Genomic DNA, 461,373 nt, shown 5'->3' with positions numbered 1-461,373 from the left:
GGGCAAGAGAGGAATATTCGCTCAGGTACAGAAAATGTGCTGGCAATTGCCTCGTTCGGGCTTGCATCATCAATAGTTACTAATGAGCTAGCAGATAGATATAATAAAATGAAGAAATTACAAACATATTTGGAGCAGAATTTACTTAACTATAAAAATGTTAAAATAGTGTCAAATAATGTTGAAAGACTACCTAATACTACCTTGATGATTGTGCCAGAAACTGATGCACAAACTAAGTTGATAGCTTTTGATTTAAGGGGTATAGCGGTGAGTTCCGGCTCTGCCTGTTCATCAGGAAAAGTTGGCAAGTCACATGTGTTATCTTCTATGGGGGTTAGTGAGGAAGATGCTAGGTCTTCGATTAGAATCAGTTTCGATTATCAACAAACTATTGAAGATGTTGTGACATTTATTAAAGCGTTTGAAGAAGTATACTCAAATGGATAAATTAGAAAAATTAAGACAACAAGTAAAATTAACTGGTAAATCGCTACCAATTTATATGGATTATCAATCAACAACCCCTATGGATCCAAGGGTTCTAGAATGTATGTTGCCGTATTTTACTACTAAATTTGGTAATCCGCACTCTAGGAGTCATTCCTTTGGTTGGGAAGCTGAAGAAGCTGTAGAAATGTCAAGAGAGAAAGTGGCAAGGCTTATTGGTGCTGATTCTAAAGAAATTGTTTTTACTTCTGGTGCTACTGAATCTAACAATTTAGCGATAAAAGGTATTGCTAAATTCTATGGTAGTAAGAAAAATCACATAATAACAGTGATAAGTGAACATAAATGCGTTTTAGATGCTTGTCGGCATTTAGAAAATGAAGGATTTAAGGTAACATATTTGCCAATTCAGGCAAATGGCTTGATTGATTTACAGCAATTAAGAAATGCCATAACCGACCAAACTATGCTGGTATCGGTGATGGCGGTAAATAATGAAATCGGTGTTATTCAGCCAATTAAAGAAATTGGCAAAATTTGTCGGGAATTAGGCGTATTCTTTCACTCAGATATTGCCCAAGGATATGGTAAAATCCCCATAGATGTTAATGATTGTAACATTGATTTGGCAAGTATTTCTGGGCATAAAATTTATGGTCCCAAAGGTATTGGAGCTTTATATGTAAGAAAAAAACCTAGGGTACGATTAGTGCCAATTTTAAATGGTGGTGGACAGGAAAGAGGTATGCGTTCTGGAACTCTCCCAACTCCTTTAATTGTTGGACTCGGGGCAGCAGCTGAATTAGCTCTATCGGAAATGTCGCAAGATGCTAAACTAGTAGAAGAGCTTTTTGATAGATTTTATAATAATATTACTAAACAAATTGCTGATGTCTATTTAAACGGTGATATGCATAAGAGATATAAGGGAAATTTAAATTTAAGTTTTGCTTATGTCGAAGGGGAGTCAATGATATTGGCTATTAAGGATTTAGCCGTTTCATCTGGTTCAGCTTGTACCTCATCTTCACTGGAGCCATCATATGTGTTAAGAGCTATGGGGGTTGACGAAGAAATGGCACATACATCGATTAGGTTTGGTATTGGTAGATTTACCACTAAAGAAGAAATAGATTATGCTGTAGAGTTAATAAAGTCAAAAATTAACAAGTTAAGAGAACTGAGTCCTCTTTGGGAGATGGTTCAAGAAGGTGTTAATTTAAAGCAAATTAAGTGGGCAATACACTAGACTCCCTACATAAGGCGATCTAGGAGGCTGTTTGCAATAGACCTCTTTCAAAACTCTACTTCTGCTGGTAATTTGTACGTCGATGCGGTACTCGAATCCTCACGTACGCTAGAGTACGCTGCGGTTCTGCGTTCCGCGTCTCCTTCAAATTCCTCAGCATAAGCGAGTTTTGAAAGAGGTTTAATAACTAAAGTAATGATTTTTTTGGATTGCCACGACCACTACGTGGTTTTGCTAATAGATGTGGATAAGGTGAATATATAAGCAAATTTTATTATGACTCTAGAAAAGCCAAAACATGACGAAATCTTTCGCAAATCTATGGAGAATCCCATAGTTGCTAAAGAATTTTTGGCAACTCATTTGCCGAAGGATGTGTTGGCTTTAATCGATAGTACATCTTTAAAATTAGAAAAAGATAGTTTTATTGAGCCAGACCTTTCTGAAACTATTTCAGATGTATTATTTTCTGTTAAGTTTAATGATCAGGATGGCTATATTTTTTTGCTATTGGAACATCAAAGTACTGTTGATAAAATGATGGCATTTAGGTTATTTAAATATATGATTAATATTTGTGATCGATATTTAACTACTAATCCTAAAGCTAAACGCCTTCCAGTAATTTATCCCCTAATAATTTATAATGGCAAGAAGAAATATAACGCATCGCTCAATATATGGAATTTATTTAGCCATCCAGATTTAGCCAGAGGCTTTTGGACAAATGATTGTCAGCTTATTAACGTACATGACATCCCCGATGAAGAACTCAAGAAAAAAATATGGTCTGGGATTTTGTTATTTTTCCTTAAGCACATCCACGAACGTCAATTACTGAAAAGATGGCAAGAAATCTCTTATCTCTTGCCTAAATTGAGTAAAATAACAATAGGCTATGACCATATAAGAAATCTATTGAGCTATACTTTGACCTTTATTGAGCAAAGTGATAAAATAGAGTTAGAAAAAATATTAAAAAATAGTTTAACTAAAGAAAAAGGAGAAGAACTTATGCCTAGTATAGCTCAAGTATGGAAAGAAGAAGGGATTCAAATCGGACTACAAGATGGTATCAAAATCGGAGAGGCCAGAGGTAAAGCTAGAGGAGAAGCCATAGGAGAAGCTAGAGGAGAAGCTAGAGGAGAAGCTAGAGGTAGAGCCGAGGGTGAAGCTAAATTAATAAAAATGATGATAAACAATGGTAGCTCTATTGAAGAAGTAGCAAGAATTACTGGACTATCTATTACTAAAATCAATGAATTACTGAAAGTACAGTAAATAACGAATTATTAAATTAGCTATAGTCAATTCAGGAGGATTTGGTGCTAGGAGCGATGGAGCGACGCCTATAAGTAATAGGCGAGCGACGAGTGACGACGTCACCAACTTCTCCTCAATTGACTATATATAAGTAAGTTTTATTATGACTTCAGACAAGCCAAAACATGATGAAATCTTTCGCAAATCTATGGAGAATCCCATAGTTGCTAAAGAATTTTTGGCAACTCATTTGCCGAAGGATGTGTTGGCTTTAATCGATAGTACATCTTTAAAATTAGAAAAAGATAGTTTTATTGAGCCAGACCTTTCTGAAACTATTTCAGATGTATTATTTTCTGTTAAGTTTAATGATCAGGATGGCTATATTTTTTTGCTATTGGAACATCAAAGTACTGTTGATAAAATGATGGCATTTAGGTTATTTAAATATATGATTAATATTTGTGATCGATATTTAACTACTAATCCTAAAGCTAAACGCCTTCCAGTAATTTATCCCCTAATAATTTATAATGGCAAGAAGAAATATAACGCATCGCTCAATATATGGAATTTATTTAGCCATCCAGATTTAGCCAGAGGCTTTTGGATAAATGATTGTCAGCTTATTAACGTACATGACATTCCCGATGAAGAACTTAAGGAAAAAGTATGGTCTGGGATTTTGTTATTTTTCCTCAAGCACATCCACGAACGTCAATTACTGAAAAGATGGCAAGAAATCTCTTATCTCTTGCCTAAATTGAATAAAATAACAATAGGCTATGACCATATAAGAAATCTATTACAGTATACTTTGATCTTTATTGAGCAAAATGATAAAATAGAGTTAGAAAAAATATTAAAAAATAGTTTAACTAAAGAAAAAGGAGAAGAACTTATGCCTAGTATAGCTCAAGTATGGAAAGAAGAAGGGATTCAAATCGGACTACAAGATGGTATCAAAATCGGAGAGGCTAAAGGTAAAGCTAGAGGAGAAGCCATAGGAGAAGCTAGGGGAGAAGCTAAATTAATAAAAATGATGATAAACAATGGTAACTCTATTGAGGAAGTAGCAAGAATGACTAGATTATCTATTACAAGAATCAATGAACTATTGAAAGTACAGTAAACTGGTGCTTATTAGCAAGGCGTTACTTTAGTAATAACGCCTATGTATAGCATAATACCTTAAATTTTTTGTTATTTTCATAATAATAAAAAAAATTGTAGGGTATGAAAAAATAAGCAATATTGCAAAAATAATGCAAATAACTATTAGTGGGTCAAAAAAATCTGTTATATTTATAGATATATACTCAAATGATTTGGAGAATTGAATTTGAAAATAATGGGCTAGGAGGCAGGCTCCTAGACTATGGCAGCGTATGTTAGTATGCGAGTCCCTGATATTTTCAAAAAAACAATCTTTCAAAGCAGGAGAGTATAGACGTATTAAGGTAGAATAATTATTAATATAGGAATAACATGGGTTATAGTTTAAAAGTACTGGATCATTACGAAAATCCACGTAACGTTGGATCATTGGACAAAAATGATGCATATGTTGGGACAGGTCTTGTGGGAACCCCCGCCTGTGGTGATGTAATGAAGCTACAAATTAAAGTTAGTGCAGAGGGAATTATTACAGATGCAAAATTTAAAACATTTGGTTGTGGTTCTGCTATTGCTTCAAGTTCTTTAGTAACGGAATGGGTTAAGGGTAAATCTCTTGACGAGGCTGGTAGTATAAAAAATACAGAGATAGCCAAGGAATTATCTTTGCCACCAGTAAAACTCCATTGTTCTTTATTGGCAGAAGATGCCATAAAAGCAGCAATACTTGATTATAAAACTAAAAACTCATAGTAATTATTATGAAAAATGTTATGTCATTGACTGAGGCAGCAGCTCAACAAATAAAGAGATTGATAGACAGGCGTGATAAACCATCTTTTGGTATTAGGATTGGTGTGAAATCTGGTGGTTGTTCCGGTCTATCTTATTATGTAGAATATGCTGATATCAAAAATAAGTTTGATGAGGTGGTAGAAGATAAAGGTGTACGAATATTAATTGACCCAAAAGCTCTAATGTATCTTTTAGCAAGTGAAATGGATTATGTAGAAGGTAAGTTTAAATCTGGCTTTACTTTTAACAATCCGAATGAAAAAGGTAGTTGTGGATGTGGGAAGTCGTTTAATGTTTAATATGCAATTACTAGATTTTGTTAATAAAAAAAACTATATAGATGGAAATTGGCTAGATTGCCAAGAACAGTTATCAGTTTATAATCCTGCCAATGATAAAGTGGTTGGGTCGATACCAAATTTGCCTAATGATTTAATTATTAGTGCTATTGACAGTTCTGTTAGAGCTTTTAAAATTTGGTCACAAACTTCTTTTGAACAAAGAATAACTATATTAAGAAAATGGCATTCTTTAATATTAGAGAATATTGATCAACTAGCCTATATAATTACCTTAGAACAGGGGAAAATATTAGAAGGTGCAAAGCTTGAGGTATTATATGGTGCGTCTTTTATTGATTGGTTTGCTAGTAACATTCATAACATTCAAGGTAAAATAAAGCCTGGAAAATCAATAACTCACAAGATTATCACCGAATTTGAGCCAATTGGTACGGTTTGTTCAATTACTCCATGGAATTTTCCAAATGCCATGGTAACAAGAAAGGTTGTTCCAGCATTAGCTGCTGGTTGTAGCGTTATACTTAAACCATCGGAATTCACGCCTTTTTCTGCATTGGTTTTGGCTAAATTGGCAAATGATGCTGGGATACCAGCTGGAGTACTAAATATTATCACCGGTGATGCCAATAATATTGGACAAATATTTTGTAATGATTTTAGAATTCGTAAATTATCATTTACTGGTTCTACGAGGGTAGGAAAGATGTTATATCAGAATTCTAGTGCTACTATTAAGCGTTTATCTCTAGAACTTGGCGGTAATGCTCCATTTATTATATTAAGTGGTGTTGATTTAGATAAGACTGCCAGTGAGCTTATATTAGGAAAGATAAGGAATAGTGGACAATCTTGCACTTCGCCCAACAGAATATTAATTGAAGAAGCAATTTATGATGAATTTTTACAAATTCTTACTACAAAATTTGCTAATCTGAAAATAGGGGATGGTTTTGATTCTGAATCAGTTATAGGACCGTTGATTAATAAAGCAGCTATAGATAAGATTTTAAAATTGATTGAAGATGCTAAAAATAAAGGTGGAGAAATCTTATGCGGAGGTAAAGCTCATGGTAATTTTTTTGAGCCAACAATTATTAGTAATTGTCAGGATAATATGGAGATTTTTAGCACAGAAATATTTGGTCCCGTTCTTGCATGTTATAAATTTGGCAGTATACAAGAAGTTATAAATAGAGCTAATAATACGGAATATGGTTTGCAAGCTTATATATATTGCAATAATATAGCTATAGCTCAAATAATGGCAACAAAACTTGATTTTGGTATGGTATCAATTAATGATTCGCTGCCTACTAATGCCAAGGCAGCATTTGCTGGGCGAAAAAATTCAGGGTTTGGAGTGGAAGGTTCAGATGAGGGAATATTTGAGTATTTAAATAGTAAATTTGTAAACTTGCATAATTATGCAGATTCAAGTCAATTAACTTTATTATGAGAAAAATTACCCTTGGTTTAATAGCTGAGTATATAGCTATTATTATTTACAAAATTAAATTTTATCAAATTCTATATCATCGTAAAAGATATTATGTTGGCGAAATTGATATTATTGCTCTGCGTGGTAAACAACTTGTTTTTATAGAAGTAAAAGCAAGATGTTCTGACGTTGATGATAGAATATTATCAACTCATCAACAGATGAGAATAAAAAGAGCTACCAGTATGTTTTTAAGCTCTAACCCTAAATACCAAAATTATCAGGTTAGATTTGATCTAATAATTATTAAACCTTACAGTATACCCATTATTATTGAGAATGCTTGGTAATTGAGATAAATATATAGCTAACCCGGTTAGTATGATGCCTAATTCACAGACGTCATTGCGAGAAAGTATAAGCCAACGAGGCAATCAAGTTTTTTGTCATTCCCGCGTAGGCGGGAATCTAAACCCCGCACCGAAGCAGGGGTGACACTGAGTTGTAAATTGTCATCTCTGCGAAAGTAGGCATCTAGGATGCAGCCTCCTAGCTATACTTAAATTGTAGAAATTATGCAAAAACTATTTGATAATAAAATTATCTCTCAGATGAATTCTTGCAGTTTGTGCTGTGACTCTAGACTAGCTAAAGCTGGCGATATATTCTTTGCGATTAAAGGAGCAAGCTCTGATGGTAATAAATTTATCGATGATGTAATAAATAAAGGGGTGAAATTCATTGTTACAGATGATGCTGAGAGCTTAAACAACCCCAATATTACCGCCAATGATGTACATATAAATCTTGTGAGTGATGCACGGTTGGCACTGAGTCAAGCTGCTAATATTCTCTACCCATTATTACCATCATATATGATAGCTGCTACTGGTACTAACGGTAAAACCTCGGTAGTATCATATTGTAGGCAACTATATACATTATTAGGAGTACCAAGTTGTTCTATTGGGACTATTGGCGTAGAATGTGCCAGTGGTTTGGATTTAAGTGTTCAAGACATTTTAGACAAATCCCCGGCTCTCACTACTCTTGACCCTATAACTTTTAGACATATTTTACATAAGCTAGCTGAGAATAACACAAAATATGTAGCTTTTGAGGCTTCTAGCCATGGTTTAGATCAACAAAGATTATGTGGTGTAAAAGTAAATGCTGCTTGCTTTACTAGTTTTAGTCAAGATCACCTTGATTATCACCAAAATATGGCTAATTATCTTTTAGCCAAACTAAAATTATTTACAGATAATTTATTGCCAACAGGAACGGCTGTGTTAAACTCAGAAATAGCACAATTAGATTATATTAAACATTATTTACAACAACGTAATATAAAGTTTTTAACAGTGGGTATGAATGGCGATCTGAAAATTATCGACAGTACAATTCCTGGACATAAGGTTCCTGGACATAAGGTTTGTGACTATAAAGGGCAAAAATATAATTTTACTACTGATATAGTTGGTAGTTTTCAAGCTAGTAACTTACTGATTGCCGTTATGATGGTGCATTTGACTGGCTTTCCTTTGGAACAAGTTATATCGAAGTTATCGCAAGTTAAAGCAGTTAAAGGGCGTTTAGAGAGAGTAGGTAATAGTAATGTGTTTATCGACTATGCTCATACCCCAGATGCTTTGGAAAAAAGTTTACTGGAGTTAAGAAAAATAAAATCAGATAAGGGGTTATTAAAAGTAATTTTTGGTTGTGGTGGTGATAGAGATAGCAGTAAAAGACCATTAATGGGGCAAGTTGCGGCGAAAATTGCTGATGAGATTATTATTACTGATGACAATCCAAGAAATGAAGATCCAAAATTAATACGGCAGCAAATTATACCAGCTATTATAGCGATCACTAATAGTTTTATAGAAATAAAAAATAGAAAAATAGCAATTACTGAGACGATACATAATTTACAAAAAGATGATATTTTGCTAATTGCCGGCAAAGGTCACGAAAATTATCAGATAATCGGTAATAAAAAACTACCCTTTAACGACTTCGATATAGCCAATAAAGCTCTAGGAGGCTGCCTACAATAACGAAAGTAATTCTATATTTGGCTCTTTTTGACTGCGAATAAACATGATTTTTTTGAAATAGGTACACTATTCCTACAAAAATCATATATATTCTCGCCGAAAAATAGCTCAAAATATAATTAATTAGTTATTGTAGGCAGCCTCCTAGAAAATAAACTTATTGACAATTAAAGCAAAATTGGGGTAAGAATTGTCTTGAATGTGAGCGTTCATGGAAAAAGTTAAAGTATAAGCGTCATTGCGAGGAGTGGCTAGCGACGAAGCAATCCATAAAAGTAACAAAAAATGGATTGCTTCGACCATTACATGGTCTCGCAATGACATGACGTCTTGTACTTTAACTTTTTTCTGTAAACTCTCATTTTTGAACTTTACGTAAGATATAATATAATGATTTGGTCAGCAAGAGACTTGAGTAATGCATTGAATATAGAGGTACATCCTGATATTCATGGTGGACAGGTTCAATTCAATTCTAATTTCGTTACAGATGGTGATTTGTTCATTGCTCTTAAAGGAGCTAATGATGGACATAATTATGCGTTACATGCTCTAGAACGTGGGGCAAATGCGGTAATTATTAGTCAGGAAATAACAGGGTTGCCTAATGAAAAAGTAATTATGGTTCCTGATACCTTAACTGCCTTGCATCAGATGGCAGAGTATAAAAGGCAAAAATCCCAGGCGAAGTTTATTGGGGTTACTGGCAGTAGTGGTAAAACTGGAACTAAGGAAGCAATCAAAACTGTACTAAGTCACTTTGGCTCTACTTTTGCTAGTCGAGGAAATTTCAATAACCATCTTGGTGTGCCTATAAATCTTGCTTCTCTGCCGGATGATATAGAATATGCTGTTTTTGAAATGGGTATGAATCATCCAGGAGAAATAAGAACTCTAACAAAAATGGTTAAACCTGATATATCAGTCATTACTACAATATCAGAAGCTCATCTTGAATTTTTTCAGTCTCAACTGCATTTGGTTGATGCTAAATGTGAAATTTTTGAAGGAATGTCAAAAGATAGTATAGCTGTTATAGATTTAGATAGCCCATATTATAACCGAGTTTTACAAAATCTTAAGCAATTATCGATTAATAATATATATAGTTTTGGCACATCACCATATGCAGATTGTAGCTTAATATCATATGAATATCAACAAATTACCCAACAAGTTCGTTTACGTTATTCGATTCATAATACTAAAATAGATATCGAGATTCCCCTTGTACCAGAACATTATGCTAGAAATTATACTATAGCTCTTCAGATGTCAGCCATATTGAACTTAGATATTAATGTAGCAGCAAGACAATTAAGCAAAATATTATTAATGGATGGTAGGGGTAAGCTAATCAATGCCAAATATCATGGTCAGGACTACCAAATTATATGTGATTATTATAATGCTAATCCAGAATCAGTAAAAGCTGCTTTATTATATCTAAAACAGCTTAGTGGTAAGAAAAAAATTGCTATAATAGGTGATATGTTAGAATTGGGAGATAATTCGATAAAATTCCATAAAGATTTAATACCAGCAATTCTCGATTCTGGTGCCAACAGAGTTTTTTTAGTAGGCAATAATACCCAATATATCTATCAATCTTTGCCAGATGAAATAGAAAAAATACATTTTGATAATGTTGATCTGTTAATAGAAAACTTAAGTAAATTACTTAAGGGTAATGAATTAATCTTAATAAAAGGGTCAAATAGTACCCAACTTAGTAAAATCATCCAATCTTTTGAGTTACACTAGTGATATACAACCTTCTTGCCCCCTATATACATAAGTTGCATATCGCAAATTTATTCCACTATATTACTTTTCGTATCGGACTTGCCATATTATTTAGTTTGACTATTTCTTTTTTGATAGGACCTAGGATAATTAGAGTTTTACGAGATTTACAAAAATATGGTCAACCAATTCGTAATGACGGGCCAGAAACCCACAAAGCAAAAGTAGGGACACCAACTATGGGTGGGATAATGATTATCCTCACCGTTTGTCTTTCTACTCTCTTATTTTCTGACCTTACTAATAAATATATATGGATAGTGTTATTTGTCTTTATTAGCTTTGGTATACTTGGTTTTATGGATGATTACGCTAAAGTAACAAAAAACCACCATAAAGGAGTTAGTGGTAAGAAGAAATTATTATTTCAGTTTACTATTTGTCTAATTGCTTGTTTATTGTTAAGGGATGCCAATAATCAAGGAAATAACCTGCTGACTATTCCATTTTTTAAGAATTTATTGATTGATTTGGGATTATTTTACATTCCTTTTAGTATTTTTGTTATAGTTGGGGCATCAAATGCGGTGAATCTAACTGATGGTCTTGATGGTCTTGCCATCGTGCCGATTGCTATTACTGCAGGTTCTTTTACCTTAATTATTTACTTGGTGGGTAATAGTTTCTATGCAAATTATCTGCAAATTATTTATGTAGCAAATATTTCTGAATTAACTATCTTCTGTGCTTCAATTGTTGGTGCTAGCCTAGGATTTTTATGGTTTAATGCTCAGCCAGCAGAAATCTTTATGGGAGATACTGGTAGCCTAAGCCTCGGTGGTGCTCTTGGTGTTGTTAGCGTTATTGCCAAACACGAATTTGTTCTAGCAATTATTGGTGGGTTATTTGTTATTGAAACTTTATCAGTAATTATTCAAGTATATTATTTTAAAGCTACCCGTGGTAAAAGACTTTTCAAAATGGCTCCGTTGCATCACCATTTTGAGAAACATGGCTGGTCAGAGTCAAAAGTTGTGATACGTTTCTGGATTATAGCTATAATATTTGCTCTAATTGGTTTGTCTTCGCTAAAACTAAGATGAAAAACTGCTACGTATAGCTCTAGGCATAGATAAGTATTAAGCAGCATAAAAACGTCATTGCGAGAAGGCGTAAGCCTACGAAGCAATCCATATAGTCTTGATGTATCTATACTAATTCTCATGGATTGCTTCGTCGCTACTAAAGTAGCTCCTCGCAATGACGTTTTTACCCTGTCATTCCCGCTTCGGTGCGGAATCTAAACCCCTGCTTACGCAGGGGTTACACAACAATAGATTGCTGCGTCACCGCTTTTAGCGGCTCCTCGCAATGACTCTTAGCAGTCAGCTTTTTTACTCATCATAAAAAAATAAAAAAGATAATTGCTATGAAGCAGGGGTCTCAGATTCCCGCCTACGCGGGAATGACAATAGTTCGCAGAAATTACAAGAATGGGCAGATTTTTCAAACACTAATCAGGTTATTTTAACCCATCCCAACGTTTTATTAAACCAGCATCAATGTCAAAAATATCAAGCACTCGAGTAATTGAGTGATTTATTATATCATCCAAGGTTTCTGGTAAGTTATAAAAAGCCGGCACTGGAGGAGCAATTATCCCGCCATAACTCGTTACTTTCAACATATTCTCTAAATGCCCCCTATGTAAAGGAGTTTCTCTAATCATTAAGACTAATTTTCTTTGTTCTTTCAGTATAACACCTGCTGCTCTACTAATTAAATTATCCTCAATGCTGCAAGCAACTGAGGCGAGAGTTTTCATGCTACATGGAGCTATGATCATACCAAATGTCCTAAAAGAACCACAAGCAATCCTACAACCAATATCAGAAAGATTATAATAATAATCTGCTAGCTCTTGTACTTGTTGTATAGAGTAATCTGTTTCATGTAGTATAGTCAAATGGGCAGATTTTGAGATAATTAAATGACTTTCAATATTTAACTGCCGTAAAATCTCAAGTAACCTTATACCATATATGGCTCCAGAAGCTCCAGAGATTGCCACAAGCAATTTTTTTTTATTATTAGCAGTCATAGTTATATTTTTTCCTTTTAAAGTATATTATATTGTATTAAAATAGTATTTGGTTTTATAAAGTTGACCTTATAGAAATCCTAGTTTTTAACTGATTATGGAGTTTAAAAATGAATATCAATAATCATATACAAAGCTTACAAAAAAAACATGACGATTTACAAAGACTAATAAACGCTGCATTTTTACATTTGCAGGATGATACTAAAATCAAACAGTTGAAGAAACAAAAATTAATGCTAAAAGATAAAATTTTGTTGTTATATAAGAACATCACCAGCAATTAAATTTATTGATTCTTTATAAAGCAGAAGGCTGTAATTAAAAAGATTTGTGTACAAACAATTTTTTAGTAAGGGTAATCTGTTTACTTTTTCGTTTCAATCAAAAGATTATTCGAGTATATTCAGAGTCACTGTTATAAAAGAATAATAAATATGGTACTATCTCTGAAAAGTAAAGGATTAACTGTTATTTTATCTTCCCCCTCGGCTGCTGGTAAATCCAGCTTAGCCAGAGCAGCTTTAAAAATAGACAGTAATCTTAGATTATCCATCTCTGCAACCACCAGAACACCTAGGACAGGTGAGATTGATGGAGTAAGTTACTATTTCAAGACCAAAGAGGAATTTAATAAATTAATTGAACAAGATGAATTCCTTGAATATGCAAATATTTATAATAATTATTATGGAACGCCTAAAAAAGTTGTAGAAGAGCTACTAAGTCAAGGGCTAGATGTTTTATTTGATATAGATTGGCAAGGTACAAAATCCATAAAAAAAATCTTATCAAATGTGATTACAATTTTTGTTCTGCCACCAACTCCTAGTGTTTTGCAGCAACGAATTCAAAATAGAGGGCAAGATAGTAAAGAAGCGATAGAGTTGCGTATGAAATTAGCAACCAAGGAAGTACAATATGCTAAATATTATGATTACGTGGTTATTAATGATGATTTTGAGATCACTCTTAAAACAATATATTCGATAATCATCGCTGAACGCGTAAAAAGAATAAGGCTTAATTTAGATAAGTTTTATAGTAATTGGCAACATGCGTTATTATAGAATATATGAATATACGTAATAAGAATCAATAAACTTTCTGCATAAGTTAATCTATAGCTAACCCAAAGCAAATTTATAGTCAATTCAGGAGGATTTGGGACTAGGAGCGACGAGTGACGACGTCACCAACTTCTCATCAATTGACTATACTATGGCTAAATATTAATGTGGTTAGCTATAGGTTATGTTAATAAAATTTAAATATAACTTGTTATATCAAATTCAGCTATGTAAAATGTAAAATTTACAGGAGTTATCGATTATAGTCAATTCAGGAGAATTTGGGCTTAGGACGCCTATAAGTAACAGATGAGCATTGAGTGGCAACGTTACCAACTTCTCATCAATTGACTATATCAGGGCTTCGGTATAATAAATAGACTGTTGCTGATTAAAGGACAAAAATTACTTATTTAAAGAATAATGTTCACAACAGCTTAATATATTTGTAATTTATTTTAATAAAATTACTTGCTCTTATGGAGATAAAATGAGAACATAGCGTGTAACAAAAAGAATAAATTACTAAAGAAAAATTTGTTAAGGAGAAAGACGTAATGAGGGTATTGTTAGTAGAAGATAATAGTGACATAGCTAGTTCTATTGAATTAACGTTAGCTTCAGAGGAAATTATTTGCGAAGTGGTCGAGTTTGGTACAGAAGGAATAGAGATAGCTAGAGTTTATAATTATGATTTGATTATCTTAGATCTTATGCTACCAGACATTAGTGGATTCGAAGTATTGCTAAGATTACGTTCTGCTAAAGTAAAAACGCCCATATTGATTTTATCAGGTATCACTACAGTTGATCAGAAAATCAAAGGGCTTACATGCGGGGCAGATGATTATATCACAAAACCATTTAACCGCGAAGAGTTAATTGCTCGTATTTATGCAATTGTTCGTCGTTCTAAAAGACATTCTGAGTCAGTGGTTAGGTTTGACAAGGTAAGTATTCATCTTGATACCAGAATTGTAGAAGTGGATGGAAAAAAGGTTCATTTAACAAATAAGGAATATGCCATTTTAGAATTATTAGTTTTACGTAGAGGAACAGTATTGAATAAGGAGATGTTCTTAGATCATCTGTATAGTAGTGTTGATGAACCAGAGATTAAGATTATAGATGTATTTGTTTGCAAATTACGTAAGAAATTAGCTGATGCTGCTGGTGGTACAAACTACATTGATACGGTATGGGGGCGTGGTTATATGTTAAAAGAATATGATGAACAAGATCCAATATTACATCATTTTTAAGGAGAAGTTATTAGACCTCTTACCTAATCTAATTGGTAATTTTGTTGTCAAAACTCGTCTCCGTTCCTCACGTACATCTTAGTACGCTGCGGTACTAGACTTCGTTTTTTCTAAAAATTCCTCAATTATCTTTAGGTTTATGCAAGAGGTCTATTGAACCATCTAGAAACCAAGATAGAAGTATGATACCTAGCACGATAGAACTAACCGGTAAGGTCTATATTAAATATGTTGATCATATAGTAAATTCATATGTTGGGGATGTTAAGCTTTTGTTAAATGACGATGCATTAAGCCTTAATAAAGGGGATTATGAGAATTTAAAGTCAAGCGGTTATATTAAAGCAAAAATTTTTGATGGACTTGTTTGGCAGAATATTAGTATAAGTGAGTTATGTTCAGAAAAAGAATACAAATTTACTAAAAGACAAAAAGCTATTGACTCAGCCTTATTATGCAAAACTATAATTGAAGAGCGTCGAGGAATTATGTTATATAGAACTTATAGAGGGCACTTTACTACTCAAGAATGATTAGCTAATCCTTTCCCTGGATTTGCTTAGTTTGAGTAATTGGTAAATAGGAGGCTAACAAATGGAAACAGATAACAAAAAACCACAAGATTCTAGAAAATTAGCAGACCAAATTAAGGATGCATTGGCAGGTATCACTAATGATGATGAACTTGGATCCGATGAGGCAATGGAAATTTTCAATGAGTTAAGTGCAAACGACGCTTTTGAGCAAGAGATAGAACAAATATTAGCTTGTCTTAACGAACAAACAATGGATCTAACCAAATTACAGACACAGATTATCATATTAATACAAAAATATTTAGGTAAACTCAATAACAAGAAATTAAATCTTAAAGTTGATGAACAACTTATCAGTAAGAATGTTACGGAAGTAAGTAGTTACTTGATGCAACAACATTCACAATTGGTAAAAGAAGCTAACCGAGGCTTGATAAAATCAAAAGACAATCTACATGGTATAAGTCGTCAATCTAGATTGGAAGCAAGGCGTTTAGTTAAAAATTTTGCTTTATACCAAGTTTATAAATTCATGAATCCTAAAAGAATAGCTGGAGAAACAAAAAAAGAAAATTTTGCTTATAATATGATTAAAGGCGGGATGGATTTAGCTACAAAATATGAAGGTGGAGCAAAAAGTGATATTAAATCATATTCTCCAGAATTTCTTAAAAAATTAAACAAGGCTCATCAAAATTTTAAAAGTGGTGGGAAGACAATTTATTGATTAATAATATTTACTTACAAAAATTAAAACTACTAAATTATCGTAATTTTCAGGATTTAGAGATTAATACTGGTAATAACCCTATTATATTAATAGGAGCAAATGGTAGTGGTAAAACTAACATCCTAGAATCAATATCACTATTTTCTCCTGGTAAAGGTTTGAGATCAGCAAAATTAGATGATGTTTGTCAAAGAGGGGCAGAGCATTGTTCGGCTTATGGGCTACTACACAGTAAACTTGGACTAGTTGAAATTTCAACAAATTTAAAACGTCAATCTAATAGGCGACTTACAGAATTTAACGGTGTTAAAATACAAAATAATGAATTGAGCAAGTTCTCTGCTATGATTTGGCTTACTCCCCAAATGGATGGTATTTTCTCTTCTGGTGTTAGTGATAGACGTAAATTCTTTGACAGGATTGTCTATAATTTTAATCCATCGCATGCAGGGATAGTGACTAAATATGAATATTATATGCATGAACGCAGTAAAATCCTATTACAAGATCAAGTTGATACAAATTGGCTTGGAGTAATTGAAGAGAAAATGGCAGAATTATCAATTCAAATTGCTATTAATAGGTTAAAAATTTTAGAACATATTCAAAAAACCATTGATGATTTGGATAATGACTTCCCTAAAGCTGTTTTATCAATTAATGGGGTTATAGAAGAAAAAATATCAAAAAATTATGATATAGATGTAGATTTTATAAAAAATGAATTAGTGGGCTGTCGTATTCGTGATAGAATGTCTAATCGTACTAATTTTGGAGTTCATAAAAGTGATTTTATAGTTATTCATAAAGAAAAAAATGCCCCAGCTAAACACTGCTCTACCGGTGAACAGAAGGCTATGCTCATTGCAATAATACTTGCCCAAGTTAATTATTCTATTAAAGAAAATATCGCTATGCCTATTTTACTGTTAGATGAGGTTTTTGTCCATCTTGACAAGAAAAGGCGAGAATATTTAATTGATCTTTTCCTAGAATTAGGATTACAACTATGGGTAACTGCTACTGACTTAAATGGCATAGAATCCTTAACCAAAAAAGCAGAGCTAATAAAACTATAGAACAAAAATAAACAACACGATAGGTGCTTATTCAGCACTAATTAAGGTTAATTGACTATATCATATTCTTGGCAGCTTTTATGCCAGAATTTTTAGCATCTTTTGAATCGGAAGTTTCGCTATGAAAAACTATTTTACTGCCATCAAAATTGGCAAGCATAAACTCCGTATGAATAACCTTATCACGTATACTTAAATCATTTGAGTATACGTATGTTGAATAAGCAGCTATAGGGGTTTTACAATCTGCATCTAGATATTCTAAAAATGCTCTTCCCGCCTTCATTAGTTCCCATGTTTCAAGATGGTTAATTTTATTACATATCTCCTGCATTTTGTTATCATTTTTTCTTATCTCTACCGCTATAACTCCCTGCCCTACAGATGGCAACATCTCTTTTATATCTATTAAGTGGCAATATTTTTCATCAAATAGCCCCAATCTTTTCAAACCACTATAAGCGAGAATGGTCGCATCAACATCACCTTGCATTAATTTTTTTATTCTTGAATCAACATTTCCTCTAAAAGTAACAATTTGTAAATCAGGTCTTTTTCTTTGTATTAGGATTTTTCTACGTACTGAGGATGTACCAACTATACTGGCAAAAGGCAATTCTTCTATTGATTTATAGTTCAAGCAGACAAATACGTCTCGTGCATCTTCTCTCTCAAGTACAGCACATATCATCAATTCTGACGGTAATTTACAAGGTACATCTTTAAAGGAATGTACAGCTAAATCAATTTCTTCATTTATAAGAGCAGCTTCTATTTCTTTTAAAAACAAAGCCTTCCCACCTATATCATACAGATTTTTATCCTTAATCAAATCGCCAGAGGTAACTATTGGGACTATTTCATAATTTATCTGTGGATAATGAATTTTAATTTGGTCAATTACTAAACCTGTCTGAATCAAAGCCAGAGTACTTCTTCTTGTACCTATTTTTATTACCTTCTTCATCGATGATTTATTGTCAGTATATTATATTAACTACAACTTCATCATTCTTTAAAACTTGATTTGTTGATGAAAATTCCTCAACAAATTCTATTTTATGAGAAGATGTAACATTTTTAAGGTCTATCGTTAAGTCATTAGGAAGTTTTTCTCCTATAATTTCTAGTACCTTAATATTAGCTTTAACTGACAAATTCTTTTCTGCTTTAGCTTTTCTAACCAAATCTAGTATTTTAATAAGCCTATCAGGCTGAATTTGATCTACCGGGAAAGAAAAATTTTTGATTTGAGACCAATTACCTCGACTATGGATAGATTTTGTACTATATAATATTTGCCAAATTTCTTCTGTTATATGCGGTAAGAAAGGAGCTAATAATTTGAGTAAAATTTTTATCGAATAATATAAAGTGATTATAGCACTATACTGCCCTCTATTGTCTGAGCCATCCATGTTATAAGCTCGGGTCTTAGTGATTTCAAGATAATTATCACAAAATACTGACCAAAAAAACTTTTCTATTGACTCCATAGCATCGGTATATTCATAATTATGCATATCTGATTCAACTTTATCTACTAACTCAACTAGTTTTACTATTAACCATTGGTCAAACTTGTGACAAATTTTGCTTTCTATATCAGGAATCTGGACATTTTTATCTAATGGATCTAATTTGTCAAAATGAATAGCCGCAAATTTGCAAGCATTCCATAATTTATTAACAAGTCTCTTCCCATTTTTCATTACCTCTTCAGAGTAAACAGTATCAGCTCCAAGCCTAGATTTAGAAGTCCAATAACGCATTACATCAGCCCCATATTGCTCAAGTAATTTTTGTGGTACAATAATATTCCCTTTAGATTTTGACATTTTGCTACGATCGAATGCCAGGCACCACCCACTAATCATAATGTTTTTCCAAGGTAGGGTATTTTCATGCAATTGGGCTTTAAGTACTGTGTAAAAAGCCCAGGTTCTAATAATTTCATGAGCTTGCGGACGCAAATCAGCTGGAAATAATTTGTGGTGACGCTCAGCATCTACGTTAAACTTTTCAGATATACCGTGACTACTTAATTGCGGTGAGATTGCACTAGTAGCCCAAGTATCCATAACATCATAATCTGGCTCTACCTCTTCTCGCGAATAGCCAATTGGCAAATCTTTGGTTGGGTCTACTGGCAGTTGTGTTATATCTGGAAATATAGCTTTGCCTACTTCTCCAACTCGTTTAGAATACCAAACAGGGAATGGCACGCCAAAATAGCGTTGACGACTTATACACCAATCCCATGATAAACCATTTATCCAGTTCTCAAGCCTAATTTTCATATTTTTGGGGTGCCAATTAATTTCATTCGCTCGTTGCATTAAAACATCTTTATGTTTTATCGTGTGAACAAACCATTGCGGTATGGTAAGTATCTCTAGTGGAGCCCCTGAACGTTCAGCACATTTTACTGTTTGAGTGATTTCTACTTGTTTAACTAATAAATTTTTCTCTTTTAAGATTTCTATAATTTTACTTCTAGCATCTTTTATTTTTAAGCCATTTATCTGATTATAAGAAGATGAATTTGATAATTCGTCTGATAAATCTATGATACCTTTTTTATCTATAATAATTTTTATAGGTAAATTATGAACTCTCCACCAAGTTATGTCGGTTACGTCACCAAAAGTACAACACATAACAAGCCCGGTTCCTTTATCTATTTGAACTAAATCATCTGCTAAAATAGGTACTTTAACATCAAATAGCGGTGTTATGGCAAATTGACCTTGCAAATGTTTGTATCTATCATCATTTGGGTTATAAAATACCGCAACGCAAGCTGGTAACAATTCTGGTCTAGTAGTAGCAATAATAATCCTCTCGCCCTTACTGGTCTGAAAAATTACATCATTCATCATTGAAGTTTTTTCTTGGTCTTCGATATCAGCTTGTGCTAAAGCCGTTTGATCAACTGGATCCCACAATATTGGTTGATTATTGCGGTAAACTTCTCCTTTATTTACTAAGTCTAAAAATGACATTTGTGACATTTTTCGTGATAATGGATTAATTGTCTGATATTCCAAAGTCCAATCAACCGATAAAGCCATTTGATTAAATAATGAACGAAATTTTTCTTCTTCAGAAATAACAACTTCTTTACATATTTCAACAAATTGCTCTCTTGCCATATTTGTTGCTTTTATCTGCTTTTGCTTTTCAACTAAACGTTCGGTAGGTAAACCATTATCATCAAAACCGATTGGATAAAAAATATTTTTACCTAGCATCTGTTTGAAACGAACCATGAAATCAGCCTGGGTATAACTATAAACATGTCCTATATGCAGTTGCCCTGAGACTGTTGGTGGTGGAGTATCTACTACAAAACTATTTTCCCTTGTTTCATTTTTATCCCAAAGATAAATTTTTTGTTCTTGCCAAAATTTTTGCCATTTTCTTTCGCTTTCACTAAAGCTATAATCTTTTGGAAATTCCGTCATAATAAGACTATTATAATTAAATTAAACCAAGATATATCATAATTAATAGTAATGCCAAATAAATTTTTCCTAAGTCTCAGTTTAATGAGGCTGCAAAATCCTACTGGATATCTGTTAGTATTCTTCTCAGCATGCTTTGGGGTACTTCTTACCAATATTACAATATATAATTTAGTAAAATTATTACTATTATTCTTTATCGGAAGTGTCGTTACCAGAGGAGCTGGTAGCGTTCTTAACGATATTTTTGACAAAGATTTTGATAAATATGTGTTACGAACAAAAAATAGACCTTTGGCTAATGGCTCATTGAAAGTAAGTGACGCGATGATTTTGTTAATTATATTATCAATTATTTCCTTAGCCATTTTATTATCATTAAATAAAACAGCCATTTACTTAGGGTTTTTCTCCTGCATCATGATCATTTTATATCCACTAATGAAGAGAATTACTTTTTTTCCACAAATATTTCTGGGGCTAACATTTAACGGAGTCTTGATTGGTAATAGTGCAGTAATCGATAAAATATCACTAGAAGCTGTTATTATGTATATTGCCTGCTGTTTTTGGACTATCGGTTATGACATTATTTATGGCTTTATGGACATAGAGTACGATAAAAAGATTAATCTCAAATCAATGCCATTATTTTTAGAAAAGAAAAACTATAAACTGCATCTATATGTTTATTATACCATTTTCATAATATTATTCATAATTGCTAAAATTATAGCAGCTCATCACCTTAACTATATAGCTATCCTTTGTGCTTATATGATGCTGATTTGGCAGGTAATAACATTAGAAATTTCAGACCCACAAAACTGTCTTACTAGATTTAAAAATAACAATTATGTCGGTTTGATTTTGCTCTTAGGTTCGTTAGACTTAGCTATGTGAGTGTTTACGGTTTTTTTTCTTATGATGAATAAAAAATCTGATCGCCAAGCGTCATTGTGCATAAGCATCAGTTTAAGAAAACAATAATTGAGAAACCGTCATTGCTTCGTCGACCTTACGGTCTCCTCGCAATGACGGTTGTGAGGTTAAATTGCTTCTAGGAGGTTGCCTGCGATAACTAATAGGAATCTTGTACTTTAACTTTTTTCTCTGAACGCTCACAATTAATCTTGCTGTCAAAATTACCGATGCTTATTTACCCAAAGATTTCTGGGACTGAGAATGGGCTTGTTGTTCAATATTTGCAGCTCTTGATGTAACTTGTTGCTTAATACCAAGGTCTACTACATGCTCATACTTCATACCGTTATTTAACAATGTGTGACCAAGATGATTTACTAATTCTACATCCTCTTTAGAAAATTTATTAACAATTGATTCTGTAATTTCATATAAGAACTTCCACGATAGCTCAACCTTTTCTTTTAGAGTTAGCTTCTTGGTATTATCTGCTTTATTAAATGGTGCATTAAGCTCTTGTGCATTATTAGTATCCTTGATAAGCATACTAACAGACGCATTTTTGCTCTTCTTATAAACAAAGAATATAATAAATACTACAAGTAGACCTACTGCAACGATTATCAAATTAGTATTTTGCATAAGATCCTCCATCTAAAATTAAATCTTAGAAATTTAATCAACAACGTATGAAATTTCTAAATTATCTAACCTTGCTTAGCTTTAAACCTTTTAATTTTCTTGTTTATTACAAGAATTTTACCTTTTCTTTTTACAACCTGGCAATCTTTATCTCTTTTCTTTAGAGATTTTAACGAACTTACAACTTTCATATAAAATTTATCCTTTGATATTATTTAACAAAAACTTTAAAAGTGATAAATCAATTTTTAAAATTTTGCTAGCTTAAATTAGAACTCTTGCATAACCTAAAAATAATTGAGGAATTTTTAGGAAAAACGAAGTCGAGTACCGCAGCGTACTAAGATGTACGTGAGGAACGGAGACGAGTTTTGACAACAAAATTACCAATTAGATTAGGTTATGCAAGAACTCTATTAAAAACAGCAATAGTACTACCTTCCTCAATTTTGTCAACAAAATTTTTCATAGAAGCTGTTTATGTTTATGGTAAGAATCTTGACAAGTAATGATATTCTTTTGATAATGGCTCCTTTTCTAATTATAAAAGGTAGATTGTGATAAAAAGAATAATTTTTGCTATTATAATAAATTATATTATTTGTTTATCTTCCTATGCTGAACAGGTTCTTCATACAGTATGGGGTGATTCTATAGTTAATGATCCGATAATAGAGGAATTAATACAAAGTAAAGCTATGCAAAGAATAAAAGAAATTGATCAATCTGGCCCACCCCCTTATTTGGAATTAATGCCATTTTTTAGTCGCTATGATCATAGTATAGGAGTATTTGTTTTATTACAAAAAGCAGGAGTGTCAAAAATTGAACAAATAGCCGGCTTGTTACATGATGTTTCTCATACTGTTTTTTCTCATTTAGGAGATAATTTATTTTATCAACCAAATAGCAGACATTCTTATCAAGATACTATCCATTTATGGTTTCTAAAGAAAATGGATATTGAAAAAATTATCAGTAAATATAACATTTCTATTAGTGAACTAGACCCTGATAATCCCAAATACATAGCATTAGAATCCCCCTTGCCTTCACTTTGTGCAGATCGAATACAATATAATATTCACACAGGCGTTATTCTTAACAAAATTTCAGAAATTGAAGCAAAGGAAATGGTCGAAAATTTACAATTTAAACATAATATATGGTTCTTTACAGATCCTGTGCTTGCTAAACAATTTGCTATGCTTTCTTTAGATTTTACTTGGGAATTTTGGGGTAGCGAATGGAATGCTGTAGTATATGACTGCTTCGTTAAGATATTAAAACGTGCTGTAGATATAAATCTTATTACTAAAGATGAATTACATTTTGGTATAGATAAGCAAGTTTTAACAAAGCTTCAAATGAGTAAAGATGTTAAGTTACGAAAATTATTTAAGGAATATTCTCATAAAGTTAAAACATTTTCAATAGTGGAATTTGGCAAAGGGCAAATAAACATTAAACCAAAATTTAGAGGTATAGACCCTACAGTATATTATGATGGAAAATATCAACTATTATCAAAGATAGATAAAATTTTTAATCATAAGTTTAATCTGGTTAAAGAGTGGTGCCAAAAAGGTTATGGAATTAGTTATAGTAATAAGGCTCCTAATAAGATAGTCCTACCTTATAAACGGGTAGGATAGGTTTATCAGCTAAATCCTATTCCGGTTAGTTATAGAATCTAACTTAACTTGTATAGGAAAATTATTATTGTATTATAGTTTTTTCTTATTAGATATTTATATGTTAACTCCTTCAAAATTGTTCATTATTTGGTTGTTTGGTTTAACTAGCGGATTTACCTTAATGATTACAGGCAATACCTTAAACTATTGGCTTGCTAAAGAAAATATTGATTTACAATCTATTGGAATGTTTGCTGTTATCGTAATACCTTATTCTATCAATTTTTTATGGGCTCCTATTTTTGATACTGTAAAGTTAGGTTGGTTAAGTAAGCTACTTGGTCATAGATTATCTTGGATTTGTCTGATTCAAATTTTGTTGGCATTGGCTATTTTTCTTTTAAGCACCATGGATCCTAATCATAGTCTAATATTGTTTGCACTGGTAGGATTGATAATATCATTTTTAAGTTCAGCTAAAGATACTGTCTTAGGAGCATTTAGAACTGAAATTATTGCCAAAGAATCTCAAGGGGCAGCTTCTGGAATTTATATTTTTGGCTATCGTATCGGTATGCTAATATCAGGTTCCGGTGCTATTTATCTATCAAGCTACTTGGGATGGAATAATGTATATAAAATCTTTGCCATTTCTGTACTTGTTTGCTCTGCTATTTTAGTTGTGAGTATCTTACGATTAAAGCATGACTTAATTTCCCAAACTTATCAGGATTATAAGGTAAATAGTTCAAACTTTATACAAAATATCTTGAGACCTGTAGTATCTTTTTATTTAATCTTTTTAATAATAATCTTCCTTATTTTATATAGATTACCAGATAATTTTATTGGTATGATGATTAATCCTTTTCTGATACATATTGGTTATAACGAATTTGAAATAGCTAGTGCAGGGAAATTTTTCGGCATAATATCTGCAATAATTGGTGGGCTAATAGCTAGCTCAGTGATGAGAAAAAAGAATATCTTGGATAGCTTGCTGATATTTGGAGTAATTCATGCCATAGCACATACCTTATTTATTCTGCAAGAGATTTATGGTAAAAATCTACCCTTATTCTTTATTACGACAGGTTTTGAGAGTATAACTGGTGGAATGACTATGACAGCCTACATTGCTTTTATTGCTTCAATTTGTCAAGGTAAATTTCGTGCTACACAATATTCGTTTTTCACTTCTATGATGGGATTTTCACGATCGATTTTTCCAGCTCTTTCAGGATATATTGTTGTACAATTCGGATGGCAAAACTTTTTTACATTTATTATTATCACAACAATCCCCTCCCTCCTTCTGCTACTAAAAATCAGCTCATTACTAAAAGTAAAAATGAAGTGAATGATCTATAGTCAATTGATGAGAAGTTAGTGACGTTGTCCATAGCAATTACCTTTTTTATAAAAACGTCATTGCGAGGGGGCATAAGCCTACGAAGCAATTCAGTGACCCAAAATGGATTGCCACGACCACTATGTGGTCTCGCAATGACAGATAACGTCATTGCGAGGGGCGTAAGCCACAACTGTTGAAAGTTAGAAGAGGAAGCGGTTTTAGACCGAATAGTTTAAAAGTCGTATGTGGTCAACGTCATTGCGAGAAAGACCGCAGGTCGACGAAGCAATCCATAAAAGTAACCAAAGATGGATTGCCACGACCACTACGTGGTCTCGCAATGACAGAAAAGCTATCTAAAACCCGCTTTACCTTCTAACTTTCAACAGTTGTGGGGCGTAAGCCTACGAAGCAATCTATTTTTATCGCTTTTTGGATTGCTTCAATGCCACTAAAGTGGCTCTGAGCCATAACGCTTAGGCTAAATACTAATTGGATTTATAACGTTACCAATTCAAGTTAATTCACTATATTCAATAATTAGTAACAAAATTATTGTTAATAAAAAATAATAATTTATTATGCGTTTTTCTACAAACAATGCAATATCTTATTATTGAATTGTTGTGCGATAATATCGTATGTTATTTTAAAATTTTATAAAGAAAATTAGTAACTAATTATGAATGAAATCCTATCAGTACCAAATGGTGAAAATAAAGTTCTATTACATTCCTGTTGTGCTCCATGTTCAGGAGAACTTATGGAGAAAATGTTGATGTCTGGTATTGACTTAACTATTTTTTTCTACAATCCCAATATTCATCCTAAAAAAGAGTATGAAATCCGTAAAAATGAGAATATTCGTTTTGCTGAAAAAATGGGTATCAATTTTATTGATGCAGATTACGACGTACAAAATTGGTTTGCGAGAAGCAAAGGTATGGAATGGGAACCAGAAAGAGGCAAACGTTGTTCTATGTGTTTTGATATGCGTTTTGAACGCACAGCCCTTTATGCCTATGAGAATGATTTTAAAGTTATTACCAGCTCTCTTGGCATTTCCCGCTGGAAAGACATGAATCAAATTAATGAATCAGGCATTAAAGCTGCCTCTCATTACGATGGAATAACTTACTGGACTTATAATTGGCGAAAATCAGGCGGGAGTAGTAGAATGTACGAAATAGCTAAACGTGAGAATTTTTATAAGCAAGAATATTGTGGCTGTATCTACTCACTAAGGGACAGCAATAATTGGCGTAAGTCAAATAACCGGGCTGAAATTGAAATTGGAGAAGAATATTATAAGGAATAGGAGTTTTTTATATATGCACTGTAACAATTATCTTGATTATCGATAGTAGTAGGGGTAGTTTATAGCTAAGTCTATCTATTAGCGAGAAGTAGTTTTGCTGCGACGAAGCAAAGCCCCTCAGACGTCATTGCGAGGAAGACCGTAGGTCAACGAAGCAATCCATAAAAGCAATAAAAAATGGATTGCTGCGACCTACTTGCGTGGTCTCGCAATGACGTTGAGACATTGCTTCGTTGCTGATAGGGTAAAGAATATTATTTTTTTAATTATTTATCTTAAAAAGTATTAGTGGTCAATTAGTTATAGTGTATATTATATTTATGAACAATTTTAGAGTTTTATTGGTAGTTTTTTGTCTGTTTTGTACTAATAATTGTGTCTTAGCTTCGCAAAAAACAATAAGAATTGGTTCTGGTTCGATTTTGAAAGGTTATTACTCTATCGGATTGGATTTGTGTAGAACCATGACTTTAGCTGATAAAACTGTAAATTGTGAAGTAGTACCTACCAATGGAGGTGTTGAAAATTTAAATTTGCTAAGAGAAGGTAAGATAGATTTAGCTTTGGTGCAATCCAATATAGCATTGGAAGCGTTTGAAGCTGTTGGGCATTATGCCAATACAGAGAAAATGCAAGAAATGCGTCAGGTGCTTAATTTATATGACGAGCTTTTTACTGTTTTAGTAAAAAGTCAGGATAAGGATAAGATAAAAGGCTTTTCAGATATTGAAGGGAAGAGAATATCAAATGGTTTGTCATTGTCTAGTAATACCATTACTTACGATGCTATCAGGAAGTTATATAATTTTACCAAAGAGCCAATAGATTGCGATGAAATGAGTTACGAAGAGTCAATAAAACAATTTTGTAATGGTAAAATTGATGTGATGATTATGACGGTAGGTCATCCTAATGCTTTAGTAGGATTTACGGCTAATAGTTGTGGGATTGATTTTATACCTATGGAAAATGATAAAATTGAACAATTACTAGCCACTAATAAAGCTTTTCATAAGGGATTGCTGGATAAAAGATTATATCCTGGAATCACTGCAGATTTGAATACAGTGGCAGTAACGGCAATTTTAGTTACTAACAGTAGTATGGATGCTAAATTATTGGATAAATTTATTGGTATGTTTCATAAAAATGTAAAACATTTTAAACATTCTAATTATATGTTATATAATATCGATATTAATCATTTTGCTGATACTAATAACTTTATTTTGCCAAAACATTCAGCAGTCAGAAATAGATAAATCTAAAACACGTCATTGCGAGCGAACGTATGTGAGCGAAGTAATCCATTTTTAGTCACTTTCTGGATTGCTTCGTCGACCTTACGGTTTCCTCGCAATAACGTCGTAGGTAATCTAAAAGCGTAAAATAAATAAATAGATAAATATCGGAGTAGTTGTTAATTGTGTTTAAAAATATAATAATACCATTAGATTTGTCGGATAAACAATCGGTTAAGGCAATATTACCAAAGGCTTTAAGTTTTGCTACTATCTTTAATGCCAAATTACATTTTCTTTATATCATTTCGGATTTTGGTATGAAAATGGTCGAGGATTATTTGCCTAAAAACTGGGCAAAAGACCAAAAAGAAAAATATCGGGTACAGGTAACAGAGCTAATTAGGCAATATGTGCCTGAGGAGATCGAAGTTGAATTACATATTGGTCGAGGGGCGGTCTATGATGAAATAATACAATATGCTAATGAAGTGAAAGCTGATTTAATTATTATTTCAGCAGTACGACCACAGCTTAGAGATTATATGCTAGGTCCTAATGCGTCGAAAATTGTGCGGCATTCTGGGGTGTCTGTTTTGGTTGTCCGAGAATAGTTGGAATATGTATATACAACTTCTTGAAAAATTGATTAGTTTTCAATCAGTAACGCCTAATAGTAGCGGTTGTATTGAATATATTAGTAATTTATTAGAAAAAAATGGTTTTAAGACTGAAACCAAAATATTTGGTGAAGATAATTATAAAGTAACCAACCTTTATGCTGTTTATGGTACTGCCCGTCCTAATATTTGTTTTGCTGGACATGTTGATGTTGTGCCAGCAGGTGATAGAGCATTATGGCTTAATGATCCTTTTATAGCAAGTAAAGTGGGTGAGAAGATTTATGGTAGGGGAACTGTCGATATGAAGGGAGCGATAGCATGTTTTTTGGCTGCTAGCTTGCAGTTCATTGAATGTGTTAAAGTTCCTAATGGTTCAATTAGTTTTCTAATTACTAGTGATGAGGAAGGAAGTGGCAAATATGGCACTGTAGAAATGCTAAAATATTTGCATCGAGATCTAGTCAATTCAGGAGAATTTGGGGCTAAGAGCGATGGAGCGACGCCTATAAGTAATAGGCGAGCGACAAGTGATAACGTCCCCAACTTCTCATCAATTGACTATGATAATAATTTGATCGATCTTGCTATTGTAGGCGAACCAACAAATGAACAGCAAGTAGGGGATACCGTAAAAATTGGTCGACGTGGAAGTATTAACTTTAACTTAGCTCTATATGGTACAGCTGGGCATGTAGCATATCCATTACAAGCCAATAATCCGATTCATCCTTTAGTTCAAATACTTAATGAATTGATTAATTATCGATTAGATGAAGGGAGTAAATTTTTTCAACAGTCAAATTTAGAAATTACTTCTATTGATGTAGGCAATGATATAACTAATGTAATAGCAGGGAAAGTTACAGCAAAGTTTAATATTCGTTTTAATGACGCTCATTCGTCATCTAGCATAACAGATTTGATAGAGCAGATAGTTACCAAATATTGTGCTAAATACCAATTTAAATATGAATTAAGTAGTGTATCTTCAGCTAATTGTTTTATTCAAGAACCAACAGGGTTAATTGCTGATTTTGTTCAAGTAGTATCTGATACAACTCAAATATCTACAAAATTATCTACTAGTGGTGGTACTTCTGATGCGAGGTTTATCAAAAATTATTGTCCTGTTGTAGAATTTGGTTTATTATCTGATACAGCACATAAAATTAATGAATATACAAAAGTTAGAGATTTACAAAGCTTATATCATGTGTATTATAATGCTCTGACAAAATTTCTAGCTAAGACTAGTTGATAAATAGTCAAGATACACTATGCGGGTGTGACGGAATTGGCAGACGTACTAGATTTAGGTTCTAGCGCCGCAAGGCGTGGGGGTTCAAGTCCCTCCATCCGCACCACAAATAAATAAGCAAAAATTGCAGTGATTGGTTTAGCAATTCTTCAAGTTTTTGCATGATATTTTAATATTGCTAATGAGTTTTTAGTATGCAAGTCACAGAACTTAAAAATGAAGGTCTAGATTTTGAAGTGAAAGTTGTCCTTCCTTCTTCTAAAATTGCCAATAAAGTGCAAAAAGAATTAGATAGTTTATCAAAAAAAGTTAAACTTAATGGATTCCGTGCTGGAAAAGTGCCGATCAACATTGTTAATCAAAAATATAGGCAGTCTGTTAGGTCTGATGTGGTAAGCCATGAAATTAATCACGCAGTACAGCATATTATAAAAGATCATAAACTAAAAACAGTAGGTAATCCTCAATTAGAAGATTTATGTGATAAAGATAATGAGGATCTAGAATTTACTCTAAAATTTGAGCTACTACCTGATGTTGAATTACCAGATTTTAAAAAAATTAAAGTTATTTATCCAAAATTAGTAGTTGAGGAAGAGGATATTAATAAGCAAATAGATAAACTTGCATCTATGTCAAAAAATTATACTAAAGAAAATAAAGGGAAAGTAGAAAAATGGCAGGAAGTTACTATTGATGCGATTGGTTATGTCAATAATGAGCCTTTTGAAGGTGGTAAAGTTACAGATTACAAATTAGTAATTGGTAGTGGAACTTTTATTGATGGGTTTGAAGATCAGCTTATTGGTAGTAAAGCTGGAGATGAGGTAGAGGTTAATGTTACATTCCCAAAAGAATATCATATGGAACAAATTGCAGGTCAGCCTGCTAAATTTATTGTTCAGGTAAAGGCGGTACATTCTGCTGATGAAATATTCGTTGATGATGAGTTTGCTAAGAAATTTAATTGTAAGACAGTTGAAGAATTGCGTACTAATATTTCTAAAAGTATAGCAGATGAATATAGGGAGAATATACATACTTTAATGAAGATGAGATTATTTGATCAATTAGAAGAGATATTAACGTTTAATGTTCCCAAATCTTTAATAGCCCAGGAAGTAAATACTTTAAAATCTCAAATGGAGAAAAGTAACGACTCAGATTCAATATTTAAAGATAAATCAGAAGCAGAAATTAATGAGTACTATAATAAGCTAGCCTTACGTCGTGTTAGAGTAGGTTTGATGTTATCCGAATATATGCAAGTTAAGAATTTACGTATTGAACAGGATGATATTAAAAATGCTATTATAGCTCAAGCAAGGAGATTTCCAGGTCAAGAAAAAGCAATATTAAAGTTCTATCAAGAAAACCCTCGATCTATTGAACACTTAAAAGGTCCATTATTAGAAGAAAAAACAGTACAACATATTTTTGACAATGAAGTAATCTTAGAAGAAAAAGATTACACAAGAGAAAAGCTGGAGGAATTTTTAACACAAGAAGAAGATCGGGTGGTATAGCTAATCAAAGCTTGTATAGTCAATTGATGAGAGATTGCTGACATTGACGTCGTCACTTTGTTTCGTCTATTACAGGCTTCGCTCCTATGCTCTCTTATCATTACCGCCTACTATTGTCATTCCCGCGTAGGCGGGAATCTAGACCCCTGCTTACGCAGGGGTGACACTGAGTCGAGCAGAGATGACTAAGTTAAGTAGGGATGGTCTCTAAAACCCTCTCCCTCTTCTAACTTCCGACAGTCTCCTAATCCCAACTTCTAATCAATTGGCTATAGTATTTTTATTTTACTTTCCTTGTTTCTCGTAATTATTAATTTTATTAGTCGTATTTCTATTTAAAGGTACGTTTAATCTATAGTTATAACTTTTTACAACATATAACAACTTAATTTCCTAAGAATAAAACTATAATTGCACTTTTTACTTTGTATTGCTGTGACAACTACGTTAATATTAATTAATTTTTAACAAATAAATTAATTGATAGGTAATGGAATGGTTATATTTAGCATGTTACAAAATTATTTTGTTAATAAATATTTAGTAAAAAAGTATCTAGTTTTTATTTTTTTATTTTTCTTATTGCAAAAATTTGACGTATCTGATGTCTTGGCGGTAGGATTTAATGAAGAAATAGGACAATTCTCTCACCCACGTCCATTTACTCATAGACATCACCTTGAAAATGAAATAGAGGCAACATGGAATGCTATTGATAAAGTCAGTGATGAATTAACAAAATTAGAACAAGAACATTCCCAAAAAATAAAATTATTGAATGATCGCAAAAATTTGGAAGAAGAAATTAATTCGCTAGAAATAGAGTATTCATCATTACTTGATCGGCAATACAAATATAATTTAGAAAAACAAAAGAGTGAAGAAATGCTCTCAATTTTACAGCAACAAGAGATCAAAAATTTGCCATTATATAGTAAAGAAACAGAACAAATTTCTTTTGCTGAATTTAAAGAGAACATGGAACAAATATGGTTTATTGTTAATGACACTCATGAGAAATTGAAAAAAGTAGACCCAGAAAACATAATAATAAAACCATCTGAAGATGGAAATAAATTAACGGAAATGCTTGATTTACTAGAAAAAGATTACCTAGCATTACTTAATCCTAAAGAAGACTATAATAGTCAAAAAACAGAACAAAAATTTTCTGTTAAACTTCAAGCAATACAAGGGAAGTTTTTTGATAGAGTTGCAGAAGCAGAAGAAACTTTTTCTGTTAAACTTAAAGTAGCAAACGAACAGTTGAAAAATTTACAGGGAAATATAAGTGACATAGAAGAGCAAATGCCATTGCTCGAACAAAAACTCGACGAACACAACCAACTATTAATTTCTATTGATAAAAAAGCAAATAAAATTACTGAATTAAAAGAAACAAGAGATGACCTTGAATCTAAGTTACATGCTCTAGATGATAATATTAGGTCACTACTCTTAGCTCAGTCAGAAAGGAGAAATATACCTAATGAATTTGAAGAGTTTGTACCGGTAGAGAATGATACACAGGTGAAACCTAATAAACCTGTGCAACAGTTGAAAGATGAAGGATATGCTTCTTTGGATAATTTAGCAATAAGAGATACTCCATCACCTACAATCACAGAATCTAATCAAACTGCTCCACAACAAATATCTAGAAAAAGAAAAAGGGTAGATTCTGAAGATGAGTCATTAGATGATATACCTCCTACAACAAGAAATTCGTTATCATTGAGAGATGAGTTAGAAGCAGCTAAAAAGGGTATTGTTGGGCATGCAGCTATTGTTCTAATAACAGAACCATCTCCAGTAATGGAGAGAGCTACAGATATGCCCCCAGCAACAAAGACAGCTACGGCTACAGTAACAGTAACCTCTCCAATAACACAAAAGGCTACAATAATGCCAACTCCAGTAATATATATGGCTCCAATAATCGAGGAAATTCCAGTAATGGAAATTGCTACAACAACAGATATGCCTCCAGCAACAAAGACGGCTACAGCTACAGTAACAGTAACCTCTCCTGTAACAGAAAAGGCTACAGTAATGGCAGATCCAGTAATATATATGGCTCCAATAATCGAGGAAGTTTCAGTAATGGAAATTGCTACAACAACAGATATGCCTCCAGCAACAAAGACGGCTACAGCTACAGTAACAGTAACCTCTCCTGTAACAGAAAAGGCTACAGTAATGGCAGATCCAGTAATATATATGGCTCCAATAACTGAGGAAGTTTCAGTAATGGAAATTGCTACAACAACAGATATGCCTCCAGCAACAAAGACGGCTACAGCTACAGTAACAGTAACCTCTCCTGTAACAGAAAAGGCTACAGTAATGGCAGATCCAGTAATATATATGGCTCCAATAATCGAGGAAGTTTCAGTAATGGAAATTGCTACAACAACAGATATGCCTCCAGCAACAAAGACGGCTACAGCTACAGTAACAGTAACCTCTCCTGTAACAGAAAAGGCTACAGTAATGGCAGATCCAGTAATATATATGGCTCCAATAACTGAGGAAGTTTCAGTAATGGAAATTGCTACAACAACAGATATGCCTCCAGCAACAAAGACGGCTACAGCTACAGTAACAGTAACCTCTCCTGTAACAGAAAAGGCTACAGTAATGGCAGATCCAGTAATATATATGGCTCCAATAATCGAGGAAGTTTCAGTAATGGAAATTGCTACAACAACAGATATGCCTCCAGCAACAAAGACGGTTACAGTAGATGCCCATCCTACCCTAGTATCTGAACACACAAATACTGCAGATACAAAAACAGTAGCTACACAAACAGATATAGTAGATGAACAACAAACCTCAGTAGCTATACAAACAGATGTAGCAGCTGAGAAACCTGTGCATGAAGTAATTCAACAAGCTGCAGTATCTGTAGACGATAATGCAGATGTTGATCCATATGAAATATTTGGAGACAACCTAGGGTTAGAAACATTGTTTGCAGAAGAGGAGCCAATAGCAGCTGAACCTACGACTCCAGTAGATGACCCTCCGTCTTCAGTAGTTAAACAACCAGACCAAGCAGACGAACAACCAACTTTAGTAGCTAAACAAGCCAATTCAGAAACCGAGCAAATCAATTTAGAATCCGAACAACCAGATTCAAGCACTGAGCAAACCAATTTAGAATCTGAACAACCAGATTCAAGCACTGAGCAAACCAATTTAGAATCCGAACAACCAGATTCAAGCACTGAGCAAACCAATTTAGAATCCGAACAACCAGATTCAAGCACTGAGCAAACCAATTTAGAATCCGAACAACCAAATTCAGTAGCAATTCCATCTTCTCAAACATTAGCTGAAGAAAATAGTTATATTTCACCTATTAACCCTGATGTTGAGCAAGATATATCGAAATATACTACATATATAGAATTTGACTATTTGGATACGATTTCTAATGCTTTAACTAACCATACATTAACAGATAATTCTACGGTAAATGTGGTAGCGTCAGGAGATAATGATTATATTAAAAAAGGTGGATGGATTCAATTTATCAGCTCTATTACCAAACAACAGCAACAAGGAAATATTTTAGCCTTTAAAAATAATCAGCAAGGTTTTATTTTAGGTTTTGATACACGACCCCTGGATAGTTTTATTATAGGAATCGCATATGCTCTTGCAAATTCGTATACTAAATTGCAAACCATCTTTAATGATAAGCAAAATACTATTTTACATGTAGCGGCAATTTATACCCAACATACATTATCACCAAATATATATCTGAATTCTTATCTCAAATATGGTAAAGCCTTTATTAAAAACAAAGGAGGACGGAATAATATTGCAATTAATAGCAAGACTAACGGTTATGTAACACGTGCAAAACTTGAAACTTACTATAAAATGGATTTAGATAAATTTCTGTTCAAACCAATAGTAGGAATAACATTTGATCATTTTTTAATAAACAATTTTACAGAATATAGGAAAGAGTTTAACATTAATGTACCAACTAAGAAAGGCAAAAGAATATTACTTGAAACTGGAATAAGTTTAAGTAAAAATATTTTGGTAGAAAATATTTCAATTATTCCGGAAATTCACGTCAAATTAGACAATACTCTTTTACTGAATAATCCAACAGGCGTAATTACTTTTACTAACACATCACATCAAGCCCCAATAGTAGTTCCCATCATAAAACCTGTAGGATCATCTGCAAAGAATGTGAAATATACTTTAGGAGGTTATGTAAACGTACAATCTGTCTTACCATTTAAACTAGGGGCTGGTTATGATTATAGTTTTAAAAAAGACCTTATTACCCACTCTTTCTATTTTAATGGACTAATTAAATTTTAATTCAGGAGAATTTGGGGCTAGGAGAGACGAGTGACGACGTCACCAACTTCTCCTCAATTGACTATAACTAGATACTTCTTTGATGTTTCTTTACTGTTTGATATTATTTCTCTATCTAATAATTTTACAATTACCCCAAATGTGCTATGTTTGTATATGGCATAAATCCTTTAAATTTAGCTATAGATCAAACTAATAAGAAAATAAATTGTAAAACATACTTAGTGCTACAAATTTTTGGTGTATAATGAAATGAAAATAATTAATTACCTGAAGTCTTTTTTGTTATTTGAAATAGTATCAGGACTTAGTCTAACTTTGAGGTATTTCTTTAAACCTAAAGTAACGATAAATTATCCCTATGAGAAGGGGCGGATAAGCCCAAGATTTAAGGGTGAACATGCATTAAGGCGTTACGCTAATGGTGAAGAGCGTTGTATTGCCTGTAAGCTTTGCGAAGCAATTTGTCCAGCTCAGGCTATTATTATTGAGGCAAAAGAAAGAGCAGATGGTAGTAGGCGTACTACTAGATATGATATTGATATGACTAAGTGCATTTATTGTGGTCTATGCCAAGAAGCATGCCCAGTTGATGCGATAGTGGAAGGTTCTAATTTTGAATTTGCTACTATTAGTCATCAAGAATTGCTTTATGATAAAGAAAAATTATTGAAGAATGGTGATATGTGGGAGCAAGAATTAGCAATTAAGCTACATAATGATTATAAATATAAATAGTTACGGGTAGATAATTATGGAAATGTTTTTTTATTTATTTGCCGGGCTAATGGTTATAAGTAGTGTTTTGGTTGTCATGAGTAAAAATCCTGTTTATTCTGTGTTATGGCTGATCTTTACTTTCTGTAACAGTTCAGGGCTAATGATTCTATTAGGAGCAGAATTTTTAGCAATGATGTTGGTTGTAATATATGTTGGAGCGGTAGCAGTATTGTTTTTGTTTGTTATAATGATGTTGAATATTCGTTTTGTGGATATTATTGTACAATTCAAAAAAAACTTATTGATCAGTATGACTGTAGCACTCATTATGTTTGCTGATCTTGTTTTGATAATTTGCTTAGGTGTACAAGGTATAGTGTTAGATAATATGGACTCTTCAGAGATAGCTAACCATACTATAGTCAATTCAGGAGAATTTGGGGCTAAGAGCGATGGAGCGACGCCTATAAGTAATAGGCGAGTGACGAGCGACAACGTTCCCAACTTCTCATCAATTGACTCTAATACTCATGCTATTGGGCAGGTACTATATACTGAATATATGTTACCTTTCCAAATTTCAGGTATTATTCTATTTATGGCAATGATATCTTGTATTACTCTAACTATTAGGCATCGTAGTGGAGTTAGGAGGCAGGATATTGCCAAGCAACATGCTAAAAACAAGGATAATTGTATATTAATGGTTAAACCGCGTTTAAGTGAAGGAGTGGAAGAAATTCAATATGATTAGTACTATTACTTTGGAACATTATTTAATTTTGTCGGCACTGATTTTTAGTATAGGAATGGTCGGTTTGTTTATGCATCGTAAGAATGTCATAACAATTCTGATGTCGATTGAATTGATGCTGCTAGCTGTCAACATCAATTTTGTCGCATTCTCTGCTTATGCCCATGAGATATCGGGTCAAATTTTTAGTATAATAATCTTAACAATAGCAGCTGCCGAGACTTCTATAGGTCTTGCAATATTATTAGTTTATTTTAGAAATAAAGGTTCGATAGAGCTGAGTGATATGAATCAGATGAAAGGGTAATTTTAGGAATTGGTATGGTAAATGCATTAGCAATATTCACGGTAATGTTACCATTAATATCTGGTATGATTAATGGTTTGTTTTGTCAGTGTTTTAGCAAGAAGCAAGCAGCTTGCATTGCCACTATTGCAATAAGTTTAGCGGCAATATTCGCTAGCTTTATATTTTATAATGTGGCAATAAACAAAGCCATTATTCATCTAATTTTAGCAAAATGGCTAGTAATTGGTGAGATGAAGATAGATTGGGCAATTTATGTCGATCAGCTGACCGCTATTATGTTTATAGTGGTTACTTGGATTTCAGCGGTGGTACATATTTATTCTCTTGGCTATATGGCAGATGATGAAGGGTTACCTAAATTTCTATCATTTTTATCATTATTTACCTTCTTTATGCTAGCTTTGGTATCAGCCGATAATTTTGTCCAATTATTTTTTGGTTGGGAAGGTGTTGGTTTATGTTCGTACTTATTAATTGGTTTTTGGTATCAAAAAGAAGCGGCAAATAAAGCAGCAATTAAAGCCTTTATCGTCAATAGGATAGGGGATTTTGCCTTTATAGTGGGGATTATTACCATTATTGTTTATTTTGGGGTAGTTGATTTTGCTAGTGTATTTGATAAAGCCCAATTATTGTCTAATATACAATTGAGTATATGGGGTTTTACAGTATCGATAATTGACATAGTCTGCCTGCTATTATTCCTTGGCTGTATGGGCAAATCGGCTCAAATTGGCTTGCATATATGGCTACCAGATGCTATGGAAGGTCCAACGCCAGTCTCAGCACTTATTCATGCTGCAACTATGGTAACAGCTGGAGTATTTTTAGTAGCTAGGTGTTCTTATTTATTTGAATATAGTGTAGGGGTATTGAGCTTTATTGCTATTATTGGCGGTATTACCTGTATATTTGCGGCAACTATTGCCATAGTGCAGAATGATATAAAAAAAATTATTGCCTATTCCACTTGTAGCCAGCTTGGCTATATGTTTCTTGCTTGCGGTGTATCAGCTTATAATGCTGGTATTTTTCATTTAGTGACTCATGCATTTTTTAAAGCTTTATTATTTTTATCAGCTGGTAGTGTTATTCACGCTTGTCATCAGCAAGATATTTTTAAGATGGGTGGTTTGAAAGATAAAATGCCAGTTACTTACTGTAATTTCTTAATCGGCTCACTGGCACTGATCGGTATTTATCCTTTAGCTGGATTTTATTCAAAAGATGCTATTTTAGAGCTAGCATATAGTAGCGGTGGGGTCATAGGTACTACAGTGTTTATTCTTGGAATTGTGGCGGCAATTTTGACTGCTATTTATTCTATGAAAATTATCTTATTAGTATTTCATGGCAAAACTAGATTAACTATAGAGCAATTTAATCACGCTCATGAATCACCCAATATTATGAATCTGCCACTTAATCTTTTAGTGGTAGGTAGTTTTGTTGCGGGGATGATAGGTCATTATATTCTTGCTCTTGACAAACCAAATGGTTATTTCCTTGATAGTATATTCAATATTCATATTTATCAAAGATTAGCAAATCACCCACCTATTTATATAAAATTATTGCCAATGGTTGTGGGATTAATGGGTATTGTTTTGGGTATTTATTTGTATAAGAATATTATTGATAAAGTGAAAATAACATTTATGAGGAAATTGTTGGTACATAAATATTATTTTGATGAAGTGTATGACTTGCTGATAGTAAGATTAGTTGCCAACTTAAGTAAGCTATTGAATTTGATCGACCAAAGAGTCATTGATAGATTTGGTCCAAGTAATTTTGCCAAAACAGTAAATTACTTTGGGATTTTGGTAAGTAGATCGCAGACAGGTTATATATTTAATTACACTATGTGTATAGTTTTATTTGTAGTTGCCTATATTACTTTTTTTATAGTTTTTAGGGTGGTTTGAAAGTAAATTGTCTTCCCGCTTCCCCTTGTCATTCCCGCGTAGGCGGGAATCTAATACTACAGTTGTAGATTTAATGTGGAGTGTTCACGGAAAAAAGGTTAAAGTATAAGATGTCATTGCGAGGAGGTTGCCAGACCGACGAAGCAATCCAGGAAAGTGATTAGAAATGGATTGCTTCGTTGACCTTACGGTCTCCTCGCAATGACGCTTGGTGATCAGGTTTTTTTATTCATCACAAAAAAATAGCAAAAAAATCGTGAATGCTCACATCTAAACTACAACTGTAGTACTAAGACCCCTGCTTACGCAGGGGTGACACAAAACAGGATTACCACGACCAGTATGTAGCCTCGCAATGACGTTTTAGCAAATCATTTAAGTATATTTTTAAGTTATCTCTAACTCATTAATAGAACAATGTAGTATCTGACAAGCATCTACCCATGTTTTTATTACCTGCTCATGAGTTACTACTATTACATACTTATAGTTTAGATATTTTGTTAAAACACCTTCTGTTCTATCTTTTATAGAACTTTTTGATTCCCACGTTTTAAGAATACCTTCTGGGTATATACCATCATTTCTTTTATAATCATCTATTGCACTTTTTAGCTGTAGTTGATTGCTAATTTCTAACCTTAAGTCTGGTTGCCATTCTCTTAAGTCAAATTCTACAGTGATGTTTAAATTAATGTTTTTTGAAAGAATTGCTGCGGTTTGCAACGCCCTAGTATATGGAGAAGATAGAATTAGTTCTGCATTTTCTAATCTCAGATTTTTAGATAGCTCATTGGCTTGTCTAATCCCATTTGGCGTTAAACATGGCAAGTCCCTATATTCACCTTTTAATTGATGTTTTTCATTTAAAGACCAATCTGTTTCACCATGTCGTATTAAAAAGAATATTGTCACAAAAATAACTAAGGATATATTTAATTTAAGTTAGTTCTTCTATTAATGCTATGGTACTAGCTCTTAAATCTAGGTCATAATCTATAGTATTATTTATTATTCGCTTAACATTAGCAAATTTTGTTACCAACCAATCAGGTGAATTGGAAGGTAATTGATTAAATATTTTATTCTCTAATTCATTAAATTCAATATTGATATTGAGCGATTTCTTAGTAATCCTATTAACTAGATATAGCATGCTATAAGCAAAATCCCCCCATAATTCTTTGTTTTTACTGGTAAATTCTTCGATAATATTTAACCTCACTTCAGGGTTTGAACAATTAGCAATATATGTAATGAATTTAACATATATTTCACTCCCCACTAAGCGATTTTGTGATTTTATATTAATTTTAGCACATCTAGATCTTATAGTGCTTATTATGCCAGCAGCTCTTGAGGTAATTAAGAAAATAAAACTATCCTTTGGGGTATCTTCTAAAAGTTTAAGGCAGGAATTTGCCGCATTAAGATTCATTAGATCGGCTTGATAGATAACAGCTACTCTATATTTAGATATTGACGATGTTTTATAAAAAAATTGCTGTAAATCCCTAATTTGGTCAACAGATATGTCTTTGACATTAGCGGAACCAGAATTATCCCTTGCTACTAACCGATAATCTGGATGATTTTTTAATTGAATTTTATCTGCAAACAAACTGCTTTCTATAAATATTAGTAAATTTTCTAAAGCTTTTGCCGTATCATCAACGTCAATCAACCAACTATTATAAAGCCGACCTTGTTTAAATCTATCCTCAAGATATTCTTTGATCATTCTATTTATTCCACTTGTCAATTGCTTATCTTTTAGTTACCCAAAGTAGGGATTATAGTTAGTTCAGGAAAATTTGGGGCTAGGAGCGATGCCTATAAGTAATAGGCGAGCGACGACGTCCCCAACTTCTCATCAATTGACTATATCAGCGATTAACCCTGTTATGTTATTATACATGTTAGGTCTTTCATCTTCAGAATCTAACAAATCGCATAAATTTACTAAATCAACTAATTTTGCTTTTTTTTCCCAATCTGAATCTAGTGACTTTGATACTTTTGAGTATCCAGAAGCAAAACTCTCTTTTAGCTGTTTATCGAATAAATGTTTAAACCTAAATAAAGTTGCAATATCACCATATACTGAACCAGAATAAGCAAATTCCCAATCTAATATTCCTGATAAAATTAATGTTCCATCGACATTCTTAACTAAAATATTAGAAGGTTTAAAATCACCATGCACCAATTGATTATTACCTTCCTTTGGAAAAAATTTCTCATATAAAATAATTTTATTTTTTAAACTATCAGAAAGTTGCTTACCTAACTTATCTTTCACTCTGGGCTTAGTTATTTTATCTAAAATATAATTTATAAATACATTATATTCATTATGTTTGGTAGTAATTTTGTTGATTGATAAATTTGCAGTGAGTAAACCACTTTCTTGAAACTTATAGGAGTTCAAATTCCCTAAAAATTCACCAAGTTTACTATATATTACTAGTATTGAGTCTAAAAACGAAGGATCAGTTAAAAAATCTGATAATAAATTACCTTCACGATATTCTATAAAACTGCAAAAATAGTTTGTTGTTTCATTTATAGGATTAAAACTAAGAAATTTTGGAACTAAAGGTTCATTATGGAGTAAATGTGAAAGTTTAAATTCTTTTTTACCTAACTCTATATCTCGAACATTAATGCGTAATATAAATTTATCTCCATTCTCGAATTCAATAATATAATTTGTATTCGCAAGCCCATGTTTTGCTTTAGTAACAATAAACTTATCTTCCCTAATTAAAAACTTTTTACATAAATTTTTAATTTCTTCGAATTCAAGATCGAAAAACTTACTTCGGCGTTCCCATTCTAACAATTTTTCCATATATTCTTCTTTAATATATAAGAACCTAGAGGATACTGCTGACAATAGTAATTCTATATTTGGTTCTTTTGGGCTGCGAATAAACTTAAGGGTAAATCAAACTCAATGGCAAAAGCAGATTTTTCATCAGTAGTGAAACAGCCTTCTGAGACTAATGAACGCTTCCAAATTTCAAGAAACAGTTCAGGTGAACAAGCTTCTTTAATATCTTGTAAATAAGTGCGTTTTTCAAAAAAATTTAAAACCGGGAAGAAGCTCGAGCTATCTAATAAAACCTCTTCAGGCAGACCTTTATAACTATCTATGGTAACCTGCTGCAGCTCTTTATCCGAATAAAGCTTCCATAATTCAGGCATTAATATGTTTTCTTCTTGATAAAAATGCAGAAGATTGTCAGACAGAAACTCATCATATGAGGAGCAGATATGGCGACCCTGCACAACTCGCTCTTCATCATCCACGGTTTTTATCGCAGTTTCAAAAAGCCCCTGAAAGACCACCAACTCATTTTGTTGGCTGAAATGTGCTTGCTCAACTTGCTTATGCACGATTGATTGTTTTTTTTCAAATAGTGGGGTAAAATATTTTTCTTCTTTTTGTGCATGCATTTTTAGATCAAATACAATGTTATCAAAAGAATCTTTAATACTAGTTATAGCTAATATTTTTCGAAAATCTGTTGTGCCTAGCTTCCCTCCAAACTGGTATAGCTCCTTACGAATGAATTTATGTACACTTCTATACAAATCATATCTTACTATCATTTTATTATACTCATCATTTTTTTGCAATAAGATATACTATTTCCTGCAAAAATCATAATTATTGCAAGCAACCCCTATCGTTTAACCACAGTAAATTAACGTCTATTAGCAAGGAATTGCTTTAATGGCAATTGTAAGTTGTCATCCATAAATTGTCATTCCCACGTAAGTGCATAGGCGTCAGTTTAAGAAAATAAAGTAGAAAAGCTGTCTATTACTCGATAATCAAAATTTGTCATTTCCGCGTAGGCGGGAATCTAAACCCCTGCTTACGCAGGGGTGACATAAAAAGTAAATTGTCATTCCCGCGTAAGCGGGAATCTATATCCCTGCTTTCGCAGGGATGACAACCTTGCAGAGAGACAACCCTTAAAGGGATGGCACAAAACAGGATTGTTTCGTTAGCTTACGTACTCCTCGCTAATAGACAGAACTATATAATCGAACTAGCTCTAAGAAAAACAACTTAAGAATTATTACAAGCTTCTTTCATTTTCTTACCAGCTCTAAATACTGGTTGCTTATAAGCAGCAATATGCATTTTTTCGCCAGTTTTTGGATTACGACCTTCACGTGCGGCTCTACTTTGTATGTGAAAAGAACCAAATCCCACTAGATTAACGTCCTCACCACGACTAAGTGCTTTAAGTACACTATCTACAACCCAAGTAAGGGCTTTTTCTGCATCAGTTTTTGAATGACCCGCTTCAGCCATTAATGCTACTAATTCTCCTTTATTCATATGATCAGCTCTCCAAATAGATTGTTAACATTATCAGACATTAATGTATTTATTATACCAGATGCCAGCAAGATTTATTAATCTCGTTGCATAGATTATATCAAACACTAAATTGACTGCAACTGAGACTTATTCAGAATTTTTTAATATAATTATTTTTATAGTCTAATTACAAAAAATTGTATCTATTTTACATCAAATTAGCTTCTTATCCCGTAATTAGCAAGTAGTTTAATAAGTCTCTATTGGCAATTAAATTCCAAAATTTGGTAAAAAACAACTTTTAAAGTTAGTTTTTAGCATATTTTATGCTGATTAAATGAAATAATTAGTTGAAAATCTAATTGGTTTGTATTATCATGGTTATAAATTAATAGACACTAAGGTAACTTTTATGATCACTAGGATATTATACATATTATTTATTTTAATTTTCAACTTAAATGTTAATGCTAATCCGTCTCCTTTAGGTCTTGAATTAAATAAAGCAACTATCTCAGACGTAGAAAAATTATATCATATCACCAAAAAAGAAAATAACCATTGGGAGGGATATAATTATTATCTCAATGTTGGAGATGTTAAATTAGAGGGACTTACTAAGCTACTAATAATATGTAATGACGATAATATTATTCAAGCAGTAATCTTAACAATAGATAAAAGTAAATTCACAGAGTTTTACCAGTTGCTTTCAGAAAAATACAAACTTACCTATAACCAAAACCCTAGGTTAGGCGATAAAGAAATTAGATTTGCAGATAGTGATTGTACTATAATATTAGAGGCTCCTCATCTTAGCTTTAGTATGGTTCTTATATACATAACAGATGAATTCTTAACAAAATTTAAAGGTAAGCAAAAAGAAGAAGAAAATTTGAAAAAGACAAAAGACAAAGAATTGCTGTAGTTCAATTGGTGAGAAGTTGGTGACATCGTTACTCGCCTATTACTTATAGGCGTCGCTCCATCGCTCCTGCTACCCAATTCTCACAACTGTTGAAAGTTAGAAGAGGAAGCGGTTTTAGACCGGATAGTTTAAAAATCGTATGTGGTCAACGTCATTGCGAGAAAGACCTTAGGTCGACGAAGCAATCCATAAAAGTAACCAAAGATGGATTGCCACGACCACTACGTGGTCTCGCAATGACAGAAAACCTATCTAAAACCCGCTTTACCTTCTAACTTTCAACAGTTGTACCCAATTCCCCTGAATTGACTATAAAATAAAAAATTTTTAATTGCTAATTTTTATCACAGAGTTGTATAAATAGCACATAAATTGATAAATCGAAGAAAAAAGGGGAATGTAATTAAATATAATTACTATTCCCGATTTTAAATATAATTTAATTATTTTCTTTCTTTGTATCTTGACTACTATCGATGGTAGTTGATTGTTGTTGTTTCGCCAACTTGCTCTTTTCTTCTATGGAATTAAGGAAAAAATAAGTAAATGTTAGGAATCCAATTAACATCGGAATAAAAACAAATATAATAGCATTGCGTTTTCTAATAGATTCTTCACGATCTAAACGAGCCTCTTGCTCCTCATATGTTTCCCCTAATTCATTACGCCATATATCTTCTTGATCTGAATTATCTTGTTCTGAACTGTTTTCTAGCATTTTATACCTTTTATTAAATATTATTTATATAACTTAGAGATTAAACTATAAAAAAATTATATACAAGCTTCAATTAAATTAACGTTAAATCCTTGATTATATTAATTTAAATTAAATCTGTTGTAAAGATTATTGAATTTCCAATTAGTTGTAAAATTTTGATAAATCGATAATTTTGTTGATTTATCATATCACAATGGTAGAAAAAGTATATTACTAAAATGCTATAAAATTAATTTTTCTTAGATATATACTTAATTAGTTAAAAATCTACTAATATATCTGTTTATTAACTTAAATTTAATTTTACTAAATTTATAATAAGTTGTATTTTAGTAATTTAAACTATTAGTTGCTGTTTAAGTGAAAATAACAATCATTTTTATATTATTATTTATAATTTCTATAGCAAATAAGGTTTATGGATCAGCTTGGTTAATCGACTCAGGTAGGTATAGATATATGGCTACTACTGCTACTATCGATAAAAATTCTGAAAATATTAAGCAAATAAGAGCCGATCTCTTTTTACAAATTCAGCGTAAACTAGCCCATTTAAGAGAACGTATCAAGTTGGTTAACAATTCATCAGCTCTGTATAATAAGTTATTTTGCCAAATTCAATCTTTAGAACGTAGCTCAAGAGAAATATCTTCATACCAAGATCAATTAATGAGAATTTTTACTATCGAATATGGCATTAATAATAACCAAAATTTAGCTATTCAATTGCTTTATAAAGAAAATAAATTTCAGGGAAGTAATGATATGAACTACCTATCTAAAAATAAAGAAATTGGTATATTTTATAAAATTAAGCTTTTTCAAAATATTCATCGGGTAGTCTCAGTTCAGCCAAGAATATACATAACTCAAGATGGTGTGAGCAGCAATTTTCTTATGAATTATTATTGTTATCAGCAATATCCAAAAAAATGCGGACAATTTTAGGTGAAACTTCAGTATTTGCTCAAGGTATTTTGAGTTTTGGGCAGAACCTAAATAATCCATATGGCAAAAGAAGCCATTATAGTTTTTCCATGTCTAAGGGAGTTGAATTTCAAAATGGCATTATGTTAGTGAGCTTTACCAAATATTATAATAGAAGAAATTATGGTAATATTTATAATAAAACTTTATATAAGCAATTTTCAATTGCAAAAAAGATTAAGTTTGGTAATCTAAAGAAAAATAGTATAACAACACAAATAGGGTATTTTTCGGATAAAAGCCTGATTAAACAGCGTTATAAAATATCGGGAGTAATATTTTCAATATGGATGGATATATAAGGAGCCTGAATATAGAATTTTTAGATATTCTAGCAAAAGAACAGCTAGTTACTGATTTACAAATATCTCATATTAAGCTCAAATTAGCTGAGAATGATTTTTTTAACACGATAATCGAAGAAGGGATTATTAATAATGAGATGATTATAGAAATTTTATATAAGTATAAACTATTACCACTATTAAGTGTCCAGGAATCTCAGGTTAAGATTTATGATTACTCAAAAATTGATCAATATGTCAGAAATGGTTATTTCATTTATGAAAATGATGAAAGTAATGAGGTGCTTGCTATAAATGACCTAGCCTATTTAGGAAAGTTATCAGCCATACATTATAACGTGCAAATTAAGTTGGTTAGAAAGAATGATTTTTATCAATTACTTGAACGAAATTTCAGTCATTTAAATATCATAAAATCCAAATATTTTCTTGAATTTCTCTCATTATACATGATAGCAAAAAACATCAATTACACTAAGTCAATTATCATATTTTTTTTGATATATTTTGCCATATTACTTAATTTTAAACATCTTTTTCATATAATTAATATTATCTGCTATTTTTCACAAAATATTTTAAAAATTATACTATTTAACCAAGCAGCAATTACGCCAGATACCATATTTAAAATTAGTGATCTATATTCCAATGATTCCCTACCTATTTATACTATCTTACTCCCATTATATCAAGAATCAGGCAAACTAAAGTCAATAATTAGTTGTATCACTAATATTAATTATCCTAAACATAAATTAGATGTCAAAATCATTGTTGAAGCAGATGATTATTTGATGATCAAGGAAAGCATTATATATGAATTACCCTCTTATATACATTTGATTAAAGTGCCATTTACTCTACCTAGAACTAAACCGAAAGCTCTTAACTATGCCATGCAATATTGTAAAGGAAAATATGTAGTAATATATGATGCGGAAGATAGACCTGATACTGATCAACTCCTTAAAGCAGTAATAGCCTTTGATAGTTTACCAAAAGAATATGTCTGTTTGCAAGCTAAACTTAATTTTTATAATGAGAATGAAAATTTACTCACTAAGCTTTTTAGTATAGAATATTGCTTATGGTTTAAATACCTTCTGAAAGGTTTAAGTATAATGAACTTACCGGTGACTCTTGGGGGAACCAGCAATCATTTTAAGGTTGATGCTTTACAAAAAATAGGTTTCTGGGATGCTTATAATGTTACTGAGGATGCTGATTTAGGGATTAGGCTATATTCATTTTGCTATAAAGTTCATATGATCGATTCTTATACTTTAGAGGAATCGCCTATAGATATTATCAATTGGATAAATCAAAGGTCTCGTTGGATAAAAGGATTTATCCAAACATTTTTGGTATTCCTTGCCCAAAAAGACAAATATAAAAGGTTTAAATTCTATCAAATAATTACTATTTTCATTTTTATTGGTTTTTCTTCTTATGGTTTTTGTTGTGTACCATTTCTAATAATAACTATTAAAATTAATAAATTGGCTGTAGTTAATTATTTATGGATAGTTAATAGTTTTTTTGCTTTTTCATACCTTTATGGCAGTGCTTTTTTTATTTTACTAAGCAAAAAAGGCAAAATAACTAATTTTCGAGTATTAGATGTTGCTGCCTTGTTAGTATGGCCTTTGTATTTTTTGCTACACACGATAGCAAGTTACAAGGCTATTTGGCAGATTGTTTTTATGCCCTTCAAATGGGATAAAACTCAGCATGGGATTAGCACCATAGACCTTGAATAGACTCAGATTAAATTAATTTACAACTGTAGCACTAAAATACACAGCAAAATAGTCATCAAATTTCTATATTTATTCAATAAGCACAATAGTTTTAATTTAACTTGACAATGAATTTTAAATGTATATATTGCATCATGTAAACCGGACAAAACGGAGGACGGTCTAAATTAAGTGAAGAATGGTCGATATTCTGTTTTCTAGTAACAATATTTTAAATTGATATGGAGTAAATTTATGGCGGGAATGAAAATAACTGAATCTAAATACGATGATGGAAAAAAAGACTTAATATTAGAAGCTTTAAAAGACGCATCTACTACAGAGAAAGGGTTATACCAATTGAAATAATTAACGCGGTATATTAATCCACTCTCTATACATAATTGATTTTACTAAAGTTGCATTTTTACTAAGTTGATTCCAGGCATAGCAAGCATTAGCAACGATATCTTCGTATACACCGTAACATTGATTAGATAGGAAGTGATTTTTGTTCCACTGCCAAATTTGTTCCATCGCATTTAATTCCGGTGCGTATGGCGGAAGCGGTACCAAGGTAATGTTACTTGGAATAATTAATTTTTTCGCTGCATGCCACCCGGCATTATCTGTTAATAATGCAACATGCCTACCAGAATCAATAGTCAAAGAAAATTCATCTAAGAACTTATTCATTGAATCAGTATTGGTATATGGTAAAATTAACGCAAAAGATTCGCCCGTATCATGGCAAGCAGCTCCATAGATGTATGTTGAGATAAATTGTTGTTGCCTTACTTTCCTAGGTCTGCTCCCACGTTTAGCCCATATGCGACTTAAACTACCTTGCTGCCCAATTCGAGTTTCATCCTGTGACCAAATGTCAACCTTACTCCAATCAATATCTTTTGGTAATAATACTTTTAGCATATTGGCGAAGTTTTTTTATATGTATTTTGAGTTGCTTGATTAGATTTTGGGTGTACTGAACGAGAAGTAATCCAGCTAAAACCAAGTCGATGTATAGTGTTATAAACTGTTTTTAAACTACATTTAATACCATATGTTTCAAATAACATATTATGTAATTCCTTTCCTGTTATATAACCACCTGTCTTACTTTCACTCAACATATTTATTTTATCAGACAGAAAAGATTCTTGTAAGCTATTGAATTTTCTAAACGCACCACTCCTATGTGATTCAAATAATCCATCAAAGCTAGAGTTTCTAAACCTTCTAAGCCAAGATTGTACTGTTTTCCAGTGCGATCCAACTATTATCGATACAGTTTTCAATGACTTGCCTGATTGCAGGTGATGCATTGCTAATAAGCGTATGCGATTTCTTCCGTGCGACTCGTTTTTCATTAGGCATATGAAATCATGCTCGTGAAAACCTTTTGGTAATATTAATGTTCTTGCCATTTTACTACCTGCTCAAGTTTATATTCCCATATTATAATATACCTCCTTAACTATTTCAATTGGTATTATAGATATATATAGATGTATTTTTTTTTGATTTTTTTACAGTTGAGTGGTAATTTTTTTCCGGTTGAAGTGAAATATTTTTATGGCTAGATTGAATATTTATACAATCAGAGTGATAAGAATTATCATTAGCTTTACGAAAACTTATAAATTTTTTAAGAATTCTAATACATAGAATATTGCGGCATTTTAGGTTATGTTTGATCGTAGTAATTAAAGAGTGATCAATGAACCCACTTGTTTGTAATTCTGTTAGACATTGTTTAACCCGTTTTTGACAAACTCCTAGCTCTTTTTCGAAAAAGTGATAACCTTCTTGTAATTCTTCTGATAGTTTATCTTTTTGATAAATTTGTAGGCGAGAAACTATCAAAGACAGAAGTTGACGAGAAGTTTTACTTAATTGCTTACCACAATTATTAGTAAGGTTTCGCCATTCAGGCGGAACGAAATTACCGACTATATTATAAAAGATAGTATCGGAATTTTCAGCTAAACCGTCGGAAAAAATTAACGATTCTGTCATACTTCCTCCCCGTGAAAAACGGTTAAAAATAGACCTTTTTGTAGGTCAATTTTGAGGAATTTTGGCAAAAAAACGCTATAAAAACAATATAGAAGCTTTTTAAGGAATTTATGAAGTAGTTGAAACGATAATATATATAAGGGTTGGGAAGAATTTTTTAAACCCCTCTCTTCACTATTGCGAGGAGCTATTTTAGTAGCGACGAAGCAATCCATGAGAATTAATAGATACATCAAGACTATATGGATTGCTTCGTAGGCTTACGCCTACTCGCAATGACGTTTTTATGCTGTTTAATACTTATAGAATAAAAATTGTAGGGTGCTATGGTCATCCCTACCCGACTTACTGTCATCTCTGCTTCGGTGCGGGATCTATAATAGATTCCCGCCTACGCGGGAATGACAAATTTTGCGTTTAAAGATAGCTCTGCAAAAAACTTGATTATCGAGTAAAAGTAACCAAAAATGGATTGCCACGACCTACTTGCGTGGTCTCACAATGACGTTGAAAGATATTGCAAGCCTCAAAGCCTAATAAAACTAGTTTTGATGGTATAATCTTTATTCGGTCCTAAAATCTTATAACTCAAGTCAAAAGAATCTTTATTTAAGAATATGTAACTAGCTTGATAAATATCCAAGTTACACTGATGTATAGCTTCAGCCTGGCAAGGACTACCCGAGATAAAACGCATTTGGTAAAATAAAGTATTGTTATTCTCATTAACAAAGTACTTTACAATTTTGTCTTGTTCTAGAGAGTATATATATTCCTTAAAGGCTTTTACCTTAGTGCTACTACCGTGATAGTTGACATCAAGTTCTTCTCTATATAATATAGATGGATATTTTGAATATATAGGCTTTTTATCCTCTATAAAATAAGCAATTCCTTTAGCTGTGCCATAATTACCTAAAATTCTCGTAATAGTATAGGTTCCAACTAGGTTGTAGAATATATAGTCAATTGATGGGAAGTTGGTGACGTCGTTGCTCAATGCTCGCCTATTACTTATAGGCGTCGCTCCATCGTTCCTAGCCCCAAATTCCCCTGCATTGACTATATGTATCATTTCCCTAATTCCTTAGCGTCCTTATACAATAACCTATCAATAGCATTTTCTTTACCAATTATAGCGATAATTTCAAAAACACTTGGGGAAGTAGTCATACCTGTCATTAAAGCTCTAATATATTGCATGATATCTGCAAGTTTAATATTATTATCCTTGGCAATTTCTTTAAATTTTATTTGAATTGAGTCTTTATCAAAATTTGCTAAATTCTCCAATTCCTTTATAACTTGTCCCACCAAATTTTTATCACAATTATTGATCAGTTCTTTAGCTTCTTCAGAATAGATAATAGGAACATTAACTAAATAAATCCTAGCTAGTTTTGCTAATTCGACTAAATTGGTACTTCTTATTTTCAAACTTGGCATTGCTTGTCTAATATATTCCTTTTCTTTCTCAGTAACTTGATAATTTTCTTGTAAACTCTGACAAGTCATTTCTGTTAATGTTTGGTCATCAAGCTGACGTAAATAATGAGAATTTAAACTATCCATTTTGGCAAAATCAAGACGAGCTGGCGATTTACCTAGCCCATCAAGGTTAAACCATTCTATAGCTTGGGATCTTGAAATAATCTCATCATCTTTGTGACTCCAGCCTAATCTTAGTAAATAATTGCACAAACTCTCAGGTAAATACCCCATATCTTGGTAAGCCTTTACTCCAAGAGCTCCATGTCTTTTAGATAATTTTGCTCCGTCAGTTCCGTGTATTAACGGTATATGTACCATATGTGGTACAGACCAGCCAAAAGCTTGATAAAGTATTTTTTGACGAGCCGCATTAGTTAAATGGTCATCCCCCCTGATAATATGGCTAATCTGCATATCGTGATCATCCACCACTACCGCTAACATATAGGTAGCAGTACCGTCACTACGTAACAATACCATATCATCAAGGTGTGAATTTTCAATAGTAACATCTCCTTGTAAAGCGTCATGAATAATTGTTTGCCCAGTTTTTGGGGCTTTCAAGCGGATAACGGGGATACTTTTCTGCTCCTGCGAATTAGAAGGTGGTACATCCCGCCAAGGGCTTTCGAACAAAAAATGTTGTTTATTAGCTATGGCACTATCTCGCTGTCTATCTATTTCTTGTTGAGAAGTAAAGCAATAATAAGCTTTCCCCTCATCTACTAACTTCAGAGCAGCTTTTTTGTATAAATCATTTCTTTTAGACTGAAAAATTACTTCTCCATCCCAGTTTAAACCAAGCCATTTCAAGCCGGAAAATATAGCATCTACTGCATCTTTGGTTGATCTTGCTTGATCAGTATCCTCAATTCGCAGCAAAAATTTACCGTTATGGTGCTTAGCAAATAAATAATTAAACAACGCCGTCCTTGCCCCACCAATATGCAGGAAGCCAGTAGGAGATGGAGCAAATCTAGTAATTACAGTCATATTTTCCTTTATTTAGTTAAGTAAGCAAAATAATTTACATCTATATCATCACTCAACTGCCAACGTCCATTAACGATATTATAGGTTAAGCCTTTGAGTTCTTTAAGCCCAATATTATTATCATTGAACATCGAGTAAATTTCCGATGGTTTAAGAAATTTGCTATGATCGTGAGTATTTTTGGGTACCCAATTAAGTAGGTATTCTGCCATCAAAATAGCTAGCATATATGATTTCACTGTACGATTAATCGTTGAAATTATAATCATACCATTTGGTTTTACTAAGCTAGCCAGGTTTTTTATAAAATCACCAGGATTATCTATATGCTCTATTACTTCTAAACACAGCACCACATCATACTTATACTGTAAATCATCTGAGTATACTAATTCCTCAACAGTTGATTTAAGATATTGTATATTCAAACTTTGTTCCGAAGCATACTGTACTGCAATATCTATATTACTTTGTAAAGCATCTATGCCGGTAACTATGCCATTTAATTTACAGAGAGGAGAGGTAATTAATCCTCCTCCACACCCTACATCTAAAATTTCTAAATTTGAACAAGGTAATATGTCATCCTGCACGTTAAAATGCTCTTTTATCTTGTCTATTATGTAACCAACACGAATTGGATTTATTTTATGAAGAATTTTAAATTTTCCATCTTCCTGCCACCATTGGTTAGAAATCTTGCTAAATTTTTCTAGCTCTGTTTGATTAATAGAAGATTGTGTAGACATAGTTCCCTACTGGTTATAATATTGACTATACAGCTAAACCGATTAGCATTTATCCATAGCAAACTGACGTCATTGCAAGAAAGACCGTAGGTCGACGAAGCAATCCATAAAAGTAACCAAAGATGGATTGCCACGACCTACTTGCGTGGTCTCGCAATGACAGAAAACCTATCTAAAACCCGCTTTACCTTCTAACTTTCAACAGTTGTGGGGTCATCCCTACTTCGGTGCGAGATCCAGATTCCCAACCATTGCTAAGAATGACAATAGTGGGCGGGAATGATGGATTGCTTCGCTCTAGAAGGCTGCCTACGATAACTAATTCAAATCGCTTTCTCCACATTAACTATAATAAGAGGCGATTTATTCATTTCATGTTTTAATATTTTGCGAATAGCTGACCTTACAGCATTTTCGACCTGATCATCGAGGAGATTACCTTTTGATTTTCTCTGAATTTCTACTGTTTCAGCAATATTATCTTTGATTAGATTAATTAGCTGTGCATCATCATTAGAGTCAAGAAGTCCTGGCATAGATAAAATAGGTCTACAAGTAAGTTCGCCCTTCTTATTTATTATCAGAGAAGCAACTACTATACCATCATCACGCATACGTCTGCGGGTTCTGAAAATTGATGATTCAGCTGGTAAAAGATAATTGCCATCAACAGCCAAATAACCCGTTGTTACTTTAGTTAAAATACGTGGATTATGAGGATCAAGTAATACTAGGCTACCATTTTCTACTTCAATAGCATGCTTTATACCATTTTTACGAGCTAATTTTGCTTGCTCATGTATGTGTACCGGTTCACCATGTACTGGCACGCAAATCTGAGGTCTAATTAAGGCGTACATTTGCTTGAGTTCGTCAATTGATGGATGTCCAGAAACATGAACGAAATGATCTCGTTCAGTTATCACTTCAATTCCTGCTTTTACGAAAATATTAAACATACGGAAAATTTTCTTTTCATTGCCAGGAATAATTTTTGAAGAGAATATAACTGTATCTTTAGGAGCTAACTTGATACTAGGATGACTATTATTTGCCATTTTGGCAGTAGCTGCTAGAGGTTCCCCTTGACAGCCAGTAGCAATAATTAAAAGTTCTTGCCTTTTAAATCTTGCAACATCCCGCTCATCAATTAAAGGGGCAATATCTTTCATATAACCACTTTCCTGAGCTGCGAGCAAAATTCTATGCAAACTTCTTCCTGATAGCACTACTTTTCTTCCTGCCATCTGACCTGCATGAATTATAGTTTCAAGTCGTGCCAAATTTGAAGCAAAGGTTGTTACCACAATCATTTGGGGGCAACCTGCTATAATATCTATTAAACTTTTACGCACTTCTCCTTCCGAGCCAGAAGTCCCTGCATTAAATACATTAGTTGAATCACAAACTAAAGCTAAAACCCCTTCATCACCATAGGATTTTAGTAAATCCTTGTTAGCTTTTTCACCGAGTAAAGGATCATGATCAAATTTCCAATCTCCAGTATGAAAAACATTGCCAGCTTCTGTGCGTATCATAATTGCTTGCATTTCTGGAGCTGAATGGGTAAGCGGTACCATTTCTAATTGGAATGGATCAAGATTTATTTTTGCCGAAGGTTTTACTTCATGAATTTTTATAGTTTTAGCAAAATCATATTCAGCTAATCTAAGTTTCAGAAAATTTGCAGTGAAGGTAGTTGCATATATTGGGCATTTTAGACTGCTCCACAAATATTGGATTGCTCCCAAATGATCTTCATGTGCGTGAGTTAGGACTAAAGCTAACAAATCTTTTTTATATTGTTCGATAAAGCTAATATCAGCAATTATCATATCAACACCTGGTAAATAGTTATCAGCAAAGCCGCTACCACAATCAACCATCAACCACTTTCCCTTATAATGATATAGATTGACGTTTATGCCGATTTCATTTGACCCGCCAAGTGGTAAGAATAGTAAAGCATTTTTATGGTTTTTAATGTTGAATGGCATGTTAACTTCTATATTATGTATGGTTTAAGTATATTTTTATACCTTATTTTCGGCTTTTAGTCTATGATTAATACTAATTTAGTTTATGCGAACATATTTGCTTTTGGTATAGTCTTATTATTGATCGTACTATTTCCTAATTTTGATATAGATTTCTCAAATTTATTCTACGACAGTAACGATGGATTTATCTACCGTAACAATAGCATTGTCCAATTATTGTTTGAAATTATTCCAATATTAACTAAACTACTACTTACAGTAACATTATTATACTTAATTTACTTAATTGTTAAGTATAAAACTTTTAATAGACTTATTATTTCTGGGAGCTTTTATATAATTTTGTCTACAGCAATAGGTCCTGGATTATTGGTGAATCATCTATTTAAAGAACATTTTGGCAGGGCTCGTCCTGTGCAAATTAAAAATTTTAATGGTTCCAAAAATTTTACTCGAGCTTTTTCAATTTCTAATGAATGTGTACATAACTGCTCATTTTCATCAGGACATGCAGCTATGGGATATAGTTTAACTAGCCTTGCGTATATTGCTCCTGTTATATATTTCTCAAGAATCTACAGTATCACCTTAATTTTCGGCTCATTAATTGGGTTAAGTCGCATATTAATGGGGGGGCATTTTTTAAGTGATGTACTAGCCTCATGTTTTTTTGTATTAATAATTAACCATATATTGTATTTATGTTGGCAAAAACTAAAATTAATATAAATAAAATTGCAATTATTTTTAACAATTCCACGAAATCGTTAGAACTAGTTAAACAGCTCGAACTATTCTATAAATTCTGCAAAGTGGAAGAAGCAGAAGTAATTATTGTAGTTGGCGGAGATGGCGAATTATTACATGCGATACATCGTTATATGCACCTAAACGTTCCTTTTTATGGAATTAACTCTGGCAATATTGGGTTTTTAATGAATTCAATTATTATAGAAAAATTAATAGATAATTTACAAGAATCAATAGTTTCTCATTTATACCCTTTAGAGACGCAAGTAGAAACTGTAGATAGTAAAACCTATACCGCCCTAGCTATTAATGAAGTCTCGATATTTCGTAAAACCAACCAAGCAGCTAAATTTAAGATTGAAATTGATCAAGTTGAACGTATGAGTGAATTAGTAGCTGATGGGGCAATGGTTGCGACTCCAGCTGGTAGCAGTGCTTACAACTTATCTGCCGGGGGACCTATTTTACCACTTGAGTCAAATGTATTATGTCTAACGCCAATTTGTCCTTTTCGTCCAAGACGTTGGCACGGTGCGTTATTACCATTTTCCACTACTATAAGATTTGAAATTTTAGAAAGTAATAAAAGACCAGTAAATGCAGCTGCCGATTTTCAGGAATTTGACGATATTAAGTCAGTATTAATTAAATCAGCAAAAAACAAGATGATCAAATTACTATTTGATAAAAAAAATAGCCTTGAAAATCGAATTATCAAAGAGCAATTTAATGAGTAACTTATCTTACGCATAAAACCCCCATGGCAATTTAAAAATTGCGGAACGTCATTGTAATCTGATGTATCCCCACGAAACTGTTGCAAAATAGCAAAAATTGATAGAATATCATCATTATTTAATGATGATGGAGATATAGTCAATTGATGGGAAGTTGGTGACGTCGTCACTCGTCGCTCGCCTATTACTTATAGGCGTCGCTCCATCGTTCCTGCTACCCAATTCCCCTGAATTGACTTATAATAGGTTATGGATGTAAAAACAGTATTAAATGACGGTAGAATTTCTAAATAAATTAAAGAGTATAATACCCGATGGTAAAAGGGTTATTGTTATTATAACATATTGGGTTATAGGTGTGGTAGGCTATAGCCAAGGTATGCAAAGAATTTTCCAACCTAATACAGTAAAAGATAAAAAGATTTATTCGTATTTTACCCTTGGGAAATTTATTATTGAATTTAATTATTTGCATACCATAAAACCATTGCTAGAACCCCTGGCATCTATTATAAAGACTGAGCTTTGTCATGCTTAATTTCGTGGGGACATATCAGCTCGCAATGACGTCAGTTCTAGCTTCTTCTATTACCAAAGAATCTTAAAAGATATAAGAACAAGTTGATAAAGTCTAAATATAAGCTAAAAGCAGCCATTATAGACATTTTTTGTCCTAATTCTCCACCACCAGACATAAAATACATCGACTTAATTTTTTGAGTATCCCATGCAATAAGCCCCATAAATACAGCAACCCCAATTAGAGACGTTGCAAAATATATAGCGGAACTTTGTAAGAATATGTTAACCAACGATACAATGATAATACCAAACAATCCCATAACAAGAAATGAGCCAATTGAAGTCAAATCTCTATTGGTACTGTAGCCATAAAGACTCATTGCTCCAAATACAGATGAGCAAATGAAGAAAGTCCGAGCAATTGACTCTCCAGTATAGATAAGCCCAAGAGATGCTAAGGACATACCAGTTAATGCAGCATAAACCCAAAACAATACTTTAGTAGTTTCTAAACTCATCTTGCCAAAGCCCATAAAGAAGTACAAAGCAATCCCCAAAGGAGAAATCATTACCAACGTTCCCAAACCAGTATTGCCTATAAATTGTCCATTTGGTGCAGTCTGAAATAAAAGCCTGGTCAATGGATCGAATGATATAGTAGCAATAGCTGTTACTCCAGTTAGCACAAGAGCTAAAGCCATATAATTATAGACTTTTAGCATGTATTCTCTCAGTCCTGCATCATATGTTTTCTGAGTGGCGGTAAAAGTTTTTGTATAATCAACCATAAGAAACCCCATGAATATGTTATTATCTCTATATAATATAGTATAGGATGCAAACCTTTTCTTTTCAAGAAGAAAATTCTAAAATAAAAATTTAGTTTTAATCAAGTAATTTATTTACATAGTACAAATATCTAGCTATTTTACTGATTAGACATATTTAGCCTCTGTGGTGGAATGGTAGACACAGTAGACTCAAAATCTACAGCCCCAAAGGCGTGCTGGTTCAAGTCCGGCCAGAGGTACCAATATAGTTCTAAAAATCTATGCTATAGTCAGTTCAGGAGAATTTGGGGCTAGGAGCGATGCCTATAAGTAATAGGCAAGCATTGAGTGCATAGGCGTCAGTTTAAGAAAATAAAGTAGAAAATCGTCATTGCGAGCCACCGTAGGTGGCGTGGCAATCCATTTTTAATCACTTTTCTAGATTGCTTCATCGACCTTACGGTCTCCTCGCAATGACGATTTCTCAATTATTGTTTTCTTAAATTGACGCTTATGAGCTTTGAACGATGCCGTCACCAACTGCTCATCAATTGACTATAAATAATAATTTTTAAAATAATCTTGTATACTCATTGATGTTTCGTGTATAAATTAAGTTTAAAAAACTTATCAAGTTCTATGATGAAATTAGCAAAATTATTATTTTATACAATCACTACCTGCTTAATCCTATCTGGTTGTAAAACTAAGAAGACGGACGAAGACTTAATAGTTCCAGCTCCAGAATTATACAATGATGGTCTTATTTTACTGGAAAAGCAACAATATTTGAAAGCTGCCGAAGAATTTTCGAGGATTTTTTATCAAGATCCTGGTAATAAAATGACTCCTCAAGCTGAGTTGATGCAGTCATATTCTTTATTCCTCGGAGGTCAGTATGAAGAAGCAGTAGATGTACTGGATAGCTTTATTAAGCTTCATCCAATGCATGAAGATATTGCATATGCCTATTACCTAAAGGCATTATCCTATTATATGCAAATCTCGAATGTACAACTTGATCAATCAAGAACCTTTTTAGCTAAAAAGAGTTTTGAAGATGTGATAAGACTTTTCCCAAAAACAAAATATTCAATTGATGCAGCTTTAAAAATCGATTTAGTAAATGATCATTTAGCAGGTAAAGAAATGGACGTAGGTCGTTATTATCTCATGCAGAATAACCCCATAGCTGCTATCAATAGATTCCAGATTATTGTAGATGATTATCAAACTACATCACATATACCAGAAGCACTTTATCGCTTAGTGGAAAGTTATTTAATGCTAGGTCTTAGCAATGAAGCAAAGAAATATGCCGCGGTACTCGGTCATAACTATCCGGACAGTACTTGGTATAAATATTGCTACTCACTAATTAATAACTCTTTAAAAGAATGAAATATAATGTTACAAAGTCTTTCGGTTAAGAACTTTATTCTGATAGACGAATTGGAGATAGAGTTTGAAAAGGGGCTATGTGTAATTACCGGAGAAACCGGAGCTGGTAAGTCTATTTTGCTAGATGCAATTTTGTTCTCTTTAGGTAACAAATTCTCTGATAATGTAATAAAACATGGGAGTGATTACTGTTCGGTTGCTACGACCTTCACTCTCAATGATGATTTAAAAAAGCTTTTGGAGCAATTTAATATTGAGTATGACCAGGAATTATTAATAAAACGTATTCAAAAACCTAACAACCGTAAGAAATTTCTTATTAATGATCAAGTAGTAACGATAAGTACCTTGCAACAAGTAGCAGATTATTTATTTGAACTTCATGGGCAAAATAGTCATACTTCTCTTCTTAGCCCTTCCTTCCACATTAACATTTTGGACGATTATGGAGGGCTTGTAAATTTAAGATATGAATTATCAAAACATTTTGATATTTTACAGACAACTACCAAAGAAATCAATAAAGTTACCAGAGATAAAGATGCTATAGAACAAGAAATAGATTATTTAACCTTTGTTACCAAAGAATTAGAAGCTCTTGATTATCAAATAGGAGAAGAAGAAAAGCTTGTTACTATAAGGCGTAGTGTACAAAATCGTGATAAAGAAATACAAGTGATCCAAGATATATTATCATATCTTGAAGTCCCTGAAATTAATAAGTCAATTAATAATGCTCAACGTTTGATAAACCGTAATTTACAGCAAAACGAAGAATTTGCCTCTATTTCATTAAATTTAGATGATTGCTATAATAGCTTAGAAGAAGCACGTATAAAATTACAGAATATTATTAATAACATTGATAGAAATGAATTTAACTTAGACGAAGTGGAAGAAAGGCTATTTAAAATTCGTGATATAGCACGAAAATATAATATTTCTTGCGATAAAATACCTGAATTTTTTGATAATTCTAATCAACAATTAAATACCCTTAAAAATAAAATCAATAATGTTAAAATCCTAGATATTAATAAGCTAGCAGAACATAAAAAATATTTTGAACTAGCTGAAGCTTTATCATACAAGCGTTCTATTAGTGCAAAAAATCTAGAATTAGCTGTACAAAAAGAGCTTGAACAACTTAAAATGGAAAAGGCGATTTTTAAAGTAGAAATAGCACCTAAAAATAATCCTTCTAACCAAACCAATAATAAAAATTTTGCAGAATTAAACATAAGCGAGGAGTTTTTAGAAGAAACTAAGCAAAATACGGAAGGTAGAACTAGTCAGATGCTATTATGCAAGATGTCTGATGGTATTGATAATATATGTTTCGTTGCCTCAACAAATCCAGGTATGCAACTTGCACCTATTGATAAAATTGCTTCTGGTGGCGAATTATCAAGGTTTATGTTAGCACTAAAAACTTGTCTCTTTGATAAATCACTGAAAGACATTATTATTTTTGATGAGATAGATACCGGAATTGGTGGTATTGTGGCTGATAAAGTTGGAGAAAAACTTAAAAAGCTTAGCTCTATTGCCCAAGTAATTGTTATTACTCACCAACCTCAAGTAGCAGGTAAAGCAGATCAGCATATTATTGTCAACAAACTACAATTGGATGAAACTACTAAAATTACGGTAAAAAGCCTGAATCTTCAGGAAAGACAAGCTGAGCTTGCTCGCATGATTTCAGGAAAATCCATTACGGATGCGAGCCTAAAAGCAGCTAAAGAGTTGCTTAAGCCTTAGGAGGTTGCCTCCTAAGTGATGCACACAAAATTAATGAGATGTATTATATCTTAAAAGTCATTGCGAGAAGGCGTAGCCGACGAAGCAATCCAGGAAAGTAATTAGAAATGGATTGCCACAACCACTACATGGTCTTGCTAAAGACGTATATGCACCTTGCGAGATAGTTGTATCCTTCTTAAGCAACAACTTTTTTCTTATTTATTTTTTTAGTGTTTACTTGAAGTTTTTCTTTAATTCTAGCTGCTTTACCACTTAGGTTTCTTAGGTAATAGAGTTTAGCACGACGTACTACACCATATTTTACAACTTCAATTGCATGTACCATCGGTGAGAAAATCATAAATCGTCTCTCTACGCCTTCACCATGACTGACCTTACGAACTACGCAAGAAGAGGCAACTCCACTATTTCTTCTAGCAATTACCACACCTTCATATGCTTGCAGTCTCTCTAACAATTTTTCCTTGCCATCTTTTTCGACTGTCCGGTCAATTATCTTTACAGTGACCTTTACAGTATCTCCCGCCTTAAAATCAGGGATTTCTTTATTTTCGGTTAGTTTTGCAATTTGCTGTTGTTCAAATTGCTCAATAATATTCATCGCTTTAAACTCCTATAAAATTTAATAAATCTGGTCTACGTTTTTTAGTAATCTCCATAGACTGATTACTTTTCCAATCTCTAATTAACTGATGATTACCAGACAACAAAACACTTGGAACTTCTCTGTTTTTCCATTTTACTGGTCTCGTATATAAAGGGCATTCAAGCAATCCAGCAAATTCACCATTTTTCTCAAAAGACTCTGATTGCAATGTATCTTGGTTTGCTAATACATTCGGAAGTAGTCTAATCAAACAGTCGAGAATAGTAAGGGCTGCTACCTCGCCACCAGATAAAATATAATCCCCTATACTAATTTCTCTAACATTATACTCTTCAATTATACGTTCGTCAATCCCTTCAAATCGTCCACATAAAATTATTATTTGTTTTTCTTGTATAATTTGATGAGCAATATTTTGGTTAAATAATTTTCCTCTTGGTGATGGGTAATATATTGGGGTATTAGGACTTGAAGACAAAACATTATCTAAACAACTACCAAGTACATCCGGACGCATTATCAGTCCGCTACCACCGCCATAAGCTTCATCGTCAACATTTTTATGTCTAGTTAACCCAAAATCTTTTATATTAACCACATTATAAGACCAAATACCTTTTTTTAAGGCTTGCCCTGCAAGGGAATATTGTAAAGATCCAGGAAACATTTCTGGAAATATGGTTAATATTGAGGTATGTAATGAAGACATTTTATAAATATGCTGAATTTTTAAAACAAAAAAATTGATTTGGCTTGTATTATAGTCTATATAATTAAACAATACCAATCTAACTTATAGTCAATTGATAAGAAATTGGGGGTGTTGTCACTCGTCGCTTGCCTATTACTTATTGGCATCATTCCTAGCCCCAAATTCTCCTGAATTGACTATAACACTTAAGTACTAGGAGATTTTCGTTATCTTCGCCTCCTAGTACTTATTTTGATTTTTATCATTTATTCGGGGCATAGCGCAGTCTGGTAGCGCATCTGGTTTGGGACCAGAGGGTCGGGAGTTCAAATCTCTCTGCCCCGACCATCACTTATCACCTTTCCAGAGTTTTTTTGCTCTTACTAAAAATCTTAAATAATTAGAGAGAAGTTTGGGAAGTTGTTATTAGTCGCTCCTGCTACCCAATTCCCCTAAATTGACTATATATATAAATGGAACTATAGTTCATTTTTGCAATGAGGCTTTAATAGCTATTTCTTTATTGCTAATATTATTTAGTTCATTCTTAAGATGCAATTTTTTTGCTTGATGTTTAGCTTTACTACAATAATCCAGAGCTTTGTTGAAGTCTCCCTTGCTAAAATAAGCATCTGAATAAGTTAAATAAAAACCCATTTTTATTATATCATCAGCTATTTGTTCAATTAAGTTATTATATTTACTAAACTCTACTATTACTTTATCAATTTGGTTGGTCAAAATAAGTAGTTTTCCATATAATTCTATTGATTGTAAAAAGTCTCTAGTGTTATGAACTTCCTTAAATAGAGCTATTGCTTCTTGAATTGATTTAATAGACGTTTCTATTTCTAGTTTATTTCTATCAATTTTATTTGCTTTTTTATTTTTGGCTAAGACAAGATTAGCTTTATGGTAAAATAATTTCGCCTTTAAACCTCTCACATCATTATTCTTTATTGATTTACCTACTTTTATATTATTATACCTTTTAATTGCTGTATTTATTTTTTGTTCTGCCTTTTGATAATTACCAATTTTACAAAAATATGCCGAATATACATATAGAATTTTACATTTTAATATTTCTAAGCCTTCAGTTTTCTGCAAATATTTATTAACCTTATCAACTATCTTTAGAAAATTTTCATATTTTTCTTGGTGAAAATAGACCGAAGAAATCATCAAGTCCATTGCCGCAAGATCTTCATTATATTTATTCTTAAATTTAGTTTTAAATTGCCGACTAGTTTCAAGAAGTTGTTGAAAAGAATTAGTTAGCTTAAACTCATGCTCATTATCTATAAAAAACCGCAATAATGACTCAAACCATCTTAAATTTAAGGTAGAACAAATATTATCCTTACTGTCTAACGATTGACTAAGTTGATGACGTAATACTGCCTGTACTAGGCGATGAATAGCGATATTATCATTGTCATCATAATTGATCATTGAATATTGCCACAATAGAGCAATATGTTTGTTTAACGTTAATTGTGGAGATGGTAAATGAGGATAAGCTGTTTGTAACCATTTGAGTAATAGTTTACGAGAGATTTTATTTGGTGCTAGGTAAGCACATACTGTTAAAAGCTCAATAGCTATAGGTGGTCTATTATTAATTTTAGTATCTCTAACAATTGCCTCTAAACTAATATTCCAGGTTATTGCTACTGGGTAATTATAGGTATTTGTTTCATCTAAAAAAGTGTTGTCCGATAGTAATTCTGTTTCATACTTTTTATAAAGATCCAAATATTCTGGAATAGTGATATGTTTTTGTTTAATGTAAGCACCAGCTTGCACCAGTGCTAAGGGTAAATATCCTAAAACTCCAACTAATTCTTTTATAGTATTTTGTTCTTCTGCTATATTTCGCTGTATTAAGGTCTTTATTGTTTTGATAGCCTCCTCTTCTGTCATGATATCAATAGGCAATACTGAGAACTTTGTTGGCCAATAACGCTGACGGGTTGTTAAAATCACATATCCGCCAGATTCTGGTAAAAATGGTTCGATTTCACGATAATTGTTTACTTTGTCATAAACTAAAAGCCACCCTGGATTTTTAGCTAGCCATTGTTTAACATAAGCGATAATGCTTTCTCTTGTATAGATGACTTCTGCATGTCCTAATAACTTAGCAAATTCAACATATTTGTTATATAAATGATCAATATTTTCTGCAAGAAACCAAACTTTAAGTGTATAAGGATGCTCTGTATAATTTATATATTGCAAGGCTAATTGTGTTTTGCCTATTCCGCCAAGTCCAGCACATGCAGTAATTGCTAAATTACTTGTTACATCAGATGTATGATTGTAATGTAATTTATTATACAAATCCCTCAATAGTTTTTCTCTACCAATAAAAACATGATCTTGTCTAGGTATATTCCAGCTAGTTAGATTTTTAGGAAATATTATTGGATATTGTAGTTTAGACCATTGCACTTCTATTTCTTTACTCTTGACTGTTTTTTTAATAGTTAAATCAAACATTAAAAGATAAGTACTACAAATAATCAGAACCAATACACCAAATATTTGTAAGTAAATATTCTTGGCTTTACTTTTAATATTCTTATCTGTCAAATGAGGTTTAGGAAAAACTGAACAGGTATTATTCGATATAATATTATTATATCTTTCACTAAACTTAATGATCATGTTGTCTATATTCTCATTAGAAAAAACTTTTGTGATAATTTCTAAAAAAATAAAATGATATTGTTTAGATGGTAAGAGATTAATATATTCAAAATTACTTTGTTTAGGTAAAAATTTTATACATTGCTCTTCCTGCGGTATAAGAAAAAATACCTTGGATATATTCTGATCATTAGAAATAATAACATAATTATTACCTTGCTGTTGTTTAGCTATATTAGCTTCATTTACAGATAGAACATAGATTATACATTGTCTTGACTGTTTTTTGCCTTTGTTCTTGTGCTTTCCTAAAACTATATGAGCATCAAGATTTTCTCGCAGCTCTACAAAAACTGTTATACCTATAAGTTGTAAATCACTACGTATCTTATTGATCATCAAGTTTAAATCATTGTTTTCTGATCCATTATTTCTCAGGCTTTGTAAAACAATAAAAAATGATATAGCATCAGACTTTGTTAATATAAAAATTTCCTTCAAGATTTTTCTAAATTCTTGTTGGATTAATAAACTTAAATAATAACTTTGTACTAATTTGTATTTATCAGATTCTTCTATAAAATTTATAATACCCTCTCGAGAATTTGTGGCTACTTTCCGTTTGATATTAGAAATATGACTTTCAATAGTTCTCGTCTCGATCTGTTTATCCTCATTTGATAAAAAACTAGCTATTCCTTTTGCATTTTTCCCATGTACAATGCATGCTATTACATCTATTTCTCTTGATGTAAATCTGATATTGTTAATTATTAACAAATGTTTCTCATAAATCTCTTGTGGGTACAAGATATTCTTATTTTCCATAATATATATAATTTATTTAAACTACTATCATCCTATAAATCTTAAAAGATCATTTACTAAAGATTAGAGAATTGTATTTTAAATACAAAACATAATCGCTAATTTTCTGAATTATATCCATGTATTTTTTACTTACGTATAATACTTAATACTTTTTAACAATTGAAATATTTTACAACACTTAATATATTAAAATAATTTTAATATAGGTTTTAATATATTCTTTCAGGTTAAATATTAGCTAAGCTACAACTTAAATTATTAGACTTCCCGCATAAGTCAAAGAAGTCATAAGTATTTTAAACAAGTTCACTGCATTATAGTAGAGTATAATTATGCAAGATACAAATACTAACAACTTACGTAATATCATAGGTGATATTAGTACTAAACTATATAAAAATGATATAGTAGCTGAAATACATTACAGATTAAAAGATCCTTGTTCTGTTTTAAAGAAGATATTAAGAAAAACTATTACTTTGAAAGAATTAACTGATATAATTGCTTTTAGAATTATAGTTGATAAAAAAGAAGATTGTTACAAAGTATTGGCTATTATTTACAATCTCTATTCTGTTAATATCAAGAAGTCTAAAAACTATATTGATAATCCTAAGAATAATGGCTATCGTTCTTTGCATGTTATAGCTGTAGTTGATATTTATGAACGTAACATAGAAATACAAATACGAACCAGAGAGATGCATAATATTGCAGAATTTGGTACAGCAAACCATGATGAATATAAAAAAACACAGGAAACAGAATTAATAAAAAAGTTATTATCTAATGTAAGACTTAATACAGCTGGTATTAATAGTCAGATCAATAATGCATATAATATTTTCGACCAGTTTAATTGGACTATAGCGGAACTTATTGATTACGAGCAGGCAATTGAAAATGTTTGTCGTAATTTGCATGATGTACAATTGAATAAAGTTATTGAGTAACTTTTGGGCTTTGGACAAAAGCTAAAAAATTAAAAATATATAATTACTTTAGTTATTTTTGACATGTTCATAATATGTCTACGCAAGAATGAATGCCTCCTTTGTAGCTTTATTTTCTTTGTTAACAAACCAACTCGTCCATACATGACATTTTTTTATTTAAGCAAATGGACAAATACTAATCGGATTAGCTATATTAAACTATGAAAGATATTAAGAGGCATTTTTATTTTCCAATAATTCATTAATTCTGGTAATAGCTAGACCCGTCATTTTCGCTATTTCCTCAATAGAACTGCCATTTTCTATCATCATTTTTATTAATTTAGCTTCTCCCTTAGCTTCACCAATTTGGATACCTTCTACTCTACCTTCTACTCTACCTTCTTCTTTGCCTTCCCTCCGTGCTTTCTTGAGAGTGTTAGCTTCAATACGTAGCCATTTCAGGTGTTCTTCATATGAATCACGTTCTTCTTTAGTGAAATTCATCACATCCAGAACTGTCAGGGCTTTTTTTAGGCTAGCATCATTTAACTCTTTAGGTAAATTATCTTTGTTCAGCAAATCATGTCTAGTTAAAAAAGTACTCCATCTATCAAGAGAGGTTTTTACCTTCTTTACTATGTCCGTCAGCTGCTCCTTCGGATTATTAGTAAACTTATTTAGCTCAATAGTATGCAATTCTAAATCTTTAAAATATAACAAACCACTATCTTTTTCTACTATATGAAACACATTATGATATTTATTTTCATGTAAAATAGAGGTAAAATTTAATATATGAATACCAATGGCTTTCGATAAAGTAGCATAATCTTCTGCATTCTTTAATTGCTCAGTATATAACTTTGCCCAATAATATAGAGCTCTTTTGTCATAATCATCCGCATCAGTAATTTGCATTTCGATATTAAATCTTTTGCCATCTTTTCCTTGAGCTTTAATATCTAAAATTGACAGTTTATTGCTCTTGAAATTTTTTGGATTATATGGATTGAGAAGTTGTACTTCTGTTACTTGGTCTTCTCTAGATACAATCGAATTGATCAGCGAAATAAGCAAATCCTTATTCTCTTCAACTCCGAAGATTTTTTTAAAGGCAATATCAACCCTAGGACTAATATTTGACATAAATCTAACTCTATATTTATTTTAACTAGTAATCATGACTTTTATACAATCTGCTAAAGGGTATTTTTCTCTTTGCAAACGTATATTATGTTCAAAATATCTGAACATCCCACCGTAACCTTCCATGATGATTTTTCCATCCATAAAATACGAGATTAAACTGTAACATAGGCAGATATGCTCGCTAAAGCCGTTGTCACGGATTACCTCTACATATTCAATTATTTGCTCAACTAACTGAAAATTAACAAAATGTTCATCTGCGGCTAATTTTATTATTTCTTCGCCGTTCTTAGTTTTTGTTAATTTTTCAATAACCTCTTGCATATTGCTATGTTTTTTACTTGTGTACATTTGGAATTGAGCATCTAGAAAATCCACTAGGTTTCCTTCAAGAGTTTGTGGTTTAATTTCCCAGTAATATCCGTCATTATCTTCACTATAATTATAATAATCAAGATTTAGTTCATCGTTTAATCGCCTGGTAATATGCTCAACTGTTATATCTGGATACTTTATGCGTCTCTTATCGACTGCAATATTTTGCACTATGCCAACGGTTAAATATGTTCCCATAAAATTCTCCTATAAAATTCATTTATAAATTAACTAATAAAGGTATTCATTACTTACTCGCCTTACGCATAAACCCCGTGGCAATTAAAAAATTGCAGAATTAAGTACAAGACGCCATTACGAGACCACGCAAGTAGGTCGTGGCAATCCACATTCATTGCTTTGACCCACCAGTGGCACCTCGCTAATAGTGTCAGGTTGTTTTCCCTATGACTTTTAAATGCCATGCGTAAGGTGAATTATTTTAGCTAGTTTGGTAAATTACCAGTAAACATTAAAACACTTGATACTAACACCACCCAAAATAAAGTAAAAGGTAAAAATACTTTCCAACCTAAACGCATTAACTTGTCGTAACGATATCTAGGTAATGTCGCTCTTATCCATAAGAAACAAAATAATAACAACCCAACTTTTACTATAAACCAAATAAAGCCTGGTATAAAATTCAAGAATTTAATGCCAAAAGGCGGGAAATAACCACCTAAGAAGAATGTTGTGGTCATACCGCTAGCTAAAATCATATTAGCATATTCACCAAGAAAAAATAAGGCAAAACCCATCGAAGAATATTCAACATTATAACCAGCAACCAGCTCAGATTCAGCCTCTGATAAATCAAAAGGCAATCTATTAGTTTCTACAAGTACTGATATGAAGAATATTACTGCCATAGGTAACAACATCAAATCAACCCACCAAGGCAATAATTGTTGCCTTTCTATGATTTCTGAAAGATTAAGAGTTCCCGTCGTTAAAAGTACAGTAACAATCACCAACCCTATAGATACTTCGTATGAAATCATCTGAGCCGACGAACGAATAGCCCCAAGGAAAGCATATTTCGAATTACTTGCCCAACCAGCTATGATTATACCATAAACCCCCAATGATGAGATTGCCATAATATATAAAACACCAACATTGATGTCAGCTAATACCAGTTTTGTATCAAAAGGTATCACTGCCCAACCAATTAAACTAAGCACAAAGGTAACCATAGGAGCCAAGGTGAATAATATTTTATCAGCTTGCTTTGGTATAATTGTTTCTTTAAATAATAGTTTTACTGCATCAGCAATTGGTTGCAACAACCCAAAATATCCAACGACATTTGGACCTTTTCTTAACTGCATTAAACCTATTACTCTTCGCTCAGCATAGGTAAGATATGCTACACACAGCAAAAGAGGAATAGTGATAGATAGGACTTTCAATGCCACAATAATTAACGGCAATAGATATTGTTGAAATAACGATATCATGCAACTTTTTCCCTTTCTTGTTTTGATTCCAAACACTTTGCCATAGTAATAGATGCCCTACTAATTGAATCTGTCATGTAATAATTTATCGGTTTAGTAACTATATCATAGTTAAGTAATTTATCTGTAGAGGTAAATTTTATAAAGTCACCACTCATTATTTCAGAAATATTGTCAAATACTGGAAACTCTGCTGCCAACTTATTTCTTATTTCAACTAAATTATTCATACCAAGATTTAGCCCTAAACCACTGGCTAGGTTATTTATAATAAGCCAATCTTCTTTTGCTTGTCCTACTGGATTAGTTGCCGCCCTAGCATATTGTGGTCTTCCTTCAAAATTTAGGTAAATAGCATCTTTCTCTGTATAGCTACTAGCAGGAAAAATAACATTTGCTGCATTTGCTCCATTATCACCGTGATGCCCTTGATATACAACAAAAGATGATTTTATTTTACTCATATCAATCTCATCACTACCTAGTAAATAGACAAATTTGATATCACCTATTTCTGCCTTTTGTAAGATTTCATAAACCCCATTACCACCACCCTTAGCACTAGAATTTTTAGGGCTAAAACCTATATCTAAACTACCGACCATTGACGCATGGTTATGCAATATATTAAAACCATTCCAATCCTCTCTAACTATCTTATATTTATCCACCATCTGATGAATGAGCGCCAAAATAGCATAACCATCCTCCCGAGAATATACTCCATCACCAATGATTATTATTGGATTTTTTGCGGCTGCCAACTCCTTAGAAAATTGATGGTCTCCTGATATTATTGCTTTAATTATTTCAGGGCTAGCCCCTAATTCATTGATAGAATAAGTTTGATCGCTAATATTACCAATTCGAGCTATTTTTAACTTCCCCTCTCTTTGTAATATACCAATACTAGCATTAAGGACTGGAGCTATTTGCCTAATATTTGCCCCAATTAACAAAGCAAGATCAGCTTTTTTAAGTCCAGAAATCGTTGTGTTAAATAGATAGTTTCCTCTACTAGATCGGTCTATTTTATAATTAAATTGATTACTATCAAAATTATTACATCCTAGCTTCTGTAACAATGTTTTTAATAAAAACATTGATTCAGTACAGGCGAGTGTTCCAGCGATTGCCGCCATTTGATCACCGGCAAGCGATTGTAACTTTTGTGCTACTAGGGCAATAGCATCATTCCAAGAGGCTTCAACTAATTTACCATTTTGTCTGATATATGGAGAATCTAACCTTTGATATTTCAAACCATCATAAGCAAATCGTGCTTTATCGGATATCCACTCATCATTAATGTCATCATTAACCCTAGGTAATATCCTCATTACTTCCTCCCCCCTACTATCGATCCTGATATTACAACCTTGGGCATCAAATACATCTATTGATTCAGTTTTCTTTAATTCCCAACTACGAGCTTTAAAAGAATAAGGCTTTGAATTTAATGCTCCAACTGGACAAACATCGATAATATTGCCTGACAACTCTGAAGCAAGACTACGCTCAAGGTAAGAGGTAACTTCCATATGCTCTCCTCTATAAAGAGCTCCTATTTCCTCAATTCCAGCAATATCAGTGGCAAACCTTATACATCTTGTACATTGTATGCATCTAGTCATTTGGGTTTTAATCAAAGGTCCCATATATTTGTCTTTGACTGTCCTTTTATTTTCCAAAAATCTAGAACGTACTCCACCATATTTAAATGCTTGATCCTGTAGATCACACTCACCTCCTTGGTCACAAATAGGACAATCTAGAGGATGATTGATCAATAGAAACTCCATTACCCCTTCACGAGCCTTTTTAACGCCGATAGTATTAGTATGGATCACCATACCTGGGGCAACAGGCGTAGCACAAGAGGCGATAGGTTTGGGAGATTTTTCCATCTCTACCAGGCACATACGACAATTACCAGCAATTTTCAAACGTTCATGAAAGCAGAAATGGGGGATTTCTATACCAAGCTTGCTGCAGGCACGAAATACGGTTGTACCCTCTTCTACTTCAATTTCAATATCATCTATAGTAAGTTTTATCATTGATGTTCATATTATAGTTTTACATTATGTCAAAATTATATATTCTTCTATAGTCAATTGATAAGAAGTTGGTGACGTCGTCGATCCTAGCCCCAAATTTTCCTGAATTGACTATATAATTCAAATTATTTGAAGTATACCATATTATATACTACTCACTAATCTAAATTTTTCAATTTTGCAAAAATAACTTCTATAGCTAAATAATTTCCTGGTTACGCCTAAACTCGAAGGTGATATAATCCCTCCTATGATATTCCTATAGTCAATTGATGAGAAGTTGGTGACGGCGTTAATCATCACTCCTGCTACCTAATTTCCCTGAATTGACTATAACTCTATGGAGCTTTATAGAACTGCCTTATAGTTTTAAGCAATTCTTGATTTTTATATGGTTTGCGGATTATGTATGTTGCTTGCTCTTGTAAAAATTCTTGTATTTCCTGATGATTGCTAGACAAACCACTTTGGAAAATTATAGGAATATGAGCAAGATTTTTATCACTTCTTATCTGTTTATGCACTTCACAACCTGTCATATCAGGAAGAGAAATATCAAGAAATATTAGGTCTATTTTGTTAGTATGTATTTTAAATAAATCAATGCCTTCTTGCCCGGTATAAGCATTGATAATTCTATATTTCTGTTCATGACGTAGCACTAAATTTATCGCGTCATGGCAGATTGGTTCATCATCAACAAAAAGTATAGTAAATACTTTTATAATATTACACTTTGCCAACATTTTATGTCTCTTTTTCATCATATACAGGAATCATGAATTCTACCCTTGTTCCTTTTCTACGGTTATTTTCGGCATAAATATAGCCATTATGAGCTAATATAATTTCCCGGCAAATAGATAAACCAATGCCAGTACCAATAATAGAATTATCATTAGTTCGTGAGCTACGAGTAAATACTTCAAAAACATTTTCAAGCTCTGAGTCTGGGATTCCTATGCCTGTATCGATTAAGCTAAAGGACCAATAAGGCTTATCATCATAATTTTTTAAATTAATTATTGCCACAATTAACCCTTCTTTAGTATATTTGAGTGCATTATTAAATAAATTATTTAATAATTGACTGATCCTAATTTCATCCCCACTAATCATTGCTTTCGTAATCTTATTATTAATAAGAATAATATTGACTTTATCGTTAAATATATTTAATTCTGTAAATTGTTGCACAATATTTTTTATAGAAGATAATAAATCCATAGCAACAAAATTAAAATTCATCCTCCCAGTACTAAACTTAGATAGGTCTAGTAGATCATTAATTAATTTTATAATATGCTGATTATTCTTAGCTATTATACCAACATATTTTATATGCTCTTGCTCATCCATTTTATCCCAATTTTCATATAAAAATTGAGATATACTACTTCCGCCATGTATTGAACTCCTTATTTCATGAGTAACATGATTTAAAATATTATCTTGTTCTGATAATTTCTGTTCTAATGCTAATATTTTAGTCTTTGAATTACTTCTTAAATTGAACCATGAAAACATCGCATACCTGCAAATATAAAAAAATACAGGAATCAAAAATATAACTAAAATAGCCCAAAGAAGTTGGAGCATATGATTATTTTACCTAAAAAAATGATATATTGCTTTGTTTTTAAGAATCACTTTCTCATTTTATCATGAATTTACATGCTCACTAATCTTATTAGTGTTTAATATGTAATCACCATTCAAAATGGAATTCAATTCTTAAGATCAAAGTAGTATAGTGAGGGAAATATAAAATAACTAAGAAAAGGTTAAACTATTTAAATAATCATTTAACAATATATGTAAACAATTTATTATAGTAACCTTGAATAATTCATTAATAGAAGTTATCAAATTATATAACCAACACTTTATGTATAATACCTAATATTTTGATAAAATAAATAACTTTTAATAAATTATTCAAAAGGCTGTCTTAATGTTATTGCAGCAGATAGAGTTCCTTCATCCAAATAGTCCAGTTCTCCGCCTATTGGAATGCCACTAGCTAGTCTTGATATTTTGATGGTGGAATTTTTGAAATATTCAGTAATGAAATAAGCGGTAGTTTGACCTTCTAAAGTAGAATTAGTTGCAATAATTATTTCATTAATGTTCTTATCCTGGCATCTAGCTAATAATTCCGGTAGTCTTAGTGCTTTGGGGTTGTGACCATTAGAAGTTGATAAATTATGCCCTAGTACATGATAATGCCCTTTAAAAATACCACTACGCTCTATTGCCCATAATTCTGTCACTGTCTCAACAATTGCTATGATAGATTCGTTGCGATCATCAGATGAACATACTCTGCAAATATGATGAGAATCTATGTTACCACAAATATTACATTTGACAACATTACTATCTACACAACAAAGAACTGAAATTAGACTTTTTAGCCTAACATCTTTTTCTTGTAAAAGATGTAAGACTATACGCCTTGCTGATCTTTGACCAAGACCAGGTAGTTTAGAGAGAAGATAAACCAACTGATCTATTTCATTTAATTTATTCATAAACATACCTTCACTACTTTAAAAGTTGTTAAAACAACTTATTAACTTACCTTACACATAAACCCCATGACAATTTAAAAATTCCGGAAAAGTACAAAACGTCATTGCCAGACCATGTAATGGGCGAAGCAATCCATTTTTGCTCACTTTCTGGATTGCTTAAACCATTGCATGGTCTTGCAATGACATTTATGCATTTCAAGCGTCATTGCGAGCCACCGTAGGTGGCGTGGCAATCCATTTCTAATCACTTTTGTGGATTGCTTCGTCGGCTACGCCTTCTCGCAATGACGGTTTCTCAATTATTGTTTTCTTAAACTTCTCATCAATTGACTATATTAGCAAGGAGCTATAAGTGATGTTCTTGTGGTGATCAAACTTTAACTGGCATAATCACGAAAACGTCTTTAGGATTCTGAAGCGTTTTTAATAACATTGGCGATGATGCATCCAAAAAATATAGGTCAACTTGGTTTGCTTTAGTAGCATTTAATATAGAATTGAGGGCTTCAGTAAGATATTTAGGATTAAAACCTATAGACAAAGATTCTTCATGATCAAAAACACATAAATTATTTTCATCTAGTGAATGTGGTATAGTCTCTTTGGCTGCTCCCCTTGCTTCCCCAGAAGCCGTAATTTCAAGTAAATCTTTTGATAAAGTTAATTTTATTGCTTGAAATTTATCTATAGTTATTGTTGCTACTCTATCTATAACATCAGCTAGCAATTTGGTATTAATAGTAAGCTTATAGTTGTTTTCTACTGGAATAAAACCTTGGTAATCTGGAAAGGTTCCATCAATTAGTTTTGATACCATCATAATATCATTGCAAACAAATTTAACCCTATTCACACTTAGAAAAATTTCTACCTCTAACTGAATATTTTTAGGATCTTTTAATATTTTGACAATTTCTTCGAGAGTTTTTTTAGATAAAATAACGCCAAATTCGCTAACCTCATAGGTCATTTCCACTACTGACACTGATAATCTATGACCATCAGTGCTAGCCATATAACATTCTTCATCTTTTACGTAAAAATAAACACCATTAAGATTATAGCGAGTTTCATCAAGAGATACTGAAAACAAAGTACCCTCAATCATCTTAACAAAGTCACGACAAGGTATTTTAAAAGTAGCTTCAACATTAATATCATCTAATGTGGGGAATTGGTCAGCAGGTAAAGTTAGAAGATTAAAAGCACAATTCTTTCCTACAATTTCAAGCTGCTCTGTTTCATTTGACACATTGAGTACTATATCTTTATCAGGTATCTTTTTTACTATATCATTTAATGTTTTAGTAGATACTGTTATTGCCCCCTCACTTATTACTTGAGCAGCTATTTTCTGGCTTAAATATATTTCCATATTAGTAGCCATTAACTCTAGTTTACCATCCTTCGATGATAATTTAATATGACTAAGTTCGGTAACTACATTACGTTTCTCTACTACAGAATTAGCAAAAGTCAGAGCATGAGTTAGGGTTTTGGTCTCAACTATAATCTTTAATTCGTTGTTTCCCATATCTTTAATTGCCTCTTAACAAATCATTTATAGATACTTTACTCCTAGTTCCGGCATCTACCTGCTTAACGATTACGGCACAATATAAACTTGGTTTCCCTGAATCAGCAGGCAAGCTACCAGGTACTACAACTGAATAGGCTGGAACTTTACCATAAATTATTTTGCCACTTTCTCTATCTACTATCTTCGTAGAAGCACCAATAAATACTCCCATACTAATTACGCTTCCCTCTTCTACTAAAACTCCTTCTGCTATTTCTGATCTTGCACCTATAAAACAATTATCTTCGATTATTACCGGATTATTTTGGATTGGTTCTAACACACCACCAATACCTGTTCCACCGGAAATATGACAATTCTTACCTATTTGGGCACATGAGCCTATAGTAGCCCAGGTATCAACCATTGTTCCCTCTCCTATATATGCCCCTATATTAATAAAAGAAGGCATAACAACAACGTTTTTTGCTAAATAGACCCCTGTTCTAATAATTGCTCCGGGAACAATACGACAGCCATCTGTTTGAAATAATTCTGTACTATAATCTGTAGAAAATTTGGGGGCAATTTTATCATACCACCTCATGCAATCTCCAGAGTAAATTTGTGGATCAGTTACCATCATATGTAATAAAATAGCTTTTTTTACCCAATGATTAACTTGCCAATCAGCCCCTTCTTTCTTACAAACCCTGATTACCCCTTGATTCAAACCATTAATAATATCCTGCAATATTTGTTTGGCATAATTAGTTTTTTCTGAATTTTGGGTTAATTTGTCGCGTATTTGCCAAAATTCTTCTATAGTATTAATATGTTTTTGCATAACATCCTTGCTAAATTATAAAAAAAATCATAATTTACTTTATCTTTAAGTCAACCTAATATACTAAAATAATTTGAGTATCTAAATTAGAGTACGTAAATGAGTATTTCTTGCCCAAGTTGTAACACTAACTTTATAGTTTCGAAAGAACAAATAGGTATGACCGGTAGGAAGGTCAAATGTTCACAATGTAACCATATCTGGTATCAGCAAGCAGAGCTTGATGAACAACAACCACCAATTATATCAAATCATCATACAGCAAAAAATGCTAGCACTAATGAAAATAATAAAATATTTTTGACCAAAGGTGCCAATTTACCAGTTTTATTACCACCCAAAACTCCCCAACATTCAAATATTTTACCTATATTATTGTTTAGCGTAATTATTCTTTTATTATTATTGTTATTTCAAGAAAAACTTAACATACCAGCTTTGTATAAAGAAAATGATAATATCCTAACTATAGGAAACATCCATGTTGAACAAAATAAAGAAATAGGACAAATTAAAGTTTCCTACCAGATAACCAATAACTCCGACCGTGATGTGACCATACCATTAATTAGAGTTAGACTGTTAGATAAAAAATATGTAACGGTAAAATCTTATATAATGCATCACAAAAATATCAAACTCCTACCTAAACAACATATTGATATCGCTACGAATCTTGATGTAGTGCCTCGTTCCAGTGAGTTATTAAATATTATGCTTGGTAATGGTTTGGATCTTATATTACATTAGACTTCTTTCGAAAGAGAATTTATAATATAGTCAATTCAGGAGAATTTGGGGCTAGGAGTCTATCGGAAATAATTATACAATATAAGCTAGAAAAAAAAATGAATAAACAAATTATATACTCCAAGCTAGTTCCCAGGCTTTTTGCTTCTTGTCTAGATTCATTTTTGTTGTCAATTTTTACAACGCCAATCACTGCCTTTATTTTATCTAGACTATCTTTATTATTTTTTAAAGCTAATATGGCTGATATACTAATAATGGGTAGCAGAAAACCGGAATTACTCCAAAACATAACTGCTAGTGGTATTTTTACATTATTTATTTTAATGCTTATCATTAACTTTGCTCTAGTATCAACATATTTTATTGGTTTTTGGATTTATTGCGGAGCCACACCTGGAAAACTTATTATGCATATGAAAATAGTAGATGCAATAACTCTTGAAAAACCTAGTAAATGCCAATTAATTAAAAGATTTTGTGGATATGTATTAGTGCTAGTTGGTATTTGGTTTATACTATTTTCTAAACAACGCCAAGCTTTACATGATAAAATCGCTGGAACTGTGGTTATTAAGAGTTAAAAAACACTATAACTAATTACTCACCTTACGCATGGAATTTAAAAGCCATATGGAAAATAGTCTGGCGTCATTGCGAGCTGATCTATCCCCACGAAATTCTTGCTATTTTACGCGAGTTGCCAATTAAGTTAGCTCATAAAACCTAGATGTCAAGCAGTTTACGAACTATTTGACACGTGAAAAGTATAATCAAAACGCTATGTATTTTAAAAAATTTCTAATTTTGAGAATTTATTGCATTTTTTGACCTGATTAAATGTTCTTCAAACCTTGTGAAGTCTAGGGTTTACTAAAATCAATTAATTGGCAACTCGTGTTATTTTGCAACAATTTCGTGGGGATACATCAGCTCGCAATGACGCCAAGCTATTTTCTATATGACTTTTAAATACCATACGTAAGGTGACTATGTTAAAAAAATACAAAATATTACAAAAATAATGAAAACAGCTATTAGTGGATCAAAAAAATCTGTTATATTATAGATATCAAAGATATTGGGTTTAATGTCACAACTATTAATAAAGCCTTGGTTGGCTGCATGCTGCTGTATGGTGGTTTTTATGATTTTTTGGGGTGGTTTTACTAGGCTTACTGATGCTGGTTTATCAATTGTTGAATGGAAGCCAGTATCAGGTATTGTCCCGCCACTCAATAATGCTGAGTGGCAGGGTGAGTTTAGTAAATATCAGCAATCAGTCGAATATAAGCAAAAAAATATTAATATGACTCTCTCAGAGTTTAAATTTATTTTTTGGATTGAATTTATTCATCGTTTTGCTGGGAGAGTTGTTGGTTTATTATACCTGATACCGTTGGTATATTTTTTGGTGACGAGGCAAATTGCTAGCAGATCACTACCAGTATATTTGGGGATATTGTTATTATTTGCGGTTCAAGGGTTTATGGGTTGGTATATGGTAAAAAGTGGGCTAATTTTGCAGCCATATGTTAGTCATTTCCGCTTAGCTGGGCATTTGATTATAGCGATTATCATCTATAATTTATTGTTCTATCAGCTGATGAATAATAGTTTTGATATTTTACTAAATGAACAAACGATAAGTTTGAATTCAGCAAAATTATGTTGTTTAGTAACTATTAGTATAGTTTATATACAGATTTTTTTAGGGGGGTTGGTTGCAGGTCTTGATGCTGGGCAGGTATATAATAGCTTTCCATTAATGGGTAATAATTTTATACCTGAAGAACTAACGTTTAAACTACTTACTATAGATAGTTTAAGCGACCCTGTGGTTATTCAGTTTTTTCATAGAATGGGAGCATATATAGTTTGTATTAGTGCTGGATTTTTAGTAGTGAGCTTAATAAAAACTAAGCATCCTAAATTAAATAAAGCAGCTTATTACATTGTTGGTATATTGCTATTACAAATGTTAGCTGGCATAACTACTATTTTATATTCAGTACCTGTATTAATAGCTTTATTCCATCAGATTTGTGCAATTATACTGTTATCTTGTATATTGTGGAGTTATTTTTTATTAAAGAGTGCATAAGTGGCAATATTAAATGTTGATCTAGAACTGCCTTGTAGGTTGGATCGTTACTTAAAAAAATTATATCCTAGTCTTACTCAAGGAGTGATTGAGCGTGCCTTAAGGTTTAAGCAGATAATGGTTAATTCTTGTCAGGTAGCAGCCAATCTGCGAATAAATGTTGGTGATCAAATTTTTATAGAGGATAGTTTAAATTTACAACCTCTGAAAACTTCTGATAGGATTTTTACCAGTTCAGCGATTAAACTAGCTGGTAAATTGTTGAAGGATTATCTAATTTACCAAGATGAGTGGCTTATAGCAATCAATAAGCCGTCAGGTCTTGCCACCCAAGGTGGTAGCAAGATAACTCTATCTATAGATGATGCATTGCAATATTTAAATGGTCGGGGGGCAGATTTTAAGTTAGTTCATAGGTTAGACAAAGATACTTCAGGAATATTGCTAATTGCTAAAAATTATGCGAGTAGTATAAAATTAGTTAAATCCTTTCAGGAGAAGGATATTCAAAAGACCTATATAGCAGTAGTTTTAGGTAAGCTTCCACAATCCGAGGGAGAAATTAGTGGTATGATAGGTAAGAATAGGGGGGGGGGCGTATGAAACTGTGCAAAATGATGAGGAAAATGGTAAATTATCGATAACCCGCTATAAATTCCTTAAGAAGTTAAATAATGATTTGACACTGGTTGAGTTTACTCCTCTTACTGGCAGGATGCATCAACTTCGATTTCATGCGAAAATGCTAGCTTGTCCTATAATAGGGGACAGAAAATACGGCACCTTAGAAGCAATAGCTTTATCCAGGGAAATGTTATTACATGCCAAAAAAGTAATCTTACCTGAGAAAGTACTTGGTAAAGAAATAATAATTGATACGTCTTTACCAAGTTACTTTAGTATTGGTTGTACTATAGTCAATTGATGAGAAGTTGGGGACGTCGTCACTCGTCTCTCGCCTATTACTTATAGGCGTCGCTCCATCGCTCCTAGCCCCAAATTCTCCTGAATTGACTATAATATCCCGCACCGAAGCAGAGATTCTCCTTGATTGACTATATCTGAAATCTTGGAAATATAGCTTCTGGCTGACTGATGCTGCTGCCTGGAGTTAAACTAAACTCCTTGGTTAAATGTTTAAACATTCTCTGGCTCTCTGGCACAGCAAGTTGATCAAGCATTTTACTAGCTGAATCAGGGATAAATGGTTGTAACATTACAGCAATATATCTTAGTGTTTCAAGTAGCGTATATAGCACTTCCGCCATCTTTATAGGATCAGTTTTTTTTAACTGCCAAGGGGCTTCTCGATCTATGTAAATATTTGCTTCTTCAGTTAAAGTAATGATATTTTCTAACACCGAGTTCATATCAAATCTATCCATAAATATTAAATTTTCTGATATAATTTGTTGTGACGTTTTAATTAAAAATGATTCATAAATGCTATTGATAGATTCTTGGCTAATTAACGGAATTTTTGCATCATTATTCTTATAAACAAAGGCTAGAGTTCTTTGCAACAAATTACCAATTTTATTAGATAACTCACTATTGGTTCTATTAACAAAACCACTTCGAGAATAACTTCCATCTGAGCCAAATATTATCTCTCTCATCAAATAATATCTAACTGGATCTAAACCAAATTCTTTTATTAACTGCAGTGGGTCAATTACATTTCCTATAGATTTCGATATTTTTTGCCCCTCATTAAGCCACCATCCATGTGCCATAATACATTTTGGCAGCGGCAACCCTGCTGCCATCAAAAATGCTGGCCAGTATACTGCATGAAAGCGTAATATATCTTTACCAACCACATGCACATCAGCTGGCCAAAATTTATTATATTGGCTTGTATCATTTGGGTATCCTAAAGCTGAAATATAGTTTGTTAACGCATCAAGCCATACATATATTATATGCTGTTTATCATTTGGCACTTTAATCCCCCAGTTAAAGCTAGAACGCGATATAGAAAAATCATGCAGCCCTGATTTCACAAAGCTAATAACCTCGTTACGCCTGGTATTTGGTCTGATGAAATCAGGATTGGCATCGTAAAAATCCAATAATTTATCTTGCCATTTTGATAAAGAAAAAAAGTAACTTGGTTCTTCAAGCCATTCAACAGGAGCTTGAGTTGGAGCTAATCCGTCGGCTGTTAATTCTGATTCATTATAAAATGTTTCGTCACGTACAGAATACCAACCTTTATAGCTACCTAGGTAAATATCACCATTATCAAGTAATGTCTGCCACAAACTACTTACCGCTTGCTTATGCCTAGCTTCTGTGGTTCTAATAAAATCATTATTAGAAATGTTCATTGAATGCATTAATGTCCGAAAAGTTTCAGACAACGTATCAGTAAATATTTGCGGTTCAACATTTTTGGCAATAGCCGATTTTTCTACCTTCTGACCATGTTCATCAGTACCTGTTAAAAACATTACATCTTTACCTGATAAACGCATAAATCTTGCTATTACATCAGATGCAACACTTGTATAAGCATGCCCTATGTGAGGTATATCATTGACATAATAAATCGGTGTAGTAATGTAATATGTATTTTTCATAATGGTCAATTTATAATAACATAAATTTGTTATAATTAATTATCCAAAAATTGGATAATTGCAATTAACCCGATTAACATTACTTTCAATTCACAACGTCATTGCGAGGAGCTACTTTAGTAGCGACGAAGCAATCCATTTTGGTTACTTTTGTGGATTGCTTCGTCTATCTAAGGTCTTTCTCGCAATGATGTTGTGAATTGAAAGTAATGTTAGTCGAGTTAGTTATATATATAAAAAAATCAAGTTTTTGTATTTATTATAGTGATTTTTGCTAAACTAGTATACTATAAAAATAGTTACAATTAGGGAATAATTATATGAAACATTATACATTGTTAGAACAAGAATTAGAGCAAATCTTTCAAATTAATAACGTGATTAGTATACTCTATTGGGATATCGCAGTAAACATTTCGCAAGGATCGATTGATAGTAGAACAAACGAAATATCACTATTATCTTCCATAGCACATTCTAGATTAAAATCACCAAAACTCGGTGAATTAATACAGGCTGTTTCTGAAAACCAAGATATGCTAGATATTTGGCAATTAGCAAATTTACGAGAAACAAAAAGACGGATCGTAGAATCTAACTGTATAGATGATGATTTAAGAAAAAAATATGTTACTGCTAGTGCAAAATGTGAGTTAATCTGGCGAAATGCTAAAAAGAATAATGACTATCTATCACTTAAACCTTATCTACAAACAGTATTAGATTGTATACGGGAAATGGCTAAATCTAAAGCCAAAACCCTAAATTGTACTGAATATGATGCTTTACTTGACACATATGACCCTGAGCGTAAACTAGATGAAATTAAAGTAGTTTTTAATAATATTAAAAAAACCATACCGCAATTAATTAGTCAGGTAGTAGAAAAACAAAGCAAAGAACATGTCCTACCTATAGTTGACACTATTAATAAAGAACAACAAAAACTAATTGCCAAAAGGCTTATGGCAATAATGGGGTTTGATTGCACTAAAGGTAGATTAGATGAATCGGCTCATCCATTTTGTCAAGGCACTCCTGATGATATTAGATTAACTAATAGGTATGATGAACGTAATTTTATTTCAGGGATCATGGGAATTATACATGAAACAGGTCATGCTTTATATGAACAAAATCTGCCTAGCAAATATAAGAACCAACCTGTAGGCAAGGCTAAGGGTATGGCTGTCCATGAAAGTCAGTCTCTATTTATGGAAATGCAAGTAGGTAGATCACGAGAATTCTGTGAATTTTTATCAATGCTACTTAAGGACGAATTCGGATTTAAAGGACAAGAATATTCTGGGGAAAATCTTTACAAATTAATGACTAGAGTCTCCCCTAGTTTTATTAGAGTAGAAGCAGATGAAGTTACTTACCCAATACATGTAATAGTTAGGCTTGAATTAGAAGAATTATTAATTAGCGGAGATCTAACTTTGGATGATTTGCCGCATTATTGGAATAATAAGATGCAAGAATATTTAGGAATTACTCCACAAACAGATACAGATGGATGCTTACAAGATATACATTGGCCAATGGGCAGCTTTGGTTATTTCCCATCTTATACTAACGGAGCAATTATTGCTTCAATGCTGATGAAAAAAGCACAAGAAGTGAATCATAACATAAAAAAAGAAATCACCAGAGGAGAATTCAAAGGTATAAACCAATTCTTGAATAATAATCTTAGAAACTATGGCTCATTAAAAAGTACTAGTGAATTAATTAAAGACGCTACGGGTGAAGATCGAATTCAATCGGAAATATTTTTAAACTATCTCAAACAAAAATATTTATATTAGTGTCATCCCTGTTCGACTTAGTGTCACCCCCACAACTGTTGAAAGTTAAAAGAGGAAGCAGTTTTAGACCAGGTAGTTTAAAGTCATATGTGGTCAACGTCTATTAGCGAGGAAGACCGTAGGTCGACGAAGCAATCCACAAAATTAACCAAAAATGGATTGCCACGACCTACTTGCGTGGTCTCGCAATGACGAAAAAGCTATCTAAAATCCGCTCCACCTTCTAACTTTCAACAGTTGTGGTGTCACCCCTGCGTAAGCAGGGGTTTAGATTCTCGCTTACGCGGGAATGACAAATTTTGCGTTTAAAGATAGATGTTGTGACTTGGATATATTCCGAACAACCTACTATTTATAATCCCTACAAAAAACTTGATTATCGAGTAATAAACGCACATTTACTATGGCTCAAATATTAATCAAGTTAGGTTAAAAAGAAAATTTGTGCTTTGCCCCTAAATAATTAAGCTGTTTGGTTGAAGAAGTTCTAACACAAACATTATCCGGTATTTCCCTAAGAAATCTAGAAGGAGAAGACCTTATTACTTCATGAAACATAAAACGACTTTCGGCATAAGTAATATACAGCTCTTTCTTTGCTCTAGTAATACCAACATAAGCAATTCTCCGCTCTTCTTCTAAACCTTTCTCTCCATCTTCATTTAGTGATCTTTGATGTGGAAAAACCCCCTCTTCCCAACCGGGCAAAAAAACTAAATCAAATTCAAGACCTTTGGCAGCATGTAGAGTCATAATACTAATAGACCCACCAAAATTTGATTCTAACGTTTCATTTTCCATTACCAAACTCGAATGTTCGATAAATTCTTGAATATTACCAAATTCTGCAATTGCTCTCAGCATTTCATTAATATTCTCAATCCTGCCAATTGCCTCGTCAGTCTTTTCTTCTTGTAACATTGGTAGATAACCTGATTCTTTTAATAAATCTTTTGTCACATTAAGTGCTGGCTCGTTTTGATATCGCAAATTCCAATTATCTATGTTAGTAATTAACTGATTTAAACTATCTTTGACCTTATTTTTAACAACTCCTTCTTGTAACATTTGACGAATAGCAATAAGAATAGGTATGTTATGTTCAGCTGCATAATCTTTTATTTGTTTTAATGTAGTATTGCCAATGGCTCTTCTTGGAACATTTATTATACGCTCAAGAGCAAGACTATCACTATGATTTAAAGTGATACGTATGTAGGAGAGTAGGTCGCGTATTTCCATTCGTTCATAAAACTTAAGACCACCGATTATTTTATACGGTAATGCATTACTAATCAGAACTTCTTCAAATGCTCTAGTTTGAAAACCAGCTCTAACTAATATCGCAACTAAACTGGCATTATACTTACCTTCTGTAACTAATTTGTCAATTTCAGATACAACAAATCTTGCTTCTTCTTTATCGTTCCAACAAGATATAATTTTGACTTTTTGTCCATCATTTTTATCAGTCCACAAGGTTTTACCATGACGATTCTTGTTATTGTCAATTACACTGGATGCCGCTGATAAAATTTCTGAACTAGACCTATAATTTTGTTCTAATTTTATTACTGTAGCATCTGGAAAATCCTTTTCAAAACGTAATATATTACCAATTTCCGCACCACGCCAACCATATATAGATTGATCATCATCGCCAACGCAACAAATATTCTTTGTGCTACTCGCAAGCATCCTAGCCCAAAGATATTGGACAGCGTTGGTATCTTGATATTCATCAATTAAAATATATTGATATCGTTCCTGATAATGCTTTAATATTGCAGGATTTTTTATAAATAACTCATTATTGTATAGTAGCAAATCTCCAAAATCCACTACGTTAGATGCTAATAAATTTTGCTGATACTCGTCATAGATAGATTTAGCCACTTTATGAATCGGTAACTTAATGTCAGATTCCGAAAGTTTACACGGCAATAATCCTTGATCCTTCCAACGTGAGATAATAATATGCAATACTTTAGGAACATATTTTTTGGGGTCTATATTTTCTTGCTTAACTATGTCTTTAACCAATTTAAGCTGATCATCATGACTAATAATAGTAAATCTACTGTTTAAGTTAAGATTCAAATGCTCTGCTTGCTGGCGTAAAATCTTGGCTGCTATAGAATGAAAAGTGCCTATGTTTAGCCCATAACAATCAATCATTTTACTGATTCGCTCTTGCATTTCTCTAGCCGCTTTATTGGTAAAAGTAACTGCTAAAATATTGCTAGGTGACGCTAAACCCTGATTAATTATGTTGGCTATTCTTGTTGTTAATACTTTAGTTTTACCAGTCCCTGCTCCAGCAAGCACAAGCAGAGAACCACGCACGTGTAGAACCGCTGCTAATTGCTGATGATTTAATGAATCTAGAAAGCTTTGTTGGGTCATTATCTAATGCCAATACCAATGGAAATGTTAATATCAGTGGGTAATGGACAGGTTTAATCCACAGAAAATATTCTAACACATCAATCGCATAACATCAAATATTAATCCTTTATAGCTAAGCCGAATAGGTTATTTTGATATTAGACCTCTTGCCTAACCTAAAGATAATTGAGGAATTTTTAGGAAAAACGAAGTCGAGTACCGCAGCGTACTAAGATGTACGTGAGGAACGGAGACGAGTTTTGACAACAAAATTACCAATTAGATTAGGTTATGCAAGAGGTCTATTGTTATTGTACGTTCAAATTAAGAATAGCATGTTCTTTAGTAATTACTGGAAAAAATTGTTTGTTAAAAGGAAATAACTCTACTGTTTTATTGCTGGCAAACTCAATTTCAATAATATCACCGGCATTAAAATTAAAAATATTTATAATTTTTCCTATAACGACTAAATTGGCATCTAGTACTAATAAACCTTTTAAGTCTTCAATGTAAAATTCCTCTTCACCTAAGGAAGGAAAATCTGACCTATGACAAAAAATCTTACATCCCTTTAATTGTTCAGCAGAGGTTCTATTATTCACTTGGTTAAATCTACATATTATATCACCTTTAGAATTTTGACTAAGTAGTTTTAGAATAATTTTTTCTCCTAATTCATCAACTAAATTCATTTTAATGATATTAGTATTTGGCATAGTAAAAGATTTTACTATAACATTGCCCTTTATTCCTTGTGCTGATAGTACTACACCAACAAAAATTAAACCTTCTTTAGACATCATTTAACCATATAATACTACCTAATTCATTAAGAGAAACCATTTTTTCTTTAAAACATACCGACCAAGCACAATTCATTAAAAACAAAGATAAGGCTGTGATTTTACAAAACACGAAACTTTTGTCACTTTAATGATGTTTTATCAAGCTTAGACAGATCACGTACTAGTTCTACAGTACACAAGATGATAACTCCTATGAAGATAGGTATCAGCTTCAAGCTAGTTTTTGAATATTGATACCAATTTAAAGGTTTTTGCTCATAAATATCTACAATAATAAATATTATAATAACGCCCAACCAAATACAAATGAATGTCACAATTTTTACAAAAAAACTTAAAATATGTTGAACTCTTTTCTTCTTGTCCTTAATATAATAAAAATGTATCCTAGATATTATGAATATACAGATTGTTAACAAGATATATAGAAACTGAAAAAGAGTAGGGAGTTCATAACATTGGAGAAAAACAACCTCAAATATACAAACTCCCAATAATAAAAATAGATATTTTTTTATCATTTTAGTGATGATTCCAATAACCAAACATCTCCATAGTGTGGTGATCACCTATCAAATTTGTACTACATCCAGAGTGTTATAATTATCTACAGCTGCATTAATTGCTCCTGCACCACAAGCTGCTGCAGTTTCACCCCCTAAAGCCTTTATAAACCTACCAACTGGAGTTGATGACACCAAAGCATGTGCTGCTGCATAGCCAACTGCAGCTGTAGCACCCCCCGGATCAGTAGCCGAATCCTTGATAGCACCAAGACAACCTTGAGTTATACTATTTGGTTTAAAATACTACATTGTTGATTATTTTTAGACATAAAAACCTCTTATAAAATAATAATTATTAATATATATTCTAATTTAATAAAATATATCCTGTAGATCAAGTTAATTATTTGATAACTTGTAATACAACATTATAATAATTAAAAAATAATAACAAGTATAATTTTGTTTTTATCAATTTTATTGATATACACTATAAATAATGTGTTAAACACAAAAAATTTTATTTCTTCAAACCTAATAACACAATTTTTTATTCATACTTCTTCTTTAGACATCATTTAACCATATAATACTACCTAATTCATTAAGAGAAACCATTTTTTCTTTTTAGGATAATTTCCAGTTGTTTTCTCTAATTTTTCAAAATGCAATATGCCAAAACTATATCCAATCATGATTGGAATTGTAATAATCAGCAATCCATAATTACCTAAATATTCTGTTAAATAAATAAGCCCAAAAGATGTGATAACATACATTACCGTACGTGACATAGCATGTATAAAAGCACAATAAGTAAAACGTTTAAAGATAGGGAAATATTTGTAAAAAATTGGTGTGGCTGGAACAACATGAATTGCAAAAAATATCATAAATGACTGAAGTAAAAGAATATCAAATGGCGTTCTAACATTATTTAATAAGTATGGATAAATCAAAATAAAACCCCAGAAAATTACTAATCTGATTTTTAAAATCACTATAGGATATATATAATAACTTAAGTATACCGATACCAGACCTCCTAACATTTCTACCACTGAAACGCAAAAATTGTGGTACATGACTTGTTCAACCTTATAGCCAAAATTATTTCTAAGAATTTCTCCACAATGAATAAATGTTAAATAAAAACATACCGGCCACATACAACTCATTAAAAACAAAGATAAGGCTGTGATTTTATCAACTTTCTTTGTCCAAATAGGGTCATTTTTTAGTATATCTTGTTCTTCATTAATATCTGCAAAAATTCTTTTCATTCGACGTTTTGCATCAATAAACTCTGGTGTTTCTCTTAAAGTCGTCCTAGCTACTGAACCAATTAACGCAACTGATGCACCAAACCAAAAAGCATAACGCCAATTGAAATTGTAAGAGATGGCCATAGATGCAATGCCTAAAGCAAATGTTCCCCCTAATGCAGATAAAAAAGCCAATAGTGATACAGCTGGATATTGTTGTGGTGGTTTTATAGTTTCGCTCAAATATAGTATTGCCCCTATTATTTCTCCCATGGAACTCATACCTTGCACAATACGACATATTGATACAATCACAGTAGCAGTGATACCTATCTCAGCATAAGTTGGTAAATTAGCAATGATAAGACAAGAAATTGCCATCATGAAAGTGGTGATAATAACGGTTGATTTACGACCTACATTATCACCAATCCATCCAAAAATTAATGCCCCTATAGGTCTCAATAAATATGTAGCACAAAAAGTAAAGGATAAAAGTAATTGTGCTGCATGCGGATCATATTTTGGGAAAAAAAGTTCATTAAGAACTACCATCATATGTATATAGAGCATCAGATCAAAATATTCTAAGAATGTACCGATTGAGAGTAACAAAACGGCCTTTTTTTGTTTGTTAGTTAGATTGCTTTGAATATGTCCCCCTATTGCTATGTTCTTCCTATTCATCAACGTTAAGTAATTAGTTAAGTGCTTTTAAATTACCTTAATCCTAAACTTTAGGTTGTAAGAGTTATTTACTTAACATAAATTCAATATAACAAGTTATTGCAAATTCGGTTATATCTATAAATATAGCAGATTTTTATGCTCCACTAATAGCTGTTTTCATTATTTTTTGGTATTGCTTATTTTTTTCATTCCATAACTCAGTATTACTATCTCACCTTACACATAAACCCCACATAAACGTTAGTTTAAGAAAATAATAATTTAGAAACCGTCATTGCGAGGAACCCGTAAGGTCGACGAAGCAATCCAGAAAAATGATTAGAAATGGATTAGCACGCCGCCTACGGTGGCTCGCTACAACTGTTGAAAGTTAGAAGGTAAAGCAGGTTTTAGATAGGTTTTCTGTCATTGCGAGACCACGCAAGTAGGTCGTGGCAATCCACTTTTGATTACTTTTGTGGATTGCTTCGTTGACCTACGGTCTTTCTCGCTAATAGACGTTGACCACATACGACTTTTAAACTATCCGGTCTAAAACCGCTTCCTCTTCTAACTTTCAACAGTTATGGGTGGCTCGCAATGACGCTAAGCTATTTTCTATATGACTTTTTTAAATGCCATGCGTAAACTATTAACCATATCTTTAAAAGGCTTATTCTTATACCAAATTGAGGTTACTTACCTCTCCCTAACTTCGAGTCAACTTTTTTTTGTTTTTTGCTTTAATATTTGTCACAATTTTAGTTGATTTTGTTCTTTTAATATATTTTTTTGATGGAACTTTTATCAATTTATTAGCCATTGTCTTATTATTGCTCGATTTATCAAAATGCGTATCTAATAGTTTTACCATTTGCAAATTTCTGGACTCAGCAGATCTGCCGCCAGTGACAATAGCAACCAATGATTTGTTTTTTCTAGTTGCAGCAGTAATCAAGTTATAACCAGCTGGAGTGGTATAGCCGGTTTTTAACCCTTCAACTCCTTCATAAGTTTCATTCACTTTATTATGCCCTCGTATAGTTTTACCTCTAAAAACAAAGTTATTTTTAGAAAAATAACTATAATATTTGGGAAAATCTCGCTTAATAGCTATAGATAGTTTAGCAAGATCCCGAGCAGTAGTTTTTTGACAAGGATGATGCCATCCAGAAGCATTTTTAAAATAAGTATCTCTCATACCAAGCTGATGGGCACGAACAGTCATCAACCGAGCAAATTTTTCCTCACTACCTTTAATATTTTCAGCCACAACCATAGCCGCGTCATTTGCCGATTTAACAATTAGACCTAAAATAGCCTCTTTTACAGTAATAGAGTCTTTCTCTTTAAGTCCTAGTTTACTTGGTAACGTTTTTTCTGCATTTTTTGAAACATATAATTTTTGATTTATTGATAACCTACCAGATTCTACTGCTTCAAACAATAAATACAAGGTCATTAGTTTTGTTAATGAAGCCGGATATATTTTAGTAGTAGAATTTTTATCATGCAAGATTCTACCACTATTGTAATCTACGACAAGACTTGTTGGAGTTGGTGCAGATACAGGTTTTTTTGCAGCATAAGCAGAATATGAGCTTATATTGAATGTTATTATACAGGAAAAAAATAGCAATAGTTGTAATCGCATTAGCATAATTATATGGTTTAAAAATCTTCTTGTTAAGATATAGTCAATTGATGAGAAGTTGGTGACGTCGTCACTCGTCGCTCGCCTATTACTTATAGGCGTCGCTCCATCGCTCCTAGCATCAACTTATCCTGAATTGACTATAGAATAATATTACTAGTCGGCAAGGTTAAAATTATTGTTTTATAACTGTGGATTTTTTTTTGTTCTCTAAAGCCTTTGTTAATTCAGTTTCATCTAACGTTTTTATAGGTTCTAATATAGTACCCGATGTTTTTATTTTAAGATTTATAGGAGTATTTTGATTACTAGAGTCATTTAAATTAAGTTTTGAGTCTGCTATATAGAAAGATAATATTGAAGATAATGTCATGTCCCAATTATATACATTTACAGCTAATGATGCAGACCCACTAGTATATTTCGTATTAAATACTACATCTTTTATTGTAGCTATGCCATTTTTTAACTGAATGTTGCCACGCAAACTATCTAATTCAGTTTGCCCTTGATACATAGCATAGGCTAAATCTTCTTTTAAATATTTAAGATTATAATCTTTATTATTAACTTTTTCTATAAATGAATCAATGGAAAAGTTACTGATTTTAGCATTTTTTACGACAAACTCTGATTGAGTGCTAAGCTCATATAACAATTTTTTTAAACTATCACCATTAGTGACGAGTGTTCCATTGATACTCATCCCCCCATAATTGTTTAGTAACCCTTTCGGAAAAATATTAGATAATTGAGCTAAATCAATAGAATTTAGGGCATAAACAAAGCTAAGAGTATATGGATCTAATAAAATATTACCTTCTGCTGCTAATTTACCAGAAAGTAAATTTGCTTCAAGGTTACTGATCTTAAATAGGGCATTGTTATTTGCTAAAGCAAATTTAATATTTTGTAATACTAGATCATTCTGCGTTATTTTTGATAACATGCCATCTAATTTTAACTCTATTTTTTCTAAATCAAATTCATTTAGTAATTTATTTCGTAGATTAAGTAAAGATTCAGCAGTTAAATAGTTAACATTAAGAGAACCATCATTTATTGTAACTTCTAATTGTGGTTTAATATTATTTGCTAACAAATTGGCACTAAGATTGATGTAATCACTATTGGTTCTTATATCAAGATTACTAATTTCAATATTACCTGGCGAAATATTTGCTAATATATATGCTTTCCCAAATGAATTATCTCCCATAATTATATCATTGATCGTGATATCAAAATTACCTAAATAATTAACTGTTCTAATGGGAATATATTTAGCTAAGTATGATTCATCTTTCATATTTTCTGACAAACTTTTGACAAATTTTACCAATGGTGAAATTATTGGATAATCCTCTCTATTTAAATCTATCGAGGAGAAGTCAAGAATAGCTATAAAATGTGGCATAGAACCAATAAATCTAGCCGTAATATTACCGGTAACTTTAGTATTCTCAGTTTTTAGCATAAGATTTTGTAAATATACATCTATTAAAGTTAGTTTTAAATCTGAGGATAAAATAAAAGCTGTAGGATTTTTACTAACTGCCTGTTGATAACCTAAAGTATTCAATACAGAATTAAGGTCATTATGTTGCAAGTAAATTGTGCCGTCAAATATACTTCTTACTGAGTTTTGAGTTACATTACCTACAAATTGAAAATTTCCTCCGGATTTTATTGTACCAGAAAAATCATTAACCACTAATACCCCTTTGTCTAAATTAAGCAAAATTTTAGTATTATTTAATACCTCATCGTTATTTAATATTATTTGATCAACTAAAATATTGGTGATAATTGATTTATTCTCAAAGAGAAACCTTAACCCAAAAATTGAATTGCTAAATTGTTTAATATTATTTGATGAGGTAATCAGTGATTTTGTATCTATCTTAGGAAAATGTAATTTTATTATACTAGTAATATCATCACTTTTATTCAAATATATTGAACCATTACCTGCTAGTGAATTAGAATCTATAATTATATTTTCTAGCTTAAGTAATTGGGGAGTAGGTAAAATATCAAATTTTATATTTATCTTTTCATTCGGATTAAATCTTCTAAACAAAGAATCTAAATCTGGTATAAGAATATGTAATATATCAGCTAAATGTTGTATTAGATATTCTGCTTTGCCATTTATCAGTTTAGAGTCTATATAGGTTTCTAACAGGTGAAAATTATAATCACTATTAGCAATAGTAAGGTCAAGATTTATTTGATTAGCATTTCTTTCAAAGAATCCGGATAATTTTCCTACATACCCCCCATTTCCCTTGAATGAAATTTTACTAGAAACAGGGTTGTTTTTAAATAGAGAGCAGTTATTTAAAGTAAGAATAGGTTGGTTATCTTTATTTAAAATAGTCAGATTTTTAACATCAAAATTTATATCTATTATACCATTTATTATCAATGAACTAACTATCCTATCATGGTTTATAATGTCAAAATCCTGCTCATCTGAATATATTGTGGCATTATTTATGGTTACAGCACTAATTTTTGGTCTAAGAATTAATAATGACCATGGAGCAAAGTAAATTTTTATATTTTCTAATTCTAGCCTTCCATCTTCTTTTATACGATCAATAGTCAAATAAGGTATAGGAAATTTAGTTATTTTTATGTTTTTTAGATTTTGAGGAGAAATTTTTAATTCATTGACAAAACTGTTACTGACAGAATTATAGTCAACAAAGTTTACAGCAACTAATATAGAGCATATTAACAATGAAATAGCAATGATAGTAGATATAATTATTTTTCTTATCATAAAAGATTATCCAAGATCCAATATTACTAGGAGATTGTTAGAAATAACTAAAGTAATTATCCCTGATGGTCTCTTAGGTATATATCAAAAACGTTAAAAATAGAAACTATAGTCAATTGATAGGAAGTTGGTGACGTCGTCGCTCAATGCTCGCCTATTACTTATAGGCATCGCTCCATCGTTCCTAGCCCCAAATTCCCCTGAATTGACTATATATCACTGAATTTGGGATATAGCTAATCCGATTAAGAATTTAGCCATTGCGATCTGACGAAGAAGTTATCACCAATTTGCATACGTCCTCTCAAATTGCTGTATAAGCTTTTCCATATAACCGGCAGTTTATGCTTGTTCCTAATCCATTATCTGTACCAGTCTTCAAAGCTTATTAACAGCTGGATAAGTAAAAAGTAAAATATGAGTTAAATTAAGCATAAAATGAACAAGTATACTTGCTTCAATTCTTTTCGTTACTTTATATATCCATCCATATAAAGCTCCAGCTACTGTAGCTAAAATTACGTATTTTAGCCCTCCTGGATAGTGCATCACTCCAAAGAAAAGTGCAGGTATTAGTATGGCTATATCCTTAGAATATTTATATTTTAACTGATTTAATGATTCTTGGAAAAATCCTCTAAATAATCCTTCCTCAGCAACGCATGTAAAAAATAAATTATTGATTACCCATATCCATAAATTTTGTGGTATCTTTGGTGCAAATTTGATGTACTCAAATGCAATAGATAACACTATTATTACTAATAGAATAATTGGTAATCTATAAAAAACTTGCAAGAGTAATATTTTCAGTTCGCTACAAGTAGATGCTAAATCTAAAGTTAAACCTATAATAATTAAACCGACAATTGTCTTATCTAAGTTTAAATATAGTGTAAACGGTAAAGCATCTGGAGTGAATTGTATTTTATCTAAAACTAATAAATTATCAAATCCTGGAATTAAATGCAGTTCTAACATTAATCCAAGTACGAACACTAAACTCCATAAGACATATTTCAATTTAGTAGAAGATTTATGATACGAAAATACTAAATAAAAAAACAACAAAATTGCTAAAATAGCAAACAGACTCGCTATATTACTAACAAAAGATAAGACTAGAGAAATAGATAGAAATAATTGCCATGGTTTAAATTTTCCTTTTACAGGAAGCCATAATGATATAACACTAATTAGTAATGTTATATATGTAAGATATTTTAGCCACATATTTCATCTATAATTGATTTGGGGTAATGTTGCACAGCCTATAGCTAACCAGTTTACTGCATTTTCAATAGTTCATTGATTTTAGTAATAGATAGTCCAGTAATTTTCGCTACTTCTTCAATTGAGCTACCATTGTTTATCATCATTTTTATTATTTAGCTTCGCCTCTAGCTTCTCCGATTCTAATACCATCCTGTACTCCGATTTTAATACCATCTTGCACTCCGATTTGAATCCCTTCTTCTTTCCATACTTGAGCTATACTAGGCATAAGTTCTTCTCCTTTTTCTTTAGTTAAACTATTTTTTAATATTTTTTCTAACTCTATTTTATCATTTTGCTCAATAAAGGTCAAAGTATAGCTCAATAGATTTCTTATATGGTCATGGCCTATTGTTATTTTACTCAATTTAGGCAAGAGATGAGAAATTTCCTGCCATCTTTTCAGTAATTGACGTTCGTGGATGTGTTTGAAGAAAAATAACAAAATCCCAGACCATACTTTTTTCTTTAGCTCCTCATCGGGGATATCATGTACGTTAATAAGCTGACAATCATTTGTCCAAAAGCCTCTGGCTAAATCTGGATGGCTAAATAAATTCCATATATTGAGCGATGCGTTATATTTCTTCTTGCCATTATAAATTATTAGGGGATAAATTACTGGAAGGCTTTTAGCTTTAGGATTAGTAGTTAAATATCGATCACAAATATTAATCATATATTTAAATAACCTAAATGCCATCATTTTATCAACAGTACTTTGATGTTCCAATAGCAAAAAAATATAGCCATCCTGATCATTAAACTTAACAGAAAATAATACATCAGAAATAGTTTCAGAAAGGTCTGGCTCAATAAAACTATCTTTTTCTAATTTTAAAGATGTACTATCGATTAAAGCCAACACATCTTTAGGCAAATGAGTTGCCAAAAACTCTTTAGCAACTATGGGATTCTCCATAGATTTGCGAAAGATTTCGTCATGTTTTGGCTTGTCTAGAGTCATAATAAAATTTGCTTATATAGCTAATCTAATAATTCATTACTTACTGTACTTTCAGTAATTCATTGATTTTAGTAATAGATAGTCCAGTAATTCTCGCTACTTCTTCAATAGAGCTACCATTATTTATCATCATTTTTATTAATTTAGCTTCTCCTCTAGCTTCTCCCCTAGCTTCTCCCCTAGCTTCTCCGATTCTAATACCATCCTGTACTCCGATTTGAATCCCTTCTTCTTTCCATACTTGAGCTATACTAGGCATAAGTTCTTCTCCTTTTTCTTTAGTTAAATTATTTTTTAGTATTTTTTCTAACTCTATTTTATCATTTTGCTCAATAAAGGTCAAAGTATAGCTCAATAGATTTCTTATGTGGTCATGGCCTATTGTTATTTTACTCAATTTAGGCAAGAGATAAGAGATTTCTTGCCATCTTTTCAGTAATTGACGTTCGTGGATGTGTTTGAGGAAAAATAACAAAATCCCAGACCATACTTTTTTCTTTAGCTCCTCATCGGGGATATCATGTACGTTAATAAGCTGACAATCATTTGTCCAAAAGCCTCTGGCTAAATCTGGATGGCTAAATAAATTCCATATATTGAGCGATGCGTTATATTTCTTCTTGCCATTATAAATTATTAGGGGATAAATTACTGGAAGGCATTTAGCTTTATGATTAGTAGTTAAATATCGATCACAAATGTTAATCATATATTTAAATAACCTAAATGCCATCATTTTATCAACAGTACTTTGATGTTCCAATAGCAAAAAAATATAGCCATCCTGATCATTAAACTTAACAGAAAATAATACATCAGAAATAGTTTCAGAAAGGTCTGGCTCAATAAAACTATCTTTTTCTAATTTTAAAGATGTACTATCGATTAAAGCCAGCACATCTTTAGGCAAATGAGTTGCCAAAAACTCTTTAGCAACTATTGGATTCTCCATAGATTTGCGAAAGATTTCGTCATGTTTTGGCTTGTCTGAAGTCATAATAAAATTTGCTTATATAGCTAATCTAATAATTCATTACTTACTGTACTTTCAGTAATTCATTGATTTTAGTAATAGATAGTCCAGTAATTCTCGCTACTTCTTCAATAGAGCTACCATTATTTATCATCATTTTTATTAATTTAGCTTCTCCTTTAGCTTCTCCCCTAGCTTCTCCGATTTGAATCCCTTCTTCTTTCCATACTTGAGCTATACTAGGCATAAGTTCTTCTCCTTTTTCTTTAGTTAAACTATTTTTTAATATTTTTTCTAACTCTATTTTATCATTTTGCTCAATAAAGATCAAAGTATACTGTAATAGATTTCTTATATGGTCATAGCCTATTGTTATTTTACTCAATTTAGGCAAGAGATGAGAGATTTCTTGCCATCTTTTCAGTAATTGACGTTCGTGGATGTGTTTGAGGAAAAATAACAAAATCCCAGACCATACTTTTTCCTTGAGTTTTTCATCAGGAATATCATGTACGTTAATAAGCTGACAATCATTTGTCCAAAAGCCTCTGGCTAAATCTGGATGGCTAAATAAATTCCATATATTGAGCGATGCGTTATATTTCTTCTTGCCATTATAAATTATTAGGGGATAAATTAATGGGAGGCTTTTAGCTTTATGATTAGTAGTTAAATATCGATCACAAATATTAATCATATATTTAAATAACCTAAATGCCATCATTTTATCAACAGTACTTTGATGTTCCAATAGCAAAAAAATATAGCCATCCTGATCATTAAACTTAACAGAAAATAATACATCAGAAATAGTTTCAGAAAGGTCTGGCTCAATAAAACTATCTTTTTCTAATTTTAAAGATGTACTATCGATTAAAGCCAGCACATCTTTAGGCAAATGAGTTGCCAAAAACTCTTTAGCAACTATGGGATTCTCCATAGATTTGCGAAAGATTTCGTCATGTTTTGGCTTGTCTGAAGTCATAATAAAATTTGCTTATATAGCTAATCTAATAATTCATTACTTATTGTACTTTCAGTAATTCATTGATTTTAGTAATAGATAGTCCAGTAATTCTCGCTACTTCTTCAATAGAGCTGCCATTGTTTATCATCATTTTTATTAATTTAGCTTCACCTTTAGCTTCGCCTCTAGCTTCTCCCCTAGCTTCTCCGATTCTAATACCATCCTGTACTCCGATTTTAATACCATCTTGCACTCCGATTTTAATACCATCTTGCACTCCGATTTTGATACCATCCTGTAGTCCGATTTGAATCCCTTCTTCTTTCCATACTTGAGCTATACTAGGCATAAGTTCTTCTCCTTTTTCTTTAGTTAAACTATTTTTTAATATTTTTTCTAACTCTATTTTATCATTTTGCTCAATAAAGATCAAAGTATACTGTAATAGATTTCTTATATGGTCATAGCCTATTGTTATTTTACTCAATTTAGGCAAGAGATGAGAGATTTCTTGCCATCTTTTCAGTAATTGACGTTCGTGGATGTGTTTGAGGAAAAATAACAAAATCCCAGACCATACTTTTTCCTTGAGTTTTTCATCAGGAATATCATGTACGTTAATAAGCTGACAATCATTTGTCCAAAAGCCTCTGGCTAAATCTGGATGGCTAAATAAATTCCATATATTGAGCGATGCGTTATATTTCTTCTTGCCATTATAAATTATTAGGGGATAAATTACTGGAAGGCATTTAGCTTTATGATTAGTAGTTAAATATCGATCACAAATATTAATCATATATTTAAATAACCTAAACGCCATCATTTTATCAACAGTACTTTGATGTTCCAATAGCAAAAAAATATAGCCATCTTGATCATTAAACTTAACAGAAAATAATACATCAGAAATAGTTTCAGAAAGGTCTGGCTCAATAAAACTATCTTTTTCTAATTTTAAAGATGTACTATCGATTAAAGCCAGCACATCTTTAGGCAAATGAGTTGCCAAAAACTCTTTAGCAACTATGGGATTCTCCATAGATTTGCGAAAGATTTCGTCATGTTTTGGCTTGTCTAGAGTCATAACTTACATATAAGAAAGAATTTTAGAGAGGTAGGTAACAACATTTTCTACTGTTAACTCTTCTGTTATTCCTGTTTTACGATCTTTTAATTCGACCACATCTTTCTCAGAGTTTTTGGAACCAATAATTATTTGGTACGGTGAACCTATAAGATCATGAGTGGCAAATTTTTTACCAGCTCTCTCATTTGTATCATCGTATAATACCTCTATTTTATTCGCTACAAACTGATCATATAGATTTTGTGATAGTTCATTGCATTTACTATCAAGTATATTCAAATTTAATATTGATACCATAAAAGGAGCAATATTTGGAGGCCATATAATCCCTTTATCATCATGACTTGATTCAATTATGGCGGCTAAAAGTCTTGAAATACCTATACCATAGGAACTCATTTCCACTGGCACAAGACTCCCATCACTAGCATTTACTAGAGCCTTCATTGCTTTAGAATATTTTGTACCAAGATAAAAAATATGCCCAACCTCTATAGCCTTACTACTAGCAAGATTCTCTTCTGTTAACAAACATTTATCATGAACATGTTTTTCTTCTGCTACCGCATATAAGGATTGTAATTTTTCAATATCTAAATTTTCCTGATCTATTAAAGATAGAAATTTTTTGTCATAAAAAATAGTACTCTCACCATTAGTGGCAAGAATATGGAACTCATGGCTTAAATCCCCACCAATCTGACCATTATCAGCAAGTACTGGGATTACACGGAGTCCTATATCACGAAAAGTTTGCATATATGCTAGATACATCTGATTATAAGTTTTTATCGCACTTATTTGGTCTATATCAAAAGAATACGCATCTTTCATTAAGAACTCTCTACCACGCATCACCCCAAAGCGAGGTCTAATTTCATCCCTAAATTTCCACTGAATATGATATAAGTTTTTTGGCAAATCTTTATAGGACTTAATATTATTTCTAAAAATATCGGTAACCATATCTTCATTAGTAGGTCCAAATAATAACGTATTATCATGGCGATCCTGGAATTTTAACATTTCCTTACCGTAATTCTCAAATCTTCCAGATTCCATCCATAAAGATGCTGGTTGAATACAAGGCATTAATATTTCAATGGCACCTACTTTATTCATATTAAGTCGGACAATATTTTCAACATTTTTTAGGGCTTTTAATCCCATAGGCAACCAGCTATAAATTCCAGCAGATTGTTGTCTTATCATACCACTTCTAAGCATCAATCTGTGAGAAACTACTTGAGCCTCTACTGGCTCTTCCTTTAGCACGGGTAAAAAATATTTTGATAGTAACATAGCTCTTTCTTTGATTATTTTTTGGCAATAATATTTAGAAATTCATGACGATATTTCTGCTGCTCTAAATATATACCAGTATAATGCATAGTATTCATAATACTATCATTTTGCATAACACCTCTAAGAGTCATGCAACTATGTAATGCAGAAATCCTGACCGCAACACCCATAGGCTTAATATATTTCTGTAATGTTTCAGCAATTTGTACTGTCATTTTTTCTTGAATCTGTAGTCTTTTTGCAAAAACATCAACTATTCTGGCAAATTTACTGATACCTATTATACAATTATCTGGTATATAAGCTATATCAACCGTACCATTTATTGGTAACAAATGGTGTTCGCAAAAAGAATTAAACTTTATGTCTTTTAATAGAATGAAGTCCTGAAAGTTACCAGTTTCATAAAATTTAGTAGATAATATTTCTTCTACATTTTTATTGTACCCACAAAACATCTCTTGGTAAGTTTTTATTACTCTATCAGGAGTTTTCGCTAACCCCTCTCTATTTGGATCCTCACCAATAAATCGCAATAAAGTTCTAACTGCCTCTTGGGCTTCTTCTATAGTAGGTTTTTTCAAGGTCATTATTTTTATTATACTAATTATTTCAATACCATCTTTTTACCACAAATAACAACAAACATCAAGCCACCAACAATAGCAATTAGTCCTCCAGCACCCATTGCCCCCATCAGTAACTTACTGCTAATCGTCATTTCTACTCCTGGTGTTTTTCGCATCACCCCATAACCACCAGCAAAAAGAAGAGCTATAATATGTAACATTTGCCCGATAGTTAAAGTAATAATTGCTGCAGAGGAATATGAGTTTTTCTTTTGTTCATTATTACATGCATTGTCACATAAAAGAAAGCTAAATCCCATAAATGCCACACTTATTCCAACAATCGAACCATGATAGTGGGCAGGAACAGTAACGTTCATACTGGTAATTAACACGCCAATAAACCCTCCAGACAAAAATAATATGCTAGAATAAATGATGCTTGCTTTTATAGGAGAATTTCTTACAAGAGAATTTACCACTAGTTTATGATTATGGCTAACTAGCTCATAAAATATTAGTATCAAAGACAGAGCTGGGGCTATTCCGCCACCATATTTCATTTGTTTAGTATAATATTCTTTGAATTCAGCATCTATAATATCATATGATAAGTGTCCCCAAATAGCTGCAATACTTATCAAAAAATTTAAATATAATAAAATCAGATATAATTTGTTAAATCTTAATTCTTTATTTACCCAAGTATTGGATAATACTATTATTACTAATATCATAATTTGTGTGTAAATAAATTGCAATAAATGCCCCCCACTCCAGAAAAGCAATTCATAGTAAAATTCTATATCGACTGGCACAAGCTTAATAACTTGTTGTAGTTGATAATAAGAACAAATAAAACATACCCATACTAATATCCACATTATTGCAGTAGAAAGGATAGTAAAATTGATCAATTTTTGACTTTTTAGGTTCTTAATCGTTGCTAGGATGACGTTTGATGAAAATAACAATACCGATACGCCAAATAAACTAATTCCAAGAATAAACATTATATTCTCCAGCATTGGTATGTAATTATTCATTACAGGAAGATTTTGTCCACAAAGTGGTGATAAAGCTATTAGTGCAGTGCCAAAAAATGCTATTATTACATATGTTATACTGGAAGTCGTTGGCTGTAAATTATAGCTCCAAATACATGCTGTAACGGATATCAACCAAACTAGGATTGATAAATTAACATGAATAACCAAAGCTGATTTAAAGATTTCTGTATTGGGAAATAGGGTAACTAATATAGGAGTGCGGAGCATTACCAATATTATTGAATACACCCCAGCAAGGGCAAGCGAGATTACCCCATTTCTAAGCCAGCAAATAGCTAATTTATTACGACTTAATTGATCAATTATATTATTCTCAAGATTCATAAAGAATACTTATGATGGTGGGTTTGAGAAGACTTGAACTTCCGACCTCACGCTTATCAGGCGTGTGCTCTAACCAGCTGAGCTACAAACCCATTAGACCTCTTGCAAAACTCTACTTCTGCTGGTAATTTGTACGTCGATGCGGTACTCGAATCCTCACGTACATTAGAGTACGCTGCGGTTCTGCGTTCCGCGTCTCCTTCAAATTCCTCAACATAAGCGAGTTTTGCAAGAGGTCTATTACTAGGAGGCGGTCTCCTAGTCTCCGCCTTTAAATATTGGCGGCGGTATTCATATACAACTAAGGGGGTTAACTACCCTGAAGTGGTGGGCTCGCCGGGATTCGAACCCGGGACAACCTGATTAAAAGTCAAGTGCTCTACCAGCTGAGCTACGAGCCCCAAACATAATGCTTAAAGACAAATTGTGTCCCAAAACAATATTCCAACACGCTTTACTTTATCGTTTAAAAAGGCTATCATGTCAACAATTATTTTGGTAAATATCTTTAAATGGTAACTTATGCATTCTGATGTTGCAATTATTATCCCTTCAAGACTTGATTCTGTTAGGCTTCCTAAGAAACCTTTACAATTGATAGGGGAACTGTCAATAATTGAACGCGTTCTAAGACAAGTACACTTAACCAAACTAAAAAATATTTATGTAGCAACTGACTCAGAAATTATAGCTAAAAAAGTTACTGATTGTGGTGGGCAATTGATTATGACAAACCCAGACTGCCAGACTGGTACTGACCGTGTCTATGAGGCATTTCAGGCAATACCTAACAATCATAATATTAATTATATCCTAAATGTCCAAGGTGACATGCCTTTTATAGAACCGGAATCAATTATTAAAGTTATTGAAAGCCTAAAGTCTAGTGACCATGATATTATGACCCCAGTAGTAAAAGTTGGTATAAACGCCGTAAATGGCAATAGTAATGTCAAAGTTATTACTGACCATAATGATAAGGCTCTGTATTTTTCTCGCAGTCTTATTCCTTATGGCTCTGAAGAATTTCTATATCACGTAGGAATGTATGGGTTCCGCAAAGAAGCATTAATTAAATTCATAAACTTACCTGTCTCAACTTTAGAATTAAGCGAAAAATTAGAACAACTAAGAGCCTTACAAAATAATATGTCCATAGGGGTATGTTATGTTAATAATATCCCCATTTCTGTTGATACCCCAGAAGATTTAAACAAAGCTATCAAATTTTATCAACAATTTAATATATAGTCATATAATTAACTATAGCAATAGACCTCTTGCATAACCTAATCTAATTGGTAATTTTGTTGTAAAAACTCATCTCCGTTCCTCACATACATCTTAGTCATATCTTTACCCATAAGTTTTTAATGAGTTAAAAGTTTCTAATGCCAAAGTAAAGTCCTTTAGCCTTTGGAGTCATATCCACATGGATTTAATGCTCGGAGCTTTATCACTTTTTCTATTTAAAAACCCACCGAATCGGGAAATTATCTTATTTATTTTACCAATCGAAGAGACAGTATTAGGTGGCAGCTTTTTGTAAGCAATAATATAGATCGCTTTCCACTCAACTTCTTCATAAAATAATTCACAACTAAGTGACGTATGGGATCTGCCTAAATACTTTGCATTTTTTAACTTTCAACAGTTGTGGGAGCTATGCCTCAGTACCCTACAATTTTTATTCTATAAGTATTAAGCAGCATAAAAACGTCATTGCGAGCTGATGTATCCCCACGAAATTAAGCACGACAAAGCTCCGTCTTTATAATAGATGCCAGGGGTTCTACCAATGGTTTTATGGCATGCAAATAATTAAATTCAATAATAAATTTCTCAAGGGTAAAATACGAATAAATCTTTTTATCTTTTACTGTGTTAGGTTGGAAAATTCTTTGCATACCTTGGCTATAGCATACCACACCTATAACCCAATATGTTATAATAACAATGGCAGATAGTAACATTAAAACTCCCCATCTATTCACATCTAAAGTTCGAATATATCTTCCAGCAAGACCAAATTGATGACTTTTTATTGCTCGAAACGTCTCCTCTATTTGCATACGTTTGCTATATAGCCTCACTATTTCTGCTCCCTTATATTCATCAGAACTTAAGTTAGTTACCAATATCCAAGGTTCTTTTGCAGCTTTGTTATATGAACCATTTGCTGTTTTGCTGCTAGTACGATTCCTGCTAACCTTCTGCACTCGCCCCTTAGGGACTTTGCAAGTTGTAACCATTCTGCAGGAATATTTATGAGCTTTGGTTAGCAGAATCGTACCACATTCCATCGTTTTTGAACCAATTGATGGCATGAAATTTTCAACTGATATCCAATCCTCATTCTTAGCTAATTTTAAATCTTTTCCTTGTCGTACCCGACACACCCAACTCCACCCTTGTTTTTCTATTTCCTTAAACCATTCAATATGAAAGCCAACGTCCATAATCACAATAACCCTTTTTCCATCAGGTATTATACTCTTTAATTTATTTAGAAATTCTACCGTTCTGCCCTTTAATTCACCTTCTTCAAACACATCTTGATATAAAGGTAAACTCATCCCTCTTGTACAAAATTGAGTACTTAGCATTTGTACCATGCGATCATCTTTAAGATAACATAAATCAATCACAACACTGTCATCATTAGAATGCTTAATAAACTCAAATATGAAATATGATAAAGCACTATAGAGACTATCAACCTCGTTATATAAATGTTTGTTACCTATACATCTATCAACTTTTTTTATTTTATGTTTCACTTTACTATCACCACTCAAGTTCCTGCCAATTGCACTCAAAGACAAATTCTGACTATATCGCAAGCCTTCTGCAACATCAAGTAACGCATTTAAACGATTATTATGTATAAAAGGACAATGTTCTTTTATTACTTCATTTAATACTGTTTTTACATCCATAACCTACTATCTCCATCATCATTAAATAATGATGATATTCTATCAATTCTTGCTATTTTGCAACAATTTCGTGGGGATACATCAGCTCGCAATGACGCTTGGTGATCAGGTTTTTTTATTCATTACAAAAAATAGCAAAAAAAAACGTGAATGCTCACATCTAAACTACAACTGTAGTACTAGTAAGAAACATTTCTAGAACAATATTTTCAGCATAACCTAAGTTCGCGGCCGCGAACTTTTTATATTTTTTCTATAATTTTAATCAAATATTTTTTTTAGCTCTTGCCTATCAATATTTGATAGCTTTTGAATCCCCTTTTCTTGAATTTTCATTTTTCCTTGAGAATTTATTATCATTAAGACCGTATTCAAAGTATATAGTTTATCGGTCGCGATCGCGACCGATAAACTAGGAAATTATAAACAATATGTAGCCACTTTGTACCTAATTCAAGTTAATTCACTGTATTCTCAGACTTAAGATAAAATTTTTCAATGCTATCACGATTATTAAGAAGCTATTTTTTTTTGAGTGTTTTGTAAGAATAAAACTAATCATAATCTGGTTAGTTATATACTAAGTTTATTAAATAATCCGATTAACAATCCTCCGGCTATAAGTATAATAGATAGCCAGATAAGACTCATCATCGGTTTGTAATATATTTTTGCATGAATTACATCATCATCAATTTTACTTAACACCGCGTAAAGATCATAAGTTAAATAAGAATATATATTACTTTCTTGGGATAGTTGTTTTTCTATTATATAAAATCTATTTTCAGGTTTTAATATAGTGATATTATTTTGTTGATCCTGAATCCAAAATTCAGCAATTTGCCGATAATAGTTTTGGGCTGATGATACTCTAATATCTTTTAAAGTAACTTCAAATCCCTTTGCTGTCACCTTGTCTCCAACTTTGCCTATAAAATCTACTTCACTTTGTAATAATGAATTAACAGTAATAGTTAAAACAAGTAAGCCAAAGCCTAAATGTCCTAAGATCATGGCAATATTGGCTTTTAGTTTGGTTCTAAAAAAATGGCTCTTTGTTAATACATAATAACAATTTTGTATTATTAGAAAAAGAGAAAATGTTACAGCCCATGCTGAAATGAAGCCATACTGAATTTGGTATGAGCTGATAAACGTTATTGCAAAAGAACAAACTAAAATGAGTAGGTTTTTTTTTCTTATATGATTTCTTTGAGCGATACCAGCTAGTAGAACCGTTGGGATGATAAAAATTATAAAATTATTGATAAAAAATCTTTCACTAATGGTAACAGATTCTTGGTATAATAAAGAATAAACTATGGGGTAAATGGTGGAACATAGTAATACTACTAGAGCCGTTAAGAAAAATATACTGCCCCAAACAATAAGCTTGTGCTTGAATTGGTGTTTGTCTAATCCTATCGAATTAGGTTGAGTGATATTTTGCCCTTTTACTAGTAGTAGAACTAAGCTTGATATGGCAATAATAGCAAATATTGCCAGCATATAGATTGCCCGCTCAGCTGATGAGGCAAAAGAGTGAATTGAGGTGATTAGCCCTGAGCGTACCAAGAACGTACTCAAAACTACCAGTAAGAAAGTGATGATGGATAAGGTTATCGTCCAATTTTTCATTCGTCCAGATTTGATTGTTACCAAGATTGAGTGATGTAGAGAGATAGCCGACAACCATGGTAGTAGGGAAATATTTTCTACTGGATCAAAAAACCAAAAGCCACCCCAGCCGAGTTCTCTATAAGCCCACCATGATCCTAGGGCTATTCCTAAGGTTAAAAAAATTATTCCTAAATTGCTAAATATTTTAATAGTTCTAAGATTAGCCGAGTCTAAGTTAGAGGTAAGCAACATAACGCAAGCCGATGTAAAAGGGGCGACATAACAGACCGAACCTAGATATAATATAGGTGGATGTATTATTAGGGCAATATCTTGAAGCATAGGGTTTAAGCCGAGACCCTGAGTGGGACGGAATGATAGGCTGTCAAATGGGTTGGAGGTAAAATAAATGAAGCTACTGAACAGTATTTGTATTAGTGCTAGTACAATTATGTGGTAGACTCGAGTTGGACGGCTATTAAATAGTGCAATATAAATAACGCCTATAGTTTGCAATAAACACAGCCACAACAGAATAGACCCCTCATGACTTGCCCAGCTGGCAGCAATTTTAAATCCTAAAGGCTTTAATGTACTCGAATTAAAAAAAACATTCTGTATAGAAAAATCCGATATAATAAATCCACACACTAATAACAAAAAAGATAATAATGTGGACAGCCAGCTACAGTAAAAAAATAAAGTACCTGTACGATATGAAGCGGTAATAACTGCTAGTATACTGAACAGCATTGCCAATATTTGTAAATAATTACCAAAATTACTAATCACTTTCAGATTCTTTATTTGGTAAAACAATAACTTTTATGCTATCAAGCCTATTGCCTACTTTTTTGCTAATAGTAATACTTAAATTAAATATTTTTATAGATTCCCCTTGATTAGGAATACGCTCAAGTTCATGGATAATTAAGCCGGCTATGGTATTTGCATTATAATCAGGTAAATTCCAATTTAGTTCTCTATTTACATCTCTTATAGTTACAGAGCCGTCAATAATAAACTCCACTTCAGATTTCTTTACAATTGTGTCAATAGGATAATCATGTTCATCAATAATAGGACCAACAATCTCTTCTAAAATGTCTTCTAAAGTAATAATACCTTGTAAATCGCCATATTCGTCAACAACACAAGCAAAATGGTTTTTTCTTTCTCTAAAAGCATGAAGTTGATGAGTGACCAAAGCGTTATCAGGTATAAACCAAGGCTGACTTATCAATTCCTCGATATTAATTTTTTTTACATCATTATTTTTTTCATAAAGAGCTCGGAGCATATCTCGTATGTGAAGTACACCAATTATGTTGTCCTGAGTATCTTTCCATAATGGTATTCTGGTGTGAGGGCTGGATAATAATGCTTTCCTTACTATCTCCTCTTTAGGCAAATCTATATTGATGGCTATGACATTACTTCGGTGTATCATAATTTCAGATACTGTCATTTTCCTAATATCTAATATACCGCCTAACATATCACGGTCAGATTTATAAACATTACCTTCTTGATGATAATGCTCAATAACTCCCCTAACTTCTTCTGTTCCTGAGATATTTTGTTGCAGATTAATACGAAAAATAAAACAAAACCCTTTAACTATCAATTCAAAGATATAGTTAATTGGTCTCAAAATGTTTAAAAGATATATAATGGCTGGAGAAGTGAATAACGCTAACTGTTCTGCTTTTGCTACAGCAATAGCTTTTGGTATGATTTCACCAAAAACAATTATCAAGAAAGCCATAACTGCTGAAGCTGCAACAGTACCATTATCACCTAGCCAATCGATAAATATACTGGTAGCAATCGTAGTACAGACAGTATTAAATAAGGTATTGCCAATTAGTAATGTGCCAATTACTTTTTCTTTTTTCTTTAGAACTTGTAATACAATCGTGGCACGTTTAATACCTTCTGCCTTAAATTTTTGTATTTTCCCAGGAGACGAGGCGGTTATAGCCGTTTCAGTGGCTGAGAGTAGTGCGGAACATCCTATCATTAGAACAATAATGATTATCAAAAAAATAGTCATTGATCTTTGTATAAATTTATTTAGTATAAAGATGATTATATTACTAACTGTAAAATTTCCCTAATACTTTTTTATTTGAAATACTGCAGAAGCTATATACTCCTGAACTCACCTTACGCAGGATCTTTTTTACTATAGTCAATTGATGAGAAGTTGGTGACGTTGTTGCTCAATGCTCGCCTATTACTTATATGCGTCGCTCCTAGCACCAAATTCCCCTGAATTGACTATATTATAAATAATTTTATTTGTTATATAGAGTTTTTTATATGCAACAATTTCATGATTTTATATTTAACTCTCCTAAATTAGGCATTTTTTATCTTGGTGGTAAGATTGAAGGATGTAACATAGAAATACATGATGTGGTTTTTGTAATTGGAAAGTCAAACATAGATATGTCTAAACAGATTAAAAGCAAATGGATTGGTACAGCTGGATCATTACATATTGATTCTTGGTTTATAGCAGATACTATTGATGGTTTTAATATTCATATTGATGAAATAAAACCTACGGTCAGTGAGAATCATCAGCAAATCTTATGAAAGAAAAGCTTTCTAACCAAATTAGTGCATTTGAAGCAAAAACACATTTTTCTAATCTTATTAAAAGAGTAAAAGATGGGGAAAAATTCACTATTTTAAAACATAATACACCAATTGCAATTCTTATGCCCATTCCTTCCCAACAAAGGTTCAATATTGAAGAAATAATAAAAAATCTTGGTGAATTCCGTCAAGGAAAAAAACTCGCTGGTTTATCTCTCAAAGAGCTAATAACAGTAGGAAGAAAATAATGACTAAATCTTTTATATTGGATTGCTCCGTTACTATGTCATGGTGCTTTGAAGATGAATTTGATAGTTATTCCGAAATAGTTCTTAACTCTCTTACTCAATCCAAAGCTTTGGTACCACCGCTTTGGAGCCTTGAAGTAATCAACGTTTTGCTTATGGCTGAAAAATGCGGTAGACTAAAAAATGCTGACTCAACTAGGTTTATAGATATGTTAGGTTCTTTAGCAATATACATTTCTGATTTATCATTTTCTATGTCTGAGATTATAAATACCGCTCGTAGTAATAAACTGACCTCATATGACGCAAATTACTTATTATTGGCTATGCACGAAGGATTAGGTATTGCTACTAAAGACAATGATTTAATAAATGCTTGTCAGATAAATGGAGTAGAGATTTTTTTGGATAGCAGGTAAAAAGATAAAAGTAGGGTGGATTTTGATTAATTCATCAATTGACTATATACCTAGGCTCTGTGAACAAAATTTAAATTACTAGATTTCGACTCTTTTTAGCTGCAAATTATAAGATTTTTTTGAAATAGAACTAACTATTCCGGCAAAAATCTTATTAATTTTCGCTTAAAAATACTCAAAATCTAAACAATTAAAATTTTGTTCACAGAGCCTAGCAATGACGGTTAGTATATTCATTTAGAGATTTCTTGATGTTATTAAGTATGATAAGTTCATTTTTCCTCCTAGTAAATATATAATATATTATTTTGCCTATAGTGGTGCGTTTTTTAACTTGCATAACCAACTCCTGCTGAACAATTTCTTGAATTGTCGTTAAATTACCATTCTTTAGAAATTGCGATAAGAGCTGAAGCTGTTCAACACTAAAAGTTGTTAGCAATATTCTAATGATTACTGTAACATAACCTGAAGGAGTTGTTATATTAGTCCTCCTGACATATTTCTTAAAATTTAAACTAAATGTTTTATTTAAATATTTATCACTAAAAATTTCTACAAAATTTATTTCGCGTAATTGGTTTATTACTATTACCCTTTCTTGTTCAATTATCCTCAACATTTTGACTGAAGTAACATAGCTATTTATCTTATAGTCAGCTACGATTTTACAGGTTATTATTTGTTGTATAAACTCTACATAATTTAGATCTTTTTTTAACAATGAACTAATATTGCTAAATAGTAGCTGATACCTAGTTTTTAAGGCATTTTTAGTAAAACTATCTAAAGAAATATATCGTTTAATAATTTTAGCTTCAAGTTTTGAAGAAAATTTAGATTCAATAGAAGAAATCATTAAAGAAATAGTATGACCACTTTGAATGTTTTGAGTTAACCCTTTTCTAATATAAGATAGTATATAATTAAGATCAGGGTCTACGGTTATATTAAGTATCCTGATAGCATTTATATGCTTTGTAATATTAATTAAAACTTCATGCATAAAGGTATTTCGCTGGAGTAAAAATCTTTCTACTATAGTAAATTCCGAATTTTCTATCTGATGTATCATAGTATTATAATTTTCAAATAATTCTAAAAGCTCATATCCTGAATTATTCAATTTATTGGAATTTTTTCTAAATTTCGATTCCTCATGTATTTTTATCAAAATATGGTTTATAATATTAGATTTAACACATAAATCTTTTAGCCTATTATATAAGCAAATTAACTTAGCATTAGTTAATTCTATTAATACGTTGTGATCATTTATCAGGAAATTAACAATTCTTTCAAAAGTATATTTATAATCTACGGAGTTCTCTGCTTGCAGTATTAATAATATATTGGCATGGAATAGCAATGGGACAGAGTCTTTCTTTAGATCAATAGTAGAATCAATCTGCCATAATTCTTTAATAAGCAATAATTGATCTAAAAGTAGATTTTGTTGTTCTGTTAATAAATTATAGTTAATTGATGAGAAATTGGTGACGTTGTCACTAGTTACTCGCCTATTACATATAGGCATCGCTTCATCGTTCCTAGCACCTATATCTAAATTTACAATAATTGCAGTCGCCTGTAGATTATTTATAACATCTTGATTCTTAATATCTTCAGTTATCAGTAGGCAACAATGTTGTACAAAATTTTCCGCTAAATCCATTACTGTTTTTAGTGCTTGATTATCTTTTGCCCGATGTGAATTAGAAGAGTTTTCTAAATAATCCAATAATTGCTTAAGAGAAGTAGAAAAATTTGTTATCTCTTCTGTTTGATATTTTTGTTGCTTTAACAGCTCAATAGAAAGTGTTCCGTATTGTTCCAAAATGGAATGCAAATTCTTTTGGCTATTCGAACTAAGATAATCAAGCAAATCACTATTTTGTTGCAGGATTTTTATAATACTAAAAGTATACAAAGACCTTTTTAAAGTATTAGGATACTTACAAGACACGATATACTCAGAGCTTAAAGAGACGAAGCAGTTTTTTAATCTTTTTTCATACATAACTAATAACCTATTGTATCACTCACCTTACGCATAACCCCTAGCAATTTGAAAATTGCAAAATATCTATTAGCGAGACCACGTAGTATCCGTATTAAGTCGGGGCATCAAATAGACCTCTTTCAAAACTCTACTTCTACTGGTAATTTGTACGTCGATGCGGTACTCGAATCCTCACGTACGCTAGAGTACGCTGCGGTTCTGCGTTCCGCGTCTCCTTCAAATTCCTCAGCATAAGCGAGTTTTGAAAGAGGTCTAATGCAGGGATAACACAAAACATGGTTGCTTCGTCGACCTATAATCAATTGATGGGAAGTTGGTGACGTCGTCACTCGTCGCTCGCCTATTACTTATAGGCGTTGCTCCATCGTTCCTAGTACCAAATTCTCCTGAATTGATTATACCAGCAATTATAAATTCAAAAATATTAGTTTTAAAACAAAATAACATTACAACTTTAGAGCTAACTATAATGTTAATTACTAATTGTTTAGAGACTTAATTACTCTAAATTTACACCTAGCAATTATAGCTATATTATAGCAATTTATATTTTGAATTTATAATTGCTATCGACCTACGGTCTTTTTTGCAATTTTTAATTACCCTGGGTTATGCGTAAGGTGAGTATATAATCTAATATCGCGATCCTAAAATATGTTTGAGAAACACTGAATTATCAATACCCGCCATTAAACTTTTAATAAATTCAACGTTAATGGTTTTATTCTTATTTAAAGGTAGTAAGAATGAAATATTTTGTAATCTACCTTTGGTTAATCCTAGATTATAACTATACTCTTGCACTGCTAATCTTATAGAGGTAGTCAGAAATAATGCCACATCAGGATCAAGTATTTTATTTGGTAATTTCTCTTCTTTTATTTTTAAAATCCAGATATTTTGACCGGAGCAAAAATCATGATGTTGGTAGAAGGTTGAACCAGTACTACCATCTAAGGCTATTGTTATAGTATTTCCATTATTTATCAAACCATTCGCAGGAATAACATAGTCAGAAACTCCGTTATTTACACCTTTTCTACCGATAAAAGGAATCGCTTTTGGATTAAAAAGGTTAGATAATTCAATGTTTATTTTATCAATTTGTTTTGTTGGCAAAATATCAAAATATGTTATCAGTAATTCTTTAGATAAGTAATTGATAATATCTATAGAATCACCATATTTGTGCTGCGTATTATAATAATCTCTTGGCAAGAATTTAAAATACCTATTTTGCACTAAATATGCAAAATAATTATTTACTGTATTTTGTATATCGTTGATTTTCATTAAATAGTTGAATTCTTTATGTAACGTATAAACCCACTGATCTTTTGCTGTAATAATTTTTTTAAATGAAAATTTTGTTTCAGATTTTTGCTTGTATGCATCTAAGAAATTCTGGTAATTTTGTTCTGCTATGTATTTAGGAGTTCTCATTTTTTGATTTTTAATTAGTTCATAACCATCATTAAATTCAGCAAACCATGTTTCACCAATGTGTTGTGAGTGTGTTTCAAAAACCAAAATAATAGTTTCCGTACCTTTAGGATAAAACAATTGACAGGGCATTTTTATAGAGGCTAAAAGCTTATGCTTGGTAAGAATTCTTTCTTTAATTGATATTAATCCAGAGTGTTTTTTGGTTCTGCTTGATACAGCATTAACAGGGATAATTGCCACTCCGATAGAGTTAGGTAGTAAAACATCTAACATTAATTCTACAAATGAGATTTCAGAATATATCTCGTCCGAATAAGGCGGATTAATAAAGCCAACATTACATTCTTTCTCTAATAATGTATCCTTGATAGCAAAACAATCATCACAATATAGATTAGATCTCCCATCTTTATTAATAAACATATTTAATGCAACTATAGTGTAGATGCTAGTTTCTTTCTCTACTCCGATAATATTTTCTTTCCTGAACTTTTCTTTTTCTGAAAATGAATATTTATCATTTAACGATATTTTTTTCCAAGCAGCAGTCAGAAATCCACCAGTTCCAACACATGGATCTAAAATTTTTGAATTAATATTAATATCTGCTAGCTCACAAAATAATTTGGTTATATGGGATGGAGTTAGAACTATCCCTAGGTCAGAACCGCCAGAAGTTGAATAAGACAAGAACACATTAAAAAACAATGCTATTAAATCTAGCTCACTTTTCTTATAATACTCAAATAAAATATTATCGACATTTCTCACTAACTCTAATAAAGTGCCATTTGGGAATTTTTGCCTTGCAGCTTCCTTATCGTTAATCCCTAAATTTTCCAATACTGGTTGTAATTCACTTTTAATGATTTCTTTTTTTCTAAGTCCAGCGTTTTTTATCTTTCTATCTAAAGTTTGATACAAAAATTGTGCAAGTTCTTTATTATTATTAAAAGAAGAATAACACATTTTAAAGGCAGGATCTTCCAAAGCAAAAAGTATTGAGCCAAGTGCGTATAACCTTTTATGTTCCAATACTCCTAAATAACTACGAAGAAATTCATTGATTAATTTAGATTTTTCACTAAGCAGCTTTAATTGCTCAGAATTATTGATAATTCGTTGTTGTTGATGGATCAGATTGCGATAATCTTCAATTTTTTTGATTTGCTTGATGTTAAAATTTGTAAATGTTTCAGCAGATTTTTTCCAACCATATGTATCAATCTTTAATGTTTCAATTGTACTACCAGAAACCCCAATGGCAATAGTATCAAATTGATTCTTTAAAAATGATGCGTACCATAACGCACCATTTACTGCATAATCTGCAACACATTGCACAATATCTTTTTCATATATATGATATTTGATATCACTTTTATTCTCTATAACAATAACTAGATTACTTTCTTGGTCATAAATAATAAACTCTGGATATCCTTGATTACCAGTTTGTTTCTTTGAAGCATTTGATAAGATGTCATTGATTATTGAATTTTCTGCTTTTCTTGCCCAAACTAATACATTTTTATTAATGTTATTAAAATTCCCATCAATATAATTTTGAGAACGTAACATGTTAATAATAATTATATCAGTAACTGCTTCAAGTTTGGACATAGTCATTAGCCTTAAAAAAATAAATCAACCAAGTTACCAATATTATACACTCAATTAGTAAATCAACCAATAACTCATTGACATAACTCATTGAAATTTAATGTAATTCTTACAGATATGGGGGTAAGATAAAATATATTGCCTTAAAAATACAAGTTTTTATTGCTTAAAGGTAAGTAAAACTTTATATTTATATAACATTTGTGTTTTAATTTAATTTCAAAGAATATATCCAGACTATGCATACTATCATTATCATTCTAGTCTCATTATTGTTGATATCATGCTCAGAAGAAAGTGATACATCTAATAATAAAAACAAGTTAGCTGATAATAAGGCAGAGGTAAGTCAGGAGAAAGCACCATCGGAAGAAAATAATGATATAGTCAATTCAGGGAAATTGGGTAGCAGGAGCGATGGAGCGACGCCTATAAGTAATAGGCGAGCGACGAGTGACGACGTCACCAACTTCTCATCAATTGACTATAACCCTGCTAATGATAAATTAGACATAATAGTAGATGATCAGGAAGTAGAACAACAAGATTCTACGATTTCAACTGATACTGAGAAGCCTCTAGAAACAACAAAGAATTCTACAGTTGAATCTGTTGATGGGAAGACTGACGTGCAGGTTGTTAGCCCGAAACAGATATCTTATAAACCAACTTTCAATGTTAGTCAAAATGATATAATACTTGGTAATATTGAGGCAAATGTGGTGGTAGTTGAGTATTTTTCCCCAACTTGCCCGCATTGTGCCTATTATCATGACACGATTCTACCGAAGCTTAAAAAGAAATATATTGACACTAATAAAATTACTTACATAATTCGTGAGTTTATTGGTAATAAACAGGATTTAGATGCAGCAATTTTGCAGCGTTGTCAAAATAATAAAGATAGTTTTCTTAAATTCCAAAGTGTGATATTGTCGCAACAAGATAAATGGGGAGTCAGTAATAGATATCGTGAATTGCTAACAAATATAGCTCAAATTGGTGGAGTGTCAGCAGAAACTTATGCTAAATGTCTTAATGATAACCAAATTGTTGAAACATTACTAGCCAATACTAACCTTGCTGCTAGTGCTCCAAATTTTGTTGGTACACCTGCATTCTTTGTTAATAGTATACAAACCAACGGCTATGATTTACAAACTCTTTCTAAGGAAATTGATAAAGCATTAAGCAGCTCTACTACTCACCCTATTAAATGATAAAAAAGTATATGCTCCTATCATTTGAAGACTGGTAGACGAAGATCAAAATTAGTATATGACTACTGCGATCTTGAATAACGACAACGCAATTATTGATTTTCTATCTGAGTATACATGGCACAAAAGAAATTAAAAGATATCCAAGAAAGGATTAATAAATTTAAAACAAATAGTCATCAGAGGCGTCCTAAGCCTAATCCAGAAAAGCAAATTGATGCGTTTGTTATTGCACTAGATTTGGTTTCTAGCGTGATGCTGGGGTTGATTGCTGGTTTTGCATTAGATAAGTTGTTTAATTCTAAACCATTTTGTGTTATAATATTCTTATTGATAGGTACGTTTGTTGGGTTTAGAATAATTTGGCAAAAATTAAATAATAAAAAATAATGTCACATAGTCCTTTAGATCAATTTGCAATAAAGAAAATAGTAGAAATTAATTTATTTGGTTTTGATATTAGTTTTACCAACTCCAGTTTGTATATGGTGCTTGCTGGGGTTATAGTTCTGTCGTATTTTTATTTAGCTTTAAAAGCAGAAAAAATTATTCCGTCTAGATTACAGCTTAGTGCTGAAATAATTTATGATATAATTACAGTGACGTTAAGTCAAAATGTTGGAGAGAAGGGGCGTAAATTTATACCATTAATTTTTACTTTTTTTATGTTTATTTTATTATGTAACTTGCTCGGAATACTTCCTTACGGATTCACTGTTACTAGCCATATAGCGGTAACCTTCGCCTTAGCAATTATGATATTTTTTATGGTGACAATTATTGGTTTTATTAATCATGGTCTGCATTTTTTATCAATATTTTTACCTAAAGGTACGCCTATTTGGTTAGCTCCGCTTATGATCGTAATAGAATTATTTGCATATTTAGCAAGACCCATAAGTTTATCTTTAAGATTAGCGGCTAACATGATGGCAGGACATGTATTATTAAAGGTAATGGCAGGATTTATAGTATCATTGATGATTTTCCTTAAATTTTTGCCAATTCCATTAATTATTATCCTTATTGGATTTGAAATTTTTGTAGCAATACTTCAAGCTTATATCTTTACAATTCTTGCTTGTGTATATTTGAATGATGCTGTAAATTCACATTAGAAATTTTTATATTTAGGAGTTTATATAATATGGACATGACGTCTCTAAAATTTATTGGTGTAGGACTTATGGCTATTGGTATGCTAGGTGCTGCCATTGGTGTAGGTAATATATTCAGTGCATTGCTAAATTCAATTGCTCGTAACCCTTCAGCTAGTGATCAATTACAAAGAGTAGCGTTAATTGGAGCTGGGCTTACTGAAGCTATGGGCTTATTCTCGTTTGTAATTGCAATTTTGTTGATATTTACTTAATATAACTATGCCTCAGTTTGACGTTGCTTTTTATTGTTCACAAATCTTTTGGTTGGTATTTGCTTTCAGCTTCTTATACCTTCTCGTTGATAAATTCATCGTACCGTTAACTGAAAAGATTCTTAAGAATAGGAAATCCTATATAGATACTAATATTGCTAATGCAGAAAGTCTAGCAGCAAAAGCTGATAGTCTGCACAAGCAATATGCTAGTAAGATGGAAGAAATATCAAATATCGTAGAAAATCTTAAGAAAGAAGCTACAGATGTAATGGAAGCATCTTTTATATCAAAGAAAAAGCAGCTCGATGATCAATTGAAAGTACAAATTGAAAATAATCGTCATGATATAGAGACAATTAACAAATCGTTTTGGCTTGATGAAAATGATTCATGTATCAATTTAGCAAAATTATTAATTCAAAAAATTACCAATCAACAAGTTGATTTAGAATTACTAAGAGAATCTTACAAAAAGATAAAGTAATGGGATGAAATAATGGAATTATTTGATGAAAAATTTTGGTTAGCCATTTGTTTCCTAATTTTTTTGTATTTAGTCTATAGACCGATAAAAAATATAATTTTAAAATCGTTAGATGACAAAATTATTGCTATTAAAAACCAAGTTGCAGAAGCCCAAAAGCTTAACGAAGATATGGTTTTACTATTTGAAGATGCTGTAAAGCAAATACAACAGCTTGATGGTCTAAGAGAAGAGATGCTCAAAAATGGCAAAGAAGCTGCCAATAATCTAATTGAACAACAAAACGCGGAAATTGATAAATTCTTAGAAAGCAAAAAACTTGAGACTATAGATTTAATGAATAGGCAAAAACTAGAAGCTTCTCAAATGCTGCAGTCTGAGTTTTGTGATAAAATGGTAAAATTAGTAGCTATATATATGCAGTCTACAAAAAATAATGGCATGTCAGATAGTGAAATAGCCAAAAATCTCATGGAAAATCTACCATCAAAGTCACAATAGTGCCTATAAAAAAGTCGGTTTCAAAATAGTAGATAGCTTTACTCCATCTACAGGCTACTTTAAGGATGTGCTACATTATATTTAATGATTCTGAAGTTATAGCGATCCGATTAACATTACTTCGTCTACTGTTAGGAGTGTATAAGTTCCAGACGTCATTGCGAGACCACATAGTGGTCGTGGCAATCCATTTTTGGTTGCTTTTATGGGTTGCTTCGTCGACCTAAGGTCTTTCTCGCAATGACGTTAGTCTATATGCGTGGCTAACCTTCTCGGGTTAGCTATATAGTCAATTCAGGAGGATTTGGTGCTAGGAGCGATGGAGCGATGCCTATAAGTAATAGGCGAGCATTGAGCGACGACATCACCAACTTCTCATCAATTGACATATCCTCACTGTCCGGCAAAAATCCTCTATATTGTGCATCCCAGAGAGTTTTATATAACTCTCCTCTAGCGATTAACATAGCATGAGTACCGTCTTCCACAATTTTACCACGCTTGAATACTAAAATACGATCCATGTGTAAAAGTGTTGATAAACGGTGGGCAACGACTATAGTTGTAGCATTAGTGGTTTCCAAAACTTCATCTATAGATTTTTGAATTAAAGCCTCGGTTGGCGAGTCAAGTGCCGATGTTGCTTCATCTAAAATAAGGATGGGGGCATTTTTTAAAATAGCTCTAGCGATTGCAATTCGTTGCCGTTGCCCGCCGCTTACTTTTACCCCTCGTTCACCAACTATTGAATGATAACCATTGGGCATCTGCAGAATATCATCATGTATTCTAGCTTTTTTACAGGCTTCCTGAATCTCTTGTAAAGTAGCATCATATTTAGCCAGCTGCAAATTTTCTAGGATAGAACGATGAAACATCGTAATATCCTGTGGGATTACTGAAATATTGCTTCTTAGTGACTCTTCCGTTACCTGCGAAATATCATATCCATCAACTAAAATAGTTCCGCTTTGCAAATTGAAATATCTTAGCAAACATTTGATTAAGGTAGTTTTGCCAGCCCCTGATGTCCCAACTATACCAATCCTTTCTCCAGCTTTGATATGTAATGTAAGATTGTCAAATATATTATCTCCACCACTACCATAGTTGAAGGTTACATCTTGATATTTAATATCACCTTTGACAGAAGGAAGCAACTTAGCATTTTCTGTATCGGTGACATTTGAGATAGTATTAATAAAGTTGTATGAAGATTTGATAGCAGCGATTTTAGGATTAATGGAAAATATTATATTATCTAATAATTGATCAATCGCCCATTCAATTCTAAAAGTAATCACCATACTAATTGCAAAATCACCAGCAGTGATTTGTCCAGTTTTATATAAATATGCTACCACAAATATTTGAGCCGCTGCCATTAGAGTAATTAATATGCTATCAGTCAAGTCTACATAATAAGCATCATATACCCGAGTTTTTCGATCCCAACTTTTCCATTGATCAATGGCAGGCAGGAGCTTTAGTTTCAGTTCTGTCCAAACATTGCCAATAATTTTAATACCAAAAATATTAGCAACAGAGTCATTGATAATACCTACCGCTTCTTGTCGTGCCTTAACATATTCTTCTTGTAACTGTACTTGTTTCTGGAGTAAAACTGATAATATTGGTACATACACCACAATAAAAACAATTAACACTCCGGCTATCTTGTAATTCATTGTACACAAAAATATTATGCCACCTACAACAACTACAATATCTCTCAAAGCACGACAAAGAATAGTGATAACAGTTATAATGCCATCTTGAAAATCAGTGATTTTACTGGCAATTTCTCCCGATAAATGTGAATCAAACCAATGCAAAGAATGTTTCATAGTCTTGTTGTAGGCATATTCAACGATTTCTGCCAGCATCACTGGTTTGTATTTAATGTCAAAAAGCCTAAAGGTAAAATATACCCCGTGGTGCATCATTTTATATAATACAAATATTAAGAGAAGTAGGGTAACATTGTCATGTGGATTCTTGGCAATAGTATTAATAATTTCTCTAATTTGATAATTAACAAAAATATCAAGTAGTGCACCACAGATATATATAAGGACAATGCTAGATAGGTATACTCGATATTTGTAAGCCAAGGAGTATAAATATGATTTTAATGGATAATTTTGCTGTTTGGTAGAGACCATAAAATATTTCTTTCTAATGATGCAAAAATGCACTTCATTATAACAGGTTATAGCTTCCCCACTAAGCACTTTTTTAGGATTTTTTAATTATTCTATATCATTGACAGAAACCAGACATCACAATATATTTAATAAAATAATTATAATGAGCAGCATAGTGCAAAAATTCCTAAAATATTCGGTGGCGTTATTTATTTTAATAATTGTTATATTGCTGATAACCCCTTTATTTATTTCTTTGGAATCATATAAAAAACTAGCCTCTGATAAGGTCAAAGAAATAACTGGTCGAGAACTACAAATCAATGGAGATATAAGCATTTCTTTGCTGCCCATTCCAACTATTATCGTTAAAGACCTAACACTTGCCTCTCTAGATGGTGCTAACTACCCTTCTTTATTGGATGTTAAGGAAGTAAGTGCTTCTATTTCTATATTATCTCTAATTAAAGGAAAGATCGACATTTCAACGATTGAAATCAACCAACCAGTAATTAATTTAGAACGGATGAGTAATGGTTTAGCCTCTTGGGAATTTGCCAAAATACCAACCAATGTTAGTACAACCCCAACTGATAAAATGAACGATAGCAAAGCTCCATTTTCTTTATATATCAACTTAATTAAAATTGTTAATGCTAAGTTAAATTATGTTGATTTTACTGATAAGACTAAAGGTAATAACGCTTCTCCAACAACCATAGATATTGACAGATTAAAAATCAAAGATCTTCATGGACCATCTGATTTATCCTGTAAGTTTTCTTCTTCTGGCAAGAATTATAATATCAAAGGTAATATACAAGACAAGCAGGGTATCATATCTTTAACAGCAGATTTAAATGCTCTGCAAGAAAAGGTTAATTTTTCAGGTAACTTTGCTTACGATAATATGACTTTTGCTGGACAACTTAAACTGGAAGGAACTGCTAAAAACCTACAAAGTATTTTTCCTGATATGTCTATCCCTAACGATTTAGATCATAAACTAACTTTTAACGTTAATAGTGATAAGAAATTATTAAAAATTAGTGATATTGATTTTACCGTAGGTAAGTTATTAGCTAAAGGTAATGCTAACTTCCACTTTCAAGATAATAAGGTAGATTTAAAAATTAAATTGTTAGATAAGGCAGTTTCTCTGGCAACAAGCTTTGCTTATTTAGATCAAAATTTATCTCTAAATAACCTTAATCTTACTGTAAATAAAGCTAATTTAACAGGTAATGTAGGGGTTAAGGATTGGGATAAAGAGCTAGTTGTTTCTTATAATGTAAAAATTAGTGAGATAGCAGCCATTGCCAGTTTATTTGGCATGACTCTACCGATTAATCTTGGAGATATTTGGCTAAAGGGAGAGACTGTTAAACAACAAAATAAACAACAGAATTCTCTTAAAACTAATATAAATAAATTTACCGTTCAGTTAAAAAAGAATCCTATAAATCTTAGTGGAGCAGTAACTATCAATTTAGCTTCTGCTAAACCAAATATTTTATCAGATATAACAATAGCTTCCTTAAATTTAGATGACTTAAGTGATACACCATCTCCTAATATGGCTGCTAATTCTGTGCAAAATGTAAATCATTCTGTTGTAGATAATTCTGTACCCTGGTCTAAAGATGTTATAGATTTATCATTTTTAAACAAGTTTGATGGAAATTTAACGTTAACTATACAGAAAATTATTAAAGGGAATCTGAACTTTGATAACGTCAAAACTAATATGTTGCTTGCCGGTGGTGTGCTAGATATTAAATCTATAAATGGTAATTTATATGGGGGAACTTTATTTGCTACTGGACAAATTTCTTCGCAAGTTAACCAACCTGTTAGCTTTAAAGCTACTCTTAAAGAGGCTAAGTTAAAAAATATAGTTTCGCAAAATATAGCTTCACAGGGAAGTAAAATTAAAGTTACACAAGGGACTGTTAATTTTGTAACAGATATCAAAACAAAAGGTCAAAGCCAATCTCAATATGTAGGTAACCTATTTGGTACAGCAACATTAACAGCATCTGACGGTATAATTAGTGGATTTGATTTACAAAAACTATTAGATAACCTTAGAAATATTAAAAACCTGGCAACTATTTTAAAAATGCTCGATGTTTTCTTGGCAAGTGGTGAAACAAATTTTCAAAAGCTTGCGGTGGATAGTGAAATAAAAGAAGGGGTAGTTAATATAATAAACGGTAAATTAGATGTTGCTTCGTCAGAAGTCACAATTACTGGAAATGTTAACCTACCTAAATATACCCTTGATATGGATAGTACTATTAATGTAAATATAAATTCAATACCACCATTGAAAGTTCACCTGTACGGCAATCTGAATAATCCACAGCATAAACTTGATGCTAAAGCATTAAAGGAATATCTTACGAAGAATTTAGTAAATAGCGTGGTTGATGGCGTTAAGAAAGGCACAAAGCCTGAAGATCTATTAAAAAATATTATTGGGGGAAGAAAAAATAAACAAGCTACAGGAGAAGAAACACAAAATAATCAACAAAGAGAGCCTTCTAATAATAAGGATCCCATCAATAAAGTAAAATCTACCATTGAAAAAGGGTTAAAAGGATTATTTAAATAATAGTCATCCTAGTACTACAGTTGTAGATTGAATGTGAGTGTTCACGGAAAAAAGGTTAAAGATGTCATTGCGAGCTGATGTATCCCCACGAAATTGTTGCAAAATAACACGAGTTGCCAATTAATTGATTTTAGTAAACCCTAGACTTCACAAGGTTTGAAGAACATTTAATCAGGTCAAAAAATGCAATAAATTCTCAAAATTAGAAATTTTTTAAAATACATAGCGTTTTGATTATACTTTTCACGTGTCAAATAGTTCGTAAACTGCTTGACATCTAGGTTTCATGTAGCAAGAATTTCGTGGGGATACATCAGCTCGCAATGACGGTGTGTTGCACAAAGTGCCTCCTCGCTAATAGCACCAGTTACTATGGATAACATACTAATCGGGTTAGCTATAGATAATTTTTGACAAAAATTTTACGGTCTCTCATGAAAAAGAAAGATTTATCAATTTTAATAGGTAATAGTCTGGATCATTTTGATACGGCTATTTATAGTTTTCTTGCTCCAATTTTATCAATAGTCTTTTTTCCTAAAGATGACCCTATAGTTGCTTTGATCTTAACCTATGGCATGTTAGCAACTTCAATAATTACCAGGCCAATTGGTTCAATAATTTTTAGTATAATTGCAAAAAAACGAGGGGCAACTTTGGCTTTATCCTATTCATTAATAGGTGTGGCTATTACCACTATGTTAATAGGAGTTATACCAACTTATCAAATGATTGGCTGGTTTTCACCATTGATGCTGCTTATTATTCGAATGATGTTAGGAATTTTTGGTGAAGGAGAACATTGTATTGCCAAATTATATATTGTAGAAAATAAGACGCAGAGTCGAGGAGTGAAAGCATCTTACCTATACGAACTATCAACAATGTTTGGGATTATTATTGCCTCTTCTGTCAGTGCAATTCTAATTAGTTCTAGTCACCATGAATATTGGCGTTTATGTTTTATATTAGGAGGTAGTACAGGGATTGTAGGGGTTTATCTTAGACGTTATTCCAATATGTCTCAAAGAGCAATAGAACAAAAATCTTACCCATCAAATGTGATATTGAATAATAAGTACAATATTCTGCGTATATCTATAATTAGTGGCTTTTCCTATATGACATATGTCATACCTTTTGTAGTGATGAATAGTTTTGTCCCTCTTATTACCTCTATATCTTTGGAAGCGATGATGAGTGTTAATACTCTTTTATTAATCGTAGATGCAGCAATGATTCCATTAATAGGGTATTTTGTTAAAAAATATCGTCCTGTGGATGTAATGATCGTAAGTACTAGCATTCTATTTATTAGCATAGTACCATTATGGTTATATATGACTGATGCTTCTATATGGTATGTTAATTTTGTCCGTTTATGGATTATTGCCTTAGGGGTAACTTTCTTATGCCCACTAAATTATTGGCTTAATAGCTTATTTCATGGTTCAGATAAATATATGCTGGTTAGTATTGGTGATGCTTTAGGTACTTCAATATTTGGACGCTCTGCTCCTGCAGTGTGCATAGCTCTTTGGCACTTTACTGACTCTTCTATATCTATAGGAATTTATATTGCAATGATTACTTTAGCTACTATATGGGCGGTGAAGAGTCGGTAGCATTACTTGCTTAATATAGCTAATCCAGAAAGTGATCAAAAATGGATCGCTTCGACCATTACATGGTTTCGCAATGACGATTGGGGTGCATATATGTCATTACAAAAAGGCATGAGCCGACGAAGCAATCCATTTTTGGTTACTTTTGTGGATTGCTTTGTCGACCTAAGGTCTTATTCGCAATGACGGATCGACTTACGACTCCTCAAACGCATACGTCATTGCGAGCGAACGTATGTGAGCGTGGCAATCCATCAGACTTGTATATTGCTTCGTCGACCTACGGTCTTCCTTACAATGACTTTGACCATATACTACTTTTAATGACTATTTATTCAATTTGTGTTTATATTTTTTGTAAGAATTTCTGTATTATCCGAACGAAAAGTTAAGTTTGGGATATTATAGTAGTAAACTAAAAGCCTACTAACAAAAGCTCCTACAAATACTGTAATAATAGAGTATTTTATTGTACTATAATCAGGCTTATAAGCATAAGAATCTAATAATATACTAAAGATCGCACCCCACAATATTAATATTTCAAAATTAATTTCTCTAGGTATAGACTCGATATTTTTATCATGTTGACAAATTAAATTTCGGAATATTATACCAACACTAGAAGTCAAACAGGCAAAACATGGTCCCCAGAACTCTAATGGTTCAATTTTTTGTACAATTACAGTTATAACACCAATTATCATAAAAGATGCTTGCCCTAAGGAATCACAAACAATAAGAGTATTATTGCGTATTTTTTGGATAAAATCATCCTCATATAATTGCTTGTTATAATAAGCTAGTAATTTAATAGCAAAGAAACCAATAAGCACCGTTATAAAAATACGGCAAGTATAATATGGAGTTAAAATAAGACTGGCATTAACACTATGTACTACAATATCAAGTAAAATACATCCTAGTAAGGATGGTAACATTGCTAATACAAAAGTAACAAACAACGTAGCATTGGTTTTAGCTGATATAATGATACCAGAAATTGCGAATGCTATACTCCCTATAACTCCAATAATATAACACCATGATGAATCGATAGATTTTAGCAGTAGGATATTATATTTATACCTTTCTACAATTTTTTTATATTCGTCGCTATTGATAAATTCATTAATTGAATTGTTAAACCTGGCGACTAAATTAGGAGATACGGTTTTCTTACTAAACATTAAATGTACAGGGGTTTTAATACCAGTAGGGATCTCTTCTATTTGATCTTTTTCTATATAGTTTAAAGTAAGAGCTACCCCTGCAATCCTGTCAGCAAGAACCCCATCAATTTCATTACGTAGCAACCCCTTAAATAGCTCTGCATTACTGCCATATTTAATGATGATGTCATTATTACTAGCCTGATTTAGGTACTCAGTAGTTCTGGTATTGCCATAAACAGCTTTTCTAGTTATGCCAAGACGAAAATTTAGTAAACGTATCTGAGCTAAGAATTCATTCGTATTATTAAAATGTAGATGTTTTCTTGCTGAACGTAAAGTAAATAAGGAAATTTCTGCAAGTCGATACGGGATAGAAAAATTGGCAAAGGCTGCTCTTTCCTCGGTATAAGTAAGTCCTGGCACCATATCACTTTTACCTTGTTGGATATTGGATATTACTTGTTCCCAGGCAGAATCAGTATATTGTATGCCAATGTTAATTTTACTACTAATAGCATTGATTAATTCAATATCTAAACCGGTAATATTATGGTGTCCACTTTTAGTTACATGGCTAAATTGGTAGGGTTCCAATGAATAGCAATCAACAAGCAAATGATCTTTATCATTTACCCCTTCAGTACATTGAGTAAAATATGTGTCAAGGGGATTAGATAGTTGATTATTATTCTCCTTATGATTTGCATAGGCAAAAAAGTTTTGTAAGATAATAATAATCGGGATGATACTCTTAAGTATTTGCATGGTGTACAGATCTCCTCATTAAATTCTACTTCAAGCTAATTAGAGTATATAGTCAATTGATGAGAATTTGGGGCTAGGAGCGAAAGTAATAGGCGAGCGACGAGTGACAACGTCCCCAACTTCTCATCAATTGACTATACACTATTTTATAGTGTGGACTAATATATCACCATCAAAAAATTTAATATTAAATTCTTGTTTTTTGCTTGCCATAACTTTTGATGTTATAAATTCTCCATCGGCGGATTTGATTACCGTAAAGCCACGTTTTAGTACGGTTTTGTAGTCTAAACTGGTAAGTAGTAGATTATTTAAATTTAATTGATGATCATAATTTTTTAACTTAGTGCTAATAGATTTTAGTGTATAATTAAATTGATGGTCTAATTCTAAAGACTTATAATCAACTATTTTCATAGGATTTAATATTTCTACATTCAGTGAATCAAGTTTTGCCTCTTTGAATTTAAGTAAATTGGGCAAAGACTCTGTTAATCTAAAACTTAGTTCATCAAGAAGCTGTTGATTATAGTCTATATAAGTAGTTAGACTTTTGGAAATATTAGTATTGGAGTTAACGGCTTGCTGTTGATATTTAACTAGCTGAATAATACGGTTAAGTAATGTCTCATAATACGAACTTATTGTGTAATTAAGGCTAGAAAGTACAGGTACGGCAAATTCAGCTGCCGCAGTGGGAGTAGGAGCTCTCTTGTCAGCTACTAAATCGATTAAAGTATTATCTACTTCATGCCCAACTGCTGAAATAATAGGAATATCTGAACTAAATACGCTACGTACTACTACTTCTTCATTGAATGCCCATAAATCTTCTATAGAACCCCCACCTCTTGCAACAATTATAACATCAGGTTTTATATTTTGTTCTAATTTATTAAACCCTTCAATTGCCCCAGCAATTTCACTTGCAGCATTGCCACCTTGAACAGTGACTGGCCATATTAGTATATGAGACGGACAGCGATCATTAATACGGTGTATAATGTCCCTAATTACCGCCCCAGTCATTGAGGTAACTACCCCAATCTTATTAGGCAAGAAAGGTAATGGTTTTTTTGGTTTATCAAAGATACCTTCTTTTTCTAATTTAGCTTGCAGCTCCTTGAGAATTTGCATAATAGCCCCAAGACCTGCAGGCTCAAGAGCCTCTACCGATAGCTGATATCGTGAATTCCCTGCATATCCAGAGAGTTTACCAATAGCTACCACTTCCATACCATCAACTGGGGTAAATTGAATTTTGGCAAGTACCGGACGCCAGCAAGTGCAAGCTAGAATCGCTGTATTTTCCTTAAGATTAAAATAACCATGACCAGAAGTTGCTATCTTAAGACCAGAAATTTCTCCCTTTACTCTAATATAACCAAAGTTATTTTCAAGCAATTCCTTAATCTTGCTAGAAATTTCAGTGACTGAGAATTCCTGATTTACTAAATTAGTAATAAAATTATTTTCTATCATACACCTTCTAATATAGTTTTCTAACGTAAATGGTCAACACAATAATAGTATAGTCAATTGATGAGAAGTTGACTATACTGTAAGATTTTCTTTGCAGCCTCACTAGCAGAAAGGTTTGTAACATCAAACTCAAATAAATTAGGATGAGAAATTTGAATTAATGGATATTCTGGATAAACATCTTGTACGTCGATTGATTTATAACGAACTAGCCTATCTAAATGTTGAATTCGCTTAATATTTTCTTCCTGTGAAATTAGTAATTTTACAGGAAGAAACACTGATTTACGATTTATTGCTAGCTGTTGTACTTGGTTAAAAAGCTTACGATCACCATCAACTTCATAGAGACAGTTGGTAAGAACATAATTATTACTAATTTCTTGGCTTAGAAAATTAAAAATACCATCTCGTATAAGCCCAATTGCATCCCAAGCAAATTCTGGAATAGGAGTCAATCCATCATAATTTAGCAGTGAAAAAATAGGATTATTGATATGTTGGTTATCACATATTCTATAACCAGCCCTTGCTATTTCTTTTGCTATAGTATATTTTCCGGTTCCTGGGGTTCCTATTAGGTAAATAATAATAGTCATTTTATGATCTCACTTCTTCAAATTTTCTGCAGTGCATATAAGAACATTACCATCAATTTGTACTATGCGAAGTGTGTCTCCTTTATATGCTGATTTTACAGAATCTTTGCTGAGTTTGGCATTCATAATAGTTCCTGACCACAATACCTGTCCCTTTTCTCCTATTAGCAGTTCATTACTATATAGCTGCACTTCCTGACCTAACATATCAGAATATTCGTACTTATCATGTTTTTTGCCAACATAGAATTTTAGTGGGTACCATAAAATAACCAGCCATAAAAAAGAAATAAACCCAAAAATTATATATTGGTATTTTAAAAGGTCTGAATAATTATTTAATATTATTGCATTAGATATTCCACCTAAACCCAAAAATAAAAAACCAACATTTGGAATGTTAGAAAATTCTATAATTATACAAATAATGCCAGCGATCAGCCACCATTCTACTATTGAAATATTAAATATGGTCATATGATGTCTTCAATTAATCTACAAACTGTAGTATTAAGATTACTTTGTATAGTCAATTAACCTGAATTAGTGCCGAATAAGCACCTATCGTGCTGTCTATTAGCGAGGAGGCGTAAGTCTCCGAAGCAATCCATTTTAATCGTTTTTTGGATTGCTTTGTCGCCACTAAAGTGGCTCATCGCAATGACGGTTTTTCAATTATTGTTTTCTTAAACTGACACTTATCAAGTTAATTCACTATATAATTTCTACTATAATATTAGATCAAACAATTGTAAACAACCATATAGTCAATTGATGGGAAGTTGGTGACGTCGGCACTCGTCGCTCGCCTATTACTTATAGGCGTCGCTCCATCGTTCATGCTACCCAATTCCCCTGAATTGACTATATCTTAAACTCCTAGACTTATCGTTTCTATATTTCTATTGTGACAAAGCTTGTTACAAAGAAAAAGATTGTCCTAAATATACCTCCTTTACTTGGCAACTTGTAGCTATTTCTTGTGGTGTTCCTTCTAATAGGACTTTTCCGTTGTAAATAACGTATGCTCTGTCAACTATATTGAGTGTATCTCTCACATTATGATCAGTGATTAAGATGCCAATATTACGGTTACGTAAGTGGACAATTAAATTTTTAATATCCTCGATCGCTAGTGGATCAATACCTGCAAGTGGTTCGTCAAGCATAATAAATTTAGGGTCTAATGCTATTGCTCTTGCAATTTCTAGCCTACGTCTTTCTCCACCGGATAATCCCATTGCCGGCATATCTTTTAGATGGAGAATAGAAAATTCTTTAAGCAAATCTAATATTTTTTGTTCAATAATTTCTTGATCATTTTCTAAAACCTCTAACATTAATCTAATATTATCTCCGACAGATAATCCACGAAAAATTGATGGTTCTTGAGGAAGATAGCTAAAGCCAAACCTAGCTCTTAAATAAATTGGCAAATTGGTAATATCATGATCATTAAAAAATAATGCTCCACTATCTGGCTTGGTAAGCCCTATAATAATACTAAAACAGGTAGTTTTGCCGGCACCGTTTGGACCAAAAAGACCAACTATTTCTCCTGTTTTTAATTGAAGAGATACGTCGTTCAATATCACTCTCTTATTATAAGATTTTGAAATACTATTTACTTGTAATCTATCTATTATTAAATGCGACATACTTCTTTGTTCCAATTAATTCTTGGATTTACTATAATTTACATTATTGAGTTCTGTATAATATACTAACTTGTCGGTTCTTATAATACCGTCCTTATTTTGTACTATTACGTCACCAAGTAGGATTAACTCCTTTCTTTCCACAAAATATTTTGCAGAAGTAGCAATTAATACTTCCTGACCATCATTCCTTTTAGCAGTCAATTTTGACGGTATGGATATGTAATTAATAGTTTTTTTATTATCAACTATTTTATAAAAAATTTCTAAATTAGTCGTTTTTACCATTATATCATCAAACCATAAAGTCACCTCCTCGCCTGTAAAACAAGCTTGCTGTTTTATCTGATCAATTACTAAATTATCAGAATTAATATATAATTTATCCATACTAGAATGTTTTGAGTATGGATGTTCTCCATAAGCTATTGCTGAATTCACTATTAAAAAAAACAGCATATAGCAAATTGTGCTAAAAATCTGATACATCAATAATCGTTGATACGCTACCTTTGAAATTTATAATATTATTATCATTTGTAGAACTAAATTTATTAGAAGTAATTTCACAATTTTTATAGAACAATATCACGCCCATTTTACCAAATGCTTCTCTATTTAGTAGATTTAGTTGGGCTTTTTGTGCTTTTAATATGCCTTCCCCTAAAAAAAATTGGACATCCTCTGTTAATTCTAACATATGACTATTCTCATTCAATATACCATTTTTTGCATTGATCACTAATAGGTTATTACCATTTATTTTATATTTAGCGTTAATTTCTTCTAATGCATATTTATTATCTAAAGTCCTAAATGCTTGCACAGCATTAACTTGGTAAGGATTTAAGTCTTTATTTAAACCCTTGAAAGTTGAATTTAAAATTTTTATTTCATAATTTGTTTTATCATTTGGAGCAAAAGCACTATTTTCGGTATTATTTTCAATTGATTCTAAATTATTATTAATGGGATTAAAATTGATATAAATTAAGTATAAGGTTAGTGCTAGACCTAAAAAAGATAAGATTTTTGATAGATTAATTAAACGTCTATAAGATAAAATGATAGCACTACTATTTTTATCTATGAAGGGAATTTTAACCATAATACTACCAACATTATCATGGACATTCATCAACTAATTCCTGCCCGAAGTAAGTCATGGATATGAACAATACCAATAACTATATTATTTTCAGTTACCGGTATACTAGTAATTGATTTACTATTCATCATTCCTAAAGCCTCTCCCGCTAATTTCGAGGAAGAAATTTGTTGTGGGTTAGCAGTCATTACATCACGTGCATATTTCATATTTATTTGATCATTAATATGTCTACGCAAATCTCCATCTGTTATAATACCAACCAAACTCAAATCTTTATTTACTACTATCGCACATCCAAGGCTTTTTTGGTTCATAACTAATATAGTATCCGTAAATGAAGTATCGACATATACTAATGGCAACTGATCTTTTACCCTCATTAAACTTTCCACCTTGATAAGATTAGCTCCAATCTTTCCTCCAGGATGATATAGTCGAAAATCATCTTCAGAAAAACCTCGAGCTTCATGTACAGAAGTGGTGAGTGCATCTCCAAGGGATAACATCATTATTGCAGAGGTTGTCGGAGCGGCTATATAAGAGGCTTCATTAATTCGTGGTATTAATAATAAAAAATCGCTATTGGTTGCTATAGTAGAGTTGACGTTCATAGTCATGGCAACTATCTTTATAGAAAATCGCTTACAATATTTCATTATATCAAATAATTCTTTGGTCTCTCCTGAATTAGATAACATGAAAACTAAGTCACTTTCAGTTACCATTCCAAGATCGCCATGGCTAGCCTCAGCTGGGTGCAAATAAAAAGCAGCCGTACCAGTAGAAGCAAAACTTGCTGCTATCTTATGGGCTATATAACCACTTTTTCCTATACCAGTTAAAATAATTCTACCTTTACAATTAATTATATGATCTACTACATTATCAAAGCTACTTGGAATGTTATTAGATAATTCAATTAGTGCGGCAGATTCTTTTAATATAACTCTTTTAGCAACGTCACGATGATAGTGCATTTTCAATTTAACTCCAACAAATTATATAACTAACCCGATTGTATTTATTCACAGCAAACTGGTGTCTATTAGCGAAGATGTTATAAGACCACAATTGTTGAAAATTAGAATATAGTTAATTGATGAGAAGTTGGTGACGTCGTTGCTCAATCCTTGCCTATTACTTACCTTACGCATAACTCCGTGGCAATTTAAAAATTACAGAAAAGTACAAGAGGTCATTGCGAGATCACGTAGTGGTCGTGGCAATCCACATTTTTGGATTGCTTCGTCGCCACTAAAGTGGCTCCTCGCAATCTGATGTATCCCCACGAAATTAAGCACGACAAAGCTCCGTCTTTATAATAGATGCCAGGGGTTCTAGCAATGGTTTTATGGTATGCAAATAATTAAATTCAATAATAAATTTCCCAAGGATAAAATACGAATAAATCTTTTTATCTTTTACTGTCAAGCCTCTTGCAACATCAAGTAACGCATTTAAACGATTATTATGTATAAAAGGACAATGTTCTTTTATTACTTCGATTTAATATTGTTTTTACATCCATAACCTACTATCTCTATCATCATTAAATAATGATGATATTCTATCAATTCTTGCTATTTTGCAACAATTTCGTGGGGATACATCAGCTCGCAATGACGTTTTTATGCTGTTTATAATACTTAGGTACTATAAACTATAGCTCTATCTTTTCTATAATAATAGCCGAATCTGCTTGCTTAGTGATTTTTTCAATCTTCAATCTAGCCGCCTGTAGCTTTTTTTCACAGTGTTCTTTTAGTAACACCCCTCTTTCAAAGCTACTAATCGATGAATCTAAGCTTTCCTCACCAGTATCAATTTTTTTTACAATTTCTTTTAATTCTGCTAAGGCAGATTCAAAGCTCATATTTTCAATAGATGTCAAGTCTGGCATCGCCCCTCTATTATTATTTGTTGTTTCAATTTTATCTAGTTCCTAACATATTTCCTATCTAGTTCATTATATAACCTATAAATTGCCATCTCACGATCTTTAATTTTTTTACTAGCAATTTTTAGTAATCGCTCTGACGACTCTTCTGTTAACTGAATTGATGAATGTAGTTGTTCAGCAAGCTTTTTCAGTGATTCCTGAATTTCTATAAATGATTTTTGTAATTGCACTTTAATCGATATAGAAGAATTTTCAAGCTCGTTAAGTTTTACATATATTCTTTCTCCCAACTGATTAATTTTATCTTGCAGTAAACTTAATTGTTGCTTTCTTCCCTCTATTAGGTACTTACTAGTCTCATTCACCTTCGCTTGTATCCTAACTTCAGGAGTAACTTCTAAATTCCAAGCCAGCCCTAATTTACTCATCACATATATTATCCATTTATGGACATCAAAATGATACCATTTAGCACCATTACGGTAATCTGATGGGAATGCATGATGGAAATTATGCCAATTTTCACCTAATAAGAATAATGCCATCCACCAAATATCCCCGGCAGTACCTTTGTAATATTTCTTGCTACCAACAAAATGACATAGAGAATTAACGCAAAAAGTCGCATGTTGTTGTAATGCTCTACCCATACCAATAAACAAGAACCCAGCATAGGCAGAGATGATAGTACCACCAATCAAATAACCTATTAATGCGGGTACTATAGTGTTCATAAATAGAGAAATTTGCCAATAACGCTTTAATTGCCATCTCAGCAATTTATTTTTACCAAGTTTAACCATAGTAACTCGGTCAATGGACTTATAGCTTCCATCAATTATCATCCATCCAATATGTGACCATAAAAACCCTAAAATTCTATTCTCAAACTTTAATGGGCTATGCGGATCTTGATCTTTATCAGTATAAGTATGATGCTTATAATGATTTGATGCCCAAGATAAAACTGGTCCTTGGAAAGTAGCGGCTGACATCATAACAAGAATAAACTCCACCACCTTATTTGTTTTAAAGGCATGATGCGACCATAGACGATGCAATCCAACACCAACAGCAATATTAGAGCCGTAATAGCCAGCTATGAACAAACTTATCTCAAATAGACCTATCTTATAGCTAGCATAGTATTTTACAACCAAGCATGAAAGTATAATTGGGTATATAATTAGAACAAAGAAAATACTCCAAACGATTCTTTTTAGCATATATCTAATCTTTTAATTAAATAAAATTCTTAGGCAGTATTGTAGCATATTATGTCACAATATACAAATAATATGTTGCATTACATTTTACGTTTCCATAATTTATTAAACATACGCTGTCCGAAATAGAAGCTAATAATGCCAGCAAAAATAGCCTGATCGTCTATATTCCATAAAACATCAAGATATTCCACAAGGATTGCCGTACTTTGTATAGTTTTATATTGCACATATTTGACATAGGCATACATAATAAAAAAACTATATGCCAAAACAGGGCGAACTGAACCATTTAAGGCATCAACCCAATTAATGCCTGATTTATATGTTGAATATAAAGTATTATTCTCCGCAATGTCTTTGGAAGTGTTAAGCTCTGAGAGCAGTTTGGTATTCCCTAATTTATGGCTTTCAATTTGCCGATCTAAAAGATTAAGCTCATGTTTTTTATCATTTTGATCCTTTAGAATTTTTAAAATTTCTGGAATAATTGAGCTAATAAAGCCCGTTATTGAAGCAAGTAGTGTAATCATAAAAATCTCATTAATTCTTGTATGATTATTATACTAAAAATTTTCTTTGCACTAATAGCTGTTAGTCATTTTTTTTAATTTTTATTGCGAATATTAGTTGATCCTGTTTTATGTCATACCTGCTTGACTTAATGTCACCCCTGCGAAAGCAGGGGTCTAGATTCCCGCCTACGCGAGAATAACAATAGTGGGCGAGAATGACAATTTACCTTCTAACTAAGTAATAGAAAATACCTGAATAAAAATAATAAAAATATTTTTCATAAAATACTTAGTGCATATCATAATTAGTATATACTAATTATCTAAGGATAAGAGTATAGTTAATTCATAGCACCAATGTTTAGGCTTTCTTTAGAATAGCATATTTTATCATTTTTTGCATCTCTGCAAAGCTTGATAATTATAAAAAATATTCTTTGCTAAATCTATTCCAATTGTGTTACATTTCAGCTATAGCTTTTCAGAATTTAGGAAAACCATTGATGGGATTATAGTCAATTCATGAGAATTTGGGGCTAGAAGCGATGAGGGACGACGTCCCCAATTTCTCATCAATTGACTATATTTCTTAATAATCTAAAATTATAGTATAACTTACAAAAAATTTAAGTGAATATGTTTAATATTACTGCAAAAAATAAACAACTAGATAGAGCCAAGGTATCTAGTATTTTTTGCAAACTAGGACAAAAAGAAAAGAAAAAAAAGACAAAAATCAGTGAATTGTTAATTGACTTTCATGAAAATGGTCTTCTATTAATGATGCTTTTCTTTGCCATACCAATTGCCATTCCTCTACCGTATCCTCCGGGTTTTACTACTATAGTAGGGATACCATTAATCATTTTATCTATGCAGATGTTGCTTGGTTTTAGACAGGTTTTTTTACCATCTAAAATTAACAATTATCAAATTAGCAATGATATACTTATCAATATAAGTAACAAGATTGTGCCAAAAATTAAATTGGTAGAAAAATATATACGACCAAGATATAGTTTTGCATCTTCTATATATTGCGAACAATTTATTGGTTTAATATCGTTGATTTGTGCTATTACCATATCAATACCTTTACCTTTAACCAATGCTGTGCCTGCACTTGGTATTACTATAATGACATTAGGTCTTTTAAATCGAGATGGATTAACTATATTTTTGGGGTTTATAGTCTCTATAGTTGGTCTTATTATAGCTGTTATAGCAATTGCTGCTAGCTGGATTAGCATAAAATATTTATTTAATCTCTTTTTTTGACATTATTTTTCCAATGAAACAAAAATTATATCAAGGTTCAAGTAAAGCGCTTTATCAGTCACAAGAAGATTTTGCTTTTATTATGTCCTTTACTGACAAAATTACCTTAGAAAATGGTGAGATTTTTGATATTTCAGGTAAAGGAGTACTGAATAATAATATTTCATCCTTTATAATGAGTAAGCTTGATATGGTGGGGATAGAGAATCACCTAATTGAAAAAATGAATATGCGTGAACAATTAATACAATCTGTGGATATTTTCCCCATTCAAATATCGATTTCTACAGTAGCATGTGGCAGGTTTGTAAAAGATTTCTCTATGGAAGAAGGATATGTATTCGATCACCCAATTATCGATTTTAGAGTTAGAAGCAGAGAATTAAAGCATCCTATAATTAATGAGCATCAAATACTGAATTTTGGTTGGTTAAATAAGCAAGAAATTGATGAAGTGAAGCATCAAGCCATCAGAACCCATGATTTTTTAAGTGGACTATTTGCAGGTATTGGTATAAGACTTGTTGAATGCAGGCTCGAATTTGGTAGAGTGTTTAATGGTGAAGACTTTATGGTAATGTTGGCAGATGAAATCAGCCCTGATAATTGTCGTTTATGGAATATGAATAATAATGAGAAACTTGGGGCAGAAATGATTGCCAGCGATCCAGAAAAAGCTATTAAATCTTATCAGGTAATAGCTGATTTATTAAAAGATAGAGCTTATAGCTCGCAATAACGCATAGGCATCAGTTTAACTCACTTTACGCATGGCATTTAAAAGTCATATAGAAAATAGCTTGGCGTCATTGCGAGAAGCTACTTTAGTAGCGACGAAGCAATCTAATGAATGTGAATTGCTTCGTCGACCTTACGGTCTCCTCGCAATGACGATTTCTCAATTATTGTTTTCTTAAACTAACGCTTATGTGCAATAATATCAGTTTGCTATGGGTTAAATCCGGTTAGCTATAACATACTTTGCTAGGTAAATATGCTCAAAATAAAACGTCGCTTTAATTTATTACTTATATTTATTTGGTTTTATCAATTTTTTATATCTCCCCTAGTTGGGGTCAATTGTCGTTTTTATCCGTCATGTTCAGAATATGCTAAGTCAGCAATAATGATACATGGTAATATTAAAGGATTATGGTTATTTATTAAGAGAATAGTCAGATGCAATCCTTTTTGTCATGGCGGATGTGATCCTGTGCCTATAGATATTTTATCTCCAGACAAAGGTAAAAATCTATAGCTAATCCGAATAGCGTCTATCCATTTGTCTCGCGAACAGGATGGCGTTCTTGCTTGACTTGTTTCACCCCTGCTTCAGTGCGGGGTCTAAAGCACAACTGTTGAAAGTTAGAAGGTAAAGCGGGTTTTAGATAGGTTTTCTGTCATTGCGAGACCACGTAGTGGTCGTGGCAATCCATCTTTGGTTACTTTTGTGGATTGCTTCGTCGACCTACGGTCTTTCTCGCAATGACGTTGACCACATACGACTTCTAAACTATCCGGTCTAAAACCGCTTCCTCTTCTAACTTTCAACAGTTGTGGGGTCTAAAGATTCCCGCCTATGCGGGAATGATAAACTTTACGTTTAAAGATAGATGTTGTGACTCGGATATATTCAAATTTCCTTCGAGCAATCTCCTAGATTTTCAGGCAATTTTTAATTTATGTACTGAGATAGTTGAAATCCTAAAAAAAATTGATATATTAACTATTCAACATATACTTTATTTAGTAAAGTATGGGGCTGTTTTAATTGTCAAGATAAAGATTTGTTAGATAGAAATAGTCATCTAAATTTTTTTGACAGAGCCTAAGTTTAATAAAGAAGTTGTATATATTATTTATTGTATATATAATTTGAGTTTAGTAAATATTGCAAAAAATATAATTTTTACTAACTATATAGTAAAATAATATGATATAATAATGGTAATATGAAAAATAATAGTGCATTAGCAACTCAAGTAGCAAACCCTCTAAATAGTGCTCTTGAAAAGTGCAAGATTGCTTTTTGGATAGTTTTTGGTTTCGCGTTTGTTATTAACTTATTAATGTTGATAACCCCTCTTTATTCATTACAAGTTCTTGATCGAGTTATAGGAAGTGGTAACATATGGACATTAATGTGGTTGTCCATTATTATTGGTACAATCTATTTTATTTATGGGTTATTACAAATTGCTAGATCATTCACTTTAATTAAAGTTGGGGAATGGCTGGACAAAACAGTTGCTCCTGTAATTTTTGGTCACTCTATTTCAGCTGCTGCAACTCGTACTAATACTGGTGCTAGCCAATTACTTCGTGATTTTCAAACAATAAAAACTTTTGTAACTAGTACTGGTATTAATACTTTATTTGATGCCCCTTGGAGTGTTGTCTATATAGTAGTAATTTTCTTAATTCACCCATATATTGGGATTTTAACATTAGTTGGTGCTATTATTATCGTATCTACAGCTTTCTTTAATGCTGCCGCAACTAATAGAACTCTTGGTGAGGCTACTGAATTCTCGATAAAGGGTATGACCCAAGCTGATATTGCTAATAGGAATTCAGAAGTTGTAGAAGCTATGGGGATGATGAAAAATGTCACGGCAAATTGGCATCAATTTAATATTGCTGCTTTGGAGAAACAATCCGTTGCTAGTTATCGTAATGGTGCTATCTCTAACTTTTCCAGATTTATTCGTAATATTATGCAAATGCTTGTAACTGGTATTGGTGCTTATGTGGTTGTTAGTACTTCAGGAAGAGATATGACTACTGGTGGTATGATTATGAGTTCTATTATAGTTGGGAGGGCTCTAGCTCCTTTCGATAATGCTATTGAGTTATGGAAAAGTATGAGTAGTGCCATAAAATCTTATAAAAATATCAATCAGTTATTTGCTTCTTATAAATCAAGAGAAGAAGCAATGCCAATTCCAAATGTTGAAGGACATTTAACTGTAGAAAATATTTATTATTCATTTCCAGTCCCTCCATATATGCCACAACCTCCAGTACCAAGATATATTTTAAAGGGTGTATCTTTTGCTGTTCAGCCTGGAGAAGTATTAGCAGTTATCGGACCTTCTGCTGCAGGTAAGTCAACTTTAGCTAAAGTTCTAGTTGGGGTATGGAAAGCCGCATCAGGAACTGTTAGACTTGATAGCGGGGAAATTTATCGCTGGAATAGAGAAGATTTTGGTAAGCATGTAGGATATTTGCCACAAGGGATAGAATTATTTAGTGGTAGCATAAAACAGAATATAGCTAGGATGGCTGAAAATGCTGATCCAGAAAAAGTAATTGAGGCAGCTAAAATTGCTGGAGCTCATGAAATGGTCTTAAGATTACCAGATGGTTATGATTCGGATATTGGAACAGCTGGCTCTAATCTCTCTGGTGGACAAAAACAACGTGTTGGTCTTGCTAGAGCATTTTATGGTAATCCTAAATTAATTATTTTAGACGAGCCCAATGCTAATCTTGATGAGGCGGGTGAAATAGCCTTATCAAATTCTTTAAAGCAAGCAAAAGCTAGGGGTATTGCTGTAGTTGTTATCTCTCATAGACCTTCTGTATTATCAGTGGTAGATAAGATATTGGTATTACAAGATGGAGCCGTAGCTCTTTATGGTACTCAAGAAGAGCTGCAAAATCGAGTTAAACTGTTACAAAACGGTGCAATTCACATTAACGAATAAAGTTTTAAGTATTATGGAAGAAAAGCCAACTAATAAGCCGACATTTACAGCAGAGCAACTTAAACAGCTCTTATCGCTACAAAATGATTTGATACACTCGAAAAAAACAAAGGGGGGTGTTCTATCACAAAAGATAGTAGTAGGTATTTCTAAGACAATTCAGAATACATTATATTATCTTGATCGTTTTGTTAATTTTGTTACCAAAAATAATGATGTTGATCGCAATGATGTAGTACAAACTGCTAGAGCTCCAATTCTCTTTGGAGTAGCTATAATAATCTGCTTTGTGTTAGTTGGAGGAATATGGGGAAGTTTTGCTCCTCTTGATAGTGCGGCTGGGGCATCGGGCGTTCTGGTAACATATAGTAATAAGCAAATAATTAATCACCAGGAGGGTGGAATTATAGCTAATATTTTTGTTAAACAAGGCGATAAAGTCAAGGCGGGTGATAAATTAATAAAGTTGGAAGATACAAAAATTAAATCGCAGTACGAAATTACTTTAAGCCAATATAGGCACGCTTTAGCAGCAGAAAGTCGCTTGATGGCTGAGAGAGATAATCAAGACAAAATTGAGTTTCCCAAATTATTAACAGATGCCATGGATCTACCTGAAGTAGCAAGGGTTATACATACTCAAGAAAGCTTATTTTATTCCAAAAAGGAAATGTATAAAAGTGAGAAAAATGCTTTGCATCAAAAGATCGAGCAATTAAATAAAAAAATTGAAGGTATGCAAGCTAGAAAGATTGCCAATGTCAAAAGTCTAGAAGTTATTAGGGATCGTTTAAAAGCAATAAATACATTACATGATAAAGGTTTTTCTAATAAAGCTGCTTTATTGGAAATTGAAGCTAAGGAAGCTAACTTTAAAAGTGAAATAGCTATGACAGAAAGTGACATTGCGGCTACTAAACATACTATTATAGAGTGTGAGATTAGTATTATTAACCTACAGAATAAATATACAAAGGATACTCTGACTGAATTAAAAGATGCTCAAGGACAAGTATCTCATCTAAAAGAGCAGTTTACTGCTTATAAGGACTCATTAAGTCGTACAGTTATTACGTCTCCTGTTGATGGTATTATCAATGTATTGCACTTTCATACAATAGGCGGAGTAATTCCTAACAACACTACTCCGATTGTAGAAATTTCTCCAACTAATGATACTTTGATAATAGAGGCAAAAGTTCCACAAAAAAACATAGATTCAGTACATGAAGGTTTGTTAGCAAAGATTCGCTTTAGTGCTTTTAAATCTAGAACAACACCATTATTTACTGGTAAAGTCGTTAGAATATCTCCTGACACTGTCCAAGACAGAACTCAAGCACAACAAACTCCAGAGACTTTTTACGTTGCTATAATTGAGATTGATATGGAGGAATTTAATAAGATTGCAAAAGCTAGAAAGTTAGAACTCCATCCTGGCATGCAGGTGGAAGTTCAAATTGTCACTGGCACAAGAACTCTTCTAAGATATCTACTTGATCCTATTACTGACACTATGTTCAGAGCATTTAAAGAAAAATGATAACCTTATATTACAGCCATTGTAAATAATCTTGAGTCCGAGTACTGGTCTTGCTAATTTACTATGGCTGAAATTTTTAAAAAAAAATATTCTAAAAACACTTAGTGCTTCTAACTTTTTACTATATTATTTAGATTTATAGTCAATTGATGAGAAGTTGGGGACGTCGTCACTCGTCGCTCGCCTATTACTTATAGGCGTCGCTCCATCGTTCCTAGCCCCAAATTCTCCTGAATTGACTATATTCGGAAACTTAACCATAATTATGTGTAATTATATATGACCATTATGTCTGATAATTGGATAAGAAAAATGTGTGTAAACCATGATATGATTACACCTTTTACTGATACACAAGTTAAATTAAATAACTCAGAGAGGATTATTTCTTATGGTTTATCGTCGTATGGTTATGATGCAAGAGTCTCAAAAGAATTCAAAATATTTACTAATATCAATTCGGCAATAGTTGATCCCAAGAATTTCACTGAATGCAGCTTGGTAGATAGAGAGGTTGATGTTTGTATTATTCCACCAAACAGTTTTGCTTTAGCAAGAACAATTGAATATTTTAAGATTCCAAGAGATGTATTAGTTATTTGTGTTGGTAAATCAACCTATGCAAGATGCGGTATAATTGTTAACGTAACACCATTAGAACCTGAATGGGAAGGACATGTAACATTAGAATTTTCTAATACTACTCCATTACCGGCAAAAATTTATGCTAATGAAGGAGCGTGTCAATTTTTATTTTTAAAAGGCGATCAAATTTGTAATACATCTTATGCTGATCGTCATGGGAAATATATGAAACAGCAAGGTGTTACCTTGCCAATAACTTAAAAATTTTAATATAAAAGGACTATTTGTTATGAACTCTAATCAACAAGAGATGCCACATATCGCTATTAACGCCCAATACATAAAGGATTTATCTTTTGAAAATCCAGATGCTCCAAAATCTTTAGTATCTTTGGAACGTAATCCACAAATTGATTTGTTCCTAGACCTTAATATTTCTAATTTACCTGAAGAAAACTTTTATGAGGTAGAATTAAGTATAGAAGCTAAAGCAATGAGTGAAAAACATAAGCTATTTATAGTAGACCTAAAATATGCAGGGGTTTTTAACCTGATTAATATAGCGAAAGATCAACACCAGATGATATTAGCAATTCACTGTCCAGCAATGATTTTCCCATTTGCCAGAAAAATTATTTCGGATGTAACGCAGGATGGAGGGTTCCAGCCATTGATGATTGATCCAATTGATTTTGGTGCTTTATATCACAAGAAAATGCGAGAAAGTGAAAATTAACTATAGCTATGTCAATACTATAAGTTTCCCTATATTGCTTTAGGTTAGCAAAAGCGGCTCCCCGCTAATAAGATTTTGTTGGAGAGCCGCTAGAGCTAAAACGATACTGTGGATAACGCTTTTTTATCTATTTAGCAATCTCTGTGATACCACATGTTGCATCAGTTGACCCAGCTACCATATTTATAATGTCAGGAGCTTTAAACAATATTATAACCCCAGTCACAATAACCAGTGCAACTTCCCATTTTAATTGTCCTCTGAGAGTTTGAATTCCTAGTACAACTATACCAATAACTGCTATACCACGAGCCGTATTTCCACGAAATATTTTAATCATATTACACAACACTGCACCTACTGGATCGGCACTAGAAGCCGCAAAAGCATCTGATGCCGCAATAATTACAGCAACGCTGCAAAGAACAAGCAGTAACCGCCAGGCAAAGTTACTATCAGATTGTTCCAAATATGGTCTATAAATATTCATATTTTACCTCGTTAAATGAATTATTTAAACATGCAGCTGATTCTATACTGTAGCCTTTTAAAATTCAAGGATTTAATATAAAGCGGAATATCTAATTAAAGAATTACTGAGGAATAAAGGTTTATGTGCTGTTTTAGCCATATATGGAGAGTAGTTTGTATAATTCTAAACGAGACTTATAGCCCATACCCTACAATTTTTATTCTATAAGTATTAAGCAGCATAAAAACGTCATTGCGAGGAGGCGTGAGCCTACGAAGCAATCCATATAGTCTTGATGTATCTATACTAATTCTCATGGATTGCTTCGTCGTGCTTTAGCACTCCTCGCAATGACGTTTGGGGTGCATATACGTCATTGCAAGACCATGTAATGGTCGAAGCAATCCATTTTAATCTTTTTTTTGATTGCTTCGTCGTTCTTCACTATTGCTCGCAATGACGTTTTTATGCTGTACCACTTGCTACCATTATACACATTTTTCTGCATCAGTGGCTGTACCAGCTACCATATTTATAATTTCAGGAGCTTTAAACAATATTATAACCCCAGTCACAATAACTAGTGCAACTTCCCATTTTAATTGTCCTCTGAGAGTTTGAATTCCTAGTACAACTATACCAATAACTGCTATACCACGAGCCGTATTTCCACGAAATATTTTAATCATATTACACAACACTGTACCTACTGGATCAGAAGTAGTATTACCACCACCAGCAGGAGGATCAGCAGCAAAAGCATCTGATACTGCAATAATTAGAGCAACGCTGCAAAGAACAAACAGCAAACGCCAGACAAAGTTACTATCAAATTGTTCCAAATATGGTTTATAAACATTCATATTTTACCTCATTAACGAATTATTAGACATGTCGTTGATTCTATATGCTAGCTTTTTACAATTCAAGGATTAATCTACGGATGGGGCTAATCTAGTTAAAGAATGGCTGAGAAATTAAGTCTTACGTGTTGTTTTAGTCGCAATTTCTACAAATTAGTTAATTTAAAAATTTATTTCCCAAGAACATATATAAAAGTGAATAAAAATAACCATACTACATCGACAAAATGCCAGTACCAAGCGGCAAATTCAAAACCTAAATGACCATTGCCTTTAACAAAATCACCTCTTCGTGCTCTATAATAACAAACAGTTAAGAATATAGTGCCAATTATTACATGAACACCATGAAAACCGGTTGCTAAATAAAAATTAGAAGAATAGATACCGTCTTTAAATTTAAAAGTTGCATGATGATATTCGTAAGCTTGCATTAAACTAAAAAATATCCCCAATATTATGGTCAAACCAAGAGCTGTTACACAATCTTTCTGATTATTTTCCTCAACAGCATAATGTGCCCATGTTACTGTTGTACCAGATAATAAAAGAATCAATGTATTAATAAAAGGGATGTCAAAAGGATCAAATGTTTGAATAGATGCAGGAGGCCATATACCAGGCTTTACTACCCATACACCATCTAGCAATCCTACAGGAAAAAGACTTGCGTTAAAAAAGGATCCAAAAAATGCTGCAAAAAACATTATCTCTGACAAGATAAATAATGCCATACCTATCCTTAAGCCAATTCTTACTGGCTCAGTATGATGTTTTCCAATTAATCCCTCTTTAATTACATCTCTCCACCAGGAAGATAAACAAAAAATCACCGAAAGAATACCGACTCCAAAAACATATGTTCCAAATCGATATTGATGCATAAACATTATGCTACCAATAGCTAAAAGCAATAAGGCAAATGCAGTCAGAATGGGCCAAGGGCTGGGATCGACAAGATGGAATGGATGCTGTTTTCCTGGTACAGAAACAAAACTATTATTTTTAATAGACCCATGTAACATAAATTAAAGACTCATAAACAATTTATTGCTTGGTATATTCTATGCTATCTTCTATAAATATCAACAATAGTCTTTTGGTACTTAGCGATTCTATAGTGAATTAACTTGAATTAGCAACGTTATAAATCCGATTATAGTCAATTCAGGGGAATTTGGGGCTAGGAGCGATACCTATAAGTAATAGGCGAGCATTGAGCGACAACGTCCCCAACTTCTCATCAATTGACTATATCGTTATGCAGCGAGTTTATCCTTCAATACTTCAATTAATTTATTAATTGCCTCATCAGGATTTATGTTTTCAAGAATAGCAAGTTCCCCAGCGAGTCTATTTAATGCTGATTCATAAATTGTTCTTTCACTATAAGACCTATCACTATCAACGTTTTTGTAGAGATCTCGCACCACTTCTGCCACAGCTACTATATTGCCAGAATTTATTTTACTTTCATATTCTTGTGCTCTTCTACTCCACATCCTATTACCTTGCTTAGCTTTACCTTGAAGTGTTGAGTATATTATAGTCAGGTCAGTTTTGCTAACAAGTTTTCTAAGACCCGAAATAGTTGCTCTATTTACAGGTACTTTTAGAATCATTTTGTCTTGGGGAAACGATATTACATAAACTCTAATATCAGTACCAGCTATCACTTGCTGTTCTACATTTATTATCTCTCCAACTCCATGAGATGGATATACAATTCTTTCTCCTACTTTAAATTCAGATGATGTTGACATGCTTACTCCTTATCCATTATAAAAACTTAGATTATAGTCAACTGAATTAACTATTAGTTCTTTTGCAAACTCACTATACTAAAGATGATAACACAACATTGATTATAACATATTTTGGAAAAATAATAAAGTAGAAGTTATAAAATTTAAAGATGCCGCCATTGAATATAGTTTATTATATTTTCTTAACTATTAAACTTGCATTAGTTCCACCAAAGCCAAATGAGTTAGAAAGTACGTAATTAATTTTTGCCTTTCTAGCTTCTAAAGGAACTAAGTCTATTTTTACTTCTGGTATCGGTTTATGTAAATTTAGAGTTGGTGGAGCAATTTGATCCTGTATGGCAAGAATTGAGTATATTAACTCTACGCTACCAGTTGCTCCGAGCAAATGACCGATAGATGATTTCGTTGACGACATAAGAACTTTCGGGTTGGCATCCAAAAATAATCTTTGGACAGCTAGCAACTCAATAGTATCACCAACCTGGGTAGAAGTCCCGTGGGCATTGATATAATCAATAATACTTGCATCAATTTTTGCATCTTTAAGAGCATTAAACATAGCTTTATAAGCACCTCTTCCATCAGGGTGAGGGGAAGTCATATGATAAGCATCTCCAGTAGAACCATATCCAACAATTTCAGCATAAATCTTAGCATTTCTACTAATAGCATGCTCATATTCTTCCAGTACTACAACTCCAGCTCCTTCCCCCATTATAAATCCATCACGTTCTTGATCCCAGGGTCTTGATGCAGTTTCAGGGGTAGAATTATATTTAGTAGATAACGCCCTTGCAGCAACGAATCCCGCCACTCCAACCGGAGTAACCGGTGCTTCAGCTCCGCCAGCAATCATAACATCCACATTACCATATTGAATCATCCGCGTAGCATCTCCTATGGCATGAGTCCCAGTGGAGCAGGCTGTTGCTACTGCTTGATTTGGCCCAGTAAATCCGTATTTAGTGGAAACATGACCTGAAAGGAGATTGATTAAGGAGGCTGGAATAAAAAATGGACTAACTTTGCCATTATTTTCTTTATGAAACTTTACTGACGTCTCTTCGATCATCTTAAGTCCACCGATTCCTGAACCGAGTATTAAACCTGTTCTATCTCCTGATAATTCATCTTGTACTTGCCATCCACTATCCTCGATTGCTTCAGTAGCTGCTGCGATACCATACTGGATGAATAAATCCATCTTATGTACATTACGAGGGTCAATAGATTTTTCCGGATTAAAGCCGCTATCAGTTGAATGATCCACAATACCAGCTATTTTACAAGCAAGGTTAGAAGTATCAAATCCGGTAATTGCCTTAATACCGCTACGCCCCTCTATGATACCATTCCAAGAGGGTTTCACCCCAACTCCCAGTGGGGTGACTAATCCAATACCAGTTATAACGACTCTTCTAGTTGACATAATTATAGCTTATGATTAATTTTTTTTATGATGTATTACGTATTGTATAAGGTCAGCAACGGTTAGAATTTTACTAGCATCATCATCTGGTATATCGCATTTATACTTTGCTTCTATTGCCATCATTAATTCAACTATATCTAAACTATCTGCTTTGAGATCCTCAACAAATCTAGATTCAGGGGTGATTAAATCTTTTTTTACTTTTAATGTATTAGCAACGATTTCAATAATATCTTGTTCGATAGTATCTTGATCGACAGTATTTTGTGCAATATTTTCATCCATAGTTAGAACCTCATAACATAAATTAAATTTCGAATAAATCGATACAACAATTTCAAACTTCTAGCATAAAAATATATTTTATGCCAGTGGAAAATAAACAAGATTTTAGCATTGCCTATAAATCTCAGCATTTAAAGGGATATAATATTATTAATTTTATTCTTTACAATATTAATAAACCAAATTACATACGCCTTTTCTTAATAATAGAGATAATAATGCCAAGAGACAAAAGAATAATTGTCATAGCCAGTGTAGTATAAGATGGAATATCAATAACATGTTCAGCGAATATTTTTATACCAATAAATATTAATATTAATGCTAGCGAATATTTTATATAACTAAATTGCTTAACAACATTAGCTAAGCATAAGAATAAGGCACGCAGACCTAATATGGCAAAAATATTAGAAGTATAAATTATATAAGGATCCTTAGTGATAGCAAATATTGCTGGTATACTATCAATGGCAAACACAATATCCATAACTTCTATCATTATTAATGATGCAAAAAGAGGAGTAATGCTGATACCTTTGCTAGTTTTAACAAAAAATTTGTAACCCGAGATTTTGGGGGTAATGCTAAAGTATTTTTGTAGAATTCTATAAATAGACGATTCTTGCACTTTTAAATTTTTATTTGATAGATAAAAAGTTTTTATACCTGTAGTTATAAGAATAATTGCAAAAACATATAATAACCAAGAAAATTTTGAGATAACAATGACCCCTAAATATATAATTATAGCTCTAGACACTATGACACCTAGAATTCCCAAAAATAATATTCGATGTTGATAGATCAAGGGAATAGAAAAAAACTGGAAAATCATTAAAATAATAAAAATATTATCCAATGACATGGCTTTTTCTATAAAAAAACAAGTGTAATATTCTTGGGCTTTTTCTCTTCCCATATCAAAGAAAATAAAAACACCAAAAAGGCATGCTATAATTAAGTAAAAAAGGCTAAAATAAATGGTTTGGCGAAAGGTTAATACCTTATTTTCTTTGTTAGCAAAACCAAGATCATAGATTAATAAACCTACAATCACTATACAAAAAACAATCCACGTCAAAGTCTCCTCCTATAAGCTATTATAGTTATTCCAAATTTGGTTATATCTATAATATAACAGATTTTTTTGCTCCACTAATAGCTGTTTTCATTATTTTTACGGTATTGCTTATTTTTTCATTTCCTAACTTAGTAACTCACCTTACGCATAAACCCCATGACAATTTAAAAATTTCGGAAAAGTACAAAGCGTCATTGCGAGCGAACGTACGTGAGCGTGGCAATCCACATATATATTGCTTCGTCGCCACTAAAGTGGCTTCTCGCAATGACGCTGATGCAATGACGCCAAGCTATTTTCTATATGACTTTTAAATGCCATGCGTAAGGTGAGTATAATATTAAGCATTACCCATTCGTGAAGTAAAGTGCGATTCTTTGATACCAAGATTTTGCAAGGCATTATGCCACTTATGCTCTGGACGACCAGAAAAAATAAAATCTTTATCACAATCTGTTATTATCCACAAATTATCCTTAATCTCTGCTTCAAGCTGCCCTGCTTTCCAAGAAGTATAGCCAATAATAAATAAACTATTTTTAGGACCATTACCAGAAGCAATATCATGAGGGATTTGAGGATTAGAACTAACTGCTAAATGATTTTGAAACTTCAATAATAAATTCTCATTATAGTCATCAGAATGTAAGAAAAAACCACGATCATGCTCAACTGGTCCTCCCAAATAGATAGGCATCATAATATTACCTACCTGATCATCAGATATTTTAAAGAACGATTTTATTTCTATATGATTCACTAAATTATTGAAAATTAAGCCCATCGCTCCCTCTGCTGTATGAGATAGCATATAAACAAGTGATTTATTAAATATACCATCAAGCATATAAGGAGTAGCTATCAAAACCTTACCAGACAAATTATCAAAAATTTTATTGTTTTCATTCATAATATTTATTGTATTGTTAAATTTATTTAGTCTATATATTATATTAATATACTAGCTTTTAGATACATATAGTGTTAAATTATACCTATTCAATAAAAATTTTAAAAGACTTTCGATTGACTTATCTAGGAAGTCTAATTAAATATACTCTATACCTGTGCTAAACCTAAAGTAATTTTTTAAAAAGTCTAATGTTTACTTGGTTTGATATAACAATACTGGCAATTATTACTGCTTCCTCAATGCTCGGAGCTTATAGGGGATTAGCAAAAGTTACTATTAGCTTACTTGGCTTTATATTTTCAATTATTCTTGCCTATTACTTATCTTCATATATTAATGAGGTCATTAGTCGATATTTTATTAACCATATTGCGTTAGCAATTAGCTCTGGGAGTATCTCCTATATTATATCTTGGAGTGTATGCTCTTTCTTAACCCATAAATTTCTTTTGATGATTGCCTTTATAAGTGGCGGAGTCGTTGATAGAACTCTGGGTCTAGGCGTTGGCGTATTTAGAGGTATGATTATTTGTTTATTCCTATTTCTAGTCCTAACAATTTTCTTTTCTGGCAGTTATCTACAAGCAAAAACGCTAAAAGATGTTATGCAAAATACTACTATTGATAAATATCCAGAATGGCTTAAAGAATCCACGACTACTCCCTATCTAGATCAGTTAAGTAAGAATTTTATAAAAACTCTACCACAAAATAGTTTAGAATCCATTAAATTACCCATAAAATCAGAGATTATTGATACTACAAATGTCTTAAAAAAGTCACAACCTAATGAATATCCTGATAAAGTAGAAAAACTTCCTGAAGAACTCAGGCAAGAACTTGATGAAGTATTGTCGCAAGAATTAGAAAAAGATGACTAATTAATTATATTTTGCAACCAAAAAGAGCCGAATATAGAGTTACTTTAGTTATTGCAGGTGGTCTCCCAGGAGGCTATAGTCAATACAGGAGGATTGGATAGTAGGAGCGATGGAGCGACGCATAAGCGTTAGTTTAAGAAAATAATAATTGAAAAACCGTCATTGCGAGGAGACCGTAAGGTCGACGAAGCAATCCAGAAAAGTGATTAAAAATGGATTGCCACGCCACCTACGGTGGCTCGCAATTACGACTTTTCTACTTTATTTTCTTAAACTGACGCCTATAAGTAATAGGTGAGCATTGAGCGATGACGTCACCAATTTCTCCTCAATTGACTATACCTACGATAGCGAAATTTTTACAGCAATATATTAATTTATGAAATCATATACCTTTAAAGAACATTTTTTAGAGCTAAAAGCTAGATTTTTACGAGTGTTTGCTGCATTCATTATTGGTTTTATTATTTGTTATTATTTTAGCAGTGAGATATATAATATTTTATTAGAACCCCTTGCAGAATTAAGTCATGCTAATATAAGAAGAGTGATCTATACTGGTCTTACTGAGGCATTCTTTACTTACATAAAACTTGCGGCTTTTGTTTCTTTTATCATGATTATACCAATTATTAGCATAGAATGTTTTTTGTTTATAAAACCTGGACTATATTCACATGAGAAAAAATATGCGGCTTTTATCCTCTTTATGGCACCTATTTTGTTTTGGTGTGGGGGTGTCTTTGTTTTTTACTTTGTTATGCCGCGTGCATGGCAATTTTTTTTGAGCTTTGAAGATCATAATGTCGTTATTCCACTAATTCTAGAAGCTAGAGTTAGCGAATATTTAAATTTAGTAATTCAGCTAATTATTGCTTTTGGTATAGCCTTTCAATTGCCTATTATTATGCTAATATTAAATTTATTAAAAATATTAACAGCAAAAGACTTAGTGAACAAGAGAAGATGGTCTATAATAATTATTTTTGTTATTGCTGGTATTTTGACTCCACCAGATGTACTTAGCCAATTTGCCCTTGCAATACCAATGCTTTTATTATATGAAACTTCAGTTATTATGTGTAAATTTGTAGAAAACCGAGGAAATTAGATGTTAGATATAAAATGGATTAGGGAAAATAAACAGGAATTTGATGATTTACTTATCAAAAGAGGGATTGCCCCAATGTCCGATAAAATTACTAAACTAGATGAAAACAAGCGTCAGTTAACTAATCTCATTCAACAATTCCAGCATGCAAGAAAGAAAAAATCTAAATCTTTAGGTAATATGCCTAACAAGACTAGTAAGGAATTTGAAGAACTAAAGCGTGATGTGGATCATATAAATGAAAAATTAGAAGAACTGACTCTAAAATTAAATAGTAATCATCAGCTCAACGATATGCTGGAAGTACTGCCAAATCTTCCTGAGGATGACGTACCATACGGTACTGATGGAAGTATGAATAAACTGATTAGAACAGTTGGAGATATTACCACCAAAGCATCCCCAGTAATAGCTAAGCAGCATTTTGAGCTTGGTGAGAGTTTAGGGATGATGGATTTTGTACGTACTGCGAAAATGTCTGGTAGTAGATTTGTCACTCTCAAAGGAGATTTAGCAAAGCTAGAGCGAGCATTGATTAATTTTATGATTGATACTCATACTGAGGAATTTGGTTTTATTGAATTATCTCCTCCATCTTTAGTACGACCAATTGCTATGTATAATAGTGGTCAATTGCCAAAATTTGCAGAAGATTCGTTTGAAACGGTGAATAATTACAGGCTAATTCCAACAGGCGAAGTACCTCTTGTTAATATGGTATCTGATACTATAATAGCTAGAGAAGAATTACCTATACGTTATGTTGCTTATACCCCCTGTTACAGATCAGAATCTGGGAGTAGTGGTAAGGATACTAGAGGTATGATACGTATGCATCAATTTGGTAAAGTTGAATTGGTCACAATAACTACTGTAGAAGAGTCTAAATGTGAACATGAGTATATCACTAATGCTGCTGAGACTATTCTAAAAAAACTTGATTTACCATATAGAGTTATGTTGCTTTGTACTGGGGATATGGGGTTTACTGCTCAGAAAACCTATGATTTGGAAGTATGGTTGCCAGGTCAGAATTTATATCGTGAAATTTCAAGCTGTTCTAATTGTGGAGATTTCCAAGCTAGAAGGATGAAAGCTAGATATAAAGAATTTGGTAGCAACGACACTACTTTTGCTCATACGTTAAATGGTTCTGGTTTACCAATTGGTAGAACAATAATTGCAATTCTAGAAAATTACCAGAATGCAGATGGCTCAATAACGGTTCCAGATGTTTTAGTGAGTTATATGGGTGGGTTAGAGCGAATTCATGCTACTAAATGTTAAGTATGAGAGATTAAGATAGTTATGTTACTCACCTTACGCATGACATTTGAAAGTCATATAGAAAATAGCTTGGCGTCATTACGGGAAGCTACTTTAGTAGCGACGAAGCAATCTAATGAATGTGGATTGCTTCGTCCACTACGTGGTCTCGCAATGACGTTCCGAAACTTTTAAATTGTCATAGGGTTTATGCGTAAGGTAAGTTATGTTAAAAACAAAAGAATATAAGTAATATATGTTTATTTAATAGGTATCATTGGTGTTCAAAATAACTAGCAATTCGAGGAAAATTGATAAGGATTTGTATAATAATTCTGCAGAGAATTTCATTCCAATTGCTTGTCATTATAATGAAAATACTTTGTTAACTAAGAATGGGGAATTGCTTCAAACTATCCAAATAAATGGTATTAATGCAGAAAATATTAGTGATAAGTTATTCAATTTACGGGAGGTAGTGCGTAATGCTATCAAGAAAAATGTTCATAATAAAAGTTTTGCATTCTGGATACATACGGTACGGCGTAAGACAAATTTAGATGACACAACTCCGTACAATAAATTGTTACCAGCTAATATTCACAATCTATGGCAACAAAAGAATTATTGGGATGATAAATTTGTTAATACTTTATATATTTCAATAATTTATGATTCTGATAACATTAAAGTTAAAGACTTAAACTCTTTAATAACTTCTTTGTCTTTCGATAAACTTATCAATTACCAAAATAACTACTTAGATAGTGTTTTTAAAATACTAAATAGTACTGTTGATACAATACTTTTGGATTTGCAAGGTTTTGGTGCAGTAAAGTTAGGAATAAGATTTGAAAGAGAGGAATCTTACTCTGATCTGATGTTTTTATATCGCAGAATAGTCCATCTTAACGAGGAATATTGTTTAGTGCCGATTGCCAATTTATCTAATGCTTTAGCCTCTAATCAATATGCAGTTGGTAATGATAAGATTGAAGTAATAAGTCAACATGGTAAAAAATTTGCATCCATTATTTCAATAAAGGAATATCAAGAAGTATCATCGGATGCCCTTGATGGATTCCTACAATTACCTGTAGAATTAATAGCAACAGAAATATTTTATTTCGTTGATAAAAAAGAAGTATCTAAAGCATTTGAAGAACAGGCCTATATTTTACAAGTTAGTAAGGATGCTAAGCTTGCTGAGATTACAGGAATAGATAAGATAATGAATCTTGATGCTTCAATTCCAAACCAATTTTGTAAACAACAAATTTCCATTGCTATTATAGGATCGGACTTGAACAAATTGGATCAATCAATTGCCCAGGCATCTAGGGAACTTGCTAAAATTGGAATTGTTCATGTACGAGAAGATATAAACTTAGAATCGACATTTTGGGCACAACTTCCAGGCAACTTTTCCTATATTAGAAGGTTAGCCCCAACAATTATTGAAAATACAGCTGCCTTAGCTTCATTACATAATTTTCCAACTGGAAGCCAAAATAACATATGGGGTAAAGCGGTAACTTTGCTTAGAACGGAAAAAGGAACGCCTTACTTTATGAATTTTCATGCTAAAAGTAATAATAGAGGAAATGTTTGTATTTTTGGTACAGCTAACACTGGCAAGACCGTATTAACAAATTTTTTGATTTCTGAAGCTACTAAGTATAAGCCAACAATATTGTATCTTTCCAACAATAATGATTCAAAGATTTTTGTTGAATCAATTGAAGGGCAGTGGATTGAAAAGGAAAAAAATCTAATAAATCCATTTATACTAGATGATACTCTAGAATCAAGAAATTTTATTGTTGAATTTCTTAAAATAATTTGTAATCATTCTTTTTATCCTCTAACCGAAATTGAATTAGCTTTTCTAGAAATCTTTGCCGATAAAATTCATAGTTTAGATAATAAGGATCGTAATTTTTCATCCATTTTAAAAATAATCGATTTTTCAATAGAAGGTGGAGAGTTAATTAAACTAAAATTAACAGATTATGCAGAAGGCGGATTATATGATAGTATATTTGATAGTGATAAATTTCCTTTATCCGAAGGTAATATAATAGGATTTAATTTATATTCTTTTTCTGAAAAATCCTTTATTAAACGTTTTTATCCAACAGATAGAAAACTTTTAGAAGCATTCTCAATGAATTTAACTAAGCATAATAGTTTATGTGTAGGGTTAATATATGCTTTTAATTATCATTTAACTATTACAGGGAAGAGTCCAAAAATATTAGTAATAGATAGTCTTGATTCCTTGTATAGACCAGAAAATTTTGATAACATATCAGAAATGATTTCTGATAGATTAATGAAAAATAATGGGATCATGGTTAGTAATTTTAATTTTAGTTATTTGCAATCGATAAAAACTAGGGTGTTACAGAATTGGCTAGACTTGACAGACACTAAAATTATTTTACCATCAGAAATAAAATTGCAATATTTAGAGCAAATTTTAGGGTTAAATGAATCAGAAATAAAGAAATTATCGAAATTTACAATTACTTCTAGAATGTTCTTAATAAACCAAGACGATCAATCTATTGCTGTGGAATTAAGTATAGGAAGCTTAATTGGTATTATCAAGATTTTATCCTGTAGAGCTGAGGAATTAAAAATATATCAAAAAATATTACAACAATATCCAGGACATCCTGATAATTGGATTAATCCTTTGTATATGGCATTAAATCGTATTTAGTTGAAAGAGGAATTTGGTGCTAAAAAAATATTATCTAGTATTTTTCTTGTTGATTTACTCAAGCAATAGTTGTGCATCTTGGGAAGCAGTTGGGGAATGTCTAAAGAATCCTTGCAATTGTGGCTACACTACGATAGATGAAATATGGAATAAAACAATCAAAAGAACAATAAAGCCAAACCCTCTATGTCCACCATGGAATAGACGGGATGGACGTGATGTAGATAATTGCTTGGTTCAATTTGATCCTCCTGAGAATTGGATTGGATTTTATCTACAGCATTGTGCAGAACGTACAAAAGAAAGCTCTTATTTTGCCCCAAAGATTCGTATAAGAACTCAAAGTTGTAATGCATTTGCCTGCTGGAATCAATCCACTACTTTAAATTGGGATGGTGAATGTGTAGTATGGCCTGGGGCTTATGCCTTACCTTTACTCAGAATTTGTGCTAGAATTGCCGTTCCGGAAGTAGCACCAACTCATCTTAACAAAAAAGGAACGCCAGCAGATCCTGGTTATACTCGTGGAAAACACTTGAATGATGTTGGTTTTACAGAAGATGACGAATTATTTATGGGAGATGATGGAAAACCACTTAAATTTGATAGACCAAAGTTATGTGCATATAGTGATCCTGGTTTAGTAAATCTGGTTTCAGCTACCGGAGTTCACTTAGATCCGCTGGACTGGAACCCAGTAAGACAACCTCTTCATAAAACAGATGAGTTACACCCTCTGGCAAAAGTTCTAAAATTTTTAATAGACATTAAGTCTAATCTAACTATGTCAGCACTATTAGGTAAGTTATTAGATATAATGGGTGCTGAAAATACCCCTGGTCTTGATGTTATAAAAGAAATGGTTAAATGGATAGGATATATTCTTGAGCAAGGATGGATATATACAGCGGCAGGAACTATAGTAGAAGCATTGGGCAAACTAAATAACACTGTTGATAACTACCAATTTGGTTGTGTTGAATTACCATTTGGTCCTTTCCCGCCACCATATTGCCCTAAATTAGCCCCATTAGTTATTACCCCCACTACCCAATCTGTATGCAGTAAGAAGAATGAAAACGGTTTATTTGTTCAATCTTCAGATGCCCCATGTGTAGTATCTAAATTAAGGAATAATCTTATTCATAATGTCGTGCGTATTAGTTTAGACAATATGGTACCTCTTTGTAAAAAGGAAGGAAATCTTACAAAAACCGATAAATGTGTAGTAATAAACAATCTTGGTGAATTTTCTTCAGCCAAAAGGATGCATATTGCTACCGCTCAACGTGATGCAATAAAAAAATGTTCAGTTGGTGATACAACACCTTGCGTTAACACAAAAATTGACTTTAAATGTAGCATTACTGAAAATGGTTGTGAAGATGGCTTTAGAATAGTTTACGCACAAAAAATAGGCAATCACTCTACACCAAGTAGTTACTATGTTGATGATTTACCTGATTGTAACAGCACGAAGGCAGAGGATAAAGATAAAACTACTTGTCAAGAAATATGGGGGATCAATATTGGTGAGTTTATCGATGCTAATATTGAATTTCCTAAGCTACAAAATCAGGATGATAACAATTTATTAAAACTACAAAAACTCTTTGATCTCAACGATAATAATGACAAGAAGCGGTCTTTTGCTGTGTCAATTGTTAGAAATACTTTTTTAGATACTGATTTAGAACCTAGTTTTCGTCGTGACCCAAAATCTATTTGTGTAATAGAAGGAGATCAGCTAATTGGCTGTGAAAAAAGAGTAACAGATGGCTACCAAATCTTAACCCAAAAATGTGGGGTAATTCCTGAGGTGATTTGCCCTAATAATAGCTATTATACCCCTCAATTTGTTGCGTCAATCCAAGTGTTAGACAAAGAAGGGAAAGTGGTTGATTTAACTAGCACTGTTGTTACTCCATTGTCGATATATTCAACTGAGAAACAAAAGACAGAAGAAATAATAAATTTAGCAGGATATAATTTTACTTCCTTCATGGCATATATTTCTAATACCCCACCAGTTACATATACTGCTATGCCGTTTTCTGGAAAAAAATCTATGAATCCTTTAACAATATATGGTGAATACAAAAACGACAAGGCTCCTTACGATACTGAAGGAAAACTTATTACAGATGCGGTATATTTGAAAGGTCTTGAATATATAAATGGTAAATATCTGCAAGGAGCAACGCATGGTTGTTTACAATTAAAAGATATAGAAAAATGTATTCCTGGAGTAAATAATACTAATTGCGTGCTAGCAAAACTACTTGAATCAGATACCATTGATTGCTTAAAATTCAAGGAAAAAAGCACCCAATATCAAAACTTTCTTCCTCTATGTAAAAATATTACTAATTGTAACTCTAAAGAGACTGTGGAGGGTATTACAATTTATCAATGTGATAGAGTGCATTGTTATGTAAATAATCGTAAACAAGGTGTCGAAGTATGTAAAGTCTCTGTAGATACTGATAATAGAGTTTATCCACCCTCATCACAAGGATATCCGATAAATACCGGACAACATTACAATTTTGCCTCTAAGGAAAAGGACTATCCTATATACGATCAGAAGACTACTGCAATCCGAGATAAAACATCCCAGGAATTGGGTCTTTGCATCGCAATTGATGCCCCTAAATGCAAAGCAATTTCTACCCCGACTGATATTAGTGGTAATGCAACATGGAGGTCTAATAACATAAGTGATCCAGATACAGAAATAGGTCACTTGGCACAAGGTACTTGCAAGGATGGTTGGGTATTAATTGATCCGAATAAACCACTGCAGCGTTATTGCCTATTAAATATAGCTACTAAAAGCGTTGGTTTTGAAGCCTTATCGGAGGGAGTTGGTTGTAAAGAGAATAATGGTCTTAGTTTCAAATATACAAATGACTTTAAAAGTAATTTTCCTGTAAAAAATAGCTATGATACTTCAACTAAAATTGGCACTTTGGTACTTGGTGGTTCATACAATTCTACAGCCTATCTAATAAATACATTAAATTGGGCAAATTATGAGATTGATGTTCCCAATACTAATATGCTAACCTCTTTCACAATAGGTGGGGCTGATTCGTATTATGATGATTACTTAATGATTAAAGTCAATGATAAAATTATTTATACTGGTCCCCCTAATCATGAGTTTAAGGATATAGAATGTAGAGATTATCAAGCTGACAAATGTGTTGTTTACATTTCTAAAACTGGTAAAAAAGAAGATTTTGCGGAAGCTCCTGATATATATAAATCTACTAAGTTGCCGCAACTTGATCTGATGCCACATTTACGGAATGGTAAGAATAATATTAAGATTTATGTTGGAGTTGTTGGTGGAGGGGTTTTGAATCTTACTATTAAATACCAATTAAAAAAATTACAATAGCAAATTTTGAGAGTATATAGCCAATTCAGGAGGACTGGGTAGTATAGTCAATTGATGAGAAGTTGGGGACGTCGTCGCTCAATGCTTGCCTATTATTTATAGGCGTCGCTCCATCGCTCCTAGCCCCCAAATTCTCCTGAATTGACTATATTTAAAGCTCTGCAAGAACCTTGATTATCTAGTACTACAGTTGTAGATTGAATGTGAGTGTTCACGATTTTTTTGCTATTTTTTTGTGATGAATAAAAAAACCTGATCACCAAGCGTCATTGCGAGGAGACCGTAAGGTCAACGAAGCAATCCATTTCTAATCACTTTTCTGGATTGCTTCGTCGGTCTGGCAACCTCCTCGCAATGACATCTTATACTTTAACCTTTTTTCCGTGAACACTCACATTCAATCTACAACTGTAGTACTAGTATAAGTGTAATATTTTGTAACATAATGTAACTTGCATATAATCTGTTAAGGTATTAAAATAGCTTGAATTTCTAAAATAGAAGTAGAACTTATCAATGCAAGTATCAATACTAAACCCTGCAAGTTGTTATGGGGTAGGCGTTCATTCAGGTAACATTACTCAGTTGACTTTAAGACCAGCTGCAGAAAATACTGGCATTGTTTTTGTCAGGACTGATGTGCGGCAAGAAATAAATTTTATTCAAGCTAGTTGTTTGAATGTCTCAGAGACTTCTTTCTCTACTACCATAAAAAATGAACATAATATTTCCGTTTCAACTATAGAGCATTTAATGGCAGCTCTTTGGGGATGTGGAATTGATAATTTAATAATTGAAATCGATGGTTCTGAAGTACCAATAATGGATGGTAGCAGTAAAGCTTTTGTTTTTATGATAGAATGTGCTGGGCGACAATTACAAAATGCTCCAAAAAAATACCTAAAAATCTTAAAAGAAATTAGGGCAATTCACAAAGATTGCGAGTTAGTGTGTAGCCCTGCTCATAGCATGACAGTTGATATGACAATAGATTTTGCTAGTAAAGCTATTGGCAAGCAAAATTTACTCTTCTCAGAAAATGAATCTTTTAAAAATAATATTGCTGATGCTAGAACTTTTGGATTTATCCATGAACTTGAATATTTAAAAAGTAAAGGGCTGGCACGTGGGGCATCTCTCGATAACGCTATAGGTATAGATCAAGATATTATAATAAATCATGATGGACTTAGATATACTGATGAATTCGTGCGGCATAAACTTCTTGATCTATTCGGAGATTTATATACTACAGGAGGGCATCTAATAGCTAACATCACTGGTTATAAAACCAGCCATGCTCTGAACAATCAATTTTTACGACAAGTATTTAGTGATCCTACTGCCTATCAATGGGTTAGTAATAGAGAAATTTAGGCTTGCAGCAGTTCAGGTTTAATATATGGCTAGTAAAGAAAATATAAAGCTCAAGGGATTAGAGAAACAAATTCGACAATTAAAGAAGCAAGTTCAACCGGTAATAGATGCGCATAGTGCAACATCTTTTAAAACTGGCTTGGTATCTAATACTACAGTTGTAGTTTAGATGTGAGCATTCACGATTTTTTTGCTATTTTTTTTGTGATGAATAAAAAAACCTGATCACCAAGCGTCATTGCGAGGAGACCGTAAGGTCAACGAAGCAATCCATTTCTAATCACTTTCCTGGATTGCTTCGTCGGTCTGGCAACCTCCTCGCAATGACATCTTATACTTTAACCTTTTTTCCGTGAACACTCACATTCAATCTACAACTGTAGTACTAGAATAACTACTGGTAAGTATTCTTGATATCACGATAAGAACTAATAATACGCAAAATTTGTAGCGGTTTGGTTCGTAAGAAGATGAGTTAAATATTAACTTGGGTTAGCTATAAAAAAATAATTATTTTTCTAAAAACTATTAGTGTTGGTATGTTTATGGTTTATAATGCTATTATTATGGAGGAAAATATATGAAAGAATTTGATTTAATAGTGATTGGTGGTGGTCCGGCTGGTTATACAGGAGCAATAAGAGCAGCCCAGTTGGGTATGAAGGTTGCCTGTATAGAGAAAAGGGTGACGCTTGGTGGTACTTGCCTAAATGTTGGCTGTATTCCTTCCAAAGTATTACTAAATTTTTCGGAGAAATATCATGAAGTATTGAACCATTGTGCCGATATTGGCATTATGACCTCAGCCAAACTTGATTTACAGAAAATGATGACTAAAAAAAGTCAGGTAGTATCAGACTTATGCAAAGGCATAGAAGGTTTGTTTGTAAAAAATAAAATCACTAAATTTACTGGAAGTGCCAAGTTTATTTCAGCCAATCTTGTAGAAATTACTAACGATGCATCAGTTGAACAAATATCGGCTAAGAATATTTTAATTGCTACTGGCTCTGATATTATTGAAATGCCCAATATTACTGTTGATGAGGAATATATAGTGTCATCAACAGGAGCCTTGAGTCTTGCTAAAGTTCTGGAAACTATGGTAGTAATTGGTGGGGGTTATATCGGTTTAGAGCTTGGTTCGGTATGGAACAGGCTTGGCTCCAAAGTAACGGTTATTGAATATGCTGAAAGTATTGTGCCAGCTTTAGATAAAGAAATTATCAGTCAATTTACCAAAATCCTACAAAAACAATCTATTGAATTGCGATTAAACACTAAGGTGATATCTGCTGAGAAAAAAGCAGGAAAAGTTATTTTAAATATACAACAAACAACTGACTCCTCAGTGCAGCAAATTAGTGCTGATATAGTGCTAGTAGCCGTTGGTAGAAAAGCCCATACAACAAATTTAGGTCTAGATAAATTAGCAATTCAAACGGACAAACAAAATAGAATTACGGTTAATGATCAGTTCCAAACAATAATTCCTAATATTTATGCTGTCGGTGATGTAATTGCTGGACCTATGCTCGCTCATAAAGCAGAAGAGGAAGCTGTTGCTGCCGTTGAAATTATGGCAGGTTTAGCAGGTCATGTTAATTACAACCTTATTCCAAGTGTCATCTACACTTATCCAGAAGTGGCAAGTGTTGGCTTAACAGAGGAGCAATTAAAAGAAGCTAAGATTGAGTACAAGGTCGGCAAATTTCCATTTTTGGCAAATAGTCGAGCGAGAAGCACAGGTTGTACTGATGGGATGGTAAAAATATTGGCTGATAGCGTAACGGATAAAGTACTTGGAGCGCATATTATAGGCCCTTCAGCTGGTACTATGATTGCAGAGCTTGTAGCATTTATGGAATTTGGTGCTTCTTCAGAAGATATAGCAAGAACTTGTCATGCCCATCCTACCTTAAGTGAAGCCATAAAGGAAGCAGCTTTGGCTGTAGATAGGAGGGCTATTAATTTTTAGGAAGTTTTATATATATAATTATATTTTGAGCTATTTTCGACGAGAATAAATATGATTCTTGCAGGAATAGTATAGCTATTTCAAAAGAATCATGTTTATTCGCAACCAAAAAGAGCCAAATATAGAATTACTTTAGTTATTGCAGGTAGCCTCCTAAACTTACCTGCTTGTTGAGGATTAGAGCCAAGGTATTTTTAAAGCATAATTCTTTAATTTTAGGTATCCGCTCCTGCAACTTATTCATCATCCGATATATGGTGTCTAAATCATGGTTTTTGTCAAATTGTTCGCTTAAATATTGTGCTAGACCACGCTTGCTATCGGGCTTTACCGTAAGGGCTAATACCAAATCGCGAAGCATCTCAGAATCACGTTTACGTTGCATTATAGTCAATTCAGGGGAATTTAGGGCTAGGAGCGACGACGTCACCAACTTCTAATCAATTGACTATGATCAATAAAAGATATGCTTGCCAAACGTCATTGCGAGACCACATAATGGTTGAAGCAATCCATTATTTTGAGTTGCTTCAATGCTACTAAAATAGCTCTTTGCAATGATGTTTTGTATTTTAACTTTTTTTCGTGAACGCTCACGAGTCTATTATGCCTTTGAAAATATCCTGTATAATTCGCTTAGTAAAGTTGCAAAATCAATTTGATCAAAACCTTTCTTAGGAATAATTATTATTGCCCAGCTATTGGGTTTAATTTGTGTTTCTTTACTTAGAAGCCTAATTAAATGTCTGATACGTCTCTTGATTTTATTGCGAATAACAGCATTTCCTAATTTTCTTCCGGCTTTTATGCCAAAAAGCAATAAAACTTCACCAGATTTTTTACATAGCCGTGTTTGATTGGTAGTCTTGCCAGCAGCGTTATTCCCTGCATTTAATTTTGCAAGAAGCTTAGTAAAATCTTTTGCTATTACTGTGATAAAATAAGGGCTATGGAACTTTTTGCCTAACTTATTAACTAGGTCAAATTCTTTTTGATTTTTTAGAGATAAAATAAGCACTGCCTATGCTGATAACTTCTTTCTGCCTTTTGCCCGACGCTTCCTTAAAATCTCTCTACCACCAACAGTTGCCATTCTTGCCTTAAACCCATGTCTTCTTTTTCTTACTAAATTGCTAGGTTGAAATGTGCGTTTCATAAATTCATATCCAATACAAAGGAACAGGTTTACTTATACAATAATGACACTAAACTGTCAATAAAATATAAATTTATCTTTTAAGGAACTGATAGATTGCTGTATTATATTTCTTGATAGAATAAATTTTAATAACATTATTTAAATGAACTAGGGCGTATGGCAAGACCAGACTTTACCAATTCAAGAAATATCATCAAAGAAATTATTAGAGTGAATCATGCCGGAGAATACGGTGCAAAACGAATTTATGAGGGGCAATTAAATTATTGCAGAAACCATCAAACCTATCCTACAATAAAACATATGATGCAGCAAGAAGAAGTGCATTTAAGCTACTTTACTAACTTGTTATTACAAGGTAATGTTAGACCAACTATCTTAATGCCATTTTGGCATATTATTGGTTATGTACTTGGTAGTGGATCGATATTAATAGGAACAAAAACTGCCATGCTACTAACCCAAAGTGTAGAAGAAGTGATTGAACAACATTATCAGAAGCAAATAGACTATCTCGAAGAATATAATTTAGAAAAAGAATTGTTAGATAGTATAAAGCAATTTCAGTCTGATGAAACGGAGCATAAAGATATAGCTCTAGTGCAAGGTAGTAATGAAGTAGTATTTGCCCCCCTAATTAATAAAATTATCAAGTTAATGTGTAATATAGCTATTAGTTTGAGTAAAAAAATTTAATGATATCATCAAAAGTAATAGGCGAGCATTAAACGACGATGTTACCAACTGCTCATCAATTGACTATAGTTCTTAAATATAATTTAGCCGCTTGATTTTATATTATTCTTACATTACTATATTTTTTAGTAAATATTTATAATATAGAGTCTTATGAAAATATTAAACTCAGTAATTAGTAAAAAGGGACAAATTACTATTCCATCCTACATTAGGGATAAATTACACTTATCTTCTGGTAGTAAGCTAGAATTTGTTATGCAAGATAATTCATTTATTGTCATACCAATCAATAAATCTATCAATAATTTACAAGGGATACTGCCAAGAACTAAAATGTCATTAAGTATCGAAGATATCAACGAAGTAATTAAAGGTAAGCATGATAGGAATTGATACTAATGTTTTAGTTCGTTATTTAACTATTGATGACGAAATGCAAAGTAGCAAAGCTGCTAAATTAATTAATCAGTATGTTGGACAAGCTGGCTCTATATTTATTAACAATATAGTTGCTTGTGAATTGATTTGGGTGTTAGAGCGTGGTTATAAATACTCTAAAAGTCAAATGATAGCAGTATTAAAAGAGATAGTTGCTACTTCAGAATTTCAGTTTGAAGATCACAAAACTCTATGGCTGGCTATCGTTGAATATGAAAGATCTAATGCTGATTTTGCTGATATTTTAATAGGCAACATTAACAACTTAAAAGGTTGTAGCAAAAGCTTCACTTTTGATGGTAAAGCATCAACTTTATCGGCATTTGATCTACTCAAATGACTATAGTCAATTCAAGAGAATTTGGTAGCAGGAGCGATAAGTGACGATACTACCAATTTTTCATCAATTGACTATAATTTAGAAAAAGAATTGTTAGATAGTATAAAGCAATTTCAGTCTGATGAAACGGAGCATAAAGATATAGCTCTAGTGCAAGGTAGTAATGAAGTAGTATTTGCCCCCCTAATTAATAAAATTATCAAGTTAATGTGTAATATAGCTATTAGTTTGAGTAAAAAAATTTAATGATATCATCAATCAGAATCTATAATGGGCTAGGTACATCGAAGGAAAGCTTGTATCATACCTTTAATAGTTTTGTTCATTATGCTTCAACAAAATATCATATAAGTTATATTTCTGCAGAAGAAATTATAAGAGGCGATTGGATTGATAATACTAGTTTACTTATTATTCCAGGAGGAAAAGATAGATGCTATGCGGAACATCTTAACGGCAAAGGCAATAAGCATATACAAAACTATTTAATGCAAGGTGGTAGTTTTCTCGGAATATGTGCAGGAGCATATTATAGTGGTACTTACCTAGAATTTGCTAAATCTTCACCAATAGAAGTAATAGGAACTCGAGAACTTGCCATATACCAGGGGGGTGTTATAGGTCCAGCCTTATGTAAGTATTACTATAATTCAAATAAAGGAGCAAGAGCCGCTAGGATAATCTTAAATACTCCTAATCTTCCTGAAGATTCTATGGTTTTTTATAATGGAGGAGGCTATTTTTTAGATGCCCAAAATGTAGCTAATACAAAAATTATTGCTAATTATGAAGATTGTAAGGCAGCTATTATAATTTGTAAATTCGGTAGTGGTAGGGCTATTTTAAGTGGGGTGCATTTTGAGTACGATCCTTATCTAATGCGACATTCTAAATTACTCAATCCTATTATAGAGCCATTAATTAAACATAATAAGTCAAGAATTATGTTAGTTAAACATATTTTAAATATGTTGAGTATTGAAGCAAATGAAAAAAATAAGCAATCTTGCAAAAATAATGTAAATAGCTATTAGTGTAACATAAAAATCTGCTATATTTTATGGATATAACCTAACTTACTAATAAAATGTCAGGTTAATATAGGAGTAATTTTTGATATTAAAAATAATGGATGATTAAAAATCGGGATAAATTACAAATCCTATTGTAATTTATCTATAAAGTTATTATAATGTGTTGCTTCGTTTATCGAGTTGGCAAGATGTATTTACTATAACATAAATTTACTATAAATGCAATGAATAATAGAATAAGTAATCCATCTACAATAGTAGTTGCAATGTCTGGTGGGGTTGATAGCTCAGTAGTGGCTGCTATGCTTTGTGAACAAGGACATAAAGTCATTGGTATAACACTACAATTATACGATCACGGCATAGCCACCAAGAAAAAGAATGCTTGTTGTGCTGGGCAAGACATTTATGACGCAAAAATGGTGGCGGATATGCTAAATATTCCGCATTATGTATTGGATTACGAGTCTAAATTTAAAGAATCAGTAATTTATAACTTTGCCGATAGTTATATTAGAGGCGAAACACCTTCGCCATGTGTACAATGTAACCAGTCAGTTAAATTTAAGGACTTACTAAAAGTAGCAAAAGATTTAGGAGCTGACTGTCTTGCTACTGGTCATTATGTTCGGAAAGTCGAAGGTATAGATGGAGCAGAATTACATACTGGTATTGATATTGCCAAAGACCAAAGTTATTTTTTGTTTGCAACTACTTTAGAACAACTAAATTATCTATCTTTTCCTTTGGGAGAATTAAGCAAAGAGCAAACAAGAAATATTGCTACTAGATTTAACTTAGGCGTTGCAGATAAGCCTGATAGCCAAGATATTTGTTTTGTACCAGATGGTGATTATAGGAAGGTAATTAGTAATATCCGAACCGATGTTAATGAAAAAGGTAAAATAATCCATGTAGACGGCTTTGAACTCGGGACACATAATGGTATTATCAACTATACTATAGGTCAACGTCGTGGACTTGGCATAGCTTTTCATGAGCCACTTTATGTAGTAAGAATTGACCCTAATACAAAAATTGTCTATGTTGGTTCAGATTCGGCATTAGATTCTACCGAATTTACTATTAAGAATGTTAACTGGCTTGGTAAAGAAATGGTTGTACAAGAGGAAGTTGAGGTGCAAGTTAAGATTCGTTCGACTCGTCCTGCTACCTTTGCCAAGATTAGTAGGATAAGTAATACAGAAATTAGGGTAAAGTTAATGTCTGCAGAGAAAGCTGTAACTCCTGGTCAGGCTTGTGTCATATATGATAATGCTCGAGTTCTTGGTGGAGGATGGATTACTAGAGAAATTGCATAAATACTTTTATAGTATCCCGATTAGTATTTATCGTCAACGTCATTGCGAGGAGCCACTTTAGTGGGCGAAGCAATCCAAATTTTATGTCACCCCTGCGTAGGTAGTGGGTTAGATTCCAGCCTACGCGGGAATGACAAGAGTATTTTCTATTATTAAAATTGGAGAGATTAATGAGTTTTTTAACAAGAAAAAGTTTTGAATCAATAAAAGAGCTAGGGAAGACTAGTGGTCTTAGCAAAACTCTAGGGGCATTTGATCTGATATTATTGGGTCTTGGGGCTATAATAGGTACGGGTGTATTTGTGTTAACAGGTATGGTAGCGGCTAAATATTCTGGTCCTGCAGTTATGCTATCCTACGCTGTTGCTGGTGGAACATGTATTTTTGTTGCCTTTGCTTATACAGAGCTTGCTACCATGTTACCGACTTCTGGTAGTATTTATACTTATTCTTATGTAGCTTTTGGTGAGGTATTTGCTTGGTTAATTGGTAGCGTTATTATATTAGAACTCGGTTTTGCTGCTGGTGCGGTTGCAGCTGGCTGGTCAGGATATGCTCAGGGTATATTGTCAGCAGGTGGGATAGATTTACCTAAAGCTTTAACGACCGTGCCTAGTAATGGTGGAATAATAAATTTACCAGCTTTTCTTATTGTAGTGTTTGTCTCTTTTATTTTGTACTTAGGAACGAAAGATAGTAAAAAACTAAATGCTATTTTAGTATTTGTAAAAATGGCAGCTATATTTGCGTTTATTGTGTTTGCCACACCGTATTTTGATGCGACAAATTTGCAAAACTTTTTACCTTTTGGCTTCAATAATATGCTAGTTGGGGCATCTATCCTATTTTTGGCTATGACAGGTTTTGGGACAATAGCTGCTACAGCTGAAGAATGCAAAAACCCTAACCGAGATTTAATGATCGGTATTATTGGATCATTAGTAATTGCAACGATAGTATACGTTATAATAGCTGGGCTAGTCACTGGTATAGCCCCTTTTGATCAACTTAATAATGACCAGCCACTTGCCTATGCTCTTAGCTTGAATAATAGTAATATTGGTTCTGCCATCGTTGCTACTGGAGCAGTATGTGGTATGACTACAGTACTGATGATGAATATTTATGGTACATCTCGTATCTTTTATGTAATTGCCCGAGATGGGTTATTGCCAAAGAGTTTTGCAAAACTGCATGCAAAATACGATAGTCCTTATATTACTATCTTAATATTTTCTGCTCTTGCTGCATTATTAGGAGGATTTTGTCCATCTGAAATTCTTTTTCAGTTATCATCTATGGGGGCTCTAATTGATTACTCAGTAGTTGCCGTAATAGTCATGTTGTTTAGAATAAAAATGCCAAATGTTCCAAGAGCATTTAAATGTCCTGCTGCATGTATCATTATACCATTTGTTTTAATAGCTTGCCTATATTTACTATCTATACAAATGTTTGATAGTAACTTTAATTTGATGATTGCAGGGCAATTATTAATATATTGGTTTGCACTAATGTTTGTTCTGTATATTCTTAGATTGTTCTTTATGAAACGACAAGTTTAATTTGTATGAGTAATGCACTACAACCATTACGTGGTACTAAAGATCTACTGCCTGCGGATTATATAATTCACGATTATATAATTAACACAGCAAAACATATTGGTGAACTTTATGGTTATCAAGCCATGAGTACGCCGATAATTGAATATACTAAAGTTTTTGACCGTACACTTGGAGAGACTTCTGATGTAATAAGCAAGGAAATGTACAATTTCCTTGATAAGAGTGATAATAATATTTCTCTTAGACCTGAGTTTACAGCCGGTATTATTAGGGCTTTTATCTCTAATAACCTGCAACAAACATTACCTATTAAGTTCTTTTCAAGCGGTCCAGTATTTCGTTATGACCGACCACAGGCTGGTAGACAAAGGCAATTTCATCAAATAAATTTTGAGTATATTGGTGGAGAAGAAGGATCGAGTAACGATGCTGAAACAATTAGGCTTGCCTTAGATATTCTTCAGGCTTTAGAAATAGATAAAGATACAACTTTAGAAATAAACTCAATTGGTTGTGCTGCAACTCGTACCATCTACCAACAAAAGCTGGTAGAGTATTTCAATGATTATAAGTCAGAATTATCAGAAGATAGCCAAAAGCGACTCGTCAAAAATCCGATGCGGATCTTAGATTCAAAAGATGAAAATGATAGAAAAATAGTTGCGAATAGCCCTTTAATGTCTCAATACTATAATAGTGATACTGCAAGATATTTTGACGATGTGTTAAGATACTTAGATTTACTGAATGTAAAATATATCATTAACCCAAGGCTAGTAAGGGGGCTTGATTATTATTGCCATACAACTTTTGAGTTTACTACTAGCAAACTTGGCAGTCAGTCGACAATTCTTGCTGGTGGAAGATATGATGGGTTGAGCAAAATTATGGGCGGGTCAGAGACAAAAGCCATTGGCTTTGCTGCTGGAATCGAAAGGCTTGCTTTAATGAGAGAATACAACATACCTAAAGCCAGACCAATATTTATCTTTCCTATTAGTGACAATAATTTAGAATATTGTTTAATCTTAGCCAATCAATTACGCCAAAAAAATATTTCTGTTACCTTAGACGCCAAAGGCAAAATAGCCAAGAGAATGATTCGGGCTAATCTACAGAAAGCTAAATATGTTATTTTTGTTGGTGATGATGAACAAATGAGTAATAGCCTTAAATTAAAAGATCTTGATAAAGAACAAGAATATTTATTACAATTTGAGCAAATTGTAGAATTACTTTAGTTATTAGACCTCTTGCATAACCTAAAGATAATTGAGGAATTTTTAAAAAATATAACAAAATTATTGGCAATATTAATTTAATGTACAATTAAATTAATTAGAGAGGTACTTTTATGGAAGATATTGACAATTGGCGGGTAAAGTTCGAATCTTGTAAATATTCTACTAAGCTACTTAATAAATTGATTTTACTAAATGAAAAAGTAAATGATCCAGTAGATATCGACGAAATTACTAAAGCTATCTATTACGCTAAGAAATATCATGGTAGTCAAATGCGACAATCTGGCGACCCCTATTATTCTCATCCAATAGAAGTATCATACATGGTTGCCCAGTACACAGCCCAAGAAATTCCCACATTATTTAAAACTGAAATGATAGTTACCAGCTTACTGCATGATACGATCGAAGATACAATACTTACTGAAAAGATGATAGCTCGAATTTTTGGTAGTCAAGTTGCTAGCCAAGTGGAAGCTCTAACAAGGAACAAGTCTTACGGCAAGATTAGCTCCAAAGATACTTTGGATTTATTATCTCAACAAAAGAGATTTGACGTGGCATTGATTAAATTATTTGACCGCATTCACAACCTACAAACAATAAGGGCTAAATCCCCAGAAAAGACACTGAAAATAGTTAAGGAAACTATAAGATATTTTGTAACTATTTGTGCATACTTGGAACTACCAATAGCCGAGCAGCAGTTAATAAATCTATGTTACCAAAACTTATCTATTGACCCTAAGCCTCCTAAACTATAAATTTATTTGATTAAGTGATTTTAGTTAGTTTTTCCAGCTTTTTAAAATTATAGTGAATTAACTTGAATTGGCAACGTTATAAATCCGATTAGTATTTAGCCTTAGCGTTATTGAGATGAATGTGTAAGCTTTAGTCGTCATTGCGAGCTAATATATCCCCACGAAATTAAGCATGACAAAGCTCCGTCTTTATAATAGATGCAAGGGGTTCTACCAATGGTTTTATGGCATGCAAATAATTAAATTCAATAATAAATTTCCCAAGAGTACAATACGAATAAATTTTTTTATCTTTTACTGTGTTAGGTTGGAAAATTCTTTGCATACCTTGGCTATAGCCTACCACACCTATAACCCAATCATTTAATACTGTTTTTACATCCATAACCTACTATCTCCATCATCATTAAATAATGATGATATTCTATCAATTCTTGCTATTTTGCAACAATTTCGTGGGGATATATCAGATTGCGAGGAGACCGTAAGGTCGACAAAGCAATCCATTTCTAATCACTTTCCTGGATTGCTTCGTCAACCTTACGGTCTCCTTGCAATGACATCTTGTACTTTGTAAAATATAGATTTACAAGACGGGCAAGTATCTATAATATCATTATAATTATATAAAAGTTAAAAAATATTAAGTATTACTTGTGCGTAAACAAACGACATATCCAATATTTACTGATAGTAGATTAGTTTACATAGAAATAAACCTATTTTAATTTAATTGTTGCCTTTCTAGGTTATATAATATATGACAGTAATCTTTGCATTTATTAATAAGTATATTTGCAAAAATTTAATAATTCATTCATAAAGGAGTTAACTATGGCACGAAAGAATGACTTTATAGAAAAAGCTGACAAATTTATAGGTGAAAAGATCTATTCTTTAAGGCTTGCTAAGGGGTTGTCACGTCAACAACTTGCAAAGGTAATAGTAGTAACACATCAACAGTTACAAAAATATGAAAAGGGCATTAATAGAATACCAATGGGTAGGCTGATTCTTATTGCTAAAGCACTAGAAAAAAATATCGATTATTTTTATGATGGTTTAGAAGGAGCGGATAATGTCGAGCCTGTACATACTCAACATCAGCGTATGTGCATAGAAGTATCAAGAAACTTTATGAAGATTCGTAACCCTGCACATCAACAAGCTGTTAATGCATTGATACGTTCTTTGATTAAAGAAGATTAGGTGAGATAAAACATATATAAAATTTTATTTATGTTACGCAATTTGTGAGTTATGGTAGATTTGTTGAGTTGAGCAACCAATCTGCTAATAACTCACAATCCGATTGTTTATTTCGTAGTGAATAAATATATACATTTTATCACAAAAATTCATTACGCTAATAGATATATGCAAATTATTTAAAAAATTTGACTATATTTAGTTTGTCTCATTAATTTGTGATTTAGATTTCTCTAAGTATTTTAATATTTCCTCATGTAAGGCAGTCCATTTAACTTGTTTTTTCATAAGAGGTAGGAATTCTTTTTTCCATACTTTTATATATTGTTGAGAATACTCTCTTTCAAGATTTTGAAATTCAGAAGAAATATTTGTTTTGAACATAGCTATTAAATTTGAAACCTCAGTAATTTTATGACTATCTAAAGATTTCAAAGATAAAATATCTTGTTGTAAAACATCTATTTTATTTAATAAATTGTTTTTAAAGGTCTTATATGGCAAGATTATATCATACCTTAACTCAGAATTATAATATATTTCCATTTTATATATTAAGCTATTGAACGTATTACGTGATACTTCTTGTTCATAATTTGTAAGGGAAGTTAATAAATATTTATAGTCTTTTTCATTTAAATCACGTGGTTTAACAAGCATATGAATTTTGGAGTGTAAATTATTGAATTCACTATAAATACTATCTCGATACTTATCTAAAAACTTAGGAAATACATCTTGTTGCTCAAGTTTTAAGGGTAAATCCTTCCTAATTTCTATTGGTAGATTATGTATCGAAAACTGATATACTACCCACATAAAACTCTCATCAAATTCATTTGAATAATTGATACGATCATCAGGCAAAACTACCTTACCTTCTTTATCATTCCAAGGTCGTATCTTATAAAAAAATCTATTCAGTCTTTCTTTTAATTTTAGAATATCTGTGTTTTTATCTCCCATTTTATATAATACTTTATTCATTAAACGTTTAGCCTCGTTGGATTCTATTCTATTATTTATATGAAGACCTATATTATTTCTTTCCAATAACTCCCAATCAAATAATCTATGCGGATCAACTTTACGTAGCACATAACTATCAAATGCTTTACTGTACAATATTGTTCCTATTTCAGAATGACTAAATATCATATCTTTTCTTATTTTAAAACGTTTCATAAGATATAGGAGTAATTCTTTTACAGATTCCATTTGCTGTTGTGAAAACAATTCACGCCCAGTATTCACTATTTCTATGCCGATAGAATAATTATTTAAAGCAGTTAATTCTTCAAATTGCTCACCCATTTTAATTTTAGCATAACTAATACCAGCATGGTATGCTCGCTTTTCTAAAGGAACCGTTAACGTAATACTGCCATCCTTATCTACAATAAAATGAGCAGACAGACCTATTTTGTTTAGCAATTCTTTTGTATCTTTTAATGTTGATATACCAGTATGGTGAACTATAACCATTGATACTTTTTTACCTTCTCTGTCACCATAATTTGCAACTGGCACAGGGGCTAGGAAAAGTAAGTTTTTCTTTTGCAATACAGGAAGTTCTCTTTGTAAATGAGCAAAATCATTTTGAAAGCTTACAATATCAGGATGCGGCTTAGATAAAGCCTCCACTCTTTTATGAGAACAGCCAGCATTTAATAATGCAACTATTATAAAAAGATAGTATCTTAAAAAGAGATCAAGAGCTTTATTTGTCATACAAATATCCAATCACTATAAATTATGTTAAAAAATTAAGTGTAGCTAACCAGTTCTATAGTCAGTTAACCTGAATTGGTGCCGAATAAGCACCCATCGTGCTGTCTATTAGCGAGGAGGCGTACGCCTCCGAAGCAATCCATAAAAGTAACCAAAGATGGATTGCCACGACCTACTTGCGTGGTCTCGCAATGACAAAAAACCTATCTAAAACCCGCTTTACCTTCTAACTTTCAACAGTTGTGACTAAAGTGGCTTTGAGCTATGACGTTAAGGCTAAATACTAATCGATTTATAACGTTGCCAATTCAAGTTAATTGACTATATATCTTTTATACTAGATTATTCAATGGTAAATTCAAGAAATTAATCAGGCTCAACTCATTCCTTCTTCATTATCTTTTTAATATTATACTGGCTATTTTTTTTGGTAGCATAAGTATATTCGCTAATATTTTTGCATACTTATTAAAATAATAGATATCATAAGTGTTTAGTATTTTATAAGTAAAAAACCCTAGAGTATAAGGTGTTATTAATAAGTTTTTTATAAATAATTTGATATAACTAAAACATTTATCAAATTTAATATCTATTATTGTAACGAGTCTCATTTTTGATAAGTAATTATCTAATTCCCTACTGATATCATGAGAATTAATATCCCAATTAATTATATTATTAATATCTTTAACTTTTTTAAAAAATTCTAAATTAGCCTTGCTAAGAGGACTGACTTGCAAAATACGATCTCTATGACCTTTTAGCATATGAAATAACATTTTATTCATTATTAATCGCTTATTGTATAAGGTGGTATCATTAGTTTGCAAATAATTTAGAATATTGAGAATTATCTTTTCATGATCATGGATTTTAAATCCTGTTGCCGCAATGGATTGGGTAGGTCTGCCTATATAATATTTATAAAGTGGTATATCTAAATACAGAACCTGTTTAACATATTGTATAGCTTTCGCATTATATTCCATATCTACATAAAAACATTTTTCAGTTAGTATAATATTAGATTTCTTAAGAATATCAGTTTTATAAGTTGAAGTTGATAAAATTGGTCCCCAATAATCAAATTTTATTTGGTCAAGAATTAAGATTTGTTTAGACGGAAGATGGGTATAACAATCCTCACTTCTTATAGTACTATTAGCTAACATGTCATACGATAATTCATGTAAGATTAAATCAACATCGAACATATTTAAATATTTTAGGAAATTATCTAGCCCTTGAGTATCTACCCAATCATCTCCATCCACTATTTTAAAATATTTTGACTTAGTATGTTTAATACCAGTATTTACTGCTCCACCATGCCCCTTATTGCTTTGATTTATAAGTGTTACAATAGTTGGGAATTTATTTTGGTACTCTTCAGCAATTGATTGAGTGTTATCAGTTGAGCCATCATTTATAACTAATATTTCTAGTAAATGCTTATTCTCACAAGATAAAATAGAATTTAAGCATCTTGGTAAATAACGCTCAATATTGTAAACAGGAACACATATACATAATAATTTTATTTGCTCATGTTCTATAGGTTTAATATAAAATTCTTGTTCATTTTGAAATAATTGCAATTCTTTTTCCAAAATCATTTTACGTGAAAATTTAGAAGCAACATCATAAGACATTTTCTCGCTTAACTCTAAAAATCTATCTGGATTGTAAAATAAATCCTCAATAATATTGGCATAAGACTGCGGATTTTCTATATCATTACTTAAAGTACCATAAGAAGGATTGATAAATTCTGGAACGCCACAAACATTAGAACTAACTAACGCTAAACCAGAACTTACTCCTTCTAAAGAACTAACCCCCATACTATCAAGTCTTGTTGGATGGAATATTATACCACAATTTTTATGAAGCTCGCTAATTTGAGCATGAGTATGAAATCCTTGAATAAAATGCACATTAGACCATCGTATTTTTTCTGAGAAATCTTTAAATAATAAACCATCTCCATAAATAAAAAAGTTTAGTTGATTAAAAAATTCTTTATTCTGAAGAATATTGATGGTCTCTATTACTAGATCTAAAGCATAGTTATTGTAATTATCGAATTTTCTTAAAGTAAATATGTTTAACCTATCATCTGAAGATTTTTTAACATATTTAAATATATCAGTATCTATACCATTTGGAATTATGGCAAAATTATTGAAATTGGTATTTATATATTTCTCAGATTCTGCCTTTAACCAATTGCTTGCAAATATCCATTTTATATTTTTATTATTTGCATATTTTTTATACATTAAATCTTTTATTCTCATTTGCCAAGTCGTAATATAGGGATTATATGTCCCATCATACGCCACACAAAATGATTCTTGATATCTGTAAAGTGCTTCCGCACCATGAATGTAACAATAAATTTTTATACCATGATAAAAAATTACACTATCAATAATATCTTGTAATTTCTCATTAATAAAATGAATTATAACTCTCTTAAAATTAGAATTAGTTATTATATTTTTTAAAAAACTTAAACTATTATAATAAACTTTTACACCATCAAATTCATTTACAAAACTATTATTATCATCATGACAAAAAACCTCTGGCTTAATATTATGATTGGTAAAAGCTTTAATAGAAGTATGAACAAAACCAAAATTATACAGGTTTGCAGAACTAGGATATCCAGGAGAAATTATCAATGTATCAGCTGTAGAAACAGGATTGTCAAATTTACTTTTTTTAGTTATGTAATAAGTAAATTGTTTTATTTTAACTTCTGTGTTAGCTTTTAAGGTAAGCACAATTTTAAAACATTCTAGATTAGATAAAGGGACTTCTAATTCTGAATTTAAAAACGTCAATTTTCTAGCAACTGTAAAGGATATTTCACCCTTAACCAAAGTTCCTTTATTAAGCAAACTAATAAATTGTTTCCCCTTAAATAGGACAAACTGCCTATCTATAGTTATATATCTTAGTTCATTTGATGAGTTAATGATTGTGATATTATCATCTTCTTTATTATGTTTTACATATAAACCATTAAGTTTATTAGTTGGTAACGTAATAATTTTTTGTTTTAGGTCTATGGGGAGGGTCATTCTCAAATAATTATAAAGCTGTTATTTTAGTTAATGATTCTATATCTTCAAACTCCTTTAAAGCCCTTAATATTATATCATCCATATCATAATATCGATACTCAGCTAGTCTTCCGATCAGCCTTAGATTAGAAAAATTTTTAGCTATTTCTTTGTATTTATTAAACAATTCACTATTACAATCTTTGGGTATTGGATAATAAGGTATATCCTTCTCAGGGTTAGTTCTATCATATTCTTGTGGGTATTCATACATCAGTACTGTCTTCTTGTTATTAGGTACCCTCATAGTATGATTATACTCAGTAATCCTAGTATATAATTCGGTATTGGGGTAATTTACAGTAGTTACCCGTTGTAATAAAGCTTCATCATGTGTTTCAGTTGTGAATTTTAATGATCTGTACGGCAACTCCCCTAAATGATAATTAAACAATTCATCTATAGGACCAGTATATATTATATTACCTTCATATTTTTGCCCTTTAAAAAGGATGGCTTTATTATTAAGGTCTATTTTCAATAAATCTTTAGAATCGGTATTTAGTAGAATATCAATATTATCATGAATTAACATTTTCTCAAACATTGCCGTATAACCTTCGACTGGTAAAGCTTGAAATTTTTGTTGAAAATACCTATCATCATAGGAAATATGTACAGGAACTCTAGCCGTTATGGTCTCAAAATCCAAGTTTTCCGGTTTATCGCCCCATTGTTTTACTGTATAGTTCAAATATAATGTTTCAAATATAAAGTCCCCTAACGCTCTTATATCACCATCATCAAAATTTCTTAGCTTAGAAACGGATACTTTAGTCTCCATACCAAAGTTTACAATTAACTTATCTTTATATAATAGGGCTTTTTCAACTGGTAATAGAAGTTCTAAAGAGGTTAGATTAAATGGTACTGGCACTAATTGATCGTTTATTTTAGCTAAAACTTTATGTTGGTATGGATACCAATGAGTAAAATTACTTAAATAATTTTTTACTTTATCTTCATTGGTGCGAAATAGATGGGGACCATATTTATGAACCAATATATTATTAACATCTTTATAATCATACATATTACCAGCGATATGGGGTCTTTTCTCTATGACCAACACCCTTTGGTTAAGTTGCGAGGCTATTCTTTCTGCAAGAATAGAGCCAGCAAAACCACTACCAACTATTATATAATCGTATATAATCATAAATTCGGGTTAAATAAATTTTAAAAATTACAACATAATGATTTATTTTGATAATATGTCAAGTGCGAATTGGATACATCTCACAATATTAAAGTATATTATATTTTGTACTGGCAGGTGTGTCAATATTATTGACTGACTATGATAAATACCATAAGGTGCAACTAAGAAATAGAAGAAGTAGAATTATTAATAATCAATTGACTGTAGTCTCCTAGATTAGCGGATGTGGGATAATGACAAAACTAAATGATGCTTTACAGATGGGTAACATTTATTGTATAAGAATATAGGATTAAATTATTTAAAAAATTATCAAAATGAATATTCATGAATACCAAGCAAAGATGATTTTGAGACAATATGGTATACCTACTTCTAAGGGAGTTGTGATATCGCAAAAAGAAGATATCGATAGACTAATTGATGATTTAGAAGCAGAAATATATGTGGTTAAAGCCCAAATTCACGCAGGCGGTAGGGGAAAAGCTGGGGGTGTAAAAGTTGTAAAAAGCAAAGAAGAGGCAAAGAAGGCAGCTCACGCGATGTTTGGAATTGACCTAGTAACTCATCAAACATCATCTGCTGGGCAAAAGGTTCGTCGTTTATATATTGAATCTGGCTGTGATATTCTAAAAGAATATTATTTTAGTGCTGTTTTTGATCGTAGTAATAGTAAAGTAACTTTTATAGCTTCTACTGAAGGTGGTGTAGATATTGAAGAGGTTGCTCATAATACCCCACAGAAAATTATCAAAATATCAGTTGATCCGGCAACGGGTATACAACCATTTCATTGTCGTCAAATAGCATACAAGCTTGGCTTTAAAAATGAACAAGCTAAACAAATGATGAAAATTGTTGAATCAACCTATCAGGCTTTTATAGCAACTGATGCTAACCAAATTGAAATTAATCCATTAATAACCAAACCTGATGGTAGTTTATTGGCACTTGATGCTAAAATTAACTTTGATGATAATGCATTATTTAAACATCCTGATATTTTAAATATGCGAGATAATGATGAAGAAAATGCTCTTGAAATGCAAGCAAATAGCCTTGGTCTTAGTTATGTCAAGATGGATGGTACTATTGGTTGTATGGTAAATGGTGCTGGGTTAGCTATGGCAACAATGGATATTATTAAGCTTTATGGGGCTGAACCAGCAAATTTTTTAGACGTTGGTGGTGGAGCTGATCGTGAAAAAGTAACGGAGGCTCTGAAAATAATTTTATCAGACCTGCATGTACAGGGAGTTTTAGTTAATATTTTTGGTGGTATAATGCGTTGCGATATAATTGCTGAAGGGATTATTGCTGCAGTAAAAGAGATTGGTATTAAAGTTCCACTAGTTGTACGTTTAGCCGGCACCAATTTTGAATTAGGTAAAAATATTTTAGCAAATTCTGGTTTAAAAATAATCGCTGCAAATGATTTAGGTGATGCTGCTGTTAAAATTGTCGCTGCGGTAAAGTAATTGTATGAACTTAGGCATTATTACGAAATAATTTTTTAACTTTAGTGCCAAAACATCCTGGGAAATTATGACCTCAGACAAGCCAAAACATGACGAAATCTTTCGCAAATCTATGGAGAATCCCATAGTTGCTAAAGAGTTTTGGCAACTCATTTGCCTAAAGATGTGTTGGCTTTAATCGATAGCACATCTTTAAAATTAGAAAAAGATAGTTTTATTGAGCCAGACCTTTCTGAAACTATTTCTGATGTATTATTTTCTGTTAAGTTTAATGATCAGGATGGCTATATTTTTTTGCTATTGGAGCATCAAAGTACTGTTGATAAAATGATGGCGTTTAGGTTATTTAAATATATGATTAATATTTGTGATCGATATTTAACTACTAATCCTAAAGCTAAACGCCTTCCAGTAATTTATCCCCTAATAATTTATAATGGCAAGAAGAAATATAATGCACCTCTTAATATATGGAATTTATTTAGCCATCCAGATTTAGCCAGAGGCTTTTGGACAAATGATTGTCAGCTTATTAACGTACATGATATCCCCGATGAGGAGCTAAAGAAAAAAGTATGGTCTGGGATTTTGTTATTTTTCCTCAAACACATCCACGAACGTCAATTACTGAAAAGATGGCAGGAAATTTCTCATCTCTTGCCTAAATTGAGTAAAATAACAATAGGCTATGACCATATAAGAAATCTATTACAGTATACTTTGATCTTTATTGAGCAAAATGATAAAATAGAGTTAGAAAAAATATTAAAAAATAGTTTAACTAAAGAAAAAGGAGAAGAACTTATGCCTAGTATAGCTCAAGTATGGAAAGAAGAAGGGATAGAGATAGGGCTACAGGATGGTATTAGAATCGGAATACAGGATGGTATTAAAATCGGAGAAGCTAGGGGAGAAGCTAGAGGTAAAGCTAAAGGTGAAGCTAAATTAATAAAAATGATGATAAACAATGGTAACTCTATTGAAGAAGTAGCGAGAATTACTGGACTATCTATTACTAAAATCAATGAATTACTGAAACTACAGTAAATTATTAAATTAATCATTGTAACAAAATAATTTTTTAATTTCTAGGAACTAATTAAGATTGGGTTCTGTTATAACCCAAGATGTTTTATAAAATTAAAAGGGTACTTTATTACAGCTTTTTAGTCTCAAAAGAGGTCTATTTTAATCATTATCTTAAAAAATACGGAAAAGGTATATATGTCAATATTAGTTGATAAAAACACAAAAGTAATTTGCCAGGGTTTTACTGGTTCCCAAGGGACTTTTCATTCTGAACAAGCCATCAATTATGGCACTAAGATGGTAGGAGGAGTGACACCTGGAAAAGGTGGTAATACTCATTTAGATCTACCTGTATATAATACAGTACATGAAGCAGTTGAAAAAACTGAGGCTACTGCCAGCGTTGTTTATGTTCCACCACTATTTGCGGCTGATTCAATTTTGGAAGCTATAGATGCAGGTATTAAATTAGTAGTGTGTATTACAGAGGGTATACCAGTACTTGATATGATAAAGGTCAAAAGGGCATTAGTAGGATCAAAAACTAGATTAATTGGGCCTAATTGTCCAGGTATTATTACTCCTGATGAGTGTAAAATTGGTATAATGCCTGGTTATATTCACAAGAGAGGAAGAGTTGGAATTATATCTCGGTCAGGTACTTTAACTTACGAAGCAGTAGCACAGACTACAGCTATTGGTCTTGGTCAATCCACCTGTATTGGTATTGGTGGGGATCCAGTTAATGGTACTGATTTTGTTGATTGTATTGAAATGTTTTTAAAAGATGATGAAACAGAATCGATTATTATGATTGGTGAAATAGGTGGAGATGCTGAAGAAAAAGCTGCTGAATTAATAAAAAGTTCAAAGATTAAAAAACCAATAGTTAGTTTTATTGCTGGTATTACTGCTCCTGAAGGAAAAAGGATGGGGCATGCTGGTGCGATTATTTCTAATGGACAAGGGTCAGCTGAACATAAATTGGAGGTACTACAGAGTGCAGGGGTCACTATCACTAGATCGCCAGCTGATATCGGTAAAACTATGTTCGAACTATTAGGAAAAATCTAAATTTTAAAAAACACAAAAAGACATGATAGGGAAAGTAATAGTTTTTATGATTCCTTCTTTCGAAACTAATTTGCTGTTGCCTTCCTTATCAAACAGCTAACATTATTATTTTGTTCATCAGAAATTCCTAATGCTGTTCTATAATGATAATCAGTAGCCTTAATGTTTATCCCACGCATAATCAAAAATTTTGCCATATAATAATTGCCAATTTCTGCAGCTTCATGTAAAAGAGTGTAATTATCATTCCCCCTTTTTTGAATGATTGAGTAATTATCCAAAAGAACCCTAAGAGCAAATAAATTATTTTTTCTAACTGCTTCAAAAGCTCTATCTGTTGCATCATTTACTATACTACTAGCAACATGCACATCACTATTATAATTATCAATAAACCTATTTATTATCTTTCTTTGATTCTCTCTATGCTCACTATCATAAATTCTCTTAAACATTTGAATAAATGCATACATCGCCATTTGATTTAATCTTGCCTCTTCTGTAAGTTCTCCCAATACTATATCATCATCTGGCAAAAATAACATTTGTTTTTCATCTTCTATGAACAGAGCCATTTCCGGTGATATTTCTTTAATACTACTAGTTAAACTTTTAGCAATTGGAGTAGATTTATCAGGCTGTTTGTTATTTACTGTTCTCTCTTTAACAACCTTACTAGATTGCTCTGATGGCTTATTATCTTTTACGAATACTGGTACAGGTGTTTGAGCTTGCGGTATTACAGAAACTGGAGAGCCTTTAGGAATAACAGGTACAATGGTAGGTTCAGTCACTTTAGGTTCAGTACTTTCCTTAGGTAATATTGCTGGTATGATATGGGGAGTTGCTTGAGCCTCAGTCGGCTTTTTTTCTTGTGAAGAAGGTAATATATCTAAATTAGGCGTAACCACTTCCTTTTTATCTTCACTACCTACTTGCTGCAACTCTACTGAATTTTTCTCTTTATCAGGCATAGTTATAGGCGGCACAGTATCTTGACTTTCTGTATTATGATTTTCAGCTGGTGGTAGGGTAGAATGGTTATTAATATTATTATTGTTTTTATTGGACTCTTCTGGCTCAATTTTCTGAGATGGAATTTTATCTAATTGTTCTGATTCTTTTAGGTTATTTATTTTTTTATCATCTAGAGTATTTTCTAGAATTGGTAATTTATTATCTCCTAAATCAATGAAAGAATCTGTTTCGCCCTCTTCCTTACTGCTATCTTGTGGTGTGGGTATTGGTTTTACTGATTCTGGTATTTGAGCATCTTTCTCGGAGTGCGTAAACTGCTGTATTTTTTTCAGCAAAGAATCTGTTTCTCCTGAATCTTCTTGATGTTTATTGACTTTATCATTTTCTAATTGTGGTAATGCTGGAGGAAGAGGTGGTGGGGCAGAATAAACCTTATCTGTAAACAAAAAAATAGTTATTAGAAATATTACCAGAAATTTTTTACAACTTAATCTAGCTAATAATTTTAGAATGACAAAACTCCTACTCTCATTTTCAAGAGTTCTATTAAAGTACATTAGAATTCTCACATTATTTTATATTATTAGTATAGCTAACTCAACTAACCTTATGACATCACTGTAATTAGACCTCTTGCATAACCTAAAGATAATTGAGGAATTTTTAGGAAAAACGAAGTCGAGTACCGCAACGTACTAAGATGTACGTGCCAATTAGATTAGGTTATGCAAGAGGTCTATTGTAACATAATTTACTTCCTGCACTAAGTTATTTTTGCTATCTCTCATTTAGCTTGATCATTTGGCAATAACTTTTGAATCTCTTTTTCTACTAACTGCTTTACTAATAAAGGCAAATTTTTATCTAACCATTGTCTCAGTTGCGGTCTTATCATCTCAACAACTAGCTCCTCTAACGTTTTAACCTTAGAGTTTGCATTTGCGTTAATCTCTTGAGCTGCTTTCGAGAAATGTTGAAAAATCTTAGTAGTTTCTGCTGCCGATTTATCGGATATCAACGATTCCTGCAATAATTCTTCTGTTAATTGGCTCTGGGGATTATCCTCTAGTCCATCTTCTTTAACCCAGGTTTTCTCATGCAAGACTTCCCCCTCACCTACTATATTAGTCAATTCTAATATATCGTCATCATTAGATTGGCTGCCACTACGATTATCAATCATCCCTTTAATTGATTTCAATATTTCCTCAATTGACATATCTTGATTTTTCTTATGATCTTTACTCATAATTAAAAACCTATAATAAGCTTTTTCTTAAGTCCCTTAAACTCATCTTCAGGAGTAAAATATTTAACTTTCAAATTCAAGCTTTTTGCCGTCAATTCTCCCAATAAAGATTTAATTTGGTAAGCCATTAAGATAGAGTCTTTATGTGCATCAACTTTTGCTATCTTAGCATTATATAATTTTTCTTCAGCAGTAAAAACTTCTAAGACTGTTTTAGAGCCAACAACTTCTTCCTGCATTGTCCCATCATAAGCTATTTGGGCAGCTTCTACCCCTTGCGATGCGGCAATAATTCTAGATTTTGCTGCTTCAAATCCTTCCCAACTACCAATAGCACTTGCCCGTATTTGTTTTATTGTATCATCAAGTTGAATAACAGCACTCCTAGTACTATTTTTAGCTTTCCTAATTTTTGAATATTCAGTACCCTTAGAATAAATAGGTATATTAACTGATAAGGTTGATGTGGTGCTTCTATTATTGAGGCGATCCATTGGCTTTTCTGGAATATAGTAAGTTTTACCAGATTGAACTTTAAAACTTACCTTAGGCAAAAGTTCAGTCTTTGCTGCTATCTCGGCAGCTTTATGACTTCTAACACTATGTCTTGTACTATCTATGCTAGGATTAACATTTACCGCTCTCTGTATTAAACCCTCTAATGAATTAGGCAAATTGTCCGGCATAGAAGGCATAGCAATATCATCAGCTTCTATACCAAACAGACGAATGAAGTTTGCTTTTGTTGCTTGATAATTAGCATATAGGTTTAATCTATTAGTCTCAGATGCTGCAAGAGATGCCTTGGCACTAGCGAAATCTATTGATGTTGCTTCACCTAATTTTAGTTTTTCTTGAATGGTTGCTAATTGATGTTTGTTAGTTTTTACACTAATTTCAGAAATCTCATATTTTTCTTTTGCTTCATAACATTCGAGATAATTTTTTATTAAGCTTAAAAGAACCTTCTGCTCTCCCTCATAATATTTAGCACGCGATGCCCTGAAAGCTGACTGGGCAGATTTCAAAGTTGCAACACTACTACCACCATTAAATATAGGCTGCTCTAAAATAAAAGCTCCTTGTTTTGATCTTACCTCTTTTTTAGAAGAATGAGCATATTGACTATCCGGTTTACTACCACTAACATTATAATCAATATTATAAGATATGCTAGGCATAAAACCTGAAAAAGCTGCAGAGAATTGCTCAACCTCAGCTAAAAAATTCTGTCTAAGGATTTTTAAATCGCCATTATTATCATACGCACTAGATAAAGCGCTAGGTAAGTCGACAGCCAAAACTGAACAATTGAACAAAATGATAATGGAAAAATGCGTAACAAAACGTGTAAATTTATACATAGTTGATTCTAAATATGTTTATGTTAAAAAATTGGTAGATTCTGCAACAAGTTAAAGCTATCATTGAGCTAAAAATTGACCTATTGCAAAAGCTAACATATTATAGCTAATATGTAACATATCAAAAACTAACCTTAAGAGCAACATAACAGTGTTAAACTATAGTTTTTATTTGTATTATCTTTAAACAAGATGGTAGATTATCAATTAAAAAATTTAAATTAAATTTATTATGCCTAACTTATATTCTTTCCTTGCAAAAAGTGCTTTACCTAGTATCTTATCAAACCCTTCAATTGCTTCTACTGTACAGCAATTAAAGTTTGATTCTACGAATACATTCAAAATGTTTTCTAGTAACTTAAAAAACATAAAGAAAAGAGCTGGTTATATATATGACATATTTGTAGATTCAGATTCGAATGATCAACAACATGCTCAACAACAAACCCGAGAAATAGCTGAAGCTTTTAAAAAAACAGTCGGCAACTCCTTAGATGATTTAGATAAATATCTTGACGAACAAGAACAAACAAAAGAGGAAATGTGGTTTTTTGAAAGTACTTTTATTGAATACATAATAAACATTCTTGAAAGCATTTTACAGTTTCAAAATAAACTAAATGCCTCGTATCCTGGAGCGTCAGAAAAGATTATCGATTTTTGTGGAAATTTATTAATTGCTTTAATATCTATACAAATGCCGATAGTTGGTTTGGTACTCAAAGGAAGTGGCTTGTTAGATTCGGTAAAATCTTTTCTCAGTACGGAAAATCTAACAAAGACAGTAGATAATTGGAAGGCAAAACTAGGAACAGTTGAAGAAAAATTAGTAAAAATAGAACAGCATCCAGATCTTAAAGAAAAATGCTGCAAAGCAAAACAAATTGCTGAAATATCAGAGATAACTGGAGCTTCACCTGTAGCTGTAGCGGCATTAGGGTTGGATAGTGACTCTTTGAACAAAGTTAAAAAATCGGTTGCACAAGATCCAAAAGAAAAAGATTCTTTTAAAAAACTTATTGACTTGTCTGAAGAAATTCCCTATAGTAAAGGTAGTATAATTGGGGTTATTAGTGCCATATCTGACGGCGTGGGTAAAATCCTTGGATATACGCCAAATAAAGAGAAAGCTCTAAAAAATTCAATCGAACCAGAATTATCCGATATAAAAGAAAACCTCCTCGCTACATTAAATCCTAATAAAAGCATCATTGAAAAATTAGATTGTTGTTATAAAGCAACAAAAAATATATTTACTATCACATCTCAAATACAAGAAGCAGTCAAATTAACACCAAACAGAGAAAAAATCGTTTCAACTTTTGTAAATTTAGTTAAAGATAAAACAAAAAATATCCTTCCTGCACATTTTTTACAAGATATGACATCATTAAAAACTACTTTAAAACCGCTATCCACACTAGTGCAAATTGGTAATGCTATGAAAATAGCTCTTGGAAATAGCAATAACAAAGCCCAAAGCACAGGACGGGAAAGGTAATAGGCACAATTGTTAAAATTAGAAGAGGATGCAGGTTTTAGAGGTAATCATGGCAGTTTAAAAGTTGCAAAAAAATAATTGGCGTCATTGCGAGCCACCGTAGGTGGCGTGGCAATCCATAAAAAGAAGACAAATGTCACCCCTGCTTCGGTGCGGGGTCTAGATCACAACTGTTGAAAGTTAGAAGAGGAAGCGGTTTTAGACCGGATAGTTTAAAAGTCGTATGTGGTCAACGTCTATTAGCGAGAAAGACCGTAGGTCGACTAAGCAATCCACAAAAGCAACCAAAGATGGATTGCCACGACCTACTTGCGTGGTCTCGCAATGACAGAAAACCTATCTAAAACCCGCTTTACCTTCTAACTTTCAACAGTTGCGGGGTCTAGATTCCCGCTTACGTGGGAATGACAATAGACTCTGCTAATAAACTACCACTTCTAGTGGAAATAATAGACTCCCCATCGTTTCTACTATACATTCATGGTCAACCTTAGTATCAAAATGTCCCATATCTGCTAGAGCTTTAAGAGTACATGTTACTGCAGGGACTTTATGACTATTATTGTGCCACAACCATGGATGTTCGAAAAAATAAGCTTGTTCTCCTTTCATGTCTTGAGGGGTAAAATTATCTAATACTTCACCCGCTTTGTTCTGAAGAGTCCAATTAGAATATTTCTTATAACCTTTTTCTTTTGTGACTTGTATAGGTACAGATACTCCTTCTCTTTCCAATACTTCTTGTTGTCGTTTTATGTCTAAAGCAAGCTGAGCTTCATTGTAATCACACATCATACGATCCGTTTTATCGTAGCCAGCACTTTTCATAGCCTCGATTTTCTCTGTTAAATCTTCTAACGTTTCGTTGCTACATTTTGTAGTATTATCTCCTATAAAAATATTTGCCTCTTGTCCTGCAGCTTTAAATGCTTTAATCAATATTGCTCTCATTGCTAAATTGGAACAGTTATCATGTAATACCAATTGAAATAATTAACGCGGTATATTAATCCACTCTCTATACATAATTGATTTTACTAAAGTTACATTTTTACTAAGTTGATTCCAGGCATAGCAAGCATTAGCAACGATATCTTCGTATACACCGTAACATTGATTAGATAGGAAGTGATTTTTGTTCCACTGCCAAATTTGTTCCATCGCATTTAATTCCGGTGCGTATGGCGGAAGCGGTACCAAGGTAATGTTACTTGGAATAATTAATTTTTTCGCTGCATGCCACCCGGCATTATCTGTTAATAATGCAACATGCCTACCAGAATCAATAGTCAAAGAAAATTCATCTAAGAACTTATTCATTGAATCAGTATTGGTATATGGTAAAATTAACGCAAAAGATTCGCCCGTATCATGGCAAGCAGCTCCATAGATGTATGTTGAGATAAATTGTTGTTGCCTTACTTTCCTAGGTCTGCTCCCACGTTTAGCCCATATGCGACTTAAACTACCTTGCTGCCCAATTCAAGTTTCATCCTGTGACCAAATGTCAACCTTACTCCAATCAATATCTTTTGGTAATAATACTTTTAGCATATTGGCGAAGTTTTTTTATATGTATTTTGAGTTGCTTGATTAGATTTTGGGTGTACTGAACGAGAAGTAATCCAGCTAAAACCAAGTCGATGTATAGTGTTATAAACTGTTTTTAAACTACATTTAATACCATATGTTTCAAATAACATATTATGTAATTCCTTTCCTGTTATATAACCACCTGTCTTACTTTCACTCAACATATTTATTTTATCAGACAAAAAAGATTCTTGTAAGCTATTGAATTTTCTAAACGCACCACTCCTATGCGATTCAAATAATCCATCAAAGCTAGAGTTTCTAAATCTTCTAAGCCAAGATTGTACTGTTTTCCAGTGCGATCCAACTATTATCGATACAGTTTTCAATGACTTGCCTGATTGCAGGTGATGCATTGCTAATAAGCGTATGCGATTTCTTCCGTGCGACTCGTTTTTCATTAGGCATATGAAATCATGCTCATGAAAACCTTTTGGTAATATTAATGTTCTTGCCATTTTACTACCTGCTCAAGTTTATATTCCCATATTATAATATACCTCCTTAACTATTTCAATTGGTATTAAACTATTTTTTGAGCTACGAGGCTCCCCAAACTCAATCCTCAAGAACGAGCAAGAAGTATTACAAATCAGGCAACAACGTAAGATGATGCAAATGCAACAGTTACAACAGCAACAGATACAAGGGCAATGATCAAATGAAACTATCAATTAACTCCTCATCCCCATCACCTTTATTAAAAAAAGAGCAATTAAAATCAATTTATTGCAAGCTTTTTAGTGGAGAAGATGGTAAAATAATATTAGAGGATTTAGCTCAAATGAGCGGCATATATCGTAGCAATTTCGTTCGGCAGGAAAGTGAGTACACTGCCTTTCTTGAAGGACATCGAGCATTGTTCCTATATATATGCTCACAAGCTTCAGAAGATGATGGAGTTAATAATATTGATGGTGCTAAAATGAACCAGATAAATAAAGGCAACATTTAGTAATAATTAAGAGGTTATATTATATGTTTTTATCAAAATTTCTTGACCCTAAAAATGATTTTTGTTTTCGCCAAATATTTGGTACTGAAAAGAATAAAGATATACTTGTTCATTTTTTAAATGATGTCCTAAAATTTGAAGGTAGTGACAAAATAACTAATGTGGTATTTTTACCAACTATCCAAGACCCTGATATTGCTATTTACAGAAAGTCTATAGTTGATGTGTTATGCAAAGATCAACATGGTAATCAATTCATAGTAGAGATGCAGGTAAGTGAACATAAAGGATTTGAGAAAAGAGCTCAATATTATGCTGCTAAAGCATATTCTAAGCAAATACTCAAAGAAGATGAAAACCATAAAAAGTTGGCAGTATACGCTAAATTAAAAGGAGTAATATTTTTAGCAATAGCAGATTTTGTGATGTTTGACGATAAAAAACATTGGAAATCAAAACATTGTCTTTTAGATACAGAGAGCTATGCCAATGATTTAAAAGATTTTCATTTTGTTTTTTTAGAACTCGAGAAATTTAATAAAACTATTAATGAGCTGGAAACTATTGAAGAGAAGTGGATGTACTTTTTTAAGCATGCAGGGGATAGTACATTAACCTTAACAGATATAGAGCATTTAATAGGTAAGGATAAAATTATTAGGAGAGCCTTTGAGGCTGTAGACCAAGCTAGCTGGTCAGAAGCAGAACTTAATACTTATGAGGAAATAACTAAAGCCCGTCTTGATAATTTAGCGGTAGAGCAGCAAAAAATTGAAGATGCTGAAGCTAGAGGTAAAGCTGAAGGAAAAGCTGAAGGTATTAAAGAAAACGCTATAGTCATGGCAAAAAAAATGTTGGCTAAAAGAAAGCCAATAGATGAAATCATTGAATTTACCGGGCTAACCCTTGAAGAAATAGAGAAGTTAAAAGAAGAAATGGAAACATTGAAAGAAGAATAAGCAGATGAGTAAAGAACTAATTGCCAATAACTATGAAACTAGCCCCACTTCCTCTGGTAATGACTGGTTAGCTAACATGCCTGAGGAAATGCGTAAGTCTGAGTCACTTAGTAAATTCAAGGATATCTCATCTTTAGCTCAGAGCTATTTGGAAGCAGAGAAGAGCTTAAATCAGCGAGTCGCTGTGCCAAAAGATGACAGCTCTGATGAAGAATGGCATAAATTCTATTGTCGGCTTGGATTGCCTGAAGATAAGAAATATACTGATAAACGCTCCAAGGAAGATGAAGAGTATTTAACCCGTTATGAGGATATGTTTTACCAAAGCGGATTATCTAAAAGACAAGGTGAGAAACTGCTTAATTCACTGTATGGTTTTTCGCAGGATTTGCAGAAACAGCAACAAAATGCTATTGAGCAAACACGTCACTCTCACATTGATTGGCTGAAAAATACTTATGGTAATGCCTTTGATAATAAAATGACAGTGATGCAGGCAGCCTTATCTAAGTTTGGTACTAAGGAATTGGCTGGATTAATTGAAGATTCGCATTACGCACCAGCTTTAGTAGATTTATTAGTACGAGTCGGTGAAACTTTAAAATCTGACTCGTTAGTAACTGGTAAAGAGCTACCTGGCATTAACAACCGAGAGGCGGCATTGTCAGAGATAGATAAACTTGATTCTGACCCCGAGTTTGTGGTAAAATTAAAGACTAAAGACCATACGGGACATGAGCAAGCTGTTAAACGTATGCAACAATTATATAAAATCGCTTATGATAAAGAACAATGAAAAATAACATAAATTAATGTAACCAACCAATCATTAAAGTCATGAAGTAGGTGACAACTCATTTTAAGGCTGCAACTTCGCAATAACCTAATCATAAAAGAGCCACTAATAGCATATATACCCGAAAGGTCGTTAGCTGCGTAGCAGACAACGAACACCTTAAGTTTTTTTATTCGAGTATGTATGATATCGCACTTTAAATATTGATAGATTATTTGAGGAGGAAATATGGAACAAATAACAGACGGTCTTAAAGAACAATTTGCCAAAAATATCAGCTTAATTACTCAGCAAGAAGGCTCTAAACTACGAAAATGCGTTACTAATGGTACGCAGGATACAGAGGTAATTAGTTTTGAGTCAATGACTACCCATGAGGTCGAGAGTAGGAATCGACGGGCAATTGATCCTGAAGATCATTTACATGGACATTATACTGATGCTGGAGACCCTGGTAGATTAGAACAAATAGAATTTAAGATACCAACTATTTCAAGACGGTTTTTGACTGCTTCTGCCTATCATTGGAACGCTACTATGGATAGAAATGATAAGTTGAACCTACTAACCGATCCCACTTCACATTTTCCTAAAATGGCAGGTTGGGCTATGGGTAGACAACAAGATAGAGTAATTATTAGTGCTTTTGCTAGTCCAGTTCGAGCAGGAAGGACAGGTAGCAATGTAATTAACTTCGACGTAGCTAATAATGTGGTACCAGTAGGAATTAAGGTTACTGATACTAATTTTACCTTAAATGCTCAAGTTGCGGTTGCTGCTAATAAAGGGGTCATTGACTCGAAAAGAGCCGGGCTAACTGTTGATAAATTAATAAAAGCTCATCATATCTTAAAAAAACGCTCTTTTGGTATGTATGATAAATTATACTTGCTGTGTTCAAGTAACCAAATCTCAGACTTGTTACGTGACCCGCAAATTACTAATTATGACTATAATAACGTTAGAGCTTTAGTAAGTGGTGAAGTTAATAGTTTCTTAGGATTTACCTTTATTACTAGCGAGATGCTGGGTGGTATATATGATAATACTGGGGAGGGGAATCAATCTAGATATGCTGTTAGGGATTGCTATGCCTTTAATGAAGGAGCTATAAGATTTAACACGGTCAGTGGTTCTAACAAGAAGGGCATTGAAGAGCTAGTACAATATCATTATGCCAAGGTGTTATATTACAGTGAAGCCTTTAGCTAGCCGTGATAATGAACAAGCAGTAGTAGTAATTAAATGTTTAGAGAATTACGATCGTAACAATCATCATGGTGAATTATGGAAAGCAATAGAGACGGTGCATTACAAAAGAGGTGTGCATAGCATAACAATGCCATGGCAGATGTTTGGCAATCAATGTCGGAATAGTGATAATACAGAGAATATTGAAGATAATGATTTAACAGTAATTGCTAATAATAATTTAGCTATGCCACAAACGGCTGTTGCAAGAAGACCAGTCGGCGGTGGTGGTGAGGCGTAGATGTCTAACTACAAAATTTATGCATGAAAAATTTGTATTATTTGTAGCTGAGTGTAATTGTGAAATATGAAATTATCAAGAAGGCAGTAGTGTTACTTGGATCAAATGTTAGTATTAGTAGCATTGGTGGTGTTAGAGTATCAAAAGCCGAGGAATTATGTGAGGAATTTGTTAACCCTGCTATTGAAGATACTATATTAATGGTTAAATGGTCATTTGCTTTACGGAGAGTTGATAATATTGAAGCTAACAAAGCTAATAGACATAACTTCACCGAAATACCAGATATTGACGATTGTATTAAATGTGCAGTAATAGTACCGTCTAATCTACAATTTTATACGGAGGCAGGTAAGATTTACTTTAAGGGCGGTAAACTTACCTCGCTGTTTTACTACAGCAGAAATATTGTTGATAATTTACTAAATAACGATACGACTATTTGGCAACAAGTGCCTGCTAGCTTTAAGTTATTAGCGGCTTTATCGTTAGCCTCACAAGTATCATTTGCTATGTATTCAGATAGTTTGTTTGCTGATGGACTAAAGAAACAATATTTAATCAAACTAGAAGAAACAAGAAGGATTTACGCGGTTGATTATAATCTGATTAATTCCGGCGAAGTGTAATATTTAAAAATCAAATTATGTTAGACATAAATAACATAATTAATCCAAGAAGTAGAGTATAATAAAACTTTGAAATATTTGAAATATAGGTTATTCTGGATATAGACTCTAAAAAGAAACTATCAAGAAATAGAACTGTTATGATTAAATCCTTTCTGGGTTAGCTATACGATAATAAAAGGGCAACAAACAAGGCGATAGAGTATTTCACCCAAAGCTGTAGTCCAATACGCTAACAATTTCAGTCCATATATTGCTAGCTTTTTTATAATACATAGCTAACCCAGAAAGGGTTTGATCATATATTTTCATAATAACCTAATATTTTAAATCTCTCAAAATTTTATTATACTCTACTTCTTAGATTCATTCTAACCATGTTAGCAATATGCAACAAGAACAATTTGTTTACTCACAAAAAAATAACTTTTCAGGTGGTGAGTTAACGCCAACCATTGAGGGCAGAACTGAGCTGGCATTATATCAGAATGGCGTTAAAAAGTTGATTAACTTCATGCTACTGCCGTCAGGTGGTATTATGCGTAGACATGGTACACAATTTGTTCATTTGTTCAGCGATAATGTGCCAAAGAAAATGGCAGCAGTGATGTTCTCAAGGAAATTATCTTACTTGCTGGTTTTTGAATCGCATCAGCTAGAGACTCGTTGCTTATTCTTTGTTGGTGGGGAATTGTTGTTAACTAGTAAAGTTATACAGGATGAGGGGCAAAATTTTCATTTTCGTCCTAAGGATTTTTCTTATGTAGTATTTCAAGGAATTGCTTATATCTCCTTTGGTGATAAGAGACCAATCTTTAAATTCTCCATTGACCCGCAAGTTATTGAGCAATTTTACCAACATATTGAAGAGCAGGCAAGAAAGAGACAGGTAGAATATGGTGAAAGAGCCGAGATAGCCTCTAGTAGCAGCTATGAGCTAGCCAGCAATTTCCCTGGTAAAGAGAAGATGTTTATTATTGAACCACTGAAATGCCAAGTTAATTATTTTACTGTAGGGCAAACCGGATATAATAAAATACAAAAACCTTTTAATGAAGTAATCTATGGAGCGGAAGTAGATAAAATTAACGATACACTAAAAGACCTTTACCAGCGAGCAGCAAGTTTATCATATACTAATCAATCTCCCATCTACCAAGCACAGCAGGAGAAATTATATTGTACTTCAGTGGTTACTTTTGAAAACCGGTTATGGTGCTTTGGAGTCAATAAAAATATTCATTCAATTTGGGCAAGCTATAAGGGTGATTTTAGTGATTTTAGGATGGCATATAGAACCCTGTTAGAGGCTCGTAATCCTTTAAGTGCTTTTTCGGCAACTTTCTCCTCCTCAACTTTTGATAATGTCTTATGGTCGGTGCCTTTTGCCGATGAATTATTATTAGGCACTAGTGATGGCATCTATTTAGTCAAAGAAGGAGATCGAGCTAAGGGAGAATTTGTCAAAATCCATAAAGAGATTGAGCTACCAATATCACCACTGAAACCAGTAATAATCGGTAAGACCATCTTTTTTGTTGAAGGTAATGGTTGTAAAATTAATAGTTTGTATTATTCACAAGAAAAAGGTGGTTTTCAGATATCAGACATCACTGCCTATGCTGAGCATATATTTGCTGGTGGCATTAGACAAATTGTCGGCTGTAATAGTCCCTTTTCAATGATAGTGGCAGTGTTAAAAAATGGCTCTTTTGCTAGTTTTATCTATTCACATGATTTAAAAATTATGGGTTGGTCGCAACATTGGCTAGGTGGTAATGGTCAAGTATTAGGCATCACGCCAATCTATGCTGAAAGTGCCGATATGTTATATCTGCATGTTAGGAGAAGTGATGATACTGGTGTAAGTAGCAAGGAATATCTGGAAGTGCTGCAAACTCGTTATTTTTCCGCTAAGCATTTTGTAACCGATAAAGCCGTTTATGCGGATTGTCATGTAAATATCCAACAGCCTGGAGAGAATGCGGCTTATCGGTCAATGATACAAACATTAAAGGACGATAGTGCTTATGAGTTTAGAGGTGATATAACCAAATTAGAGCATATTGTACAAGCTCAAGCAGAAACTATCTTGAGACTTAAGTTAGATAATGTTGGTAATTCTTTTAAATACAAAAACAAGCTAGTTGCTAATTATGATGAACATAGAACCGAGATAGAAAGCTTTTTACAAAAATATTATCAAAATTATTTGCCTAAGATTATGAATATTTTGGCGATATCTTTTGCCTATCATCGAATATTTTCGCGTATTTATGCAGAATTAGATAATTTCTTTTTAAATAATCCTGAAAGCTTTGTGACAATCGAGCAATTATTATATGATGGTGAGCGGCTTGGTGGGGATATTATTGAAGCGGTGGAAGGACTAAATGAAGATGATGTACCAGCTATTTTAAGAGATGGTGGCTTGATGGAATATCTACCTAATAGTGCTTTTTCTTTCCGTCCAACTATTTGTTTGCAAATAAAAAAGCTAAATACCGAGCTAATCAAGTTCATTGCTGGTACGGTACAAGACATTATGGCAACTGCCAAGCAGAATATCGATCTACAGTTTGAAATAAGTAGAGAAATACAAGAAATGCGATCAGCAGTTAGCCATATCAATAAGAAAATATTGCTATATTATGCCCAGCAGGATAATGATAAAAAATCCGGACTGCTAGTTAATTTAAAAAAGTTTTTTGCCAAAACTGGAGTGGATTTTTACCCAGAATTGCTAAATATTGCTCATCCAGAACTGACTAAATATATATTTGGTGAGCAAAGCAAACAATTAATTAGCCAGCAAATTACTGGATTTGATCAACATACTAACAAGCAACAAATAAACGATAAATTATCAACTATTACCAATCAATTAATCGATAAATTACAACAAATACATAATGACAACAAGATTAATGAGCTAACCAATTTTAAGAGGCGAGAAGAAATAGTTGTTTGTCTAAGAAGTATCATACTCGATAAACCATTAAGTAAAAATGTTCGGGAATATATTTTGTCTGATAGTTTTAGTCAAACTATCGATAATGTTGTAGATGAAGTAGCCGACAGAATGGCACCGGTAATGGCAAGAGAGTGCGACTCCTCATTAGACTTCCTGGATAAGTCAGAGATAGTTGAGGGATTTTTAGGAGAAACGAAGCCGAGTACCGCAGCGTACATAGACGTACGTGAGCAACGAAGGCGAGTTTCGACGACAAAATCACCAACTAGATTGAGTTATCCAGGAAGTCTATTATCGTCCTCTAGAGCGTCGGTATATAGCGAAGAAGATTATACTGATCCACTAGCGGGTAAAATATTTGAGCAAATGCAAGAACTCAAAGAAGGGCTAGCTTATTTGCAGCGAAACATTATTGAGTATTGTCAGTTAATTATGCCGAGCTTTCATCCAGCTTTACTGAAAGATATTCTTGAAGATGAGAAGAGCATAAAATTAGAGAAATATTTACTTTTATCAAAAAGATACTTTCCAGTTTTTAAAAAACTATTTCCTGATATTGGCGGTTATGAACTAAGTAGTATAGCTCGTAACTGCCTACCATCATTCCAACAAATGAATATTGCCACTATATTACCAATCTTTCAGAAAATAGCTGTGTCTATTATTGGTGATGAAGAATTACATGATTTACGAATTATCGATAATGAGCTGATTAAGCTAAAACATCCGGTAAGACATTTGTCGGTAGGTTTTCCTTATTCTTCGATATTACAGACTTTCCCCTTGATATTCCCAGATGAAGTAGAACATGCTCCGAAAAAAGATGCAGAACTTGGCTTGAAGGTCTTTAATAGTAAAGGTGGTTATATTGAAGAAAGGCTTGATAATGGGCAAATAAATCGGCAACATATTAACAGTAGATATGTAGATAGTGATGCATTGATTAGATTGGTTAATGATAAGAAATATTTAACAACATCAACAGCTACTAAAGAGGTGTGTGACTTATTTACCACTCCCTATCAATCAGGTTGGATAAATTTCATTATGCACGGGGAAATTAAAACTGATATTGATGTGACTTTTAAGGTCGATAAACCTTATCCTGTTAGTATATTAAAAATCTATGCTAAGGCAAAAATCTTGCCAAATTATAAAGGAGGTATACAATGAAATTAGTACTATAGAAGCAACACTTTAAAGGAGGTTCTTATGTCTAAACAAGTTAATTGGTATGATAAACCAGAAAATTTTAATAATATAGTAGAAATAGCTAATAAAATTACTGAATCTTACCCCAATAGCAGGATTTTTTCTTTGGGACAAAGTCCAGCATGGTTTGTAAAGGCAGAAGAATTATTAGTTAAAGCTAGCCATCATTCAGAGGCAATATTTGATTATATAGCCTTTTCAGGTAAGTTTTACAAAAAATCGGAGTTAGAGCAGGAATTTAAGAAAGAATTCACAATAGACAAGGGCAATGAAGCAAACTACCGCGTTTACTTGAAATCCATTAATATGGATCCAGATTCTATTATTGACTCCTTTAAAGCAGGGCAACAAACTGTTATTGTAGAATATACTCAAATGGGAAGAGGTTTAGCTTCTTTTCTTTCTGTTTTATGTAACTGGGCTAAAGAAGAAGGGAAAAAAGAATTGCTAGAAGATAGCTTTAAAATAGCCATTTTAGCCCAAGATTGCAATGAGATAACAAATATAATCATTCCAGGGGAAGTTTATTTTCAGTGTGATAAATATTTTGTTGATACTGAGTTAATTATTTTGATGTCTGGTGACAAAGCTGGTAAGGTAGACGGAAGGGAAAATTTAGATCGTTTGGTTCCCTATTATCCATATTGGAAATGGAACCAATCACCTACTCCACTAGAAAACAATGAATTGGTAACAGAGATCATAGGAGAATTGCAAGTATCAGTGAATGAATTCTTATCTACGAATTAGTGAAAAGAAGAAGCTCTTTCTTTTTTTCCTTAAAGCGAGAGACCCCTAGTAATATAGGGGTCATAACGCCAACCGAGTTCCCCAGTCCAAGTACCAATCGGATAATGCCCTATTCTTCGAAAGAATCGACTGCTAAAAATGCCCCCAGTTAGGCAGATTTTTCGGCACATTACACAACTGATACTAGTTATAGTATAACATATTTTTGCAACAAATTAAATAGCTAAAAATCTTTAAACGGTAAAAAATACCAATGTTTGATCTCCTAAATTTTTTCTCGAGCGGGGCAAGTATATTTGCTACGGGAGCCTCTTTGTTTAATACTTATGCTCAACTCAGGAGTAATAAAGAGAAAACCAAGCAATCTTTATATGAGCAGCAGCATTTATTAAGACAGCAACAAGAGAATGTCAGGTTTGACCGTCAACAACTAATCGAAAGAACTGCGGAATATGGAGCAATATCAAGTTATCATGTTGATATGCTGAGGCAGGAGCAGTTATATAATCGCCAACAATTGGGCTATAATATCCTGAAAACTGGTATTGGTATCACTGGCACTGATTCAGCTGGCTTGTTGCTACGGCATATGGCTTATATGGATGAGATGAAGGCAAGAAGCGTAGAAGCTGAACATTTTCACCAAAGACCAAGATCAAACTTAAATACGGCAATGATTGATTTAAACAAGGAAGCAATTAACCGTAATATTGGTTCGATTAGGTCAGCTTCACCTTGGCAAAATCTTGGTACGGTTTTAAGCGGGGTATCTGATCTGGCTAGGATAGCAAGAATTAATGAAGGGACAACAGAGAAGTAAAAAAATAAGAATACTGCAAAAATAATGGCAATAGCTATTAGTGGATGATAAAAATCTGTTATAGTCAATTGATGAGAAGTTGGGGACGTTGTCGCTCGTCGCTCGCCTATTACTTATAGGCGTCGCTCCATCGCTCCTAGCCCCAAATTCTCCTGAATTGACTATATATAGGAAGTTTAATAAAAAAGTGACCAAATAAGATGAAATGGCAAGTTATAGCTGGGATAAGTCAGAAGATTAATGAAGAAGCTAAAGGGTATTTGATACGTAAACTGGAGAAAGATGCCAGTGTAGAAATGCCTAATTTATGGGCAGACTTTATTAAAGATACTACTACGCATTTGCATCAATCACAGAGTAATATTGAGGTAGTCAGTGATAACAAAACTGGTGGTTTTGGTTGCTTAACGCAATTTGATGAATTTCATCCGGATTTTTCAGAAAATAACAAACCGTTCATCGAGTATTTTTTAGGCAAATATGATAAGCGAGCTATCGATTATTTGCAACAAGCCAAGAACCCATTGACTAGGCGGATGTTGCAAGCCAAGATTAATGAGTATAAAATATCTTTAGCTGGACATATCAGCCATACAGAAGCCAAGCTGATTGATGGTAAACGTAACCATTTAGCAATTGAAGCTATCGAAAAGTTTAAGATTGCTACTTATGATAATCCTGAACTTTATATTAGTAATTTACAAGATAGCATAATAGCTATGGAATTATTCACTCAAGCTCTTTATTTTATTCACTATAGCATATATTTCTTTCTTGCTGTAGCTTTTGCTGAAATTTTCATTAGCCGTATCTGTAATACTTTTGGCACTCCATCCTTTAGATAAGTACAAATGTATAAATTTTTCTAAGTCATCTGCTAGATTAGCTGCATTATCCTCTTCAGAAACACCGGAAATTAGCAATACTATTTCCCCTTTGATAATATTCTGTTTATAGAAATTTATAACGTTTTCTATTAATCCTGACTTTACTTCTTGGTGCAATTTAGTAAGTTCACGTGCTATACATATTTCTCTATTACCAAAAATAGCAAGAGCCGTATGTAACGATTGCTCTATTCTGCTAGCAGTTTCAAAAAAAATCAAAGTTGCTTTTATGCTAGCTAATTCTATGAAAATCTTCTTTTTACCTTCAATGGTTTTTGGTAAGAATCCAGCAAATAAAAAACGATCTGATGGTAATCCAGAAATGGGTATAGCGGTGGTTAATGCAGAAACGCCAGGTATAACATCTATGTGATAATTAAGTTTTCTCAACTGCCTAACTAGTTTATAACCAGGGTCAGAAATTAACGGTGTTCCAGCATCAGATATTAGGCTGACTATTGCTCCATTATCAATGAGCTTGCAGATAATCTCTCTTGACTGGTTATCACTATGATCATTATATACTTGTAACTTGGTCTTTATATTATGTTTTACTAGTAATTTTTTTGATATTCTGGTATCCTCGCACAGTATTACTGTAGAGTTTTTTAGTGCTTCTAAAGCCCGAAATGTTATATCATCTAAGTTACCAATAGGTGTTGAAACAATATATAGTCCTGGTTTAAAGATCATGATTTAACCCCAATTGCCAATTATCCCTAATTAAGATAAAGTAAGTATTATGAACAGTATAAAGCAAAAATTTTTAAATATCACCTTATCATTTATATGTCTTGTCTCTTTATTTTCTTGCCAATCTAATAAAGAGGCTATTGTTACTCCTACAACGAAAGAAGTTGTGCAAGAAACTCTAGAAGTGGCAATTTTAATGCCTCTAACGGGAGAAAATTCTACATTAGGTAGACAATATAACCAATTAATTAAAATGGGTCTAGAAGATGGTTTAAAAACTTATGTCCATGTCACTTCTTATGATGGCTCTAATGAGCAGCAGGTACTTGCTGCAATGGATAAAATATTAGCTCGTAAAACAAAAATTATTCTAGGGTCATTATATTCAAACCTTACTTCTCTAATTACCAATAAAGCTAAAACGCATAACATTTTTATAATTACCATGTCTAATAATCCTGTATTGGCAGACCAGAAACTTTTGGTATTTGGGCATGCTCCATCAAAGCAGCTTACAAAAATAATTAATTACTTTGCAGATAATGATTATAAAAATTTTATTGCCCTGCTACCTTCAGGGCGTCATGCACAAACAACAAATCAACTTATTCAAAATATATTAATTCAGAAAAATTCTACCTTAGTGCGGAGTGAATTTTATGCTAATATACCAGAATCAATAGAAAAAGCGGTGTTAACTGTCTCAAATACTGTTGATAATTTAAATGAAATGGAGGATACAGAAACTAAACCTGTAATTTATCTGTCGGATGATGGTAAAAATCTAAATTTGCTTTTTGATAGTATTCATAAGCATAATTTAGATAAAAAAGCAATTATAATAGGCGATAACAGAATAAATATTGATTATTCTGAACCGGTGGATATTATCTTTACTGGTTCATTAAATATTGTAAATAGTAATATAATAGAGAGAGCTAAAAATATAGGCATTAATCATTTATCTTTCATGCACGCTGTGGCTTATGATTTAGGAAAAATAACATCAAAATATATAGATACTAACTTTACGGAAGAACGATTTTTAGCAGCGTTGAATAGTACAGCTCCATATATTGGTATATCAGGTAATATTCACTTTATCGATTCAATAGCCCAAAGAGAGTACGATATAATTAAGAAAGAAAATGGCTTGTATAGCACTATTTCAAAAAGTGCTGACAATTTTTAATGTATAGTCAATTCAGGAGAATTGGCTAACAGGAGCGACGCATAAGCGTCAGTTTAAGAAAATGAAAGTAGAAAAGTCGTCTATTAGCGAGCCACCTTAGTACCCTACAATTTTTATTATATAAGTATTAAACAGCATAAAAACATCATTGCGAGAAGGCGTGAGCCTCCGAAGCAATCCATATAGTCTTGATATATTTATACTAATTCTCATGGATTGCTTCGTCGCTACTAAAGCAGCTCCTCGCAATAACGCTTAGCAGTCAGCTTTTTTACTCATCATAAGGAAATAAATAAAAAATTGTAGGGTATGCTATTTATGTCATGGCAATTGTCATAACATAAACACATTCAGCTCCAGAATCTTTTAAGATTTTAGCGCATTTGTTAACTGTAGTTCCAGGGTCAATACATCATCTACTAATAATATTTTTTGACCTATAATCTGATATTTTTTATTGAGTATAAGGCTATTTGATAAGTTTTTTTCTCGTTCTTTTTTAGATAAAAATGTTTGAGATTTAGTCCATTTTGACTTAATTAATACATCCGGACTAAACGACTTTCTTGCTAATTTGCTAATTTCTAAGGCTAGAATCAAAGCAGGATTATACATTCTAAACAACCTCTTGAACCTATTCATGGGAACTGGAATAATTAAGTCAATGTCTTGAATTTCACTATTATAGTGTGTATAAAATAATTTACTAAAAGTTTTAGCAAGAATAGTTTTATCCTGGTATTTAAAGGCATGAATTATTTTTTTGCTATGCTCATTAAATTTAATTAGACTACGAGATTTATCATAACAAGGTTTATGTTGAAAGCATTTTGCACAACACATATTATCTAAAATTGATATATCTAATCTACTACCACAAATAATACAGTAGGGTTTTGTAATAAAATCAAGTTTTTTCCAACAATTTTGACAAAAATCCTCTTTAGTTTCAGTCATTTCGATACAAGACAAGCATCTTGCTGGTAAGATGTAATCTATAAGATAATCATAAAGTCTACTGATTTTGTGTACGTAATGAAGCAAATCTTTAAGCGATGTCAATGGTTAAATTTACTGGTCTACGAACACATGGGTTTCTAATACCAGACGGATCTGTTGATTCAATAGATACACAAGGACTTTTAATCTCATAAGGAGGACTAGAGGTACATGATAATAATTGCAATAACACAACAAAAGGCAGAAGAAATCTTAATAATTTTGTCATAATTGTCATTTAAAATAATTTTAGAGTTTATAGGTAAGTTATCCTAGTTTGCAATATATCTCAAGTATATTTGATGAAAAATAAGTTTTAGATATAAAAAACATAATAGCTTGTAGTATTTTTCTTGACAAGGATATATAATGCAAAATTGATAAATCAAGGCAGTGATGGCAAATATACCCTTTAAAGAAAGACCCCCTTATGCAAAAAAGTATAATAGTTGGCGTATTAGAATTTTATATTCGATAATTGTTGGTTACTCGACATTCATACTTTGTCGTCAGAATTTTAATATTGTAATGCCTGCTTTAATGGAGCATTTTGATGTAACCAAAACTCAACTTGGTTGGATTTTAACAACTGCCTCTATATTTTATGGTATAGGAAAGTTATGTAATGGATTCTTAAGTGATAGATCAAATGCTCGTATATTTATGGTAATTGGTCTTATATGTGTAGGTGTTGTAACATTGTTATCAGGTTTTGCTTCAAGCATAACATCTCTTGGTATTTTATGGATTATGAATAATTGGTTTCAATCTATGGGTTGGCCACCTGCAACACGTATGTTAACTTATTGGTACGCTTCTAAGGAATTAGGAATGAAATGGTCTCTAGGAGCCACTTCTAATCAAATTGGCGGAGCAATCACTATGATAGTATGTGGTTATTTAATAGATGCTTACGGTTGGAAAGCAGCGTTTATAATTCCTGGAATAATTGCATTATTAGTATCATTATTTCTATTCAATAGATTACGTAATTCTCCCAGTGAGGTTAATTTACCTATAGTGGAAGAGTACAAAGAATGTGATATATCTCTTGATAGTGATAATTTATTAACAACTCAATTAATAAAAATTGTATTTTGTAATAGATTAATGTGGTATGTGTGTTTTGCCAACATGTTTATTTATATTGTGCGTTCAGGTATAATTTTTTGGGCTCCTGTGTTTTTGTGCGAGCTAAAAAACATTACTATTGCTCAAGCTGGTTGGCAAGTTGCTTCTTATGACATTTTAGGTTTAACTGGTGGTATTGTTGCTGGATGGATGTCAGATAAAATATTTCAGGGACGACGTGGACCAGTTGGTTCAGTATTTATGTTTGCTTTAGCTTTTACTATTATTTTATTTTGGCAAATGCCAAATGAGTATGAAATATTTAGTATTATTACTCTTGCTTTGGTTGGTTTTTTTGTATCTGGACCACAAGTATTAATAGGTGTTGCTACAGCAGATTTTACTAATAAACAAGCCGTTGGTACAGCTAATGGTCTTTCAGGTTTATTTGGTTATCTTGGTGCTGCACTGGCTGGCGTATGTGTTGGTTGGATTTCTGATAACTTAGGTTGGAATGGTGTTTTTTTATTTTTTAGCCTGTCCGCTTTCTTGGGAGCAATAATTCTTTCCTTAACTTGGAATTATAGCTCTAGAAGAACTGCATAACATGTTACCTAACTGTACTATCAGAATTTACTTGCCAAAAATATATAAATTTATATAAATGTTAATAATAAATTAATAAAGGTTTACTGTGACTCAAGAATATACGTTTTCAATGATTAAGCCAGATGCTACGAAAAGAAATCTAATTGGTAAAATTAATTCTTACTTAGAAAATAATGGGCTAAAAATAGTAGCTCAAAAAATGACTATTTTAACTAGAGATCAAGCAGAAATTTTTTATGCAGAACATAAATCAAGAGCATTTTTTAATAGTTTAATAGAGTCTATTACTTCCGGTCCGGTTGTTTTGCAGGTTCTTAAAGGAGAAAATGCTGTTTTACAAAATCGTAAAATAATGGGAGCTACTAATCCAAATGATGCTGAATTAGGTACTATTAGAAAAGATTTTGCAAAAAATATTGAGGAAAATAGTATACATGGTTCTGATACTTTAGAAAGTGCTGAAAGAGAAGTGAGATTTTTCTTTGCTGAAAAAGAAATTGTAGAATAACACAATGATTATGAAGTATAGCGTTGTAGTTATTGGCGGTGGTCATGCTGGTTGTGAGGCAGCTTCGGCTGCTGCACGTCTTGGCATGGATACTCTTTTAATTACTTTAAAACTAGATAATCTTGGTGAAATGTCTTGCAATCCTGCAATAGGTGGGGTAGCAAAAGGTACTTTAGTAAAAGAGATAGACGCTCTTGATGGACTCATGGGTAAAATTATAGATCAAGCTGGTATCCATTATAAGATGCTTAATGAAAGCAAAGGTCCAGCAGTTTGGGGACCAAGAGCTCAAGCTGATAGAAAGCTTTATAAAAAAGCTATGTATAATGCCTTGATAAATCATCCAAATTTGACAATTTTATGTGCATCTGTAGAAAATATTGAGATACACAACTCTGAAGTAAAAGCATTAACCTTAGATGATGGTACTAGAATTGAATGTCAAAAAGTTATATTAACTACCGGTACATTTTTATCCGGACTCATTCACATAGGAGATAAAAAAATTCCATCGGGTAGAATAGGTGAAAAGCCGTCATACGGTTTATCTAACGCACTAAAATCTTTCGGCTTTGCTCTTGGTAGGTTAAAAACTGGTACTCCTCCAAGAATAGATGGAAGAACAATTGATTATAACGAAATAGAGGTGCAGGCTGGAGATGCTGTGCCACGCCCTTTTTCCGAACTCACAACTTCTGTTAAGATAAAGCAAATAAATTGTTTCGTTACTAGAACAACTGAACAAACTCATGAAATTATTAGGAATAACTTAGATAAGTCAGCTATGTATTCTGGACAAATCAAGAGTATAGGACCAAGATATTGTCCATCCATTGAAGATAAGGTTACTAGATTCTCTAAAGCAAGTCATCAAATATTTTTAGAACCTGAAGGCTTGGACGACCATACTATATACCCAAATGGCATATCTACATCATTACCTGAAGATATACAATTAGCATTGCTAAAAACAATTCCTGGTCTTAAAAATGCCACTATGTTAAAACCAGGATATGCAATAGAATATGATTATGTTGATCCTAGAGAGTTAAAAATAACGTTAGAAACGAAAAAAATTAAGGGATTGTATTTTGCTGGTCAAATTAATGGCACCACTGGCTATGAAGAAGCCGCGGGGCAAGGAATTATGGCTGGCATTAATGCAGCCTTATCACTAAAAAATCAATCAAATTTTATTTTGACTAGAGCAGATGCCTATATTGGTGTTATGATTGATGATTTAATCACTCTTGGTACAATAGAGCCTTATAGAATGTTTACTTCTAGATCTGAATATAGACTTTCGGTTAGGGCAGATAATGCAGATTTAAGACTAACTCAAATGGCTATAGATATTGGTATTATATCTAATTTACGTAAAGAAGTTTTTAGTAAGAAATGTGACGATATTCATAAGGTAGAAAACATTGTAAAAACTATCTCTTTAACAACTACTAAATTAGCCAACCTGGGCGTCTCTATCGCACAAGATGGTTCATATAAAACAGCCTTTGATTTACTAGGATTACCAAATTTTGGTGTTGATAAAACGATAGAAATCTTTCCAGAGCTTATTTCATTAAATAAAAAAATTCTTCATTATCTTTGTATTGAATCAAAATATTCTTCTTATTTGACTAGACAAAATGCAGATATTCAATTATTTAAAGAAGAAGAGCTAGAATTATTAGATGATGATATTGATTACTTCAAAATACCCAGCTTGTCTACAGAAGTAAGGGAAAAACTCCAGTATCACAAACCAGCTACTATTGGTGCAGCTAGAAGAATATCTGGGGTTACTCCAGCTGCTTTAATAGCAATTATAGTTTATATAAAAACAAAATATAGACATTAATGTATAATTATAGTAGTGTTTCACGTGAAGTATTAGAAGCTCTTGAGAAGTATCAATCATTAACGTTGAAATGGAATAAAGCTATTAATCTCGTTTCTTGTAATACCAAGAATGATTTTTGGGTGAGACATATCTTAGATTCTTTACAACTAATGAAGTACATAAATGACCAAAATATTCATTTAATAGATGTTGGTTCAGGTGGTGGATTTCCAGGAATAGTTTTGTCTATTGCCGGGATAAAGAATGTTACTTTAGTAGAGTCTGATGTAAGAAAATCTGTTTTTTTATTGCAAGCTTCCAAAATTTCTAGTAATAAAATTAATGTGGTTAATCAACGAATAGAAAGTGTTAAATTAGATTGTGATATATTAACTTCTAGAGCTTGTACTCAGTTAGATAAAATATTGGCTTATACTAAACATATTAATGTAAGAAATAAGTATTTATTATTTAAAGGTGAGAAGTATCAACAAGAAATTGAGATTGCTAAAAAGAGATGGTCTTTTTGTCATTCTATATATGATAGTGAGACTTCTAATAATAGTAAGATTTTAGAAATTAGTAACATATATGACAAAAATAGTTGCGGTAGTTAACCAAAAAGGTGGAGTTGCAAAAAGCACAACTACTGTAAATTTGTCGACAGCTTTATCTGTAATGGGTAAAAAGATTTTGGTAATAGATTTAGATCCTCAGGGAAATAGTAGCACTGGTTTTGGTATAAGCCAACAGGATAGAAAAGTTACTATTTATCAGGTACTAATTGGTTCAAAAACGATTGAAGAAGCCATAATACAAACGAATATTCCAAATTTACAAATAATTACAGCTAACACTAATTTATCAGGTGCTGAGATAGATTTATTAAGTATACAAAAGCGTGAATATTTATTATCAAATTTGTTAAATAAATTAGTCAATAAATATGAGTACATTATTATAGATTGCCCTCCTTCTCTTAACTTATTGACAGTTAATGCATTAGTGGCTTGTGACTATGTATTAATCCCTATGCAATGTGATTTTTATTCATTAGAAGGATTAAGTCATTTGCTAAAAACAATTGAAATTGTAGAAAAGAATTTAAACCCTAAAATAAAAATTGCCGGCATTTTATTTACTATGTATGATAAACGCAATCGATTAACTGAGCAAGTAGAGAATGATGTTAGAAAATGCTTAGGAGGATTGGTATTTAAGACAGTTATTCCACGGAATGTAAAACTATCTGAAGCACCATCTCACGGTCAACCAGCAATTATCTACGATCATAAATGTACTGGCTCTATTGCTTATATAGAACTTACAAAAGAGATTTTAGGTAGAAATATATGAAAAATAAAAATTTAGGCAAAGGATTATCAGCTTTGCTTGGAGAAGAAGTTTTTACTGTAGAGAAGGATGAGTTAGTAAAAATTATAGATATTGATAAAATTGAAGCTAGGAATAATCAACCAAGAAAAAAGTTTGAATATGATAAAATAAAAGAATTAGCCGATTCCATAAGTAATAATGGTTTGTTACAACCAATTATTGTTAGCTCAGTCAGTGATGGGAAATATAAAATTATAGCTGGTGAGAGACGTTGGCGTGCTTGTAAGGTGGCTAAGCTTACTGATATTCCTGCTATTATAAAAGATATAGGAGATAAAGAAATTATAGAAATAGCTCTAATTGAAAATATTCAAAGAGAGGAATTATCTGTTATAGAAGAATCGGAAGGATTTGAGAGATTAATAAAAGAGTTTGGTTATACACAAGAGCAATTAGCAGAAAAAGTTAGCAAGAGCCGTAGTCATATAGCTAATTTATTAAGACTAAATCAGTTACCACAATCTATCAAAGATAAAATAAATGAGGGGCTTTTAACTATGGGACATGCAAGATGTCTAATTAATCACCAGCAAGCTGAGGTAATAGCTAATCATATTATTGAGAATGATTTAAGTGTTCGTCAAACTGAAGATATAGTAAGAAATTGGTCTAAAAATGAATATACAAAAACCCCAGAACATGATAAACGTATAGGGAGAGGTCTTCTAAAAGAGAGTAGTAAAGAGAATGATTTACAATTATTAGCTAAATCATTGTCAGAAAGATTTAATATAAAAGTAACTATTGAAGATTACCCAATTGGTGGGAAATTGATATTTCACTATAGTAATTTAGAAGAACTTGATTCAATTTTATCGAGGTTAAATTAAATGCAAATTTTTCTAGATAGTGCTGATATTAAAGAAATTGATGAGATTAACCAATTAGGTATAATTGATGGCATAACTACTAATCCTTCCTTGATGTCTAAGACAAAATACGACTTTGTATCAACTATTGCAGAAATATGTAAGATAATAACTTCTGATGTTAGCGTTGAAGTGGTTGCTAATGATGTTGATACTATGATTAATCAAGGTAATAAAATTTTAGAAATATCCAGTAATATTGCGATTAAGTTACCTATGACATGGGACGGTATTAAGGCGTGCCAATATTTTGTAGGTAAAGGAAAAAAAGTGAATATGACCTTATGCTTTTCTGTTAATCAGGCACTTATCGCTGCAAAAGCTGGAGCATCTTATATATCACCTTTTATCGGTAGACTTGATGATATAGGTCAAAATGGTATTAGTTTAATAAGTGATATAAGACAAGTATACGATAATTATCAGTATCAAACAAAAATCCTTGCTGCATCTATAAGAAGCCCTAACCATGTTTATCAAGCTGCTATGTATAAGGCTGATGTTGCGACAATGTCTGGTAAAATTATTAAGCAATTATTAAATCATCCACTAACAGATTCAGGTTTAGAGATTTTTAATAAGGATTGGACTAAATCGGGGTTAAAAATTTAAGAAAATCATATACTTGTATAACCTAAACATTTAGGTAAATATATTTTTGCAAACTTTACCAATTGTCAAGTTAACTAGATTGTAAGCAGCAATTATAAATTCAAAAAAGTTTAAAAATAGGTATACATTACAATAAATATATTGTAAATGTATGAAGCAAATAGCTATAGCAGAATTGTTGCTGTCATGTGCAAGAAGCAATAAAAATTTAAACTAAATTTATTTAAATTTTTATTGCGAAACATAGTTGATCCAAAAAAGTAACCAAAATTGATTGCCTTGTTCGGACTTTGCACTTCCTCGCAATGACATTGGCTATTTTCCCACAACTTATTAAACTACCATAAAAAAGATGTGGGTAATAAATTAAATAGTATTTATAAATTATAATGCTATAATATAAAGCTTACAGTCCGATTTTTGAACAGCCTTGTTTATTGCAGGATATTATAATAATTACTTAATCTTGTATGAAAACAAAATTCTTACTATCTATTGTCTTTTTTAGCATAATTTCAATAATATTTTTTGCATTATTTGGAAAAAATAAGCTTCCAACTCCTAAAAAAATAATGTTTATAGTACATACAGAAACTAATGGTGGCAAAGGAGTATATACCCTATATAAAGCAATGAAAGAAACAGGGCATGATGTAAAAATTGTTGCTATTCCATTATATAATCGATGCTATAACGTAAATATAGATATGAAGTTTACAGCAAAATTTGATAATAATGATGTACTATATCCTTGCGGAAAGATAGAACCTTATACAAAATGCGAAACTATTGAATCATATAAACCAGATTATATTTTTATCCAGAACCCTTATAATATTTACAATGATTCAATTTTAGATCCTTACTTTATCAATTCAACTCTTAAAAAAATTGCAAAAAAGATAGTATATATTCCTTATGGTCCTCACATTTTTCATCAAGATCACATAAATGATAAAAAATTACCAAATATTATGGATTTAGTATTTGTTGATTCAGAAAGTACAAAAGATATTTATATTAAAAAATATGGCTTTCCAAAAGATCGTATTATTGTTTCAGGATATCAAACTTATAAAGAAGTTAGAGAAGGTATTATCACTAGCTCTAAAAAGGCTCCAGAAACTATTTTATGGTTACCAAGGTGGCAGCTATCCTTTCAATATAGAGACCTATTTGAAGGTGGCTCAACTTTCTTGAATTATCATTATTTTTTTTATAATTATGCACTACAAAATCCAAATATAAATTTTATTATAAGACCTCATCAACATTTATTTTTTTCTACTACTAACTTAGGATTTTTAACCCAAGAAGAAATTAATCAAATTTTTATAAAGTTTAGAAGCTTACAAAATGTTACTATTTCTGATAGTACCAACACTTCTTTAGTAAATGATATAATTTCTGCAGATATTGTAATAAGTGATGGAACTTCTGCTCTTGCAGAGGTAGTTGTAGCAGATAAGCCTATAATTTACTTAAGCAATGGTTGGAATAATGAGTTTAATAGTAATAAATTATCACGCGAATTAAAAAAATATATTTATTTAGCATATAATCCAAATGATATAAGAAGATATATAGATGATATTAGGCAAAATAATTATTCGCCTTTCCACGAAAAAGAAGAAAAGAATAGTTATTTTAAGAAAATAAAATGCAAAATAAAATACAATTTATTTGAATCACCATGTAACAGAAAAGAATTTAAGAAAATATTAGATCCAATAAAAAACCCATCCAAGTTTATTGCTGAATATTTATTATATGATAAAACCACTTGACAGGGGTTTTATAATAGTTTAGGTTGCTTGAAAATGAGCATGAGTATTATATGAATGCAGTAGATTCTTCTTTCACTATGTGGAATAGAGCTAGAAATAGTAAATTTAGACACGTTGTTTGGCCTATCAGATCTAACGAGTTAGTAAAGTTTGTGCCTATGGCTTTACTAATATTCTTTATTCTCCTTAACCAGAATCTAGTACGTAGTATGAAAGATAGTCTGGTAATAACATTAATTAGTTCGGAAGTTTTAAGCTTTATAAAACTTTGGGGCGAGATGCCTGCAGGTATCTTATTTGTCATTCTTTATTCCAAACTTTGTAATATTATGACAACTGAACAAGCTTTCAGAATCATATTATCTTTTTTCTTGGGATTTTTCCTATTATTTACCTTTGTTTTGTTTCCATACCGAGAATATTTTCATCCAGACCCTCAAATAATAGAACATTATATTACTACACTTCCACATTTAAAATGGTTTATCATCATTTGGGGAAAATGGAGTATTGTGTTATTTTATATAATAGGGGAATTATGGCCAATGATTGTATGTACACTATTATATTGGCAACTTGCTAATAAGATTACTACTACTGAAGAAGCTCCAAGATTCTATTCGTTTTTCTCCTTATTTGGTCAAACTAATTTGCTAATATCTGGTAGTGTAATTGTCTATTTTGCCAAAGGTAATCACTTCTTATTACCTCTATTTTCTCATCTTAATGACCAAACAGAAATTCTTTTAAAATCATTCATAGTAATCGTTACCATATCTGGACTGATCTGTTTGATTTTACATAGATTTGTTGAATTGAAAATTATAGAAACTACTAAAAATATTAGATATAAAAATAAAAGAACCGATATACTGAAGCTAGGGTTAGTTGAGAGTAGCAAAATAATTCTTAAATCAAAATATTTAGGAATTATTTGTGTATTAATGGTTTCATATTCCATGTCAATCAACTTAATTGAAGGATTATGGATGTCTAAAACCAAGGAGTTATATCCTACTACCCAGGAATTTATAACTTACAGTGGTGAGGTATTTTTTTGGACTGGAATATTTACTTTAATTTGTGCTTTTCTAGGTAGTAGTTTAGTTAGAAATTGTGGTTGGTTTTGGGGAGCTGTACTTACTCCCGTTGCAACGTTATTATCAGGAGCAATGTTTTTTACTTTCGTCTTATTGGAAAAGCCTTTATTGGCAATTACGACTTGTCTTAGTCACATTTCTCCATTAATGATAATTGTTTTTGTAGGTGGCTTGTGGCATGTTTTAGGGAAAGGAGTAAAATATTCGCTTTTTGATTTTACTAAAGAAATGGTCTATATCCCTCTTGATAGTGAAATGAAAACCAAGGGAAAAGCTGCTGTAGATGTACTTGGTGGCAAAATAGGAAAATCCGCTGGAGCAATTGTTCAATTTGTCTCTTTTAGTATTTTTCCAAGTGCTGTACATAATGACCTAGCAGGTTTTCTCATGGTGGTTTTTGTTATTGTTTGTATAGCTTGGATTTTTGGTGTAAAAGTCTTAAATCGATATTATAAAAACTTGCTAGCACAGCAGTAGGTTAGTTGCATTATAACTAACCTGAATTATTATACCGTCATTGCAAGGAGCTACTTTAGTAGCATTAAGACAATCCTGTTTTGTGTTATCTCTACGAAGGATGTCATCCCCACTTGCCTTAGTGTCATCCCTGCGAAAGCATGGATCTAGATTCCCGCTTACGCGGGAATGACAATAGTGGGCGGAAATGACAACTTTCCCGTAGGAGCAAATGTACAAATGTTGGTCAGGTTACTATACATTTGTGCTATAATTATTTATTAAATTAAGGAAAAAATTAATGACATACGTACCAATGGTAATTGAGCAAACCTCTAGAGGGGAAAGAGCCTATGATATATATTCTAGGTTATTAAAGGAACGTATCGTTTTTGTTTGCGGTCAAATTGAAGATTATATGGCAAATGTAGTGGTTGCACAATTACTATTCCTTGAGGCAGAAAATCCAGAAAAAGATATTTCTATGTATATTAATTCTCCTGGTGGCGTTGTAACTTCTGGTTTAGCAATTTATGATACTATGCAATATATTAAACCTAAAATTTCTACTCTTTGTATAGGTCAAGCTTGCTCAATGGGTTCTCTATTGCTTACTGCTGGAGAAAAAGGCATGCGTTATTCCCTGCCGCATAGTCGTATAATGATCCATCAGCCGTCAGGTGGTTACCAAGGGCAGGCTACAGATATCGAAATTCATGCCAAAGAAACCATGAAACTAAAAAGAATGCTTAATCTCTTATATGTCAAGCATACAGGGCAAGAACTAGAGACTATTGAAAAAAGCATGGAACGCGATAATTTCATGGATCCTGAAATAGCCAAATCATTTGGGCTTGTTGATGAAATTATCACTGATAGAGCAAAAATTTTAGTAAAAAAATAAATTAGTACTCTATGAAAAAGAAGACTCCAACACCTAAAAACCATGACCTCCTGCATTTCGAGGTTTAACAGTAATAGCTGGCTTCTTGGATACTTCGTTAATTTCATTAATTTTATTTTGTAAAAACGCTTGCATCTTTACATTATCTCTAACATTAGCATGTTCTGCTCTCTGTTGTGGCTTTACTATTTCACCCTCTTTACCAGCTCTATTCTCTGTTAGTAATCTAACCGCATCAGCATCCGGCTTTCTTTGTCCGGCTTCGATGTTCCTAAGCTCTTTTCCTCTTTGCTTCGCTGTAGCCTTTAATAACCCCTGCAATAGCTTTGCTTGTTCTTCTTTAGACGTTAATGTATCTAATTTTGCTTCGATATGTTTCTTTTGTGTATCAAATCCTTTATTTTCTAAATTTGATAGCTCTCCTACCAGTTGTGCAATATCCACATCAGTTTTTCGAGTTGAAGAACCTATATGTTGTGATCTTGATAAACTTGCTTTGATATCTTCAGCCCTATTTCTAACGTCTGTATTTATTAATACAGCTTGAGAGATTTTAGTTGTTTTTGTCTCTGTAATAACGTTAACTTTTTCATGAGGATATTCAAGAATATCAGGGGCTGGTTCCATTTTGACCATATCATTAGAGAGCATTGTAGTCTCTGGCACTTTATGCAACTGCGGTGTTTCTTCAATATTTTGTCCAGGAGTTGCGGAATTCATAGATAATGGTACATCGATAAATGGCGAAATATCTACACTATGTTCTAGATTTTTGCTCTCTTCTTGCATCATTATTTTATTTTCTTGCATTGCTGGCATTTGTTCACCAGGCTTTATATAGTCAACTTCAGATTTAGCTCCTCTAGAGGTTACAGCAAGATCAGGAGCCTCAATAGATTCGATAGATGGTGAAATATTCACTCCCTGTCCTAGATTTTTAGCAACTTCTTGCATCATTGCTCTATATTTTTCTTGCGTTACTGGTAAGGTATAGATTTTTCCACCATGCTCTATATAGCCAACTGCATCAGGACTATTTCCGGTAAACTTAACTGGATGTGGCGAGCTGACCTCAATAAGCTTACCAGCATCATCATAGTGAGCAGTAAAATATACAGCATTACTTGCCGCAATATTTTTACCATACTGATCCTTGACAGCTAACGATAAATGCATCGGACCATTATTATCAAGTTTTATCGGAAAATCTATCGTCCTATAATTGCTAATTGCAACGCTAGTTCCATCACTTTTTTGTACTGTATGAGGAGGATTTATTTGATGGTTTGCTTCTGATAATGTTGCAATCTCATGACCGTTTGCATCTCGTACTATCTGCTTCTTAATAGTGATACCATTAGCATTCTCTACACCCCCATCTTTCCATTCCATAGTACTGAATCTACCAGCAAACTGTGCATGAACGTTTTTATAGCCAGCAATTTCGACTTGCTCTAAAGCATGCTTTAAATTTTGATCTTCTTTTAGAAGTCCACTAATTGTTTCTTTATTTTGTTCATTTTCAAAATACGCTCGAAACTTATTCAGATCGTCAAGCTCTTCTGGTTTTGCTATACTCTTATTTACCAAAGCTGCAGCTATTATCGCTCTTTGCTTAGTTAAGATATGCTCTCTAATTGCTTTGGTTATAGGATCAAGATTATCAGCAGAAAAAGACGGGGCATCAACCGAAGAATTATTTAATTCTAAAGGAGCTTTTTCTTCTCCTGGTAAGCAAAAAATGTCCTGAGTAAGCTCTTGTGGTTTGATAGCAGTAACTATTTCCTCTAGTTCTTCCTTACATTTTTGCCAATTCTCAGAAATTGTTTCATCCTGTATGGGTTGTTCTAATATTTCAGCAAATTTATCAAACACTATGGTTTGGTTTACTATTTTGTCAGATTCTGGCAGCTTGTTTTGTTCTTCTGTCTTATTTTTAATTATTTCAGCAAATCCCTTTAATATGTTCTTTTTCTCGCCAAGACTGCCCGCACTATCTTTTAAGGTTCCCTTTACAATTTCAAACAAAGATTGCTCTATAGATTCAGTTTGCTCATCATTTGTTACTTTACCAATTTCCTCTATTTTTGCTATAAAGTTCTGATAATACTCAAAATATTCTCTAGGATCTCTATCTTTACTCATTTTCCCCACCTCATTCTTAAATTATAACTATATTTAATGCTAGATAATATTCTCCCTTAAAGCAACTAATTTGTTTCTATGAGGCTGTCTACGATAACTAATTAATTATATCATGTTTATTCGCAGCCAAAAAGAGCTAAATATAGAATTACTTTAGTTATTAAGCAGCCTCCTAGTCCTTCACAACAATCTAGAAGCTGTGAAAACAATATTATAACATATAATATGTTAACACTAATAGCATAAGAGCATATTATGCAAAAATAATTAAATTAATTTTTCACTAGCCTAGGCGAAATTTATTACATAAAAGTTGCTAAATATTAACTTAATGGTATTATCCTGTATAAAAATTGTCAAAGATAACTAAAGGAGATACAATAATGAGATTTATTAACAACACAAACATTCTGTCTACCCTTGGGTTGGTGGGAACGATGATAAGAGATAACCTTGCTGCCCCATTTACTACTACTGATGTTATCTCAGTAAATAATCGAACTGAGGAAGAAACATCAACAGAATTAGTCGCACTCAAAGTTGCCGCAATGGTAGCGGCTGTTCTTGCACTTGGTGCAGCTTGTGGTGTAGCTTCTTTTGCTTGCTCCTACCTACGAGACAAAGGCTGCTACGATAGCAAAGATGACCCCTTACAGAGTTTACCTGACTGTGATAATGGTGCCATCATACAGAAATTTTTATATAACCATAAGGGGTGCGGAGAAGAGAATGAACAGAACGATTCGGAAAGACTAAGTATTTCTACAGTTGACTTACATCATGTTCATGATGATGACAATGATGATAATTTGTCATCTATATCGGAAGCTATATATGCTCTTCCTGACATAGTTTCTCATACTATACCTAACTTAATACCTAACGATAGTGATGAAGAAGAATCTTCTATAAATACTATGTCGACAAATGAAGAAGTATTTATGATTGGTGATATCCAGTAGTATAACTTTTTGAGCGCTATTTTATATCCCTACTTTCGCAGGGATGACAACTACACTTCTTTGTCATTCCCGCGTAGGCGGGAATCTAGACCCCTGCTTTCGCAGGGGTGACACTAAGGTAAAGGGTAACACCTAACTTTTTCGTCATTCCCGCTTCTTCTCATTGTCATTCTCGCTTCGGTGCGGAATCTAGACCCCACAACTGTTGAAAGTTAGAAGGTAAAGCGGGTTTTAGATAGGTTTTCTGTCATTGCGAGACCACGCAAGTAGGTCGTGGCAATCCATCTTTGGTTACTTTTATGGATTGCTTCGTCGACCTGCGGTCTTTCTCGCAATGACGTTGACCACATACGACTTTTAAACTATTCGGTCTAAAACCTCTTCCTCTTCTAACTTTCAACAGTTGTGATCTAGACCCCGCACCGAAGCAGGGTGACACTAAGGTAAGGGATGACGAATTTTGTCCTGCATTTTATTCAAATCTACAAAAAAATTTGATTATCGAGTGTTAAGTTTTCGAAGTATTTTTGAAATTAATTTTTAGCTCCTGTTGTAAAATATCAATCAAATCATCAGATGATTTTGATTGCCATCTTGAGAAATTGGTAACGTCGTCACTTCGCCTATTACTTATAGACATCGCTCCATTGCTCCTAGTACCAAATTCTCCTGAATTGGCTATACCAGTAGTGTAATAAAAATGGTAAGGACCACTAATTGGCGAAGATAGCCAAATTTCCTTAGCAGCTGAGTGTTTATTAATAACAAATATGCCTTGGTTGGTAGTTAAAGTTAAAATATCACCCTGGAAATCAATATCGATAAGGCAATCCTTATCTTCTGTTTCAATTATCTCTGCAATTAAAGATATAGTTTGTTCAGCTAATTTAGCAAATTCAGTATTATCCATGCTTAAGGTTCCTTCAAAGTTTTACGATAAGCCTTAACGTGCTTACTATGATCATTAAAATTATTAGAAAAATTATGCCCTCCCGCACCGTTACCAACAAAATATAATGAATCAATTTTAGCAGGATTTACTACAGATTCTAGAGATTTTATTCCAGGACAAGAAATAGCTCCAACTGGTAAATTAGCAATATAATATGTATTATAAGGCGATTGCATTGCAAAATCTTTTTTAGTTAATGGTCTTGTTAGTTTATCTTTCCCAAGTGTTACAGCATAAATTGTTGTTACATCTGATTGTAGTTTCATATGTTTTTTTAGGCGATTTAGAAATACAGCGGCAATTGAAGGTTTGTCGGAGTTTAAGCTAGCTTCCTTCTCCACAATGGATGCTAAGATTAATACATCAAGGCGAGTTTTTAATGGAGAATCAGGTGATAATTTTTCCATAATTTTGTCGAGCTGTAAAGACATTAATTTTCGCATTTTATCAATGATTTGCTCTTTTTGATCGCCATATGAAAAGAAATAGGTAGATGGCATTAAAAATCCTTCCGGAATTGTTCCTATAATCTCTCCCATTAATCGTTCTTCGCTATTAATTTTTTTTATTATTTCATGGACAAGCATACCTTCAGGTATAAGCATTTTATGAATAATTGATTTACCACTGGATAATATCCTTAGAGTTTGCATAGGAGAAATATTTTGAGTAAAAATATATTCCCCACTCTTTATAGAATGTTTTAATGAATATATTTTGGCAAGAAAGGCAAATAAAGCAGGATATTTAATGATGTTATGATCATTTAATGTCATAGAAATTTGATCAGTTGACAATCTAGGTTTGATTATTACCGTCTTGTTTTCTACAAGTTCCCCAGGGGCAAATAAGTAAAATATACAAAAATTGATTCCACTGACTAGTAGAATCAATGTAATAGTTACACAAATAAATTTTATTTTTAGTATTTTCTTAAACAAGATACACCTAATAAGAGTTAAACAGATTCATATAATTATATAGTCAATTCAGGAAAATTTGGGGCTAGGAGGCTGCCTACGATAACGTCCCCAATTTCTCATCAATTGACTATAGCACAAAATAAGCTGGCACTAATAGCATATGAAAAAATTTATTATTTTTTATGATTTTCCACTATATTCCCATATTCTGTACTTTTTATTTTTATAAGCTTATCATATTTTACTTTAAGTTCATTTAGGGAATAATTACCATCATAATATCCTTGGATATTAATAATTCTTTCTAAATAAAAGTTCAACTGCTCAACATCATTTTCTACAATATCATTATCAATTTTTAAATCTTTTGTAATATATGTTAATGCCTGATTTTTGACTGCTGAGCAGTATAATTTAAATTCTTGGATTTTTTTTATAATCATAGGAATATCTTCTGGCTTTGTTACTATCATTGCTACTAACATAACCACTAATATTTCTCCTATAGACATATTTTATACTAATTTTTTATGACGATATTTAGGATTAATAACATTTTCACCTGTTAAATTAATCATATAATCATGATAATCTTGGTAATTTCCTTCAAACCATGTAGCATTTCCATCTTTATCAAAAGCAATAATATGAGTTGCTATTCTATCTAAAAACCAACGATCATGGCTTATCACTAATACACATCCAGCAAAATCTAAAATAGCATCTTCTAAGGCTCGTAATGTGTCAACATCCAGATCATTCGATGGTTCATCAAGTAAGATAACATTAGCTCCTTCTTTTAATAATTTGGCTATGTGTACCCTATTACGTTCACCTCCAGAAAGTTGCCCTACTTTCTTTTGTTGATCGCCCCCTCTAAAATTAAAGGCTGCACAATAAGCACGACTTTTCATTGATCTAGAACCAAGTTGTAGCTCCTCAAGACCTGAAGAAATTTCATGCCACACAGTATTGTTATCATCTAAACTATCCCTTGATTGATCAACATAACCAAGTTTAACAGTTTGTCCTAATTTAATAGAACCGTGATCTGGGTTGGTTTTACCAGTGATAATATTAAATAAGGTAGATTTGCCGGCTCCATTTGGACCTATAATACCAACAATCGCCCCTGGAACCACCTTAAAACTAAAATCTGATAACAGTACCTTATCATCATATCTCTTTGCTATATGTTCTGCCTCTATGACTAAATCGCCTAGACGTGAACCATTAGGTATAATAATTTGTGCCACGCTTGATTTTTGTTCTTTTTGTTTGAGTAACAGATCTTGATAGGCAGTAATTCTAGCCTTGCTTTTTGATTGCCTTGCCTTTGGTGATTGGCGTATCCATTCAAGTTCTCGTTTTAATTGTTTATTCCTATCATCATCTTCTTTATCTTCATTTTCTAATTTTGCTTGCTTTTGTTCAAGCCAAGCACTGTAGTTAGAATGCCATGGAACACATCTACCTCGATCCACTTCTAATATCCAATCCGTTACATTATCAAGAAAATATCGATCATGGGTAATAACTACTACTGTGCCTTTATAATTTTTTAAGTAATTTTCTAGCCAAGAGACCGATTCAGCATCTAAGTGGTTTGTTGGTTCATCAAGTAATAACATATCAGGCTTTTCTAGCAAAAGTTTACATAATGCCACTCGCCTTTTTTCACCACCCGAGATTTTTGTAACATCGGCATCTTTATCTGGACATCTTAATGCAAACATAGCAATTTCTATTTCTCGCTCTAAGCTCCAAGCATCACAACTATCTATTTTTTCCTGTAGATCAGCCTGTTTTGCTAGAAGTTCATTCATTTCATCATCGGACATTTCTTCAGCAAATTTATTGCTTATTTCATTAAATTCGTCAATTAAGGCTTTTTTATCATTTAAACTTTCCATAACATTATCGAAAACATTTAGAGTAGGATTAAGATATGGCTCTTGAGCTAAATAACCAACTTTAACCCCATTAGCCACAAAAGCCTCACCATCATATTCTTTATCAATAGCTGCCATGATTTTTAGAAGAGTAGATTTACCTGCTCCATTTGGACCAATAATACCAATTTTTGCCCCTAGTAAGAAGGACAAATAAGTTTCCTTTAAAATTTGTTTACCGTTGATGGTTTTACTTAAACCATTCATAACATAAACATATTGATACGACATAATCCTTAATTCCTTTATTTTTTATATATTTACTTGTAGTTTTTAAATAGTTAGTAGGACATATTATATTAGATATTTTGTTTGTCCAAGTTGTAAATTCAGACATACTAAAAACACCTTTTAAGTTTCCATAAAACTTAACCTTCCCTAACAAGACGATTATTTATAAATGCCTCAAGTTCATTCCCTGTTTTATTGGCAATTGATCCCCCTTGTGTTTTATTCATAATTTCTAATCAAAACTTCTTCTGCATTTTTCCTTTCATTAGCTTTACAATTAATAGCGCGTGGTGCTTCGATGATCTCTATATAAAAATCTTTATACATATGCTTTATAAACTGAATATTAGAATTTGAAAGCATAAAATATACCCCCTTATCGTTTAACTCTTTACATTTTTGATAAAGTTTTATCTGATCTGTTTCTGTAAAATCAAGTTTGGTATATTTAGTAAACGATGCATTAATTATAGGATGATAAGGGGGATCAATATAAACAAAATCACCTTTATTTGGAGAAATTTCGCTGAAATCTTGATGTTTTATATCAACATTTTGTAGTAATTTACTACAAGCTATTATAGTTGTCTCATCAACTATTGCTGGATTTTTGTACCTTCCCATAGGCACATTAAATTCACCTTTGTTATTGACTCTATAAAGCCCATTATAACAGGTTTTATTAAGATATATAAAACGTCCAGCAACTTCTATATCATTATCATTAATAAATTGTTTCCGGATTTTGTAATAATACTCTTCACAATGATTTACTTTATGTTTTGCCAGTAGCTTTATTAATTCTTGAGGTTTATTTTTAATCACAGCATATGTAATAACTAAATCTAGGTTTATGTCTGATATAGTTGCACTAGCTGGAGCAAGAGCAAACAAAAGTACTCCTCCCCCTACAAATGGTTCATAATAGCTTTTATAAGTTTGTGGCGTTCTTGAGGATAATTCTTTTATTAAACTTCTTTTTCCACCTACCCATTTTACAAATGGTTTTGCCTTATCGTCGTTTTCAATTATCATGTCATCATTTTTTAGTACAGCTTTTCCTATCCTTGATAAAGCTTCATTAAATGATTCAATTTGCATAAAAATTTACCAAATTATGTTTTACATCTTCAGTCCATTATACAATATTTTTAACGTTCTGCAACTTGCCTTAAATACAGAACCTCCTTTATCTAATAATTTTCTAATGCTATTTTTTATCGGAAACCAATCATATACTGCACCAAATTTTTATATAGTCAATGCAGGGGAATTGGGTAGTATAGTCAATTCAGAGGAATTTGGGGCTAGGAGCGATGGAGCGACGCCTATAAGTAATAGGCGAGCGACGAGTGACAACGTCACCAACTCCTCATCAATTGACTATTAGTACTATAGATTAATTAGATATCTTTACGACCTAAAATTTTAATAGGTTAGCTATACACAATACCTTTTGTCCAAAGTCCAATTCAATTCTTATTGATACAACCCATTTATTGGGTAATTATTAAATAGGTCTTTAACATTTTTATTATTTTAAAATTAAATAATTTTAGAAATAACTTGATTTTTCTGAGGAAATGGGGCAATATCTGCCTTAAGCTGAAGAAGCGGGCGATTAGCTCAGTTGGTAGAGCATCTCGTTTACACCGAGAATGTCGGGAGTTCAAGTCTCTCATCGCCCACCAGTATCTTTGAAATTTACACACTTTTCTGCACAATACCTTCATAAAATTCAGTTATCTTGTCTTTAACCTTAAAGGGATCAAGCATCATATTAACCCCACCTCTAAATTCTGCTGAATTCGCTAAACCACTACTATACCAACCTATATGCTTTCTCGCTAGCTGAACGCCGGTATCGTTCCCGTAATATTCTAGCATGGCATCATAATGACTTAATATCACTTCTAACTGCTCTGCCATTGAAGGGGAGGGAAGTTCTTCTCCTGTTGCAAGATAATGGGCTATTTGAGAAATAAACCACGGTCTACCATATACTCCCCGACCAACCATTATACCATCAGCCCCCGATTTTTGTAAGCATTCCTTAGCTTTAGACAAGGAAGTAATATCTCCATTAGCGATAACGGGAATCTTTACCGCATCCTTAACCTGTCGTATAAACTCCCAATCTGCTTGACCAGAATAAAACTGGCATCTTGTCCTACCATGAATGGTGATCATTTGTATACCAGCATCATAGGCTATTTTTGCCAAATTTGGGGCATTCTTAGTTTGCTCATCCCAGCCAGTACGCATTTTTAAAGTTACTGGGATTTTTACTGCTTTTACTGTAGTTTCTAAGATTTTTGCCGCTAATTTCTCATCTCGCATTAAAGCAGAACCAGAATAGCCGCCAACTACTTTTTTAGCTGGACAACCAAAGTTTAAATCAATAATTTTGGCTCCCATATCCTCATTCATTTTAGCTGATTCTGCTATTATATCAGGCTCACATCCAGCAATCTGTACGCATGAACCAGTAGCATCATCTTGAATAATCGCACATCTTTGTAAAGATTGCCTTGTTTCAATAATCATTGCCCTACTAGCAACCATTTCAGAGATTACCAGACCTGCACCAAATTTTCGTACTAATTTTCTAAATGGTAAATCAGTAACCCCTGACATTGGGGCTAATATCACCGAATGAGGTAGCTGAATATTGCCTATTTTTATCATAACACATTAAAAAGTTATAAATTAATTGCTGTATAGAATAATTATCATAAATTATTTTAATAAGACATAGTCAATTGATAAGAAGTTGGGGTTAGGATAATTCCTATAGTAATACGAGCATTGAGCGACGACGTCACCAACTTCTCATCAATAAGGTTACCAGTAAGTGTATCTTTTTACAGATACCAAGGATAATCATAAAAATCTTATTGATTTAAACTTTTAATTGTATAGAATTTTTATGATCTTGTAAACAGGAATTTTATCGACAATTTAGCGATATATCCCTTGCAAATATATTGATTAAATATATAATTAACTCTGCTTAAAAATAATAACAAGCAAAATTCACACGTAAGAGTTCAGTTGTTAGTCCAATTTCTTTGGTATCAACTCTTACGGAGGAGTACCTACTGCTAATGTAGGTACATAACTAACATTTCAAGGAGATTAAATAATGTCTAAAATAAAAGCTGTTAATGTCAGAGAATTACTTGATGCTGGGGTGCATTTTGGTCATAAAACCTCACGCTGGAATCCAAAAATGGCACCTTATATTTATGGCATCAGAGATGATATTCATGTAATTGACTTACAACAAACTGCCGCTCTAATGCAAACGGCTCTCAATGTAATATATGAGACTGTTAAGAAAAATGGTAAAATATTATTTGTCAGCACCAAAGTCCAAGCTAGTGATATAATAGCTGAGTATACAGAAAAATGTGGGCAATATTACGTTAACCACAGATGGCTTGGTGGTATGTTAACCAACTGGGGAACAATTTCTGGCTCAATAAAAAAGCTAGATAGCCTTGAAAAAGTTCTGGAAAATGAAGAGGAATATTCTGTTTATACCAAAAAAGAAATATTGGAAATGACCCGTAAAAAGGATAAATTACTAAAATCCTTAGGTGGTATTAGACATATTGAGACAAAGCCAAATTTGCTGGTGGTAATTGATACTAATAAAGAGCATTTGGCAATTCAAGAAGCAGTAAAATTAGGCATACCAATAATTGCCATTGTTGACACTAATTCTAATCCAGATAATATAGATCACCCTATTCCTGGTAATGATGATGCAATAAGATCTATTAGACTTTATTGTAGCTTGTTTGCCGATGCTGTACTAGCTGGTATAGAAGAAGCTTTAGTGGCATCTGGTGTTGATTTAGGAAGCATAGCTACTCATGAAGAAAAAAATACCAATATCAAAGCTATTACTAAATTAAAACCGACTAAGAAATTTTCTAAAACTTCTGACCTAAATAACCAAGAGGCAACTAACCAAAAAACAGCAGAGTCAGAGTTTGAAACAGCTTTGGAAATTGCAGAAGTTACTGCGACAGTAAAGTAACTGGACGTGCTAACCAAATTAGCACTTAGCCATTTGTTTCAATAAAAAGGGTATCGTTCCCGCGTAGGCGGGAATCTATAATATCTCAGGGATTTGAGTACTATTTTATCCCCGTTACAGGGATGACAATAGACCTCTTGCATAACCTAAAGATAATTGAGGAATTTTTAGGAAAAACGAAGTCGAGTACCGCAGCGTACTAAGATGTACGTGAGGAGCGAAGACGAGTTTTGACAACAAAATTACCAATTAGATTAGGTTATGCAAGAGGTCTATTGATAAATACTAGAGGGGTTAACTATATAACCTTTAATTAAGGAGAATAAAATGATAAATGCTGGACTTGTAAAACAATTAAGAGAAAAAACTGGTGCAGGAATGATGGACTGCAAAAAGGCTTTGCTTGAAACAAAAGGAGATTTTGAAACAGCTGTTGATTGGTTAAGAAAAAAAGGATTATCAGCTGCAGCAAAAAAATCAGATAGAGTCGCTGCCGAAGGACTAACAGCAGTGCATATTAAAGATAATGTTGGAGTTATTATAGAAGTAAATTCAGAAACAGATTTTGTGGCAAGAAATGATAAATTTCAACAATTGGTTAAAAATATCGCGACATTAGCTTTGCAAGAAAGTAATTTGCAACCGTTAAATTTATCATCACTAAAATTAGCAAAAACATCAACAGGTCGATCAATTGATGAAGAAATATTAGATAATATTGCTACAATTGGTGAAAATTTAAATCTACGTCGTGTGGATGTCTTAAAAATCTCAGAAGGGGTGGTGGCATCCTATGTACATAACACTGTTGTTGAGGGGCTAGGTAAAATTTCTGTTATTGTTGGTTTACAATCGACTAGTAAAGAAAAATCTAAGCTTCTAGAATTGGGAAAAAAAATCGCTACCCATATAGCAGCAAATAATCCCTATAGCCTTGATGTATCTAGTCTAGATCAAACTTTAGTTGAACGCGAGAAAAATATATTCTTTGAACAATCCAAAGCTTCTGGTAAACCTGATAATATCATTGAAAAAATGGTTGAAGGTAGAATACGTAAGTTTCTTGCAGAAGTTGTTTTGCTTGAGCAAAACTTTTTATTTGACGACAAATTAACAATTTCTCAAGTTATTGATAATATGGCAAAAGAATTAGGAACTCCAATTAAAATTACTCAGTTTATAAGATATGAACTAGGTGAAGGTATAAAACAAGAAGATAAAAACTTTGCAGACGAAGTCGCAGCTGTTATACAAAAATAAGCAAGAAAGAATGTATAGCTAACCTGACTAACATTACTCTGTTATTGCAAAAAAGTATAAGCCGATAAAGCAATCCATTTTTGATTATTTTTATGGATTGCTTCGTCGACCTAAGGTCTTTTTCGTAATGAAGGTTGAAGCTTACGCAGTCTTCGCTAATAGACGTTGACCATATACTACTTTTAAAGTATCTTGCCTGAAACCAGCATCTATAGTCATGTATGGACTTACCCGATAATGCAAGAAAAAAATAATATATAACAGCAAAAAATCGAACGCAGTCATGTATCCGGCTTATAGTTAATAAATTACCTTAAATTTACCCTATAGCCCTGATGGAATTCGCTGGCTTACAAACTTATACTTATCATTTCATCGACTTCTAACGAGCCATTGACTATTTCAGTTTTCTCGTAAGCTAAGGTTCGTCTTATTTACCATCAATATTATCATTCTTTCGCATATTCCGGATTAGAATCTATTAAATTTCTATTTACCTATAATATTATCTCGTCAACAACTAGTTTGTACCAATTCTTTAGCTACAAACTTTACTCTCGGTATAATCATTGCCTGAACTGAGTACCGCAAACACCACCCTTGCTAGTTTGTTAGATACTGCAACAGTTGTTTTATTATGCCCATTTCGTTCAGATAAATTAAACATCCACTCGGTAAACTTGCTATAATCTTTTTTAGATTTTTGCTCTTCCGTGGTAAATCTTATTTTACTATTCAGTACTGCTCTTGCTCCTTGAATCAACAAAGTGCGTAAATATATATCACCTCTTTTACTAATGCCAAGCAACTTATCTTTGCCACCACTAGAATGTTGCCTTGGCACTAATCCTAGCCATGCTGATAATTGCCTACCATTTTCAAAACAACTAGCATTACCTATTGACGCTATTAAGGCTGTAGCAGTAATTAACCCTATACCTGGTATCGTCATTAGTTGTTGGTGATTACTATACTGGCTAGCTATAATTTTTAATCTTTGTTCTAATTCTTTTATTTTTTTATCATTCTCTAGAAATTCTTCTTTTAACTCACTAAACGTTCGATAGCTTAGCTGGCTTAAAGCTCCTTCATCTAAAATCTCAGTTAATTTTGTCATAATTTTATTAATTCCTTGCGGTATAACAAAACCAAATTCATGTAATAATCCCCTGATCTCATTAGCAAGTGCAGTACGATTTTTTACCAATCGTTGCCTTACCCTATGAATAAATAAAATATCTTGTTGCTCTACAGTTTTGATAGGCACAAACCTCATATTAGGTCTCGCTACTGCCTCACATATTGCTTCGCTATCTGCTTGATCATTTTTATTAGTTTTAACATAAGGCTTAACAAATTGTATAATGGTCTCCATATTTTGGACACAAAAATAGAAGAAATGAGATAGAATTCTTTAGCAAAAAAGGAGAGCTAGAGATGAAAAAACAAGTAAGGCAATATAGTGCTGAGGAGAAATCAAAAATTGTCATAGAGACAATCAAGGGCGAGCTAACAATAGCCCAAATAACTAGTAAGTATGGTGTTCATACAACGCAGATAAGTAATTGGAAAAAACAGGGGCTTGAATTATTAGTACAAGGCTTTAAGAGTAAAACACAGAGTGCTGATCCAAATCAGCAGGAGTTAATCAAGAATCTATATGAACAAATTGGACAGTTAAGTGTAGAGCGTGACTGGCTCAAAAAAAAATCTGCATTGTTTGGACTTAAAGGTTAGGTGTAATATGATAGAGCCTAATCATAATAAATTAACAATTATACAACAGTGTAAGTTGTTGGGTATTAGTAGGTCAACCTACTACTATCAACCTACTGCTATTAGTGAACAAGAACTTAAGATCATGGCAATAATTGATGAGACCTATACTATGCATCCATATTATGGTATGCGACGGATGGCTAAATATTTACAAGCCCAAGGTTTTTCGGTAGGTCGTAAAGCTGTTAGACGTTACTACCAAATAATGGGTCTTGAAGCTGTTTATCCTAAAATGAATTTGAGTAAAAGAAATCAGGCACATAAAATATATCCTTATTTATTAAAAGATTTAGAGGGAACATACTCAAATCAAGTATGGTGTTCAGATATCACTTACATAAGGTTGCAACAAGGATTTGTTTATTTGGTAGCCATTATGGATTGGCACAGTCGTTATATACTTAGCTGGCGGGTATCTATTAGTTTAGAAAGTACTTTTTGTGTAGAGGCTCTTGAGGAAGCTATAGAACAATATGGTATACCAAAGATTTTTAACACAGACCAAGGAGTGCAATTTACGTCTGAGCAATTTATCTGTATTTTAAAAAAATATAATATTCAAATAAGTATGGATGGCAAAGGTAGAGCTTTGGACAACGTGTTTATTGAGCGATTTTGGCGTTCGTTGAAACAGGAAAAAATTTATCGAATAATTTTAACAATTGTAAAGGAGGCAAAAGCAGCTATTAAGGAATATATCGATTTTTATAACCACGAAAGAATGCACCAAGCATTGGGGTATAGGACTCCTAGCTTGATGTACTATAAACAAAAAGTTGCATAATAGTGACAATAATAATTTCATGGGAATTATATCTCTAAATTGCTAAATTTTTGTCTAGACAAAGGAGACCACCATACTTTAATACTACTCAATTAGTGCTGGCTCTTACGACTAATGAAGATGGATTACCGCTTGGTTATGAGATGGGTAATTGAAGAACAATTTAGAATCAATAAGCATAATTGGCAAATGCGACCAATTTTTCATTGGACAAGTAAGAGAATTGAAGCACATATTGGTATGTGCTATATGAGTTTTGCTGTGCTTAAACAAATAGAATATAAAGTAGCACTTACCCAAAAAATCAGTGTAACTAATATAGTTGAGTTATTAGTAGAAGTTCAATCTTCAATTTTAAGGCATACAACAACAGGAGATTTGTATAGGCTACCAGGCAACATGAAAAATGATGCGAGGAAGATTTATAAAACCTTCAATCTTAAACGCTCAGATGCTGTAGAAATATATCTAAAATAAGCAAATAATGTTGTGCCTAAAAATCTACAACCCTTACAAACTAAGGCTTACAGGACTCCCTCTTAATAAAAATTGCGGAAGTCGGGGGCATTTTTAGATACCTACTTTCGTAGGGATAACAACCATTGTCCTATATTTTATTCAAAACACGTTAGCTATACATAAACTTAACGAGTCCTCTCATTCTTATTATGAGCTAGCTTCCTTGTAACAGGGACTCTAGGAGTCACTGGAGGTTTTATAATTTCATGTGCTAGAAGCCTCCTTATAGTAGGCTTAAGCTCTATAGGAGTAGGTTCTGTAGTTGAAAATAGTATTTTATCAAATGAGTCTGGGTTTATTTTCCTAAGTTCTACTAACCCTTGGGTTCAATCTTCTTAAGAGCAACATCTTCTTTTATTCCATCCTTTTTATTCTCATCTAGAAATTTGGATAATTTTGCTTCTAGAACACTGTCAGACATTGCATGAGACCAAATGGCTTCGTTAATTTTGTTTTCAACAAATTTATCGCTTTTCTTTTCTTCAACGCTTTTTACTGCTGCAGAAATTTTTTCTAGTTGGCTATTGTCAACAGTAAACTTCTTATTCCACAAACTAGTATTACCCTTCTTCACAAGCTTGTCTGTAAGATTTTTTGCTAAAATATCTGTATTCTTTTTTAGATATTCAGGATCAAGAGCAGACAAAACTTCTGATAGCTTACTTTCAATTTCTACCCGCTGTTCAGATTTTATTTTGGCATTTTTTTCTTTTAAAATCGCATCAATTGCCTTAGAAATTATCGGCGAGCTTATTTCCGTGTTGATTTTCTTGTTCGGTTTTTCTTCTGGAAGAACAATCGATTCAGGCTTCACTGACTGCTCACTTTTTTTACCATATTTCTCAGTTAGATGATTGAGAACATTGTGTAGTGATTCAGTAGAAATACTCCAATCTTTGAAAAGATTCGAACCAAAAGTTTTATGCTTTTCAATATTTTCTGCAAGCTTCGGTATTATGTCTCTTTTGTTTCTTCGTAGATCATCAGGATCAAGTTTGATCAATTCCTGAAATAATTGTTTAGTAATTTTTTCTTTCTGCTTGTCTGGAATATCATTTCCTGCTTTAATTTTATTAACAACTTCTTGTACTACTTGTTTTACTTCTAATTCAAATGCCTTGCCATCCATATCTTTAAGAATGCTGTTAATAGAATTAGCGAATTGCAGGATATTTTCTGTTGTAATTTTCTTGTCATCTAGTATACCCCAGTTGCCTTCAACACCGCCTACTGTAAAAAATTTAAGAGTTTCTTCATTAATCAACTTGACTAGTTCTGGAAATTTTTGGTGTGATAACATAGACAACATAGCTTTCTCTAGTTCAGGCGGAATATCATGGATATAAGGTGTAATCTTGGAAAAAAAGGCTTGTCCCTTGTCGGCATGTAGAAAAGTAGGTTTTCCATTTTCATCCTTGTCCATAATCCTTGCATCTATAAACAGCTGATCAATGAAACGTCTATTTAGAAGCTTCCTAATTCCCTCATTAGTTGATAATCGCCCTGCTACTTCTTCCTGGTAATTTTTCATTTCCTTCTTAAAATCAGCAAAATATTCCGAATCAATACCTTCTTTAACCATTTTTTCAATTTTTGTATTTATGGCTTTTATAGTTTCTGGTAAGCTCTTAACATCTCGTGCATTTTTTCCACCATAATCTTTCTCTGCTTTCTCTTTTGTTAAAAAACTTTTACATGCTGTAGAAAAATCAGACTGGTTAATGTCAATAATCCCTCCATTAGCTCTTGCTGCAGTTGCAAATGCATCCATAAGAAAACCTTCGTTAGATATTAAGTTCTTCCGAAAAGTTTCGATAATATTAGCCACTTTTGTTGCGACGGCACTTTTTTTGCCTTTAACATCAACACCTTCGTCACTATCGTAGCCAGAATCATTACCATCATCATCTATCATAAATACATCCTATCATTATTAAAGGTACGTTATAATTTTGCCAAACACTATCAGTAAAGTGTAATAGCTTTTTAATGTCAAACAAAAAATCGAAAAATAGAGATATTTATTGTACTCTAATCTCATATCTCATATATATATTATGATTTGGAGAATTGGAATATGGTAGAAGATAATTACTCAAAAATAATCTGTTATAATAATACATCATTGTGTAAATATTTAGAAAAAGAGCAACTAGTTTTAGTCGGGGGATGTTTTGATTTATTGCATTATGGTCATATACAATTTTTACGTAAAGCCAAAGCTCAAGGAAAACATTTAATTATAGCTTTGGAACCAGATGAAACTATTACGAATTATAAAAAACGTAGAGCCATCCATAGTCAATTGCAGCGTGCCGATATCTTAAGTAGTTTAAGCTTTGTTGATAAAGTAATTATGTTACCTCTACTTAAAGGTTTTGATGACTATAATCAATTAGTACAAAATATTTGCCCATCGATAATCGCTGTAACAAAGAATGATCCTCAGCTTAGTAATAAGCGTATTCAAGCTAAACTTATAGGAGCCCAACTAATTGAAGTTACTGACTTAGTAAAAAATCAAGAGATACAGGTGGTGTTTAGTACCGATAATATACTCAATATGATTGACTCATATGACCAAAAAATGGACTATGCCTATCCAAAATTGGCACGAAGCTATGGCTCATTTGATGATTAAATTTGAGGAATATATGTTTGGTAAACTAATCCTAGGTTCTGTTGACAAAATTTTATGTTAAGTTATCAGAGTAGAATAAAGAAGTTGCAATAGTAAGAAGAAATGGTAGTTTCTAGTTATCGAAACCAAGAAACTACCAATATGAAGTATTACATAGAAAACCAAGCATGGGAAGCAATTTTATCATTTTTTAAGAAAAAAAAAGCTATACACAACAAGAATGAGGAAAAAATAAGACAGTTTATTGAAGCAATATGGTTTATTGCTAGAACAGGTTGTCAATGGCGTCTTCTGCCTGATTATTATGGTTGTTGGTACAGTGTTTATCGCAGATTTAAGAGATGGGTTGACAAAGGTATATGGGAAGCTTTAATGGATCATGTTAAAGTAGATGTAGATATGGAATCAATGATGATTGATGCAACTATTGTAAGAGTACATGCTTGCTCATCTGGATATATTAAAGGTAATCAAGAGGAAGCAGCTTTAGGTAGAAGCAAAGGTGGTTTTAGTACTAACCTGGATATTGCATGATAGATAATAAGCCAATTGTTCTAGCCCTTGTCTTATAAGGGCTAGAAGCTAAAATATAATAAATTTTAAATATACAATTTGTATTTTTGTATAATTCCTCTGAACCCCTTATATTACAAGGGATTCAGAGGTGAATTTTGCTACCTTTGTGCAATATCCAGGCTAAAATTCATGCCCTCGTTGATGCATTGGGTAACCCACTGAAGTTTTATACTAACTGCTGGGCAAAGAAATGATATCACTCAGGCTGAAAATCTTACTAAAGATGTTCAGAATACGACGGTGATAGGCGATAAAGGATATGATAGTAGTGCGTTTGTAGAAAGCTTAGAAAATAAGGGGTGTGAGGTTGTTATACCACCAAAATCTAATCGTAAAGTACAACGTGAATATGATAAACATATTTATAAAGAACGCCATTTAATTGAATGCTTCTTTGGTAAAATCAAACATTTTAGGCGTATATTTTCTAGGTTTGATAAAGCCCCAGCCACCTTTTTAGCCTTTCTAAATTTCGTTGGAGCTTTAATATGGTTACGTTAAAAATTTTGTCAACAGAACCTAGTGCTTTAGACTATGCATATTATTTGATTAGGTGATTTCAGCTGGTTTTGCCAATTTTTCAAAATACAATAATCCATAAGCAAAACCGATAATTGTCGGAATCATAATAAACCATATTCCCCAATTGCCAAAATATTCAGTAAGGTAGACAAAACCAAAGGAGCTAATAACATACATCAAAGTACGAGATGCAGCAAATGTTATGCTAGCACAGGTAAAACGTTTAAATACAGGAAAGCTTTTTAAAAAAATGGGAGTAGCAGGGCTTATACATTTCTCAAATAAAACTACAACGAATTGAATCAGAAATAATTGATGAGGCGAATTAAGATTATTCAACAAATACGGACAAAATATCATAAAAATAGAAAATATTAGCAGTATAATTTTTATAATTAATAATGGAGAGACTTTTAAACTTAAATAAGATAATATTAATAGGGTTAACAGCTCCATTAGACAGACAATAAAATTATGATTAATAACCTCAAACATTGTATAAGCAAAGCTAGTTTTTAAAATATTACTACAATGTATATAAGTAAAATAAAAACATAATGGTAAAGCACATTGTAATAAAAATAAAGCTATTACGGTTTTTTTATTAACTTTTTCTTGCCAAGCAAGCTGGTCTAAAATACGTGTATCGGTATTAGTTCTCTCAAAAATTTTTTGTATTCGACGTTTGGCATCAGCAAAGTCTGGTGCTTCTCTAAGTTTGGTTCTGGCAACAGAACCAATTAAGGCAACTGCTGCACCAATCCAAAATGCTACCCGCCAGTTAAGAATATTAGAAGTAACAAGTGAGGCAATGCCTAAAGCCGCTAACGTTCCTAGAGAAGCACAAGCTCCCATTAACCCTACACTTGCATATTGTATTGGTGGATTAAGCATTTCTGTTACATAAAGTTCTGCTCCTACTATTTCACCCATAGAAGATATACCTTGAATAGCCCGGCAGATGGTCATTACCCAAACCGCTGCACTTCCTATCTGTGCATAAGTAGGCAAATTAGCCATAACAATACATGAAAGTGCCATCATAAAAGTTGTGATGATAATTGTTGATTTACGCCCGATATTATCACCCACCCAACCAAATATTAAGGCTCCAATAGGTCGAAAAACAAATGTAGCACAAAAGGAAAAAGCTAGCATTAAAGAGTTTGTATGAATATCCGTAGGTTCACAAAATAATTCATTAAGAAGCCCTGCCATATGAACATAAATCATCAAATCAAAATATTCAAGGAAGGTTCCTATTGATAGTAACCCTACAGCTTCTTTTTGTTCTTTTTTAAAACTTGTTTGTTGTTGTGGATACCTTATCATTTGTTCTCATCAATAGACTAAATGTTGATGATAACAAAAAGAAAATAAGATTAACAGTAAAAACTAATAATATTACAAATGAAATTAATAATTTTTTAATTGTAATACTATTACCACAACTAACGCTCAATAAAGCTTGAACAGTCTGGGAGAAATTTCTTTGACATATTCGCTATATAGCTCAGGGTAATCACCTTTGAACTTTGCTAGGTCAAATGTTCTGCTGGTGTAGTTTTTCCATGAGACAAGAACATTATCCCCCATTTTTAGGTAAATATGGAATTGCATATAGTTCATCACTTCTAGCTTTATGCTCTCTTCTGTACAAAGTAGCTGTTGATGTATTGTATCCAACCTATGCAATTCTTCCACTTTTTCAGCTATTACCTCATTTGCCTCAATGATATTTTGGCTGGCAACATTATCACTAGAAATAGCGTAATGTTTTCTTGCCTGTTCAACAGTTTGCGGCATAGTTTCAGTGGTATAGTCAATTGATGAGAAGTTGGTGACGTCGTCACTCGTCGCTCGCCTATTACTTATAGGCGTCGCTCCATCGTTCCTAGCCCCAAATTCTCCTGAAATAATGGTATGGACCTACCCTATATACAGAATGAGAAGCATATGCTAATCTTCTAGGATAGGAAATGAATCCTAAACAACAATAAGGAGGCCCATATGGAAGTTACCACAATTGGTATAGATATTGCAAAAAGAATTTTTCAAATTCACGGTGTAGATAAAAATGGTAAGACAATATTAAAGAAAAAATTAATGAGAGAGCAGGTTCTAACTTTTATGGCTAACTTACCAAAATGTCTAGTAGGCATGGAAGCTTGCGGTGGAGCTAGCTATTGGGCAAGAGAATTAACAAAATTAGGTCATACTGTAAAACTAATAGCTCCACAATTTGTTAAGCCTTATGTTAAAACTAATAAAAATGATCAAGCAGATAGCGAAGCAATATGTGAGGCAGTAGCGAGACCTAATATGAGGTTTGTGCCTATCAAAACTGTAGAGCAACAAGATATTTTATTTATTCATAGGGTAAGGCAACGATTGGTAAAAAATCGTACTGCACTTGCTAATGAGATCAGGGGATTATTACATGAATTTGGTTTTGTTATACCGCAAGGAATCAATAAGATTATGACAAAATTAACTGAAATTTTAGATGAAGAGGGTTTAAGCCAGCTAAGTTATCGAACGTTTAGTGAGTTAAAAGAAGAATTTCTAGAGAATGATAAAAAAATAAAAGAATTAGAACAAAGATTAAAAATTATAGCTAGCCAGTATAGTAATCACCAACAACTAATGACGATACCAGGTATAGGGTTAATTACTGCTACAGCCTTAATAGCGTCAATAGGTAATGCTAGTTGTTTTGAAAATGGCAGGCAATTATCAGCATGGCTAGGATTAGTACCAAGGCAACATTCTAGTGGTGGCAAAGATAAGTTGCTTGGCATTAGTAAAAGAGGTGATATATATTTACGCACTTTGTTGATTCAAGGAGCAAGAGCAGTACTGAATAGTAAAATAAGATTTACCACGGAAGAGCAAAAATCTAAAAAAGATTATAGCAAGTTTACCGAGTGGATGTTTAATTTATCTGAACGAAGTGGGCATAATAAAACAACTGTTGCAGTAGCTAATAAACTAGCAAGGGTGGTGTTTGCGGTACTCAGTTCAGGCAATGATTATACCGAGAGTAAAGTTTGTAGCTAAAGAATTGGTACAAACTAGTTGTTGACGAGATAATATTATAGGTAAATAGAAATTTAATAGATTCTAATCCGGAATATGCGAAAGAATGATAATATTGATGGTAAATAAGACGAACCTTAGCTTACGAAAAAACTGAACAATCCAATGGCTCGTTAGAAGTCGATGAAATGATAAGTATAAGTTTGTAAGCCAGCGAATTCCATCAGGGCTATAGGGTAAATTTAAAGTAATTGATTGACTATAAGCCGGATACATGACTGCATTCGATTTTTTTGCTGTTATATATTATTTTTTTCTTGCATTATCGGGTAAGTCCATACATGACTATACAAGGACACATAGTAAAATTACCAGGACATATTTTCTTGTTAATTGAACTACATATCAAGTTTTTCGTTTCTTCTCCACAATCAATTAAATTTGATATCATCTTAGTTAGACTATTAATAAATAATTCATTTACCCCCACAGTGGGAGTTCTAATATATTCTATCCCATATTTGTCAGCTATTTTTCTATATTCAATATCTAATTCTACTAATGTTTCAACATGCTCTGATACAAATGCTATTGGAACTATTATAAGAGGTTTATTTTCTTTACCAGCTATTTCAATTTCATCCTCTGTGTTAGGTTTTAACCATTCCACCGGACCAACACGGCTTTGATAAGTTATTTTATAATCTAAATTATCTATGTTAAGATTAGACACTATATTTTCTACGGTTTTTTCAATTTGCCATTGATAAGGATCACCTGCTTTTATTATTTTTGTAGGCAATCCATGAGCTGAAAATAATATGCGAAAAATATCTTTGTTTTTTAACTTTTTTAATGATTTTTTTATTAACAGTAAGTGAGATTTAATAAATTGATCATCAATGGGATAACAACAAATAGTTTTAATTGGTATATCTAAATTTGAATGTATATTTTTTTGGAAAGAAGATACAAAATCTTTAATCGAAGACCCAGTAGTAGTGCTAGAAAAATGTGGATATAATGGTAATAATATTATTTCTGAAGGATTATATTCATTTATTCTTCTTACAGCTTCTTCAGAATTAGGGAAAAAATGACGCATTGCTATAAAAACTCTAAAATCATCATTTATAGTATTTTTTAACTTTTCTATAATGGCATCTTTCTGAGATTCTGTTTCCTGTAAAATAGGTGACTTATTACCTATTAGAGAGTATATTTTTTGAGATTTTTTATTTCTGGTAATTGATATTATTTTAGCAATAATAAATCTTAGAGGATTTGGTAGATTAATAATCGCTCTGTCATAAAATAAATTAAATAAGAACTGCTTAACTGAGCTTAAACTCTCTGGTCCACCAAGATTAAAAAGTACAATAGCTACTTTTTTTTGAGAGATTTTAATATCTAAATTTTCTGACATAATTAACTAAAAACTCAACATTTTCAACTGGTGTATTTGGTAATATACCATGTCCAAGATTAAATATAAAGTTCTTTTTTTTAAAATTTAAAATTATTTTACTAACTTTTTCCTCAATAATCTCTTGATTAGTAAGTAATATAAAAGGATCTAGATTACCTTGTACAATAATTTTTTCGCTCCATAATTTCATAGAACTAACCGGTACAAATTGATCCACCCCAATAACATCTACACCAGTATTATTAATATATTTTTCATATAAAAGCCCAGAACCTCTTGGAAAACCTATAATAGGTAAGTAAGGAAATTGTTCTTTTAAAGCTATTACTATTTTTTTTGTTGGTTGTATAACAAACTGGTCATATTCTGTCTCTTCTAATATCCCTGCCCATGAATCGAATAATTGTACTAAGTCCGCTCCAGCTCTTACTTGTCCTATTAAGTGGATAATAGTCTTCTCAGTGATAAAGTCTAGAAGTTCTTGTGCTAAATTATTATTTTCATAAATAAATCTTTTACTTGTCTCAAAATTTTGTTTACCTCTTCCTTCAAGCATATAAGTCATTACCGTCCATGGACTACCGGCAAAGCCTATTAGTACAGTATCAGTTGGCAAATTTGCTTTAATTTTATTTATTATCTCATAAACTACATTTAATTTTTCACTAGAATTTTCTTTAAGATATTTAAAATCTTCTTTTGATTGAAATTTACGTAATATTGGTCCTATATTTTCTTCAAATTTAACATCCCAGCCTAGTGCATCAGGTAAAACAAGAATATCAGAAAAAACTATAGCTGCATCAAAATTATATCTTCTTATGGGTTGTAAGGTAACTTCTACAGCCTTATTAACATCATAACATAAATTTAGGAAACCACTAACAGTTTTTCTTATTTTTTGGTATTCAGGTAAATATCTACCAGCCTGACGCATTAGCCAAATTGGAGTATAATTATTATTTTTCTTAAAAGTTTGTAATATCTGGTTCATAAATATAGTCCATATTAATCTATATAGTTATATAGTATTTTTTTAGTTGTTGTAGAGATTGTTTATATGTAGATATATTATATATACACGTAGTTATACACATTTTTTATTGTTAAATTACTTAGTATAATATATTGATTGTAATTATTACTCACATTATTTATATAATTATTTTTTAAGTGGATAATTATAGTAATTTATGTGTTTAAAGTTAGGAAACGTGATGGATATTGGATATCTAGCATTTTACACACAAAATTATCCACAAAGTTATTCTTTGTATTTTATAGGTTATTAACCTCTTGATACATGATATATATACCTAATTACTGGTTAATTTTAATATAGATATTAAAGTATGAATAAAAAATTATCCACAAATACTAATAAGTTATGAACAAGCTAGTTATTCACTTGGTTTCAGACTCTTCAGTACAAGCAGTTAAGCATGCAGCTCATACTGCTTTGTCACAATTTAGTAAAATTGAGTCAAAATTATATCATTGGCCAATGTTAAGAAATGTAGAATTGTTGAATGAGGTTTTGAGAAAAATTAAAATGAAGCCAGGCTTGGTATTATACACTATTTTAGATTATGAACTAAGAAGAAATTTAACTAAATTTTGTTATGATTTGAAAATTCCTTGTATTTCTGTCGTAGGTAGAATCGTAAAAGAAATTTCAGCTTTTTTAGGTGTAGAAACAGAAGGAAGTTTAGTTTATGATTATGAATTTGATGAAAGTTATTTTGATAAAATTCATGCTATTGATTATACATTTAGACATGATGATGGTCAGATGACTAGTGAATTAGACGAAGCTGATATTATTCTGGTTGGTCCTTCTAGAACGTCAAAAACACCTACTTCTGTATATTTAGCATATAATGGATTTAAAACGGCAAATATACCTTATATACATGGTTATCCATTTTTAGATATTTTAGGAAATGTAACAAAACAACTTATAATTGGTTTAGTTATTGATCCAGCTAGATTGATTGAAATAAGAGAAACTAGAATGCATTCTTTACAGATAAGTGATAATACTAGCTATACTAATTTTAAAGTAGTCCAGGAAGAATGTATGCAAGTAAAACAAATTTGCGAACAACAAGGATGGTCGGTAATTGATGTTTCAAGAAGATCTGTAGAAGAAACTGCTTCTGTGATTATGAAACTTTATTATGATCGTAATAAGTCTGTTTTAACAAATTATGCTAAATAGCGAATGTTTAAAAGTACAAGAGGTCATTGCGAGACCACATAGTGGTCGTGGCAATCCATTCTCCTCGCAATGACGCTCGAATTACATATTGTTATATGATTAAAGAATCACCTACTAAATCAACGACAGGATTAGGATGAAGATTATCTAAAACATATTGATCTGCTTCAGACCAACTGTTTGATAATTCTTGTTTTGGGACATATCGTGCATTAAATTTCTCAAACCATTGTACAGTTTTGTTACCACATATTCCATCAACTGAAATATTATAACCATGATTTTTTAACTGAGATTGAACATTAGAAACTGTTTCTCCTTGAGCATCCTTGCGTATTAGTATTTTTTCTTGTTGTTCTTTTGTAGTGTCTATAAATTTACCAAAAACATCTTCTGCAAGAGTTTTCCAAGGAAAGAGTTTTCCAGGTGCCACATGTTTTTCAGCTACTTCACCAAGACCAACAAGATCATCCTTAATATTTAAATCAGGATATCTTTCTTTAATATCTGTAAGACATGCTTTTAATCTGTCTATTTGAGAAGATGTAAAATTACTTTCTGAATCATTAACAAGCATGATAGATATGCCAAAATCATTAACTTTTTCTTGTCCTTTCCAACTACTATTGCCGGCAAAAAATGTTTTTGACTCTAAGTCATTATGATATTGATATTGTTTACCATCTTTATCTATTATGTAATGTACACTTGCTCCTCTTCCTTGCAAAGCAATTGATGCTTGGTCTAATGTTGGGCTAACTGAATAGGTTAGCACAACACAACTTGGTTCTATTCCTTCTCTAGGTGCAGAAAATTTACAATGATTAGTACGACTAATACCATTATTTTGCTTACTCATTTGATCCTCCTCATGATAATTTTAATTTTCTTGAAAGTATTAAATATGTACATATGGCTAACCAAATAACATTACACCAAATTTAGATGTCTATTAGTCAGAAGCTAGTAATTAATAACGATGAAGTAACCCAGGAAAATAATCAGAAATGGTTTGCTTCATAAAATTATGCCCCCTGATAATAGATAGAGTAATGCTAATCGGATAGCTATACTTAAAAAAGTATAACTATAATCTTGGCTTGTGCAACAAGTTATTGCTAATATGTAGGAACTATTGTATCTTAAAATTTATGATATATTAGTGTGTTTAATAACTAAATAATTAAGGGACTATGACAAGTAATATAACAGATGATTCTTTTGATAAAGAAGTTTTACAATCTACTGATCCTGTATTAGTTGATTTTTGGGCTGAATGGTGTGGACCATGCAAAATGTTGACTCCTATTCTTGAAGAATTGAGTAAGGAATTGGTAGGAAAGGTAAAAATTGTTAAAATGGATATAGAGCAAAATCCTAATATACCTTCAAGTTTAGGTATCCGTGCTATACCTACGATGATTCTATTCAAAGATGGCAAACAATTAGCTACTAAGACTGGGTTATTTCCTAAAAATGCTATTGAAGAATGGATTGATTCTTCAATAAAAATGTAAATCATGTTTTTAGTATATGACGTCTAAACTAGTATCTATAGAAATAGTTGATGGTTTTGTTGAAGGAATCAACAATCAACAAAGAGTAGAAAGCTTAAGGCGTTTTCTTATTAAAGGTGGTAGTATTTTTCCTTCGTCAATTCCTATCTTAAATAATATAAATTTTTCCTGTAAAACAGGTGAAAGAATTGCCTTTATTGGTAGTAATGGTTCTGGAAAAAGTTCTTTGCTTAAGGTAATTGCTGGAATTTATCCATTAAAATTTGGAACAGTTAAAGTTCATGGTGATTTTGCCGCTATCATTGAGACTGGCATAGGATTTGAGTTAGAACAAACTGGCAGAGAAAACATTAAAATGCTTATGCTTTATAATAATATGTTAAGTAGATACAGTAAAGAATTAGAACAAGAGATTATAATTTTTTCTGAACTAGGTAGTAAGATAGATTTACCAGTAAAAAATTATAGTTCTGGTATGTTATCAAGATTAGCTTTCTCTGTATCGGTTTTTCAAGATGCAGATATTCTTTTGCTAGATGAAATTTTTGCTACTGGTGATAGTTATTTTGTTGAAAAATCTACTAATTTTATGAAGAATAAGTTACAAAATATACCAATTCTAATATTAGTAAGTCATCAGGAAAATATTATTAGGGATAATTGTAATAGATGTATATTATTAAAGGAAGGTAGTATTATCGCGGATGGCAATCCAAGTGAAATATTAGAAATTTATAATAGTGGGAATTACTAATGTTAAAGTATTTTTTTTCCAAAAAATACTGGTTGGCAGTAATATTATTAACCCAAGCTTCTATATCTCGTCAAAATAAAGATTCTTTCTTGGGTTCATTATGGGGGTTAGTTCAGCCTTTTGTCTATATAATAACTATTTCATATTTTGTTGGATTTTTACTTAAACAACCAAGAGAAACAATGATTATGAATTTAGTTGGAGCTATACCATTATGGACTTTTATTACTACTAGCTTAAATATATCATCAAATTCATTAATTAGTCGTAGTGGAATTATAAAAAAGATCATAATTTCTAGAACTATCTTTCCTATATCGGATAGTTTGGCACAAGTTTATACTCTAGTTTATTCATTTGCAGCTATGTATATAGCTTTTATCATCTTATATCCTGAAAGACTTAGTGTAAATATATTTTTTGTGCCAATTCTTGTCTTACCGTTAATTATTTCTGTATGTAGTAGCTCTATTGCCTTTGCATTTTTAACCCCATATATACGAGATGTTCCTCAAATTTTAAATCTAATTTTTAGTGTTGTATATTGGAGTATACCAATAGTGTATCCATATTCTATGGTACCAGAATCAAAAAGGATACTCTTTGAAATTAATCCTATTTTTCTTGTTATAAGACCAGTTCAATTCCTAGTAACAGAAGGAATACTGCCAGATGCATTCATGATTATCAAGTCTATTATTGTAGCTGTTATTGTTACCTTCTTTAGTTATATTAGTTATAGGTTTTTTGCTAAAAATGTCATATATTATGTATGATGTTTTAATCAATAATTGCAAGATAGTGCAAATTTTACAACTAAAGTCTCATAGTACATTAAAGGATCAGCTATATGACACTTGCTTTTGGATTAAATTTTGCTGATTTAAACAATTTACAAGGTCTAAAAAAATTAGATAACATTTTTTTAAATTTCCTGCGTAGTAATAATCATTCTCTCTATCAAATTATTTTATCATTAAGAGCCAATCCTGAGCAAGTTAATCAGAAATATTACTCAGATTTTTTATTAGAAATTTCACCTATTTTAGATGATTTTTTAGCTGAATTATTTGCTATAGAGCAAGAAATAGCCAATATAAGATTTAGTCATAAAGAGTTTGATCTAATTTATGAATGTAAGAGAAAATTTGTTCAGTGTATCGCGGTAAAAAAATATCCTTATGAAAAATTACAGGAGATTGATTTTACTAATGTGTCAAATTCTCTAAAAAAACTTCTGGGAATAGAATGTTATCCATGTAGTATATGTCATCCCTGCGAAAGCAGGGATATAGATTCCCGCCTACGCGGGAATGACAAAGGAGTGTATGAGAATGACAAAAGTGATTTTACAAATAAGTTTGCTCGTCAAGTAATGGAATGGCAATTAGATGCTGAAAAATATGCTTTTGAGTTAGATATAGCAGCAAAATATGCGGCTTTTATGGTTTACAATAATGTTGAAAGCCAATTATTTTCTCTACCCCAAAAAATAGATAAAGATAATCTAATAGACCATGAAAAAGTCGCTAAGTATAGAAACAATGCAAGAATAGGATTTGATTATTTAGATTCTACGTCCAATCTAGATGTGGTTTTAAATAATACTCATTATTGTATCTATTGTCATAAACAAGAAAAAGATTCATGTTCTAAAGGGTTATTATCAGCAATATACTCAAATCAGAAGAGTATGCTGTCAAAGTCAGGATGTCCGCTGAAGCAAAAAATCTCTGAGATGAATTATGTAAAATCAAAGGGATTTAATCTAGCTGCCCTTGCTATTATTATCATTGATAATCCAATGGTAGCTGCTACTGGTCACAGAATTTGTAATGATTGTTCCAATGCTTGCATCTATCAAAAGCAACAAGCTGTGGATATTCCTCTTGTTGAATCTAATATCTTAGGGACTACTCTGCTTCTGCCTTATGGGGTAGAAATATATTTATTACTTACCAATTGGAATCCGCTTAACATTTTTGCTCCTTTACCAAATCTTCCAACTAATTATAAGGTTTTAGTAGTTGGTCAAGGACCAGCTGGCTTTAGTTTAAGTCATTATTTATTACGGGATGGGCATGATGTAGTAGCCATAGATGGTTTAAAAATCACCCCATTGCCTTTTGATGTTAACCAACCTATTAAATATTGGTCTGATTATAAAAAAAACTTATCAGAGAGAATACCAGGAGGCTTTGGCGGAGTAGCTGAATATGGTATTACTCCAAGATGGGATAAAAATAATTTGACGATATTACGTCTGATGTTACAAAGAAATAGTCGGTTTAAGATTTTTGGTAGTGTAAGCCTGGATAGCAATATAACTATGGAGCAGGTATACCATTTGGGATTTGATCATGTTGCTTTGTGTACTGGGGCTGCTAAACCCAAAATCGTTGAGATGAGAAATTTTCTTGCAAAAGGTGTTAGAACAGCTTCCGACTTTCTAATGACCTTGCAATCAGGAGGAGCTTTTTTAGAGCAATCTATCACTAATTTACTTATCAGGATGCCTATTATCATTATTGGTGGTGGATTGACCGCTATTGATGCAGCAACTGAAAGCTTAAATTATTATAAATTACAAGTAGAAAAGTTTCTAAAGAACTATCAGTTATCAGTTGTAAAGAATGGTAAAAAGCACACAGAGCAACATTGGACAAATGAGGATAGATTAATAGCTGAAGAATTTATTTTGCATGCAAAATTATTTAAGAAAGCACAAACTAGACAATCTATCAAGCAAATCCTAGACGAATTAGGCGGAGTAACAATTTGTTATAGGGGTAAATTAAAAGATTCTCCTGCCTATAAGTTAAACCCTGAGGAAGTGATGTATGCTATAGGGGATGGTGTAAAATTTGTTGAGGATATGATACCTTTAGGTATTGATGTTGATCAGTACAACTATACCCAATCGATAGAGTTTGATAATTTAGGTGTAAGAAAAAAATTTAAGGCACGAACTGTACTGATGGCAATAGGTATCGATAAAGAGGTAGTAAATAATCATTTAGAAGATATAGTCAATTCAGGAGAATTTGGGGCTAGGAGCGATGGAGCGACGCCTATAACTAATAGGCGAGCGACGAGTAACAACGTCCCCAATTTCTCATCAATTGACTATAATGTAACATATTTTGGTGATTGTAATCCTTTATACTCTGGAAGTGTGGTTAAAGCCATAGCAAGTAGTAAAGAGGGATATAAAAATATAGGAGAAAAACTTACCAAAAATAGTCCAATTTTTCCTGGTAGTTATATAGATTTCTTTGCTAAACTAGATTATCTATTAACGAGTCGTATTGAAGAGGTTAATATTCTATCTGATAAGATAGTAGAGCTTGTAATACATTCTCCTCTTGCTGCTAAGAATTTTCAACCAGGGCAATTTTTCCGTTTGCAAAATTATTCTAGTGATATTGCAAAAATTATTGAACCTTTGGCTATTGCTGGAGCTTATGTTGATTCAAAAAATGGGTTAATTCATTTGATAGTTTGGCAAAGTGGTAAATCAAGTAATTTATGTAGATATTTATCGAAAAATGAGCAGGTAGTACTAATGGGACCTAATGGTAAGCCAACTGAGATATTGAAAGATAGTAATATAGTTCTTATTGGAGGAGGGGTTGGAAATGCTGTTTTATGCTCAATAGCCAAGGCTCTTAAAAATAATAATTGTAAAATTATATATTTTGCTGGTTATAAAAATTTACAAGATAGATTTTATCAAGAAAAAATTGAAGAATCAGCTGATATAGTAGTTTGGTGTTGTGAAGAGGGGATTTTATCAAAAAATCGGTCGAAAGATATTAGTGTTAAGGGTAATTTGCTGTATGCTATAATGGGGTATTGTTCTCTCTGGGAGAATTTGGCTATAGATAGGATAATAGCCGCCGGTGTTTCAGAAATGATGCAAGCTATAAGAGATAAAAAAGATGATTTTTTTGGTAAAAAACCCCAACTAATAGTAAGCATTAATTCTCCTATGCAGTGTATGATGAAAGGCATTTGTGGGCAATGTATTCAAAAAATTACAGACAAAAATAGATATATTTTTACTTGTGCCTGCCAGGAGCAAGATGCAAAAATAGTCGATTTCATAGGGCTTAAGAGTCGTTTAGAACAAAATTCTCTGCAGGAAAAACTATGATTAATTCCTCAACGGTATATATATTGTAGTTTTTATGCTATGTATAGCTTTAAAACCTAGATAAACTGAAATACGTTCAATGATTATCTGTTGATAGTATGATATTTCTAAGGCGATGCTTGAATTTTCTGCTTGTACGTGTAAAATATTTATTAACTGTCCTTTCTCTTTAGCTTTAACTATTTTTAGAGGAATAGTTTTGCTACTAAATTTTGATCCAACAATCTTACTCCAATTAATCATAATTTCTGCAAGCAATGGGTGCTGTTTGCCAAAGATTCGTCTAATAATTATGTTGATGTCATGGCTGAGTGGTTTCATGGGCAAAATTAATGATTGTAACCATTACTACTAATACAGCAAAAATAGTTGATACTAAAGGAAAATGCAGAGAAGTGATGGATAATACCATCAGCAATATATTGCATATTATAATTTTACACACTACTTCCCTATGACTTTTACCATTTTTCACTGCTTTTTGAAAAAAATGCTTTAAATGAGGTTGCCAAATCTTCTCCTTATTAAGTAGCCTAATTAATATAGTTAGTCCTCCATCTGTCATGTAATATAAACTAGCAATAGATGAAGCAATAAACAAATCAATACTAGAAGCTGAAATAAGTAACAAACATAAACCTAGTAAGAATCCTAAACTTATACTACCTACGTCCCCTATAAAGATTTTAGCAGGATGCCAGTTAAATATCAAGAAACCTATCGAACATCCCAATATAATGATGTTAAGTATAATTATAAAATTTGTATTTATTATTGTATCATACTTTAAATAACAAAGTATCAATATAGTGATAGATAAATGAATAGATTCGGCACCACTAATACCATCTATCCCATCAAGAAAATTGTAGATATTTAAAAAGGTAGTCAAATATATTATAGATAGTACAAAATCAATATATAATGGTAATTCATGATGAAATAATAATGCCGGAGATAAAAAGAATACAATGCTTATTGTAGAACAAATTATATGAATAATTAGTCTTATAAATACGGGAACGGAGATAAGATCATCTAAAAATGAAATTGTAGAAATGATCAGCAATAAAGGTAAAATTTTAATCGAATTTATTAGTGCTTTTGTTGTAAAATATTCGTAAGAGATAAGACCAACTATTACCACTATTACTATAGCAATCCCACCTCCTCTTGGTGTAATTCTATTATGTACTCTACGTGGATCCGGTATATCCACCATTCCAAAAGAGGGAAGATTGAAAATCAATAGCCAAGTAAAAAAGCTTGTTGCTATAAAAGATAACAAAAATAAAAAACTATAATTAATAAAATCACTCATAACAACATATTAGATTTAAAACTGAAATATTCATTAGCTGCGATAATCACGTGGTCATGAACAGATATATTCACATTAGCACAAGTTTCTACTATTTTGTGTGTTAGTTTTATATCAGTATTTGAAGGTTTGCTCACACCACTTGGATGGTTATGTACTAATATAATTGCACCAGCTTCATTAAATAAAGCTCTTTTAATTATTTCTCTTGGATATATTGTTGCCTGATCTATGGTTCCTTGGCTTAAAACTTCATCAGCAATCAGGACATTCTTTTTATTTAGAAATAAGATACGAAACTGTTCTGTCTTCATATTACCCATAGTTGCTTTCAGATAATCTATTAGAATGCTCCAAGAGCTAATGACATTTTGATTTATTACTTTTTGTTTTAGCATTCTATTAGTTAATTCACGCATAGTAACAAAATTTATGTATAAATTATCATTAGTCCCCTTAATATTAAGTAGTTTTTCTTTATCTGTATTTATTAAATCAGCCAGACTACCAAATCGCGTTAGTAATTCCTTCGCTAATGGTTTTACATCTTTTCTAGGTATTACAGAAATAATATCATTTCAAGTAATTCATAATCCGCAAGATTCTCTGCAGACATAACAATACGTTGCCTTAGACGTTGTCTATGTCCAATATAATGAGGAGTATCATCTTTCATATTGTTCTATTATAAATCTATTTTATAAGGTGGATATGTCAAGTGTTTTGGTGACAAAGTAAAAATGTCAAAACCATCTTTGGTTACCCCCAAACTATGCTCAAATTGTGCTGATAATGATTTATCACTTGTGGTAACTGTCCAATCGTCTAATTTACTTAGATGGGTAGAGTGATGTCCAGCATTTACCATTGGTTCAATAGTAAAAAACATACCTTCTTCTAATACCAAGCCAGTGCCAACTTTCCCGTAATGTAGAACATCCGGTTTTGTATGGAATATACGCCCTATCCCGTGACCAGTATAATTTCTAACAACTGAATAATTATGCTTCTCAACATAAGTTTGTATAGCATTTCCGATAGTTCCTAAATGTACTCCTGGCTTCACTAGTTCAATTCCTATCATCATAGCATCATAAGTAACTTGCACTAAGCGTTTTGCTTTAATTCCTACATCACCAACGTAAAACATTCTACTAGTGTCACCGTACCATCCATCAACAATTACGGTAACGTCAATGTTTATGATATCACCATTCTTAAGGAGTTTATCATTTGGGATACCATGGCATACTACATGGTTAACAGAAGTGCAAATTGATTTTGGGAAGCCATTATAGTTTAAAGGTGCAGGGATTGCATTATTGGATACAATAAAGTCATGGCAAAGATCATTTAAATAAATGGTACTTACCCCTGGTTTTACATAATTAGTAATGAAATCTAAGGTTTCCGCAGCAAGTTTACCTGCAATATGCATTTTCTTAAAGTCTTCGGCTGTATGAATGGTTATAGTCATAAAATAATTAACTTTTTTTATTAAAATTATCTATTGAAAGTAGAAATATATACTAAATTTTCACTTTTTTAAATTATTATTTGAATTTCATTGGATCTTTTTCAACAACCCTGACTTTATAGAAGCTATAAGATAGAGTTATTGTCTCAACATCATTCATTTCTTTATCTTCCTCAAAATCAGAGTCTATAAAAAATGTTACGGGCATTAACATTTTCTCTTTTGCTTTTAATAACTGTTCTTCAAAACAAAAACAATGTATTTTAACAAAATATTTACCGGCTTTATTGGGTGTAACATTATAAACGGAAGTTCCTATTATATCATCGTTGCTTAGATTTTCAGACTCGTAAAAAATTAGTGTATTTTGTCCTGGAATAACTGTAGCCCTTCTTTGTTTAGGAATAAATCGCCAAGGTAAATTACTATCAACATTAGAGTCAAATTCTATAGTTATCACTCTAGTTCCCTTTTTAGGGGAATATATATTAAATTCCTGTTTTACGGTGGTGCCACCATAACCAGTGACTTTACAAAATAAATTATAAATTGGTATCGATGCAAAGCTTAAAAAAACCATACTAAATGCTAAGCTAACTAAGGCTAAGGCAAACTTCCTATTGGAACGTCTATTAGAATCTGTAAACATTTCTCTCTATTTGGATTAGCTCTATTGTAAAAAATCAAATTTTAACTTTTTACGAAAAGTCTATTTAAAATATCTTAAACTTATGATATTATATACTCGTTTTAATAAAACAACCTATTTTAAGGTATTATATGACTAACAAAATCAGTGTGCCAGTAATTTCTGCAGAATCAGGATTTTATCAATATTTGCAAAAAATTAATAAAGTTCCATCACTGTCACAAGAGGAGGAATTTTTACTTGCTAAAGCCTATCTTGAACAAAATGATCTAGAAGCTGCACATAAGTTAGTAACTAGCCACTTGAAATTAGTAGCAAAAATTGCCATTAGATATAGAAATTATGGACTACCTCTAAATGAGCTTGTATCAGAAGGGAATTTAGGTCTTATGCAAGCAGTAAAGAAATATAATCCTGATTTAGGTTTTCGTTTGTCTACTTATGCTTTGTGGTGGATTAAAGCTTCAATCCATGAATATGTCTTGAGATCTTGGTCTTTGGTTAAAATGGGTACTACAGCAGCACAAAAAAAATTATTCTTTAGCCTTGGTAAAATTAAGCATAAAATTGCCAACCTATATTCAAGGGCTGTCACAGATCAAGATTTTGTTCAAATTGCTCAAGAACTTGGAGTGACTACCAATGAAGTTAGTGAAATGAATGCTAGATTATCTGGTCCGGACTTATCATTGAACAATTTAGTAAATGGTGATGATAATAGTAGTAGCGAATTAATTGAATTTTTACCAGAAACTCGCCCAAGTCAAGAGCTAAGATTGATTAGCCAAGAAGATTCTGCTAATAAGCATAACTTGTTAACCCAAGCGATGAAGATCTTAAATGATCGTGAATTACATATTCTCACTGAGCGTAAATTAACAGATTCCCCAAAAACCCTCGATATTCTTAGTATAGAATATAAAATTTCTAAGGAAAGAATTAGACAGATTGAAAACACCGCTTTTGAGAAAGTAAAAAACTTTATACTTCAGCAAATGCCAAAACCTGTTTAAAAGTCTATTTAGATATATCAGTCGTCATTGCAAGGAGACCGTAAGGTCGACGAAGCAACTCATTTTTCTGTCATATCTGCTCGACTTAGTGTCATCTCTGCTTGTCTTAATTGTCATCCCTGCGAAAGCAGGGATCTAAAGATTCCCGCCTACGTGCATATGCGTCATTGCGAGAAGGCGTTAGCCGACGAAGCAATCCATAAAAGTAACCAAAAATGGATTGCCACGACCTACTTGCGTGGTCTTGCAATGACAAAGGAAATTTTAAATAAAATGGTAGTTTTTCAATATTTTATGCAGTTATTGTTGTAAATATCATTGACAACAATAAATTTTTATGCTAAGATAATAATGGACGATTGGATCAATTAATTAGTGATCGTCGCAAAGTCGATAGTTATTGTTAATTTAAGGAGATATAAGTATGAAAATATGGTCTTTATCCCATGTGGTGTTCGTTGTTGGTGTGATGTTATCTTTTAGCAGTTATGCCGATCAGAAAAAAGAGGACGTGACTAATAAATTAGGTTCAGACCAATGTCCACAAATTACTGAGAATAGTTGGAATTTTGCACCCTATGCAAAGTGTCATTTTGATTTACCCAATCAAAGAATGGGTGGTAGTGAACGGAGTTGTGCCAGCTTTGTGGATGAGAATGGCAAACCGATTTCTCCTACATTTCACATTGATTATGCACCCGGCAGCATTAGACCAGAGATTAAGGGATGTGATGTAAGTGAAGATACCAAAGGTCATATAGTAGCTAAAAACTGTAGTAGTATTGATCTTGCTCTATGTGGTAATAATAATGATAAGGTGGATATAAATATTATTAATCCTAACAATGTACATATCGTTGGGATTAGTTGTGGTACAGGAGTATGTGGGTCACGAGGTAAGTAATTTTATATGGCTAATCCGGGATTAAGTTAGTTTACTATGGATAAATGCTAATCTGGTTAGCTATAGTCAATTTAGGAGGATTGGGGGCTAGGAGCGATGGAACGCATAAGCGTCAGTTTAAGAAAATAAAGTAAAAAAGTCGTCATTGCGAGGAGACCGTAGGGTCGACGAAGCAATCCAGAAAAGTGATTAGAAATGGATTGCCACGCCACCTACGGTGGCTCGCAATGACGACTTTTTTACTTTATTTTCTTAAACTGACGCTTATGAGCATTGAGCGACGACGTCCCCAACTTCTCATCAATTGACTATATAAACATGAAAGAACCATTATCGATATATATACACTGGCCATTCTGTCTATCAAAATGTCCGTATTGTGACTTTAATTCTCATGTTTCAGATAAAGTAGACCATAATGATTGGCTGAAATGTTATGAGTTGGAACTGAATCATTTCAAGGATACTATAGGTCATAAATATATAAAATCTATTTTTTTTGGTGGTGGCACCCCATCTTTAATGAAGCCATTTGTTGTTGAAGGAATCATTAGCAAAATAGCAAATCTAGCAACAATAGATGAGTACACAGAAATTACTTTAGAAACAAATCCTACTTCATTTGAGACCGAGAAATTTAAAGACTTTAGATTAGCTGGAATAAATAGGGTATCAATTGGCGTTCAGTCTTTAGTGGAAAATGACTTAAAGAGTTTAGGGCGACAACATGATGTGGGGCAAGCAATCAAAACTATTGAGACAGCTCGTCGCATTTTTCCCAGAATATCTTTTGACCTAATTTATGCAAGAAGTAACCAAACTCTAAAAAGTTGGCAAGACGAACTAACCAATGCTATGCAACTTGCCTCAGGTCATATCTCGTTATATCAACTAGTCATCGAAAAAGGTACGTTATTCTACAAATTGTTTAACGATGGGAATTTGACTATACCAAGCTCAGATCAAGCAGCTGATCAGTATGAATGGACTAATTTATACTTAAAGTCACAAGGATATCTTAGGTATGAAATATCAAATTATGCTATATTAGGTCATGAATGTAAGCATAATTTGACATATTGGCAATATGATAATTATCTAGGTATAGGCCCAGGTGCCCATAGTAGAGTTAATATGTACGATATAGTTAATTCAGGAGAATTTGGGGCTAGGAACGATGGAGCGACGCCTATAAGTAATAGGCGAGCATTGAGCGACGACGTCACCAACTTCTCATCAATTGACTATAGTGATTTTACATCTAATCTCTATAGTATCATGATGTGGCATAAGCCAGAAAAATGGTTGCAAACTGTTAAGAGCTTGGGCTGTGGCGTTCAACATATCAATAAACTTTCTATGCAAGAAATAACCGAAGAAATGTTGATGATGGGACTACGTCTTGAAAATGGTCTAAATATTGACCTTATACAAAAAAGAACTAGTAAACAATTATTTGAGATTTTGGATATACAAAAGGCAACATACTATAAAAAGCTAGGTTTACTCCAGTGGGATGAGGAATTAGGCGATAAAGGTCATATTAATCTTACAGATAAAGGTCTAATGTTACATAGCTATATAGTACCAAGGTTGTTTTCACAATAGAAGTTACATAAAAAATTATTGACTTAGCATATTTTATATGTTACTATGATATGGTGTTTCATGTACATTTTTAGACAAGTCTTTTTTATAAACTTATATAAGAGGTAAATTTTCAATAAGAATTTTTTAAAACTTATAATCTCAGATTTACGGATATGGATTCATCTTGGATGTAGTGATCAAGAAAAATTTCATTCGCAATTAGTTAGTTTTAATATTGAATTAGAATTTACAACCCCACCAAAAGGCACAATTACCGACAAACTTGAAGATACAATTTGTTATCTTGAGCTTGTTCAAAGTATTAAATTTCTTTGCCAAACTAAACAGTTTAATCTGATAGAACATTTAACGATAGAAGTTTATCATGCTATTGATAAATCTTTATTGAGATATCGTGATATTGTTCAATCTGTCAGTGTAACAACACGTAAAATGTCACCGCCCATCCAAGATGTTCATGGAGATATTGCTTTTACTTACTGCTCTGCTTTATGTAGTAAAGGAGGGGACAATGATTTATATTAGCATTGGATCTAATTTAGGAAATCGTATTAATAACTTAAATATGGCTGTGAATTTATTAACACAAAGCTGTTTACGAAATTCTAAATCTTCAATTATACTTGAAACCGAAGCGATTTTGCCAGATAACACTCCTCCATCTTGGAATAAACCATTCTTAAACATGATCGTTGCGGGAGAGACGGATTTATCACCCGATGCACTACTTATAACCATGAAATCAATAGAATCTGATATGGGGCGATTGGCTATTTATGAAAAATGGGCACCTCGTATTATTGATCTAGATATTTTACTTTGGGATGAACTTGAGATCAATACTCCTCAGCTTACAATACCGCATCCAGAATTAAGTACTCGACCATTCTTACAACATCTTTTAGCCCTCATGGAAGTACAGCCCTGGACAAAGATGCCTTTAACAAACTCTTTTTCTAAAAGCTTTGTTCTAAATCCTGCAATTGTGGGGGTTGTTAACGTTACAAATGCTTCCTTTTCAGATGGAGGACAATTTAACAATCCAGATAAAGCAATTGAACAAATTCAAGAATTAGCTAGTGATGGTGCTAGTATTATTGAAATTGGGGCTCAATCTACAAGACCAGGTGCTGTAATTCATACACCAGAGGAGGAATATAATAAATTAAAGCCTGTTCTAGATGGGATTACAACATTAATAAATAAAGGAATGCTTAAAGTTAGCATAGATAGTTTTTGGTCATCTACTGTTAAACGGCTTCTTGAAAATTATCAGATTAGTTGGATTAATGATGTCAAAGGTGATTTTGATAATAGAACTCTGAAGAGCATTGCCGAGAAAGGTTGTAAACTATGTTTCATGCATTCATTGAGTATTCCACCTAATCAAGAATTAATTCTATCTTTAGAACATAGACCTATTAGTTTGATAAAAGAATGGGGAAAGCAATCCATTGAGCGTCTCTTAAATATTGGCTTTTCTCAAGAAAATATTATCCTTGATCCAGGTATCGGTTTTGGAAAATCGTCATATCAAAACATAGAGATTTTACGATATGTTCAAGAACTCAGGAGCTTAGATGTTCAAATTATGGTTGGACACTCCAGAAAATCCTATATTCAGGCATTTTCTACAGTTGATGCTAAGAATCGGGACATTGAAACTATTGCTACTTCCCTTGCATTAAAAGATAAGGTAGATTTTTTGCGTGTTCATAATGTAAGGAACCATATGCGATTTTTTACAACCTATCAAAACTTTCATCAATAGGGTAATCATATGAAGATAATAGGTATCATGGCAGCAACGCAACAAGGAGTTATTGGTGATAGAAACTCTTTACCTTGGAGTTATCCTGAAGAACTTGAGCATTTTAGAGCTACAACTAGTGGACATATTATGATTATGGGACGAAAGACTTATAACATAATACCAAAAACTTCGCTAACTATAGTCAATTCAGGAGAATTTGGGGCTAGGAGCGATGGAGCGACGCCTATAAGTAATAGGCGAGCATTGAGCGACGACGTCACCAACTTCTCATCAATTGATTATAATAGAGATATTATTGTTTTTTCTCGTAATCATCATTGTATTTCCAACGATGTAAAGATAGTAAGTTCATTGAATGAGTTTCTAAAATATATTCAATCTTTAAACTTAGTAAAGAAACTTTTTATGATTGGAGGAGCTGAGATTGCTCATTTATTTTTAGAACATAATCTGATTTCTTATTTTATACTAACAAAAATACACCACTTATATTCTGGTGATACATCCATTGATTTAAGATATTTTAAAGGATGGGATGAAAAAATTTTAAAAGAACACCCTAATTATACTATTTGTAAGCTTACAAATATAAAGGAGATATCATGATATTTTGCACAAACCTTAATACATCTCTTGAGGTATTTCATTTACTTAAACATCCGTTTTATAAGTTATGGAATGAAGGATTATTGAAACATGAAATATTACAAATCTATGTAAAAGAATACTATCATCATGTTTCTGCTTTTCCTAGATATATAAGTCAAATCCATACTCTTTGTGATAAGATTCAAGCAAGACAAATTTTGCTAGAGAATTTGATTGATGAGGAGAAAGGTGATGATAATCATCCTGAATTATGGTTACGCTTTGCTGAAGGGATAGGTGTATCAAGGGAGTCAATCCCAAATTTTCCAGAATTAGTTTCAACTTGCAAACTAGTTGAAGGATATTTGGAGCTAGTGAGAACAGATTATCCGACGGGATTAGGGGCTTTATATGCCTATGAAAGGCAAACACCAGAAGTTGCTGCTTCTAAGATTGATGGTTTAAAAAAGCATTATGGAATTCAAGATAATAAAACATTGCAATTTTTTTCTGTTCATCAAGAAGCTGATAAATGGCATACAGAACAGTTGGTTAGTCTGATAAAGTCTCTTAACAAAAACGATCAGCAGAAAGTTTTTTATGGAGCAAAAGAAGGAGCTAAATTACTATGGTTCTTTCTTGATGGGATGATGAAAATGGTAGAATGTCATGCTTGTTAAAGGTATAAAAACTCACAGGATTGAGGTTAATGATTGTTTGGAACAAATTTTAGATCAATATATCCAAGAGCTTGTAGATGAAGATATTGTTGCTATAACATCCAAGATAATTAGCATCATACAAGGACGTTTAGTTTCAAAGGATAGTATATGTAAGAATTTATTGATTAAGCAAGAAGCAGATTTAGTGTTGGAAACAGACCGTAATCCTTATGATCTTTATTTAACTGTCAAGAATGGTATACTTATACCTTCTGCAGGTATAGATGAATCAAACGTACATGGAGTATATGTTTTGTATCCTGAGAATATTCAAAAAACAGTTATTTGGATATGGGAATATTTAAAAAAGAGACATAATCTTAAAAAGATTGGTGTTGTGATTACGGACAGCCATACAACAATCATGAGACGAGGTGTAACCGGTATCACTCTTGGTTGGTGTGGTTTTATACCCATTTATTCATATATTGATAAACCTGATCTTTATAATAGTCCATTAAGGGTTACACAAGTGAATATTTTAGATGCTTTGGCGACTTCAGCAGTTTTTGTTATGGGTGAAGGTAATGAACAAACTCCTATTGCTATCATTAAAGATGCACCTAAAATTTACTTTCTTGATAGACCTCCCACAATAGAAGAAGAGAAAAATATCTTGATTCCTATGGATGAAGATTTATATTCTCCCCTACTACGTGCTGCCAAATGGCATATTGTCTAATGGCATGTTATCTCCTCCTGTTATTGACAAGCCAATTATTTTTTGATAAAATCGATATGTTATAATTAGTTGTTTGTTTATCTAATATTTTTAACAAATTCACTACATGATTTACTAGAGTATCAATTATGCAAGATACAAATACTAACGATTTACGTAATATCATAGGTACTATCAGTGCTAAATTGTATGAAAATGACATAGTAGCTGAAATATATTACAGATTAAAAGACCCTTATTCTATTGTAAAGAAGATATTACGAAAGACTATTGCCTTGAAAGAATTAACTGACTTAGTCGCTTTTAGAATTATAGTTGATAAACAGGAAGATTGTTATAAAGTATTAGATATTATTTATAATATCTATTCTATTAATATAGAGAAGTCTAAAAACTATATTGATAATCCTAAGAATAATGGCTATCGTTCGTTGCATGTCATAGCTGTAGTTGATATTTATGGACGTAATATAGAAATACAAATCAGAACTAGAGAGATGCATAATATAGCAGAATTTGGTACAGCAAACCATGATGAATATAAAAAGGCACGGGAAACAAAACTAAGAAAATTATTGAGTCTATAATATACTTTGTGTAAGTTGCAAAAGTAAGCAGTAAGAAGTACTGTAAGAAAACAACTTATAAAAAGGTAAAATATGTCAGAAAAAATAAAAAAGAAGATATTAGAACTAAAAGATAATAATATAAGTAATAATTTAGTAGAAGAATTATTATCAAAAGCCGATCCATCTAAGTTGTTTGGCAAAGAAGGATTATTTCAACAACTAAAAAAGCAAATAGTTGAAAAAATATTAGAAAGTGAACTAGAGCATGAATTAGGTTATTCAAAGCATAGTAAAATGCCGAAAGTAGATAATAATCGTCGTAATGGTAGCTATGAAAAGACAATAATTGATGATGATGGTAGGAAGGTTACTCTGGAAGTACCAAGAGATCGAGAAGGAGAGTTTGTTCCGAAATTAATACCTAAAGGGCTGAGAAGATTCAGTGGATTTGACGATAAAGTTATCTCACTTTATGGTCGAGGAATGACAGTCAGTGAAATTCGAGGTCATTTGGAAGAAATATATCAAACTGAGGTTTCCGGTGATTTAATATCGACAATAACCGATGGAGTAATAGACGAAGTAACTAGGTGGCAAAATCGAGGTTTAGATAAGGTTTATCCAATATTATACTTAGACTGTATTCATGTTAAGTCTAGGGATAACCAGGTAGTGATAAATAAAGCAGTATATTTAGCGATTGCTGTTAATATAGAAGGAAAGAAGGAGTTGCTGGGTATTTGGGTAGGAAAAAATGAAGGTGCTAAATTCTGGATGCAAGTAGTTACTGAGTTAAAAAATCGAGGAGTAGAACAAATTTATGTTGCTTGTGTTGATGGTCTAAAAGGTTTTCCGGAAGCGATAAGTAGCATATTTCCTGCGACTATAGTACAGTTATGTATAGTTCATATGGTTCGCAATTCAGTGAAGTATGTCTCATATAAGGATTTAAAGGAGGTGACCACAGATTTGAAGCAAATTTATACAGCAAATAATGAAGAAATGGCAAGTCTAAAACTTCAACAATTTAGTTCAAAATGGGACAAAAAATATCCAGTAATTTCTGATATTTGGCAACGTAATTGGTGTGGGATAATCCCATTTTTTGCTTTTCCTGAGGAAATAAGAAAGGTAATTTATACAACAAATACCATTGAATCTGTCAACCGTCAAATTAGAAAAATCATCAAAAATAAGGGGGTGTTTCCAGATGATAAATCAATTCAGAAAATAATATTTTTAGCTCTGCAAAATGCATCTAAAAAATGGACTATGCCCATAAAAGATTGGTCATTAGCTTTGAATCAATTTGAAATACTTTGTGGTGATTTTAAATATGATTTATTGGAATGTAAAAAATAGAACTTACACAAAATAAATGATTGACTCGGGATTCTACCAATGGTTTTATGGCATGCAAATAATTAAATTCAATAATAAATTTCCCAAGAGTAAAATACGAATAAATCTTTTTATCTTTTACTGTCAAGTCTTCTGCAACATCAAGTAACGCATTTAAACGATTATTATGTATAAAAGGACAATGTTCTTTTATTACTTCATTTAATACTGTTTTTACATCCATAACCTACTATCTCCATCATCATTAAATAATGATGATATTCTATCAATTCTTGCTATTTTGCAACAATTTCGTGGGGATACATCAGATTGCGAGGAGCTACTTTAGTAGCGACGAAGCAATCCATGAGAATTAGTATAGATACATCAAGACTATATGGATTGCTTCGTAGGCTCACGCCTTCTCGCAATGACGTTTTTATGCTGTTTAATACTTATAGAATAAAAATTGTAGGGTACTATGATCCCAGCCACTAGATGAGCGGATATATCATCTTATAATTGCCATGCTGGCTGTTGTTATGATATGCAACCAGTATCTGTAGTATGATGCGAGATATCCCCTAAAACTAATGCCATTGGGTTGTCTATAAATAAGTCGCTCTGTGTATATTCACTAATATTTGATAGATGAGTATCAGGATGCTGTGCTAAAGGAGCGTCAAGGACTTCTTTTTGCTCAAGTGCTAATGGGCTTTCGTGCAATATATCCAGAGCTGTTTTACCTTTATTATTCTGTTGCTCAACATTAATACACCCTTCTTTTAAAATTCGGGTTGCTAATTGATAGTTACCATTCTGTAAACTAAGGTGCAATAAATTATTACCCTCATCATCTATAAGCAACTTCAATGGTTGATTTACTAGTAATATTTCTACTGCTTTATTATTTATCTGGGATAATTTTGTTAATAAATTAGATTCTAATTTTACTGCAGACCTTAAATTAATGACGGATAACCATGAGACTATATCTTCTATGTTATTGTCTTCTAATGCAGAAGACAAATTCTTAGTTAGTACTGGAGTAGAAAACTCTTTTAACAATTCTTGTATTCGAGGGTTATGTTTAAAAGTATTTTCATCAACATGTTGGTTTAATAGTACCGCAATATTAGGGTAAATAGGTGAGTCACTGTTAAGTAAATTATGCAAGATAGTTCCTGGTATCTTGAATTCAGGATATTTTTCATAAAAATCAGTTAATTGTTGATTATGTTGCCATTCCCCTCTTGTAAATTCATTAGAGAGTAAAATTTGAAGTACGTGATCTGGATCAAATTTATTAGTTGGAACATTAATCACACTCGTGTCAATATTAATCTCGCTTGGGTTCATCAAATTATTATTCAATATATCCAACTCTAGCAAAAACATTTCTTTTACTTCTTCAATAATTTCTACTATCTTAGAGTTAAATTCATTAATCTTGTCTTCCTTGAATCCTAAACGTTCCAATATTGTTTGCATTACTTTTATTAGAGCACCTGATCTGGCAGTAAACGATAATTGTTCTGTTCCATCTTTGTGAACATGTACTGCGTCTTGGTATAGAGACTGGGCTATACTTTGTTCTAACGCAGGTAAAGGAAATGCCCCATATCTCTTACTATACTCCTGGAGTGTCTTCAAGAAACTATTTTGTTCACTGTATTCTTTGTCCAAAGACAATAACGGAGCACCATCAGTGTCTAGAGTTATTTTAGATATGATTAGTTTAAATGCTTCACTAATATCTTTTATTTCTTTATTACGTTGCAGTTTCTTGTTTATGTTTTCTATAACAGTATCGTCTATAAGCACATATTCTTTTAGATTAATATTAACAAGAGTAGTATTGCTTTCCAACATTTCAGCTATTGCTTTTATTCCTTCAGCACCTATACAATTGTATGATAGTTCAAGGTTAGTAAGGGTCTTATTGTTCTTCAAAGATTCAACTATTGCTTTTATCCCTTCAACAGTTATACGATTGTGTGATAGATCAAAGTTAGTAAGGGTTCTATTGCTTTCCAACATTTTAGCTATTAATTCTACAGCACCATCTTTTATATTATTTAATGATAGATTAAGACTAGCAAGGGTGCTATTGTACACTAATAAAGCCTCAACTATTGCTTTTGTTCCTTCAGCACCTATAAAATTGGATGATAGATTAAGGCTAGTAAGGGTCTTATTTTTCTTCAAAGCTTCAGCTATTGCTTTTGTTCCTTCAGCATCGATACAATTGGATGATAGATCAAGGTCAGTAAGGGTCTTATTGTTCTTCAAAGCTTCGGCTATAGACTTTATTATATTAGTTGAATCATTAGCTGCTGTACCACCTAAACCATTAGCTGCTATATTAAGTTTAGTAATATTAGAATTTTTTAGTAAATCTACGAAGCTCATATTGTTTTCATCAATGCGATCACAGTAGGGTAAACTAACTCTAGTAATATTTGTATTACTCTTTATAAAATCAACTAACTCAGCTAGATTGATTTTATAACTACCTGGATTATTCGCTATATTAGCGTTTATCTCATGTAATTCAGTTTCTCCAAAGCAAGAACCTTTGAATATTGCTGTTTTGGGTAAATCTAAAAAATTACCCTCTTTTACATATTTATTAAAATCTATTGTCATTGTTTTTTACCTATATTAAAAGTTAATGGTTTTAGTGGGATAGACTAATTTGTTTGTAATTTTTCACCGTATTAAACGGGTTACTGAATGCAAGTTATCAGATATAATTAATATTGCAAGCATTATTTTTATAAAGAAACTTATTTTATAACCTTAACCTATAATCTTAAAATATACTAATTTATATTAACGAAAACGCGATGTAAAAATATCACGAAATATTATGCAAATTGGGATTTTTTATGGTATAGTCAATTCAATTCAGGGGAATTGGGTAGCAGGAGCGATGGAGCGACGCCTATAAGTAATAGGCGAGCATTGAGCAACGATGTCACCAACTTCCCATCAATTGACTATAATTCTCATGGATTGCTTCAATGCTACTAAAGTAGCTTCTCGCAATGACGCCAAGCTATTTTCTATATGACTTTTAAACGCCATGCGTAAGGTGAGTCAATAAAAATAATAAAAATATTTCTCATAAAATACTTAGTGCATATCATAATTAGTATATACTATAGTCAATTCAGGGGAATTGGGTAGCAGGAACGATGGAGCGACGCCTATAAGTAATAGGCGAGCATTGAGCGACGACGTCACCAACTTCTCTCAATTGACTATACCCAATTCTCCTGAATTGATTATATATGCGTTGAATTAGTTTAGGTAAATATAATATGCAAAAATTTTCATTTGATTTACAATCTCAACATAAAAAAGCCAGAACTGGTATTATAACTACTAAGCATGGTCAAATACGTACTCCAGCTTTTATGCCGGTCGGCACGAAAGGTACGGTAAAAGCCATGTTACCAGAAGCAGTTGAATCTACCGGAGCTGATATAATACTTGGTAATACTTATCATTTAATGTTACAACCAGGGGCTGAAAGAGTTGCCAAGTTTGGCGGTTTACGTAAATTTATGAATTGGTCAAAGCCTGTACTTACCGACTCAGGTGGTTTTCAGGTAATGTCCCTGTCAAAATTACGTAAGATTACAGAAGAAGGGGTGATTTTTAACTCGCATATTGATGGTAGTAAGCATATATTAAGTCCTGAGCGGGCAACAGAGATCCAATATCTTCTAGATAGTACCATTACCATGGCGTTTGATGAATGTACCCCATATCCGGCAACATTTGAGCAAGCAAAATCATCGATGGAATTAACATCTAGATGGGGAGTTCGATCGAGAAAAGCATTTGTTCAAAGAGAAGGTTATGGTCAATTTGGTATTGTACAGGGAAATATCTATCAGGAATTGCGTGCCGAGTCAGCAAAGAATTTGGTAGAATTAGATTTTGAAGGTTATGCTATTGGAGGGCTGGCAGTAGGTGAGGGACAAGAAATAATGTTTAAAGTGCTAGATTATGCTCCAGATTTATTACCTAAATATAAGCCCAGATACCTTATGGGGGTTGGTAAACCAGATGATATTATTGGGGCAGTTGCAAGGGGAATAGATATGTTTGATTGTGTTATTCCAACGCGTTCTGGTCGAAATGGTCAAGCTTTCACCAAATATGGTGTAGTAAATATTCGCAATAGTCAGTATAAGGATGATCAGGAGCCGCTTGAAGATGATTGCCCATGCCCAACATGTAAGGATTATAATAAAGCTTACTTGCATCATTTGGTAAAGAGCCAAGAGATTTTAGGAGCAGTGCTTATGACTTGGCATAATTTGGTGTATTTCCAAGAATTAATGTCAAGAATAAGGCAATATATTCAACAAGGAAAAGACTTTGATTTTATGCATTAGTTATCGATAATTTTGCATGGTATAGATATTTGAAAGACTATAAATGATTACAGAATGTTGATATATAAACGTTATATAATAAAAAATATAATACCATCTTTGGTAATAATTATTTTTTCGGTTACTAGCCTTGTATGGATTACCCAGATATTAAAGATGTTGTACTTAATTGATAAGGGCATAAAAGTTCAGGATTTCTTAAATTTAATTATTTTAATAATACCATCTTTGTTGTTTATTTTATTACCTTTTGCAACTATTGTTGCTGTTATTTATACTTATAATGCTTTGAGTGAGAGACGTCAGATAATTATTTTACAAAATTTGGGATTAAATAATATCCAACTAGCTAGCCCAGCATTGATGGTAGCTCTGATGATTACGTTATTTGCTTATTATATTTCGACTAGTTTATTGCCATTATCTTATGGCAAACTTAAATCAGATCTTAATTTTATGAGGAATAATTATGCATCCAATATGTTAGATGAAAAGACATTTAATACAATTTCTAAAGATATAACAGTTTATTTTGATAAGAAATTACCTAATGGTACTATGAAAAGTTTAATCATTTTTGATAATCGTAAGCGTGATAACAATGCAATCTTGTTTTCTAAATCAGGGATGTTTACAATATATAATAACAGCTCATCTTTTCAGTTAAAAGATGGAGTTAGGCAGGCATATGATCATAATGGTAATTTAAGTAACTTATCATTCGAGCTTTTAACCGTAGAATTAGTTAGTAATAATAGTAAAAATTTGGTAAGGGATGAATATAGTCGAGAAATCAATGAGTATTATATTGATGAATTATTAAAACCCAACAATATTTTATCAGAGCAAAGGAAGATTAAATTAATTGCTGAGGGACACCAAAGATTGATTTGGCCTATGTATAATTTTGTATTGGTCTTTCTTACATTATCGGTTTTTTTACGACAGCCTTATAATAAAAAATCTAGTTTAAGACAGATTCTAATTACGGCAATTTCTGCCATAATTATCACATACTTGCATTTTGTATTACAAAATCTTGCTTCAAAAGATTTAAATTTTATCTTTGCTTGTTATGCTAACATGATTATTGCTATTATTTTAAGTCTATATTTATATTTCCGTAAAATTATATGAGTTTCCAAGATTTACCACAATTTATAGAACTCCTCGAGCAAAATGGGCTTCTTAAGCGTATATCCTATCCCGTATCATCTAACCTTGAAATAACAGAAATCAGTAGAAGAATTTTAATACAAGATGGTCCGGCTCTGCTGTTTGAAAATGTTATTAAAAATGATGGAACTAAGTCTAATATGCCAGTTCTAACTAATTTATATGCTAGTACTGAGCGAATCGCCTTGGGACTTGGGTTGAAACGTAAAGAAGATTTAAGGAAATTCGGAGAATTGCTAGCTTTTCTTAAAGCCCCCGAACTACCTTCTTCCTTTAAAGAAACCTTTGCCATGTTGCCATTGGCAAAAAGAATGTTGGCTATGTCGCCAAAAATGTTATCAAAAGCTCCCTGCCAGGAAGTTATAATTGATGATCCTGATGTTAATATATTACCGATACAAACCTGTTGGCCTCTTGATATTTCGCCATTAATTACTTGGCCAATAGTTGTTACTAAAGGACCTAGTCTAGAGAAGGTAGATAATTTTAACCTCGGTATATACCGAATGCAAGTAGTTGGGCGTAACAAACTTATTATGCGATGGCTTAAAATGCGAGGTGGAGCACAACAACATAAACGTTGGCAATCATCAGCAAAAAAAGAGCCTTTTCCTGCTGCAGTGGTTATTGGGGCAAGCCCTGCTGTGACTATGGCGGCTGTTATGCCGCTGCCTGATAATATGTCTGAGTATAATTTTGCTGGATTATTAAGAGGCAAGTCAATTGAATTGGTAAATTGTGTTAGTATAGATATGAAAGTGCCAGCTTATAGCGAAATTGTTATAGAGGGGCATGTAAGTTTTGATGAATATCTACCAGAAGGATCATTTGGTGATCATACAGGTTACTATAATGACGTTGAATATTTTCCAGTCTTTAATGTTAAGGCTATTACCATGAAAAAGCAACCTATATATTTAAGCACTTATACTGGTAAAGCTCCAGATGAACCATCGGTACTTGGCGTGGCATTAAATGAAATATTTACTCCGATAATTCAGCAACAATTTCCAGAAATCGTTGATTTTTGGTTACCGCCTGAAGGTTGTTCTTACAGAATTGCCATTGTATCTATCCGCAAGGCTTATCCAGGTCATGCAAAAAGAATAATGATGGGGATTTGGTCGTTTTTAAGACAATTCATGTATACCAAATTTATTATTGTGGTAGATGATGATATAGATATTCGAGATTGGAAGGAAGTAGCTTGGGCAATCTCAACTAGGAGCGATCCTTCTAGAGATAGCACGTTTATTGATAATTCGCCAATAGATTATCTTGATTTTGCATCCCCTGTATCAGGACTTGGTAGTAAAATGGGGATAGATGCAACTAATAAAATATCCCCAGAGACTAATAGAGCTTGGGGAAAGAAAATAGAAATGACTAGTGAAGTCATTGAAAAAATTGATAAAATTTGGGGTATGCTGGGTACCTGAAATATCATTGCGAGGAGTCGCTTTGCGGCGACGCAGCAATCCAAAAAATGACCATGAATGGATTGCTTCGACCATTATATGGTCTCGCAATGACGAGTTATAGATACATGCGTCATTGCGAGAAGGCGTAGCCGACGAAGCAATCCAGGAAAGTGATTAGAAATGGATTGCTTCTTGGTTTATGCCTTCTCGCTAATAGACGTCTTGTACTTTTTGGCAATTTTTAAATTGCTACGAGGTTTATGTGAGTTAATTAATAGAGATATACCAATGAGTAAAAATCGAATAAACAATTTAGTGTTCAATCTTATCTATGATTCCTTCTTTGATTCGTTTACTATAGAATTCTTTAATAAGCTATCAAAAAATTCAGTATTCTCAAATCATTTAGCTAAAGTAACAGGTTCTGTACCACCAGAGTATGATGATCAAGTAAAAAAGATATTATGTGTTTTACATGAAATGAAGTTAAGAAAAATAGGAGATGAATTAGATCATATAAAACATATTATTACTATTCTGCGTAATGAACTATTACCTCTAAAATCTTTACCAGTACTTTATCTTAAGGTAATTAAGGAGGCAAATATAGCTGAGCGTAATGACATCTTGAGTAAGTGTAAAGATAGTTCTGAACTGTCACAGATAAAGAATTTATTCTTCCCTATTAATCATGCTATTAACAATACAGACCTTACTACTCAGCTTGGACTTATAGAGGAAGAAGATGTTGTTGAGATTATAGGAAATAATGATAATCAATGGAGTGAAACCTCTGTATAGATTAATCATAAACCTTTGTCAATAATCGCTCTGAATTAGGACTACAGTTGCAGTTTAGATATGATCGTTCACGATTTTTTTGCTATTTTCTTGTGATGAGTGAAAAAATCTGATCACCAAGAGTCATTGCGAGCGAATGTATGTGAGCGTGGCAATCCATAAAATTTATTCTGTGGATTGCTTTGTCGCTACTAAAGTAGCTCCTCGCAATGACGTTATCTGTCATTGCGAGACCATGTAATGGTCGTGGCAATCCACACTTATTGGATTGCTTCGTTGGCTACGCCCCACAACTGTTGAAAGTTAGAAGAGGAAGCGGTTTTAGACCGGATAGTTTAAAAATCGTATGTGGTCAACGTCATTGCGAGAAAGACCTTAGGTCGACGAAGCAATCCATAAAAGTAACCAAAGATAGATTGCCACGACCACTACGTGGTCTCGCAATGACAGAAAACCTATCTAAAACCCGCTTTACCTTCTAACTTTCAACAGTTGTGGGCTACGCCCCCTCGCAATGACATTTTTGAAAGATATAGTCAATTCAGGGGAATTTGGAGCTAGGAACGATGGAGTGACGCCTATAAGTAATAGGCAAGCGACTAGTGATGACGTCCCCAACTTCTCATCAATTGACTATAGCCCTCAAATCTCAAATGATACTGTTGTAAACATCTTGACAACTAATCTACTTTAAATATATAATTTTACTCACATTAGGGGTGCCATAGGAGACTAAGGCTGAGAGTTAATAAACAACCCTTTGAACCTGATATTGTTAATACAAACGGAGGGAAATGTGTACAGTATTGAAGAATTTTTTGGCTATATTGCCTTAATTACATCTCTGATAGGTCTATTGCCGCAGGTCTATAAAGCATATATAACAAAATCCACACACATGATATATCTATGATGATGCTAGTAAATTACCTTATTTGCTCAGTTGCATGGATTGTTCATGGCTATTGCCAAGGTTCAATATTTGTCGTTCTTAGCAATGTTGCCGGACTCATAATCAGTATAATATCTATTATTCAAAAATGTTACTACGATGCAAGATAGATACAGAGCTTTTTATGAACATATAGATATCGGTCTATACCATTCTATATTGGCTTTAAATGGTGACTTGCCTGATAAGTCATTTTTTGACATTGGCTTGCCTATTATAGCTGCTGATGGAGCAATAAATTCTTTGTACAAGATTGGTATAATACCAAAAGTTGTGATTGGTGATTTAGATTCTGCAAAAGTCGATTTACTGTATACTATAGGCAATTCAGGAGAATTTGGGGCTAGGAACGATGGAGCGACGCCTATAAGTAATAGGCGAGCGACGAGTGACGACGTCCCCAACTTCTCATCAATTGACTATACTGAAGTAATTCGTGTACCAGATCAGAACAGCTGTGATTTTGAAAAATCTCTACAATATCTTGAGAATAAAAATCTATTACCAGCTATAATTGTAGGAATGAGTGGAGGATATATTGATCATATATTAAATAATATTAGTATTTTTCTTAAAAATGGTAGCATTTTTTATGCACCGTCTATTGTAGGGTACGTAATTAAGGCTGGAGAGACTAGGGTTTTTACATTGTCTGTAGATACCAAAATCTCATTACTTGGATTTTCATCAGCACAAATTTCTACTAAAGGCTTAAAATGGGAATTAGAGCATTATCAGATGTCATTTCCGGGTACTAATTCTTCTTTTAATAGAACTATTTGCGAAACTGTTTCTATAGAGGTACATAGTGGTCTATCATTGGTAATGATTTATTTAGAAAAAATGAAAGATTATGGAAGTGATATTATATAGTCAATTAACCTGAATTAGTGCCGACAAGAAAAACGATTAAAATAGATTGCTTCGGAGGCTTACGCCCTCTCGCAATGACTTATAAAGTAAGGATATTTAGGTTAGTATAAAAATAATAAAAATATTTTTCATAAAATGCTTAGTGCACATCATAATTAGTATATACTACGATGAGTTTGATAAATTATATTAATTAGCATGAAAATTCTTGCAGGTCTTAGTCACAAAAAATTAGCTAGACATTTAGCTAAGGAGCTAAATTGTCAATATGTGGAAACTTACATTACAACTTTTGACGATAGTGAGACAAAAGTACAAATCCTTGAGGACGTACAAGGGTGTGATGTTGTTATAGTGCAATCTACTTCTAGACCAACTAATAACCACTTAATGGAGCTTTTATTATTAGTGGATACGGTAAAAAGAGCAGGAGCCTCAAAAGTGACTGCGGTTATACCCTATTTGGGCTATAGTCGCCAAGATCGTAGATATGATAATTTTTCTCCAGTCCCTGCTCGTTTGGTAGCAAATATGTTGGAAATTGCTGGGGTTGATCGCATAATAACTGTTGATTTGCATTCGCAGCAATTAGAGGGGTTTTTTAAAATTGCTATACAAAATCTTGAGCCAATCAGTTTATTTGCTCCGATTATTAAGAACTATAATAATGCTATTATTGTGTCTCCAGATATTGGTGGTTTTGTACGTATAGGTGCAGTTAATAAGCTTTTTAACATCAACATGGCTGTTATTAATAAAAGCAGGGATAGCACGGATCAATGCCAAATGTCAGAAATAATAGGTAACGTTTCAGGCAAGCATTGTTTATTAATTGATGATATTGTTGATAGTGGAGAAACCCTTTGCAAGGGGGCTAAGCTATTAATGGCAGTAGGAGCATTATCTGTTGATGCTTTTGTGACTCACCCTGTGCTTTCTGGGGCATCTAAGAAAAATATTGAGAATTCTGATATAATGAACATCTATATAACCGATACTATAGAAACTACTGATTTACCTTCTAAATTTCATATAATATCCGTTACTCCAATTATTGTAGCAGCATTACAACCTATGCAAGATTATGACAAGATTATGAGGATTTAGGATTTTATTATGCACAATGCTCGTTGTACTCTTGAAATAGATTTAGCAAAAATTCGTACTAATTATCGTATTATTTCTGAAATTTGCAAAAATTCAAAAATTGCTGCTGTGGTAAAGGCTAACAGCTATGGACTTGGAGCCGATATTATCGCACCAGCATTACAGATGGAGAATTGTCAGAATTTTTTTGTAAACTCAGTTAATGAGGGGGTGGAATTACGTAAAGCGTTAGGAGCGAAACCTAATATTTTTGTGTTTCATGGTGTATTTTACAATGATGTTGAGGAATTTGGTAATAGTAACTTAATTCCGGTACTTAATAGTTTGCAACAAATTGCCATATGGCAAAAGTTTGCTGCTAAAAAACAACAAGTATTACGTTGTACAATCCATGTTGATACTGGTATGCATCGTTTGGGAATGGCTGACATAGAGATGCAACGTATCATAGATAACCCTAGCCTATTATCTGGTCTTGAATTACAATATGTTATAAGTCATTTATCTGCCTCTGAAATAGCGGATAATCCTTATAATTTACAACAATTAACAAAATTTAGATATTATCTAAACTATTTACCAACAGCTAAAGCTAGCTTAGCTAATTCTAGTAGTATATTTCTAGGACAAGAATATCATTTTGACTTAATACGTCCTGGTGCGGCATTATATGGGCTTAATCCTTTGGGAATTTCCTCGAAAAATCCGATGCATAACCCAATTAGGCTGACTGCTCCGATAATACAATTACAAGAATTACCGCCAGAAAGTTATATTGGTTATAATATGACTTTTAAAACAAAGCGTAATAGATTGATTGCTACCTTGCCTCTTGGTTATGCTGATGGTTATTCTAGAGCTTTTAGCAATTGTGGAGAAGTTTGTATTGGTTCCTACTTAGCTCCTGTAGTTGGTGGAGTATCGATGGACTTAATTACCATTGATGTTACTGAACTACCACCAAATGAAATATTTTTAGGGCAACAAGTGGAGATTATAGGGGATTATTGTACCCCAGATAAAATAGCTAGTGTAATAAACACCATTGGTTATGAAATTCTTACCATGCTCGGTGACAGATATAAGAGAGTATATAAAAATGATTATTAAGATAGTTAATTTATTCGGCAAACATACTATTGCTTTCGCAAAAACTATAGGAGCTTTTTCTCTATTTACTATAGCGGTAGTTACTAGTATTTTTAGGCGTCCCTTATATGGCAACTTACTATTCAAGCAGTTGTTATCTATAGGCTTTTACTCCCTACCAGTTGTTGCGATGACTACCTTTTTTTCTGGGGCTGTACTGGCATTACAAAGTTATACAGGTTTCTCTCGTTTCTCGGCTGAAAGTTCAATAGCTACGGTGGTAATTCTGTCAATAACTAGAGAACTTGGACCAGTTCTTGCAGGTCTCATGGTGGCTGGTAGGGTTGGTGCATCAATTGCCGCTGAAATAGCTACAATGAGAGTGACGGAACAAATAGATGCTCTTTATACTTTGTCAACTGATCCAATAAAATATTTAGTTTTGCCAAGGGTGCTAGCTGCTGTTATTACCTTACCATGTTTAGTATTAATCGGTGATGTATTAGGAGTAATGGGTGGCTATTTGGTAAGTGTTTATAAGCTTAATTTTAATAGCTCTAGTTATATGGTAAATAGCTTTAAGTTTTTACAATCAATAGATGTTATTTCTGGTTTGGTAAAAGCAGCGGCTTTTGGTTTTATTATTTCAATAATAAGTTGCTATAGCGGATATTGCTCTGGAACAGGAGCAAAAGGAGTCGGAACTGCTACAACTTCGGCGGTAGTAAGTTCTTCGGTGCTGATTTTAATCAGTAATTACTTAATAACAGCATGTTTTTTTTAAAGTTATGAATAACCAATCAAAAATAAAAATACGTTCATTATATAAATCTTTCGGTAACCGAAAGGTACTTGACGGTATAGACTTGGACATAAAGCAGGATAGTTCGATAGTAATCCTTGGCGGTTCGGGAAGTGGTAAATCAGTACTAATTAAGACGATAGTTGGGTTAATACAGCCTGATAAAGGTAGTATAGTTGTTGATGGGGTAGAGACTGTCAATATCTCAAATAAAGATAGATTTAAAATGATGGAAACTATAGGCTTTCTATTCCAGGGTGGAGCTTTATTTGATTCTCTAACTGTTCAAGATAATATTACGTTTTTTGCTGAAAAATTGTATAAATTATCTCCCAAAAATAAACAAGAGTTAGCGGCATCTAAACTTAATTCGGTAGGTTTATCTAGTAAGATACTCAATCTTTATCCATCTGAACTTTCTGGGGGGATGCAGAAAAGAGTATCTTTAGCTAGGGCTATTTGTGGTAATCCTTTGATTCTTTTTCTTGACGAACCAACTACCGGTCTTGATCCTATCATGGCTAATGTTATTAATGAATTAATAATTAAAGTTCAAGAAGAACTAAAAGCTACTACCATTACCATAACCCATGATATGAATAGTGCTTATATGATAGCTAAAGAGGTTGCTATGATTTATCAAGGGAAGATTTTATGGTTTGGAACAAAAGATGAGATAAAAAATAGTGATAATCCCTATTTGCAACAATTTGTTAATGGTTTAACTACTGGACCAATTGAGGTTTAGTATAGGGATATAGGCAAATGATTTGAAGAAGCGTATGCTTGAATATAAATTATTAGAAGAGATGATTGATGTAGCGGTTTGGGGCTAGGAGCGATGGAGCGACGCCTATAAGTAATAGGCGTTCTCTGCTGTTACTCCTGTACAAGGTGCAATACTTTAAACAATAGTCCCATTTTATTGGGAGCAATTAGTCTATCAACTTGTTTTGCTATGATATTTGCCTCTATAATAGGTAATTTACTTTGTAATAGTTGACTTCGTAATAATATACCATTGCTAATTAAGAAATCACGTTGAGTTATTGATCCATACACATTTATTCCTATATTTCTGCTTACTGTCTTTAAGGCATAAAAGTCAACATGTGCTGATAAATCGGCTTCTCCTAAAGTTTCAAGTAGTGGGTAATATTTATGATTTTTTATCGCTTGTAAAGTAGGGTTATATTGGTTACGCGTCCTCTTTATTGGATCTATATCATAACCATAATCGATAATTAAGCTAGTCCCACTGAATTGCATTATATGCTTACTGATAAATTTTACGATTTCTAACGATTTAGGTGATTCTTCTATTACTGCTCCATCATGTGCGTTTGAGTGTTCTTGCAGTAAATAACGCTGTAACTCCTTACTAACCTCTATCTTATCGAATTTAATCTTACCATCAGCTGGGTCAATAATAAGTGTTAGCTCGTACCAAAGCTTTTTGCTTTTAATATACTGCTTAATTGGCATAGCATCAAAAAATTCATTAGCTATTATAATAGAAGGAATTTTAGATATATATTGTATGGATGTATAGTGTTTGATAGGCAGACCTGTTAACTTTAGGTTTGTTTTTTGTTTTTTGATAAAATGAGGATTAATATCAATTAATTCTATAGAGAGAGATTGGTAAAATTCTGGAACTAATTTAGCAACATTTAGCAAATCTCGCATTAACACTCCCTGCCCAGGACCCAATTCGACTAAATTAGTTTTCTGTGGGCAACCCATTTTATACCATTGGTCAATAGTCCATAAAGCTATCATTTCACCAAAAAGCTGAGAAATTTCTGGAGCTGTTGTAAAATCTCCTAAGCAACCCAACTTATCTTGTTTTTGGTAATAGGAAGAAGGGGCTACAGATGTTACTTGGAGCATCATTTCATCAAGCTTAATACTACCATTTTGCTCAATAAGTTTTCTTATTTTGGAGTCGACTGGCATTTAATTCGTATTATTAAATAAATCCCCATTATTAGCATAGGTAGTGATAAAAATTGCCCTATAGTTACATTGTTAAAAATAAGACTTGCATAGCAATCTTCTGGTTCACGAAACATTTCTATAATAATTCGAAATACCGAATAAAATATTAGAAATATAGCAGAATTTAAACTATAGATATTTATACTTTTATATTTAAAAGTGGTGTAAGCTAGAATTAAGAATAATATAATTCCTTCAAAAAATGCCTCATAAAGTTGACTGGGATGTCTTAGTTGTAGATCGCTATTTGGAAAAATCATTCCCCATGGCATTGTAGTCACTCTGCCATATAATTCCCCATTAATAAAATTGGCTATTCTACCTAAAAATAAACCGATAGGACCAACTGTAGCTACTATATCACCTAAACAAAAGAATTTAATTTTATATTTGCGGCAGAAAAAATAGCATGATAGGGCTATACCAATAATACCACCATGAAAGGACATACCGCCTTCATAGGTTTTGAAAATGGCAATAGGGTTAAAAAAATATTTAATAGGGTCATATAGTAACACGTGACCTAATCTAGCACCTATTACGATGCCCAAAGTAACCCAAGTAATAAAATTTTCGAAAATTTCCGTGGTAATACTAAGTTTGAATTTTTTTATAATGTTGTAAGCATAGAACCACCCAACTAATATACCCAAAACGTAAGCCATGGAGTACCAATAAACGGTAAATGATCCGATAGAAAAAATAACAGGATTGATATTTGGAAAGAGCATAAGTTTATTATATACACAGACTTTATCGATTGCAAGCAGTATAGTCAATTGATGGGAAGTTGGTGACGTCGTCACTCGTCGCTCGCCTATTACTTATAGGCGTCGCTCCATCGTTCCTGCTACCCAATTCCCCTGAATTGACTATAGTAGGAAAAAATCTTAGGTGTCATTGCGAAAAGTGCGGAAACCACAACACGACGAAGCAATTGTCCATTTTTGTGTCACCCCTGCGTAAGCAGGGGTCTTAGATTCCACAACTGTTGAAAGTTATAAGGTAGAGCGGGTTTTAGATAGCTTTTCCGTCATTGCGAGACCACGTAGTGGTCGAACAATCCACATTCATTAGATTGCTTCGTCGCTACTAAAGTAGCTTCTCGCAATGACGCCAAGCTATTTTTTATATGACTTTTAAACGCCATGCGTAAGATGAGTCAATAAAAATAATAAAAATATTTTTCATAAAATACTTAGTGCATATCATAATTAGTATATACTAAAATTATCTAAGGATAAGAGTGTAGTCAATTCAGGAGAATTGGGTAGCAGGAGCGATGAGCAACAACATCACCAACTTCTCATCAATTGACTATAGTGGAGTAATACTAATCTGGTTAGCTATATAAATATATCAAATTTGATGTATACATGATATATTTACCATCTTACTTCAAAAATTATTCTAAATGCGAATTTTCTGCAATTTATTGATTATTACTATTAAAATTATTATTTTATTACCAATTGGTAGTTCGGCACAAGCTAAACAGCAAGGAATAAATAAACAGTTTAGCTTTTTGTCAACAGATTATATCGAATATAACCAAAAGGAACAATTTATTTATGCTAAAGGTAATGTTCAAATTATATTAGATAGTTATTTTTTAACAGCCAATTCTTTGATTTACGATATAGAACAAGATACACTCTGGGCTGAGGATGATGTTAAAATTACAGATCAACAAAATAGAGTTATTTTGGGAGAATTTGTCGTATTAAAAGATAAGCTAAAGGCGGGGATAATTTCAGATTTTATTTTATATCTTGGTGATAATAATCTCTTAGTGTCAAAATTAGCGGAAAGAGTCAATAAAGATGTTTTTCGTTTGCATAATAGTACCTTTACTCCATGTAAAATACTATGTAACCAAAAACCTATTTGGCAAATTTCTGCCAAAAATACTGAAGTAGATCTCAATAAGAACATAATGGTTTATAAGCATCTATTTTTTGAGGTATATGGTATTCCAATCTTCTATACACCCTATTTTTCTCATCCAACACCTAAGGCTCCTGCAAAATCAGGAATATTGATGCCTGGAATACAGGATAGCTCTTTAAGGATACCATTATATTATAGAGCTAAACCTAATCTAGATTTTACTCTAACCCCTAGGATTTTTTGGGAAAAATATACAATTTTTGAACTAGAAGCTCGTTACAAACCAAACAAAAGCGATTATATATCTTTAGAGGCTAATTATGGCAAAGTACCCTACTCCTTAAAGAATGGTGCGATAACGATAAAAAACACTAAGGTAAATTCATATTATATATTAAGCAATGGTGATTTCACCAAAAACGATTATCGATATGGATTTAGGTTGCAACGTACTTCTGATAAAGCTTACTTAAAAAATTATTATAATAATTATACTCCATATTTGACTTCCAAGTTATATTTAGAACATGTCAATAATTACAATTACTTATTAACGGAAGGGATGTATTTTGAAGGATTGGGAACAAATGATTCTAGTAGCACCAGTCCATTAATTTTTCCTAAGGTTAGAACCAAGAATGTCATACCTTTAAATGACGATGAAACTACTAGCATAGTTATTGAGAATAATGCACTAATCTATAAAGAAAGAAGTGGTAGAGAACTAGGGCAAGCTGCATTGCAATTGGCAGTAGATAACAATTTCCTAACTTCATCTGGTCATTTATTTAATGTTACCTTACGGAATAGATCAGATGTATATTTTATTAATCACCTATATCCAAATAATTCTAGGGCTAACAAGGTTCTTGCTAGAAATATACCAGAAATTCAAACTACTTGGCACTATCCATTAGCTGGCTCAATCTTTGATAAAGCTAGTCTATTTGTTGAACCAATTATATCAGCAACTATTGGACGTAAAAATAATTCTAATAAGAAATTTTCTTTTATCGATCCGTCAAAATATGAACTATCAGAAAATAATATATTCAGTTCGAATCGCTATAGTGGTATAGATTATCATGAATTTGGCAATAGATTAAGTTATGGTATTAATTCTTCTATACTTTCAGAGCAAAATTATTCTAGTTTATTCCTAGGACAGACCTATAGTAATAATCTTATTAATAACAAATCTATTGATAATGTTGAAAATGTTGGCAGAATTTCTAGTAATTTTTCTGATACAATAGAGCTGTTCTATAGATTTAGAAAAAGCAAGAATTTTCAGCCAATTAGAGATGAATTAGGTGGCACCCTTAACTCTAAGGCAATTCAGTTAACTGTTGGATTAGCACAAATTTCTAATATACAGAAATATTATTCTACCAATGAATTAATTGATAATAAAGTAAGACAACTTTACTATAACTTCACTTATCAATTAGCAGAAAATTGGTCAGTTGCCTATGATATGAGGGTAGACTGGGCAAAAAATAAAATATATATTCTTTCTAAGAGTATCCAGGTGACATACTTGAATGAGTGTGTTAAAATAGCAGGAAAACTTTCAGACAATTATATGGGAGATAATAGCAGGGGGATAAAAAAGACTTTTGCCGTCCCTACTATTTCTGTAGGTCTAAAAATATTAAATATGTGAGCCTAAAATTATGAAGAAGTTAAATATGAAAAAGTTATTTTGTTTAGTTGCCATCATTTTTAACATAACTATAGCAAAAGCAGAGTTATCCAATATAGTTGCATTAGTTAATAATGAGCCAATTACCTTACATGAATTTCTAGCTAGAAAACACATGATCATGGCACTTAACAATATTCCTAATCCTGATTCTCAAACAAATAAGCAACTTGATAAGATGGCAATTAACAGCATGATTGATGATGTATTACTTTATCAATCTGTAAACGGTAAAAAAAGTTCTGATAGTGAGATAAATGAGTCTATAGAAACCATCGAGCAACGTAATAAAATGCCAAAAGGGCATTTAATAAAGTTCTTGAAGAGTAAATCTGTAGATATTAATAATTTTAAATCCCAGATAGGTGCCGAAATTATCAAAATGAACATTTTATCTAGTATTTCAAGATCAGTTGCTATTAGTGCAAAAGAAGTTAATGATATAATATTAGCGACAAATTCAAAAGATGCGGAAGTATCAGCACAGATTTTTACTTCACAAGATAAAGATGATAAAACTTTGCATAAGATGTGTGATTTACAAAAACGTCTTAAAAATTGTTCTGATGTCAAAGAATCTTTATATAAAGATTTTTCTACATTAGAGGTAATTAATCAGAATCTAAGTACTCTAGATTTTACACTACAAACAATTCTCAAAGATTTAAATATGGGAGAAAGAAGTAATGTTTTTGAGATGCAAGACGGATTTAAATTAATCTTAATGTGCGACAAAAAGATGATTAATGTTACTAGTGATGAAAATAATTACGTAGTAAATCTGCTAGCTAATAAGAAAATGTCACAAAAAGCACAAAAATACTTTGAAGATATGCGTAAGAAAGCATATATCAAAATAATGCTACCTTTGTGATCTTAAATAATTTAAATGCCTTACCTTCAATTGCAAAGCATGCTAGCAAACATGGTATTGCTCCTATTAAGAAATATGGTCAAAATTTCATTTTTGATAGTAGCCTATGTGATAAAATAGTTCGAGTTAGTGGGTTGCAAGAAAATGATTTGGTCTTAGAAATTGGTCCTGGTACAGCCGGACTCACTAGAGCTATTCTTGCCTGCAACCCTAAATCTTTAACTGTTATTGAAACTGACGTTAGATGTATACCTTTACTTATGGAAATAAGAGAACTGTTCCCTAATTTGCACATTGTTCATTCGGATGCTACTAAATTTGATCTATCAAGCTTAACTCATGATAAAATAACTATTATTTCAAATTTACCTTACCAAATAGGCACAGAGTTAGTCATAAAATGGTTAAAAAAATTACCATTAATAAGTAGCATGACTTTAATGCTGCAAAAGGAGGTTGTAGACCGAATATGTGGTAAAGTTGGAACAAAATCCTACGGAAGATTATCAGTAATATGTCAGTTACTTTGTTCTGTTGAAAAATGCTTTGATGTTAATCCGCAAGCTTTCTATCCGGCACCAAAAGTCCACTCGGCTATAGTTAAACTCGTACCTTATAACAATAATGCATTAACAGCTGAACTAATTGAAAAAGTTGAGTTAATAACTAGACTAGCCTTTGGCAAGCGACGTAAAATGATTAAATCATCTTTAAAGACACTAACCTCGTGTATAGAAGATTTGTTAGCAAAATTAAAAATAGATAATTTTTGTCGATCTGAAAATTTATCACCACAAGATTATTTATCTTTAGCAAAATTATGTTTAGAGTAAAGGTTAGTGACAATAGACCTTATATCACATTTTCAAGATAAAGAGAACGAAAGTAAAAGTTAATGAATAACTCATCTTACGCATGGCATTTACATGTCATATATTATATCTTGCCATTGTTTTGTTACCACTATAGTCAATTCAGGAGGATTGGGTAGCAGGAGCGATGGAGCGACGCCTATAAGTAATAGGCGAGCGACGAGTGACGACGTCACCAACTTCTCCTCAATTGACTATAAAGTGACTTCTCGCAATGGCACTTGTGTCCTATGATACCCTACAAAATCATAATTAGGATGTTTATGTTTAAATTATTAAATCCTTATTTTTTTAGTAAGCTAGTACGAACCATGTTACCATTATTGCTAGTTGCAATGTTAGTAGTAATGGGGTTGGGGTTATACCAAGCTTTGATAGTATCGCCACCAGATTACCAACAAGGTGATATGGTTAGGATTATGTATGTTCATGTACCAGCTTCTTGGATGGCACTAGGTATTTATACATTTATAGCTATTTGTAGTTTGTCTAACCTAGTGTGGAAAACTAAAATGTCCTTCTTAATGGCAGTAGCAGGTGCTCCTATTGGAGCAGTTTTCTGTATGATTAGTATAGTAACAGGGGCATTATGGGGAAAGCCTATTTGGGGAACTTGGTGGGTTTGGGATGCTAGACTTACCTCAATGTTCGTATTATTCTTACTATATTTAAGCTATATCGTGGTGGTGAATAGTGGTGATAGGATAAGCCGTACTGAAAAACCAGCCTCGGTGATTGCTTTAATTGGCTTTATCAATGTTCCCATAGTAAAATTTTCAGTAAATATTTGGTATAGTTTACATCAGCCAGCAAGCGTTTTAAGGCTAGGTAGTCCGACTATTGATAATTCTATGTTATTACCCTTAGTGCTAATGTTTATAAGTGCTATACTATATTTTCTATTAGTATTGGGTTTGAGATCTTGCATGTTAATTGCTAAATTCAAGGAGTATGACAATTTATGACTTATGTTGTTACCGATGAGTGCGTAAAATGTAAATATACTGATTGCGTAGAAGTATGCCCTGTCGATTGCTTTTATGAAGGGGAGTTAATGTTGGTAATTAATCCCGACGAATGTATTGATTGTGGAGTATGTGAGAGTGAGTGTCCGGTTAAAGCTATTAAGCCAGAATCAGAACAGCTGATTGACTGGATAGAGAGAGCTAAGTTTTTTTCCAGTAAATGGTCAAATATTACGGTTAAGAAACCAGCCCTACCGGATGCAGATAAATATCAAAACGAGAAAAATAAATTCGAAAAATATATGGGTGAAGTTTAATTTATTGCAAGATTTTTAGTGGAGAAGATGATAAAATAGTATTAGTTATCAATATAGAATTAAGAGGTTGTATTATATGTTTTTATCAAAATTTCTTGACCCTAAAAATGATTTTTGTTTTCGCCAAATTTTTGGTACTGAAAAGAACAAGGATATACTTGTTCATTTTTTAAATGATATTCTCAAATGTAAAGGAAGTGAAAAAATAATTGAGGTGACGTTTTTACCAACTATCCAAGACCCTGATATTGCTATTTACAGAAAGTCTATAGTTGATGTGTTATGTAAAGATCAACATGGTAATCAATTCATCGTAGAGATGCAGATAAGTAAGCATCCAGGATTTGAGAAAAGAGCCCAATATTATGCAGCTAAAGCATATTCTAGGCAAATACTCAAAGAGGATGAAAACCATAAAAAGTTGGCAGTATACGCTAAATTAAAAGGAGTGATATTTTTAGCAATAGCAGATTTTGTGATGTTTGACGATAAAAAACATTGGAAGTCAGAGCATCGTCTTTTAGATACAGAAAGCTACGCCAATGATTTAAAAGATTTTTACTTTGTTTTTTTAGAACTCAAGAAATTTAATAAAATTATCTCTAATCTAGAGACTACAGAGGAAAAGTGGATGTACTTTTTTAAGCATGCAGGAGATAGTACATTAACATTAGCCGAAATAGAGCAGTTAATAGGTAAGGATAAAATTATTAGAAGAGCCTTTGAGGCAGTAGATCAAGCAAGCTGGTCAGAAGCGGAGCTTAACACCTATGAGGAAAGAACAAAAGCCTATTTTGATAATTTAGCGGTAGAACAGCAACAAATTGAAGATGCTGAAGCTAAAGGAAAAGCTATAGGTGAAGCTATAGGTGAAGCTATAGGTGAAGCTAAAGGAAAAGCTATAGGTGAAGCTATAGGTGAAGCTATAGGTGAAGCTAGAGGGGAAGCTAGAGGAAAAGCTGAAGGTATTAAAGAAAGTACTATAGCCATGGCGAAAGAAATGTTAGCTGATAATGAGCCAATAGAAAAAATAGTTAAATATACAAAACTAACTATTAAGGAAATAGAAGCGTTAAAAAAAGAATAAACCTTAACAAAAATGTAATCGATTGTCTGAATTAAAATTTGATAAAAAGCAGTTATTTCTGCTAGGTAGAATTAAGAATTTTGCTAAGCAAATTGAAGATAAGTCATTTTTGAAATTCTTTAATGGTAATTTATTAGCAAAACAAGGTATCTATTTATATGGTAATGTAGGTAATGGCAAAACTGTATTAATGCAACATTTTTTTCAAATATTGCAAATTAAGAAATTAATGATCCATTACCAGAATTTGATGCAATCGGTACATAAAGATATTTATCAGTTACAAGACAAATCAAAGTCTAAAAATAATATTATAAAAAGCATTGCGACAAATTATGCAAAACAAGCAGCAGTAATATGTATCGACGAGTTTGAAATTAAAGATATAGCTGATGCTATGATAATAGGACCGCTACTTCTTGAACTGATAAAATGTAAGGTATTTATCTTCATTACCAGTAATACCAAACCAGAAGATTTGTATAAAGATGGTTTACAAAGAAATTCTTTTTTGCCAATAATTAAAGAGATTTATCAAAGGTTTGAAGTCATGTACTTAGATAGTGATCATGATTATCGATTAGATAAAATTATGCAAACGGCTAGCAGACGCATAATATATCCAATTAATGAACATAATAAATTCGAGATACAGCAACTTATTGGCAAGTTAAATAATAATAACCAGCTAGTTCCTAAGGATATTGCTGTTTTCGGACGGAAAATATCTTTTAACATGGCTAGCGAAAAAATATTAGTAACAGATTTTGAAGAGCTATTTGTAAGAGAATTAGGTTATGTTGATTATGTAGATATTTGTCAAAAATTTTCTATTATAATAGTAGAAAATATTCGTATAATAAGTTCTGATAATACAGATTTAGCTGTTAGGTTTATAAATTTTGTTGATAATGCTTATTTTTATAAGGTGGTACTATTTATGACTTTACAAGATGAACCCATAAAAATATATCAGAATGGTTTGCGTAGTAATGAATTTAAGAGAACTATTTCAAGGTTACATGAAATGAATAGTGGTAGTTATGTCAATTAAAAACGGTAATTTTATTACGTTTGAAGGTGGGGAAGGGTGTGGTAAATCTACCCAGAGTGATATGCTACACCAGTATTTATTATCACAAAATATCCGGACAGATTTAACACATGAAGTGGGCGGAACTATTGCAGCTGAGAAAATGCGTGACATTTTAGTTTATCAAGATTTATTACCTATGTCAGAATTGCTGCAAGTTATGGCGGCACGTTACGAACATGTTCATAAAAGGATTATTCCTAAACTCAATTCTGGGGTCTCAGTTATTTGTGATAGGTTTGTGGATTCTACGGCTTGTTATCAAGGGCAAGAGGTAGGTACTGATTTAGTTTATGACCTTCATAAATCTCTAATATCACCTGTAATGCCTGATATTACCTTTTTTATTGATATAGAGCCAAATATTGCTTTAGCAAGGGCGTGGGCAAGGGGTAATAATAATAAATTTGAAAGTAAGAATATTGAATTTCATCAAAAAGTCTATGATAAATTTCAATATATATCAGATAAATTTCCAGATAGAATAGTAAAAATAAACGCTGCAGATCTTAGTGCAAACGAAATTCATGATATAATTGTAGTGATGCTCACACGAAAGCTTGAAAAAACTATATAATTTTGTCACGTAACTAATTTTGTTAATAGAGAAATATGCTAATTTTCATTGACTTTATTATCATAGAGCTTTAAAAGTGCTAGTGCAGCTTCACCATATATGAAATATAGCCTCTATCTTTAGGTAATTCTTTGTGTAATAATAATGTTACCATTCAAAAATATTTTTTCTAAAATACAGGAAATCATTTGGCCAATAGAGAGGGAGGAGTTGAAACTTTTTCTACCTATGGCATTAATGATGCTCTGTGTTCTTTTTAATTTTGGGGCTCTGAGGTCTGTTAAAGACGGATTAGTTGTGCCATCAATGGGAGCGGAGGTTATCAGTTTTCTAAAACTCTGGCTTGTTTTGCCATCTTCTATATTATTCGCTATATTATATGTAAAGCTCAGTAATCACATCCGTTTTGAATATATTTTTTATATAATAATTTCAAGCTTTTTGTTGTTTTTTCTGATATTTGCCTATGTCATTTATCCTAATCAGGAGTTTTATCATCCAAATACTGAGCAGATAGAACATTTAGTATCTTTGTATCCTAATTTTCGGTGGTTTATCAAGATAATGGGTAAATGGAGTTACGCTATCATGTATGTTTGTGCAGAATTATGGAGTGCCGTAATTATTAACCTAATGTTTTGGCAATTTGCTAATAATATTTTTGATACAAATAATGCAAAACGTTTTTATCCAATTTTAGGAATGGTAGGCAATGTTGGCTTAATTGTAGCTGGTAATGTATTAGTAGCTTTCTCAAATGTACAAGAGATATCCGATACCCAAATGATAATAGATGAAGATTTACAATATAATTCAGAACTAATGTTACAACCAATTATGTCTATAATAGTATTTGCCGGTATAATTTCAATGTTGTTATTTAGGTTAATTAATTATCTGATTTTGCATGATAAGGGATTAATGGCTGATTTTAAAGTAACTCAAATACAGGCAAAAACCTCTTTACCACTTCTGGATAGTATCAGGCTAATTATTAGCTCAAAATATGTTGGACGCATTGCTTTATTGATAATTTGTTATGGAGCACTAACTAATATAGTGGAAGGTCCGTGGAAAGCTAAAGTAAGAGAACTTAATCCCAATACGTTAGATTATATAAACTTTATGGGCAGGTTTAATATTTGGATGGGAATTTCCTGCGTGACTTTTATGGTAGTTGGCAGTAATGTGATTAGGAAATTTACTTGGTTAGTTTCAGCATTATTAACACCTTTGATGTTTTCGATAACTGGTTTAATGTTTTTCATTTTTGTTATTTTCTCAGAAGATATAGGTTGTGGTATTAAAGACTTTAATCCAATTTATGCTGCTGTAATTATTGGAGGGATACAAAATATTTTAAGTAAATCAACTAAATATTCGTTATTTGATTCAACAAAGGAAATGGCATATATTCCTTTATCATTAGAACTTCGAACAAAAGGTAAAGCTGCTGCTGAGGTTATTAGTACCAAATTTGGTAAGTCTCTAGGAGCTTTTATTCAGTCTTTTATATTCATAATAGTGCCTACTGCCACATGTGATTCAATAGTAGTTTATTTACTAATAATGTTTATTATGATAGTTATTTTATGGTTTTGGGATATAGTGCAGTTAAACCGTGAATATGTAAAATTATGTAATTAGCATGCGAAAAACATTAATATATATATCAGTGATAATTGCTGCAACCCTTTTGATTTATACTGTTTCATGGTTCTTAATTATTAGTTCTATAGCTGGTAAGATCAATCAGCAATATAGTAATCGTTATATCGCTACTAATACGGTAGATAATGAACAAAAATATTTCGTTAAGTTTAATAAAATTACCAGCTATGGCTTTCCATTTAAAATTGCCTTTCAAGTAATTGGCTGGTATGAAGAGGGGGAGAATAGTATAATTGAATTTCATACTCCGATTTATATAGGTTATGACTTACTAAAACAAGTTTGCTTCATCACCTATTCTGGTAACGCAACGGGTCGTTATAAACCTATTCAATCAGGATTTGGGGCAAAATTCGAAAGTGATAATTATTCTTTTACAGCAAAAATTCCCTTGAGCTTAAAGTTATTTAAGATTTTTATACAAAAAAAAGATCCGTTTGAAATTATCAATTTTGTTAAAGAATTGGAATTAAGATCTGACAAAACCAAAATCTTTGATTTAATTGATCAGCAAAAACTATATGATGAAGATCATACAGCTATTTCATTCTCACTGGAAAAGAAAAAATATTATACTGATCTAGAAGATTTTAAAAATAATGTGCCGCAAAAATTAAATATTAGTTATTCAACAAACATCTTAGAAAGTAATCTTATCAACAGGAGGGTGCCAGCTGGTCTTTTATTATATAGATTTGCTTGGCCAATGCCTTTTAGTTTTGAAGGTAAGTTTTATATAAAAACAAATAAATCTATATATAGTGAATTTGTTAACGATTTAGAAATAAAAATGATATCCAGCAAATTTTCAAGCAATGTCCAAGACTCTTTGACTAGTTTGTTATATCAAAATAAAGAGGAAGAAAGTCATCGTGCTAGCCATTTGAAGGTTGAATCAACAATTGATTTGAAATCAGGATTTTCCGATAATATATTAAATTCTATCCAGTATTTATTGCCGTATATATCAGCATTGCCTAACAATTTATCGTTAATGGAAGAGTTAGAGTATGTTAACAATAATAAAGATAAATTCAATTTAACTGAATTAGAAAATCATCAATATATTTTTGATTTAGATGTAAATTTTTTTGCTAGAATAAACGATGTAATGAGAGCTCAAATACATAACCTTAGTTTATTTTCTAATAATACTGGATTCCGCTTGTCAAGTGAATGCAAGCTAAATTCATTTGGCAATTTTGATATTAATGGACTCTTGGTTGTTAATAATTATTTAAAGGTAACTGATATTATCACCAATTATTTATTAAATTTAGGTAGATTTAAAACATTTTCTGAAGATAGTCGTATTGTATACAAAGAGGGGATTAATTATTTTCTAAAAACCGTATCAGATCATCCTGACTCTAACTCAGGGGACATAAGTTTTGAGTATAAATTAGATTCCAATAATATAGAAAAAGGAAAAATAGGCACTGTCGATCTTGATAAATTTTTACCATTATATTATCTAGCATTATACAAAAAAGCCTCGGAAAAAATACGGGTTGGTGATATAGTCAATTCAGGAGGAGTTGGTGCTAGGAGCGATGGAGCGACGCCTATAAGTAATAGGCGAGCGACGAGTGACGACGTCACCAACTCCTTATCAATTGACTATAGTATAACAAAAAGAATACAAGAGCTAGTGCCTGATTTCAATGAACATCAAAAATTATTAAAACAATTAATGATTCAACCTTTTTTGGAGATTGATAGTGATTTTTGGCAGGAAGTCTATAATGATCCGAATAGCGTTACGCCATAGTAAATTGACTCCCTGCTTGGCTTAGTGCCATACCTGCGAAATCAGGTATCTAGATTCCCGCCGTTGCTAAGAATGGCAAGGAGAAGGGGGAATGATAGGAACAAGCGTACGGAAATCATAAAATAAAAAATAGAGACGTAAATTGGATACTATAAAAATAATACATAAAGACTTAAGCCCAGAACTTTCTGCATTAAATAAGCTTATTATAACCCGCTTAGCTACCAAAGAGGAGCTGGTTAGCGTAATAGGTAAATATTTGCTGGAATTTGGTGGCAAAAGAATCAGACCATTACTAACAATTTTAACTAGCAAAATGTTTGGTTATGTAGGGGAAGATAATATAAAGCTTGCTGGGGCTGTAGAGTTTATTCATGCGGCAACTTTATTGCATGACGATGTAGTAGATGAGAGTACCATGAGAAGATCCAAACCTACTGCTAATGTTATCTGGGATAGCAAGGCTAGTATTCTAGTTGGGGATTTTTTATTTAGCCAATCATTTCAGCTAATGGTCGATACAAAATCTATTAAAGCCATGAAATCTTTATCAAGAGCTTCAGCAATTATATCAGAAGGAGAGGTTTCGCAATTGGTGAAATTGAATCAGCGGAGAATTATTGACGAAACAGAATATAATGAAATAATTATGGCAAAAACGGCAGAATTATTTGGCGTATCTTGTGAAGCAGGAGCAATTATTTCTGGTCAATCTAATGAAATTTGTGAAATTTTACAAAAATTTGGTAGAGTTCTAGGCAATGTTTTTCAAATCATTGATGATTTATTTGACTATTTAGGGGATAGTCGTGATATTGGTAAGAATATAGGCGATGATTTTTCAGAAGGGAAAATAACTCTACCACTAATTTTCTTATATAAAAAGCTTGATGATCAGTGGCAGTTAAAAATTCAAGAAATGATTAAGGCAGATAATAGAACTGAAAGTGAGTTTAAACTAATACGAGAATTGATGATAGAACATTGTATTAAGCAGCAAATTATTGACTATTTAGCAGCGATTAACAATGAAGCTAGTAATTTATTAAAACAAATCCCTATACAAAATATTTATAAAGATCATTTAGTTTCTTTATTAGAATTTACTTTAAATAGGTCTTATTAGAAAGGATATCAAAATATAATGAATATTGACATATAATGCAGATTTTGCTACAATTTATTCTTTGGTATAGTTAATTCAGGAGAATTAGGTAGCAGGAACGATGGAGTGCATAGGTCAAAACTGTTAAAAGTTATAAGGTAGAGCGGGTTTTAGATAGTTTTTCCGTCATTGCGAGACCACGTAGTGGTCGTGGCAATCCATTTTTGGTTACTTTTCTGGATTGCTTCGTTGACCTTAAGGTCTCTTCGCAATGACGGTTTCTCAATTATTATTTTATTAAACTGACACCTATGCTATGGAGCGACGACGTTACCAACTTCTCATCAATTGACTATATTACTAAATGATAAGACTAATACTTTACCCCATAAAGAGCAAAGAATGTTTAGTAAATATAAAATTAATAGTTGTCTTTTCATTGTGATGATAATTTTATCTAGCTGTTCTGTCTACAAAGCGGCTTCTAATGAGGGAGTTTCCGTATCAGATATAAGGAAATGTCAAATGAAAGGTTGTTTTTTGTCTCATGGTATGGAAATAGTTGATCGTCATCAAGAGGAAAATGGAAAATATATAGAAACATACAGGGCTATAGCAAGAAAATCTGGTGTGAATTATTTAAGAGCTGCTGGACATGGAGTGCTTGACGTTATGACTCTTGGAATATGGGAAGTGGCAGGTACTCCAGTTGAAGGCGCTATATCTAATAATCGAGGTTATATTACAGTTAGGGTTACTTATCCATATAAAGAGGCAGATAAACTTGAAAAAATCGAGATTTATGATGCCAATGGTAATATGGTTAAGTAAAGCTGAATCCTAGGAGATTGCTTCCTAGTCAACCTGATCAATGTTATTTTAAAATATCATCTTTATGAACATTAAAGTTAAAAAATTAGAACATTCTGTAGATATTTTGCCTGGTTATGCTACCCAGCATAGTAGTGGTATGGATCTAATGGCAGCAAATATTGAGCCTATAACTATAAAATCACAACAAGTAGAGTTAGTACCTACAGGAATTTGTATAGCATTGCCTAGTCATTTAGAAGCTCAAATCAGACCAAGATCAGGTTTAGCACTAAAACACGGCATTACCGTACTTAATGCACCTGGTACAATTGATGCCGACTATCGTGGTGAAATAAAAGTAATTTTAGTTAATCATGCTAAAGAAGATTTTGTAATTGAGCGTGGCATGAAGATTGCTCAGATGGTTATTTCTAAATATGAGCAGATATTATGGGACGAGGTGGATTCGTTAGATGAAACTCTTAGAGGTTCTGGTGGATTTGGTTCAACTGGAAAGTTTTAAATAGTCACTCTGCAAAAATAAGTAACCCTTATGGTGGTTTTTCGTACAAATCAACCTATAGGTTAATTATGAAAAGTAATGAATTTATTGAATATATTAAAGATATACTAGCACCTTTTGGTCAAATCACTACTCGTGCAATGTTTGGTAGTTATGGTATATATACGGAATAATAATAGGAATAGTTGCAAGAAACGAGTTGTACTTTAAAATGGATAACAAAGTGGTTGGAGATTTAAAATCTTTTGTCTCCGAACCATTTACATATAATAACTCAAATAAGTTGATAACTCTATCATATTGGAAAATATTACCTGAGATTTTAGATCAAGAGGAAAAGTTAGCAAATTTAGTCTCTATGGCATTTGATGTGTCTATTAATTCTTTGGATTAAAAATAATAGAACTGGTATAGTCAATTCAGGAGAATCAGGTAGCAGGAGCGATGGAGTGCATAGACCACAACTGTTAAAAGTTATAAGCTAGAGCTGGTTTTAGATAGCTTTTCCGCTATTAGCGAGACCACGTAGTCATAGTACCCTACAATTTTTATTCTATAAGTATTAAGCAGCATAAAAACGTCATTGCGAGGAGGCGTGAGCCTACGAAGCAATCCATATAGTCTTGATGTATCTATACTAATTCTCATGGATTGCTTCGTCGCTACTAAAGTAGCTCCTCGCAATGACGCTTAGCAGTAAGCTTTTTTACTCATCATAAGGAAATAAATAAAAAATTGTAGGGTACTATGCGCTCCATCTCTCCTAGCACCAAATCCTCCTGAATTGACTATAGTATAGATACATCAAGACTATATGGATTGCTTCGTAGGCTCACGCCTCCTCGCAATGACGTTTTTATGCTGCTTAATACTTATAGAATAAAAATTGTAGGGTACTATGATAAGTAATAGGCGAGAATTGAGCGACGACGTCACCAACTTCTCATCAATTGACTATAGTGGGAATCATAATAGTTCAGGCTCATCTCTAAGACTTTCAACCTTTTCTGGTAAATCTAAATAAGCAGCTATCGCCAAAAATAATCCTAAATATTTTTTAGGATCGACTAAATTTCCGAGGAGTCATTGGTAGAAAATTTCTTATATAATTCTACAATTTCAAAAGATGGGCTTGCTGTAAAGGCAGTTTGTAATAACTCAAGATTCTTATTACTCCATTTAGAGGAGTTTAAAGATAGATAAAGATTTAGTGCTTCAATATGGGAAGCTATAAGCTTAATAGCTGATTCTAAATAATATACCGCCTCTTTTGTCTGGTTAGTCTCTAACATATTTTTAGCAGCTATAACATAATAATCAGCTATTTTGTTTTTAAGCGACTCTAGTTTCTGTCCGTCAACTCTGCTAAGTTTAGATACCACAAAAACAAATTTTGTCCATAGAGAAAGTTTGGCATAACAATTAAGTAAAATTTCTAAAGTTTCACTATCAGATTCATTTAGGTTAAACGATCTAACAGCATAATTCTCAGCTATGTCATACATATTATTCTGATAATGTATTTGTGCGAGTCTTTTGGTAACAAAAGGAATATAATATTTAGATTGTTCTAATTCCTGAAAATGTTTTATTTTTACTGAAATATCTAGTTCTGATTCTGCTAAAAGTAAAGTATGAAACACCTTATTTTCCTGGCTTAAACGGTAAGATATTTTTTGGCTCGTTACTGCTGATTTTAATTTTTCACCAGAAACGTATTCTGCCATAGCTTTCATTAGTAAGTAATTATCGTTATTGGCTCTTTTAGCAAAGAAAAGAGCTTTTAAATTAGTAGGTAGATTAATAATTAAACATAATATTTTAAAAGAAATAGCAGTAGAAAGTGTAAGTAATATATATAAAATAACGAAAGTAAAAAATGTTGTTTCTATATAATAGTCATATAAGTTTAAAGTTAATCTTGAGTCAAGTTGATTTAACATAGAAAAACTAAAATATAACAACAAAAATGTAATACAAATTATCAATAATCTTATCATTAGTTTACTCTACGAATTCTTGTTGTAATTTTCTTGTTGTAGTTCTTCTGAATAAAAGAAATTAATAAAATAATCTAGGTTTCCTATTATTTTTAATTTCAGCTTTTCTTTATCTTTGAGGCTACTAGATTTTTCTTCAATTTTGATAAATTGCTTGATCCAGCAATCGGTTTTTGGAAATACCCTTACTAAACCTAAATTATTATCAAGTAAATAATTTTTATTATAATAGTGCATATCTATCAAAATATTTTTTATTTTTGCAGGTAACTCCATAGTTTCAATTTGATAAAGTTGCTCTGTATAATCTTTATCTTGCAGAAAATTCTTTACCAGAAGATTGATGCTAAGTAAATAATTACTGTAAACATTGGAAGGGGCTTTAGATTGTTCTGGTTGGTGGGGGGTACTTACAGAAGAATTATCTTGATTTAAACTATTATCTTCCTGAGGTGCATTCTCCTCTAAATTGGTAGTATCTGAAGATGGGGGGATTTCTTGTATGGTTGTTTCTTGTATTGTTGCGTTATTAGATAACTTAGAATCCGTCTTTTTATTATTTAAAAAAGTCATATAAGTTACCGATATGGCAAATAATACAACCAAAATAATTGTAAAAATAATAGAATTGTTTCTACGGACTTTTATTATATTAGTTTCTGATTTTTGCATTATTTTGGGCATTATAAATTAATAATTCTAACATTTGCTGAGGTTGTCCATTATCACAATAAACCACATTTTTAGTAAAAGAGCTAATAATATTTGCTACTTTTTTACTTATAGTAATAACTAAACTATTGGCTAAGGATTCTAGCAAATTATTTTTTACTAATAATTCAATAAAAGTCTTAGTGCAGTTCTGTGAATATAGTAGAATAAAATTGATGCCCTTTTCAATTTCTGCTATGTGCTGCAGCTTAGTTGCATATTTTACCTGATAGATAATGTGTCTTTTAATCGCTTGAGGTAAATCTTGGGTAATTTCATTTGACGATAAATATACGGTTTGGTGATATATTTCTGGTGGAATGTTTTCTAGCAGCTCTTGTACATTGCTAGCAACATATTGCACTATAAAATTATTTTGTTCTAGAATTAATTTTGATGAATTACCGACTATCCACATATTCTTCTTTTCGATATCTTGATGTCCGGCTAGGATTTTAGCAGCAAATTTACTAGTGATAATGATATTAGGATAATCATATAAAAGGGTACCATCTAATGGCAAAGTTTGATATTCCAATAAAGGACAGCATATATAGTTAAAGCTACATTGATGATTACGCTGCAACTCTTGAATAATGTCGTAATTATCTTCTGAACTTCTAGTTAATAGCACCGATTTCATAGAGCCAGATCATTAGATAATTTTTGATAACCTATGGCAAGTGGATTAGGCCCAATGATAGATAAAGTAGGTTTGCTAGCAAATATTTTGTTAGCAATATTTATGATATCTCGGTTTGTTATATTCATAATATATTCAATAGTGTTCTCAATAGGTAAATATTTGCCAAAAACAGCAAAATTCTTACCAATTTCTTCTGACTTATAAGATGAATCTTCTTGGGATATATGGATACTAGTTTTTAATTGTATTTTAGCCCGATCAATTTCTGAATCTTTGATCTCTACAGAAATATTGTTAATTTCATTGACTAATTGTTCTGCAAGAAATGGCAGTTTATCATGACTAGTGGAAACATATATGCCAAAAATCCCACTATCATAGTGTGAGCTATTATAGCTACCAATTGAGTAGGCAAGTCCAAGCTTTTCTCTGATTTGTTGAAATAATCTTGATGACATACCGTTACCAAGTATTAGTGACAGAGCTTGAGTATGATATAATTGCTGTATGTTAAAATAGGGTACACTTTCGAACCCCAGAACCAAGGTAGTTTGTTCAAGTTCTTTGGTAATAACACTATGCCCCCCCGTGTATCTAGCTTTTTCAAAATGATTATTTGGTTTATCTTTTAATGAACAAAATAATTTTTCGGCAAATTCTACAATTTGTTGATGCTCAACATTTCCTGCCACTGATAAGTAAATATTTCCGGCATTATAATGTTTATCAATATAACTGCTAAAATGTTCCTTATCAAATTTTGCTAAACTGTCATAAGTTCCTAAAATTGACCGACCAAGAGCTTGATTTTCATAAGCACTACTGTAAAATTTTTCGTGAATAAGCTCATCGGGATTATCCTGTACACAAGCAATTTCTTGTAAAATCACCTGATATTCTTTGGCTATTTCTTCTTCTGAAAAAACTGAATTTTGCAAGATATCTGCCAATATTTCTAGAGCCGTATAACAATTCTCACTCAATATTTTTGAGTAATAAACAGTCTGTTCATGACCGGTGTAAGCATTAAACTGCCCTCCTATAGAGTCAAATTCTTCAGCAATTTGTTTAGCAGTTCTAGTTGTTGTTCCTTTAAATGCCATATGTTCAAGAAAATGAGATATCCCTATTTCTGAATATTGTTCATAGCGGCTACCTACATTAACAATGAGATTAATAGCTACGGATTTTATATTAGGCATATGGTAAGTAACAACAGTTAGTCCATTGTTAAGTTTGCTTGAGTTAAAGGTCATTTTATCACTTATTTATTAGTTTAAAGAGTATAGCTTAGTATTACGTTGTCATTGCGAGGATGCATGAACCAACGAAGCAATCCAGAAAGGTGTTGTAAAATGGATTGCTTCGACCATTACATGGTCTCGCAATGACGCTAGAAGGTGGATTGCTTCGTCGACCTATGTCTCCTCGCAATGACGATTGGAGTGCAATGACAGTAATACTAATCAAGTACAGACAAAAAATATAACCATTTACCAACAGTTATGCAAGAGGTCTATTTATTTACTACATATTTTTATATATATTTAGTATAATAGACTTATTGTATAATCTAAAGATATTCTCGTGTTTAAAAAAATCAATTTTGCTAAAATGCATGGATTAGGTAATGATTTTGTGATTATCAATCAGCGTGATTTACCTATAAATTGTGATTTACAGCAATTATCGCTAAATATCTCCAATCGTCGTACTGGTATTGGTTGTGATCAGTTTATTATTTACGATCAAAAAGCTAATTACTATGAAATGGCTGTATATAACCAGAATGGCTCAAGTGCCAAATTATGTGGGAATGCTTCAAGATGTCTTACCAAATTGTTATATCTTGATTTCAGTATAACAGAAGTTACTTTAAGAATATACGGAAAAGAATTGTCTTGTAAGATATTAAGTGACAACGAGATCGAGGTAAATACTGGGATAGTTAGTTTTGAGGAAGATTGGATGCCTTCAGCCGAAAAGATTTGGCCAATTATGGAACGTTATATGATTGATATCAAGGAAGTTATTTGTGCTGATATTGGCAATCCACATTTTATTATTTTTAGTGATTTAGCTACTAAAGATAAAGAAATAATTGGAGAGAAATTACAAGCAAAAGAGTTGTTTACTGATGGGGTTAACGTTAATTTTGCTTCAATCAAGGATAATAAAATTTATTTATCGGTTTGGGAAAGAGGAGTTGGTTTAACTCTTGCTTGTGGTAGTGGGGCATGTGCTAGCTTTGCTTCAGCAGTAAAGCTTGGCTTTGTTAGCTCTCCTTGTCAAGTGGTATTTCAATTAGGTAGTCTACAAATGTCAAAACAAGGGGAGAATATCATAATGCTTGGTTCTGCTGCTTTAGTGGTACGTGGAGAGTTTTTTTATGACTAAACCACAAGAAGTCGTAACTCAAAAGGTTGTAACTTTTGGTTGTCGATTAAATATTTATGAAAGTGAAGTGATTAGAACTAACTTAGCTCTTTCTGGCTTAGAAAATGTCATGGTGTTTAATACTTGTTATGTCACTAAGGAAGCTGTAAAACAATCACGTCAAGCAATTCGTAAAGCTAAGAAAAATAACCCTAATGCAAGAATTATTGTTACTGGTTGTGCTGCTCAAAATAACCCAGATATTTTTGCTAATATGGTTGAGGTCGACAAAGTACTTGGTAATGAGGAAAAATTGATTGCTAGCAATTATCAATTTACTGACGAAAAAGTAGCAGTAAATGATATAATGTCTGTGACGGAAACTGCTAATCATCTGGTGGCTAGCTTTGATGGCAAATCTCGGGCTTTTATTCAAGTACAGAATGGTTGTAATCATCGTTGTACCTTCTGCATTATACCTTATGCTAGAGGCAATAGTCGCTCAGTCCCAATGGGAGTGATAGTACAGCAGTTAAGGACATTAGTAGCTAATGGGTATAATGAAGTAGTATTTACCGGGGTTGACGTTACGGCATATGGACCAGATTTACCAGGAGCTCCAACTTTTGCCCAGATGATTAGAAGGATTATAGGGTTGGTTCCGGAGCTAAAAAGGCTTAGATTATCTTCCATTGATGTAGCTGAAATCGATGATGATTTGTTTGATTTGATGGCTTATGCTCCACAAATTATGCCGCATTTTCATATTAGTTTACAAGCTGGTGATGACATGATACTTAAGCGTATGAAACGTCGCCATAATCGTCAAAATGTTATTGATTTTTGTCATAAATTGCGTAACTTAAGAGCAAATGTATCATTCGGGGCAGACATTATAGCTGGTTTCCCGACGGAAAATGAGGTAATGTTTGAGAATACAAGAAAACTTATCTCTGAGGCGGATTTGCAATATTTACATGTTTTCCCGTATTCTGAGCGTGAGGAAACTCCAGCTGCCAGAATGCCGCAAGTAGCAAAGTCTGTTAGAAAAGCTAGAGCAGAAATTTTAAGGGTAACAGGGAAGCAGCAATTACAACAATTTTTCCAAAGGAATATAGGGCATGAAGTGGAATTACTTGTAGAGCAAAATAACATAGCTCATACAGAAAATTTTATTCCGGTAAAGTTGCAAGGTAATTTTGACGTTGGGCAAATTATTAAAGCTCGGTTAGTTGCTGTAGAGGATAATTATATGATTTCAGAAATTTTGGTATAGTAGACTTACCTAGCATAAGTCAAAATCTGATAGAGATATATATAGTTTTATCAATTTAATATTCTTTTATGACAAAAAAGTTAAAGCATGATTCATTAGTCAAAACAATAATGGCTGATCCTGTAGCAGCTCAAGAATTTTTGGAATATTATTTGCCGAATGATTTTAAGAGTTTAGTAGATTTATCAAAAATAACAGTAGAAAAAGAAAGCTACATAGAGGAATCTTTAAACAAGAAATGTAGTGATATAGTATATGGAGTTGCTACCAAGAATCAGGGTAAGGCTTTTGTGTATGTGTTGATTGAGGCTCAGTCGGGCGTTGATTATTGGACAGCTTTACGATTATGGAAATACACATTATTATTGTGTGAAAGGCATAAAAAAGGAAGAAAGAAATTACCATTAGTATATAATTTAGTGATTTATAATGGGAGGGAAGTGTATACTGCTCCTAGGAATTTATGGAGTTTATTTACTGATGCAATTATAGCCAAGAAATTAATGACAGAGGATTATCAATTGGTTGATTTACAAAGCATGTCTGATGATGAAATAATGAAGAAGAAGCATATTGGGATGTTAGAATATATGCTCAAGCATATTCATCAACGAGATATTATAAAGCTTTGGGAAGAATTTCTGCAGAGATTTAAATTAGAGATATTAGTAGATAAGGAAAAAGGCTATATTTACATAAAATCGCTTTTATGGTACACTGACGCTAAGCTTCCTGAGGAAAAGCAATCAGAATTGGAGGAAGTACTAACCAAATATTTATCAGAAGAACAACAAGGTGTTATTATGAGAACTGTTGCACAAAAATATATCGAAGAAGGTGAAGCTAGAGGTATCCAGCTAGGTGAAGCTAGAGGCGAAGCTAGAGGCAAAGCTAGAAGAAATTTCGAAGTGGCAAGAAATCTTCAGAAAGCTGGAATATCGATTGAGATAATATCTCAATCTACTGGGTTAACTAAAGAGCAAATTGAAGAATTAGAATAAATATAAGGATTCTTACAATTGCCACGCCACCTAACTAGGACTCGCTAATAGACGTCTTTTCAACTATCTATTTCCTAGGTTGTCACCTATGTGCAATGACGCTAAGGCTAAATACTAATCGGATTTATAACGTTGCCAATTTAAGTTAATTCACTATATAAATAATTGCTATGAAAAAATTTAAAAGCATTGCTGTCTATGTGGCGGTAGCTGGGGAACTGCACTAGCCTGTCAAGTGGCAAGGTGCTATGAGGATGTGTCGATATTGGTACGTGAGAATAATATTATCGAGGAAATATTAAATAATCGAACTAATAGCAAATATCTTGGTTCTGATATTACATTACCAACCAATCTAGTTCCTTGTGATAATTTGTCAGCTTTACTAGACAAAGAAGTAATAATTATTGCGGTACCATCTTTTGTTTTTCAGGAAACTTTGAAGATATTAAAAAACGCTGGGATATCTGAAAGCGTAGCGTTATTAGTTGCAACTAAAGGATTTGGCAGAGACCCTACGGAGTTATTATCTGATAAAGTAAAAGCCATATTACCAGCTAATCCTTTAGCCTTTATAGCTGGACCTAACCTCGCTAAAGAAGTTGCTCAAGATTTATTAACTTCAGTAACCATTGCTTCTTTAGATGTTAATCTTGCCAAACGACTAGCAATTAGCTTGGCATCTCAACAATTTAAGTTGACCATAACTGACTATATGGTAGTGATGCAAGTGGCATCGGCTGTTAAGAATATTATAGCAATAAAGAGTGGTTGGTATGATGCAAAAGGTTACGGACAAAATGCAAAAGCCGGGCTTATAACTCAAGCAATTCAAGAAATAAGAATTTTATCTGAGGCTATTGATGGAGAGCTTGGAGATGCTTCTATTTTATGTGCTCCAGGTATATTAGGGGATTTGGTACTAACTTGTTATTCTAAGGAATCACGAAATACTAGATTTGGTTATGAGCTTGGTAAACATTTAGATGTTGGAAATTTTTTAAATCAAAATTTATACTTAGTGGAAGGGCTAGAATCTGCTAGACTGGTATTGGATCTCATAAGAAAGTATGACCTAGTACTGCCTATTATTGAATCAGTAATTAAAGAACTGAAAATAATATGAAATTCTTTAGCAAATTACCACAAACATTATCACAAATAGTTAGTAAAATAATATTATTAGAATGTTGTTTGTTATTAGTAATTTTTCCGCTAGAAAATTTTAGAATTAACACAGAAACTGTTATTTTTCCAGCTTTTGAAGTTAGTTTACTTTACTATTTTGCTACATTTTATCATATTGGTTTTTGGCTAATATTTTTAGTAGGAATAATTTTTGACCAATTATATTCTATGCCAATTGGTACAAATTCCTTGGTTCTTGTAACTGCTCACATAATTTTACAATTTGCTGGAAAATTCTTTATAGTTAGAAGTTATTTAACAAATTTCCTGATTTTTGGGTTATATTATTTTTTTATATTACATTTTAGATATTTGCTAATTTTAACTAAAGGTCTATCTTCCCAAGGGTATCTTACGATGTTAATGCACTATCTTACTACGATATTTTCCTATAATTTGCTACGAATTCCTCTTGATAAGGCATTGTTCCCCAAACGTCAAGGAGAGGAGGTTTAACCCTCAAACGTCATGGCTCAGAGCTACTTTAGTAGCGACAAAGCAATTCAGAAAAGTATTAGAAATGGATTGCTTCGACCATTACATGGTCTCGCAATGACGTTTGGTATCTAGTACTACAAAAACATAATAGGAATCGCTATCAAAAAAATATGCTAAATAATAAAATATTACATAACCAGTTAATATCAAGACGGTCTTTTCTGATAGGTTCAGGAAAACTAACATTATTTTCATTATTGGCTGGAAAAATGTTTTACATGCAGTTATTTGAAAGTGATAAATATCGTACTTTATCTGATAAAAATCGTATAAGTTTTATTCTAGTGCCGCCATTCAGGGGACAAATTTATGATGTTAACGGTAATGTTCTAGCTACCAACCAAACTTGTTTTAGGTTATTACTGGATATGCATGAGGCTACTAATTACAAACAGGAATTAATTCTAGTAGCAAATATCTTGCAACTAACTGAAGAAAAACAAAATTACATTAATCAAAAAATAAAAAAAGCCAATAAACGTGTTCCTTTACTGATATTAGATAATCTTAGCTGGCAACAAATGTCACTCATTGAAGAACAAAAGTTAAATTTAACTTCTATTTTTGTAGATGTCGGTTATATAAGATTTTACCATTTTTCAGAAGCTGCTTGTCATGTAATAGGTTACACTGGACAGATTAATGAGCAAGAGAAACAAGAGCTAGAAATCAATAATTTAGGGGATTTTAATATTGGTAAATCTGGTGTAGAAAAATATTATGAAGAAAAGTTACGTGGGAAATTTGGTTATAAGCAGATAGAAGTAAATGCTTTAGGCAAACAAGTCAGAGAAATTACCAATCTTCCAAGTCAACAAGGAGAGGACTTACATCTAAATATTGACGCAGAGTTACAACAAAGAGTGCAGCCTTATTTAACTAAACAAGGCTGTTCGGCGATAGTTATTGATACAAATAACGGTAATGTTTTAGTGCTGGCTATGTCGCCGGTATTTGAAGCCAATAATTTTGTAAAATTGTCTCAAGATTATTGGCAAAGTTTAATTAATGATCCTTATAAGCCGTTAATTAATAAAACCATACAAAGTACTTATCCACCTGGTTCTATTTTCAAAATTATTACAATTTTAGCTGGTTTAGAGAGTGGAATTAAACCGGATAAAACGGTTAATTGTACTGGGGATTCGGTATTAGGTACTAATAGCTTTCGGTGCTGGAGTCGTCATGGTCATGGCACAGTGGATATGTATAATTCCATTAAGCATTCTTGTAACTCTTATATGTATGAAATAGCTCGCTTAACAGGTCATAAAAAAATATTAGATATGGCAAGAAATTTTGGTTTCGGTACAAAAACTGGTATTGATTTGATTGGAGAAGCCTCAGGTTTCCTTCCTTCAGAAGAATGGAAAATGAAAAAATTTAACTCTAAATGGACAATTGGTGATACTCTTAACTTATCGATAGGGCAGGGATTTTTATCAGCTACTCCAATCCAGTTAGCTAGGTTTGTAACGGCAATTGCTAATAATGGGAAATTGTATAATCCTAGAATTGCTAAAGATATATCGGTATTTGATCAGGTTAACATCAATCAAAAATACTTAGATATTTTAAAAGAAGGTATGTATAAAGCAGTTAATACTGAAGGAGGAACTTCCTATTATAGTAGGATTTTAGCAGAAGGACATCAATTAGCTGGTAAAACAGGTACCGCACAAGTGCAAGCAAAAGCTAATATAGATGATGATTTAAGCAGTAAATCAGTTGTTTGGCAAAGGCGTAACCATGCTATATTTGCCGGGTTCGCTCCCTATCAACAACCTCGTTACTCTATTCTAGTCTTTGTCGATCATGGCGGAGGTGGAGGCAGGGTGGCAGCTCCTATAGCTAAAAAAATTATGACTATGGTACTTGATAAATATATTTAGCATTACTCCGCCATAGTCAATTGATGAGAATTGGGTAGCAGGAGTGCATAGGCGTTAGTTTAAGAAAACAGTAGTTGAAAAACCGTCATTGCGAGGAGACCGTAAGGTTACGAAGCAATCCAGAAAAGTGGTTAGAAGTGGATTGCCACGCCACCTACGGTGGCTCGCAATGACGGAGTAATATTAAATTACATAATTTATGTAAAATTAATATATTTTTTTATTATTCTACTTAGTGCTAGCAATCTTATAGTATATATTAACTATATTAATCTAAGAACCTGAAATATGATAAACCCAATTTTAGAACAATTTATAATTATTTTGCCTGAGATAATGCTGACCTTACTGGCTTTGTTTAGTCAACTATCGGCTGTATTTTTTAGTAACAAAACTAGAATCATCACTAATATTACAATATTATTATCGATTGTATTTTCTATTACTTTGGTGCAGAGTAGAGCGGTAGCTTTTAATGATTCCTTTGCCATTAATAGTTTTACTGGCGTTTGTAAAGTCTTTGTTTTGCTTTTTTCAATAATGACCATAATAATTTATTATGGTTATTGTAAAGTCACTATAGTCAATTCAGGAGAATTTGGGGCTAGGAGCGATGGAACGACGCCTATAAGTAATAGGCAAGCGACAAACAACAACGTCCCCAACTTCTCATCAATTGACTATAATGAAAAATTTAAGCCAGAATTCATAACCTTGGTGTTACTTTCGACCGTTGGTATTTTTATTACTATATCGGCTCGTAATTTCCTACTATTATTTGTGGCTATGGAATTGCAAGCACTAGCAGCATATGTACTAGCTGGCTTTAGTTTGTATAATATTAAATCATCAGAAGGAGCGTTAAAATACTTTATTCTAGGTAGTTTGATTAGTTGTCTGACCTTGTTTGGGATATCCTTTATTTATGGATTTGGTGGTAGTTTAGATTATAGTAATATTCTACAAAAATTAAATCAATCACCGCAGCCAAATATTGGGTTAGTAAGTGGCTTAGTACTTTTTTTAAGTGGTATTTTCTTTAAATTATCTAGTGCTCCTTTGCATGCTTGGACGCCAGATGTATATGAAGGATCACCAATTCCTTCAGTTACCTATTTTGCTGCTGCTACAAAATTTGGCAATGTAGTGGTGTTATTAAATATAATGACGATGGTAGTTGGTGATTATAAACAAATTTCAGTTGATTTAATAAAAATAACAGCAATTTTGTCAATGTTGATTGGGGCAGGTGGGGCTATTAAACAAAACTCTCTCAAAAGGCTAATGGGATACAGCACTATTCTAAATATTGGTTATGTTTTGCTGGGAGTTGCTTTGCATAGTGAGCAAGGTAATAATGCAGCATTAATATATATATTTATTTATGCTGCTTCCGTTTTAGGCTTTTTTGCCTGTTTAATTGCTCTGCTGGGGGGAAAAGCTGATACGGCAAATTTTGATGATATTAAGGGTCTGGCGAATAGTCGTAAGGCTTTGGCTGCTGGGATTACCATTATCATGTTCTCGATGATTGGTATTCCCCCACTGGCAGGATTTTTTGGTAAATATTTCATTTTTTATCAGGCTATTGTAGAGGAACAATTTACTCTAGCATTTATAGCTATTGGTACCAGTATTATAGCAGCTTATTATTACCTCAAAATAGTTAGGTCTATGTACTTTTTTGAGGCAAATAAAAGTTTGCAGCTAGATTTAGTACCAACCCATCAAAGCTTAAAGTTTATAAATTGTTTTATTATAGGATTTTTGTTAATTTTTTCTCTTTTTATAAAGTAATTTGATGAGGAGTTATGTCTTGGCAAAAAAAATATAAGCTACTAGTTTTTGATACAATAGATAGTACTAGCTGCGAAGCTATTAGGATGGCTAAGAGCTGTCCTGATGGTAGTTATGTAATATTAGCAAAAAATCAAACAAAATCGCGTGGAAGAAATAACAAAATTTGGCATTCTAATCTAGGGAATTTGCATGTTAGTATATTATTAAAGCATCAAATTAATCTTAGTTATCTTCCTCAATTATCTTTTGTTATGGCTATTGTTGTTTATAAAACTATTATTTCTCTTACAGCCAGTTCAGTGAATTCTATCAAATTAAAATGGCCAAATGATATTTTGATAAATGGCAAGAAAGTATCTGGTGTATTGCTTGAATCTATTAGTATAAATAACAATAATTATCTTATTATAAGTGTTGGCATTAACATCAAGGAAAATCCTTTAAATATTGAGCAACTGGCAACCAATTTATCTGATGAGAATATAGAAGTAAAAGATCCAGAATATTTATTAGATATCTTGATGATTAATTTTGAAAAATATTTTAGTAGATGGAAAGAACAGGGATTTAGTAAAATAAGACAATATTGGCTTAGAAATGCTTATAAGTTGGGCGAGATGGTTAGTGTAAATGATGGAAACACAAAAATCTCAGGGATTTTTAAAGATATAGATGAAAATGGAGGTATAAGAATTCAGCTTGAGGATGGGAAAATAATTACCTTATGTAGTTTTGAGATATTAGATTTTTTATAAAAATAATAGTTGCGATATTAATTATATTTGATATTATGCCCTCGCAATATTTGACGTCGTTAGATACGGATAAAAACTGTAAACAGAAGCGGTCTAGAAGGCTGTTTGCGATAACTAATTAATTATATTTTGAGCCAAAAAGAGCCAAATATAGAATTACTTTACTCACCTTACGCATGGCATTTAAAAGCCATATAAAAAAATAGCTTGGCGTCATTGCGAGAAGCTACTTTAGTAGCGACGAAGCAATCTAATGAATGTGGATTGCTTCGACCATGTAGTGGTCTCGCTAATAGCGTTTTGTACTTTCCCGGAATTTTTAAATTGCCCTGGGTTATGCGTAGGGTGAGATACTAAATCTTTTTTTAACATTAAATTTGAGGAATAATAAATTTTTACCAATCGTTGCCTTACCCTATGAATAAATAAAATATCTTGTTGCTCTACAGTTTTGATAGGCACAAACCTCATATTAGGTCTCGCTACTGCCTCACATATTGCTTCGCTATCTGCTTGATCATTTTTATTAGTTTTAACATAAGGCTTAACAAATTGTGGAGCTATTAGTTTTACAGTATGACCTAATTTTGTTAATTCTCTTGCCCAATAGCTAGCTCCACCGCAAGCTTCCATGCCTACTAGACATTTTGGTAAGTTAGCCATAAAAGTTAGAACCTGCTCTCTCATTAATTTTTTCTTTAATATTGTCTTACCATTTTTATCTACACCGTGAATTTGAAAAATTCTTTTGCAATATCTATACCAATTGTGGTAACTTCCATATGGGTCTCCTTATTGTTGTTTAGGATTCATTTCCTATCCTAGAAGATTAGCATATGCTTCTCATTCTGTATATAGGGTAGGTCCATACCATTATTTCATTTAAAAAATTAAGTAACAGGAGATAATATTAATGGCTAGTTATTATTTATGGTTTAAAGCATTCCATCTTATATCGGCAATTTCTTGGATGGTGGGTTTATTATACTTGCCAAGATTATATGTATATCATTCTAGAGTGGCGGTAGGGAGTGAATCTGATAAAACATTTCAGTTAATGGAAAGTAAGTTACTCAGAATAATTATGAATCCTGCTATGATAAGTACCTATACTTTAGGTATAATCAATAGTTATATATATGGGTTAGTAGCTTTAGGAACATGGTTTTATATAAAAATGACAGCAGTTTTAGGCATAACTATTTTTCACGGTTTATTATCTAGATGGCGAAAGAATTTTGTTGATGGAAAAAATAATCATTCCGAGAAATTTTATCGTATTGTCAATGAAGTGCCGGCATTATTGATGATCATAGCGGTTATTATGGTTATTGTTAAACCATTTGATTAATTTTATGCAATTACCTATTAGTGCATTGAAAAAATAATGTATAGTCAATTAATGGGAAGTTAGGGACGTTGCCACTCGTCGCTTGTCTATTACTTATAGGTATTGTTCCTAGTCCCAATGACTATATAGCTTAATATGATAAAATAGTATAAAAATGAATTTTAATGCAAATTGCTAAAATATTATTGCCATTGGCTAATCTTTTTCCATTGGATTATTCAATTCCAAATGAATTAGAATTAGCTATAGGGGATTTAGTAATAGTCCCTTTTAGAAATAAGGAATTAACTGGTATAGTATGGCAGTTAGATATTGAAGTTTCAGAGAAATATAACAAAATCAAATCTATTAAACAGAAAGTACCACTTGAATTTAAACTTAATCAAGAGATATTATCGCTAATTAAGTGGGCTGCTAATTATTACATGGTAGAGCTTGGTTCAATTGCAAAGTTGGTTTTACCAATTGATATTGCTGAGCAACCTATAAAAATAAAACATCAAGAATTAAATAAAGATTTTACTTTACCACCCCTCTCAATAGATCAACAAAAGGCACTTTCTCTATTAAGTCAATCAGATAAACCATCAATTATTAAGGGAGTAACCGGATCAGGTAAAACAGAAGTTTATTTTCATTTATTAGCTAAATATTTGAGGCAAGGTAAGCAAATATTGATAATGTTACCAGAAATTGCTTTAAGTCAACAAATTATAAATCGTTTTATAGAAAGATTTGGCTTTAATCCAATAATATGGAATTCGGCAGTTACTAAAGCTCAGAAAAAGATGATTTTAAGAGGTTTGCTGAACAATGAAATTAAAGTCATAATTGGTGCTAGAAGTAGTTTATTCTTACCGTACCCTAGTCTTGGATTAATTATTATTGATGAAGAGCATGATAGTTCTTATAAGCAAGATGATGGTATATTATATAATGCTCGTGACGTAGCAATATTGCGGGGAAGCCTATCTGCAACAAAAGTAGTATTATGCTCAGCTACTCCATCTATTGAAACAATTTATAATGTAAATACAGATAAATATCAATTAATTGAATTGTCAAGTCGTTACCAAGATGCAACTTTACCAAAAATTCAAATAATAGATATGAAGAAGGAGAATTTACCAAAAAATTCTTATTTATCTACAAAGTTAATAGAGTCAATTCGTGAAAAACTGGCAAGCAAAGAGCAAGTATTATTATTTCTAAATCGTAGAGGTTATGCTCCTTTAATGTTGTGTAAGCTTTGTGGTTATCGTTTTACTTGTAATTATTGTTCTGCTTGGTTAGTGGTACATAAATCTAGTAAAAAACTTGAATGTCACCATTGTGGTTATCAGAGTAGGATTCATATTGTTTGTCCAGATTGTTTAGAAAAAGATTCTTTAACTATCTGTGGTCCTGGAATTGAGAGAATTGAAGAAGAAACTAGGAGTATTTTTCCTGATAGTAAAATTGCTGTAATTAGTAAAGATTATGCTCAAAAATCTAAAGACATACAAGAATTACTATATAAAATGGAGAATTTGGAAATTGATATTTTAATTGGTACTCAGATGATTACTAAAGGTTATCATTTTCCCAATCTTACCTTAGTGGGTGTTATTGATGCCGATCTTGGAACAGTTAATAGTGGAGATTTACGATCAAGTGAACGTAACTATCAGTTACTTCATCAAGTTGGAGGTAGGGCAGGAAGAGAAGATAAAAAAGGTGTAGTATTAATGCAAAGTTATTATCCAGATAATGCTATATTTAGCTATATAAAAAATGGAGGAGATCAATTTTTGCAATATGAGCTTAAAACAAGACAAGCAGAAAATATGCCACCTTTTACCAAAATGGCATCGATAATTTTATCTGGAAAAAGCGAGCATAAAGTGTTTGAAATATCCAGGAATTTAGTTGCCATTGCTCCAAAAAGTTCAGCACGAATACTTGGACCATCTAGTGCATTAATGTCTAAATTATCAGGAAAATTTCGCTATCGTATCTTAATCATAGTAGATAGGAAATTTAATCTACAGAAATTCTTGCAAATATGGTTAAGTTTAATCAAAATCCCCTCTTTTTGTCACTTAAAAATAGACATTGATCCTAAGAGTTTTCATTAATTAGTTATCGCAGGCAATATCCATATATCATACAATTTTTATTTATTTCCTTGTGATGAGTAGAAAGATGATCGATAATAGTTATTGCGAGGAGCCGCTTTGCGGTGGCACGGCAATCCAAAAAATGGTCAGGAATGGATTGCTTCTTGGCTTAAGCCTTTTCGCAATGACGTTGATACTTCAGATGGAGTCAGAAATGATTAACACCAACAATAAATACATAGTTTGATATGAGTAAATATGTAGAACTAAATGATGCTAAGATAAGTTTTTGCCTAGCTCAATCACGGGATGGAAAATTAATAAAATCTTGGTTTGATAAACCACATGTTAAACATTATTGGGACAATAGTAGCGATCTATTGGAAAATCTACAGAATTACTTGCAAGGTACGAAAGATATTTTTGATTATTGGCTAGGCTTTTATGATATGCAACCCTATGCGTTAATAATGACATCAGATGCAAACGACTCTACACCGGAACATCTACTACCTTGGGTTAAACCTAAGGAAATCACTTGGACTATAGATTTTATGATAGGACAAGAAAATTTTCTAGGATTGGGTTTAAGCTCAATGACCTTAGCAAGATTTATAAATACAACAAAACAAGTTAGCACTTGGATAATTGATCCTAGTGAATCAAACCATAAAGCAATTAGTGCCTATAAAAAAGCTGGTTTCAAAATAGTTGATAGTTTTGCTCCATCTACAGGCTACTTTAAGGATGTACCACATTATTTAATGATTCTAAAGAATTATAGCTAATCCGAACGTGTTCTTGATACCATTATTAGTTCCTAAATGTCTATTAGCGAGAACACATAGTGAAAGTGGATATTGATATTGAATTCATAATGGCAAGATATTAGACCTCTTTTGAAACTCTACTTTTGCAATGACTAAAAATAAGAGCAAATACCATGTTAACTAAAGAAACTAAATTAAAACTATACGCTTCTGCTTTGAAAAGTATCAAATTATGCAATAAATATATTGCTTCCATACTACTACTATTACCCTTAATGGCAAATGGTAAAATTGTTAAGACTAATAGTTTAGAGCAAATAAATAATGAATATCAAGAATTATGCAATAATTATCCTCCTGAGGATATCCTGTTGGTTATAGGGAGAGACAAAGTTATATTCAAATCATTCTTTCCACCAATTAACCAACTGAATAAAAATGAATTATCTAAACTATCTGAATTATTTAAATCAGTTAAAGCATCAAAGGTAGTTTATATTGATACAATATTGTTTACAGAGTATAAAAATGAGTTATTAGATAGTAATTTACCTAAATTTATAAAAGGTATAATGGATAAAGGCAGTCCAGTAATTGTTAGTGACCATAGCTTAACTGGTAACTTTAACAATATAAAGAAACTAGAAATATGGAAGGCTGATTATTTAAAAAAATTCAATATTGACTTATCTAATAGTTTCCCTCAACATAATTATCTTATTTTTAATAATATGGAGCCTTTCGATAATACTTATCAGACATTTTATCAAGGTATATTGAGCAGCAATAATAGTCCTCTATTTCGGTTAATATTAAACTTTTTAATAGAAGTGAAATTCGTGCCAAAAGTTCTAATAATGGTTGATGAAAATTCTAGTGAGCTAATTTCGATGGAAAGTCAACTTAAAAATTATGACGATAATGTGATGTTTATTGGTTATAATTATCGATTATCTGATACAAAAGAATCAATATTTAACTCTCGTGATTTTGTAAAATTATTTAGTGAGTTGATTAATAAGATAAATGCTACAAAAAGAAGCAATGTTAAAATTAAGAATCAGAAAAACATAAATCCATATGACAATAAAAAATAACCTTTTATTAAAATTGTTAGACCTCCTGCATAAGTCAAAATTATTATTAATTCTTGTTATGCTACCATATACGAGTTATGCAATAATCATTCCCACTTATTCTATAGATTCTGTTACGGTAAAAAATTTATTTGAAAAAATTAATGGATCTAGCTTAGTGCTAATCAATATTGATGATACAATAGTTACGCCTAAGTCTAATATGTTTCGTTATGCCAATCCTTATGGGGGGTTTATCGAGGAGCTTGTTGCTTTAAAAAAGTATCGTTCCAATATAGATGAAGTAATTGCTAAGTTGCTACTACAAAGACAAGTTATGTTGGTAGAAGCTAATTGGTCGAAATTTATTGATAAGCTAAAGAGTTCTGGGGCTTTGGTTTTTGGCTTTACTAAAATTAACCCAGCATGTAGAAGGATTGAAAATTATGAGGAATGGCAGTATGAGCAACTAAGTAGACTTGGTATTAAATTTACTGATAAAGTTAATAATAAAGAAATATTAAAATTTGATGAGACTGATAAAAAATCACCAATTTTTTATAAAGGCATAATATTTACTGATGCTTTAAATAAAGCTCAGGCACTATATGAGTTTATGCGTATCACAAATATTTTACCTGATAACATTATAATTTTTGAGAATAAAAGAAGTGAATTAAAACATATAGATAATTTTCTAAAGACAGTTGACCTAGATTATTATGGAATAGAATATTTAGCTGCTACAGAATTAAAGGGTACTCCACAGGATAATATAGTGAAAGTTCAACAAGAAATATTATTAAAAACAGGAAAGTGGTTAGAAGATGATGAGGCTAAGCAATTTATAGAAAATAACAAATGATAGTTAATTTAATTAGATCGTTAAAAAGTTTAATTACCGATGCTGGAAGAATTGCTCTAATGACAAGAGATTTAGGGCTAATAGTTTGTTATAAAGATGATAATTCACCTGTAACAAATGCTGATAAAGAAATTAGTGATTTTATATATAATGGTTTAACAAAGTTAACACCAAATATTCCTGTAATTTGTGAAGAGAGAGAGCCAGTTGCTTTAAATAAAGAGCATTTTTGGTTGATTGATCCGATTGATGGGACAAAAAGTTATGTCAAAGGTGAGGATACATATACAGTAAATATTGCCTTGATAAAAAATGGTATGCCTGTTATTGGCTTTATCTATCAACCATCCATACAGAAATTACATTATACAGATGTTAATAATATTTTGCGAGTTGAACAAAATGATGTGGCAGTAAGTTTTGACGTCTTACCTAGAAATCATTATAGTGCTGTTGTTAGCTCACGCTGTTCCAATTCAGAGATTAAGAAATTTTTAGAAAAACATTTAATTACCGAAATAGTTAGCATACCAAGCTCTATTAAATTATGTTTAATAGCAGAAGGGAAAGCCGATATTTACCCCAAATTTGGGACAACTATGGAATGGGATATCGCAGCAGGTCATGCACTAATTAAAGCTAATGGTGGAAATGTTGTTGATCTAGATGGCAATGAATTAGTTTATCAAAAGAAGAATTTCCAGAACCCTCATTTCTATGCTTATAGTCGATATTTCCCTATTCTTACTTCATTGTAATAACAAAGAAAAATATTTATGTTTTTCTTAATGATATAACATGTTATAATATGTTATATAGTAAATAACTAAATAAATAGGAGGTTTAATATGAATTTTAATATTTATATCAACGATCATTTATATAACGAGCTAGAGCAGCAAAGACAATTATCAGGTAGAAGTAGAAATAGCATAATAAATGAAGCATTAACTGACTGGATTAATAGTCATAAACAAACAAAATGGTCAGAAGGCATTTTTAGTTTTGATAAAGACACAAGAGATTTATACCCAGATACAAAGGAATTAAGGCAAAGTATGTTAGAACCAAAAGATCACAAGTTTTAATGAAATATAGGACAACATAATGAAATACCTTCTAGATACTTGCACAATATCCTTTTTTCTCAGAGGACAGGTTAATGTTATAGAACAAATGCAACAGGTTAGTCCTAGTGACTTAAGTATATCTGTTGTAACTTTATTGGAGATAGAATATGGTTTTAATATAAAACAAAGTCAGCAGATGAATAAGCTGTATAAGAAATGGCAAAGCCTAGTAAGTCTTATTAGTATCTTACCATTTAATGATGGTACTGCAATAATAGCAGCTGCAATTAGAGCATTGCTAAAGCAGCAAGGTAAGTCTATAGGAGCATATGATGTTTTAATAGCTGCCACCGCATTAGAGCATAAAATTATTTGTGTTACTAATAACTTATCAGAATTTCAACGTATTAAAGAATTAGAATTATTAGATTGGACTGTTGGCACTTAAAGAAATTAATAGAAGAATATTATGGATTTAGTAATACATACATTTGGTTATATTGACGTGTATTATAGTCAATTGATGAGAAGTTGGGGACGTCGTCACTCGTCTCTCGCCTATTATACCAATTGAAATAATTAACGTGGTATATTAATCCACTCTCTATACATAATTGATTTTACTAAAGTTACATTTTTACTAAGTTGATTCCAGGCATAGCAAGCATTAGCAACGATATCTTCGTATACACCGTAACATTGATTAGATAGGAAGTGATTTTTGATCCACTGCCAAATTTGTTCCATCGCATTTAATTCCGGTGCGTATGGCGGAAGCGGTACCAAAGTAATGTTACTTGGAATAATTAATTTTTTCGCTGCATGCCACCCGGCATTATCTGTTAATAATGCAACATGCCTACCAGAATCAATAGTCAAAGAAAATTCATCTAAGAACTTATTCATTGAATCAGTATTGGTATATGGTAAAATTAACGCAAAAGATTCGCCCGTATCATGGCAAGCAGCTCCATAGATGTATGTTGAGATAAATTGTTGTTGCCTTACTTTCCTAGGTCTGCTCCCACGTTTAGCCCATATGCGACTTAAACTACCTTGCTGCCCAATTCGAGTTTCATCCTGTGACCAAATGTCAACCTTACTCCAATCAATATCTTTTGGTAATAATACTTTTAGCATATTGGCGAAGTTTTTTTATATGTATTTTGAGTTGCTTGATTAGATTTTGGGTGTACTGAACGAGAAGTAATCCAGCTAAAACCAAGTCGATGTATAGTGTTATAAACTGTTTTTAAACTACATTTAATACCATATGTTTCAAATAACATATTATGTAATTCCTTTCCTGTTATATAACCACCTGTCTTACTTTCACTCAACATATTTATTTTATCAGACAAAAAAGATTCTTGTAAGCTATTGAATTTTCTAAACGCACCACTCCTATGCGATTCAAATAATCCATCAAAGCTAGAGTTTCTAAATCTTCTAAGCCAAGATTGTACTGTTTTCCAGTGCGATCCAACTATTATCGATACAGTTTTCAATGACTTGCCTGATTGCAGGTGATGCATTGCTAATAAGCGTATGCGATTTCTTCCGTGCGACTCGTTTTTCATTAGGCATATGAAATCATGCTCATGAAAACCTTTTGGTAATATTAATGTTCTTGCCATTTTACTACCTGCTCAAGTTTATATTCCCATATTATAATATACCTCCTTAACTATTTCAATTGGTATTAAACTATTTTTTGAGCTACGAGGCTCCCCAAACTCAATCCTCAAGAACGAGCAAGAAGTATTACAAATCAGGCAACAACGTAAGATGATGCAAATGCAACAGTTACAACAGCAACAGATACAAGGGCAATGATCAAATGAAACTATCAATTAACTCCTCATCCCCATCACCTTTATTAAAAAAAGAGCAATTAAAATCAATTTATTGCAAGCTTTTTAGTGGAGAAGATGGTAAAATAATATTAGAGGATTTAGCTCAAATGAGCGGCATATATCGTAGCAATTTCGTTCGGCAGGAAAGTGAGTACACTGCCTTTCTTGAAGGACATCGAGCATTGTTCCTATATATATGCTCACAAGCTTCAGAAGATGATGGAGTTAATAATATTGATGGTGCTAAAATGAACCAGATAAATAAAGGCAACATTTAGTAATAATTAAGAGGTTATATTATATGTTTTTATCAAAATTTCTTGATCCTAAAAATGATTTTTGTTTTCGCCAAATTTTTGGTACTGAAAAGAATAAAGATATACTTGTTCATTTTTTAAATGATGTCCTAAAATTTGAAGGTAGTGACAAAATAACTAATGTGGTATTTTTACCAACTATCCAAGACCCTGATATTGCTATTTACAGAAAGTCTATAGTTGATGTGTTATGCAAAGATCAACATGGTAATCAATTCATAGTAGAGATGCAGGTAAGTGAACATAAAGGATTTGAGAAAAGAGCTCAATATTATGCTGCTAAAGCATATTCTAAGCAAATACTCAAAGAAGATGAAAACCATAAAAAGTTGGCAGTATACGCTAAATTAAAAGGAGTAATATTTTTAGCAATAGCAGATTTTGTGATGTTTGACGATAAAAAACATTGGAAATCAAAACATTGTCTTTTAGATACAGAGAGCTATGCCAATGATTTAAAAGATTTTCATTTTGTTTTTTTAGAACTCGAGAAATTTAATAAAACTATTAATGAGCTGGAAACTATTGAAGAGAAGTGGATGTACTTTTTTAAGCATGCAGGGGATAGTACATTAACCTTAACAGATATAGAGCATTTAATAGGTAAGGATGAAATTATTAGGAGAGCCTTTGAGGCTGTAGACCAAGCTAGCTGGTCAGAAGCAGAACTTAATACTTATGAGGAAATAACTAAAGCTCGTCTTGATAATTTAGCGGTAGAGCAGCAAAAAATTGAAGATGCTGAAGCTAGAGGGGAAGCTAGAGGAAAAGCTGAAGGTATTAAAGAAAACGCTATAGCTATAGCAAAAGAAATGCTGAAAGAAGGCTATCCTATAGAAGCTATAAGTAAATTAACCGGGCTAACCCTTGAAGAAATAGAGAAGTTAAAAGAAGAAATGGAAACATTGAAAGAAGAATAAGCAGATGAGTAAAGAACTAATTGCCAATAACTATGAAACTAGCCCCACTTCCTCTGGTAATGACTGGTTAGCTAACATGCCTGAGGAAATGTGTAAGTCTGAGTCACTTAGTAAATTCAAGGATATCTCATCTTTAGCTCAGAGCTATTTGGAAGCAGAGAAGAGCTTAAATCAGCGAGTCGCTGTGCCAAAAGATGACAGCTCTGATGAAGAATGGCATAAATTCTATTGTCGGCTTGGATTGCCTGAAGATAAGAAATATACTGATAAACGCTCCAAGGAAGATGAAGAGTATTTAACCCGTTATGAGGATATGTTTTACCAAAGCGGATTATCTAAAAGACAAGGTGAGAAACTGCTTAATTCACTGTATGGTTTTTCGCAGGATTTGCAGAAACAGCAACAAAATGCTATTGAGCAAACACGTCACTCTCACATTGATTGGCTGAAAAATACTTATGGTAATGCCTTTGATAATAAAATGACAGTGATGCAGGCAGCCTTATCTAAGTTTGGTACTAAGGAATTGGCTGGATTAATTGAAGATTCGCATTACGCACCAGCTTTAGTAGATTTATTAGTACGAGTCGGTGAAACTTTAAAATCTGACTCGTTAGTAACTGGTAAAGAGCTACCTGGCATTAACAACCGAGAGGCGGCATTGTCAGAGATAGATAAACTTGATTCTGACCCCGAGTTTGTGGTAAAATTAAAGACTAAAGACCATACGGGACATGAGCAAGCTGTTAAACGTATGCAACAATTATATAAAATCGCTTATGATAAAGAACAATGAAAAATAACATAAATTAATGTAACCAACCAATCATTAAAGTCATGAAGTAGGTGACAACTCATTTTAAGGCTGCAACTTCGCAATAACCTAATCATAAAAGAGCCACTAATAGCATATATACCCGAAAGGTCGTTAGCTGCGTAGCAGACAACGAACACCTTAAGTTTTTTTATTCGAGTATGTATGATATCGCACTTTAAATATTGATAGATTATTTGAGGAGGAAATATGGAACAAATAACAGACGGTCTTAAAGAACAATTTGCCAAAAATATCAGCTTAATTACTCAGCAAGAAGGCTCTAAACTACGAAAATGCGTTACTAATGGTACGCAGGATACAGAGGTAATTAGTTTTGAGTCAATGACTACCCATGAGGTCGAGAGTAGGAATCGACGGGCAATTGATCCTGAAGATCATTTACATGGACATTATACTGATGCTGGAGACCCTGGTAGATTAGAACAAATAGAATTTAAGATACCAACTATTTCAAGACGGTTTTTGACTGCTTCTGCCTATCATTGGAACGCTACTATGGATAGAAATGATAAGTTGAACCTACTAACCGATCCCACTTCACATTTTCCTAAAATGGCAGGTTGGGCTATGGGTAGACAACAAGATAGAGTAATTATTAGTGCTTTTGCTAGTCCAGTTCGAGCAGGAAGGACAGGTAGCAATGTAATTAACTTCGACGTAGCTAATAATGTGGTACCAGTAGGAATTAAGGTTACTGATACTAATTTTACCTTAAATGCTCAAGTTGCGGTTGCTGCTAATAAAGGGGTCATTGACTCGAAAAGAGCCGGGCTAACTGTTGATAAATTAATAAAAGCTCATCATATCTTAAAAAAACGCTCTTTTGGTATGTATGATAAATTATACTTGCTGTGTTCAAGTAACCAAATCTCAGACTTGTTACGTGACCCGCAAATTACTAATTATGACTATAATAACGTTAGAGCTTTAGTAAGTGGTGAAGTTAATAGTTTCTTAGGATTTACCTTTATTACTAGCGAGATGCTGGGTGGTATATATGATAATACTGGGGAGGGGAATCAATCTAGATATGCTGTTAGGGATTGCTATGCCTTTAATGAAGGAGCTATAAGATTTAACACGGTCAGTGGTTCTAACAAGAAGGGCATTGAAGAGCTAGTACAATATCATTATGCCAAGGTGTTATATTACAGTGAAGCCTTTAGCTAGCCGTGATAATGAACAAGCAGTAGTAGTAATTAAATGTTTAGAGAATTACGATCGTAACAGCCATCGTGGTGAATTATGGAAAGCAATAGAGGAGATGAATTACAAAAGAGGTGTGCATAGCATAACAATGCCATGGCAGATGTTTGGCAATCAATGTCGGAATAGTGATGATACAGAGGATATTGAAGATAATGATTTAACAGTGATTGCCAACAACAATTTAGCTACTAGGGTACAAGGTTTGGTCATGAGAAGAGCGGCAGCCGATGATGAATTTGGCGGTGGTATTGTTGAGAGTGAGAATGAGGACGATGCATAACTACAAAATTTATTCAATATAATTCCTGGTGTAACTACCGTGAAATATGAAATTATCAAGAAGGCAGTAGTGTTACTTGGATCAAATGTTAGTATTAGCAGCATTGGTGGTGGTAGAGTATCAAAAGCCGAGGAATTATGCGAGGAATTTGTTAACCCTGCTATTGAAGATACTATATTAATGGTTAAATGGTCATTTGCTTTACGGAGAGTTGATAATATTGAAGCTAACAAAGCTAATAGACATAACTTCACCGAAATACCAGATATTGACGATTGTATTAAATGTGCAGTAATAGTACCGTCTAATCTACAATTTTATACGGAGGCAGGTAAGATTTACTTTAAGGGCGGTAAACTTACCTCGCTGTTTTACTACAGCAGAAATATTGTTGATAATTTACTAAATAACGATACGACTATTTCCTGACTTCGGAAAATAGTTAAAGATAAGTGTATAGAAAAAGCAGGAGAAAAAAGGTTTTGTTAATTAGAGGGCGTTTGTTGTGCCTCCATATATTTTTATTATTGACATACAATATTTTAGTAGATATACTAACCAACAATTAGTTTTAAATATGCTACTGATATGTTCGTTAGAGTCAAAAAATCTGCTACCCGTAATGTTAACGCTGTTCAACTAGTAGAAGGGATACGCGATCCCATAACTAATAAAGTAAAACAACGGGTTGTTCGACATATTGGCAGTGCATCAGACCAAGAAGAAATAACTAAATTAATAGAGCTTGCTGAATTCATTAAGGTTGAAATCACTAGTAGCACTCAACCTAATCTTATCCCAGACAAGGATATAGTATCGATGGCGATGTCATCTAGACAGCGGTGCGAGAAAGAACAAATACAACCACAACCTATTGATGATATCAGCAATTTACGTAGTCAAGGAAGCACTATCATTGGCATTCATGAGGTGTATGGAAAAATTTATGACCAACTTGGTTTTAATAAAATCTTACCCAATCCTGCCAGGGAAGTGTCGAGCATAAACATAATACGCAATGTTGTTTTAGCTCGTATTGCTAACCCAACTAGTAAGCGTGAAACAGTCAATTTATTGGTCAATAATTATGGAGTAGATTTAAAGCTTGATTCGGTATACAAAACTATGGATAAAATAGATGATAAGGTGGTTGAGAAAATCGAGCAGTGTGCTTTACTTAGCAGTCAAAAGTTGTTTAAAGAAAAAATCGATGTACTATTTTATGATGCAACTACTCTTTATTTTGAATCATTTACTGAAGATGAGTTGAAGAGTAAGGGGTTTAGTAAAGATCATAAATTCAATGAAGTACAGGTAATGCTGAGCATTTTTGTTACTAATAATGGTATTCCAATCGGTTATGAGATATTTCCTGGAGCGACCTATGAAGGTCATACTTTATTGAAAGCTTTAGATAGCTTGAAAGGCAGGTTTGCTATTGATAAAGTAGTGTTTGTAGCAGACAGCGGTATGTTGAATAATGAAAATTTAGCTCTATTAGAACAAGCTGGCTATCAATATATAGTAGGTGCCAAAATTAAGAATATGACTAAGGATATTACAGCTAAAATCTTAAATAGTGATGATTATCAGCCATTAACCGTTGATGCAGAAGAATATAAGGGAAAAATAATTGAACTAGCTGAAAAGGGTCGCAAACTGATTATGAGCTATAGTAGCAAAAGGGCTTATAAAGATGCTCAAGATAGAGAGCAAGCATTGAAGAAATTAATGAAAAAAATGAACAGAAGTAAAGGAGTTAAGTCGTTAATTTCTGCTAGTGGTTATAAAAAATATTTAATAATTAATAATAATGATAAGTTTGCAGTAAACGAGCAAAAGATAGAGGAAGATAGCAAATGGGACGGTTTGCATGGAGTTATTAGTAACCTAGAAAATGTTGATATAGCGTATATATTGTCTCGTTATAAAGGATTGTGGCAAATTGAAGAAACATTTAGAGTTAGTAAACACGATATTAAGATTAGACCAATTTATCATTGGAGTCCTAGTAGAATCAAGGCACATATTGCTTTATGTTTTATGGCGTTAGTATGTATCAGGCATTTAGAATATCGGGTAAATTTACAGTCAATTAAACTATCACCGGAACGATTACGTAAAGCACTAATTGGGGTGGAAATTACCAGTGTAGTACACATTAAAGATAAAAGAGTATTTGGCATTCCATCCCCGGTATCAGATGAGGCAAAGATTATTTATAAGGCAATGAATTTACCGATTAGCACTATTCCTTATTTAATATCATCAGGAGAGTAAAAGAAATAATCAAGTAGTAAAGGTAATAATTATTATAGGATTATTTTGAAATTTTTATATTCGAACAAATAATTTGTTGTGCCTGGAAATTTTATCATTTCCTGAGCTGTCAGCCACTTTTTGGCACAACAACACTGAAGTCGGGAGCGGCAGCCGATGATGAATTTGGCGGTGGTATTGTTGAGAGTGAGAATGAGGACGATGCATAACTACAAAATTTATTCAATATAATTCCTGGTGTAACTACCGTGAAATATGAAATTATCAAGAAGGCAGTAGTGTTACTTGGATCAAATGTTAGTATTAGCAGCATTGGTGGTGGTAGAGTATCAAAAGCCGAGGAATTATGCGAGGAATTTGTTAACCCTGCTATTGAAGATACTATATTAATGGTTAAATGGTCGTTTGCCTTACGGAGAGTTGATAATATTGAAGCTAACAAAGCTAATAGACACAATTTTACCGAAGTGCCGGAAATTAATGATTGTATTAAATGTGCAGTAATAGTGCCATCTAATCTACAATTTTATACAGAGGCAGGTAAGATTTACTTTAAGGGCGGTAAACTTACCTCGCTGTTTTACTACAGCAGAAATATTGTTGATAATTTACTAAATAACGATACGACTATTTGGCAACAAGTGCCTGCTAGCTTTAAGTTATTAGCGGCTTTATCGTTAGCCTCACAAGTATCATTTGCTATGTATTCAGATAGTTTGTTTGCTGATGGACTAAAGAAACAATATTTAATCAAACTAGAAGAAACAAGAAGGATTTACGCGGTTGATTATAATCTGATTAATTCCGGCGAAGTATAAATAGCTTGAATAAAAATATTACATAAAATAGAAAATAATTAATTGATAAGCAACTACAAGTAGAATATCTTGCATTAAGATAACAACTAATGATTAAAGAGAACTATAATGTTTGCTAGCAAAAATGAAAGATGCCTTAAATTTTTGTCAGCTTATTATTTATTCGCTCTTTTAAAAATTATATTAACAATTTTTAAAAAAGTGGGAGAGATTATGCAGCAAGAACAATTTGTGTATTCGCAAAAAAATAACTTTTCAGGTGGTGAGTTAACGCCAACCATTGAGGGCAGAACTGAGCTGGCATTATATCAGAATGGCGTTAAAAAGTTGATTAACTTCATGCTACTGCCGTCAGGTGGTATTATGCGTAGACATGGTACACAATTTGTTCATTTGTTCAGCGATAATGTGCCAAAGAAAATGGCAGCAGTGATGTTCTCAAGGAAATTATCTTACTTGCTGGTTTTTGAATCGCATCAGCTAGAGACTCGTTGCTTATTCTTTGTTGGTGGGGAATTGTTGTTAACTAGTAAAGTTATACAGGATGAGGGGCAAAATTTTCATTTTCGTCCTAAGGATTTTTCTTATGTAGTATTTCAAGGAATTGCTTATATCTCCTTTGGTGATAAGAGACCAATCTTTAAATTCTCCATTGACCCGCAAGTTATTGAGCAATTTTACCAACATATTGAAGAGCAGGCAAGAAAGAGACAGGTAGAATATGGTGAAAGAGCCGAGATAGCTTCTAGTAGCAGCTATGAGCTAGCCAGCAATTTCCCTGGTAAAGAGAAGATGTTTATTATCGAACCACTAAAATGCCAAGTTAATTATTTTATTGTAGGGCAAACCGGACATAATATCATACAAAAACCTTTTAATGAGGTAATCTATGGGGCAGAAGTAGATAAAATTAACGATACACTAAAAGAGCTTTACAAGCAAGCAGCAAGTACATCATATACTAATTACATCTACCAAGCACAGCAGGAGAAATTATATTGTACTTCAGTGGTTACTTTTGAAAACCGGTTATGGTGCTTTGGAGTCAATAAAAATATTCATTCAATTTGGGCAAGCTATAAGGGTGATTTTAGTGATTTTAGGATGGCATAAGTTACCTCACTTGCTATAAAAAAATCTAAGTTTTTTAAAATTTTGTCTAACGGAACCACAGCTTTGTTCTGAAACTCCCTAACTTGCTCCTTCGCTATAATATCATATACTTCTGTTGACCTTTTATCCTTATGACCTAAAGCCTCACCTATTATCTCTCTATCTGCTCCAACTTTACGCATCCAACTACCGTGCGTTCTTCTCAAATCATGAAACCTTAAATCTTCAATACCAGCCAATTTACAGATTTTTTTCCAAGTCTCATAACGGTAGGCTATGTGACCACTTTTACTCTGATCGCTAGGTTCTGTTGACAAAATTTTATGTTAAGTTATCAGAGTAGAATAAAGAAGTTGCAATAGTAAGAAGAAATGGTAGTTTCTAGTTATCGAAACCAAGAAACTACCGATATGAAGTATTACATAGAAGACCAAGCATGGGAAGCAATTTTATCATTTTTTAAGAAAAAAAAAGCTATACACAACAAGAATGAGGAAAAAATAAGACAGTTTATTGAAGCAATATGGTTTATTGCTAGAACAGCTTGTCAATGGCGTCTTCTGCCTGATTATTATGGTTGTTGGTACAGTGTTTATCGCAGATTTAAGAGATGGGTTGACAAGGGTATATGGGAAGCTTTAATGGATCATGTTAAAGTAGATGTAGATATGGAATCAATGATGATTGATGCAACTATTGTAAGAGCACATGCTTGCTCATCTGGATATATTAAAGGTAATCAAGAGGAAGCAGCTTTAGGTAGAAGCAAAGGTGGTTTTAGTACTAAAATTCATGCCCTCGTTGATGCATTGGGTAACCCACTGAAGTTTATACTAACTGCCGGGCAAAGAAATGATATCACTCAGGCTGAAAATCTTACTAAAGATGTTCAGAATACGACGGTGATAGGTGATAAAGGATATGATAGTAGTGCGTTTGTAGAAAGCCTAGAAAATAAGGGGTGTGAGGTTGTTATCCCACCAAAATCTAATCGTAAAGTACAACGTGAATATGATAAACATATTTATAAAGAACGCCATTTAATTGAATGTTTCTTTGGTAAAATCAAACATTTTAGGCGTATATTTTCTAGGTTTGATAAAGCCCCAGCCACCTTTTTAGCCTTTCTAAATTTCGTTGGAGCTTTAATATGGTTACGTTAAAAATTTTGTCAACAGAACCTAGAGTTAAAGCTGCGAGAATCAAGCTATGCTATAGTCGTTATTCGTTGGTAGTAGTGTATCCTAATGAACAGCTTGAAATGGTTATGGATGCCCATGAGCAAGCTTTCAAGTTTTTTGCTGGTTGTTGCAAGAATGGTATTTATGACAATATGAAGACAGCTGTCAAAAAAATACTTAAAGGTAAAGATCGCATTTTTAATGAGAAGTTTGCTCAAATGGCCTCTCATCATTTATTTGAGCCACTTGCCTGTACTCCAGCATCGGGATGGGAGAAAGGACAGGTTGAGAAACAAGTGGGAGACAGTAGACGTAACTTTTTTACTCCCATATTGAAAGGAGATAGTTATGAAGCTATTAACACTCAACTTAGGGAGATGTCTATAGAATGGGCTAAGACTAAAAGACATCCTGAGTTTACAGAAAAGACGATTCTAGAAATATATGAGGAAGAGAAGGAATATTTAATAAGATATAGAGGGCAGTTTACTGGTTATCGATTACATCCAACGATTGTCTCACCTTTGAGTTTAATAGGGTACGACAGCAATATGTATAGTGTTCCGTGTGAATATGTAGGACTTAGTGTCTCGATTAAATCCTATGCTTGGCAGATAGTGATTTTACATGAAAGCAAAATTATTGCAGAACATGTTCGTTGTTTTAAACGCTATCAGAAAATTTATAATCCATGGCACTATATAACAGCTCTAGAACGTAAACCTGGTGCTTTACGTAATGGGGGTTCTGACGTAGAACCCCTGATTAATAATCAGTTTAGTTTCATCACTATTTTTATTTTTTTTGCCATTAAGTATAAAATTTATATCATTCAAGCTCTTTCCTATTGGCTCTGCTTTACCTCCAAGAACTTTTGCCAAGAATTGTTCAACTATGGCATAAAATGATAATCTATTATGTACATTCCTAAATCCATGTCCTTCATCTGGGTAGAGTGCATAAAGAACTGGAATCTTTTTCTTTTGCAATATTTCTACAATTCTATCAGATTGTTCTCTCGTTACTCTAGGATCATTTGCTCCTTGAGCTATAAGTAATGGCTTAGTTATTTTGTCAGCAAAATTTATCGGAGAAGATAAACTCAGTAGATGTAAACCTTCCAAAGAGTCTATATCTCCTACCTTTTTTCTAAAATTTCCTGATATTGGTTTCCAATATTCTGGCACACTTTTTATTAGTGTAGCAAGATCCGATGGACCAACTATATCTATGCCACAGGCAAATAAGTCAGGATTCCTAGTAAGAGCCACCAAAGTTTCATAACCACCATAACTTGCTCCCATAATGGCAATTTTATTAGGATTGGCAATTTTGTGATAGATAGACCAATTAACTACATCAATAATATCTTGATGCATTTTTTTACCCCACTCTCTGTTACCAGCATTTAAGAACCTTTTGCCAAAACCACTAGAACCCCGAAAATTGGTACTAAGTACTGCATAGCCACGATTAGCTAACCATTGGTGAATTATATTATATCCCCAAATATCTCTTGCAGTTGGTCCACCATGTACATAAACTACTAAAGGATACGGAGCAGTAGAGTTAACTTTACTAGGTGTAGTAATATAACTTACTAAATCTAAACCATCTATAGACTTTATTACTACTGGCTGCATAGGTAGCGAATGGTAATGTGTCAAATTAGGTCTACTCTTAAACAAAAACTCAACTGTTTTTTTAGAACGATCATAAAGGTAATATTCACCTGGTATAGTATCACTATAATAATAAACAAGCCATAATTTATCATCTGTTGTACGGCTTAAGATATTAAAAGCATCTTTGTTTAAACGCTTTAAAAAGTTGATATCACCTTTAATAGAATTGTCTATTATAATATCTTTTGGCATAGTGTAGTTAACTCTTACTACTTGTATATTTTTTTCAATAGGACTAACAGTCATGATACTTAGATCAGCTTTTTGTTCATTTACTATAACTTTAGTTTCACCAGTATCTGAATTCAGTTCTCTTAGACTATCCGTATCAGAGTTTCTACAATCTAAAATATATATTTTAGTATTATCTTTATTAAATCCTACAATAGCAAAACTATCGGCTTCTTCTGGAGGGAGAGTAAGTAATTTTTGAAATTTATCTCCTAGATATTTAAATATCGTTCTTCCTCCTTCTGAGTCCATATAAGACGCTAATCTGAGGTTCAAATCCCTATCATATATTAAACTAGTAAATTTATCATTTTTAAAAACAAGTTCAAGAGATGGTTGTTTCCCCCCATTTAATTCATCAAGGTTAAAATTATAAACATCAAAATATTTTTTATTACGTTCATTGATCCCAATTAATAATTGATTAGGTTTATCAGAACTAATATTTATAACATTAGCTTGAACAGCTTTACGTGCATAAATAGTATTATATTGTGCAGTCTCAATGTTATATATATATATATACCAGTATTTTCACTACCGTCTGGATCTTGACTATAAATAATATGTTTATTATCATATGCCCATATATATGAATGAATACCTTTATCAAAATGTGGTTCTAGACATTTTTTAGCATTCAATCCTTTGGTGCGAATATCCTGAACTGTAGAAAAACATACTGTTGGTACTTTATTAATAGGGGCAATATAACTTAAATAAACCCCATTTGGGCTTAATCTAACTAATATTTTATCTGAATCATCACCAAAAAACAAAAGCTCTCGAGGAATGAGAGAGTGTGTCTTGCCGCTACAAGCAGCAAGAGATAAAATTATAACAAGTTGTAATAGAAATTTTAATTTCATTTGATTTATAACACATTTAATTATCATAACACTTGCGTTACAGATTCCTATTATGAGGACTCAAATACTCTACTGTTGTCTTAGTGATTTCAGGACATATTTTCGGCGGAGATTTCTGCTTAAAACCCCAAATTTGGGTAGTTAGTAAATTACTGTACTTATCAATTTTGGATTAACTAAATTAATCCAAAATTGCGATTTCATGCAACATTTAGATTATACTGGATAATCTCTTGCACATACATCATCTGCACATCCAACTTCATTAAACCCAAAATCATTAGTATCACTATCCCTATCCATAAAATCCTCCTTTATGAAAAATTGATTACTTTTTTGTTTAACAACTCACCTTACGCATGGCATTTAAAAGTCATAGGGAGAATAGCCTAGAGTCATTGCGAGGAGCCACTTTGGTGGTGCGACGAGGCAATCTAATAAATGTGGATTGCTACGACCACTACGTGGTCTCGCAATGACGTCTTGTACTTTTCTGCAATTTTTAAATTGCCAAGGGGGTTATGCGATGAGTTAACAATCTAAGCGGTGTGTACACAAACACAATCTTGACCAGTACACTCAACTGTACCACCTTTGTCATTACAGTCATTTCATGCCTTAGAATCATCTGGACTAAATTTTTCCTTACTCATAAAATCCTCTTTTGTTTGAAATATTAATTAGTTTATGAAAATAATTATTTTTATATCAAGTATGAAGTATATTTTATCTAATATCAAGCAAAATTTATATTAACTATCAAAAATATTTATATTAATTTAGCATTAATAATAAAGTAGGAACATGTGTCCTATAGTCGAATAACCCTATATTAAACTAAAACCCTAAAGACAGTACACCATTGTTAGAGTGTGTCCAATATGTTACTGGCTCATTATGTAAATATGCCTCCTGTATACATGAAATAATTTTCTACTTGTTCATTTATCACTTGTGCAAGGTTACTACACGTAGCAGATACATGCCAATCTATTGACCAATGCATTTGGTCTTCAGCCCACAACTGTTGAAAGTTAAAAAAGGAGTTAAAATATAACTAAAGATTGTGTATAAATTAAGTTCATATAAATAATGACTTAAGAATATGCAGATATCAGAAATTATGGATTTAATAGACGAAGAAAAATTAAATGAACTGGGCAAATTATACAAAATAGATAAAGTAAATAATAAAATTACAGGTAAATTTATTTTAAAAAGCTTTGTTCATTGTATACTAAAGGGCTATAAACTGAGCCTGAGAGCCTGAGAGCCTTATAACTTATAACTAATAATAATAAAAATTTATCTTCGTTACTTAAAACTCAAGATAAAAATAATAATGTCTTAGATCACAGCTCTATCAGCAAGAGATTATCATCGATAGATACCAGATATTTTGAAGATATATATATAAATTTGGTAATAAAATATAATGATAAATTTAAAAAAACTGACTCCGATAAGCTACATAGGTTTGATTCTACTATAATTACTTTATCTGGTAAATTATTAAAAGATGGATTAAATCTTGGTGGCAAAACTCAAGACAGACATATTAAAATAAGTGTAGGGTTAAAAAATTCAATACCATCTAGTGTAAGATTTTGTAGCCAACAATCTGAGTCTAGTGAAAATATAGCTCTTGTACAAGCCATTAATGCAACAAAGATAGAGAAAGAAGAAATATTGTTATTTGATAGAGGTCTCTCAAAAGCCCAAACATTTGAGGCTTTTACCAAAAATGAACAATATTTTATTACGCGAGCAAATATAAACAGAAAATACGCATTAATACAAACGAATAGAATTAACACAACTGATACGACTGAAGAAGATTTAGAACAGGAATTTTGCAAAGATTTAACTATCATAAGTGATGAGATTGTAAATTTATATGATAAAAATCATAAGGAAATAAAGTGTAATTTACGACTAATTAAAGCCAATAGTAAGACAGCAGGAGAATTGTGGTTTTTAAGTAATATATTATATTTATCAGCACAAGATATAGCAAGCAGCTACAAAAAAAGGTGGGAAATTGAAGTATTTTTTAAATTTATTAAGCAAAATTTACAAATTAAACATTTTATTAGCCATAGGGAGAATGGAATGAAAGTATACATATATTGTATTTTAATAGCTGCTATTTTGTTTGCAATATTTAAAAAAGTAAACAATTTATGGGGATTTAAGCTTGTTCTATTGCAATTTACGCTGCTGCTTGAAAAGGAGATTATCAAGGATATTGTATTATTTTGCGGCGGAGATCCTAATCTTGTAGACTTAAAATTATAAAGATTGAAGGATAAATTTATGTGTAATTATCGATTGCAATGTTTTGTACTTTTTAACTTTCAACGGTTGTGGAATCTAACCCCCTGCTTACGCAGGGGTGACACAAAAATGGATTGCTGCGTCACCGATTTTAGCAGCTCCTCGCAATGACCCTTAGCAGTCAGCTTTTTTACTCATCATAAGGAAATAAATAAAAAATTCTAGAGCTATGATAAGTAATAGGCGAGCGACTAGTGACGACGTCACCAACTTCTCATCAATTGAGACTATAGCCAGGTAAACTTATACATCAAACCTAATGCCAAGTGTTACATTATGACCTTTATAAGGCAATGACTTAACATGATTCTTTATCTCTTTGGTACTACCAAGATTTTTCCAGCTATAAGCTACCTCAACTTTTATTACAGGAGCTAACTTGGCAGCAGCTCCAAAAGTGAGGTGATATACTAGGTTATTTTTTTTACTATTAGAAACTGAAGTACCAAGCTTATTATTGGTAATTTCGTTTTTCAGATGACCAACACCAGCACCAGCTCCGATAAATAATTCACAAATGCTTATATCAAAAATATCGACATAACCACTAAGCACTAAAGTAGTAATTTGGGGCTTAATTTTTGAGTCCACACCGGCAAAAGAGTGTTTTACTTGCTGATTAGCAAAAAAATCAAGCATAAGATCAAGTCTAACATTATCTAGAACATAATAACCCACACCTCCACCAACAATAGCAGCAGTATTCTGCTGTAACTCTTTATCATTTAACTTAATATTATTCATTTTATTTGCCCCAACTTCTACCTTCAAATAAAATTGATTATCAATGGCCCAAGAGGAAGCAGAAAATAAGAGCGAAACGCTAATGATTGTTAGTAATAATAAATTTTTCATATTTTTATTTTTTATTTAGAGTCTACTATAAATTAGACTTATTATCCAGCTTATTTTGTTAAATGAAAAGCTGTAGGACTTCCTAAAGCATCCACAGTTGATTGATGACACACCCTAATTATTTTACAACATAAAATAATTGTAACAAAATCTTGTGAATTGACACATCAAGCATATTGATAATTGCATTTGGCAGCAAACCTAAGTAAATTATTGTTATACATAATGGTATAATTGCAATCATTTCATAGAGATATAAATCTTTAAAGCTTGCAACCTGAACATTAGTAATTTGTCCTAGCATTACTTCTTTGTAAAGTTTTAGCATATAAACAGCTCCAAGAATAATACCAACAGCACTTATCATAGCTAGCACTATATTGGCTTGATAAATACCTATTAAACTTAAAAATTCTCCTATAAAACCGCTAGTACCTGGTAAACCTATAGAGCCAAGCATGGCGATCATAAACAAAGTGGCAAGTATTGGCATTTTATTTGCTACACCACCATATTGGTCTATTTCCTTAGTATGCAATCTGTCATATAAAGTACCAACTATCAAAAACAAAGTAGATGCTACCACACCATGACTAATCATTTGATATATTGCTCCCTTAATTCCCGCTTCGGTCAAACTAAAAATTCCACCAATAACATAACCCATATGAGCTATTGATGAATAAGCTATCATCTTTTTCATATCTCTTTGAGCTAGTGCCACTAATGAACCATATATTACAGCAAATATACTCAGCACTAATACATAAAATGCAAATTCTTTTGATATATTTGGAAACATTGGTAATGACACTCGTAAAAAACCATATGCTCCAAGTTTTAATAATATCCCAGCCAAAATGACAGACCCAGCAGTTGGTGCTTGTACGTGTGCATCAGGAAGCCATGTGTGGAATGGTAGCATAGGCACTTTTACCGCGAAGGCTATAAAGATTGCCAACCATAAAACTCTCTGTACCGATAATGCTAATAAAGGTATTGATTCGTTCAGAACAAGCATATTAAAGCTGTGAAATTGGCTATAAATATATAGCAACGACAATAAGAAAAATACCGAACCAAAGAAAGTATAGAGGAAGAACTTTACAGCCGCATAAACTCTATTTTCACCTCCCCAAATTCCTATAATTAGATACATCGGGATTAATATTACTTCAAAAAATAAGTAAAATAATAGTAAATTCATTGAGGAAAAAGCCCCAATGCAAAAAGATTCAATTAATAAAAAACAAAACAAAAATTCTTTAATATATTTTTTGACGGTAAATAGACTAGCTATAATACAGATAAGGGTTAAAAAGCTGGTCAAAACAACAAAAAATACTGAAATTCCATCGACTCCAATGTGGAATTCAAGACCTATATATTGAACCCAATTATAGCATTCGACAAATTGATAAAGTTTTGATGTACTATCAAATTGAACTAATAAACAAATAGTAGCTATTAATGTTAGTACAGAGCTTAAAACTGCAACATATATCGCATAAACTTGTTTATTAACCGACCTACTCTGTCTAATAAACAGCAGAATATATAATGCACTTAGTAAAGGCAAGAAAATGCTTATTGATAAGATCGGTAAATCTGACATTCTAAACTCTAATAATCCAATTAACTCCGTTTATTAGAATATATAAAACTAATATTTTTCGAACCACGCTCAATTGCTGCTGCCACCTTTAAAGTATTATATTCATCAAGGGCTTTGCCTATTACTTGCATCCCAAGAGGTAATCCTCTAGAAGATAAAGCAGCTGGTACAGAACAACAAGGAAGACCGGCAAGACTAGCTGGAATAGTAAATAAATCGTTTAAATACATTGTCACAGGATTATCTTGTTTCTCACCTAAGTTAAAGGCTTCGGATGGGGCAGATGGCAAAATTATTGCTTCAACTCGCCCAAAAGCTTTGTTAAAATCATCTGAAATCAAGCGTCTTATTTTTTGTGCTTTTAAATAATAAGCATCCATAAGAGTAGATGAAAGCAAATAAGTACCAATCATAATACGTCTTTTAACTTCAGAGCCAAAACCAGCACTCCTTGTTTTTTGATACATTTCTTCAATAGATACTCCATCATTTTCTGCCCTAAAACCATATCTTACACCATCATATCTTGATAAATTAGATGAGGTTTCAGCAGGTGCTATCACATAATATGCAGATAGTGCATATTTAGAATATGGTAATGAAATATCAATAATTTCTACCCCATCATTTTTAAGAATATCAATAGTATTTTGCCACATCTTAATAATGTCAGGCTGTATACCCTGTTTTCTCATAAGATCAAATGGAACGCCTATCTTCATATTTTTTACACTAGCATTACATGCTGACCTTAGTTGTGGTACCTCGGAGTCGATAGAAGTAGAATCCTTCTCATCAAATCCCATCATGGCTTGTAGCATTAAAGCGTTATCTTCAACAGTTCTTGTAAGCACGCCAGCTTGGTCAAGCGAACTAGCAAAAGCAATCATCCCATATCTAGAACATCGACCATATGTTGGTTTGAATCCGACAACCCCGGTATAACTGGCAGGTTGACGAACAGAGCCACCTGTATCACTTCCAAGAGCTGCCATAGCTAAAAAAGCACTAACAGAAGCTGATGCTCCCCCAGAAGACCCCCCTGGTACTAGTGGAGTGGAAGGTGCGTCTACAGCCTTCCAAGGACTAATAACATTGCCGAAATAGCTGGTAATATTAGCAGAACCCATGGCAAATTCATCCATATTAGTCTTACCAAGCATTATTGTACCATGCTCTTGCACTTTATTACTTACAGTCGATTCGTATGTTGGTATAAATTTACTAAGCATTCTTGAGCCTGCAGTAGTTAGCACTCCTTTTGTGCAAAAAAGATCTTTTACAGAGATGGGAATTCCTTCTAATGACTTTTCTATTCCTTTATGGTAATTTTGATCAGCAATTTTAGCTTGCTGTAAAGCCGTATCTGTAGTTTCAGTAATATAGGCATTCAGCTCTTTATGCTTATCCATTTCTGCAATATGAGCTTTAGTTAGCTCAACACATGAGAATTCTTTGCTCTTTAGTGCTTTCAGGGCTTGGGTTATGGTTAATTTTACAATTTCTGACATATTTTACTCTACTACTTTTGGTACTACAAAACATTTTACTTCTCTGGCAAGTTCTGCTTTATCATTTGGTAAGTTAGCAAATAACTCATCAGAGAGATCACCATACAATACTTGATCTTTTCGCATTCTTTGGTTCATACCACAAACTGAAGTAAGTGGTTGAACGTTACTACAATCTACATCGTTTAAAATGTTAATCATATTCATGATCTCAGTCAGTTGCTGGGAAAAACTATTTATTTCCTCTTTGCTAAAATCAAACCTAGCAAGTTTTGCTATTCTTCGTACTTCTTCATTTGTAATCATTATATACCTAAATATTTACAGTCAATGTTGTTTAAAATAATATTATAGCATGAAATATATCTACACTAATAGCATGAAGTCATTTTTTAAGAATAATTATACTTATTTTGTATTGGACGATTACGTAACTTATCCAATACGTCAAAATGATGCAAAGCAAATTGTAAGTTGTCATTCCCACCCACTATGGTCATTCCCGCTTCGGTACGGAATCTAGATACCTGCTTACGCAGGTATGACACTGAGTTGAATATACTTAAACAGTCATTATTTCTTGTTCTTTTTGCTTAACATGCGAGTCGACTTTATTACTATACTCATCAGTTAATTTTTGGATTTCTTCTGAAAAATTATGATGTTCGTCCTTAGTTATGATATTGTCTTTTTCTGACTTTTTTAACTCCTCATTACCGTCCCTTCTGATATTACGCAATGCAATTTTAGTATTTTCTCCATATTTGTGAGCAAATTTAACAAGCTCTTTGCGACGTTCTTCAGTAAGTAATGGAATGGTAATTCTGACTAATTGCCCATCTGATGATGGATTTAGACCTAGATTTGCATCAGTAATGGCTTTTTCTACAGCTTTTATCATAGATTTATCCCACACTTGCACCGTGATAGTCCTGGCATCTGGAGTAGAAAGACTTGCTACTTGTGACAAAGGCATTTTATCTCCATAGGCTTCAACCAATACCGGATCAAGTAAATTAACTGAAGCTCGACCAGTTCTGAGTCCCTTAAGTTCGTGATCCAATATTTTTAACGAGCTATCCATTTTTGATTGTAACTCTTTATATATAGTTGTTTTATCCATATCTGTTAATCTTCTTGAATTTTTGTATACTCACCTTTTCCTTGCAGTACTTTTGCAAAGTTACCTTTCTCTCTAATTGAAAATACCTTAATTGGCAAGTTATTTTCTCTAGCCACTGCAACGGCAGCAATATCCATAACTTGTAAGTTCTCTTTTAGAAGATCAGTATAACTGATAGTGGAATATTTTACTGCATTAGGGTTTTTCGTTGGATCGGAATCATATACACCATTAACTTTAGTGCCTTTTAATAATAAATCACAACTCATTTCAATGGCTCTTAGGACACCCGCACTATCGGTAGTGCAAAATGGATTACCAGTTCCGCCGGAAAAAATTACTACTCTACCTTTTTCTATATGTCTTTTTGCTTTACGACGTATATAAGGCTCACAAATACTCATCATGGGGATTGCTGAAAGAACTCTAGTATGAACACCTAAACTTTCCATAATATTTTGTAAAGTAAGTGCATTTATTACCGTACCAAGCATGCCAATATAATCACCGGCAGCTCTTTCAATACCAAATGCAGAATTAGTTCCACGATAAATATTACCACCGCCAACAACCACACATACCTGTACACCAATATCTATTGCTTCCTTTATATCCTCAGCAATCCTTAATATTACAGAATATTCGTGACCAAATTGCTTGTCACCCATTAAGGCTTCGCCAGAAACTTTTAGCAAAACCCGTTTATATTTTAAATGTGACATAAATTTTACATTGTTGTTAAATTATTGATTTATATAATTCTATACAAACCTATTTGATAGCTGTGGGGTGAGCATCTTATAACAATTAAAACTAGTCGAACTATTATTTTTGTCAAGTATTATAGTTGTTTGATAATAATTATAGATTTAAAAATATTAGTTTAAAACAAGGTAAGATTACATAACTAACCTTAAAAGGTTCGTTCTTTCCGACAGTTTTTATAATTAATTTACTATATTACAAATAATTTTGATTGCAAAACAAATCATAATCATGTTAATCTTAATAATCTAGTTTTTCTAAAACCTTTTATTAACAAAATACAATGAATAAATATTTGATACTATTAATATTATTAATAATGCCTCTTAACTCATTAGCTCAACAACAAATGGCTAACCAGATATTTAATTTTGTTGTACCAGTTACTTATTTTGTCGATCATGTCAAACAACTAGCTTTGCTTACAAATAACTTAATTAAATATCGACAAACAAGCATAGTAGGAACTAGTGGCATGGGAAAAACCCAACTTGCTAGAATGTATTGTTATGAAAATCAAAATAACTATCAGCTTATTTGGTTTATTGACTGTAATTTAGATATTAATCAAGAACTACTAAAGCTAGCAAAAGTTATTAATAGTACTGCTAAATCTAATCTAATATCAGAAGATATAAGATTAGTCCGAAAAGAACTAATGAATTATTTATCAAATCAAGATAAGTGGTTACTGATATTTGATAATCTAAAGGTAGGTCAAAATAAGAAAGTTCAAGAGTTTGTTGAGTGGGAAAATAATGGACATGTTATATTTTGTTCCCAAGATAGTGAAATATTACCGAATATAGTCCAAATGACTGCCTTTACAAAAAGTGACGTTAGTATTCTTGCTAACAATATTTTAGAAAGTAATGATCCAAAGGTAGTAGAATTCTTGAGCAAAGAATTTGCTGGTTATCCTATCATGATAGTACAAGGAGCACAATTATTAAATAATGTAAAAGGTTTAGATAAAGCCGGGTATAAGAAAAAAATTCAACAATCAACAGATAGAATTCAATTGAACATTATGTTAACTATCAATGAATTAAAGCCAAGTGCTAGAAATTTACTAAATAAAATAGCCTTAATAAATAATCAAGGTTTTTCAAAAGACTTACTAAGTTTTATTACGGATGATCAAAGTACATTGAATGATGATATTTATCAGCTCTCTAAAATTTCCTTAATATCTAACATTGACTCACATGAAGCTAATCCGATCTTTGAAATGCACGATGTTATTGCTCAAAAAATAGCTGAGATTAATGGAAGTATTAATAATAAAGCTTATTTAGAAGATATAGTTACTAAATTAATGAATTACGTACCAAAGAGCATTATCAAAGCCCAAATTTTTAGAAAAGCAAAAACTATGCATGAAAATTTTGAAATCCTTGCTAGGAATGCTGAGAAGTATAACGTTAATATATATAAAATTATGCAGCTGAATAGACAGCTAATATCAGCATATCTTCTCTCTTACGATCACCATAATACAGAAAGACTCGTTAATTGGTTTAATAAAAATGATCAACAGGGTACTGGTAAGTTTAAATTATGGTTAATGAGTAATGATGAAAAATACACATATGCAAGTTACATACGAGCAATAGGTGTGTATTATAGAATTTGTTCTAATTATAGAACAGCAATACATTATTGTACAAGAACGAAAGAAATATTAGATAATGTAGAAGGTTATGAATCTTTTAAATGGATTGTATTGTTTACCTTAGCAACATCTAATATTGCATTAGGGCAGGTTCAAGAAGCAGAAAAAAACATTACAATTATAGAACAATTTTTTAATAAAGGCTTAATGGATGAAAGTGACATATTTTATATACATGATGCTAAAGCACTTCTATTCTTTGTCCAAGGGAAATATACTGAATCATTAGAACAAGTTAATAAAAGTATAGAAACAACCATTAAAAATGGAACAAGCCCTGATGACCCATGGTTTATAAATTCTTATAATGCTAAAATAGAAATATTAAATTATCTTAAAAAGCACCAAGAAGCATATGCCATAGCCAAGCAAGTATATGACATGTGTAAATCCTTTAAAAAAGAAGATGATGAAGTATTTGGTTATACTTTTATTGCAATGGCAAAAAGTGAATTAGGGCTGGGTAAACTAGACCAAGCCTCAGAGCATATTAACCAGGCTATCTCCATATTTTTAGCTGATGAACGTAGAAATCCCAAAGATGCAGATTATTCGGAAGATCCATATTTAGCAGCAAGCTATGTAGTCCAAGGTGATATTTTATTTGCTCAAGATAACGTAAAAGTAGCAATAGAGTACTATAATAAAGCTTATAGCATATATCATTATTTATATAGGGATAATCGTAAAAATGTGGCTCAAGTTAGTGACTTATATAGTCAAGGAGCTAAAGCGTCATGTAAAGCAAAAAACTTGCATAGTTATAAATTCTTTGGTAAACCGCAAATAAAGGAGTTTGGCATAAACCACCCTAATACTTTATCTATGTTTGAGTATTGTAAACAATATGATATGGATTTATGGGCAAAAGAAAAATAAATCCCGGACTCGTCGTTTACACCGAATGTATTCGCAATGTAGGTAATTGGGAATTACACAGAGAAAGAATTGCCACATCCACACTTAGTTTTTGCATTGGGATTTCTAATTTCAAAATAGGAACTACCTAACTCTTCGATAAAATCTATTATACAATCAGCCATGAATGGCTGTGATATTGCATCAATAACCACTTTAGTATTATCTTTCTCTATAACACAATCATCTTTTGTTATGTCATTACTTGGCACGAGGGCGTAATTATAAACAAACCCAGAACACCCACCACCATCAACAATTATTCTAAGAACCAAATTGGGATTATCTTCCAATTTGATTAACTCGCCCACTCTTTTAAAAGCATTATCGGTAATTTCTATTGACATGACATGATTATATTATTAAAGACCCTTAAAATAATCCTAAAAAGCTAATTTTGCAACAGCTTCATTTAAAAACCTTGAAAAGCTTAGTAGGTGATTCTATACTATAGTCAATTCAGGAAAATTGGGGACTAGGAGCGACGAGTGATGACGTCACCAACTTCTCATCAATTGACTATATAGCTAATCCGGTTAACATTATGCCATTAATATTAGCAAGAAGTAGCATCGCATGACAAAGCGATCCTGTCTTTTGTCATCCCTACGAAAGCAGGGATATTAGATTCCGCACCGAAGCGGGAATGACAATAGTGGGATGGAATGGCAATTTATGGATTGCTTCGTCGGCTCACGCCTTCTCGCAAGGACAAAGTAGCTACCCCAAAAGTCATTGCGAAGAGTGCGGAAACTGCACAACAAAGCAATCCATTTTTGTGTCACCCCCTGCGTAGCTAGGGGGCTAGATTCCCGCCTACGCGGGAATGACAGGGTAAAAACGTCATTGCGAGGAGCCGAAGGCGACGAAGCAATCTCTTGTTGATTTTTGGATTGCTCGTTGCTACTAAAGTAGCTCCTCGCAATGACAGAGAGGTTATCTAGAACATAATATTAGGAGTTAATATATGCTTGCTTCATATGCAGTAGACCCCAGCAATAGTAGGGGAAGATTGTTTAACGAATATCCTACAGCTTACAGAAATGAATTTGAACGAGATCATGATCGTATAATTCATTCAAAGGCTTTCAGGCGTTTGCAATATAAAACCCAGGTTTTCATTAATCATGAAGGCGATCATTATCGAAATCGTCTTACTCACTCAATTGAAGTTTCTACGGTTGCCCGTTCTATTGCTAAAACCCTTAATTTGTCAAGTGATTTGGCAGAAACTATAGGTCTTGCCCATGATCTTGGACATACTCCTTTCGGTCATGCAGGAGAGGTAGCTCTAAATAAGTGTATGCAAGATTATGGTGGATTCTCCCATAATGCTCATTCATTAAAGATTCTTACTAAAGTAGAGAAAAGATATGCAGCTTATGATGGATTAAATTTGACATGGGAAGTGCTAGAAGGAATTGTCAAACATAATGGTCCTTTAATAAATAATATACCTGAATATATATTAGAGTATGATTCACAACATAACCTTGACTTAACTCATTACTCCTCAGCTGAAGCCCAAATTGCTTCGTTAGCTGATGATATTAGTTATATTTCCCATGATTTAGAAGATAGTGTTGGTGCCAAGATTATTGACTTTAATCATCTAACGGAAATTAAATTTATTGATCAATATGCTTTTGAAATTAAGTCTCAGTTTAAAAATATAACAACAACTCAGCTTATATATGAAGTAGTACGTAAATTAATCAGCGATTTAATTGCTGATTTACTACTACAAACAAATAATAATCTACAGAAACAGAAAATAATTACAACCGATGATATACGCCATCTTGATTATCAGCTTGTTGATTTTACTGATGAAGCAAAAGAGCGTATAGTAAAAATTAAACAATTCTTGTATGATAAAGTATATAAGCATAATAAATTGACATCGATGCTTTTAAAGTGTCAAAGAATCGTACAAGATTTATTTAAGATATATATGGATAATATTGATTTACTACCATTTAGTTGGAAAGAATTAATTATACCAGGGAATACAAAATCTAAAGCTGGTATAGTAGCAGATTATATAGCTGGCATGACTGACCGGTTTGCTATTCAAGAGCATCAAGATATTTATTCCTTCAATTCTAATAATATTTAATTTATGAATATATTTAATAAATTACGTAACGATATCATTAGTGCAGGCAAAAAAATATGCGATAATGATGATGTGTTACAATTGGCAGCTGTTGAAATTCCTAAAGATAAGTTCAATGGTGATCTTTCAAGCAATATAGCTATGATTGTTGCAGCAAAACAAAATGTTAAACCTAAAGACTTAGCCATTAGATTTAAGGAAATATTAACATCCCTGCCATATATTGCCTCTATAGAAGTTGCTGGTCCAGGGTTTATTAATTTTACTATTAAAGCCGATATGTGGCATAACTCTATTAATGACATATTGCTAGATAAAGAGGAGTTTTTTAAGGTTAATTTTGGTAATAATCAAAAGGTCAATATTGAATACGTCTCTGCAAATCCAACTGGTCCTCTACATATTGGGCATGCTAGAGGAGCTGTGTATGGTGATGCTTTAGCCAAGGTTCTAGATAGTACTGGCTATATTGTTACCAAAGAATATTACCTTAATGATGCCGGCTCCCAAGTGGATGACTTAGCTAACTCAGTTATGTTACGCTATAAGCAAGCATTAACAAAAGAAGATATCGTGATACCAGCAGGGCTTTATCCTGGAGAATATTTGGTAGATATTGGGCAAAAGTTGGTAGAGAAATTTGGGGATAAATTATTAACAATGCCGGATAACCAACGCCATGAACTCGTTAAGGATTTTACAATAGAAGAAATGTTAGTGATAATTAAGCACGATTTAAAAGAGCTAGATGTTGAACACGAAGTATTTTTCTCAGAAAAATCACTGCATGATAGTGGCAAGATTGAGGAAGTTGTTCAGTTACTGACTAAAATGGGACTTATATATGATGGGCAGTTACCTCCTCCTAAAGGTAATGTAGATGAGCTTTGGGACTCAAGAACTCAGAGATTGTTTAAATCTACTGCTTTTGGCGATAATCAAGATAGACCAATAAAAAAATCTGATGGTAGTTGGTCATATTTTGCCTCTGATTTAGCTTATGCTAAGGATAAAATAGATCGTGGATTTGATCATCTAGTTTATGTTCTAGGAGCAGATCATTGTGGTTACGTAAAAAGAATTGAGGCGATAGTTAAGGCTCTTGGTGGAGAAAAAATTAAAGTTGATGTTAAAATTTGCCAGTTAGTAAACTTCGTGGAAAATGGTATTGCTGTAAAAATGTCGAAACGTAGCGGCAATTTTACTAATGTGCGAGATGTAACAAACGAGGTAGGTAAGGACATAATAAGATTTATAATGCTAACCCGTAAGAATGATATTACTCTTGACTTTGATCTAGCTAAAGTAAAAGAACAATCAAAGGATAATCCAGTATTTTATGTACAATATGCTTACGTTAGGACTATGTCTATACTGGAAAAAGCTAAAGAATCTATGCCAAAAGCATATAATAAGTTCTTAGAAAAAGAGTATGATTTATCTTTGCTTTCTACTGAAGAGGAAATTGAAATAATTAAGCTGCTTGCTTCATGGTCAAAAATTTTAGAAGTATCAGCGAAATATTTTGAACCACATAGAATAGCTTTTTATTTGATTAATTTAGCTTCAAAATTCCATGCTTTATGGAATTTTGGCAAAGAAAATAATGATTATCGGTTTTTAATTGAAGATAATATAGAGTTGACTGTTGCCCGCCTTGCTTTAGCAAAATCTATTCAAAAAATTATAAAAGTTGGTTTTGATGTTATAGGGGTGACGCCTATGAATAAAATGTAGTATAACTAATCTGATTAGCATTATACTCAAATGATTTGAGTATACACCAAATTCACAAACGTCATTGCGAGCGAACGTACGTGAACGTGGCAATCCATGAAGCTTATTATATGGATTGCTTCGTCGGTCTTGACCTCCTCGCAATGACGCCAGTTTATTATGGCTAAATGCTGATCGGGTTAGCTTATACGTTGTCTGATAAAGTTATTTATAAAAAATATGGTTAATCGTGTTTTTCTAATTATTATTTTTCTCTCAATACTTAGTGCTATTACATATTTAGTGTATACTAATTATAATCAAGATAGTGGTGGTCAGGTAGTGACGATTTACCATGATCAATCGCCGACAAAAGTTAAGCCACAAGATAGTGGGGGGATAGTAATACCAAATGCCAATAATATAATTTATGAGAATTTACAACAAAAAAAGATTAGTAAACCTATAACGTTGCAACCTGAACCGGAAAAGCCATTAAATATTACTAAACAAAAATCAGTACAAGGTGATGAAGATACTGATTCTATAGATACAATCTTATTTGATATAATAGAAACTGATCAGGTTAAGCATAAGAAACTCAAACTAAGTAAAAATGAAGATGGGACGGAAGTAATTTTACCTAATATAATAAAAAACGAATCGGTACAAACAGAGAGTTTAATAGAACAACAGCCTAATTCAAATAAGGTGGGTCTAAATATAATAAAAGTTACTGAATCGCATCGTAAGATCGATGATACGCAGTTATTAAATAAGTCAAATCAAGGGGGGTATAAAATCCAGATAGCTTCGGTAAAATCTGAATCAGAAGCCAACCAAGAAGGGGAGAGAATCAAAAAAAAATATGCGAAAATCCTTAATAATACGGTGATAAATATCAAAAAGATACAATCTGATAAAGGGAGTTTTTTCTATTTAGTCTTAGTAGGTAACTACCAAAATATAAACCAAGCTAAAGCTATATGCAAGAAACTCTCTGATAATCAGCAAGGCTGTATAATCACCAATCGTTGATAAAATTTATCAGCAAAGAAAAAATTAAGGTTTGTGATATTTCTCAATCATCCAATCTATAAATGTATTATCAACAGACTGCTTTTTTAGAGCATATTCGTATACTTCTTCCCGACTTCCGCAAGAAAATGTTGAAAGATGGAAAGAGATGATATGGAGGAGCCATAGAACTGGGAAATGATTTTTTCAGGCAGTTTGTTGTGCTATAACTATATTATTACATATTAATTCTACAGTTACCTACATGTACATACGTCGTAAAAAAACACCAAATAGTCCAAGGCAATCAATACAAGTGGTTGAAGGATACCGAGATAGCAAAGGTAATGTCAAACAACGTATTGTCCGACATTTAGGGGTATTCTTCGATGATGCAGAAGAAGCCAAATTAGTTGCATTAGCAGAGGATTTAATTGTAAAGATTAAAGCTATGTCAATTGATGAGAAGTTGGTGACGTCGTCACTCGTCGCTCGCCTAAATTATGCTTTAAAAATACCTTGGCTCTAATCCCTAACAAGCAAGTATATTATAGACTCAAAATCATATTTATTCGCAGCCAAAAAGAGCCAAATATAGAATTACTTTAGTTATTGCAGGTTATGGTGGTCTCCTTTGTCTAGACAAAAATTTAGCAATTTAGAGATATAATTCCCATGAAATTATTATTGTCACTATTATGCAACTTTTTGTTTATAGTACATCAAGCTAGGAGTCCTATACCCCAATGCTTGGTGCATTCTTTCGTGGTTATAAAAATCGATATATTCCTTAATAGCTGCTTTTGCCTCCTTTACAATTGTTAAAATTATTCGATAAATTTTTTCCTGTTTCAACGAACGCCAAAATCGCTCAATAAACACGTTGTCCAAAGCTCTACCTTTGCCATCCATACTTATTTGAATATTATATTTTTTTAAAATACAGATAAATTGCTCAGACGTAAATTGCACTCCTTGGTCTGTGTTAAAAATCTTTGGTATACCATATTGTTCTATAGCTTCCTCAAGAGCCTCTACACAAAAAGTACTTTCTAAACTAATAGATACCCGCCAGCTAAGTATATAACGACTGTGCCAATCCATAATGGCTACCAAATAAACAAATCCTTGTTGCAACCTTATGTAAGTGATATCTGAACACCATACTTGATTTGAGTATGTTCCCTCTAAATCTTTTAATAAATAAGGATATATTTTATGTGCCTGATTTCTTTTACTCAAATTCATTTTAGGATAAACAGCTTCAAGACCCATTATTTGGTAGTAACGTCTAACAGCTTTACGACCTACCGAAAAACCTTGGGCTTGTAAATATTTAGCCATCCGTCGCATACCATAATATGGATGCATAGTATAGGTCTCATCAATTATTGCCATGATCTTAAGTTCTTGTTCACTAATAGCAGTAGGTTGATAGTAGTAGGTTGACCTACTAATACCCAACAACTTACACTGTTGTATAATTGTTAATTTATTATGATTAGGCTCTATCATATTACACCTAACCTTTAAGTCCAAACAATGCAGATTTTTTTTTGAGCCAGTCACGCTCTACACTTAACTGTCCAATTTGTTCATATAGATTCTTGATTAACTCCTGCTGATTTGGATCAGCACTCTGTGTTTTACTCTTAAAGCCTTGTACTAATAATTCAAGCCCCTGTTTTTTCCAATTACTTATCTGCGTTGCATGAACACCATACTTACTAGTTATTTGGGCTATTGTTAGCTCGCCCTTGATTGTCTCTATGACAATTTTTGATTTCTCCTCAGCACTATATTGCCTTACTTGTTTTTTCATCTCTAGCTCTCCTTTTTTGCTAAAGAATTCTATCTCATTTCTTCTATTTTTGTGTCCAAAATATGGAGACCATTATAGGTAGTCCCTAGCTTTATAGTTATTAGCAGCTACTCCTTTACTATAGGCTATTCTTCTTTTAATTTTTTTATTTCTTCAATGGTTAGTTTTGTATATTTAACTATTTTTTCTATTGGTTGATTATCAATTAACATTTCTTTTGCTGTAGTTATTTTTTCTTCAGCTTTACCTTCAGCTTTACCCTCAGCTTTGCCTTCTTTAAAGCTTTCTTCTAAAGCAATATCTTCCGCATCTTCCTGCAATTTGCATCTTACATATAAATCGTATTCTGCTGGTGTTAGTCCATGCATCTCGATAACATGGTAAGCTTCTAATACCTTACTACTTTTAATTCCTACAGGGGGGGTATTTTCTTTTGTTGCATATTTAAATAGATGTAACCACTCATCGGCAATACTCAATAATGGTTGCTTAATATCTTTAAATTTTTTAAGCTCTATAAAGACATACGATATATCAAATATGTGTTGCTGTTTCTTAGTTGTTGTCTCAATAGTTTTATGAAAACTTATATATGGTACTTCTTCAGCAAATATTTTTGATTTCATTAATGATATTACTACTATCGGTAATAAATCATTGTGAGTCACCCCTTCTGTAAGTTGTTGAACATATGAATGAGCAGAATAATATTGTAATCTTTTTAAATAATCGGTTTCATTTCTTTTCTGCATCTCGATAATGTACCAATGATCTGACTCATCTTTAACTTTCAAATCAAATACACTTCTCTTACCTTGATGAATTCTAGGTAGGTGTTCTAATGAAAGAAAGTTGATTTCCTTAATTCTATGCTTTTCAGGTAAATCAAGAATACTATTAAGAAATTCTTTTAGCCTCTCCAGATCACTAAAGATTTTCTTAAATAGACTATCATTTGTTGGGTCTAAATATTTTTGCATATCAATTACTTCCTTCTTCTGAAATCTGCGAACATATATACAACCCGAATTCGATATAACAAGTTATTCCAAACTCGGTTATGTCTATAAATATAACAGATTTTTATGATCCACTAATAGCTATTTTCATTATTTTTACGATATGGCTTATTTTTTTCATTTTCTAATATAGAATTATTTTAGTTATTGCTATTACTTGGATTAAAAAGAAAATTAAATTCTTTCCAGCTATCGTAACGCTGAGGGTCTAGATTATTAATAGGGCTTGCTTGCCATACGGCTCTCATTGCACTGTCAGATAGAGCGTCACAAGCTGTTTTCGTTATATTTGGGCATATTGTTTCTTTTACTTTTACTTCTTTAACACTACCATCTTTATTTAAAGCAATATACAAAATTACCCTTAACTGCTCAAGATTTTGTATCCCAATAGGCTTACTCCATAATCTCTCTATTTGTTGCTTAATTAAAGATATTTCACTGATAGAAAGAGCTAACGTGTCATCGTATGAACCTTTCGATTCCTGAGTTTCTTTATTTTCTTTGGCTCTTGCTTGTTTATTTGACTTTGCATTAGAGCCTTCAGATGATTGCTCTAAATTTTTAAGCAAAGAATCTAAGTCGCTCTTATTAGGAATTTTCTTTTTTTTCTCAATTGGCTTCTTTACTTCTGTAGGCTTTTTCACTTCTGTAGGTTTCTTCTCTTCTATAGCCTTCTTTTTCTCGATAATAGGTTTTTCTTCTAGAGGCTTTTCTTCTTCAATAATAGGCTTCTCTTCAATGGACTTCTTCTCTTCTACCGGTTTGTCTTCTACCAATTTCTTTTCTTCAACAGCCTTCTCTACAGGTTTTTTCTCTTCTACATAGTCAGGTTTACTTTGCTCTACCTTTTTTGCATCTTGATTCTCTATAGCTTTTTCAGGCTGTTTAGTTTTATTGGGTACATTAGATTGATTACTAATCGGTAACATTTCAAAAACTATTACTTGCTCTTCAGGAAGCTTTTTAAACAATGATGGTAGACCAAATAAAAAGAAATAAATTATTAGTAAATGAAGTACTACCGAGCAAATAAAAGAGACAGAAACAATATTATTATTTTTCATTATATTTAATATTTGAAACTAGTGCTACTTTAGAAAAGCCAGCTGCATGGATTTCAGCTACAACACTAACTACCTCACCATAGGATACATTTTTATCTCCTCTTACAAAAATTCTAGTATCTTTTTTTTCTTTTGTAATATTAGTTAGCTTGCTAGCCAAATTTTGTCTTTCTATTTTAGATTCTAATAAATATAATTCTCCTTTATTGTTAATACTAATCACTAAAGGCTCATCTTGTCCTGACAGTGGGCTAGAAGTTGTTTCTGGTAAATCAACATTAATACCTGATACTAGCATTGGAGAGGTTATCATAAAGATAATTAACAATACTAGCATAACGTCAACGAGTGGTGTAACGTTAATCTCGCTGACTAAATTACTTCTTGCTCTTTGATTACCTAAGTTGCGTAATTGTATTGCCATTACATTTTTCCTTCATCTATAGCTCTTGATAATATAGAACTAAGCTCATTAATAAAATCATCGATTTTGTTGTTAATCTTAATTATTTGCGAGGAAAGGTAATTATAAAAAATCACTGCCGGAATTGCCGCAAATAAGCCAATTGCCGTTGCTAATAGAGCTTCTGCAATACCAGGCGCAACAACAGCAAGTGAGGTGTTTTTTGATGCTGCAATAGACTGAAAACTATGCATAATTCCCCAGACAGTACCCAACAATCCTATGAATGGTGTACTAGAAGCAACAGTTGCCAAAAAACCTAAATTTTGTTCTAATCTTTCAATTTCACGATTTCTGATCAAATACATAGATTGTATTATTCGCTCTTTATGACTAATTTTAAGTGCATCAGTGAGGTTTTTGGAACTTTGACGGTTACATTCATTCATCGCGGCTACAAAAACTGCAGCAAGAGGATTATTGATTGTTCTTTTGGTAGTTTCATATAATTGGTCTAAAACTGTTCCAGACCAAAAAGTAACTTCAAAAACTGCAATCTTCCTTCTTACCTGAATTAAATGGAGTATCTTATCTATAATAATAGTCCATGCCCAGATTGAGGCAATTACCAAAATTATCATAACAAATTTTCCGATGATATCAGATGACGATATCAGAGAAAAAATTGATGAACCACTTTGTGCTGTAATTTCTACAACATCATTAATATTGTTATTTGTACTCATTGTTGCCATTATATATTATTTAAAATGTTATTTTGAATAACTATATACAAAATCCCTGATAGGTACAATAAACTGTTTAACTTTATATAATTAAGTGCTAATAATATAGCAAATATTGCTAATATTCAAATGATTTGATATTAGTGTTAACGCGTTATTATGATAAAATGAAGTGACATGACTAAAAAAATTGTGGCAATTATTGGCAGACCCAATGTCGGAAAATCTACGCTCTTTAATCGTTTAGCTATCAGGAAAAAGGCAATCGTACATGATCTCCCTGGGGTAACACGCGACCGAAAATACGCTGATGCACAAATTGGCCCATTCGATTTTACGGTAATTGATACTCCTGGTTTAGAAGAAGCAGAAGATGAAAAATTAGAATATAGAATGATGCAACAAACTATGGAAGCGATTATAGAGGCAGATTTGCTATGTCTTGTGGTAGATGGCAAGGAGGGGGTGTTACCTGAAGATCAGTTTTTTGCTAATTTTATCAGAAGATATAATAAGAAATCTGTGTTAATCGTTAATAAATGTGAAGGACGATTTGACTTTGCTAAAGAATATTACAAGCTTGGTTTTGATAATGTAGTACCAATTTCTGCCGAACATGGTGTTGGTATGGCAGATTTATACGATGCAATAACTGAAGAATTAGAAAATGAAGATGGAGAGGAAGAATTAACTGACCAATTAACCGATCCAATAAAAGCTAACTATATACAAATAGTGGTGAGTGGTCGACCAAACGCAGGAAAATCTACTTTTATTAATAGCATTATTAACAATGAAAGATTATTAACAGGGCCTGAAGCCGGTATAACAAGAGAATCTATAGAAATTGATTGGCTATATAATGATAATAAATTTAAATTAATTGATACGGCTGGCTTAAGAAAAAAAGGAACGGTTACTAAATCCTTAGAAAAATTATCATCTTCTGACGCTATTAATAGCATCAAGTTTGCTAATACAGTTATTCTGATGGTTGATGCACGAACTCCTCTAGAACAACAAGATCTAAATATTGCCAATTATGTTATAGATCAAGGCAGAAGTTTGCTTATAGTAGTTAATAAGTGGGATCTGATTGAGAGAAGAGATCAGGATAAATTTAAAGAGGAATTTGCTTATAAGATAGAAACCAATCTACCGCAAGTTAGAGGATTGCCAATAATATTCATATCAGCCTTAAAAAAACATAATATTAATATGGTGCTAGATGAATCTATCAGAATTTATAATTTATGGAATAAAAAAATTACAACAAGTAAACTGAATGATTGGTTAGGTTTTGCCCTTGAACAGCATCCGTTACCCTTACAAAAAGGCGGGAGACGTGTTAGAATTAAATATATGACTCAAACAAAAATTCGTCCACCGACCTTTAAGCTATTTTCCAATAATCCTGAAAAAATCACTGATAGTTATACTAGGTACCTTATAAACAACTTGCGGGCAGCTTTTAATTTACCAGGTGTTCCAATAAGATTTATTTATACTAAAACTGAAAATCCATATGTAAAATCATAAACAGCACAGCTGTCGAAAGTTAGAACAGGAGGCAGGTAAGACTCGATAATCAAGTTTTTTGCAGATTTGAATGAAATATAGGACAATGGTTGTCATTCCTGCGAAAGTAGGTATCTAAAAATGCCCTGAGGTTATAGATTCCGCACCGAAGCGGGAATGACAGATTTTGTGTTTAAAGATAGATGTCGTGACTCGGATATATTCAAATTTCCTTCAAACAACCTACTATTTATAAGCTCTGCAAAAAAACTTGATTATCGAGTTATAGGCATCGCTCTATCGCTCTTAGCCCCAAATTCTCCTGAATTGACTATATTTTCCGGCGAGAATAGATATGATTTTTGTAAGAATAGTGTGCCTATTTCAAAAAAATCATGTTTATTCACAGCCAAAAAGAGCCAAATATAGAATTACTTTAGTTATTGTAGGCAGCCTCCTAGCATACTATGATTCTAACCTCATAAACAATTAACTCAGAATATCATCTAATACGGCTTGACTATTTTCATTCCACTCCCCTAATACTCCTCTTGCATCAGGATCGTTTGAATTTTGCCAAAGATGCTCATCATACATGCTATTAAGATAAGGATTATTTATAATTTCCGATCCAAAGTAATGTAAATTGAAAGAAAGCATATTGGACAACGTAGCAGAATCCAAATATCCTTCATCACCTTTTGTCGTTCCTATCATTCCCAATTCTGCAAATTGTTGTTGTATATCTTCTACGACCTCTTTAGAGTCAGCTTTCTTCTTCCATGATACTATAACTTCAGGGTAATCTTTAAGCTCTACGTCAGACCATAAACCCAAATTATGCTTAGAGAATTCTTTCCATGGAAAATATGGACCAGGTGCAATATGCCTTCCTACAGCCCAATCTGCTAAACCAACTATATTCGCACTCTCAATTTTATATTCATCACGTAAATATTTAGTTAGCAACAGGTTAGCTTCAAGTTGCTCTGCCGTTAGAGGTTCTTTACCGCTATTTATAGACATGATACTTATGCAATAATCATTCATAACATTCTTCATGTCATTTGGTATATCTTGATTTAACTTACTACCGGTTTTTAAAGATCCCTTTCCTGCAGCCCAAGGACTTTTACTATCCGGAACCAACTGATATATTAAACCATCTGTATCTATAATGTAATGCACAGATACGCCTGAACTTCTTAATTGAGTAATGTCTTGTCCCTCACGAAAAATCATTTTAGAAAATGCACTATTTAAAGAGCCAACAGAATAAGTCTGCATAATATATTGAGGAGAGGAGCCTTGCCTATCCGTAAAAATTACATTTATTATCTTCTATGCCTTTTTCCTGTCCTTTTGAAGCAAGTGAAAATCCTTCTGCATTATTTCTTAAATAATCTGTCAATATTTCTGGTTTTTTTGACATAACTTCTCCTCCTAAATTAAGTAGAACTTTAAGTTTAGTATTGATTTTTTATTAAGTCAATAGTCTTAATTAAAGTATTTCCGTTCTTTAGTTACTGTTTCATCTTCATTAGATGGTTTGTTATTTTGCCATTTTTTGGCAGATTCCCGTTTATTGTTATTAATATCAGCGTTATCTTTATAAGGCTCAGATTTATGATTAGTCGTAACGTTTGGAGTAACGGTAGCGTCAATATTTTTTATGGTTAACTTGGCTTTGCCTTTATTGTCAAAACCAATAAGTTTAACTTTTACCACATCACCATGTTTTAAAACACTAGACACAGACTCAATACGTTCCTTCGAGATTTCACTAATATGGATAAATCCATCACGATTACCTAAATAATTGATAAACGCTCCGGATTCTAATATTTTGACAACTGTTCCATTGAATATACCGCCAATTTCAGGTTCAATGGCAATTAACTTAATCTTGGCAATTGCCATATCTAGCTTTTCTTTGCCTATCGCAGAAACGGTTACATTACCATCGTCACTTATATCAATTTTAGCTGACGTTGTATCACAAATTTCACGTATTACTTTACCACCAGGTCCTATAACATCTCTAATTTTATCTTTATCAATTTTAAAGCTATAAATACAAGGAGCGTATTGGCTAACATGGTTATTGGTTTTATTAATAGCCTTATCCATTTCTTGTAGAATATGAATACGACCACTCTTTGCTTGAACTAAAGCCTGCTTCATTATTTCAAATGTTACGCCAGATATCTTAATATCCATTTGTAGGGCGGTTATGCCTTCCGTACCACCAGCTACTTTAAAATCCATATCTCCAAGATTATCTTCATCCCCAATAATATCAGATAAAATTACAAATTTATCGCCTTCTTTTATCAAGCCCATAGCAATACCTGCTATAGGGGTTTTGATCGGCACTCCAGCATCCATAAGCGCCATTGAACCGCCGCAAATAGTAGCCATGGATGATGAGCCATTACAGGAGGTAATTTCTGACACTACCCTAATGGTATAAGGGAATTGTTCTTTAGTTGGCAACATGCGGTTAATGGCTCTCCATGCTAGTTTGCCATGACCTATTTCTCTGCGACCAGGAGCCCTTACTGGCGTTGCTTCTCCTACTGAATAAGGAGGGAAAATATAGTTGAGCATAAAACGCTCTTTATATTCGCCGTCTAAACTATCAATAATTTGTTCATCTTGACCAGTGCCAAGTGTAGTAACTACTAAACTTTGTGTTTCTCCTCTAGTAAATAAGCTTGAACCATGTGTTTTTGGCAATATCGCAATTTCACAAGCTATGTTTCTTATGTCGGCAGGCTTTCTGCCATCTATACGAGTATTTTTCTTTAATACGTCCTGACGCAGTACTTCTGATTCTACTTCTTTAAGAGCAAATTCAATTTGTGAGTTAGTAAGATTATTATTCGCAATATCTTCTGCAAAGTGCTGCTTAATTATATCATAAATGTTCTTTACCGCTAATAGTCTTTCTTGTTTTAATTTAATAGCAAAAGCCCGCTTAATATCTTCTTGCACTATGCTGCTAATTTGTTCTTTTAAGCTAGCAGGGAACAAGCTAGTAGGCTGTAATTTAGGTTTTCCAGCAATTTTTACTAAGTCATTAATCAATTCGATTACAGGCTGTAATGCCTTGTGACCAAACTCAATAGCTTCTAACATTTGCTCTTCGGACAATAGATCGGCTTCAGACTCAACCATCATAACTGATGTGTCAGTTCCTGCCACTACTAAGTCTAGTTTACTAGTCTTTAACTGGTTAAATGAAGGGTTTAGGATAAAATTACCATCTATCAAACCGACTCTGCTGGCTGCTACTATATGTTGATATGGTGCTGCAGATAAAGCTAATGCAGCAGATGCTCCAATAATTGCTAGTATATCACTATTACACTCAGGGTCATATGAAAGAACAGTACAGATTACTTGCGTTTCATTAAGAAAAGCTGGGTGAAATAATGGTCTAATTGGTCGATCAATCAATCGTGAGACTAATACTTCTTTTTCCGATCCTTTACCTTCTCTTTTAAAAAACCCCCCTGGTATTTTACCAGCAGCAAATGCCATTTCTTTATAATGGATAGTAAGAGGAAAGAATCCTATTCCTTCTTTTGGCTCTTTGGCACTTACGGCAGTACACAATAAGACAGTTCCTCCCATTTTTACCATAACTGCTCCATCAGCTTGACGAGCAATTTTACCAGTCGTTAATTCAAGTGTTCTTCCACCTAATTCTATTGTTTTAACTATTTCTTCAAACATTCTTTTTCCTTATTTAATTAACAAAAAAACCCGGCTAATTTTTGATTCTTTAGCCGGGTTTTATTTTACTTTCTTATTCCTAGTTTATTGATCAACGACAAATATCTGCTTAAACTTTGTTTTTTGATGTAATCTAATAATCGACGTCTACGACCAACTAACATTAATAATCCCCTTCTCGAGGAAAAATCTTTGTGATTAGTTTTAAAATGCTCTGTTAAATTGCTGATTCTTTCAGTTAGAATTGCACATTGCACTTCACTAGAACCAGTATCATTTTCTTTAGTAGCATATTCTGCAATTAATTGTTGCTTACGCTGTGTTGTAACCGACATCAGTAATCTCCATGTTTATTTTATAGGTTAAATACTCGTAAAGAATTAAAGCAATTTTCACTCAAGCTACCAATTGCCAACAGAGAGTCTTGATATCGAATCCAAACTAATTCAATCTTTTCAAGACAATCAAAATAACATTTCTGACCATAAATAATTTTTTTAGCTTGGTCAGTAGTAGCATCAAGTACCAGGATGTCGTCCAGTACTGCTTCAATTTTTATACTTCTTTTTTCAAGAAATTCTTTTATTCCTTGATTTTGTTCATCAAGTTCTGTTAATTTAATAGCATTACATGCTGTAAATATTCCAACTTTAGTACGCTGTAATTCTAGCACAAATGCTAAACTTTGCAAGGATAAAGCAATATCTTCTGCTAAAGTTCTTACATACGTTCCCTTAGAGCATTCTACCCTATAGGTAGCTTGATTATTTTGACGATCAAAATTAAGGCATTCCAAATTATATATTTGGATATTCCTAGGGGTTAATTCTACTGCCAAATTTTCTCGGGCTAATTTATAAGATCTAACACCGTTAACTTTTATCGCAGAAAAGGCAGGGGGACGCTGTTTAATCGTAGCTATGAATTTTTTACAGATATTATGACAATCGGTTTCGTTAGGAATATGATCAGTAACAGCTATTACTTTACCTGAGGCATCTGCTGTATCAGTTTGTTTACCAAACTGCACCGTAAAAATGTAGGTTTTTTTTGCATCTACCAGAATTCGTACCAACTTTGTTGCTTCACCAATTGCCAAAGGTAATACCCCTTCCGCTTCAACATCTAAGGTTCCGCAATGACCAACTTTAACTCCTAAAAGGTTTTTTTTAACTATAGAAACAAGCTTTGCTGAGCTGATACCCTTAGGTTTATAGATATTAAGCCAATAATTATTATGATGAAACATCAGTAGCATTCCTTGTATTTAGATTTACTATCTCACCTTACGTATAAACCTCATGACAATTTAAAAATTCCAAAAGAGTACAGACGCTATTAGCAAGACCACTACGTGGTCGTGGCAATTGTAAGTTAAAAGTATGATATAATAGATATTGAAGTCAATGTAAATAATGATTTACTCACCTTACTCATGGCATTTAAAAGTAATATAGAAAATAGCTTGGCGTCATTGCGAGAAGCTACTTTAGTAGCGACGAAGCAATCTAATGAATGTGGATTGCTTCGACCACTACGTGGTCTCGCAATGACGTTTTGTACTTTTCCGGAATTTTTAAATTGTTATGTAGTTTATGCGTAAGGTGAGTATATAATCAGATATAATATTACTTCGTCATTGATTTTTTACAATATTTTTCTAATAACGCTTAGTGTACGCTATAATTGTTGTATACTCATCATTAGAGCTTGACCTTTAGTTAAAAACTGATTATGCAAGAGATAGACAATTAATTATTATATACATGTTTCTATTAGAGTTAAAAAAAATAAATGGGACTCTTGACACTATGCATTTTATCGGCATTGGGGGAATTGGTATGAGCGGCATTGCCGAAATACTACATAATCTCGGATATAAAGTGCAAGGTTCTGATATAGCTGAAAATTATAATACCACAAGACTAGAAAATAATGGTATTAAGGTTTTCCTTGGTCATCAAGCTCAGAATATTACTGATGTTTCATATGTAGTGGTCTCGTCGGCTATTAATAAAGATAATCCTGAAATTCAGGAAGCTATACGTAAAAAAATACCAATAATTAGGCGAGCTGAAATGCTAGCTGAATTAATGAGGCTAAAATGTTCCATAGCAATTTCTGGTTCGCATGGTAAAACTACGACTACATCACTCGTTGCCTGTTTATTTGAAGCGGCTGGGCTTTGCCCAACGCTAATTAATGGTGGTATTATTAATAATATATCCACCAATGCATATCTTGGATCTGGGAATTATCTAATAGCTGAAGCCGATGAATCTGATGCAACTTTCATTCACATACCATCAACGATCGCAGTAATAACTAATATCGATCCGGAACATCTAGATTTTTATAAGGATTTTGATAGTTTAATTAAAGCTTTTAAGAGTTTTGTAACTAATTTACCATTTTATGGTTTTGCCGTGGCTTGTATTGATCACCAAATTGTTAGAAAACTAGTAAATGACATATTTGAGCGTAGAATCATAACTTATGGAATAGACTCAAATGATGCCAACATACAAGCCTTTAATTTAAACTCTGATATTGAATCATCAACTTTTGATGTGCGAATTAGTCTACCTAACGTAAATGGGGTAACAACTATCGAACACATCACCTTACCTACTCCGGGAAGGCATAATATCCTTAATGCTCTTGCGGCTATCGCGATAGCCGTAGAGCTTGATTTTGGTATTAAAATTATTAAAAATGGATTTAATAGCTTTAAAGGGATAAAACGCAGATTCACTAAAGTAGCCGAATATAATAACGCTACGATAATTGATGATTATGCTCACCATCCGGAAGAAGTAAAAGCTACACTTGCTACGGCAAGAAATATTGCTAATAAGCAAAATAGTAAAGTTATAGCAATCTTCCAACCACATAGATACTCAAGGGTTAAATATTTGTTTGATGATTTTATAACTTGCTTTTTTGATGCTGATCAGCTGTATATCACAGATATATATGCTGCCGGTGAACAGCCAATAGACGGTATAACGGGAAGAATTTTAGTAGACAAAATCAAGGATACTAAATCTCATTCGATGGTATCATTTATCGAGAATCACCAGGATATAGCTGGTCTTATTGCCAAGGAAGCTATGCCAAATGATATAATAATTATGATGGGTGCTGGGAGTATTTCTGCTTGGGCAAATAATTTGCATCAGCAATTTACCCAAGAACGTCATTGCGAGGAGGCATAAGCCGACGAAGCAATCCAAAAATTAGAATAAATCTGTAAAGTAGATATTTTATAATTATGCAAATAGCTGGTGAATATAAAAATAATTACAATTTAAGTCATTTAACTTGGTTTAAAGTTGGTGGATCTGCGGAGATATTTTTTAAACCATTAGATTCATCAAGCTTAGCAGATTTTGTCGCACAAAACCAACAACAGAGACCAATAACTGTTTTAGGGGCTGGATCAAATATTATTATTAGAGACGGTGGTATAGAGGGGGTTGTGATAAAACTTGGTCAGAATTTTACCAATATAGAATTAATGCCAGACCACCAATTACCGGCAGGGCAATTATCGGTAGGAAGTAGTTGCCTTAATTTTAATCTTGCTAAATTTTGTCAAATACATTCAATTACTGGTTTTGAGTTTCTAAGTGGTATACCAGGTACTATAGGTGGTGGAGTGGTAATGAACGCCGGTGCCTATAACTCGGAATTTAAAGATATTATCCTAGCAATTGAAGCAATAGACTCTAGAGGTAATTTTATTACCATCCCTAACGAAGAAATAGGTTTTAAATATCGAGGTAATAATTTACCACAAGATTTGATTATAACCAAAGCTATATTTAAGACAACGATGGGGGACAGTAATACGATCCTAGAAAAAATGAATGAAATAAGTAAAAATAGACTAGCAAGCCAACCAATTAAAGAACGTACTGGTGGTAGTACATTTGCTAATCCAGAAAATCATAAAGCATGGCAACTAATCGATAAAGCCGGCATGAGGGGATACAAAATTGGTGGGGCTTCCATCTCGCAACTACATTGTAACTTTATGATAAACCATGGCAATGCCTCTGCTGGTGATTTAGAAAATCTTGGGGATCTTGTTAAAAAAAGAGTATTTGAAAATAGTGGGATTGATCTAAAATGGGAAATTAAAAGAATAGGGAAATATGCATAAATATCAAACAAGTTTTATTGCTAATTCTAAGGTTACAATATTGAGTGATAAAGGAAAAAAACATGTGGCGGTAGTAGGTGGCGGTATGTCGGCTGAACGAGAAGTTTCTTTAGTATCATCTTCGGGAGTTAACAAAGCTTTGGTAGATAGTGGATATAAAGTTACTTTTATAGATATGGGAGTAGACATTGCCTCGGTACTTTTACAGATAAAACCGGATATAGTTTATAATTGTTTACATGGTACTTATGGCGAAGATGGTTGTTTGCCTGGGTTACTCAATATCTTGCGAATTCCTTATACTCATAGTGGGGTTCTCGCTTCTTCTTTAGCATTTAGTAAAATACATGCAAAAGCATGGTTTGTTGCTAATGATATTAAGGTAGCCAAGCATATTGTCGTTAATAAATCTGATAACATTAAGGCCGATCCTATGCCAAGACCCTATGTTATAAAACCTATTGCCCAGGGATCAAGTATAGGCGTTGAAGTAATATTTGCTGAAGATGATTTTAACTTTGCTGATTATGATTTTCCTTATGGTGATCAGGTAATGATTGAAGAATATATTAAGGGGCGAGAAATGCAAGTAGCCGTTTTAAACGGCGAAGCCTTAGGGGTATTGGAAATAAAACTCCTGAAACAGCGTTTTTATGATTATGATACTAAATACACTGATGGATTTGCCCAGCATTTATGTCCAGCTCCATTACCACAAAATATATATAATGAGTTACTAGAAGAGTCGGAAAGAACATATCAAACCATGAATTGTAGAGGTGTGGCTAGAGCAGAGTTTATTTTTGACGAAAGTAAGAATGAAATTTTTACTATAGAAATTAATACCCATCCTGGTATGACTCCCTTATCGATTATACCAGAAATAGCTGCTTTACAGGGAATGGATTTCCGCTCGCTAGTGGAAAGAATCTTAGAAACAGCATGTATTGACACATGAAGAGGAATAAAGCGTCTAATAAGAAGAAAAAAGCCAATATACCTTTACGACGAAAGTTGGCAATGGTGTATATTAGAGTGGTATTTTTTATTAAAATTACCCTAGTAGTTTTGTTGTCTTCATTTTTCTTTACCAACTATTTTGCTCCTGTAAGACAAGAAATTATCCAAAATATTTATGAATTCACTTCTGATATTAGCTTTAGACTTGAAAATGTTTTAATAGAAGGGCAATATAATACTAAGGAAGAAGATATATTAGCAACTTTAAATGCTGATAAGGGTACGCCTATTCTTTCTTTAGACCTAGGAACAATAAAGAGTAATTTGCAACGCAATCCTTGGATTAAAAATGTTGTAATTATTGAGAGAAGATTACCTAATACTATTTACATAAGATTAACTGAGAGAGTGCCAATTGCTATCTGGCAATTTAACGAGAAAGTTTTCCTTATTGATGAAGAAGGATATAAAATTACTACTGATATAGGTACTTTCACTAATCTTCCTCATGTTGTAGGATTGGATGCTAATATTTATACTAACAAATTAATTCAAGATTTAGCAAAATACCCTGAACTAGCTAAGAAAATTGTCTCTTCGGTACTTTATGGGAAAAGACGATGGAATTTAAATCTAGAGCAAGGTATAACTGTTAAAATGCCAGATTCTGGGTTTGATCGTGCTTTAGATTACCTTGCAGGATTGGATATGAAAAATCTATTATTTAATCAAAATTATAAAACTATAGATTTACGAGATTTGAGTAAGTTTTATATAGAAAAATATTAAGAATTATGAAAGCCAGATTGTCTAACTTTTTAACTCTTGACCTTGGTAGTAGTAAAATAGCTTGTATTGCAGCATATATTGATAAAAGAGAAGATGCAAGAATAGTAAGCCAAGTTCTGCATCACTCAAAAGGTATTAAATCAGGAGTCATATTAGATTTAAAAGATGCGGAAAATAGCATAGTTGGAGCGATTTACGCATTAGAAAAAGATTGCGGTAAAAACATAAAAAAAATAACTATATCACTAACAGGCTATGGCACTAAGTCTTATTATGCAAATAGTAAAATAAAACTTTCTAATCAGCCAATTTCACCACAAGATATCAAAAAACTTATCAAAAAAGCCTTATTGGAATTCAAAATTAAAGACCAAGAAATTATTCATTATTTCCCTATAGAATTTACTCTTGATAATAATAATGCTATTGAAGATCCAATCGGAATGTTTGGCAAAGAATTAGGGTGTGAATTACATATTATCACAGCAAATTTTAATATGCTAATGAATATTACCAATTGTTTTGCAAAATGTCATGTGGAAATAAATAATATTATATTAGCAATTTATGCGTCAGGAATTGCTTGTCTTTCAGAAGATGAAAAAAATCTTGGCTCTATCATAATCGATATGGGGGCAAGAACTACCTCTTTTGGCGTGTTTGTCTCAGGCAAGTTAATATATACAAGCTACATAGATATAGGTAGCTTTCATATTACATCTGATATAGCAAAAGTCTTCTCAGTAAGCCTGAACGTTGCAGAAAAACTTAAGATTCTCTATGGTAATGCCATGCCATCTTCTCTTGATAAAGATAATATTATTAATTTAGAAGATTTTGAAATGGAAATTCCTGACAGTGGTAGACCAGCAATTACCTCAAAATATCTTGCCTGCGTCATCAGTCCAAGAGTAGAAGAAATATTGTTGATGGTTCAAGCTCAGCACGATAGAGTTGTGGCAGGCAATATGGTCGCCTACCGCATTGTTATTACTGGTGGAGGAGCGATGCTCCGGGGAGTAAAAGAGCTAGCAAGTAAAATTTTTGAGAAACAAGTACGAATTGGTAAACCGGAAATTTTACCAGGTTTTGCTGAAGATTATAATCCCCATATATATTCCACTGCTATAGGTATGGTAAAAACCCAATCTTTAAAAATACAAAAGAATAATTTTGATATTAATGATAATAATGATGCTAGTTGGTTTAAAAAATTTCTAATTTGGCTAAAAGAAAATATCTGAAAATAATCATTACATAATTGTCACTAAACTTGATATTTCCAATAATTTTTTTCACAAAAATACTTTACATATCAAATATATTTCTATATCATATAGAATATATCTTTTTATAAAAAGAGGCTCGGTATTGACTGTAGCTATTTGTCTCAACGAAAAGGATAACATTAAATTTATAAGGCAAATATTATGACTAGACTTACTGACATTATTAAAGATCTGCGTGCAGGAGTAGATATTAAGAAAATAGATTTGTATAAGAGCGGGATAGGCAATGAGGAAGTTAAGTTATTATTGCAAGCCTTAGAGAAGTATAATAACACCGTAACGGAGATAGACTTGGACAGCAACAGAATAACCAATGAGGGTGCTGGGTTGATAGCACATTTCTTAGAAGAAAATAGTTCTGTAACGTATATAGATTTGAGCAACAACAAGATAGGCAATGAGGGAGCTAGGTTGATACTAAAAGCTATAAGGAAAAACAACACCTTGACGGAAATAAATTTGCATAAAAACAAGACTTTGTCTACTAACGAGATAGACTATAACATACGAGAAAGTATATATAAAATATTAGAAAAAAATAGAGTACGAGCTGAAGAAGCCCAGGCTGAAGAAACCTTATCTAAGAAGAGCGATCAAGGAATAGATTCGATACAAGAAAAATTACCTGTTACTGGTACAAAGCTAGAAGAAAACCAAAATATCTCCAAAGGAATACAACAATTGAAACAGGATATGCAGGATGGTATTCTGGAACTTATTATACAGAAATTAAAGGAAATGGATCAAAAATTAGATGTCGTGATAGGAGAAGTAAAGGTGCTATCTAAGGAGCAATCCTCAATGCAAGTAGTATGGTGGTCTCCTTTGTCTAGACAAAAATTTAGCAATTTAGAGATATAATTCCCATGAAATTATGAGTCTATAATATACTTTGTGTAAGTTGCAAAAGTAAGCAGTAAGAAGTACTGTAAGAAAACAACTTATAAAAAGGTAAAATATGTCAGAAAAAATAAAAAAGAAGATATTAGAACTAAAAGATAATAATATAAGTAATAATTTAGTAGAAGAATTATTATCAAAAGCCGATCCATCTAAGTTGTTTGGCAAAGAAGGATTATTTCAACAACTAAAAAAGCAAATAGTTGAAAAAATATTAGAAAGTGAACTAGAGCATGAATTAGGTTATTCAAAGCATAGTAAAATGCCGAAAGTAGATAATAATCGTCGTAATGGTAGCTATGAAAAGACAATAATTGATGATGATGGTAGGAAGGTTACTCTGGAAGTACCAAGAGATCGAGAAGGAGAGTTTGTTCCGAAATTAATACCTAAAGGGCTGAGAAGATTCAGTGGATTTGACGATAAAGTTATCTCACTTTATGGTCGAGGAATGACAGTCAGTGAAATTCGAGGTCATTTGGAAGAAATATATCAAACTGAGGTTTCCGGTGATTTAATATCGACAATAACCGATGGAGTAATAGACGAAGTAACTAGGTGGCAAAATCGAGGTTTAGATAAGGTTTATCCAATATTATACTTAGACTGTATTCATGTTAAGTCTAGGGATAACCAGGTAGTGATAAATAAAGCAGTATATTTAGCGATTGCTGTTAATATAGAAGGAAAGAAGGAGTTGCTGGGTATTTGGGTAGGAAAAAATGAAGGTGCTAAATTCTGGATGCAAGTAGTTACTGAGTTAAAAAATCGAGGAGTAGAACAAATTTATGTTGCTTGTGTTGATGGTCTAAAAGGTTTTCCGGAAGCGATAAGTAGCATATTTCCTGCGACTATAGTACAGTTATGTATAGTTCATATGGTTCGCAATTCAGTGAAGTATGTCTCATATAAGGATTTAAAGGAGGTGACCACAGATTTGAAGCAAATTTATACAGCAAATAATGAAGAAATGGCAAGTCTAAAACTTCAACAATTTAGTTCAAAATGGGACAAAAAATATCCAGTAATTTCTGATATTTGGCAACGTAATTGGTGTGGGATAATCCCATTTTTTGCTTTTCCTGAGGAAATAAGAAAGGTAATTTATACAACAAATACCATTGAATCTGTCAACCGTCAAATTAGAAAAATCATCAAAAATAAGGGGGTGTTTCCAGATGATAAATCAATTCAGAAAATAATATTTTTAGCTCTGCAAAATGCATCTAAAAAATGGACTATGCCCATAAAAGATTGGTCATTAGCTTTGAATCAATTTGAAATACTTTGTGGTGATTTTAAATATGATTTATTGGAATGTAAAAAATAGAACTTACACAAAATAAATGATTGACTCTTGTTTTTCGATTAGGAGAGTCTAGTTTTCCCTGTCATACAAAAATCTCTAACCTCTCCTATAAAAGATTCAAATCCCTTATTCTCTTTAACTAATCTATTAGCCATATCCCAATCAATTTCTAACCTTTCTTTTGCAGGGATTAGTATTCGACCTTTCTCAACTTGATCTTTTATATTTAATAAAATAAATCCTATACCATGTCTAGCAGCAAGAATTTCCAGCTCCCGTAAAGTACTTCCGCCCTTGCCTTCTACTAAAGAAGAAGCTACTAAATATCCATAATTAGCCCATGAGGAATTTGATAGGGCTTGAAAAAAAGATTGTCGCACATTAGCACTATCAATTACGACCTTTACCTCAAAAGACCAAAGCTTAGCTTTTTTATCGGCAAATTGTTGCACACAATCCTTGATTGCTAATGCCCAATCTTTAGTAAGATCCTCCATTCCTACTAGATCAGGATGTAACCATTTATTACCGTTAGTACCTTTATAGTTTGAAGAACATTTGTCATTAATAATTTTGCTATGAACACCCAACTCTTGTAAAAGAAAGTCTGAAAGCTTTGGGTATATCTCTTTTTCTTTTATGTTTGGTTCTTTTTCAGTATATTCTCTCTCTACCTGCTCAGTTTCTTTAGTGTAATAATATCTACACGGATATTCTTCTCTTTTAATATTAGGTTCTTGTTTTTGTATGCTTTTAAACCAATTTTTATGCATTTCTCCACTAAGAATTCCTAACATCATTTTGTCCTTTCCCGATGAATCAGTTATATTATTCAGTGTTTCGTTTTTACTTCTTTCTGCTTTCTTTTTGACTTCCTCAGGATAAGTTTTTACTAGCCATTCAGCTATTTGAATAGGAGTAAATTTTTGTTCCTCATTGGCTCTAAGAAAACCAATAATTGCTTTGTTACGATTAAATTCCATAAATAATTCCACTAATTTTATAAGTCATTAATAAAATAATAATCAAAATAGCAAAAAGTTTAAATATAATTAGCAGATATAATTACAAGTTATTAGCTTTAAATTTAAATGTAATGACAATGTTGCAACTTATGCATTTTTAACAAATATCCAATCGTTATTGGAAGACTCGGTTTCGCTATATTGATAATTTTGTTTAGAACAGTGTTTTAATTTTTCCGGTAGGTCTATAAGATTTTCTGCAATAAAATTAAACATGCTGCCCCTAGCCTTTTTGGAATTTATTGCTATTATTTGTAATTTATTGTTTCTTCTTTCTTTAAAATATATATTAATTATTGGGTATTTAAGATCATTCTGATTAATGACGCAGGAATATTCATTGGATGCTAGGTTGATTAGATATTTATTTTGATGAGTTGCTAATATTTGATTTATATAATTGGTAATATCGTCTTGCCAGAAATTTGATAATTTTTCAAAATTTGGCAATTTTGTTGACATTTCTAGTCGATAAGGTTTTATTTTTTCAAAAACTCTTAGTGCACCGTATAAACCTGATATAATTAACGTGTGTCCTTGCAAGAAATCCCACTGCTCCGCGGTAAAATTCTTCCTATCAATGTTATTGTAAACATCCCCATCATAGGCAAATATCGCTTGCTTCTGAGGTTGGTTATCGAAATCTTGAAATCTATGATAATTAAGCTCAGCCAGTTTATCACTAACCCCCATTAACTGCTTAATCTGATTTTGTGACAAATTTTTACATATTTGTAAAAGAGCTTGTGTTTTAGTAAAAAAATGGGGTTGCATCGATGGCAACCCCACTATTTGAGAAGTAAAATCTTGAGTTTTCGCTGGTGAGATTATACTGAGCATACTATTTTACTGACTCAAGCAACTTTCTAACTCCATCTACTGATTTGTTAAATAAATCTTGCTCTTCATCGTTTAATTTTATTTCTACTATTTTTTCCACACCATTTTTACCAATAATAACCGGTACACCGACATACATATTGTTTACTCCATATTCCCCTTGAAGATAAGCAGCACAAGTTAATATTTTGCGTTTATCTTTTAGATAACTTTCTAACATTTCGATAGCAGATGTTGCCGGAGCGTAATAGGCAGAACCCGTTTTAAGTAGTGAAACAATTTCTCCACCACCATTTCTGGTACGATCTATTATCTCATTAATACGTTCCTTCGTTGACCATCCCATTTCGACTAAATCTAACACTGGTATCCCATTAATTGTCGAATATCTAATCAAAGGAACCATTGAATCACCATGCCCCCCAAGGACAAAACTACTAACATTTTCTACAGAAACATTAAATTCATGGGCTAAGAAAAGGTTAAATCTGGCTGAGTCAAGTACCCCGGCCATACCGACTACCCTATTGCTAGGTAATCCACTTTCCTTTAACATTACATAAACCATAGCATCAAGTGGATTGGTTACAACAATAACAAAAGCGTTCGGTGCATATTGTTTAATATTTTCTGCAACAGTTTTGATAACAGTGCTATTAACATTAATTAAATCATCACGACTCATTCCGGGTAAACGTGGTGCTCCAGCTGTAACAATTATTGCATCTGCACCTGCTATGTCTTTATAATCATTAGTACCTGTACTAATTACATCTGAACCTGTAATAGCTCCAGCTTGTGCTATATCTAAAGTCTTACCCTGCGAAAAGCCTTGAGATATATCAAACATAACTACGTCACCAAGTTCTCTTAGACTTATCAAATGGGCAAGTGTTCCACCGATATTGCCACTACCAATTAAAGCAATTTTTGTTTTTTTACTCATACTTCCTCCTGAAAAGTATTTTATGAATTCATTGAATCAAAGAATTCTGTATTAGTTTTAGTATTTTTAAGTTTATCAATTAAAAACTCTGCTGCATCTATAGTCCCCATTGGATTAATGATTCTACGAAGAACCCACATTTTGGTTAGAATGGCTTTATCAACCAATAACTCCTCTTTACGTGTGCCAGATTTAGTAATATCAATCGCAGGATAAATACGTTTATCAGCTATTTTGCGATCGAGAACTATTTCAGAATTACCAGTACCTTTAAATTCTTCAAAGATCACCTCATCCATACGCGAACCAGTATCAATTAAAGCAGTTCCTATTATAGTTAATGAACCACCATTCTCAATATTTCTTGCTGCTCCAAAGAATCTTTTTGGTCGTTGTAATGCATTTGCATCAACCCCCCCTGTGAGAACTTTACCAGAAGATGGGACAACAGTGTTATAAGCTCTGGCAAGTCTTGTTATTGCGTCAACCAATATTACCACATCTCTTTTATGCTCTACCAATCTCTTAGCTTTCTCAATAACCATTTCAGCAAGCTGAACGTGCCTAATAGCCGGTTCGTCAAAAGTTGAACTAACGACTTCCCCACGCACTGAACGCTGCATATCGGTTACTTCTTCTGGACGTTCATCGATTAACAGAACGATTAAAAATACTTCTGGATTATTGGTGGTAATAGCATGGGCGATATTTTGTAATAGAACAGTTTTACCAGTTCTTGGTGGAGCAACAATCAACGCCCGTTGTCCTTTACCCATAGGAGCCACCAATTCAATTATTCTGGTACTAAAATCCTTGCTATTATCTTCTAGTTCTAATGATAATTTTTTTTCAGGATAAAGTGGAGTCAAATTATCAAAATGTACTCTATGATATGCCTTAGAAGGCTCTTCAAAGTTAACTTTATTTACTTTCAGTAATGCAAAATAACGTTCTCCTGGTTTTGGAGCCCTAATTTGTCCTTCTACCGTGTCCCCTGTACGTAGTCCAAAGCGACGAATCTGACTTGGAGAAATATAAATATCATCAGGACCGGCGGAGTAATTTACCTCTGGGGATCTAAGAAATCCAAACCCATCAGGTAGAATTTCCAGTACACCTTCTCCTGAAATCAAATCACCCTGTTCAACAGATTTCTTGAGTATAGCAAAGACTAGCTCTTGCTTTAGCAAAGCACTAGAGTTCTCAATGTTAAGATTTTCTGCTTGTACTTGCAACTCTTCAGGTGATTTACGTTTTAATTGTTTGAGATTGATGGTAACAACACCATCTTTATTAGGGCTATCATACTTGATACTATTATTGTAATGGTTATCAGATGATTCCTTATTGTCGGTCACTATATTTCTTGTCATATTTTATTTTTTTTAGATTTAATTAAGATGAGACTTTTTAAAAACTGTATTCTTTCCAGCTCGTTTTGGTTTTCTCAGAGCATTCTGCTTTTGATCATTACTTTTGATCATTTTGTTGTCAAAATCAATCGAGGGAATCCTTGTGTACATTTGTACTAGGAGGCTGCCTGCGATAACTAATTAATTATATTTTAAGCTATTTTTCGACGAGAATAGATATGATTTTTGCAGAAATAGTATATCTATTTCAAGAAAACCATGTTTATTCGCAGCCAAAAAGAGCCAAATATAGAATTACTTTAGTTATTGAAGGCAACCTCCTAGGAGGCTACCTATGATAACTAATTAATTATCATAGGCAGTCTCCTAGCAGAACATTAAATATTCTTTATATTTCCGGATAGATAATTAATTTTTTGGGAATTGATACTAAGTGTAACCAACTTTACCGAATTATTTCACATTTGTCAAACATATTTATATAAAACAACCCTTACAAAGTAATTAAAAGTCACAATCAATAGCTGAATATACTTTGATATGGCCAATCTTCCTAAACTAACTATAATAGACGTCTTGTACTTTTCTGCAATTTTTAAATTATTCTGGGTTAGGTATTGCCTAAAAACATTAACATGATCCATTAAAGCTTCCCATATGCCTTTGTCAACCCATCTCTTAAATCTGCGATAAACACTGTACCAACAACCATAATAATCAGGCAGAAGACGCCATTGACAACCTGTTCTAGCAATAAACCATATTGCTTCAATAAACTGTCTTATTTTTTCCTCATTCTTGTTGTGTATAGCTTTTTTTTTCTTAAAAAATGATAAAATTGCTTCCCATGCTTGGTCTTCTATGTAATACTTCATATTGGTAGTTTCTTGGTTTCGATAACTAGAAACTACCATTTCTTCTTACTATTGCAACTTCTTTATTCTCCTCTGATAACTTAACATAAAATTTTGTCAACAGAACCTAGCTCTTTTTCGAAAAAGTGATAGCCTTCTTGTAATTCTTCCGATAGTTTATCTTTTTGATAAACCTGTAGGCGAGAAACTATTAAAGATAGAAGTTGACGAGAAGTTTTACTTAATTGCTTACCATAATTATTGGTAAGGTTTCGCCATTCAGGTGGGACGAAATTACCGACTATATTATAAAAGATAGTATCAGGATTTTCAACTAAGGCGTTGGGAAAAGTTAATGATTCTGCCATACTTCCTCCCCGTGAAAAACGGTTAAAAATAGACCTTTTTGTAGGTTAAATTTGGGGAGTTTTAATAAAAAAACAGCTATGAGATAGCCATAGAAATTTTTTTAGAGAATTATAAAATTGCTGAAAAGCCTTTATATCTGGTGGAGCCAGGGGGAATCGAACCCCCGACCTTTTGAATGCCATTCAAACGCTCTACCAACTGAGCTATGACCCCTAAAATATCCCATATATGGTCAACTGATGAGAAGTTGGGGACGTTGTCACTCGTCGCTCGCCTATTACTTATAGGCGTCGCTCCATCGTTCCTAGCCCCAAATTCTCCTGAATTAACTATAGTCATTGATGAGAAGTTGGTAACGGCATGCTACCCGCTCCTCCTGAATTGACATATATATTCACATTATTTGCAGAATATACTTATTAGTCCAGTTTTATACTATAATTATAAAGCTGAATCCATAAATTTTTTGAATATTTCGCTATTTTCTAATATTTTAAGCTCTTCTTTACACCAAGGAGAAAAGTTGGCTGAGTATTCCTCTGTGTATAACTTAAAATCTTGCCATTTAAGTAATTTTACTTCTGCTATTTCTTGTTCATTTATTCTGATAACATCATCTGATAAAGCTAAATATATCGGACATATCTCATTTTCCACAATATTATTTATAGCAAATTTATAACGATAATTAGCAATAAAATATACTTTCTGCAAGCTGACCAAGCCTAATTCAAATTTTGCATGCCTATAAACAGCTTGCTCGTAAGTTTCGTTAATTTGTGGATGTCCACAAAAACTATTAGACCAAAATCCACCCCAGGTTTTTTTGAGTAAGCTTCTTCTTTGTATCAAGATGTCCTTTTGACTATTGAAAAGAAACACAGAAACCCCTCTATGCAATGGTGTATTAGAATTATGAACCGTCAATTTATCCTCTGTTCCAAGAATATTATCTTGTTCATCAACTAATACAACATGTATACTCGAATGCTTTGAAGAATTGGTTCTGCAAAACTTCGGGGCATTCGCGTGTTCATGTACTAAATGTACACTCCGCTCATTTGAATATGACATTAATTATTTACTCCTACTAACAAATATTTTTCTATAATAGCTAAATAATTACCTAAAATCTGTTGGTTTTTATTAACAAATTCTAAGGCATTAGTCTGATAAATTTTAGCTTCCTCGATACCAGTTTCAGATAGCAAATATTCCATTTTATTCAATAAATCACTTTCGTTTTGAATTTGCGTAGCAGCTTTATTTGCAAGCATTTCATTAGCAATATTAGCAAAATTACTCATATCTGGTCCAAATATAATATAATTAGCAAAATATGCTGGTTCAAGTACGTTATGTCCACCTTGTTTAAATGAACCGCCAACAAATGAAATATAAGATATGCTAAAAAATAATCCTAGTTCTCCAAATTTATCAACAATGTAAAGATCATCAGTCAGAATAGGTATATTTTGTTCAGACTTGATACTATAGGTTAAATTTAGTTGGGTACACGCTTTCCCTATATCATTTTTACGTTCAGGATGGCGTGGAATTAGAATAAAATAGCAATTTGGATATCGTTGTTTTATTGGTTTTATAATATTCAGTAATACTGTTTCATCTTCCAGATGAGTGCTGGCAAATACAATAATTCTTTTAGCACTCATATATTGTGCTAAAATTGTTAATTCTTGTTCATTTACCGGTAATTTTTTGTTGGCAAATTTGATATTGCCTAAATTATTTATATTGCTCATACCAAGTTGCATAAATTTTTCATAATCGATGTTACTTTGAACAATAATTTCACTAAAATTAGAGGTGATTGCCCTAAAAAATGAGCTTATTTTTTTCCATGATGCAAATGATTTATCAGAAATACGAGCATTCAGTAATAATAATTTACAATGTTTCTTCCCTTCGCTAATTAGACATGGCCATAATTCTGATTCAACAAAGATTCCTAGAGTTGGTTGCCAATTTCTAAAAAATTTCTTAACAAAAATAATATTGTCTATAGGAATTAGTTGATGAACAGCATTTACAGGTAACTTTTGTTGTAATATTTTTGCAGAAGATTTGGTTCCTGAAGTAACCAAAAACTTTAAGGTGGTTTTTGGCATCGTTCTTTTTAGCCAAAGATCATTAATATTTTCAACTAAGGTAAGAGCTATCATAGATTCCCCTACACTGGCGGCATGTATCCAAACTAAAGTTTCATTTCGTTTATAGTTAATTGATGAGAAGTTGCTGACGTCGTTACTCGTCGCTTGCCTATTACTTATAGGCGTCACTCCATCGTTCCTACTACCCAATCCTCCTGAATTGATTATAGTATGTGTATGCCCAATAGCAAAACGTTCCCCTATACGCTTTATATCTTCTTTGCCAACAATAACTCTCAATACCAATAAAAGAACATATAGTGGAAGAAATAGGAAACTTAAGATATGATATAAATAGATCATGAGTTTATTTCACTGATGTTTAATGCTTGGGCTAAATTAATATCATCTTGATTTTCATTGCCCATAAAAATTAGTGGCAAACCTATAAAAGCCGTTATTTTACCAAAAGGTAGCGGCATAATCAGTTTATCCCAACTTTTAAGTAAAAAATATCTAGAAGCCTTACAAGAAACCGGTATTAATTTTATATTATATTTTTGAGCCACTTTGTTAATATTACTATTTATTTTGTAAATAGGTCCACGCGGACCATCTGGGGTAATTACTATATTACTACCATTATGTAATTTTTTGATAATGGCTTTTAAAGCTACCACAGAATTTTTATTAGTAGAGCCATTTATTACCCCAAAGCCGAATTTATTGACAATATCACTAATTATTTTACCATCAGAATGAGGAGAAATAAGGGCATGGATGTCTTTATGACCGGTAAATATTCCTGGACCCAAAGCGAGCCTGTTATGCCAAAAAGCAAAAATTGCCCCTTTTTGTGCTAAAAATTGCTGTTCATTGTAACCATCTGGAAAAACAAACTGCCAACGACAGGTAAAATAAACCACTCTCAAATAACTATACAATAATTTAGTGACTACACTAAGTGCAAAATTATTCTTTTTAAGAAGTTTCTTGATCATTTTAATTGATGACAAGCATTTTTTATACGCAAGCATGCTTGCTCCAAATTTTTTATCGAAGTTGCGTAAGAAATTCTGAAATAATTTTCTAAACCGAATGCAATACCAGGAACAACTGCCACACTACATTCTTCAAGCAAATATTCTCCAAAATCATTACTATCTTTGATAATTTTATTAGAGGGGGTTTTAAGCCCAAATAATTCATTACATTTAGGAAATAAATAGAATGCTCCTGCCGGCTTATAACAACTAATACCCTTGATATCATTTAGGATTGATAAGGTTAAGTCACGTTTTTCTTGAAAGTTTTTTGCATTAGACTTAATAAAATCTTGAGGGCCAGTTAAAGCTTCAATGGCTGCCATTTGGCTTATAGAGCAAGGATTAGAAGTACTTTGTGACTGAATAATAGCCATTGCCTTAATTAATGATTTAGTACCAGCTCCGTATCCTATACGCCATCCTGTCATAGAATAAGCTTTTGATACACCATTAACCGTAAATATTCGATCTTTTAAATCCGGTGCCACTTGAGCAAAAGTATAAAACTTAAAATCATCAAAAATAATATGCTCATAAATATCATCAGACATAATATTTATGTTGGGATATTTGCGTAATAATTCAGCAATATCAGCTAATTCTTGATAAGAATATGCCCCCCCTGTTGGATTACTCGGCGAATTAATAATTAACCATTTAGTTTTTTTGCTAATTACTCGCTCTAGAACATTAACAGTAAGTTTAAAATTATTTTCCATGTTACAATTAACAAATACCGGAATACCGTCAGCTAATATTACCATATCTGGGTATGAAACCCAGTATGGACTAGGAATAATTACTTCATCACCGGGGTTAAGGGATGCCATAAACAAATTATAGATTACTTGTTTTCCTCCACTGGATACGATTATCTCGTCTAAATCATAATCTAAATTATTTTCATACTTGAATTTGTTCTGTACCGCTTGTTTAAGCTCCAATACACCATCAACATTAGTATATTTTGTTAAACCATCTCGCACAGCCTTAATTGCAGCTTCCTTGATATTATTTGGCGTATCAAAGTCAGGCTCACCAGCCCCAAGGGAGATTATGTCTCTGCCTAGTTTTTTTAGTTCAAATGTTTTTTTGACTAAGGCTAAAGTAGGGGATGGCTTTATTAAATCTAATCGTTTAGCAATAAGTGACATAGTAGAACCTATATAATTTTATCAAGTATACTCAAATCATTAGAGTATATACTATATTTGTTTTCAAAAAACAATTCTTGAGCGAGTTAAATTATTATATTATTATTTTATATATAAATTAATATGAAATAACAATATGACAAGTTTATCTATTACTTTACCATTATAGTTAACCTGATTAGCATTTAGTCATTTGTCTCAACTAAAAGGGCGTCATTCCCGCGTAGGCGGGAATCTATAATATCTCAGGGTTTTTATGCAATATTTTAGATTCCCGCCTACGCGGGAATGACAAACATTATTAAATTCAGAATTACCACAAGAAGAGAAAAAATGGTGGAGCAAAGAGGGATTAGATTTATTTTATGTATAGTCAATTCAGGAGAATTTGGGGCTAGGAGCGACGAGTAATGACGTCCCCAACTTCTCATCAATTGACTATAATTATAGACAAAGTCATTAGTGCTAGTTAATATATATGCTATTATATATATTAACAAAATCAAATTTCATAGACTTTATGTTTGGCAGCAAAATTATTTATAACAGTTACGGTTTAATAAAGGATAAGATGAGATCATGCTATCATTTTTGCAAAAATTTTCCATCTTGGTATATGGAGAAAATTTTTACGTTGATCAATTATTTTACCGATGTAAAATATAAGGTAACACACTTAAAAGAAACTAATTTAAAGCTTGGTATAGAACATTTATATAAGAATAACTTAAATGACGCTATATTAAGGTTTAAATTGGTTGATAAATTTTTTTCTAATTCAGACCAAGCTATAGTCAATTCAGGGGAATTTGGGGCTAGGAGCGATGGAGCGACGCCTATAAGTAATAGGCGAGCAACGAGGGACGACGTCACCAACTTCTCCTCAATTGACTATAATTCTTGCCAAGTTAATTACTGGCTTGGTTGGACATATTTCTTAAAAAATAATTATCAGAAGGCTTTGTATCATCTACAAAAAGCTTCTGAATCTGATCCAGTCAAGTTAGGAACTTTTTTACAAAATTATAATAATTCGTCAGATATTCCTCAGCAAATTTGGCATCAATATAGAAATCTTACGGCTGAATATTATAACAACAAATTTTGTAGTAATAAGCAACTATACCTACCTCATAATTTTGTCAGTAGGATTATGAGTGGCATAACAGATTTGCCTGATAATTACCGCATTTTAGAGCTAGGTAGTAATACAGGTTTAGTGGGGGCTGAGGTTAAAAAGCGTTTTCCTGATAGCTTTACTTTTACTGGTGTAGAAAGTTCAGAAGCCATGAATGTTTTTGCCCTAAATATGAATATCTATGATAATATACTAGAAGTTTCTATACCAGACTTTATTAAGCAACATTCTAATAAATATGATGTGATATTAAGTTTTAACGCTCTTTCTTTTACTAAGAATCTGTCAACTTACTTTAATGATATTTATTCAATAGTCGATAAATTAGGATATTTTGCATTTTGTTTGCCAATAAATAACGTTACAAATCTTTCATTAAAAAGAAAAGAATTTATTTTTGCTATAACAGATATCAAGGAAGCTTTAAGTCAAACTAAATTCACTGTATTAAGTAGTGAGGAATTAGTTATAGAAAAAAATGATAAATACTATATGGTGGTTTGTAAGAAAAATCATTGATGAAACCTATAATGAAGAGATTTATATTACTATCATTAGTTATACTTAACTTTTTTAACCTAACCGCAATAGCGGATGTTCAAAATACTCAAGATAATGATGATTTTCAGTATGTTTATAGTGCCAAGAATGGTTGTATGCAAGTCTATGATCCTTATGAAAAACTGAATCGTAAAATCTTTGTCTTTAACTCCATTTTAGATTATCTGTTTTTGCGACCTATTACTATAGGCTATAAACAATTTACTAATGATTATACCAAAGCTAGAGTGAGTAGTTTTCTAGATAACATTACTATACCTTTGACTGCTGTCAATTATGGTTTACAGATGAATTATGATCAAACTATGAAGAGTATATGGAGATTTCTTATCAATAGTACATTTGGTATAGGCGGATTATTTGACGTAGCAAGTAAAATTGGCTTAAAAGTTACCAAACAAACTTTGGGGAATACTTTAGCTCATTATGGAGTAGGGCCTGGACCATACTTAGTCCTACCATTTATTGGTGCTACTAATGCAAGAGACTTCACAGATCCGGTATTTACAAATAGTTATTTAAATCCTATAATGTATAGGGTACATAGGAATTTTGAAATGGTAGTATCTAGTGTACAAATTATAGATACTAGGTTAGGATTATTACCATTTACTGACTATATAACACGTAGTTCTACCGATCCTTACATAGCTGTAAGATCAGCTATGCATCAAAATCGGGAATCTGTAATTGCCTATCCTAAACAATTTAAATGCCCTAAACCTAACTAAATTATAGAAAATTATGAAAAAATTTATTGTTTGCTTAATTTTAAATTTCCTGTCTTTGTCAGCCTATTCAACTGCTAATGATAATAATGCGGGGGTTGATAGCTATGTTAATCAGCTAATAAAAAATGGTCTAGAGGTATTTAATGATCAAAATTTAACTCAAGATGGCAAAATTGCTAAAAGTAAGATGCTAATTTTAGCTAACCTGGATTTAGATTGGATGGCTAAATTTACCCTTGGGGTCTACAGAAGAACTTTAACCCCTGAACAAATTAAACAATTTACAGAAGTTTATGGTAATTATGTCAGTACAGTCTATGCTGATTTGGTGAAAAATTATCATGGTCAACAACCTAAAGTTGAACAAGTGCGTATTCTTGATAAAGGTGAGTTTATGGTAGAAATGTTGATAGGAACAGCTAAAGTAAACTACTTGGTACGTCAAAAAGATGCAAGCGATAATTCTAGTTTTAAAGTTTCAGATGTTATTACGGAAGGTGTTAGTATGATCAGTTCCCAACAGTCAGAGTTCATGAATATTCTCAGTAATAGTGGTTTTGATACATTGATCGATGAATTGGTAAAGAAGTCATAAGCTTTTTCGTCATTACCAGTGAACATGAAGATTATTATGTGGATTGCTTCGTCGCTACTAAAGTAGCTCCTCGCAATCTGATATATCCCCACGAAATTGTTGCAAAATAGCAAGAATTGATAGAATATCATCATTATTTAATGATGATGGAGATAGTAGGTTATGGATGTAAAAACAGTATTAAATGAAGTAATAAAAGAACATTGTCCTTTTATACATAATAATCGTTTAAATGCGTTACTTGATGTTGCAGAAGACTTGACAGTAAAAGATAAAAAGATTTATTCGTATTTTACCCTTGGGAAATTTATTATTGAATTTAATTATTTGCATGCCATAAAACCATTGGTAGAATCCCTGGCATCTATTGACGATACCAGGTATAGGGTTAATTACTGCTACAGCCTTAATAGCGTCAATAGGTAATGCTAGTTGTTTTGAAAATGGTAGGCAATTATCAGCATGGCTAGGATTAGTACCAAGGCAACATTCTAGTGGTGGCAAAGATAAGTTGCTTGGCATTAGTAAAAGAGGTGATATATATTTACGCACTTTGTTGATTCAAGGAGCAAGAGCAGTACTGAATAGTAAAATAAGATTTACCACGGAAGAGCAAAAATCTAAAAAAGATTATAGCAAGTTTACCGAGTGGATGTTTAATTTATCTGAACGAAATGGGCATAATAAAACAACTGTTGCAGTAGCTAACAAACTAGCAAGGGTGGTGTTTGCGGTACTCAGTTCAGGCAATGACTATACCGAGAGTAAAGTTTGTAGCTAAAGAATTGGTACAAACTAGTTGTTGACGAGATAATATTATAGGTAAATAGAAATTTAATAGATTCTAATCCGGAATATGCGAAAGAATGATAATATTGATGGTAAATAAGACGAACCTTAGCTTACGAAAAAACTGAACAATCCAATGGCTCGTTAGAAGTCGATGAAATGATAAGTATAAGTTTGTAAGCCAGCGAATTCCATCAGGGCTATAGGTGTAGTGGCTCGCTTTCGAAATGACATTGGCTTGCTTTCATTGTAAAAATCGGCTCAAATTAAATGACTTTAAAAATTCAATCTGGCTCACTTTAATTGACCACCAAAAATATCTGGCTCAAATTAAACGATTCTATACTTTCCTTCGGCTCACATTATTTAACATTATCATTTGACATTATCATTAATTTTTTGGGGTGTGATATAATAGATAATTAGATAAAAACGGTCATTATTTTTATAATATAAATTAAGATAAAATCATTGGTATTTTTATAAGAAATATTATAATAATATACTTATTATTCGCTTTTCTTTTAAGTATGATTTAATCATAAAAAATAATTAGTGTTATGAGCAAAACAATAGCATATTTACGAGTATCAACTATTGACCAAGATCTTGAAAAAAATAAAGCAGCTATTTTATATTTAGCCAATGAAAGGAATTTAGGTAGGGTTTCTTTTGTTGAGGAAATTATCTCAGGTAAAATTAATTGGCGTAAACGTAAGATTGCTATAATTTTAGATGAGATGAAGAATGGGGATAAAATTATTGTTAGCGAATTATCAAGATTAGGTCGTAGTATGCTTGAATGTATGGAGATTTTATCAATAGCGACTGCAAAAGGTGTTGCTATTTATGCTGTTAAGGGTAACTGGCAATTAGATAATACCATTCAAAGCAAAATTGTTGCTATGGCATTTTCTATGGCTTCAGAGATAGAACGTGATTTGATTTCTAAACGTACTACTGAAGCTTTACGAGTACGTAAAGAAGCTGGTATGAGTTTAGGTCGCCCACAAGGAATAGGTAAAAGCAAACTAGATATTTATCGTCCTGAAATTGAAGCTCTATTAGCTAATGGGGCGACTCAAAAGTTTATCGCAATGCGGTATGGTTGTACGGAAGCTAACCTACATCACTGGCTTAAAAAAAGGGGGATTAGCAAAATTTCACATACTTCTTTAAAACAGGCTGTATAGAATGGCAAAAAAGCCTCTTCCTACTGAGATAATAGTAACTTTATATCACCAACTTGCTAATTTATCTGCAAAGCATCCAGATAGGAATAAACTTATTAAAGAAACCGCTGAGGTTTTCAGTGTTTCATTTTCTACAGTACGTCGTGCAATTAAAAACTATAGTCAGCCTCGTTCTATCAAGCGTGCTGATTACAATAAGCCAAGGAAAACTAGCTTTGAGGAAATGTTACGTTATTGTGAATTGATTGCTGCACTTAAAATTCGTTCAACTAATCGTAAAGGGAAGCAACTCTCTACACCTAGAGCTATAGCAATATTGGAGGATCATGGAGTAGAGGTAGATGGTAAGCAAATTATCCCTACTAAAGGTTTACTTACTAAACCCACAGTTAATCGTTATTTAAAGCAACTTGGTCTTAACTCAAAAAATTTCTTGCGTGAACCAGTAGTAGTGAGATTTCAAGCTACATATAGCAATGAGTGTTGGCAACTTGATTTTACTCCATCTGACTTAAAATATTTACCACAAAGCAGCACTGGTGAAAGTCAGCCTCTATTACTTGCCAGTGTAGTAGATGATAGAAGTGGCATGACTTACCAAGAGTATCAGTTGAGCGAAGGCGAGAATGTATTAATGGCGTTACGGTTTTTGTTTAATGCTATATCTCAAAAAAGTCAAAAACATTTTCCTTTTCAAGGGATTCCTATGATGATTTATCTTGATAATGGAGCTATAGCAAAAAGCCTAGTTTTTAGGCGAGTATGTCAGCAATTAGGTATTGAACTTCGCCCTCATATGCCGGCAGGAAGTGATGGAAGACGCACTACCGCCCGTTCAAAAGGCAAAGTAGAACGAGTATTTAATACTGTGCAAAATCAATTAGAAACATTGTATCATTTTCATAAGCCATCTTCTTTGGAAGAAGCCAACAGCTGGCTTTGGAATTATCTTGCCCATTATAATAGTTTACCGCACCGTAGTGAAAAACATTCTCGTTTAGAAGATTGGCAAGCAAATTTACCACCAGAAGGTTTTCGACAAGCATGTACATGGGAGCGTTTTTGTCAAATGGCACGGGAACCGGATGAACGTCAAGTAGCTTCTGATGCTTGTGTTACTATAGAAGGAGTACGCTATCAACTTACTGGAGAAATGGCTGGTGAAAAAGTAATACTGTTATTTGGATTGTTTGATAATGAATTACATGTTGAATTTCAAGGACAAAAGCATGGTCCATTTTACCCAGCAACAGGTCCCATTCCTTTACATAGTTATCGATCTTTTAAAAAGACAAAAATAGAGAAGCAACTGGATAAGATAGAAGAGTTAGCAAAAAAATTATCTTTACCACGTTCTGTACTTACTGGGCAATTTGGTAGTGGTCTAAAGCTTATACAACAGGCAAAATTGGTAACTACTGAAGAAAAGTCTCAGCCATTTATACCGTTTGAAGAACATGACATAGAAATGGCATATTTTAAAACAGGGGTGGAAGCAAAATTAGCTATTGCCAAATTTTTAGGTAAACCTCTAGCTACTATATCCGAATCACAACGTCTAGTACTTGATAATTTAATCAGTGAAAGCTTACACAAAGTCACTTTATTAAATAAAGTAAGAGAATTTTTTAAATTAAGATTAGTTTCTAATCAAACATAAGGATTATAAATGAATAACGAAGTTATGCAGTTTTTTGGGTTAAGTAAATCCTTTCATCAAGCAGCATTTTTAGAAACAGAATGCATTAAACAGAATATCAAAAATATTAAAGCTGCTATTCATGCTGGTGGTATTGTTGCTTTGACTGGTATGGTAGGAACAGGCAAGACAACACTTATATGGAAAATTCAACAACAATTATTGGAAGAAAGACAGGTAGTAGTATGTCGTTCACTAGCCACTGATAAGAGACGTGTAAATATTGCAATGCTTTATACAGCACTGTTTTTTGATTTAGCAAAGGATAAAAATTTTAAGGCACCTAACCAATCAGAACAACGTGAACGTAAACTTTTGGAGTTAGTAAAAAAACAAGATAAGCCTATAGCTCTTTTTATCGATGAAGCACACGACTTAAATAGTCAAACCCTTATTTCACTCAAAAGATTAATAGAACTCATTTATGGTAGTGGTGGTAACCTAACAGTTGTACTTGCAGGACACCCTAAGCTTAGTAATGATTTAAAACGTCCTTCTATGGAAGAAATTGGTGCACGTTCTCAGCTTTTTCACCTTAATCATTGGATGGAAAATAAAGCATATTATAGCTCATGGTTGTTTAAACAATGTTGTAGTAGCGATGTTACTCAGTCAGAGATTATTACTCTAGAAGCTTTAGAATTGCTAGTAAATAATCTAGTGACACCCTTGCAAATCAATCATTATTTAACCCAAGCTATGGAGCAAGCATATTTAGCTGGAACGAAACCCATAACTCTTGAAATTATTCAATCAGTACTAACTCCTGACTTAGATGGTATAGAAGCTAAACTTGCACGTTATGGTTATAACATACAAGTTTTATGTGATGTGCTAAATGCAAAACCTAGTGAAGTTAAAGCTTACCTGCTAGGGCAGCTTAATAATTCTAATAAACTGCTAGAATTTAATAAGGAGATTTATAAGTTAGGGGTACTTTAATGCAAGAAATTATTACAATAGCATAGCAATGAATTCATGATAATTAATATTATAATAATGAACGTTTTTATCTAATTATCTATTATATTACACCCCAAAAAATTAATAATATTGTCAAATGATAATGTCAAATAATGTGAGCCAAAGGAAAGTATAGAATCGTCTAATTTGAGCCAGATATTTTTGGCGGTCAATTAAAGTGAGCCAGATTGAATTTAAAAAGTCATTTAATTTGAGCCGGTTTTTACAATGAAAGCAAGCCAATGTCATTTCGAAAGCTAGCCACTACACTTAATGATCTTGCAGATAGCAGTGGAACTTTTTGCTGAATATGCTGAGTTTGATAATTCTCAGCTTAAGAATCAAATCCAAGACTATGGTTATTGCTTACAACAGCAATATGAATATGTGAAATTCTTCGCTAATGTCTGTGGAACTAATTTACCTGATCATGCAAAGATTGCAGAGTTAATAACAGCTTGCCATGCTAAGGTAACAGAAAATCTTGAGTACCAAGTTAGTAGTTTGAAGATTGATGAGGAGCAATCTAACCCAGAATATTATCATAAAGCTATAAAATATCTAGAAAATTATCAGGACTCTCCTGCCTGCAAAAATCTTAAGGCTATAGCCTATAGTTGCTTAGCTAGTATTGCTGAGTATGATGGTGCTAATGAATCTGCATTGGCTTACTATGCAAAAGCTATAGATGCCAATAGCCACCTACCAAAAATATATGAAGAACTAGGACAACTACTTTTTAACAAGGGTGAATATGCTAAGGCAATTGACTGCTACAAAGTAGTGAATAATGCATTTAAGATAAAAGTCTGTTTTAAAAAATGGCTAAAACAAGATCAAGAGAATCCCGATATAATGTTAAAACAGGCTGAGTATTTTGAGTCTATAGGTTTATTTGAAAAAGCTAAAACATATTATCACAATGCATTCAGCCTAAGTCATGATGAGAATTTTAAGGTTGCAGCTTACAAGAAAATTGCTAACATTATGCTTAATGCCACTGCTCAAGGGCAAGATTTTGCCACTAAAGCGGAGGAACATAATTTGTACAATTTTCCCTTGGTAAATGAAGAATTTACCAAAAATTTACTTGGCGACATAGTTGAAAAATGTGATTTGTATTGATTTAGCATCTCTCAATTTACAAACGTCATTGCGGAACTACTTTAGTAGCGACAAAGCAATTATAAGTTGTTATTCCCGCTTCGATGCGGAATCTATAATATCTCAGGGCTTTTTGAGCTGTATTTTAGATCCCGCACTGAAGCAGGGATGACACAGAGATGGATTGCTTCGGAGGCTTACGCATCCTCGCAATCTGATGTATCCCCACGAAATTAAGCACGACAAAGCTCCGTCTTTATAATAGATGCCAGGGATTCTGAGTCTATAATATACTTTGTGTAAGTTGCAAAAGTAAGCAGTAAGAAGTACTGTAAGAAAACAACTTATAAAAAGGTAAAATATGTCAGAAAAAATAAAAAAGAAGATATTAGAACTAAAAGATAATAATATAAGTAATAATTTAGTAGAAGAATTATTATCAAAAGCCGATCCATCTAAGTTGTTTGGCAAAGAAGGATTATTTCAACAACTAAAAAAGCAAATAGTTGAAAAAATATTAGAAAGTGAACTAGAGCATGAATTAGGTTATTCAAAGCATAGTAAAATGCCGAAAGTAGATAATAATCGTCGTAATGGTAGCTATGAAAAGACAATAATTGATGATGATGGTAGGAAGGTTACTCTGGAAGTACCAAGAGATCGAGAAGGAGAGTTTGTTCCGAAATTAATACCTAAAGGGCTGAGAAGATTCAGTGGATTTGACGATAAAGTTATCTCACTTTATGGTCGAGGAATGACAGTCAGTGAAATTCGAGGTCATTTGGAAGAAATATATCAAACTGAGGTTTCCGGTGATTTAATATCGACAATAACCGATGGAGTAATAGACGAAGTAACTAGGTGGCAAAATCGAGGTTTAGATAAGGTTTATCCAATATTATACTTAGACTGTATTCACGTTAAGTCTAGGGATAACCAGGTAGTGATAAATAAAGCAGTATATTTAGCGATTGCTGTTAATATAGAAGGAAAGAAGGAGTTGCTGGGTATTTGGGTAGGAAAAAATGAAGGTGCTAAATTCTGGATGCAAGTAGTTACTGAGTTAAAAAATCGAGGAGTAGAACAAATTTATGTTGCTTGTGTTGATGGTCTAAAAGGTTTTCCGGAAGCGATAAGTAGCATATTTCCTGCGATTATAGTACAGTTATGTATAGTTCATATGGTTCGCAATTCAGTGAAGTATGTCTCATATAAGGATTTAAAGGAGGTGACCACAGATTTGAAGCAAATTTATACAGCAAATAATGAAGAAATGGCAAGTCTAAAACTTCAACAATTTAGTTCAAAATGGGACAAAAAATATCCAGTAATTTCTGATATTTGGCAACGTAATTGGTGTGGGATAATCCCATTTTTTGCTTTTCCTGAGGAAATAAGAAAGGTAATTTATACAACAAATACCATTGAATCTGTCAACCGTCAAATTAGAAAAATCATCAAAAATAAGGGGGTGTTTCCAGATGATAAATCAATTCAGAAAATAATATTTTTAGCTCTGCAAAATGCATCTAAAAAATGGACTATGCCCATAAAAGATTGGTCATTAGCTTTGAATCAATTTGAAATACTTTGTGGTGATTTTAAATATGATTTATTGGAATGTAAAAAATAGAACTTACACAAAATAAATGATTGACTCAAATTATTCTCTAACGTGAAATTTGCTGATATTAATACTGAGATAAATAGTGCATATGATATTTTTGTCCAGTTTAATTGGACTATACCAGAACTTATTGCTTATGAGCAAGCAATTGAAAATCTTTGTCATAATTTTCATGATGTATACTCAAATGGTTTAAAGAATTGGGATAGACCTATTTCGAAACTAGACAATAAGAAGGATGATGTTATTGCTGATTCTTGAGAGAGTTTTCTATAGTCAATGGGAAGTTGGTGACGTCGTCACTCAATGCTTGCCTATTACTTATAGGCGTCGCTCCATCGTTCATAGCCCCAAATTCTCCTGAATTGACTATATAATCATACCTATTTTTAGTTAGTAACTGTAAAATTATTATTGACCAAAGCTAATTTTAGCACTTCATCTACAGTTGATACTGATAAAATTTCTAAACTCTTTTTTATATTCGGTGGAATATCTTCTAAGTCTTTAACGTTATCTTGAGGTATTATCACCGTTTGTATACCACCTCGGCTGGCAGCTAATAATTTTTCTTTTAGTCCCCCAATTGGTAATACTGTCCCCCTTAGGGTGATTTCTCCAGTCATTGCTACAGTTCTGTTTACCGGTATTTTGGTCATAAGTGAAACAATAGTGGTAAATATTGCACATCCAGCAGATGGGCCATCTTTTGGAATCGCTCCAGCCGGTACGTGCAAATGGATATCAAGATCTTTATAATCTTCGTATTTTAATCCAAAACTACTAGCTCTAGAACGAAAACAGCTATAGGCTGCTTGAGCAGATTCTTTCATTACATCCCCAAGTTTACCTGTAGTTTTAATGTCTCCTTTGCCATGAAATGACAAAGCTTCAATGGTAAGTAATTCTCCGCCAACTTCTGTATAAGCAAGTCCCGTAGTACTACCTATTTGATCTTCTTTTTCAGCTAGACCAAAATTATATTTCCTAACTCCTAAATATTCTTCAAGATTAGCAGATGATATTGATATGTTTTTTATTTTTTTGTTACTCAAAATTCTTTGCAATACTTTTCTTGTAACAGAGCCAATTTCTCTCTCAAGCGATCTTACTCCTGATTCTTTGGTATAGTATCTGATTAATTCTAAAATTGCTCCATCATCAATAGTGAGTTCATTTTTCTTCATTTCATGCATTTTCAATTGCTTTGGTATTAAGTAGTTTTTGGCAATTTGTAATTTTTCTTCTTCAACATAACCAGAAATGTTAATGATCTCCATACGATCAATTAGAGCTCTGGGCAGATTATAAGAATTAGCTGTTGCAATAAACATTACCTCTGATAAATCATATTCTACTTCTAAATAATGATCAACGAAATGACTGTTTTGTTCAGGGTCTAAGACTTCAAGTAATGCAGAAGCCGGATCACCTCGAAAATCAGAACCCATTTTATCAATTTCATCTAATAACATAACGGGGTTATTAGTTTTAACTTTTTTTATTAAATTTATAATTTTTCCTGGCATAGAACCAAGATATGTTTTTCGATGTCCCCTAATCTCCGATTCATCTCTAATACCGCCAAGAGCAAATTTAGTATATTTCCTACCCATCGCTTCAGCAATGGATTTGACCAATGAGGTTTTTCCAACTCCTGGTGGACCGATTAAGCATAATATAGGTCCTTTAATTTTTTTAGAACGTTGTAACACTGCTAAATATTCAATAACACGCTCTTTGACTTTCTCAAGACCAAAGTGATCACGATCCAAAATTTCTCTAGTTTTATTTATATCAGTTTTATTATTATCAAATTTCCCCCATGGCATGGCTAATAATGTATCAAGGTAATTACGAACAACTGATGATTCACCTGACATTTGATTCATAAGCTTTAGCTTTTTCAGTTCTGCTTCAGCTTTTTCTTTTGCTTCTTTTGAAAGTTTTAAGGTTTTAATCTTTTTTTCTATATCAGAGAAATCAGATTTATCATGTTCGAGTTCTTTTTGTATAGCTTTCATTTGTTCGTGCAAGTAATAATCACGCTGAGTTTTCTCAATTTGTTTTTTTACTCGCAATTGTAAAGCTTGCTCTGCATCTATTTGAGCCATACTAGATGTTAATGTATCTATTATAGTTTTAATTCGTGATTGAGGTTTGGTCTCCTCTAACAAAGTTTGTTTTATTATTAATGGTACAGTCAAATAAGAAGCTAGTACATTAGTGACATAACTAAAATCTGTTGGATTTTTTGCTATTTCACCAGTTATCGTTTCTATTATTTCTGGATTAATTTTTTTATGAGTCTTAGTATATTTTGTAAATAACTCGATAACATTTGCTGTGGAAATTTTTAAAGATTCTACATCAATTACCTCTTCATCATGTAGTATGCTATATTCAGCTTCAAATATCTCTTTATTAGTGATGTTATGTAGGGTAACCTTATCGATTGCTTCAACTAGAATTTTGGCATTATTCTGTAACCTTACTGTTTGTATAATTTTAGCAATTACTCCTGTAGAATGGAGATCTTGAATATCTGGAGTATCTTGATTTTGTTGTTTTTGTAATACCAGTAATATATATCTATTATTATCTATAATTTTAGTGTCAAATAAGGCTTTTAGAGACTTAGTCCTACCGACAAATACAGGAGCAACCATACCGGGAAAGATCACCATGTCTTTTAATGCGATTAGGGGCAATTTTTCTTTATTTGTCATATTAAAAAACCTTAAGAAATTTATATACTAAAGAGGATAGTAACTATATAATATCGCCTTACTATGATTTCAAGCTACATTTAGTTTTATATATGCCTTCATCACCTCAATCTTCCAATATCATATCAATAGCAAGCAATAGGGTAAAACAATATCTTCATTTGACCCCAATAGTTCAATCTGAAATTTTAGATAAAATGCTCGGTCATGAAATTTTCTTTAAAATAGACTCGTTACAAAAAACCGGAGCATTCAAGGTTAGAGGGGTATTAAACCACTTATTAGAGTTACAAGAACAAAATTGTTTACCAAATAAAGTTGTTGCATATAGTACAGGTAATCATGGAATTGGTCTTGCTTGGGTAGCAAAAACCCTTAACCTTAATGCAAGAATTTATTTACCAGAAAATACCTCTCCAATTAAACAACAAACAGCAAAATATTATGGAGCAGAGGTTATACTAACTAAAACTAGACAAATGGCAGAAGATAAAGCAAAGAGTGACATAGAAAATGGTTTTTACTATTTGCATCCTTCCGATAGTGATTCTAGTATAGCTGGGGCTGGTACGATGTGTTATGAAGCATTGCAACAATTAGGATTTAGCCCAGATGCCATTTTTGCTTCTTGTGGAGGTGGGGGGTTGCTTTCTGGATCATATTTAGCGAAAGAATTACTATCTCCATCCAGCTTGCTGATAGGTTCAGAGCCGCTTAATGCCAACGATGCTTTCTTATCGATTAAGCAAGGTTCGATATATAGGTTTACTGATTCACCAAGTACTGTAGCAGATGGTTTACGTACTTTAGCAGTTTCACCACGTACATTTAATTATCTAAATAAACTTGATGATTTCTTTCTTGCTGATGAACATTCTATATATTATTGGACCGCTTGGTTGGTTCATTTGCTACGAATTGCCTGTGAACCATCATGTGCTTTAAATATGGTTGGAGTAGTAAATTGGTTAAAGAAACAGTCAAAACCTAAGAAAGTTTTAGTACTTATATCAGGTGGGAACATTGATCCTATTATTTATCAGGAGCTTTGGAAGGGAGAATATCTTGCTAATTTGCCTAAGTCTTAGTACTATAGTTGTAAATTAACTCATGTATGGATCTACCCAATAATGCAAGAAAAAAAATAATACTTGACAGAAAAAAAGCAAATGCAGTCATGTATTCGACTTGAAGCACAACAAAGTGCTTCAGCCCTGATGGAATTCGCTAACTTACGAACTTTAACATAATCACCTTAACGGCTTCTTTTGAGCCTGTGAGTTAAACAGTTTTTTCGTAAGCTAAGGTTTGTCTTATTTACCATCAATATTATCATCTCTCGCATATTCCTTGGTAAGAATTCATTACTTCCTTACTTTATTATTTTATTCCAGCTATGATTTTTTTTTTAATTTAAACCTTAATTTAATTAAAAAAATCATTTAGCCATCATAAATTAATAATTAATATTAAACTTTTAATAACATACTTTTATTTCACTGTATGATTGATCATTTCGCAATACTGCGAATACTACTCTTGCTAATTTATTTGCCACTGCTACTACACTAGTATTATAACCTCGTCTCTCTTGCAGCTTGAACATCCAATCTGTAAACCTACTTTTGTTACCTTCTTCTATTTTATCTAATTTCTTAGTTCTTAATACCCTAGCTGTAAAAACAGAACGAGCTCCATGGATTAATAAATTATGTCATTGCGAGACCACTACGTGGTCGTGGCAATCCACATTTATTAGATTGCTTCGTCGCTACTAAAGTAGCCTCTCGCAATGACGCCAAGCTATTTTCTATATGACTTTTAAATGCCATGCGTAAGGTGAGTAATATAATCAGCTTCTTATCAATTGACATATTTATTCGTAACAAAAAGCTTATCTGTACTTTGTTTTTATAAGCGAGTACAGCGTAATGAACATTGTTTGCACACGAATGTCCCAAAGCACATTAATTCATGATATTTTCAAAAAAAACAATCCTTGAAAGACGTAGGATGTGAAATTATTACACTTTTAAGCAAATTCATTAAAATATAGTTTGCATTGAAAACTAATTATGTTATAAAGCGTGTGTTTTAAAAAGAAACATGTTATAACCCCGCCTATTTCTGCATTAATTAAAGAAAATTCGAATATATAGTCAATTCAGGGGAATTGGGTAGCAGGAACGATGGAGCGACGCCTATAAGTAATAGGCGAGCATTGAGCGACGACGTCACCAACTTCTCATCAATTGACTATAGTTTTTGGTTATTCGATGCATGCATGTAGGAGAAACAATATATGATAAATAATGTTAAATTTCATAAAATCCATAATTTCACTAAGACTCATTACTCCACTATTATTAATTTGTAGTATATTTAATATGCAAACTCACGCAGACACTGTAAAAACAAATGAAAATAATCATTATCTCATTACACGTGATTATTACAATAGTTTAATCACCTCTAATGCTCTTCCTATAGCAGAGCTTGGTATGTTGGTAAATATATTGCCCAAGGGTGGTGATATTCATCATCATTTTATCGGTGCTATTTATGCTGAAACTTTATTAGATTATGTTAAGAAGGAAGGATTTTGTATTGATCCTAACAGTTATGAAATTCTTAAAAAACCTACGAAAAAATGTATGACTGTAGATGAGATACGTGCTGATATACACAAATATAATCAGCTCGTGTCACTTTGGTCAATAGAAAATTTTAACAATCATTATCACAAACAATTATCACCAGATGCCAGATTTTTTGATTGTTTTAACTATTTTGGTTGGTTAGAAGACTATATTATTAAAGATGGTTTGATAGATTTGAAGAATAGGGCAGAAGCAGAAAATGTACAATATGTAGAAACTATATTTCCTTTTGCCCCTATTAGTACAAACGTTGCTTTAGATGAGATTAATAAGTTAACAAGTAATACAGATGATCTTGCTATTAATCAGGTTTTAGCAAAAGCTATGTTATTATTAGAGCAGGATAAAGTTATACACCAAGCTATTACTCACTATTCAACAATAGTAACAGATGCCTCGAAAGATATTGACAATGATCACTTTACTCTGCGGTTTCAACCATATGTATTCCGTGAAAGTAAGCCATCTATGGTATTTTCTGGTTTGTATTCAGCCTTTTCTTTAGCACAAAATAATCCTAAAATAGTTGGGGTGAATATAGTCGGTACAGAAAACTCAGTTGTTGCGATCAAAGATTATATATTACATATGAAAATGTTTCGTTTTCTTAAACAAAAATTTCCTAATGTTAAATTATCTTTGCATGCTGGTGAATTAGCATTAGGGCTAGTTCCTCCAGAAGGGCTACGTCATCATATTCGGGATGCCATATTTATAGCCGGGGCAAATCGCATTGGTCACGGAGTAGATATTATGCATGAATCTAATCCTTACCAACTAATAAATACACTATTGGAAAAGAATATACCTGTTGAAATTAATTTAAGTAGTAATGAATTTATTTTAGAAGTCGTAGGTGATAATCATCCTATCAAGCTATATATGCGTTATGGGGTGCCAATCGCAATCTGCACTGATGATGCAGGAGTATTACGCAATAATTTAACTCAAGAATATTTATTATTTATTAGTCGTTATAAGCCATCTTATGATCAATTAAAACAAGTCGTCTATAATAGTATTAAATATTCTTTCTTAACGGAAGAGGAAAAGAAAAAACAACTTAATTTGCTTGATAAAAAGTTTATTCTTTTTGAAGAAAATATAGCTTTTCATAGTAAAGCGTTTATCGATATATCCAAAAATGTAAAAAAGAATAATATTTGATAAAAAAGAAAGCAGATGCAGTCATGAATCAACTATATCTAAAAGTTTTCACATTTTTTTTGAATATATCCTCTCTTCAATCTCGTGACGAAAATGACGGATTAAACCTTGAATAGGCCAAGCAGAGGCATCTCCAAGACCGCAAATAGTACGCCCCTCGATCATTTTAGTCACGTCTAACAATTGATCTATTTCTTCTATTTTTGCCTGACCTCGTACTAATCTCATCATAATTCGCCACATCCACCCTGTGCCTTCTCTGCATGGGCTACACTGACCACAAGATTCATGCATGTAGAATTTACTAAGCCTGGCAATAGCATAAATAATATCCGTAGAATTATCCATAACAATAATTCCACCAGTCCCAAGAGCCGAGCCAGCTAATTTCAAACTATCAAAATCCATTGCCAAATCTTCACATAGTGACTTTGGTAACAATGGTACTGACGAACCACCTGGAATAATAGCTTTCAGATTATCCCAACCACCACGTACACCTCCAGCATATTTTTCTATCAATTCCTTTAAAGGTATGCCCATAGCTTCTTCAACATTACATGGTCTATTTACGTGACCAGAAATACAGAAAATTTTTGTGCCGGTACTGTTAGGCTTTCCGATTGAAGCAAACCAATCCCCCCCACGTCTAAGTATAGTAGGTACAACGGCAATTGACTCAACATTATTAATAGTTGTTGGACAACCATATAAGCCGAAATTAGCTGGAAATGGTGGTTTCAGTCTAGGAAATCCCTTGTTACCCTCTAAACTCTCGAGTAGAGCTGTTTCCTCGCCGCAAATATATGCCCCAGCCCCTCTATGCAAATAAATATCAAGTTTATACCCAGTACCACAAGCATTATCACCTATAAAACCAGCATCATAAGCTTCATCTATAGCCCGTTGCACATTGGATGCTTCGTTATAAAATTCACCACGAATATATATATAGCAAGTATGTGCGTTAATAGCAAAACTGGCAAGCAAACAGCCTTCAAGCAATTTGTGCGGCTCATGTCTTAAAATATCACGATCCTTGCATGTACCAGGCTCTGATTCATCAGCATTAACTACTAAATAGCTAGGTTTCGGGTGTTCTTTAGGCATAAACGACCATTTGAGACCAGTTGGAAATCCAGCACCGCTCCGTCCTCGCAAACCTGATTTTTTTATTTCATCAATTATCCATTCTCTACCTCTAATAATAAAATCTTTTGTATTATCCCAATCTCCACGTTGCTGGCTACTTATTATATCATATTTTTTCTGTCCACTAAGATTAGAAAAAATTTTATTGCTAGTTTGTAACATAATTTACTCTTAGAATATCTACAAATGAGAGTATAGATGAAGGTAAATAATTGTGAAGAATAAATTTAGGGGTTTTTATCAGGATAGTTTAAAAGTCGTAATTTTAAGCCACCAAGATCCAAATTTATTATTTGTACTGTTAATTATAATATAAAGACTATTTATATCCACTTTCTTTAGTTTAATATTATTATTAAGTTTAAAATAATAGTCAACTTACATTTTTCCAACCAATCCTCAAGGACAATTATACTTAATTCATAAATTAGGTAAAATTTCATGTATAGATTCATTAAGATTATTTTTAATTTTCTGAAATTCTTCCGTGATATTATTTAGTTTACTTATTTTTTCTAAAAATTCTTTCATTTCATTTTTTTTAAGTAATGGTATGTGTATATTACAAAGCTGCTCATAAGTTAAGTTTGCCCTAACAGCTCCATACTTTGTATCATATTTGCCAATAATGGCTAAATAATATTTTGATTTTAAAACATGTAATAAATATTCGGATGGTAGAGTATCTTGGAATTTTTTTAAAACTCTAAATACGATATAGATACCACTTACATATCCACCATTTAACTCCTCAGAAACTAAACCTAAAGAGCCAACGTTAATCCTATGCGGATTATATACCAAATCTCCAGCTTGAACATGCTTATATTTTTGGTTTATGTCCTCACCTTTTAAAATTTCATTGTCAAAAATACCAATACTATTACTTACCCCTAAAATTCTAAAATCTGTAATTGGCTGTAAAGACGGTTCTGTTTTTTCTGTTATCTCCTCAATATAATCACCAAGTTTTATAATATCACCTTTTAAATTAGCAAAAATATCTAAATAATCATAAATCCATAAACTATAGCTATTCTTGGCTATTTCAGTTGATGGTATTATGGCAGATTCAATCTCTGCAACAGCCTTTTTATTATTGAAAGCATCAAGTGCAACTGGTAAATCATTATCCTTAATTGGCTTCTTTCTTGAACCAAGTTCATGACCAACCGCATTAATTGCAAAAAAGAACGTGTCTGAGATCTTTCTGTTTTTCTCGAAATATATAATACTTGTTTTTGTTGGTGTATAAGGTTCAAAAAGCTTTCTTGGCAATGAAACAATAGAAACATTTGATGAGTTATTAAAAATATACTCTCTCACCTTTCCAACATTGCCCCCATCTGAAACAAAGTTTTCTTTTACAAGTAAACAGCCTCTACCACTTAGTTTTAAAGCTTCAAAGCAATGCAAAGGACAAATAGCGTCACCATTATTTGATTGAATGGGATATAAATACCCAAACCTTGTTTGTTGCGAATATGGTGGATTTGTAATTACAATATCATATTTTTGATTTACATAATCAGAAAGGGTGTCTTGTTTCTTGATATTACTATGTCCGTCTCCAAACAAAATCATATTCATTTTTGCAATTCTTGCATTAACAGTAATCTCAGAACCGTAAATTGTTTTTTTCCTTAGAATATTTTGCATCTCGTCGTTAAACGAAGTTCTGATTTTTAAATATCTAAATGCTTCAATTAAAAATCCTCCTGTGCCACAAAAAGGGTCATAAATGGTTTCGCCAATTTTAGGATTAACCATACTTATCATTGTTCTTACAATGTTTCTAGGTGTAAAATATTCGCCTAAATCTTTAATTTTGATGCCTTGGTAAGCATTTTTTAAAAAATATTCAAAAGCATCACCATTCACATCACTATCTGAAGCTGTAAGGTTAAGTTTTGAAAGCTCACAAATAATTTCTTCAAAAATATCAGGGGAATTAATAGGGAACGCTTCGCTAAAAATATCACCATACTTCTTGTTAATCTTAATCCACACAACATCTTTCACATATTGATACAACTCGTTTCCTTTTTTCTGAGAAAAGGAACTCCATCTAAGATACTCATCTAACTTATTTTCTTCACCTCCCAACATCTTTAGAACAGAAATTTCATCAAGAATTTTTAAAAACAAAATATCAGAAAATGCCCCAAATCTGTCAAGCCCTGCTTGCAATCCATCCTCTCTTAGTAAATTAGCCGCACTTTTAAAGATCCTAATAAGTTCGTCTCTTGAATGCTGAATGAAATTTACCGCAGATAGTATTTCAGAGCCCTCATTAACAAATCTGAGTGCCGTATGGTGATTTATAAATTGCCTTACATCTTCCCCGTCAATTTTAAGATTACGCCCATTATACAAATATTGGGTTTCAATATAACTTCCATTATAAGCAAATATAAGCGGCGTATTTAGTGGTTTAGCATACAAATTCAATGCTTGGTGCATTGCTAATTGTATACTTTCATTTGGTTTTTTTGCCTCAATTATTATTATTGGTTCGTTACTTCCTTCCTTGTATAGTACAAAGTCAGGTATTTTACCGTTAAGTAATTCTTTTTGTTTGGTAAGTTTCACTCTTTGTTGATAAACGTTACATCTTGGGTCTTTTTCATCGACAATCCAACCAAGATTAGCAAGTTGAACCAGGATATCATGCGTTACAGATGCTTCTAATCTTTTAGTATACATAAAGAATATTCCAATTTTACAAAAAAGCTTGTTGTACCAACAAATTAAATATATCGTAATTATCTCTGTTATTATATCTAAAACAGAACTCATTAACGTATTTTTGTAAGTATTGTGGTGTATAGTCAATTGATAAGAAGTTGGTGACGTCGTTGCTCAATGCTCGCCTATTACTTATAGGCGTCGCTCCATCGTTCCTAGCCCCAAATTCTCCTGAATTAACTATACATCGCTAGAGACTGCCTGCAATCTCCTAGTTTTTGAATAGCTTCACCAACTTAAAATTAACATATCTCGATCTATTCTGAAACTTTTAAAACGCTCTAATACTGACATACCTAGTAGTGATATATCGAGACCACCAGTACCTATATGAGCTTCAATATTTCTAAAGAAAGCTCTGTTATCAATTACTACACTATCTAATTTCACGGGGGCGGCTGTACTAGTACCATTAGCCGTCGAGTAAATTCTAGTGTAATGTAGTTTTGATAAGTCAAACCCTAGCATTTTAGCATCATTAGTAGTAAGGGCAACATCACTTGCTCCGGTATCAATCATAAATTTAATTTTTACTCCATTTACCAATATGTCAATGTAAAAATGTCCGTCGCTACTACGGCTAATCACTAATTCTCCTTGTTTATTGACCCAATTATATGATGGTATTAGTACGGATACGACTCGTTGTGTGGTATAATTTAATTCAAATCTGAAAGCGTAACCAATAATTATGATCAAAAAAATTAGCCCCCAAATTAATAGCTGAATAGAGACGATCTTTATCCCCTTTTGATTAAAGGAATTATAAACGATACTGATAATAATCAAAATCATTACAAAGCAAGATATACTTTTCTGGCTACTCCAAGAGAATCCAGGAAATTGTGCATCTACCAATTTACGTATTAAGAAGGTAATGACCGTACTAATACATAAAAGCATTGTTAATTTTATAAGACTCTTATTGCTCACATTAAGTCACCTATATTCTCTAAAAATAATCTTGCTCTATGAGATTTTGGCTTTTCAAAAAATTCTGCGGCTGGCTGATCGGCTAGAACTTGCCCGTGATTCATAAAAATTATCCTATCCGCTATCGCTTTGGCAAATTTGATATGGTGAGTAACAACAATCATCGTCATTTGACTTTTTAATAAAGAGATAATTTCAATAATATCTTTAATATTTTCAGGGTCTAAAGCTGAAGTAGGCTCGTCAAATAACATTACCTCTGGATCCATCATTAAGGCTCGACAAATGGCTACTCGCTGTTTTTGTCCTCCAGATAGATTGATAGGAAAAGCAGTAACTTTTTGTTTTAAACCAAATTGCTCTAATAATTTCTCCGCCTTAGAAATGGCAGTCATCTGCTGCATTTTCAAAATATTAACAGGAGCATATATTAAATTATCCTGAACATTTAAGTGTGGGAAAAGATTAAAAGATTGGAAAACCATACCAATTTTAAGGCAAAGCTTCCTTTTATTCTTTTGAGTTAACTTTTTGTTATCAATAAACACTTGTCCAGTAGTAGGTATTTCTAATGCATTAATAATTCGTAATAAAGTGGATTTACCACTACCAGAAGAACCTATAATCGCTATAGTTTCCTTTTTTTTGAACTCAAGACTAACATCTTTAACAGCATAAATTTTACTATATTTTTTTGAAACCTTATCAACTACTATCATACTAAACTATAAATTTGTAACCATCATATAGAGGTTTTATATTGCTTGGCAATATTTTTGATATCTCGTGATAATCAATAAAATGATTCATATTAGTTAATAATATTTGTTGCGGTTTGTATTCATATTCCCACTGTAGGATTTTATCTAATCCTGCATGGCAATCATTAGATTCGTATGCCATACAATCTAATATCCACACTTTGATATTTCTTAAGAATGGTTTGGATTCTGTCGGAAAATCTGCCACATCACTAGAATATACAAAATCATCCACTCTAATACCTAAACTATCTATAGGACCATGATGCTGTCTAAAAAATTGTACCTCTATAGTGTTAATTTTAAATTTTGCAAAAAAATCTACCGGTCTTGCAATCAGTCTATCCGGAGCAAACAAGTGTTGGTGATAATTCTCAGTTCTCAATGCTGTAGCATTATCAGTAAAAATTTCTAAAGGTCTTTTCTGAAAGAATGGAAATACACGTAGATCATCAATACCGTTAACATGATCTGCATGATAATGGGTTAATATAGCGCTGCCCACTTTTTTAATCTTTTCTCGTAGTAATTGTCCTTTAATGTCGAAACCAAAATCAACAAGAATTTGACTATTACCATCATCCATATATATTGACGATCTAGTTCTTTTATTATAACTTGAAGTCGAGGTGCATGTACTGCAATCACAATTAACTACCGGTAGACCAAACGATGATCCACATCCTAGTACTGTTATTTCTAGCATAATATTATTTACTTAAACCAAATAAAATTAAAATTGAAAATGTTTGAACTTTTATATAATTTCCAAGGCCTTAATCAAGAAATATTCTTGTGGATCAATGGCATAACTAACCATTTTAGCATAATAGCTTATATTCTACAAATTATCTCTTATTGTTTTAATATTACCAACTTTGCTATCGCTTATTTGATATATTGTATATATTTTTACACTCAGCTAAAAAAGATTCAAGATTTTAATCATCGTCAGAGCAAATTTTGGGCTATATATAATAAAATGGTAATGATTGGTATAATTTATACGATATTCGGTTGTATTTATGCTCTACTTAAGTTTTCGGTTAATCTACCTAGACCATTTTGCTCATTGCCTATTAATAGTTTTGTAACAATTGCTAATATTGAACTTGAAAGATGTTTGTCTAGTTTTCCAAGCAGTCATTCTGGGTTAGCATTATTGGTTGCCTACTGTATTTGGTCATATATAACAATCAGACAAAAAATTATAGCCATTTTGATTGTTATTTTAGTGGCGATATCACGTATTACTCTTGCTATGCACTACCCAGCTGATATTATTTATAGTTTCCTTATCACCATAATAATTATCATACTTGGCAGAATAGTTTTTAGAATTTTTGCCAATAACTTAATAAAATGGCTAGGAGGCTGTCTGCAATAACTAATTAATTTACTCACATTACGCATAAACCCCATGACAATTTAAAAATTCTAGAAAAGTACAAAACGCTATTAGCGAGACCACTACGTGGTCGAAGCAATCCACATTCATTAGATTGCTTCGTCGCTACTAAAGTAGCTTCTCGCAATGACGCCAAGCTATTTTCTATATAACTTTTAAATACCATGCGTAAGGTAATGGTATGGATCTACCCTATATACAGAATGAATATTAATGGTTATTCTTCTAGATTTAATATATTAAAACAACAATAGGGAGACCCAAAATGGAATATAACACAATAGGAATAGATTTAGCAAAAAATATTTTTCATCTTCATGCAGTAGATAAATATGGAGCTCGTTCTGTTTTTACAGCTAGGGTATTAAGAACTAAGAAATTAGATAAAATAGAAGAAGGTAACAAAAGTAGGTTTACAGATTGGATGTTCAAGCTGCAAGAGAGACGAGGTTATAATACTAGTGTAGTAGCAGTGGCAAATAAATTAGCAAGAGTAGTATTCGCAGTATTGCGAAATGATCAATCATACAGTGAAATAAAAGTATGTTATTAAAAGTTTAATATTAATTATTAATTTATGATGGCTAAATGATTTTTTTAATTAAATTAAGGTTTAAATTAAAAAAAAAATCATAGCTGGAATAAAATAATAAAGTAAGGAAGTAATGAATTCTTACCAAGGAATATGTGAGAGATGATAATATTGATGGTAAATAAGACAAACCTTAGCTTACGAAAAAACTGTTTAACTCACAGGCTCAAAAGAAGCCGTTAAGGTGATTATGTTAAAGTTCGTAAGTTAGCGAATTCCATCAGGGCTGAAGCACTTTGTTGTGCTTCAAGTCGAATACATGACTGCATTTGCTTTTTTTCTGTCAAGTATTATTTTTTTTCTTGCATTATTGGGTAGATCCATACATGAGTTATATTATATGTTTATCTTTTAATAATGTAACAAGATCACCATTTTCATACATTTCACGTACTATATCACAGCCACCTATAAATTCTCCTTTTATATAAAGCTGTGGTATGGTAGGCCAATCAGTGAAGGATTTGATATCCTCACGTAAGCTAAGACTGGTCAAAACATTAATATCACGAAATTCTATACCAAGTTTTTTTAAGATAGAAACAACGGTAGCAGAAAAATTACATTGAGGAAAATTACTAGTGCCTTTCATAAACAACACAACATCGTTATTAGCAATTTCATTTCTTATAAAATCAAAATTTTTATTCTCTAACATCCTCAAACCTGATAAAAATTATGACTTCTTTTTACTCTTAAATGTTATATTATGCAAGCTCAAATAGTTGATAAAATCTTTGAAATTTTAAGCCAGAATAATTCTAATCCCCGAACAGAACTAGAATATGTTAATAATTTCACTCTATTAATAGCTGTGGTATTATCCGCACAAGCAACTGATATTTCGGTTAATAAAGCAACAAGATTTTTGTTTAAAGAATATAATACACCGGAAAAAATATTAGAACTCGGGGAAGAAGGATTAAAAAATTATATAAGATCAATAGGTTTATTTATAACCAAAGCAAAAAATATTGTTGCACTTTCTCGTATTTTGATAGATAAGTATGATAGCAAAGTGCCAAACAATTTTGATGAATTAATTAAATTACCTGGTGTTGGAAGAAAAACTGCCAATGTAGTATTGAATTGCTTATTTGGTAAATCAACTATGGCAGTTGATACACATGTATTCAGAGTTTCTAGAAGATTAGGGTTGGCAAGTAGTGATACCCCCCAAAAAGTGGAATTTGAATTAGTTGAAATTATTGATGCAAAATGGTTACAATATGCTCATCACTGGCTGATATTACTTGGTAGGTATATCTGTAAAGCACGAGTACCCAATTGTTCCGTTTGCCCAGTTAAAGAATATTGTGAATATTATGCTAACAATTTTCTGAAGTAATAAATTATTAGTTTTATAGCTGTGGCTGAATTTGTATAGAGTTATGGAGAGGTGGCCGAGTGGTTTAAGGCGCTCGCCTGGAAAGCGTGTTCACGGTAACGTGTCAGGGGTTCGAATCCCCTCCTCTCCGCCAATTCGGCACAATTTGCTACTTTTTGCAATGCCTAATCAGAAAATCAATAATCATTTACAACTAATATATAATTTTTTATAGTTTAATCGCTAAGCCGTTATAAATAATGACGTCACCAACTTCTCCTAAACTATACGTGGTTTGACAATTATTAACCCACTAATATAGTCAATTCAGGAGAATTTAGGGCTAGGAGTGATTATGAACAATTATTTTGAGTTATTAGGCATAGAAAAAAAATATGATATTGAATTGTCTGATCTGGATCGTCAATATTTCGCTATGCAGTTAAAATATCATCCGGATAGAACTAACTCTAACACCGAAAAGCAAAAAAATTTGGCTATCTCTATTGAGCTAAATAAAGCTTATGCAATGCTTAAAGACGATTTAGCACGAGCTGAGTATCTTCTCTTGTTAAACAATATAGTTTTGGATGACCTAAAGGTTAGGCAAGGTATTTCAAAGGAACAATTAAATGTTGTGTGGAGTGAATTAGAGTTTGTTGAAACTACTGAAGACTTAACAAAGTTAGAACATATGCTAAATAACAAGATTCTTGAAAAGCAACAACTTACTAAATCTTTAACTACTGCATTCCAAAATCAAAATATGCAAGATGCCGTTGATAGTACTATAAGATTTAAATATCTTAAAAACTTAATTAATAATATTCAGCTAAAAATCAAATCATGCAAATAATAGAAATTAGTGAGGCTGGCTCTTCCCAGCATAAAGAAAATGATAAGAACATAGCCGTTGGCATTGATTTCGGTACAACAAACTCATTAATTGCTTTGTCAAATCAACAAGTGGTACAAATTATCACAAATGATCAAGATTTAGAACTTATCCCATCAGTGATAGCCTTCCATGGTGAAAGCTTTATTGTGGGTAATCATGATATAATCGATAATCTTCGCTCTATAAAAAGGCTCTTCGGTAAGAAACTATCCGATATACAAAATAACCCGACACTTTTTGCTTTAGTGAAAGATTATATTGACCTAGATAGTGAAATATTACGGCTGCAATTTGCTGGAAAATTGATTACTGTTCCGGAAATTGCCGCCCAAATCTTTCTCTATTTAAGGCAACAAGCTACTGAAAGATTAAACTCAGAAGTCAAAAAAGCGGTAATAACTGTACCGGCACATTTTAACGATGCTGCTAGAGGAGAAGTAATGCTGGCAGCAAAAATTGCTGGATTTGAGGTATTACGGTTAATTGCAGAACCAACAGCAGCAGCCTATGCGTATGGTTTCAATAAAGAAAGCAGAGGGTGTTATTTAGTATATGATTTAGGGGGAGGAACTTTTGATGTATCAATTCTCAATATGCAAACCGGCGTACTTCAGGTTATTGCCACTGGCGGAGATAATATTTTAGGCGGTGATGATATTGATCACTTAGTGATGAAGTATTTTTGTGATAAATATAAATTAGTAGCATCTAACGAATTAATAAAATTAGCAAAAAAAGTTAAAGAAACACTTAGTGTACAAAATAAATGTAGTATTATAGATAATCCGACTAGTATTGCTCCCAATTTACAAACGTCATTGCGAGGAGATACTTTAGTAGCGACGAAGCAATCCATAAAAGTAACCAAAAATGGATTGCCTCGTTTGGGCTTCGCCCCTCCTCGCAATGACACCAGTTTGTTACGGATAAATGCTAATCGGGTTAGCTATATATATGAAGAAAAGATGTTGGAGTTAGATATAGAAAATTTTGAGAGGTTAATAACACCATTAGTAGAACGTACCATAGCTATTACTAAAGATACGCTAGAACAGGCAAAGACCCCTGATATTTCAGGTATTATCCTGGTTGGTGGTTCAACTCGTATACCGTTAATTAGTAAGAGTTTAAGGCAAACATTTAATACTATTATTTTTTCAGATATTAACCCAGATAAGGCGGTAGTATGGGGTGCGGCTCTGCAAGCAGAGAACCTAACTTCTGCAAATATTAATTCCTTATTAATCGATGTAGTGCCTTTGTCACTTGGTATTGAACTAAATGGAGGAATTACTGAAAAAATTATTCTGCGTAATAGCCCTATACCGATATCGGTTACTAAGGAGTTTACCAATTATGTGGATAACCAAACTTCTATGAAGCTACATGTGGTACAGGGGGAGAGAGAAATGGTAGAGGATTGTCGGTCACTTGCAAAATTTGAACTAAAATTGCCACTAATGAAAGCAGGGGGAGTTAGGATAGAAGTAACATTTTCTATTGATGCAGATGGCATTTTGTCAGTGTCAGCTCTAGAAAAAAATAGTAATATCTCACATAACATTGAAATAAAACCAAGTTATGGTTTAAATGAAATTGAGATTACCGAGATTTTAGAAAATGCTTATCAAAATGCGGCTAGTGATCATAATAAGAAATTGTTACAAGAAACAATTATTAACACAAAATCTTTGCTTTATAATATAGAAAATGCTATTAGAGAGATGCCAAATCTTCTTGCAAAAAATGAAATGGAAAAAATTGATATGGCAATTAAAACTCTAAAAGAAGCAATAGACTCAAATGATCGTGATTACATTATAGAATGTAGCAAAAATTTTGAGAGTATAACAGAGCATTTTCTTGCCGAAAGATTAAATAGCACGGTGGAAGGCTTACTTAAAGGTAAGCATATTAATGAAATAAACTAAAGTGAATTGAAGATGGATGATAACTAATGCCTAAAGTAATTTTTGTTGTAGATAAAGATGGGACAGAGAAAATAGTGGATGCCCCTATAGGATTGTCTATTTTGGAAATTGCTCATCAAAACGATATTGATCTTGAAGGTGCATGCGAAGGCTCTCTAGCATGTGCTACTTGCCATGTTATTTTAGATGAGGAATTTTATCACAAATTAAAAAGTCCTTCCGAGGCAGAAGAAGATATGCTTGACTTAGCATTTGGTCTTACTCATACTTCAAGACTTGGTTGTCAGATTATTGTTACTGAAGATATTGACGGTATAAGGGTTCGCTTACCATCTGCTACCCGTAATATTAATTTATAATTGAGTATAATAAAGTGATACGTAAAATTTTACTTTTTATTTGTTTAACTTACACCATAATATGGTTTGCCGTTGCTTATACTATCAAAAGTAATGTGGTAAGTACTATAAATAATTCAGAGACAGATAATATTAAGATATCTTATAGCCAAGTCAAAGTTTCTGGTTTCCCTTACCGTTTGCAGATTAGTTTAGTCGAGCCAAAAATAAAATTTATTGATCATATTAATTCTAAAGAAATATCTGCTGAAAAAATGACATTTTTATTTGATTTTAGTTTTAAAAAAGCTAACTTGATTTTAGGACAAACAATAAAACAACAAGAAAATTTTGGTGGTAAGTTAATTGAATATAGTGTACAGTCGAAGCAAGATATTGCCGCACTAGTTAAATTTAATAAACCTATATATAGATTGTCTAGTGGAGATAATCTAAAATCTATCGTGAAGCTTTTGCAAGTTAACAATAAATTATTATCAATTATTCAGAAAGATAAGGAAATTTTTAATATTAGTGACTTGGTTTTCTTAATCAATAAAGCAAAATCTCAGGATGGCGAAGATATAGCTTTACAATTACGTTTGTCATATGCTGCAGAGGAAGATTTTTTGAATTTCAAAACAGCTCAGCTTGATTTAGCCACCCTAATAAATATCTCTAAGGATCAAGGTAAAGATATCAATTATATCAAAAATTTAAATATTGACCGATTAGTTTTCTCTTGTGATGATAATGCCCAAATAGCTTTAATAGGTTTTTTGCAATTTTTTGAGAGTAACTTACCAAAAGGTAAATTATCTTTTGAATTAACTAATCATCATGATATCATCGATAAGTTGATACCTAATAATTTGTTATTACCTAAAAAAATGATCAAGGCTATAATTGAGAAAGTTGCTAATTCTTCTGTATCTGAAGTGGTTAAGACAGATGATAGTGAAGTAGCAACTTATGAAAAGGTAAAATTTGATATTGAGTTTTCTGATAATGGCATACATATAGGTTCAATTAATCTGCTTGAGTTTAAACTAGAGGATAATCAGGCTGATACCCTGCAAGAAGAAATATCGGAAAATTAAGGCTAAAGCTATATGGGTTTTATATTGTGTTGTTATTACCACAAACTATCGCCATAATATTATTGACCAATGTTATAATAGTTTTTTAAGTTGGCTGAAGACAAATATTATGCTATACACCTAAAGCTAGGTGACCTAAGTGAAATTTGAAAAGAATTTATGTTTCACAGGTATTTATTTGAGAGCCTATAAGGGATTCTTGTTTATTAATTTTAAGGAGAAATATATGAAAAAACTATTGTTAATTGCCGCTACCAGTACGGCTCTTTTGACTTCTGCTACATCATTTGCTGCAACAGGTGGGTTTTATCTTAAAGCTGAAGGTGGTGCAACTAGGTTGAATATGCTAAATTTTAAGGATGATAAAGACAAGAGTATTGGTAAGTCTAAACCCGTTATTTCTGGTATTTTTGGTGTTGGTGCTGGTTATAATGCGATGGATAATGTTAGAATAGAACTAACCCTTGACTTCCTAACCAATCCAGAATTTAAATGTTCTCGTACTTTTAAAAATCCAAACGACGATAAGGACACATCTGTAGAATCTCAAGCTAAAGAAAATGTAAGATCATTATTGCTTAGTGGTTATGTTGATGTGTATGAGTTTGCAGGTATTGGTAAAATCTTTGCCGGAGCTGGTGTTGGTATGGCTCAAGTGCAACAAAAGATTACTTCTACTACAACTTATGATGGAAAGGTTGTAAAAGGAGAAAAAGATACTTCATCCTATGATATGGCTAATAACTTTGCTTATCAACTAACTGCTGGTGTTTCTTTTAATTTGGCTGATAACATGAACCTAGATCTTAGCTATAGCTGGAGAGATTATGGAGAAACAGGCGAAATAAAAAAGGACAAAGATGATAAGAGCAAGGATAAGGACAAGACGCCTAAAGCCACCATTAGAAGTCATAACTTGATGGCTGGTATAAGATTTGATCTCTAATAAATAGTTTATTGATTCATTATTTTTATTCTACAAAAAAAAGGGGGCTTTTTAGCCCTCTTTTTTTTTGTGCTTTTTCAGTCTTTGACAAAAACAAAATATATTTAATTTACAATTAAATATTGCATAAAAAATTGAAAATCTGTTAGAGTTTAATTGAAAGTCTGTTAAATTTCTTTTACTTATAATTAGGAGCAAATATATGAAAAAATTATTGTTAATTATCGCTACCAGTACAGCTCTTTTGACTTCTGCCGCATCATTTGCCGATGAAAATCAGCCTGCAAATGTAATGAAAGCAAATCCAAATGAACATCGCTTTTATCTAAAATTTGAAGGTGGTGCAAGTAAGTTAAATACAACAAAGTCTGACGAACCTAGCAATCTCTCTATAACAGCAACGTTCAAGAGTAAATCAAATACCGCTGGTATTTTTGGTGTTGGTATGGGTTATTATTGCATGGAAAATGGCAGACTAGAATTTACACTTAATGCTTTAGTCGGTTCAGAAGCTAAAGACTTTTTCACCATTAGTAGTCATTCTCTTAAAAAACAAGTAACGGTAAACGGAACGGCAATTCGTAAAGCTAATATTACGTCATTGTTGTTCAGTGGTTATGTTGATTCTCCTAAAGTAGGAGGTATTTTTCAGTTCTTTGTAGGGGGTGGTATTGGTTTAGCTCACATAAAAGAAAAAACTAATGTGAATTTTGTTACTACCTCAAAAGAAACATTATATATATGGGGCAAAGGAGATGTAGAAACCTCAGCTAATTCTACTACATTTAATGTTGAGGAAAAGGCTAATTCTACTAACGTTGCTTGTCAGATAGTTGCCGGTGTTTCGGCTGATATAACTAATGGCGTAAAGGCTGAGATTGCATATAGCTGGAAAAATTATGGGAAAGTAGTATACAAAGAAATGAGGGCTTCAGAGGTAGGTTATGCTTATGGACCTAACAAGGTAGTTTTAGGACATACCTACAGAGGTCATAACTTGATTGCTGGTATAAGGTTTGATCTCTAATAATCAACAGTTATAGTCAATTGATGAGAAATTGGTGACGTTGTTATTTATCGCTCGGCGATTAGATGTAAGGCTATAAATACAGATAATCCTTTTGTACACTGGGTTATGTAGTAATTTTGAGCAGGACTTATAATAAAATATCAAGTCAATAGCAGGAATGTTTTGACAATTTCAGATATAAAATGTATCAAATAATGGAAGACTTGAATTATTTTTAAATAACGCGGGATCTGCGTATTGTGATAATAAAAGAACTTGCAATAATGTTTAAAAAATAAATTAAGTGGTTTAATATGCAAAAAAAGAAAAAACCTCATACCCCTATTATACCTGCTGCTAATCGGAAAACCAATAATTCAGAGGCGGTTGATGCGATGTTTGGCAATATAATGATGGATATGATGAAAGAAGGTCAGTGCGGTCATGATCATGATTTAGAGGGTGATTTCTATGCAGAACAAATGATGAGTATTTTACCTAACATTATCAGGTCTACCATTGATATGGCAAAGTTGGTGATTGATAATAGAGTAAGAAATTCTGATAGAATGACAGACGATGATATTTATCAAATTCACCGTGACGCTTTTAAACATCTTAATAGTGTATTTACTGAAGATTAATGATAGCCGGTTGAGTAACAGCAATTATAAATTCATCTTACGTATGGCATATAGAAAATAGCTTGGTATCATTGCACATAGGTGTCAGTTTAAGAAAACAATAGTTGAAAAATCGTCATTGCGAGGAGCCACTTTAGTGGCGACGAAGCAATCCAATAAATGTGGATTGCCACGACCACTACGTGGTCTCGCAATGACGACTTTTCTGTAATTTTTAAATTGCCACAAAGTTATGCGTAAGGTAAGTAAATTATCAATTTTATTATGCTTTACTACGATGCAAGCCTTGCATATCAAGGTTCTTATGAATTTTCTAATCCAGAATTTGGGTTACAAATAATAGGCTTCGCTCCATCGTTCCTAGTACTACAGTTGTAGATTGAATGTGAGTGTTCACGGAAAAAAGGTTAAAGTATAAGATGTCATTGCGAGGAGGTTGCCAGACCACAACTGTTGAAAGTTAGAAGGTAAAGCGGGTTTTAGATAGGTTTTCTGTCATTGCGAGACCACGTAGTGGTCGTGGCAATCCATCTTTGGTTACTTTTATGGATTGCTTCGTCGACCTAAGGTCTTTCTCGCAATGACGTTGACCACATACGATTTTTAAACTATCCGGTCTAAAACCGCTTCCTCTTCTAACTTTCAACAGTTGTGGTTGCCAGACCGACGAAGCAATCCAGGAAAGTGATTAGAAATGGATTGCTTCGTTGACCTTACGGTCTCCTCGCAATGACGCTTGGTGATCAGGTTTTTTTATTCATCACAAAAAAATAGCAAAAAAATCGTGAATGCTCACATCTAAACTACAACTGTAGTACTAGCATCAACTTTTCCTAAGTTGGCTATAACTAAAAATATTTAGCAAATTTTCCACATTATCAGTATCAGCAAGCTTATTATTTTTATATTCTCGACATTTAAGGCATTTATGGGTCAAGACCAAACCTTTTTTACCATCTATTTTATAAGAAATTGGTTGCATTAGCCCATTACATCCAGATGCCCTATCGCCAGGATTAATATCTACATGCTTACTGTAGAAACATATTGAGCAATGATTAGTATAACCATTGCCTTGGATAAATTCACCACACATCTCACAAATAAAATCTTCCTTATTTCTATAAAACTTTTTTGCTACCATTAATTTAACTTATTATTTGGATATATTTCTTGATCATCCTTTTTACTGAATCATCCAGCAGGAGTTCTTGGTGATTGCCAGCAAAATCTAGCCATCTTAAATCATGTGATTCGGCATTTTTTACAAAACAATCGTTACAAACGGTTTTTAATAAAAATCTCACATCATAATGATAATGCTCCTGCTCTTTAGCATTATAGTCAATTGATGAGAAGTTGGGGACGTCGTCGCTCATCGCTCGCCTATTACTTATAGGCGTCGCTCCATCGCTCCTAGCCCCAAATTCTCCTGAATTGACTATAGTAGGAATAAAATGAACATCTATATCGTAAATTTGTTTAGAAACTGGCTCAATATCTAAAATTCCAGATTCTTCTTGAGCCTCTTTAATTGCTACAGCTAAAAGATCATTATTACCATCACAATGCCCTCCTGGCTGCAACCATTTACCCAACTTACGATGATGCATCAATAAGAATTTTGTTTTACTAGAATTAAGCAAAAATCCTGAACTAGTAAAATGCCCTTCTTTTGTCTCTCTACTAAAAGGATTTTCACAATTATCTAAAAAGTCTAACATCCTTTGTTTATACTCATTTTCTTCTTGAAAATTGCTGACATAATTTTTTATATTCTCACGCAAGTTCATAATATTTCTTTTCGTCCAATTTCGGTCATTTCTATTACCAGCTGCTTTATTTTTCTGATTTCTGACTTATTTGCGATCAGTAACGCATCTTTAGTATTAATAATTATTATATTATCCATTCCTATTACCGCAGTAAGCTTATTATTAGAGCTAATATATGAATTGGTACTATCAATGTTGATCACATCACCTTCACAGTAATTATTGGTTGTATCTTTCTCTTGCATTTGCCATAAAGAATGCCAATTACCAATATCATTCCAACTAAAATTGTCTTCTATCATAATCATTTGCCTAATATTTTCGATTATAGCATAGTCTAAAGAAATTGGTGTAATATGTAGATATGGTTCTAAAGCAAGAGTTATATTATCACAATTTATAGTTGCAGAATAATATGCTTTATATGCATGTTTAAGTAGTTCCTTTTGCCATAATTTAGCCTGCTCTAAAATAAAATCTATATTAAAAATAAAAATTCCTGAATTCCAAAAATATTTGCTATTTTTATATTTGTCATTTTCTTCTAAATAATTTTGTGCCTGTTGAATAGTAGGCTTTTCTACAAATTGTTCAGTTTTATAAATTCTATCTGCTAATAACTTCTTTATTTTAATATAACCATATTCGCTATTTGCAAAACTAGGTCTAATGCCAATAGTACAAATACCAAATTTTGCCAAATAATTCAAAGATTTATTAATAGTATCTAAGTAGTTATTAACATTGTGTATATAATGGTCAGAAGGCAGCAATATAATCGTATCATAGCCATTATTCTTTGCTTGAATAGCTGATATAATCGCACATGATGCTGTATTTTTAGCCACAGGTTCTATTATTAAATCTGCTTCTATATTTAGCTCTCTAAGTTGCTCCTGTGCTATTGATTCATAATCCTTAGCAATTATTAAAGTTGGTTTGCCTAAAGTTTTATTGGTAATCAAAGTTTTTTGGATTAAACTAAAATTATCAAATATTCTGATGAATTGTTTAGGTTGCATTTGTCTCGATAATGGCCATAATCTTGTTCCTAGACCACCAGCCATAATTACTGGTTTTATTTTCATCGCTATTAATTGTATTAATTTCCAACTAATTCAATTAATAGTATAAAATATATGACAAGTCTACTAAAAATAAATATAAGAAACCTGTATGCACAAAAAAAATAAAAAAACTAATAAATTTTTCTTTAAAGTAGTTGGGATAATTATAATTATCTATGGTTTGTATCGAGGTTATGTAGAGTTTTATGATCACCAATGGAGGTATGTGACTCCTACCGACCAACAAGTACAGAAATATACAATTAGTGCAGATACAGCCCTACACTTATACCAATTAATGAAAGACACTCATGAAATATTGACTAAACATAACATAAATTATTGGATTGAGGGCGGCACGCTTCTTGGAGCAGTAAGACACCAAGGTATTATACCTTTTGATGATGACTTAGATATTGGCATAATGCATGCTGATGAAATCAGATTACAAGACATATTAACGGATTTCACAGAGTTAGGTTATAAAGTTCGCCATCAAGATTTTTACACAATATGTGATAAGAGATGTATAGATATATTTATCTTTCGCCAAAAAGGTAACAAATTTTTATATAGTAATTTTAGAACACTACATAGATTTCCCAATGATTTCTTTTATATAAATGAATTATTTCCACTGAAAAAATATCAATTTGGTGAGATTGAAATTTATGGTCCTAATGAATCTAAAGGGAATCTAGATAGATATTACCCTGCATGGGATAAATATGCTGTAATTCAACAACCGCATAATTTTCATGTTACCCTTTCACCTATTGAACAAAAGACTAAATTTATTTTAACTCCGAAATTATTAGAACCAGCTAAACCAACTGGCCCTTTAGAAAATCGGGTAATTCCCAAATCATTAATTAAATAGTTAGTTGAATTCAACAGAATCGAGGAATTAGAATAAACACTGTTAATATTTGATTTATAGGATTAATATGTTAGACTATACTTAGTTGTGAATTAAACATCAAAATTTGAAGGCTTAATGAAGTTTCAAAAAGAGTCGGTTATTTTAAATAACGAACAAGACTCTATATCGTTTGCACAAACTATTGCTAAAAATTTAGAGTCTAATAAAATTATAACTTTTTCAGGTGATTTAGGTTGTGGAAAAACATTTATCTGTCGAGAGATTATAAAGCATTTTTGTGAATCTGATATTAATATCAGCAGCCCTACTTTTAATTTGCTACAAATCTACAAGACTTCAAAATTTATGATTTATCATTTTGATCTCTACCGTTTAAATTATTTAGAAGAAATTTATGAACTAGGTATAGAAGAAGCCTTGCAGGGCAATATTTGTCTAATTGAATGGCCAGAAATAATTGAAGAAATATTACCGCCACCTATAACTAAAATTCATCTACAAATACTCGAAGATAATAAACGATCTTGTAGTATTTATCATTTCTCATAATCTAACCTCAATTCGGGATAAAAATAAGCAATATCACAAAAATAATGAATACAGCTATTAGTGGAGCAAAAAAATCTGTTATAGTCAATTGATGAGAAGTTGGTAACGTTATAAATCTGATTAGTATTTAACCTCAGAGTCTTGCGAGGAGCTACTTTAGTAGCAACGAAGCAATCCAGAAAACGAGTAGAAATGGATTGCTTCGGAGGCTTATGCCTCCTCGCAATGACAGCATGATGGGTACTTATTCGACACTAATTCAGGTTATACGAAGTATGTTTGAGTTTCAATTCAACAAAAAATAATTAGTAATGACCATTGATAATATTATTGTATTACTATATTTGATATCGATACTTGTTATTGGTATCTACTATAGATCTAGACTTAGAGGTTTTGCCAATTATGCTACCGTTCAAGACAAGATTAAAAATAGCAGGATATTATTAGTTGCAACTATTTTTACTTCATCGGTTGGCGGAGCTACTACTTTGGGTATTGCAGAAAAAGCTTTTTCTGGTGATTTATCGTATAGTTATGGACTGATACTCTCTCTACCAGTCGATATACTAATAGCTATTTATCTTGTACCCCAAATAACTAAACATTATGGAGCAGAAAGTGTTGGCGATATAATGGCAAAATATTATGGAGAAACAGGACGTTTTATTGCTGGCATCACAACTATTATGGTATCTATAGGCTTTGTTGCTGCCCAAATTAGTGTTAGTGGATATATTTTTCAATATATTTTAAAAATTAACTACTTAGAAGGAACTCTATTAAGTTATGGGATTGTTATTATCTACACAACTATTGGTGGGTTACAATCAATTATGTTTACTAATTTACTACAATTCTTCGCGATGATAATTGCTTTGCCAATTATTGCAATATGTGGTCTTAACAAAATTGGTATTAGTGATTTTATCAACCAATTACCTATTGAAAAAGTATATTTTATTCATCATAATAATTTTGCCAGTGAGCTATTTATTAATACGATAACCGCTATGCTAGGATTTTATGTAATGAACTTATATCCTATTTTTATTCAAAGAGCTTTAATTAACAATAATGCCAAAAAGACTAGTAATGCTATATATATAAAATCAAGTATATATGCTATATTTTTAATATTTATAACCTTAAATGGGTTAATCGCCTATAATCTTTACCCCGACTACTCTTCTAATTTAGCATTGCCACACCTAATTGATCAAATAGTTCCTTCAGGGTTACAAGGCTTTGTGATAATTGGCTTACTTGCATCAGTCATGTCTACTGCTGATTCTGATTTAAATGTTACCTCAATAGCTCTAGTGAAAGACTTGTTGACTCCTATTTTTAAAATACAGAATCAAAAGAAATTATTGCTAATTACTAGAATTACTAATGTTGTAATCGGAAGTTTTGCCATAATCATCGCTTTAAAATTTGATAATGTAATTGATCTAGTAGTGTTTATCACCGGGTCTTGGGGACCAATAATATTAGTTCCTCTAATATTTGCCTTTTTCAACATCACTATAACACAAAGAATGATGATTCTATGCGGATTAAGTGGAGCCTCCTCTTTCTGCATTTGGACATATTTTTTTGCTAGTAATTTTCGACTAAAGGGTGTCTTTATTGGTACTATGTGTAGTTTGTTAGTTTTTTGCATAGGATTACTTAGAAAAAGGCTCGGTTATGTTACAAAATTCTAAACTTATAGGCAGTGATTTAATAAGATATCACCTCGAGAATGCACCTAGCCTGCCTGGAGTTTATAAAATGCTGAAAGCTGATCGGCAAGTTATCTATGTAGGCAAAGCTAAGAATCTAAAAAAACGTCTTACTAACTATATTAAAACTGATCTTGATAATAAAACAATATTAATGATCTCTCTAACGCATTATTTAGAGTATAATGTTACTAATTCTGAGGTTGAAGCTTTATTGCTCGAAGCCCAGTTAATTAAAAAATTTCAACCTAAGTTTAATGTATTACTTAAGGATGATAAGTCTTTTCCTTATATTAAATTACGCTTAGATGTTGATTACCCACAATTAATTAAATATAGAGGAAAGAACTTATCTGGTGGCGAGTTTTTTGGTCCATTTGTTTCCTCAGAGCAAGTCGATACTACCTTAAAAGAATTACAGAAAATTTTTAAATTACGGTCTTGTAGTGATAATTATTTTAACAATCGCAAACGCCCTTGTTTACAGTACCAAATTGGTCGATGTTCTGCCCCATGTGTTGAGAAAATTAGTAAAGAAAATTATAGTGAACTAGTATGCCAAGTAAAGAATTTCTTAAATGGTAAAACTAAAGAACTACAAAAAACTTTATCTCACAAAATGGAAGAATTAAGTATACAATTACGTTTTGAAGAAGCTGCCGAAATACGAGACCGAATAAAAGCACTAAGTTATATCCAACTAAAATCAACTTTATCTAGTAATTCTATTAAAAACGCTGATGTTATAGCTATTGTTGAAAAGAATAATTATTATTGTATTCAGCTATTTGTATATAGATTTGGTCAATCTTATGGGAATATAGCGTACTTTCCGTTTAATACGGAGGGTAATAATAAATCAGAAATATTGACACAATTTATAAATCAATTTTATCAAAATGCTCAAATTCCGAATGAGATAATTATAAACCATCCTATCATTGATTTAGAATTAGTAACCAAGGCTATTAGACAATTGAGTGGGAATAGCAAATTTAACATCAGACTATACTCGAATGATCTGGAGAATTGGAACATAAAACAAGGGGTGAGCGAGCGGAGCCTACATGAAGTACGTGAGTGTGAGTACACGAATCCCCCGAAGTTTTGCGGAGCCAATTCTTCAAAGCATTCGAGTATAAGATTATTAGAGAATGCTGAGTTTAATGCCCAATTATCACTTAATCAGCATTTAAAACAATTTGCTAAAAATCAAATTATCTTTCAACAAATACAACAATTATTCTATCTGCCTACCATACCAGATAGAATTGAAGTTTATGATAATAGTCACATTATGGGAACATTTGCCGTAGGTAGCATGATTGTTGCTAACCAATCAGGTTTCGATAAAAAAGAATATAGAATTTTTAATATATCTATTCCCCAAGGGAATTCCCAAGGTGATGATTATGAGATGTTAAGAATCGTCTTAACAAGAAGATTTACTAGATTAAAAAAAGAACATCTACCAAATGAGCATGCAAGTACCAACTTCTCATCAATTGACTATAAAACTTTAATGATTATCGATGGAGGCAAGGGGCATCTATCTGTAGTACAAAAAATAATGAAAGAATTTGATCTTAAAATTCCAGTTGTTTGTATGTCAAAAGGGCCTGACAGAAATGCTGGATGTGAACAATTTCATATGCCTAATAAAGAGGCTTTTACAATCGATAAGAGTCTTCCGGTCATGAAATATTTACAAATTTTGCGGGATGAAGCACATAATTTTGCTATAAAAAACCATAGGCTACGCCGTTCCAAAGCCATTAAAGTTTCTAGTCTAGATGACATAAGTTCAATTGGTGTCACCCGAAAGAAAGCCTTGTTACATTATTTTGGCTCATATAAAGCAATATGTGATGCCACTATTGATGAATTATCTAAAGTCAATGGTATAAGCCAAACCCTTGCAAAAAACATTTTTACATCGTTACATAATAAATAATAGACTACTTATTGTTTATACAGAATAATGCAAATAGTAACTCACCTTACGCATGGCATTTGAAAGTCATATAGAAAATAGTTTGGCGTCATTGTGAGAAGCTACTTTAGTAGCATTGAAACAATCCAAATGGATTGCCACGACCACTATGTGGTCTCGCAATGACAGATAACGTCATTGCGATGAGCCGCTAAAAGCGGTGACGCAGCAATCCATTTTTGTGTCACCCCTGCGTAGGTAGAGGGGTCTAGATTTCCGCCTACGCGGGAATGACAAATTTTGCGTTTAAAGATAGATGTCGTGACTCGGATATATTCAATTTTCCTTCAAACAACCTACTATTTATAAGCTCTGCAAAAAACTTGATTATCGAGTAATAGATAAATTCTGTTGCATCAATCATTCAAGTAAATTAAACTAGTAAAAGTGATTGGTTCGCTAAAAGAGAGTTAATGAGAACGATTGATGCTTTTAAAGAAAAACTCATTTATCTGAGCTAACTAAAAAATATTATCATTTTATAATTGTGACGCAATATGTTTAAAAATTTATTACAACTTTACAGCATGGTAATTTGTCTTTTTGCTAGCCTGACTCTTATGTTCACATTGGTGCAAGTTATGCAAAATATTGCAAGTCTAGTATTACCAGAATATAAGTATAATCATGGTATAGCTAAATTTAACTCTGTCGAAAACTTTATTAATTCGAAGAATCCACAGGAAGCGGAAAAGATTAGATTATTAAGTAAAATAGAAATAGACAAAAAGATAAATCTTGAAAAAACAAATTATATGCAAGAAGTAGAAAAAGATACAATATTTAATCTAATTAGTAATACTACTTGGGTAATTACTAGTTTAATATTTTTTATTATCCATTGGTTGCTGTATAAAAAATCATCCAAGCATCATTGCGAGGAGATACTTTAGTAGCGTGAAGCAATCTATTTTTAATCACTTTTATGGATTGCTTCTTCGGCTCACGCTTCCTCGCAATGATGCGTGAACGCTCATTCATATACTATCACCTAATTCAATTGCTTTACTAATATCTGATTATTTTATTCTATTAACTGAGGCAGGTGAGAAGAAATCGCCTTGCATCGCATCTATTTTTAGATTGATTAAAAATTTGGCAATCTTACCATTCTCAACAAATTCTGCTACAGTTTGAATACCCAAATCCTCAGAGATGTTAATTAATCTTTTAATAAAGTCTTGACTTTGCAGATCGCTAGTGATGTTACGTACGTAACTACCATCAATTTTAATAATATCTATTGGCAAATTTTGTAATTGCTTAAATGAAGTAAACCCAGAGCCGAAATCATCTAAAGCAAATTTGCAACCGTATTTTCTTAATCTGTGCATGAAGTACGTTATTTGTTGATAATGCTGATTAAGGCTAGTCTCAGTAATTTCGATAATTAATCTTCCTGAAACATCATATGTTTGTAATAATTTTTCTGCTATTACTAGCAAAGGAGAATCTAATGTGCCAATATTTGAAATATTAACTGATAGCATCAAGTCTGGGTTAGCATCTAATTCTTTGATTGCCATTTCTAGCACTACTTGATCTACTATAAAAATTAAACCTTTCTTTTCAGCCTCTGGGATTATTGCTCCTACAGAACATAGATAGTTATTTGTATCAGGAATCCTTAATAAACATTCATAGTAATGAGCTTTCATTGTTTTACGGTCAATAACTGGCTGATAAGCAAAAACCATTGTTTTGTTTAATAGGGATTTTCTTAAGAGATTAAGCTGTTTATTGGACTCTTTAATGTATTCTATATTATAATATTTAGAGTCATACTCACGATAATAATTTTGGTCACCTGGATAAGAAATTAGCCAGTTCAATAAATTATAAATTTCTTCAGCTTTATTGTTAAATTTGGGAAATTCTATGCTAGCAATACTACAATTCATATAAACTGTAGGTAATAGATCATCAACATAAAGCTGGGATAATAAATGTGCTTTTAGGGCAATTTCTTTAACTAGATTTGGGTCTAATATCGGTAGAACTAATAATATTCGATCATGTTCAATGTGTTTATAAATTGATGTGACAGAATTGCTAATTAACTCATTGCAAATTTCAGAAATAATTTTATTAAGTTTGTCAATTATGTGAATGTCTTTTGCCATCATAGCATTTAATTCGTCATAATTTAATAGCTTAAAAGAGATGCAATATCCACGCTCTACTTTATCAAGCTCAAATTGTAAATTTCTAATTTTCGTATCTAATTTCACCATAACTCAAATAATATAAATTTACTAAATACTAAAATCCTAGTAGAATGATACAAGTAAAAATTTTATATTATAAAATTATGAGCAAAATAAATAGAATAAAAAGCAAATTAGATGTGTTAAAACCACATTATTGTGAAATAGTTGATGAAAGTTCCAAACATGCCAGCCATACTGGTGGAACTACTGAGAGCCATTTTAGGGTTAAAATTTTTTCAGCAGCTTTTATAGGAAAAAGCTTGCTAGAACAACATAAAATGATTAACAATCTTTTAGCAGATGAGCTAACTAGTGGATTACACGCCTTATCAATTGATACGAAAAAACCTAACTTGCCTCATAGGAACGATGGAAAAACGCCCATATGTATGACGAGTGAAGACGTTACCAACTCATCAATTGATTATAGACGTTTGTGAATTGGAAATTTAGCTATAGAATCAGTCTTTAATTTTATTTAGAGTGTGATATATATGATACATAACGAAAAAGAATCTACGTCGTTTGAGAACCTTAAAGATTCAGAAACAAATAGTGCTACAATTGACGAATCTACTATTGATACTCCTAGCGTTAAAGAGAAGCCGAATGAATTAAAAGTATCTCCTCTAGATGAAACTCTAAGTAATTCGGTAGATAATCAAATAATTCAACCAAAAGAAAGAAAAGCAAGAATTATCAAAAGCCTTGACGATATGGAGCTTGGACGTATCAATAAGTTAAAAACTACTTCTGCTGCAAAATCTGTAAGAAGTAAGGATGATTTGTCGATAATTGAGCAAGAACAAAGTGAGAAATTAAAGTCGATTAAAACAAATGAGATTAGAATTTCAAATGAATTTCTAAAATCTTTAGAACAAAAAAATAAAGAAATAAAGACAGAATCAAAAATAAAAAGAGCTATCTCTTACATAATTTCTGCTTGGGAGTGGACAAAGAAGACCAAGGCTTTCAAGGCTATAGATTGGTTGTTAAATACAAAATTAGCCAAAATTGCACTCGGTAGTGCTGTAAGCCGGACTATTACGGCAACGCTTGCAATAGTAGTATTAACTGGGATATCCCCCCCTGCAGCCTTAGCCATGGCAGCAATAACATTAGCTGGGGTAGCTGGAGGTATGGTAGCTGATGCTATTAAAACAAGAAAGATTCGTAAACTTGCCCAAGAAAATGATCTATTAATGCAAAATCGAGGAGATATAAGTAAACAACAATATTTATTAGAACTGGATCCCAAGCTAGCCCAGCTATTGGGTAATAAATTACACGTCCCAACATCTGCTCCAGAAGAAAATAAACATTATCACTACATATCTTCCAAAGCAGAACTGGCATTTAATACAAGTAAGTTTTTTATGGAGAATATTCAGGACGCAGCTACTTTAGCATCCAATATAATTGCAGCTAGCACTGGTAATCCTGCTAAGATTGCTGCAGCGATTAAATCTGGTACAGCTTCAGCGATTACTTTGATTACCTCAGGTTTAACTGAAAAACAATCAGCTGATCTTGTTACAGCATTTAAAATTAATATTAATAACGAACTACATAAGAGTGATGTTGCAGATTATCATAATTTACAAGAGTTGCGTAAGATTGTACAAAAACAACATATTCAAACTACTGCTCTGACTGAGTTGATGCGAGATAAAGATTATTTCAAGTTAACTGATGAGCAAAAACAAAATAAATTTGATGTGTATCAAGAAGCTTTAACTGAAATAAGGCTCGACAAAAATTATAGAAAATTAACCGATGAGCAAAAACGAGATATGCTTCATGCAACAGTAAATAAGCTTGAAGAAAAATCTAATGAACAAGAAACTGAAACTAAAGAAAAGACAAAAAGTAGTAATAGACTGATATCAGCGGCAAAAGGCACGCTAAGCTTTTTAAGAGATTTAGGTAGGGCAAATGATCCTTTTTATGAACAACCTGAAGTTAAAGGTGACAATTCATTAACCAAATCTATGAATGCTGCCAAGAAATCTGCTGAAGAAATAGTAACTCCTGCAGTTATAGAACAATTACGAAAAAGTAAATCTACGTCAGATTTATTGCAAAAAGAGAATAATGTTCATCAGAAAAATTTGCAAAGAAGCCATTCTTCAGATCGGCATCTTGAACGATAAATTAAATTCTCAGCTTACGCATGGCATTTAAAAGTCATATAGAAAATAGCTTGGCGTCATTGCGAGAAGCTACTTTAGTAGCGACGAAGCAATCTATATGTGGATTGCCACGCTCACATACGTTCGCTCGCAATGACATTTTGTACTTTTCCGAAATTTTTAAATTGTCATGTGGTTTATACATAAGGTAATGGTATGGATCTACCCTATATACAGAATGAATATTAATGGTTATTCTTCTAGATTTAATATATTAAAACAACAATAGGGAGACCCAAAATGGAATATAACACAATAGGAATAGATTTAGCAAAAAATATTTTTCATCTTCATGAAGTAGATAAATATGGAAAAAATTAACAAGGGAGAAGTTTTTAGATTTTATGGCTAACCAACCAAAATCATTAGTAGGCATGGAAGCATGTGGTGGTTCTAATAATTGGGCTAGAGAAATGATAATATTGATGGTAAATAAGACAAAGTAAGTTAGCGAATTCCATCAGGGCTGAAGCACTTTGTTGTGCTTCAAGTCGAATACATGACTGCATTTGCTTTTTTCTGTCAAGTATTATTTTTTTTCTTGCATTATTGGGTAGATCCATACATGAGTAATTTAATCTTTCATTAATCTACCTAATTTTTATTTTGAATAAATGCAACTTATGTTTTATAATGATATCATCCTAAAAACTCTCATATAGCTTTAATTTTATGCAAAATGTAGAAATTATTGAGACTATCTCTACATCAATATCATGTTCTGGCAGAGAGTCGCCTTATGATCATCCAAGAATTTATTTGGAAATTGATTCAACCAAAGGTTCTATTATGTGTCCTTATTGTAGTAAAAAATTTGTGTTAATTAAGTAATGAAGATAAAACTCCTATCAGATAGCACTATAAATCGTATCGCTGCTGGAGAGGTAATTGAACGACCAGCTTCGGTGGTAAAAGAACTAGTTGAGAATGCTATTGATGCAGCTAGCACTAAGATAGATATAATGCTTGAGCAAGCAGGCAAAAATCTTATTGTTATTTCTGATAATGGAATAGGTATGTCTGAGGATGACCTAAATATTGCCATAGAGCGTCATACTACTTCTAAACTTGATGAGCTAGATTTATTAAATATTCACACTTTTGGCTTTCGCGGAGAGGCATTACCTTCTATAGGATCTGTAAGTAAGATGCTAATTACTTCAAAGGCACGTGGAGCTGATAGAGCATATCAGATGCAAATTAGTGGTGGGAGTAATAAAGGAAGTAAGCCTACCATTCACAACGAAGGTACTAAGATTGAAATACGAGATTTATTCTTTGCTACTCCTGCAAGATTAAAGTTCTTAAGATCTGATAAAACCGAATTTGCAGCTTCATTAGATGTAATAAAGAAAATTGCATTAGCTCATCCTAAAATCAGTATTAATTTATCTCATGATGGTAAAAATATTCTAAAAGTAAAAGGACAAGATGGTAATTTTGACGAAATTCTAAAGCAAAGAATAATTGATATAGTAGGTTCTGATTTTATTGAAAATTCGGTTCATATTAATCTACAAAGACCAGAAATTTCAGTATATGGCTTTACTAGTATTCCTACCTTTAATAGAGCTTCTGCTGAGGATCAGTTTTTATTTGTTAATAATAGACCGGTTAAGGATAAATTACTACAAATCGCTTTAAGAGTAGCATATCAGGATTACTTAGCTCGGGATAGACACCCAGTTTCAGTTTTGTTTCTACAAATAGATCCCCAAATGGTTGACGTTAATGTTCACCCTGCCAAAACAGAAGTAAGGTTTCACGATCCAAATACCATACGGGGATTACTGGTAAGCTCTATCAAGGATGCCCTTGCCACGAAAAGTCATATGGTTTCAACGAATATTGCCACAACTGCCTTAGGTCTTTTTCGAAATACAGCAACTACTAATAATGCGGTTAAAACAAATATACCATTACAAAAAAGTCCTAGCTCTTCAAAAAAAATATACCCGGATAATTTAACTCCACATAATTTGAGCGTATCTGATAATAGCAGTACTTATCGAGCCCAAAATTTAACTCTCCCTAAATCCAACCAAAATAGTTCTAATATTCAACAGCCATTAATAAAGACTGAACCTCATGCTAAAGTAGAGGTAGTAGAGGACTCTATAGTCAATTCAGGAGAAGTTGATGCTAGGAGCGATGGAGCGACGCCTATAAGTAATAGGCGAGCGACGAGTGACGACGTCACCAACTTCTCATCAATTGACTATACCCATAGCGATTGTAACAATGGGTTACTCGGAGCGGCAAGAGCACAATTGCACGGTACTTATATAATATCACAAACAGCAGATAGTATTGTTATCGTAGATCAACATGCAGCCCATGAACGTTTGGGATACGAAAAAATTAAACAGACGATAAGTAATAATGGGCTAATTAAGCAGAGATTACTGATACCTGAGATAGTAGAATTACCAGATGTCAAAAGAGCCGATTTATTATATAATAAGAAGGCAGACCTTTCTAAATTAGGTTTAAGCATAGAAAAATTTGGCGAGCGATCCATCATTGTATCAGAGGCTCCAAGCCTATTAGGAGATATCAATATAAGCCAACTTATTCAAGACTTAGCAGATAATTTATCTGATCTTGGCGAAAATATTTCCTTGATTCAATTGATTGAACATGTTACAGAAACATATGCATGTCATTATTCTATCAGAGCAGGTCGTAAATTATCTTCTGAAGAAATGAATGAATTGTTAAGGCAAATGGAGAAAACCCCTTTTTCAGGTCAATGTAATCATGGTAGACCAACTTACATTGAACTCAAACTCAAAGATATTGAGCGATTATTTGGACGTACATAATTAGACCTCCTGCAAAACTATACTTCTGCTGGTAATTTGGACAATGATGCGGTACTCGAATCCTCACGTACATTAGAGTACGCTGCGGTTCTGCGTTCCGCGTCTCCTTCAAATTCCTCAGCATAAGCGAGTTTTGCAAGAGGTCTATTGATAGCTTAATATAATCCATTAATTTGGGATAAGAATAAGCCCTTTAAAGAATGGGTAATAGTAGTTACTGAGTTAGGGAATGAAAAAAATAAGTAATACCGCAAAAATAATAAAAACAACTATTAGTGTAGCAAAAAAATCTGTTATATTTATAGATATAGTGAATTAACTGGAATTAGTGCCGAATAAGCACCCATCGTGCTGTCATTGCGAGGAGCCGCTTTGCGGCGATGCGGCAATCCAAAAAATGCTCAGGAATGGATTGCTTCGTCGGCTACGCCTCTTGGCAATGACGTTTTGTACTTTAACTCTTTTTCCGTGAATGCTCACTAATATTGGAAAAATTGTTTTCATATTTTTGATGAAAATAGTAAATTTCTATAATTTTTTGTTTGTCTAGGAGACGGTCTCCTAGCAACTGGCAATTGAGGTTAATATAATGTTTAACTATAATAATATATTTGATAATCACATAACTAGAATTAAACAAGAAGGCAGATACCGTGAATTTGTTCCTGTTCAAAGGCAGGCAGATAATTTCCCGTCCGCTTGGTATGTTGATAAAGAAATTGTCATGTGGTGTATTAATGATTATCTTGGAATGAGTAAGCACCCAGATGTTACCAAAGCTGCTCTAGAGGCTATAGCCAAATATGGCATTGGCTCTGGTGGCACAAGAAATATAGGCGGCAATAATAGCTGTATAATAGAATTAGAACAAGAACTAGCAACCTTACATAATAAAGAATCAGCTTTAGTCTTTACTTCCGGTTATGTTGCCAATGATACCACCCTTGCAACACTAGCAAAAATAATGCCTAATATAGTTTTTTTCTCAGATGAGTTAAATCACGCTTCTATTATTTCTGGTATATGTAACTCAAAAGCTGAAAAACATATTTATCGACATATTGATGTTCAACATCTTGAAGAACTACTTAAAAAGGTAGATATTAATAGACCAAAGATTATTGTTTTTGAATCCGCTTATTCTATGGACGGATTATTTTCTCCAATAGAAAAAATAGTGAATTTAGCTAAAAAATATAATGCTTTAACTTTTATTGACGAAGTACATACAGTGGGTCTATATGGCAAGCATGGTGCTGGTATTGCCGATCTTCAAGGTTGTGCTGATAAAATTAATATTATCCAGGGAACCCTTGGCAAGGCTTACGGCGTTATTGGCGGCTATATTGCAGCTGATAGTCAGATTATCGATTCTATAAGACTTACGGCTCCAGGTTTTATATTCACCACCTCTTTACCGCCAATTATCGCTTCGGCAGCAACTGCAAGTATTCGTCATTTAAAAAATTCTAATATAGAAAGGGAAACTTATCAAAAGGTAATAGCCAAGGTAAAAAAATCTTTTGATCAAGCTAAAGTGAATTATTTTAAGAATGATAGCCATATTATACCAATAATTATTGGCGACCCAATTAAAGCCAAACAAGCCTCTAATATGTTGTTGAATGACTATAATATTTATGTTCAGCATATCAACTTTCCAACAGTACCACGTGGTACAGAACGCTTAAGAATCATTCCAACACCCAACCATACCGATAAAATGATTCAGGATCTTACCAAAGCTCTTGTTGAAATTCTTAGTGTACTGGATATATCACCATCCATCAATTCCCATTCTATAATAAAATTACCTCTATACCCAGCAGCATAGGTACTACATAGAATAGTCAATTGATGAGAAGTTTGTGACGTCGTTGCTCAATCTCGCCTATTACTTATAGGCGTCGCTCCATCGCTCCTGCTACCCAATTCCCCTGAATTGACTATAGGAGGCAATCCATAATTCGTTCCTTTGTCATTCCCGCGTAGGCGGGAATCTATATCCCTGTTTATGCAGGGATGACAGAAAAATGGATATCATACTTTTAACTTATAATGGTTTCGTCGCTACTAAAGCAGTTCCTCGCAATAACGTCTTGTACTTTTCCGGAATCTTTAAATTGTCATGGGTGTTATGCGTAAGTGAGTAATTCAATAAAAAAGTTCTATTTTATACTCCATGACGTTGTATTATTTGGCTTTTTATCTCTGCAATAGCTTTAGCTGGATTTAAACCTTTTGGACAAGTTTTGGTACAGTTCATAATTGTATGACAACGATATAGCTTAAACGGATCTTCTAAAGCATCTAAACGCTCTCCAGTATACTCATCCCTAGAATCAGCAATCCATCGATAAGCTTGTAGTAAAATCGCAGGACCTAAATATTTATCACCATTCCACCAATAGCTTGGGCAGGAGGTGGAACAACATGCACATAATATACATTCATATAGCCCATCTAATTTTTCTCTATCCTTAAGCGACTGTAATCTTTCACTATTGGAAGGAGGAAGAGTATCAGTTTTTAGCCAAGGTTCTATCGATTCATATTGAGCATAAAAATGCGACATATCAGGTACTAAATCTTTTACTACTTTCATATGTGGTAAGGGATATATCTTAATATCACCACAAATTTCTTCAATAGGCTTAATGCAGGCAAGTGTATTAGTTCCATCTATATTCATTGCACAACTACCACAAATCCCTTCACGACAAGAGCGTCTGAAGGTCAAAGTAGAATCTATTTCATTTTTTATTTTAATTAAGGCATCTAGAACCATTGGGCCTGTTTTGTCTAGATCTAACTCGTAAATATCAATTCTCGGGTTTTCCTCAGAATCTGGATCATACCTATAAATCCTAACATTACGTAGCTTAGCCGCTTTCCCAGAATATTTATGTACTATACCTTTACCGACTTTAGAATTAGGTGGTAATCTAAGTTCTGCCATATCTATTCCCCACTCTACAAGTCTTTTTTCCGACTTGGTTTTTTAATTTTTATAGTACCATTATCATCATTGCTCATTGGAAATAAATTTGCCTCTTCTGAATTCATAGCTCTACCACTAAGCAAGTTTTTAATCTGTTGCCCTGACAATGTTTCATGCTCAATTAATATTTTGGCTAATAGATGGAGTTCACTAATATGCTCAGTTAGTATATTTTTTGCTAAATCGTAACCTTTTTCAACAAAATTTTTCACTTCCCTATCAATTAATTCTGCGGTATGTACAGAAGTATGACCTTCCCCCCTACCACTAGCATACATATCTTCATTGCTTGAGCCATGATATACAGGCCCTATTGCATCACTTAGCCCCCAATCAGTTACCATAGCTCTAGCCATTCTGGTTGCCATTTTAATATCAGAAGAAGCACCAGAAGTAACTTTGTCTTTACCAAAAATAAGTTCTTCAGCTACTCTGCCTGCCATTGCTACCGCTATGTCAGCTTCCATTTTATCACGCTGTATAGAAAACCGATCATTTTCAGGTAATCTCATTACCATACCAAGCGCTTTACCTCTTGGAATAATAGTTGCTTTATGAATTGGATCAGAAGCTGGGCAGTAAAGCCCAACTAATGCATGCCCACCTTCATGATAGGCAGTTAGTTTTTTCTGCTCATCTGACATAATCATAGAACGTCTTTCCACGCCCATTAACACCTTATCTTTTGCTTCCTCTAATTCCAGCATATCAACTTCTTTTTTGCCTTTACGAGCAGCAATTAATGCCGATTCGTTAACAAGATTAGCAAGCTCTGCCCCTGAGAATCCAGGAGTTCCTCTAGCTATGGTTCTAGGTATTATATTCTTAGCACATTTTATCTTCTTCAAATGTACTTGTAAAATTTGTTCTCTACCATCAATATCTGGATTAGGTACAGTAATTTGACGATCAAACCTTCCGGGTCTTAGTAAGGCAGTGTCAAGTACATCAGGTCTGTTAGTTGCCGCAATAATCACTACTCCTTCATTATCTTCAAACCCATCCATTTCAACTAACATCTGATTCAATGTTTGTTCACGTTCATCGTTACCACCGCCCATGCCAATACCTCTGTGACGACCTACAGCATCTATTTCGTCAATAAAGATTATGCAAGGGGCATTACGCTTCCCTTGTTCGAACATATCACGTACACGGCTTGCACCCACACCAACAAACATTTCAACAAAATCAGAACCAGAAATACTAAAGAACGGAACATTTGCCTCACCTGCTATAGCTCTTGCTAACAGAGTTTTACCTGTTCCAGGCGATCCTATTAATAAACAGCCTTTGGGGATTTTACCACCAAGTTTCTGGAATTTGCTTGGATCTCTAAGAAAATCAACAATTTCAGTTAATTCTTCTTTAGCTTCATCAATACCAGCAACATCTTTAAAAGTAACTTTTGGTCCCTTATCTGAAACTAGCTTGGCTTTAGATTTGCCAAAACCCATAGCTTTTCCACCGCCTTGCATTTGACGCATGAAAAATACCCAGCCACCTATCAACAGAATCATTGGAAACCACGAAATGAATATGCTAAACAATAGGTTCATTTTGGTATCAGGAGGTATTACTTCAATATATACACCGTTACTACTTAGACGGTTTATTAAATCTGGATAGTCAGGAGCATAAGTTGAAAAAGCTGTTCCATCACTTAGATTTCCATCGATTATTCTACCCTGAATTTTAACAGAACTAACTGCTTTTTCATCAATTTTGGTTAAAAAATCTGAGAAAGAAATATTACTCTTTCCTCCAATAAAACCATCATTTTGAAATGCATGAAAAACAAGCACCATTAAAACAAAAATCGATACCCAAATTAGAACATTCTTACCTTGATTATTCATCTACAACTCACCTAACAGAAATGCGTAAAACGCGATACAAAATTTGGAGAAAAAGAAACGTCAAGCCCCTTACTCAACCCCTCATCATTATAGTAGGATATATGGGGTATGGCTATAACTTTTTCAAGTATCTTGACTACTGGTAGAGTGAATAAAATAGCAACATGGTTATTGAAACTTGTCTCTTTTAGTATTGTTAAATCTAAATCTTTTCTTATTTTACTATAATCCTTGATCGTTAAATTACTTACTAAGTAGCCTGAATTATTTGCAAAGCTTCCTGTAAAACGGAATCTACCATCCCAAATATCTATATTGTTAAGTTTAATGTCCATCGGCAAACTTCTGCCAAATTCCCGGCAAATTATTAAATTATTATTAATTTTTTTTATCACACAACCATGTAATGTTTTAGTAAAATTCATTTGTTGTTGTAATAATATCACTATTATCCTTATTGGCTCTGATCTACTACTACGATTTTTACCGCTAATAATGATAAGGACAAAACTAATTAACTGTAGTATTATTTCGCTAGAAAATCCTGTAATCTGTAATAAATTTATAGTAGCAAAACCGAATTGATAAATTTTTACTGATTCGGCAATGCAAGCGATTAATTCAGGTTGCAATTTTTCTTCTACTAATTGGTTGATTGTAGATTGCTCAGAAATTATTTGATTTTTTACATATTCTCCTTGTTGAGATAATTTTTTTCTAATAATATTTCGTTGGTATTTGTCAGATTTATTCGATTCATCTTCAAACCATTTTATATTATTGGCAATTAAATACGTTACTAACCGTTGTTTTGGTATGTTAAACAATGGTCTCACTATTTTAACATTATTATACCAATTAATAGGGCTACCACTAAGTCCAAATATGCTACTTTTTTTTTCTAATCTCAGACAATAATTTTCTATATAATCATCCAAATGATGGGCTGTCAAAATTGTCAATATATCTAATTTTTTACATAAATCGGTCATTAATTGATAACGCCCTTCTCTTGCCCTTGCTTGTAAATTAGAAAAATTATTTTGGTGATCGAAGTGAAGTAGATGGTAGTCATACCCCAATTTACGGCTTAAATCCCGAACATACTCATGCTCTAGCTTAGATTGTTCCCGCAAATGATGGTCAACTAACATCACAACCATACTAATATTTTCACTAATACTATTAGTGCTGACCCATTTATGTGTTAACATTAAAAGGGCTATGGAATCAGACCCCCCAGAAACAGCTAAGGCAACAGACCTCGGAGGTCTATTGCCAATTAGCTGCTCAATATTTTGCTGAAATTGTTGATAAAGCATTATTTTTTTTCAGTAGAGCTAGGATTTTCTTGATCTTTTTTCAAATCTGAAATTCTTTTTTTATATTCTCGTTCTTTAGCAAGATATTTTTGAGCTTCTTGTGAGATTTTTTTATATAATTCGCGTTTATGAGCGTTAATTTTAGCAACTTCTATTCGATATTGTTTTATTTCTTCCCTCAGTTCTGCTGAAATTCCTGCAGCATAAGAACCGAACTCATCAATAATTTTTTGTAATTCATTATCGTTATTAACAGTAGTACTATTAATATTAGTTTGTTTGGCATTTGACATTGTGGGTGACGTAGTATTTGCTATACTATATGAGCTTAGTAATAGCACTCCTACAATAGTAATTGCCTTATACAGAAAGTCTAATCTATTTTTTTTTATCATTTATACACTCCATAAAAATACTTTTATATAATTTTTAAAATTTAATTGCTAAATATGAAAACTAGCAAAATAAATATACATTATTATCTTTCTTAACACTAATCATAAATTATATGATATACGAAAAGAATTAATCATTTTATTTGACTTTTTGTACATAAATCTATATAAGTGCACTGATTATATAATGAATAAAACAGTATGGATAAGGTGAAAGATAATAGTTATTTCTCAGAATTAAGAAGAGTGGTTTGGCCAATTGAAGGGCATGAAAATAAGAAGTTTCTGCCTATGGCAGCTATGATGTTTTGCATTTTGCTCAACTATTCCACCCTTAGGTCGATAAAAGATGGATTTGTCGTAACAGCTATTGGTCCTGAATCAATAAGTTTTGTAAAAACCTATGTCGTTTTACCAATGGCAATACTATTTATGATTGCTTATGTAAAGCTTTGTGACTTTTTAAAACAAGAAAATGTTTTTTACGCTGTAACCAGTTTCTTTCTGGCATATTTTATATTATTTACTTTCGTATTATACCCATATCCAGAGTTGGTGCATCCTAATCCTGAAACAATTGAGACATTAAGTAATGCGTATCCCAATTTTAAGTGGTTTATTAGGGTAGTTGGTAAGTGGAGTTTTGCAGTCTTCTATGCTATATCAGAACTTTGGGGAAGTATGATGCTTAGCTTATTATTTTGGCAATTTGCTAACCAAATTACTAAGACTGAAGAGGCAAAACGCTTTTATTCTATGTTTGGTATGTTAGCAAATTTATCTTTACCAGTTACTGCCATAATACTTTGCTATTTTTTAAGCACAGAAACTCAAATAGTTGCAGAACATCTGAAATATACTCCACTATTTGTTATTATGATGGGTAGTGCTGTAATTATCATGTTATTGTATAGATGGATGAATCAGCATGTTTTAACCGATCCTACTTTATATGACGCAACGAGTAAAGTAAGCAAGAAAGGTAAGGTTAAGCTATCTCTTATAGAAAGCTTTAGAATGATTTTTAGTTCAAAATATTTAGGGCTTATTGCCTTACTCATTATATCTTATAGTGTGTCAGTAAATCTTGTAGAAGGTGTATGGAAGTCAAAGATTCAGCAACTATATCCAAGCAAAGAAGACTATACCATGTATATGGGGCAATTTCAGGCTTGGCAAGGTGTGACAGCTATATTATTCATGGTTGTTGGCTCTAATATCTTAAGAAGGGTTTCTTGGTTCACTGCCGCGATGATTACTCCTATGATGATGTTAATTACTGGAATTGCTTTTTTTGCCTTCATCTTCTTTGATAGTACTATTGCGATGTATGTTACTGGTCTATTCGCTTCTGGACCTTTGGCAGTAGCAGTGATGATTGGAATGATTCAAAATATTTTAAGCAAGGCAACAAAGTACTCATTATTTGACGCTACCAAAAATATGGCATATATTCCTATTGATAAGGATCTTAGAACAAAAGGACAAGCGGCAGTAGAAGTGATAGGTGGTAGGTTCGGTAAATCTGGTGGTGGTATTATCCAGTCAACATTCTTTATCTTGCTTCCTACTTTTACCTTCGTTGAAGCTACCCCTTATTTCGCTGCTATATTTTTTGTTATCGTAATATTATGGATATACGCGATTAAAGCACTTAATAAGGAATATCAAGTTCAGATTAATAGCAAATCTGGAAGTTAGTTGTAACAAGGCTAGGAGGCTGCCTACGATAACTAATTAATTATATTTTGAGCTATTTTTCGGCGAGAATAGATATGACTTTTGTAGGAATAGTCATCTATTTCAAGAAAATCATGTTTATTCGCAACCAAAAAGAGCCAAATATAGAATTACTTTAATTGTTGCAGGCAGTCTCCTAGCATCGTCCATTGTCACTATCAAATTAGGATGCTACCTTAATCCATATATCCATCAACTGCTACTTTGTTTGGCGGCATATGACCTATCCTTCTGTCTAACAGACTAGAAAAACCACCTTATTCATATCTCACTTTCTTTCGTCTAAAGAAGCTAGGAGTCTGCCTACAATAACTAAGTAATTCTATATTTGGCTCTTTTGGGCTGCAAATAAACATGATTTTCTTGAAATAGGTACATTATTTCTGCATAAATCATATTTATTCTCACCAAAAAATAGCTCAAAATATAATTAATTAGTTATTGCAGGCAGTCTCCTATTCCTCGTTGCGTCGTTCCGATCTCTTCCGGTCGTTAGGATTCAACATTGCCTTACGAAGTCTAATTGATTTAGGAGTAACTTCTACCCTTTCATCACTTTCGATATAGCTGATAGCTTGCTCTAATGTCATAAGGAGTGGTGGAATGAGCCGCATAGCTTCATCCTTACCCGAAGCCCTAACATTTGACAATTGCTTGGCTTTTAGAGGGTTGACCTCTAGATCATTATCCCTATTATGTTCTCCTATAATCATTCCCTGATATACTAGTTCATTAGGGTTTATAAACATTTTTCCACGATCTTCAAGATTCCATAGAGCATAGGCAACAGCTTCACCATCTCCATTGGAAATTAACACTCCATTACGCCTTCCTTCAATAGCTCCTTTATAGGGAGCGTAGCTATGGAAAACACGGTTCATAACACCGGTACCCCGAGTTTCAGTTAAGAATTGACCGTGATAGCCAATAAGACCACGTGATGGTCCTAAAAATGTTACTCTAGTTTTACCGCCGCCGGATGGACGCATATCAGTCATTTCTGCTTTACGTATGGCAAGTGACTTAACCACAACCCCAACAAAATCATCATCAACATCAACTTGGATTTCTTCAATTGGTTCTAATCTCTTCCCCTGTTCATCCTCTTTGAATAATACGCGTGGTCTGCTGATTGATAGCTCAAAACCTTCACGTCTCATAGTCTCGATCAATATTCCTAATTGTAGCTCACCACGACCTGCAACTTGAAAAGCATCTTTTTCTTCAGTTTGGCTGACCTGTATTGCTACGTTACTTTCGATCTCTCTCATCAATCTATCGCCTAAAACTCTAGCGGTAAGTTTTGAACCTTCTCGTCCAGCAAGAGGAGAGTCATTTACTCCAAAGGTCATAGATAATGTTGGTGGATCTATAGGTAAGGATGGCAGTGCTACCATTATCTCAGGAGCACATATCGTATCGGCTACAGTAGCGTTTTGAATTCCAGCAATAGCAATAATATCCCCAGCATATGCCACATCGATAGCTACCCGTTCCAATCCTCGGAATGATAGTATTTTGCTTATTCGGGCATTTTCAGTTGTCATATTATCACGATTTAGGGCTTTAACATTTTGGTTGGTCTTAATTGTCCCACTATGGATACGACCAGTAAGTACACGACCAAAATATGGGTTATATTCTCTAGTGGTAACAAGCATAGAAAAAGGAGCTTCGCTATCAGCGATAGGAGTAGGCACATGAGATACTATCAAATCAAAAAGTGGAGCAAGGTCTTTTTGCTCATCGTCTAAGTGACGCGATGCCCAACCGCTACGCCCTGAAGCATAGATAATAGGAAAATCTAATTGTTCATTATTTGCTTCTAATGCCAGAAATAATTCAAATACTTCATCGACTACTTCACTTACCCTTCTATCGGGGCGGTCAATTTTATTGATAACAACAATTGGTTTTAAACCAAGTTTTAGAGCTTTTGACAACACAAATTTTGTCTGAGGCATTGTGCCTTCAGAAGAATCAACTAGTAATATGACCCCATCTACCATAGTAAGAATGCGTTCTACCTCGCCACCAAAATCAGCGTGACCAGGAGTATCAACTATATTGATACGGATATCTTTCCACATCAGGGAGGTGCATTTAGCTAAAATGGTTATACCACGTTCACGTTCCAGGTCATTTGAATCCATAGCACGCTCTGCTACTTCCTGGTTTGCTCGGAAAGTTCCACTTTGCTTAAGCATATTATCAACTAGAGTGGTTTTACCATGATCAACGTGGGCGATAATAGCAATATTGCGAATAGCAGACATCAAAAACCTTTAATATATTTTTTTTAATTGGTGATTATATAGTATAATGGATCAAAATGGAATAGAGTTCTTATAGTGTTTATATAGTAATTTTATTAATATAGTCAATTCCGGAGAATTTGGGGCTAGGAGGCTGTCGGAAACAACTATAACACTTCATTTAAGTAATAATTTGTACTTGTAGAATTTGGAATTTTAGTTTATTAGATTATGAGTTTTTAGGTTTCCCGATAAGCTACCTATTGCAAAAATAATAAACTAAACATAAGAGAACAGATGTCAAAAAGACTATCATTATTATCAAAATCCCTCCATTTTAATTTTAGTAAACTAAAAGATGAGCCTTTGGAAAGAAAACTTAAACTAGAGCCGAAAATTAAATCTGGTAATACATTACTCTGTTTTGATTTTGATGGAACAATGGTAAAACACTCTCTAGAGCAGTTTCTTATTGATGCCTTTGTACCTAGTGCGAATTATTTAGAGAAGTTTCTAGCAAATGAAACAGAAAATGAACAAAACAAAGAACTATTAAGAAAAACATCAGATTTTATACCTCATGTAGATCGATTCCTAGCAGATGAAACAAAAGGTTGGAAAAACAAGGAGCTATTAGTAAAACTATTAAAAGCAGACTGTCATATAGCCATTGTATCTTTTTGCTCATATCCTGATGCCATCAAATATGCTCTTAAGCAGCTCTTAGGAAAAGAGGCAAGTGAAAAAATTCTGGTAGTGTCGTATCCCATTGGAAAGGATATGTCCAATATGGGTAAACAGAACCATATAGAAGACGCTAAGGACTATTTTGGTATTGATGATAATCAAAATGTTGTTTTAATAGACGATAATCCCAATAATGGATATATAGCATCTAACAATGGAATACATGCAATACATGTTGGCAAAGATGATGATCCCGGATATTTAGATCAAGCTTTTAAAATAGTTGACAAGTGTACAGTTAGTCAAGATAGTTTAGATCAATCAACATCAACAGATAGTGCATTTAGTGCATTAGAACTGTCGGGGGAGTTACCCTCTGATTCTGACATTTTATAGCTCTATCTACTGTATGAAGATGAAAAATATTTTTTGCTAAATCTATACCTATTGTGTTATATTCCATTTTGAAACAAATACTATCGTCAATTGATGAGAAGTTAGTGACGTCGTCCCTCGTTACTCCTGCTACCCAATTTTCTTGAATTGGCTATAGGTTAAAATGGGAATTAGTATAAATCTCTAAAAAGGTCATATCAACAGTGGATACAAAGGATAATTCAGTTAAGTTTGATAATGATGTGTTGAGAACAAGTCGTTTGCGTGTAGCCAAATCAATTAATTCTACTTCTATTACTAAAGAAAAAATTGCTTGTATGTTAAAAGATAAATTGGGGCTATCAAACCTTATATGCGAAGAAATAGTCAAACAAATATTTAGCAATATCCAGCAAATGGCAAGCAAGCAAAGATTGACGTTAGTAGGTTTTGGCAGCTTTTGTACTAGCATAAAAAAACCTAGACCTGGTATAAATTTTCATACAAAAGAGGCGGTGATAATTCCAGAAAAACAAGTAATACGTTTTATACCTGCTAAAAAATTAAAATTATTAATTAATAAAAATGCAGGATAAAAAATATTACTCCATTAGCGAAGTAACAAAACTTCTAAATATTCACTCTCACCAGCTAAGATATCTAGAGCGTATGTTGCCAAACCTAGCTATACATAAGATACGTAATAGACGATATTATACAAGCCAGGATATTGAATATTTGAAGACCCATATGGCAAACAAGAGTGTACCTCTAGAATTAGAGCAGCCTGCTGACCTATTAGATAATCAAATAAATAAGATTGATTATCTAATCAAAAATTTTTATGACTTATCATTAACTATCCAACAAATCCTCTCTAAAGTTGGGAATAACTCACCTTACGCATAAACCACATGACAATTTAAAAATTCCGGAAAAGTGCAAGATGTCATTGCGAGACCACTACGTGGTCGAAGCAATCCACATTCATTAGATTGCTTCGTCGCTACTAAAGTAGCTTCTCGCAATGACGCCAAGCTATTTTCTATATGACTTTTAAATGCCATGCATAAGGAGGTGAGTTATCACTATAAATCTATATGCTGTTTTTCATAGCTTTCATGTCGCTCTTGCGATTCAATACACAAAGTTGCAACGGGTCTTGCTTCTAAACGTTTTAAACCAATTGGTTCTCCAGTTTCTTCGCAATAGCCATATTCATTTTTTTCTATCCTTACCAAAGCCTCTTCTATTTTATCAATAAGCTTACGATACCTGTCTCTTGTTCGTAACTCTAGTGCCGTATCCGTTTCAATTGATGCCCGATCATTAAAATCTGGTTCATTCCAATTTTCTTCCTTGAGATGGTTTAAGGTTTCCCTCGATTCTTCCAACAAAGAACGTTTCCACTCAAGAAGTTTTTGTCTAAAATATTCTAACTGTTTAGGGTTCATATATTCTTCGTCGTTAGAAGGCTTATATCCTTCCAGTAAGGTAATTCTAGACATATTAGGTTTCTCAATATTAAAAGTATGGATAATATAACGTATAACTAAAAATTATGGCAAGAAGATTATAATATTTTGCTATCAGATTTTGATATTGGGTGGGCATTATTATAAATATTCTCCAAATGTTTTAGACTAACCTTAGTATAACGCTGGGTAGTTGATAAGCTTTTATGCCCAAGTAATTCCTGAATAGACCTTAATTCTGCTCCATTTTCAAGTAAGTGTGTCGCAAAACTATGCCTAAAGGAATGAGCTGATAAATGCTCCGGTAAACCATAGAAGCGACGTAATCGTATTAATTCACGATTAAACACTGGAGCTTGTAATTTTTTACCCAACTTACCTAGAAATATTGGGTCTTTTTCACCGATACTATAAGGTAATTTATTTAAATATTGTTCTATAAAATCTTTAGCTATTGGCGTCCATGGTATTATCCTCTCCTTTTTACCCTTTCCTGTTATTTTTATAAACTCTAAGTCTTGTAGATGAGATTTAGTTATCGATAATGCCTCAGATATTCTAAGCCCAGCAGCATAAATAAGCACCAATAGGGCTTTATTTCTCCATTCCACCCATTCTAAATCAGTAAAATTATCAATATGTTCAATAGATAATTGAGCGTCATCCTGCGATAAAGATTTAGGTAATATTTTAGCTTTCTTAGGACTTTTGATGGAAAAAATGGCATGGCAAGTAATATTAGTGGTCTTTTCTAGATATTTATAAAAATTCTTGATCGCCGATAAGCCTCTAGAATTAGAATCTGCTAGGTAATTATCTTGCTGCCTTTTAGAAAGCCAGCTCCGTACTAGCCTTATATCAACTTGCCTTAGAGAATTAATGGTTATGATTTCCGAGTTATAATGATTTAGGAAATTTAGAAAATTTTCTAAATCATTTTTATAAGAAATTATCGTATGTTCCGAACAATTTCTTTGTAATTTCAGATATTTTTGCCATTTATCTATCAACTCTAATATTTCTTGTTGTTTTTTTTGAATCATCGATTATTTACCTATACAAAAATTACTAAATATTTCTCCTAACACTTCTTCAACGCTAATCTTACCAGTAACATTACTCAAACTTCTAATAGCCATTCTAACATCTTCTGTAGCTAACACTAAGTCATTTTCACCATTAAAATTCTCATTATTGAATTTTTTTAAATATTCCAAGGCTTTTTCTATAAATGCTCGTTGACGTTGTCTAGTAATATGCGGGGTTTCGGTTAAACCAGCTATATTATGAGCAATATTTTCAATTTCCTTTAACAGACTATCCATCCCAATATTATCTTTTATAGAAATCTTTAAATAATTTTTCTTTAATTTATTGATACACATATCTATTTGACACTTATCATCTAGCAGATCAATTTTATTGATCAATATTATTGTATTGTCATCAATTAAATTATCCAATGAGGGTGAGTTGCTTAATTTTACCGCATCAAGCATAACTATTTTGATATCAGCCATTCTTGCTGATTCAATTGCCCGTTTGATGCCTTCTAATTCTATTAAATCATTACTATCCCTTATGCCAGCTGTATCTTGTAATATAATTGGATATCCTCCAATATCTAGATGTCCCTCAATTATGTCACGAGTTGTTCCCTCAATATTTGAAACAATGGCAACATCTCTTTGCATCAAAAAATTAAGTAAGCTAGATTTACCAACATTAGGAGTTCCTAAAATGGTTAATTTAATGCCTGTTCGAAGTAATTCCCCCCGTCTATTATCGTCAAGATGTTTTATTATAGCATATTTAAGTTCCCTACTAAGAGTCATAACCCTATTTAATATTTCTTGCGGAATATCTTCATCGGGGAAATCAATATAAGCTTCTAGTAAACCAATAATAGTCAGTAAAGTTTGTCTCCACCCATTATAAAGTGTTTCGAGTTCTCCTCCAACTTGCTTAACCGCCTGCCTATGTTGCCAAACAGTTTCAGCTTCAATTAAATCGGCAATACCTTCTGCCGCAGTTAAATCAAATTTACCATTTAAAAAAGCCCTACGGGTAAATTCCCCAGGCTCTGCCATTCTTAAACCTTCGATGGTTAACAATGTTTCAGTTAGCATAGCAGCAATTGCTATACTGCCATGAGTATATATTTCTACTACATCTTCTCCAGTAAAGCTAGCTGGAGCTTGGAAGTATGCTACAACTGCTTCATCAATTAATTCTTGATTCTTAGGGTTGATAAGTTTTTTACAGTACATGACTCTAGGAATAAACGTGGCATTATCATTTTTAATTAGGTGTTTTAATGCAACCAAGCTGTTAGATCCAGAAATACGAAAGACTGCAACACCAGCTTTTCCTGGTTTAGAGCTTTGAGCAAAAATAGTTTCCATGATGGTGCGAGCCTCTTGCTAAGTAATTTATTTTAATTATAATACATTAAATAGCTTAGTCTGGGATAAGAATTATGCTAATCTAAATAAGTTTTTGAGAATACAGGTGTTATTGTGAAGAGAACGAGGCGATCTATAAATTGTCATTCCAGTGTAGGAAGTTATCCCTGCGTAAGCAGGGGTCTAGATTCCCGCCTACGCGGGAATGACAAGAGTGAGCGGGAATGACAAGGTAAAAACGTCATTGCGAGGAGACCGTAGGTCGACGAAGCAATCCAGAAAAGCGATAGAGATGGATTGCCACGCCACCTACGGTGGCTCGCTAATAGACGACTTTTCTACTTTATTTTCTTAAACTAACGCCTATGCGACCACACAGTGGTCTCGCTAATAGGCGGAGTAATATTAATGGGGTTAGCTATATAATGCTTAATCTTTGAAACAATAATAAAGTTTGGTAACAATATGACAATAGAAAAAGTTACAATAAATAAGGCTGCAGAGAGAGTGTCTTTATCTTTAAGTAGACTTACTTGTCAAGTACCTAATTATAAATCAGAAATTTTATCATTAAGTAAGGTAAAAAATGGAGAGCCACTTTTTAATAAATTTATACAAAAATTTTTAGTTTATATTCCTGTAGATTATAGGTTTAGAGATAGACAAGAATTATTTGGCGAGTTTGCTTATAGTGCTTTTCAGTTCTTTAAAGAAAAGCAACCTAGTAAAAGGAAATTGCAGATTGTCAGTACGGTAATTGAAAATAATCCTGCTATTAATATTTTGTTATTGAACGAAAATAAATCATTCATAGTTGATTCGATTATTTGTTTGTTAACAACTCTCAACTTGAAAGCTAAATTTTTACTTCATCCTGTTATAGCTTGCGTAAGAAACAATGATGGTCATTTACAAGAAATATTGGATGTAAAGCAAGATAGTGACGAATCTTTAGTACATATAACTATTTTAGGGAATTTTGATCAGAGCGATATCAATTCTTTAGAAAATTCTCTGAATAAAACTTTAGATCAGGTCGATACTACTCATAATGTGTGGTCTAAATTATTGAACAGAGTAACAACGATTTCAAATGAGATTCAAAATAATCAACAATTACACAATAACTATTTAGATTATAATGAGTCTATAGATTTCTTAAATTGGCTAAAAGATGATAATTTTACTTTTTTAGGTATGATTAACTTTGATCTAATTTCCAAAGATTTTTCCTCAGAGGAAGGTGTCCAGAAAATATGGCAAGGACAAGATACTAAAAATGAAGTTATTGATATTATTGAACGCTCAGCAAGCCCATTACATAACAATAAATTAGTCATTTTAGGTAAAATTAATACCCTATCAAGTGTACATAGAAATAACTTAGTAGATTATATTTTAATCAAGAAGATCGATCAGGATAAAAAGTATCTTTCAGGTAGCATAATTTTTGGTTTATATAGTTCTGCAATATATTACCAGCTAATTACTGATATTCCTATATTAAGACAAAAGCTACAATTCGTTCTAGATAAATCTGCCTTTCCGACTGATGGATATAATACCAAAAAGCTTAAAAGTATAGTTCAATCTCTACCGAAAGAAGCTTTGATACAGATTGATGAAGGTGATCTATACTGTATGTGCTTACATGTACTTTCAGGTATGATGAGTAGAAAACTCAAATTATTTATTCAACAAGATTGGTCTGGTTCTTTTATTAATATCATAATATTCTTATCAAGAGATCGTTTAACACCAGAAGTACATAGTGCCATAAATTGTTATTTATCCGATACACTTAATGGGGTAATATTATCAGATTATATGGCAGAAGTGGCAGAAAATTTTTCATATTTATTTGTTACGTTAGAGGTGCAGAATAAAAATAGCCTTAATTTTGAAGTTGAAATAATAGAGCAAGAATTAGATAAACTTTCCACTCGTTGGAGTGAAGATTTTTATCATAAATTATGTAAAAATTTTGGTGAATATCAGGGAGGAGTAAATTTTAAACTTTTTGATCCAATTTTTCCTATTGATTATAGAGAGAAATTTAATGGGCAAACAACTTTAATAGATATTGAGTATCTAAAAGAGGCAAGTATTTATCACAAGCCTATATTTAATTTAATTACTATAAATAATAGTGAATTCCGGCTAAAAATTTACAGTCCTGCTCCCAAATTAGCTCTTTCCGACCTACTACCATCTATAGAAAATTTGGGATTCAAGGCTATAGATGAACAAAGCTTTGCTATAAAAGGAACAGAAGATATTAGACTTCCTGCAAAAGTCGCTTATGCTGAGGGATTTGAAGGAGACTTGGCACGCAGAACCGCAGCGTACTTAAAGGTACGTGAGGATTCGAGTACCGACTCGACGTACAAATCACCAGCAGAAGTAGAGTTTTGCGGGAAGTCTATTAAAGAGAGTTGGATATATGAGTTCACTCTCGAACCATTAATAACTATTGAAGGCAATATTGATTTGCTTAAAGCCAATGTAGAAGAGGCTTTAGATAAAATATCTCTCGGACTTTTAGATAATGATTCTTTAAGTAAATTAATAGTGTTATCAGGATTTAATTGGTGGCAAGTTAAGTTAGTCAAAGCATTAACTAGATATTTACATCAAACAGGCTTTATCTATGGTAAGGGTTATGTTCAACTGACCTTAATAAAGCATTTTCTATATACTAAAATGCTAGTTGATTTGTTTGATGCTAAATTTAATCCGGCAAACTTTTCAGATGAACGTACAAAAACTATAAAAGACAGTATCCTTAGCTATCTTAATAAAATCACTAGTAGCAGTGAGGATAAGGTTTTAAGGCATATGTTTGGTACTATTGAAGCTATTGTTAGAACTAATTGCTATCAATCTAGTTCTATAGTCAATTCAGGAGAATTTGGGGCTAGGAGCGATGGAGCGACGCCTATAAGTAATAGGCGAGCGACGAGCGACAACGTCCCCAACTTCTCATCAATTGACTATAATTTACAGAATGGAGATAACAAACATAATATAGTCTGTAAAAATTATTTTTCTTTTAAATTTGATTCAAAAAAAGTTCCTAATTTACCTTTGCCAGTGCCATTTGCTGAAATATTTGTTTATGCTAATGATTTTGAAGCTATTCATTTACGAGGTGGCAAAGTATCTCGTGGTGGTATTAGATGGTCTGATAGAGGAGAGGATTATAGAATAGAAGTATTAGGGCTAATGAAAGCACAAAGTACCAAAAATTCGGTCATTGTGCCTTTTGACGGCTCAAAAGGTGGGTTTTTCGTTAATTTCACTGATGATAATATGACTCGTCAAGAATATATGGCAAGAGTTATAGAATGTTATAAGAATTTTCTCCGTGGTTTACTTGATATCACTGATAATATAGTTAATGGCAAAATTGTCCAACCACAAAACACTATTATCTATGATCAGGAAGATCCATATTTAGTAGTTGCAGCAGATAAAGGTACAGCAACGTTCTCAGATCATGCGAATAGTATATCTGCTGAATATAATTTTTGGTTAGGTGATGCTTTTGCTTCCGGGGGATCAGCCGGTTATGACCATAAGAAAATGGCTATTACTTCAAAAGGAGCGTGGATTTCTGTAGCAAGTCATTTCTATGCTATGGGTCTTGATATACAAAAGGATCCTATTACTGTTGTTGGTATTGGTGATATGTCTGGAGACGTCTTTGGTAATGCTATGCTTAGGTCTAATGCAATAAAACTTGTTGCGGCATTTAATCATAAACATATATTTATTGATCCACAACCCGATCCGATTATTAGTTTTAATGAACGTATGAGATTGTTTGAGTTACCTACATCAAATTGGTCTGACTATAATCAACAGTTAATTTCAAAAGGTGGCGGGGTTTTTGAACGAAGTAGTAAATCTATTTTGTTATCGGCAGAAGCTAAATCATTGCTAAAGATAGATGTTGACCAACTAACCCCAGAACAGCTGATTAGAGCTATTTTACAAGCAGAAGTTGATTTGATATGGAATGGTGGTATAGGAACCTATATAAAAGCTTCGACAGAAAGTCACCTAGATATAGGTGATAAGGCAAATGATAATCTGAGAGTCAATGGTAAAGATATTAGAGCTAAAGTAATAGGGGAAGGTGGAAATATTGGCGTATCGCAACAAGGTAGAATAGAATATAGCAAGCTCGGTGGACAGATAAATACTGATTTTATTGATAATTCAGCTGGTGTTGATTGTTCAGATCATGAAGTAAATATAAAAATCGCTCTTAATCAAGCTATGGTTTCTAAAAAAATCAGTTTAGAAGAACGTAATAAACTACTGTTTGCTATGACCAAACAAGTTGAAGAGTTGGTATTAGTTGATAATTATAAGCAGAATCAAGCGATTAATATCATGCAATTATCTCGTATTTCGACTATCGAAATATTTAGCCAATTTATTGATACTTTAGAAGAAGAAAAATTAATTGATCGAACTGTTGAGTTCCTACCAACTAGAGAAGAGTTAAATAGAAGGGCTCTTAATAATGAAAGTATAACTCGTCCTGAGCTTTGTGTATTACTTTCTTATAGTAAACGCTCAGTCTATCATGATTTAATAACAGCAACATTCTCAAAAGATAAATATTTTGAGTCTTATCTGATTAATTACTTTCCAGCATTAATGCAAGAGAAATTTCGTGAAGAAATTTTATCTCATCCACTTAAGCATGAAATTATTCGAACCGTTGTAACAAATAAAATTATTAATCAGTTAGGTGGTCCATCACTTAATCTTATAAAACGTGACACTGGTGCTGCTCTTTGTGATATAGTTCGTTCATATACCATTATTTGTGAAATTTTTGATTTAGATAATTTATGGACTATAGTGGAATCTCTAAATGCTATAGAATATAAAGTTAAAATTGACATGTTTACTGAACTTGCTAAAATTATGCGTAGAGGTATCTCCTGGTTTTTAAAGCATATAAAACATCCTATCAATATTAGCGATACCATTGATGAATTTTATCAACCATCTAGAATGCTTAGCAAAGTGGTGAGTAAATTTCTCTTAGGAGAAGCTAAAAATAAATTCGATGATAAAGTTAAGCAATATGTTTTGTTGGGAGTGAAAGACGAGATAGCTCAAAGGGTCGCAACTCTCGATAGCTTAGTGTCAGTTTTTGACATAATCTATATTGCCAAAAGAACCCAGGCTACAAATAATGATGTTGCTAGTTTATATTTTGCTACTGGTAGCAAATTTAGTATTGATTGGCTTCGTAAATCTTGTGATAAACAGCTAAATGATTCTTATTGGAATAGATTATCAACGCAATCATTAAAAGATGACTTGTATGATAAACAAAGACAATTATTAACTAAAATAATTAACAAATCCAAAGTAAATATTGATTTAGATTTATGGATTGATAATAATATAGATTCTGCGTCTATTTTCCTAGATTTTGTCAAAGCAATTAGATTGCAGGAAAATATTGACTTAAATATTTTAATTTTAGCAAATAAGAAGTTTGAAACCTTCTTGCGTAAACTTGAGTAGCGTGTTATGTCGTCATCCCTAAAACAAGCAAGAATAGAGTCTGGCAAAACTCTTGAAGAGATATCTGATTATTTGAAAATTAGAAAGCAATATTTAGAGGCTCTTGAAGAAGGAGACCTAAGTTCAATGCCAGCGGAAGTTTATGTGAAAGGTTATCTTAAGTTATATTCAAATTATTTAGGGATAGTTTTGGATACAGGTGAGGAAGATGAGCAGGAACCCCCTAAAGATATTGATTTCAAAAATAGGGCTGGTTCAATGGTATCTGATTATAAATGGAAAAAACAGCTCATTATAATTTCTATTTTAACATTAATAATAATTCCAATAATTTTTCACTTAATATTACCATATGAATGACAATAAATACTGATTTGTTACTTAAATTAATGCAAGAAGTGGATCAAGGGATTGAAGGTCTTTTGTCGGATATTGCAGAACAGCATCAAGAAATTAATAGACTGAAAGATGAAAATAAATATCTCAAGGATAATTATACAAAAATACTTGAGCAAATAGCTGTATATATTGCTGAACTGGAAGAAATAAAACATAAAAACACATAATATAGATGTCTATAGTAACAATAATACTAGGTAGCAAAACTTTCCAACTGGCATGTAGTGACGGATCGGAAGAAGAATTGTGCAATCTTGCAGCCAAGTTAAATGAAAATATTACCCAGATAAAAAAGGCTAGCCCATCAGCATCATTTGAACTATTATTAGTTATGTCCGCCTTAAGTTTACAGGAACAAGTACAAAATTTGACTAATAAAATTGCTAAAATCGATGGTGATAAAATACCTTGTGAAGAAGAAAAATTTGCAGAAACATTAAGTACTATAGCAGGATATTTAGAAGAACTTGCACGAAAGATTGGAAAGTGATATTATCGTAAAATACTTGGAATATTTACTTAAAAAACACTTTTTAAAACAGAAGAGTGTAATAGACGAGCTACTTGGTTCGTGAGCTTAACGTATTGCCCTGGGACTATAATTTTTACTATTAGGAAACATTCCTGTCTGAGTCTATTATGCAGATATATGGATTCCATTTATATATACTAGGTTCTTTGAGGATCTTAGGCAACGACCAAAGTGGTTCATTTTTTTAGGCAATTTTTGTGTTATACTACATCAACAGGATTCTTACTAATAATAGAGTGCGGTCTGCTCTATTAATGTTGGTAGGCTGCTTTACTACTTTATTACTAGTAACTTATAATCCAGACGATCCTTCCTTTAATTCTGTGACAGCCAAATATCCAAGCAATTTATTAGGTTATTTTGGTTGTTATTTGGCAGATATTTTTTACCAATTTTTTGGTATAGCGTCGTTTATTTTACCCATTTGTTGTTTTTTTTGGTCTTTGAGTGTGTGGCGTTTAGAGAAAAAATGGGTTACCATCCGGATAATGGTGCTGCTGCTTTCAATTATATCATTATCGATAGTCTGCACTAAGATAAAAATTGATTATTTACCGGCTGGTGCCGGCGGAACAGTCGGTACTATTATTTACCCACTAGTCAAACAATTAGATGCTAGAGCCGATTATGCTTTAATTATTGTCACGTTTATTTTATTATTTTTACTGGCAGAAATAAAATTTTCAGCTTTTTGGAATGCTATAATTAAATTACTCAAACTAATACCTTATAAAAAAATTATATCCTTACCTACAACATCAACAAATAGCAACTCAACTAAACCAGTTTTGATAAAAAGGGCTCCTTTTGTTAATCAAGAAGAAGCTTCATATGCTGACAAAATGGATTTAGGGAAAAATAATGATCCACAATCTCATTATTTAAAGAAACAATCTGCATCAAGAAAAGAAAATGACCAATTACCAGACTTACCACCTATCGAATTATTAAAACAAGCTGATAGCCAAAATATAAAAGTGGAAACTTTATCAGAATTACAACATAATGCCCAAATATTGTTGACTGTTCTTAATGATTTTGGTGTTAAAGGTCAGGTCATTAATATTAATCAAGGTCCGGTTGTCACCTTATATGAATTTGAACCAGCTGCCGGTACTAAATCTTCTAGGATTATAGGTTTATCAGACGATATTGCCAGATCATTATCTGCAATATCAACTAGAATAGCTGTAATACCGGGTAGAAACGTCTTAGGTATTGAATTACCAAATAAACAACGAGCTTTCTTTTGTCTAAGAGAATTAATTGAAACCCCAGAATATCAAGATAATAGCATTATGCTACCATTGATTTTAGGTAAGGATTTAGCTGGCAAGCCTTTTGTTGCAGACTTAGCAAAAATGCCCCATTTATTAGTTGCAGGTACGACTGGTTCAGGTAAATCAGTGGCAATTAATGCGATGATAATTTCCCTACTTTACCGTTATACCCCAGAAGAATGTCGGTTAATAATGATCGATCCTAAAATGCTTGAATTATCAACCTATGATGGCATACCACATCTTCTAACCCCAGTGGTTACCGAACCAAACAAAGCGGTAGTAGCCCTTAAATGGGCAGTAAAAGAGATGGAAAATCGTTATAGAGCAATGTCAAATATTGGGGTAAGAAATATAGCTGGTTATAATGCTAAAATTTTGGAAGCTGCGTCAAGCGGTAAAATATTAGAGCGTTCTATCCAAACAGGATTTGATTCAGAAACCGGCAAGCCTATTTATGAAACAATTGAAATGAATATGGAGAAATTACCGTTCATTGTAGTAATTGTTGATGAAATGGCTGATTTAATGCTGGTAGCTGGCAAGGATATCGAATTATCGATACAACGTCTTGCTCAAATGGCAAGAGCTGCAGGTATTCATATTATCATGGCAACCCAAAGACCTTCTGTTGATGTTATTACTGGGGTAATTAAAGCTAATTTTCCAAGTCGTATCAGTTTTAAAGTAACTTCTAAGATTGATAGTAGAACTATTCTTGGTGAACAAGGCTCTGAACAGTTACTCGGTATGGGAGACATGCTTTATATGGGTAATTCGTCAAAGATTACCAGGGTTCATGGTCCATTTGTTGATGATAAAGAGGTAGAGAAAGTAACCGAATATTTAAGAGCAACAGGAACTCCTGAGTATCTTTCAGCAGTGACCCAACAACTAGATGATGATGAAGTAAATGTCGAAAGTTCTGGAGATGATTCAACTAGTGACGAGACTCTATATAAAAGAGCAGTACAAATAGTACAATTAGAACGAAAAGTATCAATTAGCTATATACAAAGATGTTTACGAATTGGTTATAATCGAGCTGCTACTCTTGTGGAGAAAATGGAACAAAATGGGGTAATATCCCCTCCTAACCACACTGGTAAAAGAGAAATATTATTGCCAGAGAATTAAAGTTATTACTTCCTCATTGTGAACCTTAGGGTGTGTCGTCACGAGATTTGAGCCACATTAGTAAAGCCCTTAAACAAAGACCCGCCATGTATGATTTTGTATTTTTAGCATATCTTGTTGCTATACCACGCCATTCTTTAAATTTTTGAAATGTATTTTCAATAATGTGCCTTAGCTTATATAGATATTTATCTATCTCTCTTTGAATCTTCCTGTTTCTTTTTGATGGTATTACAGGAATTATGTTTGCATTCACAGCCGATTCTATTATGGCGTTTGTATCGTAAGCTTTATCAGCCATAAAATGTTGTGCCTCCATATTCTGGATTAACTCACAAGCTTGAATACAATCATTTCTGGAACCTTCTGTAACAATAATTCTGACCGGCATACCATACGCATCCACGGCCATATGTACCTTTGTATTGAGCCCCCTTTTGTGCGACTAACCGTTTGATTCCCGCCTTTCGCTCCAAGTCCTGCTTTGTGAGTTTTTACAAATGTAGAATCTATCATTAACCATTCAAAATCAGGAGCATTTATAAAAATATTTAGCAAATTCTCCCATATCCCATTATCACGCCATCTACAGAATCTTCTGTGTACATTCTTCCAATTGCCATAATCAGGAGGCAAATCTCTCCATGGAACTCCCGTTCTAAATATCCACATCACTGCATTTATAAAAGTTCTATTGTCTCTTGCAATACCTCCCCAACAACCTTTCTGACCAGGTAAATTACTTTCTATCTTATTCCAAAGCTCATCGCTTATATCATGTCTTCTATGTGCTAAACTCATTGCTTCTTATCGCCTATTTTTATTACTACAATTATAATAACAAATCACATAAAATTATGCAATCACAATCTCGTGACGACATACCCTAGGTCAACGAAGCAACTGCAAGTTGTCATCCTTGCTCGACTTATTGTCACCCCTGCGAAAGCAGGGGTCTTAGATTCCTGCCTACGCGGAAATAACACAAGGGTAGCTGTGTCACCCCTGCTCAACTCGGTGTCACCCCTACTTCAGTGCGGGATATTAGATTCCCGCCTACGCATAAGCATCAGTTTAAGAAAACAATAATTGAGAAACCGTCATTGCGAGGAGACCGTAAGATCGGCTAAGCAACCCAGAAAAGTGATTAAAAAGAATTGCCACCCCACCTACGGTGGCTCGCTAATAGACGACTTTTCTACTTTATTTTCTTAAACTGACGCTTATACGGTTCCACAGCATACTCCAATGCAAATAAGGATTTGAGTACCGAATCATTGTCCAAATTACCAGCAGAAGTAGAGTTTTGCAAGAGGTCTATTTTAGTCTCTCGATTTGCTCTTTAGATAAGCCTGTTAATTCAATGATCTCATTAATAGTATTATGTTTAAGTAGCATAGTTTTTGCTATAACTTTCATTGCTTCAACTCTACCCTCGGCTCTACCTTTAGCCTCTCCGATTTTGATACCATCTTGTAGTCCGATTTGAATCCCTTCTTCTTTCCATACTTGAGCTATACTAGGCATAAGTTCTTCTCCTTTTTCTTTAGTTAAACTATTTTTTAATATTTTTTCTAACTCTATTTTATCATTTTGCTCAATAAAGGTCAAAGTATAGCTCAATAGATTTCTTATGTGGTCATGGCCTATTGTTATTTTACTCAATTTAGGCAAGAGATGAGAAATTTCCTGCCATCTTTTCAGTAATTGACGTTCGTGGATGTGTTTGAGGAAAAATAACAAAATCCCAGACCATACTTTTTTCTTGAGTTCTTTATCGGGGATGTCATGTACGTTAATAAGCTGACAATCATTTGTCCAGAAGCCTCTGGCTAAATCTGGATGGCTAAATAAATCCCATATATTAAGCGATGCGTTATATTTCTTCTTACCATTATAAATTATTAGAGGATAAATTAATGGAAGACGTTTAGCTTTAGGATTAGTAGTTAAATATAGATCACAAATATTAATCATATATTTAAATAACCTAAATGCCATCATTTTATCAACAGTACTTTGATGTTCCAATAGCAAAAAAATATAGCCATCCTGATCATTAAACTTAACAGAAAATAATACATCAGAAATAGTTTCAGAAAGGTCTGGCTCAATAAAACTATCTTTTTCTAATTTTACAGTTGTGCTATCGATTAAAGCCAGTACATCTTTAGGCAAATGAGTTGCCAAAAACTCTTTAGCAACTATGGGATTTTCCATAGATTTGCGAAAGATTTCGTCATGTTTTGGCTTGTCTGAAGTCATAATAAAATTTGCTTATATATTCACCTTATCCACATCTATTAGCAAAACCACGTAGTGGTCGTGGCACCAAAAAAAAATGATTATAATTGCTTTCCTTATTTTGCTCGAACTCCACTATTTTTTCTTTTAGTCTGCTCTGTCAATATTGCTTGACCAGGCTTAGGTACTGATACTGGTGGAGCAATTTCTATTTTTTTTACAGTGGCTTTAGTTAAATCTGCATTTTTTAACAAAGGATTTGCTTTAACCTCTTCTTTTATATCACCAACAACTTTTATCTTATCTAAATTCATTGTTTTTTCTGGATGCTTTTTGTTATATTCCTGAATTGCTGGCAGAAGTGTAATTAAAGTACTGCCATCAATGGTAGCCCCTTCAAAGTCTATATGTTCTTTAAAAATAGCTTTCTTAAAAGAACATTCTTTAAATACCGCACCTTTAATCGAACATTTGCCTAATGTTACCTTATTAAAGTTAAATCCTTCAACTTTGAAATTATCTAAGTTCATATCAACGGTCTCAAAAGACAATCCTCTTAAATCTTTATTACTTAAGGAATAATCCAATATCGGTGAATATTCATTAGATAGACGAGCTTCTTGACTATACTGATAAGCCCGCTCCTGAAAAATTTTAGACAAATCTCTTTTGTCATTTGGTTTAAGATTAGGCAAAATATCTGTAATCATCTTGCTCATTTCTTCACCAATTACTTTTCCACGTGTTGAATTAGACACAAAATGCTTTTGAAAATTATGCTTCAAAATATTAGCTACAGCTCCTACAGCTAAAGTTAGAACTTTTTTATCAAATAATAAGCCCATCAATGGACGAACCATTGCCCCATATTCTTTTTTACTATATGCAGTAGTTATTGCTCCTAGCTCTTTAGAATGATCCCCTAATACCTTAACAACTGCTTCACCTTTCAATTTTAGTTTTTTACCCATCTTGGTTTCATTAAGAAATTTCTCAACCACAGGACCGAGATCTTTAGCATGTTTTATTAAAAGATCGGGGATTTTCTTCTGTAAAACCTCTCTGACATTAGGATTATCTTTATTAAATTTAATAAGAGAATCGACTAATTTACTAACCTTTTCTGATTGTTCAGATTTAGGTACACTCATAATATCTTTAGTTTGTTCAATGATTAGCCCTAAAGCATCTTTGTCTTTTAAACAACTTTCAGCAAGTTCTGTTACTATCGGCAAGACATCAACAACAAACGGAATAGTTGCAGCTGTTGCATCATATACAAACTTAGGGTTCAAACCATAAAATCGTAAATTTTGCTGAACTTCTGGTTTATCCAAAAACTCTAGAATATTTCCTTTATTTTTAACAAAATATTGCGGTAGAGTATGTTTTAAGTCATAAGATAGACTTTGAACAACCTTATCAACATTATCCACAATAGACGATACCATAGCTTTTTGTGTTAGTATTATTTCTTCTTTTCTGTCAGAAGATAATTTTTCACCACCAGTCAACAGCTCTAAAGCAAGGTCTTGATGCTTCATATACGACTCATAGATTCCAACCACTTTAGGAGTATGATCTAATATTGTGCTACTTGCATTAATTGCCAGTGATATAGTATCGTCCAAAAACTCTTTTGACACGAATCTAGTAAATTTATCGTCTAAAATGTACTCAGCAATTTGGGTAATTTCTTTTTGATTAACTGGACTGCGTAAAAATTCAACTAAGTCTTTCTTGACCACTGCTACCACTTGAGGACTAACAAATATTTCCAAAGCATTTTTTATGATATTACGTCCTGATTTCTTATCAGGAATTATAAGATCCTTACAAATTTCTTGTACTTTTTTGTTTGATTCTCCTTCTAACACCCCACTTACTAAATTTACTGATAACGGCACTATTCTTCTAATAAAATCTTTATCTACTTCATCAAGTATATTAGTACCAACTTTCTTCTTGCCAACAACAGGATTTAATACAGCTTTTAAAACTGGCAATACAGAATATTTGGCTATAATATCTTTCAAAAGATTAGATTGTTCTTCAGTCAAACTAGTAACATATCTATCAAGTACTGTATCAGCACCCTTGATCAAATGAGATGCATACTCCACTTGTTCTGTTCGTAATTTTTGTCTTTCTTCAACTAGCAACTCATCACTTGATAATTTTGACCTCACTTCTTGAAATTTAAGGAAATTTTCATATATATCATTTACATCAGGCATCTTACTAACAATTGGAGGTAATACATTAATAGCATCAAGAAAAAATGCTCCAGCCTCTTCTAACAGACCTACAGCAATATTCGGTGAATTATCTTTTTTCCGTTGCAATTCTACCTGCTCAAGTATTATTTGCTGTTCTTGGAGCTTCTGCGGGGTGATTTCTTGACCATTTTGAATAAATTTGCCTTGTAAATCACGCAAATCACTACCGATAATATTAGTATCAACATCGATTATTGCTTTATCCATGTTAGCCTCAGCTAATTTTGCTGCCCGTAACTTAACTCCTTCTAACCTAACCTTTTCGGCTTGAACTTTTTCCAATATTGCTTTTTGTAGGTTTGATCTTGTGAGATCAGCATTGGTAAAATTTACCTCAGTAAAATCGGCTTGCTGAGCTTCCATACGTCTTATTATACTATTCGAAAAATCAGCCTTTTTGGCATGAACTTTTGTTAGTGTACTATAACTTAAATTAATTCCGTGGCCTTTGGCTCCTTCTAAAACAGCTTCGGTTAAATTAGCACATTTTATGTTAACATCTTCTAAAATCGCATTCCTAAAATTTGCATTTTGGGCATCCACCATGTTCATATTAGCTCGAATAAAATTCACCCCTTCAGCATTAATCTTTGTTAAAATAGCTTTTTCTAAATTCGCCTCATCCAATTTGACAAAACTATCTAACTCAGCTTCTGATAAATTTATACCTTTTCCTTCTATACCGTTTAGTATAGTATTTTGAAATTGTGCTTTATGTGCCTTAGCTTTACTCATTAAAGCATTCGATAAATCACTATCTATAACTTTACACTGCATTAAAATGGCCTGCTCTAATATTGCATGCTGCATTTGTACTTTTCGTAAATCTGCTGAGATTAAAGAAATACCCTCTAAATTTGCATGATTAAATGTTGAATTAGTAAATTTTGCACGATCCCAATTACCATTTTTTATATTCGCATAATCAAAATTAGAGTCGCTTATCAAAACTTCCTGACCATTAGAACCAGACATAAAAGCATGAACAAACTGACTCTTATCAGTGACCGTTGATTTACTTAGATTACTGTTAAAGAAATTGGCGTTATCTGCTTTAACTCCAACAAAATTAGCCGCTACCAGCTCCGCACCTTCAAAGCTTACTTCACTAACATCAGTACCATTAAACACACATCCGGATAAAACGGATCCTGAAAAAACAGCCCCTCGTAAATCCGCCCCTGAAAAATCTAAGCCAGATAAATCGACCCTATCATGCCATTCATTATTAGTAGAGGTATCAACTCTACTTGAACAATCTGCAATAATTCTTGCTCCTGCCTTTATCTGCGATTGCTCTAATTTGCTTTTAGCAAAATCATTTAAACTTAAATCTTTATCATCCTTTCTCGCCTCTAAATATTTCTCTATATCCTCTCGAGCTAGACGTACATATTGAGTTTCTTGATCCCGCTGTTCTTTAGTTGACCCTCGTACATAAGCTGGATCAAAAATACAGCTCTCACTGCCAAAAATATTTTGAAAAGTTTTATGCATTACATTATCTTTTCTAGGAAATATTTTTTGCTCAACCATTAGCTTCAACTCTTCTACCAATCTGTCATATTGCTGATTACCAGTTTCACGCTTTAGTACTATCTTTGCTTGTTGCATATAACTTAAATTTGCATATGCATCAGCTACTTCTTTTGTCTTACTATTTATAAGTTCCTTCTGCTCTTTTTGACGAACTAAATCACTTTTTATATCAGCATATTTTCTGCCTAAAGAAGAGGTCGTACTGTATTTTATTCCTTCAATATCACGCTCCTTACCCATTTGAGAATATCCCTTATAATTATCAGAGAACTGACAATTAGCAAGATCAGCTCCTCTAAAATCTACATTTCTTAGAACAGTATTTTCGAAATAAGCCTGATTAAAATCAACATCGCAAAATACCGCATCCTCTAAATTACATCCTCTAAAAGTAGTATTTTTAAATATACAACCAGTAAAATCTCCTCCACTTAGATCGGTTATAGTACCAGATGCACCAAAAATCATATTAGACAAATCCGCTGCTACCACTACATTCTTATCAGGAAAATATATGTTCTTTAAATATTGGTTAAGACTCAAACTTCCCTTAGGGTCGTCTGCCAAAGCTGCATGCTGAGCTGCAATATATTGCCCTATATCCTCAATAGTAGGACGATATTTCTCAATTTTAACAGCAAGATCATCAAAAACAGATTTTTCTTTTACCATAACTTCTACTCCTAATTACTTTTGTGCTTATCATACTATAACTTAGAGATTTAATAACAAACGATCTGGATTCTCAATTAATTCCTTGATTTTCACAAGAAAAGTAACAGCTTCCTTACCATCAATAATACGATGATCATAAGATAAAGCTACATACATCATCGGACGTATTTCTATTTTGCCATTAATTGCTACTGGTCTTTCTTCGGTCTTATGAAGACCTAAAATACCTGATTGAGGAGGATTAATAATAGGGGTTGATAATAATGAGCCATAAACACCACCATTGGAAATAGTAAATGTTCCTCCTGATAAATCAGACATCGATAACTTTCCTTCTCTAGCCTTTTTACCCAGACCGGTAATTTCTTTCTCAATACCAGCAAAACTCAATTTGTCAGCCTGCCTGACTATTGGTACTACTAACCCCTGCTCTGTTCCTACTGCCACACCAATATCGTAATAATTCTTATACAGAATCTCATCCCCTTCTATTTCAGCATTTACCGAAGCTACTACTTTCAGAGCTTCAATAGTAGCTTTTACAAAGAATGACATGAACCCCAACTTAACACCATGCTTCTTCTCAAACTCTTCACGATACTGCATACGCAAATTAATAACTTTCAACATATCAATTTCATTAAAAGTTGTTAAAATAGCTGCGGTATTTTGCGATTGTTTCAAACGATCTGCAATAGTCTTACGAAGTCGCGACATTCTAACGCGTTCTACCGCCCCTGCATTTGCTAATGCAATATTGCTCACAATAGGTGATTCAGTTGCTTGTATAGATGAAGCTGTTGTTGGACTATTTATAAATCCTAATACATCTCCCTTAGTTACCCTACCCTCTCTACCAGTGCCTTTTATGTCATCTAATGACAGTTTATTTTCACTCACTAATCTTCGTACAGAAGGTGGGGAAGCAATGCTGTTTATATTTGTAGGCTGTTGCTGTACCTCTTTGCCTGACGTGCTAGGTAAAGCTACAGCAGAAAATGCTCCTTCGGTAATTTGTCCAACGCTATCACCGACAGATACCGTATCTCCATCATTCTTAAATATTTTGCTTATTACCCCAGATGAAACTGCATTTACTTCCAACGTAACTTTTTCTGTTTCAAGCTCTAAAAGTAGCTCATCCACTTTAACCACATCTCCTTGTTTTTTATGCCACTTGGCAATAGTAGCCTCTGATACTGACTCTCCAAGGGATGGAACTGTAATTTCAATAGTCATATTATTTTATTCTCCAATTATATTCTATATTATACTATATATTATCTTCCCCACTAATACAAAATAGCATAAATTTAGCATATTATAGTCAATTGATGAGAAATTGAGAACTGCGTCGCTCCATCGCATAGGCGTTAATTTAAGAAAATAAAGTAGAAAATTCGTCTATTAGCGAGCCACCGTAGGTGGCGTGGCAATCCATTTCTAATCACTTTTCTGGATTGCTTCGTCGACCTTACGGTCTCCTCGCAATGACGGTTCTTCAATTATTGTTTTCTTAAACTAACGCTTATGCCCCCCATCGCTCTTAGCCCCAAATTCTCCTGAATCAACTATATCTCTTGCTGGCTTTTTTGTTTTTTATCCATATCAGCAAATACCTCTTCCCACGATCCAACAGTTGCAGCTTTGGTATATTCGGTTACCCTTGCTTCAAAGAAATTAGTAAGCTCCATACCGTTTAAGATTTCATCAAGCCAAGGCAACGGATTATTATCAATTAAATAAATTTCTTTAAGTCCAAGCTGCATTAATCGGCGATCAGCAATATAACGAATATATTGTTTTACTTCTCTAGCGGTTAACCCTTCAATACCACCAACTTCAAATGCTAGTTCAATAAAGGCATCTTCAAAATGGACAATAGTAGCACACGCTTCATACAGACGACCACGAACCTCCTCAGTCCATACTTCAGGATTTTCCCTAATAAAAGTTTTAAATAACATAATGATTGAATCAGTATGTAACGTCTCATCCCTTACTGACCAACTAATGATTTGCCCCATACCTTTCATTTTATTAAAACGAGGAAAATTAAGCAAAATAGCAAATGAAGCAAATAGCTGTAATCCTTCAGTAAATGCCCCAAATACTGCTAAAGTTGTAGCAATATCTTCTTTCGTTTCTACCCCAAAACGTTGCATATAGTCGTATTTATCTTTCATTTCTCTATATTTAAGAAATGCTGAATATTCAGTTTCTGGCATACCTACAGTATCAAGCAAATGAGAATAAGCCGCAATATGAATTGTTTCCATATTAGAAAATGCTGATAACATCATCAGTACTTCCGTTGGCTTAAATACCCTGGAGTAATGTTTCATATAGCAATTATTTACTTCAATATCAGCTTGAGTAAAGAAACGAAATATTTGAGTTAATAGATGTTTTTCTCCAGGAGTTAAATTATATTTCCAATCTTTTATATCATCAGCTAGCGGCACTTCTTCTGGTAACCAATGAATTCGTTGTTGAACATGCCACGCTTCATAAGCCCATGGATAAGAAAACGGTTTATAGATTGGACTAGCATCAAGTAAAGACATATTATATTTCCTTTTTAATTTATTCGAATTTTAATTATACACCTCATTGCGAAGGGATGCTTTGCAACACCGTCATTGCGAGGAGCTACTTTAGTAGCGACGAAGCAATCCATATGACAAGCTTCATGGATTGCCACGCTCACATACGTTCGCTCGCAATGACGTACCTATTAATTCGTCATTGCGAGAAGTGCGTAAGCACTACGAAGCAATCTATATGACAAACCTAGATATCAAAAATTATTGACAGGCTAAACACTCATCATATTTAGAAGACTCTTCTTCTTGTTTTTTCTTATTAGCTATTTCAATATCTTTAAAATCTACTTTCTTGACATCGTGTGATACTTTATCGGGTCTTTGAATTGAGGTTGATCTACAATAATATAAACTCTTTACTCCTTTTTTCCAGGCTCTAAAATGGATATTATTTAAGTACATCTTACTTACATTACCTGCTAAGAAAAGATTTAGAGATTGAGATTGCGAAATATGTGGCGTCCTATCTGCTGCTAAATCAATAAGCCAATTTTGATCAATCTCATGTGCCGTTTTAAAAACCTCTTTTTCATGAGCAGATAAAAAAGTTAAATGTTGAACTGAGCCTTCATGCGTGGCAATTGATGACCAAACTTGATCATTATTAAAACCTTTGCTATTTAACAATTTTTCTAAATATTTATTACGTACATTAAAAGATCCGGTAAGAGTCTTTTGGATAAAACTATTAGCCGCAAATGGTTCAATTCCAGGCGAACTATTACCAGCAATAATTGAGATTGATGCTGTCGGAGCAATAGCTGTTTTATTACTAAAACGCTCTTTACTACCTACTTCATCTGCATCAGGACAAGACCCACGTTCATCAGATAAAATTACGGAAGCTCTATCAACTTCTTTATGAATATGTTCAAATATTTGGTTATTCCAAACCTTTGCCATTACCGATTCTACCGGCACATCCTTTAATTGTAAGAATGAGTGAAAACCCATAACCCCTAACCCTACGCTACGTTCACGCATGGCTGAATATTTTGCTCGCTCCATAGTGTTTGGGGCTTTAGTGATAAAATCTTCAAGAACATTATCTAGAAAACGCATGGCGGTAGGAATAAACTCTGGATCATTCTGCCAATCATCAAAATATTCTAAATTTACTGAAGATAGGCAACAAACAGCAGTTCTCGCTTTACCCAAATGATCAATACCAGTTGGTAAAGTAATCTCACTACAAAGATTTGAAGTTTTTACCTGTAGCCCAAGTTTTTTATGATGTTCAGGAATATATTTATTGATAGTATCAATAAATATTATGTAAGGTTCTCCAGTTTCTATTCTAGTAGTTAATAACTTCACCCATATCTCTCTTGCCTTAACTACCCGTACAACTTTTTTAGTATCAGGGCTAATTAAAGAAAAATCCTCATCATTTTCTACTGCTTGCATAAAGGCATCTGTTATAGCTATACCATGATGAATGTTCAAAGCTTTACGATTAGTATCACCACCTGTATGACGTCTTAAATCGATAAACTCCTCAATTTCTGGATGGTCAATTGGTAAATATATAGCAGCACTACCACGTCTAATTGACCCTTGGGAAATAGCTAAGGTCATAGAATCCACAACTTTGACAAATGGAATAATGCCAGAAGAAGTGCCTTTGCCTTTAATTTCCTCATTAATCGAACGAACGTTGCCCCAGTAACTTCCTATACCACCACCACGCGAAGCTAACCAAACATTCTCCGTCCAAAGGTCTACAATACCTTCTAAACTATCATCTGTTTCATTCAGAAAACAGGAAACCGGCATCCCTCTATCAGTTCCACCATTACTAAGAACTGGAGTGGCTGGCATAAGCCACAGCTTGCTTATATACTCATATAATTGCTGGGCATGTTGGGTATTATCAGCATAGTAGCTAGCGACTCTAGCGAATAAATCCTGAAAATCCTCTCCGGCTAATAAGTACCTATCCTTTAGGACGGCTTTACCAAAATTAGTCAATAAATTATCTCGTTTCTTATCAATTTCTATAGGAAATTTAGTATTTGCTTGCGTTGTCATGTTGTATTTCTTTTTGGAATTAAGTTGTGATTATAACTGAATCTGATTATAATAAATGAAAAAAATCTAAATTATAGCAGATTTTTATTTTAACACTAAATACAAGAATTACTGAACTATCAATTACTAATCCCATTTATTCCCCCAATCCGTTAACTTTAAAGACTTAATAACATTAATGTCTTCTTCAAATCCCTCTATATCATCTTTATCAAGATGCGGACCATTGCAAAAAAATTCATTTAATTCGCCCAACGTAAGCGTCGGCTTGTTTTGTGTTGGTACTAGCCTTGCCACTATATTTGTTCCTTTTTTAATATCAAAACTTTCTCCTTGATAATGCACTCGTCCAATAATGTCTGAAAAAGATCGCACCATATCTGTTACTGTAATGACTTTTGGCATTAATTCCTCACTCTTTAATTGTAGATAATAATATTATCATATAATTTTAAGAAATTCTTCCAATTCTGCTATAGTGGAAACATTAATCAAATTAAATTTATGGTCAGTTTTTTTCAGCATATTCGTCAAAACCTTACCTGCACCGATTTCAACTATTTGTTCTATTTCTAGATTTTCTAATTTATCTAAAGTTTGACGCCACCTCACTCTACCACAAATCTGTGAGATTAAATTTTTCTTTATCTCTATAGGATTAGTTGTTGGTTTGGCTGTAACGTTTTGTATCACCGGAACGAACGGCTTGTTAATTGTTATTTTATCTAAAGCTTGTGCCATTTTATCTTCTGCTGACTTCATCAAACTACAATGAAAAGGACTACTTACATTTAATTTAATAGCTTTGTATCCTAAATCTTTTACAATAGACATTACCCGCTGCACTGCCATAATCTCACCGCTAATTACTATTTGCCCTTTTATATTATCGTTAGCTATATCAAAATTGGTAATTTCTTTCATAATCTGTTCCAGCTTTTCCAGAGGAATGCCTATACATGCTGCCATTAAACCCTCACCTAGCGGATAGGCTTCTTGCATGGACTTACTACGTACCGCTAACAATTCGGTAGTTACTTGTAGATTTATACTTTCTGCTGCACATAATGCACTATATTCTCCTAAAGAATGACCAGCAACATATGAACACAGATTACTAACATTGCTATTTGTTTGTTGTTTAATAACATTCACTATTGCCATAGAGATGGTCATTAGTGCCGGTTGGGCATTAATTGTTAAAGTCAAATCTTCACTTGATCCGTTAAAGATAATATGACTTAATTTTCTGCCAAGAGTATCATCAACAATTTCAAAGGTCTCTCTTGCTACTTGAAAATTATCATAAAACTCTTTTCCCATACCAACTATTTGTGATCCTTGACCTGGAAAGACAAATGCTCTATTCATAATAACACCTTATAATAATTATAATTTACCCACTGCCGATTATGAGAATTCAGACAATACTGTCAATGATTTTAATCATTCTAGAACTATTAACATCAGAGTCAATGGCATTGATCTATGATAAAGATACTTTTATTAAAAACACTTTTACCCATCTAGACAACAAAGAATGGCAAGATTGTGAAAAGATGGCAAAAGCTTCAAAAGATCAAGCTTTAATCAAAATTGTCATGTCTCAACAGTTCTTAGACCAAAATTATAAAAAGAATAATTTTGCATCGGTAATAAATTTTATACAAGATAATCCCCACTGGCCACATATCAACAAACTAAAAGAGAGAGCTGAACAATATCTAAATTATGGCACAGACAAAACTTTAATCATAAATTGGTTTAATAAAAACCAACCAATCACGCCTTTAGGCTATAAGTTCTACGCTTTAGCTGCTAAACAATTAATAAAAGATCAACAGAAATTAGCAAAAATTATAAAAAACGGTTGGATTTATGGCGTCTTTACTGCTCCAGAAGAAAAACAATATTTAACTAATTTCAAAAATATATTACGTGAAGAAGATCATGATTTAACTAATTTCAAAAATATATTACGTGAAGAAGATCATGTGAAAAAAATTGATCAATATTTATGGGAAACCGATATTAATAGTGCCAAAAAATATATGCACTATGTGAGTAATGGCTATAAACAAAATTTCCTTGCCCAAATTGCTATACTAAACCAGTCTAGTAATAGTGAGGAACTTTTTCAAAAAATATCAGAAAAATATTATACCCCTGCTTTATTATTTCACTATTTGGATTCCAAAAAAAAAGATATCCCCACCAGCAAAAGTATCGCTCTATTTAAAAAAGTAAAGCCAGATAACATACATTCTGCCCGTTGGGGGCGCCTACAATCCTATTACGCCAGAGAATTTATTGACCAAAAAGATTTTGCCAATAGCTATAAAACAATTACTATACCTCTTACTGTAAGCCATGAATATATAAGAGAAGCAGAGTGGCTTAGTGGTTGGCTTGCTCTTAGATTCTTACATAAACCTGACCTTGCTTTAAGTCATTTTAATAAATTTATGAAACTTACAACAAAGCCATTAAGTATATCAAGGGGACAATATTGGCTAGCTAGAACATATCAAGCAAAAGGGGATATGAAACAAGCAAATAAATTTTATAATATGGCAGCTAAATATTCTGATCGTTTTTATGGGCAGTTGGCAAATATTGAGCTTAAAACGAATCACTTAATTCTACCACAAAAACCTAAATCCATTAAGCCTAATTTGGAAAATAGTGAAATTATTAGAGCCATAAAACATTTAATTAAATATGGTAAGTATGGTTTAGCTTTTTTATATGCTGATACGGCTATTAGAAAATCATCAGAGCCATCTGAAATTTTATTAATTACTAAGCTAATTAGCAGCTATGATAATATTTTCCATATGGTAGAAATAGCAAGAATCGCTTGTCAATATCATGTTTTTATTAAAGATTATGCTTTCCCTATCACGCATATAAAGGCAGTAAAAACCTCTCCTGTAGAGGAAGCTTTAACATATAGTATTATCAGACATGAATCGGGTTTTAATCAATACACCATTAATGACGCTAAAGGTCATGGGCTAATGCAACTTGAAAAAGCTGCTGCCTGTGATACTGCAGAATCTCTTAATCATCAATGTAACATTAAAAAACTAACCACTGATCCTGAATATAATATTATGCTAGGTAGCAATTATTTAAAAACACTGTTACAACGATTTGATGGGTCATATATTCTAACTATCGCATCTTATAACGCTGGTCCTAATACCATATCAAAGTGGATGGATCTATTTGGTGATCCACGAAAGCTAAAAAATTTATGGCAAGTAATTGATTGGATTGAGCTAATACCATATCCTCACACTAGGAATTATGTGCAACGTGTGTTGGAAAATATACAAGTTTATAGGACTATAATTAATAAAAATAATAATTTAAAATTAAAACACGATCTTTTAACTTAGTGGTAATACAATTATACTGTATAATATAGGAAGGATACTTATGAAATTATCAAAAAATAAGAAACAAAAAAACTATACTCTACTATATATACTTGTGATTATGATTATATTAGTGTATTTTGTAACTTTAATAAAGCTTTCGAGTTAAAATTATGAAAAGAAAAGCTACCATTGGACTCTTTATAGGCGTTGTTCTATTATCAGGAATAATAATTTTTATAATTAATAATAAAGTTGAATCTGAAAATAATACAGATACTGCTATGTTAGAAATTGTAACGGTCATAAAAAACCATAGATTTGAACCTGATGTTATTACAGTACCTAGTGGTAAGAAAATTCGTTTTATTATCCACAATCAAGATAATACTGTAGAGGAGTTTGAAAGTCATGATCTGCACCGCGAAAAGATCATTATGCCAAATGATTCTATAAATATAATACTTGCCCCTTTAGCTCCTGGTAAATATGATTTCTTCGGAGATTTTCACCAAGAGACGGCTCAAGGGTCTCTCATTGTTAATTAAATTTATTTACGGTTTAAATGTTTAAAATAGCGTTAGTAGTATTTAGAGAATGTCTGGAAATAGCTTTGTTGCTTGGGGTAATACTTGCTGTAACAAAACAATTAGAAAAATCTAGAATTTATATAATTGCTGGAGTGATGCTTGGCACAGTATCTGCTGCATTATTCGCGTTCTTCACTCGCACTATATCCATATCATTTAGTGGCATGGGGGATGAGATATTTAATTCTGCAGTTATTCTACTAACAGTTGTGTTAATTGGTTGGACTATAGTATGGATGCAAGGTTATGGTATTAAGATAAAGCGACATCTTAATGATTTGTCTGTAAAGATTAGTAGCGGCGATAGTAGTTATATAATGCTAATATTGATTGTTGCAGCAACTATTCTTCGAGAAGGAATGGAAATTATTTTATTAGTTTACAGTATTTCCTCAGTTGAAGTAATTGACGCTAATAGTTATCTACTAGGGTTAATTATTGGTATGGTTAGCGGACTAACACTTGGTATCGTTATATATTTAGGTTTTATAAAATTAGCAAACCAACAATATATATTTCGTATATCTTCAATTTTACTAATGCTTATTGCCAGTGGCTTTGCAGCAGAAGCGGCTGGTATATTGACTTCTTCAGGAATTATTACTATTCTGCCAGACCAGCTTTGGGATAGCTCATGGCTAGTTTCTGATAACAGCATTTATGGTAAATTTCTAAATATGATTACTGGATATATTGCTAAGCCTAATGGCTTACAAGTCATTTTTTATATTTGTACTCTAGGATTAATTAATATCTTTATACAAATGAAAATCAGATGCACAAAAAACTAGTAACAGAGAAATAAACCTAATTTATGCTTAATTTTTTATCAGAAATTGCTCCGCTTATAGCGTTTTTTATTGGCTATTTTTATGGCGGTAGTATGCAAAGTGCAACGTTATATATACTTATTACTTCAATTATTTGCGTTAGTTTGTGTTATTTTATAGAAGGCAAAGTTTCAAGATCATTATTAATATCTTCTGGAGTGTTATTAGTCTCAGCTAGTATAGTTTTGATCAGTGGTAACTCTATGTATATCAAGATCAAACCGACTATTCTATATTTAATTTTTTGTGGTACATTTTTTATCAGTGCAGTAAGAAATAAGGCATTTATGAAATATATGTTTAATCATTTTGTCCAACTTGAAGATAAAAATTGGAATATTTTAAGCTATAGAACCGCGGCTTTCCTCCTGTTCATGGCAATATTAAATGAAATAGTATGGCGTAATTTTGCAGAATCTACATGGGTTATATTTAAAATATTTGGAGCAATACCTATAATGTTCATTTTCCTATTGCTACAAATACCTTTTATCTTAAAGAACAAACTGCCAGACTCAACAGATGACATAAGCTGAACTCTAAGAGTCATTGCCAGATAACGTACAGTCAGGAAAGTGATTAAAAATGGATTGCTTCGTTGACCTTACGGTCTCCTCGCAATGACATCTTATACTTTAACCTTTTTTCCGTGAACACTCACATTCAATCTACAACTGTAGTACTAGATACCTACTTTCACAGGGATGAAACTAAGTCAAGCGAATGACAACGTTGCTAAGAACAACAATTTAAGATTACTTCATTGTCACAAAATGACTCCTCTTAATAACGTTAAACTTCTGAAAGTTTTTTTGCCTCATCAGCCGATATTAAAGCTTCAATAAATTCGTCTAACTGCCCATTTTTCACGACATCTTCTATTTTATAGAGAGTTAGGTTAATTCTATGATCAGATACTCTGCCTTGCGGAAAGTTATAGGTACGAATTCTTTCCGATCTATCACCAGAACCAACTTGACCTTTGCGTACTTCGGCTCTCTCCATATCTTTTTTATATCGCTCTGCTTCATATACCCTAGAACGAAGAATTTTCATAGCCTTAGCTTTATTTTTATGCTGTGATTTTTCGTCTTGTAAGGCAACGACAATACCAGTTGGTAAATGGGTAATTCTTACCGCTGATTCTGTGGTATTGACATGTTGTCCACCTGCTCCCGATGCTCGATATGTATCAATTCGTAAATCTTTGTCATCGATCTTAACGTCTACATCTTCTGCTTCAGGCAAGACAGCAACGGTAGCTGCCGAAGTATGGATCCTCCCACTTGACTCAGTCTCAGGGACTCTTTGCACTCGGTGGACGCCTGATTCGAATTTAAGTTTAGAGAATACATCGCGTCCTTGAATCAGGGCTGATGCTTCTTTATATCCGCCAATACCAGTATCTGAGATTGATAATATTTCAAAACGCCAGCTTTTTAATTCGGCGTATCTGTGATACATATTAAATAAAGTTGCTGCAAATAATGCCGCTTCTTCTCCACCGCTACCAGCTCTTACCTCGATAATAGCATTTTTTGTATCAGCTTCGTCTTTTGGTAACAAAGAAAGCTTTACCGCCCTTTCTAGTTTAGGCATCAGAGCTTCTAAACGATGTATTTCATCATATATCATCGACTGCGTATCATGGTCTAAATTTGGCTCTTGTGCCATTTCTTTGATATCGCGTAACTCGGATGTAGATTTATTATATTCATTAATTGTTTGAACAATTGGCTCTAGTCCAGCATATTCCTTCGATGCTTTGATAAATTCTTCTCCGACTATACCAGTGCTTAATTTTTTTGATATTTCTTCATATTTGTTTAAGATTTTTACTAGATTATCAGAAAAGCTCATAATTTATTCTATGATTTAAGTTTTAAGTTGTGATGAAGATAAGATGCAAATCAGAAATTATATAAGCATCAATGCAGGGCTTTCTATAAATTTTTTGAATGAAGTCAAAAATTTGGCTCCAACAGCACCATCAACAACTCTGTGATCAGAAGAAAGGCTAACATCCATCATAGTAGCAATTTTTATCTGATCATTGTCAACTATTGGACGTTTTGAACTTGCTCCTATTGCTAGGATACAGCTTTGTGGTGGATTTATTATAGCATTAAAGCTCTTAACACCGTACATACCTAGGTTAGAGACGGAAAAACCACCCCCTTGAAATTCTTCAGGAGTTAATTTATTATCCCGGGCTTTTTTTATAAGAGTTTGTAATTCGCGGGATAATGTCACCAAATCTTTTTGATCAGCATTTCTGACGATAGGTGTTATAAGACCGTTATCGATTGCTACAGCAACTGATACATCGACGTTATTATAATATCGAATAGCAGATTCATCCCAACTGGCATTTGCTTCCGGTACAATTTTTAGAGCTTTGGCTACTGCTAAAATAACAAAATCATTGACAGAAA

431 protein-coding genes, 8 tRNA genes, 15 pseudogenes and 1 riboswitch (2 of these 455 only partly in view) are annotated in these 461,373 nt (G+C 32.6%); of the genes and pseudogenes, 264 read left to right on the top strand and 190 right to left on the bottom strand.

Translation table 11 applies throughout. The features are described from left to right. The 11 genes from AAGD20_RS04530 to mraY form a co-directional block, all read left to right on the top strand. Positions 1 to 450, top strand: partial view of a cysteine desulfurase family protein gene (locus tag AAGD20_RS04530; RefSeq protein ID WP_341748628.1) — the end only. The gene continues 666 nt to the left of window position 1, outside the view; the window shows 450 of its 1,116 coding nt (coding positions 667-1,116); the start codon falls outside the window, past its left edge; its stop codon occupies positions 448 to 450. After that, the gene (locus AAGD20_RS04525) at positions 443 to 1,699 is read left to right on the top strand and encodes an IscS subfamily cysteine desulfurase (RefSeq protein ID WP_341748627.1); all 1,257 of its coding nucleotides are present in this window, start codon (positions 443 to 445) and stop codon (positions 1,697 to 1,699) included. Before AAGD20_RS04530 ends, AAGD20_RS04525 begins: the two co-directional genes overlap by 8 nt. Before the next feature lie 276 nt (positions 1,700 to 1,975). After that, positions 1,976 to 2,980 carry an Rpn family recombination-promoting nuclease/putative transposase gene (locus tag AAGD20_RS04515; RefSeq protein WP_341748626.1) on the top strand — a complete coding sequence of 335 codons (1,005 nt, stop codon included), beginning with the start codon at positions 1,976 to 1,978 and terminating at the stop codon, positions 2,978 to 2,980. 145 nt (positions 2,981 to 3,125) lie between these two features. Continuing rightward, positions 3,126 to 4,094, top strand: coding sequence for an Rpn family recombination-promoting nuclease/putative transposase (locus AAGD20_RS04505; protein ID WP_341748625.1), 969 nt, complete (start codon positions 3,126 to 3,128; stop codon positions 4,092 to 4,094). A gap of 356 nt (positions 4,095 to 4,450) precedes the next feature. Beyond that, a complete protein-coding gene (gene iscU, locus AAGD20_RS04500; RefSeq protein WP_341748624.1) occupies positions 4,451 to 4,831 on the top strand; it encodes a Fe-S cluster assembly scaffold IscU in 381 nt (126 codons plus the stop codon). 8 nt (positions 4,832 to 4,839) lie between these two features. Beyond that, complete coding sequence (locus AAGD20_RS04495; RefSeq protein ID WP_094649772.1) at positions 4,840 to 5,172, top strand: HesB/IscA family protein; 333 nt, start codon at positions 4,840 to 4,842, stop codon at positions 5,170 to 5,172. Between the two features lies 1 nt (position 5,173). Beyond that, complete coding sequence (locus AAGD20_RS04490; RefSeq protein WP_341749451.1) at positions 5,174 to 6,631, top strand: NAD-dependent succinate-semialdehyde dehydrogenase; 1,458 nt, start codon at positions 5,174 to 5,176, stop codon at positions 6,629 to 6,631. After that, positions 6,628 to 6,963: a YraN family protein gene (locus AAGD20_RS04485; protein ID WP_094649770.1), complete on the top strand. Its 336-nt coding sequence runs from the start codon at positions 6,628 to 6,630 to the stop codon at positions 6,961 to 6,963. Before AAGD20_RS04490 ends, AAGD20_RS04485 begins: the two co-directional genes overlap by 4 nt. Positions 6,964 to 7,188: 225 nt before the next feature. Next, positions 7,189 to 8,673 (top strand): UDP-N-acetylmuramoyl-L-alanyl-D-glutamate--2,6-diaminopimelate ligase, encoded by a 1,485-nt coding sequence (locus AAGD20_RS04480; protein ID WP_410520890.1) that lies wholly within the window; start codon positions 7,189 to 7,191, stop codon positions 8,671 to 8,673. 390 nt (positions 8,674 to 9,063) lie between these two features. Continuing rightward, positions 9,064 to 10,437 carry a UDP-N-acetylmuramoyl-tripeptide--D-alanyl-D-alanine ligase gene (locus AAGD20_RS04475; protein WP_341748623.1) on the top strand — a complete coding sequence of 458 codons (1,374 nt, stop codon included), beginning with the start codon at positions 9,064 to 9,066 and terminating at the stop codon, positions 10,435 to 10,437. Beyond that, positions 10,437 to 11,522 carry a phospho-N-acetylmuramoyl-pentapeptide-transferase gene (gene mraY / locus AAGD20_RS04470; protein ID WP_341748622.1) on the top strand — a complete coding sequence of 362 codons (1,086 nt, stop codon included), beginning with the start codon at positions 10,437 to 10,439 and terminating at the stop codon, positions 11,520 to 11,522. Before AAGD20_RS04475 ends, mraY begins: the two co-directional genes overlap by 1 nt. A 419-nt stretch (positions 11,523 to 11,941) precedes the next feature. Here the strand turns inward: mraY and AAGD20_RS04465 are convergent, their stop codons facing one another. Continuing rightward, a complete protein-coding gene (locus AAGD20_RS04465) occupies positions 11,942 to 12,520 on the bottom strand; it encodes a UbiX family flavin prenyltransferase (RefSeq protein WP_094648801.1) in 579 nt (192 codons plus the stop codon). A gap of 110 nt (positions 12,521 to 12,630) precedes the next feature. Here AAGD20_RS04465 and AAGD20_RS04460 point away from each other — a divergent pair, with 110 nt between their 5' ends. The 6 genes from AAGD20_RS04460 to recF all read left to right on the top strand — a co-directional run bounded on the left by AAGD20_RS04460 (position 12,631) and on the right by recF (position 17,197). After that, positions 12,631 to 12,807 (top strand): DUF465 domain-containing protein, encoded by a 177-nt coding sequence (locus AAGD20_RS04460; RefSeq protein WP_094648802.1) that lies wholly within the window; start codon positions 12,631 to 12,633, stop codon positions 12,805 to 12,807. Positions 12,808 to 12,957: 150 nt separating this feature from the next. Beyond that, on the top strand, positions 12,958 to 13,590 hold the full coding sequence (gene gmk, locus AAGD20_RS04455) for a guanylate kinase (protein WP_094648803.1): 633 nt from the start codon (positions 12,958 to 12,960) through the stop codon (positions 13,588 to 13,590). A gap of 557 nt (positions 13,591 to 14,147) precedes the next feature. Next, positions 14,148 to 14,852: a response regulator transcription factor CtrA gene (ctrA, locus tag AAGD20_RS04450; protein ID WP_341748621.1), complete on the top strand. Its 705-nt coding sequence runs from the start codon at positions 14,148 to 14,150 to the stop codon at positions 14,850 to 14,852. A 182-nt stretch (positions 14,853 to 15,034) separates the two neighbouring features. Continuing rightward, positions 15,035 to 15,385 carry a hypothetical protein gene (locus AAGD20_RS04445; RefSeq protein ID WP_094648805.1) on the top strand — a complete coding sequence of 117 codons (351 nt, stop codon included), beginning with the start codon at positions 15,035 to 15,037 and terminating at the stop codon, positions 15,383 to 15,385. A 61-nt stretch (positions 15,386 to 15,446) separates the two neighbouring features. Beyond that, complete coding sequence (locus tag AAGD20_RS04440; RefSeq protein ID WP_341748620.1) at positions 15,447 to 16,115, top strand: DUF5394 family protein; 669 nt, start codon at positions 15,447 to 15,449, stop codon at positions 16,113 to 16,115. After that, complete coding sequence (recF, locus tag AAGD20_RS04435) at positions 16,115 to 17,197, top strand: DNA replication/repair protein RecF (RefSeq protein WP_341749449.1); 1,083 nt, start codon at positions 16,115 to 16,117, stop codon at positions 17,195 to 17,197. The genes AAGD20_RS04440 and recF overlap by 1 nt, the downstream gene beginning before the upstream one ends. 55 nt (positions 17,198 to 17,252) lie before the next feature. On the opposite strand, the gene hemC is transcribed toward recF, so the two are convergent. Further along, entirely contained in the window at positions 17,253 to 18,164 is a 912-nt protein-coding gene (hemC, locus tag AAGD20_RS04430; protein ID WP_341748619.1) for a hydroxymethylbilane synthase, read from the bottom strand. 13 nt (positions 18,165 to 18,177) lie between these two features. Next, the gene (locus tag AAGD20_RS04425; RefSeq protein WP_341748618.1) at positions 18,178 to 20,664 is read right to left on the bottom strand and encodes a valine--tRNA ligase; all 2,487 of its coding nucleotides are present in this window, start codon (positions 20,662 to 20,664) and stop codon (positions 18,178 to 18,180) included. Positions 20,665 to 20,709: 45 nt separating this feature from the next. On the opposite strand from AAGD20_RS04425, the gene ubiA reads away from it, so the two are divergent. Continuing rightward, a complete protein-coding gene (ubiA, locus tag AAGD20_RS04420) occupies positions 20,710 to 21,567 on the top strand; it encodes a 4-hydroxybenzoate octaprenyltransferase (RefSeq protein ID WP_192866912.1) in 858 nt (285 codons plus the stop codon). A 252-nt stretch (positions 21,568 to 21,819) separates the two neighbouring features. Here ubiA and AAGD20_RS04415 read toward each other — a convergent pair whose 3' ends face one another. Together AAGD20_RS04415 and ykgO are read right to left on the bottom strand one after the other, a co-directional pair. Beyond that, on the bottom strand, positions 21,820 to 22,230 hold the full coding sequence (locus AAGD20_RS04415; RefSeq protein WP_094648810.1) for a DUF2660 domain-containing protein: 411 nt from the start codon (positions 22,228 to 22,230) through the stop codon (positions 21,820 to 21,822). A gap of 65 nt (positions 22,231 to 22,295) precedes the next feature. Next, complete coding sequence (gene ykgO / locus AAGD20_RS04410) at positions 22,296 to 22,421, bottom strand: type B 50S ribosomal protein L36 (RefSeq protein WP_094648811.1); 126 nt, start codon at positions 22,419 to 22,421, stop codon at positions 22,296 to 22,298. A gap of 180 nt (positions 22,422 to 22,601) precedes the next feature. On the opposite strand from ykgO, the gene AAGD20_RS04405 reads away from it, so the two are divergent. The 14 genes and pseudogenes from AAGD20_RS04405 to nuoL all read left to right on the top strand — a co-directional run bounded on the left by AAGD20_RS04405 (position 22,602) and on the right by nuoL (position 39,255). After that, positions 22,602 to 22,739 (top strand): hypothetical protein, encoded by a 138-nt coding sequence (locus AAGD20_RS04405; protein WP_157905644.1) that lies wholly within the window; start codon positions 22,602 to 22,604, stop codon positions 22,737 to 22,739. Positions 22,740 to 22,787: 48 nt separating this feature from the next. Beyond that, a complete protein-coding gene (locus AAGD20_RS04400; RefSeq protein WP_341748617.1) occupies positions 22,788 to 23,885 on the top strand; it encodes a hypothetical protein in 1,098 nt (365 codons plus the stop codon). 100 nt (positions 23,886 to 23,985) lie between these two features. Next, positions 23,986 to 25,227 (top strand): AmpG family muropeptide MFS transporter, encoded by a 1,242-nt coding sequence (locus tag AAGD20_RS04395; protein WP_341748616.1) that lies wholly within the window; start codon positions 23,986 to 23,988, stop codon positions 25,225 to 25,227. 676 nt (positions 25,228 to 25,903) lie between these two features. Then, positions 25,904 to 26,539 (top strand): epoxyqueuosine reductase QueH, encoded by a 636-nt coding sequence (locus AAGD20_RS04390; protein ID WP_341748615.1) that lies wholly within the window; start codon positions 25,904 to 25,906, stop codon positions 26,537 to 26,539. 320 nt (positions 26,540 to 26,859) lie between these two features. Then, on the top strand, positions 26,860 to 27,801 hold the full coding sequence (locus AAGD20_RS04385; protein ID WP_341748614.1) for a TAXI family TRAP transporter solute-binding subunit: 942 nt from the start codon (positions 26,860 to 26,862) through the stop codon (positions 27,799 to 27,801). Positions 27,802 to 27,965: 164 nt separating this feature from the next. Beyond that, positions 27,966 to 28,394, top strand: coding sequence for a universal stress protein (locus AAGD20_RS04380; protein WP_341748613.1), 429 nt, complete (start codon positions 27,966 to 27,968; stop codon positions 28,392 to 28,394). Positions 28,395 to 28,401: 7 nt separating this feature from the next. Beyond that, positions 28,402 to 29,661, top strand: a complete 1,260-nt coding sequence (gene dapE, locus AAGD20_RS04375; protein ID WP_341748612.1) for a succinyl-diaminopimelate desuccinylase — start codon at positions 28,402 to 28,404, stop codon at positions 29,659 to 29,661. A 21-nt stretch (positions 29,662 to 29,682) separates the two neighbouring features. Further along, positions 29,683 to 29,767 (top strand) — tRNA-Leu (locus tag AAGD20_RS04370). An 88-nt stretch (positions 29,768 to 29,855) separates the two neighbouring features. Continuing rightward, the gene (gene tig, locus AAGD20_RS04365; RefSeq protein ID WP_341748611.1) at positions 29,856 to 31,187 is read left to right on the top strand and encodes a trigger factor; all 1,332 of its coding nucleotides are present in this window, start codon (positions 29,856 to 29,858) and stop codon (positions 31,185 to 31,187) included. 495 nt (positions 31,188 to 31,682) lie between these two features. Beyond that, complete coding sequence (locus tag AAGD20_RS04360) at positions 31,683 to 35,543, top strand: autotransporter domain-containing protein (RefSeq protein ID WP_341748610.1); 3,861 nt, start codon at positions 31,683 to 31,685, stop codon at positions 35,541 to 35,543. Positions 35,544 to 35,801: 258 nt separating this feature from the next. Then, positions 35,802 to 36,281 carry an NADH-quinone oxidoreductase subunit NuoI gene (gene nuoI / locus AAGD20_RS04355; protein WP_094648824.1) on the top strand — a complete coding sequence of 160 codons (480 nt, stop codon included), beginning with the start codon at positions 35,802 to 35,804 and terminating at the stop codon, positions 36,279 to 36,281. Positions 36,282 to 36,297: 16 nt separating this feature from the next. Beyond that, positions 36,298 to 36,931 (top strand): annotated as a pseudogene (locus AAGD20_RS04350) (NADH-quinone oxidoreductase subunit J); the annotation flags it as partial. A gap of 78 nt (positions 36,932 to 37,009) precedes the next feature. Beyond that, on the top strand, positions 37,010 to 37,324 hold the full coding sequence (nuoK, locus tag AAGD20_RS04345) for an NADH-quinone oxidoreductase subunit NuoK (RefSeq protein ID WP_250310654.1): 315 nt from the start codon (positions 37,010 to 37,012) through the stop codon (positions 37,322 to 37,324). A 14-nt stretch (positions 37,325 to 37,338) separates the two neighbouring features. After that, positions 37,339 to 39,255 (top strand): NADH-quinone oxidoreductase subunit L, encoded by a 1,917-nt coding sequence (nuoL, locus tag AAGD20_RS04340; RefSeq protein ID WP_341748608.1) that lies wholly within the window; start codon positions 37,339 to 37,341, stop codon positions 39,253 to 39,255. Between the two features lie 387 nt (positions 39,256 to 39,642). Here the strand turns inward: nuoL and AAGD20_RS04335 are convergent, their stop codons facing one another. The 5 genes from AAGD20_RS04335 to AAGD20_RS04315 form a co-directional block, all read right to left on the bottom strand. Beyond that, positions 39,643 to 40,170: a histidine phosphatase family protein gene (locus AAGD20_RS04335; protein WP_341748607.1), complete on the bottom strand. Its 528-nt coding sequence runs from the start codon at positions 40,168 to 40,170 to the stop codon at positions 39,643 to 39,645. Positions 40,171 to 40,195: 25 nt separating this feature from the next. After that, on the bottom strand, positions 40,196 to 40,996 hold the full coding sequence (locus AAGD20_RS04330; RefSeq protein ID WP_341748606.1) for a DNA polymerase III subunit delta': 801 nt from the start codon (positions 40,994 to 40,996) through the stop codon (positions 40,196 to 40,198). 132 nt (positions 40,997 to 41,128) lie between these two features. Then, entirely contained in the window at positions 41,129 to 42,109 is a 981-nt protein-coding gene (locus AAGD20_RS04325; RefSeq protein ID WP_341748605.1) for an aminoglycoside phosphotransferase family protein, read from the bottom strand. 53 nt (positions 42,110 to 42,162) lie between these two features. Beyond that, on the bottom strand, positions 42,163 to 42,900 hold the full coding sequence (locus AAGD20_RS04320; RefSeq protein WP_094649432.1) for a hemerythrin domain-containing protein: 738 nt from the start codon (positions 42,898 to 42,900) through the stop codon (positions 42,163 to 42,165). Between the two features lie 439 nt (positions 42,901 to 43,339). Continuing rightward, on the bottom strand, positions 43,340 to 43,615 hold the full coding sequence (locus AAGD20_RS04315; RefSeq protein ID WP_341748604.1) for an HU family DNA-binding protein: 276 nt from the start codon (positions 43,613 to 43,615) through the stop codon (positions 43,340 to 43,342). Positions 43,616 to 44,009: 394 nt separating this feature from the next. Here AAGD20_RS04315 and AAGD20_RS04310 point away from each other — a divergent pair, with 394 nt between their 5' ends. Then, positions 44,010 to 44,525: a hypothetical protein gene (locus AAGD20_RS04310; protein ID WP_341748603.1), complete on the top strand. Its 516-nt coding sequence runs from the start codon at positions 44,010 to 44,012 to the stop codon at positions 44,523 to 44,525. A 439-nt stretch (positions 44,526 to 44,964) separates the two neighbouring features. On the opposite strand, the gene AAGD20_RS04305 is transcribed toward AAGD20_RS04310, so the two are convergent. Beyond that, positions 44,965 to 45,243: a hypothetical protein gene (locus tag AAGD20_RS04305; protein ID WP_239832694.1), complete on the bottom strand. Its 279-nt coding sequence runs from the start codon at positions 45,241 to 45,243 to the stop codon at positions 44,965 to 44,967. 363 nt (positions 45,244 to 45,606) lie between these two features. On the opposite strand from AAGD20_RS04305, the gene AAGD20_RS04300 reads away from it, so the two are divergent. From AAGD20_RS04300 to AAGD20_RS04290, 3 genes are read left to right on the top strand one after another with little or no spacing between them, the layout of a single operon-like run. Next, positions 45,607 to 46,194: a hypothetical protein gene (locus AAGD20_RS04300; RefSeq protein ID WP_341748602.1), complete on the top strand. Its 588-nt coding sequence runs from the start codon at positions 45,607 to 45,609 to the stop codon at positions 46,192 to 46,194. Then, complete coding sequence (locus tag AAGD20_RS04295) at positions 46,179 to 46,535, top strand: hypothetical protein (RefSeq protein ID WP_341748601.1); 357 nt, start codon at positions 46,179 to 46,181, stop codon at positions 46,533 to 46,535. Before AAGD20_RS04300 ends, AAGD20_RS04295 begins: the two co-directional genes overlap by 16 nt. After that, positions 46,520 to 48,301, top strand: a complete 1,782-nt coding sequence (locus AAGD20_RS04290; protein ID WP_341748600.1) for a glycosyltransferase family 2 protein — start codon at positions 46,520 to 46,522, stop codon at positions 48,299 to 48,301. Before AAGD20_RS04295 ends, AAGD20_RS04290 begins: the two co-directional genes overlap by 16 nt. Before the next feature lie 348 nt (positions 48,302 to 48,649). Here the strand turns inward: AAGD20_RS04290 and AAGD20_RS04285 are convergent, their stop codons facing one another. From AAGD20_RS04285 to AAGD20_RS04255, 7 genes are all read right to left on the bottom strand, one after another. Next, a complete protein-coding gene (locus AAGD20_RS04285) occupies positions 48,650 to 49,210 on the bottom strand; it encodes an IS630 family transposase (protein ID WP_341748599.1) in 561 nt (186 codons plus the stop codon). After that, entirely contained in the window at positions 49,204 to 49,707 is a 504-nt protein-coding gene (locus AAGD20_RS04280; protein ID WP_341748510.1) for a helix-turn-helix domain-containing protein, read from the bottom strand. Before AAGD20_RS04280 ends, AAGD20_RS04285 begins: the two co-directional genes overlap by 7 nt. Before the next feature lie 55 nt (positions 49,708 to 49,762). Continuing rightward, entirely contained in the window at positions 49,763 to 50,299 is a 537-nt protein-coding gene (locus tag AAGD20_RS04275) for a hypothetical protein (protein ID WP_341748598.1), read from the bottom strand. A 526-nt stretch (positions 50,300 to 50,825) separates the two neighbouring features. Further along, on the bottom strand, positions 50,826 to 51,374 hold the full coding sequence (locus AAGD20_RS04270) for a DUF6314 family protein (protein ID WP_341748597.1): 549 nt from the start codon (positions 51,372 to 51,374) through the stop codon (positions 50,826 to 50,828). Next, positions 51,371 to 52,783, bottom strand: coding sequence for a glutamate--tRNA ligase (gene gltX, locus AAGD20_RS04265; RefSeq protein ID WP_341748596.1), 1,413 nt, complete (start codon positions 52,781 to 52,783; stop codon positions 51,371 to 51,373). Before gltX ends, AAGD20_RS04270 begins: the two co-directional genes overlap by 4 nt. Before the next feature lie 8 nt (positions 52,784 to 52,791). Next, on the bottom strand, positions 52,792 to 53,532 hold the full coding sequence (gene ubiG, locus AAGD20_RS04260) for a bifunctional 2-polyprenyl-6-hydroxyphenol methylase/3-demethylubiquinol 3-O-methyltransferase UbiG (protein WP_341748595.1): 741 nt from the start codon (positions 53,530 to 53,532) through the stop codon (positions 52,792 to 52,794). Between the two features lie 323 nt (positions 53,533 to 53,855). Then, positions 53,856 to 55,529 (bottom strand): ribonuclease J, encoded by a 1,674-nt coding sequence (locus tag AAGD20_RS04255; protein ID WP_341748594.1) that lies wholly within the window; start codon positions 55,527 to 55,529, stop codon positions 53,856 to 53,858. Positions 55,530 to 55,592: 63 nt separating this feature from the next. Here AAGD20_RS04255 and AAGD20_RS04250 point away from each other — a divergent pair, with 63 nt between their 5' ends. Both AAGD20_RS04250 and AAGD20_RS04245 read left to right on the top strand, forming a co-directional pair. Beyond that, positions 55,593 to 56,261, top strand: coding sequence for a phosphatase PAP2 family protein (locus tag AAGD20_RS04250; protein ID WP_341748593.1), 669 nt, complete (start codon positions 55,593 to 55,595; stop codon positions 56,259 to 56,261). Beyond that, on the top strand, positions 56,252 to 57,019 hold the full coding sequence (locus tag AAGD20_RS04245; RefSeq protein WP_341749448.1) for an NAD kinase: 768 nt from the start codon (positions 56,252 to 56,254) through the stop codon (positions 57,017 to 57,019). Before AAGD20_RS04250 ends, AAGD20_RS04245 begins: the two co-directional genes overlap by 10 nt. A gap of 114 nt (positions 57,020 to 57,133) precedes the next feature. Here AAGD20_RS04245 and AAGD20_RS04240 read toward each other — a convergent pair whose 3' ends face one another. After that, positions 57,134 to 57,241: a palindromic element RPE2 domain-containing protein gene (locus tag AAGD20_RS04240; RefSeq protein ID WP_410520889.1), complete on the bottom strand. Its 108-nt coding sequence runs from the start codon at positions 57,239 to 57,241 to the stop codon at positions 57,134 to 57,136. A 49-nt stretch (positions 57,242 to 57,290) separates the two neighbouring features. Between AAGD20_RS04240 and AAGD20_RS04235 the strand changes: the two genes are divergently transcribed. Further along, entirely contained in the window at positions 57,291 to 57,557 is a 267-nt protein-coding gene (locus AAGD20_RS04235) for a hypothetical protein (protein ID WP_341748592.1), read from the top strand. Between the two features lie 37 nt (positions 57,558 to 57,594). On the opposite strand, the gene AAGD20_RS04230 is transcribed toward AAGD20_RS04235, so the two are convergent. Continuing rightward, positions 57,595 to 58,329, bottom strand: coding sequence for a Bax inhibitor-1/YccA family protein (locus AAGD20_RS04230; RefSeq protein ID WP_341748591.1), 735 nt, complete (start codon positions 58,327 to 58,329; stop codon positions 57,595 to 57,597). A 160-nt stretch (positions 58,330 to 58,489) separates the two neighbouring features. Here AAGD20_RS04230 and AAGD20_RS04225 point away from each other — a divergent pair. From AAGD20_RS04225 to recN, 3 genes are all read left to right on the top strand, one after another. Next, positions 58,490 to 58,574, top strand: a tRNA-Leu gene (locus tag AAGD20_RS04225). A gap of 379 nt (positions 58,575 to 58,953) precedes the next feature. Beyond that, complete coding sequence (locus tag AAGD20_RS04220; protein WP_341749447.1) at positions 58,954 to 59,712, top strand: outer membrane protein assembly factor BamD; 759 nt, start codon at positions 58,954 to 58,956, stop codon at positions 59,710 to 59,712. A 6-nt stretch (positions 59,713 to 59,718) separates the two neighbouring features. Then, positions 59,719 to 61,473, top strand: a complete 1,755-nt coding sequence (recN, locus tag AAGD20_RS04215; RefSeq protein ID WP_341748590.1) for a DNA repair protein RecN — start codon at positions 59,719 to 59,721, stop codon at positions 61,471 to 61,473. A 178-nt stretch (positions 61,474 to 61,651) separates the two neighbouring features. Here the strand turns inward: recN and rplS are convergent, their stop codons facing one another. Together rplS and trmD are read right to left on the bottom strand one after the other, a co-directional pair. Beyond that, complete coding sequence (gene rplS, locus AAGD20_RS04210) at positions 61,652 to 62,077, bottom strand: 50S ribosomal protein L19 (RefSeq protein ID WP_341748589.1); 426 nt, start codon at positions 62,075 to 62,077, stop codon at positions 61,652 to 61,654. A 4-nt stretch (positions 62,078 to 62,081) separates the two neighbouring features. Beyond that, positions 62,082 to 62,792, bottom strand: coding sequence for a tRNA (guanosine(37)-N1)-methyltransferase TrmD (gene trmD, locus AAGD20_RS04205; RefSeq protein ID WP_341748588.1), 711 nt, complete (start codon positions 62,790 to 62,792; stop codon positions 62,082 to 62,084). A 253-nt stretch (positions 62,793 to 63,045) separates the two neighbouring features. On the opposite strand from trmD, the gene AAGD20_RS04200 reads away from it, so the two are divergent. Beyond that, positions 63,046 to 63,122, top strand: a tRNA-Pro gene (locus AAGD20_RS04200). Between the two features lie 138 nt (positions 63,123 to 63,260). On the opposite strand, the gene AAGD20_RS04195 is transcribed toward AAGD20_RS04200, so the two are convergent. Beyond that, a complete protein-coding gene (locus AAGD20_RS04195; RefSeq protein ID WP_341748587.1) occupies positions 63,261 to 66,257 on the bottom strand; it encodes a LuxR C-terminal-related transcriptional regulator in 2,997 nt (998 codons plus the stop codon). A 335-nt stretch (positions 66,258 to 66,592) separates the two neighbouring features. Between AAGD20_RS04195 and AAGD20_RS04190 the strand changes: the two genes are divergently transcribed. Beyond that, a complete protein-coding gene (locus tag AAGD20_RS04190; protein WP_341748586.1) occupies positions 66,593 to 67,213 on the top strand; it encodes a bifunctional (p)ppGpp synthetase/guanosine-3',5'-bis(diphosphate) 3'-pyrophosphohydrolase in 621 nt (206 codons plus the stop codon). Positions 67,214 to 67,426: 213 nt separating this feature from the next. Here AAGD20_RS04190 and AAGD20_RS04185 read toward each other — a convergent pair whose 3' ends face one another. From AAGD20_RS04185 to dapD, 9 genes are all read right to left on the bottom strand, one after another. Further along, the gene (locus AAGD20_RS04185) at positions 67,427 to 68,344 is read right to left on the bottom strand and encodes an Rpn family recombination-promoting nuclease/putative transposase (RefSeq protein ID WP_341748585.1); all 918 of its coding nucleotides are present in this window, start codon (positions 68,342 to 68,344) and stop codon (positions 67,427 to 67,429) included. A 21-nt stretch (positions 68,345 to 68,365) separates the two neighbouring features. After that, a complete protein-coding gene (locus AAGD20_RS04180) occupies positions 68,366 to 68,920 on the bottom strand; it encodes a hypothetical protein (RefSeq protein WP_094649105.1) in 555 nt (184 codons plus the stop codon). Positions 68,921 to 69,168: 248 nt separating this feature from the next. Then, complete coding sequence (gene nuoH, locus AAGD20_RS04175; protein WP_341748584.1) at positions 69,169 to 70,185, bottom strand: NADH-quinone oxidoreductase subunit NuoH; 1,017 nt, start codon at positions 70,183 to 70,185, stop codon at positions 69,169 to 69,171. After that, positions 70,182 to 72,245, bottom strand: coding sequence for an NADH-quinone oxidoreductase subunit NuoG (gene nuoG / locus AAGD20_RS04170; protein ID WP_341748583.1), 2,064 nt, complete (start codon positions 72,243 to 72,245; stop codon positions 70,182 to 70,184). The genes nuoH and nuoG overlap by 4 nt, the downstream gene beginning before the upstream one ends. A 338-nt stretch (positions 72,246 to 72,583) precedes the next feature. After that, the gene (locus tag AAGD20_RS04165; protein ID WP_094649102.1) at positions 72,584 to 73,012 is read right to left on the bottom strand and encodes a response regulator; all 429 of its coding nucleotides are present in this window, start codon (positions 73,010 to 73,012) and stop codon (positions 72,584 to 72,586) included. Beyond that, positions 72,993 to 73,772 (bottom strand): HAMP domain-containing sensor histidine kinase, encoded by a 780-nt coding sequence (locus tag AAGD20_RS04160; RefSeq protein WP_341748582.1) that lies wholly within the window; start codon positions 73,770 to 73,772, stop codon positions 72,993 to 72,995. The genes AAGD20_RS04165 and AAGD20_RS04160 overlap by 20 nt, the downstream gene beginning before the upstream one ends. A 407-nt stretch (positions 73,773 to 74,179) precedes the next feature. Beyond that, positions 74,180 to 74,779: a recombination mediator RecR gene (gene recR / locus AAGD20_RS04155; RefSeq protein WP_094649100.1), complete on the bottom strand. Its 600-nt coding sequence runs from the start codon at positions 74,777 to 74,779 to the stop codon at positions 74,180 to 74,182. A 373-nt stretch (positions 74,780 to 75,152) separates the two neighbouring features. After that, a complete protein-coding gene (gene dnaN / locus AAGD20_RS04150) occupies positions 75,153 to 76,316 on the bottom strand; it encodes a DNA polymerase III subunit beta (RefSeq protein WP_094649099.1) in 1,164 nt (387 codons plus the stop codon). A gap of 4 nt (positions 76,317 to 76,320) precedes the next feature. Beyond that, positions 76,321 to 77,148, bottom strand: coding sequence for a 2,3,4,5-tetrahydropyridine-2,6-dicarboxylate N-succinyltransferase (gene dapD / locus AAGD20_RS04145; RefSeq protein WP_341748581.1), 828 nt, complete (start codon positions 77,146 to 77,148; stop codon positions 76,321 to 76,323). A gap of 99 nt (positions 77,149 to 77,247) precedes the next feature. Here dapD and AAGD20_RS04140 point away from each other — a divergent pair, with 99 nt between their 5' ends. The 4 genes and pseudogenes from AAGD20_RS04140 (at position 77,248) to AAGD20_RS04125 (ending at position 80,927) form a co-directional block, all read left to right on the top strand. Then, positions 77,248 to 77,898 (top strand): MJ0042-type zinc finger domain-containing protein, encoded by a 651-nt coding sequence (locus AAGD20_RS04140; protein WP_341748580.1) that lies wholly within the window; start codon positions 77,248 to 77,250, stop codon positions 77,896 to 77,898. Between the two features lie 98 nt (positions 77,899 to 77,996). Beyond that, a complete protein-coding gene (locus AAGD20_RS04135; protein ID WP_094649838.1) occupies positions 77,997 to 78,482 on the top strand; it encodes an RDD family protein in 486 nt (161 codons plus the stop codon). A 506-nt stretch (positions 78,483 to 78,988) separates the two neighbouring features. After that, complete coding sequence (locus AAGD20_RS04130) at positions 78,989 to 80,002, top strand: COX15/CtaA family protein (protein WP_341748579.1); 1,014 nt, start codon at positions 78,989 to 78,991, stop codon at positions 80,000 to 80,002. A 6-nt stretch (positions 80,003 to 80,008) separates the two neighbouring features. Beyond that, positions 80,009 to 80,927: pseudogene (locus tag AAGD20_RS04125) on the top strand (RluA family pseudouridine synthase). Here AAGD20_RS04125 and AAGD20_RS04120 read toward each other — a convergent pair. Together AAGD20_RS04120 and metG are read right to left on the bottom strand one after the other, a co-directional pair. Further along, positions 80,886 to 81,032: a palindromic element RPE2 domain-containing protein gene (locus AAGD20_RS04120; RefSeq protein ID WP_341748578.1), complete on the bottom strand. Its 147-nt coding sequence runs from the start codon at positions 81,030 to 81,032 to the stop codon at positions 80,886 to 80,888. The pseudogene AAGD20_RS04125 and the gene AAGD20_RS04120 sit on opposite strands and share 42 nt — an antisense overlap. A gap of 25 nt (positions 81,033 to 81,057) precedes the next feature. Further along, positions 81,058 to 82,587: a methionine--tRNA ligase gene (metG, locus tag AAGD20_RS04115; protein WP_341748577.1), complete on the bottom strand. Its 1,530-nt coding sequence runs from the start codon at positions 82,585 to 82,587 to the stop codon at positions 81,058 to 81,060. 320 nt (positions 82,588 to 82,907) lie between these two features. Between metG and AAGD20_RS04110 the strand changes: the two genes are divergently transcribed. Further along, positions 82,908 to 84,398: a carboxypeptidase M32 gene (locus AAGD20_RS04110; RefSeq protein ID WP_341748576.1), complete on the top strand. Its 1,491-nt coding sequence runs from the start codon at positions 82,908 to 82,910 to the stop codon at positions 84,396 to 84,398. 429 nt (positions 84,399 to 84,827) lie between these two features. Here the strand turns inward: AAGD20_RS04110 and AAGD20_RS04105 are convergent, their stop codons facing one another. The 17 genes from AAGD20_RS04105 to AAGD20_RS04015 all read right to left on the bottom strand — a co-directional run bounded on the left by AAGD20_RS04105 (position 84,828) and on the right by AAGD20_RS04015 (position 103,421). Continuing rightward, the gene (locus AAGD20_RS04105; RefSeq protein ID WP_341748575.1) at positions 84,828 to 86,804 is read right to left on the bottom strand and encodes a UvrD-helicase domain-containing protein; all 1,977 of its coding nucleotides are present in this window, start codon (positions 86,802 to 86,804) and stop codon (positions 84,828 to 84,830) included. Positions 86,805 to 87,094: 290 nt separating this feature from the next. Then, complete coding sequence (gene rimM, locus AAGD20_RS04100) at positions 87,095 to 87,592, bottom strand: ribosome maturation factor RimM (RefSeq protein ID WP_341748574.1); 498 nt, start codon at positions 87,590 to 87,592, stop codon at positions 87,095 to 87,097. A gap of 122 nt (positions 87,593 to 87,714) precedes the next feature. Next, positions 87,715 to 88,116, bottom strand: a complete 402-nt coding sequence (locus AAGD20_RS04095; protein ID WP_341748573.1) for a hypothetical protein — start codon at positions 88,114 to 88,116, stop codon at positions 87,715 to 87,717. Between the two features lie 51 nt (positions 88,117 to 88,167). Further along, complete coding sequence (locus tag AAGD20_RS04090) at positions 88,168 to 88,296, bottom strand: hypothetical protein (RefSeq protein WP_341748572.1); 129 nt, start codon at positions 88,294 to 88,296, stop codon at positions 88,168 to 88,170. Between the two features lie 401 nt (positions 88,297 to 88,697). Beyond that, positions 88,698 to 90,053: an MFS transporter gene (locus AAGD20_RS04085; protein ID WP_341748571.1), complete on the bottom strand. Its 1,356-nt coding sequence runs from the start codon at positions 90,051 to 90,053 to the stop codon at positions 88,698 to 88,700. Positions 90,054 to 90,744: 691 nt separating this feature from the next. Further along, the gene (locus AAGD20_RS04080; protein ID WP_410520888.1) at positions 90,745 to 91,695 is read right to left on the bottom strand and encodes a D-alanyl-D-alanine carboxypeptidase family protein; all 951 of its coding nucleotides are present in this window, start codon (positions 91,693 to 91,695) and stop codon (positions 90,745 to 90,747) included. A 169-nt stretch (positions 91,696 to 91,864) separates the two neighbouring features. Beyond that, the gene (locus AAGD20_RS04075) at positions 91,865 to 94,480 is read right to left on the bottom strand and encodes an AsmA-like C-terminal region-containing protein (protein ID WP_341748569.1); all 2,616 of its coding nucleotides are present in this window, start codon (positions 94,478 to 94,480) and stop codon (positions 91,865 to 91,867) included. A gap of 378 nt (positions 94,481 to 94,858) precedes the next feature. Then, positions 94,859 to 95,713 carry a CPBP family intramembrane glutamic endopeptidase gene (locus AAGD20_RS04065; protein ID WP_341748568.1) on the bottom strand — a complete coding sequence of 285 codons (855 nt, stop codon included), beginning with the start codon at positions 95,711 to 95,713 and terminating at the stop codon, positions 94,859 to 94,861. A 151-nt stretch (positions 95,714 to 95,864) separates the two neighbouring features. Further along, a complete protein-coding gene (locus AAGD20_RS04060; RefSeq protein WP_341748567.1) occupies positions 95,865 to 96,722 on the bottom strand; it encodes an Rpn family recombination-promoting nuclease/putative transposase in 858 nt (285 codons plus the stop codon). 40 nt (positions 96,723 to 96,762) lie between these two features. Next, on the bottom strand, positions 96,763 to 97,719 hold the full coding sequence (locus AAGD20_RS04055) for an Rpn family recombination-promoting nuclease/putative transposase (RefSeq protein WP_341748566.1): 957 nt from the start codon (positions 97,717 to 97,719) through the stop codon (positions 96,763 to 96,765). A 40-nt stretch (positions 97,720 to 97,759) separates the two neighbouring features. Continuing rightward, positions 97,760 to 98,680, bottom strand: a complete 921-nt coding sequence (locus AAGD20_RS04050) for an Rpn family recombination-promoting nuclease/putative transposase (RefSeq protein ID WP_341748565.1) — start codon at positions 98,678 to 98,680, stop codon at positions 97,760 to 97,762. Positions 98,681 to 98,720: 40 nt separating this feature from the next. Further along, the gene (locus AAGD20_RS04045) at positions 98,721 to 99,749 is read right to left on the bottom strand and encodes an Rpn family recombination-promoting nuclease/putative transposase (protein WP_341748564.1); all 1,029 of its coding nucleotides are present in this window, start codon (positions 99,747 to 99,749) and stop codon (positions 98,721 to 98,723) included. 3 nt (positions 99,750 to 99,752) lie between these two features. Further along, positions 99,753 to 101,054 carry a proline--tRNA ligase gene (proS, locus tag AAGD20_RS04040; RefSeq protein WP_094649695.1) on the bottom strand — a complete coding sequence of 434 codons (1,302 nt, stop codon included), beginning with the start codon at positions 101,052 to 101,054 and terminating at the stop codon, positions 99,753 to 99,755. Between the two features lie 14 nt (positions 101,055 to 101,068). After that, on the bottom strand, positions 101,069 to 101,647 hold the full coding sequence (gene folE, locus AAGD20_RS04035; RefSeq protein WP_192866950.1) for a GTP cyclohydrolase I FolE: 579 nt from the start codon (positions 101,645 to 101,647) through the stop codon (positions 101,069 to 101,071). Positions 101,648 to 101,664: 17 nt separating this feature from the next. Next, positions 101,665 to 103,020 carry a cbb3-type cytochrome c oxidase subunit I gene (locus tag AAGD20_RS04030; protein ID WP_341748563.1) on the bottom strand — a complete coding sequence of 452 codons (1,356 nt, stop codon included), beginning with the start codon at positions 103,018 to 103,020 and terminating at the stop codon, positions 101,665 to 101,667. Between the two features lie 15 nt (positions 103,021 to 103,035). Beyond that, positions 103,036 to 103,112, bottom strand: a tRNA-Ile gene (locus tag AAGD20_RS04025). Positions 103,113 to 103,345: 233 nt separating this feature from the next. After that, positions 103,346 to 103,421 (bottom strand) — tRNA-Lys (locus AAGD20_RS04015). A 121-nt stretch (positions 103,422 to 103,542) separates the two neighbouring features. Between AAGD20_RS04015 and AAGD20_RS04010 the strand changes: the two genes are divergently transcribed. After that, positions 103,543 to 104,271 (top strand): 3-deoxy-manno-octulosonate cytidylyltransferase, encoded by a 729-nt coding sequence (locus tag AAGD20_RS04010; protein WP_341748562.1) that lies wholly within the window; start codon positions 103,543 to 103,545, stop codon positions 104,269 to 104,271. Between the two features lie 171 nt (positions 104,272 to 104,442). Here the strand turns inward: AAGD20_RS04010 and AAGD20_RS07100 are convergent. From AAGD20_RS07100 to AAGD20_RS03995, 4 genes and pseudogenes are all read right to left on the bottom strand, one after another. Next, positions 104,443 to 104,637 (bottom strand): annotated as a pseudogene (locus tag AAGD20_RS07100) (IS4 family transposase); the annotation flags it as partial. A 131-nt stretch (positions 104,638 to 104,768) separates the two neighbouring features. Continuing rightward, positions 104,769 to 105,959 carry an IS4 family transposase gene (locus AAGD20_RS04005; RefSeq protein ID WP_341748561.1) on the bottom strand — a complete coding sequence of 397 codons (1,191 nt, stop codon included), beginning with the start codon at positions 105,957 to 105,959 and terminating at the stop codon, positions 104,769 to 104,771. Between the two features lie 573 nt (positions 105,960 to 106,532). Beyond that, positions 106,533 to 108,371, bottom strand: a complete 1,839-nt coding sequence (locus AAGD20_RS04000) for a heme lyase CcmF/NrfE family subunit (RefSeq protein WP_341749446.1) — start codon at positions 108,369 to 108,371, stop codon at positions 106,533 to 106,535. Beyond that, positions 108,367 to 109,638, bottom strand: coding sequence for an HlyC/CorC family transporter (locus AAGD20_RS03995; protein ID WP_341748560.1), 1,272 nt, complete (start codon positions 109,636 to 109,638; stop codon positions 108,367 to 108,369). Before AAGD20_RS03995 ends, AAGD20_RS04000 begins: the two co-directional genes overlap by 5 nt. 269 nt (positions 109,639 to 109,907) lie before the next feature. Here AAGD20_RS03995 and AAGD20_RS03990 point away from each other — a divergent pair, with 269 nt between their 5' ends. Genes AAGD20_RS03990 through AAGD20_RS03980 form a run of 3 tightly spaced genes read left to right on the top strand, consistent with a single transcriptional unit; the run spans position 109,908 to position 110,856 of the window. Further along, on the top strand, positions 109,908 to 110,186 hold the full coding sequence (locus AAGD20_RS03990; protein ID WP_341748559.1) for a DUF1543 domain-containing protein: 279 nt from the start codon (positions 109,908 to 109,910) through the stop codon (positions 110,184 to 110,186). Continuing rightward, positions 110,183 to 110,437, top strand: a complete 255-nt coding sequence (locus tag AAGD20_RS03985; protein ID WP_341748558.1) for a type II toxin-antitoxin system prevent-host-death family antitoxin — start codon at positions 110,183 to 110,185, stop codon at positions 110,435 to 110,437. Before AAGD20_RS03990 ends, AAGD20_RS03985 begins: the two co-directional genes overlap by 4 nt. Next, entirely contained in the window at positions 110,437 to 110,856 is a 420-nt protein-coding gene (locus AAGD20_RS03980) for a type II toxin-antitoxin system VapC family toxin (protein ID WP_341748557.1), read from the top strand. Before AAGD20_RS03985 ends, AAGD20_RS03980 begins: the two co-directional genes overlap by 1 nt. A gap of 211 nt (positions 110,857 to 111,067) precedes the next feature. Here the strand turns inward: AAGD20_RS03980 and AAGD20_RS03975 are convergent, their stop codons facing one another. The 3 genes from AAGD20_RS03975 to AAGD20_RS03960 form a co-directional block, all read right to left on the bottom strand. Next, the gene (locus tag AAGD20_RS03975) at positions 111,068 to 112,822 is read right to left on the bottom strand and encodes a hypothetical protein (protein ID WP_341748556.1); all 1,755 of its coding nucleotides are present in this window, start codon (positions 112,820 to 112,822) and stop codon (positions 111,068 to 111,070) included. 309 nt (positions 112,823 to 113,131) lie between these two features. Continuing rightward, positions 113,132 to 113,326: a palindromic element RPE2 domain-containing protein gene (locus AAGD20_RS03965; RefSeq protein ID WP_341748554.1), complete on the bottom strand. Its 195-nt coding sequence runs from the start codon at positions 113,324 to 113,326 to the stop codon at positions 113,132 to 113,134. A gap of 186 nt (positions 113,327 to 113,512) precedes the next feature. Beyond that, on the bottom strand, positions 113,513 to 115,948 hold the full coding sequence (locus AAGD20_RS03960) for an N-6 DNA methylase (RefSeq protein WP_341748553.1): 2,436 nt from the start codon (positions 115,946 to 115,948) through the stop codon (positions 113,513 to 113,515). A 239-nt stretch (positions 115,949 to 116,187) separates the two neighbouring features. Between AAGD20_RS03960 and AAGD20_RS03955 the strand changes: the two genes are divergently transcribed. From AAGD20_RS03955 to AAGD20_RS03930, 6 genes are all read left to right on the top strand, one after another. Continuing rightward, entirely contained in the window at positions 116,188 to 117,168 is a 981-nt protein-coding gene (locus tag AAGD20_RS03955) for a thioredoxin domain-containing protein (protein ID WP_341748552.1), read from the top strand. 117 nt (positions 117,169 to 117,285) lie between these two features. Next, complete coding sequence (locus AAGD20_RS03950; RefSeq protein ID WP_341748551.1) at positions 117,286 to 117,558, top strand: AtpZ/AtpI family protein; 273 nt, start codon at positions 117,286 to 117,288, stop codon at positions 117,556 to 117,558. Continuing rightward, entirely contained in the window at positions 117,558 to 118,286 is a 729-nt protein-coding gene (locus AAGD20_RS03945) for a F0F1 ATP synthase subunit A (protein ID WP_341748550.1), read from the top strand. The genes AAGD20_RS03950 and AAGD20_RS03945 overlap by 1 nt, the downstream gene beginning before the upstream one ends. Positions 118,287 to 118,315: 29 nt before the next feature. Beyond that, a complete protein-coding gene (locus tag AAGD20_RS03940) occupies positions 118,316 to 118,540 on the top strand; it encodes a F0F1 ATP synthase subunit C (protein WP_094649518.1) in 225 nt (74 codons plus the stop codon). A gap of 7 nt (positions 118,541 to 118,547) precedes the next feature. Continuing rightward, a complete protein-coding gene (locus AAGD20_RS03935) occupies positions 118,548 to 119,027 on the top strand; it encodes an ATP F0F1 synthase subunit B' (protein ID WP_341748549.1) in 480 nt (159 codons plus the stop codon). Between the two features lie 12 nt (positions 119,028 to 119,039). Next, a complete protein-coding gene (locus tag AAGD20_RS03930; RefSeq protein WP_094649520.1) occupies positions 119,040 to 119,528 on the top strand; it encodes an ATP F0F1 synthase subunit B in 489 nt (162 codons plus the stop codon). A 281-nt stretch (positions 119,529 to 119,809) separates the two neighbouring features. On the opposite strand, the gene AAGD20_RS03925 is transcribed toward AAGD20_RS03930, so the two are convergent. Next, the gene (locus AAGD20_RS03925) at positions 119,810 to 121,693 is read right to left on the bottom strand and encodes an ABC transporter ATP-binding protein (RefSeq protein ID WP_341748548.1); all 1,884 of its coding nucleotides are present in this window, start codon (positions 121,691 to 121,693) and stop codon (positions 119,810 to 119,812) included. A gap of 145 nt (positions 121,694 to 121,838) precedes the next feature. On the opposite strand from AAGD20_RS03925, the gene AAGD20_RS03920 reads away from it, so the two are divergent. Beyond that, entirely contained in the window at positions 121,839 to 124,292 is a 2,454-nt protein-coding gene (locus AAGD20_RS03920; protein ID WP_341748547.1) for an AsmA family protein, read from the top strand. A gap of 434 nt (positions 124,293 to 124,726) precedes the next feature. After that, positions 124,727 to 125,917, top strand: coding sequence for an MFS transporter (locus AAGD20_RS03915; protein WP_341748546.1), 1,191 nt, complete (start codon positions 124,727 to 124,729; stop codon positions 125,915 to 125,917). A gap of 335 nt (positions 125,918 to 126,252) precedes the next feature. Here AAGD20_RS03915 and AAGD20_RS03910 read toward each other — a convergent pair whose 3' ends face one another. From AAGD20_RS03910 to AAGD20_RS03850, 13 genes are all read right to left on the bottom strand, one after another. Beyond that, positions 126,253 to 127,857 (bottom strand): transporter substrate-binding domain-containing protein, encoded by a 1,605-nt coding sequence (locus AAGD20_RS03910; protein ID WP_341748545.1) that lies wholly within the window; start codon positions 127,855 to 127,857, stop codon positions 126,253 to 126,255. Between the two features lie 141 nt (positions 127,858 to 127,998). Further along, positions 127,999 to 129,336, bottom strand: a complete 1,338-nt coding sequence (xseA, locus tag AAGD20_RS03905) for an exodeoxyribonuclease VII large subunit (RefSeq protein ID WP_341749445.1) — start codon at positions 129,334 to 129,336, stop codon at positions 127,999 to 128,001. A 56-nt stretch (positions 129,337 to 129,392) separates the two neighbouring features. Beyond that, positions 129,393 to 129,938, bottom strand: coding sequence for a hypothetical protein (locus tag AAGD20_RS03900; protein ID WP_239832658.1), 546 nt, complete (start codon positions 129,936 to 129,938; stop codon positions 129,393 to 129,395). A gap of 9 nt (positions 129,939 to 129,947) precedes the next feature. Beyond that, entirely contained in the window at positions 129,948 to 130,415 is a 468-nt protein-coding gene (locus tag AAGD20_RS03895; RefSeq protein WP_250311689.1) for an NfeD family protein, read from the bottom strand. A 259-nt stretch (positions 130,416 to 130,674) separates the two neighbouring features. Beyond that, positions 130,675 to 130,788: a palindromic element RPE2 domain-containing protein gene (locus AAGD20_RS03890; protein WP_410520887.1), complete on the bottom strand. Its 114-nt coding sequence runs from the start codon at positions 130,786 to 130,788 to the stop codon at positions 130,675 to 130,677. 70 nt (positions 130,789 to 130,858) lie between these two features. Beyond that, the gene (lptB, locus tag AAGD20_RS03885; RefSeq protein ID WP_094649294.1) at positions 130,859 to 131,581 is read right to left on the bottom strand and encodes an LPS export ABC transporter ATP-binding protein; all 723 of its coding nucleotides are present in this window, start codon (positions 131,579 to 131,581) and stop codon (positions 130,859 to 130,861) included. 30 nt (positions 131,582 to 131,611) lie between these two features. Next, entirely contained in the window at positions 131,612 to 132,055 is a 444-nt protein-coding gene (locus AAGD20_RS03880; RefSeq protein WP_192866929.1) for an LptA/OstA family protein, read from the bottom strand. 13 nt (positions 132,056 to 132,068) lie between these two features. Further along, positions 132,069 to 132,734 carry an LPS export ABC transporter periplasmic protein LptC gene (gene lptC / locus AAGD20_RS03875; protein ID WP_341748544.1) on the bottom strand — a complete coding sequence of 222 codons (666 nt, stop codon included), beginning with the start codon at positions 132,732 to 132,734 and terminating at the stop codon, positions 132,069 to 132,071. After that, positions 132,734 to 133,684, bottom strand: coding sequence for an SIS domain-containing protein (locus AAGD20_RS03870; protein WP_094649287.1), 951 nt, complete (start codon positions 133,682 to 133,684; stop codon positions 132,734 to 132,736). The genes lptC and AAGD20_RS03870 overlap by 1 nt, the downstream gene beginning before the upstream one ends. A 48-nt stretch (positions 133,685 to 133,732) precedes the next feature. Further along, positions 133,733 to 133,861, bottom strand: a complete 129-nt coding sequence (locus AAGD20_RS03865; protein WP_275656733.1) for a hypothetical protein — start codon at positions 133,859 to 133,861, stop codon at positions 133,733 to 133,735. Between the two features lie 506 nt (positions 133,862 to 134,367). Beyond that, the gene (locus AAGD20_RS03860) at positions 134,368 to 134,607 is read right to left on the bottom strand and encodes an exodeoxyribonuclease VII small subunit (RefSeq protein ID WP_341748543.1); all 240 of its coding nucleotides are present in this window, start codon (positions 134,605 to 134,607) and stop codon (positions 134,368 to 134,370) included. A 35-nt stretch (positions 134,608 to 134,642) separates the two neighbouring features. Further along, positions 134,643 to 135,833: a fatty acid desaturase gene (locus AAGD20_RS03855; protein WP_341748542.1), complete on the bottom strand. Its 1,191-nt coding sequence runs from the start codon at positions 135,831 to 135,833 to the stop codon at positions 134,643 to 134,645. An 80-nt stretch (positions 135,834 to 135,913) separates the two neighbouring features. Then, the gene (locus AAGD20_RS03850) at positions 135,914 to 136,366 is read right to left on the bottom strand and encodes a hypothetical protein (RefSeq protein WP_250311086.1); all 453 of its coding nucleotides are present in this window, start codon (positions 136,364 to 136,366) and stop codon (positions 135,914 to 135,916) included. A gap of 618 nt (positions 136,367 to 136,984) precedes the next feature. On the opposite strand from AAGD20_RS03850, the gene AAGD20_RS03845 reads away from it, so the two are divergent. The 6 genes from AAGD20_RS03845 (at position 136,985) to AAGD20_RS03820 (ending at position 142,879) form a co-directional block, all read left to right on the top strand. Further along, positions 136,985 to 137,626: an exopolysaccharide biosynthesis protein gene (locus AAGD20_RS03845; protein WP_094648855.1), complete on the top strand. Its 642-nt coding sequence runs from the start codon at positions 136,985 to 136,987 to the stop codon at positions 137,624 to 137,626. A gap of 13 nt (positions 137,627 to 137,639) precedes the next feature. Beyond that, on the top strand, positions 137,640 to 138,365 hold the full coding sequence (locus AAGD20_RS03840) for a phosphoribosylaminoimidazolesuccinocarboxamide synthase (protein ID WP_094648856.1): 726 nt from the start codon (positions 137,640 to 137,642) through the stop codon (positions 138,363 to 138,365). 255 nt (positions 138,366 to 138,620) lie between these two features. After that, positions 138,621 to 138,884: a membrane protein insertion efficiency factor YidD gene (gene yidD, locus AAGD20_RS03835; RefSeq protein ID WP_094648857.1), complete on the top strand. Its 264-nt coding sequence runs from the start codon at positions 138,621 to 138,623 to the stop codon at positions 138,882 to 138,884. A gap of 329 nt (positions 138,885 to 139,213) precedes the next feature. Further along, on the top strand, positions 139,214 to 139,420 hold the full coding sequence (locus tag AAGD20_RS03830; RefSeq protein ID WP_341748541.1) for a hypothetical protein: 207 nt from the start codon (positions 139,214 to 139,216) through the stop codon (positions 139,418 to 139,420). A 158-nt stretch (positions 139,421 to 139,578) separates the two neighbouring features. Next, complete coding sequence (locus AAGD20_RS03825) at positions 139,579 to 141,336, top strand: type I secretion system permease/ATPase (RefSeq protein ID WP_094648858.1); 1,758 nt, start codon at positions 139,579 to 139,581, stop codon at positions 141,334 to 141,336. A 13-nt stretch (positions 141,337 to 141,349) separates the two neighbouring features. Continuing rightward, complete coding sequence (locus AAGD20_RS03820; protein WP_341748540.1) at positions 141,350 to 142,879, top strand: HlyD family type I secretion periplasmic adaptor subunit; 1,530 nt, start codon at positions 141,350 to 141,352, stop codon at positions 142,877 to 142,879. 126 nt (positions 142,880 to 143,005) lie between these two features. Here AAGD20_RS03820 and AAGD20_RS03815 read toward each other — a convergent pair whose 3' ends face one another. Further along, positions 143,006 to 143,140 (bottom strand): palindromic element RPE2 domain-containing protein, encoded by a 135-nt coding sequence (locus AAGD20_RS03815; RefSeq protein WP_341748539.1) that lies wholly within the window; start codon positions 143,138 to 143,140, stop codon positions 143,006 to 143,008. A gap of 18 nt (positions 143,141 to 143,158) precedes the next feature. Here AAGD20_RS03815 and dcd point away from each other — a divergent pair, with 18 nt between their 5' ends. Both dcd and secB read left to right on the top strand, forming a co-directional pair. Continuing rightward, positions 143,159 to 143,725, top strand: coding sequence for a dCTP deaminase (dcd, locus tag AAGD20_RS03810; RefSeq protein WP_094648860.1), 567 nt, complete (start codon positions 143,159 to 143,161; stop codon positions 143,723 to 143,725). Between the two features lie 28 nt (positions 143,726 to 143,753). Further along, positions 143,754 to 144,200, top strand: a complete 447-nt coding sequence (gene secB / locus AAGD20_RS03805; RefSeq protein WP_341748538.1) for a protein-export chaperone SecB — start codon at positions 143,754 to 143,756, stop codon at positions 144,198 to 144,200. Between the two features lie 127 nt (positions 144,201 to 144,327). Here secB and AAGD20_RS03800 read toward each other — a convergent pair whose 3' ends face one another. The 3 genes from AAGD20_RS03800 to AAGD20_RS03790 form a co-directional block, all read right to left on the bottom strand. After that, positions 144,328 to 144,690, bottom strand: a complete 363-nt coding sequence (locus AAGD20_RS03800) for a TrbC/VirB2 family protein (RefSeq protein ID WP_341748537.1) — start codon at positions 144,688 to 144,690, stop codon at positions 144,328 to 144,330. 470 nt (positions 144,691 to 145,160) lie between these two features. After that, positions 145,161 to 145,535, bottom strand: coding sequence for a TrbC/VirB2 family protein (locus AAGD20_RS03795; protein ID WP_094648862.1), 375 nt, complete (start codon positions 145,533 to 145,535; stop codon positions 145,161 to 145,163). 170 nt (positions 145,536 to 145,705) lie between these two features. Then, entirely contained in the window at positions 145,706 to 146,560 is an 855-nt protein-coding gene (locus AAGD20_RS03790; protein ID WP_341748536.1) for a cytochrome c oxidase subunit 3, read from the bottom strand. 152 nt (positions 146,561 to 146,712) lie between these two features. Between AAGD20_RS03790 and AAGD20_RS03785 the strand changes: the two genes are divergently transcribed. Beyond that, positions 146,713 to 146,838 (top strand): hypothetical protein, encoded by a 126-nt coding sequence (locus AAGD20_RS03785; RefSeq protein ID WP_275656722.1) that lies wholly within the window; start codon positions 146,713 to 146,715, stop codon positions 146,836 to 146,838. Here the strand turns inward: AAGD20_RS03785 and AAGD20_RS03780 are convergent. The 5 genes from AAGD20_RS03780 to AAGD20_RS03760 all read right to left on the bottom strand — a co-directional run bounded on the left by AAGD20_RS03780 (position 146,795) and on the right by AAGD20_RS03760 (position 151,015). Continuing rightward, positions 146,795 to 147,298 (bottom strand): CarD family transcriptional regulator, encoded by a 504-nt coding sequence (locus AAGD20_RS03780; RefSeq protein ID WP_094648864.1) that lies wholly within the window; start codon positions 147,296 to 147,298, stop codon positions 146,795 to 146,797. The two genes, AAGD20_RS03785 and AAGD20_RS03780, sit on opposite strands and share 44 nt — an antisense overlap. Before the next feature lie 175 nt (positions 147,299 to 147,473). Then, on the bottom strand, positions 147,474 to 148,733 hold the full coding sequence (fabF, locus tag AAGD20_RS03775) for a beta-ketoacyl-ACP synthase II (protein WP_341748535.1): 1,260 nt from the start codon (positions 148,731 to 148,733) through the stop codon (positions 147,474 to 147,476). Between the two features lie 15 nt (positions 148,734 to 148,748). Next, complete coding sequence (gene acpP / locus AAGD20_RS03770) at positions 148,749 to 149,021, bottom strand: acyl carrier protein (RefSeq protein WP_094648866.1); 273 nt, start codon at positions 149,019 to 149,021, stop codon at positions 148,749 to 148,751. Between the two features lie 184 nt (positions 149,022 to 149,205). Next, positions 149,206 to 150,105 (bottom strand): TerC/Alx family metal homeostasis membrane protein, encoded by a 900-nt coding sequence (locus tag AAGD20_RS03765; RefSeq protein ID WP_341748534.1) that lies wholly within the window; start codon positions 150,103 to 150,105, stop codon positions 149,206 to 149,208. A 340-nt stretch (positions 150,106 to 150,445) separates the two neighbouring features. Beyond that, the gene (locus tag AAGD20_RS03760) at positions 150,446 to 151,015 is read right to left on the bottom strand and encodes a YqgE/AlgH family protein (RefSeq protein WP_341748533.1); all 570 of its coding nucleotides are present in this window, start codon (positions 151,013 to 151,015) and stop codon (positions 150,446 to 150,448) included. A gap of 191 nt (positions 151,016 to 151,206) precedes the next feature. Between AAGD20_RS03760 and AAGD20_RS03755 the strand changes: the two genes are divergently transcribed. From AAGD20_RS03755 to AAGD20_RS03715, 9 genes and pseudogenes are all read left to right on the top strand, one after another. Then, complete coding sequence (locus tag AAGD20_RS03755) at positions 151,207 to 151,899, top strand: CvpA family protein (protein WP_094648869.1); 693 nt, start codon at positions 151,207 to 151,209, stop codon at positions 151,897 to 151,899. A 379-nt stretch (positions 151,900 to 152,278) separates the two neighbouring features. Then, positions 152,279 to 153,033 (top strand): annotated as a pseudogene (gene tatC / locus AAGD20_RS03750) (twin-arginine translocase subunit TatC). Next, on the top strand, positions 153,011 to 154,297 hold the full coding sequence (gene serS, locus AAGD20_RS03745; protein ID WP_341748532.1) for a serine--tRNA ligase: 1,287 nt from the start codon (positions 153,011 to 153,013) through the stop codon (positions 154,295 to 154,297). Before tatC ends, serS begins: the two are co-directional and overlap by 23 nt. Before the next feature lie 268 nt (positions 154,298 to 154,565). Continuing rightward, positions 154,566 to 157,004 (top strand): VirB4 family type IV secretion/conjugal transfer ATPase, encoded by a 2,439-nt coding sequence (locus tag AAGD20_RS03740; RefSeq protein ID WP_341749443.1) that lies wholly within the window; start codon positions 154,566 to 154,568, stop codon positions 157,002 to 157,004. 16 nt (positions 157,005 to 157,020) lie between these two features. Beyond that, a complete protein-coding gene (locus tag AAGD20_RS03735; protein WP_341748531.1) occupies positions 157,021 to 160,410 on the top strand; it encodes a hypothetical protein in 3,390 nt (1,129 codons plus the stop codon). 516 nt (positions 160,411 to 160,926) lie between these two features. Beyond that, on the top strand, positions 160,927 to 161,787 hold the full coding sequence (gene lpxC, locus AAGD20_RS03730; protein ID WP_341748530.1) for a UDP-3-O-acyl-N-acetylglucosamine deacetylase: 861 nt from the start codon (positions 160,927 to 160,929) through the stop codon (positions 161,785 to 161,787). 25 nt (positions 161,788 to 161,812) lie between these two features. After that, positions 161,813 to 161,956 (top strand): hypothetical protein, encoded by a 144-nt coding sequence (locus AAGD20_RS03725; RefSeq protein WP_157905645.1) that lies wholly within the window; start codon positions 161,813 to 161,815, stop codon positions 161,954 to 161,956. 411 nt (positions 161,957 to 162,367) lie between these two features. Continuing rightward, positions 162,368 to 163,765: a dihydrolipoyl dehydrogenase gene (gene lpdA / locus AAGD20_RS03720; protein WP_341748529.1), complete on the top strand. Its 1,398-nt coding sequence runs from the start codon at positions 162,368 to 162,370 to the stop codon at positions 163,763 to 163,765. A gap of 254 nt (positions 163,766 to 164,019) precedes the next feature. Continuing rightward, on the top strand, positions 164,020 to 164,205 hold the full coding sequence (locus AAGD20_RS03715) for a hypothetical protein (RefSeq protein WP_133062919.1): 186 nt from the start codon (positions 164,020 to 164,022) through the stop codon (positions 164,203 to 164,205). A gap of 164 nt (positions 164,206 to 164,369) precedes the next feature. Here the strand turns inward: AAGD20_RS03715 and rnpA are convergent, their stop codons facing one another. Further along, complete coding sequence (gene rnpA, locus AAGD20_RS03710) at positions 164,370 to 164,783, bottom strand: ribonuclease P protein component (RefSeq protein WP_341748528.1); 414 nt, start codon at positions 164,781 to 164,783, stop codon at positions 164,370 to 164,372. A gap of 3 nt (positions 164,784 to 164,786) precedes the next feature. Next, on the bottom strand, positions 164,787 to 164,921 hold the full coding sequence (gene rpmH / locus AAGD20_RS03705; RefSeq protein WP_094648876.1) for a 50S ribosomal protein L34: 135 nt from the start codon (positions 164,919 to 164,921) through the stop codon (positions 164,787 to 164,789). Between the two features lie 159 nt (positions 164,922 to 165,080). On the opposite strand from rpmH, the gene AAGD20_RS03700 reads away from it, so the two are divergent. The 9 genes from AAGD20_RS03700 (at position 165,081) to AAGD20_RS03660 (ending at position 172,333) form a co-directional block, all read left to right on the top strand. Beyond that, positions 165,081 to 165,620 carry a demethoxyubiquinone hydroxylase family protein gene (locus tag AAGD20_RS03700; protein WP_094648877.1) on the top strand — a complete coding sequence of 180 codons (540 nt, stop codon included), beginning with the start codon at positions 165,081 to 165,083 and terminating at the stop codon, positions 165,618 to 165,620. A 153-nt stretch (positions 165,621 to 165,773) separates the two neighbouring features. Then, positions 165,774 to 166,016: an AbrB/MazE/SpoVT family DNA-binding domain-containing protein gene (locus AAGD20_RS03695; protein ID WP_341748527.1), complete on the top strand. Its 243-nt coding sequence runs from the start codon at positions 165,774 to 165,776 to the stop codon at positions 166,014 to 166,016. After that, positions 166,003 to 166,401, top strand: a complete 399-nt coding sequence (locus tag AAGD20_RS03690) for a type II toxin-antitoxin system VapC family toxin (protein ID WP_341748526.1) — start codon at positions 166,003 to 166,005, stop codon at positions 166,399 to 166,401. Before AAGD20_RS03695 ends, AAGD20_RS03690 begins: the two co-directional genes overlap by 14 nt. 21 nt (positions 166,402 to 166,422) lie before the next feature. Beyond that, positions 166,423 to 166,647, top strand: coding sequence for a demethoxyubiquinone hydroxylase family protein (locus AAGD20_RS03685; RefSeq protein ID WP_341748525.1), 225 nt, complete (start codon positions 166,423 to 166,425; stop codon positions 166,645 to 166,647). Beyond that, the gene (locus AAGD20_RS03680; RefSeq protein ID WP_341748524.1) at positions 166,647 to 167,435 is read left to right on the top strand and encodes a BPL-N domain-containing protein; all 789 of its coding nucleotides are present in this window, start codon (positions 166,647 to 166,649) and stop codon (positions 167,433 to 167,435) included. Before AAGD20_RS03685 ends, AAGD20_RS03680 begins: the two co-directional genes overlap by 1 nt. Before the next feature lie 224 nt (positions 167,436 to 167,659). Further along, on the top strand, positions 167,660 to 168,757 hold the full coding sequence (mnmA, locus tag AAGD20_RS03675; RefSeq protein ID WP_341748523.1) for a tRNA 2-thiouridine(34) synthase MnmA: 1,098 nt from the start codon (positions 167,660 to 167,662) through the stop codon (positions 168,755 to 168,757). A gap of 170 nt (positions 168,758 to 168,927) precedes the next feature. Beyond that, entirely contained in the window at positions 168,928 to 170,322 is a 1,395-nt protein-coding gene (locus tag AAGD20_RS03670) for an amino acid permease (RefSeq protein ID WP_341748522.1), read from the top strand. A 5-nt stretch (positions 170,323 to 170,327) separates the two neighbouring features. Further along, a complete protein-coding gene (hisS, locus tag AAGD20_RS03665; RefSeq protein ID WP_341748521.1) occupies positions 170,328 to 171,566 on the top strand; it encodes a histidine--tRNA ligase in 1,239 nt (412 codons plus the stop codon). Positions 171,567 to 171,679: 113 nt separating this feature from the next. Then, positions 171,680 to 172,333, top strand: coding sequence for an HD domain-containing protein (locus AAGD20_RS03660; RefSeq protein ID WP_341748520.1), 654 nt, complete (start codon positions 171,680 to 171,682; stop codon positions 172,331 to 172,333). 166 nt (positions 172,334 to 172,499) lie between these two features. Here the strand turns inward: AAGD20_RS03660 and AAGD20_RS03655 are convergent, their stop codons facing one another. Continuing rightward, positions 172,500 to 172,718, bottom strand: coding sequence for a hypothetical protein (locus AAGD20_RS03655; RefSeq protein ID WP_341748519.1), 219 nt, complete (start codon positions 172,716 to 172,718; stop codon positions 172,500 to 172,502). A gap of 449 nt (positions 172,719 to 173,167) precedes the next feature. Between AAGD20_RS03655 and AAGD20_RS03650 the strand changes: the two genes are divergently transcribed. Further along, entirely contained in the window at positions 173,168 to 173,542 is a 375-nt protein-coding gene (locus tag AAGD20_RS03650) for a helix-turn-helix domain-containing protein (RefSeq protein ID WP_094649399.1), read from the top strand. Between the two features lie 198 nt (positions 173,543 to 173,740). Here AAGD20_RS03650 and AAGD20_RS03645 read toward each other — a convergent pair whose 3' ends face one another. The 3 genes from AAGD20_RS03645 to glf form a co-directional block, all read right to left on the bottom strand. Beyond that, positions 173,741 to 175,273 (bottom strand): N-acetylmuramoyl-L-alanine amidase, encoded by a 1,533-nt coding sequence (locus tag AAGD20_RS03645; RefSeq protein WP_341748518.1) that lies wholly within the window; start codon positions 175,271 to 175,273, stop codon positions 173,741 to 173,743. 395 nt (positions 175,274 to 175,668) lie between these two features. Beyond that, positions 175,669 to 178,368 carry a glycosyltransferase gene (locus AAGD20_RS03640; protein WP_341748517.1) on the bottom strand — a complete coding sequence of 900 codons (2,700 nt, stop codon included), beginning with the start codon at positions 178,366 to 178,368 and terminating at the stop codon, positions 175,669 to 175,671. Positions 178,369 to 178,378: 10 nt separating this feature from the next. Next, positions 178,379 to 179,569: a UDP-galactopyranose mutase gene (gene glf / locus AAGD20_RS03635; protein WP_341748516.1), complete on the bottom strand. Its 1,191-nt coding sequence runs from the start codon at positions 179,567 to 179,569 to the stop codon at positions 178,379 to 178,381. 320 nt (positions 179,570 to 179,889) lie between these two features. Between glf and sucC the strand changes: the two genes are divergently transcribed. The 3 genes from sucC (at position 179,890) to sucD (ending at position 183,153) form a co-directional block, all read left to right on the top strand. Next, entirely contained in the window at positions 179,890 to 181,050 is a 1,161-nt protein-coding gene (sucC, locus tag AAGD20_RS03630; protein WP_094649396.1) for an ADP-forming succinate--CoA ligase subunit beta, read from the top strand. Positions 181,051 to 181,191: 141 nt separating this feature from the next. Then, positions 181,192 to 182,097: an Rpn family recombination-promoting nuclease/putative transposase gene (locus tag AAGD20_RS03625; protein WP_341748515.1), complete on the top strand. Its 906-nt coding sequence runs from the start codon at positions 181,192 to 181,194 to the stop codon at positions 182,095 to 182,097. A 177-nt stretch (positions 182,098 to 182,274) separates the two neighbouring features. Further along, entirely contained in the window at positions 182,275 to 183,153 is an 879-nt protein-coding gene (gene sucD / locus AAGD20_RS03620; RefSeq protein ID WP_341748514.1) for a succinate--CoA ligase subunit alpha, read from the top strand. Positions 183,154 to 183,218: 65 nt separating this feature from the next. Here sucD and AAGD20_RS03615 read toward each other — a convergent pair whose 3' ends face one another. From AAGD20_RS03615 to AAGD20_RS03605, 3 genes are all read right to left on the bottom strand, one after another. Then, positions 183,219 to 184,688 carry an ankyrin repeat domain-containing protein gene (locus tag AAGD20_RS03615; protein ID WP_341748513.1) on the bottom strand — a complete coding sequence of 490 codons (1,470 nt, stop codon included), beginning with the start codon at positions 184,686 to 184,688 and terminating at the stop codon, positions 183,219 to 183,221. A 227-nt stretch (positions 184,689 to 184,915) separates the two neighbouring features. Then, positions 184,916 to 185,380, bottom strand: a complete 465-nt coding sequence (locus AAGD20_RS03610; RefSeq protein WP_094649391.1) for a DUF2497 domain-containing protein — start codon at positions 185,378 to 185,380, stop codon at positions 184,916 to 184,918. A gap of 2 nt (positions 185,381 to 185,382) precedes the next feature. Further along, on the bottom strand, positions 185,383 to 186,744 hold the full coding sequence (locus AAGD20_RS03605) for a TolC family protein (RefSeq protein ID WP_094649390.1): 1,362 nt from the start codon (positions 186,742 to 186,744) through the stop codon (positions 185,383 to 185,385). Positions 186,745 to 186,976: 232 nt separating this feature from the next. Here AAGD20_RS03605 and AAGD20_RS03600 point away from each other — a divergent pair, with 232 nt between their 5' ends. Next, a complete protein-coding gene (locus tag AAGD20_RS03600) occupies positions 186,977 to 188,248 on the top strand; it encodes a hypothetical protein (RefSeq protein WP_341748512.1) in 1,272 nt (423 codons plus the stop codon). A 420-nt stretch (positions 188,249 to 188,668) separates the two neighbouring features. On the opposite strand, the gene AAGD20_RS03595 is transcribed toward AAGD20_RS03600, so the two are convergent. The 3 genes from AAGD20_RS03595 to AAGD20_RS03585 form a co-directional block, all read right to left on the bottom strand. Beyond that, positions 188,669 to 189,199, bottom strand: coding sequence for a hypothetical protein (locus AAGD20_RS03595; RefSeq protein ID WP_341748511.1), 531 nt, complete (start codon positions 189,197 to 189,199; stop codon positions 188,669 to 188,671). Positions 189,200 to 189,241: 42 nt separating this feature from the next. Beyond that, positions 189,242 to 189,730, bottom strand: a complete 489-nt coding sequence (locus AAGD20_RS03590; protein WP_341749442.1) for an IS630 family transposase — start codon at positions 189,728 to 189,730, stop codon at positions 189,242 to 189,244. A gap of 65 nt (positions 189,731 to 189,795) precedes the next feature. Next, positions 189,796 to 190,299, bottom strand: a complete 504-nt coding sequence (locus AAGD20_RS03585; protein ID WP_341748510.1) for a helix-turn-helix domain-containing protein — start codon at positions 190,297 to 190,299, stop codon at positions 189,796 to 189,798. A gap of 203 nt (positions 190,300 to 190,502) precedes the next feature. Between AAGD20_RS03585 and AAGD20_RS03580 the strand changes: the two genes are divergently transcribed. The 9 genes from AAGD20_RS03580 (at position 190,503) to AAGD20_RS03540 (ending at position 200,428) form a co-directional block, all read left to right on the top strand. Next, positions 190,503 to 190,796, top strand: coding sequence for a hypothetical protein (locus AAGD20_RS03580; protein WP_341748509.1), 294 nt, complete (start codon positions 190,503 to 190,505; stop codon positions 190,794 to 190,796). Positions 190,797 to 190,819: 23 nt separating this feature from the next. Beyond that, on the top strand, positions 190,820 to 191,755 hold the full coding sequence (locus AAGD20_RS03575; protein WP_341748508.1) for an Rpn family recombination-promoting nuclease/putative transposase: 936 nt from the start codon (positions 190,820 to 190,822) through the stop codon (positions 191,753 to 191,755). Positions 191,756 to 191,759: 4 nt separating this feature from the next. After that, complete coding sequence (locus AAGD20_RS03570) at positions 191,760 to 192,551, top strand: hypothetical protein (protein ID WP_341748507.1); 792 nt, start codon at positions 191,760 to 191,762, stop codon at positions 192,549 to 192,551. A 228-nt stretch (positions 192,552 to 192,779) separates the two neighbouring features. Then, complete coding sequence (locus AAGD20_RS03565) at positions 192,780 to 193,763, top strand: phage capsid protein (protein WP_341749321.1); 984 nt, start codon at positions 192,780 to 192,782, stop codon at positions 193,761 to 193,763. Continuing rightward, the gene (locus AAGD20_RS03560) at positions 193,726 to 194,043 is read left to right on the top strand and encodes a hypothetical protein (protein ID WP_341749405.1); all 318 of its coding nucleotides are present in this window, start codon (positions 193,726 to 193,728) and stop codon (positions 194,041 to 194,043) included. The genes AAGD20_RS03565 and AAGD20_RS03560 overlap by 38 nt, the downstream gene beginning before the upstream one ends. 59 nt (positions 194,044 to 194,102) lie before the next feature. After that, a complete protein-coding gene (locus tag AAGD20_RS03555) occupies positions 194,103 to 194,672 on the top strand; it encodes a hypothetical protein (protein ID WP_341749404.1) in 570 nt (189 codons plus the stop codon). A 388-nt stretch (positions 194,673 to 195,060) separates the two neighbouring features. Then, entirely contained in the window at positions 195,061 to 198,819 is a 3,759-nt protein-coding gene (locus AAGD20_RS03550) for a hypothetical protein (RefSeq protein WP_341749403.1), read from the top strand. 39 nt (positions 198,820 to 198,858) lie between these two features. Next, entirely contained in the window at positions 198,859 to 199,608 is a 750-nt protein-coding gene (locus AAGD20_RS03545) for a hypothetical protein (RefSeq protein ID WP_341749402.1), read from the top strand. A 253-nt stretch (positions 199,609 to 199,861) separates the two neighbouring features. Further along, complete coding sequence (locus AAGD20_RS03540) at positions 199,862 to 200,428, top strand: hypothetical protein (protein WP_341749401.1); 567 nt, start codon at positions 199,862 to 199,864, stop codon at positions 200,426 to 200,428. On the opposite strand, the gene AAGD20_RS03535 is transcribed toward AAGD20_RS03540, so the two are convergent. After that, the gene (locus AAGD20_RS03535) at positions 200,366 to 200,623 is read right to left on the bottom strand and encodes a palindromic element RPE2 domain-containing protein (RefSeq protein ID WP_341749400.1); all 258 of its coding nucleotides are present in this window, start codon (positions 200,621 to 200,623) and stop codon (positions 200,366 to 200,368) included. The two genes, AAGD20_RS03540 and AAGD20_RS03535, sit on opposite strands and share 63 nt — an antisense overlap. Before the next feature lie 5 nt (positions 200,624 to 200,628). Here AAGD20_RS03535 and AAGD20_RS03530 point away from each other — a divergent pair, with 5 nt between their 5' ends. Next, positions 200,629 to 201,273: a hypothetical protein gene (locus tag AAGD20_RS03530; protein ID WP_341749399.1), complete on the top strand. Its 645-nt coding sequence runs from the start codon at positions 200,629 to 200,631 to the stop codon at positions 201,271 to 201,273. Here AAGD20_RS03530 and rsmI read toward each other — a convergent pair. Next, positions 201,154 to 202,008: a 16S rRNA (cytidine(1402)-2'-O)-methyltransferase gene (gene rsmI / locus AAGD20_RS03525; protein WP_341749398.1), complete on the bottom strand. Its 855-nt coding sequence runs from the start codon at positions 202,006 to 202,008 to the stop codon at positions 201,154 to 201,156. The two genes, AAGD20_RS03530 and rsmI, sit on opposite strands and share 120 nt — an antisense overlap. Positions 202,009 to 202,057: 49 nt before the next feature. On the opposite strand from rsmI, the gene AAGD20_RS03520 reads away from it, so the two are divergent. Beyond that, positions 202,058 to 203,200, top strand: a complete 1,143-nt coding sequence (locus AAGD20_RS03520; protein WP_341749397.1) for a penicillin-binding protein activator — start codon at positions 202,058 to 202,060, stop codon at positions 203,198 to 203,200. Between the two features lie 366 nt (positions 203,201 to 203,566). Here the strand turns inward: AAGD20_RS03520 and AAGD20_RS03515 are convergent, their stop codons facing one another. Beyond that, the gene (locus AAGD20_RS03515; RefSeq protein WP_341749441.1) at positions 203,567 to 204,244 is read right to left on the bottom strand and encodes a ComF family protein; all 678 of its coding nucleotides are present in this window, start codon (positions 204,242 to 204,244) and stop codon (positions 203,567 to 203,569) included. A 4-nt stretch (positions 204,245 to 204,248) separates the two neighbouring features. Next, a complete protein-coding gene (locus AAGD20_RS03510; RefSeq protein WP_250311635.1) occupies positions 204,249 to 204,428 on the bottom strand; it encodes a DUF2706 domain-containing protein in 180 nt (59 codons plus the stop codon). A 167-nt stretch (positions 204,429 to 204,595) separates the two neighbouring features. Here AAGD20_RS03510 and AAGD20_RS03505 point away from each other — a divergent pair, with 167 nt between their 5' ends. The 10 genes from AAGD20_RS03505 to clpP all read left to right on the top strand — a co-directional run bounded on the left by AAGD20_RS03505 (position 204,596) and on the right by clpP (position 215,350). Then, on the top strand, positions 204,596 to 205,876 hold the full coding sequence (locus AAGD20_RS03505; RefSeq protein ID WP_341749396.1) for an MFS transporter: 1,281 nt from the start codon (positions 204,596 to 204,598) through the stop codon (positions 205,874 to 205,876). An 88-nt stretch (positions 205,877 to 205,964) separates the two neighbouring features. Then, complete coding sequence (ndk, locus tag AAGD20_RS03500) at positions 205,965 to 206,387, top strand: nucleoside-diphosphate kinase (RefSeq protein WP_094648980.1); 423 nt, start codon at positions 205,965 to 205,967, stop codon at positions 206,385 to 206,387. Between the two features lie 7 nt (positions 206,388 to 206,394). Further along, entirely contained in the window at positions 206,395 to 208,245 is a 1,851-nt protein-coding gene (mnmG, locus tag AAGD20_RS03495; protein WP_341749440.1) for a tRNA uridine-5-carboxymethylaminomethyl(34) synthesis enzyme MnmG, read from the top strand. Further along, positions 208,245 to 208,844 (top strand): 16S rRNA (guanine(527)-N(7))-methyltransferase RsmG, encoded by a 600-nt coding sequence (gene rsmG / locus AAGD20_RS03490; protein WP_094648981.1) that lies wholly within the window; start codon positions 208,245 to 208,247, stop codon positions 208,842 to 208,844. Before mnmG ends, rsmG begins: the two co-directional genes overlap by 1 nt. Beyond that, positions 208,819 to 209,583: a ParA family protein gene (locus tag AAGD20_RS03485; RefSeq protein ID WP_341749395.1), complete on the top strand. Its 765-nt coding sequence runs from the start codon at positions 208,819 to 208,821 to the stop codon at positions 209,581 to 209,583. The genes rsmG and AAGD20_RS03485 overlap by 26 nt, the downstream gene beginning before the upstream one ends. Continuing rightward, positions 209,580 to 210,452, top strand: a complete 873-nt coding sequence (locus AAGD20_RS03480; RefSeq protein ID WP_250311630.1) for a ParB/RepB/Spo0J family partition protein — start codon at positions 209,580 to 209,582, stop codon at positions 210,450 to 210,452. Before AAGD20_RS03485 ends, AAGD20_RS03480 begins: the two co-directional genes overlap by 4 nt. Continuing rightward, positions 210,453 to 211,103 (top strand): fructose-6-phosphate aldolase, encoded by a 651-nt coding sequence (gene fsa, locus AAGD20_RS03475; RefSeq protein ID WP_341749394.1) that lies wholly within the window; start codon positions 210,453 to 210,455, stop codon positions 211,101 to 211,103. It begins immediately after the preceding gene. Positions 211,104 to 211,573: 470 nt separating this feature from the next. Beyond that, a complete protein-coding gene (locus tag AAGD20_RS03470; RefSeq protein WP_341749393.1) occupies positions 211,574 to 212,890 on the top strand; it encodes a hypothetical protein in 1,317 nt (438 codons plus the stop codon). Positions 212,891 to 212,940: 50 nt separating this feature from the next. After that, positions 212,941 to 214,467: an NTP/NDP exchange transporter gene (locus AAGD20_RS03465; RefSeq protein ID WP_341749392.1), complete on the top strand. Its 1,527-nt coding sequence runs from the start codon at positions 212,941 to 212,943 to the stop codon at positions 214,465 to 214,467. 280 nt (positions 214,468 to 214,747) lie between these two features. Then, entirely contained in the window at positions 214,748 to 215,350 is a 603-nt protein-coding gene (gene clpP, locus AAGD20_RS03460) for an ATP-dependent Clp endopeptidase proteolytic subunit ClpP (protein WP_341749391.1), read from the top strand. Between the two features lie 33 nt (positions 215,351 to 215,383). On the opposite strand, the gene AAGD20_RS03455 is transcribed toward clpP, so the two are convergent. Continuing rightward, a complete protein-coding gene (locus AAGD20_RS03455; protein ID WP_341749390.1) occupies positions 215,384 to 217,495 on the bottom strand; it encodes a Sca4 family protein in 2,112 nt (703 codons plus the stop codon). A 383-nt stretch (positions 217,496 to 217,878) separates the two neighbouring features. On the opposite strand from AAGD20_RS03455, the gene AAGD20_RS03450 reads away from it, so the two are divergent. Continuing rightward, positions 217,879 to 218,457, top strand: coding sequence for a hypothetical protein (locus AAGD20_RS03450; RefSeq protein WP_341749389.1), 579 nt, complete (start codon positions 217,879 to 217,881; stop codon positions 218,455 to 218,457). 508 nt (positions 218,458 to 218,965) lie between these two features. On the opposite strand, the gene cyaY is transcribed toward AAGD20_RS03450, so the two are convergent. The 5 genes from cyaY to AAGD20_RS03425 form a co-directional block, all read right to left on the bottom strand. Then, positions 218,966 to 219,367, bottom strand: a complete 402-nt coding sequence (gene cyaY, locus AAGD20_RS03445; protein ID WP_341749388.1) for an iron donor protein CyaY — start codon at positions 219,365 to 219,367, stop codon at positions 218,966 to 218,968. A gap of 2 nt (positions 219,368 to 219,369) precedes the next feature. Continuing rightward, positions 219,370 to 220,350: an endolytic transglycosylase MltG gene (gene mltG, locus AAGD20_RS03440; RefSeq protein ID WP_094649329.1), complete on the bottom strand. Its 981-nt coding sequence runs from the start codon at positions 220,348 to 220,350 to the stop codon at positions 219,370 to 219,372. 155 nt (positions 220,351 to 220,505) lie between these two features. Then, positions 220,506 to 220,844, bottom strand: coding sequence for a DUF2672 domain-containing protein (locus AAGD20_RS03435; RefSeq protein ID WP_341749387.1), 339 nt, complete (start codon positions 220,842 to 220,844; stop codon positions 220,506 to 220,508). Positions 220,845 to 220,847: 3 nt separating this feature from the next. After that, entirely contained in the window at positions 220,848 to 222,515 is a 1,668-nt protein-coding gene (gene ettA / locus AAGD20_RS03430) for an energy-dependent translational throttle protein EttA (RefSeq protein WP_341749386.1), read from the bottom strand. Between the two features lie 219 nt (positions 222,516 to 222,734). Continuing rightward, entirely contained in the window at positions 222,735 to 223,616 is an 882-nt protein-coding gene (locus AAGD20_RS03425) for a DNA adenine methylase (protein WP_341749385.1), read from the bottom strand. A gap of 16 nt (positions 223,617 to 223,632) precedes the next feature. Between AAGD20_RS03425 and AAGD20_RS03420 the strand changes: the two genes are divergently transcribed. Next, positions 223,633 to 223,905, top strand: coding sequence for a palindromic element RPE2 domain-containing protein (locus tag AAGD20_RS03420; protein WP_239832674.1), 273 nt, complete (start codon positions 223,633 to 223,635; stop codon positions 223,903 to 223,905). Positions 223,906 to 224,130: 225 nt separating this feature from the next. After that, positions 224,131 to 224,206: transfer RNA gene (locus AAGD20_RS03415), tRNA-Val, on the top strand. A 13-nt stretch (positions 224,207 to 224,219) separates the two neighbouring features. Here the strand turns inward: AAGD20_RS03415 and dusB are convergent. Continuing rightward, complete coding sequence (gene dusB / locus AAGD20_RS03410; RefSeq protein ID WP_341749384.1) at positions 224,220 to 225,203, bottom strand: tRNA dihydrouridine synthase DusB; 984 nt, start codon at positions 225,201 to 225,203, stop codon at positions 224,220 to 224,222. Positions 225,204 to 225,660: 457 nt separating this feature from the next. Here dusB and rpsB point away from each other — a divergent pair, with 457 nt between their 5' ends. Both rpsB and tsf read left to right on the top strand, forming a co-directional pair. Further along, complete coding sequence (gene rpsB, locus AAGD20_RS03405) at positions 225,661 to 226,563, top strand: 30S ribosomal protein S2 (RefSeq protein ID WP_094649325.1); 903 nt, start codon at positions 225,661 to 225,663, stop codon at positions 226,561 to 226,563. A 327-nt stretch (positions 226,564 to 226,890) separates the two neighbouring features. After that, positions 226,891 to 227,823, top strand: a complete 933-nt coding sequence (tsf, locus tag AAGD20_RS03400) for a translation elongation factor Ts (protein ID WP_341749383.1) — start codon at positions 226,891 to 226,893, stop codon at positions 227,821 to 227,823. A 538-nt stretch (positions 227,824 to 228,361) separates the two neighbouring features. On the opposite strand, the gene AAGD20_RS03395 is transcribed toward tsf, so the two are convergent. Further along, positions 228,362 to 229,198 carry an IS110 family transposase gene (locus AAGD20_RS03395; RefSeq protein WP_410520908.1) on the bottom strand — a complete coding sequence of 279 codons (837 nt, stop codon included), beginning with the start codon at positions 229,196 to 229,198 and terminating at the stop codon, positions 228,362 to 228,364. A gap of 62 nt (positions 229,199 to 229,260) precedes the next feature. Between AAGD20_RS03395 and AAGD20_RS03390 the strand changes: the two genes are divergently transcribed. The 3 genes from AAGD20_RS03390 to AAGD20_RS03380 all read left to right on the top strand — a co-directional run bounded on the left by AAGD20_RS03390 (position 229,261) and on the right by AAGD20_RS03380 (position 230,863). Beyond that, entirely contained in the window at positions 229,261 to 229,560 is a 300-nt protein-coding gene (locus tag AAGD20_RS03390) for a transposase (protein WP_341748941.1), read from the top strand. Positions 229,561 to 229,567: 7 nt separating this feature from the next. Beyond that, positions 229,568 to 230,386 carry an IS3 family transposase gene (locus AAGD20_RS03385; protein WP_341748686.1) on the top strand — a complete coding sequence of 273 codons (819 nt, stop codon included), beginning with the start codon at positions 229,568 to 229,570 and terminating at the stop codon, positions 230,384 to 230,386. 138 nt (positions 230,387 to 230,524) lie between these two features. Beyond that, entirely contained in the window at positions 230,525 to 230,863 is a 339-nt protein-coding gene (locus AAGD20_RS03380) for a hypothetical protein (RefSeq protein ID WP_341749382.1), read from the top strand. A gap of 355 nt (positions 230,864 to 231,218) precedes the next feature. Here the strand turns inward: AAGD20_RS03380 and AAGD20_RS03375 are convergent, their stop codons facing one another. Beyond that, positions 231,219 to 232,820: a hypothetical protein gene (locus AAGD20_RS03375; protein WP_341749381.1), complete on the bottom strand. Its 1,602-nt coding sequence runs from the start codon at positions 232,818 to 232,820 to the stop codon at positions 231,219 to 231,221. A 162-nt stretch (positions 232,821 to 232,982) separates the two neighbouring features. Between AAGD20_RS03375 and AAGD20_RS07095 the strand changes: the two genes are divergently transcribed. The 3 genes from AAGD20_RS07095 (at position 232,983) to AAGD20_RS03360 (ending at position 234,623) form a co-directional block, all read left to right on the top strand. Continuing rightward, positions 232,983 to 233,546, top strand: coding sequence for an adenylyltransferase/cytidyltransferase family protein (locus AAGD20_RS07095; protein WP_410520907.1), 564 nt, complete (start codon positions 232,983 to 232,985; stop codon positions 233,544 to 233,546). Between the two features lie 102 nt (positions 233,547 to 233,648). After that, complete coding sequence (locus AAGD20_RS03365) at positions 233,649 to 234,080, top strand: IS5 family transposase (protein ID WP_341749380.1); 432 nt, start codon at positions 233,649 to 233,651, stop codon at positions 234,078 to 234,080. A 210-nt stretch (positions 234,081 to 234,290) separates the two neighbouring features. Beyond that, positions 234,291 to 234,623, top strand: coding sequence for a transposase (locus tag AAGD20_RS03360; protein WP_341749438.1), 333 nt, complete (start codon positions 234,291 to 234,293; stop codon positions 234,621 to 234,623). Positions 234,624 to 234,671: 48 nt separating this feature from the next. On the opposite strand, the gene AAGD20_RS03355 is transcribed toward AAGD20_RS03360, so the two are convergent. Then, the gene (locus AAGD20_RS03355) at positions 234,672 to 235,976 is read right to left on the bottom strand and encodes an MFS transporter (RefSeq protein WP_341749379.1); all 1,305 of its coding nucleotides are present in this window, start codon (positions 235,974 to 235,976) and stop codon (positions 234,672 to 234,674) included. Between the two features lie 126 nt (positions 235,977 to 236,102). After that, positions 236,103 to 236,450 carry a hypothetical protein gene (locus AAGD20_RS03350; protein WP_341749378.1) on the bottom strand — a complete coding sequence of 116 codons (348 nt, stop codon included), beginning with the start codon at positions 236,448 to 236,450 and terminating at the stop codon, positions 236,103 to 236,105. Between the two features lie 204 nt (positions 236,451 to 236,654). Between AAGD20_RS03350 and AAGD20_RS03345 the strand changes: the two genes are divergently transcribed. Continuing rightward, positions 236,655 to 237,704: an IS110 family transposase gene (locus AAGD20_RS03345; RefSeq protein WP_341749377.1), complete on the top strand. Its 1,050-nt coding sequence runs from the start codon at positions 236,655 to 236,657 to the stop codon at positions 237,702 to 237,704. Positions 237,705 to 238,005: 301 nt separating this feature from the next. On the opposite strand, the gene hemH is transcribed toward AAGD20_RS03345, so the two are convergent. Next, positions 238,006 to 239,109: a ferrochelatase gene (gene hemH, locus AAGD20_RS03340; protein ID WP_341749376.1), complete on the bottom strand. Its 1,104-nt coding sequence runs from the start codon at positions 239,107 to 239,109 to the stop codon at positions 238,006 to 238,008. Further along, positions 239,087 to 240,106 (bottom strand): uroporphyrinogen decarboxylase, encoded by a 1,020-nt coding sequence (gene hemE / locus AAGD20_RS03335; RefSeq protein ID WP_341749375.1) that lies wholly within the window; start codon positions 240,104 to 240,106, stop codon positions 239,087 to 239,089. Before hemE ends, hemH begins: the two co-directional genes overlap by 23 nt. A gap of 393 nt (positions 240,107 to 240,499) precedes the next feature. Here hemE and AAGD20_RS03330 point away from each other — a divergent pair, with 393 nt between their 5' ends. After that, entirely contained in the window at positions 240,500 to 241,333 is an 834-nt protein-coding gene (locus tag AAGD20_RS03330; protein ID WP_094649726.1) for a pyruvate, water dikinase regulatory protein, read from the top strand. A gap of 91 nt (positions 241,334 to 241,424) precedes the next feature. Here AAGD20_RS03330 and AAGD20_RS03325 read toward each other — a convergent pair whose 3' ends face one another. Further along, positions 241,425 to 242,192, bottom strand: a complete 768-nt coding sequence (locus tag AAGD20_RS03325; RefSeq protein ID WP_341749374.1) for an N-acetylmuramoyl-L-alanine amidase — start codon at positions 242,190 to 242,192, stop codon at positions 241,425 to 241,427. 334 nt (positions 242,193 to 242,526) lie between these two features. Here AAGD20_RS03325 and trxA point away from each other — a divergent pair, with 334 nt between their 5' ends. The 4 genes from trxA to AAGD20_RS03305 all read left to right on the top strand — a co-directional run bounded on the left by trxA (position 242,527) and on the right by AAGD20_RS03305 (position 247,760). Beyond that, entirely contained in the window at positions 242,527 to 242,850 is a 324-nt protein-coding gene (gene trxA / locus AAGD20_RS03320) for a thioredoxin (RefSeq protein ID WP_094649137.1), read from the top strand. A gap of 16 nt (positions 242,851 to 242,866) precedes the next feature. Next, the gene (locus AAGD20_RS03315; protein WP_094649138.1) at positions 242,867 to 243,604 is read left to right on the top strand and encodes an ABC transporter ATP-binding protein; all 738 of its coding nucleotides are present in this window, start codon (positions 242,867 to 242,869) and stop codon (positions 243,602 to 243,604) included. Continuing rightward, positions 243,604 to 244,380: an ABC transporter permease gene (locus AAGD20_RS03310; protein ID WP_341749373.1), complete on the top strand. Its 777-nt coding sequence runs from the start codon at positions 243,604 to 243,606 to the stop codon at positions 244,378 to 244,380. The genes AAGD20_RS03315 and AAGD20_RS03310 overlap by 1 nt, the downstream gene beginning before the upstream one ends. Before the next feature lie 74 nt (positions 244,381 to 244,454). Beyond that, on the top strand, positions 244,455 to 247,760 hold the full coding sequence (locus AAGD20_RS03305) for a palindromic element RPE2 domain-containing protein (protein ID WP_341749372.1): 3,306 nt from the start codon (positions 244,455 to 244,457) through the stop codon (positions 247,758 to 247,760). On the opposite strand, the gene AAGD20_RS03300 is transcribed toward AAGD20_RS03305, so the two are convergent. Genes AAGD20_RS03300 through AAGD20_RS03290 form a run of 3 tightly spaced genes read right to left on the bottom strand, consistent with a single transcriptional unit; the run spans position 247,761 to position 249,584 of the window. Further along, complete coding sequence (locus tag AAGD20_RS03300) at positions 247,761 to 248,081, bottom strand: DUF721 domain-containing protein (protein WP_341749371.1); 321 nt, start codon at positions 248,079 to 248,081, stop codon at positions 247,761 to 247,763. After that, positions 248,062 to 249,081 carry a UDP-phosphate alpha-N-acetylglucosaminyltransferase gene (locus AAGD20_RS03295; protein ID WP_341749370.1) on the bottom strand — a complete coding sequence of 340 codons (1,020 nt, stop codon included), beginning with the start codon at positions 249,079 to 249,081 and terminating at the stop codon, positions 248,062 to 248,064. The genes AAGD20_RS03300 and AAGD20_RS03295 overlap by 20 nt, the downstream gene beginning before the upstream one ends. After that, positions 249,078 to 249,584: a RadC family protein gene (locus AAGD20_RS03290; protein ID WP_341749437.1), complete on the bottom strand. Its 507-nt coding sequence runs from the start codon at positions 249,582 to 249,584 to the stop codon at positions 249,078 to 249,080. The genes AAGD20_RS03295 and AAGD20_RS03290 overlap by 4 nt, the downstream gene beginning before the upstream one ends. Here AAGD20_RS03290 and AAGD20_RS03285 point away from each other — a divergent pair. Next, on the top strand, positions 249,514 to 249,699 hold the full coding sequence (locus tag AAGD20_RS03285) for a hypothetical protein (protein WP_341749369.1): 186 nt from the start codon (positions 249,514 to 249,516) through the stop codon (positions 249,697 to 249,699). The two genes, AAGD20_RS03290 and AAGD20_RS03285, sit on opposite strands and share 71 nt — an antisense overlap. 67 nt (positions 249,700 to 249,766) lie before the next feature. On the opposite strand, the gene map is transcribed toward AAGD20_RS03285, so the two are convergent. Both map and AAGD20_RS03275 read right to left on the bottom strand, forming a co-directional pair. After that, positions 249,767 to 250,558 (bottom strand): type I methionyl aminopeptidase, encoded by a 792-nt coding sequence (gene map / locus AAGD20_RS03280; protein ID WP_341749368.1) that lies wholly within the window; start codon positions 250,556 to 250,558, stop codon positions 249,767 to 249,769. Between the two features lie 76 nt (positions 250,559 to 250,634). Beyond that, positions 250,635 to 251,207 (bottom strand): cytochrome c oxidase assembly protein, encoded by a 573-nt coding sequence (locus AAGD20_RS03275; protein WP_094649145.1) that lies wholly within the window; start codon positions 251,205 to 251,207, stop codon positions 250,635 to 250,637. 131 nt (positions 251,208 to 251,338) lie between these two features. Between AAGD20_RS03275 and rpoH the strand changes: the two genes are divergently transcribed. From rpoH to AAGD20_RS03225, 10 genes are all read left to right on the top strand, one after another. Continuing rightward, positions 251,339 to 252,220 (top strand): RNA polymerase sigma factor RpoH, encoded by an 882-nt coding sequence (gene rpoH / locus AAGD20_RS03270; protein ID WP_341749367.1) that lies wholly within the window; start codon positions 251,339 to 251,341, stop codon positions 252,218 to 252,220. A 424-nt stretch (positions 252,221 to 252,644) separates the two neighbouring features. Next, on the top strand, positions 252,645 to 253,124 hold the full coding sequence (locus AAGD20_RS03265) for a hypothetical protein (RefSeq protein ID WP_341749366.1): 480 nt from the start codon (positions 252,645 to 252,647) through the stop codon (positions 253,122 to 253,124). 318 nt (positions 253,125 to 253,442) lie between these two features. Next, positions 253,443 to 254,732 (top strand): radical SAM family heme chaperone HemW, encoded by a 1,290-nt coding sequence (gene hemW / locus AAGD20_RS03260; RefSeq protein WP_341749436.1) that lies wholly within the window; start codon positions 253,443 to 253,445, stop codon positions 254,730 to 254,732. Between the two features lie 108 nt (positions 254,733 to 254,840). Beyond that, positions 254,841 to 255,260 (top strand): dihydroneopterin aldolase, encoded by a 420-nt coding sequence (locus AAGD20_RS03255; RefSeq protein ID WP_341749435.1) that lies wholly within the window; start codon positions 254,841 to 254,843, stop codon positions 255,258 to 255,260. Next, a complete protein-coding gene (folP, locus tag AAGD20_RS03250) occupies positions 255,247 to 256,506 on the top strand; it encodes a dihydropteroate synthase (protein ID WP_341749365.1) in 1,260 nt (419 codons plus the stop codon). The genes AAGD20_RS03255 and folP overlap by 14 nt, the downstream gene beginning before the upstream one ends. A gap of 9 nt (positions 256,507 to 256,515) precedes the next feature. After that, positions 256,516 to 257,115, top strand: coding sequence for a dihydrofolate reductase (locus AAGD20_RS03245; protein ID WP_341749364.1), 600 nt, complete (start codon positions 256,516 to 256,518; stop codon positions 257,113 to 257,115). Beyond that, positions 257,112 to 257,777 (top strand): CADD family putative folate metabolism protein, encoded by a 666-nt coding sequence (locus tag AAGD20_RS03240; RefSeq protein ID WP_094649757.1) that lies wholly within the window; start codon positions 257,112 to 257,114, stop codon positions 257,775 to 257,777. The genes AAGD20_RS03245 and AAGD20_RS03240 overlap by 4 nt, the downstream gene beginning before the upstream one ends. After that, the gene (locus AAGD20_RS03235) at positions 257,767 to 258,501 is read left to right on the top strand and encodes a coenzyme F420-0:L-glutamate ligase (RefSeq protein WP_341749363.1); all 735 of its coding nucleotides are present in this window, start codon (positions 257,767 to 257,769) and stop codon (positions 258,499 to 258,501) included. The genes AAGD20_RS03240 and AAGD20_RS03235 overlap by 11 nt, the downstream gene beginning before the upstream one ends. Positions 258,502 to 258,629: 128 nt before the next feature. Continuing rightward, positions 258,630 to 259,088: a bifunctional (p)ppGpp synthetase/guanosine-3',5'-bis(diphosphate) 3'-pyrophosphohydrolase gene (locus AAGD20_RS03230; protein ID WP_341749362.1), complete on the top strand. Its 459-nt coding sequence runs from the start codon at positions 258,630 to 258,632 to the stop codon at positions 259,086 to 259,088. A 72-nt stretch (positions 259,089 to 259,160) separates the two neighbouring features. Next, entirely contained in the window at positions 259,161 to 260,432 is a 1,272-nt protein-coding gene (locus tag AAGD20_RS03225; RefSeq protein ID WP_341748792.1) for an IS256 family transposase, read from the top strand. Here the strand turns inward: AAGD20_RS03225 and AAGD20_RS03220 are convergent. Continuing rightward, positions 260,401 to 260,655, bottom strand: coding sequence for a hypothetical protein (locus tag AAGD20_RS03220; RefSeq protein WP_341749361.1), 255 nt, complete (start codon positions 260,653 to 260,655; stop codon positions 260,401 to 260,403). The genes AAGD20_RS03225 and AAGD20_RS03220 overlap by 32 nt on opposite strands. Positions 260,656 to 260,951: 296 nt before the next feature. Beyond that, entirely contained in the window at positions 260,952 to 263,060 is a 2,109-nt protein-coding gene (locus AAGD20_RS03215) for a hypothetical protein (protein WP_341749360.1), read from the bottom strand. Between the two features lie 535 nt (positions 263,061 to 263,595). Here AAGD20_RS03215 and AAGD20_RS03210 point away from each other — a divergent pair. The 13 genes from AAGD20_RS03210 to AAGD20_RS03155 all read left to right on the top strand — a co-directional run bounded on the left by AAGD20_RS03210 (position 263,596) and on the right by AAGD20_RS03155 (position 273,792). Continuing rightward, positions 263,596 to 263,721, top strand: a complete 126-nt coding sequence (locus AAGD20_RS03210; RefSeq protein ID WP_275656747.1) for a hypothetical protein — start codon at positions 263,596 to 263,598, stop codon at positions 263,719 to 263,721. Positions 263,722 to 263,737: 16 nt separating this feature from the next. Continuing rightward, entirely contained in the window at positions 263,738 to 264,823 is a 1,086-nt protein-coding gene (tgt, locus tag AAGD20_RS03205) for a tRNA guanosine(34) transglycosylase Tgt (RefSeq protein ID WP_341749359.1), read from the top strand. Positions 264,824 to 264,877: 54 nt separating this feature from the next. Then, entirely contained in the window at positions 264,878 to 265,960 is a 1,083-nt protein-coding gene (locus AAGD20_RS03200) for an LptF/LptG family permease (protein ID WP_341749358.1), read from the top strand. Continuing rightward, a complete protein-coding gene (locus tag AAGD20_RS03195) occupies positions 265,957 to 267,438 on the top strand; it encodes a UbiD family decarboxylase (protein ID WP_341749357.1) in 1,482 nt (493 codons plus the stop codon). Before AAGD20_RS03200 ends, AAGD20_RS03195 begins: the two co-directional genes overlap by 4 nt. 270 nt (positions 267,439 to 267,708) lie before the next feature. After that, complete coding sequence (locus AAGD20_RS03190) at positions 267,709 to 268,221, top strand: hypothetical protein (RefSeq protein WP_341749356.1); 513 nt, start codon at positions 267,709 to 267,711, stop codon at positions 268,219 to 268,221. A gap of 514 nt (positions 268,222 to 268,735) precedes the next feature. Beyond that, a complete protein-coding gene (locus AAGD20_RS03185) occupies positions 268,736 to 268,915 on the top strand; it encodes a palindromic element RPE2 domain-containing protein (protein ID WP_341749355.1) in 180 nt (59 codons plus the stop codon). Between the two features lie 11 nt (positions 268,916 to 268,926). After that, a riboswitch (TPP riboswitch) is annotated at positions 268,927 to 269,031 on the top strand. After that, positions 269,018 to 269,134 (top strand): PQ-loop domain-containing transporter, encoded by a 117-nt coding sequence (locus AAGD20_RS07090; protein ID WP_410520906.1) that lies wholly within the window; start codon positions 269,018 to 269,020, stop codon positions 269,132 to 269,134. (Overlaps the previous riboswitch by 14 nt.) Then, positions 269,131 to 269,283, top strand: coding sequence for a hypothetical protein (locus AAGD20_RS03180; RefSeq protein ID WP_341749354.1), 153 nt, complete (start codon positions 269,131 to 269,133; stop codon positions 269,281 to 269,283). The genes AAGD20_RS07090 and AAGD20_RS03180 overlap by 4 nt, the downstream gene beginning before the upstream one ends. Next, positions 269,273 to 270,046, top strand: coding sequence for a thiamine diphosphokinase (locus AAGD20_RS03175; RefSeq protein ID WP_341749353.1), 774 nt, complete (start codon positions 269,273 to 269,275; stop codon positions 270,044 to 270,046). The genes AAGD20_RS03180 and AAGD20_RS03175 overlap by 11 nt, the downstream gene beginning before the upstream one ends. A gap of 198 nt (positions 270,047 to 270,244) precedes the next feature. Continuing rightward, positions 270,245 to 271,153 carry a ribose-phosphate diphosphokinase gene (locus AAGD20_RS03170; RefSeq protein ID WP_341749352.1) on the top strand — a complete coding sequence of 303 codons (909 nt, stop codon included), beginning with the start codon at positions 270,245 to 270,247 and terminating at the stop codon, positions 271,151 to 271,153. A gap of 9 nt (positions 271,154 to 271,162) precedes the next feature. Further along, complete coding sequence (locus AAGD20_RS03165) at positions 271,163 to 272,263, top strand: alanine racemase (RefSeq protein WP_341749351.1); 1,101 nt, start codon at positions 271,163 to 271,165, stop codon at positions 272,261 to 272,263. Continuing rightward, a complete protein-coding gene (locus tag AAGD20_RS03160) occupies positions 272,253 to 273,026 on the top strand; it encodes an MlaE family ABC transporter permease (protein ID WP_094649179.1) in 774 nt (257 codons plus the stop codon). The genes AAGD20_RS03165 and AAGD20_RS03160 overlap by 11 nt, the downstream gene beginning before the upstream one ends. Positions 273,027 to 273,030: 4 nt before the next feature. Continuing rightward, positions 273,031 to 273,792 (top strand): ABC transporter ATP-binding protein, encoded by a 762-nt coding sequence (locus AAGD20_RS03155; protein WP_341749350.1) that lies wholly within the window; start codon positions 273,031 to 273,033, stop codon positions 273,790 to 273,792. A gap of 131 nt (positions 273,793 to 273,923) precedes the next feature. Here AAGD20_RS03155 and AAGD20_RS03150 read toward each other — a convergent pair whose 3' ends face one another. Genes AAGD20_RS03150 through AAGD20_RS03140 form a run of 3 tightly spaced genes read right to left on the bottom strand, consistent with a single transcriptional unit; the run spans position 273,924 to position 275,903 of the window. Then, a complete protein-coding gene (locus AAGD20_RS03150) occupies positions 273,924 to 275,003 on the bottom strand; it encodes a class I SAM-dependent methyltransferase (RefSeq protein ID WP_341749349.1) in 1,080 nt (359 codons plus the stop codon). Continuing rightward, a complete protein-coding gene (gene lgt / locus AAGD20_RS03145; RefSeq protein WP_341749348.1) occupies positions 274,982 to 275,776 on the bottom strand; it encodes a prolipoprotein diacylglyceryl transferase in 795 nt (264 codons plus the stop codon). Before lgt ends, AAGD20_RS03150 begins: the two co-directional genes overlap by 22 nt. A gap of 22 nt (positions 275,777 to 275,798) precedes the next feature. Next, entirely contained in the window at positions 275,799 to 275,903 is a 105-nt protein-coding gene (locus tag AAGD20_RS03140) for a palindromic element RPE2 domain-containing protein (protein ID WP_239832648.1), read from the bottom strand. Between the two features lie 556 nt (positions 275,904 to 276,459). Here AAGD20_RS03140 and AAGD20_RS03135 point away from each other — a divergent pair. The 16 genes from AAGD20_RS03135 (at position 276,460) to AAGD20_RS03060 (ending at position 291,332) form a co-directional block, all read left to right on the top strand. Further along, the gene (locus AAGD20_RS03135; RefSeq protein ID WP_341749347.1) at positions 276,460 to 278,601 is read left to right on the top strand and encodes an LPS-assembly protein LptD; all 2,142 of its coding nucleotides are present in this window, start codon (positions 276,460 to 276,462) and stop codon (positions 278,599 to 278,601) included. Positions 278,602 to 278,626: 25 nt separating this feature from the next. Further along, entirely contained in the window at positions 278,627 to 279,514 is an 888-nt protein-coding gene (locus AAGD20_RS03130; protein ID WP_341749346.1) for a hypothetical protein, read from the top strand. Continuing rightward, entirely contained in the window at positions 279,514 to 280,347 is an 834-nt protein-coding gene (gene rsmA, locus AAGD20_RS03125) for a 16S rRNA (adenine(1518)-N(6)/adenine(1519)-N(6))-dimethyltransferase RsmA (RefSeq protein WP_341749434.1), read from the top strand. The genes AAGD20_RS03130 and rsmA overlap by 1 nt, the downstream gene beginning before the upstream one ends. Positions 280,348 to 280,440: 93 nt before the next feature. Then, positions 280,441 to 280,620: a palindromic element RPE2 domain-containing protein gene (locus AAGD20_RS03120; protein WP_094649186.1), complete on the top strand. Its 180-nt coding sequence runs from the start codon at positions 280,441 to 280,443 to the stop codon at positions 280,618 to 280,620. Between the two features lie 29 nt (positions 280,621 to 280,649). Beyond that, a complete protein-coding gene (locus AAGD20_RS03115; protein ID WP_341749345.1) occupies positions 280,650 to 281,351 on the top strand; it encodes a heme ABC transporter permease in 702 nt (233 codons plus the stop codon). Beyond that, a complete protein-coding gene (fdxA, locus tag AAGD20_RS03110; RefSeq protein WP_094649188.1) occupies positions 281,348 to 281,668 on the top strand; it encodes a ferredoxin FdxA in 321 nt (106 codons plus the stop codon). The genes AAGD20_RS03115 and fdxA overlap by 4 nt, the downstream gene beginning before the upstream one ends. 76 nt (positions 281,669 to 281,744) lie before the next feature. Next, positions 281,745 to 282,755, top strand: coding sequence for an Rpn family recombination-promoting nuclease/putative transposase (locus AAGD20_RS03105; protein ID WP_341749344.1), 1,011 nt, complete (start codon positions 281,745 to 281,747; stop codon positions 282,753 to 282,755). A 22-nt stretch (positions 282,756 to 282,777) separates the two neighbouring features. Further along, complete coding sequence (gene zapE / locus AAGD20_RS03100) at positions 282,778 to 283,809, top strand: cell division protein ZapE (RefSeq protein ID WP_341749343.1); 1,032 nt, start codon at positions 282,778 to 282,780, stop codon at positions 283,807 to 283,809. Further along, complete coding sequence (gene tmk / locus AAGD20_RS03095; protein ID WP_341749342.1) at positions 283,799 to 284,425, top strand: dTMP kinase; 627 nt, start codon at positions 283,799 to 283,801, stop codon at positions 284,423 to 284,425. The genes zapE and tmk overlap by 11 nt, the downstream gene beginning before the upstream one ends. 144 nt (positions 284,426 to 284,569) lie before the next feature. Beyond that, positions 284,570 to 286,072 carry an Npt1/Npt2 family nucleotide transporter gene (locus tag AAGD20_RS03090; RefSeq protein ID WP_341749341.1) on the top strand — a complete coding sequence of 501 codons (1,503 nt, stop codon included), beginning with the start codon at positions 284,570 to 284,572 and terminating at the stop codon, positions 286,070 to 286,072. Position 286,073: 1 nt separating this feature from the next. Then, on the top strand, positions 286,074 to 287,867 hold the full coding sequence (locus AAGD20_RS03085; RefSeq protein WP_341749340.1) for a palindromic element RPE2 domain-containing protein: 1,794 nt from the start codon (positions 286,074 to 286,076) through the stop codon (positions 287,865 to 287,867). Between the two features lie 142 nt (positions 287,868 to 288,009). Beyond that, positions 288,010 to 288,993, top strand: a complete 984-nt coding sequence (locus AAGD20_RS03080; RefSeq protein WP_094649194.1) for a polyprenyl synthetase family protein — start codon at positions 288,010 to 288,012, stop codon at positions 288,991 to 288,993. Positions 288,994 to 289,374: 381 nt separating this feature from the next. Further along, complete coding sequence (locus AAGD20_RS03075) at positions 289,375 to 289,803, top strand: hypothetical protein (RefSeq protein WP_094649195.1); 429 nt, start codon at positions 289,375 to 289,377, stop codon at positions 289,801 to 289,803. Between the two features lie 55 nt (positions 289,804 to 289,858). Then, a complete protein-coding gene (gene dut / locus AAGD20_RS03070) occupies positions 289,859 to 290,308 on the top strand; it encodes a dUTP diphosphatase (protein ID WP_410520914.1) in 450 nt (149 codons plus the stop codon). A 211-nt stretch (positions 290,309 to 290,519) separates the two neighbouring features. Next, positions 290,520 to 290,702 carry a hypothetical protein gene (locus AAGD20_RS03065; RefSeq protein WP_341749339.1) on the top strand — a complete coding sequence of 61 codons (183 nt, stop codon included), beginning with the start codon at positions 290,520 to 290,522 and terminating at the stop codon, positions 290,700 to 290,702. A 504-nt stretch (positions 290,703 to 291,206) separates the two neighbouring features. Further along, complete coding sequence (locus AAGD20_RS03060) at positions 291,207 to 291,332, top strand: hypothetical protein (protein ID WP_341749338.1); 126 nt, start codon at positions 291,207 to 291,209, stop codon at positions 291,330 to 291,332. Positions 291,333 to 291,375: 43 nt separating this feature from the next. Here AAGD20_RS03060 and AAGD20_RS03055 read toward each other — a convergent pair whose 3' ends face one another. From AAGD20_RS03055 to AAGD20_RS03040, 4 genes are read right to left on the bottom strand one after another with little or no spacing between them, the layout of a single operon-like run. Beyond that, positions 291,376 to 292,308: a heme biosynthesis HemY N-terminal domain-containing protein gene (locus AAGD20_RS03055; protein WP_341749337.1), complete on the bottom strand. Its 933-nt coding sequence runs from the start codon at positions 292,306 to 292,308 to the stop codon at positions 291,376 to 291,378. 9 nt (positions 292,309 to 292,317) lie between these two features. After that, positions 292,318 to 292,992, bottom strand: a complete 675-nt coding sequence (locus AAGD20_RS03050; protein ID WP_341749336.1) for a hypothetical protein — start codon at positions 292,990 to 292,992, stop codon at positions 292,318 to 292,320. Then, the gene (locus AAGD20_RS03045; RefSeq protein ID WP_341749335.1) at positions 292,961 to 293,662 is read right to left on the bottom strand and encodes a uroporphyrinogen-III synthase; all 702 of its coding nucleotides are present in this window, start codon (positions 293,660 to 293,662) and stop codon (positions 292,961 to 292,963) included. The genes AAGD20_RS03050 and AAGD20_RS03045 overlap by 32 nt, the downstream gene beginning before the upstream one ends. Next, the gene (locus tag AAGD20_RS03040; RefSeq protein ID WP_341749334.1) at positions 293,659 to 294,921 is read right to left on the bottom strand and encodes a pitrilysin family protein; all 1,263 of its coding nucleotides are present in this window, start codon (positions 294,919 to 294,921) and stop codon (positions 293,659 to 293,661) included. The genes AAGD20_RS03045 and AAGD20_RS03040 overlap by 4 nt, the downstream gene beginning before the upstream one ends. A gap of 331 nt (positions 294,922 to 295,252) precedes the next feature. On the opposite strand from AAGD20_RS03040, the gene dapF reads away from it, so the two are divergent. From dapF to AAGD20_RS02995, 8 genes and pseudogenes are all read left to right on the top strand, one after another. Then, complete coding sequence (gene dapF / locus AAGD20_RS03035; protein WP_341749333.1) at positions 295,253 to 296,062, top strand: diaminopimelate epimerase; 810 nt, start codon at positions 295,253 to 295,255, stop codon at positions 296,060 to 296,062. Beyond that, a complete protein-coding gene (mtaB, locus tag AAGD20_RS03030; protein ID WP_341749332.1) occupies positions 296,055 to 297,317 on the top strand; it encodes a tRNA (N(6)-L-threonylcarbamoyladenosine(37)-C(2))-methylthiotransferase MtaB in 1,263 nt (420 codons plus the stop codon). The genes dapF and mtaB overlap by 8 nt, the downstream gene beginning before the upstream one ends. Before the next feature lie 68 nt (positions 297,318 to 297,385). After that, the gene (locus tag AAGD20_RS03025; RefSeq protein WP_341749331.1) at positions 297,386 to 298,318 is read left to right on the top strand and encodes an Rpn family recombination-promoting nuclease/putative transposase; all 933 of its coding nucleotides are present in this window, start codon (positions 297,386 to 297,388) and stop codon (positions 298,316 to 298,318) included. A gap of 170 nt (positions 298,319 to 298,488) precedes the next feature. Then, positions 298,489 to 299,444 (top strand): annotated as a pseudogene (locus tag AAGD20_RS03020) (NAD(P)H-dependent glycerol-3-phosphate dehydrogenase). Continuing rightward, the gene (locus AAGD20_RS03015) at positions 299,441 to 299,962 is read left to right on the top strand and encodes a hypothetical protein (protein WP_094649089.1); all 522 of its coding nucleotides are present in this window, start codon (positions 299,441 to 299,443) and stop codon (positions 299,960 to 299,962) included. Before AAGD20_RS03020 ends, AAGD20_RS03015 begins: the two are co-directional and overlap by 4 nt. 152 nt (positions 299,963 to 300,114) lie before the next feature. Next, positions 300,115 to 301,896, top strand: coding sequence for a penicillin-binding protein 2 (gene mrdA, locus AAGD20_RS03010; protein ID WP_341749330.1), 1,782 nt, complete (start codon positions 300,115 to 300,117; stop codon positions 301,894 to 301,896). Positions 301,897 to 302,568: 672 nt separating this feature from the next. Beyond that, positions 302,569 to 303,693, top strand: a pseudogene (locus AAGD20_RS03000) (NADH-quinone oxidoreductase subunit N); the annotation flags it as partial. 14 nt (positions 303,694 to 303,707) lie between these two features. Next, positions 303,708 to 304,451 (top strand): biotin--[acetyl-CoA-carboxylase] ligase, encoded by a 744-nt coding sequence (locus AAGD20_RS02995; RefSeq protein WP_341749329.1) that lies wholly within the window; start codon positions 303,708 to 303,710, stop codon positions 304,449 to 304,451. 393 nt (positions 304,452 to 304,844) lie between these two features. Here the strand turns inward: AAGD20_RS02995 and AAGD20_RS02990 are convergent. Beyond that, positions 304,845 to 305,233 (bottom strand): annotated as a pseudogene (locus AAGD20_RS02990) (IS110 family transposase); the annotation flags it as partial. Positions 305,234 to 305,364: 131 nt separating this feature from the next. Between AAGD20_RS02990 and hemJ the strand changes: the two are divergent. From hemJ to AAGD20_RS02950, 8 genes are all read left to right on the top strand, one after another. Further along, positions 305,365 to 305,802 (top strand): protoporphyrinogen oxidase HemJ, encoded by a 438-nt coding sequence (gene hemJ / locus AAGD20_RS02985; RefSeq protein WP_341749328.1) that lies wholly within the window; start codon positions 305,365 to 305,367, stop codon positions 305,800 to 305,802. A gap of 164 nt (positions 305,803 to 305,966) precedes the next feature. Further along, positions 305,967 to 307,919 (top strand): primosomal protein N', encoded by a 1,953-nt coding sequence (locus tag AAGD20_RS02980; RefSeq protein WP_094649470.1) that lies wholly within the window; start codon positions 305,967 to 305,969, stop codon positions 307,917 to 307,919. Positions 307,920 to 308,149: 230 nt separating this feature from the next. Beyond that, positions 308,150 to 308,689 (top strand): GNAT family N-acetyltransferase, encoded by a 540-nt coding sequence (locus AAGD20_RS02975; protein WP_341749327.1) that lies wholly within the window; start codon positions 308,150 to 308,152, stop codon positions 308,687 to 308,689. A 155-nt stretch (positions 308,690 to 308,844) separates the two neighbouring features. Continuing rightward, positions 308,845 to 309,768: a DUF2608 domain-containing protein gene (locus tag AAGD20_RS02970; RefSeq protein WP_094649472.1), complete on the top strand. Its 924-nt coding sequence runs from the start codon at positions 308,845 to 308,847 to the stop codon at positions 309,766 to 309,768. Then, positions 309,752 to 310,612, top strand: a complete 861-nt coding sequence (locus AAGD20_RS02965) for a DUF2608 domain-containing protein (protein ID WP_341749326.1) — start codon at positions 309,752 to 309,754, stop codon at positions 310,610 to 310,612. Before AAGD20_RS02970 ends, AAGD20_RS02965 begins: the two co-directional genes overlap by 17 nt. Next, the gene (locus tag AAGD20_RS02960) at positions 310,609 to 311,370 is read left to right on the top strand and encodes a 3'(2'),5'-bisphosphate nucleotidase CysQ (protein WP_341749325.1); all 762 of its coding nucleotides are present in this window, start codon (positions 310,609 to 310,611) and stop codon (positions 311,368 to 311,370) included. The genes AAGD20_RS02965 and AAGD20_RS02960 overlap by 4 nt, the downstream gene beginning before the upstream one ends. A gap of 90 nt (positions 311,371 to 311,460) precedes the next feature. Next, positions 311,461 to 311,700, top strand: a complete 240-nt coding sequence (locus tag AAGD20_RS02955; protein ID WP_341749324.1) for a hypothetical protein — start codon at positions 311,461 to 311,463, stop codon at positions 311,698 to 311,700. A 19-nt stretch (positions 311,701 to 311,719) separates the two neighbouring features. Then, on the top strand, positions 311,720 to 312,130 hold the full coding sequence (locus tag AAGD20_RS02950; RefSeq protein WP_094649476.1) for a PIN domain-containing protein: 411 nt from the start codon (positions 311,720 to 311,722) through the stop codon (positions 312,128 to 312,130). 131 nt (positions 312,131 to 312,261) lie between these two features. On the opposite strand, the gene AAGD20_RS02945 is transcribed toward AAGD20_RS02950, so the two are convergent. Beyond that, positions 312,262 to 312,822: an IS630 family transposase gene (locus AAGD20_RS02945; RefSeq protein WP_341749126.1), complete on the bottom strand. Its 561-nt coding sequence runs from the start codon at positions 312,820 to 312,822 to the stop codon at positions 312,262 to 312,264. Continuing rightward, a complete protein-coding gene (locus tag AAGD20_RS02940) occupies positions 312,816 to 313,319 on the bottom strand; it encodes a helix-turn-helix domain-containing protein (RefSeq protein WP_341748510.1) in 504 nt (167 codons plus the stop codon). The genes AAGD20_RS02945 and AAGD20_RS02940 overlap by 7 nt, the downstream gene beginning before the upstream one ends. Positions 313,320 to 313,522: 203 nt before the next feature. On the opposite strand from AAGD20_RS02940, the gene AAGD20_RS02935 reads away from it, so the two are divergent. The 9 genes from AAGD20_RS02935 to AAGD20_RS02895 all read left to right on the top strand — a co-directional run bounded on the left by AAGD20_RS02935 (position 313,523) and on the right by AAGD20_RS02895 (position 321,313). Then, entirely contained in the window at positions 313,523 to 313,816 is a 294-nt protein-coding gene (locus tag AAGD20_RS02935; protein WP_341748509.1) for a hypothetical protein, read from the top strand. A gap of 23 nt (positions 313,817 to 313,839) precedes the next feature. After that, positions 313,840 to 314,775: an Rpn family recombination-promoting nuclease/putative transposase gene (locus AAGD20_RS02930; protein WP_341749323.1), complete on the top strand. Its 936-nt coding sequence runs from the start codon at positions 313,840 to 313,842 to the stop codon at positions 314,773 to 314,775. 4 nt (positions 314,776 to 314,779) lie between these two features. Beyond that, positions 314,780 to 315,571 (top strand): hypothetical protein, encoded by a 792-nt coding sequence (locus AAGD20_RS02925; RefSeq protein ID WP_341749322.1) that lies wholly within the window; start codon positions 314,780 to 314,782, stop codon positions 315,569 to 315,571. A gap of 228 nt (positions 315,572 to 315,799) precedes the next feature. Next, positions 315,800 to 316,783: a phage capsid protein gene (locus tag AAGD20_RS02920; RefSeq protein ID WP_341749321.1), complete on the top strand. Its 984-nt coding sequence runs from the start codon at positions 315,800 to 315,802 to the stop codon at positions 316,781 to 316,783. Then, the gene (locus AAGD20_RS02915; RefSeq protein WP_341749320.1) at positions 316,746 to 317,102 is read left to right on the top strand and encodes a hypothetical protein; all 357 of its coding nucleotides are present in this window, start codon (positions 316,746 to 316,748) and stop codon (positions 317,100 to 317,102) included. The genes AAGD20_RS02920 and AAGD20_RS02915 overlap by 38 nt, the downstream gene beginning before the upstream one ends. A 39-nt stretch (positions 317,103 to 317,141) precedes the next feature. After that, positions 317,142 to 317,531 carry a hypothetical protein gene (locus tag AAGD20_RS02910; RefSeq protein ID WP_341749319.1) on the top strand — a complete coding sequence of 130 codons (390 nt, stop codon included), beginning with the start codon at positions 317,142 to 317,144 and terminating at the stop codon, positions 317,529 to 317,531. 159 nt (positions 317,532 to 317,690) lie between these two features. Beyond that, entirely contained in the window at positions 317,691 to 319,382 is a 1,692-nt protein-coding gene (locus AAGD20_RS02905; protein ID WP_341748631.1) for an IS1634 family transposase, read from the top strand. Between the two features lie 248 nt (positions 319,383 to 319,630). After that, positions 319,631 to 320,200, top strand: a complete 570-nt coding sequence (locus AAGD20_RS02900) for a hypothetical protein (protein ID WP_341749318.1) — start codon at positions 319,631 to 319,633, stop codon at positions 320,198 to 320,200. 108 nt (positions 320,201 to 320,308) lie between these two features. Continuing rightward, a complete protein-coding gene (locus tag AAGD20_RS02895; RefSeq protein ID WP_341749317.1) occupies positions 320,309 to 321,313 on the top strand; it encodes a hypothetical protein in 1,005 nt (334 codons plus the stop codon). Here the strand turns inward: AAGD20_RS02895 and AAGD20_RS02890 are convergent. After that, complete coding sequence (locus tag AAGD20_RS02890) at positions 321,277 to 321,630, bottom strand: tyrosine-type recombinase/integrase (protein WP_341749316.1); 354 nt, start codon at positions 321,628 to 321,630, stop codon at positions 321,277 to 321,279. The two genes, AAGD20_RS02895 and AAGD20_RS02890, sit on opposite strands and share 37 nt — an antisense overlap. A gap of 93 nt (positions 321,631 to 321,723) precedes the next feature. Between AAGD20_RS02890 and AAGD20_RS02885 the strand changes: the two genes are divergently transcribed. Both AAGD20_RS02885 and AAGD20_RS02880 read left to right on the top strand, forming a co-directional pair. Next, positions 321,724 to 322,476 carry an IS5 family transposase gene (locus tag AAGD20_RS02885; RefSeq protein ID WP_341749433.1) on the top strand — a complete coding sequence of 251 codons (753 nt, stop codon included), beginning with the start codon at positions 321,724 to 321,726 and terminating at the stop codon, positions 322,474 to 322,476. Next, positions 322,464 to 323,402: a Mu transposase domain-containing protein gene (locus AAGD20_RS02880; RefSeq protein WP_341749315.1), complete on the top strand. Its 939-nt coding sequence runs from the start codon at positions 322,464 to 322,466 to the stop codon at positions 323,400 to 323,402. Before AAGD20_RS02885 ends, AAGD20_RS02880 begins: the two co-directional genes overlap by 13 nt. A gap of 12 nt (positions 323,403 to 323,414) precedes the next feature. Here AAGD20_RS02880 and AAGD20_RS02875 read toward each other — a convergent pair. Both AAGD20_RS02875 and AAGD20_RS02870 read right to left on the bottom strand, forming a co-directional pair. Continuing rightward, positions 323,415 to 324,137, bottom strand: a pseudogene (locus tag AAGD20_RS02875) (alpha/beta hydrolase family protein); the annotation flags it as partial. 719 nt (positions 324,138 to 324,856) lie between these two features. Then, positions 324,857 to 325,279: a hypothetical protein gene (locus AAGD20_RS02870; RefSeq protein ID WP_341749314.1), complete on the bottom strand. Its 423-nt coding sequence runs from the start codon at positions 325,277 to 325,279 to the stop codon at positions 324,857 to 324,859. Between the two features lie 1,105 nt (positions 325,280 to 326,384). On the opposite strand from AAGD20_RS02870, the gene AAGD20_RS02865 reads away from it, so the two are divergent. Together AAGD20_RS02865 and AAGD20_RS02860 are read left to right on the top strand one after the other, a co-directional pair. After that, positions 326,385 to 326,549, top strand: a complete 165-nt coding sequence (locus AAGD20_RS02865) for a hypothetical protein (protein WP_341748874.1) — start codon at positions 326,385 to 326,387, stop codon at positions 326,547 to 326,549. A gap of 14 nt (positions 326,550 to 326,563) precedes the next feature. After that, positions 326,564 to 327,577 (top strand): IS4 family transposase, encoded by a 1,014-nt coding sequence (locus AAGD20_RS02860; protein ID WP_341749432.1) that lies wholly within the window; start codon positions 326,564 to 326,566, stop codon positions 327,575 to 327,577. Positions 327,578 to 327,859: 282 nt separating this feature from the next. Here AAGD20_RS02860 and AAGD20_RS02855 read toward each other — a convergent pair whose 3' ends face one another. From AAGD20_RS02855 to pyrH, 6 genes are all read right to left on the bottom strand, one after another. Next, positions 327,860 to 328,471 carry an outer membrane protein gene (locus AAGD20_RS02855; protein WP_094649003.1) on the bottom strand — a complete coding sequence of 204 codons (612 nt, stop codon included), beginning with the start codon at positions 328,469 to 328,471 and terminating at the stop codon, positions 327,860 to 327,862. A gap of 118 nt (positions 328,472 to 328,589) precedes the next feature. Next, complete coding sequence (locus tag AAGD20_RS02850) at positions 328,590 to 330,086, bottom strand: NADH-quinone oxidoreductase subunit M (RefSeq protein ID WP_341749313.1); 1,497 nt, start codon at positions 330,084 to 330,086, stop codon at positions 328,590 to 328,592. Positions 330,087 to 330,106: 20 nt separating this feature from the next. Further along, entirely contained in the window at positions 330,107 to 331,597 is a 1,491-nt protein-coding gene (gene gatA / locus AAGD20_RS02845) for an Asp-tRNA(Asn)/Glu-tRNA(Gln) amidotransferase subunit GatA (protein ID WP_341749312.1), read from the bottom strand. 3 nt (positions 331,598 to 331,600) lie between these two features. Then, entirely contained in the window at positions 331,601 to 331,903 is a 303-nt protein-coding gene (gene gatC / locus AAGD20_RS02840) for an Asp-tRNA(Asn)/Glu-tRNA(Gln) amidotransferase subunit GatC (RefSeq protein WP_341749311.1), read from the bottom strand. Positions 331,904 to 332,159: 256 nt separating this feature from the next. Beyond that, positions 332,160 to 332,720, bottom strand: coding sequence for a ribosome recycling factor (frr, locus tag AAGD20_RS02835; RefSeq protein ID WP_094649316.1), 561 nt, complete (start codon positions 332,718 to 332,720; stop codon positions 332,160 to 332,162). A gap of 5 nt (positions 332,721 to 332,725) precedes the next feature. Next, complete coding sequence (pyrH, locus tag AAGD20_RS02830) at positions 332,726 to 333,442, bottom strand: UMP kinase (protein WP_094649315.1); 717 nt, start codon at positions 333,440 to 333,442, stop codon at positions 332,726 to 332,728. A 326-nt stretch (positions 333,443 to 333,768) separates the two neighbouring features. Here pyrH and AAGD20_RS02825 point away from each other — a divergent pair, with 326 nt between their 5' ends. Further along, positions 333,769 to 336,039 carry a tetratricopeptide repeat protein gene (locus AAGD20_RS02825; protein WP_341749310.1) on the top strand — a complete coding sequence of 757 codons (2,271 nt, stop codon included), beginning with the start codon at positions 333,769 to 333,771 and terminating at the stop codon, positions 336,037 to 336,039. Between the two features lie 53 nt (positions 336,040 to 336,092). Here AAGD20_RS02825 and erpA read toward each other — a convergent pair whose 3' ends face one another. Beyond that, positions 336,093 to 336,425 carry an iron-sulfur cluster insertion protein ErpA gene (gene erpA / locus AAGD20_RS02820; RefSeq protein WP_094649311.1) on the bottom strand — a complete coding sequence of 111 codons (333 nt, stop codon included), beginning with the start codon at positions 336,423 to 336,425 and terminating at the stop codon, positions 336,093 to 336,095. A gap of 620 nt (positions 336,426 to 337,045) precedes the next feature. Between erpA and AAGD20_RS02815 the strand changes: the two genes are divergently transcribed. From AAGD20_RS02815 to AAGD20_RS02800, 4 genes are all read left to right on the top strand, one after another. Beyond that, a complete protein-coding gene (locus tag AAGD20_RS02815; RefSeq protein WP_094649310.1) occupies positions 337,046 to 338,197 on the top strand; it encodes a deoxyguanosinetriphosphate triphosphohydrolase in 1,152 nt (383 codons plus the stop codon). 3 nt (positions 338,198 to 338,200) lie between these two features. Continuing rightward, complete coding sequence (argS, locus tag AAGD20_RS02810; protein ID WP_341749309.1) at positions 338,201 to 339,934, top strand: arginine--tRNA ligase; 1,734 nt, start codon at positions 338,201 to 338,203, stop codon at positions 339,932 to 339,934. 219 nt (positions 339,935 to 340,153) lie between these two features. Continuing rightward, positions 340,154 to 340,951: an SPOR domain-containing protein gene (locus tag AAGD20_RS02805; protein ID WP_341749308.1), complete on the top strand. Its 798-nt coding sequence runs from the start codon at positions 340,154 to 340,156 to the stop codon at positions 340,949 to 340,951. A gap of 244 nt (positions 340,952 to 341,195) precedes the next feature. Then, positions 341,196 to 341,459 (top strand): hypothetical protein, encoded by a 264-nt coding sequence (locus tag AAGD20_RS02800; protein ID WP_094649307.1) that lies wholly within the window; start codon positions 341,196 to 341,198, stop codon positions 341,457 to 341,459. Between the two features lie 167 nt (positions 341,460 to 341,626). Here AAGD20_RS02800 and AAGD20_RS02795 read toward each other — a convergent pair whose 3' ends face one another. The 6 genes from AAGD20_RS02795 to tolQ all read right to left on the bottom strand — a co-directional run bounded on the left by AAGD20_RS02795 (position 341,627) and on the right by tolQ (position 345,987). Next, a complete protein-coding gene (locus AAGD20_RS02795) occupies positions 341,627 to 342,445 on the bottom strand; it encodes an IS3 family transposase (RefSeq protein WP_341748686.1) in 819 nt (272 codons plus the stop codon). 7 nt (positions 342,446 to 342,452) lie between these two features. Continuing rightward, entirely contained in the window at positions 342,453 to 342,752 is a 300-nt protein-coding gene (locus tag AAGD20_RS02790) for a transposase (RefSeq protein ID WP_341748685.1), read from the bottom strand. A gap of 125 nt (positions 342,753 to 342,877) precedes the next feature. After that, positions 342,878 to 343,732, bottom strand: coding sequence for an Rpn family recombination-promoting nuclease/putative transposase (locus AAGD20_RS02785; protein WP_341749307.1), 855 nt, complete (start codon positions 343,730 to 343,732; stop codon positions 342,878 to 342,880). A gap of 179 nt (positions 343,733 to 343,911) precedes the next feature. Beyond that, positions 343,912 to 344,838, bottom strand: coding sequence for an energy transducer TonB (locus tag AAGD20_RS02780; protein WP_341749306.1), 927 nt, complete (start codon positions 344,836 to 344,838; stop codon positions 343,912 to 343,914). Beyond that, positions 344,828 to 345,262 (bottom strand): protein TolR, encoded by a 435-nt coding sequence (gene tolR / locus AAGD20_RS02775; protein WP_094649070.1) that lies wholly within the window; start codon positions 345,260 to 345,262, stop codon positions 344,828 to 344,830. Before tolR ends, AAGD20_RS02780 begins: the two co-directional genes overlap by 11 nt. Further along, the gene (tolQ, locus tag AAGD20_RS02770; protein ID WP_094649069.1) at positions 345,262 to 345,987 is read right to left on the bottom strand and encodes a protein TolQ; all 726 of its coding nucleotides are present in this window, start codon (positions 345,985 to 345,987) and stop codon (positions 345,262 to 345,264) included. Before tolQ ends, tolR begins: the two co-directional genes overlap by 1 nt. A gap of 177 nt (positions 345,988 to 346,164) precedes the next feature. On the opposite strand from tolQ, the gene der reads away from it, so the two are divergent. After that, positions 346,165 to 347,526 carry a ribosome biogenesis GTPase Der gene (der, locus tag AAGD20_RS02765; RefSeq protein ID WP_341749305.1) on the top strand — a complete coding sequence of 454 codons (1,362 nt, stop codon included), beginning with the start codon at positions 346,165 to 346,167 and terminating at the stop codon, positions 347,524 to 347,526. 254 nt (positions 347,527 to 347,780) lie between these two features. Here der and AAGD20_RS02760 read toward each other — a convergent pair whose 3' ends face one another. From AAGD20_RS02760 to truB, 5 genes are all read right to left on the bottom strand, one after another. Next, positions 347,781 to 347,912 (bottom strand): hypothetical protein, encoded by a 132-nt coding sequence (locus AAGD20_RS02760; protein ID WP_341749304.1) that lies wholly within the window; start codon positions 347,910 to 347,912, stop codon positions 347,781 to 347,783. 82 nt (positions 347,913 to 347,994) lie between these two features. After that, the gene (locus AAGD20_RS02755; protein ID WP_341749431.1) at positions 347,995 to 348,831 is read right to left on the bottom strand and encodes an N-acetylmuramoyl-L-alanine amidase; all 837 of its coding nucleotides are present in this window, start codon (positions 348,829 to 348,831) and stop codon (positions 347,995 to 347,997) included. A 171-nt stretch (positions 348,832 to 349,002) separates the two neighbouring features. After that, entirely contained in the window at positions 349,003 to 351,246 is a 2,244-nt protein-coding gene (gene pnp / locus AAGD20_RS02750) for a polyribonucleotide nucleotidyltransferase (RefSeq protein WP_341749303.1), read from the bottom strand. 65 nt (positions 351,247 to 351,311) lie between these two features. Then, entirely contained in the window at positions 351,312 to 351,581 is a 270-nt protein-coding gene (gene rpsO, locus AAGD20_RS02745; RefSeq protein WP_341749302.1) for a 30S ribosomal protein S15, read from the bottom strand. A 20-nt stretch (positions 351,582 to 351,601) separates the two neighbouring features. Further along, positions 351,602 to 352,495: a tRNA pseudouridine(55) synthase TruB gene (gene truB / locus AAGD20_RS02740; RefSeq protein ID WP_341749301.1), complete on the bottom strand. Its 894-nt coding sequence runs from the start codon at positions 352,493 to 352,495 to the stop codon at positions 351,602 to 351,604. A gap of 517 nt (positions 352,496 to 353,012) precedes the next feature. On the opposite strand from truB, the gene murC reads away from it, so the two are divergent. From murC to AAGD20_RS02705, 7 genes are all read left to right on the top strand, one after another. Beyond that, entirely contained in the window at positions 353,013 to 354,464 is a 1,452-nt protein-coding gene (gene murC, locus AAGD20_RS02735) for a UDP-N-acetylmuramate--L-alanine ligase (RefSeq protein WP_341749300.1), read from the top strand. 56 nt (positions 354,465 to 354,520) lie between these two features. Next, positions 354,521 to 355,414, top strand: a complete 894-nt coding sequence (murB, locus tag AAGD20_RS02730; protein WP_341749299.1) for a UDP-N-acetylmuramate dehydrogenase — start codon at positions 354,521 to 354,523, stop codon at positions 355,412 to 355,414. After that, positions 355,407 to 356,372, top strand: coding sequence for a D-alanine--D-alanine ligase (locus AAGD20_RS02725; protein WP_341749298.1), 966 nt, complete (start codon positions 355,407 to 355,409; stop codon positions 356,370 to 356,372). The genes murB and AAGD20_RS02725 overlap by 8 nt, the downstream gene beginning before the upstream one ends. Next, a complete protein-coding gene (locus AAGD20_RS02720; protein ID WP_341749297.1) occupies positions 356,369 to 357,163 on the top strand; it encodes a cell division protein FtsQ/DivIB in 795 nt (264 codons plus the stop codon). The genes AAGD20_RS02725 and AAGD20_RS02720 overlap by 4 nt, the downstream gene beginning before the upstream one ends. 5 nt (positions 357,164 to 357,168) lie before the next feature. Further along, positions 357,169 to 358,407, top strand: coding sequence for a cell division protein FtsA (gene ftsA, locus AAGD20_RS02715; protein WP_341749296.1), 1,239 nt, complete (start codon positions 357,169 to 357,171; stop codon positions 358,405 to 358,407). A gap of 186 nt (positions 358,408 to 358,593) precedes the next feature. After that, on the top strand, positions 358,594 to 359,313 hold the full coding sequence (locus AAGD20_RS02710) for a hypothetical protein (RefSeq protein WP_341749295.1): 720 nt from the start codon (positions 358,594 to 358,596) through the stop codon (positions 359,311 to 359,313). Positions 359,314 to 359,410: 97 nt separating this feature from the next. After that, entirely contained in the window at positions 359,411 to 360,682 is a 1,272-nt protein-coding gene (locus AAGD20_RS02705) for an IS256 family transposase (RefSeq protein WP_341748792.1), read from the top strand. A gap of 38 nt (positions 360,683 to 360,720) precedes the next feature. Here the strand turns inward: AAGD20_RS02705 and AAGD20_RS02700 are convergent, their stop codons facing one another. The 11 genes from AAGD20_RS02700 to AAGD20_RS02650 all read right to left on the bottom strand — a co-directional run bounded on the left by AAGD20_RS02700 (position 360,721) and on the right by AAGD20_RS02650 (position 370,379). Beyond that, complete coding sequence (locus AAGD20_RS02700; protein ID WP_341749294.1) at positions 360,721 to 361,644, bottom strand: hypothetical protein; 924 nt, start codon at positions 361,642 to 361,644, stop codon at positions 360,721 to 360,723. Between the two features lie 129 nt (positions 361,645 to 361,773). Beyond that, complete coding sequence (locus tag AAGD20_RS02695) at positions 361,774 to 362,526, bottom strand: peroxide stress protein YaaA (protein ID WP_341749293.1); 753 nt, start codon at positions 362,524 to 362,526, stop codon at positions 361,774 to 361,776. A 1-nt stretch (position 362,527) separates the two neighbouring features. After that, the gene (gene mdh, locus AAGD20_RS02690) at positions 362,528 to 363,472 is read right to left on the bottom strand and encodes a malate dehydrogenase (protein WP_341749292.1); all 945 of its coding nucleotides are present in this window, start codon (positions 363,470 to 363,472) and stop codon (positions 362,528 to 362,530) included. A gap of 20 nt (positions 363,473 to 363,492) precedes the next feature. Beyond that, positions 363,493 to 364,833, bottom strand: a complete 1,341-nt coding sequence (gene rho, locus AAGD20_RS02685; protein ID WP_410520913.1) for a transcription termination factor Rho — start codon at positions 364,831 to 364,833, stop codon at positions 363,493 to 363,495. 479 nt (positions 364,834 to 365,312) lie between these two features. Continuing rightward, positions 365,313 to 365,759, bottom strand: a complete 447-nt coding sequence (locus tag AAGD20_RS02680; protein WP_341749290.1) for a transposase — start codon at positions 365,757 to 365,759, stop codon at positions 365,313 to 365,315. Between the two features lie 41 nt (positions 365,760 to 365,800). Further along, positions 365,801 to 366,067, bottom strand: a complete 267-nt coding sequence (locus tag AAGD20_RS02675; protein WP_341749289.1) for a hypothetical protein — start codon at positions 366,065 to 366,067, stop codon at positions 365,801 to 365,803. Positions 366,068 to 366,205: 138 nt separating this feature from the next. Further along, a tRNA-Ala gene (locus AAGD20_RS02670) sits at positions 366,206 to 366,281 on the bottom strand. A 228-nt stretch (positions 366,282 to 366,509) separates the two neighbouring features. Beyond that, the gene (gene idi, locus AAGD20_RS02665) at positions 366,510 to 367,142 is read right to left on the bottom strand and encodes an isopentenyl-diphosphate Delta-isomerase (protein ID WP_341749288.1); all 633 of its coding nucleotides are present in this window, start codon (positions 367,140 to 367,142) and stop codon (positions 366,510 to 366,512) included. After that, positions 367,142 to 368,542 carry a lipid IV(A) 3-deoxy-D-manno-octulosonic acid transferase gene (gene waaA, locus AAGD20_RS02660; protein ID WP_341749287.1) on the bottom strand — a complete coding sequence of 467 codons (1,401 nt, stop codon included), beginning with the start codon at positions 368,540 to 368,542 and terminating at the stop codon, positions 367,142 to 367,144. The genes idi and waaA overlap by 1 nt, the downstream gene beginning before the upstream one ends. Further along, positions 368,539 to 369,180, bottom strand: a complete 642-nt coding sequence (locus tag AAGD20_RS02655) for a lysophospholipid acyltransferase family protein (protein WP_341749286.1) — start codon at positions 369,178 to 369,180, stop codon at positions 368,539 to 368,541. Before AAGD20_RS02655 ends, waaA begins: the two co-directional genes overlap by 4 nt. Further along, on the bottom strand, positions 369,177 to 370,379 hold the full coding sequence (locus AAGD20_RS02650; protein WP_341749285.1) for a pyridoxal phosphate-dependent aminotransferase: 1,203 nt from the start codon (positions 370,377 to 370,379) through the stop codon (positions 369,177 to 369,179). Before AAGD20_RS02650 ends, AAGD20_RS02655 begins: the two co-directional genes overlap by 4 nt. Before the next feature lie 288 nt (positions 370,380 to 370,667). On the opposite strand from AAGD20_RS02650, the gene AAGD20_RS02645 reads away from it, so the two are divergent. From AAGD20_RS02645 to AAGD20_RS02590, 12 genes and pseudogenes are all read left to right on the top strand, one after another. Then, entirely contained in the window at positions 370,668 to 370,790 is a 123-nt protein-coding gene (locus tag AAGD20_RS02645) for a hypothetical protein (protein ID WP_341749284.1), read from the top strand. Positions 370,791 to 370,857: 67 nt separating this feature from the next. Further along, positions 370,858 to 371,865 (top strand): annotated as a pseudogene (locus tag AAGD20_RS02640) (palindromic element RPE2 domain-containing protein); the annotation flags it as partial. Positions 371,866 to 372,047: 182 nt separating this feature from the next. Then, on the top strand, positions 372,048 to 372,809 hold the full coding sequence (locus tag AAGD20_RS02635; protein ID WP_341749283.1) for a VacJ family lipoprotein: 762 nt from the start codon (positions 372,048 to 372,050) through the stop codon (positions 372,807 to 372,809). Positions 372,810 to 372,822: 13 nt separating this feature from the next. After that, positions 372,823 to 373,404, top strand: coding sequence for a phospholipid-binding protein MlaC (locus AAGD20_RS02630; RefSeq protein ID WP_094649780.1), 582 nt, complete (start codon positions 372,823 to 372,825; stop codon positions 373,402 to 373,404). A 162-nt stretch (positions 373,405 to 373,566) separates the two neighbouring features. Then, on the top strand, positions 373,567 to 373,830 hold the full coding sequence (locus tag AAGD20_RS02625) for a hypothetical protein (RefSeq protein WP_341749282.1): 264 nt from the start codon (positions 373,567 to 373,569) through the stop codon (positions 373,828 to 373,830). Then, positions 373,769 to 374,185 (top strand): annotated as a pseudogene (locus AAGD20_RS02620) (IS110 family transposase); the annotation flags it as partial. The gene AAGD20_RS02625 and the pseudogene AAGD20_RS02620, both read left to right, overlap by 62 nt. A 568-nt stretch (positions 374,186 to 374,753) precedes the next feature. Continuing rightward, positions 374,754 to 375,386 carry a recombinase family protein gene (locus tag AAGD20_RS02615; protein ID WP_341749281.1) on the top strand — a complete coding sequence of 211 codons (633 nt, stop codon included), beginning with the start codon at positions 374,754 to 374,756 and terminating at the stop codon, positions 375,384 to 375,386. A gap of 1 nt (position 375,387) precedes the next feature. Continuing rightward, positions 375,388 to 377,046 carry an IS481 family transposase gene (locus AAGD20_RS02610; RefSeq protein WP_341749280.1) on the top strand — a complete coding sequence of 553 codons (1,659 nt, stop codon included), beginning with the start codon at positions 375,388 to 375,390 and terminating at the stop codon, positions 377,044 to 377,046. A gap of 9 nt (positions 377,047 to 377,055) precedes the next feature. Next, positions 377,056 to 378,027: an AAA family ATPase gene (locus AAGD20_RS02605; protein ID WP_341749279.1), complete on the top strand. Its 972-nt coding sequence runs from the start codon at positions 377,056 to 377,058 to the stop codon at positions 378,025 to 378,027. 294 nt (positions 378,028 to 378,321) lie between these two features. Beyond that, the gene (locus AAGD20_RS02600; RefSeq protein WP_341749278.1) at positions 378,322 to 379,173 is read left to right on the top strand and encodes a hypothetical protein; all 852 of its coding nucleotides are present in this window, start codon (positions 378,322 to 378,324) and stop codon (positions 379,171 to 379,173) included. Positions 379,174 to 379,513: 340 nt separating this feature from the next. Continuing rightward, the gene (locus AAGD20_RS02595; RefSeq protein WP_341749277.1) at positions 379,514 to 380,785 is read left to right on the top strand and encodes an IS256 family transposase; all 1,272 of its coding nucleotides are present in this window, start codon (positions 379,514 to 379,516) and stop codon (positions 380,783 to 380,785) included. A 42-nt stretch (positions 380,786 to 380,827) separates the two neighbouring features. Continuing rightward, positions 380,828 to 381,040, top strand: a complete 213-nt coding sequence (locus AAGD20_RS02590; protein ID WP_341749276.1) for a hypothetical protein — start codon at positions 380,828 to 380,830, stop codon at positions 381,038 to 381,040. A 128-nt stretch (positions 381,041 to 381,168) separates the two neighbouring features. Here AAGD20_RS02590 and lon read toward each other — a convergent pair whose 3' ends face one another. Then, a complete protein-coding gene (gene lon / locus AAGD20_RS02585; protein ID WP_341749275.1) occupies positions 381,169 to 383,508 on the bottom strand; it encodes an endopeptidase La in 2,340 nt (779 codons plus the stop codon). 92 nt (positions 383,509 to 383,600) lie between these two features. Here lon and AAGD20_RS02580 point away from each other — a divergent pair, with 92 nt between their 5' ends. Together AAGD20_RS02580 and AAGD20_RS02570 are read left to right on the top strand one after the other, a co-directional pair. Beyond that, positions 383,601 to 384,596 (top strand): serine/threonine dehydratase, encoded by a 996-nt coding sequence (locus AAGD20_RS02580; RefSeq protein ID WP_341749274.1) that lies wholly within the window; start codon positions 383,601 to 383,603, stop codon positions 384,594 to 384,596. Between the two features lie 1,299 nt (positions 384,597 to 385,895). Next, on the top strand, positions 385,896 to 387,335 hold the full coding sequence (locus tag AAGD20_RS02570) for a hypothetical protein (RefSeq protein ID WP_341749273.1): 1,440 nt from the start codon (positions 385,896 to 385,898) through the stop codon (positions 387,333 to 387,335). A gap of 48 nt (positions 387,336 to 387,383) precedes the next feature. On the opposite strand, the gene nuoF is transcribed toward AAGD20_RS02570, so the two are convergent. The 6 genes from nuoF to AAGD20_RS02540 form a co-directional block, all read right to left on the bottom strand. Further along, entirely contained in the window at positions 387,384 to 388,649 is a 1,266-nt protein-coding gene (gene nuoF, locus AAGD20_RS02565; RefSeq protein ID WP_341749272.1) for an NADH-quinone oxidoreductase subunit NuoF, read from the bottom strand. A 258-nt stretch (positions 388,650 to 388,907) separates the two neighbouring features. Beyond that, a complete protein-coding gene (locus AAGD20_RS02560; RefSeq protein WP_341749271.1) occupies positions 388,908 to 391,193 on the bottom strand; it encodes an N-6 DNA methylase in 2,286 nt (761 codons plus the stop codon). 16 nt (positions 391,194 to 391,209) lie between these two features. Further along, on the bottom strand, positions 391,210 to 391,353 hold the full coding sequence (locus tag AAGD20_RS02555) for a hypothetical protein (RefSeq protein WP_239832692.1): 144 nt from the start codon (positions 391,351 to 391,353) through the stop codon (positions 391,210 to 391,212). Between the two features lie 110 nt (positions 391,354 to 391,463). Then, on the bottom strand, positions 391,464 to 392,138 hold the full coding sequence (locus AAGD20_RS02550) for a TIGR02281 family clan AA aspartic protease (protein ID WP_341749429.1): 675 nt from the start codon (positions 392,136 to 392,138) through the stop codon (positions 391,464 to 391,466). Positions 392,139 to 392,164: 26 nt separating this feature from the next. After that, on the bottom strand, positions 392,165 to 392,887 hold the full coding sequence (locus tag AAGD20_RS02545; RefSeq protein ID WP_094649421.1) for an amino acid ABC transporter ATP-binding protein: 723 nt from the start codon (positions 392,885 to 392,887) through the stop codon (positions 392,165 to 392,167). Between the two features lies 1 nt (position 392,888). Beyond that, positions 392,889 to 393,635, bottom strand: a complete 747-nt coding sequence (locus tag AAGD20_RS02540; protein WP_341749270.1) for an MBL fold metallo-hydrolase — start codon at positions 393,633 to 393,635, stop codon at positions 392,889 to 392,891. Between the two features lie 39 nt (positions 393,636 to 393,674). Here AAGD20_RS02540 and AAGD20_RS02535 point away from each other — a divergent pair, with 39 nt between their 5' ends. Together AAGD20_RS02535 and AAGD20_RS02530 are read left to right on the top strand one after the other, a co-directional pair. Then, the gene (locus AAGD20_RS02535) at positions 393,675 to 394,316 is read left to right on the top strand and encodes a phosphatase PAP2 family protein (protein WP_341749269.1); all 642 of its coding nucleotides are present in this window, start codon (positions 393,675 to 393,677) and stop codon (positions 394,314 to 394,316) included. A gap of 286 nt (positions 394,317 to 394,602) precedes the next feature. Then, positions 394,603 to 394,890, top strand: a complete 288-nt coding sequence (locus AAGD20_RS02530; protein WP_341749268.1) for a hypothetical protein — start codon at positions 394,603 to 394,605, stop codon at positions 394,888 to 394,890. 370 nt (positions 394,891 to 395,260) lie between these two features. Here AAGD20_RS02530 and grxD read toward each other — a convergent pair whose 3' ends face one another. Then, the gene (gene grxD, locus AAGD20_RS02525) at positions 395,261 to 395,587 is read right to left on the bottom strand and encodes a Grx4 family monothiol glutaredoxin (protein WP_094649425.1); all 327 of its coding nucleotides are present in this window, start codon (positions 395,585 to 395,587) and stop codon (positions 395,261 to 395,263) included. A gap of 51 nt (positions 395,588 to 395,638) precedes the next feature. Here grxD and nth point away from each other — a divergent pair, with 51 nt between their 5' ends. The 9 genes from nth (at position 395,639) to AAGD20_RS02480 (ending at position 403,122) form a co-directional block, all read left to right on the top strand. Continuing rightward, complete coding sequence (gene nth, locus AAGD20_RS02520; RefSeq protein ID WP_094649426.1) at positions 395,639 to 396,277, top strand: endonuclease III; 639 nt, start codon at positions 395,639 to 395,641, stop codon at positions 396,275 to 396,277. A gap of 45 nt (positions 396,278 to 396,322) precedes the next feature. Next, positions 396,323 to 396,410, top strand: a tRNA-Ser gene (locus tag AAGD20_RS02515). A 201-nt stretch (positions 396,411 to 396,611) separates the two neighbouring features. Then, entirely contained in the window at positions 396,612 to 397,112 is a 501-nt protein-coding gene (gene hscB, locus AAGD20_RS02510; protein ID WP_341749267.1) for a Fe-S protein assembly co-chaperone HscB, read from the top strand. Continuing rightward, the gene (locus tag AAGD20_RS02505) at positions 397,103 to 399,085 is read left to right on the top strand and encodes an Hsp70 family protein (protein ID WP_341749266.1); all 1,983 of its coding nucleotides are present in this window, start codon (positions 397,103 to 397,105) and stop codon (positions 399,083 to 399,085) included. The genes hscB and AAGD20_RS02505 overlap by 10 nt, the downstream gene beginning before the upstream one ends. A 26-nt stretch (positions 399,086 to 399,111) precedes the next feature. Continuing rightward, on the top strand, positions 399,112 to 399,444 hold the full coding sequence (locus AAGD20_RS02500) for a ferredoxin family 2Fe-2S iron-sulfur cluster binding protein (protein WP_341749265.1): 333 nt from the start codon (positions 399,112 to 399,114) through the stop codon (positions 399,442 to 399,444). A gap of 14 nt (positions 399,445 to 399,458) precedes the next feature. Beyond that, a complete protein-coding gene (locus AAGD20_RS02495) occupies positions 399,459 to 400,523 on the top strand; it encodes a hypothetical protein (RefSeq protein WP_341749264.1) in 1,065 nt (354 codons plus the stop codon). Positions 400,524 to 400,749: 226 nt separating this feature from the next. Beyond that, positions 400,750 to 401,469: an outer membrane protein gene (locus tag AAGD20_RS02490; protein ID WP_094649118.1), complete on the top strand. Its 720-nt coding sequence runs from the start codon at positions 400,750 to 400,752 to the stop codon at positions 401,467 to 401,469. Positions 401,470 to 401,671: 202 nt separating this feature from the next. Then, positions 401,672 to 402,496: a hypothetical protein gene (locus AAGD20_RS02485; protein WP_341749263.1), complete on the top strand. Its 825-nt coding sequence runs from the start codon at positions 401,672 to 401,674 to the stop codon at positions 402,494 to 402,496. 296 nt (positions 402,497 to 402,792) lie between these two features. Beyond that, entirely contained in the window at positions 402,793 to 403,122 is a 330-nt protein-coding gene (locus AAGD20_RS02480; RefSeq protein WP_341749262.1) for a hypothetical protein, read from the top strand. Between the two features lie 823 nt (positions 403,123 to 403,945). Here the strand turns inward: AAGD20_RS02480 and AAGD20_RS02475 are convergent. The 3 genes from AAGD20_RS02475 to AAGD20_RS02465 are packed head-to-tail and all read right to left on the bottom strand — an operon-like array spanning position 403,946 to position 405,985. After that, positions 403,946 to 404,266 carry an RNHCP domain-containing protein gene (locus AAGD20_RS02475; RefSeq protein WP_341749261.1) on the bottom strand — a complete coding sequence of 107 codons (321 nt, stop codon included), beginning with the start codon at positions 404,264 to 404,266 and terminating at the stop codon, positions 403,946 to 403,948. A gap of 4 nt (positions 404,267 to 404,270) precedes the next feature. Continuing rightward, positions 404,271 to 404,915 carry an NUDIX hydrolase gene (locus AAGD20_RS02470; protein WP_341749260.1) on the bottom strand — a complete coding sequence of 215 codons (645 nt, stop codon included), beginning with the start codon at positions 404,913 to 404,915 and terminating at the stop codon, positions 404,271 to 404,273. Then, positions 404,912 to 405,985 (bottom strand): mannose-1-phosphate guanylyltransferase, encoded by a 1,074-nt coding sequence (locus AAGD20_RS02465; RefSeq protein ID WP_341749259.1) that lies wholly within the window; start codon positions 405,983 to 405,985, stop codon positions 404,912 to 404,914. The genes AAGD20_RS02470 and AAGD20_RS02465 overlap by 4 nt, the downstream gene beginning before the upstream one ends. Before the next feature lie 88 nt (positions 405,986 to 406,073). Here AAGD20_RS02465 and AAGD20_RS02460 point away from each other — a divergent pair, with 88 nt between their 5' ends. The 5 genes from AAGD20_RS02460 to AAGD20_RS02440 all read left to right on the top strand — a co-directional run bounded on the left by AAGD20_RS02460 (position 406,074) and on the right by AAGD20_RS02440 (position 412,009). After that, entirely contained in the window at positions 406,074 to 406,844 is a 771-nt protein-coding gene (locus tag AAGD20_RS02460; RefSeq protein WP_341749258.1) for a LicD family protein, read from the top strand. 117 nt (positions 406,845 to 406,961) lie between these two features. Then, positions 406,962 to 407,396 carry a tRNA (adenosine(37)-N6)-threonylcarbamoyltransferase complex ATPase subunit type 1 TsaE gene (gene tsaE, locus AAGD20_RS02455; protein WP_094649111.1) on the top strand — a complete coding sequence of 145 codons (435 nt, stop codon included), beginning with the start codon at positions 406,962 to 406,964 and terminating at the stop codon, positions 407,394 to 407,396. 311 nt (positions 407,397 to 407,707) lie between these two features. Beyond that, on the top strand, positions 407,708 to 409,105 hold the full coding sequence (locus AAGD20_RS02450) for a sodium:solute symporter family protein (RefSeq protein ID WP_341749257.1): 1,398 nt from the start codon (positions 407,708 to 407,710) through the stop codon (positions 409,103 to 409,105). Then, positions 409,089 to 411,077: an excinuclease ABC subunit UvrC gene (gene uvrC, locus AAGD20_RS02445; protein ID WP_341749256.1), complete on the top strand. Its 1,989-nt coding sequence runs from the start codon at positions 409,089 to 409,091 to the stop codon at positions 411,075 to 411,077. The genes AAGD20_RS02450 and uvrC overlap by 17 nt, the downstream gene beginning before the upstream one ends. A 536-nt stretch (positions 411,078 to 411,613) precedes the next feature. Further along, positions 411,614 to 412,009 (top strand): hypothetical protein, encoded by a 396-nt coding sequence (locus tag AAGD20_RS02440; RefSeq protein ID WP_094649802.1) that lies wholly within the window; start codon positions 411,614 to 411,616, stop codon positions 412,007 to 412,009. A gap of 126 nt (positions 412,010 to 412,135) precedes the next feature. Here the strand turns inward: AAGD20_RS02440 and AAGD20_RS02435 are convergent, their stop codons facing one another. Continuing rightward, positions 412,136 to 413,350 (bottom strand): EAL domain-containing protein, encoded by a 1,215-nt coding sequence (locus tag AAGD20_RS02435; protein ID WP_341749255.1) that lies wholly within the window; start codon positions 413,348 to 413,350, stop codon positions 412,136 to 412,138. Positions 413,351 to 413,427: 77 nt separating this feature from the next. Here AAGD20_RS02435 and AAGD20_RS02430 point away from each other — a divergent pair. From AAGD20_RS02430 to hemA, 6 genes and pseudogenes are all read left to right on the top strand, one after another. Next, positions 413,428 to 413,664 (top strand): annotated as a pseudogene (locus AAGD20_RS02430) (BolA family protein); the annotation flags it as partial. 156 nt (positions 413,665 to 413,820) lie between these two features. Continuing rightward, the gene (locus tag AAGD20_RS02425; protein ID WP_341749254.1) at positions 413,821 to 415,479 is read left to right on the top strand and encodes a hypothetical protein; all 1,659 of its coding nucleotides are present in this window, start codon (positions 413,821 to 413,823) and stop codon (positions 415,477 to 415,479) included. A gap of 279 nt (positions 415,480 to 415,758) precedes the next feature. Continuing rightward, a pseudogene (locus AAGD20_RS07085) lies at positions 415,759 to 415,934 on the top strand (IS110 family transposase); the annotation flags it as partial. 256 nt (positions 415,935 to 416,190) lie between these two features. After that, positions 416,191 to 416,349 (top strand): zinc-finger domain-containing protein, encoded by a 159-nt coding sequence (locus AAGD20_RS02420; RefSeq protein ID WP_094649254.1) that lies wholly within the window; start codon positions 416,191 to 416,193, stop codon positions 416,347 to 416,349. After that, entirely contained in the window at positions 416,349 to 418,343 is a 1,995-nt protein-coding gene (gene mutL / locus AAGD20_RS02415; protein ID WP_341749253.1) for a DNA mismatch repair endonuclease MutL, read from the top strand. The genes AAGD20_RS02420 and mutL overlap by 1 nt, the downstream gene beginning before the upstream one ends. A 589-nt stretch (positions 418,344 to 418,932) precedes the next feature. After that, on the top strand, positions 418,933 to 420,177 hold the full coding sequence (gene hemA / locus AAGD20_RS02405; protein ID WP_094649256.1) for a 5-aminolevulinate synthase: 1,245 nt from the start codon (positions 418,933 to 418,935) through the stop codon (positions 420,175 to 420,177). Positions 420,178 to 420,516: 339 nt separating this feature from the next. On the opposite strand, the gene AAGD20_RS02400 is transcribed toward hemA, so the two are convergent. The 4 genes from AAGD20_RS02400 to AAGD20_RS02385 are packed head-to-tail and all read right to left on the bottom strand — an operon-like array spanning position 420,517 to position 424,920. Continuing rightward, positions 420,517 to 421,302: a succinate dehydrogenase iron-sulfur subunit gene (locus tag AAGD20_RS02400; protein ID WP_094649257.1), complete on the bottom strand. Its 786-nt coding sequence runs from the start codon at positions 421,300 to 421,302 to the stop codon at positions 420,517 to 420,519. A gap of 14 nt (positions 421,303 to 421,316) precedes the next feature. Next, positions 421,317 to 423,203, bottom strand: a complete 1,887-nt coding sequence (gene ftsH, locus AAGD20_RS02395) for an ATP-dependent zinc metalloprotease FtsH (RefSeq protein WP_341749252.1) — start codon at positions 423,201 to 423,203, stop codon at positions 421,317 to 421,319. Positions 423,204 to 423,214: 11 nt separating this feature from the next. Then, on the bottom strand, positions 423,215 to 424,525 hold the full coding sequence (gene tilS / locus AAGD20_RS02390; protein WP_341749251.1) for a tRNA lysidine(34) synthetase TilS: 1,311 nt from the start codon (positions 424,523 to 424,525) through the stop codon (positions 423,215 to 423,217). Next, complete coding sequence (locus tag AAGD20_RS02385; protein WP_094649260.1) at positions 424,525 to 424,920, bottom strand: hypothetical protein; 396 nt, start codon at positions 424,918 to 424,920, stop codon at positions 424,525 to 424,527. The genes tilS and AAGD20_RS02385 overlap by 1 nt, the downstream gene beginning before the upstream one ends. A 201-nt stretch (positions 424,921 to 425,121) precedes the next feature. On the opposite strand from AAGD20_RS02385, the gene AAGD20_RS02380 reads away from it, so the two are divergent. Continuing rightward, a complete protein-coding gene (locus AAGD20_RS02380) occupies positions 425,122 to 426,621 on the top strand; it encodes an NTP/NDP exchange transporter (protein ID WP_341749250.1) in 1,500 nt (499 codons plus the stop codon). 494 nt (positions 426,622 to 427,115) lie between these two features. Here the strand turns inward: AAGD20_RS02380 and typA are convergent, their stop codons facing one another. After that, a complete protein-coding gene (typA, locus tag AAGD20_RS02375; protein WP_341749249.1) occupies positions 427,116 to 428,936 on the bottom strand; it encodes a translational GTPase TypA in 1,821 nt (606 codons plus the stop codon). 276 nt (positions 428,937 to 429,212) lie between these two features. On the opposite strand from typA, the gene AAGD20_RS02370 reads away from it, so the two are divergent. The 3 genes from AAGD20_RS02370 (at position 429,213) to AAGD20_RS02360 (ending at position 430,886) form a co-directional block, all read left to right on the top strand. Next, on the top strand, positions 429,213 to 429,998 hold the full coding sequence (locus AAGD20_RS02370; protein ID WP_341749248.1) for a hypothetical protein: 786 nt from the start codon (positions 429,213 to 429,215) through the stop codon (positions 429,996 to 429,998). Positions 429,999 to 430,276: 278 nt separating this feature from the next. Next, complete coding sequence (locus AAGD20_RS02365; RefSeq protein WP_341749427.1) at positions 430,277 to 430,573, top strand: HU family DNA-binding protein; 297 nt, start codon at positions 430,277 to 430,279, stop codon at positions 430,571 to 430,573. Continuing rightward, positions 430,563 to 430,886, top strand: coding sequence for a MerR family transcriptional regulator (locus tag AAGD20_RS02360; protein WP_094649385.1), 324 nt, complete (start codon positions 430,563 to 430,565; stop codon positions 430,884 to 430,886). Before AAGD20_RS02365 ends, AAGD20_RS02360 begins: the two co-directional genes overlap by 11 nt. A gap of 179 nt (positions 430,887 to 431,065) precedes the next feature. On the opposite strand, the gene dksA is transcribed toward AAGD20_RS02360, so the two are convergent. From dksA to mnmE, 3 genes are all read right to left on the bottom strand, one after another. After that, positions 431,066 to 431,485, bottom strand: a complete 420-nt coding sequence (dksA, locus tag AAGD20_RS02355; RefSeq protein WP_094649386.1) for an RNA polymerase-binding protein DksA — start codon at positions 431,483 to 431,485, stop codon at positions 431,066 to 431,068. 65 nt (positions 431,486 to 431,550) lie between these two features. Further along, positions 431,551 to 432,495 carry a tyrosine recombinase XerC gene (locus AAGD20_RS02350; protein ID WP_341749247.1) on the bottom strand — a complete coding sequence of 315 codons (945 nt, stop codon included), beginning with the start codon at positions 432,493 to 432,495 and terminating at the stop codon, positions 431,551 to 431,553. 3 nt (positions 432,496 to 432,498) lie between these two features. Beyond that, positions 432,499 to 433,857 (bottom strand): tRNA uridine-5-carboxymethylaminomethyl(34) synthesis GTPase MnmE, encoded by a 1,359-nt coding sequence (gene mnmE / locus AAGD20_RS02345; protein WP_341749246.1) that lies wholly within the window; start codon positions 433,855 to 433,857, stop codon positions 432,499 to 432,501. Between the two features lie 465 nt (positions 433,858 to 434,322). Here mnmE and AAGD20_RS07080 point away from each other — a divergent pair. The 7 genes and pseudogenes from AAGD20_RS07080 to AAGD20_RS02315 form a co-directional block, all read left to right on the top strand. After that, positions 434,323 to 434,862 (top strand): annotated as a pseudogene (locus AAGD20_RS07080) (glutamate dehydrogenase); the annotation flags it as partial. 312 nt (positions 434,863 to 435,174) lie between these two features. Further along, positions 435,175 to 436,746: pseudogene (locus AAGD20_RS07075) on the top strand (palindromic element RPE1 domain-containing protein); the annotation flags it as partial. Between the two features lie 147 nt (positions 436,747 to 436,893). Next, positions 436,894 to 439,413: pseudogene (locus AAGD20_RS02335) on the top strand (NAD-glutamate dehydrogenase domain-containing protein); the annotation flags it as partial. 6 nt (positions 439,414 to 439,419) lie between these two features. Continuing rightward, positions 439,420 to 439,773, top strand: coding sequence for a helix-turn-helix transcriptional regulator (locus AAGD20_RS02330; RefSeq protein WP_341749245.1), 354 nt, complete (start codon positions 439,420 to 439,422; stop codon positions 439,771 to 439,773). After that, positions 439,770 to 439,979, top strand: a complete 210-nt coding sequence (locus tag AAGD20_RS02325; protein ID WP_094649411.1) for a hypothetical protein — start codon at positions 439,770 to 439,772, stop codon at positions 439,977 to 439,979. Before AAGD20_RS02330 ends, AAGD20_RS02325 begins: the two co-directional genes overlap by 4 nt. Positions 439,980 to 439,984: 5 nt before the next feature. Further along, complete coding sequence (locus AAGD20_RS02320) at positions 439,985 to 440,302, top strand: cell division protein ZapA (RefSeq protein ID WP_094649410.1); 318 nt, start codon at positions 439,985 to 439,987, stop codon at positions 440,300 to 440,302. Positions 440,303 to 440,541: 239 nt separating this feature from the next. Continuing rightward, a complete protein-coding gene (locus AAGD20_RS02315) occupies positions 440,542 to 442,761 on the top strand; it encodes a DNA translocase FtsK (RefSeq protein ID WP_341749244.1) in 2,220 nt (739 codons plus the stop codon). A 25-nt stretch (positions 442,762 to 442,786) separates the two neighbouring features. On the opposite strand, the gene AAGD20_RS02310 is transcribed toward AAGD20_RS02315, so the two are convergent. The 8 genes from AAGD20_RS02310 to fabD form a co-directional block, all read right to left on the bottom strand. Continuing rightward, positions 442,787 to 443,562, bottom strand: a protein-coding gene (locus AAGD20_RS02310; RefSeq protein ID WP_341749243.1) for an IS5 family transposase whose coding sequence is annotated in 2 segments (ribosomal slippage) — positions 442,787 to 443,205 and positions 443,205 to 443,562 — 777 coding nt in all. Because the reading frame shifts where the segments join, the coding sequence is not laid out codon by codon here. Between the two features lie 516 nt (positions 443,563 to 444,078). Then, a complete protein-coding gene (locus AAGD20_RS02305; protein WP_341749242.1) occupies positions 444,079 to 445,026 on the bottom strand; it encodes an Rpn family recombination-promoting nuclease/putative transposase in 948 nt (315 codons plus the stop codon). Between the two features lie 95 nt (positions 445,027 to 445,121). Beyond that, positions 445,122 to 449,495: a pentapeptide repeat-containing protein gene (locus AAGD20_RS02300; protein ID WP_341749241.1), complete on the bottom strand. Its 4,374-nt coding sequence runs from the start codon at positions 449,493 to 449,495 to the stop codon at positions 445,122 to 445,124. 42 nt (positions 449,496 to 449,537) lie between these two features. Beyond that, on the bottom strand, positions 449,538 to 450,737 hold the full coding sequence (gene odhB / locus AAGD20_RS02295) for a 2-oxoglutarate dehydrogenase complex dihydrolipoyllysine-residue succinyltransferase (protein ID WP_341749240.1): 1,200 nt from the start codon (positions 450,735 to 450,737) through the stop codon (positions 449,538 to 449,540). 332 nt (positions 450,738 to 451,069) lie between these two features. Further along, positions 451,070 to 452,065, bottom strand: coding sequence for a ribonucleotide-diphosphate reductase subunit beta (locus AAGD20_RS02290; protein WP_341749239.1), 996 nt, complete (start codon positions 452,063 to 452,065; stop codon positions 451,070 to 451,072). A 240-nt stretch (positions 452,066 to 452,305) separates the two neighbouring features. After that, a complete protein-coding gene (locus AAGD20_RS02285; protein WP_341749238.1) occupies positions 452,306 to 454,135 on the bottom strand; it encodes a ribonucleoside-diphosphate reductase subunit alpha in 1,830 nt (609 codons plus the stop codon). 126 nt (positions 454,136 to 454,261) lie between these two features. Then, positions 454,262 to 454,540 (bottom strand): antitoxin, encoded by a 279-nt coding sequence (locus tag AAGD20_RS02280; protein WP_341749237.1) that lies wholly within the window; start codon positions 454,538 to 454,540, stop codon positions 454,262 to 454,264. A gap of 36 nt (positions 454,541 to 454,576) precedes the next feature. Beyond that, a complete protein-coding gene (gene fabD / locus AAGD20_RS02275) occupies positions 454,577 to 455,506 on the bottom strand; it encodes an ACP S-malonyltransferase (protein WP_341749236.1) in 930 nt (309 codons plus the stop codon). A 68-nt stretch (positions 455,507 to 455,574) separates the two neighbouring features. On the opposite strand from fabD, the gene AAGD20_RS02270 reads away from it, so the two are divergent. From AAGD20_RS02270 to AAGD20_RS02255, 4 genes are all read left to right on the top strand, one after another. Further along, positions 455,575 to 457,539 (top strand): lytic transglycosylase domain-containing protein, encoded by a 1,965-nt coding sequence (locus tag AAGD20_RS02270; RefSeq protein WP_410520912.1) that lies wholly within the window; start codon positions 455,575 to 455,577, stop codon positions 457,537 to 457,539. Between the two features lie 152 nt (positions 457,540 to 457,691). Then, a complete protein-coding gene (locus tag AAGD20_RS02265) occupies positions 457,692 to 458,066 on the top strand; it encodes a cupredoxin domain-containing protein (protein ID WP_094648933.1) in 375 nt (124 codons plus the stop codon). Positions 458,067 to 458,083: 17 nt separating this feature from the next. After that, a complete protein-coding gene (locus AAGD20_RS02260) occupies positions 458,084 to 458,899 on the top strand; it encodes an FTR1 family protein (RefSeq protein WP_094648934.1) in 816 nt (271 codons plus the stop codon). A 23-nt stretch (positions 458,900 to 458,922) separates the two neighbouring features. After that, positions 458,923 to 459,474: a septation protein A gene (locus AAGD20_RS02255; RefSeq protein ID WP_341749234.1), complete on the top strand. Its 552-nt coding sequence runs from the start codon at positions 458,923 to 458,925 to the stop codon at positions 459,472 to 459,474. A gap of 256 nt (positions 459,475 to 459,730) precedes the next feature. Here the strand turns inward: AAGD20_RS02255 and prfA are convergent, their stop codons facing one another. Together prfA and AAGD20_RS02245 are read right to left on the bottom strand one after the other, a co-directional pair. After that, positions 459,731 to 460,798 carry a peptide chain release factor 1 gene (gene prfA / locus AAGD20_RS02250; protein WP_341749233.1) on the bottom strand — a complete coding sequence of 356 codons (1,068 nt, stop codon included), beginning with the start codon at positions 460,796 to 460,798 and terminating at the stop codon, positions 459,731 to 459,733. A 57-nt stretch (positions 460,799 to 460,855) separates the two neighbouring features. Further along, positions 460,856 to 461,373, bottom strand: partial view of a pyruvate dehydrogenase complex dihydrolipoamide acetyltransferase gene (locus AAGD20_RS02245; protein WP_341749232.1) — the end only. 724 nt of this gene lie beyond the right edge of the window; the window shows 518 of its 1,242 coding nt (coding positions 725-1,242); its start codon lies beyond the right edge, outside the window — the gene reads right to left on this strand; it ends in the stop codon at positions 460,856 to 460,858.

It is taken from the genome of Candidatus Tisiphia endosymbiont of Sialis lutaria (assembly GCF_964026535.1).
Lineage (GTDB): Bacteria > Pseudomonadota > Alphaproteobacteria > Rickettsiales > Rickettsiaceae > Tisiphia.
Note: the sequence above shows the minus strand (reverse complement) of the source record. Positions and strands in the feature narration are given on the sequence as shown.

What these genes read in the sequence shown, in the direction of transcription:
- AAGD20_RS04525 (WP_341748627.1), top strand. Translation starts at nt 443, where the DNA reads ATGGATAAATTAGAAAAATTAAGACAACAAGTAAAATTAACTGGTAAA.
- AAGD20_RS04515 (WP_341748626.1), top strand. Translation starts at nt 1,976, where the DNA reads ATGACTCTAGAAAAGCCAAAACATGACGAAATCTTTCGCAAATCTATG.
- AAGD20_RS04505 (WP_341748625.1), top strand. Translation starts at nt 3,126, where the DNA reads ATGACTTCAGACAAGCCAAAACATGATGAAATCTTTCGCAAATCTATG.
- iscU (WP_341748624.1), top strand. Translation starts at nt 4,451, where the DNA reads ATGGGTTATAGTTTAAAAGTACTGGATCATTACGAAAATCCACGTAAC.
- AAGD20_RS04495 (WP_094649772.1), top strand. Translation starts at nt 4,840, where the DNA reads ATGAAAAATGTTATGTCATTGACTGAGGCAGCAGCTCAACAAATAAAG.
- AAGD20_RS04490 (WP_341749451.1), top strand. Translation starts at nt 5,174, where the DNA reads ATGCAATTACTAGATTTTGTTAATAAAAAAAACTATATAGATGGAAAT.
- AAGD20_RS04485 (WP_094649770.1), top strand. Translation starts at nt 6,628, where the DNA reads ATGAGAAAAATTACCCTTGGTTTAATAGCTGAGTATATAGCTATTATT.
- AAGD20_RS04480 (WP_410520890.1), top strand. Translation starts at nt 7,189, where the DNA reads ATGCAAAAACTATTTGATAATAAAATTATCTCTCAGATGAATTCTTGC.
- AAGD20_RS04475 (WP_341748623.1), top strand. Translation starts at nt 9,064, where the DNA reads ATGATTTGGTCAGCAAGAGACTTGAGTAATGCATTGAATATAGAGGTA.
- AAGD20_RS04465 (WP_094648801.1), bottom strand. Translation starts at nt 12,520, where the DNA reads ATGACTGCTAATAATAAAAAAAAATTGCTTGTGGCAATCTCTGGAGCT.
- AAGD20_RS04460 (WP_094648802.1), top strand. Translation starts at nt 12,631, where the DNA reads ATGAATATCAATAATCATATACAAAGCTTACAAAAAAAACATGACGAT.
- gmk (WP_094648803.1), top strand. Translation starts at nt 12,958, where the DNA reads ATGGTACTATCTCTGAAAAGTAAAGGATTAACTGTTATTTTATCTTCC.
- ctrA (WP_341748621.1), top strand. Translation starts at nt 14,148, where the DNA reads ATGAGGGTATTGTTAGTAGAAGATAATAGTGACATAGCTAGTTCTATT.
- AAGD20_RS04445 (WP_094648805.1), top strand. Translation starts at nt 15,035, where the DNA reads ATGATACCTAGCACGATAGAACTAACCGGTAAGGTCTATATTAAATAT.
- AAGD20_RS04440 (WP_341748620.1), top strand. Translation starts at nt 15,447, where the DNA reads ATGGAAACAGATAACAAAAAACCACAAGATTCTAGAAAATTAGCAGAC.
- hemC (WP_341748619.1), bottom strand. Translation starts at nt 18,164, where the DNA reads ATGAAGAAGGTAATAAAAATAGGTACAAGAAGAAGTACTCTGGCTTTG.
- AAGD20_RS04425 (WP_341748618.1), bottom strand. Translation starts at nt 20,664, where the DNA reads ATGACGGAATTTCCAAAAGATTATAGCTTTAGTGAAAGCGAAAGAAAA.
- AAGD20_RS04415 (WP_094648810.1), bottom strand. Translation starts at nt 22,230, where the DNA reads ATGCAAAATACTAATTTGATAATCGTTGCAGTAGGTCTACTTGTAGTA.
- ykgO (WP_094648811.1), bottom strand. Translation starts at nt 22,421, where the DNA reads ATGAAAGTTGTAAGTTCGTTAAAATCTCTAAAGAAAAGAGATAAAGAT.
- AAGD20_RS04395 (WP_341748616.1), top strand. Translation starts at nt 23,986, where the DNA reads ATGTTAACTCCTTCAAAATTGTTCATTATTTGGTTGTTTGGTTTAACT.
- AAGD20_RS04390 (WP_341748615.1), top strand. Translation starts at nt 25,904, where the DNA reads ATGAATGAAATCCTATCAGTACCAAATGGTGAAAATAAAGTTCTATTA.
- AAGD20_RS04385 (WP_341748614.1), top strand. Translation starts at nt 26,860, where the DNA reads ATGAACAATTTTAGAGTTTTATTGGTAGTTTTTTGTCTGTTTTGTACT.
- dapE (WP_341748612.1), top strand. Translation starts at nt 28,402, where the DNA reads ATGTATATACAACTTCTTGAAAAATTGATTAGTTTTCAATCAGTAACG.
- tig (WP_341748611.1), top strand. Translation starts at nt 29,856, where the DNA reads ATGCAAGTCACAGAACTTAAAAATGAAGGTCTAGATTTTGAAGTGAAA.
- AAGD20_RS04360 (WP_341748610.1), top strand. Translation starts at nt 31,683, where the DNA reads ATGGTTATATTTAGCATGTTACAAAATTATTTTGTTAATAAATATTTA.
- nuoK (WP_250310654.1), top strand. Translation starts at nt 37,010, where the DNA reads ATGATTAGTACTATTACTTTGGAACATTATTTAATTTTGTCGGCACTG.
- nuoL (WP_341748608.1), top strand. Translation starts at nt 37,339, where the DNA reads ATGGTAAATGCATTAGCAATATTCACGGTAATGTTACCATTAATATCT.
- AAGD20_RS04330 (WP_341748606.1), bottom strand. Translation starts at nt 40,996, where the DNA reads ATGATCAAAGAATATCTTGAGGATAGATTTAAACAAGGTCGGCTTTAT.
- AAGD20_RS04325 (WP_341748605.1), bottom strand. Translation starts at nt 42,109, where the DNA reads ATGGAAAAATTGTTAGAATGGGAACGCCGAAGTAAGTTTTTCGATCTT.
- AAGD20_RS04315 (WP_341748604.1), bottom strand. Translation starts at nt 43,615, where the DNA reads ATGAATAAAGGAGAATTAGTAGCATTAATGGCTGAAGCGGGTCATTCA.
- AAGD20_RS04310 (WP_341748603.1), top strand. Translation starts at nt 44,010, where the DNA reads ATGATCACTAGGATATTATACATATTATTTATTTTAATTTTCAACTTA.
- AAGD20_RS04305 (WP_239832694.1), bottom strand. Translation starts at nt 45,243, where the DNA reads ATGCTAGAAAACAGTTCAGAACAAGATAATTCAGATCAAGAAGATATA.
- AAGD20_RS04295 (WP_341748601.1), top strand. Translation starts at nt 46,179, where the DNA reads ATGCGGACAATTTTAGGTGAAACTTCAGTATTTGCTCAAGGTATTTTG.
- AAGD20_RS04290 (WP_341748600.1), top strand. Translation starts at nt 46,520, where the DNA reads ATGGATGGATATATAAGGAGCCTGAATATAGAATTTTTAGATATTCTA.
- AAGD20_RS04285 (WP_341748599.1), bottom strand. Translation starts at nt 49,210, where the DNA reads ATGCTAAAAGTATTATTACCAAAAGATATTGATTGGAGTAAGGTTGAC.
- AAGD20_RS04280 (WP_341748510.1), bottom strand. Translation starts at nt 49,707, where the DNA reads ATGGCAAGAACATTAATATTACCAAAAGGTTTTCACGAGCATGATTTC.
- AAGD20_RS04275 (WP_341748598.1), bottom strand. Translation starts at nt 50,299, where the DNA reads ATGACAGAATCGTTAATTTTTTCCGACGGTTTAGCTGAAAATTCCGAT.
- AAGD20_RS04270 (WP_341748597.1), bottom strand. Translation starts at nt 51,374, where the DNA reads ATGATACATATAGTCAATGCAGGGGAATTTGGGGCTAGGAACGATGGA.
- gltX (WP_341748596.1), bottom strand. Translation starts at nt 52,783, where the DNA reads ATGACTGTAATTACTAGATTTGCTCCATCTCCTACTGGCTTCCTGCAT.
- ubiG (WP_341748595.1), bottom strand. Translation starts at nt 53,532, where the DNA reads ATGTCTACACAATCTTCTATTAATCAAACAGAGCTAGAAAAATTTAGC.
- AAGD20_RS04255 (WP_341748594.1), bottom strand. Translation starts at nt 55,529, where the DNA reads ATGCCATTCAACATTAAAAACCATAAAAATGCTTTACTATTCTTACCA.
- AAGD20_RS04250 (WP_341748593.1), top strand. Translation starts at nt 55,593, where the DNA reads ATGATTAATACTAATTTAGTTTATGCGAACATATTTGCTTTTGGTATA.
- AAGD20_RS04235 (WP_341748592.1), top strand. Translation starts at nt 57,291, where the DNA reads ATGACGGTAGAATTTCTAAATAAATTAAAGAGTATAATACCCGATGGT.
- AAGD20_RS04230 (WP_341748591.1), bottom strand. Translation starts at nt 58,329, where the DNA reads ATGGTTGATTATACAAAAACTTTTACCGCCACTCAGAAAACATATGAT.
- AAGD20_RS04220 (WP_341749447.1), top strand. Translation starts at nt 58,954, where the DNA reads ATGAAATTAGCAAAATTATTATTTTATACAATCACTACCTGCTTAATC.
- recN (WP_341748590.1), top strand. Translation starts at nt 59,719, where the DNA reads ATGTTACAAAGTCTTTCGGTTAAGAACTTTATTCTGATAGACGAATTG.
- rplS (WP_341748589.1), bottom strand. Translation starts at nt 62,077, where the DNA reads ATGAATATTATTGAGCAATTTGAACAACAGCAAATTGCAAAACTAACC.
- trmD (WP_341748588.1), bottom strand. Translation starts at nt 62,792, where the DNA reads ATGTCTTCATTACATACCTCAATATTAACCATATTTCCAGAAATGTTT.
- AAGD20_RS04195 (WP_341748587.1), bottom strand. Translation starts at nt 66,257, where the DNA reads ATGGAAAATAAGAATATCTTGTACCCACAAGAGATTTATGAGAAACAT.
- AAGD20_RS04190 (WP_341748586.1), top strand. Translation starts at nt 66,593, where the DNA reads ATGCAAGATACAAATACTAACAACTTACGTAATATCATAGGTGATATT.
- AAGD20_RS04185 (WP_341748585.1), bottom strand. Translation starts at nt 68,344, where the DNA reads ATGTCAAATATTAGTCCTAGGGTTGATATTGCCTTTAAAAAAATCTTC.
- AAGD20_RS04180 (WP_094649105.1), bottom strand. Translation starts at nt 68,920, where the DNA reads ATGGGAACATATTTAACCGTTGGCATAGTGCAAAATATTGCAGTCGAT.
- nuoH (WP_341748584.1), bottom strand. Translation starts at nt 70,185, where the DNA reads ATGATATCGTTATTTCAACAATATCTATTGCCGTTAATTATTGTGGCA.
- nuoG (WP_341748583.1), bottom strand. Translation starts at nt 72,245, where the DNA reads ATGATAAAACTTACTATAGATGATATTGAAATTGAAGTAGAAGAGGGT.
- AAGD20_RS04165 (WP_094649102.1), bottom strand. Translation starts at nt 73,012, where the DNA reads ATGATGAAAAAGAGACATAAAATGTTGGCAAAGTGTAATATTATAAAA.
- AAGD20_RS04160 (WP_341748582.1), bottom strand. Translation starts at nt 73,772, where the DNA reads ATGTTTTCATGGTTCAATTTAAGAAGTAATTCAAAGACTAAAATATTA.
- recR (WP_094649100.1), bottom strand. Translation starts at nt 74,779, where the DNA reads ATGAATAAATTAAATGAAATAGATCAGTTGGTTTATCTTCTCTCTAAA.
- dnaN (WP_094649099.1), bottom strand. Translation starts at nt 76,316, where the DNA reads ATGGGAAACAACGAATTAAAGATTATAGTTGAGACCAAAACCCTAACT.
- dapD (WP_341748581.1), bottom strand. Translation starts at nt 77,148, where the DNA reads ATGCAAAAACATATTAATACTATAGAAGAATTTTGGCAAATACGCGAC.
- AAGD20_RS04140 (WP_341748580.1), top strand. Translation starts at nt 77,248, where the DNA reads ATGAGTATTTCTTGCCCAAGTTGTAACACTAACTTTATAGTTTCGAAA.
- AAGD20_RS04135 (WP_094649838.1), top strand. Translation starts at nt 77,997, where the DNA reads ATGAATAAACAAATTATATACTCCAAGCTAGTTCCCAGGCTTTTTGCT.
- AAGD20_RS04130 (WP_341748579.1), top strand. Translation starts at nt 78,989, where the DNA reads ATGTCACAACTATTAATAAAGCCTTGGTTGGCTGCATGCTGCTGTATG.
- metG (WP_341748577.1), bottom strand. Translation starts at nt 82,587, where the DNA reads ATGAAAAATACATATTACATTACTACACCGATTTATTATGTCAATGAT.
- AAGD20_RS04110 (WP_341748576.1), top strand. Translation starts at nt 82,908, where the DNA reads ATGAAACATTATACATTGTTAGAACAAGAATTAGAGCAAATCTTTCAA.
- AAGD20_RS04105 (WP_341748575.1), bottom strand. Translation starts at nt 86,804, where the DNA reads ATGACCCAACAAAGCTTTCTAGATTCATTAAATCATCAGCAATTAGCA.
- rimM (WP_341748574.1), bottom strand. Translation starts at nt 87,592, where the DNA reads ATGATGTCTAAAGAAGGTTTAATTTTTGTTGGTGTAGTACTATCAGCA.
- AAGD20_RS04095 (WP_341748573.1), bottom strand. Translation starts at nt 88,116, where the DNA reads ATGATAAAAAAATATCTATTTTTATTATTGGGAGTTTGTATATTTGAG.
- AAGD20_RS04085 (WP_341748571.1), bottom strand. Translation starts at nt 90,053, where the DNA reads ATGAATAGGAAGAACATAGCAATAGGGGGACATATTCAAAGCAATCTA.
- AAGD20_RS04080 (WP_410520888.1), bottom strand. Translation starts at nt 91,695, where the DNA reads ATGCTAATGCGATTACAACTATTGCTATTTTTTTCCTGTATAATAACA.
- AAGD20_RS04075 (WP_341748569.1), bottom strand. Translation starts at nt 94,480, where the DNA reads ATGATAAGAAAAATAATTATATCTACTATCATTGCTATTTCATTGTTA.
- AAGD20_RS04065 (WP_341748568.1), bottom strand. Translation starts at nt 95,713, where the DNA reads ATGTGGCTAAAATATCTTACATATATAACATTACTAATTAGTGTTATA.
- AAGD20_RS04060 (WP_341748567.1), bottom strand. Translation starts at nt 96,722, where the DNA reads ATGACTCTAGACAAGCCAAAACATGACGAAATCTTTCGCAAATCTATG.
- AAGD20_RS04055 (WP_341748566.1), bottom strand. Translation starts at nt 97,719, where the DNA reads ATGACTTCAGACAAGCCAAAACATGACGAAATCTTTCGCAAATCTATG.
- AAGD20_RS04050 (WP_341748565.1), bottom strand. Translation starts at nt 98,680, where the DNA reads ATGACTTCAGACAAGCCAAAACATGACGAAATCTTTCGCAAATCTATG.
- AAGD20_RS04045 (WP_341748564.1), bottom strand. Translation starts at nt 99,749, where the DNA reads ATGACTCTAGACAAGCCAAAACATGACGAAATCTTTCGCAAATCTATG.
- proS (WP_094649695.1), bottom strand. Translation starts at nt 101,054, where the DNA reads ATGTTACTATCAAAATATTTTTTACCCGTGCTAAAGGAAGAGCCAGTA.
- folE (WP_192866950.1), bottom strand. Translation starts at nt 101,647, where the DNA reads ATGACCTTGAAAAAACCTACTATAGAAGAAGCCCAAGAGGCAGTTAGA.
- AAGD20_RS04030 (WP_341748563.1), bottom strand. Translation starts at nt 103,020, where the DNA reads ATGAATCTTGAGAATAATATAATTGATCAATTAAGTCGTAATAAATTA.
- AAGD20_RS04010 (WP_341748562.1), top strand. Translation starts at nt 103,543, where the DNA reads ATGCATTCTGATGTTGCAATTATTATCCCTTCAAGACTTGATTCTGTT.
- AAGD20_RS04005 (WP_341748561.1), bottom strand. Translation starts at nt 105,959, where the DNA reads ATGGATGTAAAAACAGTATTAAATGAAGTAATAAAAGAACATTGTCCT.
- AAGD20_RS03995 (WP_341748560.1), bottom strand. Translation starts at nt 109,638, where the DNA reads ATGACTATTTTTTTGATAATCATTATTGTTCTAATGATAGGATGTTCC.
- AAGD20_RS03990 (WP_341748559.1), top strand. Translation starts at nt 109,908, where the DNA reads ATGCAACAATTTCATGATTTTATATTTAACTCTCCTAAATTAGGCATT.
- AAGD20_RS03985 (WP_341748558.1), top strand. Translation starts at nt 110,183, where the DNA reads ATGAAAGAAAAGCTTTCTAACCAAATTAGTGCATTTGAAGCAAAAACA.
- AAGD20_RS03980 (WP_341748557.1), top strand. Translation starts at nt 110,437, where the DNA reads ATGACTAAATCTTTTATATTGGATTGCTCCGTTACTATGTCATGGTGC.
- AAGD20_RS03965 (WP_341748554.1), bottom strand. Translation starts at nt 113,326, where the DNA reads ATGTTATTTTGTTTTAAAACTAATATTTTTGAATTTATAATTGCTGGT.
- AAGD20_RS03960 (WP_341748553.1), bottom strand. Translation starts at nt 115,948, where the DNA reads ATGTCCAAACTTGAAGCAGTTACTGATATAATTATTATTAACATGTTA.
- AAGD20_RS03955 (WP_341748552.1), top strand. Translation starts at nt 116,188, where the DNA reads ATGCATACTATCATTATCATTCTAGTCTCATTATTGTTGATATCATGC.
- AAGD20_RS03950 (WP_341748551.1), top strand. Translation starts at nt 117,286, where the DNA reads ATGGCACAAAAGAAATTAAAAGATATCCAAGAAAGGATTAATAAATTT.
- AAGD20_RS03945 (WP_341748550.1), top strand. Translation starts at nt 117,558, where the DNA reads ATGTCACATAGTCCTTTAGATCAATTTGCAATAAAGAAAATAGTAGAA.
- AAGD20_RS03940 (WP_094649518.1), top strand. Translation starts at nt 118,316, where the DNA reads ATGGACATGACGTCTCTAAAATTTATTGGTGTAGGACTTATGGCTATT.
- AAGD20_RS03935 (WP_341748549.1), top strand. Translation starts at nt 118,548, where the DNA reads ATGCCTCAGTTTGACGTTGCTTTTTATTGTTCACAAATCTTTTGGTTG.
- AAGD20_RS03930 (WP_094649520.1), top strand. Translation starts at nt 119,040, where the DNA reads ATGGAATTATTTGATGAAAAATTTTGGTTAGCCATTTGTTTCCTAATT.
- AAGD20_RS03925 (WP_341748548.1), bottom strand. Translation starts at nt 121,693, where the DNA reads ATGGTCTCTACCAAACAGCAAAATTATCCATTAAAATCATATTTATAC.
- AAGD20_RS03920 (WP_341748547.1), top strand. Translation starts at nt 121,839, where the DNA reads ATGAGCAGCATAGTGCAAAAATTCCTAAAATATTCGGTGGCGTTATTT.
- AAGD20_RS03915 (WP_341748546.1), top strand. Translation starts at nt 124,727, where the DNA reads ATGAAAAAGAAAGATTTATCAATTTTAATAGGTAATAGTCTGGATCAT.
- AAGD20_RS03910 (WP_341748545.1), bottom strand. Translation starts at nt 127,857, where the DNA reads ATGCAAATACTTAAGAGTATCATCCCGATTATTATTATCTTACAAAAC.
- AAGD20_RS03900 (WP_239832658.1), bottom strand. Translation starts at nt 129,938, where the DNA reads ATGACTATTATTATTTACCTAATAGGAACCCCAGGAACCGGAAAATAT.
- AAGD20_RS03895 (WP_250311689.1), bottom strand. Translation starts at nt 130,415, where the DNA reads ATGACCATATTTAATATTTCAATAGTAGAATGGTGGCTGATCGCTGGC.
- AAGD20_RS03880 (WP_192866929.1), bottom strand. Translation starts at nt 132,055, where the DNA reads ATGCTGTTTTTTTTAATAGTGAATTCAGCAATAGCTTATGGAGAACAT.
- lptC (WP_341748544.1), bottom strand. Translation starts at nt 132,734, where the DNA reads ATGAATGTCCATGATAATGTTGGTAGTATTATGGTTAAAATTCCCTTC.
- AAGD20_RS03870 (WP_094649287.1), bottom strand. Translation starts at nt 133,684, where the DNA reads ATGCACTATCATCGTGACGTTGCTAAAAGAGTTATATTAAAAGAATCT.
- AAGD20_RS03865 (WP_275656733.1), bottom strand. Translation starts at nt 133,861, where the DNA reads ATGCGTAAGGTAAGTAATAGGCAAGGATTGAGCAACGACGTCACCAAC.
- AAGD20_RS03860 (WP_341748543.1), bottom strand. Translation starts at nt 134,607, where the DNA reads ATGCCAGACTTGACATCTATTGAAAATATGAGCTTTGAATCTGCCTTA.
- AAGD20_RS03855 (WP_341748542.1), bottom strand. Translation starts at nt 135,833, where the DNA reads ATGCTAAAAAGAATCGTTTGGAGTATTTTCTTTGTTCTAATTATATAC.
- AAGD20_RS03850 (WP_250311086.1), bottom strand. Translation starts at nt 136,366, where the DNA reads ATGATTACACTACTTGCTTCAATAACGGGCTTTATTAGCTCAATTATT.
- AAGD20_RS03845 (WP_094648855.1), top strand. Translation starts at nt 136,985, where the DNA reads ATGTTTAATATTACTGCAAAAAATAAACAACTAGATAGAGCCAAGGTA.
- AAGD20_RS03840 (WP_094648856.1), top strand. Translation starts at nt 137,640, where the DNA reads ATGAAACAAAAATTATATCAAGGTTCAAGTAAAGCGCTTTATCAGTCA.
- yidD (WP_094648857.1), top strand. Translation starts at nt 138,621, where the DNA reads ATGCTCAAAATAAAACGTCGCTTTAATTTATTACTTATATTTATTTGG.
- AAGD20_RS03830 (WP_341748541.1), top strand. Translation starts at nt 139,214, where the DNA reads ATGATAAACTTTACGTTTAAAGATAGATGTTGTGACTCGGATATATTC.
- AAGD20_RS03825 (WP_094648858.1), top strand. Translation starts at nt 139,579, where the DNA reads ATGAAAAATAATAGTGCATTAGCAACTCAAGTAGCAAACCCTCTAAAT.
- AAGD20_RS03820 (WP_341748540.1), top strand. Translation starts at nt 141,350, where the DNA reads ATGGAAGAAAAGCCAACTAATAAGCCGACATTTACAGCAGAGCAACTT.
- AAGD20_RS03815 (WP_341748539.1), bottom strand. Translation starts at nt 143,140, where the DNA reads ATGGTTAAGTTTCCGAATATAGTCAATTCAGGAGAATTTGGGGCTAGG.
- dcd (WP_094648860.1), top strand. Translation starts at nt 143,159, where the DNA reads ATGACCATTATGTCTGATAATTGGATAAGAAAAATGTGTGTAAACCAT.
- secB (WP_341748538.1), top strand. Translation starts at nt 143,754, where the DNA reads ATGAACTCTAATCAACAAGAGATGCCACATATCGCTATTAACGCCCAA.
- AAGD20_RS03800 (WP_341748537.1), bottom strand. Translation starts at nt 144,690, where the DNA reads ATGAATATTTATAGACCATATTTGGAACAATCTGATAGTAACTTTGCC.
- AAGD20_RS03795 (WP_094648862.1), bottom strand. Translation starts at nt 145,535, where the DNA reads ATGAATGTTTATAAACCATATTTGGAACAATTTGATAGTAACTTTGTC.
- AAGD20_RS03790 (WP_341748536.1), bottom strand. Translation starts at nt 146,560, where the DNA reads ATGTTACATGGGTCTATTAAAAATAATAGTTTTGTTTCTGTACCAGGA.
- AAGD20_RS03780 (WP_094648864.1), bottom strand. Translation starts at nt 147,298, where the DNA reads ATGTCAACATCATCTGAATTTAAAGTAGGAGAAAGAATTGTATATCCA.
- fabF (WP_341748535.1), bottom strand. Translation starts at nt 148,733, where the DNA reads ATGTCAACTAGAAGAGTCGTTATAACTGGTATTGGATTAGTCACCCCA.
- acpP (WP_094648866.1), bottom strand. Translation starts at nt 149,021, where the DNA reads ATGGATGAAAATATTGCACAAAATACTGTCGATCAAGATACTATCGAA.
- AAGD20_RS03760 (WP_341748533.1), bottom strand. Translation starts at nt 151,015, where the DNA reads ATGAATGAAAACAATAAAATTTTTGATAATTTGTCTGGTAAGGTTTTG.
- AAGD20_RS03755 (WP_094648869.1), top strand. Translation starts at nt 151,207, where the DNA reads ATGTTTACTTGGTTTGATATAACAATACTGGCAATTATTACTGCTTCC.
- serS (WP_341748532.1), top strand. Translation starts at nt 153,011, where the DNA reads ATGTTAGATATAAAATGGATTAGGGAAAATAAACAGGAATTTGATGAT.
- lpxC (WP_341748530.1), top strand. Translation starts at nt 160,927, where the DNA reads ATGCAAGTATCAATACTAAACCCTGCAAGTTGTTATGGGGTAGGCGTT.
- AAGD20_RS03725 (WP_157905645.1), top strand. Translation starts at nt 161,813, where the DNA reads ATGGCTAGTAAAGAAAATATAAAGCTCAAGGGATTAGAGAAACAAATT.
- lpdA (WP_341748529.1), top strand. Translation starts at nt 162,368, where the DNA reads ATGAAAGAATTTGATTTAATAGTGATTGGTGGTGGTCCGGCTGGTTAT.
- AAGD20_RS03715 (WP_133062919.1), top strand. Translation starts at nt 164,020, where the DNA reads ATGGTGTCTAAATCATGGTTTTTGTCAAATTGTTCGCTTAAATATTGT.
- rpmH (WP_094648876.1), bottom strand. Translation starts at nt 164,921, where the DNA reads ATGAAACGCACATTTCAACCTAGCAATTTAGTAAGAAAAAGAAGACAT.
- AAGD20_RS03700 (WP_094648877.1), top strand. Translation starts at nt 165,081, where the DNA reads ATGGCAAGACCAGACTTTACCAATTCAAGAAATATCATCAAAGAAATT.
- AAGD20_RS03695 (WP_341748527.1), top strand. Translation starts at nt 165,774, where the DNA reads ATGAAAATATTAAACTCAGTAATTAGTAAAAAGGGACAAATTACTATT.
- AAGD20_RS03690 (WP_341748526.1), top strand. Translation starts at nt 166,003, where the DNA reads ATGATAGGAATTGATACTAATGTTTTAGTTCGTTATTTAACTATTGAT.
- AAGD20_RS03680 (WP_341748524.1), top strand. Translation starts at nt 166,647, where the DNA reads ATGATATCATCAATCAGAATCTATAATGGGCTAGGTACATCGAAGGAA.
- mnmA (WP_341748523.1), top strand. Translation starts at nt 167,660, where the DNA reads ATGAATAATAGAATAAGTAATCCATCTACAATAGTAGTTGCAATGTCT.
- AAGD20_RS03670 (WP_341748522.1), top strand. Translation starts at nt 168,928, where the DNA reads ATGAGTTTTTTAACAAGAAAAAGTTTTGAATCAATAAAAGAGCTAGGG.
- hisS (WP_341748521.1), top strand. Translation starts at nt 170,328, where the DNA reads ATGAGTAATGCACTACAACCATTACGTGGTACTAAAGATCTACTGCCT.
- AAGD20_RS03660 (WP_341748520.1), top strand. Translation starts at nt 171,680, where the DNA reads ATGGAAGATATTGACAATTGGCGGGTAAAGTTCGAATCTTGTAAATAT.
- AAGD20_RS03655 (WP_341748519.1), bottom strand. Translation starts at nt 172,718, where the DNA reads ATGGATGTAAAAACAGTATTAAATGATTGGGTTATAGGTGTGGTAGGC.
- AAGD20_RS03650 (WP_094649399.1), top strand. Translation starts at nt 173,168, where the DNA reads ATGGCACGAAAGAATGACTTTATAGAAAAAGCTGACAAATTTATAGGT.
- AAGD20_RS03645 (WP_341748518.1), bottom strand. Translation starts at nt 175,273, where the DNA reads ATGACAAATAAAGCTCTTGATCTCTTTTTAAGATACTATCTTTTTATA.
- AAGD20_RS03640 (WP_341748517.1), bottom strand. Translation starts at nt 178,368, where the DNA reads ATGACCCTCCCCATAGACCTAAAACAAAAAATTATTACGTTACCAACT.
- glf (WP_341748516.1), bottom strand. Translation starts at nt 179,569, where the DNA reads ATGATTATATACGATTATATAATAGTTGGTAGTGGTTTTGCTGGCTCT.
- sucC (WP_094649396.1), top strand. Translation starts at nt 179,890, where the DNA reads ATGAATATTCATGAATACCAAGCAAAGATGATTTTGAGACAATATGGT.
- sucD (WP_341748514.1), top strand. Translation starts at nt 182,275, where the DNA reads ATGTCAATATTAGTTGATAAAAACACAAAAGTAATTTGCCAGGGTTTT.
- AAGD20_RS03615 (WP_341748513.1), bottom strand. Translation starts at nt 184,688, where the DNA reads ATGTACTTTAATAGAACTCTTGAAAATGAGAGTAGGAGTTTTGTCATT.
- AAGD20_RS03610 (WP_094649391.1), bottom strand. Translation starts at nt 185,380, where the DNA reads ATGAGTAAAGATCATAAGAAAAATCAAGATATGTCAATTGAGGAAATA.
- AAGD20_RS03605 (WP_094649390.1), bottom strand. Translation starts at nt 186,744, where the DNA reads ATGTATAAATTTACACGTTTTGTTACGCATTTTTCCATTATCATTTTG.
- AAGD20_RS03600 (WP_341748512.1), top strand. Translation starts at nt 186,977, where the DNA reads ATGCCTAACTTATATTCTTTCCTTGCAAAAAGTGCTTTACCTAGTATC.
- AAGD20_RS03595 (WP_341748511.1), bottom strand. Translation starts at nt 189,199, where the DNA reads ATGAGAGCAATATTGATTAAAGCATTTAAAGCTGCAGGACAAGAGGCA.
- AAGD20_RS03585 (WP_341748510.1), bottom strand. Translation starts at nt 190,299, where the DNA reads ATGGCAAGAACATTAATATTACCAAAAGGTTTTCATGAGCATGATTTC.
- AAGD20_RS03580 (WP_341748509.1), top strand. Translation starts at nt 190,503, where the DNA reads ATGAAACTATCAATTAACTCCTCATCCCCATCACCTTTATTAAAAAAA.
- AAGD20_RS03575 (WP_341748508.1), top strand. Translation starts at nt 190,820, where the DNA reads ATGTTTTTATCAAAATTTCTTGACCCTAAAAATGATTTTTGTTTTCGC.
- AAGD20_RS03570 (WP_341748507.1), top strand. Translation starts at nt 191,760, where the DNA reads ATGAGTAAAGAACTAATTGCCAATAACTATGAAACTAGCCCCACTTCC.
- AAGD20_RS03565 (WP_341749321.1), top strand. Translation starts at nt 192,780, where the DNA reads ATGGAACAAATAACAGACGGTCTTAAAGAACAATTTGCCAAAAATATC.
- AAGD20_RS03560 (WP_341749405.1), top strand. Translation starts at nt 193,726, where the DNA reads ATGCCAAGGTGTTATATTACAGTGAAGCCTTTAGCTAGCCGTGATAAT.
- AAGD20_RS03550 (WP_341749403.1), top strand. Translation starts at nt 195,061, where the DNA reads ATGCAACAAGAACAATTTGTTTACTCACAAAAAAATAACTTTTCAGGT.
- AAGD20_RS03545 (WP_341749402.1), top strand. Translation starts at nt 198,859, where the DNA reads ATGTCTAAACAAGTTAATTGGTATGATAAACCAGAAAATTTTAATAAT.
- AAGD20_RS03540 (WP_341749401.1), top strand. Translation starts at nt 199,862, where the DNA reads ATGTTTGATCTCCTAAATTTTTTCTCGAGCGGGGCAAGTATATTTGCT.
- AAGD20_RS03530 (WP_341749399.1), top strand. Translation starts at nt 200,629, where the DNA reads ATGAAATGGCAAGTTATAGCTGGGATAAGTCAGAAGATTAATGAAGAA.
- rsmI (WP_341749398.1), bottom strand. Translation starts at nt 202,008, where the DNA reads ATGATCTTTAAACCAGGACTATATATTGTTTCAACACCTATTGGTAAC.
- AAGD20_RS03520 (WP_341749397.1), top strand. Translation starts at nt 202,058, where the DNA reads ATGAACAGTATAAAGCAAAAATTTTTAAATATCACCTTATCATTTATA.
- AAGD20_RS03510 (WP_250311635.1), bottom strand. Translation starts at nt 204,428, where the DNA reads ATGACAAAATTATTAAGATTTCTTCTGCCTTTTGTTGTGTTATTGCAA.
- AAGD20_RS03505 (WP_341749396.1), top strand. Translation starts at nt 204,596, where the DNA reads ATGGCAAATATACCCTTTAAAGAAAGACCCCCTTATGCAAAAAAGTAT.
- rsmG (WP_094648981.1), top strand. Translation starts at nt 208,245, where the DNA reads ATGTATAATTATAGTAGTGTTTCACGTGAAGTATTAGAAGCTCTTGAG.
- AAGD20_RS03485 (WP_341749395.1), top strand. Translation starts at nt 208,819, where the DNA reads ATGACAAAAATAGTTGCGGTAGTTAACCAAAAAGGTGGAGTTGCAAAA.
- AAGD20_RS03480 (WP_250311630.1), top strand. Translation starts at nt 209,580, where the DNA reads ATGAAAAATAAAAATTTAGGCAAAGGATTATCAGCTTTGCTTGGAGAA.
- fsa (WP_341749394.1), top strand. Translation starts at nt 210,453, where the DNA reads ATGCAAATTTTTCTAGATAGTGCTGATATTAAAGAAATTGATGAGATT.
- AAGD20_RS03470 (WP_341749393.1), top strand. Translation starts at nt 211,574, where the DNA reads ATGAAAACAAAATTCTTACTATCTATTGTCTTTTTTAGCATAATTTCA.
- AAGD20_RS03465 (WP_341749392.1), top strand. Translation starts at nt 212,941, where the DNA reads ATGAATGCAGTAGATTCTTCTTTCACTATGTGGAATAGAGCTAGAAAT.
- clpP (WP_341749391.1), top strand. Translation starts at nt 214,748, where the DNA reads ATGACATACGTACCAATGGTAATTGAGCAAACCTCTAGAGGGGAAAGA.
- AAGD20_RS03455 (WP_341749390.1), bottom strand. Translation starts at nt 217,495, where the DNA reads ATGAGTAAAGATAGAGATCCTAGAGAATATTTTGAGTATTATCAGAAC.
- AAGD20_RS03450 (WP_341749389.1), top strand. Translation starts at nt 217,879, where the DNA reads ATGAGATTTATTAACAACACAAACATTCTGTCTACCCTTGGGTTGGTG.
- cyaY (WP_341749388.1), bottom strand. Translation starts at nt 219,367, where the DNA reads ATGGATAATACTGAATTTGCTAAATTAGCTGAACAAACTATATCTTTA.
- AAGD20_RS03435 (WP_341749387.1), bottom strand. Translation starts at nt 220,844, where the DNA reads ATGTCTATAGGAGAAATATTAGTGGTTATGTTAGTAGCAATGATAGTA.
- ettA (WP_341749386.1), bottom strand. Translation starts at nt 222,515, where the DNA reads ATGTCGTATCAATATGTTTATGTTATGAATGGTTTAAGTAAAACCATC.
- AAGD20_RS03425 (WP_341749385.1), bottom strand. Translation starts at nt 223,616, where the DNA reads ATGCAAATTGAATCATTTAATGAAGCTTTATCAAGGATAGGAAAAGCT.
- AAGD20_RS03420 (WP_239832674.1), top strand. Translation starts at nt 223,633, where the DNA reads ATGTTTTACATCTTCAGTCCATTATACAATATTTTTAACGTTCTGCAA.
- dusB (WP_341749384.1), bottom strand. Translation starts at nt 225,203, where the DNA reads ATGATAAAAATAGGCAATATTCAGCTACCTCATTCGGTGATATTAGCC.
- rpsB (WP_094649325.1), top strand. Translation starts at nt 225,661, where the DNA reads ATGTCTAAAATAAAAGCTGTTAATGTCAGAGAATTACTTGATGCTGGG.
- tsf (WP_341749383.1), top strand. Translation starts at nt 226,891, where the DNA reads ATGATAAATGCTGGACTTGTAAAACAATTAAGAGAAAAAACTGGTGCA.
- AAGD20_RS03395 (WP_410520908.1), bottom strand. Translation starts at nt 229,198, where the DNA reads ATGGAGACCATTATACAATTTGTTAAGCCTTATGTTAAAACTAATAAA.
- AAGD20_RS03390 (WP_341748941.1), top strand. Translation starts at nt 229,261, where the DNA reads ATGAAAAAACAAGTAAGGCAATATAGTGCTGAGGAGAAATCAAAAATT.
- AAGD20_RS03385 (WP_341748686.1), top strand. Translation starts at nt 229,568, where the DNA reads ATGATAGAGCCTAATCATAATAAATTAACAATTATACAACAGTGTAAG.
- AAGD20_RS03380 (WP_341749382.1), top strand. Translation starts at nt 230,525, where the DNA reads ATGAGATGGGTAATTGAAGAACAATTTAGAATCAATAAGCATAATTGG.
- AAGD20_RS03375 (WP_341749381.1), bottom strand. Translation starts at nt 232,820, where the DNA reads ATGATAGATGATGATGGTAATGATTCTGGCTACGATAGTGACGAAGGT.
- AAGD20_RS07095 (WP_410520907.1), top strand. Translation starts at nt 232,983, where the DNA reads ATGGTAGAAGATAATTACTCAAAAATAATCTGTTATAATAATACATCA.
- AAGD20_RS03365 (WP_341749380.1), top strand. Translation starts at nt 233,649, where the DNA reads ATGGTAGTTTCTAGTTATCGAAACCAAGAAACTACCAATATGAAGTAT.
- AAGD20_RS03355 (WP_341749379.1), bottom strand. Translation starts at nt 235,976, where the DNA reads ATGATAAGGTATCCACAACAACAAACAAGTTTTAAAAAAGAACAAAAA.
- AAGD20_RS03350 (WP_341749378.1), bottom strand. Translation starts at nt 236,450, where the DNA reads ATGCCGCAAACTGTTGAACAGGCAAGAAAACATTACGCTATTTCTAGT.
- AAGD20_RS03345 (WP_341749377.1), top strand. Translation starts at nt 236,655, where the DNA reads ATGGAAGTTACCACAATTGGTATAGATATTGCAAAAAGAATTTTTCAA.
- hemH (WP_341749376.1), bottom strand. Translation starts at nt 239,109, where the DNA reads ATGTCAGAAAATTTAGATATTAAAATCTCTCAAAAAAAAGTAGCTATT.
- hemE (WP_341749375.1), bottom strand. Translation starts at nt 240,106, where the DNA reads ATGAACCAGATATTACAAACTTTTAAGAAAAATAATAATTATACTCCA.
- AAGD20_RS03330 (WP_094649726.1), top strand. Translation starts at nt 240,500, where the DNA reads ATGAACAAGCTAGTTATTCACTTGGTTTCAGACTCTTCAGTACAAGCA.
- AAGD20_RS03325 (WP_341749374.1), bottom strand. Translation starts at nt 242,192, where the DNA reads ATGAGTAAGCAAAATAATGGTATTAGTCGTACTAATCATTGTAAATTT.
- trxA (WP_094649137.1), top strand. Translation starts at nt 242,527, where the DNA reads ATGACAAGTAATATAACAGATGATTCTTTTGATAAAGAAGTTTTACAA.
- AAGD20_RS03315 (WP_094649138.1), top strand. Translation starts at nt 242,867, where the DNA reads ATGACGTCTAAACTAGTATCTATAGAAATAGTTGATGGTTTTGTTGAA.
- AAGD20_RS03310 (WP_341749373.1), top strand. Translation starts at nt 243,604, where the DNA reads ATGTTAAAGTATTTTTTTTCCAAAAAATACTGGTTGGCAGTAATATTA.
- AAGD20_RS03305 (WP_341749372.1), top strand. Translation starts at nt 244,455, where the DNA reads ATGACACTTGCTTTTGGATTAAATTTTGCTGATTTAAACAATTTACAA.
- AAGD20_RS03300 (WP_341749371.1), bottom strand. Translation starts at nt 248,081, where the DNA reads ATGAAACCACTCAGCCATGACATCAACATAATTATTAGACGAATCTTT.
- AAGD20_RS03295 (WP_341749370.1), bottom strand. Translation starts at nt 249,081, where the DNA reads ATGAGTGATTTTATTAATTATAGTTTTTTATTTTTGTTATCTTTTATA.
- AAGD20_RS03285 (WP_341749369.1), top strand. Translation starts at nt 249,514, where the DNA reads ATGTATAAATTATCATTAGTCCCCTTAATATTAAGTAGTTTTTCTTTA.
- map (WP_341749368.1), bottom strand. Translation starts at nt 250,558, where the DNA reads ATGACTATAACCATTCATACAGCCGAAGACTTTAAGAAAATGCATATT.
- AAGD20_RS03275 (WP_094649145.1), bottom strand. Translation starts at nt 251,207, where the DNA reads ATGTTTACAGATTCTAATAGACGTTCCAATAGGAAGTTTGCCTTAGCC.
- rpoH (WP_341749367.1), top strand. Translation starts at nt 251,339, where the DNA reads ATGACTAACAAAATCAGTGTGCCAGTAATTTCTGCAGAATCAGGATTT.
- AAGD20_RS03265 (WP_341749366.1), top strand. Translation starts at nt 252,645, where the DNA reads ATGAAAATATGGTCTTTATCCCATGTGGTGTTCGTTGTTGGTGTGATG.
- hemW (WP_341749436.1), top strand. Translation starts at nt 253,443, where the DNA reads ATGAAAGAACCATTATCGATATATATACACTGGCCATTCTGTCTATCA.
- folP (WP_341749365.1), top strand. Translation starts at nt 255,247, where the DNA reads ATGATTTATATTAGCATTGGATCTAATTTAGGAAATCGTATTAATAAC.
- AAGD20_RS03245 (WP_341749364.1), top strand. Translation starts at nt 256,516, where the DNA reads ATGAAGATAATAGGTATCATGGCAGCAACGCAACAAGGAGTTATTGGT.
- AAGD20_RS03240 (WP_094649757.1), top strand. Translation starts at nt 257,112, where the DNA reads ATGATATTTTGCACAAACCTTAATACATCTCTTGAGGTATTTCATTTA.
- AAGD20_RS03235 (WP_341749363.1), top strand. Translation starts at nt 257,767, where the DNA reads ATGCTTGTTAAAGGTATAAAAACTCACAGGATTGAGGTTAATGATTGT.
- AAGD20_RS03230 (WP_341749362.1), top strand. Translation starts at nt 258,630, where the DNA reads ATGCAAGATACAAATACTAACGATTTACGTAATATCATAGGTACTATC.
- AAGD20_RS03225 (WP_341748792.1), top strand. Translation starts at nt 259,161, where the DNA reads ATGTCAGAAAAAATAAAAAAGAAGATATTAGAACTAAAAGATAATAAT.
- AAGD20_RS03220 (WP_341749361.1), bottom strand. Translation starts at nt 260,655, where the DNA reads ATGGATGTAAAAACAGTATTAAATGAAGTAATAAAAGAACATTGTCCT.
- AAGD20_RS03215 (WP_341749360.1), bottom strand. Translation starts at nt 263,060, where the DNA reads ATGACAATAGATTTTAATAAATATGTAAAAGAGGGTAATTTTTTAGAT.
- tgt (WP_341749359.1), top strand. Translation starts at nt 263,738, where the DNA reads ATGCAAAAATTTTCATTTGATTTACAATCTCAACATAAAAAAGCCAGA.
- AAGD20_RS03200 (WP_341749358.1), top strand. Translation starts at nt 264,878, where the DNA reads ATGTTGATATATAAACGTTATATAATAAAAAATATAATACCATCTTTG.
- AAGD20_RS03195 (WP_341749357.1), top strand. Translation starts at nt 265,957, where the DNA reads ATGAGTTTCCAAGATTTACCACAATTTATAGAACTCCTCGAGCAAAAT.
- AAGD20_RS03190 (WP_341749356.1), top strand. Translation starts at nt 267,709, where the DNA reads ATGAGTAAAAATCGAATAAACAATTTAGTGTTCAATCTTATCTATGAT.
- AAGD20_RS03185 (WP_341749355.1), top strand. Translation starts at nt 268,736, where the DNA reads ATGACATTTTTGAAAGATATAGTCAATTCAGGGGAATTTGGAGCTAGG.
- AAGD20_RS03180 (WP_341749354.1), top strand. Translation starts at nt 269,131, where the DNA reads ATGATGATGCTAGTAAATTACCTTATTTGCTCAGTTGCATGGATTGTT.
- AAGD20_RS03175 (WP_341749353.1), top strand. Translation starts at nt 269,273, where the DNA reads ATGCAAGATAGATACAGAGCTTTTTATGAACATATAGATATCGGTCTA.
- AAGD20_RS03170 (WP_341749352.1), top strand. Translation starts at nt 270,245, where the DNA reads ATGAAAATTCTTGCAGGTCTTAGTCACAAAAAATTAGCTAGACATTTA.
- AAGD20_RS03165 (WP_341749351.1), top strand. Translation starts at nt 271,163, where the DNA reads ATGCACAATGCTCGTTGTACTCTTGAAATAGATTTAGCAAAAATTCGT.
- AAGD20_RS03160 (WP_094649179.1), top strand. Translation starts at nt 272,253, where the DNA reads ATGATTATTAAGATAGTTAATTTATTCGGCAAACATACTATTGCTTTC.
- AAGD20_RS03155 (WP_341749350.1), top strand. Translation starts at nt 273,031, where the DNA reads ATGAATAACCAATCAAAAATAAAAATACGTTCATTATATAAATCTTTC.
- AAGD20_RS03150 (WP_341749349.1), bottom strand. Translation starts at nt 275,003, where the DNA reads ATGCCAGTCGACTCCAAAATAAGAAAACTTATTGAGCAAAATGGTAGT.
- lgt (WP_341749348.1), bottom strand. Translation starts at nt 275,776, where the DNA reads ATGCTCTTTCCAAATATCAATCCTGTTATTTTTTCTATCGGATCATTT.
- AAGD20_RS03135 (WP_341749347.1), top strand. Translation starts at nt 276,460, where the DNA reads ATGCGAATTTTCTGCAATTTATTGATTATTACTATTAAAATTATTATT.
- AAGD20_RS03130 (WP_341749346.1), top strand. Translation starts at nt 278,627, where the DNA reads ATGAAAAAGTTATTTTGTTTAGTTGCCATCATTTTTAACATAACTATA.
- AAGD20_RS03120 (WP_094649186.1), top strand. Translation starts at nt 280,441, where the DNA reads ATGTCATATATTATATCTTGCCATTGTTTTGTTACCACTATAGTCAAT.
- AAGD20_RS03115 (WP_341749345.1), top strand. Translation starts at nt 280,650, where the DNA reads ATGTTTAAATTATTAAATCCTTATTTTTTTAGTAAGCTAGTACGAACC.
- fdxA (WP_094649188.1), top strand. Translation starts at nt 281,348, where the DNA reads ATGACTTATGTTGTTACCGATGAGTGCGTAAAATGTAAATATACTGAT.
- AAGD20_RS03105 (WP_341749344.1), top strand. Translation starts at nt 281,745, where the DNA reads ATGTTTTTATCAAAATTTCTTGACCCTAAAAATGATTTTTGTTTTCGC.
- tmk (WP_341749342.1), top strand. Translation starts at nt 283,799, where the DNA reads ATGTCAATTAAAAACGGTAATTTTATTACGTTTGAAGGTGGGGAAGGG.
- AAGD20_RS03090 (WP_341749341.1), top strand. Translation starts at nt 284,570, where the DNA reads ATGTTACCATTCAAAAATATTTTTTCTAAAATACAGGAAATCATTTGG.
- AAGD20_RS03085 (WP_341749340.1), top strand. Translation starts at nt 286,074, where the DNA reads ATGCGAAAAACATTAATATATATATCAGTGATAATTGCTGCAACCCTT.
- AAGD20_RS03075 (WP_094649195.1), top strand. Translation starts at nt 289,375, where the DNA reads ATGTTTAGTAAATATAAAATTAATAGTTGTCTTTTCATTGTGATGATA.
- AAGD20_RS03065 (WP_341749339.1), top strand. Translation starts at nt 290,520, where the DNA reads ATGGATAACAAAGTGGTTGGAGATTTAAAATCTTTTGTCTCCGAACCA.
- AAGD20_RS03060 (WP_341749338.1), top strand. Translation starts at nt 291,207, where the DNA reads ATGATAAGTAATAGGCGAGAATTGAGCGACGACGTCACCAACTTCTCA.
- AAGD20_RS03055 (WP_341749337.1), bottom strand. Translation starts at nt 292,308, where the DNA reads ATGATAAGATTATTGATAATTTGTATTACATTTTTGTTGTTATATTTT.
- AAGD20_RS03050 (WP_341749336.1), bottom strand. Translation starts at nt 292,992, where the DNA reads ATGCCCAAAATAATGCAAAAATCAGAAACTAATATAATAAAAGTCCGT.
- AAGD20_RS03045 (WP_341749335.1), bottom strand. Translation starts at nt 293,662, where the DNA reads ATGAAATCGGTGCTATTAACTAGAAGTTCAGAAGATAATTACGACATT.
- AAGD20_RS03040 (WP_341749334.1), bottom strand. Translation starts at nt 294,921, where the DNA reads ATGACCTTTAACTCAAGCAAACTTAACAATGGACTAACTGTTGTTACT.
- mtaB (WP_341749332.1), top strand. Translation starts at nt 296,055, where the DNA reads ATGACTAAACCACAAGAAGTCGTAACTCAAAAGGTTGTAACTTTTGGT.
- AAGD20_RS03025 (WP_341749331.1), top strand. Translation starts at nt 297,386, where the DNA reads ATGACAAAAAAGTTAAAGCATGATTCATTAGTCAAAACAATAATGGCT.
- AAGD20_RS03015 (WP_094649089.1), top strand. Translation starts at nt 299,441, where the DNA reads ATGAAATTCTTTAGCAAATTACCACAAACATTATCACAAATAGTTAGT.
- mrdA (WP_341749330.1), top strand. Translation starts at nt 300,115, where the DNA reads ATGCTAAATAATAAAATATTACATAACCAGTTAATATCAAGACGGTCT.
- AAGD20_RS02995 (WP_341749329.1), top strand. Translation starts at nt 303,708, where the DNA reads ATGTCTTGGCAAAAAAAATATAAGCTACTAGTTTTTGATACAATAGAT.
- hemJ (WP_341749328.1), top strand. Translation starts at nt 305,365, where the DNA reads ATGGCTAGTTATTATTTATGGTTTAAAGCATTCCATCTTATATCGGCA.
- AAGD20_RS02980 (WP_094649470.1), top strand. Translation starts at nt 305,967, where the DNA reads ATGCAAATTGCTAAAATATTATTGCCATTGGCTAATCTTTTTCCATTG.
- AAGD20_RS02975 (WP_341749327.1), top strand. Translation starts at nt 308,150, where the DNA reads ATGAGTAAATATGTAGAACTAAATGATGCTAAGATAAGTTTTTGCCTA.
- AAGD20_RS02970 (WP_094649472.1), top strand. Translation starts at nt 308,845, where the DNA reads ATGTTAACTAAAGAAACTAAATTAAAACTATACGCTTCTGCTTTGAAA.
- AAGD20_RS02965 (WP_341749326.1), top strand. Translation starts at nt 309,752, where the DNA reads ATGACAATAAAAAATAACCTTTTATTAAAATTGTTAGACCTCCTGCAT.
- AAGD20_RS02960 (WP_341749325.1), top strand. Translation starts at nt 310,609, where the DNA reads ATGATAGTTAATTTAATTAGATCGTTAAAAAGTTTAATTACCGATGCT.
- AAGD20_RS02955 (WP_341749324.1), top strand. Translation starts at nt 311,461, where the DNA reads ATGAATTTTAATATTTATATCAACGATCATTTATATAACGAGCTAGAG.
- AAGD20_RS02950 (WP_094649476.1), top strand. Translation starts at nt 311,720, where the DNA reads ATGAAATACCTTCTAGATACTTGCACAATATCCTTTTTTCTCAGAGGA.
- AAGD20_RS02945 (WP_341749126.1), bottom strand. Translation starts at nt 312,822, where the DNA reads ATGCTAAAAGTATTATTACCAAAAGATATTGATTGGAGTAAGGTTGAC.
- AAGD20_RS02940 (WP_341748510.1), bottom strand. Translation starts at nt 313,319, where the DNA reads ATGGCAAGAACATTAATATTACCAAAAGGTTTTCATGAGCATGATTTC.
- AAGD20_RS02935 (WP_341748509.1), top strand. Translation starts at nt 313,523, where the DNA reads ATGAAACTATCAATTAACTCCTCATCCCCATCACCTTTATTAAAAAAA.
- AAGD20_RS02930 (WP_341749323.1), top strand. Translation starts at nt 313,840, where the DNA reads ATGTTTTTATCAAAATTTCTTGATCCTAAAAATGATTTTTGTTTTCGC.
- AAGD20_RS02925 (WP_341749322.1), top strand. Translation starts at nt 314,780, where the DNA reads ATGAGTAAAGAACTAATTGCCAATAACTATGAAACTAGCCCCACTTCC.
- AAGD20_RS02920 (WP_341749321.1), top strand. Translation starts at nt 315,800, where the DNA reads ATGGAACAAATAACAGACGGTCTTAAAGAACAATTTGCCAAAAATATC.
- AAGD20_RS02915 (WP_341749320.1), top strand. Translation starts at nt 316,746, where the DNA reads ATGCCAAGGTGTTATATTACAGTGAAGCCTTTAGCTAGCCGTGATAAT.
- AAGD20_RS02905 (WP_341748631.1), top strand. Translation starts at nt 317,691, where the DNA reads ATGTTCGTTAGAGTCAAAAAATCTGCTACCCGTAATGTTAACGCTGTT.
- AAGD20_RS02895 (WP_341749317.1), top strand. Translation starts at nt 320,309, where the DNA reads ATGTTTGCTAGCAAAAATGAAAGATGCCTTAAATTTTTGTCAGCTTAT.
- AAGD20_RS02885 (WP_341749433.1), top strand. Translation starts at nt 321,724, where the DNA reads ATGAAGTATTACATAGAAGACCAAGCATGGGAAGCAATTTTATCATTT.
- AAGD20_RS02880 (WP_341749315.1), top strand. Translation starts at nt 322,464, where the DNA reads ATGGTTACGTTAAAAATTTTGTCAACAGAACCTAGAGTTAAAGCTGCG.
- AAGD20_RS02870 (WP_341749314.1), bottom strand. Translation starts at nt 325,279, where the DNA reads ATGAAATTAAAATTTCTATTACAACTTGTTATAATTTTATCTCTTGCT.
- AAGD20_RS02865 (WP_341748874.1), top strand. Translation starts at nt 326,385, where the DNA reads ATGCAGATATCAGAAATTATGGATTTAATAGACGAAGAAAAATTAAAT.
- AAGD20_RS02855 (WP_094649003.1), bottom strand. Translation starts at nt 328,471, where the DNA reads ATGAAAAATTTATTATTACTAACAATCATTAGCGTTTCGCTCTTATTT.
- AAGD20_RS02850 (WP_341749313.1), bottom strand. Translation starts at nt 330,086, where the DNA reads ATGTCAGATTTACCGATCTTATCAATAAGCATTTTCTTGCCTTTACTA.
- gatA (WP_341749312.1), bottom strand. Translation starts at nt 331,597, where the DNA reads ATGTCAGAAATTGTAAAATTAACCATAACCCAAGCCCTGAAAGCACTA.
- gatC (WP_341749311.1), bottom strand. Translation starts at nt 331,903, where the DNA reads ATGATTACAAATGAAGAAGTACGAAGAATAGCAAAACTTGCTAGGTTT.
- frr (WP_094649316.1), bottom strand. Translation starts at nt 332,720, where the DNA reads ATGGATAAAACAACTATATATAAAGAGTTACAATCAAAAATGGATAGC.
- pyrH (WP_094649315.1), bottom strand. Translation starts at nt 333,442, where the DNA reads ATGTCACATTTAAAATATAAACGGGTTTTGCTAAAAGTTTCTGGCGAA.
- AAGD20_RS02825 (WP_341749310.1), top strand. Translation starts at nt 333,769, where the DNA reads ATGAATAAATATTTGATACTATTAATATTATTAATAATGCCTCTTAAC.
- erpA (WP_094649311.1), bottom strand. Translation starts at nt 336,425, where the DNA reads ATGTCAATAGAAATTACCGATAATGCTTTTAAAAGAGTGGGCGAGTTA.
- AAGD20_RS02815 (WP_094649310.1), top strand. Translation starts at nt 337,046, where the DNA reads ATGCTTGCTTCATATGCAGTAGACCCCAGCAATAGTAGGGGAAGATTG.
- argS (WP_341749309.1), top strand. Translation starts at nt 338,201, where the DNA reads ATGAATATATTTAATAAATTACGTAACGATATCATTAGTGCAGGCAAA.
- AAGD20_RS02805 (WP_341749308.1), top strand. Translation starts at nt 340,154, where the DNA reads ATGGTTAATCGTGTTTTTCTAATTATTATTTTTCTCTCAATACTTAGT.
- AAGD20_RS02800 (WP_094649307.1), top strand. Translation starts at nt 341,196, where the DNA reads ATGTACATACGTCGTAAAAAAACACCAAATAGTCCAAGGCAATCAATA.
- AAGD20_RS02795 (WP_341748686.1), bottom strand. Translation starts at nt 342,445, where the DNA reads ATGATAGAGCCTAATCATAATAAATTAACAATTATACAACAGTGTAAG.
- AAGD20_RS02790 (WP_341748685.1), bottom strand. Translation starts at nt 342,752, where the DNA reads ATGAAAAAACAAGTAAGGCAATATAGTGCTGAGGAGAAATCAAAAATT.
- AAGD20_RS02785 (WP_341749307.1), bottom strand. Translation starts at nt 343,732, where the DNA reads ATGCAAAAATATTTAGACCCAACAAATGATAGTCTATTTAAGAAAATC.
- AAGD20_RS02780 (WP_341749306.1), bottom strand. Translation starts at nt 344,838, where the DNA reads ATGAAAAATAATAATATTGTTTCTGTCTCTTTTATTTGCTCGGTAGTA.
- tolR (WP_094649070.1), bottom strand. Translation starts at nt 345,262, where the DNA reads ATGGCAATACAATTACGCAACTTAGGTAATCAAAGAGCAAGAAGTAAT.
- tolQ (WP_094649069.1), bottom strand. Translation starts at nt 345,987, where the DNA reads ATGAGTACAAATAACAATATTAATGATGTTGTAGAAATTACAGCACAA.
- der (WP_341749305.1), top strand. Translation starts at nt 346,165, where the DNA reads ATGACTAAAAAAATTGTGGCAATTATTGGCAGACCCAATGTCGGAAAA.
- pnp (WP_341749303.1), bottom strand. Translation starts at nt 351,246, where the DNA reads ATGTTTGAAGAAATAGTTAAAACAATAGAATTAGGTGGAAGAACACTT.
- rpsO (WP_341749302.1), bottom strand. Translation starts at nt 351,581, where the DNA reads ATGTCGGTTACAACACAGCGTAAGCAACAATTAATTGCAGAATATGCT.
- truB (WP_341749301.1), bottom strand. Translation starts at nt 352,495, where the DNA reads ATGTTTCATCATAATAATTATTGGCTTAATATCTATAAACCTAAGGGT.
- murC (WP_341749300.1), top strand. Translation starts at nt 353,013, where the DNA reads ATGTTTCTATTAGAGTTAAAAAAAATAAATGGGACTCTTGACACTATG.
- murB (WP_341749299.1), top strand. Translation starts at nt 354,521, where the DNA reads ATGCAAATAGCTGGTGAATATAAAAATAATTACAATTTAAGTCATTTA.
- AAGD20_RS02725 (WP_341749298.1), top strand. Translation starts at nt 355,407, where the DNA reads ATGCATAAATATCAAACAAGTTTTATTGCTAATTCTAAGGTTACAATA.
- AAGD20_RS02720 (WP_341749297.1), top strand. Translation starts at nt 356,369, where the DNA reads ATGAAGAGGAATAAAGCGTCTAATAAGAAGAAAAAAGCCAATATACCT.
- ftsA (WP_341749296.1), top strand. Translation starts at nt 357,169, where the DNA reads ATGAAAGCCAGATTGTCTAACTTTTTAACTCTTGACCTTGGTAGTAGT.
- AAGD20_RS02710 (WP_341749295.1), top strand. Translation starts at nt 358,594, where the DNA reads ATGACTAGACTTACTGACATTATTAAAGATCTGCGTGCAGGAGTAGAT.
- AAGD20_RS02705 (WP_341748792.1), top strand. Translation starts at nt 359,411, where the DNA reads ATGTCAGAAAAAATAAAAAAGAAGATATTAGAACTAAAAGATAATAAT.
- AAGD20_RS02700 (WP_341749294.1), bottom strand. Translation starts at nt 361,644, where the DNA reads ATGGAATTTAATCGTAACAAAGCAATTATTGGTTTTCTTAGAGCCAAT.
- AAGD20_RS02695 (WP_341749293.1), bottom strand. Translation starts at nt 362,526, where the DNA reads ATGCTCAGTATAATCTCACCAGCGAAAACTCAAGATTTTACTTCTCAA.
- mdh (WP_341749292.1), bottom strand. Translation starts at nt 363,472, where the DNA reads ATGAGTAAAAAAACAAAAATTGCTTTAATTGGTAGTGGCAATATCGGT.
- AAGD20_RS02680 (WP_341749290.1), bottom strand. Translation starts at nt 365,759, where the DNA reads ATGGTAGTTTCTAGTTATCGAAACCAAGAAACTACCAATATGAAGTAT.
- AAGD20_RS02675 (WP_341749289.1), bottom strand. Translation starts at nt 366,067, where the DNA reads ATGGCAGAATCATTAACTTTTCCCAACGCCTTAGTTGAAAATCCTGAT.
- idi (WP_341749288.1), bottom strand. Translation starts at nt 367,142, where the DNA reads ATGTCATATTCAAATGAGCGGAGTGTACATTTAGTACATGAACACGCG.
- waaA (WP_341749287.1), bottom strand. Translation starts at nt 368,542, where the DNA reads ATGATCTATTTATATCATATCTTAAGTTTCCTATTTCTTCCACTATAT.
- AAGD20_RS02655 (WP_341749286.1), bottom strand. Translation starts at nt 369,180, where the DNA reads ATGATCAAGAAACTTCTTAAAAAGAATAATTTTGCACTTAGTGTAGTC.
- AAGD20_RS02650 (WP_341749285.1), bottom strand. Translation starts at nt 370,379, where the DNA reads ATGTCACTTATTGCTAAACGATTAGATTTAATAAAGCCATCCCCTACT.
- AAGD20_RS02645 (WP_341749284.1), top strand. Translation starts at nt 370,668, where the DNA reads ATGACAAACATTATTAAATTCAGAATTACCACAAGAAGAGAAAAAATG.
- AAGD20_RS02635 (WP_341749283.1), top strand. Translation starts at nt 372,048, where the DNA reads ATGAAGAGATTTATATTACTATCATTAGTTATACTTAACTTTTTTAAC.
- AAGD20_RS02630 (WP_094649780.1), top strand. Translation starts at nt 372,823, where the DNA reads ATGAAAAAATTTATTGTTTGCTTAATTTTAAATTTCCTGTCTTTGTCA.
- AAGD20_RS02625 (WP_341749282.1), top strand. Translation starts at nt 373,567, where the DNA reads ATGGATGTAAAAACAGTATTAAATGAAGTAATAAAAGAACATTGTCCT.
- AAGD20_RS02615 (WP_341749281.1), top strand. Translation starts at nt 374,754, where the DNA reads ATGAGCAAAACAATAGCATATTTACGAGTATCAACTATTGACCAAGAT.
- AAGD20_RS02610 (WP_341749280.1), top strand. Translation starts at nt 375,388, where the DNA reads ATGGCAAAAAAGCCTCTTCCTACTGAGATAATAGTAACTTTATATCAC.
- AAGD20_RS02605 (WP_341749279.1), top strand. Translation starts at nt 377,056, where the DNA reads ATGAATAACGAAGTTATGCAGTTTTTTGGGTTAAGTAAATCCTTTCAT.
- AAGD20_RS02600 (WP_341749278.1), top strand. Translation starts at nt 378,322, where the DNA reads ATGATCTTGCAGATAGCAGTGGAACTTTTTGCTGAATATGCTGAGTTT.
- AAGD20_RS02595 (WP_341749277.1), top strand. Translation starts at nt 379,514, where the DNA reads ATGTCAGAAAAAATAAAAAAGAAGATATTAGAACTAAAAGATAATAAT.
- lon (WP_341749275.1), bottom strand. Translation starts at nt 383,508, where the DNA reads ATGACAAATAAAGAAAAATTGCCCCTAATCGCATTAAAAGACATGGTG.
- AAGD20_RS02580 (WP_341749274.1), top strand. Translation starts at nt 383,601, where the DNA reads ATGCCTTCATCACCTCAATCTTCCAATATCATATCAATAGCAAGCAAT.
- AAGD20_RS02570 (WP_341749273.1), top strand. Translation starts at nt 385,896, where the DNA reads ATGCAAACTCACGCAGACACTGTAAAAACAAATGAAAATAATCATTAT.
- nuoF (WP_341749272.1), bottom strand. Translation starts at nt 388,649, where the DNA reads ATGTTACAAACTAGCAATAAAATTTTTTCTAATCTTAGTGGACAGAAA.
- AAGD20_RS02560 (WP_341749271.1), bottom strand. Translation starts at nt 391,193, where the DNA reads ATGTATACTAAAAGATTAGAAGCATCTGTAACGCATGATATCCTGGTT.
- AAGD20_RS02550 (WP_341749429.1), bottom strand. Translation starts at nt 392,138, where the DNA reads ATGCTTTTATGTATTAGTACGGTCATTACCTTCTTAATACGTAAATTG.
- AAGD20_RS02545 (WP_094649421.1), bottom strand. Translation starts at nt 392,887, where the DNA reads ATGATAGTAGTTGATAAGGTTTCAAAAAAATATAGTAAAATTTATGCT.
- AAGD20_RS02540 (WP_341749270.1), bottom strand. Translation starts at nt 393,635, where the DNA reads ATGCTAGAAATAACAGTACTAGGATGTGGATCATCGTTTGGTCTACCG.
- AAGD20_RS02535 (WP_341749269.1), top strand. Translation starts at nt 393,675, where the DNA reads ATGTTTGAACTTTTATATAATTTCCAAGGCCTTAATCAAGAAATATTC.
- AAGD20_RS02530 (WP_341749268.1), top strand. Translation starts at nt 394,603, where the DNA reads ATGGAATATAACACAATAGGAATAGATTTAGCAAAAAATATTTTTCAT.
- grxD (WP_094649425.1), bottom strand. Translation starts at nt 395,587, where the DNA reads ATGTTAGAGAATAAAAATTTTGATTTTATAAGAAATGAAATTGCTAAT.
- nth (WP_094649426.1), top strand. Translation starts at nt 395,639, where the DNA reads ATGCAAGCTCAAATAGTTGATAAAATCTTTGAAATTTTAAGCCAGAAT.
- hscB (WP_341749267.1), top strand. Translation starts at nt 396,612, where the DNA reads ATGAACAATTATTTTGAGTTATTAGGCATAGAAAAAAAATATGATATT.
- AAGD20_RS02505 (WP_341749266.1), top strand. Translation starts at nt 397,103, where the DNA reads ATGCAAATAATAGAAATTAGTGAGGCTGGCTCTTCCCAGCATAAAGAA.
- AAGD20_RS02500 (WP_341749265.1), top strand. Translation starts at nt 399,112, where the DNA reads ATGCCTAAAGTAATTTTTGTTGTAGATAAAGATGGGACAGAGAAAATA.
- AAGD20_RS02490 (WP_094649118.1), top strand. Translation starts at nt 400,750, where the DNA reads ATGAAAAAACTATTGTTAATTGCCGCTACCAGTACGGCTCTTTTGACT.
- AAGD20_RS02485 (WP_341749263.1), top strand. Translation starts at nt 401,672, where the DNA reads ATGAAAAAATTATTGTTAATTATCGCTACCAGTACAGCTCTTTTGACT.
- AAGD20_RS02480 (WP_341749262.1), top strand. Translation starts at nt 402,793, where the DNA reads ATGCAAAAAAAGAAAAAACCTCATACCCCTATTATACCTGCTGCTAAT.
- AAGD20_RS02475 (WP_341749261.1), bottom strand. Translation starts at nt 404,266, where the DNA reads ATGGTAGCAAAAAAGTTTTATAGAAATAAGGAAGATTTTATTTGTGAG.
- AAGD20_RS02470 (WP_341749260.1), bottom strand. Translation starts at nt 404,915, where the DNA reads ATGAACTTGCGTGAGAATATAAAAAATTATGTCAGCAATTTTCAAGAA.
- AAGD20_RS02465 (WP_341749259.1), bottom strand. Translation starts at nt 405,985, where the DNA reads ATGAAAATAAAACCAGTAATTATGGCTGGTGGTCTAGGAACAAGATTA.
- AAGD20_RS02460 (WP_341749258.1), top strand. Translation starts at nt 406,074, where the DNA reads ATGCACAAAAAAAATAAAAAAACTAATAAATTTTTCTTTAAAGTAGTT.
- tsaE (WP_094649111.1), top strand. Translation starts at nt 406,962, where the DNA reads ATGAAGTTTCAAAAAGAGTCGGTTATTTTAAATAACGAACAAGACTCT.
- AAGD20_RS02450 (WP_341749257.1), top strand. Translation starts at nt 407,708, where the DNA reads ATGACCATTGATAATATTATTGTATTACTATATTTGATATCGATACTT.
- uvrC (WP_341749256.1), top strand. Translation starts at nt 409,089, where the DNA reads ATGTTACAAAATTCTAAACTTATAGGCAGTGATTTAATAAGATATCAC.
- AAGD20_RS02440 (WP_094649802.1), top strand. Translation starts at nt 411,614, where the DNA reads ATGTTTAAAAATTTATTACAACTTTACAGCATGGTAATTTGTCTTTTT.
- AAGD20_RS02435 (WP_341749255.1), bottom strand. Translation starts at nt 413,350, where the DNA reads ATGGTGAAATTAGATACGAAAATTAGAAATTTACAATTTGAGCTTGAT.
- AAGD20_RS02425 (WP_341749254.1), top strand. Translation starts at nt 413,821, where the DNA reads ATGATACATAACGAAAAAGAATCTACGTCGTTTGAGAACCTTAAAGAT.
- AAGD20_RS02420 (WP_094649254.1), top strand. Translation starts at nt 416,191, where the DNA reads ATGCAAAATGTAGAAATTATTGAGACTATCTCTACATCAATATCATGT.
- mutL (WP_341749253.1), top strand. Translation starts at nt 416,349, where the DNA reads ATGAAGATAAAACTCCTATCAGATAGCACTATAAATCGTATCGCTGCT.
- hemA (WP_094649256.1), top strand. Translation starts at nt 418,933, where the DNA reads ATGTTTAACTATAATAATATATTTGATAATCACATAACTAGAATTAAA.
- AAGD20_RS02400 (WP_094649257.1), bottom strand. Translation starts at nt 421,302, where the DNA reads ATGGCAGAACTTAGATTACCACCTAATTCTAAAGTCGGTAAAGGTATA.
- ftsH (WP_341749252.1), bottom strand. Translation starts at nt 423,203, where the DNA reads ATGAATAATCAAGGTAAGAATGTTCTAATTTGGGTATCGATTTTTGTT.
- tilS (WP_341749251.1), bottom strand. Translation starts at nt 424,525, where the DNA reads ATGCTTTATCAACAATTTCAGCAAAATATTGAGCAGCTAATTGGCAAT.
- AAGD20_RS02385 (WP_094649260.1), bottom strand. Translation starts at nt 424,920, where the DNA reads ATGATAAAAAAAAATAGATTAGACTTTCTGTATAAGGCAATTACTATT.
- AAGD20_RS02380 (WP_341749250.1), top strand. Translation starts at nt 425,122, where the DNA reads ATGGATAAGGTGAAAGATAATAGTTATTTCTCAGAATTAAGAAGAGTG.
- typA (WP_341749249.1), bottom strand. Translation starts at nt 428,936, where the DNA reads ATGTCTGCTATTCGCAATATTGCTATTATCGCCCACGTTGATCATGGT.
- AAGD20_RS02370 (WP_341749248.1), top strand. Translation starts at nt 429,213, where the DNA reads ATGTCAAAAAGACTATCATTATTATCAAAATCCCTCCATTTTAATTTT.
- AAGD20_RS02360 (WP_094649385.1), top strand. Translation starts at nt 430,563, where the DNA reads ATGCAGGATAAAAAATATTACTCCATTAGCGAAGTAACAAAACTTCTA.
- dksA (WP_094649386.1), bottom strand. Translation starts at nt 431,485, where the DNA reads ATGTCTAGAATTACCTTACTGGAAGGATATAAGCCTTCTAACGACGAA.
- AAGD20_RS02350 (WP_341749247.1), bottom strand. Translation starts at nt 432,495, where the DNA reads ATGATTCAAAAAAAACAACAAGAAATATTAGAGTTGATAGATAAATGG.
- mnmE (WP_341749246.1), bottom strand. Translation starts at nt 433,857, where the DNA reads ATGGAAACTATTTTTGCTCAAAGCTCTAAACCAGGAAAAGCTGGTGTT.
- AAGD20_RS02330 (WP_341749245.1), top strand. Translation starts at nt 439,420, where the DNA reads ATGTCGTCATCCCTAAAACAAGCAAGAATAGAGTCTGGCAAAACTCTT.
- AAGD20_RS02325 (WP_094649411.1), top strand. Translation starts at nt 439,770, where the DNA reads ATGACAATAAATACTGATTTGTTACTTAAATTAATGCAAGAAGTGGAT.
- AAGD20_RS02320 (WP_094649410.1), top strand. Translation starts at nt 439,985, where the DNA reads ATGTCTATAGTAACAATAATACTAGGTAGCAAAACTTTCCAACTGGCA.
- AAGD20_RS02305 (WP_341749242.1), bottom strand. Translation starts at nt 445,026, where the DNA reads ATGACTTCAGACAAGCCAAAACATGACGAAATCTTTCGCAAATCTATG.
- AAGD20_RS02300 (WP_341749241.1), bottom strand. Translation starts at nt 449,495, where the DNA reads ATGGTAAAAGAAAAATCTGTTTTTGATGATCTTGCTGTTAAAATTGAG.
- odhB (WP_341749240.1), bottom strand. Translation starts at nt 450,737, where the DNA reads ATGACTATTGAAATTACAGTTCCATCCCTTGGAGAGTCAGTATCAGAG.
- AAGD20_RS02290 (WP_341749239.1), bottom strand. Translation starts at nt 452,065, where the DNA reads ATGTCTTTACTTGATGCTAGTCCAATCTATAAACCGTTTTCTTATCCA.
- AAGD20_RS02285 (WP_341749238.1), bottom strand. Translation starts at nt 454,135, where the DNA reads ATGACAACGCAAGCAAATACTAAATTTCCTATAGAAATTGATAAGAAA.
- AAGD20_RS02280 (WP_341749237.1), bottom strand. Translation starts at nt 454,540, where the DNA reads ATGCCAAAAGTCATTACAGTAACAGATATGGTGCGATCTTTTTCAGAC.
- fabD (WP_341749236.1), bottom strand. Translation starts at nt 455,506, where the DNA reads ATGAATAGAGCATTTGTCTTTCCAGGTCAAGGATCACAAATAGTTGGT.
- AAGD20_RS02265 (WP_094648933.1), top strand. Translation starts at nt 457,692, where the DNA reads ATGAAAAGAAAAGCTACCATTGGACTCTTTATAGGCGTTGTTCTATTA.
- AAGD20_RS02260 (WP_094648934.1), top strand. Translation starts at nt 458,084, where the DNA reads ATGTTTAAAATAGCGTTAGTAGTATTTAGAGAATGTCTGGAAATAGCT.
- AAGD20_RS02255 (WP_341749234.1), top strand. Translation starts at nt 458,923, where the DNA reads ATGCTTAATTTTTTATCAGAAATTGCTCCGCTTATAGCGTTTTTTATT.
- prfA (WP_341749233.1), bottom strand. Translation starts at nt 460,798, where the DNA reads ATGAGCTTTTCTGATAATCTAGTAAAAATCTTAAACAAATATGAAGAA.